This window comes from Roseibium sp., from assembly GCF_965216085.1.
Taxonomy (GTDB): Bacteria; Pseudomonadota; Alphaproteobacteria; order Rhizobiales; family Stappiaceae; genus Roseibium.
Window position 1 is genome coordinate 2574751 of sequence record NZ_OZ244138.1, and the last position, 455652, is coordinate 3030402.

Here is a 455652-nt window from a genome sequence, read left to right on the forward strand (position 1 = left end):
GATGTGACGGTTGTGCGTGTGGCTGAAGGCGTCGACACCGCCGCCACTGCCGCTGCGATCGCGGACGTTCTGAACGGGGTGTCCGACATCTGGTCGGCGGTCAATGCCACATCGCGCATCTGGGTTCCGGGCCGCACCGCCTGGCGTCCGGATATGGATACGGTCAATCCGGTGATCGCCGCGATCGAGGCCAATGCCGGAAAGAGCCTTGCGGTAGCGCCGGTCGATGTTGACGACACGTCCTCGGCCAATGCGACCGATGCCCGCGAAGGTATGTCTTCAGAACGGGTCATGCCGATCGGTGTTGCCGCCCGCGTCTGGGAAGGCGGATCCGTGGTCACCCGGCCGATGGCGCCGCGCATTGCCGGCCTGATGATGCGGGTCGACAACGACGAAGGTGACGGCAAGCCGTTTGAACCCTTCGCCAACCGTCCAATCCGCGGCCTTGCCGGTCTTTCCCGAAAAATCCCGTTCTCTCTGACCGACGGGTCGGTCGAGGGACAGCAGATGCTCGCCTCCAACGTCGCGATTGTCGCAGAAGGGGAATCCGGCGTCGACGGAGCTGTGGCTGAAGGCGGGTACGTCTTTATCGGGACGGACAATGCGACAACCGGTGAACTCTGGGAACAGATCCACCAGGTCCGCGGGACGGATTACATCCAAACCCAATTCCTGGCGATCACCAAGCAGTTCCTCGGCCGCAAGATCCACGGCGACAAGGTCGAGGCTTGGATCAACTCACTGGCCTATGCGCTGCGCGACCATCAGGCCGACGGCAACATCCTGGGTTATTCGCCGAAAACCGAGATGTTCAAGCGCGATCGAAACTCGCCGGAAAGCATCCGCCTCGGTCATCTCACGCTGGAAATCGGCATCGAGCCGGCGCCGGTCTTTAAGGTCGCGCACCACGAAATCCGCCGGTGGCGTCCGGCCGTTGAAGGTTTGGTCAACGAAATCATCCAGCGCCTGGCCGCCGCGGCCTAATCGCTCCGACTTTAAGCATCACAGGAGAAACACATGGCCAACCCGGCATATCAATTGACCATCATGGATGTGCGCCGCGCAACGCGTGCCGGCACGTCACGCCCGCTGAAGATTTCCAAGATCATCCTGCCTGCCGTGAAGTTTCTGACGGTGAACCGGAACCCCGGTGGCGGGGTTGGGTCTATTGACCATGGCATGCCACGTTTGGAGCCATTGGAACCCGGCTGGGAAACGTTCGGTCCGGATGACGATGTTTTCACCGGTATGGGTGAAATGGACAAGTGGACCTTTGGCTGCGCTTACAAGCGCAAGAACGGGGCTCCGGTTCCGGCGCGCATCGAGATTGAGGGGGTGATCACCGAATGGGCGCCGGACGAGGGGTCAGCCTCCGAATTCCAAAAAATGTCCCACAAGTTCCAGACCGTCACCCATTACGAGTTCATCCTCAATGGCAAAGAACTGTTTTATTTCGATGAAGAAGAAATCGAAATTCGCCGCGACGGTGTGTCGTTGACACAGCCGCATAAGACCGCCGCCGGTATTTCCTTCGGCGGCTAATTTCTCGATCCTCTAATCTTCCCGGTACCAATCATGAGCAAACAAGATCCGGCGCAGGAAGCTGCCGCCGCACCCATAACGCACACCTTGAAAAAGCCGATCATCGGCAAGGACGGCCGGACACACACGGTTCTGACATTCCGGGATCCGGAGATGGGGGACGCGATCGATGCAGAAGAAGAAGTCTCCGGCACGGTTCAGGAGACCATGTTTGTGCTCGGGCGCATGTGCGGACTGCCGTTTGAAGACATGCGCCGCATGTTGCCGGCCGATTTTCATGCCATCGTGAAGAAAACGGACGCTTCGATGGGAAACCTGGAAGAGGATGGCGAAAACTCGCCATCCTGATTTCCCACTTCACCCATACACCCCGCCCCATGGTGAACCGCTACACGCTGCGCGAGGCGTTGCGCGAGCGCGATGCCATATCCGACGTGATGTCCCAGCTGAAAGGCACCTCCTAAATGGCTGTTCTGCGTTCCAGTCTTGTTGCGCAGCTGCATGACCGTGTTTCGGGTCCGGCGCGCGGGATCCATGGCACGTTGCGTGGCCTGCGCCGGGCCGGAGACCGTTTCACGCAAACCCAGACCCGAATGGGGGCGCCGCTTCTGTCTTCGACCCGCGGTCTTATCGGTATGGGGCTGAGTTACCTTGGCCTGCGCGCCGGGCTGGACAGCACAACCGGCGCGTCGATGCGGTTTCAGACCGCGATGGCCGATGTTGAAAAGAAAACCACGCTGACCCGGGTCGAACTGGAGCGGACCAAAAAGACCATCCGTGAGCTGTCCAATGCCAAGGGCGGCCGCACGATGACAGAGATTGCCAAGCTCTATGCGCAAGCCGGTCAATTCGGTATCGCCAACAAGGAACTCGATCGTTTTGTAAAGCTGGGCGGCAAGGCATCTGTTGCATTCGACATGTCAGCGGAAAACACGGCCAACAGCCTGTCACAGCTCAAAAACGCGCTTGGCCTAGATATGACCGGCTTGGAAGGCCTTGCCGACGCGATCAACTATTCCGCAGATACGGCAGGCACATCAGAAAAGAGCCTGATCGACTTCCTGCTGCGCACCGCTGCGACCGCAAAATCCTTTGGTATCTCCGGTCAGGAAATGGCTGCTTTCGGCGCCACCTTGAATGAAATCGGCATCGAATCCGCCAAGGCTGGCACCGGCATGAATGCCATGATGATCAAGATGTCGGCCTTGTCGAAAAACAAGAAGGCCGTCAAAGCGCTCGATGCACTTGGCGGCAAGGGATATTCGGCCTCCCTGCAAAAGAAGTTTTTCAAAACGCCTGTCGATGCGATGCGCGACTTCTTCAAGGTCGTCAAGGACATGGACGCGCAGACCCGCTCCGGTCTGTTGCTGGATTTCTTCGGGCTGGAGTATCAGGACGATGCCACGGCAATTGCCAACAACATCGACAAAATCGTCGGCCGTTTGGAAACCCTGCGCAACACCAGCAGCTTTGCCGGGTCCGTCGATAAGACATTCGAGATCTTTGCCAATACGGCAGAAGAAAAACTAAAGCGCCTGCAACGCATTGCCGCAAATGGCGGCGCGGCGCTCGGGTCCAAGATCTTGCCGCCGATTGTTGAGTTTGCCGAAAAACTCTCGTCCACACTGACGACGCTCGACAGCCGGGTTACCGTTTTTGATACGCTCGAAGCCCGGGCCAAAGGTTTTATGACCGGGTTGGGCTTTGATGCGGGCGAGGGGCTCGGCAGTGCCTTCAATCAGGCCTGGGATGCGATCTTCGGCCGGACCGAGGACCTTGCCGCCGACACCGAAAAGATGGGCGCTGCGTTTGAACGGATGCGCCAGATGGGCGCTGGCCTGCGGTCCTTTGTTGGAGATCTGACAGCGCTCGCAGGATCGATCGCCGATTTTCTGGGTGTCGACCATGATGCGGCGGGTGCTGCATTTGCCAGTCTTGCTGGATATGGCGGCGGCCTGGCGCTTGCCGCCCTCGGTATTGGCCTTGTTGTTCGCCCGATCCGCATGCTCGGCAATGCGCTCTTGTTCCTAAGCGGCATTAAACCTGCGTGGGGATTGCTGCGTTTCTTGGGCCGCCTGACGAAGCTGGGGGCAGGGGCTGCCGGAATTGGCGCGCTTGCCAAGGCAACCGGCGCCTTGGGCAAATCGGCCGAGGCTTTGCCGAAAGCCGGACCATCTTCCAAAGGGCGCCCGGGCATCGGCACAGTTGGCAAAAACAGTCCGCTGAATGGCCGGATTGCGCCCAAAGACCTGGGCAAAATGGGGAAGCGCCTGAATGCGGCTCAAAAACCAACGACCGCAAGTCCAGGCGGGCGCCTGACGTTTCTCAAAAACCTAAAAAGTGCCGCTGCCGGAGCAATTGCGACCAGCGCTTTTTTGAGTTTCATCGACAGTCTTGGTGCAGCGGTCGGTCACGGTGTGACCGCTGAAGGTCAGGCGAATTTTACCAAGAACATGGCGGATCCGGAAATCCGTGAACGGTTCAACCCCATGAAGGGCGTTGGCGTCTTCCAGGACATGGAAAAGCGGTTGGCGCCCGACGGTGTCAAGGATGTCAGCCTGGTCGGCAAACCCGCTGTGACGGTTTCCGGTGAACCGGTCGTGGTCACTAAACCCTCCGGCGTGCAGGAGGTGCGGGTGACCAATCAAGCGCCACCGTCGATCACCGTTCATGCGCCCATCACGGTTTACGAGGCAACAAACGCCGCGCAAATCTCCGGCGAACTTGCCAGCGAGGTGCGCGAACAAATGTCCGGCATCCAGGCGGACATTGAATCAGCGGGGCCATAAATATTGCTTTACATGATCGGGACTCTGGCGTTCGACACAAAGCCGTTTAACGTCGATGCGGTCACGCGAAAAGGCACCGCGGACCTGGCTGAAAAACCTGTGATCAGCGGCCTTGCGCCGTCCGAGTTCATGGGGGATGGCGGGGAAACCCTGAAACTGAGCGGACGGCTTTTGCCGACCAAGATCGGCGGGTTGAGCGAGTTGGAGATTGCTCATCAAATGCGCCGCAGCGGCGCACGGGTGCCGGTGTCCCGAGGTGACGGTTTCCGGCTTGGCACCTTTGCCATTACCGCGATCGAAGAAAAGCACAGCCACCTGGTCAAAGGCGGTGTGGGCTTTGTTGTCGATTACTCCATTGATCTGAAAAAGGTGCAGGACGACCGGGACGGCAGCTCCGGTGTCGTTCAAGGGCTCCTATCGCTTTTCAATAGCATGGGAGGGTGATGTGCCGGAAGAAGTGACCATCACGGGCGACAATGTCACGGCTGATCTGTTGTTGTGGCGCAAATACGGGATAACCGGCCAGAAACTTGTCCGCGAGTTTTTTGAACTGAACCGGGGCCTGTCGGCGTTTGGCGTTTATCTGCCGCTCGGCCGCGCTGTTCTTATTCCCGACATGCCGGCACCCGAACCATACGAAGAGGTCCAGGTGGTGACCTTGTTCAACCCGAGACCCTGACGGCATGTGGAAAGTTCATTGGCGGGTGTTTGTCGCCGGGATCGACATGACAATCTCCATGCGGCCCTACCTGACCGACATCTCGATAACCGACAAGGCAGGGTCCGCGTCCGATACGTGTTCGCTGACGTTTGACGACACCGATGGCCAAATCCACATGCCGCCGGAAGGGGCTCCGATCCGGGTTTTGATGAACCGCATCCAGGTCTTCAAAGGTGTTGTCGACAAGGTGCGGTCCACCGGCTCGCGTGGCGGCGGCCGTCTTTTAAAGGTGACGGGTAAGGGGTTCGACACTCGCGGCAAGGCCAAGGAACCGCTGCAGTTTCATTTGGACGACGGCAGCATTGGCGATTTTCTGTCCATGGCGGCAAACTTCGCCGGATACACCATGCAGGTCGATCCGACATTTCAGGCCATAAAGCGCGTCTATCAGGCCGCTGACGGCGAAAGTTTTGTGCACCTCGGCCAACGTTTGGCGCGGGAGTTGGGGGCAACCTTCAAGATCCAGGAACCGATCGCAGTCCTGGTCAAACGCGGTGTGGACTTTGGTCTCCCGGCCATTTTGGGCACCTTTGGCGGTGAAAAAAGCAACGTCATCAACTGGGATATTGAGCCCTTTTCCGGGCGGCGCGGTTTTACCAAAGCCAAGGCGCAGTGGTTTGACCGGGAAAAGGCCGAGTTCAAGGAAACGGAAGTCGATATCCAAATCCCGGACCGGACGTTGCCGGACGCGGTCAATTTAATCCGTTCCAGGGCAGCCGATGAAGGCCAGGCCCGCGACCTGGTCGAAGCGCGCAAGGGTGAAGCGGAGCGGGAAGGCGGCAGCGGCACTGTTCTTTTGGATCTTTATCCCGGCGCACAAGCCGAAGGGCTGTTCACTCTGCGCGGCACTCGGGCTGGCATAGACGGCCAGTACCGGATCGAAAGTGTGCAGCACAAGGCGGACCGAAAGGGTGGGTCCGTCACCAGCTTGAGTTTGAAACAACCCCATGGCGGCGCCGGCAAGGACAGCCGTCCGGAAGGTGGCGGACAGCCCGGAACAAGCGTGCCGTCAAATGCGCCGTCAAACGGTGCATTACCAGGAACCGCCGGAGGTGACCTGGAGTTTATCGGCGCCGGAGAAGGCGACGGCCCGGAATAGCCTTCTAAATAATCAGAGTTTTTGCGAGCCCGCCTTTAGGCGGGTTTTTTTTGAACACCCAAGGAGACCAACATGTCCTTTGAAATGTGGTTGCAGAGCCGCTTGACCGCCCATGGCTTTGCCTGCGGTGGGATCGACGGTGAAATCGGTCCGGTCACCTTGCATGCGTTGCGCAGGTTTCAAGACGCAAAAGGCTTAGCCGTCACCGCGCAGGCCGATGAAGCCACGGTGGCGGCGCTGCGCCTGCCGTCTTCCAGCGTCTCTTTTGAAGAAAAAGGGTTTATTTCCGATCGCGACACTGATCCGCAAGAGGACCGCCGCAAGGCGATCTTTCCGCGGCAGCGGGACGTTGAGGCCTATTTCGGCGAGGTCGGCACGCAGCAAACTCATATCGAGGTGCCGTGGACCATGCGCCTTGCCTGGGACAAGGATGTCCGGATCCGGAAGATGACCTTGCATAAAAAGGTCGCCCCCTCTGCCAAGCGTGTCTTTGAAAAACTGCGCGGCCTCTATTCCGACCGGGAAATCAAGGCGCTCGGGCTCGATCTTTTTGGGGGCTCGTTGAACGTCCGCCAGATGCGCGGCGGGTCGCGCTATTCCATGCACTCCTGGGGCATCGCGATCGACTTTGATCCGGAGCGCAACCGCCTCTCTTGGAAACAGCCGCAGGCACGGCTCTCCTTAGATGACGCCATTCCCTTCTGGCAGGCGTGGGAAAAAGAAGGCTGGGTGTCCTTGGGCCGGGTGCGGAATTTCGACTGGATGCATGTCCAGGCGGCGCGGTTGTGAGGGCAGGCCCATGACCAAGACTTTCAAACGGGAAACCGCAATCGGCATGTTTTTGTTCCTGCTGGTGCTGTGTGTCTTTGACCTCACAAGCGGCGGTACAACCGGCGCCTTTCGCTGGGCGGAGCTTTTGGCCTTGCCGATCTTCGGCTTTGCCGGTGTTGCCTTTGGCCTGGATGCGGCCGCCAAGCAGCTGCCGATCGGCCCAAAGGCACCGCCCGCGACCCAGCCACCGGAGGGTTTTGCAGAATGATCTGGAAAGCCGTTTCTGAACTCGTCGGCAAAACCATCGGCTGGCGCAATGTGATCCTTTTTGCGGGTGGGCTGGTGATCGCCGCGGGGTTTTATGGCTGGCACGTTCTGGACAAGGCTGCCGCGGTTGCTCTGGCAAAAGAAGGGCTTGTTTCCAAGGTGGAGTTGGTGGCAGCGCAAGCCGAACTTCAGGCCGAGCGCCGCCGGGCAACGGCGCTAGAGGCCGCCAATTTTCAGTTTCAACGGCAGGTTCAGGAAGCCTCCGCCCTTCAAACCCAGCAGGCCATGGAGTTGGATAATTATGCTTCGACTGTTGATTGCGGTGTTGACGGCGCTCTCTTTAAGCGCCTGCGCAACCGCTGAGCGCCGTGCGATCGAGGCCGGCGCCCGGTTGGGTCAAGCAGCGGCACAAGAAAACCCGGATCCAGCGCTGCCAGGGGATTGCCGGCGCCGGGAACGCTCCGGCGTTCAAGAAGGCGAGCCGCTGGATGTGGCGCTGATCAAGACCGACCAGGCACTCGGCCGGGCCAATGCGCGGGTTCAGCGCTGCGCCAAATGGCATGACACGTTTCGGCAAAAAATGAAGGCGGGGCTTTGAATGGGAACTCCAGATGGCGGTGACGTTTGGGTGATAGCAACGATAATTGGTGTCGTGGGTCTGTTTGGCGGCTTGGTTTCAGGTATTATCGCTCGTGACAGAGCAGTTTCCAGACAAATTCGGGAAGCTGATGACAAGCTGCACGAACGGATCAGCAGGCTGCGTGAAGAGACACAGCGCGATGTCCATAAAAGTCTTCAAGCGTTGACCGATTACAAACTGCAAGTGGCGCAAGAGTATGCATCAGTGGAGCATTTGAAAGAGGTGGAAAACCGGCTGGTGCGCGCTATTGAACAACTTACCGCCAAGCTGGAGGACATGCCGGCGCAATTGGCCTTGGCACTGAAAAAATCACGGAGTGATTAGGGGAATTGTTTAAGGCTGTTTCAGTTCTTAAAATACGCGCAGCGCTGTTTTAGATCCTGGAGCACTGTCTTTGGCGGTAGAGCGATGTATGTCGCTTCGTGGTAGATTTCCGATCCGAAGGCCAATGCGACGGCGATTTGGCTTTCGGTGTTTGAAATCTGGCCAAATTCCTCCTTGGAAATGTTGGAAAAAATGGCTGTGTTTCCATCGAAGTCTGCCAGAACACCGCTGAGCCGCTTTACGTCTCCGCCATCCACCCGCAAGAGCAATTGCGGGTTTCCGGTATTGAGTGTTCTGATCTGGTCGGGAATGGCCTTGTCATAGGTGCGGTGCGCAAGGAACAGCCTGGAGACGTCGCAAAGGACGGATAGACTATATTCATAGTCCGGTGTTTCCACATAGGCGACATGGCGGCCACCCTCCGAGAACGCGCTTTCTTCGGACAATAGGCGCCATTCAGCGTGCGCGGATATCGGCAAAAACATCAAGGAAAAAATGAAAATCCTGAGCATCATTATTCTCCAGAAACGTGCGGAGCAGTCCTGAATAACTGTTGGAATATCTCAAGTACAGCATGTACGAATGCCAATTACAACTTTTCTGCGTCTTTGGTAAAACATCGAAGTGGTTCGACAGAGCAGAGGACAATTTGGAGTGTTAACAATTATCAACTAAAACCGTTTCATATCTACAGTGAATTTCCGCCCTTTATTTGAACCAACGTAACGAATATTGTTTTGATCTATGAAAATTATTTCGTCTCCTGTATTAATTGCTTTATTACTGCTGCTTGAGAGCTGTAAATTAAATTTCCCATTTGCACCTTCTACAACACCAACAGATAAGCTTTTTTCATAGAACAATACTTCCGAAAAAGTATGTGAAGGCACTCCACCTGAACGTATTGTTATAGCGCCATTATCGCCAATTTCAGCAATTACAACGTCCAAACCTGTGCCAATATTATTGGCTTGTGAGCTATAAAATTTCCCGGAAGTTAAGCCTCTTCCGACCAGGCGTATTTCGTCTAGATTGCCAGAACACATTCGCATTATGTTATTGAGAACTCTCGCAGATCCTGCGAGAGAAACATCATATTCATAATACGGAGTTTTTATGTGAGCTCTTGATCCAGCGATAAGCGCGTCCAACACTTCAGCGGAAATCTCCTTTTTTGAGTCTCCGAAAGTCATAAAAACAAAACCATCATAAGTGTATTGTCCCGATAAGAAATCTTCAATAAAACCTCTTTCGTAATGGTGTCTTTTATTAATTATCTCAATCTCTTCAAAAAAAGAATCGTCTACACTAAGTTCAGCAAAGTAGGATTTTGCATAGTTAACTTTGGAAAATCTCTTCAGCTTCTTATCAGTGTTGGTGTTGCTGCCAAACTTATATTCACGAGATAGATGTGCAAAATCTGGTTCAGCGTATACTTCCAAATATATCTTCTCATCACGGCAGAAAACTTCGATACAAGAAATGTAGTCTCCTCCAGAACTACAAGATTGAGATCTAATATCGTCATCTTTACTTTTATCTTCCCAGCCCTCCTTTGACAGAGAGTGAGCTGTAAAAGCAAAGAAAATTGTAAAGGCGAGCACAATACGATGCATTTTTCATACCTCGGAAGGTGTGTTTGCAAAAAATAAATAACTATTACTTTGTTAAATTCATATATATTCTGGTAGGATCATCACATCTTCTCCGTGTTATTGGTATTGGTTCTTTTAAGTTCTGCAATATGAATGTGAGCTGAACAGGAGGTATCGAACAATTATAATGCGGGACGGGCAACATTTTCTATGTCGAACCTACATCAGGCACTACACTTAGGGCGTAGATGGGGGTGAAGCGGTGATAAGGCCTCGGGTGTTTTCACGTTGGAAATTCTGGTGGCCGGTACCCGGCCAGCATCCAGTCCATGACACGGGCGGCCGTCGGATTGACCTTCGAGGCCGAAGGTTTGTCCGGGGACATTTCGAAACGCTGAACGGTTGTCAAATTGACCGCCAAAATCCTGGCGAGCTGGGGCTGCGTAAGCCCTAGCTTCTTGCGCGCCGCTTTAAATTCCGCGTCGGTCATTGGAACCAGCCGAAATTCACCGCCATAAGGGCGAGGATCACCAGGGACAGTGTTATGGAAATGAGCGGCAGTACCTTAACTTGTTTCAACATGGCCTTTCCTTTATAGTTGCTGCCAACCCGCCCCCCGGTGCTAGCGGGGGGCGGGCCAACTAAAGATCACCAATGATGGATAATGTTGATCAGCAACATAATCGCCACCACGATCTGTAGGAGAATAGCGAGAAGTTGTAGCTTCATTTCGCTTTCCTCCGGTGTGGCGGGGACGGCCCATCCGTCCCCCTCTCCACATCAATAGATATGCTGCGAATTGCAGTGTTTTGCAGCCCTGGATGTTGAATTTCTGGCTGTTTTTCGGAAGAAACTAGAACTGCTGAAGCCGTACGGTGGGCGCTGACTAGCAGGCCTCCTGTCTCTTTAAGGTCTTCAATGTCGGAGCAATTTTTTCATCATGGAAATCTTTGTAATCTTTTGGATAGACAAATGATATCCACAATGCCGCGACAGAATCACTGCACGGTAAATTGATGACTTTGTAATAGTAAACAGTGTCATTGCCATATAGGCCGGAAAACACAAACCAATCTTTGCCACTTGCTTCGTATGTAATTTTGGATCCATCGCTGCTTAGTTCTGATTTCCACTCGTTGCGATAAGCTTTAAAACTCAGGTTTGTAGTATCGACCTCCGTAGATACCTTCAGTGTTTTGTATTCAGGGTATACGAAAGTAATACCATTGTTATCCCTGCGTTTGAATTCTTCTAGATCCTCCGGATCATCTATAAAACTTGGGACCATGCCATGCGGCATTTCGATCGAGTAACCCCAAAGGTAACTATGATATGTAAAACTATCCCAATATTTTTCACCTGATGATGATACGGTAACCGCAGCGAGCAAGCCACACGTTGCGATACTGAGTACTTTCAGAATATTTTTCATCACAAATCCTCACGCAAAAACGGACTTCAAATTGTCCGGCACGGTGCCGAAACGGGCCAATTCCACAGCATCTTCCAAATCGCCGGTCGCCGGATCGCCTTTCCGGTAAAAGGCCAATGAAGATATTCCCCAACACAAAGATCTTTATCGAACTCTTGTGGTTGGAGCCCGGCAACCAACCACAGGGAGAGGGCAGGTTGTATTCGGCTGATGGGAACGTTGAAATCAGGCCGATCGCGCTTGATCATTGCTGCATATGAGAACATAAGAAGAACATGGGCGCGCGATGGACAACGGAAAAGGATCTGGCCCGGTTAATCCAGGCCCGGGCGGGGAAGGGGCTTCTGGTGACTTTGACACCGGAAACGGCCGATACCGTTGCGCGCCGTCTCCTGAAGCCAGACGGCGCTGATCCGCACCTGAAATCTTTAAGTTTCCGCCTTGAGGTTTGGGACGCGTCCGGCACGCAATTTGTAGAGCTGCTGGCTGCAGCCAGCGCCTTTGGGCTTATCAAACAAGCCTATGAAAGTTGCCGGGTCAACCGCCCGAAGGATCGCCTTCTGGTGCGTCAGGGGATCCGGGTTGTTCTGGATTCTGGGGCGCCGGATCCAGGAGGCGCGGCGAACGTTGTTCGGCTGCGTTAGGTTGGGATCTGAGTTGCTCTGAACGCTGAGGCGCCGGTTTCTGAAGTGGTAGCCAAGCTATTTGTGGAGCCAGAACAACTCCGGCTGATTGCAATGTGGAAGAATTCAATCGACTATCCCACTAATGTAGCGGCGGTCGCTGCAATGGGCGGTAAGTGGGCGGTTTCAAGGGCGATTAAGGCGTTTGGGAATTCAGTCCGCAGGACAGGAAGTTCTAAAAAGTAGGTATGTGGGATGTTATCTGAAAACAATTCGGCTATTGATTATCTAAGCGAATTCTCAACAAATGCAACAATTTGGATTGCGTCCGGGTCGATAGTAGTTGCGATTATGTCCTTGATGGCAACAGTGGTGGCGATGTTGGTTGCTGCGCGATCAGTTCTGGCTGCTCAAAAGTATAATAAAGAAGCAAAACAGATAGAAATGCAGCGTGATAGAAACAAAGACGTTCAACACTTGCTAGAAGCTGTGGTAGGCGGAGAACCTTCCATGGTGAATGGTAAGGAAGGTAGATACCAAAGCACTGCGATACAAATAATTGCAGCAGCGCGCCTGTCTGAATATCCGGAGTTTCAAAACCATATCAAAGCTGCGTTTATGAGAATCGACAAAATTGCAGTAGAACGTCCTTCATCAGAATGGTCCACAATTCGTGATGAACTGGAAAGAACACTGCTTTCTTTTCGGTCCAAATAGTGGAGCCTCGGAGATGCCCAGCTAGCATCCTCCCCATTGGAGCTTGGGGCACCCTACACGCTGTTGCTTACTATTTTCTCCGTTCAGCAACAACATACGCTGATATGAGCCGAGGCTTGGCGAGCATACAAGCAAACTTCGATTGATCAACGGCAGGTATGCCAGTCCATTCAAATGTCTTCGGGGTCGATGCTGTCCAGCGCCGCCTGGACCTCCACAAAACAAGATCGGACCGCGTGTGCGGGCAGTGCGAGGTCAGCTGCTATCTCCTGGCTGGTCATCACATGCATGTACCGGAGCCACAGGATTTGAACCAGCTTTTCCCGGGACACAGGTGGCGCATCCTGAATATCGCGATGCGGCCGGCCGTCCTCGGCAAAGCCTTGAAACGCGAAATGCTGGCGCTGGGTTTGATAAGTGATGGGATGCCTGCTCATATCAACTGCATCGCTCTGAATGAAAACGACGCGCCCCGCGACATAATGAAGTGGTCATAGATTTCGATGTCGAGAGGCTTGGCGATATCGACAAGCTGGCGCGTCATTTGAATGTCTGCCCGCGATGGGGTTGGGTCGCCTGAGGGATGATTGTGAACGAGAATGACCGCCTTTGCCCCGAGGAGCAGAGAGCGCCGGACGACTTCTCTGGGGTAGACCGGTGTGTGGTCGACCGTGCCTTCGTTCATAACTTCGTCCGCAATGAGCACATTTTTCGTGTTCAAGTACAAGCAGCGGAATTGTTCGATTTCCAAATACCCCATGGAGAGCTGGAGATACTCCATGGTTTTGTCCCAAGTATCTAGGTACTTCCTGTCGATGATTTCAGCGCGGGCGCTGCGGATGAGACATTCACGAACGGTAGCGATTGTATCGGCGAGCACTGGGCCGACACCTTTTATTTCCATCAAAAGGTGCCGGGGGGCGTTCAACACTTCCGGAAAGGTCCGATACTCGGCAATCAAGCGCTCCGCTATCGCCTCTGCACGCTCAAAGCAGTAGCGCGGCATCAAGAGAAGCATCAAGAGTTCAGTATCTGAGAGCTTGTCCGACCCAACTTGGCGGAACCTAAGCCGCAGCTTGGATGTTTCGTTTTGTTGTTCGGCAACTGGCTGCAAAGCTAAAGCATTTGCGCCAATTTCCATCCCCCCGTCGGACATTTGACACGCTCCACGATACCCGTAACATTACGTAGCGTTTACAATGCTTATACAATTTATCAGTGTAGTTTGCCTGAAAAATTTATAATAACAACCGGAAATTGTTGCGTGGTTGCAAAATGATGGCCATGGTGGCACCCATCTAGCGCATTGTCTGAATTCACATTGCTCTCCGAGAGGGGTCAAATGAAAGACGTTTTGTCCACGCGGTATCATGAAATGACTGATCAAATTGATGACCGTTTGGAGGCTTTTATACTTGCGCTGAAAAGACTTCATGTGACGCAACTGCAGCTCTCAAATTTGCGGAAGATGTCCAAAACAGAGATCGCAAATGACCGGCACAAAGACGCCGAGTACAGCATCTCCTTGAGTGCGCAGTTGGAGAAGGACCTGCCCAGATTTCAAGAAGAGCTGACTGAGGCTTTTAAAGAGTTAAGCCCTGAGCTTAAAACCGAACTCAGCAAAGTCATATGCGGTAAAAATTTCAAGTTCGACCGGCTGCATTGATTAAGTGTCTGCAATAATTAGTTGCATTTCCCCATTTTACAGCAACACTCGACTGAGTGCCGATATTGGACAAAGTGAGTCTGGCTGTTTGTGCCAGCTTGAGGGGACGCCATGAAACCTGAAATGGAACCGGGGCATCTGGCCTTTCAAATTTTTGCATTGGAAATCTTTCGCAAGGATCCGGAGCTGTTCGAGACCGCACATGCGAGCGCACGAAAGAACGTCACAATGGCCTTAACGCACTGCACTCGAGAAGAGCAGCCTTCCTTGGAGGCGCAACTGCGGGCCCTAGATACAGTCCAGGCGGCGGTGGGACTCATGAAGCTGCTCGGCAAAGACCGGCCGGAGGACATTCCGGATCTGGGGCCAGATCCTTGGGGAGGGAAGTTTCGGCAGTAGCCGAGCTGCGAGGAAGGCCCATTGAAGACCGAAGGTTTGTTTTGAGCCGTCTGACTTGCTCTATCATTTCCGCCGGCAAGTGCGGATCAGCCAAGCGGGTCTGATGGGTTCGATCGATGGAAAGATGATTGTCTCGAACAATGACACACCGGAAACCAGCAGGTGTTTCACAGCCATGTCACGAAGGCGGTTTCGGTAACCTAATCGGTATCAGTGGCACCGCCCAAGGAATTTGGCGCGTCGACCATCGGCAATTTTAAACACCCACTCCTGAAGGAAGAAGCCGCGCTTTAGGCGCGGCTTGGTGTTTCCGGCAAAACCAGAACAGACCCAGAACCGATTCTGGGACTATTCTGGGACTCGATTGTCAAAAGTTGTCCACAAAAGACAAATTTTCACGCTCTGTTCTCGCTTGACGGCGCCGTCTCAGAGCTATAAACCCAGCGAAATCAGGACGTCGGGGTATAGCGCAGCCTGGTAGCGCATCTGGTTTGGGACCAGAGGGTCGCAAGTTCGAATCTTGCTGCCCCGACCATTTCTTCTCAACAATTTCGACGAAAATAGAAGTGGCAGACTCCACAATTTGTGAGGGCGCTATGAGAACAATCTTCAATTTTCCGCTCAAAACCCGCTGTTTCGTATCACATTACTACTTGAACTGGCGTTGGGGTGGCCTGATGCAGGCAGCTTTGTTGCGGGCAATAACTTGCTGTAGTGCCGTTGGTGCGATCGTTTCAGCCAGATAAAACCGAGACAAAGTTAGCCGTCTGGCGCCTCGGCAGGTCTCGTCGCAAATTCTCCGGGTGAGGTGATTTCGATCAACTCCATATCATCGGAGTGGCGCAGTTCGCGGTGTCGGATGCCGGGCGGCTGAAGTACACATGACCCTTCGCGCAGAATGTGTTTGCCCTTGCCTTCATATTCGAACACAACCCAGCCTTTGGTTACATAGACCATCTGAAATTCAAGTTCATGAGTATGCCATTGCCCTTCGGAATGGCGGCCCGGAACGGCGCGGATGACATGAGCAGTGTATTTCCCTGCGGTCGCTTCTTTGATCCCGAGATCTCTGTATTCAAAAAAGGATCTCAGGCCTTGGCCGGCAAATTCCCCTGTGTCGGCATGAGCAACCGTAAAGGCCTGGCCAGACCAAAGCCGTGTTTCTGGAGTTTTTGCTGCTTGGCTCAAGGATCTCGTCCCCTAGTGGGTTCAAAAGAAGCGACGGGGTTCGAAAAAGGCCCGTTATGCCATCATCAGAAAACCGGTGAGTGTTGGCAAGCCCTCTGCAGCTGGCTGCCCTGCTTGACTTTAGACATTTCGTCTTCGGGAGAGTCCGAGTTGTTTTGCGCAAAAGAAATGCTGTTTACCGCCAAGCGCCTGAGGAAACCGGGGAAGTTGTGCGCTTTTGCTTGTGCATCTACTGGCGGTGTTTCACCATGCCTTTGGGGGATATGGAAGGCAGGCTGGGCTGTAATAGCCAAGCTTATTTGGGGCGGTATGATCGAAGATACCACAGACAAGAGTACGCTTGACGTCACATCGGCGATTGCGGCAGTGCAGGCAAAAATCGAGTCTTGCGGATTGTCGGTCAAGGAAAGCAGCGATTTTCAGAAATTCGAAGAAACCATTCGCGGTACAGATGAGAAATATCTCATGGAGGATTTTTCGCCGCGCTTTTTCGATCTACATGGTGCAACGGCCTTTTGGATTGCCGCCTACAACGAGCATGGAAATATTGTTTCCGTTCAGGCGGCTAAGGTCGAAGATTTGCAAGACCGGTGCCTTGCCGAACACTGGAAACAACAGCAAAGACGGATATTTGTGGATCCCAACCCACAGGCCCGGTTCGGCACCGACCATGCCCATGATGCGTATTTCCTGCGTGGCAAGATCGTCTACCATGGCAACTTATGGCTGCGCCGGGACATTCGCGGCAAGGGCCTGGCCGAGCCTTTGACCCAACTGGGGTTTTTGGTGTCGTTGTTGAAGTGGTCACCGGATTATCTTTATGGCCTGATGGCCGCAAAAGCTGCCGAAAAAGGGTTTGGCGTCCGGGTTGGTTACCGCCGGTTTGTCCCGCGCGGTACGCACTGGGTTGTTGCGCCCGGCCACATCCGGTCGGACGATTGGCTGGTCTATTCGACCCGCAGTGACTTGCATGGATTGGCGCGGATGCTCGCGTCTAGAACGTCCGCTGAAGGTCCTGAATGACACCGAAGTACGCGCAAACCTGAAAATCTGCTGCAGCCGATGGGCAGAAACTGACGATCAACCGCTCAAAAGCGACCTCAGAGGTTTGCCCATCGACGTTCACAAGTGTCCTTGCATAGCCGTAATAGGGAACTTGATTGAGCGCACTGTTGTAACCAAAGACAGAGGCCCGTTCTAAGTCTGCGTCCGGTGTGCGCAATCCAGATACCGCAGCTGGCGCTGGAGGATTGGCCCAGTCATCGCCAAACAGGAGGCGCTGACTGGACTCTTTGCCAACGTAGAAGATGGGGGGCGGTGCAAACTCGGTGACTTTGTCTGAGCAGAGGCTCAGATAATTCATATGTGGTTTTAAAGCGGCTTGAACCGCGCCCGCCGGGGCCGACATGAAGGTTTCATAAAACTCAGACAGCCGCGGGTCAGCCAGGCCTTTTTCAATAACCTTGGTTCCAAGTTCTGTGAAGACGGTTGCCGGGCGGGTGAGCACGGGTTCAATTTGCCTTTCTTTAAAATAAGTTAGCGATTGAACGCCGACAACAACAACGACATCACGTTTAAGAATTCGTCGCGCTGGCCGGGAGGTAATTCGCTGACGTCTGACACCGAATAATCAAGTGTCAGGATCATATTCCACATTTCCGTAAGGTTGGCGGCGTCGATGTCCGCACGCAAACTGTCCGGATTGGTACTGCGAGGGACCTTGATACCAGGGGAAATATGTTCAGGAACGTAGTCACCAAAGAGGTTTTGGAAGTGATGTTGCATAGTCAGCCTTCCTTTGTTGGGCGGCCGGGCACGCTTTGCGTTTATACGGACGCCATTTTTGCCTGTGTCCCGTTTCACCAGAGTATCTGGATTCGGAACTTTGCGGCAAAGTGCACAAGTAACATTCTAACTCCAAAAGATTAGATAGCACAGGTTGTGGTTCCGGGCTATGCGTCAGAATACGAAGTCTGCGAAGGTTTCTGCTTTACCGTTAATGCGTTGTTACATGGATTGTGGAAACCGGATCGTCACGATTAATCGGTACGTCTTGTGGGCTGGGTGCTTGAACCTTCAGGTGTTCATCCAGGACATGCGTGACACGAACGCTCAGTTGCGTATCACGTTAACAAGGATATTGACTTCCGCCTCAAAGGTGGGAAAAAGCATTCCTGAAACAGTGAATTGATCAGGGTTTGGATAGGATCAAACGTATGGTGGCGCGCATTTACCAGCCGGCAAAGACGGCTATGCAATCGGGAAAAGCCAAAACCCAGCGTTGGGTTCTCGATTATGAGCCCGAGGTCGCCAAATCGGTTGAACCCTTGATGGGCTATACATCGTCGTCCGACATGAAACAGCAGGTGAAACTGGTGTTCGAAAGCCAGGAGGAGGCGGTCGCTTACGCCAAGCGTCAAGGCATCGCCTATCGCTTAGAAAAACCTCAGGCGCGCAAGGTGCGCGGGTCGGCCTATTCAGATAACTTCAAGTTCAACCGGCTTGCCCCCTGGACCCACTGACCCTGGGTCTCCTGGGAATAGGCGTTGATGAATTGCCTGTTGAAACGTCAAAACTGATATCGACAGAAGCGCCCGCAATAGCGCAGAAAGAATTGGTTGAAACTGGTCTCACGGCCCCGTAGCTCAGCTGGATAGAGCACTCGCCTTCTAAGCGAATGGTCACAGGTTCGAATCCTGTCGGGGTCGCCAATTTTCTTTATCTTATTGAATTAAATGGATATTATTTTTTTCTTTCACGCCTGACGGTCCTGCGAAAAACACCTTATTTGCATAACCGCAAAGGGTGAAAACGAAATCGGCTCGGGCGAGCTGTTTGATCGCCCATGAGCATAAATCAGTTTTTTGATCTGCCGACTTCTATTGCGCTCTACCGTATACAGCCGTGGCTTCGTTTCAAAAACACATGTCGAAAGCAAAAAGAACCGGGATCGACTGATCCCGGTCAATATGATGGAGCTAGAAAGTACGCCGCGCATTTGGAAGGCTGGAAGAGTTAGAATGCCGCGCGGCCAACAATGTCAGGCTTTGATCTTGGCAACGTCTCCCTTTGGCTGATTGACCATCAACGGGGTAACTTTTGCCTTCAAGATCGTGTCCAGATCCTCAGATCCATCTTCTAATGATTGAAGTGCCATGTCCAAAAAGTAAGTGCAAAAGGTGCGGCCGTCCTTGTCGGCTTCCTTTTGCGTATATCGTATCATACGTTTAATCGCTTCGACGGCCGGTTCCTGTTCTAGGCCCGCTGCCGGTGTCTTGTTGGAGAGTTCAGACATAATACCACCCACCAGTGTTTCAGTCTTAGGATATTCGCACTCAGAAGATCCTTCCGAATACGCATGATGAGCTTGAAGCGTGAAACGAGCGTGATAAAGTATTCGTGTATTTCATACGTGACTTCATTCTGGGTTGTGTCACCCGTGTCAGAAGTTACGTAGGTGAGGGAAACAGGAATTTGACGCTACAAGTTCCCTATTTTGCGTCACTTGGGCGCCCCATGCTGATCGCGCACAATCAAGACCCGATCGCGGCGAAAACCCGCAAGGCGCTTGCCATTTTGGGATACTTGAGCCGGATCAGTGATTTGAGTGCGTCCCGCGAGGCGGTGGCGGATCTCTTATGGAGTGGTGCGGTCCGGCAGAAAGGCATGCAGTCGCTCCGCCAGGCGCTCAAACAACTCAAAACTGCGGAAGAACAAGCCGGGCTTGATGTGGTGATATCCACAGCCGGGCATATTCAGCTGGATCAAGCCGAATTGCGGACCGATCTCCAGCATCTTTTGAAAATCTTGGACGCAGGCGATTCGGCGGGCTTTGACGAAGCGCGGGCCCTTTGGCGCGGCGAGTTTATGGTCGGCTATGACGATATCGACCCGCAGTTCACCGAATGGCTGCAGATTGAGCGCGAAAGAATCCGGTCTGAGGTGGTTGATGCAACGCTCAAACACCTGGATGTCTCTGTCATCGATAGCGGGGCAGAGCACGTCGAAGCGGCAGCGAATTTTCTTTTGCACATGGATCCCGCTTTTGAACCTGCCCACCGGGCCTTGATCCGTTTTTACCTCAGACAGGGCCAACGGGAGCGGGCCGAGCAGCAGTTTAAAACTTGTGAGCGGGAATTGAAGGAACTGGACGAAGTTCCGGAGGAAGAAACCCGAGAATTGCTCACGGAGCTTTCTGTATCCGAAAAACAGATTGCATCTGACGAGACTGAGACACCTCAAAATCCCGGTTTTTGGCGCAGGCCATCAACTGAGTTTTTGGGCATTGATCCGCAGACTTCGGACAATGTAGTCCATTTCCCACATATATCGATCATTTCCGGTCAACTTAATCAGACGACAACAAATGATGGGATGTATTTGAAGGAAGAAATCGTAGGAGGTCTGTCCGCATATAGGGCATTTGATCTCTATCACGGGGAATATTTTGGTGATGCAGAAGGGCCACAACCGATTCTGATTCAAGGAGATCAAGCAGGTAGTTACCTGCTTCGGTTTCAGCACAATGAAAGAAACGGCAAGGTATCGGTCCAATTTGAAGACCGGGCTGAGGGCCGCATTGTTTTCAGTGAAATAGTTGACCTTAAGGAATGGGATAGCATTCAAACAGCCGCCAGCCATACTATCGGACGAATTCATACGTACGTAACAAAAAAATTGCGCAATCCGCAGAACAGTTCTGCCTTTGCCAGATGGTGCCAGGCTGAGGCGCTTTTGGTTAATTTTGACCCGATTTCGGACCGGAAGGCACTGCAAATCCTGAGTGAACTTGAGCGTCGACATAGCACATTTTCTATGTCCTATTCCGGCAAAGCCCTCGTAAATATTAAACAACTACTTCATTATCGTGTAGAGGACAGAACTAACAGGTTATCTTGGGAAGAAATTCTGGGGCTATGTGAACACGCAGTGATGCTTGATCCTTGGCAGCCGATCAACCAACGGGCCCATGGTTGGGCGCTTATTCAATCGAATATGCCGGATCAGGCTCGACGTGCATTTTTGCAAGCAATCAGATTGAACAGCGTTGATCCGATAAATCTTATATCTGCTGCAGAAGGTTTGGCTTTCGCTGGTGAAGTCGATATGGCGCGCGAAAAAGCCGAACTGGCTATGAACCTGTTCACAACGGTTCCTCGAGTGTTTTATGAATACTATTCTTTGGTGTTTTTCGCATCGGAGGATTTTGAAACTGCGGCCAAAATCATCGAAAGAGCGTCATATAAGAGCGTTGTGGGACTAACTACGCGCGTTGCTGCCTTAGTTTGTGCTGGTAAGGAAGCTGAAGCTTTGGAGCTAATGAGCCGACAGAGCGATAGTTTATCGGCAGTGGTTGATAAAGCCGGGCTTGGGACAGGCGACCCGGAGGAATGGGCGCGTAGGATTAATTTCTTTCAGGAGCCAAAAACGCGGGCTGCTTATGATAGAGGTGTTGATTTGGTGAAAAGGTATTTTTTTGGCGATAGAGCTTCCCTCGGATGAGTTAACAGAATTGCCGAGCAAGAGACCCGAGATAGGCAGGGTCTTTCTCATCAAGTCGGGATTGGTTCAGCTTATATGGTAATACGGTAACCTTGCTGCTTTCGGCATCCACAATTTCGAATGCCATTAAATGCAGAACATTTTCCGGTAATCCGATTTTCCGGAGTTCAGAGGCCGGATCATGCTTCAATCGGGTCCGGCAACGTTCATCAATGCGCGCATTAGCAAGCAATTTGCCGAGTGCTACAATATTTTTTTGATAGTAGGGAAACCGGGCCATGATCGAAGTTCCATTCTAGAAGTGAGATTGTCCAGCCGGGGCGGGGGCCCCGGTTAGACACGCGATCCTGGTTATCCGATTAGTCCGGCATTTCCTCATAGTGGCAGCTTGCCAGTGCCAGGCGGCCCAATTCTTCGAAGTAGGTTTCGTCACCAGCAGCGATGCGGGCTTCGTCAACCTTCGCCGGGATAACCAGATGAACCTTGTCAGCCGTGTCGGCATAGATTTTCATATCTGTTGCAAGACCAAAGCTGGAGAGCGTTTCTTCCGGCTTTTCGGCAAACCGGGCACGCTCAGTGGAATCTTGGATGATTTCGCCGAGTTTCGCGCCAAGTTCCAGGTCACGGTCAGTAGTTGTGAGCGTGTGCATACTAAGACTCCATAAAACGGGTTGCATTTTTGTCCAAAAATCTGAAAAATTAATAATAACCTTTCAGAAAGCAAGGGGGATTAAGTAAAAGTAAAACTTGTGGGTGGTTTTTCTCTTGTCGCCCCCTTGCTTGACATCGATGTAATCAAAATGGCGGTGTTATCACAATGGCAATTCATTATTTCTATCTAGGTGCAATTCGAAGATGAGTCCCGTAGCGGAATTGTATACTTGAGTTGATTATTGGAGATCTTCAGTGAGCAATTTCACAAAAAAGGATGTTTTGAATGAATGGACTGCAGCCCCAGGCTTGTGAGGACCTGGTTCGGATTGGTCTCCTAGTTAAAAACAACAGTGCCTTGATGGCGGCCAGTACGATGGCGGCGAATGCGCTCGAGTTGTTTATGCCAGTATTACAAAGGTTTGATGTTCGCCTGGTGCCGGTTTCTATTCCGGGATGTCCCATCCATTTTTGCACCGGCATACTCAAATTGCCGAAGGGGGCGGGGTCGGGCGAGGGCGGCGATATCAGGGCATTTCCTGCTGGCGGCCAAGGTGGTGACAAGATTGCTGCAGCGGTTGGTTGTATTGGGGAAATGGTGGAGCGGCTTTGTCTATACTCGCTGGGGGAGAATGATCCCAGAGTTGTACTAAAAAATGCCGCAGTGCCTGAAATGGATTTTGCGCCGCTGATTGGTTTTAGTCCGTCTCAACTTGTTCAATTTGCGGATAAAAGACCGGGGCTGATCAGCAATTGCGGAGGTTGTACGATTGCCTGGGATAAAATCAGTGATCGCCGTGTTTTTCTGACGGAATTAAGCCATCAGAAAGAGACATATTTGCCGGCGTATACTGCGTTATTTGATGAGCCGGATTTGAATTTTAGCGACGGAATTGGCCTTGCCTCAACTGTAGGATGTGCAGTGTGGCGCGATATTAAGGGGGCTCGTGAACGGGCGCTGCTTGAGCTCATTGAGCGCGACGCGGTCGCTCAAGCCTGGTACAACCGCCTGGGGATAACTCGGCTTTCAGAAGGGGTTTTGTCAAAAAAAATTCCGATTGACCTTCAGAATTTCCTGTCTGGGAGGTCACGTGCCTGGTCTGTGACCCGCGTTCAAACCGATTTACCGGTCCATGTTGTTGCTGCGGTTTCGCACGTCGAGGATGGAAAAATGGCGGCCTTTGGGGCATCCGCAAATTGGGATCTGCCGTCAGCGCTTTTGAGCGCGCTTTGTGAGATGCTTCAGGCGGAAAACTCATTGGAGATGATGGGGCAGGCCTATCCGGAGGCACAATCAGCTGATCAGACTGCACAGCCCGGTGCGCTGCGGTATGCCCGGACCGGTTCAATTGTTGCCGATTGGCCGATGGGGCAGGAAAGCTCCAGTGATACCAATTTGGATGACGAAACTTACTCCTATGAGCAGATGTTGGCTGCCTTGGAGCAAAAAGACATCAAAGTTTGGGAGTTCAACGCGACGCGACCAGATCTGAAGGTGCCTTGCATCAAACTGTTTTCGCCGGAGTTGTGTACCTGGCAGCCGCGGTTTGGAAAACCCCGGCTCTTCAATGGTGTTGTGGAAAGAGGCTTACGGAAAACACCGGCAGAGGAGGCTGAGTTCGCCGCGCGGCCGTTTCCGTTTTAAGGGTTCTCGAGGTACCAGCCGTTAGTTGACCGGTGTGGGACGGCCATCGGCTTGAGGCCGGGCCAAGGTCATCACCCAAAAATTGCGCCACTTCCCATTGCTGCGGTTTGTCCGTGCAATGCCGACGCGGGTGACATAAGGATTGAGCAGGTTTTTGTTATGTCCTTCCGAGCCCTGCCAGCCTCGAAAAGCCGCAGGAAGGTCGGAATAACCTGCGCCAAGGTTCTCCGCAGCGGCGTAATTCGGATACTTGGCTTTATCGAGGCGTTGAGACAGTCCAAAAGCACTGTGCTGCCACGTGTCCATACTGTCGCGCTGCGCAATATGGCGTGCCATATCCTGAGAGACGGCATCAAGTGCCGGATCATGCTGCAGGTTATGAAGGCCATTTTGGCTTCGATACGCATTGATCATAGAGAGCATTGAGGAACTGCTGACCTGAACGTTAGTCAGGACCGGCCGGTCTTCCAGCTCACTTTGGCCGCCGGGTATGGCGCCGCACCCGGCAACAATCAGCAACAGTGCCATGGCTGCGAGTTGGGATCCGCGTAAAGCGACAGGCTCGAAGTAGTTCCGGATAGCTGACATTTAGGATCCCTCGCCAGGCCAGGACACGCCTTCATCGGCAAAGAAATGGTGCGGACCTGGATAGGATTCCACATAGGCCATATGAGTGACTGTGCCCGCAGTCTTCGAGTGATGATGCAGAAAAAAGGCGGGCGGCTCGAAATTGAACAAGGCTGGGCCTTTTTCGGTCAGATCCAGGACAACCTGATGGGCAGTGCTCGGCGCCAGCGTCATAATTTTCCCTGCAAATCCGGCAATAATCGGCCGGTGCAAATGGCCGCATAACAGCCGGTCAATGTGAGCGAAGGGACCAATGACCTCAGCCAAGGCCGGAGCGTCGGTCAAGCCGATTGCGTCCATATGACTGATCCCGCTGAGGGCGGGCGGATGATGCAATGCGATCAGGGTCGGGCGTTTGTCTTCTTCAAGGCGCTCATTCAGCCAGGACAATTGCGTTTCTCCAAGAGCACCGTCCGGCCGCCCGGGCAAGCTGGTATCAAGAGCGATCAACCGGACATCGCCAATATCGGCCGTGTAACAGAGTTTGCCGTCAACGCCGCTGTCCATACCCGGATAACCGGCCATTTCATGGCGCATATCAGCAGTGCCATCATGGTTTCCCGGGATCATATAAACAGGCATGTCCAGCCGGGAGAGGATCTGACGGCCGAGCGCGTATTCGCGCGGGTCGCTGGTGTCGGTGAGATCTCCTGTCAGGATCACTGCGTCTGGCCTGGGAACATGCGCATTCAAGGCGGCAATCGCCCGTTCGGCAAACATGTTGGTATCTGAGACGCGGTAACAAGCCAGACCGCGCGGGCGCAGGTGCAAATCGGTGATATGCGCAACGAGAGTCATCTAAACAGTCCCCGAATACAGACAGGATTCGTGTCTTTGACGATAGCTTCGGAGAGATTGAGAGCAAGCAGTGTTTCCCTTTTCCGAAAGCTCATGTAGGAGATGCACACAGGTTCTTTGGGGCCGACACGATCTGGAACAGCCCAATCATAGCGGAATTGAATTGCGATGGCAGAAATGCAAGAGGCAAAAGGCGAGGATATACAGCCGGAAGCAAGCCCGGAACAGCCTGTGCCCGCAATGAAGAAACCGATCTGGCTCCGCATTTTCGGCCACGACTTGTCTGCTCCGCTGTTGCTGCTGGCTCTATCGCTTTTGCTGTTTGTCCCAGGCCAATGGACCGTGCCACCGCTCGACCGTGATGAACCGCGGTTTACTCAAGCAACAAAACAAATGCTGGAAACCGGTGATTATGTCGATATCCGGTTTCAAGAAACGGCCCGGCACAAGAAACCGGTTGGGATCTATTGGCTACAGGCCGCAGCGGTGAAACTGACCGGGCATGATGCAAGTGCTCCACTATGGGTTTATCGATTGCCGTCTCTCATCGGCGCTGTTTTGTGTGTGCTGGCGACCTTCTGGCTCGCCAGAGCCTTTATGGGACCTGCCGGCGCTTTGGTTGCTGCCGGATTTGTTGGCCTGTCCATCATTCTCGGGGTTGAAGCCCGGCTTGCAAAAACCGATGCCACTTTGTTTGCAACGATTGTTATCGCCCAAGGTGCTCTGGCCCGTATTTGGCTGAAGGAAGCAAACAAACGGGCCTGGGGGCTTGGTCTGATCTTCTGGACCGCGCTTGCAGCTAGCGTTTTGGTGAAAGGACCGGTCGGGCCGATGGTGATCGGTTTCACGGTTGTGTCACTGATGATTTCACGGCGGAAGATCGCCTGGTTCAAAGCCGCATCCCCGCTTCTTGGTCTGCTGTGGTTTTTTCTGCTGGTGTTGCCCTGGTTTGTGGCGATTTGGATTGCCACCGATGGAACCTTCTTTACCGAGGCCATCGGCAAAGATCTTTTAGGCAAAGTCTCGACGGGACAGGAAAGCCATGGTGCGCCGCCTTTGACACACCTTGGGGCCATGTTTGGGGTGTTTTGGCCGTTACCAGCCTTTTTCCTGATCGCCCTGCCGGTGATCTGGCGCGAGCGGGCAAGTCCATTAGTTGTTTTCTCAGCTTGCTGGTTCTTCCCGAGCTGGATCGTCTTCGAATTGGTCGCAACCAAACTGCCGCATTACACCATGCCGCTGTTACCGGCCTTGGTACTACCAGTTGCGGCGGCCTTGATCGAAGGGGCCGGCGCTGAAACACGGAAATGGGTCCGGTGGACTGCGGCGATCCTGTTCGCTGTCCCGGCTATCGGCATTGCGGTTGGCGCATTCGCTGGGCCATTTGTTCTTGGAACTTGGCCGTCGCCGCCTGGGGCGATCGTCACCGCAATAGGCGCCGTTTTTGCTGTTGTAGCTGCTACCCGGCTTTTGCGCGGCCCTGCGCTTTATGCTCTGCCGCCAACAGCACTGACTGCCATTGCAATTGCGATTGGCGTTTGGGGCTTTTCGGGGCCGGCATTGACCACAATTTGGGTAAGCCCGCGGTTGGTCGCAGCCATGGACGAGATCCCGGGCTGTGCCAATCAAGAAGCCAGGCAAGTGGCAACAACCGGTTTCCATGAGCCGAGCTTCATTTTCCTGGAAGGTACGGACACCAGAATCATTCCGGCGGAGGGGGCTGCGAAATTCCTGGCGGACGAGAGCGCAGTTGGTGCTGGCAGCTGCCGGATTGCGGCCATTGAAAGCCGGCACGAAGAGGCGTTTTTGGCATCAGCCAAAGAGATTGGTCTTGTACCAGAGGTGCGAAAAAGGGTAGAGGGCCTGAATATCAACGGCGGCGATGATGTCGATATCGCGCTTTATCAAGCTGCCGTTAGTGGAACAAACACACAAGGCGGCGATGAGCAGCAGTAGTCGGATGAAGCGGATTTGGGAACGCATGCGTGGCAACGCCCGCCGCGCGATGCTGCTGTATTCAAATCGAGAGGAACGGGGAGAAGCACAGCGCAAGTCTCTTCCCCCAGGACAACGTCCTCAGGATATCCTTGCGGTCCTTTTGCTCACTGTTGGGGTTGCGGTTGTTGCCTTTGATGCGCCGACGTATCCGTGGCTGAACTCTCTGCCCAATGAATACCGCATAGCGTTCCGCTCGTTCACGGACCTTGGTAAAGCCGATTGGATCCTGGTGTCAACCGGCATTCCATGCCTGTTCCTGCTTGCGTTGGATGGGGGCCGGTATGCCTTCCGGATCCGGATGGCAATTGGCGCGGTTTTCACTTATGCCGCTTTCATTTTCTATAGCGTTGCTGCCTCAGGAATCGTGGTTCTTGTTCTCAAGTGGTGCCTTGGGCGTGCCAGACCAAAGCTCTATGAAGAGGTCGGACCGGTCCATTTCGATTTTCTGGCGCTCAACGGCAAATACACCAGCTTTCCCTCCGGGCATTCGACGACCGTCGCGGCGCTGGCAACTGCGCTCTACTTCATTTTTCCGGCCTACCGCTGGCTGATCGTAGTGAGTGCCTTCTGGCTGGCGTTTTCACGGGTTATGGCCGGGGCGCATTATCCGAGTGATGTGATCGCTGGAACGCTCTTGGGCATCACATTTACATTCTTCACCGTACGCGCCATGGCCCGGCGGCGCATTGGTTTTCATATCGCGGAAAATGGCAACATCGTTCCAAACATGACTTATGTGTCGGCCAAGGCCAGCGCGCGGGCTGTATGGCAAGTGCTGCGCGGCCAGCGGGGCGCTGACCGGATCGTGCCGGGCCGGACCGTTACGGGTGAGGCTGACTGATTTCATGACACAGAGCTATCTTGAGGCGCTGACCGCCACCAAGGGAACGATCGCGGTGACCGTGGTGGTACCGGCGAAAGACGAAGCGCAAAACCTGCCGATCCTGCTTGATGAAATTGAAGAGGCACTGACTGGCCGGACCTTCGAAGTTATTGTCATCGACGACGGGTCCACAGATGGTACGGACATTGTCCTGCAAGATTATGCCGCGACCCATGACTGGTTGCGTCCAGTGCGGCATGAGAAGTCTTGCGGTCAAAGCTGCGCGGTCCGCACCGGGCTTCAGCATGCGCGCGGAGATTATGTCGCAACGATTGACGGTGATGGTGAGAACAATCCGGCATATATCCCAAAGCTGATCGATGCCTTGGACGCGGCCGGACCATCGGCAGCCTTGGCCGCGGGCCAGCGCCTTGGACGTAAGGCAAGCCTTGGCAAACGGTATGCATCGAGATTTGCCAACAAGTTGCGCGGTGCCATCCTAAAAGACAATACAAGGGACAGTGGTTGCGGCCTAAAAGCGCTGCGTCGTGAGATCTTCCTGCAGCTGCCCTATTTTGACAGCTGGCACCGCTTCTTACCGGCCCTGGTGATCCGCGAAGGATACGGTGTCGTGCATATTGATGTGCAGGATCGGCAACGCCGTCACGGGACATCAAAATACGGCATCTTTGACCGAGCTTTGATCGGTGTGCTGGATCTCTTTGGCGTTTGGTGGTTGCGCCGCCGTAGGAAGAAAATTCCAGAAGTCCGCCCTCTGACCTAAATTGCCGCCACATTTCCCGCGCACTAGACCCCAACATGCGCGTCAACGACTGGAACGAACCTGACATGGCTGCCCTATACGACTGGCTTTACGCAGTCTTCATCGAACAATTTGATTTTTGGATCATCCTTGGCTTCTTCGCGCAGGCCATGTTCATGATGCGTTTTGTGATTCAGTGGGTGGCATCTGAACGGGTTGGCCGGTCGATTGTTCCGGTCGCCTTTTGGTTCTTCTCCGTCGCTGGAGGAACGCTTTTGTTGATTTATGCCATCCAGCGTCAAGATCCGGTGTTTATTGCCGGGCAGGGGCTTGGGCTGCTGATTTACTTCCGGAACTTGTGGCTGATTTTTAAAGAAAAGCGGCGCGATCCAACCATCTGATCGCGCCTCTTTTTGCCGTTTTGCGGAGCATCGGGTCGACTTAACCAGCATCCATCACTCGGGCCGAGCCGGATACCCGGATAGAACTTCCTTTTTCACTTGAGATTTCGGCGGTGATCCGGCTAGGCAGCCCCATGTCGACGCCTTGATTGATTTCGATCTTACCGCCGTGCGGCCAATCGATATCCCGCAAATACCCCGCATAGGCCGCGCTGGCTGCCCCCGTTGCAGGATCCTCATAAACACCTCCGGACGCAAACGCATTGCGCGTATGAAAGAGCTGCGGCGTTTCGCTATAGCCAATCAGGATGGTTACCCAGCCATATTCTTCCATCAGTTTGCGGCCGGCTTCTTGATCGTACGTCATGTCCGCAACGGCCTGGCGGGAGGTGAGAGTCAATGCAAAGTGATCTGCACCACCGTGAACGATTGCCGGTGGGATCCGCGGATCAATCTGATCTGCTAAATATCCAAAAAGGTCCAGGACCTTGTTCAAGACCTCTGCCGGGGATTTTTCGCTCCGTGTTGGCGGAGATTGCAGTGCCGCTTGATAAAGCTCACCGGATGCTGCGCCTTCGACTGTGATTTCGGCTTCGTTCAAAATCAGTTTGTAAACGCCTTCGCCAAACTGGCTGGTAAGGGCGGATCCTAAAGCGATCGTGGCATGACCACAGAACGGCACTTCGGATTGCGGGGAGAAATAGCGGACGCGCCAAGCACTGTCGCCATCAGGCATGGCAAAGGCGGTTTCGGAAAAGCCGACATCGGCGGCAATCGCGCGCATGTCATCTACGGACGGATGTGCGTCGCTTATCAAGACGCCGGCCGGATTGCCGCCTTGCTGGCCGTCGGAAAATGCTGAGATACGTTGAATGTCCATGGTGGGAACCTTTGAGTTCGAATTGGTCCCCACCATTTTGTAACAAGTTTTATTGATCGCAAGACGGTCAAACCATGAAATTTGTTCATGGTATTGATCACTTATTTGAACGCCTTATCCAGAGCTTGCTCAAGATCCTTGATGAGGTCTTCCGGGTCTTCCAGCCCGATGTGAAGCCGGATGGCGTGGAGATCCGGATCGATTGGTGTTGCTGAGCGCATACCTTTCAAACGAACCGGAATGGCCAAGCTTTCAAAACCGCCCCAGGAATAACCGAGGCCGAACAAAGTGAGGGCGTCCAGGAACGCGTGGGCTTGTGCTTCTGTCGTTCCCTTAGTGAAGTCAAAACCACAGAGGCCGGACGCCCCGGAAAAGTCCCGTTTCCAAATCTCGTAACCGGGATCGCTCTCCAGCGCCGGATACCGCAACGCGCCAACGGCAGGCTGATCTTTTAGCCAATTCAAGACAGTGGCCGTGTTTTTTTCATGCCGTTCCAGGCGTACCGACAGAGTTCTGAGACCGCGCAGTCCGAGATAAACATCATCTGGGGCAACATGGCTGCCCATGGCACCGTGCAGCTTGTGAAGATTGTCCCAGGCCTTCTCACTTGCCGCGATTGTCCCGAGCATGACGTCAGAATGTCCGACGATATATTTAGTGCCGGCCTGGATCGACAAATCGACACCAAAAGACAATGGTTGGCAATAGAGCGGGCTGGCCCACGTGTTGTCCATCAGAACAGTCGCGCCGATCTCATGGGCCGTTGCCGCAACAGCCGGAACATCCATCATTTCGAAGGTGAGAGATCCCGGTGCTTCAGTAAACACTGCAGTTGTGTTCGGTTTGTACAGAGATTTGACGCCAGCGCCTAAGGCGGGGTCATAATACTCGACCTCGACATTCAGGCCGGGCAGCACAGTGTCGGCAAAATGACGGGTCGGGCCGTAAGCAGTATCAGCAATCAGAATATGGTCGCCCGCTTTAACGCAGGACAGGATCGCCAGAGAGATCGCATTCAGCCCGGAGTTCGCGAGTTTTACGCCCGCAGCACCTTCGATCTCCTTCAAGGCATCTTCTAGGGAATCCGTCGTCGGATTGCCGCGCCTTGCATAGGAGTATTTCTGACTGCCGGTAACAAGCGTTTGGCTGTCTGGATAAAGAACGGTTGAAGCATGAACAACCGGCGGATTGACGAAGCCGTGGAAGTTCGCCGGATCCCGTCCTGCATGCGCCAGCTTCGTATCGAGTTTTGTTTCCGATTTGGAAGTATTGTTTTTCATAGTGTCCTGCTCGTGAGACGGGGCGTGTGAATTTTGGGGCCGGTTAGAGACAGCGGTTCACTGGGTTTTACCCAGCAAAGCCAACATGTCTAGGCAGCATTTGTGTACGGTGGAAAATCTGCTTCGAATTGCCATTTTTCCCAAGTGTTTTTTTCATTGGTATTAGGGAATTATCGCAATGGTCCTTTGATTTCTCCGGTGTGGCGGGCGGTATTTCGCGCCTCAGGAGGACTATACTGATGACCAACCTTATCAAAAGCATTTTGCTTGCCGCCACCGTAGGCGGTTTTTCTGGACCAGCCGCAGCGTCTACTCTGGACGATGTAAAGGCAAACGGTTTTTTCACCTGCGGTGTCAGCCAGGGCAACCCGGGTTTTTCCAATCCGGACAATGAAGGCAACTGGAGCGGCCTGGATGTAGATTATTGCCGCGCTGTCGCGGCCGCGGTCTTGGGCGATCCGGAAGCTGTTAAATTCCGCCCGCTGTCGTCACCGGAGCGCTTCACGGCCCTACAGTCCGGTGAAATCGATCTGCTTTCGCGGACCACCACCTGGACAATGTCCAGGGATACCAATCTCGGCGCGAACTTCGCAGGCGTTATGTATTACGACGGCCAGGCGATGATGGTGCGAAAGGAGCTTGGGATTACATCGGCCATGGAATTGGCTGGGGCTTCGGTTTGTACTGCCACCGGTACGACCACCGAATTGAATGTCGCCGACTTTTTCCGTGTCAACAAAATGGAATACGAAGTTGTCGCCTTTGAAAAGAATGACGAGGTGACAGCGGCCTATGATGCCGGCCGCTGCGACGTTTATACGACCGACAAATCCGGCCTGCATGCCAATCGGTTGAAGCTGACCAACCCGTCTGACCATATGATTCTGCCGGAAGTCATTTCGAAAGAGCCGCTCGGTCCTGTTGTCCGCCAGGGCGACGATCAATGGTTTAACATTGCCAAGTGGACTTTGAACGTTCTGATCAATGCTGAGGAACTGGGTGTGACCCAAGCCAACGTTGAGGAGATGAAAGGGTCTGATAATCCAGCTGTGAAGCGTCTTCTTGGAATCGAAAGCAATTTCGGTGAGGCGCTTGGCCTCAACAAGGACTGGGCCGTCCGCATCATCGGCTCTATTGGCAACTATGGTGAGGTCTTTGCCCGGAACGTTGGTGTCGACACACCGCTGGGTATTGAGCGCGGGCTCAACGCCTCCTGGACAGATGGGGGCATTCTTTATGCCCCGCCGGTTCGCTAGGCCTGCCGATACCCATATTTGTCTCTTATCCGGCGCTTGGTTGATCCGAGCGCCGGATTTTTATCAGCAGCCCTCGAGAGAAGTTCCTCTACGGTACTCGTCTTACTTGACGTTGGGGTGATTACCTAATGGGCAGCCGCTGCGCCGAAACTAGACATGTTCGCGTTTTGTGCAGCCATGGTAACCGTAATCCTACTTTCGACCGAGAAATTTATCGAGATAACGCCAGCAAGTACTTGACCCGAACTCCTAAATGCCATCGTATGGAGAGCGTTGGATCGGGGGGACGATTTCCGGAGGAACTGGCCTTGACGGCTGGTATTCACCCTGTTTGGGGGGTGAAGAGGATGTCTGCCCAACCCGACCCGACTAAATATAAAGTATGGGTAACAAATAAAGGCTGCATATCCATGTCTAATAAAATCCTTCCGCTCGTACTCGGCGCCGCTATGGGTGTCGCTGCGACAGCTGCTGGTGCGACGACGCTGGAAGACGTCAAGGCAAAGGGTTCCATCCAGTGTGGTGTGAGCCAAGGTCTGCCGGGCTTCTCAAACCCGGATGCTCAGGGGAACTGGACTGGTCTCGACGTTGATCTCTGCCGCGCGATGGCCGCAGCAGTTTTTGGCGACGCGTCTGCCGTTAAATTCACTCCGCTGTCCGCTAAAGAGCGTTTCACTGCTCTGCAGTCCGGCGAAGTCGACGTTCTGTCCCGTAACACAACCTGGACCATGTCTCGTGACACCCAGTTGGGTCTGAACTTTGCTGGCGTCAACTACTACGACGGTCAGGGCTTCATGGTTCGTAAGGATCTTGGTGTCACGTCCGCTCTGGAACTGTCCGGCGCATCTGTTTGCACCAACACTGGTACAACCACAGAGCTGAACGTTGCTGACTACTTCCGTGCCAACAACATGCCGTACGAAATCGTCGCTTTCGAAAAGGCTGACGAAGTTGTCGCTGCATATGACGCTGGTCGTTGTGACGTTTACACCACGGACGCTTCCGGTCTGTACGCTCAGCGCCTGAAGCTGACCAACCCGGGCGACCACATGGTTCTGCCGGAAATCATTTCCAAAGAGCCGCTTGGCCCGGTTGTCCGTCAGGGTGATGATGAGTGGTTCAACATCGCTAAGTGGACTCTCAACGCGATGATCAACGCTGAAGAAATGGGCGTTACATCTGCAAACGTTGACGAAATGAAGGGTTCCGACAACCCGTCCATCAAGCGTCTTCTGGGTGTTGAAGGTGCCTTTGGTGAGGCAATCGGCCTTGGCAACGACTGGGCATACAACATCATCAAGAACGTTGGTAACTACGAAGAAACCTTCAATGCGAACGTTGGTCCGGACACTCCGCTCGGCATCTCCCGCGGTGTGAACGCACTGTGGTCGAACGGTGGTTTCCTGTACGCACCGCCGGTCCGCTAATCCTCTTATGAATTGAGGATTTCTGGGGTTCCGGCGGCATGGCTGCCGGAACCCTCAATAAATTCTACGCAGATATAACCGGAAAACATCCGGACATGCGTGGGGAACACACCTGCTTTCTGCCGATAGGGGAACGCTCTTTCAAGAGCGTTATCGAAGAAAGAGGTCTACGCCACGTCCACGGTGAGGCCATATCAAGGGCCAGAGATGCCGGGCGTGATAACTTGGGCGAGGTTCTATGTCAGTCTTGGAGCAAGACTCGGCTGGGGCACCTGCGCGTGCCTCGCTGGTGAATGATCCGAAAGTGCGGGGGCTGTTCTATCAGGTGCTCCTGATTGGAACATTGGTTCTCTTCGGATACTTCATAGTCACGAACACGATAGCCAACCTGGAGCGGCAAAACATTGCCTCCGGTTGGGGCTTTCTTGAAAACACAGCCGGTTTCGGCATCATCCAATCGCTGGTTTCCTACTCGGAAACATCGTCCTACGGACAAGCGGTTTTTGTCGGCTTCCTCAACACACTGCTGGTGGCCGTCGTTGGTATCTTCTTTGCAACAATCATCGGGTTCGTTGTCGGGATCGCCCGGCTGTCGAACAACTGGGTCATTTCCCGGATCGCGTATTGTTACGTTGAACTGGTCCGGAACATCCCACTGCTGTTGCAGATCTTCTTCTGGTATTTTGCGGTTTTGCGCGCTGTGCCGGGCAAGCGGGAAAAGTGGTCTTTCTTCTTCGACACTTTTCACCTCAACATCGCAGGCCTTCGCATGCCGAGGCCGATTTGGGAACCGGGTTCTGGATGGATCGGCGTCGCCTTGATAGTTGGTATCGTGGCTTCAGTTGTCGTTTCAAAGTGGGCGCACAAGCGCCAAGATGAAACGGGTCAGCAGTTCCCAGTCTTCTGGACTGGCCTTGGTCTGATTATCGGCTTGCCGGTACTCACCTATCTGGTCACCGGAATGCCGATGTATCTGGAGCATCCGAACTTTATTGAAACCGGTCCGATTTTGCGGCGTGGTTTCGAATTGGGTGTCGGTTTCAACCTTATTCCAGAGTTCCTGGCTCTGACAGCGGCGCTGGCTATTTACACGGCGGCCTTCATCGCGGAAATCGTTCGAGCAGGTATTCAGGCGGTCAGCCATGGCCAAACTGAAGCGTCTCATGCACTTGGTCTTCGCAACGCACCGACGCTGCGTCTGGTGGTCATCCCGCAGGCAATGCGCGTGATTATTCCGCCGCTGACCAGTCAGTACTTGAACTTGACGAAGAACTCATCACTTGCCGTTGCTATTGCCTTCCCGGATCTGGTGTCCGTCGGCGGTACGGTTCTCAACCAAACTGGTCAGGCGATTGAAATCATCGCCATCTGGATGGCGGTCTATCTGTCGCTCAGCTTGATCACTTCAGCATTCATGAACTGGTACAACCAGCGCATGGCGCTCGTGGAACGGTAAGGAGAGCGGCATGTCAAATTCACAGTTGTTCCAAATAAGAACTGAAGAGGCGCCGCTTCTGCCGGCGCCGGTTTCCACCACTGGTGTGATTGGATGGATGCGGCAGAACTTGTTCTCATCCATAGGTAACACGCTTCTGACCCTGGTCGGTATCTACATAGCCTATTCCCTGATTACCCCGTTCATTCAGTTCGCGTTTGTGGACGCGGTCTGGAGCGGTGAAAATCGGGAGGCCTGCCTTCCGTCAGATGGTGGGCATAGCGGGGCTTGCTGGGCCTATGTTGAAGCGTATCTTCCGCAGTTCATCTATGGCCGGTATCCGGTCGAGGAACGGTATAGGGTCGATATCGTCTATGCACTGTTTGCGCTTCTGCTCGTGCCTTTGGCAATTCCAAGTGCACCGTTCAAGAAGATCAACGCGGTCCTGTTTCTCGTCGTTTTCCCGATCGTTGCCTATTTCCTTCTGACCGGTCTGGTCATTGGGGATTCGGTGATCTGGCCGATCGTTGAAACTGCTCAATGGGGTGGTCTGCTAGTAACGCTGGTGATCGCAGTGACAGGTATCGTGGCGTCCTTGCCGCTCGGTATTGCGCTGGCCCTTGGACGACGGTCTAAAATGCCGATCATCAAGCTGGTCTCGATCATTTTTATCGAGTTCTGGCGTGGTGTACCGCTCATCACGGTTTTGTTCATGTCCTCAGTGATGCTGCCGTTGTTCCTGCCGGAAGGCGTGACCTTCGATAAGCTTCTCCGGGTTCTGATCGGTGTGACGCTGTTCTCAGCTGCCTATATGGCTGAGGTCGTCCGTGGTGGCCTTCAGGCGATTCCGAAGGGGCAATACGAAGGTGCGATGGCGCTCGGACTTCGGTTCTGGCCGATGATGTATCTGATCATTCTGCCGCAAGCGTTGAAGCTGGTGATCCCTGGGATCGTCAACACCTTTATCGGTCTGTTCAAAGACACGACCCTTGTGTTGATCGTCGGTATGTTTGACCTCCTTGGCCAAATCCAGTCGTCCTTTACGGATCCGACCTGGTCGACACCAAGCCAGGGCCACACCGGTTATCTTTTTGCAGCGATAATCTTTTTCGTCTTCTGCTTCGGCATGTCGCGATACTCCATCTACATGGAGAAGAGGCTGCACACAGGGCACAAACGCTAGACACTGAACAAAGTGCAGGGCGCGCGATCAGACGCTGCGCCCTGCGGATCGAAATTTCTGGAGAGATACTCATGAGTGAAAATGCAGTAAATGCGGAAGAGCTGGCCGCTGACCGCTCGAAAATGAAGGTTTCGGACACGGACGTCGCGATCGAAATCAAAGACATGAACAAGTGGTACGGCGACTTTCACGTCCTGCGCGACATCAATCTGCGCGTGATGAGCGGAGAGCGGATTGTTATCTGTGGCCCGTCCGGTTCCGGCAAATCAACGATGATCCGTTGCATCAACCGTCTGGAAGAGCACCAGGCCGGCAACATCATCGTTGAAGGCACTGAACTAACCGACGATCTGAAGAAGATCGACGAAATCCGCCGTGAAGTCGGAATGTGCTTCCAGCACTTCAACCTGTTCCCGCATCTGACGATCCTGGAAAATTGCACCTTGGCGCCGATCTGGGTGCGTAAGATGCCGAAGAAGGAAGCCGAAGAGATCGCGATGCACTACCTGGAGCGGGTCAAGATCCCGGAACAGGCGCTGAAGTACCCGGGCCAGCTGTCTGGTGGTCAGCAGCAGCGCGTGGCGATCGCCCGGTCACTCTGCATGAACCCGAAGATCATGTTGTTCGATGAGCCGACATCGGCGCTCGATCCGGAAATGATCAAGGAAGTGCTCGACGTGATGGTTGGTCTTGCCGAAGAAGGCATGACAATGCTTTGTGTGACCCACGAAATGGGTTTTGCCCGTAAAGTAGCCAACCGGGTTATCTTTATGGATGCCGGCCAAATTGTTGAGCAGAACGAGCCGGAAGAGTTCTTCACCAACCCGCAACACGAGCGGACGAAGCTTTTCTTGAGCCAGATCCTGCATCACTGATCTCAGCCACCTTGTTTGGCGTTCCAAAAACAAGAAGCCCCGGACGTTTGTCTGGGGCTTTTTTCTTAGAAAATTATTAGACTGGCACCAGTTTATCGACCGCACTGCCAGCAAGCATCTTCAGCGTTTCCGGATCTTCCCCCATACGTGCCCGGATCGAAATTCCGTGGATCACCATGGCCAGTATTTGACCGGCCTCGAACGCTGCTGCTTCGCTGATATTACCTTTGCCGTGATAGTGGATAAGCTGGCCGAATTGGGTGTCCATTCGAAGAATGACAGCTTCCAGCGCGTCCTTGAAATCTTTGTCCTGCAGGATTTCGGTCGGAAGAGTGGAGATAGCAAAACATCCATATCGCGCGCCGGCGATATCAGTGTGCCCGGTGTAAAGGTCGATGGCGGCACTGAAGATTGCTTTGAGTTGTGGTTTGGCGCCTTTTTCGGCGAGTGCAGCGTCCCGCAAATGCGCTTCCATCTTGTCCGCAAACCGCGTGACCACCTTCATGAACATGTCTTTTTTTGAGCCGAAGGCGGAATAAAGGCTCGGCCGGTTCAGGCCGGTTTCAGCAGCAATCTGATCAAGACTGGTTGCCGAATACCCGTTTTTCCAAAACACCTGCAGGATTTGATCCAGCGTTTTGTCTTCATCAAATGTGCGCGGTCGGCCGCGTTTGGCGCTTTCTGTCATTTTATACCACTTCGCATAAAAAGCTCGACCTGTCTATTTATATGCGATACGGTACAAAAAGAAAAAGGGATGATGTCATGACAATGTTTGACGAGATTGAGAAAAAACCGGCATTGGGATCGCTGGCCTGGGGGACGCGGACTGGCGCCTATAGCCACGGCCGCCTCACCACTTATGAAAAGCTCGGTGTTTTAGGAAACATGGGAAAGATGGCGGGGCTGCAAGGGTTGGATGTACTGGCCAGCAAGCTTGGGCTGATGAAGGCCTATGGTGCGGATTTGGAGGGGCTACTGCCGCCGACAACTGGTTTGGTCACCGATAGCCTCGTTTTTGCCGATGAAGTGCTTGGCGAAGAGATTTTCCAGCATAGTTGGCGGACTTACTATTGGGGCATGCTTTTGGGCGGTTATCGGGGGTTGGAAATCGACCGGGAGATACTGTTTTCAGCGGCGATTCTTCATGATCTAGGAATGGCAAAGGATCGGCCGGTCCATCCGTGCACCTGTTGTTTTGCTGTTCATGGTGCGGAACGGGGAAAAGCGCATTTGATTTCAAAAGGGCATGATCCGGCCAAGACGAGAAAAATCGGCGATGCGATCGCATTGCATCTCAATGGATATGTTTCAGACCGTGTTCATGGCGTCGAAGCACACCTTTTAAGCCGTGGAGCCATGTGCGATGTCTTTGGTTTGGGAAGCAAACGGGTCGCCCGGGACACCCGCCGGGCCATATTGGCGCACCACCCCAAAGGCGACTTGTTGAACGGTTTGGAGATCTGGCCGGGCCATCACTTAAAAAACACACGCGGTGATTTTCTTATCCGTTTGAACCGGAACGAAAAACACGCGGCTCAGCCACTATCCCTGCAGCAAAGCCCTAGATAACCGGGGACTAAAAACTGCAAAATTCATGACCGGACGTTTGCTGTTTAGAGGGCTTTACGGGGGGCTGGTTGATTGGTCGCGAATCAGTTTCTAGTTGTATTTCGTCATCCTGTTCTTTTTTGCAATGAAGGAAGTTCTGCTGGGAAGAAGTACTTAGGTAAAAAATGTAATCAGGTTGTATATTTAGGAAATGTTCATCATGAGGTGGCCAATTGCCCTAACGTAAAGTGAGGGCGCTCCAATGAATTTGTTACAATCAGATTTTCAGAAACGGTTGGAATTCGCCGAAATTGATAACCGCACAATTTCAGCATTGCAGGAAATTTGGCCAGTCATTCAGCCAGCTCTGGATGGCTTGCTGTCTGACTTTTACGCGCATGTGGGAAAGGTTCCCGAACTGGCCAATTTGGTCGGCGCCCAGCAATCGCGATTGGTGAATGCTCAAAAAACTCATTGGGAGAAACTTTTCACAAGCGGTTTTGATGAAGACTATCAGCGCAGCATCAATGCAATTGGTCATGTCCACTGCCGGATCGGCCTGGAGCCGAAATGGTATATTGCGGGATATAAATTTGTCCTTGTTCGCCTTAACAAATTCCTAGTCAAGAAATACCGCAGATCGATGAGGGATCTCGGGAAGACCCTCGAACATGTGACTGCCGCAGTCATGCTGGATATGGACCTGGCAATTTCCACCTATGAAGAGCAATTGCTTCTGGAACGTGCGGAACAGGCCAAGCGCCTCAATCAATCGATCGAGACCTTCAGAACACATGTTGAGGGGCCGCTTGCGGAGGTCGACAAAGGCGCTGCTATTGTTTCATCGGAATCCAGGAATCTGTCATCCATGTCAGAAGGCGCCCTGGAGCAAATAAGTAATGCACAGACTTATTCTGCCGAATCCAATTCAAGCGTTCAAACAGTTGCAGCCGCCACCGAAGAACTGTCCGGCTCTATACGGGAACTTTCAGAGCAGGTGATTGGCGCTGCGCGGATTGCAACAGAAGCCTCTGAAGGCACAGAACAATCCAGTGTTCACGTCAGCAGCTTGGCCGGGGCAGCCCAGAAAATCGGTGATGTGGTCGGCTTGATCCAGGCGATTGCTGAGCAAACCAACCTTTTGGCGCTCAACGCCACAATTGAGGCTGCGCGGGCAGGGGAATCTGGAAAGGGATTTGCTGTCGTCGCCAATGAAGTCAAAACCTTGGCTGGACAAACCGCCAAGGCGACGGAAGAAATCAGTCAGCAAGTTGGAGAAATTCAACAGACGACAGAACGGGCCGTCCAATCCATCGCGTCCATTTCCGATGTGATCAAACAATTGGATGAAATGACAACATCCATCGCTGGCGCCGTAGAAGAGCAGGGGGCAGCGACCCAAGAGATTTCCCAAAGCGTAAATGTTGTTGCCTCAGGGGCGCAATCCTTGGAGGAAAATATTCGCGGAGTTGGGGACGCGGTTAATGCGACCCACGACGCTGCAAATACTTTCCAGTCTGCCGCCGGCGAAATGAACCAGAGCGTTGACAGCATCTCCGATCACATCAAAGACTTTTTTGAAACATTGAAAACCGGAACCTAACATATCCGAAAATTATCCGTTTTGGATCGTTTAGAGTTCCAACCCTTTGTTCCGCGACCTAATCACAAGAATTCTTGCCTGCCATAAAAAAGAAAACCCTGCCGAATTCTGCAGGGTTTTCTTTTTTTGGGGCTGGCAATCCGTTCAGGCCGGGCCTGTCACCACTTCCGTATCGTCGCGGGCGCCCCATTCGGACCAGGAGCCATCATATAGAGACAGGTCACGGGCTTCGAGGACTGTGAGGCCGAGAGTGAGGATTGCCGCGGTCACGCCGGAGCCGCAGGTTGTGGTGATGGGTTTGGAAAGGTCAACACCGGCAGCCTCATAGATCGGCTTCAGCTCCTCTCGCGTTTTGAAGGTGCCGGCTTCTGAAATCAGGTCGGTAAAGGGCAGGTTTTTGGCGTTCGGCATATGACCGCTTCGCAATCCCGCTCGCGGTTCCGCAGCATCTCCTGCAAAGCGGGCCGCAGAGCGCGCGTCCAATAGTTGTGCGCCCGGTGCGTTGCTCAAGGCTTTGACTGCAGCCAGATTTGCAACGGCGCTGTTGTTCAAACGGGCCGTAAAATGCCGTTCAGGGCGCCGGACCGGATTGTCGTCCACGGGACGGTCTTCGGCGGTCCATTTGGGCATGCCGCCATCGAGCACATGGACGTTTTCGACTCCAAACGTCCGAAAAGTCCACCAGACGCGTGCAGCGGAATAGAAACCAAAATCATCATAAACGACAATGGTTTGACCGTCGCCAATTCCAAGTTTCCGCATGGCGGATGAAAACACATGCGGCGCGGGCAACATGTGTGGCAAGTCGCTGTTTTTGTCGCAAATCTCGTTGACGTCGAAAAACACCGCTCCGGGAATATGAGAATCCGGATAGACCGGTTTGGCATCGGGTGTTGTGACCGGCGGCATCCAGGCATTGACGACAACCACATCCGGTGCGTTGAGATGATCGGCTAGCCAGTCTGTGGAGACGAGCGGATGATATGTCATGAATCAGTCCTTGTGTTCCAGAAGGCCGTGGGCCTTGTGCCAGTCTTCGATGGATTTGTCCGGATAACCCTCAAAATGAACGTGGCCCGGTCCCTCTGGCACGTCAATCCACGCGGGTTTGTCCTTCAGCATGATGTGAACGGTTTCCGGCGTTTCCGGCAAGGCCGTATCAATGGACCCAGCGTGGGGATGCAACAACTCTGGCCAGCGCGGGTCCCAGAGCCAGAGGTGGGAACCGCAAGCCCCACAGAAATGACGTTCGGCAGGACTGGTCTTGCCGTCGATTTTGGCGTGATAGACCGATTTTTGGTCTGCACCCTCAACCTTGAGGCTGTGCGCATCCGCCATCAGATTGATCGCATAACCGCCGCTGCCGGCCAATTTGCGGCAGATCGAACAGTAACACTTCATGAAGGGGTACGGAGCTGCGCTCTCCACTTCAAACGTGACCGCCTTGCAATGACAGCTACCGGCGAGTTTCATCTGTAGAATTCCCTGTCGTGATCACTCTGTCAGGCGAAGCCGGACCCGGCGGTTTTGCTTGCCCTTTTTTTCGCTTTTGCCGAGCGTGAGCGGTCCTATTTCCGACGTCCGGGTGACATGGGTGCCGCCACAGGGCTGCAGATCGACATCACCGCCAATCCGCACAAGCCGGACCCGGCCAGCCCCGCGCGGCGGCTGCACGGACATGGTTTTGACCAAACCAGGATTGGCATCCAATTCTTCATCGGTGATCCATTCGAAGGCGACTTCGTGATCACCGCTGGCGAGCGCGTTGACTTTCTCGCTGACGGCTTCCTTGTTGAGGGGTGTGTCGCCCATATCGAAGTCGAGCCGGCCTTCGCCGTCGCCGATCTGACCGCCTGTCACAGGATATGGCAAGGCAACAGAAAGGAGGTGCAAGGCCGTATGCATGCGCATCAGCCGGTAGCGGCGCGCCCAATCAATATGCGCTGTCAGTTTCGCACCCGATTCCGGGAGGGTTTGGCCTTCAGCTGGAACATGAACAATCGTCTGCTTGTCTGCGTCGTAGACCGTTGTGGCAATCTCAATGCGGCTGCCATCATCCAATTCCAGATAACCGCTATCGCCTGGCTGACCGCCACCGGTGGCATAAAAGACCGTCCGATCCAGGACAATTCCACCGCGGTCGTTCACCTCCACCACGTCCGCTTCGCAACTGCGCAAATAGGCATCATCGCGGAAGAGGGGCGTGGTCATGTGAACAACTCCTTGGTTTGAATTTTGAATCTCTGCCAAGGATGCATAGTGCTCAATCAGGGTCAATCCACGGGCTGTGGTTTTGACAGTGGAAAAAGGGTCAAGAATTCGCTTTGGCGACCAGCAGTTTGAGCGCAAATGTGCCCATGATGCCGGCGAACAGCCAGTCGAATGCCCGCATCACCTTTGGAGAGGACTTGAGCAGTCTTGCAAACGCACCGGCTCCAAGGACCATCAGCGCGCAGATCGGCATTCCGAGGACCACGAAATAACCGCCGAAAAACAGAAGTTTAGCGGTGGCATGCGGATCGCTTGCAGACACGAATTGCGGCAGGAAGGTTACGAAAAACAACACAATCTTCGGATTGAGGATATTGACGCCCAGCCCTTGCAGCCAGACCCGGTGAAACGGCTGTTTTTTGGTCTCAACGGCTTCAAGGGTCATTGACGTGCCATTCCGGACTGCCTGAAACGCAAGCCAAATAAGGTAACCAGCCCCAATGACCTTGAGGATGGAAAACGCTGTTGCCGATGCCGCAAGCAGCGCTGAAATGCCGATGGCCGCCAGCACCGTATGAATGACGAGACCACAAGTTGCTCCAAGAACGGCTGCCAGACCGGCCTTACGGCCCTGGGTCAAGGTCTTGCTCATAAACAGCGTCATATCGGGGCCTGGCGTGATTGTCAGGACCAAAGCCGCCGCGGTGAAGGCAGCTAGGACAGCGGGTGTTGGGAAAAAGTCAGGCATCAGGGCGCAGTCCTATTTAATGAGCGTCGCGCACAACAACGCAAACGATCGTGTCTGTCAAAAGAAAATTCTTCGGGGGACAGGCGCAGGAAATGAGAATAGGCGCTAAGTCCTTAACTTTTCTTCAGAAGTCTCGCCACTAATATCAGACGGGGATTGTTCCGGGGGATGGTATGCCGCTAATCAAACTTCTTGTCTGCCTGTGCGGCTTGAGCTTCTTGTCCGGCTGTGCCGCCGTTGCCGTAGGTGGCGCCGTGGTGGGGACAGCAGGCACTGTTGTGGGAACCACGGTCAAAACAACAACTAAAGTGGCCGGTGGTGCCGTCAAACTCGCCATTCCAGATGGGGATGATGAAGAAGACTAGGGCCTCGAATCTCCGGCCAAACCGCTGCCTGGAGGTTTGGATTTTCTCTGTTTTCGCCCTTCGGGCGGCATTAATGCGTGGTGACGCTTATGCTCAAAAGGTGCCCAAAGTACAAATGTTGCGCTTCGCACGAAAATGCTGTCTTGCAGGTTTTGACATCTCACAAACAAGTTTTTGCTCGTAAATCGCGCAATGAATGAGGTGCTACATGATTGGACAAGAACTTACATGCAAAGTGAGTTTACGTTCTGGCTCAAAAGTTTTGCCTGTCTTCACCAGGGCTTACGTGTATTTATCCTACAATAGATTTTTTCCTCCGGCATTTCAAAATGTTATATAAAATCAAATCGTTAGTTGTTTTTACTTTGTCGGTAGCTGTGGCAATTGCGGTTGCGGTAAGAGTTTTTGAGGTTGCCAAAGGGCTTCAGAACTCAGAGGAAACAGCATTTCTCGCATTTCCGCTTTCCGTCATGATCCCTGCTTTGGCCTATCTTTTTTTGGCAACACGGCGGGGCATGTTTTCGCAAGAAGGGGTTTTGATGCAGCTTGGCACAATGATCCAACTGATGCTCATCATTGCATTGCCGAAGTTCGCGCTTTTTCTTGCGTTAGGTATACCGGTCGTTTTTCTGGTGGTTGAGATTTTCGAAACACGGTTTCCGATAAAGATCCGATTGTGGGTCAAAAAGCAGATCATCTCATGTTGAACTTGGACCTGCCCGAACCGCTTATGCTGGCCCTTAGATGGTTGCTTTTGCTTGGGCCAATATGTTTGGTGATGTTCTTCGCTTTTCTCCGAGAAACACCCCGACGCGCAAAAATTGGGGGGTTGTTCGCCTTTCTCTATGGTGTGCCGCTAATTTTCGTCACGCACTCGTTGGCCATTCACTTCGGTTGGTGGCGCTACGGGTGGGATGCTTTGATGCTTAACGGTATTCCGGCAGACATACTCATTGGTGGCGCAATACTCTTTGGTCCCGGACTATTTTTCGCGTTTCCGAACGTCAGCCCGCTTGTGATATGCCTGCCGATCATCATTGGATTGCACTCGATCCTGTTTAGCTCCTTGGAGCCACTCGTGTACGCTGGCCCGAATTGGTTCTTGGGGGTGGTATTCGTTTTTGTCACCGCTCACATCCCTGCAATCTATCTGGCTAGGTGGACGGCTGAGGACCGCCATCTTCCGATGCGCTGTGCGTTGCTCGCAATTATGACGGGCGGGATGATTTTTGCCATTTTGCCTTCACTCATCATGCATGCGATGGGCGGAGAATGGGGGCTACTTGAACGTCCAATATGGAGTACCGTTTTAGCAGCGGTATTGTTGGGATTTGCTTCAGTCATCGGTCTATCTGCGAACCAAATGCTTTGCTTGCAGGGTGGCGGCACCCCAATCCCTCTCGATCCGACGAAATGTCTCGTACGTTCCGGTATCTATGCCTACGTTTCAAATCCTATGCAGCTTTCTGCGGCTCTTTGCTGGATCATCCTGGGTTTGTATCTTCAAAATGCATGGGTAATCGCTGCTGCGGGCATGGCCTGGGTATTTGTTCAAGGTATGGTGCGCTGGCACCACCGGTATGATCTCCTCAAACGTTTTCCCGAAGGGTGGCCTGAATATAAAGAACACGTGCCCGAATGGCTTCCGCGTTGGAAGCCGTGGGTTCCAACACCTGCACGCTTCACGGTTGATACTGCGGAAGTCGTTTGGCCAAAAGCGCTGCGCGGCGCAACGGGTCTCTCGATCGAAACTTCGAACGGTTCAACAACCTACCAGCCAAAGGGTGAAACGCGGCAGTTCGGCGGCATAGAGGCGCGTTTATTCGCGATGACCCATATCAATTTCGCATGGGCAATCGCGGCGCATGCAGCTTTGATCATTGTTTTACCGGCGAAGTACGTTCTGTCTCAGGCCGCCCGACCCGCGAGGGCGCGGTTATGACAGGTCCAAGGCTGCTGCCTTCAAACCCATCGGCCTTTATGCTGGGTCTTGATAGCCTAACAGCAATTCGCGGTGACCAGCTCGGTTTTTATGCGCGCATGCGGGAGACACACGGGGATCACGTGACCCTTCGCCTGGGGCCTTTCAAATCGCACCTGTTCTTCCATCCTGATCACATTGAGGCTTTGCTAGCCCGCAATTCCCAGTCTTTCATACGTTTCAAGAAACTGACAAAAGTGGTACGGCAGTGGAACGGTAACAGCCTTCTTGTTGAAGAAGGGGATGGCTGGCGCGTCCGGCGCAGGAAGGTTTTGCCAGCGTTTCAGACGCGTAGGTTGCCCGCATATGGTAAAGCGGCCGTTCTGGAAGCGGAACAGTTGTGTCGCTCAATGCGCGGCGCACATGTGTCGGACACACTCAGTTTCGACACCGATGCTGTAATGGCCAAGCTTACATTGGACATCGCGACCCGAACATTGTTTGGAGCGCCTCCGCGCAAAAACGGATTTGAGATAGAACGTGCTATCCAAATCTTGTCGGACACGGCATTCTCTGAATCGACATCGCCGGTCTCACTGCCGGATTGGTTGCCGTTTAAACGAAAACGCCAAAAGCGTTGGGCCATGCAAGTGATGGATGATCTGGTGTCCGGTCTTGTTCGTGCCGGAATCGATCGGCAAGAGGGCGCAAACTCGACAGATTTGTTGGGATCACTTATCGAGCATCATCAAGGAGATTTCACCGAAATCCGGGATGATGTCATGAGCCTTCTCATTGCTGGGCATGAAACGTCGGGTGCACTTCTGAGTTGGTTTTTTGCTTGCTTGGCCGTGTTTCCTGATTGTCTTACTTCCGTACTGGGTGAACTGAGACAGGTGCTGGGTGGAACTTCACCGACACCGGAAGCGCTTTCGGACTTGCCGATTTTGCGTGCGACGATCAATGAGACGCTTCGGCTTTACCCTCCTGCATATACTCTTTTCCTAAGGGAAGCTGTTGAACCGGTTGATATAAATGGTGTGAATCTGGCGAGAGGAGAACTGGCTCAAATCGTCCCATACACGACCCATCGTGATCCACGTTTTTTTCCTGATCCAGATAATTTCGACCCAACGCGTTTTTTGAAAGAGCCAACTTGGCCACAATTTAGCTATTTGCCGTTTGGGGCAGGGCCGCGTGTTTGCATTGGGCAGAATTTTGGCCTTATGGAAAGTTGTCTTGTTGCAGCAACGATCTTGCAACGGATGTCTCCGCTTCCAATGAAAAGTATACCCACACCGTCCGCCAAGTTCTCATTGCGCCCGTCAGGTGGCTTAGAGATGAACTGGCGTTTAGTCTAGGAAGCGGTGCCGCTGTTCGGGCGTTGGCAAAAGGCAGTCTTTCTTCATTCCGAACCAACGCAGTCGATTTCTTGCAACAATATCGTAAATACCGTCTCGGATTACGCGAGGAATGAAACGTAAAACACAAAACCATGACCAAGGCCTTTTGAGTTCGCCCAATAAGATCACGGTCGCGTCTGATTTCGTCAGCGCCTGTCCTCGCCGGACCACCAAGTAAGTCAAATTGAGGTCTTCTGGTTTGAAATCAAACCTGTCTGCGAGCGCTTTCCCAAAAGTCTTTCGAGACGACGCAAAGCGCACATTTTCGGACGCCTCATGTCTCAGAATAAATCTGACCCAGTGACTGCAAAGAATACAATCACTGTCGAAAACGACGACGATATCGTCATCGAAACCAACATCGTTGTTAACAAATTTGTCCGTCAGGGTGTTTGCTCTCATATTCATCGCAACTGCTACCCCTTTTTAGTCCGATGTCGGCTTGCCTAAACAGAGAAACTCACAAAATAGGTGACAACAGACGGGCGCCTTGGGCGAGGACCTGGAAGGCGTAGCTGCGGGATTGGAAGGCATCGGGCCAGGTGAGGCGGGCGTTGGAAAAATCTTCTTCCAGCATTTTTTCGACCTTGCCGATCATGCGTTCATGGGTGAACCACAGGGTCAGTTCAAAATTGATCTGGAAGGAGCGGTTGTCCATGTTGAGGGTGCCGATTGATACCAGTTCGTCATCCAAAAGCGCCACCTTTTGGTGCATGAAGCCGTCGGTGTAGCGGTAGACCTTAACGCCGCGCTGAACCAGGACATCCTCGTAAGCGTGGCTGGCCAGCCAGACGGTCCAATGATCACGTTTTTCCGGCAAGAGAATCCGCACATCGACACCGCGCATGGCAGCGGCGGCCAGTGCGGTTTGCACATCTAGAGACGGAACGAGGTAGGGGGAGGTAATCCAGAGCCGGGATTTTGCCTGTGCGGCGGCCTCAACATAGGCGATCGCACATTCTTCAAGCTTGTCGGCTGGACCGGTCGGCATCACCAGGATCGATTCATCTCCCGGCATCGGGACATCACTGACTTGCGGCAATTCAATGTGGGTTCCGCTGGCCCAAAGCCAATCTTCCACAAAGGACAGGGCACAAGCGACAGTGGCGGGGCCCTCGATGCGCACATGGGTGTCCCGCCAGCGGCCAAACCACTTGCTGCGGCCGATATATTGATCCGCCACATTGTGCCCGCCAACAAATGCTTCGCGGTAGTCGATCACCACCAGTTTGCGATGATTACGGTAGTTGAGCCGCATTGGCCCGAGCATTTTTAAGAACTTGTGGTTTTCATTAAAACCACAGACCTTAACCCCGGCGTTGGTCAATCGGTCGATAAAGTCGTGTGATAGAGCGTGGCTGCCGACGTCGTCGTAAAGGAAATAAACATCGATCCCATCCTTGGCCCGGGCAATCAGGGCGTCGGCCATCTCCCGGCCAAGGGCATCGTCGTGGATGGCAAAGAACTGAAAAAAGATCACTGACTCGGCGCGGGCGATCCCATCTTTGATTGCCGTGAAAGTCGCGTCACCGTCGATCAAGAGATCAGAGGTGTTGCCGGCCAGGAACGGCATGCCGGCAACCCGCGTGAGCACCGGCCAATCGCGGGTTTCTTCATGGTCCGTCAGTCCGAGTTCATCGGCTCTGCGGGCCCGCTCGGTTCGTCCAAGCGTTGTCTGGATTTTGGCGTAATCTGAAAACGACCGCCAGCCGAAGATGAAATAGAGCGGAACAGTTAGGTAAGGCAGGAAGAACAGGGACAGGAGCCAGGCCACCGACCCCTGGGAAGTGCGGGAATACATCACTTCCCGCACCGCGCAAATAAGGGCGACAGTATAAAACGCCAGCAGCGCCGCAGCGACCAGACCCAGGTTGTTGGCCAGTATATCCAGCCACGTCAGGTCGGTCGCGGCATCCTGAAGGACCCGTTCGGTGCCGGCTAGGCCGTCTTTGAGCGCAGGATCATCAGAATTCATGCCTAGTCTGGCGCGGTTCGCTCCCCCTTGGTTTTAGGCAAATGGCGGTTTTAGGCTGGTTGTCCGTTCGAGCCATCCCGGCACAGGCAGGTTCTTCGATTTCAAGAACTCCGGATTGTAGAGTTTGGACTGGCTGCGGGTGCCGTGATCGCACAGGATCGTCACGATTGTGTGCCCGGGGCCCAGGTCTTTGGCGAGACGTTTGGCGCCGGCGAGGTTGATGGCGCTGGAGCCACCCAGCAGCAGGCCTTCGTGTTCCGCCACGTCAAAGACGAGCGGCAAAGCTTCTTCATCTGGAATGGCATAAGGATAGTCGACTTTCACATCACCAACGATCACGGTCGAGCGCCCAAGGCCAATGCCTTCTGCGATAGAGCCGCCGTCGGTTGCCTTGGCTTCACCGTCCTTGAAGAGGTGGTACATGCCGGCACCGAGCGGATCGGCACAGCCAATTGTCACGCCGGGTTTTTGTTCGCGAAGGAAGGTGGACACTCCGGCCAAGGTGCCGCCGGATCCCACCGCACAGATAAAGCCGTCGATCTTGCCGCCGGTTTGTTCCAAAATCTCTGGACCAGTGGTGAGATAATGGGCTTTCCGGTTGTCGAGATTGTTCCATTGGTCGGCGAACAGGACACCATTCGGTTCGGTTTTTGCCATTTCTTCCGCGAGCCGGCGGGCAACGTGCTGATAGTTGTTCGGGTCTTTGAACGGTTTCGCCGGGACCTCCAGAAGCTCTGCGCCACACATGCGCAGCATGTCCTTTTTCTCCTGGGTCTGGGTTTCCGGGATTACGATCACGGTGCGGTAGCCGCGGGCACTTGCCACCAATGCCAGGCCAATACCCGTGTTGCCGGCAGTGCCTTCAACAATCACACCGCCGGGTTTTAGATCACCGCGGGCTTCGGCCTCCAAGATCATCTGCCGGGCAGGGCGGTCTTTCACCGATTGCCCCGGATTCATGAATTCGGCTTTGCCGAGAATTTCGCAGCCTGTTTCTTCAGAAAGGGCTTTGAGGCGGATAAGCGGTGTGTTGCCAATGGCATCAACAACAGATGCGGACACAGACATTCAATCAATCCTGACTGGTAAATGCGGACAGCGGGGCGGTCCGGCAGACATTGTATGTAGCTGCAGACGCTAATGATCTGAACGCCTGCGATCAAGCTTGCAATGTAAGATCTGTGATGGCGAATGCCATATCTTTAATGGTAAATTGGCGCTTAAAAGCCGTTTTCAGGAAAAGTAAAGCCTGAGTTGTTCTTCTCAGGTTATGGATAACTTGGCATTTTTGGCCTATTTATCCCGTGAATTGATCCGGTTTCAACGCCAGTGCGTAGGTGGGGTGTTGACCGGAATAAAAAGGCCGCTATGAGAGTAGAGATGGAAAAGAACGTGACCGGGATGGATGAGTTGCTGGCTGGCTATGCCGCCGGAACCCTGACTTATCCGGCTCAGGCATTGATCGGCGCTCATCTCGAATTGAGCGATCAAAGCCGCAGTTACGTCAATTCCCTGGAGACACTGGCCGGAACTGGCCTTGCCGACAGTGACCCTGTCGCCTTGTCTGATCGGGAAAATCTTTTGGATTCGATCTTCTCAGACGAAGATCCGATCATCGGCGAAGGCTTCGGGTTGCCGGCTGAGGTTAATTCTTCGGATGTGCCGCAATCGCTTAAGACCATCATCGGAAAACCTATGAAGGACTTGCCCTGGAAATCCCTTCTTCCGGGCGTAAAAGAATGCAAGCTCGGTGAAATTGACGGCTGCGATACGAGCCTGTTGTGGATCCGCGGCGGACGCAGGATGCCGTCCCATACCCATCATGGAACAGAGTTGACGCTTGTTTTACAGGGTGGTTTTTCAGATGAAGGCGGCCATTACATAACCGGTGATGTGGCTTTTGCCGATGGTGACATTGATCACAAACCGGTCGCCGATGATGGCGAGGATTGCATCTGTTTTGCGGTCACCGCCGGACGCCTGGAACTGACCGGTCCTATTGGCCGCTGGTTTGCCCCCTTCATGCGCGGATGATCAATCCAAATCCTTAGACTTTGCGTATTAAGAGCAAGGACCTAAGGAGAAATATTTGTCCAGCAATCACTTTGTTGCCGCCCCGTCCGACGGAGCTGCATGGATTACCGGTGCGAGCTCGGGAATTGGCCGTGAACTTGCGCTAGATCTGGCCCGGACTGGTTGGCAAGTCGCGGTCACTGCACGCTCGGAAAAAGGCTTGAGCGAGCTTCAGTCTGAAGCGTCTGACCTTCGCGGGGACATTCATGTCTTCGCCGGGGATGTAACCGACACCAGACAGATGGCCCAACATTGCGCCGATATTTCTGCCAATTTCGGCGGCTTAGCACTTCTCATCGCAAATGCAGGAATTTACTTGCCACAAGATGGCCTTGACGGTGAAATCGATGCTTACCGAAAGACCTTCGACGTCAATTTGATGGGCACGGTCAATGTGGTACTGCCCACTATCGCAGTGATGGGACAGGCAGGGCAGGGGCAAATTGCCCTTGTATCCTCCGTTGCCGGGTATAGCGGGCTGCCGACATCGGCAGCTTACGGGGCAAGCAAAGCTGGTTTGATCAACATGGCGGAAAGCCTGAAGTTTGATCTGGACCGTGCCGGGATCCATATTCAGGTCATCAATCCCGGATTTGTCGATACGCCAGCGACGAAGTCCAACCCGTTTCCAATGCCATATCTGATGACACCGGATGACGCGGTAAAAGCCATTCGGAAAGGTCTACAGGACCCGGACGCCTTCGAGATTGCTTTTCCCAGACCTTTTGTCAGACAACTCAAAGCCTTAAAACTGCTGCCCTACCGGCTCTATTTCAAACTTGTTCGCAAATCGACAGGTTGGGACAAGAAATAAGCCGGGTCTTGCCCGGCTTAAGTTCTGTTTTTTTCTCAAGAGGTCTTTTCATAGACCATTTGGCGCACATCTATGTTGCCGGCCCTAAATCCGGCTTCGCAGTAATGCAGATAAAACTCCCAGAGGCGCTTGAAGCGTTCATCAAACCCCATGGGGCTGATCTGTGGCCAGGCCGTACGGAACCGCTGGCGCCATTCCGACAAGGTGCGGGCGTAATCCTGCCCGAAGATTTTTTGTTCGGTCAGATCAAGGCCGAGAGATTTCCCAATTTCCGTAAGTTTCTCTGGTGGTGGCAGCATGCCGCCTGGAAAAATGTAGCGCTGGATGAAATCGGTGCCCCGCCTGTAATCCTCAAACATCCGGTCTTGAATGGTGATGATTTGGAGACCGGCTTTGCCGCCAGGTTTCAGGCAACTGGAGACTTTTTCGAAATAGGTCGACCAGTATTTCTCGCCGACCGCCTCAAACATCTCGATAGACGCGATCCGGTCATATTGACCTTTTTCATCGCGGTAATCCTGAAAGACGATTTCGACTTTCTCATTCAGCCCGGCATTGAAAATACGTTCTCTGGCATAATCGTATTGTTCCCTGGAAATTGTGAGGCCACGGACATTTGCACCGATTGTTTTGGCAACATGTTCGGCAAAACCGCCCCAGCCACAGCCGATCTCAAGAACGGAGTGACCGGGTTCAATGCCAGTCTGCCGGATCAAAGACGTATATTTTTCAGCCTGAGCTTCTTCCAAATCCTTGGTGTCACTGTTGTAGAGCGCCGAGGAGTAGGTCATCGAAGGATCGAGCCATTTTTTGTAAAATGCGTTTCCGAGATCATAGTGCGCTGAGATATTGCGTTTGGAGCCGCGTTTTGTGTTGGCGTTCAGCCAATGGCGGAACGACAGCAGCAAACGGGTGAGCGGGCGGCCTTGTAGGGCTTCAAGCGTCGAACTCTGGTTGATACAGAACACTTCCAGGAAGGTTGTAACATCCGGGGAGGACCAATAACCGGCCATAAATGCTTCGCCAACACCGACGTCACCGCCATTCACGACCATCTGAAAGAAACGCCAGTTGTGGATTTTCAGAACACCTTTTGGTCCATGCTCTACACCATTGATCAAAAAAATACGGCCATCCGGGAACGTGATTTCCAATGAACCGAAGCGGATTTTAAGCGCCAGACTTGCGGCGATCCGGGCAAGACGCGGCACGCCTCGCAACTCACTGCGGATATTGTCGCCGGTCAAAACAATAGGCCCACTCATACCGAACCTCTTGAAATGTTAGGTGTTGTTTTCTGCCATAGGCCTGGGGCGTTGCGCCGGTCCGTCTGGTAGTCTCTTACATCTTTTGCGGGCCGTTTATGAAATGGTACACGCTTGCGCCAGATTTTAAAGGCTTGCCAATGGATTGCGGCCATGACCTTGAAAGTTAGGAGCGGCACACGCAGGCAGGCGAGTAGGAGTTTGTGGGTCGTCGCGGCTTCCTGGTAGCCGGAAAAGGTTGCCGATAAGAGCGGTCCTTTATCGTCGGTTTCCAGGATCCGGATGCGGACCTCTTTGCCGGGTGGCAGCATCCGAAAATGGTAGTGCTGCTCCATGCTGATGAACGGTGAAACGTAGAATTCTTTCTTTTGATCCTGGCGGACGCCGGCATCGCTCATCTGGCCGTCAGTGACAGGTGCCACATAAGTATGAAGGCCGCCAAAGGTGTTCCTGACTTCATATACGATCGCCGTCAGCGCGCCGGTTTCGTCGTAAGCATAATAGACGCTGAGCGGATTGAAGCCGTAACCGAGAAGACGCGGATAAGCGAGCAAAAGAATACGGTTCGCTGGCGGCAAGCCCTTCTGGCTCATAAGCCCATCAATGTGAGTGCGAAGACTGCTGCCGTCCCGTGGACCGTGATCTTTTTCATGAAACGACAGAAGATTGAACCGGTTGACTGATAAAATGCGGCTTTGCCGCGCGGCGTCCGGTAACCGGTCCAAATCAATCAGCAGGTTGAACACCTCATAGGAGAACCGGTGGGTTTTTGGTTTCATCCTGTGATGCATAACCGCGCCTTGAAAAAGTGCCATCGCCGCATCCGGTGGTGGCCCATTGTCAGACATCCGGTTTTTGGAATCTCCTTTCCTCATTCGGCAGCTTCCAAAACTGAATAGGGCTCATGCTGTTGCTCCCACGGGAGCACCGCACCGAGCGTTTTTGCGACATTGAGGCCGGATACAAGGCCGTCCTCATGAAAGCCATGTCCATTCCAGGCGCCGCAAAACCAGGTGTTGTTGACACCTTGAATGTGGTGAAGCTGCTTTTTCGCAGCCAGAGCGCCAGCATCAAATTGCGGGTGGTCGTAGATGTATTTGGCGAAAGTCTTGTCTTCACGCGGCGCTTGAAACGGATTGAGGGTCACGAAAACCGGTTTTGAGCGATCCAAGTTCTGCAACCGGTTCATCCAGTAGGACACTGTCACATCTCGGGTTTCGCCAGCGTCCCGGTCTGACATGTAATTCCACGATGCCCAGACTTGTTTCTTTTTCGGCATGAGGTCTTCATCCCGGTGCAGATAGACTTCATTTGGCCGGTAGCGGATGGCACTCAAAATCCGGCGTTCTTCTGCACTTGCATCGCCGAGCATGGCAAGGCTCTGATCGGAATGGCCCGCCAGGATCACGTGATCAAAAGTGTCTACATGACCGGTAATGTCGCGGATAATAACCTTGCCATTTTGGCGAAGGATTTCGACCACTTCACTGCCAAGCCGGACTTTGTTCTCAAAAGGTGCAATCAGTTTCTGAACGTAATTGCGGCTGCCGCCAGAGACTGTGCGCCATAGCTGACGGTCCAAAGATAAAAGGCGGTGGTTGTCGAAAAAAGAGACAAAACTTTCTGCCGGGTAGGCGCGCATTTCGTTGATTGGCGTGGACCAAATGGCCGCTCCCATGGCGAGCAAATAGTCGTTGATGAAGCCTTTGGAGTAACGCTCTGCCTCCAGATATCCACCCAGCGTCTGGCCTGCGAGTTTACCGTCTGCCAGATCTACGACCGCCTGCTTGTTGAAACGCAGGATATCGCGCAGCATCTTCAAAAAGCGTGGAGATACGAGGTTTTTCCGCTGCGCGAAAACCGTGTTGAGCGAGTCGCCGGACCATTCCAATTTGCCGCAGTCCGCAGAGAGCGCAAAACTCATGTCCGTGATCTCGGTGCCAACGCCCAGATGATCCAGCAATGCGGTGAAGTTGGGATAGTTCAATTCGTTGTAGACGATAAAACCCGTGTCGACCGACATTGGCGTCCCGTCATAATCAATGTCCGCCGTGGCGCTGTGGCCGCCGGGCCGCAAGCGTTTTTCATAAAGTACAATGTCGTGATGGGCGTTCAGCGCCCATGCCGCGCTGTTTCCAGAAATCCCTGAGCCGATGACGGCAATCCGCATGTCTTTTCCTTTGGCCTTAAAAGGCCGTTTTGATTTCCAGAGCCGGAAACCAAAACGGCTGAACAATTAAGTTTCAAAACGGTCTACGGCCTTGCATAAAATCCGGATCACGCAGGGCAATGAAATTTATGAGAAATTTCCAGTAAACGATGAACACCGTTGAAAATGGTAGATTGGTGCATCCCACTATTCAATACGCCAAGCCCCTGAATCAAAAGAACCGGCCTACTGGCCGGTTCAACTGAGATTTGTCCATGTGGGAGGCGGCCCGCTCCGAAGAGCGGGCCTTGTGACCTGTTCGCGGGGACTAATGGCGATCAGGCTTGTAGGGTATCAACCAGCCAGGTCCAGGCGACTTTCACCCGAGTGGTGGCTGCGTCGAAGAAGGCAACAACCTTCTCCCAAACCAATTGGCCGAAATCTGCAATTTGAAGCATCGTGCCTTTGCGGACCGGCTCATTGCCCGTTTCGATCAGTTCGACAGCGGCAGAATTCACGCCATCATTGATGACGCGGCGTGTCACCATCAGAGAACCTTCGCTGATCAAGCGGGATTCATCCTTGCCAGCCACTACAGTTTCCGGGGCTAGGGCGTTGACGACCACCGCCCGGCCATCTGGTAGGAGATGGGTTTCGTTGGTGCTGACTTCGGAATCGTAAATGACCTCTCCATAAGAATCGATTAATTCGACCCAAACGGCTTTACGTCCCTGCAACTCAATTTCGCCAACCCAAATGGTCAATTCACTTTCCAGCGGATCCTTTTGATCAAAGGACGCCGATGCCACGGTGACCGCGAGGCGGTCTTCCGGCAAAGTGATGGTTTCCTGCGGCAATGGATTGGCAACAGCGCTTCCCGCGAAAGCGAGGATGAGGCCAAGCGCAAATGCTCCTGCTTTGGTATTCCGTTGCATGATCGCCTCCCGAGGCTTCAACAACAAATTTCACCGCGCTTTTTGGGGCCATTGCGATCGTGGTCCATTTTGGACTTCTTGACCAAATTCCTTATGCTTTTTGTTTTTGTTCGTGAAAGCGCCCCTTTTGCGCAGCCACTATTCTGCCATTATCGCACCACAATCTGGTGAATGGGTGTAACATACATCACAAAACGCGCTATTTCCGGTTACTTTCCGTTAATAAGTGTGTCTTCAATACCTCAGTGCAAGCAAAATCACGTCCAAGTGATCGAAATACGCTCGCGATAATTGACAATAAAATTCGTCTTTCGATTGTGGTGTTGCAAAATCAGCACGCAATTTGGCCGGTTTTTGCCGCGTTTTTTAGGATCAAAAACCACCGATTAATTTTGGATATCTTCAATTTAGGCTGGTTTTTCACCGCCAGAGGGGCACCGGCAGCGAAGAAAGTTATCATGGCCTCAGCCAGGCGGCTGCTGTCCAATTTGCGGTTAAAGCAAACTGCCATCACTTAACGTTAAATGTGTCAGGAGGCCTTTCTAATTGTGAAACCCAAGAAATGGGACAATGTCAAAAAATGCAAAAAGGACTTTTATTCTGAAGCAGAGAATAGTTTAAGGAATTTGTAATTAAAGGCGAAGCTAATGCCCTTACGGAAAAAGAAAAATATATGCATCCGATACAGAGGGATAACGCAAAATGACACATGTGAATAATATCAATGCCAAAAAGAAGCTTTCAATACTTGCTGTTGTTCTTGGCTCTGCCGCTCTATCCGGTGCTGCCTATGCTGATAACATTGTTGTCGGTGTTGAGGAGCTGAATTACTTTCCGCATTACACCATGGACGGTGGTGAATATGGTGGATTTGGCCGGGCGCTCTTTGATGCCTGGGCTGCCGATCGCGGGCACACGGTCGAATACAGAGCATTCCCGATTAAGCGCCTCTTTGAAAATCTTGTCGAAGGCAAGATAGACATGAAATATCCGGACAACGCGTATTGGTCATCCGACATGAAAGACGGCAAGTCGGTCGTTTATTCGGAGAAGGTGGTTGAATACATTGACGGCGTATCCGTGAAGCCTGGAAATGTCGGAAAAGGCATGGATTCGGTCAAAAAGCTGGGCACAGTGCGTGGTTTCACGGCTTGGTCTTGGCTCGATGTAATCAATTCCGGTGCTGTGAAAGTGTCGGAGAACAAAGCGCTCGAAGGCGTGATCAAACAGACGTTGGCAGATCGTGTTGACGCCGCCTACGCGAATGTTTCCGTGATCCAGTATCAGCTGGACAAGATGGGAAGTGCCAAGGCCCTAACATTCGATCCGGACCTGAAACATACGCGTGACTTCTATTACGCCAGCACCACGACCAAGCCGGAGTTGATCTCCGATTTCAATTCTTGGATGGCAGATAACGCAGCCAAGGTCGATGCCTTGAAGGCGGAATATAAGGTTACGCTCAACTGACGAGCTGACCGAACTGAATCAAAAGGCCCGGCCAACGTTTGGTCGGGCCTTTTTTGTATTTTGGGGTTTCTCTCGCTAAGCGCCGGACATTATGCGTAGAAAGCCGGCATAGACGGTTGCGCTAGCTTGCAAGCCTTCGTCCGATTGTAAAGAAGCCGCGCTAAAGGGAGAGCCGTGAGCATTGTTCGAAGCTCACAACAATGGTGCGGCTTAGTGCTACGTCTAACAAAGTAAAGGAAAAGAGTGGCTCCCTGAGTAGGACTCGAACCTACGACCCAGCGATTAACAGTCGCTTGCTCTACCAACTGAGCTATCAGGGATCACCGTGCGGCGGTCAGTGCGTCACCGCCCCCGTCGATGGAGATGCGTATAACGCAGGCTTTATCCGTTTGCCAAGCCCTGAAATGCGTTTTTTTCTTCTTCGCGATATTTTTTTGTCAGGTATGTGGAAAACTGCAATTTATTCAGGTGGCTAGCGGTTTCTTTCTCTTGTTGAAAGTTGCGTGATTTCAAACGCTCTTCGGATCGGGAATGTAAATCCTGACAAGTCGCCTGGATTTTGAAACCGTCAGCCTCTCAATCACTATTCTCGGTAGGCAGTCCGCGCTTGTGCTGCCGGAAAGTTCCGGCTACGAAGGGAAATGACGGTTCCGGTACCAAGTGTTTTGGTCCGGATGAAACGGGAATCCGGTAAGTCGTTAGTCAACGGCCAATCCGGAGCTGCCCCCGCAACTGTGAGCGGTGAGTGCTGGCGCAAAACCCACTGGTGTGTCGTACAGGGCTTTCTGTATGCAGCCGGGAAGGGGCGCTGGAAACTTGGAACTGCGAGCCAGGAGACCGGCCGTCTTTTTTGCAACTCAAAACGCTGTCGGGCGGACGGCGGGGAGAATTTGGTGACAGACACGACCGGCCACCGGGCCACATTTGTATTTGGCGGCGCACGCTCGGGCAAAAGCGAGTTTGCAGAACAGCTTGCCAACACGTCCGGCCTTCAGAAATTCTACATAGCCACAAGTGCCGTCTTCGATCCGGAGATGAGTGAAAGGATTGGTCAACACAGGCACCGCCGCGGAGCCTCTTGGACCACGATCGAAGAGCAGATCGATCTTGCGGGTGTTTTGGAAAAAACGCTGGCACCTGACCGGGTCGTCTTGGTTGATTGCCTGACTTTGTGGCTCTCCAATCTGACCTACACCGAGAAAAGAACCGAAGCAGAAATCAAACGGCTCCTGTCCGTTTTGAGCGCACCAGCCGGTCCGTGCATCTTCGTTTCCAACGAAGTGGGCATGGGCATTGTGCCGGAAAACAAACTGTCGAGGTCGTTCCGCGATGCGCAGGGGCGTCTCAATCAGGATATGGCAACAGTTTGCGACCAGGTTGTTTTCGTCGCTGCCGGACAGCCGCTGCTTCTTAAACCCAACTCTCAGCCGGACATCGGACTATGACTTCTTCTAAACTCCAGCCGGGTCAAAAGATCCCGGCGACCATCGTGACCGGATTTCTGGGGGCGGGCAAAACGACACTGATCCGTAATCTCCTGCAAAATGCGGATGGCAAGCGGATCGCTCTGATTGTCAATGAGTTCGGTGATATGGGCTTTGACGGCTCCTTGGTGAACGGCTGTGCCGATCCGGACTGTTCGGCTGAAGAAGTTGTCGAGCTGACCAACGGCTGTATTTGCTGCACGGTGGCGGACGATTTCCTGCCGACCATGGAGATGCTTTTGGCGCGGGATAATCCGCCGGAGCATATCGTTATTGAGACATCTGGCCTGGCTCTGCCGCAGCCGTTGGTGCGGGCCTTCTCTTGGCCGTCCGTCAAGCCGAAAGTGACGGTGGATGGTGTCGTGACGGTGCTGGATGCTGCAGCCCTGGCGGAAGGCCGGATAGCACTCGATGAAGCGGCTTTGGAAGCCCAGCGCGCTGCCGATGAAGCGCTGGATCATGAAAGCCCGGTTGAAGAGCTCTTTCATGATCAGCTGCGCTGTGCCGATCTTGTTGTTCTGAACAAGGCAGATCTTGTCGCGGACGACGCGCTTAAAGGTGTCCAGGAAAGAATTTCCAAAGACGTGCGCCCGGCCGTGCATATCGTTTCATCGGAAAAAGGCACCTTACCGATTGAGGTGTTGCTGGGCCGTGGTTCTGCGGCCGAAGACGACATGGCCGCCCGCCACGAGCACCATCATCATCACCATGATGACGATTATGAACACGAGCATGATGATGACCATGACCATGACCATCACCATCACCATCACCATGATCACCACCACGACCACCATCATCACGATGATTTTGAGAGTTATGTGATCGGCGTTCCGGCATTTGCTTCCCTAAAGGATGCCGAGGCGCGCGTTTTGGACGCTATGGCTCTGAAGGGTGTCTTGCGGATCAAAGGGGCGGTTCAAATTGAGGGCAAGGTCGCGCCGGCGATGGTGCAGGCGGTTGGGCCGCGGGTGGAAACCTGGTTCGCCGCGGGCGCGGAAAGTTCCGGCAAACTCGTGGTCATAGGTCTCAAGGGGCTTGACCTGGGTGCGGTTCGCGGCCTGCTTGGAGAGGCTGCGCAAGCTGCCGAGTGATCAAGTTTGGAGGCGGTTGAGTTTTGCTTCCCCGGCCGGGGTCTGTTTCCCAAACGGTCCCGGCTCAATCCTTGGGCCGCGGGTAAACTGCATACTATCTATTCAGTAGCTTTGCCGCGTTGATGGCAAACGGACTGGATCCCATGGTCAAGCCATGGGATGACGAAAAAGCAGCTGTAGGCAGCTAGCAAACTGGCGACAGAATAAAGAGAAAAACCTGAATGCATATTCTTGCGAGCCAGACGCGGCGCATTGATGATGGAGGCGATGCGGTCGATCTCGGCCAGCAGCCGGCTGATATCCTGTTTCTCTCCGCTGCCGATACAGAGCTTGGCAGTTTTGCAGCCGCCCACACCGGGCTCGGGCCGGACCGGGCCAGCTTGCGGCTCGCCAATCTGATGGCACTGGCGCATCCCTATTCGGTCGACCTTTATGCCGAGCAAACCATGCGTGGCTCCAGGCTGGTGATCTTACGTATTCTGGGCGGGATAGAATACTGGCGTTACGGCCTGGAACGGTTTTCGGAAGAAGCACGCGCCAGCGAGATCGATTTGATTGTTATCCCTGGCGATGACAAATGGGATGAGGCGCTCACAAGTCACTCCACGCGGGGTATGGACGAAGTCCACCAGGTCTGGCGCTATTGCGTCGAAGGCGGCGCAGAGAACTATGCCAATGCGCTGCGTTATGCTGCCAATCTGATCGGCAAGGCCGAAGAGCCCGCTCATCCCGTGCCGTTGCCCCGGGCCGGCATTTACCTACCTGGTCACGCCGCACCAGATCTGGACGCTTTAGAGGCGACGTGGACAGACCCGTCCGCTCCTGTTGCTGCGATCACGTTTTATCGTGCGCTGGTTCAAGGCTCGCAAACCGCGCCCATTGATGCGCTTGTTAAGGCGTTGGCGGAAGCTGGGGTCAATGCACTGCCGGTCTTCGTCTCAAGCCTCAAGGAAGCAGAATCCATTGCCGTTCTGGAGGCGTTGTTCGACGGGGCAAAACCGGACGTAGTGCTCAATGGCACCGCCTTTGCTGTCTCCAAGGCGGGTGCTGCCCATCAACCGACGCCGCTCGACAAATGGGGCAAGCCGGTTCTGCAGGTTGTGTTCTCTTCAAGCTCTAAAGAAGGCTGGGAAGAGAGTGACCAGGGACTGTCGATCCGCGATCTTGCCATGCATGTGGTGCTGCCGGAAATCGATGGCCGCCTGCTGACGCGCGCCGTGTCTTTCAAGGAAGAGGGCGTATTTGACGAGGCAACCCAGTCAACACCGGTGAAGTTCACGCCGGTTCCGGACCGGATGCGGTTTGTTGCGGAGCTCGCGGCCAACTGGGCGCGACTTGGCCATGTTCCGGCTTCGAATAAGAAAACAGCGCTGATCCTCGCCAACTATCCCAACAAGGATGGGCGCCTAGCCAATGGCGTTGGCCTGGATACGCCTGCGTCTTGCGTGACAGTGCTGAAGGCCATGGCCAAGGCCGGATATGATGTCGGCGCTGCCCCGCAGTCCTCTGCTGAATTGATGGATGTCCTGACCACCGGCGTGACCAACGCGCTGGAGGGGCGTGAGGCGCGCGGTGATTACCAAACGTTGCCGCTGGATACCTACAAAACAGAATTTGCCAAACTGCCCGCCACTGTTCGGGCAGCTGTCGAGGAGCGCTGGGGCGCACCGGAGCAAGATCCATATATTGTGGACGGTGATTTCAGGCTTGCCTTACACCGGTTCGGCAATCAAGTGGTCGGCATCCAGCCAGCGCGTGGTTACAACATCGACCCCAAGGAAACCTATCACGATCCGGATCTGGTGCCGCCGCACCACTATTTTGCCTTTTACATCTGGCTGCGCCGGGAGTTCGGCGCCGATGCTGTGATCCATCTTGGCAAACACGGCAATTTGGAATGGCTGCCGGGCAAGGCGCTTGCGCTGTCGGAAGACTGTTTTCCGGAAGCCGTCCTCGGACCGACACCCAACATCTATCCCTTTATCGTCAATGATCCGGGCGAGGGTGCACAGGCCAAACGGCGGACGTCCGCTGTCATTGTCGATCACCTAACACCGCCACTGACGCGGGCTGAAAGCCACGGCGTTGCCGAAGAACTCGAGACGCTGCTGGATGAGTATTATCTGGCAAGCGGTGTCGACCCCCGGCGGCTGAAGGCACTGACACGAGACATACTGGATGCTGCTTCCCGGCACGGCCTCGACAAGGACATCGGTATATCGGACGACATGGACGAGGATACGCGCCTTGCCCGTCTCGATGCGCATTTGTGTGACCTGAAAGAGCTGCAGATCCGCGATGGCCTGCATATTCTGGGAGAAAGCCCGGAAGGTGAGTTGCTGACGGATCTTCTGGCCGCTCTGGTGCGTGTGCCGCGAGGGAACGATACGTATCAAAACAGTTTGCAGCGGGCGCTGGCAGAGGATTTGGCGCTCTCAGGTTTTGACCCGCTGAACTGCGATTTTTCTGCCTTCTGGACCGGTGCAAAACCACAGATCTTAGCAGAACAGTCCGATGCCCCCTGGCGATCGAACGGCGATACGGTGGAGCGTCTAGAATTGCTCGCCCAAAAGATCATCGCGGGCGATGTGATCGCGTCCTCTGAATGGACGGCTGTCCAGGCGGTGGTGCAGGAAATCGAAACCCGCATCCGGCCATCGGTGACAGGATCGGGCAAAGCCGAACTGGACGCTGTGCTGACCGGGCTCAGCGGCGGGTTTGTTGCGCCCGGTCCGTCTGGTGCGCCGTCCCGTGGCCGCCCAGACGTTCTGCCGACGGGCAAGAATTTTTATTCGGTCGATGTGCGCGCGGTACCGACGGAAACCGCTTGGAGGCTGGGTCAGCAATCAGCTTCGCTGGTGGCCGAGCGCTATTTTCAAGAAGAAGGCGAGTGGCCAAAGTCGCTGGTTCTGACGTGCTGGGGCACGGCCAACATGCGCACCGGTGGGGACGACATTGCCCAAGCGCTGGCCTTGATTGGGGCCAAACCTGTCTGGGAAACAGCCTCGGGCCGGGTCACCGGTTTTGAAATCCTCAAACTCTCCGAGCTTGGCCGGCCGCGCATTGATGTCACGCTGCGGGTCTCTGGCTTCTTCCGCGATGCTTTTCCGCACCAGATGGATCTTTTTGACAGTGCGGTCCGGGCCATCGGGGCATTGGAGGAGCCGACGGAGGCCAATCCTGTCGCTGCTCGTATGAAAGCGGAAGCGGCCAAACTGGCGGGCGAGGGCATCTCCATTGATGAAGCCCAGCGCCGCGCAGGTTTCCGTGTCTTTGGGTCTAAGCCGGGCGCCTACGGTGCAGGTCTTCAGGCCCTGATCGATGAGGGTATCTGGGAAGAACGCGGCGATTTTGCCGACGCCTTCCTGACCTGGGGCGGCTATGCCTACGGCGGTGGTGCCGGCGGCGATCAGGCCCGCGGCGAACTGGAGGGTAGGCTCGCATCTGTTGATGCGGTTCTGCACAACCAGGACAACCGCGAGCACGATCTTCTCGACAGCGACGATTATTACCAGTTCGAGGGCGGTCTAGCTGCGACTGTCGAACAGTTGAAGGGCGATGCTCCGAAAATCTATCACAACGATCATTCGCGCCCCGAGCGACCGGTCGTGCGGTCCTTGTCGGAGGAAATCGGGCGTGTCGTGCGTGGCCGGGCGGCCAATCCCAAATGGATCAAGGGTGTGATGCGCCACGGCTACAAGGGTGCCTTTGAGATGGTCGCAACGCTCGACTATCTGTTCGCGTTCTCAGCGACCACGCGTGCGGTCGGGGATCATCATTTCGATCAGCTTTATGAAGCCTATCTGGAGGATGAGAGCGTTCGCGATTTTCTTCAGGACGCGAATCCGGCAGGGTACCAGGAAATGCTGGCCCGTTTTCAGGAGGCGCTGGATCGCGGCCTATGGACGCCGCGGCGTAATTCGACCCATGCTGCGCTTCAAGACTTGAACAAGACACAATAATCTGGAGGGACACCGTGACTGCCGACAAAGACAAGCCCGAGCTGACAGAAGAAGAACTCAATGCCCGGCACGCGGACAAGATGCGCAAGAAGAAGGCCGCGCGTGACAAGATCATGGCCACCAAGACCATCGAAAAGGGTCTGGTGATCGTCCACACCGGCAAGGGCAAGGGCAAGTCGACAGCCGGCTTCGGTATGGTGTTCCGCTCCCTCGGTCATGGCCACAAGGTCGGTGTTGTTCAGTTCGTCAAGGGCCGGATCGAGACTGGTGAGCGCATGGCGCTGGACCGGTTTGACGACCTGGTGACCATCAAGCGCATGGGTGAAGGCTTTACCTGGGAAACTCAGGACCGGCAGCGCGACATTGAAGCGGCGCAACAGGCCTGGGATGCGGCCAAAGACATGATCCGCTCTGGCGATTACCGGCTGATCTTGTGCGATGAACTCAACATTGTGCTGCGCTATGATTATCTCGACATCAACGAGGTCGTGGATTTCCTGAAAAACGAGAAGCCGGAAGACGTCCATGTTGTCATCACCGGGCGCAACGCCAAGGACGAGCTGATCGAGATCGCTGACCTGGTCACAGATATGACCCAGGTGAAACATCCATTCCGGTCTGGCGTGAAGCCGCAAGAAGGCATCGAGTTCTAAGATGCCTTTTACGGTCATGCGCGCAAGCAGCGCTGATGCCCACGAGATTGCACGGCTCTTGCGCCGGTCAATTGTGGAACTTTGTACATCCGATCACGGGAACGATCCGGATCGGATCGAGCCATGGCTGGCGCGAAAGACCGCTGAAAGCATCGAGACCTGGATCGATGGGCCGGGCGGAACTTTTGTGGCTCAAGATCACGACAAGAAGGTCCTCGGGTTCGGCATGGGCAGCCCGCAGGGGCATGTTCTATTGAACTATGTCCTTCCCGAAGCCCGGTTTACAGGTGTCAGCAAGGCGTTGATGCGGGCCGTGGAAGACTATTTTCGTGACCGTGGCCTCGATGAAGTCCACTTGAAAAGCACCAGTACGGCGGAAGGGTTTTACCGAGGGCTCGGTTACACGGAGACCGGTGAAAGCGACACCGACCTTGATATGACCTTCCGCGGGTTCAAAAAGGCGATCTGACAATGGGCAAGCTGTTTGATCACACTCTTAGAAATGCATCCCTGGACCACGCGGAAATTGTGCGCAAGTTCGAGCTATACCGCACAATCGTTGAGTTTCTGGCAGCGCTTTTGTTTGTGATTGGCAGTATCTTTTTCTTTTATGACAGCCTTCTGTTTGCCGGAACCTGGCTCTTTCTGATTGGCTCAATCCTCTTCGGCGTGCGGCCGACCATCCGCCTAATGCTGGAACTCAAGCTGGCGAATCTGCCCGTTCCGAAAGAATTCCGACCCTATGGCGCGCCTCCCGTGGACGGCAGTTCTTCGGAATGACCGCTAAGTCTACACCTCGGACACCGGCCATAATGATCCAAGGGACCGGCTCCAATGTCGGCAAAAGCCTGATTGTGGCCGGGCTTTGCCGGTTGTTCGCCAATCGCGGCCTCAATGTGCGTCCGTTCAAACCGCAAAACATGTCCAACAATGCAGCCGTGACGGCCGATGGCGGCGAGATCGGCCGGGCGCAGGCCCTTCAGGCCATGGGTTGCCGTGTGCCTTTGACCGTGCATATGAACCCTGTTCTGCTCAAACCGGAAACCGACACGGGCGCGCAAATCATCGTTCAGGGCAAGCGTTTCGGCACCATGCGTGCGCGTGAATACGGAAAACAAAAAGGCGAGTTATTACAAAAGGTTCTGGAAAGTTTTTCAGAGCTGGAATCAAGCTCCGATCTGATCCTTGTCGAAGGTGCCGGCAGTCCGGCTGAAATCAATCTGAGGTCCGGAGACATCGCCAATATGGGCTTTGCCGAAGCCGCAGACCTGCCGGTGATCCTGTGTGCCGATATTGACCGCGGTGGGGTAATTGCGTCTGTGGTCGGAACACACGCCGTTTTGGAACCAGATGAACAAGGCCGGATCAAGGGCTTTTTCATCAATCGGTTTCGGGGTGACCCAAGCCTCTTTGACGATGGCATGCACGAGATTGCCCAGCGCACTGGCTGGCAGGGTCTTGGCGTCGTACCGTGGTTTTCCGATGCCAGCAAACTGCCTGCTGAAGATGCGTTGGATCTCTCAAGTGGTGAGGGGACTGGTGAGATCAAAATCGTCGTACCCGTGATCTCGCGGATCGCGAATTTCGATGATCTCGACCCCTTGCGGATGGAACCGGATGTTACTCTTGAGTTGATCGGACCTGGGTCGCCGTTGCCAGGAGATGCCGATGTTGTGCTTCTGCCAGGGTCCAAGTCGACCATCGGCGATCTGGCGTTTTTCCGCAAACAAGGCTGGGACGTTGACCTTAATGCCCATGTCCGCCGCGGCGGTCACGTTCTCGGGATCTGCGGCGGGTATCAGATGCTCGGCAAGACCATTTCCGACCCGGACGGGGTTGAAGGCACAGCTGGTACGGTCGAGGGACTGGGCCTTTTGGATGTCGAGACAATTCTGACACCTGAAAAATCCTTGGTTCAAGCGTCTGGCAAACATCTGGCGACGCGGGCAGCCGTATCCGGCTATGAAATTCACATAGGCCGCACGTCCGGACCTGATTGCGCCCGGCCGTATCTCCACATCCGGGATGCCAGTGGTGCTCCCAAACTGGATGGGGCGCAATCAGCTGATGGCCGCATTGCCGGAACTTATCTGCACGGGCTTTTCACCGACGACGGGTTCCGCAAGGCCTATCTGAAAGGTTTTGGGGCCGTTTCCGACCTTGCCTATGATCAGCGGATTGACGCGGTTCTGGACGGTCTGGCAGAACATTTGGAACGTGTATTGGATGTTGAGGCGATCTTGCAGATTGCCAAATCCCGGACGTAGACCGGCTATGCGTTTGATGTGACTGGTCAGATACACGCAACTCGTGTAGGCGGGATAGATGGCAACACTCGCTTCCCCCACACGTCTGTCGAAACCGGCCGCTGGTATCTTTTTTGTCCTGGCTGGCGTCACAGCCATTTCCATCAACGACATGCTGATCAAGCAGCTGTCTGGCGGCTACCCTCTGCATCAAATGATATTTGCGCGTTCGGTAATCGGCCTGATCTTCATGGTGGTGTTTGTCCATTTTGAAGGCGGCTGGACGATTTTGAAAACCCGGACACCGGTTTTGCATTTGGTGCGCTGTGTGATGGTTTTGATTGCCAATATGAGCTTTTTCACAGCGCTCGCCGTGGTGCCGCTGGCCGACGCAACTGCCTTGTTTTTTGTTGCGCCGCTGCTGATCACTTTGCTGTCCATACCGATCCTGGGTGAAAAAGTTGGTCCCTGGCGGCTTGGTGCGGTTGGCATTGGCTTTGCCGGTGTCGTCCTGATGATGCAGCCTTGGAATTCAGACCTCAAAATCGAGGGTGGGCGGCTGGTCCTGATCTTGCCGGTCATTGGGGCGGCTGCCTATGCGATGATGCAGGTTCTGACCCGTAAGCTTGGGGTCGCTAGCAAGGCCTCGGCACTTGCGGTCTATCTGCAATCCGGATTTTTGATCGTGTCCATCGGCTTTTTCCTGGTGGCGGGCGATGGTCGGTACGCGGAAGGTTTCGACAATGCCAGTATGCAGTTTTTATTGCGCGCCTGGATCTGGCCGCCGGAAGACGATCTCTTTTGGTTTCTGGCCCTTGGCCTGTGCTCGGGTGTTGTCGGCTACACCATGTCACAAGCTTATCGGATTGCCGATGCCGCAACCATCGCCCCGTTCGAATACATCGGACTGCCTATGGCTGTCTTCTGGGGTTGGCTGATGTTTGGAGAACTCCCGGGTGCCGTGGTGTTTGCCGGGATCGGCCTCATTGTCGGCGGCGGCCTTTTGGTGTTTCTCCGGGAGCACCAGAAACAAAGAAAGCTGGCATCGAGCAATGATATTGGGAGGCGGTAGGCTCTTTGGTTTATTGCCGCTCCCAGACCACCATCTGATTGTTGGCCGGCATGGCGTGGTCAGCGCTGAAAGTCAGGCCTGCGTTTTGCGCCAGTGCGTCGAGCGCTTCAAAGTCGCGAATTCCGCTGACCGGGTTCCAGTCTTTCAGCTGTAAATCAAAGGCCGCGTTGCTTTCCGTTGTGAAATCGCCGCCGTATTTAAGCGGGCCGTAGACACAGAGCACGCCCTTTTGTGTGCTCAAGACTTCAGCGACCCGTCCAAAAAACTGCTCCACGTGGCCAAATGACATGATGTGCAGCGTGTTCGCTGTGAAGATTGCATCGAAAGCCTGGCTGGTATCAGGCGCTGGCAGCGGCCAAGGAGCCTCGGCGACATCCAGGGCAAGTGGTGCCGGCGTCCGTGCGTTTCCGCTTGCATTGAGGCGTTCGGTGATCCCTGGAATATTTTCGGAAAGATCGCTGCATTGCCATGTGATGTGCGGCAGGGCTGTTGTCATATGAACCGCGTGTTGGCCTGTGCCGCTGCCGATTTCCAAAACCTGGTGCCGGTTTTTCAAGATGGGCTGCAGCGTGTCGCGGATGACATCCTTGTTGCGGTCGGCGGCAGCAGAAAAGGGGAGCATGAGGAGATCCGTCAAAGAGGTGAGAAGGCAAATGCTAAGATGAGAACCAAGAGGGCTTCCAGCCCAAAAGCACCCAAAAGCAGGATGAGGCTCCGGGAAATGTCTTGCGCATTGGCCTCCCGGCGCCCGTTTGCATTCATGTAGGGATCATCGACCGTATATCCAGGATATTTGCGGGGCCCTGCCAGGGCCAAACCCAACGCTCCGGCCATTGCTGCCTCCGGCCAGCCCGCATTTGGAGAGCGGTGTTTTTTGGCGTCGTTCAAAATCGCCTTGAAGCTTTTGAGGATCGAGCCGCCCGCCAGCGGTGCGGCAAGCGCCAGAAATACGCCAGCCAAGCGGGACGCCGGCAAATTGATCACGTCGTCAAACCGGGCCGAGGCCCAGCCAAAGTCGGAGTATTTCTCATTCTTGTGGCCGATCATGCTGTCGGCTGTGTTGACCGCCTTATAGGCAATCAGACCAGGCAAGCCGATCAGCGCGAACCAGAACAGTGGCGCAACGATCCCGTCGGAATAATTTTCAGCGCATGATTCGATTGCTGCCCGGGATACACCCGCCTCATCCAGGCTTTTGGGATCGCGGCCGACAATCATGGCAACCGCCTTGCGGCCACCTTCAAGACCATTGTCCCGCAAACCATCGCGAACGGCTGCAACATGCTGATAAAGGCTTTTCTGAGCGAGAAAAACTGCTGCAATAAGAACAACAAGCAGGTCGCCAAAGGCAAGCGTTGTTGCCACTTGCTGAAGAACAAGACCGAAGACAATGCCGCCAGTGACCAGGATTGAGAGCGTTAAAATACCCATCGTGCGGCGGGTGGCGGCACTCCAAGCGGGCCTGTTCAACGCGGTGTCGAGCCCGCATATCACTTTTCCGATCCAGACGACCGGATGCGGTAGACGCCGCCACAACCAATCCGGATCGCCGATTACAGCGTCCAGGATCAAGGCGGCGATCAGCAGCCAGAGGGTATTTTCATAAAGCAGCATCAGGGCTGGTTAGAGCTCTTTTTGCGCCTCGGCAAGGGCCCTAGACAGGCGCTCAAGATTATCGGCACTTCCGGGAAGACCGAAGCGGATCCAGGTTGGTGCGTAATCAAAGATCCGGGTCCAGATGCGCTGCTGCGCCAAAGCCTCATGAAGTTTGGCCGCGTTGCGCGTGCCGGTCAGCGCATAGAGCGGCGTCCCGCCAAAGACGCTGAGCATGTTTTGCTGCAAGATTAGGCCCAGGTCCGCCATTTCGTCGACCAGTTGCCGGTTCATAGCTTTTTGCCATGCATGGTCTTTAAGCGCAGCAATGCCAAGCTCCAGCGCTGGACCACTTAGGCACCAGCTTTCCAAGAGCGCGTTCAGTTTTGAGGTAATTTCTGCTGGCCCTGCAAGAAAGCCGAGCCGGAGGCCGGCGAGACCAAAAAACTTGCCGAAGGACCGGAGGATCAGAATGTTCTCGTCGCCAATATGCGGCAGAAGGCTGGAACCCGGCATGACATCGGCGAAGGCTTCATCCACCACAAGATAACCGCCGCGTTCTGTCACTGTGCGTGCGATTTCCAGGAGGCTTTTGACGTCGACCAGCTGGCCGTCCGGGTTGTTCGGGTTGACGAGCAGCACAATTCGGGCATCTGCGGGCAGGGCATAGATGCTGGAAAGTTCCACCGGTTTGCGGCCGTCGCGAGTCCAAACATCGGAATGGCTTGAGTAAGTCGGCGCTGCGAGCGCCACTGGACCCTCAGGCAAAAGCCGAGGCAAGAGGGAGAGCAGTAATTGCGTGCCCGGGCCGGCTGTAAGCCCGAGGTGATCCGGCACCAAATAGGCCTGACGTGCAGCGCCAATTAGCTGATCATAAGCTTTTTGAGCGGGCAGGGCCGACCAGGCGGTTTCTGAAAACTTCGGTGGGATAGGGTAGGGATGTGGATTGATGCCGGTCGATAGATCGAGCCATTCAGCCTCAGCGCCCCCAAAGCGTTCGATCGCCTCACTCAAATCCCCGCCATGTTTCATAAAACGATAAGCCTTGTCCCGTGCCGCGTTAGGGGCATGTGTTTCTGGTACAGATATCTAGCGGATTAAAAAGACAAAAGTACAGGCAGATCGCGACCTTAGCTGGACCAGAAGCGGCAGAAACATATGTATGGCTGGATATCCGATGGTTCTGAACTGCACGCGGCGCCAGTAACTGCAATGTCAGAATTTCCAAATAGAATTTTGCAGCAATTTGGTGGCTTAGTTTCCCTTGAGTGAGGAGGTCTGATGATCCGGTTGTTTGTCTCTTTGGTGTGTGGGTTTCTCGTTGCCGCGGCTGTTTTTCAGCAGGCCAACGCGCAACGGATCGTGCGGCTTGGAATTGAGCACTACGACGATGGCTCTGAACGGTACGAAGTCTCCTTGTTAAAGCTGGCGCTTGAGCATTCTGGAGAAAACGCAGTTTTAGAAGTCATTTCTCTGGGAGACACCACCCAAGACAGGGTGCTTCTGGAGTTTGAACAAGGGCGGTCTGACTACAATGTCTTTTACAGCGGTGGCTCTCCTGACCGGGAACAGCGGTTTGAACAGATCGATATTCCGTTGAGCCGGGGACTGTTGGGACATAGGATTTTTGTAACCCGAAAGGACCAGCTCGACCGGCTCAAACACATCAAAACACTTGAAGAATTTCGCGATTTTGCTGTCATCGGATCCGGATTTGGTTGGCCGGATACCGATATTTTTCGTGCTGCCGGATTCAAGGTTGTGACAGCAGAGTGGCTGAACATCTGGAAAATGCTGTCTCTCGGCCGGACAAACCTCTTCAATCTCGGCCTACATGAAGCGCATTCGGAGAAGGAAAATTTTTCAGATATTTATCCAAACCTTACCGTCGATAACAACGTCATGGTGAAATACCGGTTTGGTTTTTTCTTCTATGTCCGGAAGGGAAATCACGCGCTTGCGGACCTTATTCAGCGCGGACTTGATAATGCATATGCTTCCGGTGCGTTCATGAGACTCTTTGAAAATCACCCACGTATTCAACGCGCGCTTCGCCATGTGGAGGATACCGATTTAACTGTCTTTGAAATTCCCAATCCCTTTTTGTCAGAGAGGCACAAAGCCATTCCTGACCGCTATTGGCATGAACTCAACTAGGACCGGTATTGACAGCCGATAGGCGATCAAAGAGAATAGAACAAACGAAGAACAAAAATACTGTGCGCGGGAATTTATGTAATGTCACACCCAAGACGAAGCCGGACGCCAATGGACTTTGACCGGCAAAAACTGCTGCAAAGCCTGGGAACTGCCCGGGCGGCTCTCATTGAGGCGCACCGGGGGATGAAACCGAAGTCGGGTCTGGCCCGTTCCGCCGATGCTGTAGTTTCAGAGATCGATGAATTTGCGCTCGTTTTGACGGGTTCCCGTGACTTCTTTCATTTGAAAGCTCATGGAACGCCTCAGGCGCGGGATGATGCCGTTTGAGCCGCCGCCACTCCGCTGGGTGAGGCTACGCCGTGTTGGGTTTCGCTGACCAGCTGATCAACCACGGCCTCCAGCTTCTCCGTGGCAATTAGGCTGTCCTCGGGTGTATCGCCGACAAGGGCGAGCTGGCGTTCCGCCGAGGTGCCGCGTTCAACAATTTTGCGGATATGGGCTATCTCAGCTTCACATCCAAAAAACTCTGCGTCTGGCGCGACCAGTTCGATTATTTCTTCAATCAGTTCTCTGAACGCAATGGATTTCTTGAGGCCAAAGTCGATCAGTTCTGAGGTTGAACCATGGCGTTGTGCTTGCCAGCGGTTCTCAGCCAGGAGGAACCCGGAGTACTGGCGCCAGCGTTGATTGGCCCGGCGGAGCCGGTAAAGCATCCGGCACAAACATCGGAATAAAGCCGCGATAGCGACTGTGTCGTCAACGCATGGGCAAACATCGGTGATCCGCATTTCCAGAGTCGGAAACCGGTCTGACGGGCGTAAATCCCACCAGATTTTCGTGGCATCTTCGATGGCGCCGGCTTGAATAAGCGTGTCGATGGTGCGGCGGTAGCCTTCATGGCTATCAAACCGGGGCGGCAGGCCGGTTCGCGGCAATTCGTTGAACACGGACAACCGATAGGATCTTAAACCCGTGACGCGCCCACGCCAAAAGGGGGAAGAAGTGCTGAGAGCCAGAAGGTGCGGCAGGAAATAGGTGATCTGATTGCATAGATCGATCCGCAGTTCCGGATCCTCAATCCCGATATGGACATGCATGCCACAAATTAGGAGCCGCTTTGCGACGACCTGCATGACACGGGCCAGATCATTGTAGCGCTCTTTATCTGTATGCGGTTGTTCCGTCCAATCCGCAAACGGATGCGTGGAGGCGGCGATTGGCGCCAGTCCGTGGCGGGCAGCTTCCGCGCCGATGGTTTTACGGAAATAGGAGAGTTCCGACCGCACTTCGTCCATGGTCGTGCAAACCGGTGTGCCAACTTCGATTTGGCATTGCAGGAACTCCGGACTGACCCGGCCTTCAAGTGCGTTTTCGCAGGCGGCGAAAAGCTCAGGCGGAGGTGAACTGGCGATCTTCCGGCTGGCCAGGTCGACAAGAAGATATTCTTCTTCAACCCCGATGCTGAAACTGGGTTCTTTCATCCCTGCAGCTTGGATTGGCGGTCTTACAAAGGTCAAGCACGGAAAAATGCGGATGGCGCATGCTGCGAGAAATATTTTGGAAGAGGTTTTGGTCGACGGTCAATATAGGGATGATGTGAGCGCTCAAATACTTGGTATCTGATTTCTGATATTGAAATACTTAACAAAATAGATGGAGATTTATCCTGAAAACTATGAAATAGAAGAGGAGTTTAAGTAATTATTCGAGTGAGGCGCCATAAACGCTGTGTTTCAAAAGCCGTTGGATGGTTCAGCGACTTATTGTTTGAAACGCATATCAGTTATATTTCTCTTCTATTTTTGCGATGGCGCCGGAGTTGCGGAGCTTAGCAAGGCGATCGGCAAGCTCTTTACTAACTTCTTTTTGTGAAAATGTGTGATTGCAAACGAGCCAAATACTTTTGGATGCAAATACTAGTGGTTTGCCAAAGAGATCCGATTGCGACTGTCCAACCATTTTGGCGATGTACCGGAAACTGAGAAAAGACCCTGCGACTGCGTCAACTCTATTGCGAACCAGCATCTTGATACTCATCAAGTAGTCGGTCGTGAAGTCTTTTTCGATTGCACGATCGCTATCATATTTTTTGTCAAGCTTCGTGCCTCTAACCGTTGCAATTCTCAAACGATAAAGATCATCGTATTTTGTAATAGTTACTCCCTTTTTTGGAAGTATTCCAATGTCAATATTCAGTCCGGTTTTTTCAATTAGAGAGAAATTTCTCCGGTTGGTATGTGTATCTGCCAAAAATGTGCAGTCTTGGGAGTTTGATAATAAGCTATCTGCTAACCTTTTGCGGGGAAGGATTTTCAAGTCAATGTTTATATCTGGCGTGTCTTGCAGTTTGCGAGCGAGTTCGTAGAATAATCCTCCGAGAATATTTTTACTCGTGAATACATACGGTGGTGTATCAAACAAGGCGAGGCGAACTCGATCGCTATCATTGGCAAACGCCAACGAGCTGAAAACGGAAACCATGAGGATCGCCAATATCTTGATGAAATTGAACATGCTCTGACGCCGCCTGGCTGTTTCGAGGAAATATAGTGCACCAGTTTGGTATTATTATGAGGGTGTCCTAATTAACTTTTTGCGCGGCCTTTGCCTTGTTCATGATGCTGGCAAAAGTACCGTCTTCTTTCATGGACCGCAGGGCATCTGAAAATCTCGCCGCTAGAGCCTGCCCCTCTTGCGAACCTTGGAAGGCATAAAAAACGTCCTGGCGGGACAACGGTGTATTCGGGTCGTATTGAACCTTGTCTTCCAATCCTGTGTTTTTGAAGGCTTTCAGGCCGGAATGTTCCTCAACAACAAAAGCATCCATCCGGCCCGTGATGAGCTTGTGCGCATTTTGCTCGTCCGTGTTGGCGCGTTCAATATGGATAAACCTGTTTTCCATCAGCTCCGGAGCATAGGCGTAGCCTCTTGTTATGCCGACATATTTTTCTTCTAGCTCAGGAACGATCCGGAGTAGTTCCTCGCCTTTTCGAGTGAAAACAAAATCTTCCTTTTCGTAAAAAATCTCCGTGGGTTTTGTGTATTTGATCCCGGTAGCAAAAAACACGTCGAGTGCTGGAAAAATCACATCAACGTCTTTGGTGGAGAAATAAAGGAGGGTCCGCTTTGGCGGCATCAAGATGATATCCGCCTCCAGATTGGCGCGTTTCAGAATTTCATTGGTTAGCTCGATGAAGATACCGTTTTCCTCATCAACAACCATCAACGGAATGACAAAGGTTCCGATGCGCAGTTTGCGGGGTTCGCTCGATTGCGCTCGGTCGCTGCCCGCCGCCAGGAGGAGGGCAAGAACAATGACGGCTGAAAGACCAAAGCGGTTTCTCAAACGCAATAACATCGGTTTGGCTCCGTTACCTTCTCTTGGACCGATCGCATACAGGTTTACGAGCGGTCTTGTGGCGTTCTAGCGGGCCTGATTAGCATTTAATGTTGGAATGCTGTGGCCATAGCCGCGCACAATGGCGTGTTATTCGAGCATGTATGTTCCTGTGTTGTCTTTTTGGTTCTAGCTGTGGCCAAACTTAAAATGCGGCACAGTTTCGCATGTTATGTTTGGCCTTTGGCGCACAGCATTCGCCGGTCTCAATTGTCGAAAACACGCCTATTATCAGGCTTCCTTTGAGTTCATCATTCAATCCTTTAAGAATACTTATGAACATATGAAAATAGTGTCTTATGTATGGTGCTGATTTCTATGCGAGCTGAAATAAAAGTGACAATCATTAGTAGAACATTTTGATTGCTATAATGAAATATCGGCGCCGCAAAGAGGTGATAGAACGTAGTCTTCGAAGAACTTTCGAGCGGCAGATTGTCGCTTGTGTGAAAGCCGAAGCTTTTAGGGCAATTCATATCCGCAGGTTTGCTGATTGTGCCGTGGGCTTACCGATCCTTGTGCGGGCAGATCTCATTGAATGGGATATGCGCAGGATTGCATTGGCAATGCGTGGCTTGTTTAAAACAGGAACAAAATTGTCCCACTTTTTCTAGCCCGTGTTTTAGTGGGACGATTACCCGCTAAAAGGTCAATAAAAACAATGTGGGAAGAAGAATGGAGGCCCCGACCGGAATCGAACCGGTGTACACGGATTTGCAATCCGCTGCGTCACCACTCCGCCACAGGGCCCCTCGGTGGTGTGCCGCGCCTTATCAAACACTTGAGGCGGTAGGTCAAGTCCAGAATGCGGGGGTTGGAACATTTCCACTGTGACATGCATCTTTGCCCAGTCAGCGGACGTGCTGAGACAAAAAGAACAGCAAAATCTGATGGGATCGGGCAACCAGGTTCATCTGGTGCTTGTCAGCGCAGCTTTGCCTCGGTATGGATCCTGCCAACGAGGTGCCGGTATGCCGGCAATTCATATGAGGGCCGATATGACGGACTTTAGCCAGTCCCGCCGCAAAATGGTGGACAACCAGCTGCGCACCAATGATGTAACAGATCACCGGATCTTGGATGCCTTGGAAGCGGTGCCGCGCGAAAAGTTCGTTCCCGCATCCAAGCGTGCTGTTGCTTATATCGACGAAGACCTACCCGTCGGCGCGAGCGGCTCAAACCGTTTTCTGATGAAACCGCATATTTTCGGCAAGCTGGTTCAGCTGGCTCAAATCGGATCTGAAGATGTTGTTCTGATCGTCGGTGCGGGAACCGGATACAGCTCCGCCGTGGTTGCCAAACTCGCCGCATCAGTGGTCGCGCTGGAAGAGAATGAAGATCTATCTAAGGTCGCTACTGATCTTCTCGTGGAACTTGGAACGGAAAACGCCGTGGTTGTCGATGGACCTCTTGTGAAAGGGTATGCCTCTGAGGGCCCATACGACATTATCTTAATCGATGGCGCTGTGGATGACTTGCCGGAAGCTCTTCTGGAGCAATTGAAGTCAGATGGGCGTCTTGTGGCAATCGAAGGTCAAGGTGGCTCTGGCGTTGCCAAACTATATCAGAAGTCGGGTGACGTGGTTAGCGGTCGTTTTGGGTTCAATGCATCGGCAGCTCTGCTGCCCGGATTTGCCCGCGAAGCCGAGTTTTCTTTTTAAATAAATCCTTCATTTGGGTATCGGATAAAGCCTAGGCCACTGGGCCAGGCTTTTCCTGCGCAACGGCTTTCCAAAGTGCCCCAACGCGAGCTGAAAATGTCTGTTGCTATTTAGCCGCACTGAAAGAATTTCGGAAAAATTGATCCGATCTTGGTTGAAGATAGACACCGGTGAGTTTACTCAAACGTGAGTCAAAGTGAGTGGTCCGGAAGGAGTGTAGAGTGTCTGGTCGTTCAAAATTGAAAGCAATGACACTGTCGGTTGCGCTTCTTAGCGGTGTGGCCGCCGCGACAACGTCTGGCCTGTTCCTATCGCCGGCACAGGCCGAAACGATCCGTGATGCTCTGTCTTTGGCCTATGCCAACAACCCGACTTTGAATGCAGCGCGTGCGCAATTGCGCGGTGTTGATGAAAACGTCCCGCAAGCCCTGACCGGCTGGCGTCCGACAGCGTCTGCCGCGGCCGCGGTTGGATCGGTCCACTCGTCAGTAAATGGTCGGCAGGCGTACCGGAACAATGCATCTATTTCGCTGACACTTAGTCAGGCGCTTTTCCGTGGTTTCCGGACTGTGAACTCCACTCGCCAGGCAGAAGCTGTTGTACGGGCTCAGCGCGAAAGCTTGATGTCGAGCGAACAGGACACGCTTTTGAGCGCAGCTACGGCTTATGTGGATGTGATTCGTGACACCGCGCTCGTATCTCTGCAGCGCAGCGACCTGGCCTTCCTTCAAGAACAGGTTCGGGCAGCAAGGGACCGGTTTGATGTGGGTGAGGGCACCCGCACAGATGTCTCACAAGCCGAAGCCCGTGCCGCGGAAGCCCAGGCGGGTTTGAATACAGCGCTGGCCAATTTGAACACCAGCCGGGCTATTTACCGGCAGGTCGTCGGTGTCGAACCCAAAAGCCTCTCCGCAGACACCTCGATTACGCGCGCCGTGCCGAAGTCGCTTGATGTGGCCTTGAAAGCCAGTGAAGAACAGCAGCCGCTGATTCGCCAGGCGCAACACCTAGTTGATGCTGCGATCTTCAATGTTAAAGCCATCGAAGGTGAGTTGTTGCCAACGGTCACGTTGGACGGCAGCATTGGCCGGAGCTGGAATCCGTCCAGTACGGTTGATCAAAGCAACAACGCCCAGATCTTCGGCAACGTCAGCATTCCGATTTATCAAGGCGGTGGGGTTTACTCCCGCGTTCGTCAGGCAAAGGAAGAACTGGGCCAGACCCGTCTGCAGCTTGATGTTGCCCGCGACCAAGTGCGAGCGAATGTGATTTCCGCTTGGGGGATCTTCCAGGCCGCCGAAGCATCCATCATAGCGGCTCGCGCCGCTGTGGAAGCCCAGAAATTGGCGTTGGAAGGTGTGATTGAAGAGCAGCGCGTCGGTCAGCGGACCACCTTGGATGTTCTTGACGCGCAGCGTGATCTGGTGACACAGCAATCGAATCTGGTCACCGCGCAGCGCAACCGGATTGTTGGCGGCTATCAGCTTGTTGCCTCCATTGGCCAGCTTGATGCGGCTTCTCTCGGTCTCAATGTCGCGATCTACAATCCGAGTCAGCATTACAAAGCTGTACGCGGCAAGTGGTTCGGTTTGCGGACGCCAGACGGGCGTTAACCGCGAAAAACCCAAATTTAGACACTTCTTATAGGTGCTGATAGAATTCCGGCTTTAAGCCGGATTTCTTGTTTGGGCACTCGGTCAATCATGTCGAATCGGCTGAATTTCGTGAATGGTTTACAAAAAGCAGACTTAAAAGGGGAAAAGACGCTCACAGTTTGTGCTGCCGCTATGATCGGTTCCAGATGATCCGCATAATTTCCTTAACGAATCATCCGGGATTTCTGGTTGGAGCGTAGAGTAGCCGACAAGTACGGGGGACGTCATGGCAGAGGCGAGCAAGGCTGAAGAGCCGTCGATGGAGGAAATCCTCGCATCGATCCGCCGGATCATATCCGATGAGGACGCCCAGAGCGCAGACTCCGGTGATACAGACAATGATGAAACCCCTGTAGCAGCAGAGGCGGAGGATTCTATGGGTGACGCCTCGGAAATGTCACAAGACGATCTCGACAAGCTGTTCGACATGGACGGCGACGACGACGTTGCTGAAGACGATGGTGCGGACGACATGGCTGCGGCTATGATGGCTGATGCCGAAGAGGATGAGGGTGAACCCGCCGATGACGACGAAGACGTCCTTGAGCTGACTGAAGAACTTGCAGTCGAGCCAAGCGACGATCTTGAAATGGTCGAGGGCCTTGCCGAAGATCTTGCGCATCCTGATAGCGATGTTTCCTTTGCGCCAGACCCAGAGCCGGCCGCTGATTTTGAGGTGGAAATTGAGCCCGCGCCGGAGCCCGAAGCACTGTTTGAGCCGGAACCCGCTCCTGCGCCCGAACCGCCGGTCATAAATGCAAAACCTATCCCGGACGAGCTGCCGAACGTTGCACCGGAAGGACCGCTGACGTCGGCCGCGACCGGGAGCGCGGTTCATGCAGCGCTCGACAATTTCTCCGATATGCTGATCAGCACGCAGGCACAGACGATTGAAGAGATGGTGCGCGAAATGTTGCGCCCGATGCTCAAAGCCTGGTTGGACCAAAACTTGCCGCCAATGGTGGAACAGATGGTCAAGAAGGAAATTCAGCGGGTCATCCGCAGACGAGACTAAGAGCCTATCGGTAGATGTTTTTTCAGGGGCGGCCAGAGATGGCAGCCCCTGAATTCGTTTTGGGCGATATCCGTACACAGTCCGTACCACTCGCAGTCCTTGCAAGCGTTGCGAATCGACCCGTCTTTGAACCGCGCGCGCAGCTGGGAGATGGCATTGTTGTTAAGCGGAAAGGTCCTGGTGGTCAGGTCTAAATCAGGAAGAACCGCGGCAATGTCACCAGCGGCCGCAATATCTCTTTGAGAAACACTGTCATTGTGGCAATGACAGTCTTCTTCACACAGCATTGGTTCGCAGATCTCGTCAGGCCCACCAACCAGTTCGATATTCTCCCCGGCATTTAGCCGTTTGATGATGGCCGTGTAGTTGGCGACGAAGGCAGGCGTGTATCCCTTGCCAGCGAATGCTAGCATGCAAAGCAGATGATGGGCACGAAGACGAACAGTCATGGTGGCTTTATGACAGGAAATTCGCTCACGACAAAGGACCTTAACCATCCAAGTTCGGCCCAGTCATAACGGTTTCTGAGGTCCGCGTAATGAGGGTATTTCAGGTCGTTGCCGATATTTGGAAGATGAAGCGTGAGGCAAACGATCCACTTGATTTTCACCAAATCCCTGCCAAAGAAATCGTAGCCAGGTTCGATCAAGAATCTCTGGACAGGCAGGGGACACCGGCCAAATGACATCGCGGTCCCAGATTGTTGAGTTAGGTAGGGGGTTAGTGAATCCCTGGGAAATAATGCCAATAGTGAGTAGGGATTGCCGCCATTTCCGGCGTTAGATTTGGATTTTCGACCCGAATTGGGCGGCGGTCATCCAAGTGCAAGACCGAAAAGGCCTTTTGAATCATTGGGTGTGTCCGGAAAAAACGGATGAAACTCCCATCTGCATAAGCGGCTTCCAACCCGTTCGTAATTGCTTTTGCAAGATCTGCGTCATGCTTGCCGGTGAAAAAGATGAACGGAAAGCGGTCGTAGACCAGGACGATTTCGCCTTCGATATCGTAGGTAAGATCAGAGTGCTGCTCTTTCTCCGGCAGGATTTCGACAGCACCACGGGGAAACGCATCCCCTTGATATTTTGACAGTAGGCCGTAAAGCCGATCTTTCCGGGCTGTTTCTACTGTCAGTCCAGCGCCTTCTAAGATGGCCACATCGCCCCAGCCAATCCCTTGCAAAAACGTCATATTTTGCAAGTCACGAATTGTTCTCACCTTTGCAAACTTGGGCTGAGTTCCGGCCGGAATAGCAATAATGCGCGCCCCTAACAGTCCGCGCATCAGAGGAACGCGAATGGGAATGGCTATTTTTTCATACGCTTTGGACGTGCCACCTGCATATAGGTTGAACTCGGTATCTGCTGGATCCGCGAGTTTTTCCATCACCTGAGAGCCGGTCAGGTTTTTCGTGCCTTCAGGAAAAGAGATGTTAAACGGTCGGTTCTGTTTGGAAAGGGCAAGCTCAAGCAGCGGCACAACGTAGTCTTGAATGGCCATCCGTTGCGGAATTTTGATTTCCAACGGTTCATTTGCAAGTGCGCTTCCCGCGGCAAATAGTGCGGGCGAAAAAGCAAGGAGCCATCGAGCTCTTAAGTGTTTCCAGAACATCTAATTAAGTCTCTGACCCATTTAGTCGTCGTGAAAGTAGACCGGAAAAATGCTGCTCAATTCCTAATTCAATCAAATAGAGACATATCTTGGATAGCTGTTGTTTTTACCCTCTAGTCAGAACTTCGGATGGCCGGAATGGAATATGGGGACATCTAATTATCGTCTGTTCGGCTTAATTATCGTCTGTTCGGCTCACCAAGAGGGGGCGGCGATCAATGAAGCGCCGATACCTGCCGGTTAAGCCTTCTTATGCGGTTGACTTGGGCGGCAGCTTCCGATTTACACGGGGGCTCACGATTTTCTGAAAACTCTCCCTTTGAGTGACCCTGATGCTGGATAAAACCTACGATGCGGCCAGCGTTGAGCCGCGGATTTACGAAACCTGGGAAAAGGCGGAGGCCTTCAAGGCTGGAGCCGGTGCCAAAGAGGGTGCCGATGCCTTTACCATCGTAATTCCGCCACCGAACGTGACGGGGTCCCTTCACATGGGCCACGCACTCAACAATACCCTGCAGGACATCCTCGTTCGCTGGAAGCGCATGCAGGGCTATGACGTCTTGTGGCAACCGGGTACGGACCATGCCGGTATCGCAACTCAGATGGTTGTTGAGCGTGAGCTGATGGAAAATCAGCTGCCGGGGCGCCGTGACATGGGCCGCGACGCCTTTGTTGAACGGGTTTGGGAACAGAAACGGAAGTCTGAAGGCACGATCCTCGGCCAATTGAAACGTCTCGGCGCGTCCTGCGATTGGAGCCGGACCGAATTCACCATGTCGCCGAACCTATCGGACGCTGTCTTGAAGGTCTTTGTCGAGCTGTATCGGCAAGGCCTGATTTACAAGTCCAAGCGATTGGTCAACTGGGACCCGAAATTCGAAACTGCGATCTCAGATCTTGAAGTTGAGAACATCGAAGTCGATGGTCACATGTGGCACTTCAAGTATCCGTTGGCTGGTGGCGAAACCTACGAGTACGTCGAAAAAGACGAGGACGGCAACGTCACGCTCCGCGAAACCCGCGACTACATTTCCATCGCCACGACCCGCCCGGAGACCATGCTCGGCGATGGTGCGGTCGCTGTTCATCCAGATGATGAGCGCTACAAACCGATCGTCGGCAAGCTCTGTGAAATTCCAGTTGGACCAAAGGAACACCGCCGTCTGATCCCGATAATCACTGATGAGTATCCGGATCCGGACTTCGGGTCCGGTGCGGTGAAGATCACTGGTGCACACGACTTCAACGATTATCAGGTTGCACTTCGGGGCAGGATCCCGATGTACCGCCTGATGGACACCAAAGGTCATATGCGGGCCGATGGTGCACCCTACGATGAAGAAGCGAAGAAGGCGCAGGCGATCATTGATGGCGCCGAGATGACGATCAATGAGGTTGATCTCATCAACATCGTTCCAGATGACCTGCGTGGTCTCGACCGGTTCGAGGCCCGTAAGCGGGTAATCGATCAAATCACGGCCGAAGGTTTGGCGGTGACTGTTGCCTCTGATCATCCGGATGTTTCCTGGATGAAGGGGCGGGCTCCTGAGTGGGATACCAAGGGTAAGGCAAAAATCCAGAAACTTGGAGAGGACGAAGAAGGTCCTGCCGAGTTGCCGATGGTCGAATCCAAAAAGATCATGCAGCCATTTGGCGACCGCTCCAAGGTCGTGATTGAGCCGATGCTGACCGACCAGTGGTTCGTCGATGCCAAGACGCTGGCAGAACCGGCACTAAAGGCAGTTCAGGACGGCGAGACAAAATTCGTTCCCGGCAACTGGGACAAGACCTACTACAACTGGCTGAACGATATTCAGCCATGGTGTATTTCCCGCCAGCTGTGGTGGGGTCACCAGATCCCTGTCTGGTACGACGAAGACGGCAATGAATTCTGCGCCATGAGCGAAGAAGAAGCTGTTGAGATGGCCGGCGGCAAAACCTTGACCCGCGATGAGGACGTTCTCGACACTTGGTTCTCGTCTGCGCTGTGGCCATTTTCCACGCTCGGCTGGCCGCACAAGACGCCGGAACTGGACCGGTATTACAAGACTGACGTTCTGATCACCGGTTTTGACATCATTTTCTTCTGGGTTGCCCGGATGATGATGCAGGGCATCCACTTCATGAAGGAAGTGCCGTTCCACACGGTCTATATCAATTCGATTGTTGTCGATAAAAACGGGAAGAAGATGTCCAAGTCCTTGGGCAATGTCCTCGACCCGTTGGACCTGTTCGACGCCTATGGCGCCGATGCCACACGGTACGCCCTGGCAAGCCAGGAAGTTCAGGGCCGGCGGACACTGCGTATGTCTGACCAAGCAGCCGAAGGCGGTCAGCGCTTTGCGACCAAACTCTGGAACGCTGCCCGGTTTGCAGAGATGAACGGCTGTGCCCGTGTTGAGGGCTTCGACCCGTCCACGGCCAAACACACGCTCAACCGCTGGATCGCCACGGAAATGGGCAAGTGCGTCGCTGAAGTGACCGCTGCGCTTGAAGATTACCGGTTTAATGATGCGTCCGGCGCTGTCTACAAGTTCACTTGGAACACCTTCTGTGATTGGTTCCTGGAGTTGGCGAAGCCGATCTTCAACGGCGATGATGAAGCTGTAAAAGCCGAGACCCGGGCAACCGCTGCTTGGGCGATCGACGAGATCCTGAAAGTCCTGCATCCGTTCATGCCGTTCCTGACCGAAGAACTATGGGAGCGTCTCGGCGATGAAGGCGTCAAGGCCGACAAACTCCTGATGCTCACCGAATGGCCGCATGCCACCGTTTCTGACGATGCAGCTGCAGGCGAGATCAACTGGCTGGTGGATCTCATTTCCGAAATTCGCTCGGTCCGCGCTGAAATGAACATTCCGGCAGGCGCGAAGGTGCAGCTGGTTGTTGTTGGCGCGAATGATCAGACCAACGGCCGGATCGCCACACACGAATCTGCGATCCAGCGCCTCGCACGCGCTGAAGATGTTTCACTGGCAGATGCGGCTCCGGCTGGATCGGCACAAATCATCGTCGGTGAGGCAACCGTGTGCCTGCCGCTCGCAGGTGTCATCGATCTCGGTGCGGAAAAGGCTCGTCTGACCAAAGATGCTGGCAAGCTGGAAGGCGAGATCACAAAAATCGAGAAAAAACTCGGAAATCCGAAATTCGTTGAAAAGGCGCCGCAAGAGGTGGTTGACGGCGAAAAGGAAAAGGTGAGCGAGGCCAAGGCAAAGCTTGAAAAAATCCAAGTCGCTTTGAGCCGTCTTGCCGAAATCGGCTAACTTTTTCCAAATATCGTTGGATACAATGCCCGGACACAGGCCTTGCCGCGTCCGGGCCGCATTTCGATGCTAGCGCCGCAGCTACCGGCAGGGATATGTTTGGACTTGCGAATCTGTTTGGAGCTGATGGCCCAAGTGTTTTTTGAATTTCGAAATCAGGCGGTACGTGCCGCTGTTGTTCTTGGAAGTGTGTTGGCGGGAGTACTGCCGCAGTCGACTTTTGCTCAGGAACAAACAGAAAAAATCAAAAACCCTGTCGCCGTGTTTTCCGGTCTTGATAAGATCACCGGCCGGATCATCAATTTCGATGTATATATTGGCGAGACTGTGCAATTCGGTGCGCTGCAGGTGACCCCGCGCGTGTGTTACACGCGTCCGCAAACGGAATCGCCCCTGACAACAGGCTTTGTCCAAGTTGACGAAATCACCCTCAACAACGAAGTCCGGCGGATTTTTTCTGGCTGGATGTACGCAGCGAGCCCCGGTCTTCATGCGGTTGAGCACCCCGTCTATGACATCTGGCTGACCGACTGCAATCTGGCTTCAAAAGTACCGCCGCCGGAAGACTATGACGGCCCGCCGATTAAGGGTGTTGTAGCTGAAGGGGAAGATCCGCTTGCTGGCCCGGACGATGGAGTGGACTCAGGCCCAGGTATTCCGCGCGCAAAACCCTTCCAGGGATAGGTGGAATTCAGATCTTTTTGTTGTGCAGTTGAATGCTGGAGCGTGTTTAGCGCGCCGCGATGGATTTTCCCTTAGGCACAAATTCAAGCGCTTTTGTTGCCTTTGAATCGGTGTGTTTCCTGAGAATGCAAACAATCGCGGCGGGCTAACAAGTGAGGCGTGTAGCCCCGGTCGTTAGGCTGCCTTTTTCAGAGCTTTTTTGGCTGCTTTCAGCTTGCTTTCCTGCTTGGCGACCTTGGCCTTGCGGACTTTGACTTCTTTTTTCAGTTCTTTGATTTTGGATTTTTTAGACATCAAGTATCTCCTGGTTCATGAGGTGTTCGAACGAGGCGTTAATCAGTGGATTGGTTCTTTTGAAGAAAGTCCCGGATAAAGCCGCGGATCTCCCGGGCAGCGCTAGTATCCAGTTCGTCACATAGCTCAACAAACCGGTCCCGTTCATCGCTGCTGATGCGGATGACCAATTGACTGTCCTTCTTGGACTTCTTTGTCTTTTTTTGTTTTTCACCCATTTCAACCTCGCTTCAATACAGCTAGTGCATATGAAAACGATATGCAATGTATATACAAAAATATTTTGGCAGTGTTTTCTGACAGCTACTTGCGGATCAGAGGCGCCGGCAGTTGCTCGTTTACTGTAAGCGATGCAGCAGTGCGATGGCTGACGACGGAATCACGTCAGCGGTCGGGCCGGATATCCGGGAGCGCGCAGCTCAAACCCTTGTTTGGTCGCTGAAAATCCGATGCGTTTGTAAAACCGGTGTGCAGCGGTGTTTTGGATGCCCGACAGCAGCATAATCTTGTAGCACCCGGTGTCCCATGCGGTGTCAGAGGCAGCATTGAGCACTTGTTCGCCGTAGCCCCACCCACGATGGTCGCGATGCGTGACCACATTTTCGATCAATGCATAGGGCGCGCAGCCGCGGGTGAAATTTGGAATGACGATCAAGGTACAGGTGGTCACAGGCACGTCACCAAGACACCCAAGCAGTATCGTCATGCCCGGATGGTGCAGCATCGTGTCGAAGGTTTTTGCTTGGACTTCTTCCGGTGCGGGTAGGTCGTTTCCAATCAGATGTTGGTAGAGCTCTGCAAGGTCGGCAAAATCGGATTTAGAAGCTGTGCGGATGTGAAATTGTATCATGATAGATCGTTTATCCCGTGTGGGCATCCGGCAATATCCGTCAGCTAGATTTAAATCTGCTGCATCTAGACGTGTTTGATCAGTTTGGTCGGGTATATCAGTTCACTTGTCATTTGGCGGACCCTTTGTATCGAGTTGCTGTGCCTCGTGACGTTTCTTCGCGAATCGCAGCAAGTGTTTGGCGAAAAAGTTCATGCCATGCCCGATTATCATCAAATAAAAAAAGAAGGCGATGACCCCTGCCGTGTTTTGAGAGAAACCAAGATCACGCATGTATTGGGTAATGCCGGAAAATGGCAGATGCCCGTTTACGTCAAGGGTCGAGGTTATGAGTATTAGGCCGGACAAAAACACATAATAAAAGGACTTCAGTACGTCTTTGAAAGTTTGCCGCCCGACTTTGAGCCGTTTCATAGGCTTCTCCAGCTAAAAAATGGTGGAAGTGACGTTGGCGTATACGGTTATACACCCTCTGCGAAGCGGCGTTACCAGAAACAAAAAAGCCCGCCGAGTGGCGGGCCTTGTATTTTGATGGTTCCAGAAAATCAGTCGATGTCGACGTAATCTTCCGGGCCGAGGCCAAGGCGGCCATCGACATAGTCGCCGCAGTTGCCGATCAGCGTGTCCATGTCGTTTTCAAAGAAGTGGTTGGCACCTGGAATCGTTTGATGGTCGATGATGATTCCCTTTTGGGTTTTCAATTTGTCGACCAGCGTCTGGACGTCTTTTTGCGGCACGACCTTGTCCTGATCGCCATGAATGATCAGGCCGGAAGACGGGCAGGGGGCCAAAAACGAGAAGTCATGCAGGTTTGCCGGCGGCGCAACGGAGATGAACCCCTCGACTTCCGGGCGGCGCATCAAGAGCTGCATGCCGATCCAGGCGCCAAAGGAGAAGCCCGCGATCCAGCAGGCCCGGGCGTCCGGATGGACCGTCTGCACCCAATCCAGCGCTGCTGCGGCATCAGACAATTCGCCCTGACCGTGATCGAATGACCCTTGAGACCGGCCGACGCCGCGGAAATTGAAGCGCAACACGGCAAATCCGCGTTTCGCGAACATGTAGTACATTTGATAAACAATCTGGTTGTTCATCGTGCCGCCAAACTGGGGATGCAGATGCAGGACCAGAGCGATGGGGGCGTTGCGCTTTTTGGCGGGATGAAACCGGCCTTCCAGCCGGCCAGCGGGACCGTTAAAGATCACCTCAGGCATGAAGCGATTTATCCTTTTGTTTTTATCCGTAGCCGGATGGCTGCGGGGAGGGACCGTCTACGTGGTTTTCCTAAGTCTAAAACTTGACTCTTTGGCTCCAAGTTTCTAGAACCCTGTTTAGAATTATTCGAAAGTTCGCATCACCAAAACAGCAACACTCGGTTCGACCGTTGACGCTGTTATCGTCATCACAGCGGAAAATATCAAGTTTTTCGGACATGTGATTGGCAAAGATGTGATTTTCGGGCCGAAGTCTGTGTCCTGTTTCGCGTTTGAGGTGTCATGCCGCGCCATTTTGACCCGATCTATCTCGATCACAACGCTGGTGCGCCGCTGCGCCCGGTGGTGCGCGAGGCCATGATCGCGGCATTGCAGGAGGCTGGAAACGCATCGTCTGTGCATACACACGGCCGGAAAGCGCGTGGAAAAATCGAAGAAGCCAGAGACGCGGTTGCACGTTTATGCGGTGCCAAAACCCGTGCGGTGACATTTGTCTCTGGTGGCACCGAAGCCAACATGACAGCATTGACGCCTGCATGGCAGGATCAAGGTGCACCGGTTTACTTGGATAAACTGTTTCGAAGTGCGATTGAGCATCCTTCCGTTGTGACAGGCGGACGGTTTCCGGTCATCGATCAGGTGGTTGTTCCCGTTGATGAAAATGGTGTTGTCCGTCTGGAAGCGCTTGAAGAGCTGATCAAAGACGTCGATCCAAGTCTGATTTCCGTAATGGCTGCCAACAATGAGACCGGGGTTGTCCAGCCGCTCGCCGAAATTGGTGCGCTTGCACAACAATATGGCCATTTCTTCCATGTCGACGCGGTCCAGGCTGCTGGCCGGATGCCGATTGATGTGGAAGCTTGGCAGGCAGATGTCATCACCCTGTCGGCACATAAATTCGGTGGTCCGCAAGGCATTGGTGCCGTTATCGTCCGCTCAACGGCCCGGGTTCCGGCTCCGCTGATGGTGGGCGGTGGTCAGGAGAATTGGCGCCGCGGCGGAACGGAAAATGTCGCTGCCATTTCTGGATTTGGCGCTGCGGCAATTTCAGCCCTTGAGGAAGCGACCGAAACACGCCATCTCCTGCATCTGAGGAAGAGACTGGAAGAGGGTTTGCGCGCGGTTTGCCCGCAGACGGTTATCTTCGGAGAGGGCGCAGATAGGCTCGCCAACACGGTTTGTTTTGCAGTTCACGGCATTGCAGCTGAAACAGCACTGATCGCTTTTGACCTTGAGCGCGTATCACTGTCGTCAGGGTCTGCATGTTCTTCGGGCAAAGTCTCCGTCTCTCATGTTCTGACGGCCATGAATGTGGATGAGGAAACGGCTCGTTGCGCGCTGCGGATTAGCATGGGCTGGGACACCAGTGAAGCAGATGTGGCGCGGTTCCTGGAGATCTGGCCGAAGATTGTCGACCGGTTGAACCCGGAGGCGCGGCACCAGGCCGCTTAAGTAAAGAATTTCAGCGGTGCGCCGCTGACCGGAATGGCTTCTGTCCAAGCGTTTGGGCGAGGCGAATGAGTTAGGAAGCTGCGGACAAAAGGTCCGCCAATTGGAGGCAAGCGATGCCAGCTGTACAGGAAACCATCGAACAGGTGAAAGCCATCGATGTTGACCAGTATAAATACGGCTTTGTGACGGACATTGAGTCCGAAAAAGGCGCAAAGGGTCTTTCTGAAGAAACCATCCGGTTTTTGTCCGCCAAAAAGGACGAACCGGAATGGATGACGGAATGGCGTCTTGATGCGCTGCGCCGGTTCCAACAGATGGAAGAGCCGAGCTGGGCCCGTGTTTCCTATCCAAAGATCGATTTTGACGATCTTTATTATTGGGCCGCACCGAAATCCGTCGAAGGTCCGAAGAGCCTGGATGAAGTCGATCCGGAGCTTCTGGCAACTTACGAAAAGCTTGGTATTCCGCTGCAAGAGCAGGAAATTCTGGCAGGTGTTGCCCCGGAAAACCGTGTGGCTGTGGACGCCGTCTTTGATTCCGTCTCCGTTGTGACGACCTTCAAGGAAGAGCTGAAGAAGGCCGGCGTCATCTTCTGCTCCATTTCTGAGGCGATGCGCGAGTATCCGGATCTGGTGAAGAAATACATCGGCTCCGTGGTTCCGGTCACCGACAATTATTATGCGACGCTGAACTCGGCTGTCTTCTCCGATGGGTCCTTCGTCTATATTCCCGAGGGCGTGCGCTGCCCGATGGAGCTGTCGACCTATTTCCGGATCAACGAGCAGAACACCGGCCAGTTCGAGCGCACGCTGATTATCGCCGACAAAGGATCCTACGTTTCCTATCTGGAAGGCTGCACGGCACCACAGCGCGATGAAAACCAGCTGCACGCCGCGGTCGTTGAGCTGATTGCCCTGGACGATGCGGAGATTAAATACTCCACCGTCCAGAATTGGTATCCGGGCGATAGCGAAGGCAAGGGCGGCATCTACAACTTCGTCACCAAGCGTGGCGATTGCCGGGGCAAGAACTCCAAGATTTCCTGGACCCAAGTTGAGACTGGATCGGCGATCACCTGGAAATATCCGTCCTGCATCCTGCGCGGCGATGGTTCGCGTGGAGAGTTCTATTCGATTGCGGTGTCCAACGGTCACCAGCAGATCGACTCGGGCACCAAGATGATCCACCTCGGCAAGAACACGTCGAGCCGGGTGATTTCTAAGGGTATTTCCGCCGGTAAATCGGAAAACACCTATCGGGGGCTGATTTCGGCACACCGCAAGGCGTCACATGCCCGGAACTTCACGCAGTGTGACTCTCTGCTGATCGGCCAGGAGTGCGGCGCGCATACGGTGCCTTATATCGAGAGCAAAAACGCATCTGCCCAGTTCGAACACGAGGCGACCACCTCAAAGATTTCGGACGACCAGATGTTCTATTGCCTGCAGCGCGGCATGAACGAGGAAGAAGCAGTCGCCCTTATCGTCAATGGCTTCGTCAAGGACGTCATCCAGCAGCTGCCGATGGAATTTGCCGTGGAAGCTCAGAAACTGATCTCGATCAGCCTGGAAGGGTCTGTGGGGTAATCGCTCCACTATTTGAATGACTATTCGGGCGATTGCCCAACGTATTACAAGGACACATCTCAATGCTTGAGATCAAAAACCTGCACGCACGTATTGCGGAAGACGAAACGGAAATCCTGCGCGGCATCGATCTGACGATCAACGCCGGTGAAGTGCATGCCATTATGGGCCCGAACGGCTCCGGCAAGTCCACGCTGTCTTACATTCTGGCCGGCAAGGACGACTATGAAGTCACCGAGGGCGAGATCCTGTTCAACGGTGAAAACATGCTTGAGATGGAGCCGGATGAGCGGGCTGCGGCCGGCATGTTCCTGGCATTCCAATACCCGATCGAAATTCCGGGTGTTGCCACCATGGAATTCCTAAAGACAGCCATGAATGCACAGCGCGTAGCTCGCGGCGAAGACAAGCTGTCAATTCCGGACTTCATGAAACGCGTCAAGGAAGCTGCAAACTACCTGAACGTTTCCATGGACATGCTGAAGCGTCCGCTGAACGTCGGGTTCTCCGGCGGTGAAAAGAAGCGGGCCGAAATCCTGCAGATGTCTCTGCTGGAGCCGAAACTCTGCGTGCTTGACGAAACCGACTCCGGTTTGGACATCGATGCCCTGCGCATCGTGTCTGAAGGTGTCAACAAACTGCGGTCTCCAGAGCGGGCCATGGTTGTGATCACCCACTACCAGCGTCTTCTCGATCACATTGTCCCCGATGTTGTCCACGTCTTATCCAAAGGCAAGATCGTGAAAACGGGCGATAAAGATCTGGCGCTTGAGCTGGAGAAAAACGGCTACGCCGATTACATCGATACGGCCGCTTAAGGGAGTTTTGTGCGATATGAACGCAACTGTCCCCATTAAGAACACGCAGGCCGAAACAGACCTGATTGCACGGTTTGAGGCGGCGAAGGATGCCCTTCCAGGCTCGGTCGCTGTTGCGGCCCTGCGTGAGGGTGCGCTTGGCCAAATCCGCGACAAGGGCCTGCCGCACCGGCGGGTGGAAGAATATAAATACTCTGACCTGCGGGCATTTATGAAATCCGCGGCTCCTCTGGCGGCCGGGACCGAACAATCTGACGCCCAAAATGCTCTGAATTTCCTGGAGAGCTTTGCCGATTTGGACCGTTACAAGATTGTTTTGGCAAACGGATCCTATCTCCCCGCGCTGTCTGATGTAGAGGCTCTGGCAGGTGAAGGCGTCACCGTAAGCAACATGGCCGATTTCTTGGCTGGGGAAGAGGGCGCGCAGGCGCTTTCCTTTCCGAAGACCGGAGCAAGCGATGGTGTTGTTGCCCTCAACACGGCCTTTGTTCAGGGCGGCGTGATCCTGACCGTCAAGGACGGCGCGGAAGTGTCCAAACCGGTGGAACTGATCCAACTGGCTACGGCATCCGGTGCGCAAGCCGTCCGGAACAAGGTGGTGGTCGGCAAGGGCGCAAAACTCCATCTGCTGGAAAGCTTCACCGGGGACACAGGGAACGGCGAAATCAATACGGTTTTCGATTACTCCGTTGCCGACAATGCACAGCTTGCTGCAACCCGTGTGATCGCTGGCAAATCCGACGCCGCGCATCTTTACACGAGCATCGCAACACTTGGCGCGGATGCGGAGTTCAAATCGCTCGGCTTCATCGCAGGCCCGCGGTTTGTCCGCAATCAGCAGTTCGTCAACTTCACTGGCGAAAACTCAGAAGCCAAGATCTATGGTGTCTCTATGGCTGGCGGCGAGGATCTGGCTGACCAGACCCTGATTGTCGATCATGCGGTGCCGCATTGTAACAGCCGTGAGTTCTTCAAAACCGTTCTCGATGGCCGGGCGCGGGGCGTTTATCAAGGCCGGATCAATGTGGCTCAGCATGCCCAGAAGACCGATGGTGAAATGATGACGCAGGCTCTGCTTCTCTCAGAGGAAGCGGAGATGGCTAATAAGCCGGAACTGGAAATCTTTGCCGACGATGTTCTGTGTGCCCATGGTGCGACCAGCGGTCAAATTGACGAAGACCTGCTGTTTTATCTACGTGCTCGTGGCATTCCGGAAGACGAGGCAAAAACCCTTCTGGTTTTGGCGTTCTTGTCGGAAGCGATTGAAGAATATGGCGAAGACGATGTGACGGAGGGCCTGGAAGCGCGGGTGCGCGACTGGCTTGCTGGTCACTGAATAGAGGTAGTACGTCTTTGCTGGGCTTGACCCGGCAATCCATACCGTTGGCTTTCGGTTGTTAGAAACGGTCACGGTATGGATGCCATGGTCGAGCCATGGCATGACGAAAAGAAAGAATTGAACAAGGAGCAGCGCCGCATGACGGTCGCAACCGCTACTGAGACCATTGCACCGGCGTCTTACGACGTTGAAGCGATCCGAAAGGACTTTCCGATCCTCTCGCGAGAGGTTTATGGCAAGCCACTGGTCTATTTGGACAACGGCGCGTCCGCGCAAAAGCCTCAGGCGGTGATCGATGCGGTGACGCATGCGTATTCGCATGAATATGCCAATGTGCACCGCGGCCTGCATTACTTGTCCAATACAGCGACCGACAATTATGAAGCGGCCCGGGAAAAGGTTCGGCGTTTTTTGAACGCAGAATCGACCGACAACATCGTTTTCACCAAAGGCACCACGGAGGCCATCAATCTTGTGGCCTATGGTTTGGGCGGAAAGTTCTTTGATGAGGGCGACGAGATCGTTCTGTCCATCATGGAACACCACTCCAACATTGTGCCGTGGCACTTCCACCGGGAAAGGCACGGTGCGAAGTTGAAGTGGGTCTATGTGCGCGAAGACGGGTCCTTCGATCTGGATGCCTTCGAAAGTGCACTTACCGAGCGTACGAAGCTGGTTGCGATCACGCATATGTCCAATGTCTTGGGCACGGTTGTTCCTGTCAAGGAAGTCTGCCGGATCGCCCATGAACGGGGCATCCCGGTGCTGGTGGATGGCAGTCAATCGGCGGTCCACATGCCGGTCGATGTTCAGGACATTGACTGCGACTACTATGTCTTTACTGGCCACAAGGTTTATGGCCCGTCTGGCATTGGCGCTCTTTACGGAAAGAAAGAACGTCTGGAGGCTCTGCGGCCGTTCCAGGGTGGCGGCGAGATGATCCTTGATGTGACTGAAGACAATGTCACCTACAACGCCCCACCGCATCGGTTTGAAGCTGGTACACCACCGATCGTGCAGGCCATCGGCCTAGGAGCCGCATTGGACTACATGGATTCGATTGGCCGTGAAAACATCGCGCGCCATGAAGAGGACCTGAAGGTCTATGCCCATGAAAAGCTGCGGCAGATCAATTCCTTGCGCATTTTCGGCGATGCCCCAGGGAAGGGGGCAATCATCTCCTTTGAGATCGAAGGTGCGCATGCCCATGACGTGTCCACGATCATCGATCGATCGGGTGTCGCAGTGCGTGCCGGGACACATTGTGCTCAGCCCCTCTTGGCAAAATACGGTGTAACCTCTACATGCCGGGCAAGCTTTGGCATGTACAACACGCGCGATGAAGTCGACGCGCTTTATGAGGCCTTGTTGAAGGCCAAGAGTTTTTTCGGGTAAGGACGGACGTCAATGGAAAACGCCAACACCATCGACACAGCTGCGGAGAGCACGGAACTGACGGCGGACGTTCCGTCTAAAAGTGCGATCCCAACGGCAGAGCTGGAGCAGCTGACCACTGACATCATCAGCGCGATCAAGACGGTCTACGATCCCGAAATTCCTTGCGATATCTATGAACTCGGTCTGATCTACAAGGTTGATATCGAGGACGACCGTTCGATCAACATCGACATGACGCTGACTGCTCCAGGATGTCCGGTGGCTGGCGAAATGCCGGGCTGGGTTGAAAACGCAGTTGCTTCCGTGGCCGGCGTTGGGCCTGTGAATGTCGATATGGTGTTTGATCCACCGTGGACACCGGATCGCATGTCCGATGAAGCCAAAGTTGCTCTCAACTGGTATTGAGTTCTTTACTTTGGAATCTTAAGCTGAGTTCCTATATCAAGTTCTCAGATCGCGAACAGCTGTGAGGATATGATGGCGTCTGCCGGAAAATTCCAGGTTATGACATTGACCGATGCCGCGGCTGAGCGGGTAAACGAGCTTGTCGAAAATTCCGATAAGCCAGCGCTCGGCCTGCGCGTGGGAATCAAAAAAGGCGGCTGTGCCGGCATGGAATACGCCATGGATTTGGTGGAAGAAGCCAAGCCAGGCGACGATGTGATTGAGGACAAGGGCGCCAAGATCTTTGTTGATCCGTCTGCTGTTCTGTTTCTGCTCGGTACGGAAATGGATTTCGAAGTGACCAAATTCCGCTCCGGATTTGTCTTCAAAAACCCAAATGAAGTGTCCGCCTGCGGCTGCGGTGAGTCGGTGTCCTTGCAGGCTGCCGACCTCAGTGTCCACGCGAGATCCTGATCCTCTATTATCCTTCCCGAAGGTGGCAACGTGAAACTTTTTGAGCGGCTGAAAGCCGACGCGGCTCCGCAGTGGGCCGACTATGTTGATCATTCGTTTGTCCGGCAACTTGGCACAGGCGAATTGCCCCTAGAGGCCTTCAAACATTATCTGGTGCAGGATTACCTGTTTTTGATCCAATTTGCCCGCGCTTACGCGCTCGGCATCTATAAGAGCCCAAGTGTCGATGACATGCGGCAGTCGTTGGAAGGTGTTAAAGCCATCCTTGATGTGGAGCTGGACCTTCATTTGGAACTCTGCGGTTCCTGGGGCATGTCGCGCTCGGACATTGAAAGCGCGCCGGAAGACACGCCGACAATGGCCTACACACGGTTTGTGCTGGATGCGGGCATGGCAGGGGATTTGCTGGACCTGCAAGCAGCTCTGGCGCCCTGCATTATCGGATATGCGGAAATTGGTGTTGCGCTGAAGAACAAAGGTTCAGCGACAGAAGACAATCCCTATACGCGCTGGATCAACGAATACGGCAGCGACGAGTACCAGGAATTGGCGCAAGGATTTGCTGAATGGATGGATAAGACCGCCGAGATCTATCTGACCGAAGCCCGCTATCCGCGTTTGTCGTCTCTCTTTGAAAAGGCCAGCCGATTGGAATCCGGGTTTTGGCAAATGGGGCTAGATGCCGTCAAATAGTCAGGAATTATGAAAAACAGTGTCGCTTCACATCAAGCGACGTTTTCCTGCTCAAGATCATTTTCAGTACGCACAAGGTTGCGGCCGGCATTTTTGGCAGCATACATCGCCTCATCCGCGCGGGCGATAATGGAATGTGCCGTATCGTTCTGGCCAAATGCGGCAACGCCCGCTGAGATCGTGACGCGTCCTAGGTTTTCACCCGTTGAGCGTTTAACAAGCTCCTTGGCCATGACCGCTGCCCGGATTTTCTCTGCAATCTCGGCAGCCTGGTCCAGTTCGGTGTGCGGCAGGATAATCGCGAATTCCTCACCACCATATCGGCAGGCAATGTCCTGGCTTTTGATGTTCTGTTTGACCGACAAGGCAACCAGCCGGAGAACCTGATCACCTGTTTGGTGACCATAGGTGTCGTTGAACTTTTTGAAGTGATCGATATCAGTCATCAGAAGGCAGAAACCGCGGCGGCTTTCTTCCGAATTGCGAATGACTTTTTCAAGTGAGTTATCGAAATGCTTACGGTTGTTGAGCGTGGTCAGTTCGTCAATCAACGACTCGTAACGGATCGCTTCAAGCGACGATTGCAAGTTTTCGATGTGTTTCTTCGATTCAAGCAGCTGACTTTCCAGCTTGCGATTTGACGCAACAGCATTTTGTGTCGATCTGACCAAATGGGTCACATAGATTTTCAGCTTGTCCGGGTCTGTAATGTTGGAAATTTTTAGACCGGCCTGCTCAAGTGCGCTGCCGTAGTCAGAGGTCGCATCCGCGCTGAGTTTCAGAGTTTCGACGATTTCTTCGACTTCGCGGGAGACTTTGTTGCCGACATCATCCAAACGGTCGCCGAGCCGTGTCGGCGATAAGAAACGGCCATAAAGTGACAGCATCTCGTCGGTGCTGATACGTCCGTTTTCCTTGATGGTTTCGTTGACAGCCCGGTTTAGGCCTTGATTGTAGCCGGCAGCGTATGTGTACCAGAGTTCGTACGATCTCGGATAGGCAGGTAAGGTGTTTTTCCTAATATACCCCACCGCGGACTCACCATATCCGATGGTCCTGTTGTGATCGTCCTTGTCCGACATCAAATTACTCTCGCTCAGAAGCTGAATTGTTAACCGCCCCACACGGCTTCAATTCTTAGTCTCTAAGATCTGACGTAAGGTTTAAAGTCGGGTTAAATCTCCTGTTAAAGTCACCAATATCCCAGAGTTAGGATGCTTTTTTCGGCCGGGGTTCGCGCAGCAAGAAAGCTGGGATGTGCACGCCTTCGCTAAAGGCAGGTGCGGATTTATCGGACCGGGATTTCTTGGAAGTAGATTTCTGAGAAATGGTGGAAACTCCTGCAGTTGACGGCTTTACTTCAACCGCTTCTTCAGCGGAACTTGTCTCATTACGGCGGCGGGATTGACCCCGTTTTTTGGCGGGTTTAGCCTCTGCTGCTTCGTTGTCGTTGCTCGAGGCCGTTTTTGACGTTTTGGAAGTGCGGCGCTTGGCTTTGCGTTCCTTGGCTGCAGCTTCGAAGTCAATTGATTCGCCAATCCACTCAATGGATTGCTTGGTCAGCTCTTCAATTGCTTGCAGATATTTTTGGTCGCTGTCCGTGACGAGCGTGTAAGCAGTGCCAGAACGGCCTGCACGTCCGGTGCGGCCAATCCGGTGGACATAATCTTCCGCATTGATCGGAATGTCGTAATTGAAGACGTGGCTGACTTCAGGAATGTCCAAACCGCGCGCTGCAACGTCACTGGCCACCAGAAGCTTGATGTTTCCTTTGCGGAAATTCTCAAGCATCATCATACGGGTGCGTTGATCCATGTCGCCATGAAGCGCACCGACATTGTATTCGTGACGCTCGAGCGAGCGGAACAGGGTAGAGACATCCCGTTTGCGGTTGCAGAAAACAATGGCGTTCTGCAGTTCTTCAGATTGCTCCAAGAGCTCGCGCAAGGTGGCGCGCTTGTCGTAATCCTTGGACGCTGAGGCTTTGAGTCGCTGCGTTACATTCTCAGCCGTAGAAGAGGTTGGTGCGACTTCAATTCGGGCCGGGTTCTGCAGGAAAGTTTCCGTCAAACGTTGAATTTCGGGCGGCATGGTTGCCGAGAAAAACAGAGTTTGGCGGGTGAACGGGATCAGTTTACAGATCCGCTCAATATCCGGAATGAAGCCCATGTCGAGCATCCGGTCAGCTTCATCGATCACCAGGATTTCGACGCCTTGCAAAAGCAGTTTTCCGCGTTCGAAATGGTCGAGCAGGCGGCCCGGTGTTGCGATCAAGACATCGGTGCCCCGGTCAAGTTTCTTGTCCTGGTCGGCAAAAGAGACACCACCAATCAAAAGCGCAACGTTGAGCTTATGGTTGGTGCCGTATTTTTCGAAATTTTCTTCGACCTGGGCAGCCAGCTCGCGGGTCGGCTCCAAAATCAGAGTGCGCGGCATCCGTGCACGGGCCCGGCCTTTCTCCAAGAGCGTCAGCATCGGCAAAGTGAAACTTGCCGTCTTGCCGGTCCCTGTTTGGGCGATGCCAAGAACGTCCCTGCGTTCAAGAACTTGCGGGATCGCACCTGCTTGAATAGCTGTTGGATCTTTATAACCTGCCGCATCAACTGCAGCGAGGACCTTCTCGCTCAGACCGAGAGTATTAAATGACATGGAGCACTTTGCCCGGATGTTGTGATGTAAAGGCCGCAGCTCATCTTGAGCCACCCTACGCCGATGTGCGCACACACTACATTTGTTCGCTTCCAAGTCAATGCATTGGCGAGGTTAAATGTTAGAAATGTTCAGTATTTCTGCGCGTGTTTTGCCATCTCAGTTAATAGGCTTTCTTAATTTGCCTTAAAATGCGGCTTCCGCGATCAGTGAAAGTACTCAAATGACTTAATATTAGCGTATTCACTAATTTCAAAACCAAAAGCGTGTGGAGGTCCGGCCAGTGTACATCGCGTTCGATTGAAATCGGTTTTTGCTTTCCAAAATCACAGATTTCAACGCTAAGAGCGATGCTTACGATTTCCAAGATACGCGACACGCTCTCAAAAGTCAGTTGAGTAGCGGGCTTGGTATGGGTGCATTTGTTGTTTGCTAAGAAAGAGTCTGCCTAAATATCCAGATCGTCAGCAAATTCGGCATTATCCTGAATAAAGCGGAAGCGGGCTTCGGGTTTGTTGCCCATGAGCCGTTCTACCGTATCATTGGTATCGGCAATTGCGGTTTCATCGACGCTGACTTTCAAAAGCGAACGTTTGGACGGATCCATCGTCGTTTCTTTCAGCTGTGCCGGCAGCATTTCGCCCAGACCCTTAAAGCGGCCGATCTCAACCTTGGACTTGCCTTTGAAGGCCTTTGCCAGAAGCTCATCCTTATGCATGTCATCGCGGGCATATAGAGTTTTTCCACCTTGGCTCAGGCGGTAGAGTGGCGGAACAGCGAGGTATAGATGGCCGCAGCGGATCAGCTCGGGCATTTCACGGTAGAAGAAGGTGATAAGGAGCGAGGCGATGTGGGCACCATCGACGTCCGCATCGGTCATGATGACGATTTTTTCGTAGCGAAGATCCGGTTCTGCATAAGCGGATCGTGTGCCGCAGCCAAGGGCCTGGATCAGATCCGCTAGCTGCTGGTTGGCGACGAGTTTGTCGCGGCCAGCGTTGGCAACGTTCAAAATCTTCCCGCGCAAGGGAAGAACCGCTTGATTGGACCGGTTGCGCGCCTGTTTGGCAGAGCCGCCCGCCGAATCTCCCTCCACGATGAAGAGTTCAGTGCCTTCGGATTGGTTGGTGGAACAATCGGCCAGTTTTCCTGGAAGGCGCAGCTTGCGGACAGCCGATTTGCGCGCGACATCTTTTTCCTGACGGCGGCGCAGACGTTCCTCAGCCCGGTCGATCACCCATTCCAATAGCTTGTTGGCCTGGTTGGGGGAGGCGGTGAGCCAGTGATCGAAGGCATCGCGGACCGCCGTTTCAGCGATCCGGGTTGCTTCGTTGGTCGCGAGTTTGTCTTTGGTCTGGCCGACAAACTCAGGCTCGCGGATGAAGACCGACAACATGCCGCCAGCGGATGTCATGACATCATCGCCGGTGATGATGGACGCCTTCTTGTTGTTGACCAATTCACCATAGGCTTTGAGGCCGCGCAGCAACGCATAGCGGAAACCGGCCTCATGGGTGCCGCCTTCCGGTGTGGTGACGGTGTTACAATAAGAGCTGATGAACCCGTCGCCGGCAAACCAGCTGACGGCCCATTCGACAGAGCCGTGTTTTCCGGTTTTGTTGGTACGACCGGCAAAAACTTCGTCAACGACGCGTCGTTCTTTGCCGAGTCGTTCTGCCAAGAAGTCCTTTAGGCCCCCGGGGAAGTGAAAGACGGCCTCGGCTGGGGTTTCATCTTTTTCGGATATGAGTTCAGGTGCGCAGTGCCAGCGGATTTCAACACCGCCGAACAAATACGCCTTGGATCGGGCCATTTTCAAAAGGCGCGCAGGCAGGAATTTTGCGCCTTTTCCGAAGATTGTTTCATCCGGCTTGAACCGCACCATGGTGCCACGGCGGTTCTGTGTATCGCCCACAAGCTCCAAAGGGCCTTGCGGATGGCCGCGCCGGAAGACCTGGCGGTAGAGTTTGCGGCTACGGGCGACTTCAACTACCAGCTCGTTAGAGAGCGCATTGACCACCGACACGCCGACGCCGTGCAAGCCGCCGGAGGTCTCGTAGACCTTGCTGTCGAATTTACCGCCCGCGTGCAGGGTAGTCATAATGACTTCCAATGCCGACTTGTCCTTAAATTTCGGATGCGGGTCGACTGGGATGCCACGACCGTTGTCGGTGATATTCAGATACCCATCAGCGCCCAAGGTGACATCAATCCAGGTTGCGTGGCCGGCAACGGCCTCATCCATCGAGTTGTCGATGACCTCGGCAAAGAGGTGGTGCAGCGCCTTTTCATCGGTTCCACCGATATACATGCCCGGGCGGCGGCGCACCGGTTCCAAGCCTTCCAGAACCTCAATGTCGGCTGCCGAATAGTCGCCGCTGTCGGCAACAGCTTCTGGCTTCTTGCGGGCAGAGGCGATGTCGGTCACGGGCGCTGGCGGGGCCACGGCTGCCGGTACGGTGTTTTCTTCCACCGGAGTGGAGATGGCCGCGTTGCCTGCAAAAAGATCGTCTTTTCCGCTCATTGCGTATCGCCTGATGGGTTTCTTGGTTCTGGTTACTGGGGCTTTATGCCGTATTTCAAGGCCGGTCCTACACCGAATCACATTCAAGTTTGAAGTACAAACAAAGAACAGCCAAGGATTTTGGCGAAAAGCCCCCGTTTTCCCCAACGTTGATTGTTTTTTCGGCCAATGCGGGCCTTTTGCAGGGACAGAAACTGATCGTCAACCAGGCTGTGTTTTGATCACCGCGTGCTGGGGGAACGGCGATTGTGCTCATTTGGCAACAGTTGCCGGCAAAGTGGCGCTGTGCCTTCGCGGAACCACTTGATGCCAATGTTCGGCCATGTTTGCGGTACACCAGTTGCGGTTAGACGGAAGCAATCATTGTTTCCGTCGTTGGGATATGTGGGTCTTCAAGGTCTTAGACCGGTTTGAGCTAATCGGTGCCAACAGCCCAACTTAGGCCAGAATGATTGGCCATATATGAGTGAAGCAGGATGCGCGTTCAAGATAGAACCAGTCCCAGCTTCTAAACCTCAAGCGAGTGCTTGGGATAGATTGTAAATGGGACAGAAACGCCCGTTACGGCAGGGGGCGTCCGGCGGAGAATAGTGTAAACGGGATGTACAATAAGAAGACAAAACGTCAGCACTTGACCAAGGCCAGTGTCCTGATAGGCGCTGCGGCGCTGATGTTGGCTGCGGTGCCTGCCCAAGCCTTCGATGGCAAGCCAGCAGCACCCGGTCCGATTAATCCATCTACTTTGTCTCCCAATGAGGCTTTGCGGGCTGGTGCACGCCAGTATTATTCCGGCGACAAGACAGCTGCGATATCTTCTCTGCAATACGCTGCGGAGAATGGACAGGCGATGGCAGCTTGGAAGCTCGGCGACATGTATGCAAAGGGCGACGGCGTTCAAGAAGACGACTACAAGGCGTACCAGTATTACAGCCAGATCGTCCGCACTCATGGTGATGACGGACCGGAATCCCCGGATGCGCCCTTCGTCTCCAGCGCCTTTGTGGCGCTTGGCACCTACTATCTGAACGGAATTGAGGGGGCTGTCCCGAAAGATGTCGGTCAAGCCCGGCGGATTTTTACCCACGCAGCGTCTTATTTCGGTGATGCAGCAGCCCAGTATCATCTCGGCCGCATTTATCAGGAGAGCAACCGCCGGATGGCTGTGCGCTGGTACAATCTAGCTGCACTTAAGGGCCATGTCGGAGCCCAGGCCCGGCTCGGAGAAACATTGTTCTCGCTTGGTTCATCGGACAAGAAAAAGGCGCGCGGCCTGATGTGGCTGACCGTGGCCCGTGAACAGGCCAGTGGTCATGATGCCAATTGGATCAACGATCTGCACGAACAGTTTTTCGCAGTGGCTCCCGAACCGGTTCGGGAAAAGGCGCGTTCCATGGCCGATACCTGGATTGAGCGCAACCGGCCGGACACCTTGACCGCCCAACAAGTGCCGACGCAGTAATTTCCTGATTTGTTAGGATTTTTGTTCGAACGCGCGAATAGCGGACGGCTTACTCCGCACGTCGCACCTGCGGCATCTTCCTCAAAACACCGGCTCGCTCATCAACGGATCAGGCGAGGCTTGTTGAATGGGCTTTTGTTCCAGTGGCGTCAAGAATGCTTGCGGGCAGGGGGACTGGCTCATTTGCCAGGATGTGTTGTTGAGTACCATGGAGCAGGTGGCAATCCGCGTGCTCGTCCCACTTCCCAAACATATTGAATCGCCAATACTGTAATCTTGGCCTTTGTACCGGCACGTGCAGGGAACGTCTGGATTGGAGGCCTGTTGGGCATGGGCGGCAGACATCAGCAAGAGCATAGCACCAAGAGTTGCCGCGAGTGCTATTGCAAAAACATCAGAGATTGGTTGCAGCCGCACGCGGCGCCAGTAGAAATGCCCGCGGATCGCCGGTGCGGGCGGAAGGCGTTTGTCCGTTATCCCATTCCCCAAAGGGTACCATGGGCGCAGCCTTCCGCAAAAGGTATATATTTGCGGCTATTTTCAACTTCGTTTGAGCCCCGCTTTGTGTCAAAACGTAAGCGTCGGTTTACGCCGCCATCTTGACCCAAACAGGCACGTGGTCAGAGGGTTTTTCCCACCCGCGGACATGTTTGTCGATGCCGCAGCCGAGCAGTTTGTCGGTTGCCTGTGCGGACATCAAAATATGATCAATGCGAATACCGTTATTCTTTTGCCAGGCTCCCGCCTGATAATCCCAGAAGGTGTAAGTGTCTGGTTCTTCTGTACAAGCACGCACAGCTTCGGTCATACCAAGATGGGTGAGTGCCCGGAATTTTTGGCGGCTTTCGGGTTGATAAAGCGCATCCTCTGTCCAGTTTTCCGGGTTTCTGGCGTCAATTGGATCTGGGATGACGTTGTAATCACCGAGCAATAGGAATGGTGTCTCCTCCGCCAGACGCTTTTCGGCATGCACCAGCAGGCGGTCCATCCAGCCCAGTTTATAGGGAAACTTTTCCGTCCCCAGCGGATTGCCGTTCGGAAGATAAAGGCAGCCGAATCGGACAACGCCTTCGCCAAGGGTGACACTCGCCTCGATATAACGGGCCTGTTCGTCCTCGTCGTTGCCGGGCAGGCGGCGTTGAACATCCTCTAGAGGAGTTTTGGAAAGAATGGCGACGCCATTAAAGCCCTTCTGGCCGTGCGTTTCGACGTTGTAGCCAAGGTCTTCAAACGGCTGGCAAGGAAAGTTCTCGTCGACGGATTTGATTTCCTGAAGACAGGCAACGTCAGGTGAGGAGTCTTTCAGCCATTCCTGGACAGTTTCCAGACGGGCTTTGACCCCATTGATGTTCCAGGTGGCAATTTTCATGACTGGTCCCCGTGCATTGCTGAGCCGCATCATAGGCAATTGCGCTCACTTGTCGCCTATGAACTGAAACTATGCCCAGGGGTTTTTGTTGTTTGTGCTCAGTGCGTCCACACGGCCTAGGACCGCAACACACCTCAAAGAATCAAATTGTGAAGCTGGTCCCGCATCCGCAGCCTGCAACGGCGTGCGGATTGTTGATTTGGAAGGCCTGGCCCATCAGGTCATCTACAAAATCTATTTCCGCACCGCCCATATATTGCAGTGAAATGGAATCGATCAGAACAGTTGCCCCGGGGTTCTCGATCACCAAATCATCATCTTCGCGGGAATTGACCACATCGTATTTGTATTGAAGACCCGAACAGCCGCCGCCTTCTACGCTGACCCGCAGCATACTTCCGGGCGCTTCGCCGGATAAAATCTTGGCAATGCGCTTGGCAGCGCTTTCGCTGACTGTTACTCGATTTTCAAGCATTTCGGTCATGGTCTACTGACTCGCTGGGCCAGCCCCTTTAGAGGGTGCGGCAAATTGGACTTAACCGGATAGTTAAGATCTCAAGGCACAAGCGTCAATGTGTGGAGCTGGAAACGGCACTCTCAACAGGGGACGGGGCGGTGAACGACAATTGGAAACAGATCCAGGCCGATATTGGATATGGAGCGCAAACGCTCGCCAAGTTTGCTCAGAATCCGACCAAAAGCCGGGGCCGGCTGTTTCCTGAACCGGAAAGCCCGACGCGGACTCCGTTTCAGCGGGACAGGGACAGGATCATCCATTCTTCCGCTTTCCGGCGCCTGAAACATAAGACCCAGGTGTTTGTCTATCACGAGGGCGATCATTTCAGAACGCGGCTGACGCACACGATTGAGGTCTCCCAGATCGCCCGCTCGCTGGCCAGGGCTTTGAGACTTGATGAGGACCTGGCTGAATGTTTGGCGCTTGCCCATGATCTCGGGCACACGCCTTTTGGGCATGAGGGCGAGGATGTCATGCACGAATGCATGGCGCCGTATGGAGGATTTGACCACAACGCTCAATCGCTGCGTGTTGTGAGCCATCTGGAACACCGTTATGCCGATTTCGATGGATTGAACCTGGCCTGGGAAACCCTGGAGGGCCTTGTCAAACACAATGGACCTCTTGTGGATGGCAGCGGAGCGCCGCTTGGCAAGTTCAAGGACAGCGAGCTGCCATTTGCGATCCGGGAATACCAAAAACAGCAGGATTTGATGCTGGACACCTGGCCGAGCGCGGAGGCGCAGGCTGCGGCCATTGCCGATGACATTGCCTATGACGCCCATGATCTGGACGATGGGCTTCGGGCCGGGCTGTTTGCCATCGACGATATGCGTGACGTGCCGTTCCTGGCCGAGATCCTGGCTGAGGTCGATCACAAATATCCGGGTCTTGAAGAAACTCGCCGTATTCACGAGATTGTCCGGCGATCGATCACCCGGATGGTTGAAGATGTAATCCAGGAGGGGTTTCGTAACCTCGCCGATGTTGCGCCGGAAAGCGTTGAAGATATCCGAAATGCCGGTAAGTGCCTGGTGGGTTTTTCGCCGTCCATGACACCGGCAGAGCGGGATGTGAAAAAATTCCTGTTTGCCCGGGTGTACCGGCATGAAGATGTTCTGGCCGTCCGCCGGCTGGTGGCGCGTGTGGTGCGGGAGCTGTTTGCAAAGTTCTTGGCTGAGCCGGATTTGATGCCAAGTCCTTGGGATGCGGGGCTTGCGGATCTCGATGAAGAGGACCGGGCAAGGCGGGTATGCGACTATATTGCCGGCATGACGGACCGGTATGCGATAGAAGAACACCGCAGATTGTTTGACGACACGCCGGATTTGGGGTAGGCGCAGGGGCAAATTTTGGATCCCTGCCGCGCCAAAGCCCAATTCTTCGGTGCGTGCGGGGCCTTTGTGTTTGAAGAAACAAACCTGACCGGTGCCTAATGAACATCTTTGCCGAGTTCACGCAACGCGTGACGAAGTGTCTGGAAGCTCTTGATCTAAAAGGACCTGATGGTTCTTCGCCCGATTTATCGCGCGTGGTGGTAGAGGCGCCGCGCGACCCGGCTCACGGCGACTTTGCAACCAATGCTGCAATGGTTCTGGCCAAGCCGCTCAGGATGAAACCACGGGATCTGGCCGAGAAGCTGGTCGCAGAACTTGCCAAAGATCCGGAGATTACAGAAACGACCGTGGCTGGCCCCGGATTTATCAATCTCCGTGTGACGCAAGGCGTTTGGCAGAAGATCCTGGGCAGCGTTTTGGCCGAAGGTCTTGGGTTTGGCGGCTCCAAGTCAGCCAACCCGGCCAAAGTCAACGTTGAATATGTCTCGGCCAATCCAACCGGTCCTATGCATGTCGGCCACATTCGTGGCGCGGTGGTAGGGGATGCGCTCGCCAACTTGCTGGCGTTTGCCGGTAATGACGTTGCCAAAGAGTATTACATCAACGATGCCGGGTCGCAGATTGATACGCTCGCCCGAAGCGCCTTCTTGCGCTACCGCGAGGCGCTTGGCGAAGACACCGGAGAAATCCCGGCAGGTCTTTACCCCGGCGACTACCTGGTCCCAGTAGGAGCTGCGTTAAAAGACGAGTTCGGTTCTGAGTTGCTCAGCCAAGAGGAGAGCGAGTGGTTGCCGAAGGTCAAAGAACGGGCGATTGCCGCCATGTTGGACCTGATCCGCTCTGATTTGGCGGCCCTTGGTGTTGAACACGAGGTCTTCTTTTCCGAAAAATCTCTGCATGAGCGGGAAAACGGAGCGGCTTCGAAAATCGACCAGATGCTGGACGGTCTGCGCGCCAAAGGTCTGGTTTACGAAGGAACACTGCCGCCTCCGAAAGGCCAAGTGCCAGACGATTGGGAAGACCGGGAACAAACCCTATTCCGCGCTGCCGATTTTGGGGATGACACGGATCGAGCTTTGAAAAAGTCCGATGGATCCTACACTTATTTTGCTGCCGATGTTGCGTATTTCGAAGACAAGTTCCGCCGCGGGTTCAAAGAAGCAATTTACGTTCTGGGCGCCGACCATGGGGGCTATGCCAAACGCCTTCAGGCCGTCGGGCAGGCGGTCTCGGGTGGCGACACCGAAGTCATTGTCCGTTTTTGCCAGCTTGTGAAGCTGATGCGAGACGGCGCGCCGGTCAAAATGTCGAAGCGTTCCGGCGACTTCATTACACTGCGGGAAGTGGTTGACGAAGTTGGCCCGGATCCTGTCCGCTTCATGATGCTGTTCCGCAAGAACGACGCACCGCTTGATTTCGACTTCAAGAAGGTGACTGAGCAGTCGAAAGACAACCCGGTCTTTTATGTCCAATACGGACACGCACGCTGCTGCTCTGTTATGCGGCAGGCAGCAGAAGAGTTGGCCGGGCAAGATTTCTCAGATTCTGTTCTAGCCAATACCGACTATTCATTGCTCGATGACAGCGGTGAATTGGAGCTGATCGGCAAGATGGCCGAATGGCCGAAAGTTGTCGAAGCAGCAGCCGATACACATGAACCGCATCGAATCGCGTTTTACCTGCATGAGCTGGCAAGTTGTCTGCATGGGCACTGGAATAGAGGCAAGGAATTGCCGCATTTACGCTTTATTGATTCTAGTAACACGAAATTAACCCTAGCGCGTGTTGCTTTGGTTCGTGCAGTATCCTTGGTACTTGCGTCAGGCTTGGCGATTCTCGGTGTGCAAGCACCCGAAGAAATGCGCTGATGTGCCTATAGACGGCAACCGGCTGTATACTGTTTGAATACGTTGCGTAACAAAACCGATTCTTAGAGCGCTCATGTCAGAAGACGACGACAAAAAGCGGCCAGACCCGATAAACGTTTCCGGACAACCCGGAAACGAACGGCCGTCTGGTGAAGATCCGCTGATCGAATTGGCGCGCATCGTCCACAACAACAAGCAAGTGGGGGCGCCGGTGAGCAGCGGCCGGGTTGGGAACACAGACTATTTTGCAGGCCTGGATGATTTTGCCAGCGATCCACAGTCAGAAGTCAGCGATGCGCACCAGCGCACCGAACCGGACTTTGGCAGCCCAAGAGAAGCTCTCAGCGCAGTAGAGCCGCAAGCGGTTCCTGCCCAGCGACCGGATCCGGAGTTCGGCGGCCAACAGGTATCAGCAGGCAGTCCGTCATGGCCCGATGTTCCAAGGCTGGACACGATTGAAAAAACTGCGGCTCAAGCGGTGGCCAGGCCAGCTTTTAATGCATTCGGCGGGCAGCCAACGCCTGTAAACGAGCCACATGCATTTGCGCATGAAGCCGAAAACGCAGGCGTGACCAATTTGGCACCTTCGGTTGCAATCGACCTGGAACAGAATCTTACCGCTGAGTTGGAAGACGAACTGAAAGGCGCACTGCGCCACACAGATGATCAACCTGCCGATACTGATATCGCGCCAGCAGCGCCGGTGACCCAACCAGTTGGACAGTTTCATATCAGCGGGCTTCAAACACCGGTGGCCGGTTACAACCAATCCATCAGTGCGAACAACGATGCACGTTTCGAGCAGCCGCAGACGAATACGGACAGTGGCGATCAGTATGCTGACTTTGGTCGCCCGAGGCCTGTCGACCCGGAGCCTCAAGTCACCTCGGATTTTGATCCAGCTCCGGATCTTGCTCCCAGCGAGCCTGAGGCGGCCCCAGCGCAAAGCCGTCCGGCCATCAATGAAGATGATCTCTTTGCGGCCTTAACAACGCCTCCAGCAGCTGCGTCTGCGACAGAGGCCGCGCCCGCTGACAAAGACGCGAAACCTGCAATTGCCGGCATCGATACCTTGCTTGCGGATCTGGATTTCCCGGAAAGGGAACAACGGCACCAGACGGCATCCGATTATTTGCAGGAGCCTCTGGGATCTGAACCAAGTCAGCAAGTCCCGGTCAGTCGTCCGGACACAACCAGCGCGCCGGCTGCAGATGATATAGATGATATGGCTTGGCCAGCGGCCGCCGACGCCGTTCCGGACGTGCGTGACGAAGATACGCCTCCACCGCCAGAAGGATATGATCTCGATGCGGTAGCCCGCGCCATGCAGGAAAGTGACCCAACGCTGAAGGGCAGTGGGGTTCTACCGCCGCATTCGGCCGCAGAGCAGGCTGCCGTCCCGCATGCCGAAGAACGGTCCCGGCGCGGCCTCTTTGTTGCCGGCGGTGTTCTAGCTGTCGCTGCAATTGGCGCCGCCGGGTTCTTCTTCATGGACAGTGGCGGCATAACCGTGCCGGACGGGCCTCCGCCCGTCATCAGCGGGCTTCAAGAACCTTTGAAAATTTTCCCGGAAGCACAAGATCCGAGCACCGGCAACAATCAGTCGGCGAAACTCATCTACGACCGGGTAGATGGCACGTCTGAAAATGCACCGGCGCAGCTCGCTCCGCAAGAAACGCCGGAACCGGCTTCTTTACCGCCTGCACCAGCTGGAGTGCAATCGGGCGCGGATCTGGTGCCGGGCGCGACCAAACGTGTTCGGACAGTTGTGGTCCGGCCTGACGGAACAATTGTCTCCGGAGAAGATGCAGCTCCTGCGCCCACACCGGCACAGCCGACGCCCGCAGCACCGAGCGAACCACGGGCTGTTACGACCCAGCCAATCATCGCCAGCCCGGAACCGGCACCAACTGAGCCTGCGGTTGCGCCGCAGCCTGCCACTCCGGCAATTGCTACACCAGCAGCACCTGCTCCAGCGACACCGGCGCCTGAAACACCGGCGATTGTGGCAGTAACAGAACCTGTGGCGACAGAGCCAGAACCGGCTGCACCACCGGCCGTCATTCCGAGTGTGTTGCCGCGGAAAAAACCGGCTGCGCCAGTGCGTGTCGCGCAAGCGCCTGCTGCAGTGGTCAATCCTGTTCCAGCTGCAGCCAACAACAACGGCCCGCTCAATCTGTCTCAGCCGGCCCCGACTCCCGTGGCGACAACACCTGCGACAGGCGGGACCGCCACCGGCTCGATCCCATCCGGCACCAATATTGTGCAAGTCACATCTCAGCGGTCGGCTTCAGCAGCCCGGGATGCCTATTCCGGTTTGCAGCGGCGGTTCCCGTCAATCCTGGGTAACCGGAACGCTGTGATCGTTCCGGCCGACCTCGGCGACCGGGGGACATTCTACCGGGCACGTATTCCGACAGGATCCCGTGAAGAGGCGGTTCGGCTTTGCGAGCAGCTGCAAGGTGCGGGCGGCGATTGTTTCGTCCGCCGTATGCCGTAAGCGATTATGGTCTCAATGAATTGATATGAAGAAAGGCCGGTTCTACCGGTCTTTTTTATTCGGCCGCGTCCACAACAGGTTTTCCAGAAAGGCCTGTGAGGCGTGGAGCCATTTGCCGGTAGACGTCAGCAATCGCATCAATGGCCTGGCGGACAGCTGGCTCACGGCGGACATCCCGGTGAACGATGATATGTTCCGGATTTGTCAATTCTTCGAGTGGGCCCATGACGCGGATCAGATCCGGATGCTGGTCGCCGATAAAGACCGGCAGCAGTCCGAGTCCGGCTCCGCTCGCAATCATGTTCATGAGGGTTGTCATCGTATTGCTGCGGAGGCGAGGCGGGACCGATAACCTGTCTCGCAGCCATTGGTTTTGCGACGGATACCAAAGGTCGTCTGGCGTGAAGCCGAGCCAAGCACATTTGTGATACCGGGAGTCCGTCAATGCGTCTGGATGCGCGGCAACATAAGACCGGCTGCCATAGACACCATAGGCAAGGTCACCCAGTTTCCGGGCAATCAGCGTATCCGTTTCCGGCAGGCAATTGCGGATTTGCAATTCAATGCTGCGGCTTTGATGGTCCGCATGGTTGTGGCTGGAAATTAGCTCCAGTTCGATGTCCTGAAGCCGGGTATCCAGTACATGGAACATGTCAGTCAGGACTTTAGCCCGTACCTCGTCCACTGCAATTCGGACCACTCTTAGGGAAGTTCCGGCAAGATCCGGCATCACCCGTGCTGCAGCTTCGGCTTTCTGGCGCATTTCTGCAGCTAGTGGGATCAACCGCAGGCCCGCTTCAGTCGGTTTGAGCCCTGACGGCATCCGGTCGAACAAGCGCGCGCCAATCCGATCCTCAAATGCTTTTAATCGCCGGCTGAGTTGCGGCTGGCTGATATCCAAAGACTTGGCTGCGCCGGATAACGAGCGCGCCCGGGCAGCCGCATCAACGAGTTTAAGGTCATCCCAATTCATGGATTTATTATACGTATATGCGCAGCTTTCCGCAATGATATGCGGATATGAATAGCCTATATGGGCATTTGGCAGCTGATGAAAAGCGATCCTTGGTGGTAGGGAAGTAATGTCGTCAGTTTCTTGGAACCGAATTCATGTCCCTTCCAGCAGCAGTTTCTCAACGCGAAAACATCCCTGTTGCCCTCCTATTGGCTGTTGCAGGTATGGCGGCTTTCACACCGATATTTGCGGCCGGAAAACTGGCTGGCGGCTTGGTACCGATCGCAGCGCTCGTCTGGTTGCGGTTTGCCGGCGGCGCCGCAACCATTCTCTGTGTTGCCGGAGTGCGCAAAGTCCCGCTTCACCGGCAATTAAGCCCGCTTTGGAAACTGCATTTGATGCGGGCTGTTTGCGGCGTCGGTAGTTTGGCAACGGCGGTTTTTGCGGCATCGGTTATGCCGCTCGCTGATGCGACGGCGATCGGTTTGACCAAAGGCATTTTCGCGATTGCCTTGGCCGGTCTGATTTTGAAAGAACTCGTCACTGGACGGCATTGGGTGGCCGGGATCCTGAGTATGGTTGGGGCTTATCTTGTTGTTCAATCGGCTAAAAGCGGGGCAGTTCCAACTGAAGTCGCCACTACAGGTGTCGTTGCCGCACTCGCCAGTGCATTGTTCATGGCAACTGAAAGCCTGATCATGCGGTATATCGCCCAACGGGAAGATACGGTCACGATCCTGGCCTACGTCAATGTTTTTGCCGCCTGTCTGTTGGCCGGACCCGTTGTGTGGCTGATCGCTGCCGAAGGGGTTGGCGTTTCCGATCTGCTCGCCTTCGCTTGGCTCGGGCCGCTGGCAATTTTCGGGCAATCCTTGAATATCGCAGCCTACCGGCGGGCTGGTGCCGCGACACTGGCTCCGGCGTTTTATGCCACTGTGATCCTGTCGGCGATCTTTGGTTATGCGGTGTGGGGCGAAGTGCCTGGCCAGGGGGCGGTCTTGGGAGCGGTTCTCATTCTGGCTGGCGGCGCAGTTCTGACACTGCGCCGGCCGTCCTAAAACTCTACTTCATCAACGCATTTGCCAGGAACGGCAGGCTTTCATCGAGACGATAGTCGATCGAAGAATGCGTGTCGTTGAACTCCTGATAAACATGCTCAACTCCGGCGTCCGTGAGTTTTTTGGTGAACCGCCGCGCACCATAAAGCAAGTTGTACTGATCGATATCGCCGCAATCGATCCAGAGCGCCTTCATGGATTTCAATGCGTCTGTGTGAGTGTCGACCATGTGAACCGGATCCCAGGATAGCCAAGCCTGCCAGCGTTCTTCGATGAGTTCGCAGGTTTCCGGGTCAACCGGCAAACGAATGCCGCAGTAGATTTCCGGCGCCGGATCGGGATCATAAGTTGCTGCCATGGCAAAGGTCATCAAGTCATGAAGGGCGCTGCCAGGATACTTTGGGCCGGCTTCAAATCCCCGAACAAACGCTTCGATAGAGCCGGTTTTCTGGATCGCGCGCAGCGCGCTCGGCATTTCAGGCAAGTAGCAAAGTTCGAACGCCATATCCCCTGAATGGCAAGCTGCGGCCGACCAGACATCGGCATGTTTCATGGCATGAACGAGCGAGCCATAGCCGCCGGAGGATTTGCCGAAGAGACCGCGTTTGCCGGAGCCGCCGCAGCCGAATTTGCTTTCAACAGCCTGTAACATGCCTGTAGTCAGCCAGGTTGCCCAGGGCCCCATTGCGGCGCTGTCGATATACTGATTGCCGCCCAGGCGGGTGAAACAATCTGGGAAGGCGACCACGACCGGCGGCAGCTCGCCGTCATGGATAAGCCGGTCGAGGCGCTCCGGGACATTTTCGCCAAAATTCTTCCAGCTGACATGCGCTGGCCCGCCGGAAGTGAAGCCTACGAGATCGACAAGAAGCGGGAGCCGGTCACCAGAATGGCCATAAGGCGTATAGACCACCACATCGCGCGTTGATGGATCTCCAAGCCGGTTGTGTTTTAGGATGTCTGAAGTCACAGAAATCCGGTGTAAAGTGCCAGCCGGAATGTCGGGACGCGCGCGCATGTGGTTTTTGCTCCAATAAGGAAAAAGTGGCGGGAACTTTAGATCGCAAGTTCAGCCAGTAAGCGCAAGTGCGCTCTCGGGTGCATGGACGCTTTCTTGACGGCGAGAGATCAGGCCGATAAGCCAAGTTCATGATCAAGGCATTCATTTCCGGTTGCGCCGGATCCGTCTTAACGGATGACGAACGGGCGTTTTTCAAGGATACCAATCCCTGGGGATTGATCCTGTTTGCCCGTAATATTGAAACCCCCGAGCAGGTTTCCGACCTGACGGAGAGTTTTCGTCAGGCCGTTGGGCGGCAGGATGCTCCGGTTCTGGTCGATCAAGAAGGCGGCCGGGTTCAACGTTTGCGGCCGCCGCATTGGCGCAAATATCCCGCGCCGAAATTATTTGGTGATCTCTACGGCAAAGACCCGGCTGCGGGCAGGCGCGCGGCTTTTCTGGGGGCACAGCTTATCGCTGCTGATTTGAGTGCGGTCGGAATTACGGTGGATTGTTTGCCGTGTTTGGATGTCCGTTTCCCGGAAACTGTTGATGCCATCGGCGACCGCGCAATGTCGGAAGACACCGAAACGGTTTCGCTGCTCGGCCGGGACATGGTCAATGGCGCGTTGGCAGGCGGTGTTTTGCCGGTAATAAAACATATTCCTGGACACGGCCGGGCCAAGGTCGACAGTCATTTGGAACTGCCGCGGGTCCTAGACGACAAAAAAACGCTGGAAACTGTGGATTTTCAACCTTTCAAGGCCCTGCGGGATGTGTCCTTGGGCATGACTGCGCACCTTCTTTATGAGAGCATTGATCCAGATAATCCGGGAACTCAAAGCCGAACAGTGATTGAAGAAATCATCCGCAAGGAAATCGGCTTTGATGGGTGTTTGATGAGCGATGATATCTCGATGAAGGCCCTTGGCGGCACCGTTGGGGACAGGTCCCGTAAGATCTGGGATGCCGGGTGTGACGTGGTGTTGCATTGCAATGGTGAGATGGATGAGATGCGGGTTGTCGCTGATGCTGCACCGGATCTGGCGGGACGATCGTTGGAACGGTGTGAGCAGGCGATGGCTGGTTTGAAACCCATCGATCCGGACTTTGATAACGTTGCAGCTTGGCAAGAGTTCCAGTCCTTAACCGGCTGGGCAGGGGTGTAACCGGAAGTTTGATGGCGGAACAGGAAACACAACCGGTCCCAGTGCAGGAGCAGTCCTATGATCTGCTGAGCGCTGTGCATTCGGCAGAGGAACGGGCAACCTCCGATCCGCAACTGGTTGTGGATGTAGACGGGTTCGAAGGTCCGCTCGATCTCCTGCTTGGACTGGCCCGGACCCAGAAGGTGGATCTCGCCAAAATTTCTATTCTGGCGCTTGTTGAGCAGTATCTGGATTTCGTCGCGGAAGCGCGCCGCATGCGTTTGGAGCTTGCTGCCGACTATCTGGTGATGGCCGCCTGGCTTGCCTATCTGAAATCACGGCTACTGCTGCCGGAACAAAAAGATGAAGACGAACCAACGGGGGAGGAACTCGCTGCTGCACTTGCCTTCCGCCTGCGCCGTCTGGAAGCCATGCGCGAAGTCTCAGAAAAACTTCTGGCACGCAGCCGGGCCGGACGGGATGTGTTTTTCCGGGGTGAGCCAGAAACCATGTCCGTTGAACATAAAAGCATTTGGGACGCGTCGATCTATGATCTTTTGTCGGCCTATGCGACCCAGCGTCAGCGCCAATCGGTCACGTCTGTCCGCGTGTTAAGGCGGACAGTTTGGTCGCTGCAGGAAGCGCGTGAATTGCTGACGAAACTTGTTGGCCGGGTGAGCGAATGGGCCCCCTTGAACGCCTATCTGCGCGATTATCTTTATGACAACAAAGATTGGGCGACGATTGTTGCCAGCAGTTTCTCCGCCAGCCTGGAAATGGTGCGTGAGGGACAAGTCGAAATTCGTCAGGGTGAACCGTTTTCTCCGGTCTATATCCGCGCCATAGAACAGGAGCCGGAAGAAGATGTCTGAACCGGACCAGCTGGATCTGGAAGATGGCCCAGAAGGCACCGAAGCTCCCAAAAGTGTGGATGACCTGTCTGGCCTCCGGATGGTCGAAGCCTTGTTATTCGCGTCCTCCGAGCCGCTGTCTCTGGAAGAGCTGACCTTGCGCCTGCCCGAAGGCACTGATGTGGTTGGGTTGTTGGAAGAGCTGCAGAGGCTTTATGCCCCCCGGGGTGTCAATGTAATTCGTGTGGCCGGTAAATGGTGTTTCCGGACAGCCGAAGATTTAAGTTTTCTCATGCACCGCAATGTGGAAGAGCAGCGCAAACTGTCGCGCGCGGCACTTGAGACACTTGCGATCATCGCCTATCACCAGCCGGTGACACGGGCGGAGATCGAAGAGATCCGCGGCGTTTCCACCTCAAAGGGCACGCTGGATGTTCTGCTGGAAACCACCTGGATCCGCATGCGCGGACGCCGGCGGACACCGGGGCGGCCGGTCACCTATGGCACGACGGAACATTTTCTAGTTCACTTCGGATTGGAAAATGTCAAAGACTTGCCGGGCCTTGAGGAGCTAAAAGGGGCAGGGCTGCTCGACAGCGCCATTCCGGCATCCTTTATGGTGCCAACACCCAATGATGATACGGCGCTTGCTGAAGACGAAGATCCTTTGGAAGACGGCACGCTGTTTGATGATGAGACGGACGAGACCGCGCAAACCTGATGTCCAAGAATTTCACCCTTAACGGCAACGGCCATGGATTGAGCTGGGGTGCACCGGGAACGGCCAGCGCCACCATCGCGGCTGGGCTCGTTTATGAAAATGTTTCCCACGATTATGACGGGGTTCCGTCGGTCAAAAACCTGAGCCTGTCTGTCGCGCCTGGGGAAATCCTGTGCCTGCTGGGACATTCAGGCTGCGGCAAGACAACGTTGATGCGCATCGCTGCCGGTGTTGAGCGCCAAAGCGGCGGCACAGTCCTCATCAATGGCATGCCGGTTGCCGGGCCTGATACGTTCGTTCCGCCGGAAAAGCGCGGCGTTGGCCTGATGTTTCAGGATTATGCGCTGTTTCCGCATATGACGATCCTCGACAATGTCATGTTCGGATTGAAAAAACTCGGCGCAGCGGAAAGCAAAGCGGCCGCGATGACAGCCTTGGGCCGTGTAGGTTTGGCTGATTACGCTGGGGATTATCCGCATGCCCTTTCGGGTGGTGAACAGCAACGGGTTGCGCTCGCAAGGGCATTGGTGCCGCGGCCCGGCATACTATTGATGGACGAACCGTTCTCCGGGCTCGACAAGCGGCTGCGCGACAGTGTGCGCGAGGAAACCTTGGCGGTGATCCGGGAAACCCGGGCGACCTGCATCATAGTCACCCATGATCCGGAAGAGGCGATGCGCATGGGCGATAAAATTGCTCTGATGCGCCGGGGCGAGCTGGTTCAACATGGAACAGCTGCTGATCTTTATAATCGGCCAGCAGATCTGTTCGCGGCCCGGTTCTTTTCCGAACTCAATCAGATCGAAGGCAAGGTGACGTCCAGCGGTGTTGAAACGGCCCTCGGTATTTTGCCGTCAAACGGCATACCTGCAGGGGCCGCTGATGTCTGCATCCGGCCGCAGGGTATTGTTTTGAGCAAGTCTGGTCTGTGCGGCGTAAAGGGCCGCATCCGGTCGAAACGATTCGTCGGGGAAGTGGATTTGCTGACGATTGTCGTCGACGGACTGGAGCGTCCGTTGCAGGCACGGGTGCGCGCGGGCAGCGAATGGACCACCGGTATGGACGTCGCTGTGACGACAGATCCGAAGGATGTGCTTGTCTTTCCGCGGTCGTGACCCCAAATCCTAGAAGAATTTACCAGATTATCCTTCTGTCTAGGAGTACATAAACATTCCGACTATGTATTGTTGCGGCGAGACAAGCAGTTTTGTACAAGGGCTCAAATGAGCTGTTGAAGCCATGTATCAGGAGTTTGGCGTATGGGCATTAGTATCTGGCAGATTTTGATCATCGCGGTCGTGGTGGTTCTGCTCTTCGGACGAGGCAAGATTTCCGAGTTGATGGGCGATGTCGCCAAGGGAATCAAAAGCTTCAAAAAGGGAATGGCTGAGGACGACGTCGCCGATTCCCCGAAGACAATTGATCATCAGGCCGGTGAGACCGTCGAATCCACCAAGGCAGAAGATCAGACCAAAGCAAGCTGATCTTCATCTGCGTAACGTCTCCCTAAGGGGCGAAGGGTTTTATGTTCGATATCGGTTGGACGGAACTTATGGTGATCGCCTGTGTTGCGATCATCGTCGTGGGGCCGAAGGACTTGCCGCGCATGCTGCGCACGCTTGGCCAGACTATGGGCAAGGTGCGCAAGATGTCGCGCGAGTTCCAATCCACGTTTAATGAGGCTTTGCGAGAAGCAGAGCAGCAGGCTGATATTGCCGACATGAAAAAGACGGTCGAAGAAGCGGCCAACTTCAATCCCCTTGGCGATTTGAAAAAATCGATTGAGGAAGACGCGGCGCAGATAAAAAAATCGGTCGAGGTCGACACCAAATCTCCAGCGGAAAAACCCGCAGAGGAGAAAACGGCTGACGCTTCAGCCGAGAATCCGGCTGAACCCAAAGTTCCACCGAAAGACGCGCCCGTCACGGAAGAAGCCAAGGCATGAGCCAGGAAGATATCGACGCCTCAAAGGCGCCCTTGATCGAACATTTGATCGAATTGCGCCAGCGGTTGATGTGGTCCATCGCTGCAATTCTTGTGATGTTCGTCGCATGCTTCTATTTCGCGACTGATATCTACAACATTCTGACCGTGCCTTACTTGCGCGCTGCACCGGATCCGGATGCTGTGAAGATGATCTTCACAGCGCCTCAGGAATGGTTCTTCACCCAGCTGAAACTGGCTCTGTTTGGTGCACTTTTCCTGGCGTTCCCGGTGATCGCCAGTCAGGTCTATATGTTTGTGGCTCCTGGGCTTTACAAACATGAGCGCGGTGCGTTCCTGCCGTTTCTGGTCGCAACCCCGATCCTGTTCCTGATCGGTGCCTGCCTGGTCTACTTCCTGGTCATGCCGATGGCGATGGGCTTTTTCCTGTCGATGGAACAGTCTGGCGGGGCCGGCCAGGTGGCCATCGAACACCTTGCTAAGGTCAGCGAATATCTCGGTCTGATCATGATCTTGATCTTCGCATTCGGCCTGGTTTTCCAGCTGCCGGTGGTTCTGACGTTGCTCGGCCGTGCCGGCCTGGTGACAGCTGATGGCCTCAAACAAAAACGCAAATACGCCATCGTTGGAGCGTTTGCAGCTGCGGCTATTTTGACACCACCCGACCCGATCTCGCAGATCGGTCTTGCGCTGCCCACGTTGCTTCTCTACGAAGTCTCCATTCTGTCCGTCCGGATGGTGGAGAAAAAGCGCGCGGAACGTGATGCCGAGCGTGAAGCTGAGGATGCTGCGGCTTAAGCCTTAGCCCTGCTTTTCTTCCCGCGGCGGACTGTTCTTAACAACGACCGCCGTTCGGGAAGCGAAGATGTTTGATATCAAATGGATCCGGGAAAACGCAGACGCCTTTGACCAGGCTTTGGCAAAGCGGGGCTATGAAGCTTCAGCTGCCAAGCTGATTGCATTGGACGATTCCCGGCGCTCCCACATCACCAAGCTTCAGGAAGCTCAGGAACGGCGCAATGCTGCGTCCAAGGAAATCGGCAAGGCCAAGGGCTCGGGCGATGATGCACGCGCTCAAGAGCTGATCGACGAAGTTGCCCAAATCAAAGCGTTCATCCAATCCGGTGAAGAAGAAGAGCGGAAGCTGATTGCGGGCCTTGAAGCAGCAATGGCGGTTATTCCGAACCTGCCGCACGAGGATGTGCCGCAAGGTGCGGATGAAGCCGACAATGTTCTTTATCGCACCCATGGCGAAAAGCCGGAGCTTCAACTCGAAGGCGCACCGAAGGAACATTATGAGCTTGGTGAAGATCTCGCCGGGATGGACTTTTCAACGGCCGCCAATTTGTCCGGTTCGCGCTTTGTTGTCCTGAAAGGGCAGATTGCACGATTGGAGCGGGCGCTCGGCCAGTTCATGATAGATCTTCACACTCGGGAAAACGGCTACACGGAAGTGTCGCCGCCGCTTCTGGTCAACTCTGATCCGCTTTATGGCACCGGCCAGTTGCCGAAGTTTGAGGAAGATCTCTTCAAAACGACGACGGATCATTATCTGATCCCGACCGCTGAAGTGCCACTGACCAATCTGGTTGCAGGCGAAATCATTGCGGAAGATCAGCTTCCGCTGCGGGTCACTGCTTTGACCTATTGCTTCCGTTCCGAGGCTGGGTCGGCTGGCCGCGATACCCGTGGCATGCTCCGCCAGCACCAGTTCCAGAAGTGTGAGTTGGTGTCGGTCACAACGCCAGATGAGTCGCTCAACGAATTGGAGCGGATGCTCGGCTGCGCGGAAATGATCCTGCAGAAACTTGGGCTGCATTACCGCGTCATGACTCTCTGCACTGGTGATATGGGCTTTGGGGCTCGCAAAACCTACGACATTGAAGTCTGGCTGCCAGGGCAGAACACATACCGCGAGATTTCGTCTTGTTCCGTCTGTGGTGATTTTCAGGCGCGCCGTATGAACGCCCGCTACCGTCCAGCGGACGCCAAACAACCGGTGCATGTCCACACGTTGAATGGATCCGGAATTGCGGTTGGCCGGGCCTTGATTGCAGTTCTGGAAAATTATCAAAACAGCGATGGCACCATCACTGTGCCGGACGTGTTGCGGCCGTATATGAATGGTTTAGAAAAAATCGGGTGAGGGCGGTTGCCCTCCCTTCTTTCCCTTTGAGACTTTGAACGGGTTTTTCATGCGCATCTTGATTACCAATGACGACGGCATTCATTCGCCAGGCCTTGACGCTTTGGAACGGATTGCCCGTTCTTTGTCCGATGATGTCTGGGTCGTGGCTCCGGAAACAGATCAAAGCGGTGTCGCACACTCCCTGACATTGAACGATCCTTTGCGTCTGCGTCAGATCGACGACCGGCATTTTGCCGTCAAAGGGACCCCGACCGATTGTGTCATTATGGGTGTGCGCAATATCCTGCCTGGTTTGCCGGATTTGGTGCTTTCCGGCATCAATCGCGGGCAGAACCTTGCTGAAGATGTGACCTACTCCGGTACCGTTGCCGGTGCGATGGAGGGCGCTATTCTGGGGATCCGGTCCATAGCTGTTTCCCAGGCCTATAGCTGGAATACCAAAGCGGAACCCGACTATAGAACCTCCGAGGTTCACGCGCCGGAGCTGTTCAAAAAACTGGTGAACTTCGATCTGCCGCCGTATTCGCTTTTGAATGTCAATTTCCCGGCCTGCAAAGCTGAAGACGTGAAAGGCGTAAAAGTGACGGTGCAAGGCCATCATGAGCAAAGTGGGCTTTATATCGAAGAGCGGACCGATGGCCGCGGGCACCCCTATTACTGGCTGCGGTTTCAAGACCGGGGCAAATCGGTTCTTGATAATTCAGACCTTCACGCAATTGCCGATGGATATGTCTCTGTTTCCCCGCTACGCATAGATTTGACGGCGCATGATCTGGTTGAGCATTTATCCGGAGCCCTGCGTTAGGTTTTGAACCGGGGAGCAGCGGATGACCGGTTATGGTCCCGGCGGAGACAGCGGGGCGCAACAACCGAATTTACCGGACGAGGCGGAAGCGCGCGCGGCGTTGGTGCTTGGTTTGCGCCAACGCGGAATCGCGCCCGTTGAGATTCTTTCCGCGATTGAAAGGCTTCCCCGGCGGTTGTTCTTAGCCGCGCGCCATCACAAGCTTGCCTATGAGGACATAGCACTTCCTATGGAATGCGGACAGACAATGTCCGCACCGTCCGATGTTGCATTTGCCCTTCAGGCTCTGGATGTGAAACCCGATCACTTGATTTTGGAGGTGGGCACCGGTTCGGGATACCAGACTGCCGTTTTGGCTCAGCTGGCGCGGCACGTTTACAGTCTGGAACGCTATCAGACGCTTTTGAAACTGGCAGACCAGCGGCTCGCCGCGATGAAACAAGACAATGTGACTTTGCTTCATGAAGATGGTTTGAGCGGATTGGAAAAGAAGGCGCCATTTGACCGGATTATCCTGAATGGAGCCGTCACTGAAATACCTGATCAGCTGATGGCCCAGCTTGCTCCGGAAGGAATTCTGATAGCCCCGCTTGGGCAACCGGGCAGCGTACAATCGCTTGTGCGGCTGATTAAGACCGAAAGCGTTGGCGCCACCAAGACCTTGGGTGAGGTGCGGATGATTTCCCTCATGCGCGGTGTTGCGCATCACCTTTAGAGCCTGTTGCAACCAATTGATTTCATTTGACCGTGACACACTTGATCTCTGGCTAGGCAGTTTGCGTCTGATGGTGTGATCACCATAAGCGCAAAATAACGACGCCAGGGAGCAAATGTGTCCGGCCTTTTTCTTACGCCTTTTGATATAGAAGGTGCAGAAAAACGGCCCATCGGCGGCGTTGCGCCGCTCACACGATCAACCAGATCGCGTTTCGCGATCGCGCCTAGCCGAACGACCCGTTTTTCTGTATCAAATGGATCCAATTAGATGCGACCGGCTCTAACGTCGCGCTGCAGATGCATATTGCGCCTTAGCCTGGTCAGGAATTGCCCATACCCCAACGTCATGCTACCCATTAAGCAATTTTCCGGAGGGGGTTTTATGAGCTTTATCGGGTTTCTTGGTCGTGTTTGGACGTTTATTTGCCTTAAAGAGACCAGCACAATAATGGCGCTTGCCGGTGCGGCGATCCTCTCAAGCAGCGTAACTTCGGCGGCCGATGAATTGCCGCTGGAAGACTATTTCATGAGTTTTCCCAATTGTTACGGCCGCACCTATAGCCTTCAGCACCAAAAAGCGCATCCAGAACAAAAAACGGTCGACATCGCGATCAGTCACTTTCCTTCGCGCCAGCAATTGCTGGGGATGGAAAGCCCTTATCAGCCTTATCCCGATACCCCCCGGTTTATCCTCAAGCTTGATGTCTGGATCAAAGGGGAGAATGAAGGCTGGCAAACAGACGCCTATTGTGAACCGGAGGGCAATCGGATTGCCTGCGGCATCGAATGCGATGGCGGCCGGTTTTATCTGGAGGGCCGAAAGGACGACAAATTGCGTCTGACCGGCGGTACGGATCTCGATTTCAATCAGTGTGATGCCGGCAATCGGATCTTTAACCGCGCGCCCGACGACAAGACCTTCCTGCTCAGCCCGATTCCGTTGTCTCACTGCAGGCCGCACTGAGGTGTCTATTCACAGCACCAATGCAAAGGATCGCCAATGAGTGAGGCGCAAGAAACCTCCGGCGAGGGGTGGACCGGGAACAAACCGCTGGTCATTGCCTGGTTGATGATTTTCTTTCCGGTCGGTCTTTATGGACTATGGAAAGAAGACGTTTTTGAGCGCAATTGGAAAATCGGCATCACTGTTCTTGTGCTGATTGCCTTCTTTCCGCTCGGCGTCCGGTTTGTTCATCCGGCCTTTGTGCTTCTGGCTTATCCAATTGCGCTTTACCTGCTCTGGCAGGCTTCCTCTGTGCGCCGCGCGACGTTCTACAAGTTTGCGGCAGCGTGGTGCGCCGTTTTTGTCCTCTTTGCCATCAACAACTTGGCCGGGCCATCTGGCGGTTTTGAGGATTTTGGAGAGGAAGGTGGCAGCTGCGCAGCGGTCATGACTCAGAACAATTGCACGTACTATAGAGATTCGGATTGCAACGTGATCGCTCGCGAATGCAGCTGACGTTACGGAGATTTGTCAGGCCACTGCAATTGATTTTATGCAAATAAACCGCAGGAATGCGCGGCTTACACAATAAAATAGCTGGATCGAGAAACTGAAATAGCCACTGATTTGAAGCTTCTTCTTTAGTCTTTATAAACCTTACTCGTTTCGCATTCTGATTATAACATATTGAAAATATTGATCTTATGCCTGTTTTTTGCCGCACCTGTTGTCAGGGTGCGGCGGATTTGTTCTATTTTCGATCTAAAAACCGGATCGACCGACTGGCCATCTTGGCCCGGTTTGCACGTTTGGCGTATCGCGTCGGCATGGTTGGAGAAAGCCACCCGAACAGCGCCATCATCTCCTGTTCGCTGGCGCCGGACTCCGCAACGACTTCTGCGTTAAATTTGCGTATCCCGTGGAGGGATTTTGAAACACCGGCTTCATCGCAACGCTTGCGGAACCACCCGCTCAGACTTTCCGGGCTCGAAAAGGGTTTGCCGCGTGAGGTGATTAAAAAAGTCATATCGCCGGTTTCTGTTGCTTCAATAGATTGTTTCAGGCGCGGCAATAAAGGGAGTTCGACCAAGACGCCTTCTTTCTTGGTTCGATATCTGATCATCCCGTTTTTTAAGTGCTGATGACCAAGCAGATGCCCGTCTGAGCGCCGGAAGCTGGTGCACAGATAGATATCAAGTGCAAGCCGTGCCATCGTGCCGAGTGGGTGGCGCGTCTCGTAAGCTGCAAGGTCTTCTTCCGTCCAGGGAGCAAACCCGTCGGTCTTGACCGATACCGCGCTAACATGGCGCGCAGGGTTCTCGTCTATCAGTCCGCTTTCAATGCCCCATTTAAAAGCAGATTTCATAACTTTCAAAAACATATTGGCCGCGCCGGGCTGGTTTGAGCGCCGCTCCCTGGCGAGGCGGATTGTTTTTTCGGTTATGTCGGAAAGGCGTACTCCACCAGATTTTTTTACAATCCGCTTGATTTCTCCGGAATACATCTTGCGCGTTCCATCAGAGAGGCCCGCGAATTTCGCGCTCCGTTCATACATGTCAAAGAGCCAGCCAAGGGTGTTTTGGCTGTGGCGGGTGCGCGGTTTTTCGGGCGTCCGGCCATTTATTGCGGCAGTGTATGCCATCATGAACTCAGACTTCGGGTTTGTGCTGTATTGATCCGGGAGTCTGGTTCTTGCGCCGTTTCCAGCACGGAAATACCACTTGGTCCGACCGTGGCGGGATTTTTCTTTGCGTAGGTGTGGCAAGCGGGGCTTTGGCATACCTGACATTAAAGTTCAGGCTCCGGCCCTTTTGCAACCTTGTTGTCGTTATTGATGATGACGCGAATTGTTCCTTCACTTGTTATCTCCACTTCCTGCACAGGCTGACCAGCGTCAACAACCGCCTTGATTGCACGCTTAACGTCTACCTGTTTAAAAGTGGGATGAGTGTTCATGTCATGCTCCCTTGTCCTTCAGAGCGGTTGGAGGTTTTGGAAGTGGCATCCAAAAAGCTGGCGATTTTTCGGCGTCCAGCTTCTCTTGAACCATCGAGTTTCGGGTGTAGGACCACCAGCCGGTGTCCTCCTTCTCCCAACCGAGAAGTTCCAGGATTTCGTCAACGTCACGCCACCAAGCCACATGGACGAACATGTCACCCTGGTTTTCAAACCCAACGATTATTTCTGTCCCGTCCTTCGGCGCGCTGTCTATGGTCTTCCATTCCATTTCTATGCTTCCTTAAGAGCGCGGATTGCGTTGTGTGTATGGACCAAGGCCGAATACTCTGGGCCGTATTGTTCAAACAGCCACGCACGATCAGTGCAGAGCCTTGCAGCCTCTTCCAAAGCCTTGTCCCGCGCTTCCTTCTGGATCGCATCAACAGACGCAATAAGCTGCTCTACGTGCTTTGATTGGATAGGGAGGCGCTGTTTTGAGAGTGAGTGCATGGATTGCATTTCGCTTGGGGAAATAGAGCCGAGTCCGTCCATCTATTGGGCCTTTCGAGTCAAAGATTTTGGTTCAGGTGCAGGGCGGCTTTCATCTGCGCGTATGAGCGTTTGGATTTGGCCTCACCAGCGTCCACCTTCCGAACAAACTCTTCACAAGCTTCCGATAGTGCTTTGTTCACTTTGCGAAGCGCGTCGATCTCAGCGTCTGCATTCAGCGCAATCTCTGCCGCGTCGTGACGGGCGTCTCGATGGCCATAGATGTATTTGTTAGCCCAGCCACCAACTTCGCGCCGTTGGATATTCATCATTTTGCGGTGATAATTCATCACTTGCCCTCTGCTGCTTGGATCATGGCGCGGTAAATGGTCATTTCTCGGGTGCCTTGAGGCGGGATGTTCCGGCACGGTGAAGAGATTACGTCTAAAATCGCCTCTGTTGCCTCTCTCGGCACAACCACACTGTCAGTTGCTTGGAGATAGGCGAGAATGGCGCGCTCGATATCTCCTGGTCCGGGGAGTTCGTCCAATCCGTAAAACTCACAAACTGCATCGTGGGCGGATTCAATGCCTTTTGGGTCGAGGTTCATGCGGCCTAACCTTGTTCCGGTTCGGGCGCGTCAATCGCCTCAAGAAGCGAAATCACCTTCTTCCGGTGTTCAACGATGAAAGCCGCTCCCAGTTCGTCAATTTGGAGCCTGCGCGTGGTGGCTGGGGTAGTTTTTGACAGGTGCAGAATTGATGCCCTTGCAGCTTTTTCTTTTTTGCTGTGAAGCGAGCCGTCTTCAGCTTGGTATGCGGTGACTGTTTTCATCGTGGCCCTCTATTTCTGTTTCTCTGGGCCGTTCAGCATCTCAAGCAACCGGGTTGCGTCTGAAATGCTGATTGGAGACGTGGAAGATTGAGCAATCCATGCGATCAGATGCTCCAGTGTCTTCCGGTTCCGCTCCGTCTGTTCAGACATGCCTAGCCTTTCTTCCGCTTTTGAAGCCCGGTTGACTGGTGCCAATCGCGAAGCGCAACTGCGTCATGAATTGCGTTGTGCGGAATCTCTGATTTCGGCTCAGTAGACCGCAGCAAGATCATGCTGCAATCAATCATGAAGCTGTCGGCATAGTGTGGGCCGCACATCAGCTCCATGAGGTGTTGGAAGTCCGCAGGCCAGTCCGCGTAAATCTCGCATCCCTCACGACTTAAAAGGTACTCTTGAAGCCGCTTGCGCAGGAGTTCGATATGCTCCGGCTCGCGGTACAATTTCGGAATGACGTTCTCACTCACCCACGGGTGAATTTTGATTGGCTCTGGCAAGGGAGCGACCGCATAAAACTTGCTGTCGTCAGACCCGGCTAGGGCGATAGAAATCAGCTCGCCACCGTGGCTGTTGAATTCAGTGTCCAGATACAGTTTTAGGGTCATGTCTGCCTCTGTTCGGGTTTAGTGCGGCGCAGGCGAAACTGAGTTGAAACCGTGCTGCTATCGACCGGCATTCCCGGCATAGAGTCCAAGCACCAAGCAACGGTTCTGGTCTCGATAAACGGCAACCATTTGTGCGGTTTCCAGTCTCTCCAGACTTCCATATGCGCCATGCATTAAACCCCTCAAAAACTGATTTCCATTCTACCATAAATCTGCTATTATTGCATATAAATCAGCAGGTTAGTTGTGGTTACCGCGTTGCTTTTCCACGTTTCGGAAACCCCCGCGAAGGGATTGAATTCTTCTTAACTCGTTTCTCTCCGCACTCACGGGATAGGAGCTTTGAAACGAATTTCTCTTGTTCTGTAGCCAGCCTTTTGGTCTTGGCTATTTCCCTCTTGTCCCGCTTGTTTGTCTTCTCGTCATGGCCTTCCTTGACCATTGGGACGATGTAATTCGGGTCATTGCACGCGGGGACGGTATCTCCAGCCTCTGGATCAAAAACACGCTCTTGGATGGCTGGTTGGTGATCCCATTCAATGGCCTTTAGATCGCAGACCTTGTTCCCGTCCTCATCCAGCACCGGCCCATTGATCAAAAGGGCTTGGAGCTTGACGATCAGAGGGATCGGCTTCCGAAATCCTTTTGGCGGTGCTGGAGCGGGTCTTTGCATGCGCTTTTATCGTTTCCGTTTTTATCGTGAGCGATACAATATGAAGCTTTAGGGGTAAACTTCGAATAAGTCTTCCACACCAAGCGCTTCTGCGGCCATGTCGACGAACTCTTCGCCATCCGTAATGCCGTTTTTCTCGGCAAGGTTTTTCAGGCCCAATATGATGTGCTCACGCTTAGCTACAGAATTGGCTCTCGCCTTTTCGATCTTTTCCCAACCAGACTGGTTCGAACAGCAATCACGGTGAAAGCAGACGAAACGCCAGTCTCCATATTTGCTGCGCTTGTAGGCCATCCAATCGGAGGCGCTGTTGTCGATAGGCTTATGACAAGCGGCGCACTGCATAGTTCCGCACGAGGAACCGCCGCCCGCGAAAAAATACTGATGTCCGTATGGTTTTCCCATCTGATAGGCCTATCCCTTGCTGTATTGCCGTTAGGCCACCCGTGCGAAAGCGCGCTCAGTTGCCCGGCAAGTCTGCCAAGCGCTGATAATCGCATCGCACTTGTTGCGCTGGTTCCTGAAATGCTCGTCGGTTTCTGTTGCCGCAATCAGCTCATCAATCGCTTTGTCATAATCGTCATGAGCAACTGCCTTATGATCGCGCTCCGCAACGGTTCCGTCTGCATCCAAGAAGAGGCGGGCCTTCACCTGCTTGACCTTGTATTCAGCCCGTTCCCGCTGCGCTCGCGCTGCTGCCGCCGGGCCTGCATTTTCAGCGAGCCAATCGAATGCGGTTTCGGCTTGCTTGTCGGTGATCAATCTCATTGCTTCAGCTCCAAACCCAACTCCCTCGCGCGCGACCTAAACGCTTTGACTACCTCTCCCCAGTGCTTATCGTTCGGGAATTCTCGGGCGATGTGAACGCAGATTTCCCACGTATCGGCCAAGTCTTGCCGGTTATCGATTTGCTGTAACTGGATGAGAGGTGAGGTCATGTAACCCCTTCCTCAGCAAGCCGGAAATAGAGGCGTTTGCAAGCGCGGACATCCACCATCGCATCGTGCGCGCCGTCCAGCTCCTCATCAAAGAAATGCCTGATGCATTCTTCAAGTTTCGGCGGCTTAGGTTTGTTCATCCCGGCTGCAATCATTCGCTCAGTCGGTGGCAGATTTACGATTGGAGTCGCTGCCTCCATTGTGCAGAACATGTCGCGGTCCATCGTGCGAGGTGCGCCAAGCATCCGGCCAATCGCTACTTCCATGACGCCTTTGTCAAAGCTGATATTGTGGGCAATTACGCGGTCAGCGTTCAGGTACAAATGCCGGAACATGTTGATTGCTAGATCAGGCTCGCATCCCAGTCTTTCGGCCTTTTCTGTTGTAATGCCGTGGACATTGGATGCGCCGTCCGGAATTGGAACGCCGGGATTGATAATCACCGACATTTCCGCCTCGGGGTTGCCTTCGTCATCTGTCAGAAACGCCGCCAGCTGCACCAAATGTGGCTGATCCTGGTGATCGTGGGGCAGGCGGCTTTGATAAAGGCCGGTGGTCTCTGTGTCGAAGAAAAGTAACATTATGCTGCCATCCCGTAAGCGCGGACCTTCTCCACTAACTCAGCAAGTTCCGTGTTGAACTCGACTAGAGCGGCTTCGAGGTTCGAAAGGTATTTCTCATCCCGATACGCGCGTTTTCTGAAAAGCGGGAGATTTGGCCAGTAAACGGCGATATCAATCCACTCGCGTTCGGAAACCAGTAGCCCGCCCTGGCACTGTGCCTTGTGGTCCGCTGGAAACTCATCGCTCGCGATCAAGCCAACCGAGAATTTCGGCGCCTTGAGCTTGATTTCCAGGGCGCCTTTTTCGCCAATCAGACCGTCCGGCGAATAGCCAACATCCCCATTACGGATAAAACCAACCTGTTCGACAGTTTGGCCGGTAATGAAGGTGTAAAGCTCACGGGCTTCCGGCTCCATCTCATGCCCGCCGTCTGTTGCTTTGGACGTGAAAGACGGGGCAGGGGCTTCTGTAATGATTTCCCCGGCGAGTTCGTTCATGTAGGTGGTGCGCTGCTGGCTTTTGCGCGCTGTGCCGTCCTGCTTGACAATCACGTCAAACATGGAGGCTGTCGGGATGCCTCGGCGGGCTTCATACCACTCCGGCGTCCCTTGTTCGAAGTTGAAAACCTCAACGGCCATTGTTCGCGCGCTCCTGTTTGATTGCGTTGATGGCTCGTTTGAATTGGTTCGCCGGAATGTCGCGGATCTGTTCAACACGCATGAATTGCAGGAAGCGATGAACGTCCATACCGGTTAGTTCTTTTTCGAGCGCTTCAATCTGCTCGTTTGAGACTGTTCCGGTTGGCTGGTTGCCGTCGTGGTCCTGATCGGTCACAGCGATATCGAAGATGTCGCATTTGAGGTAACGGCGCCCATACTGCTTCGTAGAGCCGTAGGCGTGTGTATTGGTCTTGTTGGCCGTGCCTTTCATCCCAACGTTGTCAAACGGAATGTCCGCCGTGTAGGTCTTGGAATGCCCGAATTCATGCATGACCTCACAGACGACGCGGATACAGTTCGGCTTGTCGCTATCGGCCTCACTGAATGTCAGGGCGAAACCATGCTTAGCAATGACCGGTTGAATGGCGCGGCTGATCGTCTCGTATTTCGCGTAACGCGACCTTGTTTGATCGTTCTTGGCATCGCGGACAACTTGAGGCATTTCCGCCTGTGCGGCCTTCATAGAAGCGAAGAAAGAGGTTTCAGCTTCCTTGGCAACGATCCGTTCGCGCATTTCAAAAAGCCGCTCCATCCGGTCCAGATCAATGTCCGGATTGGTGGCCGCTTCCTGGATCATGCGCAGAAGCGCTTCGTTTTGGGAGACCGGCGCAACTGCTTGCGGTGACTGTTGCTCAATCCTTTTTACGGCTGTCACTGTGGGTACTCCTTACTGGTTTCAAGCTCTTCACACCGCTTGTTGTATTCAGACAGAGCCAGACAAAACGATTGGTGATCCGTTTCCCCATATCTTGAGACTGGGTATTCAATGTTCCCGGCCTTGATCGTGGTCAGCCAAAGAACTTTTCCCGCAATCGGGGCTTGCTGGCGTGTGGTGCTTTCAAAATCAAAATCGAGAATGCTCATTGTGTTTCCCTCTCTTGTTCCTTGTCAGAACCTCGCCGCCGCACGAGGCTCAGAGAAGGGCTCCCGAAGGAGCTAAGTTGGCGACTCGTATGCACAGAAGCCGCTTCTTGGGAAAAAGAGTCATCCCCCGACGATGCGAAGGGCTAGCGCCGCCTCTGGAGAGGCAACAGCTATGAAGTGTTTGGTTTGAGTGAGTTGGATGAACCCGCCGACTGCGAAAAAGATCGCGGCTACTACGAGCGGGATAGAGCCAAAAAAGAATATATCATCTTCAAGCCCTCTGTTTTTCAATGCGAATTTATAGATCGCAAATCCAGAGGCGGCGCTTAACACCACGAGTGCGCATCCAATACCAATACTAAATACGCCATCAAGCCAGATCCCGGTCAGTGTCGCATCCAGAGCCATCTGTGCGCCGGGTTCAGCGGCTTCAACAAGCCTATCGCCTAGAGTGATGAGCTTTTCTGTGAACTGTTCTAGCTTGTCGTCCATTGTTGGCATTCCTTATGATTGGTGGCCCGGTGAACTGGGAGGAGGACGAACACCGGGCCTTTGCAGCGGTGGGAGGAAGGACCCGCTACGAATTGAAAATCATCCAGGTCAGTGTCAGGACTGATCCAAGCGCCATGAAGCCAACTGCCTGAATGGCGAACATCACAATGTGGAAGTTGTCGTCTTGTTCAGGGCGGTCCAAGAATGGGTCGTGTCTCATCAAACCAACTCCTTGTGCATTAAGTGTGCTGGCGGTAGGCTCGCCCTATGAGTGTTTTTGTATTTTGTGATTAGGGGCTCACCCTCATGCCTTCTGAAGTTTTTGCCGGAATTACCGCCTTCAAGACGTTGCTGGACATCACCAAATCTTTGAGTGAATTGGATGAAGCGGCATCCAGCAAAGCCACACTGGAGACCTCCGAAATCATCAAACTCCAAACCGCACTTCTCACCGCGCAGCATGAGCAACTTGCGTTGGTTGAGCGCGTAGGAAGCCTTAAAGAAAGGCTGGCTGAGTTCGAAAACTGGGAAAGCGAGGCGGAGCGCTACGAACTTCAAGATATAGGGAAGGGGTCTTCCGCCTACGTTTTGAAGCCAGAAGTGAGCACCGAAGAGAAGGCGCATTATCTTTGTGCTACCTGCTTCCAAAATAGAAAGAAGTCGATACTTCAGCCGCAAAACTGGGATCCAGGCAGATGCCAAGTGTGGATCTGCGCACCCTGCGGCTCGTTCTTGTACACCTCTGGGATTGCAATGCCCCAGCACGCAAAGCTTCATCCGAGAAAATGAGGATGGCATTACGCGGCCTTTGTCAGCGAGGCTGCTTCCCGTCTTTATGATTTGGATGACCATTAGTTATCCTCCTGTGCGCTCTCAAGAGCCGCTACAGCACGCCGTAAATCACCGATGGAAACGCGAATGCTGATCTTGTCGTCTTCGTCCCAGTCCGGCGCATCAGCTCCATAGGCCAACGCGCAGAGTGTGAACGGGCGAAGTGCGGAAGACATTTCTGTGAGAGGCGTCTTTTTCATTCTGCCGCCTCCAGAAACTCTTCTGTGTCATCCAAGAGGGGATTGACCGGCTCCCAGTCGTCCGCGCCGATTTCTTCAGCGTGATCTGCTGCGGCTGCGTGTGCTGCCATCCAGTCACAGACATAAACAGCCGTTTCCAACACTTCGCCGTCTTTATCTAAAAACTGGATTGTGGTGGTCCGGTGCATGTCTGCGTCCTCCGTTGTTAAGAGGATTATGCGAAATGTATTAAGACGTGTCAACTACATTGTGTGTAAGTACGTGTAATTTTGTTAAGCGACTGGAGAATCTAGGTAAAATTGGGGTATTCTAAATATCGCCAATCGCCTCATAATTGCTCGAATTAATAATGGAAGGTTTGCCAATGGATTTGTTTAAGCCAGATCATTTACTAATATCTCGAGCAATCAGCACTCTTGAAAAAACAATTATTGAATCTGGGATTGCAGAAATTCGACTTAGTTCGGATATGGCTGAACTAGAAGTCGCTGCGGAAGAGGCTAATAAACACCCAGTAGCAAGTGAAATGTTTGAGAGGGCATTCTTTACGCTGCCTCCAAATCAATTGCTCTGGATTGGGCTATACGACGAAAAAAACAAATGCGTCTGTACTTGTGCTTGCAAATACGAAGATATCGGAACTTGGTCCTTGCAGCACCACATGAACGAGTACATCGAAAGAACTTGGCCTGGGGTTGGTGACCCTGGCACGTTTTGCAAAATAAAAAAAGGTTCGGGAACTTACGCGTCGAGTGTTAATGGCAAGACCGTTTATGTCGGTTATGGCCATGTTGAGCCCGAATGGAGAGAAAAAAATCTCCTTGGACTAAGTCAGCGCTTATTGCTTTTGTCTGCGTTTTACCAATGGGAGCCACGCATACTGTACGGCTTTATGCGCCCCTCCATGATTTCTAAGGGTTACCATTTGAACTGGGGCTATAGCCTTAGTTGTCCAAAGGCATTCATTTGGGAAAACCCGCCAGAAGCTCCGGACATGAGAGATTTGTGTTTTGTTGCGGTAGGTACAGAAGGGATTCGCCTTCTTGCGTCAGACCCTTTGATGGTGGGGACGAACCGGCGTCTTGAGAGTATGAAAAAATAAACGTCGCGCCGTTCGGTGTTTTGAATGGCAGTAGTAGCCGCTGATACCGCAGGGTCCGCTCGTCCTCGTTTAAGGGCTGTACTACGGTTGAGATTAGATCAAAGTGCGGTGTGTCATTAAGCGCTGCCTCTTTGTATGCACAGCCGACTAAGTGACGGTAGTTATCACTCATCGCATTATACGTGTTGCGAGGGGAGGCGTGCCAATCACGGCCTAGCAAGCGAACTGCTAAGGCTTCTTGCCCAAGATAGCTAAGTTGTGGTGTGGACGGCTCTTCCGCTGGGATGATGAAGACACCGAAAAAACCAGAATAATTTAATAGCTCGTCGCTAACGAAGCCGTTTGACGTGCGCCATAGCCGCAATAGGTCGGCTGCGACTTGGTCCCCGGCGCCGCGCTCTATGTCAGCAACATTTAATCTATAGGCAAAATTCTCGTCATTCATTTCTTGCTCCGCTCAATAGCCAAGCCGACAGCAACATAGGGCTCAATATAGTCAATAAAGGATGGCACGAAGTTGTCAGGAATGGCGTAAAAGTCCGTGGAGTCGAAGTATTTCTTACAGTAAAGTTTAGCGAAGAACTCCATTCCAGCTTCTCGAATTTTTTCTATCTCTTTGTATAGTTGTTCAGTGTTTGAAAATTCCCTGTGTTTTGACTTGACAGATAAAATTATTGTATTCGCTAATTCTTCATCCATGCCTTCCTCGCTAACAGCGCGGGTACTTGCGCTAGTTCTAAACTAACAGCGTGATATAGGCGTGATATTGGCAGTATTAACTATCGGCTTCGCGGCGTTTTATTATCTCATCATAAAGTTGAATAACCGCGTCATAGAATTCATCTCTAGGTAATTTTGTCGAGTTCTTTTCTTGAAATCTCTTCACCAGCTCTAGCGCATGAGAAATCGCTTCAGCGTCATACATGTCAGAAAATGGGGCGCCAAGCTCGAGGGGAGGCGTGTCCTCATTACGAACCTGGGACATTTCTCCTTCGCCCCAAAGTAACCACTCGGCACTCACATTGTATCTTCGTGCATAACGCTTTGCGTAATCAGCGTCGAAATCTCGACTGTCGTTTTCATGGCTAAGGTAAGTGCTTACAGCAATGCCGAGAGCCTTAGCTGCTGAGGATGCTGACCCGTATCCCGCGTGTTCCCGTGCCTTTTTCAAACGCTCGTGCTTATCCATAGGTTGGATCTTCTCGTAATCTGATTCAACTTTGCTAAGCACATTACGCATTTCCTAATCACCTGTGGTGTTAATGAATTTAACGCGCGTTGACACGTATTAATCCAAAGTGTATTAATATATGCCTAATCAGAAAGGTGTGTGTTAATGCAATTCCCTGATTTGCGCTCCATCCGAACGGGGCTCGGCATCTCTCAAGCGGCAGCGGCAAAGAAGGTTGGCATCAGCCAAGCTCATTATTGCCGCCTGGAAAACGGAACTTGCACCACACGCCAGAAGCCAACGATCTGGGCTGTTCAGGCTTTTATCTCGGCAAACTCCAATTCTTCCGATGCGACCGACGCGGCATCAGTTGCGGCTGTGAGCGCCGCGCCGGTCCTTGAGTGAACCGGGACCATTCCCGGCTGACACAAACACCTAAACACAACTTTGGCGGCAATTGGCGGCTTTTTCTGCCACCAGCAAAAACACGGGGTGTGTGATGCGTAACTCTGACGACCCAAAACCCAAGCATATGCAGGACGCAATCATGGCCCTTGGTCATTTGCTCCGGCAACCGCGCGACAATGTGGGCCGTGTCCGAGAACGCATTGCAGAAGCAACCGGCATTTCTGAGCGCACGGTTCGTTCCTATTGGACCTGCACAGCGAAGAAATACCACCGCTCTGACCTCAATCTGATCAACGCCAAGGCTCAAGAGTTTGAGCAGGAAAAGGCATCCTCAAATGAGATTGAAGCACTACGCGCCGAACTGCGTCTTTTACATGCAGGGCTGGAAGAGACACGCGCTGAGCTGGCTCGTATCCGCAATTCTCGTTCTCGCTCGGTTTCTGGAAAGGACGGGCGCTCTTTCAAAGGCTTCGTCGGATCGTCTGGCTTCGCTGGCGGAACGGCTGGATAAGGAGGTGCGGGACTGATGGCTTGGGATGAACAACGAACATGCACACTTATCGACCTTTGGAACGCTGGGAAAAGCGCCCGGCAGATCGCCGATAAACTGGGCATCACCCGGAACGCTGTGATCGGGAAAGCTGACCGCCTAAGAAAAAGGGGTGAATTGGTCGAAAGCCGCAAGGACGACAACAGGCCTTGGACTGATGACGATGTAGCTACGTTAATTGCGCAGTGGGGCGAAGGCGGCGTCAGAACAACTGACATTGCCCGACAGTTAAGCCGCAGTGTCTCTTCAGTCGCAATGATGGCTGTAAGGCTTCGCAAGGCAGGGGAGCCTGTGCCGCGCAAGACACGGGCAGGGCTGCCTTCATGACTGAGGCGCGCATAAACCTCCCATTCCCACCGTCCGTAAACGGCCTATACGCAAACATGCACAATGTCGGGCGCGTTAAAACCGAGCCCTACAAAGACTGGCTGAATGAAGCAGGGTGGGCGCTCAAAATACAGCGCGTTGCCCACTTCAACGGCCCTGTGACCATCTCCTACACATTTGGAAAGAAGAAAGGCCGCTATGACCTTTCCAACTTCCTGAAGCCGATTGATGATCTCTTAGTCGCGCACGCTGTAATCGCGGACGACAATTCAAAGATCATCACCGGCTTTACCGTCACTCAAGATCCAGAATTAGAAGGCGTGTTGGTTCACGTGTCCGCCTTGGAAAGCGAGGCAGCATGAACCGGGAAGACGCACGCAAAGCAGCAGAGGTGATGCAGGCCTATGCGGATGGAGCAGAGATTGAGGTAGCGCATACATCGCCAGTTTCAATCTATCGCGGTGTATTTCAAACTTGCGAGAACCCCTCGTTCACGTGGGACCGTAACGACTACCGCGTCAAGCAAACCCCTGACTCCATAAATTGGGATCACGTCGCGCCTGAATACAAATGGATGGTGCGGATTGACAGTGGTGAGCCTTGGCTCTTTGAAAATAGGCCGCTCCTGCACAACGGGAATTACTGGTGCCGCGATCAAGGGGATTCTGCAAGGGCTTCTTGTATTAGCTCCTACAAGCGCGGAACAGTCGATTGGAAAGACAGCCTTGTTGAGCGTCCTTCAGGGGAGGGCTCAGCATGAAGCGAAGTCCGACACTCGACGCAGCCACAGCGGAGTTAGACGCGGCTAACGTTCCTTATGACGTGGAGTGGACCAAAACCCATGTCCACATCCGTTACGGCGAGGACCTGCAACACAAGCATGTTGTTTCAGCGACACCCAGAGACCGGCGTGCGCCCTTAAAAGAGCGGGCGGCAATCCGCCGTGAATTGCAGGCAAAAGGCTACATCGAGCGCGGCGGCGATATCATCATCAAGGATGTCGCCCTGGTTGATCTTAAGGACGGGGAGGCGCGGTGCTTCTCCTACAACATCGCGGAACACTTCGGGAAAGCCCACAAAGACGTGCTTCGTGCCATCGACAAGGTTCGCACAGATTGCGGGCCGGAATTCGATCAGCGCAATTTTGCGCCGATTGATTATGTCGATGCCAAGGGACGGAAATACCGGGCCTATTCCATGACGCGTGATGGCTTTTCACTCGTTGTTATGGGCTTTACCGGCTCAGCCGCGACCCAATGGAAAATCAAATACATCGACGCCTTCAACGCGATGGCTTCTGAGCTGGCTGCAATTTCCGATAGTCCGGAAGTTTCCCGACTTTCCGGAGAGGTCGATGCAATGGCCTCCATGTTGGCGGATATGGAAACCCGTTTAGAGGCTCAGCCAGTACAGCGAAAGACACCCTTCATTCGACCATCACTCACACGGCAGCAACGCAAGGACGCCCGCGCAGCACGGAGGGTTTCAGCATGAATGCAATAAGGTCAGCTCTTCTAGGGGCTTTGTGCATTAGCTCTCCGGCACTGGCGACCCCATTTCAGCAAGTCGCCTACAATCCAGCCAATGAGATGGATGTGGAGTTAGTGCTTGCGGTCGATATCTCCCAATCTATGGACACCGAAGAACAGGAGATACAACGCGCCGGTTATGTAGCCGCCCTCACATCGCAAGACTTTCTGCATGCTGTCCAGGCTGGCCCTCTTGGCCGCATAGCCGTCAGTTACCTTGAATGGGGCGGTGTTGATGAGCATTTCATTGTTGCGGACTGGACGGTCATTCAGGACGCCTCTTCAGCCGCTTCCTTTGCCGAGAAAGTCCGGAATGCACCGCTTCGGCAGGTCCAGCGCACATCCATAGCTTCGGCTCTCGAAAAATCCGTTGAACTGATCAAGGGCAATGAATTCCAGGGCCTTCGCGAAGTCATCGACATCAGCGGAGACGGGCCGAATAACCAGGGCGGTTCCGTGACCGAAATGCGTGACCGGTTGTTGAAGTCCGGTGTCACGATCAACGGCCTGCCGCTGATGATGAAATCGAACAAGAACACATGGCAAGCCATGCTGAACCTCGATCACTACTACGAGGATTGCGTGATTGGCGGGCCGGGTTCTTTCGCCATTCCAGTGCGCTCAAAAGGAGCTTTTGCAGATGCCATCCGAATGAAGCTGGTTATGGAAATAGCTGGCCTCGCTCCTTCCCCTGAAATCATCCCTGTCAGCCTCCGTGAGCCGGTGCGCTGTGGGCTTTTCGATTGAGGGAGGGGCCGATGCACTGGGATGACATTCTAGCAGCGTCTTTATTGTCCACTGGCTGGATAATCTTACTGGCAGCTACCGGGGCCATATTCTTTTTTCTGGTCCCGCCAGACCTCAACACAGTCACCATTCACAAGCAGCAGGACAGGCTCAGCCTCCCATGTCCGAAAGGGGGTGAGTGATGAGCATTTCGACAAAGATTGAAATCTCCGAGGCGCAGCTAGAAGAGTTCTTTATTCGCTCTTGTGCTGAGCGACTTAGCCTTGGCTACTTAGCTTCTCAAGTGCGGCTTTCTAGCGGTATTGCCGATGTAATTTGCAGGCAGTCTAAAGGCGTTTATTACGTCGTTGAGCTGAAAGCGGAGCCCCTGCAAGCGAAGCATCTGGCTCAAGTTATGGGCTATGTTTGCGAGCTTCGCGCCCGGCACTATGACAAGGTGATTAAACCTCTCCTTATCGGGCCTTCAGTCGCAGACGATCATTTGCTGGGTTGTTTAAGGTGGTTTGATGAGTTCCCAGATGCCACGCATTGGGCAACCAATGAGGCCTCTGCTGTATCGGAATACAGGCTATACGACTTCGATGCATTGTCAGGTCTTAATTTCTTCAGCTCAGGCATTAAGCAGCGAAATCTAGAGGCCGCCCGCGCCGAAAGCGCCGCTGAGCGTTGTGATCAACTTGTAAAATCAGGTCGCCAGTCTGCTCTTGATAAAGGCGCTAGCAATATCGCCTCGTGGAGGTCGCTTTCATGAGCAACACCTTCAGCGTTTGCCGGTCTCTTTGGACAGATCCGCAGTTTCCGGACGAGCCTTTCACAAAACGTGAGGCATGGCTTTGGCTCATTTCTGAGGCCGCTTGGAAACCCAGAAAAAAGCGAGTTGGGAGAGTTGTTGTCGATTTGGAGCGCGGTCAGCTCGCCGCCGGTGTGCGCGGCCTTGCGGAAATCTGGGGCTGGAAGAAAACGAAGGTAGAACGGTTTCTCGAAGCGTTAGCGCTAGAGGAAAATATCGGGACAGATGCCGGGACAGGCGTAACTGTCATAACTATCTGCAACTACGAACGTTTTCAGAATGCACCCAAGGGCAAAAAGACGACCAAAGGGACAGAAGCGGGACAGAAGCGGGACGCTAGCGGGACAATACTAATACCAGAGGAAATACCTGAAGAAAAACCAGAGAATACCCCTAAGTCCCCAGAGGGGAAATATCCGAAAGCGTTCGAAGAATTTTGGTCTGTGTTCCCTAAGCGAAAGGGCAGCAGCTCAAAAGAACTGGCTCTCAAAAAATGGCAAGGCCGCGTCAAAGGCGGTGTTTCTCCCGAGCTGATCCATCAGGGCGCAGTCGGTTACGCCAAGGCCCGCTTAGGCCAGGACGCGCAATTCACCCAACAAGCCACAACATGGCTCAATCAGGCCGGTTGGGAGCAATACGCTCAGCCGCAAGGGCCTCAGCTCGTTCATTCAACGCCAGAGCAAATCACGGTTTCGGCCCGCGACGATCCGGAATTTTTCAACTTCGCAATCGATTTCCACCGTCAACGGGATTCGAATTTCGACCCACGGGGCAAGGAGCATATCAAAGTTCCTTCTGGGCTCCGTGACACCTTCAACGCTCAAAATGCGAGGGCAAGCTAATGGACCCTGCGGAAAAAAAGAAGTTGTTGGACTACTCGGCCAATCCAGCCCCGGAAGGTTTTAGGAGCTGGGTTGAGTACGAGCAAAAACCGGTTCTCACCGAATTCGGTCAGCCGGTTCATGATCAGAACGGCGCGCCGAAAATGAAGCAGGTTGAAAGGCCGCGCTGGTCTACGCCTGACACAGTGAACTGGCTCCGCCGCTGGGGCCGGGACATGGCCCAAAACGCCTGCCGCGACGGCTGGCACATGCGGCTCTTGGATTACGTTTCCTATCGTCACCGGCTTCCAAGCCCGGACGACATTGAAGCGCTCGTTTTAGAGCAGCAGCGCATTGACTGGTCAAAGCCTTCGCAGCAGGTCGTTGAAATGCGCCAGCGCCTCAAGTCCGATCTTTTGAAACCCCTCGAATTGCAAGCAGCGGAGTAGACCCATGGGAACAGTTCACGCTCTTGAAGGATATGACCCTGCTGTCATCAAAATGGCTCTAGCTTGCCCAGAAAAGGCGCCTAAGGAGCTTTGGGACGCGATCATAAAAGCGGCGCAAGATGTGTTTGCTTTCTCGCCTTCTAGGAAAGCCCGGCAAATCGTTGTCGAAGTGTCCCGGCGTGTCCCTGATAAGATGAAACTTGCAGAGGATCGGGTGCCGACACTTGCAGAAATTATTACCTACGTAGCCGGAAAACACCGGGTCGCGATTGAGGATCTGAAATCTCCAAGGCGGACACGCAAGCTCGTTCGCCCACGTCAGGAGTTTTATTACCTCGCGCGGCAACGGACGCCCTTCAGCTATCCGGATATCGCGGAGTTTTGCGGCGGTCGGGATCATTCAACGGTTTTCGATGGAGCGCGGAAATTCGCACAGGACAACAATCTTCCTTTGCCGCACTCAAATCATGGAGTGAAACAATGTCGGATCGCATGATCTTAAGCCAAAAAATAAATCTCCATGTCAGTGGTATGCGCGGTCTGTATTCCTATAATCAAATATGTAAGCGCCAAAATATACCGAAAGATATAATGCTGTGGAGACTGCGTAAAAAGTTCAAAGGCAAGCCGTTGGTTGCTGAGCCGAAGAATGTATTGGTGTATAATGGCAAGAAATATACACCTGGAATGCTATCTGAAGAGATTGGTATTTCAAGGGGTGTTTTACTGGATCGTTGGAACGCTGGCCTGCGGGGAGATGATCTTATTGCGAAGTGCGCAAGCAGGATGACCCCGGAGGAGACTGAAGAACTTGCGCGCGACCGGCACCGGCGAGAATGCCGAAAGCATCTATACGCACTTTTCAAACATCACCCTGAACGCCGGGAACATGCATTTCGGATGGTGATCAAAAGGGAGCTTGAGCCATTTGACGAGGCCAGTGCCCGAAAGAACGCAACGCGGCTGCGGGATAGCGCCGGTTTTGAAATCAGATCAAACGGACTGGAGTTAGCAGCATGAGCAGCGTCAACAAAGTCACTTTATTGGGTTCGCTGGGAGCTGATCCGGAAATTCGGCGGACCAATGACGGACGCGCGATTGCCAATCTCCGTCTCGCGACTTCCGAAAAATGGCGGGACAAAAACACCGGTGAGCAGCGCGAAAAAACCGAATGGCACCGTGTGGTGATTTTCTCTGAAGGTTTGGTCAAGGTCGCAGAGAATTACCTTCGCAAGGGCTCCAAGGTTTATCTCGAGGGGCAGCTTCAAACCCGCAAGTGGCAGGACCAAAGCGGCCAAGATCGCTACTCAACTGAAATCGTAATGCAGGGTTTCAACAGCGATCTTGTGATGTTGGATGGTGCGAAAAGCGGTCAGCAATCCGGCCAAGGCACTTCAGACGCCCGCCAGAAGGATTACACCGACAACTACCGTCCTTCCTCAGACTACGGCAACCAGGGCGGTGGCTTTGGTGGTGGTTCGATGGATTCAGAAATTCCGTTTTGATGGAGGTGAATATGAATAACTCAGATCCGTTTTGGATGATTTACGGCATTGGGCAGGGTCGCCCGTCCGCGCAGCACAGAAGCTATGACGTTGCAGCCGCAGAGGCTAAGCGGCTTGCTCGCCAGAACCCCGGCGTTCGGTTTGTTGTTCTCCAGGCTATCAGAGCTTTTGAAAAGTTGGACGTTATGGAGACGACGATTTCCGATCCGGATATCCCGTTTTAAGCCGCCCAGCCGTCACCGATTAAACGCAAGCGAGGCAGGTAATGGAAAAATGGCGAATACGCGCGAATGGACACGGAGCGTTTTATGTCCAGCGGGGCGAGTGGGTCATGCGTTTCTATTTCTGGGTCGAGCATTTTTCCAGCATCCCGGAAGCTATAGCGGGAATAGAGAAACACGAACGCGAGGCATCTAATGGGTGAAGTAGTCCAATTCCCAGAAAAAGAGCCCGGTCAACAAGCCGTGCGGGATTACTGCAACGGGTTTGATCAGGCTTGGATCGCGCATCTCGCAAAAATGGGCATCAAACGGAAAACAACAGCAATGACCCGACGCGGTGACAACTTCATCAAGGAGCTTTGCGAGTTGTTTGGCTTCAAGCGGAATGAGGTTTTGTCGTGTGACGATGAGCGCGTGATTAACATCATTGAATGCGCAATTGCACACAAGCGAGGCGAGGCAAGTAAATGACCCAACCACACATTTGCCCGAAATGCGGCGGCCCGATGTGGCGTGTCGGTGAAGAAACCGCGATGTCGTTCGCTGGTCGTATGGGGTTTCCGGAGATTGAGTGGACGAACTCTCGTATCGCCACACCTCACGGCGACGATGTTTGGTGTCGTTCCTGCGTCGATCAAGCAGCTGGTTTTCACGTTTCTCGAATGGCCCGCACCTCTGAAGATCAACGTAAATTCACTCATGTATTACGGGCAATGATGGACCGGGTGAATAGTCTCACAAACCCAAGGGGCGAGGCAGGTAAATGACTTGGATGGAAACCAACTTCCCTATCACGGTCAAGGCTTGGCGCAGGCTGCAATACAACCGAGCGCTAGATAGGTTTGTGAAAGCTGCCTCAAATGCCGTTTACCGGAAAGAGCTGTTGGAGAAATCCGGAAAAGGCGAGGCAGATAAATGAAGCTCCGAAAGCTTTTCTTCCGCGACGAGCAAGAGTGCAGCGTTGAAGCCGTCGAACACTGGTCAGTCAAATGGACTGCCTACCAAGAAGTGTCTCCCGCGCTTCCTGTTCACTGCGACATTTACCGGGACAGGCGGCAAAAGACGTTTCTTTCAAAGGACTCTGCGGACAGTTTTGCGAAGGCTTTAAGAGCGGCAAACAAGCTTCTTGGAAACAAGAAAGCAAAAGTCTCTGTGAAGAAGGGCAGGTAAATGAACATAGGAACAATGATAGCCGTCAACTGTTTGATGCTGGGCTTTCTAGTCGTCGTGATTGTTGCAGCAGGGCACTAAGGAGGCTCACTGAATGAACACGCGGATTACCCAACAGAAAAACGTTTGTTGGGTAGCGGAACAAGGAGACAGCTAATGCCAAAGTTTCGGAAGAAGCCGGTTGAGATAGAGGCGTTCCAATGGATGGGCGGAAGCGAGCGCGCGGGCAGCGATGATCATTTCATAACGGCTGTGAATTGGCTGATAGAGAGGCTTCCTGATGACCGCACGTCCAAGTTTGTCAAAGGCGATAAAATCGAGATCGAAACCCTTGAAGGCACAATGACCGCCAGCCCCGGAGATTGGATCATCAGGGGTGTTCAAGGCGAACTTTATCCCTGCAAGCCTGACATCTTCGAAGCCACATATGAGCCTGTTGAATGATCAACTCCCCCGGCACCTACCAAGAGAAGAATGGTGGAGAGGCATGACATTGCCGGAAGACACAGAACGAATTGTGACTTGGTGCGATCTAAGCCCGCCGGTGTTGACGCTTGAACGGGGTGAAGATGGAGCCGTTTATTTGGTGTCTTGGTTTTATGGCCGGTCTGATGTTTTGGCGCAGATAAGCCCGGACGGCGGTGTCATTGCGGTTGAGAATTGAGGAGCCGATGAGATGGAGTTGATGACTAAAGCGGTCATTAGATGGAGCAACATTCAGGATTCTTCCGTTTGGGGGCTGGATTGTGGGGTGGCTGAAGTTCCTTTTGAGGTGGGGAGTGCTGAAATTAGGGCTCTAATTCAAGGTGATGATTTTTACACCCTCGAATCTAGCGACTGCTGCGTTGTTTTTGGGCCTCTCTCATCTCCACATCATAGCCAAAGTTCACGCTGGTTTATTCCGAAAAACTACCGCGATTAGGAGCCTCCATGCTGATGAACTATGTCGGCCTAAGAGAAGGTCTAAGGCACCTACTGGATGAGGCCTACACAAGGGGCTTTGATGCTTCTGGCGAGGGATTGAACGGGGAATGCCCCGGCGATCATCTGGGCTGTGATCAATTCAAGGCAAAGCGCAAGGCACAAGTTGACCGGATGCTTTCAGAGATTTTTCCGGAGGCGGGGTAGGGGATGAGTTGGAACGAAACAATTCAAGCCTTGTTCGAAGAAAACGAGGTGATGAAGACAAAGAACGAGGGGGACCGGAAGGCGGAAGCGGCTAAGGGCGGCCCTGCGGTCTTCATGTCCAATATCGATGGCGATCCCATGCGCGTTTCAATTTACGGCGTTACGTCCGATGAGATGTTTCGGCGCGTGACTAAGGTTCTTTCAGAGCTGGATAAAGAAATACAGGCTGCAAATCAGACTTAGGCACACAAAGAGGCGGCACATGGCAAGACGGGGAAAGGCAGCTCATAACCGAAAGAAAGGGCCTCGAACCAAATCGGGGCAGCTCTCACGGTCAAGAGACGCAAAGCAATTCAATGTTGAGCAGGTGGAAAAGGCAGCGCGTGAAACGGTCATAGCCCAACGTGTCGCAATGGGTGTCCCTGAGCACTTGGCGAAGGATCACAGGGCAGGGACAGTTCAAGGCCTTCTCTTCCTCATGAGAAAGATCGACCAGGACCAGTACAACGTTGCAGAGTGGTATCTGACCTGCCGCAACAAATACATGGTGGCAAAGAGCAGCCCCGGCGCGGTTTACGACCGTCCAGAGGATCATGTCCCAACGGGTGATCCGGAAGCGTATGTTGAGTTTTGTAAAACAGCCATAGGCCGATGGAATGCGCTTGAATGCGCTATCCTGGATGCCTGCCAGCGTAAGGGCAACGCGGCAATGGTCGGGGCGCTAGATGTTATTTTGGTGAGGCAACGCCTTCAGTTTGAGCTGATCTCATCTCTAAAAGACGCGCTTAATGCCTTGGCTGAGATTTATTCAGGGAAAAAGCGGAAGTCTGCCGCTTGATAGTTGACAAAAACTCATGAATGGGGTATGCATAGCAAATGATGATCGGAGAGTTGTGCCGATCTTGAGGTTTTGAGCGTTTCGGTTTTGCGGGGCGCTCTTTTGATTCTGAGTTTGAGATGCGAACCACTTGCATTGACCGTCTAGAAGGGTCGCGAACCGGATAGGCGCAGTAAGTGAGAGCCACTAGCCCAGACGGGTGAACGGACCATCTCGAAACCTATCGGAAGCATAGCTCAGAGGCGTCTGTGAAGACCGGTTAGTAGCAGATTAGTCGCGGTAGAGCGGGGGCATGAAAGCCCTGCGGCGTTGGTTCGAATCCAACTCTTCCGACCAGAACAGGCGGCGGCGCTGAAAGCAGAAGCGCGAGGCAAGCCAGCCAGATGACGATACTTTCCTGTTGGCCGGGGGAGTGTAAAGCGGTGAACTGACATCTTCCGTCAGCCGGGATAGCGTCCGGCCCGCCTGAAAGCATATAGGCCCTTTAACTCAGTGGTAAGAGTGCCTGCCTGTCTAGCAGGAAGTCGCGAGTTCGAATCTCGCAAGGGTCGCCAATCCAACCCGTCAGTTTAACCGCTGGCGGGTTTTCTATTGGAGGTTCCATGTCTCCCAGTCTCTTAATCGTTGCAACAAGCAAAGACGGTGAAGAAACGATCTGGCTTGTCGATGAGTTTAAGAAACTCCCAGACGGAGAGCGGGAACTGTGGCGATCAGGCGAGCATGTCATAACGCTGGGTGCAGATGACTACGCCAATGGCTGGGCAGATCAGCCATGGTCCGGAGAGATTATCGGATTGCCAGACGGTGATGCGATTGAGGACGTAGACGGCGTGTCCGTTTTCCATTGAGGGGTTGGTATGCCGAAGAATGTTTCGCTCTCCGCCCACAAGAACACTCTTGAAAAGCGGCATATGAGGGAGATGTGGGGCCACGCGCTCTCCAGTGTAAAGGGCATCTTCGAAAACGATATTCGCGCATTTGCTTTTGTGGCAATCGACGCCGCCGGAAAGGCTTATGCGACTTGGGACACAGGCTCGATAATGCCGATGTGGTCCTTTGCTCCGACCGTCTCAGAGATCCTTCAGCGGGATATTGTGAACAGCGACGTTGAAGAGACCTGGAAGCCGAACCTGAATGAGCGCGGGCGCCCAGCTGAATAACTGAAACGAGATCACCAACCGTTCGCGGAGTGATGAAAGGAATGGTTCATGCCAGCCGGTAGACCGTCAACCTATGACCCTGAGTATTGCGAGACTGTTGTTGAGCTTGGCAAAGAAGGCAAAAGCGTTGCTCAGATGTGCGCTCACTTCGACATATCTCGGCAGACGATCGACAATTGGGCATCGGAACACCCGGAATTTTTAGAAGCGTTCATGCGGGCAAAGACTCATATGCAGGCTGTTCTTGAGGCGAAGGCCTTTGATGGTCTGAGTAATCGTGAGTTCAACGCGAACCTCTGGAAGACGACTATGCAGGCTCGCTTCCGTGAAGATTACACCGAGCGTAAAGAGCTGTCCGGCCCAGAAGGCGGCCCGATTGAAATTGGTTACAAAAACCGCTTGGCGGATTTGCTGAATGGCAAAGAGCCCGGCTGAGAGGTTCCTGGAGCTTCCCGTCAAGGATCGTGAAGCCTTCCTTGAATCGCTATCAGAGGCGGAAGCAAAAGCCCTTTGGTACGACTGGCGAGATTTCAGGGCTAGGCCGGAACAGATTGCCCCAGATGGCGATTGGGATATCTGGCTTGCAATGGCAGGCCGTGGGTTTGGCAAAACGAGACTTGGAGCGGAATGGGTCCGCGAGCAGGTCTATTCAGGCGCTCAAAGAATTGCGCTGGTAGCTGAAACCCAAAAGGACTTGGAAGAGGTTATGATTGAAGGCGACAGCGGGTTGCTTTCAGTCTTTCCGCCGAATGAAAGGCCGGTTTACAAAAAGAAACCGGTGCAGCTCACGTTTCACACGGGCGCTGTTGCTCTTGGCTACAATGCGACACAGCCGGATCAGTTGCGCGGCCCTCAGTTTGACACCGCGTGGTGTGATGAAACGGCAAAGTGGCGTTATGCCCGTGAGACGTTCGATCAGCTCCAGTTTGGTCTGCGACTTGGCCAGCATCCAAAGCAGCTGCACACAACGACGCCACGGCCAATTCCGCTGATAAAAAACATCATTGCCGGTTCTGAAGGAAAAGTTTGTGTCACTCGTGGCCGAACGATGGACAACAGCGCCAATTTGGCAGCTCCGTTCCTTCGTAAGATCAAGGAGCGGTACGAAGGGACACGCTTAGGCCGTCAGGAGCTAAACGGAGAGGTTCTAGGCGATCTCCCCGGCGCTCTATGGTCATTGGGCCAGATAGACCTTTATCGCGTTCAGAAAGCTCCAGAGAACCTTTCTCGAATTGTGGTTTCGGTCGATGTGGCAGTTACCAATGAAGAAGGCAGCGACGAACACGGGATTATTGTTGCGGGGCTTTCAGAGCGGGAGGCCTACGTTCTTGAGGACGGCTCTTTAAAGGGAAGCCCGACGGATTGGGCGCGGCGAACCGTGGCGCTCTTCAACAAGTACCAAGCTGACTGCATCGTGGTTGAGAAAAACCAAGGCGGCGACATGGTGGCGCATACGCTCCGTTCTGTTCGTAGTGATTTGCCAATTCGTGAAGTCTGGGCCTCAAGAGGCAAGCACGTAAGAGCTGAGCCGATTGCTTCGCTTTATGAGCAGGGCCGGGTTCATCACGTCGGTTCATTTCCAGAGCTTGAGAACCAACTAACGCAGTTCACCAATGCCGGGTTTGAGGGGGAAGGCTCGCCAGACCGCGCGGACTCGCTGGTTTGGAACCTAACTGAGCTGTTCCCGAAATTGATTAAGCCGGAACCCAAGAAGAAAAAGGTTCACCGGCAGGCCATTGGTTGGATGGGCTGATTCAAGAACGCTGTGAAGCGTCCTTAAAGGATAATAGATGACAGAAGACGCAAGGACATCCGAAGAGGATAAAACCTCTGAAGATGCGATCCTAAAAGAAGCTCTTAAAGCTTTCGATCTTGCAGAAGAGGCAGAGAAGGAAAACCGCGAGTGCGCGCTTGAGGATATGCGGTTCTCTCGTCTTGGCGAGCAGTGGCCAGCGGATATAGTCAAGCAGCGCAAACTGGATAAGCGCCCGGTTCTGACAATCAACAAGCTCTCTGCTTTCCGCGATCAAGTCGTCAATGATGCGCGGCAGAACAAGCCGTCGATGAAGGTTCATCCGGTCGATGATAGCGCAGACGTAGAGACAGCCGATGTTATCAATGGGCTGATCCGAAATATTGAATACACGTCTGATGCTGATGTTGCGTATGACACTGGCGTAGAATGCGCAGTCGATGCTGGTGTCGGTTATTGGTACGTCGATATCGACTATGCATTCGATGACACTTTTGACCTAGATATCCTGATTAAGGAAATCCGAAACCCGCTTTCTGTCTTTGGAGACCCGTTCAATCCCGGCGCGGATTCCAAAAAGTGGATGCGAGCCTTTGTCATCGATCAAGTGTCGAAGGAAGAGTTCAAAGAACAATATCCGGACGCTGAATGCACTGATTGGGATTTTGATTTTCAGGACGTATCGCCATCCTGGCACGACGAAGAGACGGTTACAGTTGCGGACTTCTGGAAGCGCGAGGAAATCCAAAAGCAGATTGTTCTCCTAAGCAATGGCACAGTTCTTCCTGCTGAAGACTTGGAGCTGCCAAAGAATATTGAATGGATGCTGGCAGGCGACGTAAAAGTCGTTAAAAGCCGGGTTGTTAAAAGCCATAAAGTTACGCGCTACAAGATGACCGGCGCGGAGATCCTTTCTGTTGACGATTGGCCGGGAAAATACATTCCGATTGTGCCGGTTTACGGCGAAGATTTCGATATTGAGGGCAAGCGCCACCTTCGCTCCCTCATCCATGACGCGAAAGACGCTCAGAGAACGTTCAATTTCTTTCGGACGACGGCAGCAGAACTGACAGCTCTTTCTCCCCGTGTTCCGTTCATTGGGCCTAAAGGGGCGTTCATTTCTGATGAAGCGAAATGGGACACAGCTAATCAGGTCAGTCATTCATACGTAGAGTACGATGTTGTAACCGAGAATGGCCAAGTCATGCCGCCACCGATGCGGCAACAAATGGATGTAGGAGCCGCCACAGGGGCGCTTCAAGAAGCCTTGAACGCTTCGGATGATATGAAGTCCATTCTCGGTATGTACGACGCGGCTTTGGGGGCCCGTTCGAACGAGGTGTCAGGCCGCGCAATCATGGCCCGGCAGCGGGAAGGGGACGTTTCGAACTTCCACTTCATCGACAACCTGACACGGGCCATTCGCCACACAGGCCGCATTGTTATTGACCTCATCCCTCACATTTACAGCGGCGAGCGTGTTGTTCGCGTTCTTGGCGAGGACGGGTCACACATGTCTCAGAAGATCAATGGCCCAATCCCAGTCATGGATGACGCTGGGAACCCGAAAATGAAACCGGTTTTTGGGCCGAATGGCCAGCCGATGATTGATCCGGCAACCGGGCAACCGGCGATGGAGGTTGAAACTCGCGTTTTTGACCTAACGGCGGGTAAATACGACCTGATCGTCAACGCAGGGCCGTCCTTTACCTCACGCCGTGAAGAAGCCGCCGCGCAGATGACGGATATGATCCGGGCCTATCCTGGCATTGCTCCGATTATCGGGGATTTGGTCGCCAAAAACATGGATTGGCCGGGTGCGGATGAGATTGCCAAACGCTTGCAGAAGATGCTTCCGCCGCAGCTCCAAGGCCAGCAGATCCCGCCGCAAGTCAAGCAGCAAATCGAATGGGGCATGCAGCGCATCAAGCAGCTCGAGGAAGAGAATAAGGCGATGAAGGCCGACAAGTCTCTTGAGGCTATGAAGCTGCGCCAGGATCAGGTTGAGGGCCAGATGAAAAACATCGTTGCCCTTCTTAAAGCTGAGAACGACCGTTTTAACGCGGAGACGAAACGGGTTGAGGTGGTCAACTCCGCTTATCAGCCTCAAGAGACGATGGCTCCGATCAATCCAGTCAATCTGGGAGTTATGCGGTGATTATCAGACGAAAATACTTCGCGTTTTTCGCTGGAACAGAAATCAACCAGAGCGGTGAGGGGTATGCATATGCGATTTCCTTGGCGTGGGGACGGAAACGCTTTCCATTGATTGAGCGGCAGAAATGCAATTTGCAGCAACCTTTCGATCATGCGGTCAAACTTCATTTTAGCAAGCGGCGCTGGGTGTCTTTCATTTGGGCAACGCCGCATCGCAATCGCCTCGGGCCGCAATTTCTGAAGGCAAGGTAATGATCGACCCACGCAAGACCAAAGCCGAAGCGGCGCATCAAGCCACGCCGAAAAAGCGGATGAAATGCAGCATCTGCACCAGTTTTGTCTATCCGGATGCCTGTAAGTCCCTGAAGGGGCCGGTGTCGGAAAACGGCTGGTGCAAGCTTTATTCGAGCAAGCGGCAAACCGCTTCAAAATAAGGAATTCAGCAAGGAGCTGAGTGTGTTGGGCGTCCATTTTGGGCGCCTTTTTCTATTTCACCAACCGATAACGGAGTGAAGACATGAGCGACGATGAAGTTTTTGAGCCTGAAGCACTGGAGCCGGAAGACGTTCCAGCAAGCGAGGATGAGGAACTATCGTCCGAAGCCGATCCCGAAGAGCTGGAACTTCAAGAAGAAGGTGAAGGTGAGGGAGAGGAAAACGAGGAAGACGAAGACGACGCGGACGGCGGCAGCGACCCAGAGCTAGACGATTTTGAGTTTGAAGGGCAGACCTACAAGGTTCCTTCGGCGCTTAAATCTTCTCTGTCTCGACTGGAGAGCATGGATGCCGATTACACGCAAAAATCACAGGCGAATGCTGAGTTAAAAAGGGACCTGGAGGCACGCGAACAAGCGTTTAACCAGCAAGTCCAGGCACAGCGCAACCTGTTCGGTGAATACACCCAACTACAAAACATCCAAAACGAGCTTATCAATCTTCAGAAAACGGATTGGCAAAAGCTCAAAGCTGAAGACCCGTTCGCGCCGCAAGAAGTGATGCTACGAATTCAGCAACTTGAAAATGCCGGGCGCCAAGTCGCCGCGAGCATTCAGCACAAAGAGCAACAGAGAACTCAGAACGAGCAGCGCGAAAGCGCCAAGCACGCTGAGGAATTCCAGGCAGCTCTACACAGAGAAATTGATGGTTGGAGCCCAGACCTCAACGCTCAACTGACAACTTATGCCAACTCCCACGGGTTTTCGGCAGACGAACTCGGCGGCGTCCGAGATGTCAGGATCGTAAAGGCCCTCAAAGAGGGGCTGGAAGGGCGACAGCTGAAAGAACGGCTGCAAAAGCAGCAGAAAGCCGCAAAGAAACCCAAGCCGAAGCCAGAAGCAAAGCCCTTGGCCAAACCGTCCGCGAAAGGGCGGGGAAGCGCCAAGAAAGGGCTGAGCGACGACATGTCGGCGGAAGAGTGGGCGGCAATGCGGAACAAACAAGTTGCGGCCCGGAGCCGCTACTAATCTCAACAGACCTTCGAGCGTCGAGATGACGCCCGGTCCCCGTGCCGACCGCCTGAGAGCGGTGCGGCCTGATGGAGCTTTATCATGGCGAATAGCCTTCTCACGCCCACGGCGGTAACCCGTGAGGCCCTTCGAATCCTGCACCAAAAACTTAACTTCGTTGGCAACGTCAACCGCACCTATGATGACCGGTTTGCGAAGTCTGGCGCCAAGATCGGTGACAGCCTGCAAATCCGCTTGCCGAACCAGTACACCGTTCGTTCAGGCAAGACGCTGGCAACGCAGGACACCACGGAATCCAGCGTTACGCTTCAGGTTGCCACCCAGAAAGGTGTGGATCTGAACTTCTCGACTGCTGAACTCACAATGGACCTGGACGATTTCAGCGACCGTGTTTTGAAACCGGCTATGTCGGTTCTTGCGGCTGACATCGAAGCCGATGCGCTGTCGATGTACAAGGACGTGAACAACCAAGTCAGCAATCTTGGTTCCGCCGCTACGTTTGCCGGTGTTGCCAATGTGCGAAAGAAGCTGGTCGATAACCTGTGCCCGCAGGATGACCTTTCCATGCTGATCGACACGACAGCCAACGTCGATATGGTGGACGCTCTGAAGGGTTTGTTCCACGACAGCAAGGAAGTGGCGAAGCAATATCGTGAGGGCTTCATTGGCCGCACGTCCGGCTTCTCCTTCATGGAGAACACATTGCTTCCAGTCCATACCACTGGCTCGGACGATGGTACGGGTGATTACCTCACCAACGACGCAACCCCGCAGACGGGTTCTACACTGACGGTCGATACCGGCACTGGCACACTCAAACAGGGCGATATCATCACCATCGCTGGCGTTAATCGTGTTCATCCGGAAACGAAGTTGGATACTGGTCAGTTGATGCAGTTCGTCGTGACTGCGGACGCGGGCGCCAGCACAACGTCCATCAGTATTGCACCAGCCATTGTGGCATCTGGGGCAACTCAGAACGTCACCAACGGCGCGGCCAACAATCAGGCTGTGACCAAGGTTGGCGGAGCATCTGCAAGCCATAACGTCTCTATGGGCTTCCACCGTGACGCCTTCGCCTTTGCAACGGCTGACCTTGTGATGCCGAAGGGTGTTGACTTCTCGTCTCGCCAAGTCCTGGACGGCATTTCAATGCGGATCGTTCGTGACTACGACATCAACAATGACAATCTTCCTTGTCGTGTCGATGTTTTGTACGGCTACAAGACCATCCGTCGCGAGCTGGCTTGCCGTTGGGCGAACAACTAACCCAAACATCAACAAGCGCCGGGGCTCTGTCTCCGGCGTTTTCTTTTGGGGCGTGTTGAATGGCTCTAGACACCTACGCTGAACTTCAAACGGCAATTCCGGAAGAAGCAGACCGGTCTGATTGGGCGGTTGCGAAAATCAAGGAATTCATCAGGCGGGCCGAAGGGGAACTAAACCAGAAGCTCAAGTCAGATGATGCTACCGCAAGTCTGACAGGAACCATCGGCTCTCGTTACGTCTCTACGTCTTCTTATGCCGTTCTAACACCGATCGCTCTCTGGATCACGGTTGGCGGTCGAGAGAAGAAGCTGAACTATAACTCTGCTTCTGGAATGACCTATCTCAGTGACAGCGCAGAGCCTACTGAATGGACCTTTGACGCTGGCGGCAAGCAGATCATTTTCAACACGGTTCTTGATCAGGCTTATCCGATCCGGTTCGTTCATATCGAAATGTTCGAGCTGTCCGACACGGTTACGACAAACTGGCTCCTGGAGAAATTCCCCAACGTTTATCTGAATGCGTCCCTGGCAGAAGGCTACCGGTACGCGAAGGATTACCAAACGGCTGCGGGCTATGATGCCAAGGTTAAAAAATCAGTCGGAGAAATTCGCCGCATCGTCGCCGACCGCAAGCGCGGCAGGATGAAGGTTGACCCGGCTCTAACGTCTATCGGCGTTGGTTCTGGATACGACATCCGGACTGAGTAGCAGACATCCAGTAAACCCCAACAAAAACAATGAACTGGCACCTTAACAAGATGCCGGAGCGAATCCGTATTCTGAGGAACGTCACCTAATGGTCACATACTCAAATCTTGGCTTGGAGCTTCAAGCGACAGGCTCCAATAACGCGACTTGGGGTGATCGCAACAACAACAATGTAATTGTTTTGATCGATGAGGCTTTGTCTGCCGTGGAGGCAATCCCGGTTTCAGGCAATGTCACTCTAACGAACACCAACGGCGCGACCAACCAAGCACGGAAGCCGGTACATGTTCTTTCTGGGGCTGGTGGCTTTGCTGTCACTGTGCCGAATAAGGAAAATTATTGGTTTGTCAAAAACGACTGCACGGCAAACGTAACTTATACAGCAGGATCAACAGCGGCAACGATCCGTGCCGGAACAATGGCGCACGTCTATTGTGATGGCACTCACTGTTATTCCAATGACCCGACTCTGGATCAAATCAAGGCCGCTGCGGCTTCCCTGGATCTTGGCTCAAACAAAATCATCAACCTTGCGCCGGGGACTGCTTCAAACGATGCGGCGACTTTCGGGCAGATTACCAGTCAATCGGCTGGCGTGCCATTTGTCGCCTCAACAACGACAACTGACGCTGACCCTGGGTCTGGAATTCTCCGGTTTAACAACGCGACTCAATCGTCCACGACAGAAATCTATATTGATGACGAGGACAGCGGCGCAACGGATATCTCCGCGCTTCTGGCAACGTTTGACGACAGCACAAGCACTGTCAAAGGCTCGCTGAAGATCTGGGAAACGACCGACAATTCAAACTGGATTGTTTTTGATGTCACGGCCTACACGGCAGCATCCGGTTATTCCAAGCTAACGGTAACAGTTGTAGATTCCAGCGCGGCCAGCCCATTTGCAGATTCAACTGCCGTCTCCCTGTTTTTCTCAAGGACGGGGGATAAGGGAGATACCGGGGCGACAGGTGCCACGGGTGATGTGGGCGGGCCGGTAAGTTCGACCGACAACAATATCCCGCGTTGGGATGGCACAGGCGGCAATCTTCTTAAAGACGGTCTCGCGGTTGGTACATCTGCAAACAATCTGGTGCAACTTGATGGCAGCGGCAATCTCCCCGCTGTGGATGGGAGTAATCTCACCGGAATTGATACCGGCGCTGAAATTCGTCTGACCGAAACAGACGTAACGTCTGGTGTGGCCTCAGTCGAATTCACTGGTCTGGACACCACCACCTACGAGAGTTTCCGCCTGGAGGTTATTGCCGGCTCACACGATAGCGGTAGCTCGCAGACGTTCCTTATTCAGGTGTCTCCGGATAGTGGGTCAACCTGGAGAACAACCGGGTACTTAAGCTCATGCGCCCGGTTCACCAGCTCCTTTAATGTGGTCACCAGCACATCAGGCGCGATTACCCACCAAACGGCGGTCGGGTCCTCTGATAAAGTCAACATAAAGGTTCGTATTTTAGGGCTGGGCCATTCCGGAGAGCTGACTTCGATCTCAGGGACTTCAGACATGAAACGGGGCGGCTCGTGGGAAGCTGCAATTTTCACTGGCGCTTACAACACGGCTGAATCTCACGATTCCATCCGCGTTATCACAACCAGCGGCAATATTGACGACGGGTTATTCCGTCTATTCGGGGTGAAATAACATGGCTTTTTCATGGGAAGATCCGGTTTATGGCCGGAATGTCGCTCTTATGGGCGAGGGCGGTCTGCAATCCAGCTTTGATAATGAAATGGGCCGGTATAACCGGGCATATCAGGATTGGTTGCAGACGCTTACCGCTCGTCCTGAGGCACCTCAAACGGGGGGCAATACAATAGTGGGTTCAGGTCCCCCACATCCAGATCACCCCTTTTCTGTTGTGGGCGATCCGACAGGCGCCGGTCTCGGTCCCCCACATCCAGACCAACCATTTTCTTCTGTCGGGGACCCTACAGGCCCCGGATTTGGCCCCCCGCACCCAGACAACCCTTTTCAAGTTGTGGGCGACATCAGCAATCCCAATGTTGTGCCATATTCCTTTTCTGGATCGGGGGGGAACCCAACCCCGCCACCGGGCATACTCCCACACCTACCACAGCAAGCTGACCTTGAACGCCTGAAACAACAAACGGCTCAATACCGCGAACAGAACCAAAGCGCCTATGCCGACCAAATGGGCGGCGGTTGGGCTGGGGGTGTTTATCCCTCTGGCATGCTGCAAACATTTCAGGAGGGCGGGGAGTTCAATGCAAACCCTACTTCTGGGGTTAGGCCAACAAACCCCTTTGCCCCACTAGAACAAGCTTCCTACGGTCGGCCCGGTCAGCAAAACAGAGCCTCTTATGGTGGCTTAGGCGGATTGGGCGGTGTGGGTGGCGCAGACCCGTTCACCAATAACAACCCTTACGCTCCCCGGTAAATAAACATGGATGATTGGCTTAGCGGCCTGTCCTCAAGAGCCAACGCCTTGAAGACAGACGATGAACTGCGCGCTGAATTTGCCGACAAAGCAGGGCCGGGGCCGAAAGTTCAGAAATTCAAATCCCGCCTTGAAGATTTTCTGACTGAGCGCCGCGAGCGGAAACGCCAGCGCTCGGCGGACCACAGGAAAGCGCCTTTTAATGCTCAAAAAGATCAGCTTCGCGAGCGGGATTGATAAGGACGACACCACCCTGACCCGTGAAGGCGGGTATGTGGATGGTGATTGGGTCCGGTTCTGGCGGGGAAAATGGCAGGTCAAGGGGGGCTGGGAAGCTATCACCAACGATACCTTTACCGGCTATGCGCGCGGCGCCCATTCTTGGCAGGATAACAATTCAAACAAGGTCTTTGCCTGGGGAACGCCAACCAAGCTCTATGCCTATATTGGTGGTGCGATTCTAGATATTACGCCGAACAAGGCGGAAGGCACGCTTGAGAACCCGTTCACAACGGAGAATGGATCGGATGTTGTTGAGGTTGAGCACGATCAGCACGGCTTACTGGTTGATGACAATATTACTTTTTCACATGCGGTGGCAGTGGGTGGAATTACGATTGACGGCGCTTATACCGTCACTGAGGTACTAACGCCCAACAAATACACAATTACCCATTCCTCAAGCGCGACCAGCACGGTTTCTAGCGGCGGCGGATATGTGGATTTTGTCGCAACGCTTGAAGCCGGCCTGACGGACGGCGAGGGAGGCTCCGGTTACGGCACCTCTACCTATGGTTCCGGAACCTACGGAAGCGCCTCAGCTGGTGACTTCTTCCCGCGCACCTGGACCTTGGACAACTGGGGTGAAAACCTCATGGCCTGTCCAAGGGGTGGGGCGGTTTTTGAGTGGCAACCTGCGCTTTCATATTCGGACATTATTGAAGACGGTGCCTTTGATTCCGGCACAGACTGGACTCAAGGCACGGGCTGGTCTGTCGGATCAGGTGTTGCAACAAAAACGGCTGGAACAGCTTCAAATCTATCGCAGGACATTGAATCCGAAGCAGAAGGCGGCAAGACCTATCGGCTGACATTCGATGCAACATTTACAGCCGGGGAAATTCAGATTGGCGTCAACGCCGGTTACACCACACCGGCAATTGTTGATATCGGTCTGCCGCTTGATCAATCAGGGTCTTATTCCCGGCTAATCACACTTCCAGCAGAGCCGCTTGACCTTGTGTTTCAGGCAGATTCAGCCATGGCTGGAACCATCGATAATGTCACGTTTTCGCTGGAAGACGACGCCTACCGAATTGATACAGCACCGGCTCATAATGTTGGGCTGCTGGTGTCTTCTGACAGAACGGTTGTCACCTATGGGACCGTCAATTCCGATGGGGAATATGATCCGCTTTTGGTGCGCTGGTCTGATCGGGAGAATAACCGTTCCTGGATACCGGGTGGCTCTTCCATTGCCGGGTCGTTGCCTATGTCGATTGGCGGTCAGGCGATTACGGGGCTGTCTTCCAGAGAGCAAAACCTCATCTGGACAGATTCCGGGGTGCATGCCCTCATCCCATCCAATGGTTCAACGGCCTACACGCTTCCTCTGCTTGGCGAGGGCTGCGGAGCAATAGGCCCTCTGGCTGTCACTAGTCACTCAGGGCGCGTTTTCTGGGTTACGGGTGACGGTGTTCCCTATACGCTGCAATCCAGCGTGTCAGACGTTGGTATTTCTCAGCCCATGCCGATTGAAAGCGGTGTTCGCCAGGACTTTTACGATAACATCACGATCAACCAGCAGGAAAAAATCCAGTGCTGGATCAATCCAAGATTTACTGAATTTTGGACCCTTTATCCGGATCAAAGAGACGGTGTGGAAGTCAGCCGGTATCAGGCCTTTAACTGGGTCGAAAGCCATTGGTCAGTTGGAACCATAGACCGGACAACGGTCATCAGTTCGGGAACGGAAGATTTCCCGGTTGGGTTCGGTACAGACAACAAGATTTATTACCACGAAAAGGGAACGTCTGCGAACGGCGATGTTCTTTCGGCCTATATCGTATCCGGTGATTTCGATGTCGGGGACGGCGAAAACTTGATGCATATCCGGCGCATGATCCCGGATTTCAAGAACCAGTCCGCGACGGTCACAACAACCCTTTATTCAAGGCCATGGGCGCAAGGGTCGCAAACGACGCACGGGCCGTATTCCTTCCTGACTTCGACGCTCAAAAAAGACATGCGGGCGACCGGGCGGCATTTCTCAGTTCGGTATGACATTTCAGCATTTGATGCGCGATGCCGGGAAGGAACGCTTGCTTTTGATGTTCAAGAGACGGGGCAAAAACGGTGATTGACGATCATTTGCGGGCGGCTTTGAAGCATTCAGGCGGGCTCATGAACGAAGCGGCTCTTGAAGCCTGGATAAAACACGAAACCTCTCACGTCATAAAGCTTCCGAACTCAACAATTTGCGCTGAAATCGTCACGCATCCGAACGTCGGGATTAAAACAATCGACTTCCCATTCGCGGGCGGAAATCTCGAAGAAATCAAAGCCTATGAACCGCGCCTTCTTCATTGGGGGCGCAGGGAAGGCTGCACCAAAGCAATCTTGAGCGGTCGGCGCGGCTGGGCACGGGTTCTTGGTTACACACCAGCTTACACAGTCATGACAAAGGATCTCTAGGGATGGGCAAAAAGGATAGGGACCGCACGGTTACCCAGACAACAACGCTACCGCCTCATATCCAGGAGGCGCAAGAGGCACTGTTTGGCCGCACTGGCGAGCTGATTGAATATGGCCTGGACAATCCGGGTTCCCGTGTTTCTCCGTTTACAGATCATCACAATGCCGCCTTTGGCATGTTGTCGCAAACTGCTGGTTTGATGGATCTCCCTACCGCCGATTATTCGCATACAATAGCCGGAACCCGGTATGACCCGAATACAGCCGGATATGGTCAAGCCGCTGAAATGGCGGCGGGGGCGGCTACCCCAACGCAAATCACCTCCGAAGATATCACAAGCCAAATGAACCCTTACACGGATATGGTTGTTGACCGTGCCATGTCGGGTATGCGGGACCGGTTTGATGAGGCAAGAACTGACCTTAAATCCAATATGGCAGCGCGTCAGGCTTTCGGAGACTCCGGGCGGGGCGCTTTGGAAGCTGAATTAGCCGATAACTACATCAAGGGCGCGACCGAAACAGAGGCGGGATTAAGGTCTGCCGCTTATGACAAGGCGAGTAGCTTAGCCTCACAAAACGCTCAGCTTCAAGAAGCAGGCCGGGGCCGTGAATTGGGCGCAGCTCAACTCGCCATGCAAGGTGTCTCCGGTGAAAACGCAGCACGATTGGGCGCAGCGAATTTTGATGTTAGTGCGGCGTCCTCGGCCAATGATGTTCTGGGGGATGTCTTTAACCGGCGTCTCCAGGCTGGCCAGACAGTGGCAGGCGTTGGCGATGTCCTGCGCGGCTATGATCAGCAGCTCTTGGATGAGCCGCATAACCTCTTGAATTGGGGCGCGAACATCATTCCAGGCACGACCGGTTCAACATCCACGACCACGCAGCCGATGTACTCCAATCCAACATCAACGCTTCTAGGGGCTGGTCTCATGGCAGGCCGTGCCTTCAACTGGTTCTAAGGGGATTAATATGAAACCACCGATCCCAATGGCTAAACCGGGCCTGGGGGCTGCTCCGAACGGTTTTGGAGCCTTTGCGCCTGCACCTGCGGCTGGTTTTGGCCAGCCCGCGCCACAAGGCCCGCAAGGCGGCTTTATCGGTCGCATGATGGATGACCCGGTGTCGATGATGGGTCTTTCTCTACTGGCAAACTCCGGGCCGTCTTTGACGCCTAAAACCGGGTTTGAAGGTCTTCCGGCCACTATGGCTGTTATGCAGCGGAACCAGATGTTGAAACAAGACCGGGAGCTGCAAAGGAAAGAGCATGAGCGCAAGCTGAAAATGCTCGAGAACCAAAGGGCCGCAGTAAGTAGTATGGGGCTAAATCCGGATCTGCCGGGGCCGTTGCTGACTGCTCAGTACAAAGCTGCAAACCCGACAGCGCCGACTTATTCCAAATCACCGATTTACGGCACTATTGGTGATAAAACAGTTATCGGCGCCATGGGCGATAATGGCTCTGTGAAGTGGCTTGATAGCGGGGATGTAAATGTCTCTCCGGGAACCAGAACCATCGACACTGGCACTGAATTGCTGACTGTGAACAATCGTGACGGTCAGATTTTAAAGCGGGTTCCAAAGGAAAACTACAAAAAGGCATTTGAAACCAAACAAGGAACTCTGGACGCGGAAAGCCAAGCGACATCCACGAGCGAATTGAACTCCATTTCGTCCAAAATGCCGGGGCTCTACTCCACAGTTGATACCTTGTTCGATCTCTCTAGCACAGCCACTTACACGCTTGCTGGCCGGGCGCGGGATGAACTGCGTAAACAGCTAGGTATGGAGCCAACGGACGCGGCAGTCGACCGCGCGACCTATACAGCCATCGTGGATAATCAGATCTTGCCTCTGTTACGCGATACTTTTGGCTCTGCCTTTACAGAAAAGGAAGGCGATAAGTTACGGGCAACATTGGGTGACGCGAACGCCTCACCAGCAGAGAAGAAAGCTATCCTCAACGCTTTCATTAAGCAGAAAGAGCGGGATATAGCCGCTCTCGCGGCTAAGGCTGGCCTAGAAAACCCATTGGACCAGCAGCCGGGCGGCGCACCTCCGGGCGATGACGTTGACGCTCTAATCGAACATTACGGCAGTTAAACATGGATATCGAAAAGGCAAAACGCGCGCTTGTGAATGCACACAAGGCTGGGGACACCGCTGCCGCGACCAAACTTGCAAAGGCCATCAAAACAGAACAGACCATAGGCGTGCAGACTAAACCAGAGGGCGTCGTAGACTCCTTTACTCAGGGTGTAACATTTGGTCTGGGTGATGAATTAACGGCTTTGGAAGCTGGTGTCTTGGGCAAAACACCGGGCGGTGGGTGGTTTGATTATTCAAAATCCTTTGGTGAGCGTTACGACGACGCTTTAGCTGCCGAACGTGGACAACAGGAACAGTTTAGAGAAGAAAACCCTGGAACGGCCTTTGCCGCAGAATTAGCCGGGGGTGTTGCGACTGGTGCAGGCCTTGCAAGCAAAGGGGCGACCTTGATCGGCAGAACTGCTGGCCAAGGGCTCAAGAAACGTGTTGCAGCCGGGATGGGCGAGGGGGCGGCTTATGGAGGCGCATACGGTTTCGGGTCTGGCGAAGGTGGGCTTGAAAACCGTATTGATAGCGCTGCTATTGGGGGGGTGACGGGTGCGCTCTTGGGCGGAGCTGTGCCGACTGCGGGTGAAGGTGCACGACGGGCAACCAACTACGTTGGTAGCAAACTAAACCCGAAGGGGCAGCAGCAGCAGGCGGGCATAGATCTTGTAAAAAAAGCAGCCAATCGGGCAGGCCTAGCGACTGATGATCTGATTGACGGGGTGCGCGATGGACGTAACATTGCGCAGCAAGATCAAGCACTGACCAGACTAACTAAATCTGTCTATCAGCAGCCGTCAAAATCCCGTGGAATGATAAAGGAATCCCTGGATCAAGGCTATGATGCAAACCGGTCTGCCGCTCGGCAAAAGGTTGCGCAGGCAATGGATGCTGAACCTAATTTCTATCGCTGGCTTGATGGATTTAAAAAGGCTAAAGGGGCCGGGGCAGATAAGGCCTACACCGCCGTTTTTGCCCAAAATTGGGGCAAGAAAGGCCCGCCGTTTGCACTTGATGATTTAATGCAATCGGGTCGAATTCCAGCTTCCGCACTGAAGGAAGCAAGAGCCCTAGCGCAGGTTGAGGGCCGTCCGTTCGGCAAAAACCTTATCGCTTCATTGGATGAAACCGCCGACACTGTAACTTTCTCCAGACTTCCGTCCCTGGAAGAAGCAGAAATTATCCGGCGCGGCATTAAGTCTGCAACTTCGAAGGCCTATAGAGATGGATCTGCGGTCGCGCCAGCACTAAAGAACCTTGAAAAGGAAATGAGGTCCGTAATTGATGGGGCTTCGCCCAACCTTCGTAAAGTACGTCAGGCCTACGCGACTGCCTCACAAATTCAAGATGCTGCCGATCTTGGGTTGAAGCTTACGAGCAAATCGGCAGACGAAATCGAATTCCTGTTAGATGATATGGCACCAACTCAAGTGGCTTCGCTTAGGAAAGCATTTTCTTCTGATTTAAAACACAAAATCGAAAAAGGTGATTTGAACCGGGATGCAATTAGAGGGCTGTTCGGTTCTGAGAGGGCGCAACGCGTACTCGGAATGCTTTGGCCGGATAAGGGTGAATTCGCCAAGTTCAGACGCCAGATGGAAAACAGTGCCGAGTTCAATGCTGCACGTCAGAAAATTCAGGGTGGTTCGGATACCGCAGAAAATCTGTACGCAGCTGGTGACTTGAATACAGGGTCTTTAGTTGGCGCTGCAACACGGACTCTGCGTGGTGATATGAGCGGCTTGGTCGATCTTGCTATCCAGTTTGGTGCAAAGTCGCTTAACCCAGCCAAGGGCTTGCCGGAAGAGCAATTGAAGCGAGCAGCAGAGATATTAATTACCCGTGATCCGCAACAGGCTCAGAAGTTGCTGACTGAGGTTTCTAAGGGTAACTCAGCTGCTTTCAATGCTTTCCAGAAGAAACTAAATGCGATCATTGCAAGCCCCGCTGTAAATCAGCGGGCAACAGTCGGCTTGGTGTCGGGTTTTTAAGCCCAGAACACCTTATAAATGAAGACAGCTCCAACAACGATTATCGCGCCGATCCAATCCCAAAAAAGGGTTTGCTGTTTTTCTTCTTCGGTAGGCTCTTTCTTCATATCCGCCTCCTAGTTCACAAGAGCTTCAGCGCCAAACATCTGTTCGACCTTACTGCTTGCCACAAGCTTTATGCCGGTAGGTTCCAAAGCCTCTTTCGGGACTTCCATGCGAAGGGTAGGGAAGTTGGCAAAGCGAACACTGAGATAGGTTTTCCCGTCCTCATCGGTGACCGCAAACTTATCCGCTTGAAGAGGTAAAACATTAGCTGTTTCGCCTGGGTCTTCAACCTGTCCCATTCTTCGTTTGATGGCTTCATTCATGCCAGTTCCGAACGCCAGGAAGAACTTAGAAGCTTCATGAAGCGGAAATTCAACGGCCTGCTCAGTGTCTCCACCCTTCATAGTCAGCAGAAGGCCCTTTTTTGTCAGCTTGATTGATAGGCTCGGTTTTTGGTCGGTCATATGGCCCTCTAAAAAATTGCGGGGCTTTGAAGCTCAATAAGCATCGCAGCGGGAAATGAATTGCTGGGGTTCATTGCCGGGCGGGGTGAAAATCAGGACTTGGCCCTGCTTTGCAACGCGGGCTTGAACGAAGTAGTCGTTTTCGTCGTCAGACTTGATTATGTTTTCCCGGCATTCGAACGTCGCGCCCTCTGTGAGCGAGCAGCGAGCTAAATCTTCGCCTCGCTGAATGGTCATTGTGTCCCCGCCATAGGTCAAAACAAACGGGGCGTTAGGAACTGGGCAGAACTCAATAGGCTTGAAAGCTACCTTCTCATGCATGATTGGGATCTGCGGTTGGCCAGCCGAGAAATATTGTACACAGATACCTTCAGCGGCTTGGCTCACGAACACGGTATGTTTGCCGTCTGTGAAGTCGCCGTTATCTCTTGCGCCCCACGTTTCGCGTTCGTAGCCCCGCTCTTCGAGTTGGGCGATGAGGTTAACCCATAGTTTTTGATGTTGATCGGTTGTCAGCTCGCTTACGCAAGCGAGGCTCGTGCCGTCTGAATTGTCAATTGAATAGACTGGACTGGCAATGGCGCTACCGGTGAACGCCAGTAACACAACCAAAGTTCGAAACATTCAAAACCTCTCTTGCCGCAGAAACGATTGTAACTGCGCAGAGCCATGCAATCAAGGGTGAGTCTTAATGCAGCTTGACCACGAGCAAGTTCAAGCGATTAACGAGGTCGCTGATGATCTTGGGATCTCTCCAAATGATCTCGCCACTGCCATTGCCTACGAAACTATTGGGACTATGAGCCCCGACATCATGGGCGGCATGAACCGAGACGGTACAGGGAAGGGGACTTTCAAAGGGTTGATCCAGTTCAGCCCAAGAAACCAATCCTATTTCGGCGTCAAACCGGGGATGTCCTTTGTTGAACAGTTGAAGGGGCCGGTGAAGGAATACCTTCAGCACACAGGTGTGCGACCTGGAATGGGCCTCAAGGACATCTACTCAGCTATTCTGACCGGCAGAGTTGGGCAATACAGTAAGAAGGATCGAAATGGCTCGGTGCTCCAGCATGTAGGGCGCATGACTGACAGATACGGCAGTAAAGTTGCCGATGCGCTTGCACGCGGGGCAACGATAAGCCCTGAACTCGCAGCCGTAATGGAAAGAGACAAACACAATTCATATGTCTCGCTTCCCGTTGATACGAGTTGGGAAGCCCTGGGCTCGATGCCATCCATGCCAGGAATTGACGGTCTTGCTGTTGCGGATCGTGGCGGCGTTCCTTCTCCATCGGCAAAGCGCGATAACCTGTCTAATCCGTCCTTTTCAGACAATGCAGTTGGCCCGCTCGCTGAGAGAATGGGAAGCTATGACGCTCCTGTTTCAACCGTAGCTGAATTGATGGGCGCTTTAGGTGCACCCACTTCTCAAAACCAGCAGGGTTTTCAAGCAACCGCGACAGCTACCCAAGGGTTCAGCCCTTCGCATCAAGCGAGTGTTACAGCGGATGTCAGCAACGCTTTTGGACCCACTTCAGCCACGGGAGTTGCGGGCGTACCCTCAAGCCGTTTTGACCAAGCATTTAGTGCTTTTGATAACGGAGTGCCTACTGGTCGATTTGATCAAGCTTTCAATGCGTTTGGCACACCAAATCAGTCAACAGCGGCGACCACAACAGGGCTACCGGCACTCGACGCACCTCAAACTATCGCATCGCGACCTGAAGCCATTGGGTATCAAGCCCCAGAGGCCTTGACTTCGCAGCAGGAAGAAAAATCAAAGGACAAAGAAAAGGACTTTGACTGGTTCGACAAGAGCAACGCACGCGGGGCAGTCATAGGCGCCCTTACCGGCGGGCTTCCTGGAATGGTTGTTGGTGGCCTTGCGCCCACAGCAGTGCGGGGTGCTCAAGCTCTCATGGGCAACGGTTTTGGCGGGCTTGGTGGTCTCGGCGGCTTCTTTGACGGCTCCCCGAGCGCAAACACTCAGGCCCTTGGCTATGCTCGTGATATGACGATGGGCAATCCTTTCGCCACGCAACAGGATTTCTTGACCAACTACATGGGCGCCATGCGTGGATTTACCGGAAACCCGAACATTGATCCGTTCGGCGGGCTTCCTCGTGATGGACGAGTAGCGGCTTATAACGCTGCCCTTCGTGATCAGGGCCTTGCTATCGGGCTTATGGAAGGTCTATCGCGTGATCTTGGCGGAGCATTCGGCAGTTCAGTCGGAAATTCCGGATCTGGTGGTGGCCGTGGCGGCTCCCGTGGCGGAGGGGGGCGCGGCGGCATGGGTGGCCGCGAGAGCGGCTCTTACGGCGCTGATGGATAAAACATCAGGCCGGAAGAACCACAACCTGCTTTGATTACTTGCTTTCGCTGGAGATATTCAGCCAGTTCGTAACAGGGTTACCGCGCTCAAGGACGTTTTTGTACAAGGTATCCTGTGTTTCTTGCCAGTCTTCAGGTACCTTATAGATGCCTTGGGCGTCACCGGCTGGTACTAGATAAAATAATACTGCTTCTTCAAACGCTTGTTGGCGCTTAATTGAATCTGTTAGGCGGCCATTGATCGTCGCCACAGTGCCGTTCAAGCCTTGGACGCTGTCAGAAAGGGTTGCCATTTCGCCAGCTAGACCGGCCAGTGTTGCTGATGTGTCTGAAAGCGCAGCATTGTTTTGGCGCAGGCCTTTGGCGTTGTTCCGCATTTCTGCGATCAGCGTAGAGATTTCCTTGCGGAGTTCATCATCGCCGTTTCTTGCCGCATCGCGCGCTTGGTGGGTTCTTTCATTAGCAGAATCTACGGACACACGAAGGCTCGAGATGTCTCCGGCAAGGAATCCATGCAGGGCGTAAATTCCGCCGCAAAAAACGATCGCAGCTCCGAGAGAATACCAAGTGATATGCTTAAGCTTGATTTCCACGATGGTGTCACCGTTGATGGAGTTCATGGCACGCTCCACAAATGCCGTTCGATTTGAACTGTTACACGCTGGAGCTGAACGCTACTTAAACAATACGGCGAAAACATTGACCTACTCTTAAGCGATTTGTCCTGAAAATTCCAGGGTTTTCCCGTGTTATTGATGGCTTAGTGAATTTTGCCAGCGAACAATTTCCATACTGATAAATAAGTACCCCAGCTCTTTAATCAACGCAGAGTAGCAACAGTTTGAAGTTGGTGTCAAAAATGGATTTTCGGCCCGCTGCACAGGCGGTTTTTCTTCCTTAAAGAATGGCTGAATCTCAGGCTTATCTCCAAACAATCAGGTGAAATATGAAGGCAACCTTTGAAAAGGTTCGGCCCCTCTTGTTCGCGCATGAGGGCGGATACACTGATCACAGGGGAGACCCTGGGAACTGGTCAGAAGGCAAGGTCGGTAGAGGCCGATTGATCGGCACTAACTTCGGTATTGCAGCACCAACACTCATTGGCTGGCGTGGGGGAAACGTCACAGCAGCGGACATGAAAGCGCTGACTCGTGACGAGGCTATCCAGATTTACAAGGCGCAGTACTGGGACACGATCCGGGCGGACGAGCTTCCAGCAGGTGTTGATTATTGCTGCTACGACTACTCGGTGAACTCAGGGCCGGGGCGGGCTTCGAAAGAGCTTCAGCGGGTGGTCGGGGCGAAGGTGGATGGCGTTATTGGGCCGATGACATTGGCCGCACTCAAAATCAGCGGTTTATCCTCGGCAACGATCATTGACCAGATTTGTAATCGACGCTTGGCCTTTATGAAGCGCCTGAAAACCTGGAAGACATTCGGCAAAGGATGGTCGCGCCGGGTTGGTGACGTGCGAACTAAATCCAAGCAGTTTGCGATGAATTATCCGGTTGCTGATCATGTTGCAGGTGATGCGCCAATTCCCAAAGCCAAGCCGGAAGATAAAAGCCCATTTACTGCATGGAAAACGCCTCAAGGTGTTGCGACCGGCGTCACAGCACTAACAGGCGCGGGTGGCTTCTTGAGTGGAACAGGTCCAGTGCAGTGGGGGCTAGCGTTCATCTTTGTGGTCGCTGCCCTTGTTGGCGCTTACTTCTTTATCAAGCGCATGCAGGAAGATGATTGATGTTCAAAGCTATCTTATCCTGGCTGACGGGCGGCGTTCTCGACAGGCTTCTAAGCTCCGTAGACCACGCAATAGACAACGACACAGAACGTCAAGCTATCCGAGCAAAGGTTGTCTCCGAATACGTTCGAACAGCAGCAGAAACCCGTCAGACCGCTATGCAATCGCGTGTGTTCTGGTGGACGTGGGCGCTCTTTGCAGTTCCGCTTGGTGTCTGGTGGGCGACAATCTGCCTGGACACGGTTTTTCTGTTTTCGGGCGAAATAGACGACCTGCCGGACAGCGTTAAGCCCTATGCCAACCAGATTTTTGCGGCTGTGTTTGGCTCCGGTGCAGGGGTGGCGTCTCTTCAAGCAATTTCTAGCGCAATACGGGGGCGTAGGTGACAAGACAAGACGTAGCAACAGCGCCAGTTGCAGCGGTCGCGGTATCATATCCGTACCTGCATGATTGGATAGAGTTCTTTGCAAGTGAGGCGAGGTTGTTTCTCCCGATCCTTGGGGTGATTTGGCTGCTTGTCCAGATCGCGGCCAAGGTCAAAAACACATGGTTTAAATCATAGTCAGGAGGCGTTTCATGCCCCTCTGGATCCAGCCGCTCATTTGGGCGGCTATTTTTATGTCTTGTCACCCGTCTTTTGCAGGGCCGACTGAAAAGGGCTGCGAGCCGCGTTCCGGTCTAGAGAGGTGCGCTTGAATGACATTCCAGCCACTGGATGAAGAAACAGCTCTAGAAGCCGTCCAGGCGCTCCAGGAGCATGGAAGTAAGAGGGCGGCGGCTATCGCCCTAGGAATTAGCCGGAGCACTTTTAGAAACCGGATTAAATCTGCTGAAAAGCAAGGTCTGACCGGTAGGGTGCCAAAGGCCCCGGAAGGCTTTGAGCTTAAACAGCTCTCCGAGCAGATAGGTAAAGACGGGCAAGTCAAATCCACGTCCGTCAAATACACTCATGAGGTTGGGCAGGAATTTAAACTGCCTGCCGGTCGGTTCATTGGCAAGGTAACAACGCAGGTTGGCGCCAGCGGTGAAATTGAAAAGGAATGGATACGCCACGATTGGGATAAGCTCACGCCTTTCCAGGTGGTGGAGCTGACGAAGGATTTCGTGAAAACACTCCCCTGGACGCGGCTAAAGGCTTTTCCAGCGCAGCATACTGAAAACGAAAACCTTCTCACGATTTACCCACTTGCTGATCTTCATTTATCTCTTCGCGCCACGGCTGAGGAATCCGGCGAGGATTATGATTTGGAGAGGGCGCAAAACCTCTTCAACGAAAAATCGGCACAAATCATTCAGAAGTCCCCAAAGGGCGGCACGGCTTTGGTCGCCTACCTCGGGGATTGGACGCACCAGGATGACGACAAGAATATGACCCCGCGTTCTGGGCATATTCTGGAAGTGTCGAGTTCAATTTTCCGGGCTGTCCGCGCTGGTGTTCAACTGGCTATTCTCCACACGTATCGGTGCTTAGCCCATCATGAGAAAGTGATTATCAAGGTGGTTCGCGGGAACCATGATCTGCATTCCTGGATAGGGCTTTGCCTTGCGCTTCAAGAGCATTTCCGGAATGAGCCTCGCGTTACCGTTGATACTTCAGAGGCCGATTACTGGTTTTGCCGGTGGGGGATGAACCTTATCGGTCTTCACCACGGCCATAGAATGAAGCCGGAAGAAATGGCGGGGTCGATGGCAACAGAATGCGCCAAGGACTGGGGCGAAACCTATTATAGGCTCTTCCTGCATGGTCATTTGCATCACCATATCGCCAAGGACGTATTAGGCGTTCATGTGGAGTGCATGCGGACGATAGCCCCGCCTGACGCCCACCATTCCGGAAAATATAACTCTCCCCGCTCTCTGATCTCAATCACCCTGGATAAGGAAGAGGGTGAACAATCCCGCGCGTCGGTCAACTTGAAGCCAATTCGTCGCAAGGCTGTATCTTTGGAGGCGGCATGACAGACCACATCGTCAAAGAAATCAAAATCGGCGGCGTCGAGGATAAAGATTCCACGATCATATCATTCAACGATCAGGCCTTTGCCTTCAGCTACGAGCGCTTGCAGGACTTTCACAAACTAATCCATGACCGCATAGAATTTTTGAGGCTTCTTAAAAAGGCTAAGGGGTAGACAGGCCTTTATTTCACGAGTTGTTCTGCTGGGATGAAGCCTTCAATGATCAGTCTTGAAACGGCAACTTGTGCCAAGTAATCCAGATCAATCTCATGCGCTTGCATACGTCCATGTGAGAAGTATGGGATGAGCGCAACGCCCGGCTCGTCTGACATGACAGCATCGTCGTGCCTGATCTTCAGAGCTTCGAGCAGATCGTTGATTACCTTTTCCTTCACGTCGTCCATGTCCGGGCCTCTATTGTTCGGTTTCTCGTCGTGTGAACCACGTCGATTTTTCAGGCGTGATCACGGTGAATGAATCTTGGTAGAGAGCGGCGCGCAAATGCTCTGCCAGCTTCATTGCCTTCTCTTCGATTCCATACGGTCCAGACGGAAAGCGCGGATAGTTGATCAGCCGCACGAGGACGCCGGACTGCTCGCCGCCTGTGTAGACGAATGAGGTCTGTGTCACGGTCACGCAGAGACCACTTTCGCAGAACTGGCGGCAAGCCCTCCGGGCGTCGTCATAATCGCCAGCAATGGCAATTTCAGCCCAGAAAGTTGGTTCAGTGGCGTTCATTCTGTGCATTCCCCTTCGTTCTTCTGACACAACGCGCCTTCAGTAGAGAGAGCCCAATCTCCCTGGCGCTCCATGAACTTTCGCAGTTCTCGCCGACTGAACCGCTTGGAAAAGGTGTGGCCGACGTTGTTTTCATGCTTTTCCCACCAAGAGGCGCGAGCCGGATGGTCCCGCGATAAGGCCGCAATGGTTGCCTCTGATTGCAAGAAACATCCATCGCAGTTCCCGCCGATGGTCCGACCGTTGACAACAGGCAAAGAGAGGTCGAATGGCTGCCTTTGCCAAAACGCAATGACATGATGCCTGGACACTCCAGCCACCCGCAGGGGGAGAATTGCCCGCGCTCGGTTGTCCTGGAAGGCGTTACGATGAGGTTCATCGGCCCGGAACCCAATGAAATTGGACCAAGTCTTCCAGCCTTTTGCGACAAGATAGCGCTTGGCGGTCAAGCTTTTCAGTTGTGCTGAACACCATTTCTGCGCCTGGTTTGGAAGTGCCTTTTTCTTGGCGATCAGGGCGTCGAATGGCTCCCCGTTTCTGCTTGCGCCCTGATATCCGACGACCTCAAAAAGCGGCTTGTCTGGCCGATATTCAAGCCAGGTGATTTCAACACCCCAACGCCGCCCGACCTCGGCCACAAAGTCATAGGTCTGGGGCATTTCTCTACCGGTGTTTTGAAATGAAACCTCGCAACGATCCGGCAAATCTCCATTTGCCTCAAGGATTTGATGCAGCATGAAAGCGCTTGTGCGCCCGCCGCTGAAGGCAATGTGGACGTGGCCTTCAGGAAGCAAATATGGCGAGAGATCTACTTTCGGTGCAAGCAACTGCCGGGCCTCTATTTCTGTTTTTCGCGGATGAAGAAAATCCCATACGGATAGCCGTTGGATTGGTTGCATCCGTAGGCATAGCCGACGCACTCATATTTGCCGTCATAGTACCGGTCGATGATCGCTTCGGCCTCTTTCCGGCCTAGGCGTCGAGCTGCTTGCCGGTCCTGAAAAGCAATTTTTGCTTTCTTCCGATCCCACTGCCACATCCGGTCGGAATAGATGGCGCTGTCTTCATCCACTCCGGCGCTCTTCCATATGAAGTGTGCATCGAAGGAATACGGATACTCTTCCGGCGTCCTGCCGTGTCCACCCGAAACCCAGTCATATTCTAGGCTCCCTGTTTTATCGAAGCGATAAATCATTGTGTCCATTGGTCGGGGGCCTCTATTTCTGGTATTTGCCGAGTCCCCACATCGCACGGATGGCGGGACTGATTTCTGTTGCGAAAAGCTTTCGGCCCTCGACGTACCAACACACCATCGGCCTGCGCGGGATGATGACTTTTCGTGGACACGATTTCATCTGCCGGGCCTACTGAGTCACAGGGTTGAAAAGCGGCATTTCGACTGGTTTGACCGACCTGCCGGTGAAGGGTTCGCCGTCATCCATCCACTTCGCTGGTTCCGGTAAAATCGATGGGTCGGCACGTTCCCATTTGAAATACCCAAGTTGCCCAACAGCGGGGATGAAGCTGCACGGTTTTGGGTCGCGGAGGACAAGCCCGCGAGGCCCAAAGAACCAAGGGCTTTCACTTTTGGACACTACGTCGATAACCTCGACCGAACCGATGATGCCGCCGCGCCGCAGATCGATAGCAGCAGGAGCTTCACCGCCGATATTGGCAATGAAATCCCTAGTGTTATCGTATTCGTCGCGGGTCATGCCCTTGGCTGCATGGATGGCAATGCGACCGCGCCGTTTCAGGCCATGATTGACGGCTTGCCAACTACGGTTCTCGATGTCCTTGCCACCGTAGATGATCGCCCATACCCACGGCTGGCGAACGGATAATGCGAGTTCTGGCAAGTCGTCCATGGTCATGGGGCCTCTATTTCTTACTCGCCGTCGTGCTCAATCTTGTCTCCGCAAACGAACAAGTACGGGTGTTGCTCAACCGCATGGCGGATCTGATCAGGGGTGCAATTAAAGGCGAGGGCGGCGGCAAAAATCGTGCTAGCGTTTTTCGGTTGGCACATAGACCAGACTTGCAAACCCTGGCCGAAAACACCGGTCTGAATTGCTATTGCTTCCTCTGGATGGTCAGCCTGGGAAATCCCGTAGGGGTCAGTTTCGGGCCAGTTGTCTTTTAGAACGATATTCATGTCCGGGCCTCAGTTTTCAGTTTTTCGGCTGGCTCGATCTGCGAGGATCGCGTCTTCTATGTGACGCTGTTCTAGGCAGCATTCTTTCTCGCCACATTCATCGTCTTCGCGAACGCAATAGCCGTTGTTGCAAGACCGGAATTTGACCGCAATTTCGATTACGTCGGGTGGCGTGTCTCGCATCTTCCGGGCCTCTATTGTTCGGTCACGCCACAAACCCAATCAGGGTTTTTTTCTGTGGCCTTTTTGATCTGTTTTTCGAGATGGGCTTCTGCGCATTTCGTCCCGCAAAACTCGCCACCGTTTATGAATGTTGGCGGGGAGCCTGAGCGCCCGCAATCAGTCTTGGCGGTGAACTGCAATTCGATAGAGCCGACGACCTGCACACCGTAGATATCTAAGCCGTCCTCCCAATCGTTATGGGAAATGAGCGCTTTGCAATTGTCGCAATAGTGTTTGATTTCTTGGCTCATATCCGGGCCTCTATTTCTGTTTTTCGCGGATGAAGAAAATCCCATACGGATAGCCGTTGGATTGGTTGCATCCGTAGGCATAGCCGACGCACTCATATTTGCCGTCATAGTACCGGTCGATGATCGCTTCGGCCTCTTTCCGGCCTAGGCGTCGAGCTGCTTGCCGGTCCTGAAAAGCAATTTTTGCTTTCTTCCGATCCCACTGCCACATCCGGTCGGAATAGATGGCGCTGGCTTCATCCACTCCGGCGCTCTTCCATATGAAGTGTGCATCGAAGGAATACGGATACTCTTCCGGCGTCCTGCCGTGTCCACCCGAAACCCAGTCATATTCTGGGCTACCTGTTTTATCGAAGCGATAAATCATTGTGTCCATTGGTCGGGGGCCTTTCTGATTACGCTGCTAGCGGCTGCGGATAGCCGTCATGAATGACGCCATCCAGCTCGCGGCCTTTGGCTTTGATTTCCTTCTGGTCGCGGCCTTCCCATTGCTTAAAAAGGAACGGGACGCCAGCGGCGGCGCACTGGTCGCGCAGTGATCGGAACCAGTCCGGGTCGGCGTGGCGATATTGCGCGCCACTCTCGCCGCCAGTGATGACCCACGACGGCAAGATTTCTTGCGGTATCGGGCCAAGGTCGCCAACCAACGGCTCTGCGCTCCAAAACGTAATCTGAGCGGGCAGGGCGGCCAATGCTTCGCCGCGTCTCAGCATCTCTTCACGGTTCTCGGTTGAGGCTCCCATCCACGCATTGACCGGCCAGTCTTCCATCAAATCCGGATAGAGTTTCGGCATGTTCTGCGGACGCTTAGACAGCAACAGAAAATCAAGGTTCTGATAGGCGCGAATATCCGCCACCAGATCACGCCGCCAGGGTGCTTCGATAGATCGGTGATTGTCGCCAATGTCAGCCAGACTGGCACAAAAGACACGATACCGGACACTGAGTTCAGCGGCTTTCCGGTCCCACTTCCGAAGGTTCGGACGGGTCTTAGTCCGTGTTCTTGTCGCACGCGGTCCCCAACGGCTTTGCTTTTGCTGCATGCCGCGCCGGTCCCATGCCTCCGCATAACAGTGATCACATGCTGGGCTTACACGGGTGCAGCCGATCCACGGATTATAGGTGTGGTGTGTCCACTCTATGCCGCTATTTTCTGCCATCGTGGGGCCTTTCGAGTCACGTTGCGAGCGCGTAGATCAGCCACGCGATCAGGGATACGATTGAAGCGATCATTAGAAAGCCTACGTTCAAGATGCTGCCAGCTCCGTAATCACCGGACGGGACAAATTTCAAACCCGCGACGGTGAAGGCGAGAATTGTCACAAAGACCGGCACCGCCCACCATCCGATATTGACCGAAAATTCCATGTCATCTGATCCCTATACTTTTGAGGCGGTTCCAAGCTGGCCACACGCGCCCGTGGTAATCAGTGAATGGGCCGGTCTTCAGCATTCCGCTGCTGCGCATGATGTTGAGCTTCATCATTTTCCGAGACTTAAAATTCTCCCGCAGGCTTCTGGTTGAAACTTTGAAAGGGAACGGAGCAGATCGTCTACGCACGTAAAACATCATCCGGGCCTTCTCTCTTCTCTGAACTTTGCAGATCGGGCAGGGCGCTACTCCTGCTCCCGGCATCTCTTTCAGCCACCTTCCGGGCGAGGTCATCGTGGGCTGCATCTGTGCCCCGGTACTTCTGCTTTCAGCACTGCCGATCTGCGAAATTCAACATCAAAATTGTGACTCAGTTCGTGCTTGAATTGTTGTTTACCACATGTTAAGAAAGTGGACAAGGTTCGTGACTCAATTTAAGAAGGAAAAACGCTTCAGAAATTGAAAAAATATCGCCGGGTGTGATCAGGTTTGGAAAAGAAAACCAACAAGCATGGTGTTGAGACGAAGGTGTTCGGTTACGCCCGTGTCAGCACGGAAGACCAGAACCTGGACCTGCAAATCAGGGCTCTGAAGGACTATGGCTGTGAGCAGATTTTTCAGGAGAAGCGATCAGCTTACGGCGTGAAGAGGCGGCAGTTGGAGATACTGAAGCTGCACCTTCAAGAGGGTGACACGCTGGTTGTTTGGAAGCTGGATCGCCTGGGCCGCAGCGTTGCCGAGTTGATCGAATTAATGGCCTATTTCGAGAAGTGGGAAGTCAATTTCGTAAGCCTGCAAGACAGCATCGACACCCGCACGGCTATGGGGAAATTCATGTTTCATTTGCTGGCATCTCTGGCGCAGCTGGAACGGGATTTGACGGCAGAACGAACAAAAGCCGGAATGGACGCGGCGCGGAAACGGGGCTGGCACCCAGGCCCCCCAACGCTGGTTCAGCGGTTGGAGAAGGATGACCCAAAGAAACTCAAAGCCTTACGAAAAGACCTCGCCGACCCAGTTATGACTTGGAGAAAACTCCATAAGAAGTATGGTTATGCCGTTGCAACTTTGCGTCGACATTTTGAGGGCGAGCGCAAGGCATTCCTGGCCGATATGGCTGTCAGGGATGAATTTGACGGGGAGAATAGTGAATGATGAGTTTGATTAAAGTTTGTTTGGCTTCTGCTGTATTTGCGCTCAGCGCTTATAGCGTATCGGCGGAGTCCGCAGGCAATGGTAAAACACCAGAAACTACAAAGACTTGTTTTTTCAACGGTACGGAATACTCACCAGGAATTGGTATTGGTGGAAGGGCCTGTGAGGATGGCGCATGGGACGCCACCGGCAAGAACCAGTTTTGTGTGTACCAAGGCTCCATTTACTCTGAAGGGGCTCAAGTAGGTCTCCAAAGCGGTCACTACCAAAGGTGCGATGGCGGTGGCACTTGGTCACAACCCGCAAAGCTTAAGTCATAAATAACAGCGGTCCGAATGGATAAGGTTTAGCCGAAGTATCGGGGAATCCGGTCGCCGCTGTTTCAATTTCAACTGTGACTCAGAGGGAGCCGGTGACATGTTCAACGAGCACAAACTGCTGAGGCGCTGGCACGATGAGGCGCAGAGCGAATTGAACTTTGCTCGGTCCATGCGCGACCAGTGGCAGGCGGAAGTTGAACGCTTAGAGGATAAGGCCGCTGGTCTGAAAATCACTGTCGATCCGACAGTGCCGAAGGGCGAGATCCACTTTCGAAACCAGGGCGGAAGTCACCTGCTTGGAAAAATCGTAGGTATCAAATAGTGGAGCCTGGAAATGTTTGAACGTCAGAAGGCTTTTGAGGCTGCGCTGGCATTCTCTGTGTTTAAGATGGATGCAAATGATCTCGAGCGGGACACACTCCGCAGTCTATCTTTGAAACTCGGACAAAAGACCATGTTCAGCAGTACAGATGTTGTGCGCGTTGCCGGTATGCTGTCTGACTTTAAGGTGACAAATGCGCGAATTTTGAATGGCAAGTTAGAACGGGTCCTGGATTTTGCCTGTCAACGAGGGGTCAATCTGGTGCAATCGGCATATGTCGTTTCAAAAATGGCTTAAGCAATACCGGAGCCGAGAACGATGAAATACCTATGCATCATCTTCACGCCATTTGTCTGGCATTGGCCGCATATGGATCATTCGGTTGAAATGGACCCGGTTCTTCGGTTTGGGCCATTCAGCTTTTCAAACCCGTGACTCAGAAGGAGCCGAGCCGTGAGCATGATCTTTGATTTTATTCCAGCCGGTCGATTGGATGATGCGGCGCTAGATGCTCAGTTGCAGCGCGTGAACGATGTCATCAGCGAAGGGTTTGAAGATCACGGCGGCTCGCCAGGTGAGTTTTGGTATGAGCGCCGAGATGAGCTTTATTTCGAAAAGCAGAAGCGTGACATATAGGGAGCCGAGCTGATGGAGATATTTTGGTCGCTCGTAATGGCTTACATCGCCATTGGCGCCGCGCTCGTTGGCCTCACTCGTTCACGTGGGCTTGGGGCAGATTCGCTGTTCGGGCTTCTCTGGCCTGTCTACCTGTTTTTGCATTTCAAGCGCGGTTATTAAGGGGCGGATTAAACCGAAAGGCCTGTTTGGTTTAATCCAAGTCTGCAAATTATACCGAACTACAACGGAGCCGAGGCAGATGGTTGAACATTGGAACATCTGGCTAACGCTGTTCATTTTTGGCCTAGCTGTTTTGGGCATCACAATGATGTTTTCACCGTTCAAATGATGGAGCGGATGACTTGAGGCCGATGAAGGATGCGCCGCGAGATACGCCGATCCAGCTGTTTCTGCCGGAAGGCAAAACGGCGGTTGCTGAATATTACGATTGCAGTTGGCTGCGTGAAGGTCCGAACGGCGAGGATGTTTGGGATTGCTGGCGTGTCGTCGGTGAAAAGTTTGGTGAAGATCCGGCTGCTAATGACATCGAGCTTCGCGAGCCTCTAGGCTGGCTTCCGCTCGATCCAGATTTGCTAAAAGACTACGAAAGTTAAGGAGCCGATGGGATGGCAGCAACACAAGAAGAAATAGGCAAATGGTTTGATCAAGGAGTTGAGCAGAAAGCGACGCATATGGTTGTCGTCTGTGACACTTTCGACCACGACGATTACCCGGTTTTTGTCAAACCCAGTCAATCCGCAAAAAAGGTTGTAGAAGCATACGACGGCAAAAACATGCAGCGCGTGATGGAAGTTTATGACCTCTCTTTGAGTAAGGCCGATCAGCTCAGCAAAGGCCGTGTGTTCAATTATTCATGATCGAAATAGTGGAGCCGAGATGCCAACTAAAGCGGAATTAGCTGATCAAGTCTCCGACCTGTCATCGCGCGTAAAGTCGATGGAACAGTTCTGTGCGGCTCTCGTCGCGAACGCTGGCGGTAGGATTGTTCTAAGTTTGGAGGATTTGCGGAATGCAGATCCTGAGACAATCAAGATCACCGAAACTGAAGATGTGGCAATACTTGAAACTGTGACTCAGTAGGAGCCTTGACCAGCTCGCTCATTGCGAACATAACCAGAACATGTACGCGCAATGGACAACAGAAAAAGATCTGGCCCGACTGATCGGTGAAAGGGCAGCCAAGGGCAAAAACGTTACGCTAACGCCTGATACAGCCGAGACTGTTGCCCGGCGCCTGATGAAATCCCACGATCCGGACCCGCATTTAAAATCCCTCACATTCCGGCTTGAGGTGTGGGACGCGTCCGGAAATAACTTGATTGAGCTGTTAGCAGCCTCCAGCACTTTTGCACTTATTAAGCTCGGCTATGAAGCAGCACGCGCCACGCGACGAAATGACCGTCTCTTCGTTCGCCAAGGAATAAGAGTGGTGATTGATTCTGGGGAACCAAGTCCGGGCGGGGCTGAAAATGTGGTGCGGTTGATGTGAGGGCTAAAGACTAGGTTTTTAGGTGCGGCGGGCAGGCGAAATTCTAAAGCAAAATCAATAGTAGAATTCTGCGTTTATTTCTGGGTGCGGCAGGCAAAAGCTCAATAATTTCATAATTCTTTTTTAACCTTACTCGTTTCTAATCTTAACCAAAGCAGCCATTGTCAGCAGTTTGGGTTGAGACGATGAAAAAGCGGATGCGTTTCCTCCGCAGGGAACTTCTGGGAAAAGTCGCAACAGTTACACTTGGTGCCGCCGCCCTTGCAGGGTGTTCGTCGGCGAGTGAACGGTTTGGACCGGATCCTTATTACACCGCCAGCACAAATAATCAGCGCGAGATCATGAATGGATCTGCGCCTGCTCAGCCATCCTATCAGGATATTATCAATGGTCCTGGGGGCACTGCAGCCGGATTGCCGCAAACTGCGTCAGCGCCGGTTTCCACCGGTTCCATTCCGAGCCAGCCACAGCCCGTTTATGCACCGGTCCAGCCGGCGTCGGTTACAACGCCAGCCGTTGTAAGTGCGCCAAAGCCGCAGCGCATTACAACACCGCAAGTTGCTGCGCTGCCAGCACCTGAAGTGGCTGCAGCCGGTAAAGATTGGAAGGGCTGGACCGCTGCTGGCGGAACTCGGGTCAAATCACGTCAGGGCGACACGCTCGCATCCGTTTCCCGGCGGTATGGCGTTCCGGTTAAGGCAGTGGCCTCTGTGAATGGGCTCAAGACATCGTCTCATATCCGTCCTGGTCAATCACTTTTGATCCCAACCTATGTTTATGCGGATCATTACGGCACATCGAGCGCGAGCAAGGTCAAGCTGCCGCCTGTCGCAAGCCGCGACTCTCTCGTGACAGGATCTATTCCGACTGTCGCACGGGCCGCGCCACGTCCGGACCGCAAACCTTATGAGCAGCCGACATTTGCCCAGCTGACACAAAACACGCCGCCTGCAACTGTAACGGCTGCCGTTCCGGCGAGCACTTTGCCAAAGCGAAAGCCCGGTGAAGCCAGCCAGCCAATTGTAACGGCCTCGGTTCCGGCAACAGTTTCGTCCAGTTCAGTTCCAGCGCCGCGGCGCCAGCCAGTCCGGCAGATTGCAACGGGTCCAGATAAGCCAATTAAGGTCGAAACCACTGCGATCACCACACCTGATATCCAACCGGAAGCCCCCGCAAAAACGGAAGCAGCACCAGAAAAACCGATTGAAGTTGCCGCTGTTCAGCCCAAGGCAGACCAGTCTTCAGCCAAATTCCGCTGGCCAGTGCGTGGCCGGATTATTTCCGACTTTGGAGCAAAACCGGGTGGTGGACGGAATGAAGGCGTCAACTTGGCCGTTCCGGAGGGAACGCCGGTGAAAGCAGCCGGTGACGGAACGGTGATTTACTCCGGCAATGAACTTAAAGGCTACGGCAATCTGGTTCTTGTGCGCCATGATGAGGGATATGTGTCCGCTTACGCGCACAACAGCGTCTTGAACGTCAAGCGCGGGGATAAAGTCCGCCGCGGCGATGCTGTGGCGCTTGCCGGTGCGACCGGCTCGGTCAACCAGCCGCAGGTGCACTTCGAACTGCGCAAGGGCAACAAGCCGGTGGATCCTTTAAAATATCTGCCGCGCCGCTAAACGGCGGACATGCCTTAGGAAATTGCCCGGCCATCGTGCCGGGCTTTTTGTTGGCGGAAACCAATCTGCTAGAGAATGCGTTTGAGGGCGTCCACAAGCCGTTCCGATTGATCCGATGTGCCGACCGTGATCCGAAGCCAGTTTTCAATGCGCGGCTGTTTGAAGTGGCGCACCAGAATGCCCACCGCCTTGAGCGCAGCGTGAAGGCTGGCCGCCGTTACTTTGGGATGGCTGACAAAAACAAAGTTCGTTGCTGACGGCAGAACGGTAAACCCTAGCCCGGTCAATTGGGCGGTGAGGGTGTCGCGTCCAGCCATCACTTCATGGCGTGTTGTTTCGAACCAATCTTTGTCATCCCAGGCGGCGAGGGCCGCTGCTTGAGACAGGCGTCCAAGCGGATAAGAATTGAAGCTGTCCTTCACCCGGTTCAGCGCTTCAATCAGGTGCGTCTGGGTAAGTGCAAACCCGACTCGCATACCAGCCAATCCGCGCGATTTTGAGAAGGTCTGAATGACAAGCAGATTGTCGTGGTCCGGGATCAGGCTTGCCGCGCTTTCCCCGCCAAAATCGACATAAGCTTCATCGATGATCACCACGCAATCCGGGTTTTGTGACAGCAGGGTTTCTATGCTTTTCAGCGGGAGGGCAATGCCGGTCGGGGCGTTCGGATTGGCCAGAATGATACCGCCGCGCTGGTTCTGGTAATCGGCCAGATCAACTTCGAACCCATCGGTCAGCGGAACCTTGCGGCACTCAATGCCGAACAAGAGGCAATATGTGGGATAGAAGGAATAGGTGATGTCGGGGAAAAGGATTGGGTCTTTGCCGGTGAAAAAGGCGCGGAAGGCATGTGCTAGGACTTCATCGGACCCATTACCGACAAAAACATGATCCTTGTCCAACCGGTGTGAACCACCGATCGCCCGTTTCAGTTCGACCGCACCCGGGTCCGGATAAAGCCGCAGCCGGTCATCGGTTTCTTCCTGGATGGCTTTCAGGGCTTGAGGCGAGGGGCCGTAAGGATGCTCATTGGTGTTGAGCTTGATGACATCGGACGTTTTTGGCAGTTCGCCCGGCGTATAGGGCACCAGACGATCGACAATCGGGCTCCAGAACCTGCTCATGATCTTGTCCTATGTCGGAAATACATTCGCTTATAGAACAGTAGTGGCAGTTTAATTCTTGTGCCAGCACCGAATGACTGTTGCAGAGCCAAGGAGAGGTTGAGTTACGTCATTCTTGAGCTGCAGCTTCCAAAAAAGCTGTCTTCAGATCCGGATCTTCTGCGGCGCGGGAGAGAACCAAAGCCCCCACCATGAGCGACAGTTGCCTGAGGGCAGCCTTTGAACTTTCTGTCTCGCCGCCAGTAGTTTCTTCCTCCAAAAGCGTAAGCGTTTCGCGAAGGCCTTTATCAAAAGCTTGGCGGACTTCTTTGCCCTGGCGCGGAGCGTCACCGCCAAGGGCCGCAAAGGTGCAGCCTGTCGCCCGTTTTTCCTCGTGAGTTTTGGTCAGATACCACTTGGCAACAGATTCGCCTGGGGCGCTGTTTGAGGTCGATTGAATGCTGTTGCGCCAATGGTCGAGGTTTTCCGACAGGGCATGGGCGGTTGCCTCTGCAATCAGCGCGTCCTTGCTGGCAAACTGTTTGTAGAAAGCGCCATTTGTCAGTCCAGATGCTTTCATCAGGCCGGCAATTCCAATCCCGTCATAGCCGTGTTCGCGGAACAATTGGCTGGCTGTTTCGACAACACGCTGGCGGTTTTCCTGGGCATCTTCGCGGCTCACTCTCACCGGTTTCCTCCTGTTTTCCGACTTGGATTATAATCATAATCTTTTTATTGACAACAAAGATTACATTCATAATCTATGTGCAAATTGAACGAGGTGACAGAATGCCGGACACACAATACATGTCAGTCGTTATCAGCGCAGCCCGCCGCACGCCTTTGGGTGCGTTCATGGGATCACTGGCATCGGTGCCAACAACAAAGCTTGGCGCGACCGCCATCGCAGAAGCCATGTCTGATGCCGGAATTGCGGCAGACAGCGTCAGTGAGACCATCATGGGCTGTGTCTTGCCGGCAGGGCTTGGTCAAGCTCCTGCGCGTCAGGCGGCCAGAGCATCGGGTCTGCCGGATGCTTGCGGCGCCACCACCATCAATAAAGTCTGTGGATCCGGCATGAAAGCTGTGATGCTCGGGCACGACCTGCTGAAAGCTGGTAATGGCCAAATCATTGTCGCAGGCGGCATGGAATCCATGTCCGGCGCGCCATTTCTATTGCCTGAGATGCGCGGCGGACGGAAAGCCGGATCTGCGGAAGTCATCGATCACATGATGCGCGATGGTCTGGAAGATGCCTATGAAACCGGCCGCCCGATGGGCGAATTCGGGGAGGCAACGGCAGAAAAATACCAGTTCAACCGGGAAGATCAGGACGCCTATGCCGTAGAGACATTAAAGCGGGCGCAGAGCGCCGTCGCGGGCGATGCTTTTACCGGAGAAATCGCCTCGGTCGCGGTTCAAACCCGCAAAGGGACGCTTGTTGTCGATGCCGATGAGCGCCCGCCGCAAATCAACCCGGAGAAGATTCCCGGGCTAAGGGCAGCCTTCGGAACTGATGGCACAATAACGGCCGCGAGTTCTTCAGCAAATGCGGATGGGGCAGCGGCCTTGGTCTTGACCCGTGAAGATGTTGCCGTGAGCCAAAATATGCCTGTGCTAGCCCGGATGGTTGGGCACACAACACACAGTCAGGCGCCCGAGTGGTTTACGACGGCACCGATCCCGGCCATCCAAAAGTTGCTGGAACAAACTGGCTGGAGCGCTAGCGACGTTGATCTTTATGAAATCAATGAGGCGTTTGCCGTTGTCGCGATGGCGGCTGCAAAAGAACTCTGCATTCCGCGCGACAAACTGAACGTCAATGGCGGTGCCTGTGCACTTGGTCATCCGATTGGAGCAACGGGCGCGCGTATTCTCGTCACGCTCATTCACGCTTTGAAAGCGCGCGGCCTCAAGAAAGGCATTGCCGCGCTGTGTATCGGCGGCGGCGAGGCGACGGCCGTTGCAGTTCAATTGCCCTAACACCTTTCCGGAATGAGATTTCCGAACGGCGAGGTTCGGCCGTTCGGGTGCCATGTCCTGCAGTCGCCGGTCCTCCGGCCGATTACTTCGGACAAGGCGTTTCCCTGAATAGGAAAAATTACCCAATGATGAGTGTTGCGCTTCTCCTATGCCCCTTCGCCTTTACGATGGGCGCCTTCGTGTTTTCAGGTGTGCTTGCGCCAATGGCCGAGGCGTTGGGAGTATCCGTCGGGGCGGCGGCCGCGCTCCAGTCCGGCTTTGCGATCGCCTGTGCGTTGAGCGGACCGGTCCTTGCGCGGCTGACGGCGGCCCTACCACGCAAATCCCTCCTGCTTGGAGTTCTCTTTGTCCTGACGGTCCTGAATGCAGGGTCTGCGGTTGCAGCTGATTATCCAAGCCTCTTGGTCCTGCGCATTCTGGTTGGCGGGCTGGGGGCTCTGGCGTTCCCTTTGGCAACGGCGATTGCCGCCACCAACACGAGCGAGGAAGGGCGTCCGGCAGCGATTGCCAAGGTCTATGCCGGTATCCCATTGGCAATGATCGCCGGCATTCCGCTTGGGTCCGTTTTGGGCAATGCTTTCGGCTGGCAGGCCTGTTTTGCCGCCACGGCTTTGTTTTGTGCGCTGGCCTTTGCCATGGTGCTTGCCTTTGTTCCGGCAAATCAGCTGGATCCGCAAAAAACGGCCGTACCGAACGGTGCTTTAAACAAAGGAGTTCTGGCCCATCTCGGCATCATGCTTCTGGCGTCGACAGCGCTCTTTACCCTTGTCGGTCTTCTCGGGCCTGTCATTCGCGCTTTGACTGGATTTGGCGGTCCCGGCATCGCGGCGCTCCAAGTTCTGGCAGGTGTTGGCAGTCTCGTCGGGATCAAGATGGGTGCACGGCAAGCCGGTGGCGGGCGGTATCTGCTGAGTGGACTGTTTGCCGTTTTGGCGGCCTCGCTTGCCGTCACCGTGCCCTCGCTCGGACTGCAACACGCAGGGACAGCCGGGCTCATTGCGATAACACTGAGTGTTATTCTGGGGCCGATCGCGCAATTTGCCATTGGCGCCACGGTTCAAGCGCGCCTTGCACGTTTGGCGGGGCCTTCGGCGACGTTGGTTTTCTCCCTGAATGCATCCATGGTTTATTTGGGGCAGGGGCTTGGAATTGCGTTTGGTGCGCTGGCGCTGGATCTGGCCGGCATTGCAGGTGCTCCGGCCATAGGAACCGTCATTGCCTTGATCGGCTGTCTCTTTGCGCTGCGGCTCGGTCGGAGCACGGCACAACAAAATCTCCAAACTGTAAGAGGATAAGATGTCTCCACTCAACAAAGAGGCCGACTTGGCAGCCTTCGAAGCCAAAGTTAGTCATCACCATGCCGACAACAACGGCACCAAGATCCATTACGCCAGTATTGGCGATGGTCCCTTGGTGGTGTTTATCCATGGCTTCCCAGACCATTGGCTCACCTGGTGGGAACAGATGAATGCACTCAGCGCCAATTACCGCACAGTGGCCATGGATTTACGCGGCTACAATATGAGCGATCAGCCGGAAGATGAAGCCTCCTATACACCTGACCGCCTGGCCGCCGATGTCTGTGCGGTGATTGAGGACTGCGGCGAGGAAAATGCAATCGTCATCGGGCACGATTGGGGCGGGTTTGTAGCCTGGCAGACGGCCTTGCTTCGGCCGGAAAAAGTCAGCCGGCTGGGCATCGTCAACTTGCCGCATCCTTGGGCAATTTCCCGGGAACTCGCCAACAATCCGGACCAGCAAAAGGCCAGCGGCTATGCCCGTGTGTTTCAGCAGCCGGGTTCTGAAAGCAAACTGGATTTCGACCGGCTATCAACCTGGATTCGTGACCCGGCGTTCCGCTCGCGCCATATGGCAGCCATGGAGGCGTCCAACCGGACCGGCATGTTGAATTATTACAGGGTGTGTTTTCCCGCTGAGCCGTATCAGGACCGTAAGGACACACCTCCTAAGATCACTGTTCCGGTGCTCATAATCCACGGCATGGAAGACCCCTATGTCCTCACCGCTGGTCATAACGGTGTATGGGAATGGGTGGCAGGCAACCTTACCATTCGCACTTGGCCCGGTGTTGGTCACTTTGTTCAGCAGGACGCCCCGGATCGGTTGACCGCAGCCCTCAGCAGCTGGCTCGGCGAGACGATCTAGTCGGACGCGATTAACTTGGTTCAGCGGACCGTAAGACGAACCGGCCCGCTGATTGAAGCGGTCTAGACCTAGCTTTTTGACGCTCCAAAATCCCGCAAGACCACACGCGTTGCGGCCACCAGTGGATCGTGGATGTCAGAGAGTATCGCTACCCGATCAAACCGGTCTGGATCGCGATTGACCGCATTTCTCAGCGCGGTCCCAAAAACTTTCCGCAGTTCGGTCCCGATGTTGAACTTGCAGATTTTGGATCCGGTGGCGAGCTTGCGCCGTTGAGCAGAGGGAACTCCGGAGCCGCCATGAATGACGAGCGGCACATCCGTGACAGCTTCAATGGCCCGGATGCGCTCTTCATCCAGGCCGCCTTCCTTGTTTTCTTGAAGATGTACATTGCCGACTGAAATCGCCATGGCGTCGACCCCTGTTGCTTCGGCAAACTTCCGGGCTTCTTCCGGATCGGTCCCTTTTGAGGTTGCGCCTTCCGCGTAGCCGACAAAGCCGATTTCACCTTCGCAGGAAATGCCCGCGGCGTGTGCCAGTTCTGCGATACGTCCAGTTTCGTCAATGTTTTGTGACAGCGGTTTTTGGGAACCGTCATACATCAGCGATGTAAAGCCGCTGTCGAGGGCCTCCTGGCAGTCTTCAAAGGTATAGCCGTGATCGAGGTGCGCAACGACAGGGACGCTGGCGGTGTCCGCCAGGTGGCGGAACATTTTGCCCAGGATCGGCAGGGGCGTATGCGCGCGGCAAGAGGGGCCGGCCTGCAAAATGACCGGAACTCCTTCCGCGTCTGCTGCGGCCACATAAGCGCGCATATCCTCCCAGCCAAGCGTGACAAGGCCGGCAACCGCATAGCCGTTTTTCAACGCCGGTTGCAGCACATCGGCAAGCGTTGCCAGGGTCATTTGAACTTGGCCACCATGTCCTTGATGCCTGGGATGGTCTCAACCTGATAGGCATGGGTTGGCTGAAAATACTGCACAAGAGAGCGCTGGCTGAGACCGCCCAGGATGGTGAAATAGTACATTTCATATCCCGGCATGACGGCGCAGGGGTGATAGCCCTTGTCGATGACAAAGGTCGAGCGATCCATCACGTGAAAGGCTTCGCCGGGAACACCGTCTTCGCGTTGCAGGATCTGCACGCCGGAGCCGTGGTTCGGACGGAAACGGAAGTTGTAGGTTTCGTCGTGACGGGTTTCGTCCGGCAACCGGTCGGTATCATGTTTGTGGGCCGGAAATCCGGACCAGCCGCCTTGACCAACCGTGTAGAGCTCACTCACCAGAAGACGGCCGACCTTGCCATGTTGTTTTTGGCCAAGTATGTGCTTGATTTTGCGATGGGTTTTGGTGTCGTCAGAGCCGTATTGCACCAAATCGATACCATTGGTGCGGACGTCGAATGGATCCAGAACCTTGTCATATTTGGCCCCGGCAATGAAGGTTTCGGTGTCCCCAGACACACACTCCATAGTGACTTTCGCCCCTGCCGGCACATAAACACCTTCTGGTTCACCATCCCAAACATCAATGCCGCGATTGCCGAGGTTCTCAAAAACGACTCCTTCGACGTTGACTGAAACAGTGCCGGTTGCCGGAACGATGCAGGTCTCATACCCGGGCACCTGATACTGAAAGGCTTCGCCCTTTTTCAGTTTGACGATGTTGAAATAATTGAGCGGGACGGTTGAATTGTCTGCGTCGACGATCGGCTTGTTATGATTGTCATGCGGAGCGATATGCATGGGGATTTCCTCTCAAACGGATGTCGGGCCGGGGTGGGAAGACAAAAAAGCTTCGAGCTCGGATGGATTGGGCATGGCCGGAGCGCAGCCGGGTTTGGCAACGACAATCGACGCACAAGCAGAGCCGCGCAGCACGGCGTCCTTCAGGCTGTGGCCGTCGGCAATTGATGTCATGAGGCCGCTCATGAAACTGTCGCCCGCACCGTTCGGTTTGAGCGCGTCAACCGGATAGATGCCGGTTCTGAATTCTTCATCCCGGGAAATGGTGATCGCGCCGTGTTCGCCCATTTTATAGATGACCAAAGAAGCGGTTGTCCGGGCAAGATCGCGGGCTTTGTCGAGGCCCTTGTCATAGCTACCTGCCATGAAACCGAATTCCTCGTCATTGCCGACGATCATGTCGCTTTGTGCGGCGGCCCTTGAGAGGACGTCAGCTGCAACTTCTGCAGCCGGCCAGGAATAGGGCCGGTAATCGACATCGAAGATGATTGGAAGGTTGCTCTCTTTGGCCAGGTCAAATGCCTTGAAACTGGCGCTGCGCGACGGTTCGGCGGCAAAGACGGTGCCTGCGGTGATCAGTGCACCGAACGCGCTGTAATCGACCTTGGAAACGTCCTCAGCATCCATTTGAAAGTCTGCCGCACCGTTGCGGTAAATCACATTGCGGTGGCCGTCGACAACGGATTCATAAAAGGCGAGGGAGTTGCGGTATTCGCCGCCCACCGGGGTCACATGAACGGTGTTGACACCGTAATGCTTTAACTGACCGGTACAGTAGCTACCGACGCTGTCGTCAGACACCCGGGTGACCAGCGCGGCTTGGCCGCCAAGTTTGCAAATCCCGGCAGCGATGTTGGCTGCGGACCCGCCAAGTCCGACACTGACCCGCTCCGCATCTTCAGCCCGAACCCCGGCATCGGTGTAAAAATCGATCCCGGCGCGCCCGACGACGACAAAGTTGTTTTGAGCAATTGCATCCAGAAGCATCAGATCCCCCGGCGCTGTTTGGAACGGGAGGACTCCCAATCCACGTGGGCATCCCGAACCCTGTCGCTTTGGGTGATGTGCGGTGTGCCGACTTCCCACCAGGTGTGCCCTTCGGCGGTCCATCCGTCATAGGCATCGACCTTCATGCAGATGACATAGGTTTTGTCAGCTGCCTTGGCGCGTTTGAAGGCTTCACCGAGTTCAGCCGGGTTGGAGACCGTTTCCGCATGCGCCCCCATTGCGGCCGCATGGGCTTCAAAATCAACCGCAAAAGCCTCGGGCACCGTCGGGCAATCTTCAATCAGGTTGTTGAAACTCTCATTGCCGGTGTTGTTCTGAAGCTTGTTGATGACGGCAAAGCCGCCGTTGTCGAGCACCAGAATGATCAGCTTTTTCTGGCTCAGCACCGATGAATAGATGTCCGAGTTCATCAAAAGATATGAACCGTCACCGAGGAAAACGATGGTGTCCTTGTCCGGCTCGCGTTCCGACTGGGCAATGCGCGCGCCCCAGCCGCCCGCAATTTCATAGCCCATGCAGGAATACCCGAATTCCACATCGACCGTGCCGATATCAAGGGTGCGCCAATTGGATGTCACTTCGGCTGGCAAACCGCCGGCAGCCGTGACCACGCGGTCGCGTTTATCGCAGAGCGCGTTGACCACGCCGATGGCCTGCGCATAGGAGTTTGGCCGGTTTCCGTAGGCCACGTTTTCCGCAACATATTCATCCCACGCCTTGCGTTCATTGGCTGCCTTTTGCGTCCAGGCTGCAGGGGATTGATAACCCGATACTGCTTCTTCCAGCGCCAGAATCCCCAGTTTCGCATCGCCGATCACGGGCAATGACATGTGTTTGCTGGCATCGTGGCGGCCAGCATTGAGCGATATGAACCGGGCGTCTTGAGAAAAGGCAGTCCAGGACCCTGTGGTGAAGTCCTGAAGGCGCGTGCCGACCGCCAAAATGACATCTGCCTCTTCTGCTAGAGAATTGGCGCTGTTGGATCCTGTGACGCCAATCGGTCCGGCATTAAGCGGATGGGTGGCCAGGAGGTTGGCCCGCCCGGCGATTGTCTCAACGACGGGGATCTGATGTTTTTCGGCAAACGCCGTCAGTTCGGCAACGGCCCGGCTGTATTGAACGCCGCCACCTGCAATGATCAGCGGGCGCTCAGCGGATTTTAGCAGGGCTGCAGCGTCAGCAACTTCATTTGCGTCCGGAGACGTCCGGCGGATCCTGTGAACGCGGCGGTCAAAGAAGGTTTCCGGAAAATCGTAGGTCCAGCCCTGAACATCCTGGGGCAATGCCAAAAAAGCAGGGCCGCAGTCGGCCGGATCCAGCATGGTCGCAAGCGCGGCGGGCAGAGATTGAATGATCTGCGCCGGGTGTGTGATCCGGTCCCAATACCGGCAAACGGACTTAAAAGCGTCATTGACGCCCAATGTCGGATTGTTGAAGTGCTCCAATTGCTGCAGCACCGGATCGGGCAGGCGGGTGAGAAAGGTATCTCCGCACAACATCAACAATGGCAACCGGTTGGCATGCGCCAAAGCGGCTGACGTCAGGAGATTGGAGGTCCCAGGTCCGGCACTGGCGGTACAAAACATGAAACGCTGACGCAGCCATTGTTTCGCATAGGCTGCAGCGGCAAACCCCATGCTTTGCTCGTTCTGGCCGCGATAGAGCGGCAGATCGTCCCGGTGATTGTAGAGCGCTTCCCCCAGGCACGTGACATTGCCGTGGCCAAAAATGCCAAACCCACCGCCGCAGACCCGGATCTCTTCGCCGTCAATCTCGATGAACTGATTTGCCAGGTAGCGGATAATCGCTTGAGCGGTCGTGAGTTTCACCGTTTGGGTGCTCATGCTCGCCTCTCCCAATGAATTGTTTTCGTGCAAGTGCAGCCGATTGCCGCTTGCGCCGTGTTGGAACTCAAGATACAAAAATTGCAACCGGTTGCAAATCATTTTCGAAAGTGCAAATCGCAAAGCCGGAGATGGGACAAAGAAATGCCTGAAATTGGGATCGGAATCCTGGGCGGCGGCTATATGGGCAAGGCCCATGCGGTTGCCATGTCCGCGGTTGGCGCGGTGTTCGGCACCACGCTTCGACCACGCCTGGAGATGGTCAGCGCCAGTTCGCATGCATCAGCTGAAAACTATCGGGCCGCCTATGGGTTCCAGCGGGCAGCGCGCGATTGGCAGGAGCTGGTCGCCGATCCCAAAGTCGAGGCCATCGTAATTGCATCGCCGCAATCCACCCATCGCGAAGTGGCGGAAGCCGCATTTGCCCTCGACAAACCTGTTCTGTGCGAAAAGCCTATGGGCGCAACGCTGGAAGATTCTGAGGCCATGGTTGCCGCCGCTGAAAAGAGCGGCTGCGTTAACATGGTGGCCTATAACTACATCCGCACACCGGCGAGCCAATATGCGCGCAAACTCATCCAAGATGGAGTTATTGGCGACGTAACCTGGTTCCGCGGGGAACATACCGAAGATTTCTATGCCGATCCTCAAGCGCCTGCCACCTGGCGGACGGATGGCGATGCCAACGGTACGATGGGGGATCTGGCGCCGCATATGATCAATGCCGCTCTGGCACTGATCGGCCCCGTATCTTCCCTGATGGCTGAGGTGGAACGGGTTCACGAAGACCGCCCGGGCGGCAAGGTCACCAATGACGACCATGCGCAGATGATGGTGCGGTTCCAGTCCGGGGCCATGGGGCATATGTATTTCAGCCGGATCGCGACCGGCCGGAAGATGGGGTATGCCTATGAAATCTCAGGAACCAAGGGCGCGATCCGCTTTGATCAGGAAGATCAAAACGCTTTGTGGCTTTACAGGATGGACGATGCAGAAGCCGAGCGCGGCTTCAGGAAAATCCTGACGGGACCGGCGCATCCTGACTATTTACCGTTTTGCCAAGGACCAGGCCACGGCACGGGATATCAGGATCAAATCATCATCGAAGCCAAAGATTTTCTCGAGGCAATTGCCAATGGCAAACCGTCCTGGCCGACATTCCGCGACGGCCTGGACGTCAAGCGTGTTGTGGAAGCGGCCATGGCATCGTCTCGCACCAAGTCCTGGCAATCAGTTCAATCTGCATAACCTACTGAAAGGCTCAGTGATATGAGCATCCGTATCGGCAATGCACCCTGTTCCTGGGGTGTTGAGTTTTCTGATGATCCGCGCAACCCGCCTTGGATGCAGGTGCTCAAAGAGTGCGCCGAGGCCGGCTACAAGGGGATAGAGCTGGGGCCTGTCGGCTACATGCCGGAAGATCCAGCGGTGCTGACTGAGGCCTTGGCAGAACAGGACTTGGAGCTCATTGGCGGAGTGGTTTTCCGTCCGTTCCATGATCCGGAGGCCTGGGACAACGTGTTGGATGGGACCCACCGGACCGGCAAAGCACTGAGAGCTCATGGGGCCAAGCATATGGTGCTGATCGATTCCATTTCCCCGCGCCGTGCGCCGACGGCTGGCCGTCCGGATGAGGCCGAGCAAATGGATGCGGCCGAATGGGCTGCCTATAGAGACCGAATTGCAGAATCGGCCCGCATCGGCACCGAAGAATATGGACTGACAGTCGGCATCCACGCCCACGCAGCTGGTTTTATGGACTTTGAGCCGGAGTTAGAGCGGCTGCTTGAAGAGATCGACGAAAAACACCTGAAAATCTGTTTTGATACGGGGCATCACTCCTATGCCGGATTTGACCCTGTTGCGTTTATGGAGCGCCATGTCAACCGCATTTCCTACATGCATTTCAAAGATATAGATCCCAAGGTGAAGGCAGATGTCGTTGCCAACCGGACGGGATTTTATGACGCTTGCGGACAGGGGATCTTCTGTAATCTCGGCGAAGGCGATGTCGATTTTCCGAAAGTCCGCCAGATCCTGCTGGATAATGGTTTTGAAGGCTGGTGCACGGTGGAACAGGACTGTGATCCGACACTCGATGTCTCTCCGATCGACGATGCGCGGGTGAACCGAGAATATCTGGAATCCATTGGGTTCAAATAAGGACAAGAACAATGACACGTTTGAATTGGGGGATGATCGGCGGCGGCGAAGGCAGCCAGATCGGGCCAGCCCACCGGCTAGGTGCCGGACTTGACGGCGATTTTACCTTTTCCGCAGGGGCGCTTGATCACCGCCCGGAAGCTGGACGAGACTACGGGCAACGTCTTGGCCTTGCCGCGGACCGTGCCTATGGCGATTGGCAGGAGATGCTTGCAGGGGAACGGGGCCGGGAGGATCGGATAGATCTTGTCACCGTAGCAACGCCGAATGCGACCCATTTTGAAATTACCAAGGCGTTTCTCGAAGCCGGATTTCACGTTCTGTGCGAAAAACCGATGACGATGACGGTCGAAGAAGGCGAGGAAATCGTCAGAATCGCGAAAGCCACCGGCAACATCTGCGCTGTTAATTATGGCTACACGGGCTATTCCCTTGTCCGGCATATGAAGGCGATGGTCGCGCGGGGCGATCTTGGAAAGATCCGTTTGGTCAAAGCAGAGTTTGCTCATGGGCATCATGCAGATGCAGAAGATGCCGACAATCCGCGGGTGCGTTGGCGCTATGATCCGGCGCAGGCCGGTGTTTCCGCGCAATTTGCCGACTGCGGCATTCACGCGCTTCACATGGCGTCCTTTGTGACGGGGCAAGAAGTTGAACGGTTGTCAGCGGACACCGTGTCCTGCATTACCAGCCGCGAGCTGGAAGACGATGCGATGGTCAACTTCCGCATGGATGGCGGCACTGTCGGCCGGCTCTGGACATCGTCGGTTGCGATCGGGCGTCAGCATGGATTGACGCTCCAGGTATTTGGCGAAAAGGGCGGCCTTCGCTGGTCGCAGGAGCAGCCGAACCAGCTCTTTTGGATGCCGCTCAACGGGCGCCTTGAAACGATAGAACGGGGTGAGGGGAGCTTGTCGCCGGAAGCCGACAGAACGTCCCGTGTCACCATTGGCCATGCCGAAGGCATGCCGCTCGCCTTTGCCAACATCTATAAGGATCTTGCTGAGGCGATCCGGGCGCGCAAAGAGGGGCGCGCGATGGATCCGGCTGCGGATCTTTATCCAAGAGCAGAAGACGGATTGCGCTCTATGGCAGCGGTGTTTGCGGTCGCAGAAAGCGGCAAGACGGAGGGACGCTGGACCGACGCCCGCCCGCCGATGTTCCGCTAACTTGTATGGATTGCACTGTGGCCGGCAGGAACCTTAGGACGCCGGCCGCAGTGTGCCCCGTTCAACGACGGAGCAGGGAAAAAGGCGGGCTTCCGGATAGCGGCTTGGGTCTTCCAGCATAGAGACGATCAACTCGACCGAGGAGTTGATGATCTGTTGTACCGGTTGGCGGATCGTCGTCAGATTGATGTTCTGCCAACCTGCCATTTCCATGTCATTGAGGCCGATGATACCGATATCACCTGGAACATTTTGTCCGGCATCCTGAATCGCGCTTAAAGCGCCGATCGACAAAACATCATCCCCGCAGAAATAAGCATCTGCCGGCATTCCGCCGGCCATCAGCCGCTGCATTTCTTCGCGGCCGGCTTCGAACGAATAAACCTTTGCATAGCTGTAGGTCATTTCGACGGACGGATGGCGCGTCAACTCTTCCTGAAACCCTTTGAACCGGTCCTGGGTGGACGTTGCTGTTTCAGGGCCGCCCAAAAAAGCAACGCGCGTATAGCCGCGCTTGACCAATTCCTTGGCGGCCATACGTCCGCACTCGACGTTGTCGATCCCAACGATATGAAACTCTGGTGCTGTCGAATACCGGCCAAAACTGTTGACCACAGGAACGCCTGCCTCCTTGAATGCCTTTGTAAACCCGGGCGGCAGGGTCGAAGACGCAACAATGACCCCGTCGACGGAATACTGGCGCATCATCTGCACGGATGCGTCCGCATCGGTCTCATCGGACAGATTTACCAGAAGTGGGCGCAAACCGGATTCCTGGAGTTGGCGGGTAAATTGATCAAACACTTCCAAGAAAATGGGATTGTGGAAGTTGTTGGAGATCAGGCCGATCAGTTTGGTCCGCCGTGTTGTCAGGCCGCGCGCCAAAATGTTTGGCGTATAGCCGAGTTTTGCGGCGGCCTTTTCAACTTTTCGCCGGGTTTTGTCAGATACGGAAGCGCCATCGGTATAGGTGCGTGAGACTGCTGAGCGTGAAACGCCAGCAAGTTCTGCAACTTCTTTTAATGTGACGGCCATGGGTCCTGATCTAATTCGTGCTTTTCAAACGTCGGTCTTATCGCAAGTTTCTCGTGCGGACAGTATGAAATTTCATTTTTCAAATTGCAACCGGTTGCAAAAACTATCTCTTCATGGTTTCTTAAACCCTGAGAGAGGCGAACAGCCGCTCTGTGACCATGAAAATGGCAATCCTTGGGAGGAAGGAATGAGATCTACTCTTAAGTCGCTGATGTTGGCCGCTGCTGTTGTGGCTGCACCGCTGATCAGCGCGTCCGTCGCCTCGGCGGAAGGCGAAAAATACATTCTTGTCAGCCACGCTCCGGACAGCGACAGCTGGTGGAATACAATCAAAAACGGCATTGCCCTCGCGGGTGAGCAAATGAATGTCGACGTCGAATACCGCAATCCGCCAACGGGCGATTTGGCGGATATGGCCCGCATCATTGAACAAGCTGCTGCGTCCGGACCAAATGGCATTATCACCACCTTGTCAGATCCGAGCGTTTTGTCCGGACCGATCAAGGATGCTGTGGCGTCCGGTATCGACGTTATCATCATGAACTCAGGCACGCCGGAGCAGGCGCGCGAAGTCGGTGCTTTGATGTATGTCGGGCAGCCCGAATATGACGCCGGGCATGCCGCTGGTCTTCGTGCAAAGGGCGATGGCGTAAAGAGCTTCTTGTGTGTGAATCACTACATCAGCTCTCCGTCTTCTTCAGAGCGCTGCCAGGGATTTGCTGACGGTCTTGGCGTGGAACTCGGCAGCCAAATGATCGACAGTGGTCAGGATCCGGCTGAAATCAAGAACCGGGTTCTGGCCTATCTCAATGCCAATCCGGACACAGATGCAATTTTGACACTCGGTCCGACCAGTGCAGATCCGACACTGCTGGCGTTGGATGAAAACGGCATGGCCGGAGATATCTATTTCGGCACTTTCGATCTTGGCGAAAATATCGTCGAGGGCATCAAGGCTGGAACGATCAACTGGGGCATCGACCAGCAACCGTTCCTGCAGGCCTACCTGCCTGTGGTCGTGATGACGAATTACCATCGTTTTGGGGTTCTGCCAGGTAATAACATCAACTCAGGTCCAGGGTTTGTCACCAAAGACGGCCTGACGCTGGTTGAAAAATTCGCCGGCGAATACCGCTAAGCGGCCGGTGAGCGGGAAGGGCGGCAGGCCATGCTGCCCTTTTCATTCCCTACATCATAGACAGAGCCGGGGAGGGGCCAAATGTCTGAGGCCAGTGCGGCAGCGATAGCCGACGAACGGGTTAAACAACAATCCAAAATGCAAAAAGCGTTGATCCGCCCAGAGCTGGGTGGGATCTGCGGGACTGTGATCGTTTTCACCCTGTTTGCGATCTTTGCTGGCGACAGCGGCATGTTCAATTCCCAAGGAATTTTGAACTGGTCGACCGTTTCCGCGCAATTCATGATCATCGCGGTGGGCGCCTGTCTTTTGATGATCGCCGGTGAATTCGATCTGTCCGTCGGGTCTATGATCGGCTTTTCCGGCATGATGATTGCCATCTTTACCGTCACCCTCGGCTGGCCCGTTTGGCAGGCGATCCTGGTGACTTTTGCCCTGGCCTTGGCGATTGGTGCGTTGAACGGCTACATCGTTGTACGCACCGGATTGCCGAGTTTTATCGTAACGCTGGCCTTTCTGTTCATCCTGCGCGGGTTCACGATCTTCCTGCCGCAACTCATTGAACGTAAAACAATTATTGGCGGTGTAGATAGAGCCGCAGAAGGCGATTGGCTTGCGTTTTTGTTCGGCGGAAAAGTCCTGACCGGCTTGTTCAGCTGGATGGGAGAAGCGGGTTTGATCGCTGTCTTCGAACGCGGATCCAGAGCCGGTCAGCCGGTCGTGGAAGGGGTGCCGATGCTGATTGTCTGGGCGATTGGCCTGGTGGTTGTCGGCCACATACTCTTGACCCGGACCCAATTTGGAAACTGGATTTTTGCCGCAGGCGGCGACGCTCAGGCCGCGCGCTATGTCGGTGTTCCGGTGAACCGGGTGAAAATCATGATGTTCATGTTCACCGCCTTCTGTGCCACCGTGTTTGCTACGTGTCAGGTGATGGAGTTCGGCTCTGCCGGTGCCGACCGTGGCCTCTTGAAAGAGTTTGAAGCGATCATCGCCGTTGTCATCGGAGGCGCGCTTCTCACTGGCGGCTATGGCTCCGTTGTTGGGGCGGCTCTGGGTGCATTAATCTTCGGTGTGGTGCAGCAGGGGCTGTTTTTCGCCGGGGTGGAAAGTTCTCTATTCCGTGTGTTCCTCGGGGTAATCCTGCTCTTTGCCGTGATCCTCAACACCTACATCCGCCGCATTATCACTGGGGAGAGATAAGATGACGTCCATTCACGCTCCCATCATTCAAATGCGCAACATCGAAAAGCACTTTGGTTCAGTGATCGCGCTCGCAGGCGTGTCTGTCGATGTATATCCGGGCGAGTGTCACTGCCTTTTGGGCGATAATGGTGCGGGTAAATCGACCTTCATCAAGACCATGTCCGGGGTTCACAAACCCACCAAAGGCGAAATCCTGTTTGAAGGAAAACCCTTGAGTTTCGCCGATCCACGTGATGCCATATCAGCGGGAATAGCGACGGTATATCAAGACCTTGCCATGATCCCACTGATGTCGGTCAGCCGCAATTTCTTCATGGGCAACGAACCGATCCGCAAGATTGGACCGCTAAAACTCTTCGACCATGACTACGCCAATCAGGTAACGATGGACGAAATGCGCAAGATGGGCATCAATCTGCGTGGCCCGGATCAAGCTGTCGGCACCTTGTCCGGTGGCGAACGTCAGACAGTGGCGATTGCCCGGGCGGTTCATTTTGGTGCCAAGGTTCTGATCCTGGACGAGCCGACATCAGCGCTCGGGGTCCGCCAAACTGCAAATGTGCTGGCGACCATCGACAAGGTCCGCAAGCAGGATATTGCTGTGGTGTTCATCACGCATAACGTCCGCCATGCGATGGCGGTCGGCGACCGGTTTACGGTGCTCAATCGCGGCCAGACACTAGGAACGGCGCAGCGCGGCCAGATCACACCTGAAGAGCTGCAAGACCTGATGGCAGGCGGCCAGGAACTGGTGGCGCTCGAAGGTTCGCTTGGCGGGACGGTCTGAAGACAAGAGATACTTCCGTGGTGAAAACATGGTGGGAAAGTCCTCACCGACGCCGGACTTAAAATGATCAACTGAAAGCCCGGTCAAATTATCCAATCAATCCTTTCAGGATACGTTGGTTGGGCTTTCAAAACAAAGGCGCTGCGAGTGTGCATTGGCCGGCCCATGCAAAGCATGTATCCGGTCGCGCCACTGGCCCGGCTTGCGGCCGTCGTGAGCTGCCCTTGAGAACCACCGACCCTTTAAAGTTTAGATCAGTGGGCAGCATTTCTAACGCAACTTCTGTCACGACCATGTGCGCATCTTTAACTCTTGTTTTCCAAGGGATCTGCGCTTCGACTTAAATCTAGACTAAATAAAACCGTATTTTTTCATGCGGTTGTAGAGTGTTTTGCGGCTGATATTCAAAACCCTGGCGGTCTCTGTCTTGCGAAAACCGTTTTGGGTGAGCGCTTCGAGAAGTTGCTGGCGCATGGCTTGTTGTGCAGTCGGCATAAGAGGCGGCGCGCTTTGATTTCCAAGGACTGCTCGCATGTCGTGGGCTTCAAAAATGGTTTTCGTTGAATGCTGAGACAAGGCGATCACAAGGGCCCGCAGTTCCGCATCATTCTCCGCCCAGTCGTGGGCTGACAAGACCCGGAAAGCGGCCGGACGGATTGTTGGCATGCGCCCCTCAAGACCAAGGGTATTGACCATAGCGTTGAAGATCAGCCGCATGTCCAGGTGCCGCTCGCGCAATGTCGGCATGCGCAAACGCAGCACAGTGCTGCCGAGCCGATCGAGCAAATCTCCACTGTCCGTTTCGGTTAAAAAAATAAGACGCGCGGTCAGAGGCCTGGTCTGATGTCCACCGACCAGTTGGACCCGCCCGGAGCGCAACGCAGACGCAAACTTGCCCTGGACCAGTCTTGGCATCAGCTGGCTGTTTTGCAGAACGACAATCTCTGCCCCTTCATTCAGAAGCCCTGTGACCTTGGTAAGGTCGCCGTGACGTCCGAATATTTCGTCATTTGCGCGATGGGATGAAACACTTTGTGAGAAATCGAATTGCGATACCCGGCGGCTGCGTCGAAGAGGATCGAGAATAATGTTAAGTGCGGATTGAAGATCGGAGCCGGGCGCGCCGTTTAGGACAACAGGAACAGAGCTTGCCCGCGCTCCCAATAACTCGGTGGCGAATTGGGTGAAAGCTGGAGATTGGCCGACCAAGCCATACCTAGCAGCATTGGCGCGCGCTTCTTGGGCCACCCTGCTTTTCGTTCCAGAGGCAGCAGCGGCGGATTGATATTCAGCGATCTGATTGGTCACTGAGTTTTGGACGGGAAAGCGGTCAATTGTCGAACCGCCAACATATCCATCGATTTTGGCAAACTGGATTACGAAGTGCAGATCTTCTGCCGTCAAAATCGGACCGCCTTCAAGATAGACCTCCATGTTGGGATTGATCTTTCGGATGGTGTGAGTGACTTCACGTGCTTTTTGTGCGGCTTCCTCCAAACTGATATCCGCGACATGGCTTTTTCCGCCACCGACATTCCAGCCGTAATTAAAAACAATGGCATTGAGACCTGCCGCAGCCGCATCTCTGGCGTGCTCGCGCGTACCGCAATAAAACAACCCGCGTCCGCCAAGTTTCTGGACGGTTCTCAACAGCTGTATTTCCGAATGCACCCCAATCCCGCTGCGCTCAAGCAGACGTTTCATGCCTGGGGTGTAGTGCATGACGCTTGGAAAATTGACGGCACCAACAAAACCGAGCCGGAGGATATTGCGGGCCATGTCTTCAATATTGAGTGTCTGTGACCAGCTGTTCAGTCCAACATAGACCGGCACGCGTGCATTGGGGAGAACTTCCCTTTCAGCAAACTGCAATGTGATGCCGTTGGCGTCATGGATAGGCAGCATGCACGCGATTGACGGTGCTCCCATGTTCCGTAGTCGGCCGGCATTGAGAGCGAGCAAGAAATCCGCGCCACCTTCTTCTGCAGCTCTGGCAACTATGCCGCTTCCCACTGCTGCGCCGATCTTAAAGCGATTTGTCATTTGACCAACTGTACCTCTACCGGCCGGATGACACCGGCATCGATACCCGCTGGCCAGGTCCGGGGCCGAACACTCTCTGCGTCGGTAACCAATCCAAGGACGTAACCTTGATAGTCAGGTATGGCTTTCCTGACTTTGAGGATTTGTTCCTGACGCATCCGGACGGATGGAAAACCCGTTTCGAAATGATCCACCGGTGGCAGGACGAAGAGGGCGTTGACACCAGCCTCCGCTGCAACCACAGCTTCTTCGGGCCGTCCAATGCTGACAATTGATTTCGCTCGTGTACCGCAAAGACTGATTAAAGTGTTCAGTTCATTGGCAAACCCGAGATTTACATCGCTTAGCTGCTGCACAAAAGCATCGTCATACTGAATGATGGATGGCAGATTGCTCAGCCATGAAACACTGCGAGCCGTCAATTGATGTGTCAGTATAGTTTTGTTCAAAAACGGATTTGTCAAAAAGACCCCTGCAGCATCGCCGTCCTCCATAACGCCCGCAGGTGGCAAATGCGTTTCAGGTTTGCGGGTTGGCAGGAGTAGGGAAACTTCAACCGGTAGTGAGCCAGGGGCTTCCGGTGTTCCAGCGGTCAGAATGCTGCGGGGCAGCAACTGATTGGACAGCTCTTTCACGGCAACATGCCAACGAAGATAGTTTTCATTATGGATCATTGTTACCCATATTTACCCATTATCTGAGTAAAGACAAATTGCAATGACGAGAGGGCAGGTGTCACTCTAACCAAACAGAACGACCGTTTGGGAGGATGATCGTCTTGCAGTTTTGTATTCACCACTGCTTGTTTGCAGGCGCGTCATGACACTTTGGCGCGAAAATCCCTGGCGTGTGTCCTTCGCCATTTTGTCTGGTTGTGTACTGGTGTGGCTCGTGCTGGCAGTTTGGCCTGAGTGGGTCAAAGATGTCCTCGGGCCCAAAAAAACCTTCGTCAATACACTTTTCAACGGGCTAACCCTCGCCGGACTTTATTTTCTCGTCGCCAGTGGATTTACGCTCATTTTCGGATTGATGCGGAACGTCAATCTCGCTCATGGGTCGATGTACTTGCTCGGAGGCTATCTCGGCTATGAGGTTGCTGAATATACCGGCAATTGGATTATGGGAGCCGTTGCGGCTTTCGCGGTATTGGCAGTACTCGGGGCGGTGTTGCAAGTCGCTGTGTTTCAGCGAATGCAGGGCGACGACCTACGCCAAACCCTTGTAACGATTGGTATCTCGATAATTGCTGCTGATTTAATGCTGGCGGCCTGGGGCGGGACCACTTATCAGTTTGCGCCGCCAGAAGCCCTCTTCGGGGCCGTAGAACTGCCGATTATTTCCACGATCCGCTCTTCCGGTCAGGAAGTCTATATCAAATACCCTTTTTACCGGCTGTTTGTTCTCATGGCTGCGATTGCCATCGGAATAGCGCTTTGGCTGTTTTTGAACCGGACCCGGACCGGAATGATGATCCGTGCCGGTGTAGATGACCGCAGCATGCTCGCGGCTACCGGGGTCAATGTTGATCTGGTGTTTGTCTTTGTATTCGCTATTGGGGCAGGGCTCGCGGGGCTTGCCGGTGTCATCGGCGGCACAGCACTTTCGATAGCCCCCGGTGAGGACGTCCGGTACTTGCTGGCCTCGCTTGTCGTGGTCATCGTCGGCGGCATGGGGTCGATCACGGGGGCTGCGATAGGTGCCATGCTCATCGGCCTCGCCGAGCAATTTGGACTAGCCTATTTCCCGACCTATGGGGTCGTGCTGACCTTCATCATCATGATCGCTGTTCTTGCAATCCGGCCACAGGGGATCATGGGACGATGACACGCATTGGTCAAATTCCACCAGCCTGGCTTGGTCTTGCTGCTCTTATGCTGCTGTTTCCTGTTCCGGCCAATGAGTTTTTCCTGGTGCAGATCGGAGGCTATAGCCTGGTCCTAGGAACGATCTCGTTGTCGCTGATGATCCTTGCCGGCTATGGAGGCATGGTTAGCCTAGCTCAACTGACCGCCGCAGGCCTTGCTGCCTACACCATTCCAATCCTTGGCAACAATACGCAGGATGTCATGGGGTTAGGGTTCGGCTGGTGGTTGACTATTCCCATTGCACTCATCGTTGGCGGCGTATTCAGCGCGCTGGTTGGGTTAATTGCTGTGCGCACCAGCGGGATCTATATGATCATGATCACGCTCGCGGTTGCCGTCTCGGTGTTCTTTTTCACCAGGCAAAACTATGGTCTTTTCAACGGTTTTACAGGCTTTGCAGGAATTGGAGCGCCCGAGCTCTTCGGCATTGATATGCGCGCGCCGTTGCCATTTTATTATCTATGCCTGACCGTCGCGGGCTCATTATTTTGCGCAACGGTTTATTTGTCACGATCGCCTTTCGGCCTCAGCTTGCAAGCCGTTCGCGATAATCCCCGCCGGGTGGCCGCGCTCGGGTACTCCGTGGTTTTTGTACGGATTTATGCCTTTTTCCTGGCCGGAATTGTGGCTGCGGCTGGCGGCATACTGCTTGTGATTTTGAATGGCCGCATTTCACCGGGAACCATTGGCGTCGACGTTGCCATCGACATTCTGGTGATTGCGGTTGTCGGCGGCCTGCGCCATCCGCTCGGACCCTTCATTGGCGCACTTGCCTTTGTCCTTCTGGAAAGTTTCGCCATCGATCTGATCGACCGCGAGCGGTTCAACACCGTCATTGGCGCCGCATTTCTTGCGGTCGTCTTGTTCTCACCTGACGGAATTCTGGGGCTTTGGGGGAAGCTCAGGAAGCGAATAGGGGCCGAAACCGCGATGCCGCGGAGTGGAAGTTTAAGTTCAATTCAAAGGGAGGAAGTATCATGAGGAAGTCGAAGTTACTTATCAGCGCATCAATGGCTGTGTTCTTAAGTGCGGGCAGTGCCTGGGCAGCGGATTTAAAAATGGGGGCCGTTGCCGTTCTTGAAGGTGCGTTTGCTGTTCTTGGAGAAGACAGTATGCGCGGCGTCGAACTCGCCCTGAAGGAATTCAATTACTCGGCAGGCGGGAAGTCGATTGAGCTGATAACCGGATCAACAGACGCATCGCCGGACAGTGCTGTGCGGACAACGCGGAAAATTGTGGAACAAGATGGCGCAAAGATCGTTATCGGTCCATTGTCCGGATCGGAAGGACTGGCAATTCGCGACTACGCCAAGACCCAGCCGAATGCAACGTTCATCAATGGGTCTTCGGGTGCTCAGGACACCACTCTTCGCGAAAGTGCTGAAAACTTCTTCCGTTTCAATACGGAAGGCGCACAGTGGATGGCTGGCCTCGGCGAGTATGTGTACAATACCAAGGGCTATCGGACCGTAGCTGTCCTCGCAGAAGACTATTCTTTCCCATACACTCAGGTCTTTGGTTTTCTTGAGCCATTTTGCGCCGCCGGGGGAAAGGCACCTCAAGAAGCGCGCTTTTTCGTACCAATCGGCAACAAAGACTACAGCTCCGTAATTGCGGCTTTGCCGGATGATGTTGATGCGATTTTTGTCGCGCTCGGCGGTGCTGACGCCGTTAACTTCCTGACCCAATACGAACAGGCCGGTGGCGACCTCCCACTGATTGCTGGATCGATTACCGTGGATCAGACCGTGCTCGGTTCCAAAGGCCGAACCCGGGACTTCATCATCGGCACACCTTCTTCAGGTCCGATCTCGGACACTTGGGATGATCCGCGTTGGTCGGCATTCGTAAACACATACAAGGAAACTTACCCCAAAGGATTCCCGTCCCCATCATTGTTCGCCCACGCCTACTACATCAATACAAAGGCGGCATTGTTGGCGCTTGACGAAGTCGGCGGCGATTTATCCGATGGCGGTGTGAAATACCGGGAAGCGCTGTCCAATCTAACATTTGAAACGCCGACAGGCATGGTCAGGCTTGATGAGAGGCGCAATGCGATCGCCGATGTATTCCTAACCGAAGTTGTGGAAGGTCCAGACGGAAACCTCGTAAATGCGACATTGAGCATTACCCCGCAAGTTACGCAAACGCTTGGGGCTTCCTACGAGGACTTTTTGAAGCACGGCCCGGTTAGCCGCGAAAACCCGGCCTGCGAGTAAATCCGAGTATGGAACGCAGCGACGCTCTTTCCCGGCTACAGTCTTCAGGGCAATACGCTCTGGAGCTGGAGGCAGTCAGCCGCCATTTCGGTTCTTTGGTGGCTCTCGCGGATATCAATCTTGCAGTGCGAGCCGGAGAGCGCCGGGCCATTCTGGGCTCAAACGGGGCAGGGAAAACGACACTCTTCAATGCGGTGACCGGAGATTTTCCGGTCACTACCGGACGAATCCGGTTTTTTGGAGAAGATGTCACCAGTCTTCCCGCTCAAGAACGGATCCGGCGCGGTTTGCGCCGGACCTATCAGATCTCATTGTTGTTTGAAAACATGAGCGTGCGTGACAATCTTTTTGTCGCCTGCCGGGGCGTGGCGCCGAACAGGGCGTCCCTCAAACGCACTGGCCCGTCAGACCCAGCCGGTGAGTCAGCACAGATCCTCGCCGAGGCGGTCCACTTGGCAGAAGTTCTCGACGCGAGGGTTGGCACACTCAGTTATGGCCAGCAGCGCCAGCTTGAGATCGGCATGGCACTCGCGGGGGCGCCACGGTTCATATTGTTCGACGAACCGGCTGCCGGGTTATCTCCAACTGAGAGATCAGAGTTGGTTGAAATCCTAACCGCTCTACCTCCGCATATCGGTTACGTGATCATTGAACACGATATGGATGTGGCACTGAGGGTCACTGAAAGGGTTTCCATGATGCACAACGGTCGGGTCTTCAAGGAAGGAACGCCTGAGGAAATCGAAAGCGACCCGGAAGTGCAAGCGCTCTATCTGGGAGACAGTCATGGCTGATTCCGGTCCGGTCCTGTCTGTTCATGGGCTCAATGTCTATTACGGTTCTTCCCACGCGCTTCAAGGCGTTGATATTGCGCTCGATCAGGGGGTGCATGCCGTCCTTGGCCGCAACGGCATGGGTAAGACAACGCTGTGCAACGCAATCATGGGGCTTGTACCCGTTCAATCCGGGTCGATCCGCTTTGATGGCCGGGACATAACCGGTCTGGCGCCGAACCGGATTGCCTCAATGGGCATCGGATATACGCCGCAAGGACGGCGGCTCTGGCCATCCTTGAGCGTTGACGAACATCTCCGGCTCTGTGCAAAAGCAAAATCGGCTTGGTCTGTTGAGCGTATCTACGAAACGTTTCCAAGACTGGCGGAGCGGCGGAACAATGGCGGTGGACAGTTGTCCGGCGGCGAGCAGCAAATGCTGGCGATTGCCCGTGCTCTTTTGCCGGGGCCGCGTCTTCTGGTGATGGACGAGCCCACTGAAGGCCTCGCACCAGTGATTGTTGATCAGGTCGTCGAACTGCTGTGTCAGCTTGAAGCCGAGCGCGAAGTCTCCGTCCTTTTAATCGAGCAGAACCTCGCCGTTGCAACGTCATGTGCCGAAGACGTTTCAATCATGGTCAACGGCCAAATCAAACACGTGCTTGGCACTGCGGAACTTGCAGCGGACCGGCAATTGCAGGAGCGCTTGTTAGGGGTAGGGCGGCATTCACATGATGGCGACAACGGCTCGTCCGAAACGTCGCAGATTACCCGGCAGCAAAGCCCTTCTCGCAAAACACCCGCAGTTTCAGAAGCAAGCAACAGCGTGCCGGAAGCCCGTGCAGTCCCTCTTAACGATTACACACCTCCGCCACGATGGTCAGCTGACACTTGGAAGGATCAAGAAGCTCCAGTGAAACATTCTCCAAATTCAAATGGCCAGATACCTGAAGCCGCCAAAACTGCCCCTAAACCAACATCTTTGGGGGACGTCATCATCGTTGCAGGCACGTTTGACACCAAGGCTCCGGAACTAAATTTTCTGCGCGAACGCCTTCTCGCACAGCGCTTGCCGGTTCGCACCGTGGATCTGTCCACATCAGGAAAACCGTCTTCTGCCGACATTCCGCCGCATCATGTCGCTGCGTTTCACCCGCACGGTGCAGCAGGTGTATTCACCGGTGACCGGGGAACTGCTGTTGCTGCGATGGCCGACGCTTTCGAAGCCTGGGCAAGATCGGCACAGGGGATACGGGGGATGATTTCCGCAGCTGGCTCCGGCGGCACGTCTTTGGTGACACCGGCTATGCGCGCGATGGCTGTTGGTGTGCCCAAAATGATGATCTCTACCGTTGCCTCAGGCGATGTCGGGCAATACGTCGGTCCATCTGACATTATGATGATGTATTCCGTCACGGATGTTCAGGGCATAAACCGCATCTCGGCGCAGGTTCTGGCCAATGGTGCCAATGCCCTGGCCGGTGCAGTCAACTATGCGCGGTCCAGTCCCCTCGAAATTGAGAATTCCAAGCCGCCGATCGGCCTAACAATGTTCGGGGTAACCACTCAGTGCGTCCAGAGCATCGTTTTAGATCTAGAAGATTCTTACGAGTGCCTGGTGTTCCACGCGACCGGGACCGGTGGTCAGTCGATGGAAAAGCTCGCCGACAGCGGCATGCTGACAGGCGTACTTGATATTACGACGACCGAAGTCTGCGACATGATGATGGGCGGCGTGATGCCGGCAACCGAAGACAGGTTTGGCGCAATCATCCGTTCCAGGATCCCTTACGTCGGCTCGGTCGGTGCACTAGACATGGTCAATTGGCATGGGCGGGGAACTGTACCTGACAAATACAGGGATCGTCTTTTCTACGAACACAATCCGCAAGTGACGCTCATGCGCACGACTGTGGAGGAAAATAGAAAGATGGGTCGCTGGATCGCAGAACGGCTCAATCAGATGACTGGCCCAGTCCGCTTTTTGCTGCCGCTCAAAGGTGTATCCGCACTGGATGCTGCCGGGCAGCCCTTTGACGATGCATCCGCCCGTCAAGCTCTGTTTGATGCGATCCGGGGAACATTTGTTTCCGCATCGAACCGCAAACTCATTGAAATCGATAACAACATCAACGATCCGGAATTTAAAAGGGCCGCTGTGGCCGCCTTCGCCGAGATCGCAGAAGGGAGGACAGCGCCAAATGCCAAGATTTGAACGCGCCGAGTTACTGTCGAAATTCCAGAAGATGAAGGCGGACGGCATCCCGATCGTCGGGGGCGGCGCCGGGACGGGCCTATCAGCAAAATGTGAGGAAGCTGGCGGTATCGATCTGATCGTGATCTATAACTCCGGTCGTTACCGTATGGCAGGGCGGGGCTCTTTGTCGGGGTTGCTTGCCTATGGCAATGCGAATGAAATTGTCATGGAGATGGCGAGTGAAGTCTTGCCGGTTACCATGCATACGCCTGTGCTTGCCGGCGTCAACGGCACCGATCCCTTTTGCAACTTTGACACCTATCTGGACGATGTGAAACGCGTCGGCTTCTCCGGCATTCAGAACTTTCCAACCGTTGGTCTTATTGACGGTACCTTCCGGGCCAACCTTGAAGAGACCGGTATGTCATATGCCAATGAGGTCGATCTCATCTCCCGGGCCAAATCCAAGCAATTGTTGACGACACCATATGTGTTTTCAGCGAAGGACGCCGACGCCATGGCCCGCGCGGGTGCAGACCTAATCGTCTGCCATCTAGGGTTAACGACCGGCGGGGCCATTGGTGCTGAGACAGCGCTGAAACTTTCGGATTGTCCGGCCATGGTGGATGAATGGGCGGACGCCGCTCTTTCGGTAAATCCCGACGTCATTATCCTTGTTCATGGCGGCCCGGTCGCCATGCCAGAGGATGCGGAGTTTATTCTCAATAATACTATGAATTGCCACGGATTTTACGGCGCTTCGTCCATGGAACGCTTGCCAGCCGAAGTGGCACTGACCGAACAAACGCGTGCTTTCAAGGCGATCCGCGCCACTGCTTGAGGAAATCAGTTATGCCCAGCACAGCTTTAACTCTGCTCATAGGCCTGATCGTCGGGATCGTTGTAATCGTTTGCCTTTTGAATTGGTTTTACCTGCGCGGCGTCTCCGGCCGCGCTTATGTGCGCACCGGATTTGGTGGCCGGAAGGTGATGATTGATTCCGGAATGTTGGTTCTTCCAATCCTGCACCAGGTCACTCCCGTCAGCCTTGGTCTGTCAAAGATGGCGCTCAAGTCTGAAAGAGAGGAGGGGCTTATTACATCTGACCGTATGCGTGTTGATGTCGACGCCGAATTTTTTGTTCAGGTCGCTGCCACGCCTGAAGCAGCTGCATTGGCGGCGGCGTCACTGGGGGATCTGACAAACCAGCCGGACTTGCTCGCAGCCTTTTATGAAAGCGAATTCCTGGGTGCGTTGCGCTCTGTTGCAGCCGAACACACTTTGAACGGTTTGCATGAAAATCGCGCTGGTTTTATCGACGCTGTTCAGGCGCGCATCGCGCCCGTTCTTGCAAATAACGGACTGGAGCTGTCCAGCATCGCGATCAGAAACCTCGACCAGACAGCCTTGGAGCATTTTAATCCAGCCAACAGTTTCGACGCTGAAGGTTTGACCCAGCTGATCGGCACCGTGGAGGAACGCCGGCAGCTACGCAACTCTATTGAACAGAAATCTGCTGTTGCTATTCGCGAGGCCAATCTGGCGGCAGAAAAAGAAACGCTGACCCTCGAACGAGAAAGCCAACTTGCCCGCCTGGAACAGGAACGCGACGTTGAAAAACACCGTGCGGAGCAGGGCGCCGAAATAGCCCGCGAACAAGCGGAAAGGTCCGCAGAAGCCGAAGCGGCCCGCATCACCGGCACCCAGGCTACAAATCAGCATGAGATCGCTGCCAAGGAAGAAGTAGAACGGAGCCGTCTTGCTTCAGAACGCGCACTGGATGAAAGCCGGATCCTCCGCGAACAGGAGCGGCGGCGGCTTGAGATCGAGCGGGAGCGGTTCATAGAATTGACGAAGATCGAAAAAGCGATTGCAGTCCTTTCAAAATCCGTCGAGGAAGCTGGTGTTCGCATAGAAGCGGAAGCGAAACTCACCGCGGCGGCAAAGGCAGACGAGAATGTTACAATGGCACAAGACCTTTGTGCCGCAGAACGGAACGCTGCTGTTTCGCGGATCGAGGCCGACCGTGATGCCAATGCAGAACAGGTGCTTTCAGCCGCGCATGCAGAGGCCGAGCGTCTGCGCAACGAAGCTGAGAATATTCTCACTCAAGACGCCCGCGCCGGCCGGTTGCGGAGCCAGTTAATCGCCAAACTTGAAACGGTGATCGCCGAAACCGTCAAGCCCATTGAAAAGATCGATGGCATCAAATTGGTGCACATGAGCGGTGGCGAAGGCGGCGGTGGCCGTACGCCAACGGATGAAGTCATCGACAGTGCTTTGCGGTACCGTGTTCAGGCGCCAATGATTGATGAACTGATGAAGGAAATCGGTGTCGATGGCGCCAATGTTTCCAAAATGGGGGATGTTTTCCGCTCAGCGAAAGATGCTCAGAGCCTGGCCAAGAGCATCGGTGGAAATGGCAGTGCGAACGGCGCTGAAAAACAACAGCAAAAGGGTCATGACAATGGTTGAAGTGTTTGTTTCATCGGTTATTCCGGCTGATGTTGATCGGGTCTGGGAAGCTGTCCGCGATTTCAACGCCATGCCGATTTGGCATCCGTTGATTGCCGACAGCCGGATTGAGACCGGCGCACCGTCCGACCAGATCGGTTGTGTCCGCAATTTCACATTGACCGATGGCAGCCGTATTCGTGAAAAACTGCTTGCTCAATCAGATCTTGAGCACAGTTTCACGTATTCCATCGTGGAGGCCGATATTCCATTGCAGAATTATGTTGCTGGGATGTCACTCTTTCCGGTTACCGATGGCGGTATAACCTATGCCACATGGACGGCCAAATTTACATGCCCTGAAGGTCAAGAAGACGAACTACATGAGATGGTTTCCAACGATGTATTTCAAGCCGGTTTTGACACATTGAAACAAAGATTTAGCTGACTTTCTATTGGGAAACGAAATACGCCTGACGCTCATTCGGAAAACTGGCCGCAACTGACAGCCGGTCTTCAAAATGAGCGCAGGTTCGGCGCTCATACATCTTTGATGGAAATCCAAAAAAGTCAGGCCTACGTCTGCAATATTGTGTGGGAAGAGTTTTGCTGCGTCTTCAGGATGCGTCGGTCGCGTTTTGGGACACGACAAAATATGACATCTTAGCTGCCTGAAACCCGCTGGTTCGGTTATTCAAACAGTCTATGAAGCCACTATGCCGGCGGCTCCTATTTATCGGCGGTAATCTGAATCATAATTTATGCGCCTTTGTAGACGCCTAATGGTACTGGGGGCGGATCCTATTAAGACACCGGATTTGTCGGTATGGGGCATACCGAAATTCAAACTGAGCGTGAGTGCTCTATGGGATTACCCATACGACTTATTCGCATAATCAATATTATGGAACATTATTGCATTCGGTAAAAACCACGGCGTTTTCTGCTGTTTGGATGATTTTCGTATCAAGCCGCTTCACTTTGCCAGCTGACAAACCGAACTCAGGTCTCGTTGGTCAACTCACCGCCATCACCATCGATTACACGCCGTGCGGTCTCATAATCAAATCCAGCCCGGCACATGGCTGCGAGATCTTTTGTTCGGCGGTCCGCGCGTTTGGCCGGGTCTGCGAACGGTCCGAAGCGCCGGCGTTTTGCGTATCGAGCTGCGGCGTCCAATTCATCGGATGTGTCTTCCGCCAGAACCGTCTCCAAGATCTGCGGCGGAACACCTTTGGCTCTGAGGTGCGCTTCGATCTTCTTTTTGGATTGACCTTTACGGCGCAGGCTTGCGAATTTCATTTCGGCGAAACCCAGGTCATTGACCATGCCGGTGCGCACGCATTTCTCAACGATGGTGTCGAGCATCTCTGCGAAATCGCCAGGATCCAGGTCTAGAGCCTGACAAGCTTGGTAAATCTTACGGTCCAGAACTTTCCGCAAATTGGCTTCGGTGGACGCATATCGTTCCAGATAATGAACTGCGGCTCTGAGCAGTCGCACTTCAGTTGGTTTTTTGTAGCGCCGCTCAGCCGGCATGAACGGCCGTTTCCTTGGCGGTTTTGTCTTGCTCAGCGTTTACGGTAATCTGAAGGCCGTCATAGGCAGGTTCGATGCCCGCCGGCAGTTCTTCTGATAAGATTTTATAATCTAAATCATTGTGTAGATTTGTAAAAATAGCCTTCTTCGGTGCTAATTCCGTAGTCCATTCCAGCGCATCGTCGAGATTAAAATGGCTCGGATGAGGTCTGCGCCGCAAACAATCCAGAATGAGAAGATCCAGGCCTTGCAAAGCCTTGAAGCTGGCCGGAGAAATGTCTGATACATCAGGTACATAGGCCGCATCGCCAATCCGGAAACCCAAAGCCGGGATTTCCCCGTGAACCACCTCGATCGGCAAAAACTCAATTGATCCACCCGGGCCGTCGATCGCAACCTTTTCCCCGGCCGTCATGACATGCCGGTCCAGGATTGGCGGATAACTTGAGCCTGGCGGGGTTTCGAAACAATAGCCGAACGCAGCCATAGCCTTCTCAAACGTCGGTGCATCCATATAGACCGGGATGCGGCGCCGGTCGCGCACCATAAAGGCTCGAAGGTCATCAATGCCGTGCAGATGATCCGCATGGGCGTGGGTATAGAGCACCGCATCCATCCGCTGGACATCGGCTGTGAGCAATTGATCGCGCAGATCGGGACCAGTGTCTATCAACGCTGTTGTGCACCCGTTTTCCCCAAACTTTTCCACAAGCAGTGCACAGCGCCGGCGCCGGTTTTTCGGTTCGTTCGGGTCGCACAGTCCCCAGTCATTACCGATGCGCGGAACGCCACCGGAGGACGCACAGCCCAAAATCGTCAATCGAACTGTCATGCTGCGCCAGCCTCCTTGAGACTGGTGGTTTGCGGCTTGGGTACTTTCTTGAATAGACGGAAGAAATTGTCTGTCGTCTGGCGGGCAATGTCCTCTTTGGAAACACCCCGTGTCTCGGCCAGAACCTCTGCCGTCATCGCTGTATAAGCCGGTTCATTGCGTTTGCCGCGGCGCGGCTGCGGTGCCAAATAAGGCGCATCGGTTTCCACAAGCAGCCGGTCGGCTGGCAGTTCACGGGCGATTTCACGGAGCTCTTCAGACTTTTTGAAGGTCAAGATTCCTGAAAACGAGACATATAGCCCGAGTTCAATTCCAGTCATGGCGAGGTCTCTGCCGGAGGAAAAACAATGGAGCAGGGCCGGGAATGCCCCCTTCCCCATTTCTTCCCGCAATATGGCGGCCATATCGTCATCGGCATCGCGCGAATGGATCACCAGGGGCAGCCCCGTTTGACGTGCGGCTTCAATGTGAATGCGCAAGCCTTCCGCCTGTGCATCCCTCGGCGCCTTGTCATAAAAATAGTCGAGACCGGCTTCGCCGATGGCAACAACTTTCGGATGGGCAGCCAGCCGGACGATTTCATCGACCGGTATGCCACGTTCCGTGCCTGCATTGTGCGGATGGGTGCCGACCGAACAATAAACTTCCGGGTACGTCTCAGTGATGGCACGGATCTGATCGAATTTGCGGATATGGGTGCAAATTGTCACCATCATCTCCACCCCGGCGTCTTTGGCCCGGGCAATGAGATCATCGCGTTCGCCGTTAAAATCGGGAAAATCGAGATGGCAATGGCTGTCTACTAACATGAAGGGTCGATCTGAATTTTGGGTGGTTGTTCAGTCATGCGTACATAAGGCGTAGCGCCGTATAAGGCCAGCAGGTCGCGGCATATTATCCTTGTTGGAGCTTCCTTAGGTTTAAGAAGAAGTCGAGAACGACCTGTTTTCGATCCAGGTTGAGCGCGTCACTGTCGGAGATGGCTTTTTGGGTCGCCTCCCACAAGGAAACATAGCGGTAGGCAATCCCTGTTCCAGCGGTGAGCGAGCGGCGCATCTGACCGTGCAGCCAGTTTTCGGCAACATGTTGGAAACTCTCCCAGTTGTCGGATTGTCCGCGCGCTGCGACGAGATCCGATAAGGTATGGAGCGCTTTCAGATCCATTTGGGACGCATTTTCTGCAAGCTTGCGCGTGCCCTGCGCGATCGCAAGACCATCTCCGGCCAGAAGCGTCAACGCGGCCCGCAAACTCCCGTCCGCCGTTTCTGAAATTTCGTTTAATCCTGCAGCATCCGGTAGGCCGGCAGGAGACAGTTCCCGTAATCCGTTTGCGATGTCGGTTGCGGAAAGCGGTGTCATGTCCAGGCGCCGGCAGCGGGAACGGATTGTTGGCAAAAGCCGGCCTGGCGCATGGCTTAGAACCAGGAACAGACATCGTTCAGGTGGTTCTTCAAGTATTTTCAATAACGCATTGGCAGAACTGGCATTCATGTCATCTGCAGCATCAACGATACAGACCCGCCAGGCCCGGGCGGACGCCGTAGTTCCGAAGAAATTGACCGTCCGGCGCACCTCATCCACCGGGAGATCCGCCTTGAAGCGTTTTCCCTTGTCGTCCCATGGGCGGCGCAGATGTAAGATGTTGGGATGTCCCCCGGCCGCGATCTGCCGGGCAACAGGGTGATCTTCGGGAATACTAAGATCCGTTGCCATCGCCGTTTGGCTGCCGAACCGGTCTGGATGGGCAAGGACAAATTTGGCAAACCGGAAGGCAAGTGTTGCCTTGCCAATGCCTTTTGGACCGCCAAGGATCCAGGCGTGGTGCAAGCGCTCGGACCGGTAGGCGCCTAACAGTGCCTGTTCTGTCTGGCCGTGGCCAATCAACCGGCTGCGTTCGTGCGGCAAGGGAATGCCGGGTAGCGCATCAACTTCAGGCGTCTCAACAGGTTCTGGCTTGCGCGCCACGCCTACGCCTCCTCAGAAACTTGTGGCGTGCCGTTGGCGGCGTTCAATACGTGTTCGAACGCAGCCTCAACAGCGTCCCGGATGGCAGTTTCCACTGCTCCCAAATCCTTTGCGCCATCAATCACCGCAAACCTGTGGGATTCTTCTTCCGCCAATTCCAGAAACCGTTGCCGCCGCCGCTCATGCACCTGCATAGCTTCGCCTTCAAACCGGTCTGGTCCGCCGCTCGCATCCGTTTTAGAACGCTCTTTGACCCGGGCCATGCCGACTTCGGCTGGAACATCGATCAGGAGCGTAAGCTCCGGCCGGATGCCGGCGACAGCAGCCGTTTCCAGGAGCTTCAGGTAATCGAGATCGACCCCGCCCTCACCTTGATAAACACGCGTAGAATCGGCATAGCGGTCACAAAGCACCCAATCCCCACGCTCCAAAGCGGGTTTGATCAGCGTGTCGACGTGATCTGCACGGGCAGCCGCAAACAGCATGGCTTCCCCGCGCGGCCCAAGGTCTTTGGCTTCTCCAGATAAAAGCATGTTCCGGATTTTTTCAGCACCCGGCGATCCACCCGGCTCACGGGTCACAACGACTGTTTTTCCTTTGTTTTCCAAGAAGTTTTTCAGCCGCGCGATCTGGGTTGATTTGCCGGCCCCCTCGCCGCCTTCAAAGCTGATGAAATGTCCTTGCACCTGGGTTCGGTTCCTGTTGGTCGTAAAGCGCTTATGGTCGTCGGCCTGGACGCTGAAAATATTGTAAAGAGCAGATAGACCGAAACCGCTATCCAATCCAGCCAAATAGCAATTCTTGCACGCTGTCGAGTGCTTTGCCGACCAATCCGCCTTCGGGCACGGCGTTTCCGGTTTTTAAGGGGGCGCGATGGACGATCCCGTCCTTGCCGACAACGCGCAGTTCGCCGACCGTGACACCTTCTTTAACCGGAGCAACCAAAGGCCCCTGATACACAACCCGCAGCCGGTATTCTAGGGCGCCATCGCGCGGTAGAAACACATCGATGTTTTCGGCAGCGACAAGGGGAACAGACCCGCTGGTGCCGCCATATACACGGCCATCTATCACTGTCTCTCCGGCGGCAAACACTGTTTGGACCGCATAAAACTCCCAGGCGCCTTCAAAGATCTCCTTCAATGTCGCCAACCGGTGTTTGTCTGATTTTAAACCGGCGACAGAGGCGATGATCCGGCGGCCGTTCCGGTCGATCGAGCCCAATCCGGAAAACCCATCGGTTGAATGCCGGCCACCGCCAAGGCCATCGAGATTACGGATTTCTCCAAGAAGCGGGTTTTTGTTGCGCTGGAAAATCTTGTTCCAGGTGAACTCCGGAATTGCGAACATTTTGTAGAGCTCTGCGTGCTCTTCGATCACATATTCGGCGAGCCAAGCCTGGTCCCGCACGGTCGTGGTGTTGACCGCTTCTTCGTAGCCGGTTGGATTGCCAAAACGGCTGCTTACCATACCAATGTCTGCAGCCAGTTTGTTCATCCGGCCGGCAAAGGCTTCCTCTGACCCATCCAGGCATTCGGCGAGGATAATGGCAGCGTCATTGCCGTTGTGGACCAGAAGGCCTTTTAAGAGATCTTCGACGGCGATTTCAGATTTGATCGCGGCAAACATGGTTGCGCCCCGTCCGGATGGCGCCCCGCCGGTCCGCCAGGCGTGTTCGCTCACTCTGCACAGTTGATCCAAGGTCATATCGCCATCGAAAAGCGCCTTGAAAACTGTCGCTGCCGTCATGACCTTGACCAGCGCGCCCGGAGAAAACGGGAGATCGGCATCTTTGGCGAATAAAACCGTGCCGGAGCCCGGCTCATAAAGAAATGCTTTCGGCGCTTTTGTTGTCAGTTCTTCAGCGTGGGCGCCTGTGCTCCAAATTGCGCCCATGAGACCGGCACTCACCGCCCCAGCAATGGCCGCAGTGCGCTGTGAGACTTGCCAAATTTTGAAAGTTGACCAGAAGGGCATACCTGATTGCCGTACCTTTGCCCGGTTGCTGAAGTGCGGCAACCCGGTTCAGATTTTCAGCAGAGGCCTGCCTCAGTCTTCAGCCGTACGCCGCGCAAGTGCTGATAACGATAGGCCAGAATCAACCGTATAAGCCAGCACCGCATGAGCATCCGACACGCGTTTGTTGGCTGTATAGGAAGAAATTGCGCTGCCCGGCGTGAGTGTTGTGGCGGCAGGAGCCGGAAGAGTTCCAAGAATGCCCGGTTGCGGCGCGGTCACAGGAGGCGACGGTTCGAAGCGATTATTGGCGGCCAGCTGAACTGTGCGGCTGCCAGCTTCAAACACAATGGCTGGATCGACGGCGGCCGCAAACGTAGACCCCTGCCCGCCAAGCGCTGCAAGCGATCCGGTTGGACGGTAGGGGCGCGGTGCCGGTGCTGTTGTCGGGCCGACAACCAGCCGTGGCGCGTTTTGGGCAATCAAAGTTCCTGGACGGCTGGTTCCAGGCTGAACGGCCCCTGGTCCGGTGTAGGACGCCATCAAATACTGTTCGTCCTGTCCATGGAGCGGTGCCCGGCCGACATATTCGACTTTAACCTTGCCAACACCTTTGCTCTTGGTGTCGAGCATTGTTGCCACACGTTCAGACAGGTCAATGATCCGGTTGCCATGGAACGGCCCGCGGTCGTTGACCCGAACGATCATAGACCGGCCGTTTGCAAGGTTTGTCACCCGGGCATAGGACGGCAGCGGCATGGTCGTGTGGGCTGCAGTCAGCGCGTAGCGGTCAAAAATCTCGCCATTGGCTGTCTTGCGGCCATGGAAGGTTGGCCCGTACCAAGAGGCAAGACCAGACTTTTTATAGTTCGGATCGTTTTTCGGATAATACCACTTGCCGGCAATCTTATATTTTTTGCCAACGACGTAGCGTCCGCCGCCCTTCGGAACAGGTTTCCCGGCAGCGACCATTTTCGGGCTGCCTTTAACACCATATTTTTTCGGGCTGAATTTGGCTTTTTCCTGGGGTGCAGATCCGCAGGCCGCGACAAGGCCAGCGGCAGCTGCAACAAGCAGTGCTGAGCGCAGCTGCCGAAACACCGAGCGCACACGGTTTGTTTTGGACCTATCTATGCCAGTGTCACCGATAGACGTTCCCGCGGCGCGGAAAGCCTGTCCGCCGATCCCTTGCATCCTGCCATCCTACTCGTTACGCGCTGGCAGCCCCACAGCTCACGCGATTTTCCATCCGGGTCTTACTGAACACCGGTTTAAAAGACTGTGTCCGGCTTGTTTGCCGGTTCGTTTGCAGATGCATGCCCCCGCATTGCATCCCACACCACTGCCCATTTAATCAAAATCGTCTTACTTCAAAGTAAACCCGCCGTCGAGACAGCAATCTGCTCCAAAAACACGCGGGAGCCGCTTTCCACCGGAAATTGATTTTTTGGGCTTCATGGAATGAGTTGTAACTTTCTGATAATCCGCCCAGTTTTCGGTCAGTCGACTGCAAAATGCGGTTGTTGCACAAAGGTCACGCTACGGCACTTATTGCTAAGCGTGCAGGATGTGACACAGGTCACATCGGCAGTCACGAGCCCGGCCTATTGTGACTGCATTGCTGGTGACCGCCCTGTCACAAGCAATGCTGGACCCCACCTCCAGCTAAAGGCCGCCGGCTCGACCCCTGCCCACGACACTGGGTCGGCGGCCACTTTGAACCTCCCGGGCCTATGCCGAGACTAGCGGCCTATCCTGCCCCCCTACTCTGGGTCGCAATATCAGGGAGCGTCCGGGAGGTTCAAACAAGGCGCCAAATCCGCGCCAAACATCCCAGCAAAATCAGCTTCCCACATGATTTTTCAAAAGACATGCCTCTTAACGCAGTCCGGCTCTTGACATTCTTCGTCAGACCGGAGAAACGGGGTCTCGACGGAGGCGCTTTGCAGCGCACTCTATCTGCGCCGGAGGGGTGGCAGAGTGGTCGATTGCACTGGTCTTGAAAACCAGCGAGCGTGCAAGCGTTCCGTGGGTTCGAATCCCACCCCCTCCGCCACTTCCCGTTTTCGGTAGATTTTACTCAATCACATTCATTGCGCGTCAATGGCTGAATTTAGCCGTTTCACTCGTTAGCGCACCTCTTTCCAATTTCTCTCGCTTAGATTCACTTACGTTCGTTGCGTGGTATGTTCTGTGGTATCCTTGCTGATGTAAGGAGATGAGCCATGATTTCCGGCAAGCTGACCAAGAAATCCGTGCAGACCTTAGGCACAGGCCGACATGGTGACGGCAATGGGCTCTATCTTGTTGTTGATCCCTCGGGCGCGCGGCGCTGGATTGTCCGTCTCACGATCAAGGGACAGAAAAACCGGCAGGGCAAACCGCTTCGGACCGACCTTGGTCTCGGTGGTGCCGATCTTGTGACACTGCAGGAAGCACGCGCCAAGGCGCTCGAATACAGGCGGCTTGCCAGGGAAGGTCTGAACCCGCGCTACAATGGCCCCAAGTCCGTGCCAACCTTTGAAGAAGTCGCTCAACAGGTCCATCTTGATCGCAAGCCAACCTGGAAAAACGAAAAACACGGCCAGCAGTGGATCAACACGCTGCGCGACTATGCGTTTCCGCTCATCGGCCGGTTGCCAGTCGACAAGATAGACCAGCCTGAGGTGCTTTCATGCCTCACGCCCATCTGGACGGAGAAACACGAGACAGCCAAACGCGTGCGGCAGCGGATCCGAGTTGTTCTGGACGTGGCAAAATCTAAGGGCTTCCGAAAGGGCGAAAATCCTGTCAATGCGATCATGGCAGCTGACGTCCTGCCAAAGGTGCGCACGAATGCAAAACATCACCCGGCAATGGCGTTCAGTGATGTGCCGCCTTTCTACCAAGACCTCTGCAGCAGGCCATCCATGGCAGCCAAGGCCCTGAGGTTTACATGTCTTTCGGCCTCCCGGACCAGTGAGGTTCTAGGCATGCGCTGGGAAGAGCTCGACTTTATAGAAAGCATCTGGATCTGTCCGGAAGACCGGATGAAGACCGGCCAAGAACACCGTGTTCCGCTTACTGAGGAGATGTTGGCTATTCTCGAGCCGCTGAAGGCGATGCAATCTGAATATGTCTTTGAGGGGCAGAAGCGGCATCATCCCCTGTCCAACATGGCCATGTTGATGCTCTTGCGCCGTATGGGTGTTGAAGGCGTAACTGTTCACGGCTTCCGGTCAACCTTCCGGGATTGGGCAAGTGAGGTCGCTCATGCCCCGCGTGATGTTGCCGAAATGAGCCTCTCACACCGAATCGGATCTGCAGTTGAACAGGCTTATGCCCGGTCCGATCTCCTCAAAAAACGGCGGGATCTGTTGGAAAAGTGGTCAGGCTTTGTGTGCGACGCTGTGGGAAAATAGAACTTTTTTAAGCTCTGAGCAGATTTTTTAATGCAATAAGCTCCGCACTTCTCGACCTTATTACAAGTACGGGTGCATTGAACATAAACCAAACAAAATCCTTGTAATGTAATAAGGGTCGCATCATCCTACCTTTATGCAAGACGATGATCAGGCCTCCTCGCCCGAAGAGCTGAACAAACAGCTTTTTGAAATTGTGAACCGGATGCTAGAGCGGCATGGCAAGAAACTGCCGCTCCAGAGAGGCATATTTGCCAATTATTCCCAACCGCCTTTTGATATCAGCAAGCCCAATCAGCACGACAGCAAATCTGAATTTAAATTGGAATACGACGCGGTCTCAAATGGCTTGAACGGTATTGAGCAGGTTTTGCAAACTCTGTACCGAAAGCCTGAGGACCAGCCTTCAATAGACCTCCTCAGTCGCTTAATCCCCGATATCGACAGCAAGTTCCGCTCGATTTTCCAGCCAGAGGATCTCAAAAACAGCTACCACCTAATTCGGAGCAACGCTGCTAGCGTAGGCGGATTTATTGCGTGTTTATATTTGTTTAGGGACTTGAGGGCGGCACTGAAAGAGAGACTGCGGGAGCTCGAAGACCAAAAAGACCTATTTTGGAGTATCAAACATCGACCGCCAGATTATTACGCCCGTTTTATCGCTCTAAGGCTTGCGAAACTTTACGCCAGAGAAGCCGGCACACGGCCGACGACAGGATCTTCGAGCGAAGACGGAGAACCATCGACATCTTATACGCGGGCTTTGAAGGATGTTTTTGAGCTTCTCGGGATAAGCGTCGGAGTACGGCTCCCAGCCGAATGGGCGCTTAACGAACTTACGGAAGACGATATCAATCCGCCCAATCCATTTATGTCGAACATGACAGAACCGGCATCTGAGAGTCCCGACGATTTCTCAAGTCTTGGTGCACTTTCGGGGCTCTTCCGAAATTATCCGAACGCATAAAGCTGACTGCAGGAAACCCTTACTACATCGCCTTTTCTGCATTTCGATCTGACAAAACAAACATGATCCAACGTGGCCAATGTTAATCGACACAGGTCACGCAAATGCAAAAACTATTCGACGACACCCGAACCTATCAGCCCGGCGATCCGGAACTGGAGATTATCGGGGATCGTGCCAAACTTGCTCAGTGGCGGCATAAGGGCGTTGGTCCGGCTTATTATCGGCTCGGCCGCAAGATCATCTACCAGGGAACAGATTTGAACCTTTGGGCTGATGCCAACCGGCATGAGCCTACGGGAGGTAATCTCTGATGGCCCGGCGGATATGTGTGACGCGCGTGAAGTCCAACCGGAGCTATTCGGTGGACGAGGCTGCAGAAACAGTCTGTGTCACTGAACAGACGGTGCGTATCTGGCTCAAGCAGGGACTCCGGTGCCTCAACAGCAGTCGGCCAACCCTAATCCTGGGGGGCGACCTCAAGGACTTTCTCAAAGAGCGAACCGCAAAAAAGGCTCTGACATTGAGCGTTGGCGAGTTCAAATGTTTTCGATGTAAAGCCCCTTAAACCCCCGCCTTCGACTTGGCAACCTACCATCCGCTTTCCACTGCCCAGGGCCGCCTGCAGGCGTTTTGTCCGACCTGTGAAGGGCCGATGAATCGGTTCGTAGGCAGCGCTGATCTACCGCGCTGGCAGGAAGTTTGTGAGATCGACGGATACGGCAGTCGGGAAGCCTGAGGGAACCCATGAACCACCGTCTAAATCATCACTTGTGAACAGGAGCTCAAAAATGAGGAAGTTCAACGAAGAAAATGAACGGATCAAACGCCAATATCTGATCTACCTACGGGAAGCCAAAGGCCAGGATGAAAGCAGTCTCGACAAGGTGGCTGCCGCCCTGCTCTACTTTGAAGAAGCTCTTAGCTTTAAACCCTTCAAGGCGTTCAATCGGGATTGGGCGACCACATTCAAAAATCACCTGAGAAAGCGGAAAAACGCCCGCTCCGGCAAACCGCTCGGGATCACCACCCGGGACTCGATCCTGCGCCTGGTTCGCAACTTTGTTGAATGGCTGTCGGGTCAACAAGGCTATAAATCCCGCATCACCTATTCAGATGCAGCCTACTTCAACAACAATGCAAAGGAAGCTCGCGCAGCTCATGCCGTCCGCCCAATTGATTACCCGTCTTTGATCCAATGCGAACACGCTTTCCGCAACATGCCGGAGGTCACATTGCTGGACCGGCGCGACAAGGCGATTTTTGCTTTCCTGATGCTCACTGCTGCTCGAGACAGTGCAGCAGCCTCCCTCAAACTTGCTCACATTGATCTGGTCGAGGGTAAAGTTTTGCAGGATGGGCGCGAAGTTCGGACGAAAAACAGCAAGACCTTCGAAACCTGGTTCTTCCCCGTCGATCCCATGTACCGGGTGTGCTTTGAAAGTTGGGTGAACCACCTGCGCAAGGAGAGTCTTTACGGTCCCGGCGATGCGCTGTTCCCAAAGGTCGAGATTAAAGCAGAGAACGGACGTTTTAACGCCACAGGCCTCAGCCGGGAACCCTATTCAAACGGGCAGAAAATCAATCAGATCTTCAAAGGGGCGTTCGAAAATGCAGGTCTTCAAGCCTTCAGCGCTCATACCGTGCGCAAGACCCTCGGCATGTACATGAACGAAGTCTGCAGAACACCGGAACAGTTCAAGGCCTGGTCACAGAACCTGGGCCATGAGCACCTTGGAACGACGATCTCAGCCTACATGCCCATCTCAAGAGAACGGCAGAGGGAGATAATTGCTGGGTTAGCAAAGGGCTAGATGCGCAAATGGCATAGTAATTCGAACGGGAACAATGGACCTTACAAAACGTCTCGCTTGGCCGAAGTGTAATCGTTATTTTCGTTTCGCGCGAAAGACCGTAACGGCCGTAAGCAGCCACAACGCAATACAAACGATTGTCTGCTATCGTTGTTTTGGTCTCTCAGCAGACAGTCCGCTCTCGGCCCAAAGAGGACATAGGCAGCGTTCTGAATTGATGACAGCTTCGCGGCCCCATTCCGGACGTTTGACGAACTGAGACCACATCCTGAATGCGGACGTTTAATCGAAATGCAGCGAACTCAGCGGATGGGCGGGATGCTGCCTTTTGCTGCGGTCCGGTCAAACGACCGGAATGTGGCTGTAAGCGGACTGTCGGCTTTTATCTTGCTTCACGGTCCTACCGGCTGATATGGCCAATATTTTGATTTCTTCTTTTTTGGTCTGGGGCATTTCGAACCGAATTCATATCAGCCATTAAACTCTTTACCACTTTCAAACTGAGCGTGATCTGATTTGGCGTAACCAATCAATTCTCAAATTGTTTGCGTCTGAAACTGGTATGTGCAGGAAGAAGTGGATACTTGCCTCATCAGTTTCCGTTTTGACAGTTCGCTTCTCTCCAGTGCTTTCCTGCAATTTGCAGTCATCTAATTCGGACGCAGAAAATTCAACCAGGCATCCATTCGGATCATCACCTTGCGGATCAAATGTGTTGCGCCTGCCGTTTGTGTATAGATCGCCGCGGTCCCGCCAATCCCGCCAGGCATCTCTGCAAAGCCACCGCCACTGTCGTCAATCTGAAGCACCACGCCCATCGTCTCGTTCGGTCCGTGATGGGGAGCAAGGGATGGCAGGATCCCGTTTGGCGGCAACTGGCCCGCTGCGGTGATCCTCACAAGTGACTCTACCTGCGCGGTAAACACCTTGCCAGGAAGGTAGGCAAACGTGACTTCAGCTGGTTGGTTCGGTTCAATGAACCGGACACGCGTCTGCGGGATGGAAGCAACAACCCGGCCAGTCGCCACCGGTGCAAATGCCATCCAGGACCGGAGCGGCAGGTTGCTGACCCTTTGACCCGGACGCAAGGTCAACGCGAGGACATACCCATCTGCCGGCGCTCTGACGACAGTTTCGCGCAAATCGAATTCCGCCCGGCGCAGATCTGCTTCCAGACGTGCAACTGTTGTGTTCACACCATCGATTTCAGAGGCAAAGGCGAGACGCGCCTGCTCTGCTGTCGCCTCGGCACGGGTCAACGAGGCCTCAGACGCAAGATAGGTGAGCCGGAGCTGCTCTACATCACTTTCCGAAAATGGCGTACTTTGCCGCCCCAACGCTGTCGCATTCTCGTTGGCCGTGCGCAGTCTATCGAACTCGTCCTTGGCCCGATCCCGATTTGCCATAGCCTCTGAAACGGACGCCTCCGCAGCCCTGAAATTTGCCTCAAGTTGCGGAACCGCTTGTTCCGCTTCTGCAAGCGCAGCCCGACTTCGGGAAACCGCCGCTTCGAACGGTTCTGGATCGATCTTGAAAAGGACCGTTCCTTCTTCCACCAGAATCAGCGGCTGAACTGGCACCTCGGTCACTTCCCCGGAGACGTTGGGCACAATTTCAATGACCGACGTATAGGACCGGATGGGGCCGCTGGGCGCCCCCCATTGCATGGGAATGAATAGCACCACCAGCAGCAAAACCAGCCAAAGAAGGGGCGAGATCTTCCAGAAGGGGGTGAGCCGGATGACACCGGCCTTGATGAGACCGAACAGAACAGCACAGTAACAAAGGGTCAGGAAAACAATCATGCGTCACCCTCCGCACCGCTGTTCCGGACTGGCTCCTCACCGTCTGTGTAGGCCCAGATGAAGGCAATTGGCATCAAAAGGCCAAGGGTAAGCGCGCCCCAATAGCCGCACATCGCCACGGCATCCGCACGCCGGTGCCCACGCCGTTTTGCAATTTTTCCGGGCCAGACAGCAAGAAACAACCATCCACCGATGAGCGTTGCCAGCAACACCAGCAGCACGATCAGTGCGAAAATCATTAGGGGATCCAAAACTGCCTCCAGTTAGTTAGTTCACACCATCACGCGCGATCCGAAAGCCGATGTGATTGGAGCCAAGGCTCCGCTCCGCCGGTTGACGCGCTGAGGGTCGATACCGAAAACAATACGAGGGTGCGCAGAGCCAGGAACCGCCCTTGACCACATGCCGGGCGCCAACTGCCGAATTGGCAAACTGCTCTGCGAGCGTCTTGGACGGGCCGCCCGGGTTGGTTTGATCCTTGGTCGGATGGCCAGGGATCCACCAGTCGGACACGTATTCCCAGACATTTCCGGCCATGTCGTATAATCCATACCCGTTGGGCGCATAAGAACCGACGGGCGCACTGCCATGATGACCGTCTTCTGCGGTGTCAACACTTGGAAAGACGCCCTGCCAGGTGTTTGCCTTCCAGCCTTCCGAAGGATCGTAATCTTCTCCCCAGGAGAACTGTGCGCCATCCAGTCCGCCGCGCGCCGCGAACTCCCACTCGGCCTCTGTCGGAAGTCGGCTACCTGCCCAGGACGCATAAGCTTTTGCATCCTCGATCGATACCTGAACGACGGGATGGTCTTCCAGACCTTCTATGGAACTTCCAGGACCACGCGGATGGCGCCATTGAGCACCCGGGACGTAGCGCCACCAAAGATTGATATCATTCAGTGCAAGAGCATCTTTTGGCTGGGCAAACACCATCGAACCGGCCTTCAGGAGATCCGGGGGAAGATCGGGGTAGTCGGCCGGATCAAGGTCCTTCTCGGCCGTTGTCACATAACCGGCCTTTTCCACAAACGCTGCGAACTGGGCATTTGTCACTTCGGTCTTCTGAATGGCAAAGGGCCGCAAAGTGACCTGGCGGACAGGCCCCTCTTCCCTGTAATGTTCGGCTGAGCCCATTGTGAATGTGCCACCTTTGAGCGTGACGTATTCGCTGGCATGCCCCGAATGTACCATGGCGAAAAGAACGCAAATTGCGACAGGCAGGGAGCACGCGATAGCTTGAGGGACGCCCATTGCAACGCGGTTGAAGACCGCAGGAGGACAGAAAAGGCGTTTCATCTTATTCCTCATGATCAAACAGGTTCCGTAAATTCGAGACTTTCGGGCAGAAATGTCTCTTCAACGGTCAAAACCCGCTCGGCAAGACCTTGCTCAAAGGAGTATCTGTAGAGCGTCTCCACCGTCTTCCTGTTTGCCTCAATGCCATAGGGATAGAAATTGCGCCCCATGAGCCGGCGGGTATCATCCAGTTCCTGGCTGTACCAGGGCAACATATCCGTTGCCCAGGTTAGCCGGTCCTTTAATTGATATGCTGCAATTTTCGCTTTCGAATAGGCATCAAAAACGGCTTTGGCGAGCCACGGGTGCTCGGCTGAAGTGTCCCGCCGGATCGCCAGGACATGCATGATCGGAAACACACCTGTTCTTTCGAAATATGCTTGCTCAACAGACCTGAAATCTGGGAACAGGCGGGCTATGCTGGGATCCCCGTCAATAAATGCTGCCGGTGTTGCCGCATGAAAAAGCGCATCGACCTCACCGGTTAACAGCAGCTCCGATTCATCCAGCCCCGGAGGTCCTTGTGTGACCTTTATTCCATCCGGGATCTGGCTCTCCTGTTTAGAGACAGCCCCCGCAACGGCTGCCGAACTGTCAGCATTCGAAATCACCCATTCAACATCCTTTGGACGGAGGCCGTATTCTTCTTCGAAAATGCCGCGGATCCAGGTTAGTGATGTTGAAGAATAGCCGGCGGTTCCGATCCGCCGTCCAGCCAAATCTAATGGTGTCTTTATGCCGGCGTTTCTTCGCACGAAAACGCTTTTGTGCCGAAACTGTCTGAGCAGGAAAACCGGAAGTAGGGCGTAGTCCCGGAACCCCTCGTTGGCATGGGCAAGCATGAACGGATGAAGACCAAGTTCGGTGATCTCGTTGCGACCGATCCCGGTAAACGCGGCCGTGTTCATGTCCCCGATGGCGCCTTGGATGAATTCCGCGTCTGCGCCTTCGATTGCAACGCTGCCGTCAAAAAGAGCCTGGGTGCGATCCAAGAGATAACTCGACACCGTGATTGGCAGCTGGCCAGATTGAGCGGATGCCAAAGTTGGTGCTGCGAGACCTGCGGCCACGGTTTGCAAAAACATTCGTCGGTCCATCGGCCGCCCCCATGAAATGCCCCCGCCGCAAAGGCAGCGGCGACACGATCTTATTGGCCGATACTTGGATCAGCTGCCGGATCAAACGGCAACTCGTCCAGGTGCTCGACATACTCCAGCGGATCGAAGGGCAAGTCCTTCAGCACCAGCTGCGGGTTTTGCTCACGCTTCAGTGCCTCGGAAGCATTGGCAATGCCGGTCCACGGAATGCCGTGCTTTTCCGGACGGTCCGGGTACTTTTCCTTCCAGAGGTTGTGGCGCAAGATCATCCGGTTAAACGGACGCTTGAGGTGGATGAGGTTCGTCAGCATCGGCTGCACTTCCCGCGGATCTGACGGCAAGAAATAGAACGCTGCCGGAATGCCGCTGGCTTCGCCCACCGGATCGGGTGAGATCATGTGCCGCTTATAATCACCCTTCACTACAGCCCCAAGGGTCGGACCTGCATAGGTGAAGGTGTAGTCGCGGCGTCCATGCGTGTCGCCGCTGAGCAAAAGCGCAGTCTGATCAATGCCATCGATCACACGATCGGTCGGAATGTTTTTAAGAGCACCACCAAGGCTGGCAAACGTCGTGAAGAGATCGGTGATGTGGATCATATCGCCCGGTAGGGACCCAGCTTCAATCATGCCCGGCCAAACAGCAAACGCCGGAACCCGAACGCCGCCTTCTAGGAAATCGCCCTTGCCGCCACGGAAAATGGTTTCCGCAAAACCAGTGCCCGGGGGCGGGTTGTGTGACATCGGGCCATTATCCGCCATGGCTACGATCAGCGTATTGTCGGCAACACCCAGTTCTTCCAGCTTGTCCCGGATTGCTTTAATCATTGGATCTACAGTGCACTGAAGTCCGTTCTGCAACAGTGCTCGGGCACGGGTGCATTTGGGCCGGATTGGCATAAAGTTCGCCATCATCGGCCAATTCGCGACGTAGAACGGCTTTCCTTCCTGAACGTTGTGCTCCATGAACGCAAACATCCGATCAAGCCCTTCGGCGTCGATCTTCTCATATGTCTCGGTGGTGTTGTCGCCCCATTGCAGTGTTTCACCGCCTTTGGTGCCTTCTGCGACCATCACCCAATCCTTGGTGACAAAGGTGTCGTCGAGTTTGTAGGGATTTTCGGGAAGCATGTCTTCAAACAAGCCAATGGAGGCATTGCCTTGTTCGGCTTCTCGAGTGTTGAGAGACAGGATCTGGTTGTAACCGGTGAACAGGGCTTCATCGAAGCCTTGGTTGTGCGGGTAGCTTTCCTCTATGTCTCCGAGATGCCACTTGCCGTAAAAGGCAGTGGCATAGCCAGCACCACCGAGCACCTCGGCAAGGGTCACCTCCTCGGCATCGAGGCCATGGCTCTCCTGAAGCATGCCGATGTTGTACATGCCGGACCGTACCGCCAACCGGCCGGTGGCCGCCGCTGCCCGGCTGGGCGTACATCCGACTTCAGTGTACATGCGGGTAAACATCATGCCTTCTTCGGCAAGCGCGTTAAGGTTGGGCGTTTCAAGGCCGCGGACCGCCTGAATGCCCGGCATACCAAGGTCACCGTAAGCTGTATCATCCCACATGATGTGGATCAGGTTGGGCGGCGTACCGTGCGTCTCGCGCAGCTCGGCAAGTTTCGCCTGAAGCCCTTCATCCTCTTGTGCCCAGCGGTCCCCGTTCTGGGCCTTCAGAACATAAAACTCGGCGTCATGGATGATTTCCGTCCCATCCTGTGCCGCAGCGCTTTGAGGCAAGATCAAGGCTGATCCTGCGAGAAGCGCCGCAAGTGCACTGCCGTTTCGGCAGCTTCGTAACCAATGCATCAATAGTTCCTCCTAAAAAGGTTACTTACGAAAAGAGACCCATCACCAGGTAGCAAACGGATCCAATATCCTCAGAACCGCGCAACAACGCCGAGCAATGGCCCGTGTGTCACGGTGTCATACGCAAAACTGTCGATTCCGGACTTGCCGTTGCTGTAGTCGACACCGAGTGCCTTATACTGGAAGTGGGTCGACCAGGTCTGGTTGAAGTGATATCCGATGCCGGCCTGAACGTTCCAGGTGAAGTCGGACGCAGCTCCAAAACCGCCAATATCGCCACGGCCGCTCACCGACCATTTGTCATTCACCATGTGAAATCCACGAACCCCGATGACCGGATCAATCCAGTCCGCGCCGCGGGAGATATCGAAATTGCCCGCAACGGTTCCGGTACGATTGAGATTCAGATTGATATCCCAGTACCGCGCGCCCGCAATGAGATCGATATACGATTGCGGTGTTGAGTAGGCCCGATAGAACAACATGCCTTCAACGATCAGCTGATCACCGCTAACGCGGATACGCCCGCCCGGCAAAAGTGCATCGGTCGAATTGGCAAGGTTCATGTAAGCCACATCCACCATCGCGCCGAACCGTTGCTGATAGACCGCTTCAGCGCGCCCCATGAAACCGAACCGCAGGTTCGACAGGATGTCTGAGCTGCCGATATCAATGTCAGTAGCCGGTAAGCGGCCGATCTGGGATGTCCCGACGATGTTGGCCCCAACGAAATAGGGCGCGAGGACAAACTCCCAGGTCTTGTTCACCCGCTCGTCCACTGTGGTTTGTGCAGGTAACGGGGCTTCTGGAAAATCTGCCGCCATTGCCATGTCAGAAAACATCGTCAAACCGATCGCGGCGCTTATCGCTTTGGAGCAGTGCTGTTGTGTTTTTACATCTTTCAGCATTTGAATAGTTTCCCTTTAAGGTGCGACCTGTTTTTGATGGGGCAGTCGCGGCACGCACGAAAACTGATCCTGCGGGAGCGCAATTCGGAGGCAGTCAAACATCATTCTTGGTCCGTCACTTTCGGATCAACGACTTCGAAAAGCGGCTCTCCTTGCGACGACGAGGGTGGTTTAACGCCCATGAGCATCGCCATTGTGGGCACAACATCCACGACCTTGACAGCTCTGCTGATAGATTGAGCCGGAATTCCCTTTCCGGCAAAAATGATCGGTACATGTGTGTCATAGCGCCAGGGTGAGCCATGCATGACCGCGAGCGCGCTTCCTTCTTGGAGGAACCAATAAGGTGCTTGAGCAACATAAATATCGCCAGAGCGAAGCGGGTGGAAATTGTTCCTTATGCGTCGCAGCGTTGGTGTGTCGGTCAAGTTTGGCAGGGCCTTCATTGAGACAGCCGCCGCTACGCCTGCATGTTGTTCCAGCGCCTCAGAGATGACTGTTTCGACAGCTATCTGTTCCACGCCTGCCTCAACAATTTCATCTGTGTTCAGATAAACATAGGGCCTGAAGAAGGTTCGAACCGCATCTGGTATTCCGAAAGCGGCGTTTGTGGCAGAGTTTGCTATCCCGACCAATTCTAACGGATCAATTCGTCCAACTTGCATCCCCTGCTCCGCCAACACCTCTGGCGCTTCAGGCATGCCGTGATCCGCAGACAGCACGATCAGGGTGTTATCGAGACCGACGTTTTCGTCAACAAATCCTAGTAGGCCGGACAAGGTCTTATCCAGCTGGAGGACCACATCTTCGTTCTCGAGGCTGGACGGACCAAAAAAATGGTTTACGGCATCGACGCCGGAAAAACTGATGGACAGATAGTCGGGGACATCATCTGCACCAACTTGTTCTTCCTTGATCAATGATTTGGCAAATTCGGCAGTCAGCCGGTCACCCTCAGATGAAACAAGAACCCTTGTAAAGAACAAGGGGTCGTAAATGTCGCCGAAGGCGTGGGGAAATGTTTTCCCGTAGCCCTTGAGGTCCGTTTCAAAGGGGCGGTTGTCTTTATCGGCCAACAGATAGCTTTGTTGATCATTCAACAGCTCCCAGGACTGGCCATCAAGCTGTTCTGCCTGCCTTTTGTTGTTCCAGTCCGATACCCAGGCCGGATAGGCATCATAATAATAGGAGCTGCTCAGAAAGTCGCCGGTGTTCGTTGAATACCAGAAAGCCTTTCCGACGTGCCCAGCCATGGCGACGGCGCTCCGATCCTTACCGGAAACTCCGAAAATGTTGGATTTCCCAGCAGTATGGATCCAGAGTTCATCGCCGAACGTGCTGGCTAACAGACTGACCGGTGAACGCCCAGAGGACCGGGATCGCTTCTGAGCCGGATCGACTTGGGCACCTTCCCTTTCTTCTTTGCGGGTTGGCAGAACCTCGTGGTCAGGGTCTTCTATGTTGTAGGCGAGCTCTCCACTGTCACGATCGTACCAGACATTGCCAACCATACCGTGTTCGGATGGATGCGCACCGGTTGAGAGCGTCGCATGACCGACGATTGTTTCGGTATTGGCGTGATCGTAATTTGCAGCAGTGTAGACGGAACCGTTTTCCAACAAATACCGGAACCCATTTTGACCAAAGCGGTCTCCGTACCGTTGCAACAGGTCTCCACGCAGCCCGTCTACGGTTATTTGAAGGACGAGCCTAGTTGACGTGTCCTCTTTGGCATAGGAAGTCGTTGAAGCAAGGCTAGCCGCCAAAGCACCAATAAAACCTATGGAGGCACGCACCCCGCCCCTCTCTCTACTCCTCCGTCTGATGACCATTCCAATTGAGAAAGGCACCATTTGAAGGGGTGGACAATCAGTCATCTACGAGGCCTTCACTGACTTCGGCGACCACTCCACCGCATGCCGGTTCAAGATCGGATTGCACTTTGGCAAGACAGCTCAAGAGGCGCCCTTGGCCAAACTTGGTGTCCGAGCAATGCTTTTCTAAATCTGCTGCGCAAATCGCCAGTGTCGATCCAATGGTGAAGAACAGGCCGTCAATGACATCGGCTATGTCTTCAAATGCAACACCACATTCCGGACTGATCTTTGTCTCATGCGCATACAAACACGACAGAACCCTTCCGTTGCCGGGTTCAACCGTGGAACAAAACTCGACAATTTCGGTCTCGCAAGCCTCCAGCACCCCTTGAGCGGAGGCCGGGGACAACACTCCAGACCCAACAGTCAAGCCAATGGCGAGTGCTGCGGACGATAGACTTTTCATTTTCAACATATTGTCTTCCCCAACCTTACGGATTGACCACAACATAAACAGTGGTGCCGCCTTCTTGGACAGCCTGGTAATAAACGCCGCCACAATTGTAGTAGGCTCGGTAAGGTGTACAGCCCGCCACCGACGTTCTGCGAACCACGCGTCGGGTTGTCCGGCGGGATGTCCGCCGAGCCGTCCCATGCACCGTACCGGGTCCGCGTTGGGCCAAGGCTTTCTTCGTGCCAACCGAGACGCCTCCGACAAGACCGGGTTCAACGGTGTCGTCTTCAAATCGGACGTCAGCAATCCAAAATGCGCAGGCAATGCCCAGTGTCGCCAAAATGAGTTTCATCTGCATATTGCTCTCCTGGAATTCTCTTCAACCCGGGCATTGGGTGCTCGGGATTGTGTTGCTTCACTTTTGAACGGAGGCCTGTTTAACGAGAAAGGCCTCAACCGCCGCCTGGGTTTCAGGGCGGATGTTTTCGACCCCGTCATAGGGAACCCCGCGGGCCGGCCCGGTATCCGGATATTTTTCCTTACGGGCCAGGTGCCGCCCAAGGATCCGGACAAACTCTTGCCCGCCCCAAGCACCGACCTCTGTCGATACCGGATACTTCTCGTGGGTGTCCCGGTGGATGTCATAGAAGTTTGCTAGGATCGCGCTTTCGCCCGGGCCCGGAAGATTCAGGCGCAGGTGGTCCTTCACAAGTGCTTTCGGCGTTGCAACAGAGTAGATGATCACGTGATCGCGGCGGGTCTTGGATTCATCGGCAAATAGCAAGGCGGCCGACTGGTCGACACCATCAACAAGCCGGTCGCGCGGGATGAAATTTTCAGCGCCTGCGAACCGCGATAAAGTTGTATAAAGATCAGATACATGGATGATGTTGTTCACCATGGAATCTGCTTCAATCATACCCGGCCAACGAATAAAGGCGTCTACTCGCACGCCGCCCTCGGTCGTGTCACCCTTGCCCCCGCGGTAGATCATGGGTGTGAAACCGGATTGCGGCGAATACTTCGTGAAATGGCCATTGTCGCCCATCAAGACCACGATCGTATTGTCTGCCACGCCGACCGCTTCCATTTCGGCAAACAGGTCTCCAAGATAGCTGTCCAGGAGCTGGAGCTTGTCGGCGTAGAGACCGCCATTCACGCTTTCCGGCCCGTCCCGGCCGGCGCGGGTGTTGTCAAGCGGGATCATGGGCCAGTATTGTAGGAAAAAGGGCGCTTCTCCGTCAGCAAGCCGTCTCAGCTCGGAGATCGTTTTCAGCTGAAACGCTTCGTTCATGGCATCATATTTCTCGGCATCCCACCGCTCGCCCGGTGCCATACGGATCTCGCGGACAGGACCACCTGTTTCGCCCTCGATCACGGTCATCATTGCCGCCGGGTCTGGCCTGAACCAGTTGTCGACAATGTAGTCGTCTTCGAAGTCCTTGATCCCGATCGACACTTGTTCACGAATGGCATCGTCGTTGAAGATGGTCAGTTGTCCCTGCTGATGCACCGCATGCTGGGCGTAATCAAATCCCTGGTTCATAGCCCAGCTTTCGGCAATATCGCCCATATGCCACTTGCCGACATGGCTCGTCGCATAGCCCGCTTCTTTGAGAACCTCGGCAAGTGTCACTTCGTTTCCGGGAAGGCCAAAACCCGCAATATCGACCGTGGTATCCCCCATGCCCATGCGGACCGGTAGACGACCTGTCATTTGCGCGACCCGTGTCGGGGTACAGGACGGTTCGGTATACATCCGGACCATGCGCATGCCCTCGTCGGAAAACCGATTGATGTTTGGTGTTTCTATTCCGCGAACGGCATTCAGCTCCGGAATCCCCATATCACCAAACCCGATATCGTCGACCAGAATGGACACGATGTTGGGGGAATTTCCGCCATTACCGGCACGGAACTGGTCAAGCAGCTTATCAACCGCCGCATTATCTTCGGCCCATTTTGCGCCGTTTTGAGCTTCAAGAATGTAATATTCGGCGTCGTGAATGATGTCGGTATTTTGCGCCATTGCAGACCCAACCGATGTCAATCCGATGAGAACTGTCGCAAGTGATCGTCTTATCATTGTTTCATCCCCTCCAGCTATTTTCAGGCGGCCCTGGTTGTCCCTACGGTCCTTCTGAAACCTACGCCGCGGCTTCCACCGAGTGCCCAGTGCGGTTGATATCCGTGTGCGGGTAGTACTCGGCCCACACATGCCAGAACATGCCGGGTTTCAGCGTCGAGGCCCGTTTGAGCGGCCCTTTGTCCGTGTTACCGAAGAAGTCGATTTCGTCGATCGGGCCGCCCGTGTCGTTGATCCAGACGCCGAGGCTTTCAAACTTCGGATCCCAGGCTATTACGAGATCCTGCCCACCGACCGCCGCGTTGACGAGATTGCCGTTCTCGACCACAAAATCGTCTGTCCAGCAGGCTGCATCACCGTTGATGTCGACACCCCAGACATACGTCTTGTTGTGGAGCCGGTTATCGTTCCGGGTCATGTTGTCCATCACCGGTTTAGCAATGCGGTGCTGTTTCGCGATTTCCGATGAAAAGACAGTCTCCAGAACCATGTCGAAGAGCGCCAACAATGGATTCGACGGCGGTTTGTTGATGAAAACCGTTCCACCCGGATATGCTTTCTGAAATCCTCGGAATGTCATGCGGAACGTCGGCCAGGATTTCATGCGCAGGCCCGGACGAGCGGGGCAGACAGGGCCATCGGCTGATGTATCGACATCCCTCTCCCGGAAGCCGTAAATCTGCTGGATAGGCTCGCCCGTCGTGTTATCGCGCAGGATCAGGTTGTTACCGTGCTGGGCGAGAACTTTGAGGTCCAGCGGCTGGCCTTCAACTTCTGGCGTGTAGCCAATGCCAAGATTGGCCATCGCACAATACGTCATGATGACATTCTCGCCGCCAAGGCCTTCATTATTGCCCGCAAGGTGCGGTCGCATGATCTGCGCGTCGGGATGCGCGCGCGCCACCCCCTTGTTTTCTATGACAATGACAGGACTGGACGGACTAACCCACTCCAGGGCGTCTGCGATCGAATAGTATTTGGCACTGTTTTTCTGGTTCCGAAGCCCGACATGCACCCAAACGGCTGGGAACCCATAGAGGAAGGCACACAAAAGGCTGGCAATGAGCCATAACCAGAAGGGTCCACCGCCCAGACCGAAATGCGCGACCGTCATGACCGCCGCCCCGGTCAAACCTGCGGCAACAAATCGCCCCTCGTTCCGGATGAAACGGACCATGTTGGCCCGCTTGACCTTGAGCACCATCTGGCTGACATCCCCGAGGTCCCTGAAATAAACGCATCCAATGCCGAGGCTTATGATGAGGCCAAGATAAAAAGCAAGACTTCCAAAGACTGTCATATGTGACACGCTCCAGTTTCCCCAAACGTCAATTCCTAAATGGAAATAATAGCGTAAGATTTTGCTCCATCGAACAGAGTTGAAACAAGCGTACTTTATGATGCAGTCTGGGATGATCGAAATTGCGAAACAGAAGGTCGCTCTTTTGGACAGTCCCCTGTATCAGCCGGCATTTCAGGCGACATTGGTCGCAGACTTCCGCCACGTGGATCAATTGTGCCACGAAGTTCAAAACTGGGATCTTCAGTTCCAGCCTTTGACCGCGCTGTCGGAGAACGGTCGCGTTGCACATCTCCTTCAGGGCGCATTCGCAGAATTCGAACTGAGTTATGCGCGATTCCATCAAAACCTGGATCAGCGCGGCGCCCCTCCCCCGGGGAAACTCACTTTCACGATCCCGGGCCCGACCATGTCGAGGTTGTGGTGGTGTGGCAAAGAGACGACCTTCGACTCCATCCTGGTTTATTACCCGGGCGTTGAGTGGCGGTCGATTTCCGGCAGTGACTTTGAAGTATATCTCGTCTCGATAAACCTTGCCGATTTTGCGCGTTATGCCGCTCGGTTCGGCGCACCGGATTTAGATCCCTACCGTTTACAGACCATATTCAAGGTACCTGACGCCCTGTTGAAACGGGCGCAGAAAGTGCTGTGCTCCCTCAACTCCCCAGCGCCGCAGTTCGATACTCTGACGCTCGATGCTCTGGTAGAAGACTTGATTGGGTGCTGGCTGGCGCAAACGGGCCTTCATCCGCGCTCGGTCGCGGTGCATACGTCTGGAAGGGTGCTGTCCCAGATCCTTGAATTGATTGATGCAGGTGAGATCGAAGACGCGCGCCTCCCCGACTTGTGCGCCGAAGCCGGCCTGTCCCGCCGCGCACTTGAAATCGCTTTCAAGGACCGGTTTGGGATTGGGCCGGCTGCGTTTATCAAATCCTGGAGGCTCGCACAAACGCGCCGGAGGCTCCTGGTAGCGAACCCAGGCGAAATCACCGTTGCGGATGTAATGGCCGATCAGGGTTTTCTCCATGTCGGCCAGTTTGCAATGGATTATAAACGTTGGTTTCAAGAACTGCCGTCTCAAACCCTGCGGTCTTCCGTGACATCATCTTGAATTACTGTGTGTGTTTGCGACTGGAACGACATCTAACCGGGGTAAGCGGACAGGTCTCGTGTAACCCCATAGATCACTGCTCTGCTGGTTCAGCACATTTGGTGATCAATAAATACCACGTGGAGCGAAGAGAGTATTCGATATCGCCAGAAGCCTCATTAACCAGACATTGACCTATTGGTTAAACATACTCTCAAAACAGCGCTACTGTCTCCAACAGCTGCGCTGTATTCTTTCTCAGTGTATCTCTGGACGTTTCGCCAAACATCTTCCGGTAATCAGCTGTGAAGTTTCCTGTATGGAAGAACCCGAATTCACTCAATGCCTCACCAACATTGAGTTCATTGGGAGAAGTAGAAACAATCGGCTGCGTGGACTTGTTACTTTCGTAAAATTAACTAGATGGTGTTGACAAAAAAGTTCAACGGATGGCCGATAGTTATCTTGCCGGTTTTGTTCGCACCTAAGACTATCGAGCTTCCGGTTGCCGCATTAGAAGCCCCAAAATAATTCCTCTAGATTACCACCAACTTCGGCATCGTTGCCAAGTCACAAATGTCTTCTCTTCCTCCGTCGTGTCAATTCGACAAGCGCCGATTTAGCTACGCGGCTAAATGTGCGTTCCGCTCGCACGTTAGGCTTTCGCCCACAACCGCAGTGAGAGTCCGGAATCTGCTTAACCTGTGAATCTTCGGCTTACTTAATGGTGGCTATTTCGGGGTCTGATCACAAACCGTAAAATGGCCTAGATGGGGCCGCAAAGCGAACGTTCGACGCAGACAGGTTTATTGGCAATGATGGACCATAAGCCCCAATTCGCCTACTGGTTCCTCTCCTATTATGTCTATAGGCCTCCATTAGAGTTTGACTGGCTATTATAGGCTTGGTGTAGCCATCCATAGAATGGTTTGAAACTCCCTACTGTTAATATTACAAGTCCTTTTGGGGTATTAAATGTGGTATAACAATTTATTCAAGAACATATAATGTTTTTTTATCAATTAGTTATCGAATTTATAGGGCGGACACCCCGTCCGCCACTCTCCTTAATTATTCCATTAGGTTAGGTGTGGGTTGGTGCCCATTCCTTGCAGTCGCCTGACGAGAACAAAAGTGGGTCAAAAGTCCCGCGAAAATCCCACCCAAAAACTCTTTTTGCTCACCTCCCCTCATCCGCGCAACATTTGCAGGCCAGACCGTTAAGTTTCGCTTGGTCGGATTTTTTTCAATTTCGATCGCATCCCTAAAAAACAACCAGCATGAACAAGTATGACGATGGAAATCGGAAAGTAGGCGAAACTTAGAACGATGAAAATTGCAAGAACTCCAAACTATCCGCCGGGTTTGCCGCTTGGACCTAATACAGCCAAAAGTAGGTTTGCCATCAGGTAAATGGCGGAAATGGAGGTCGTTATACTTCCAAGAACCAAACCCAGCCGGCTGAAGGGCGCTCTGTTTGGATTGAACCTTCCCCAGATGTATCCAATACCCAAAAATACGAGAGCCGGCGAAAAAAACACTATATCAGCTCCGAATGTGTCAATCGCAGATACTAGGAAAAGCGGGACCGGAGTACAGACCCCCAGCTTTTAGTCTGGCCGTCGATAAAGAACTGGCACTTGATGTAAAGATTCAAATGTTCCACCGCAACAGCCGCACGAGTGATCGCCAATTATTGTATGCAACGCAGCCTCTGCAAATTTTGCATTGATTGTGCAGGTCTCGGTAGAGATTATGACGTCATTTCCAATGCGCTCAATGTTGAAATTGCTTAACTCATTGCGGCCCCGACCATTGTTGCAGGATGGACAAACCTGATAGACAGACCAGGTATTTGAACACTCAAGCCTTTGCATGTCATAGAACCAAGTGAACCGGCCGTCAGTCAGCCTACCCATTCTGATTTTTCCTAAACCATCGGGGCAGTATTCAATCTGTGCGGACGCGGAAATAGTGGAGAGGATCAGCAATGTCGCGGCAGTTATGAGCAATTTCATGGGCTCCTCCTCAGACAACCATCTTGAATCAAACACTCAATACAAACGTCTTCACCACTTTAACTGTTGTTCCGCGTACCGCAACGCGCTGAATTGCCTCATCTATCGGCTTCTTCTGATGCCTTGCTTGACTTAAGACAACCTTTACAATTGGCTTGTCACTTACCAGCAGCGACGAACGATCCAGAGCCGTCTCGAGACATCCGACTAGTGAACACTTGGCGATGACAGCCTGATAGTCCCTGAGCGTCACGCCGTTCCCAAAAGATCACGTGCAATACGCTCGAAGATGGCGCAGCCGATTGGAATTAGATCATCCGGAAAATCAAAGTCAGGATTGTGTAACGCGGCATAGTCTTCTCCGGGTCCCAGACACAACATGGCGGCCTTGGCATCCCAACCAAAAACGCCAAAATCTTCAGATGCTCTCATGGGGACCCCGACATCATCATTCTTGACCCCAATGGCATTCATAGCCGCGACGGCAACTGCATGCGCCTCGGCATCATTGATCGACGCGGCAAACTTATCATAGATACCGAATGCAACGCCCAAGCCGTTCCTATCTGCCATCGAAGTTGCAAGGTTGCGCGCGGCAACTTCAAGGTCCTCCAAATGATCATCACGGGTTGTGCGCAATGTCGCGTAAATCTTGGCCTCGCCTGGAGCTACGCCAAACGTCGGTTCGCCCAACAGAGCATGTGTCACAGTCACAAGCTGAAAGTCGTCTTCCAGCAGGCCATCATTGCTCAAGTCCTCTAGTGAAGGCATCAACTCCGCTACAGTACGCATCGGAGAGATCCCATCTTGAGGGTCAGCTGCATGGGCCGTCTTGCCGGTAAGGGTGATCATCAATCCAAGCGATGCGCAATTGATCAAGCCCGGGCGGGTGGAAACGTGACCGAACGGACGCCCCGGTTCGTTGTGTATGGCGAATGCCCAATCTGCGCGCAGTTCTTCAAATCTTGGATCGGCAACCACCGCCCGAGCCCCTGAGCCGTCTTCTTCTGCAGGCTGGAACAGGAGAACGACCCGTCCCTTCGCAACCGGAGCGCGTGAAATCACTCGTCCAAGGCCAAGCAACATCGTCATGTGACCATCATGGCCGCAGACGTGACTTTTGCCTTTTATCACAGAGGACCACTCGATCTCATTTTGCTCTTCTATCGGTAACGCGTCGAGTTCGGCGCGAAACAGTACGGTTGGCCCCTCGACGCCACTGTCGAACACCGCGGCAACACCATGACCACCAAGTCCTGACAGAACTTTTGTTGGTGAAAGTTGTCCAAGTGCCGCTGTTATCTTTTTTGCGGTTTCGAACTCCTCACCGGAAAGTTCGGGGTGCTGATGAAGCGCCCGACGAAATGCTGTCAGTTCAATCTGATCATGATTTGTAAGCATGCTAACCACGCGTTTAACTTCAAATTTGCAGTCTGTTTTACTGCATTATCATCACGTTACAGGCAACAGAAGTGTTGGAGGCGGTCAATCGAGTGGGTTTGCCTATTCTCCAGGTTTGCTGGCTGTGGAATTGCACTACTCGTTGTTAAAGCTCAGGTGTGGGAAGAAAACCAGCCAGCAAGGTTCCTAGAACCCCGCGATCCGTTCAACGAACCAAAACGCAGATAGGCCGCCAATTCCATAAGCAACGCTTGTCGATCCGATATGTCCTGGCGTGCGCATCGCACGTATTAGCGCCGGCATAAACATCTTTAGAAGCGCAGCAGTCACCAAGATACATGCGATAAACAGCAATTGCCCTGCTTCCACTCCCAGATTGAAAGACAGGAGCGCCAAAGGTACATCGTCGTCCGGAAGGCCGATTTCAGCGAGCGCACCGGCAAAGCCGAACCCGTGCAGCAGTCCAAAAGAAAACGACACGATCCAAGGAAATTTTTCCGTCAGACGATCTTCATCATTGTTTCTTTGCAGCAACTCTGATGCCAGGAACATGATAGACAGGGCGATCACAGCTTCCACCGGCGGCCCGGGCAGCGTGACGATACCCAGCGTTGATATCGCCATTGTAATGCTGTGCGCTATGGTGAAGGCGGTCACGGCCCCGACAAGCTTCCATTTCTCCCGGATCAGCAGCAAAAGCGCAAAAACAAAAAGAAGATGATCGAGCCCTTCCAGGATGTGATCGACACCGAGTGCAAAATAGCTGCGGAGAATTTCGAAGAATCCGGGATCGGCTGGAATGACAAACGACGGCAGGCCTGGCGTCAGCCGTTGGGTTGCGCTTTTATCCGCAGCAAGTTCAAACCGGACGAGGACATCAGTCTGGGTTGCATCAAGCCCTGGGATCGCCACAATACCACCGGCAAGTCCTCCCGGACATACCGTTACCCATTGTACAACCCAGGCAGTGCCATCGAATTCTGGATCCGGCGCAGACCTCCGATCACAATTCTCCGGAAGGTCAGTACCGATCGCCATTGGACGTCCGCGAACATCCGGCTTTCGCCATAGAACCCGCCATTGGTCTCCATCTACATACTGGAGCTCCAGGTATCCGGGTTGTAGAGCGTGTCCGTGTACTTGCGGAGCGCCGATTGAACCAGACAACAATATAAACAAGCAGAAAAAGAGACGCTTCATTCTGATGCGTCTCCAATCAATCCTTCTTCTGGATATGTAATTGTATATTGGGCTAGCAGGCGCTGGTACTGCGCTTCGGCAAATGCAATGAACTGGTCTTCTCGCCAGTCCTGCACCAACTGCTCACGTATGGTTTCAAGGTCTGGCAAGTCAGCGGCTTCATATTTGGTAACACGGACCAGATGCATGCCATATCCCGATTGAACCGGCCCCTTCCAAGACCCAGATTGTAGCGTCCCAATGCGATCAAAAAAGCCTTGCCCAAATGTGCGATCCACCAAAGCGCCAGTCGTCAGCGGCAATCGCTTGGGAAGCATGATCGCTTTCCCCACTGACAGCGGATCAGCGCCCTCACCAAGAGCGGCTTGAGCCCGAGTGACATCGTCCTGGCTCGCAGTTTCTCCCAGATACACTTGTTCAAAACTTGACGAAGGTTCCGTCTGGTACTTCTCGGCATTGATCTCGAAATACGCCTTAAGTTCTTGATCTGATGGCGTGAGGCCCGCAGCTGCGGATCTGGTCAGGAAATTTATTTTTTGGCGCAGCCGGCGACGGATAACCGTATCATTCTGATCAAGCGACAAAGCCAAAGCCTCGCGCACAAGGACCTCTTCTTTGATGTGGGCATCGACCAGTTGTTTCAATTCGGTCTCATTTGGAGCTCTGCGCCAGACGGATTGGAAACCCAAGGACAACCGTTCCAGATCCTTTTCGCTGACCACAATCGTCGCAACGGGCAATTCAGGATTCTTATCCCGAACAGCAGAGTAGAAAGCGAAAATGGCTATGCCGATGAGGAGAAAATGAAACAAAGGTTGATTTATAATTTTCTTGAAAAACATGACTGCTCAGAGAGTTCACTTTGTTAGGCAGCTATTTTCGGCTGGCTTTGGATTGGGCGATGTAGATGGCGACTTGCAACCGAGTTGCAGGTGTCAATTGTGTCCCGGATTCTAGGATGGCCTCTAGCTGCGGTCCAATGAACCAATTCTGGTATGCTGAGAACTGCCGAGCAACAGCACCGGCACCGACTGGACGACGCCTCACAAAGCCGACCAATGTTTCATCAATGGTGCGGCGGAGTTGATGAGAACCAAGTTTGCTATGAATTGCCATGGCCTGCACAACCGTTTCAACCTTGTCCATTGGCTGATTGCGGTCCACCAGAAATAGCCTGTTGAGATGCTGGATCCCCTGCTCCCTCTCGACTTCTATCAAGGCAGTCGCAACAGCGCCAAGACTGCGGATTGGTAAGTTTTGACGCATTCGGGCAATCTGCTGCCGAAGGTATGGGCCAGCTTCAGGCGTCCGGGACAATCCCAAAAGTAAGGTGTTGATTGGCTCATATTGATAGTCCCTAGCCGATTTGAGAGATGTCAAAAGCCTCTCTACCGGCACTGAAACTTTGAGTGCACTGAGTGTTTCGTACGGGACGCGATCTATCTCTTGCAACGCCAGATTGTGAAGGTCCTGATTGCTGTGATTGAGGTAAATGGAGAGCTTTTCGAGCCGGTCTGGATGGTGTGTCTGACTGCGCCACATCCCGGCCCGTTGCAAAACCATGTCCAAAAGGCGTTTCCGATCCACGTCAATGTAAGACAGAAATCTCCAGTTTCCTTTTCCGTCGAGAGCAAACAAAATGCTGTCATGAGCATTTTTTTCAAGTCGATGACGCGTGGTGCTGTCAACTAGGAACGGTATCTCCGGATCTTTTACGTCGCCCTGGAGTATACTGGTTATTCGGAACCGGAAGGCTGTCTCCTTGCTCTGCCGGGCGAGAACCAGGGTCTGGCTTTCCAGTATCCTGTCCACCAGTGTTATGGCTGGCTTATAAGTATGGAAAGAACACGCCAATGCTGAGCGTGTAATCACCATGATCAATAAAACCAGGATCGCAATTGAACCGGCTTGACGCATAACCGTTTTCAGCCTGATCTCGTGCTGGGCTGTCATTTGATACATCGCCTTTGGAGTTCAATTAACACCAAGAACCAACCTCATGGGTATCGTACTACGCTAGCCAATGAAAACCTAAGCACAACCGAATAGCGGAATTCAAAGAACTGAGGTTCTTGTTCAAAAGGAAAAAAACACGGTTCATTCCTGCCATGGACAACCATTCACTGGGGACTTACGCTCATAGATGGAAGCCATAAAAGACGCTTCAATGAAGAATTGATACCCCGGCCTCAAAGATGCGCAAAATCGTGCTTCTTGGTGGCTTGAAAATTCAGGATCGTCCCTGAAGATTTCCGTGGTGGGCATGTGATGGAGCTGAATGGTTCTTTGTCATTCAGAACAGAAATCTAAGGAAAATGAGATGAAGTTTATTTTGCTCCCAGCCGTTTCCTTAGCGCTCCTTGCCGGAACAGCATTGGCAAATGACGGCGTGCCAAGTGAAGAAGCCGCAGAAGGTACGTTCAAGGCGGCGCCTTTTTCGCCTTATGCCAACCGAACCATTCCGGAACGACCACTATGGGGGGACACACATCTCCACACCGGCTTATCGTTGGACGCCGGGGCCTTTGGGAATACTTTGCTTCCCGACACGGCTTGGCGTTTTGCTAAGGGCGAGCAAGTGGTCTCATCGACTGGCCAGCCTGTCCGCTTGGCGCGCCCGCTCGATTGGATGGTCTTGACTGATCACACAGACCTCATGGGCTTTGCACCGGATCTTCAGGCTGGCAAACCGAGAGTTCTGGCCGATCCGAAGGGGCGTGAGTGGTATGAAGGTTACTCTAAAGGCGGAGCAGAAGCAGGCAAAGCAGCCTTTGACCTGATCACGAACTTCTCTCAGATGACGCTCCCGGAACTGCTCTTGAAATCCTACAGTCCCGGCGCGGATGCCTTTGCATTTACCTGGGAGCACATTGTCGATGCGGCCGAGCGCCACAATGATCCCGGCAATTTTACAGCCTTTATCGGTTTTGAATGGACGTCCGTCCCCAAGGGGTTCAATCTGCACCGCAATGTCATGTTGCGCGACGGTCCGGTCAGGGCCAAACAGGTCGTGCCACCGGTCACACAACCTCCATATGGCGATACAAACCCGGAAAGCCTCTATAAGTGGCTGGAAATGTATCAGGAAAAAACCGGTGGGCGGGCCGTTGCCTTTGCTCATAACGGCAATCTGTCAAATGGCTGGATGTTCCCAACGGATGACACTTATCATGGTAGAAAGGTCGATCAGAATTACGTCGAGCGCCGTGCCAAATGGGAGCCCCACTACGAGGTCACCCAGATTAAAGGCGACGGTGAAGCCCACCCAGCGCTTAGTCCGGAAGATGCTTATGCAGACTATGAAAACTGGGATGTCGGCAATCTGGATCTAACCCAGCTAAAAACTCAAGAAATGTTGGCCGGTGAATATGCACGCGAAGCGCTGAAGCGCGGATTGATGTTGGAAGAAAAATTCGGTGTGAACCCTTATAAGTTTGGCATGGGGGGCGCCACAGACAGCCACACCGCGCTGGCCACCGCGGAAGAAGAGAACTTTTTCTCCAAGTCAGTCAGTGTCGAGCCCTCGCCGACACGAATTCAACATCCGTTTGTTAAAAGCAATCTGGGCGAGATACCAGGTCATCTGCTGGTGGCGTCCGGATACACTGCGGTCTGGGCAACTGACAACACACGGGCTGCGATCTTTGACGCCTTCAAGCGGCGCGAAACCTATGCCACGACGGGTCCGCGCATCGGGCTGCGGTTCTTTGGTGGTTGGGAATTCATCGATGATGATTTGCGCTCCCGCATGCCAGCCGAAACCGGATACTCAAAAGGAGTTCCAATGGGCGGCGATCTTCGCCCGCGTGAAGGTGATGGCGCGCCAAACTTCATGATTTATGCATTGCGCGACCCAATTGGCGCCAATCTTGATCGCATCCAGGTGGTCAAGGGCTGGCTCGATGCTGACGGAAAGTTGAACGAAAAAGTCTATGACGTTGCCTGGTCCGGTGACCGGGTTGCCGGCTCTGACGGGATTGTCCCGGCTGTGGGCAACACCGTGGATCTGGAAACAGCAAGCTGGTCAAATACAATCGGCACATCAGAATTGGCAACGATCTGGTCAGATCCGGATTTCGATCCAGCTGAGCGCGCCTTTTATTATGTGCGGGTTTTGGAGATTCCGACACCGCGGTGGGTTGTCTACGACAAGGTTCGTTACGGCATTGACTTGCCGGAAGATGCAAAGCTGACGCATCAGGAACGAGCCTATTCATCACCAATTTGGTACACCCCTAAGGGCTAACTCAGAATGCCTTGGAGGCTATTCATGAAATGGCCTCCGAGTTACCACGGCAGGACCTAAAGTAGCTCCCGGGGCGGTCGCTAACGGCCCAATGCGGTCGTTCGGGACGAGTGCCGCGAATGCCCGAAAATAGCCCATCCCAGACTTATGGTGCGGTGCGCCGAATTCGAAACTCGGATGTAATCCAAGCCTTACCTGCGAGATCTGTCCGCGTCTTCTCTTGGAATTGAGCGACCAGCCAAACTATCATCCCAAGGCTCCATTGATAGAAATCATTTGCCAACGCGTTGCCCGTTGGTACCCTCGCTAGCGGCGACAAAGGGTCAAATGCCCTGCCGTGTTTGGGAGGCCACAATGAAGTTTCCGTTGAAGACGCTGGTTGCTCTGACCCTTTTTCCCGCAATTGCCTGGGCACAGCCAGCCGAAATAGTACATGACGCTGAGTACTATGTGCTTGAGCGACAGCATGCGGAAACTTGGGCGACAGACGACGCGGCCGTTGATGCCCGGCTTGCCGAACTACGCGAGGCGAACGGCGGCGCGCCGCCCAACATCCTCTACATCCTGATCGATGACATCGGCTTTGGCGAGATCGGCACACCATACCTGAACTACGTGTGCGGCTACGAGACGCCGAACATCAATGACTTTGCCGAAGACGGGCTCCGGTTGATGCGCATGTATACGGAACCGTCCTGCACACTGACCCGTGTCGCCTTTATGACCGGGCGGCAGCCCTACCGGCTTGGTATGGCCAAGACCTCGGTCGCAATGGATGGGTTCGGAATGGCGGCCGAGGAGATAACCCTTGCCGAAGTGCTTAAGGCCGAGGGATATAACACCTCGCATGTCGGCAAATGGCATATCGGCGATATCTCAGAAAGCTTTCCGCACAATCAAGGCTTCGACTATGCCGCTTTCCCGGTGCATCAACAAGCGCAACTGGCGCTTTTCTCGCGGGACTCTCACGAAGCCAACCAGACCATAGGTTTGGACTATACTCAATTCGATGACAAATGGGTGCTTGACCGCAGTTTCCGTCCGGTACCGGGCACGATGGTGACTGGGCTGGAAGCAGTCACCGGAGGCTCCGCTAAAGAAGTTGATCTGCAACCCGGTGAAGAATGGACCCAAGCCAAGTACCTTGAAATGAACGAGCGGTACCAGCGACAGGCACTTGAGCAACTCGATGCGCTGGTGGCACAGGACGAGCCGTTCTTCCTCCAATACTGGCCGCTCTTGCCGTTAACCTTCACCAGACCTGACGTTAGCCAGTTCACCTCGCCCAACGGCGGGTTTCAGACGGAATCGATGCAAAAGGTCGACGCTTGGATAGGCGATATTCTTGAGCGCTTGGAAGAGAGCGGAAAGGCAGACAACACCATTGTGATCATCATGGGCGACAATGGCAACTTCACGAAATATGCGCCGTACTCAGGCTATTCGCCAATGATTTATCGGGGCGGAAAAGGAGATGCGACTGAAGGCGGCGTTCGAGTTGACGCGTTCATCCGGTGGCCCGCCGCCATCGAAGCTGACAGCTATGTCGGAGATATGATCCACGTAGCGGACCTGTTTACAACGCTTGCCCGTATCGCCGGCGGATTGGACCATTTGCCCACTGACAGGGTCATAGACGGTGTTGATCAAACCTCGATGCTGCTGCTTGGGGAAGGCAAAGGTCGGCGCGATCATGTCTTTATCTACCAATCGTTCAAACTAGCTGCTTTGGTCAAAGAGCATTTCAAACTGGATCTTTCGTCTGCTGGCTCCAACCTGGTTGTCGCACCGTTCTACGATCTGCTTCGTGATCAGGGAGAAAAATACCCTGTAGCGACCCCGGTCGGAGCATGGGCCGCATCTCCTATAGAACGGATTCTGGAGCGCCATATGGCTTGGAAAAAGCGGTACCCGGACTTACCAGCAGCTGTCGATACGCCCTACAGCGGGATAGACAACCTGCGACCTGAGACCGTCGCCATGCGTGAGGAATGGCTGACCTGGAAGCGGCAAATTGGGGCCTATGAGTAAGCGTGGCTTTTCGGCGCGGTGTTGATTTGCGGTCTCGCTCAGACTCAGACCGGATAGCCCGAGTTTTTGCTCTTCGCATTTGTAGCGAAGGTCCAGAAAGACAGAAAGCGTAGGCACGACAAATGCCGCCCTGCGGCCATGATTACTATTTGGTAAGTGGCCCGAAAGGTCCGCACTGCCGTCATTGGTTGCCGTCGCAACGAATTCACACTTCCCGTCCTGATGTGTCTTTGACGAGCCGTTGCGAACAGCAGCTTTTTGGCTGTCCAACTTGGCTTACCTATGTCCGAGATCGGGGCGCGTAGTAGGCGTTCGGGGCAAACAGGTTTGTTGGCTCCAATGAACAAAAAATCCAAACGCACCACCTCGCCCCTCACCTGTTTCGTCTATAGGCACCCTTTGGAAGCCGACTGGCTATTCTGGAGTTGGTGTGGGGATACTTCGAAGTGTTTCAAAACACTCAATAATTTCGTTTGGTTGCGGCCTAAGCTAAAATTGAGAAGCCAACCAGTATTTTTTGGAAGTTGCCGCTTTCATCTCATTCAAATTGTTCATATCGAGACTGGACGGCCGGATCCAGTGCATACATTAAAATGTGCAAGGCCGCCCCGGGCCGGTTGCCAAAGAGGACAGAAAGATCCCTCTTCAGCCAGATCCGCGCTCAAACAGTTTTTTGGCCATAACCCCAACCCGGGTTTCAACGCTTTCAAGTGCGTCGAGGATCATGTCTTCACGGAACCGCCGGCCTACAACTTGCACAGCGACCGGCATTTCGTCATGGATGCCGGAAGAAACAATCCCGGCCGGAAATCCCATGTAATTCATGGCAAAGGACCAGATCCCGCATCCAAGCACGGCCATGACGCCGTCCTTGCCTTCGGCATCCCGGTTCCAGGCATAGGTCGGTGACGGAAGAAAGGGTGTCAGGACGAGTGGATAGCGTTCCAGCAACAGATTCCATTCGCGTATATAACTGGATCGTCTTGCCATTTGGCGCAGGAGTTCATCCCCCTCGAAAGGCGGAAAAAGCTCAAAATACTCATCAAACATCCGGTTGATTTCGGTGCTGCCGTATTTGCGGACATCGTCCAGCATCAAGACATTGACCTCGCCCATCAAAGCCCGGTAACCTGCTTCACCGATCTCGCCAATGTCTGGTGTTTCCACCTCAACGACCTCATACCCAGCGTCCATCAGGCAATCTCGCGCCGTTTCCAGAGCCTTTGTAACAGCCGGGTGGGCTTCAAACTGATAGGTGTTTTTTGTAAAGGCGACGCGGATCGGCGCCTCCAAAGCGGGTCCGTCAAAGGGCACGGGTGCCTGCCAGGGATCGTGCGGATCATAGGAAACGGCTGACCGCATAGCGAGGCGCACATCGCGGACCTCGCGGCAAATGACCCCTTGCACCGACATCAACTGCGCAAGCATGCCGCGCTCGGATCTTTGTGATGGGTTCCAGGCCGGAGTCCGCCCAAGCCCCGGTTTGACCGTGACTGCACCCGTCGCAGCAGATGGAAATCGAAGTGAACCGCCGATGTCATTTCCATGGGCGATCGGCCCCATGCCGCTCATGACGGCGGATGAGGCACCTCCGGACGACCCGCCAGAAGAGGCCCAATCGTTCCAGGGATTGAAGGTACGACCGTAAAGGTCATTTGTTGTCGTGGCACGGAAAGAAAATTCCGGTGTATTCGTCCGGCCAATAACGATGCCCCCTGCGTTGGTCAGGTTTTTGACAAACGGCGCATCGTCCGGCGCAATAACATCGGCAAATGCCTTGACGCCATTCGTGGTTGCTTTGCCTTTCTGGTCGACATTGACCTTAATAGTAACCGGCACACCATGAAGCGGTCCAACAAGTCCGGATTTGTTGAAAGTGGCATCAAGAGTGCGCGCCTGTTCAATCGCTTCATCACCCAGATCATCAACGACAGCATTGAGATGACCATTTGTGGCGCGCATACGATCAACCGTGGCGGTCACTGCAGCTTCAGCCGATATCTGCTGTTCCGCAAGTCGCTCGACGAGTTCGCTTGCGCTCAATTGCCAGATTGGTTTTCCTGCCATACGTCAGGGCCCCTACTTGCACCGGATTTTCCAAACTGAGCGGTTGGAAATTGGTTGTTGTTGCCAATTTGTAGTGAAACCAGCGGTTTGAAACAACACCGTAGGTGCACGGTCTTCAGGGAGCAGACAAACCACCGTCCCAATCGCGTCGCATGGATAAAACCGCTTACTCAAACGTCGAAAAAGCCGAGGTCCTTAAGCTGAATGAGACGATCTATTCCTGTCATTTGTGCGGCAAATATATCGCCTTAATTTCTGCGAAAGACGGGACCGGCATGGCACCTTCGCTATTGGGCACATACTGGGTTACCCTCGTCAAAAGCCTTAGCTTTCAATCCCATTCAGTTCCAAATCCAACATGAGGATATTGCCGCCAGAACAACTTTTTCGTCCGAAATGTGTAGTTTTCTTTGAATGGATCAACAATTTCGCAAGAAATAACCCGTATAAAATCTGCATATTCTCCTGATATGACGATATATAAAATTATCTTAAAATTATTCAATCAATATAATCTAATAATAATACAATAGAAACACCATCCGCAGTACACTTGTTTAGTATTTTTTCAGATACCCTAGCGTTATTCGATTCTCCGATTCTTTTAATACTTTATTTCCGGTATGATGAAGCCACATCAACTGGAATTGGAATGTCATCATGTTTATGCTTCGTTTGGCGGTGTTAGCAGTAGCAATCGGCTCCGGATATCTGGCATTCCAGTTTGCCGGGGAAAAAGAAACTGTCATTGTTGAGCGCGAGCCAGTCGTGACAAAAGTCCTGGTGGCCAATCAGGATATCGGTCTCGGCGGAAAACTTGCAGCGGCAAACATTGCTTGGGTGAATTGGCCGGAAGAAACCGTCCCCGCAGGCGCCCTGACCTATCAAACTTCTCCCAAAGCAAAAGAAACCTATCAAGGCCGGATTGCCCGCAGCAAGGTGTTCAAAGGTGAACCGATCCGGGCAGAACGGTTCATTAAAACTGACAAGGGATACATGGCTGCCCTTTTGCCAAAGGGGAAACGCGCCATCGCGGTAGCGGTTGAACAAGAAACGGCCGCCGGCGGATTTATCCTGCCCGGGGACAAAGTGGACGTCATCCTGACTCGCCGGATGGAAAAGAAAAACGCCTTCAGCGAAGCTATCCTTGAGAACATCCGTGTTCTGGCGATTGACAGCGCAACCGCGGGAGATGGTAACTGGAAAAACCTGTCACCAAAACGGACCGCGACTTTGGAACTCTCGCTGGCGCAGTCAGAGGTAATTGCACGGGCTCAGCAGGTTGGTTCCATCGCACTTGTCTTGCGCAGCGCCGAAGATTCAATGGACGCCTCGCCTCAAGAACCAAGCCTAAAACGCAACGTGCAATTTGTTCAAGTTCACGCCGGCCGTTGGACGGTATCGAATACCAGCGGGCACCTGCTGCAGTAACACAAGGTGCTTCATGCCCGGCTATTGCCGCGGTCCAAGTTACACTGACAAAAAAGAGCGCTTCACGTTAACACCGTGAAGCGCTCTTTTTGTTTTCGGGGCGATAATGTTGGATGTTCTATGGTGCCTGCTGGAGATTGCCCGGAACACGCCAACCGGTCTCACCGGCACAATTGGAGAGGTTCTGATTGGATCGTTAGTCTAGTTTCAGCCCATTGTCAGCCGCGGAGGCGTCAATATCAGGATCGCCGGGTTCTAAATAGCGTTCCTGAGCTTTCACCACGGATTTGCCGTCGCGTACCATTTGGGTTCGATAGGCAGCCCGGGGGAACGGGTCCACTGTATGAATGCCGATATTGGCTTCCACAGCACTGCCGGCGCCAAATGTCACGCCGTCTTTGTGGGCCATATGATCCGCGCATGCAGACAATTGAATGGCCGTTGCGGCGGCTGCCAACAGGCTAATTTTTCGAAGCGACATAGTCATTTGGGAAATCCAGATCAACGATATGACCATACGGGCCGATTAAACCTTCGCCATCCCTGAACTTGCGGATCATATCCTTATCGACCTCCAGCAAACCGAGCGCAAACAGTTCAACGTCATTTGTCGGCCGGGTTTTGTCGAGTGGGGATGCGAGGGGTTCATCCGGCCGCGCGGGCCGTACAAGGCGCGGAGTTACAACTATCACCAAGTCTGTTTCCCGCTTTTGGAAGCTGGTGGATCTGAACAAGGTGCCAAGCACCGGGACATTTCCGAGCCACGGGAGCTGCTGTATGTCGTTCTGATTGACCGTTTCCAGCAAGCCTGCCATCGAAAAGCTCTGACCGGCATGCAACTCAATGACAGTTTCTGCCCGCCGTGAAGTGAACCCCGGATTTCCGTTCACATTGATGCTGTTGTCGATGTCACTGACTTCCGTCATCACGCGCAGGTTCACCCGGCTGCCATCAAGCACGGTTGGCACAAACTCCAGCCGGACCCCGAAGGCGCGGTAGTCGGTTTGGGTTGCCACGCTCGCCCCGGTGGTGATTGCAGTTTGAATTGGCACTTCGCCGCCGACGTGAAACCTTGCGGCTTCGCCGCTCATAGTGGTCAGATTTGGTTGCGCCAGGCGGCGGACGAGGCCTTTTCCTTCAAGCGCATCGATCAGGGTATCCAGACGAAAACCTGACGTTTCCAGAATTTTGGCGATGAAAGTCCCAAACGGTAACGCTCCGCCCTGCGTCGCACTCGCTCCAGCTCCAAGGACAGAGATAAGCCCGCCTGTGTCCTCGTCTACGCCCGTTTGAACCCGTGATCCGGAAGTACTGACATTGCCATTGCTTGAACGGCCAATCCAATTAACACCGAGATCACGGCCAATGGACCTGCTGGCTTCTAGAACGCGCACTTCAAGGGCAATTTGCTGCGGGCTATTAACACCCATAGCATTGATGAGTGGCTCTTTGGAGAATTGCTGCGCGACCTCAAGCACCCTGGTCAATTCAGCGGCGTCATTCACCGTTCCGCTCAAACGTATCCGGTTCGCAACATTGGACACCTGGACATTGGAACTTGGAGCTACGGCCCGAACAGCGGCAGCCACATCAGCAAAATCCAATTGAACCTTTACCTCAATCACACCAAGCAGTGATTTGGAGGCGTCATATATCGATATGTTGGTGAGACCCGGCGCTTTCCCTTGAATATAGAGTGAATGCTCGGACAAGGGGACAATGTCCGCGACTTCCGGATCTCCAACAACAAGATCAGAAAACGCCCGGTTGGTTTTAACGGTCCGCGTCGTACCTGGAGGCAATCTCAGTTTTGAAATATTACCGCTATCAAAGACGATTGATAGGCCATTGTCTTGAGCAAAGGCATTGTTGTTCATCGGTCCAAACAAGAGAGCCGCCCCGACGATCAGGCAAGCTACCGATCGCAAACTTGAAGTTTTTTGTCGCTTGCACAAAACAGCAATTCCCAAGTTGAATTCACCCATCAATTGGCCAGTAAGCGATTATTGGTCTGTTATTCTTTTTATATTGTTAAACAATAATCTAGAATGATAGTTGAAATATTGTCAGAATTGTCTATTTATCGACAATATCTGCGATATACTTTTATGTTTTTTGCAATTTATCTGGTTGAATTTACTAAGAACGCGCAACTATTCTGATGTCTCTTTGACCAGACTGTCCTGCGGTTCAGTTGTTAGATCTAGCACGACTATGCCGACTCGCCCTTGCTCTGCAGATGAATCAGGCAATGATCATCGTTTTTCGTACCGCACCTGGCCGTCCGGGGTCACGATACGGCGGAAAATGCTCTTAGCACTTGCAGACTGTGACTGCGCAGAAGCCGAATTGATAGAGGTGTTCGATGTGGAAACAAATTTGTTGTTCAATGGCGCATGAAGGTTCGGAACGAACAGTCCTTCGGAATTTGCAGACCCAGCCCGAAATTGCGAACTCTGTTTGACGCTAAACGCTGGCTGGTTGTTTATGCTGCCCTGCTCTAGGTTCGCCATCATCAGCCCAACATCCGCTTGAATGAGGACGACACGCTGTTCCATCTTTGCGATGCGTTTTTCCAATGGTCCGACGATCGCTTCAATGCGCTCATAGTCCATCGAAGCAGCCGCTGGCCTCTGACCGGCTGGCGCGATCAGCAGATACGCCAAGGTTGGTAAGAGCAACAAAATTGCGATTAAGGCGACTGCATTCAGCACGATCAAAGTTTGTATTTGCCGGCGCACACCCGTACGCGCAGGCCTGCGCGGAAATCTCTCAGTGGGTCTTTCTTCAGTAACCGGCCCACTGCCAGGAATTACCCGGAAATCGTTTCTGGTCTTGGTCATTCTGATCTACACCGTTTTGAGACGTCTGTGCTAACTGCGTTTTGCAAAAGCCCCACTGTTGCGCAGCAGCTCGAGGTTGTTTGCCGTGGTTTGGTTGGCCGGATCGATTTCGTAGGCTTTTAGAAAGTATCTACGGGCCGCCACCAGGTTTCCGCGCAGCAAATGGGAATAGCCCACATTGTTCAGATATTCGGGCCGGTTGGGAATCATGGTGGACAGCATCTTGTATCCGCGATCCGCATTGTCCCGGCGGCCAATCATGTCCGCGGAGGCAGCGTAGCCTAGCCAAACTGCAGGATCTTTCGGGAATGCTTCGATCGCGCGCTTATAATAGCTGTAGGCCTTGCCATAATTCTTGGATTTGAATTGCGTTTTTGCAGCCGTCAAAAGCTCGTCATTTTTATAATACGCCGTCTTAGACAGGTCGTTGACCGTCGACGCACGATCGCCAAATGTGGACAGATCCGAGAACTCGGCAGATTGGCAGGCTGCTAACACCGCAAAGGAGACAAAATACAAACAGGTTTTGCTGGCGGTACGCATGCCAATATTTCCTTACACCTGGGATAATTGACAGTAATTTTTGCACTGTAACTTAATACAATACCCCCATCCCATAAGTATTATTTGTTTGTTTTGTTTAAAATCCATTTAACTGTAATTCGTGTTTTTAATCGAATTGGCACGGACTGGGAGAAATCGGTCATTTAGGACGCAAAGCGCGCGCACCAATCCTCATTCCGCTGGCACCAAATTTCAATTGGTTTCAGTCGGTAGGGGCACCAATCGGTGAGGTCATATCGGTTACTAATGGAGTGTCGGCTATCTGTCTGAATTCAAATCATCAACTGGGTGATGTTTGGTTTGCCAGAGAAGAACAAAGCTTTTAAATCGTCGATCGCCATGGGCCCCCCAAACAGATACCCCTGCCCTGTTTGGCAGCCAAGGGACGTCAGCATGTCCCGTTGATCGATCGTTTCAATTCCCTCAATCAATGGACGTGACCCAAGAGCGCGCACAGATGTCAGCGCCATGGACATCAATTCGTGGCCGACTTGCCCGTCTCCGCTGATCCCGGTGAGAGCGGTGTCGATTTTGACCTCATCCCATTGGTATTGCAGAACCCCGGACAATGTTGCGGAGGGAGTGCCGAAATTGTCGAGCGATAATTTCACATCCAACTTTCTCAAATCATCGAGAACATCTCGAACATGATCGAAAGCTGCCGGAAGATTGCCTGCCGGGATTTCCAGTTTCAATCGGCTTGCCGGAAATCCTGATGCGGTAAGGCAATCCTCGACCATGGTTGGCACATCGTCATTCAAGAGATGTGCAACCGACAAGTTGACCGCAAGGTCCAGTTCGCCCGGCAACAATTGGACTTGCGCGCAGGCCGTCTCCAAGATTTTCCGTTCCAGCGGAATGATCAGTCCATTGTTTTCGGCAATTGGAATAATTTCAGCCGGCGCTATCCAGCCAAGGTCTGGATGATACCAGCGTGCCAGCGCCTCAACTCCGGTAATTTTGCCATTTGTCAGATCGAACTGCGGCTGAAAGTGAGGTAGGCAATCTTCCTGGTCCAAGGCCTGCAACAACGCTTGCTCAATGCCCAAACGCCTTTCCGAACTAGCCCGAAGGGCCGGAGCGTATACTCCGACATGTCTGCGGCCCGTCTGAATTTCCTCGGCAACAGTGAGTTCAGCGTTCTGAAAAGACACGCCCGGATCCCGTTCCTCCGGATCAAACGGTGCAATTCCGGCAATACTCGTCACCGGATAAGAACCCGTCTTGACCACGATGGGCTGATGGATCAAACGCCGCAGCCGATGCACAAATTCAAAAGGAGCTGCCTCGCTGCCAATCTCATGAACCAGAGCGACGAAGAAGCTGTTCCCAGTAGCTCGGGCACAATACCCGGACTTGAGGTTCAGGCTTACCAAGTTTTGGATCCGATCAGCCACTGTCGCCAATATGGAATCGCGAATTGATGCGTTCTCCGAGCCGCCACCGGTCCAGGGAATAATGATTGCCAAATTGACGATGTGTATCTCTTGTTTGTCCGTTAGTTCGGATTTGAGCTCCCGGACTTTGCCGATCAATTCCGACTGTGTGATTAATCCAGTTGCCGGATCGCGGCGGAGTTGGGCATCACCCTCAACCGCTTTTGACCCCGCCTGTATTTTTTCAGTTCCAAGTGAATAAACCCGCCGGTGGAGGGAAATGATCCAAACCAGAGCGGTTGCAAGCAGTGCTGCTATAATAGATGACTGAATATTCTGCCGAAACTTAAGATCGTTTGCACTTTTTTGCCAAACAGCGGCAATCCGGTTGCTGGTCATCTGCCGAACTTGATTGACCATCACACCAATATGATTGACCGCCTCCAAAGCATGTTCCACAGATCTGGGATCATCGAGATCTGCGATCAAATTCTGAGTTTTTCGGGCTCTGATTTTTGCTTCAGTTAAGCGGCTTTTTATGAAGTCTGTTTCTGGCTCTGAACTCAATACAGGGTTGATGTGCCATGTACCGAGTTCATTGAGGAACACAGCCAAAGCCCTTTTTACCGAAGCTTGTTTTTCGGTTCCAGGCTGTTTCAACAGTGTCATCAGTTGATTTTCTAAGCGGATAGTATCAAGACGAGCCGAGGCCTCAATGATTTCATGAAGCGCCTGATCCTTGGTTTCGGTATCCTGGCGTTGTTCAATCAAAAGTACGGTATTGACTGCAAGGGCAAGACTTAGCGCGAAGAACACCGCAGGCAAAACATAACGGCGGAGGTCGGATCGATACATCTGCAATACTGCCTAGTCTTCAGATCAGCTACCAACAGGAGCAAACCTCTGGGCTTTCCAGTCTACCACGTTGCGTGAGGTAACCGCTTTGAAACCCCTGTGTCCCGCTGGAACCGGCTTCCCGCTTGTTCGGTGTCTTTATAAGCGCCCTGACAATTTCCCGCCCAAACCTGCTGCTGGCTTCACTATTCTACAGGCAGGTTAACTGCCGCTGAATCCTAGGCCGTGTAGCCGAATTGGAGACGTCCTTCGTGAGATAAAGGGCGAAAGACATCTCCAATTCGTCCAAACAGCCTAGATCCTGCTTTTTCTGTTGTAACTTGAAAGGTCGACTGGAAAACTTGCCACGGATAATGCTCAGTTAGGCTTCCGGCCAATTTTGTTCCGAACTTCCGGAGACATCAATGTTTCGAACTCCCCACAGTTTGCCCAATTGGATCCTTGGCAATTTATCTGCTTTTTCATTGGTCGTTGCTGTGGCGACATTCGGCGCTTCTTTGACGCCGTCTTTGATGCCCCGCGATCCAATCATTCAGAGCCTACTCTCAGGTATTGTTTCGAGCCTTGGGTATGAAACCGCGCTGTTGGTGCGGACAGTTTGGCGGTATATGGAAATCCCTCAGCTCTCCGGAAGGCTGCAGCGCGCCTGGACGATTTCAGGCCTGGTGGTTAGCGCTGGGATATTGATTTATTCCTTGTCGAAAGCCGCAAATTGGCAAAACGCGACCCGGGAGGCGGTCGGTCTCCCGCCTCTGGAAACCGGTGCCCCCCTTTTCATCCTAGCTGTAGGGAGCGCTGTTTTTCTTGTTTTATGGGTAGTGTTTCGGTTGCTCGGGATCTTGCGCCGACGGATTGAAGCCCTGCTCACCAGAGTGGTTCCGGAGCGGATTGGCATCGTTGTTTCGATTGCGCTCGTGGGCTGGCTGTTTTGGGCGCTGGTCGACGGGGCCTTGATCCGCAATGCTTTCAGAGCAGCCGATGCCTCTTTCATGGCAGCCGATCTCCTGCTTGAGCCGGATATTACCAAGCCGACCGACCCAATGAAGTCCGGCAGTGCTGACTCTCTTGTCAGATGGGATGAAATTGGCCGCCGTGGCCGGCAATTCGTCGCCACGGCCCCAACCGCCGCCGAGATTTCTGAGTTTTCGCCCAATCAGGCTATGGAACCGGTCCGCGTTTATGTTGGCCGCCTGTCGGCCGAAACTGCAAAACAACGGGCGCAGCTTGCTTTGGACGAGTTGATCAGGGCCGGCGGGTTTGATCGATCAACCCTCATTGTGACCGTTCCGACCGGCACAGGTTGGATGGATCCTGGTGCCCACGACACGATCGACTTTATGCTGGGTGGGGATGTTGCAACCGTTGCGGTTCAATACTCCTATCTCACCAGTTTTCTCGCCCTGCTTGCCCACCCGGACTATGGCGTCGATCAAGCTGGCGCCTTGTTTGAGACTATCTATGACTACTGGACCAAGTTGCCGAAAGATCAAAGGCCAGAATTCTATGTTCATGGGTTAAGCCAGGGGGCTTTTAACTCACAAGCGACCATCCCCCTGCTCGACATGCTCGGTGATCCCATCCAGGGCGCCATGTGGGCAGGATCTCCGTTTTTCTCAAAGTATTGGGCAGAGGTCCGTGACAATCGCAATCCCGATAGCCCGGATTGGCGTCCGACCTATGGCAACGGATCGCTGATCCGGGTCATGGACCAGTTTGGCGGACTTGACGGCGATTACACGCCTTGGGGTCCTATCCGGATCGTTTTCCTCAATTACGGCAGCGATCCGATCGTCAACTACACCTATGACAGTGCCATATTCGAACCGGCTTGGCTCAGCCCGCCGCGGGCACCGGATGTCTCGCCGGATCTAAAATGGTTTCCGGTTGTAACCATGCTGCAGCTGGCGCTTGATTCCATGTTTGCGCTCGGTGTGCCCCGGTTCGGACATGACTATATCGCACCCGACTATATCGACGCCTGGGCCGCTGTTGTGAGGCCGGATGGCTGGACCAAGCAGCGGGCTGATACATTGAAAGACATCTTTGAGAGGCGTTCACCACCTCGCTAGGTGGAAGACCTAAATATCAGATCTTTTTGCCCAGCAGTTGATCCATTCCGCGTTTGACGTCTTCACGGATCGGGTCGGCGGCTGCAAGGATGTCCTCGACATCGAAGAAATCCATTGTCTGGAAATGACCGATCCCCGGTTCCAGCATGAGATCCGGCTGTTTGCAGGCCAATTTGGCTGCGACCAGTGAATGCAGCGTGATGGAAAACGAGCCGATCCAGGTTTCCATTCCGCTTGGCAGGCCATTGATCGATGAAAAATCGCTGCCCGTGACATCGACCGCGATCACCGGATAGTCGGTCTGCCCGAACACATCGAAGGGTGTCGGATTGACGAAACCGCCATCAATCAAAACCTTGCCGTCGATCTGGACCGGTGTCAGCAGCATTGGCAAGGCTGAGGACGCTGCGATTGCCGGAAGCAATGGTCCTTCGGTTAAAACGACTTCGGATTGCCGATGAAAATCAGTCGCGATGACCTTCAAAGGAATAGTCAGATCTTCGAACCTGGCTGCCAAGCCATCAGGAAAGAGCGTTTCCAACAACACCAGCGGATCCATGATCGACGGGCGCATCATGTTCAAAAGTGAGCCCCAGGTGCGTCCATCGTTCAGGAATAGTTTTTGAAGGAGTTGGCCTTTTTGGGTCAGAAGTTCGACGGTGAAGGACCGGATCTCCTTGCCGCTCATGCCGCTGGCAAAATATCCGCCGAGGATTGACCCCATGGATGTGCCGGAAATCGCTTCCGGTTTAACGCCCAGATCATCCAAGGCTTCCAGAACCGGGATATGGGCGAAGGCTTTCGCCGCACCACCGCCGAGCGCCAGCAGAAACCCGTCACTGCGTTTGGCAACCTGAAAGTCACATTCTTCAGGTTTGGCCGCAGCTGCCGGTCCTGCAGCCGTCAAAACAGTACCGCCAGAAGCTGCGGCACCCGCCAGAAATGTCCGCCGTTTCATTTGACCCTCTTTGGAAACACGCTCTGCTTATTAAGACAAACGCAATCTTATATGGCTTTTACGTATTCGCCGACATGCATTTAGATGAGGTTGGCGTAATCGCCTAAACCTAGCGACAGGTTTGCGAGCGCTCAGCAATCACGTGATGAATATCTTATTTAGGTACATGCTAAGACGCTGAATATGTGTTTATGGCATAATCGGTAGGCAAAATGTGTGCTTAATTGAAGAGAATATTGAGGTTTTAGTATTTACGAGTAGCAGCAACAAAGATCGTCTCATTTCAGGGCTGTTGATCATCCTAGAAGTGATATTTTTGCCCGTTTACGAGATCTGCAATACTAGATTGTTTCAAAGGGGCAAAAAAACCTTCAAGAGAATCCAAGAGTATACTTTTGAACCGGCATTGCTCACTTAGGTGACACTCTTTGGGATTCTTGCAACATTTTACGAGATTGAAGTCAGTTTCGAACATTTGAACGACTTCATAAAGTGAAATGTTTTTGGGATCTTCCTGAATCCAGATCCCCCCCCCTTCCGCCCAGTTGAAGAGGCAATCATACCGGCCTTGCGGAGCTCCTGAACAGCTGCAATCACCTGAGACCGATGGCCGATATAGTTGTCCACCAAATCATCTATCGAAATTTTCTGACCTTTTAGTATCGCCAAATGCATAAGTATCCGAACCGCAATATCTGTGCGTTCAGTGAGACGCATAATGTATTTCCTACTAGTAATTGTATTATTTTACCCCACCACTCCAAGCACCTGCAAAAGATCGCTCGTAATCCAAGAATTAGATGAATAACATTGATTATAAAAGCATATATATCCAATATATATTTATATCCCTATATACAGAATGTATTTTTTTAAATATTTGGAGAAATGTATAAATGGATAATCTAATAATTTAGTTGAGGTTAATGATGACCAGAAACACAGTAAATGAGGTCAAAGAGTATATTGATTTTCTTGAAATTAGCGCCTCTGATGTAGTTTTTGCGAAGAAGGCGTGGGACTATATTTATCCACACGCAGAAGGCGCTTTGCATGAGTTTTATGCACATAAACTAATGCGTTGTTTTTCGAAATCGATACCAACATTCAATGAATTTATACTGACAGGCAAACAAATTCAGTATTGGGACAGGCTTTTTACCTACGGATTCGACGATAAATATTTTTCAAATGTAAACAAAGTCAGCTTCTCTCACAAGAAGCTAAACATTCCGCTTAGCCACTACATTTCTTCCTATGGTGTCATTTTAAATGAATTTGAGAAAATACTTAAAGTCGAATGCGCAGATGATCCCAGATTGCTCGAGATGCTGTCAGGGTTGCGGAAATTTGTTTTCGTGGATGTTTCGATCGTCTGTAAGATGTACGACGCGGTATTGATTGATTGAAACAATGCGGTGCGTAAAAGCACCGCCTGTTTTCTAGTTTGCGGCTATTGCCAGCGTTTCCATGAATTTTTGCACATCACACTTCAGGTTTTCAGTGTGTTTTCCCATGTCTTCTGCAGACCCTTTCACCATTGAAGAAACGTCGGCAACTTGAGACGACGCATCAGCGATACCGCCGATAGTGTTTTTTACCGATTCTGTCCCTTCGGACGCTCTTTGAATGCTTGAGCTGATTTCCCCCGTTGCTTCTTTTTGTTGTTCAACAGCGGCCGCAATCGAAGCGGAAATTTCATTCATACGTGAAATTGTCTGGTTGACGTTTTCAATGGCTGATGCCGATAGCCCGGTTGCAGTCTGAATACCTTCGATCTGGCTGCTGATTTCCGACGTCGCTTTCGCCGTTTGTCCCGCCAAGTCCTTGACCTCAGTGGCTACAACTGCAAATCCCCTGCCCGCCTCGCCAGCTCTTGCAGCTTCAATTGTTGCGTTCAAAGCCAGAAGGTTTGTCTTCTCGGCTATGTCGCTAATCAAACCTAAAATTTCACCGACCCGGTTAACAGCCTGTGTAAGTGTTTCCATTGAGTCAATCGCAACTGAGCTCTGGGAGACGGCAGTATCCGAAATCTGATATGAATCGTTCACTTGGCGGCCGATTTCGGCAACAGATGCGGAGAGCTCTTCGGCGGCGGCTGCAACTGTCTGCACATTCTCAGCTGCACCGTCTCAACTATCTCGAACCGTCTGCGTTTCGGTCTCAGTTCTTTCCGTTGCTGTCGTTAGCAAATGGGCTGCGTCGGACAAGTTGTTTGCCGAACCGGAAAGATCGTCTGTCGCCATGCCGACGGAATCGGCAAATTCTGACCCAAGTTTTTCGATTGTTTCACGCCGGTCGCGCTTGCCCGCTTCAATGTAGACTGAAAGCGCCAGATCCATATCAAGCATCGCAGCTTTGATAACGGCTGTTCGGAGGATCTGGGCTTCTTTCCGCTTTAAACCGCCAAAGCCTGGAAACCTGGAGCTGGCGCCAAGAGCCGCGCACAATCCGGTCACCAGAAAACTGTAAGCGCCGATGTACCATCTTGGTTCGAGACCCAACTTGTTGTGGACCTCTCCGATCGCGGTTACGGACCGAAAATAGTCTTCGTCAAATTCCCCGGATAAAATGATACTCCAGTGGCGAAGTTGCGCAGTCTTGGCATGTTCAATGTGCACGTCATTTCGGAAAAAACGCTTGGTCTCCGGAAACTGCACAACATGACAGTAAAAATTATCTAGTATTCCTGGAATTATATTTAGAATTGTTTTTGCATTGTTTCGTAATGCATGCCGGTCCCCAATGTTCAGATCAATAAAGTCCAAACGATGCGAACCTGTATCTACTTCCGATGAGCTTACCATTGCTTTGTTCTCCTTCGAGAAATTCAAGCCGTGGCGATTTCCGTATATTTTGATTAAGAACAATTTTATTCATATGAGTTGTATAATTAAAAATACCTATACGTTCTTATAGTATGAGAATAACTCATTGATAATATAACGAAACTTAGTTTTTAACGACTAACCTAAAGAAACAGCCAATGTAACCCTGGTTGTACATTGTATCGGCAATTCGCATGAGGGCGCTGCCAAAGCACGTCGATTCTCTTCGAGATATCTATAGGGAAGGTGCAAGTCGTAGCAGGTGTTACTGGCTTTATGTCCCCACATCCAATCAGATACCGGCCCGAAACATTTTCCGGGCCGGTAATTTGTTCGCTAACTTTTCTTAGTTCGGCAGTTTGTCGTCAACACCTTTGATGTACCAGTTCATGCCGAGGATTGCGCCATCGTCGAGGGTCACGCCATCTTCAGCAGCAACAGAACCGTCCTGCTTGGTGATCGGACCGGTGAACGGCTCCCAGCCGCCCTTGATCTTGGCTTCGGTGGCTTTTGCCATCTCAACTACATCATCCGGCAGGTTGGTGTACGGCGCCATCACAACGTGGCCTTCGGTGATGCCTTCCCAAGAAGAATGGCTTTCCCATTTGCCGTCCATAACGTCCTGGACACGGTGAACGTAGTACGGCCCCCATTCGTCGATGATAGCGGTGTACTGAGCGTCTTTTGCAAAGTTGATCATGTCAGATGCCTGACCAAACCCATGCACGCCGCGCTCCTGAGCAACCTGAAGCGGCGCAGTGGAATCGGTGTGCTGGGTGATGATGTCTGCGCCCTGATCGATCAGCGCTTTGGCAGCGTCAGCTTCTTTGCCCGGGTCGAACCAGGTGTTGACCCAAACCACTTTCAGTTTGAAATCCGGATTGACGGACTGAGCGCCGAGAAGGAATGCGTTGATGCCGGCGATCACTTCCGGAATCGGGAAGGACGCGATGTAGCCTGCAACACCAGACTTGGACTGTTTTGCCGCGATTTGACCTTGGATATACCGGCCTTCGTGGAACTTGGAGTTATAAGTCGCAACGTTGTCGGCAGTCTTATAGCCGGTCGCGTGTTCAAATTTCACATCCGGGAACTTCTTCGCGACTTTCAGCGTCGGGTTCATGTAGCCAAAGGATGTTGTAAAGATGATGTTGCAGCCTTCGCGGGCGAAACGTTCGATGGCGCGCTCAGCGTCTGGGCCTTCCGGCACACTTTCCAGATAAGCGGTCTCGACCTTGTCGCCAAACTTAGCTTCGACAGCCTGACGGCCCTGATCGTGCTGGTAGGACCAGCCGAAGTCACCGACTGGGCCGACATAGACAAAGCAAGCTTTGACGTCAGCGGCGTTGGCTGCGCTTCCGGCTGCAACGAACGCGGCAGCTGCCACAGTTGCTTTCAATAGAGATTTCATCAGTTTAGTCCCCTCTGTTTGATCTCTGTTTTCATTACGATCTTTATTAGTTGATCCGGCCCTGATCGTGAAGGGCCGGATCCGCCCGGTAACAGGGAGGTGTTACCGGTCCGGAACAAATGGCTTGCCGAGACAGGCCGGTGTGTTGACCAGCGTCAGTCTGCGGTTTGCGGAGATGAGCACAAGTACTGCAATTGTCGCAAGATACGGCAAGCTGGATAGGAATTGCGAAGGAATTCCGAGCCCGATGGCCTGGGCGTGCAGGTTCAAGACACTGACCGCGCCAAAGAGATAAGCGCCAATGATCACACGTCCCGGCAACCAGGAGGCAAACACCACCAGAGCCAGCGCGATCCAGCCGCGGCCGGCCGTCATGTTTTCAACCCACTGCGGTGTGTAGGCCAGCGACATATAGGCGCCCGCAAGACCGGCACAGGCACCGCCAAAGAGGACGGCCATAAAGCGGATCTTCAGAACTGAATAGCCAAGCGCATGGGCCGAACCGTGGTTGTCACCGACAGCGCGCAGGATCAAGCCAGCCCGTGTGCGGAACAAGGCATAGGTCACCCCGATCACCAGCGCAAAGCTGAGATAAACGATGGCGTCTTGCTGGAAGAAGACCGGTCCAATGAACGGGATTTCCGACAGCCCCGGGATATAGAGTTCCGGCAAGCGGAGCCCTGGCACGCCGATATAAGCTTCTCCGATCATGCCCGACAGGCCAAGCCCCAGAATGGTCAGAGCCAGACCGGTTGCCACCTGGTTGGCAACAAGCACCAAGACCAGGAAGCCAAACAAAGCTGACATGGCCATGCCGGCGACCACGGCACCAATGACACCCATGGCGCCGGAACCAGTCTGGTTGGCAACGGCAAAACCGATCACCGCGCCCATGATCATCATGCCTTCCACACCGAGGTTCAAAACCCCTGAGCGTTCGACCACCAATTCACCGAGCGCGGCAATGAGAAGCGGCGTTGCCGCCGTTATGACAGTAAGTAGAACCGCCTCAAACATGAGAAACCTCCCCGGCCGGACCAGAAGCACGGCGGGAAACCATGCGGATGCGATATAGAATGAGCGTGTCACAGGCGAGCACGAAGAACAGCAGCAAGCCTTGGATCACACTGGCGATTTTGTTGGAGACACCAAGACCGGACTGAACGCCCTCGCCGCCGATATAGGACAGGGCCAGGACAAAACCGGCAATGATGATTCCGATCGGGTTCAGCCGGCCCAGAAACGCCACGATGATCGCGGTGAAGCCATACCCAGGCGAGATCGATGGCAGCAGCTGGTTGAGCGAACCGGACACTTCCATGGTTCCGGCAAGACCGGCTAGGCCGCCAGCCAGCGCGAAGGAGAACAGCGTCAGACGTTTTGCCGAGAAGCCTGCAAAGGCACCGGCGCGTGGGCTTTCACCCATAACGCGGATTTCAAAGCCCTTGATGGTCTTTGCAAGAACCACCGCAAGGATAACCGCCACACCGATGGTGATCGGTGCAGACAGGCTCATCAGGCCGCCGAAGACATCGGGAAGCGTTGCCGCATCGGAGAAGATCCGCGATTCCGGGAAGTTGAAGCCATCCGGATCCCGCCAAGGGCCGCGCACCAAATAATCCAGCAGGAGGCCTGCCACATAAACCAGCATCAGGCTGGTCAGGATTTCATTGGTGTTGAACCGTGTTTTCAAAAGCGCCGGGATCAAGGCCCACAAGGCACCGCCGATCATGCCGCAAATGAGCATCAAAGGCAGGGTCAGTGCGTTTTCAAAGTTGGGAAACAGGATTGGCAGTACCGAGCCGAACATCGCGCCAACAACAAACTGGCCTTCCGCGCCAATGTTCCAGTTGTTGGAGAGATAACAGACCGCCAGACCACAGCCGATCAGAATGAGCGGCGTCGCCTTGTCAATGGTGGCTTCTAGCGACCATTGCTGGGTGAGCGGCTCGATGAAGAACTTATAAAGTCCCAGTCCCGGATTGACCCCCGAAATGGCGAAGATGATTGCAGCCGACAGGGCTGTAAGCCCAACCGCTATCAAGGGAGACATCAGCGACATCAGTTCGCTGTGTTCCTTGCGTTTGACGAGTTCGATGCGCATCAAGAGACCTCCCCTTGCGTTTCAGCGCCACCGGCCATCAGAAGGCCAACCCGTTCCCGGGTCATTTCGGCAGCTGGTTCGGGCTCTGACAGATAGCCCCTGGAGATCACCGCGATGCGGTCGGCGATTTCAAAAATTTCATCAAGGTCCTGACTAATCACCAATACGGCAGAGCCGCCACGGGCCAAATCAATCAGCGCCTGACGGATCAAGGCAGCAGCACCGGCATCAACGCCCCAGGTCGGCTGGTTCACGATCAAGACCCCGGGTTTGCGGTCAAGCTCCCGGCCGACAACGAACTTCTGCAAGTTTCCGCCGGAGAGCGAGCGGGCCTCCGGATCATCGTGGGACATGCGCACGTCAAAGTTCTGCTTAATACGCTGCTCCATCTGGGCGGCATTGCCCTCAGAAACGAAACCACCGTTGACCAGTTTGTCGCCCGTCCGGTGCCGCGTCAGAACGATGTTTTGAGAGAGCTTCATGCCCGGAACAGCGCCATGACCAAGACGTTCTTCAGGAACAAAAGCAGCATCAGACTTGCGGCGCCAGTTCACACCCTTGGATCCACACGGAGTGCCATCGAGCGTTACCATGTCGGGCGCGACGCGCATTTCGCCTGAGATGGCGTCGAACAATTCGCCTTGCCCGTTGCCGGCAACGCCTGCAATTGCGACCACCTCACCGGCGCGCAGATCCAAAGAGATGCTGTTGAGCGCAGTGGCAAAGGGCGTTGCAGCTGGAGCTGACAAGTGTTTCAAGCCAAGCCGGACATCGCCAATTGCGGGCTTCTGGGCGGCCGCGTTGACCGCGATCACCTCAGCGCCAACCATCATGCTGGCAAGGGTTGCCGGGGTTTCTAGCGTCGGATCGCACTCGTCAACGACCTGACCGTGGCGCAGGATGGTCGCGTGGTGGCAAATCCGCTGGACCTCTTCCAGTCGGTGGCTGATGTATAGCACCGCACAGCCTTCATCGGCGAGCCGCTGCAGCGTCAGGAACAGCTGATCGGCTTCCTGGGGCGTCAGAACCGAGGTCGGTTCATCCATGATGATCAGCCGGGGCTCTTGCAGGAGGCAGCGGACAATTTCGATCCGTTGACGGATTCCGACCGGCAGATCGGCCACAATGTCTTGCGGATTAAGCGGCAGGCCGTATTCGCGCGATACCGTTTCGATCCGATTCGCGAGATCTTTCATGTTTCCGGGGTTTGGCAGAGCCAACGCGATGTTCTCAACCACATTCAGTGCTTCAAACAACGAGAAATGCTGGAAGACCATGCCGATGCCGAGTTCTCGAGCCGCGGCCGGGTTGCCAATGGAGACTTTCTTGCCGTCCCAATGGATTTCACCGCCATCCGGCTCAAGAGATCCGTAGAACATCTTGACGAGTGTGGACTTTCCGGCGCCGTTTTCGCCCAAAAGCGCGTGGATTTCACCTTTATTGATGGTGAGATCGACCTTGTCATTGGCAAGGATATCGCCAAAGCGCTTGGTCAGACCACGGGCGTCCAGCAAGGTATCCTTGTCGGATCTTGCGAGCGGGTTATCCGCCTTGTCCACTTCTGTATGGTTGTTCGTTGCCACACTGTCCCCCAGTTGGATGCCGCTTTATTGTTCATGTCTTATTGGTGTGCAAGCCTCCCGCTTGCAGCGGCTTGTTGATAACGGGCCTCATCCCGGGTGAGGAGTTCAACTGCGATTCCGGCTGCAATTGCAGCTGGTTGCTTGGATTTGATCGCAGTCACTCCAATCGGGCAGACCATGGTAGAAAGCACGGTGTCGCTCAGACCCCGCGATTTGAGACGTTTTAAGAAGCGTGTCCGTTTGGTTTTGGAACCAATCACACCGCAGTAGGCGAACTTCTGGGCGAGCAACGCCCGCGCCATGATGTCTTCATCGAGCGCGTGCGAATGGGTCATTGCCAGCACAAAAGCATTCTCCGGCGCGTCTTCGAGAACGGCAGCCGGATCGGGCACGCAGATTTTTGTGACATTAGCCGGCACCGCACCTGGAAACTGGTCAGCCCGGCTGTCGATCCAGAAAATCGAGAACGGCAGAGGAGCAAGCGCCAGCACCAAGGCCTTGCCCACATGGCCTGCTCCGAAAAGGTAAAGAGCCCGCCGGGTTTCACCAAATTGTTCGATCAAAACATCCGGATCGCTGTCAGATCCGCTCGTCAGATCGAAATGGCTTGTTGCAGCTCCTTCAATCAGGTTCCGGTTCAGCACTTTGCCGTCTTTGATTTCTGACCGGGTAATGAACGGACCACCATTCTGTTCTGCTTCCGCTAACCGTTCGGCTTGACAAAGGTGTTCACCAGTGAGGACTTCAAGGGCGATTTTTGCCCGGCCGCCACAACACTGGCCAAGGTCCGGTCCAAGAGAAACGGTGATCATCTCAAACCCGGCTTGACCTGTTGTCGCTGCTTTTGCCACCTTCCGAATGGCTTCGAATTCCAGCGTACCGCCACCGATTGTGCCGTAAAAGCTGCCATCTGGACGGACGACCATACGGGCACCGGTTTCCCGCGGTGTCGAGCCGCCAGTGTCAGCGACCGTGACAAGGGCACAGGCACCGCTGCTCTTCAAGCAGTTCGCTATGTGCCCCCAGACCTTCATGAGTGCGCCTTTCGGGACCGCAGATCCCTGACGGCTTTCATGATCGCTTCCGGCGTTGCCGGGGCATTCAAGTTAGGCACTTCACCCGGGCTCAAACTCGCTACTGCATCATTGATGGCGCAGAAAACGGCATTCGCCAGCATCACCGGCGGTTCACCAACAGCCTTGGAGCGGTAGACCGTATCCTGCGGATTGCCGCTGCCCTCATAAAGGTTGACGTTGAAGTCTTCTGGAATGTCGGAGGCCGTTGGGATCTTGTAGGTCGACGGCGCGTGAGTGCGCAGCCGGCCTTGTTGGTCCCAGACCAATTCTTCGGTGGTTAGCCAACCCATGCCTTGGACAAAGCCGCCTTCGATCTGGCCAAGATCGATGGCTGGATTGAGCGAGTGGCCAACGTCATGAAGAATATCAACGCGGTCGACCGTCATTTCGCCGGTCATCGTGTCGATAGTGACTTCCGCACAAGCCCCGCCAAAGGCGAAATAATAGAACGGCCGGCCAGTAACGCTGTCCCGGTCCCAGGTGATGCCGGGTGTTGCATAGAAGCCGGCATGGGACATCTGGATCCGCGCCATATGGGCAAGCTTAGCGACTTCGCCAAGTGAGAAACTCTGTTCACCGATCAAGACTTTGTTGTCGCCAAAATGAATGGCTTCCGGCCCGCATTGATGGCGTTCACACAAGAACCCGATCAAATGGCCCTTGATTTCCTGCGCCGCCAATTTGGCAGCCATGGCGTTGAGATCCGTACCGGATGAGGCCGCTGTTGGCCCGGTGTTCGGCACCTTGGAGGTGTTGGTGGCCGTGATACGGACCTTGTCGAAGGTCACGCCAAATTCCTCGGCAACAACCTGGGCAACCTTCTGGTAAAGCCCCTGCCCCATCTCTGTGCCGCCATGGTTCAGATGCACGGATCCGTCGGTATAGAGATGCACCAAGGCGCCAGCCTGATTGAGGTGTTTCAGCGTGAAGGAAATGCCGAACTTGACCGGTGTCAGCGCCAGGCCCTTTTTCAAGACCGCATTGGTGGCGTTGAACGCACGCACCTGGTCCCGCCGCGCCCAGTATTCAGAGCTTTCTTCCAGTTTGGCTATGAGATCGTGCATGACCTCATGTTCTTCGACCGGCATGCCGTAAGGGGTCAGATTGTGCTCGCCGTCATAGAAATTCAACTTGCGGATTTCCAAAGGATCCCGCCCGGTTTTGATGGCAATTGCATCAATCATTCGCTCCGCCGCCAGCATGCCTTGCGGCCCGCCGAACCCGCGGAACGCGGTGTTAGAACAGGTGTCGGTTTTCAGGCGCCGGGAGCGGATCGCCGCATCTGGATAGAAATAGCTGGAATCGGCGTGAAACAGCGTCCGGTCGTTGACGCCAAGCGACAGATCGACCGAATAGCCGCAGCGGGCCAGAAATTCCATGTCGACAGCCCGGATCCTGCCGGTGCCGTCATGTCCGACCTTCCAGTCGACTCGGAAATCATGCCGCTTGCCGGTCATGATCATGTCGTCGTCCCGGTCAAGACGCACCTTACATGCCCGGCCGGTAGCTTGCGCCCCAAGGGCCGCGAGGCTCGCCCATTGATTGGCTTGGGATTCCTTACCGCCAAAACCGCCGCCCATGCGCCGGACTTCCGCAGTTACCAAGGCATCAGGCACACCGAGGACTTTGGCCACTGTGTGCTGCACTTCCGTCGGGTGCTGGGTTGAGGTGTGGACCAGCATGGCACCGCCTTCTTGCGGAACCGCCATGGCGATCTGGCCTTCCAGATAAAAATGCTCTTGCCCGCCAATCCGCATGGAGCCGGAAAGCACTTCTTCAGATGCCGTCAAACCGGTTTCCGGCGAGCCTCTGCGGAACTGGTAATCCGGCAAAACCATTGTCTCCGCCGCCACCGCGTCTTCCTGGGTAAGGATCGGCGTGATCGGCGCGACATCAATTTTGGCTTTTAGCGCCGCCTTGCGGGCTTGATCGCGGGTCTCTGCGACAACCGCAAACACCACCTGACCGTGGAACAGGATTTCGCCATCGGCCAGCACCGGATCATCGCCAAAGCCAGACGAGCAATCATTGGTGCCGGGAACGTTTTCGGCTGTCAGAACCGCAACCACACCGTCCGAAGCGCTGACATCTGTCAGATCAATCGAACTGATTTTACCGCGGACGGCCTGGCGGGCATATCCGGGAACAACGTGCAGGGTTCCAACCGCCTCGACCAGGTCGTCGATATAAGGCGCGGTTCCTGTGACGTGCATCTCGGCGCTGTCATGGGCAAGAGATTTCCGCACATGTTTGAGCGGTGATGTGACCTTAGTGGGATCAAGCGGCGCGGTCATGATCGGCCTCCCGCTTTTTCAAGACCCGCAGATTTTCCGCAGCTGTGCCGTCCGTTTCCATCAAGGCTTTGGCCAGCAGAGCGCGGGCTGTTTCCATCCGGTAGTCTGCGCTTGCCCTCATATCGGTCATTGGAGTGAAGTCGGTATTAAGCGCTTCGAAGGCAGCTGACCATGTGGATGCATCTTCTACTTGCGCGCCTTTGAGGGCAGCTTCTGCGCCTGCCGCCCGCTTTGGTGTGCCGGCCATACCGCCGTAGGCGATGCGCGCTTCAATGATCCGTCCGTCAACGACCGTAAACCGGAATGCGGCCATCACAGACGAAATGTCCTGATCGAACCGTTTGGAGATCTTGTAACACCGGTACGCCTGATTGGCCGAGGGCCGTGGCACGAACATCCCGGTGACAAATTCTCCCGGCAACCGGTCCTGTTTGCCGTAGTCAATAAAGAAGTCTTCCAGCGGCAGTGTCCGCTCGTTATCGGCCGACTGCAACTCAACACTGGCACCAAGCGCAATCAATGCCGGTGGCGAATCCCCAATCGGCGATCCATTTGCAATGTTGCCGCCGACGGTTCCCGAGGCCCGCACTTGTTTGGACCCGATCCGTTTCCAGAGTTCGCCAAGGTCAGGTGAGATGCCGGTCATGGCTGCTTCCGTTGCATCGAAGGTCGCGGTCGCGCCGATCAGAACACCAGCTTCAGTTTCTTCAACACGGTCCAGCCCTTCAATACGGCCAAGCCAGATGACTTTCGGCAAGTCGCGCAGGTGTTTGGTAATCCAGAGGCCTACGTCCGTTGCACCCGCGACCAAGGTGGCATCGGGATGCTGGCGGTAAAGAGCCGCCAGACCATCCAGCGACGATGGTGAGGCAAAAAACGAAGAACTGTTGCCTAAGAAAATGTCCCGGCTGTCCGCCAAGGTCTTCAGCTGTTCCCGGGTTTCATTGGAGCGCCAGGTAAAAGCGTCATCGGCAGCATCAAAGCAGGCTTCCAGCGCGGCATCGATGATCGGCCGGTAGCCGGTGCAGCGGCACAGATTGCCGGCAAGCCATTCGGTAACGGTCTTGCGGGATTTTTCCTGGCCCTCTGCATGATACAGCGTGAACAGGGTCATGATGAAACCGGGCGTGCAGAACCCGCATTGAGAGCCGTGCAAGTCGACCATCGCCTTTTGCACCGGATGGAGGCGTTTGTCCTGCGCCAGATCCTCAACCGTCACCAGCTCCGCACCGTCGATCATGCCGAGGAGCTGAATGCAGCTGTTGACCGGTTGATAGATCAACTTGCCATTAACGAGCCGGCCGAGCGCAATGGTGCAAGCCCCGCAATCGCCCTCGCCGCAACCTTCTTTGGTGCCGGTTTCCTGCCGCCGCAGGCGCAAATACTCCAGGACAGTTTCCGTTGGGCCGACATTGGTCAGCTCAACAACTTGTCCGGCTTTGATGAAACGGATCGTATCCCTCATGCCTCAGCTCCCCCGGTAGGTCGAATAGCCGAAGGGTGATAACAACAGCGGCACATGATAATGCGCAGCCGCATCGGCCATGCCGAACCGGATTGGGACGAGGTCAAGGAAGAGCGGATCCGGCAGACCCTGACCGGTTGCCCTTAAATAGTCACCGGCATGAAACCGCAGTTCATAGATCCCGGTTTCAAAGGTGCTTCCGGAGAGGATCGGACCGTCCACGCGGCCATCGTCATTGGTTTCATGGGTAGACATATGCTTCGGCTCATTGCCCACGGACCAGAGCTCTATCTTAAGCCCCTTGGCCGGGATTCCCAAAGCGGTATCCAGAACGTGCGTTGTTAAACGCCCCATGTTTCTCTCCCTCATGCAGCAGTGCTGCAAAACCGTTCAGATAAAAAATGTGCATGATAAGCACGCAGATCCAAAGCGCTCATTTGCGCTCTTAATGATGCCTAATTGGCATCAATAGATGCAAGACGTTCGTTCAGAGCGAGCACTGCGTGGTCAAAAAACATCGCCGGAGCCAACGCCAAGGCCCTCAGCGATGACGTGACTACACACAAGCGATCTGCTTGAAGAGGTTCATCTTTTAGCGGTTTAAAGACCAGATGCCCCGCTTCTAAATCATCCTCGCAACCGATTTGTGTTTGGAAGCCTATGACGTTCTCATCACGGGCGAGCGCCCGCATCAAACGCAGGGAATTTGCCTCGACATATGTCAAAGATGCGCCGGGAATCCGGCTGCGGATGACATCGATCCTCGCGCGAATTGACAATCCTTCCGCCGGAAGGGCGACCGGATATCGCAAACAATCGGCCAGGCTCAGCCCGTTTTCTCCTGCCAAGGGATGGTCTGGCGCCATCAATGCGCCGATCACCAGGTCATGATGAAAGGCCGCTGTCAGCGTCGACATATCCGGCGGATCAAAGGTGAAACCGACGTCCGCTTCGGCGGCCTCAACCTTGCGCGCGGCTTCCTGAGATGAGGAAATCGCCACACTCACATGAATGCCCGGATAAGATTTCCGGAAAGAGCTGATGACAGCCGGAAGCAGCCGTTCAGCGACACTCTCAACAGAGGCAATGGAGACGGTGCCGCGCCGTAGGCCCTTCAACGCATCAAGCTCGGCAACCGTTCCTTCAAAATCGGAATACGTCCGCCGGATATGGGCAAGCAGCACTTCGCCTGCTTGCGACAAGCGCATGCGCCGTCCAACCCGCTCAAACAGCTGCAATCCCAGCGCCTCTTCCAGCCAAAGGATCTGCCGGTTGACTGCAGAAGAGGCAACATTGAGATTGCGGGATGCTGCCCGGATCGAGCCAGCCTCGGCGGCGGCCAGAAAATACCGCATCGCCGGGCTATAAAGATTGCGCGAAAGATCCTGGGCGCGGGCTGAACGCATTAATCCGGACCGGTCTTATGGAATAAGCACGGTCGTGCCGGTGGTCTTGCGGCCTTCCAGATCCTGATGAGCCTGAACCGCATCCGCCAGACGGTATTCCTGATTGACCGAGATTTTGACAATCCCCCTGGAGACCACATCAAACAGGTCACCAGCCGTCATCTCCAGATCTTCACGGCTGGCGATGTAGTTGAAGAGTGTCGGCCGTGTCGCAAACAGGGATCCCTTTTGCACCAGAAGTCCGAGATTGAAGTCCGGCAGCGGGCCGGACGACTGGCCGAAGCTTACCCAAAGGCCACGCGGTTTTAAACAATCCAGCGATCCAGGGAATGTATCCTTGCCGACGGAATCATAAACGACGTCACAACCCTTGCCGTCGGTAATTTCCGCCACGCGTTCAGCAAAGTTTTCAGTCCGATAGTTGATGACATGCTGATAACCGTTGGCCTTGGCGAGATCCATTTTCTCCTGAGACCCAGCTGTGCCAATCACGGTTGCCCCAAGATGGGCGGCCCATTGACCGGCAATCAGGCCGACCCCGCCAGCAGCGGCATGGAACAACAGGGTCGTTTCCGGACCAACCTTATAAGTCTGACGCAAGAGATATTGAGCCGTCATGCCCTTCAGCATCATTCCGGCAGCGTCCTTGTCGCTGATGCCATCGGGAATCACCACAAGCCGGTCTGCGGCGATCGTTCTTTCCTGCGCGTAGGCGCCCAGTGGTCCGGCATAAGCAACCCGGTCACCCGGTTTGATGTGGGTGACGCCCTCGCCGACCACCTGAACCACACCGGCCCCTTCATTTCCCGGAATGAACGGCAAACCATTCGGCGCCGGATAAAGGCCGGAGCGGAAATATGTATCGATGAAGTTGAGACCAATCGCGGTGTGCCGGATGCGGGCCTCTCCTGGCCCCGGCTCTCCAACATCCACATGTTCCCAGTTCAAGACGTCCGCATCACCTGTTTCATGCACACAGATTGCCTGTACCATGCCGTCTCCCATCGGGTGTGTTAAGTGTTTGAAGTATCGGCGTGTTGGCCGAGATTTTGATGCCCACAATATCCAGCGCAAAGCATTTGCGCCAGTGGCAAAGACTGGCCGCATGGTTTGCCGAACGCTGAGCTACGCAGTTAGAGGGCCGTTTCTGTTGTTATGCGACCGGTCAATCGACCCGGTCAATCAGCTGCTGAATGGCGGATACTGAAAAGAGATAGAGACTGGCGAGCGTGAAAATCGTTGCCGTCACCGTGTTCAATACCATGCCGTCTAAAATCGCCATTGCTGCCAGTGCCATCCACAGCAGGGTCACAGGCAGCGTGATCATGCGCCAGCGTTTCACACGCACCGGATGGACAAAGCGGACCGGCGCAAATGTCAAGGCACAGCACGCCAGAACAACGGCTATGGTAAAACCTTCGGAGGGCGACAAGACAAGCAAGCCGAAGACGACCATGTTCCACCCGGCCGGGAAGCCCTTGAAGGATCCGTCCGGTGTTTTCATGCCGTTGTCAGCAAAATAAAGCGCACCGGTAAAGACGACCAACCCGCCGCAAACCCAGTTCCACGGATTGGACAGCATCAGGCTCCAAGACAGCGCAAACGCCGGCAGGAAGACATAGGTCGCGTAATCAATGACAAAGTCGAGCGACGCACCCGACCACCGCGGCAATCGTTCCGCCACGTTGAATTTCCGGGCGAGCGGACCATCGATGCCGTCAACAAACAGGGCGAGGCCAAGCCAGGCAAACATTTCATCCCACTTGCCTTGTGCACCGGCAAGAAGGGCAATCAATGCGATCGGAGCTCCGGAAGCTGTCAGAACATGAATCAAAAACAGCGCAGGTTCCGGCGCGAGTTTGCCAGGCGTTACGTCCGTCACGGGCCTAGTCCTCTTTAGACATTAAAATCCGCGCTGAAACCAATCTGCAATTCGCTGCGCGGTAGAAACTCATGATGTGTATTCCCAACGGGAATTCTTTTGAGCCTGTCTGTTACTAATATTGCATATTGATGACAGTGTGAACCGGAAAACACCAGAAACACTCCCGGCATCATTAAGGCGGTGTTGCCGGCCCACCGAGCACCATGCTCAAAGCCAGCGTTCCGCCCCAGATCAGCAGGAAAACGCCGATCGCTGTTGGTAGGAAACGGCTGGGGAATGTTTTCTCCAGTGCCATCACGGCACCAAGCAAGGCGATCCAGAGAATATTCATCAGTCCAACAGCAAACATGACGGTCATGACGGCCCAGCAGCAGCCTAGGCAAATCCATCCTTGCGCAATGCCTTCTCTGACCGAGTCGCTGATCCCAAAGCGCGCTGTTTCCTTGGCGAAAGACCACCTTGGATACCAGCACCTTTGAAGACATGCTGTTTTGGCCGGTGTGAATTGGTAAATCCCAGCAGCAATCAGAACGGATGCTGTCAGCGCCAGACTGACTGGGGCCATCATATCGGAAAGCGCGCCCAGCTTTGAGAGGCCGACTTGCGCCAATGTTGCCACGACCGCGTATCCGAGCCACACCGCCAAATAGCCGAAAACAACCAATACTGTAGGCACAACGTTCGAACCAGGCCCAGAGCGGCGCTCTGAAATATGCCGGTGAAAGGCTTTCAACATGGGCGTGGCGGACGGCAGCATCATGGCCAGCGCCATCATTGCCCACATAAGGAAAATTTTCCCAACATCGACCCAAGTCAATTCCACGCTTGGCATGCCAAAGGTGGCGCCAGCCGGCAAACACAAAACAGCCAGCGCTGCGCGCGCATCATCCGGAAGCCCGCGGAAAATATTGAACTGATTGAGCAGACTCATACCAGGTCCGGCTTCCGCCATATCCATAACAGGCACCATGGCAGCAACCATGGCTATCAGATATGCCCATCCGCTGATCGCAAGAGCGGCCACGACCACGATAACCAGCGGCCAGCCCCGAACAGTTTCCGGGTTTTGAGCAGTCGAGGTTTCAGAAGTATTCAAGGCGCGCATAGATCCAGTCGTCAATGAGGTATTTTCTGATGTGTGGTGACCATGATACTGGGTCTCATCCTTGAGCCAATTGATTTGTCTCATAGTCCGCGACGATCCAGGGCGGCATCAAAAAGCTGTTTCTTAGCTGCGTAATTTGGTCCTGTTGATCTTTCCGGTTAAATGACCAATTTCGGACAGACAGACAAATGCTGAGCAGTGAGCCTGGTAGATTTATGGCACGGACCAAAAAAGACGTTTTTTATGACGCAGTTGTTGTCGGCGGCGGGCCGTCTGGGCGGATTGCAGCCCTTGCCCTGGCACGTTCCGGTCTGCAAACCGCTCTTATTGCCCCGTTAAAGGCACCGGCAGATGAACGCACGACGGCCTTGTGGCAAAAGTCGCTCGACCTTTTGAAAGATCTCGGCATTTGGGAAGAGATTGAGCTCAACGCCGAGCCACTCAAGAAAATGCGGATGATCGATGGGACGGAACGGCTAATCCGGGCGCCCGAGACGGTCTTCAACAGTGCAGAGCTCGGTGTTGAAGAATTTGGCTACAACATCGTCAATTCGGAAATGAATAACGTTTTGGCCAAGGCTTGCGCCAAGGAAGTCAATTTGACCTGTGTGGATGATTTTGCTGAAGACGCTGATTTCAGCGGCGCTCGAGCAACAATCACCACAAAATCGGGTCAAACTGTGAAGGCCGCATTGGCCGTCGCGGCCGATGGCCGCAATTCGATGTTGCGGTCTGCAGTTGGGATTGACGTCAAACGCTGGTCCTATCCGCAAACCGCGCTGGTTCTTAATCTGGATCACACCTTGCCGCACCATGGCGTTTCAACGGAATTCCACACCGCGACAGGACCGTTCACCCTGGTTCCCCTGCCCGGCCGCCGGTCCTCTCTGGTCTGTGTGGAAACTCAAGAAACCGCGTTACGGCTCAAAACCATGGACAAGACTCTGCTGGCCCGTGAGCTGGAAGACAGGGCCCGGTCTGTCCTCGGCAAATTCACCGTGATTTCTGAACCTCAAACCTTTCCGCTCTCCGGTATGACCGCTCAATCCGTGATTGCTTCGAGATTGGCTTTGATTGGAGAAACCGCTCATGTCTTCCCGCCGGTTGGTGCCCAGGGGCTCAATCTCTCCATGCGCGATATATCTGACTTGGTTTCAACTGTGACCACTGCCAAGCAAAAGGGTCAGGACCTCGGCAGTCTTACGGCTTTGAAACCTTATGAAGCCAAACGGATGTCGGATATCCGTTCGCGCACCAATGCGGTCGACATGCTGAACCGCTCGCTTTTGACTGAGTTTCTGCCAGTTCAGGCGGCCCGCAGCGTGGGGATGTATTTGGCCGGTAAGATCGGCCCCTTCCGCCGCCTGCTGATGCGCGAAGGCATGGCGCCCGGAACAGGATTTCAGCTGCGTCCGTGATATGATGCCAGAATGCCACCTATTTTCGGGTGCTTTTCTTTCGGCTGTGGTAGGTCAAGGCCATCAATATGATTTGGCGGAGTTGCGGGACCGGCAGGGGCTGGGCAAGCGAAAGATGGACGCTGCGGTCTCCGCCAAATGTCATCTCCGGAAATAGGCCGCGCCATTCGGACACAAGGCTGCTCTGACAATTCACATAAAGAGCGATATCGCCTTGATCAGAGGTGTCCTGGTCGATCCGGATTGTCGTTCCGGACTTCGGCCGTTCAGTCAGATAACTGAGCTGCCCCCACTTCACCGTCTCAACTACATTGCCGACGCCCTCGGCTTCTGATGCGGCTTCGAAAATGAGATTGCGAAGCTCCATCAACGCGGATTTGACGGCGTCCGGATACTTTTCGATGACCGCAAGCGCCGGTTTTTCATTCATGTCAGCCTCCGCTGATAACCTCTGAAAATCCTGTCGGCAGAACCCCGGTGGTAATTGCCCAGATGAAGGCCGTCACAGTAACAATCGACACCACCGTTCCAATCAATACGAAACTCGAGGCCCGCTGCACATAAGTTCCATAGTGCTGCGCCAGGACAAAAACATTGGTGGCCGGCGGCAAGCACGCCATCAAAACCGCTGTTGCAATCCACACCGGATCAATTCCGCCGATCCAGGTCAACAACAAGAAGATTAAAAGCGGGTGCGCAATCAATTTCACGCCCAGCACAATCGGCAGCTCCAAGGGAATGCGACCGATCGGACGAATCGCGATGCTAACGCCCATGGCAAACAGCGCACAGGGTGCGGCGGCATTGCTGAGGTACTTCAGCAAGGTTGCAAAAGCCGCGGGCTGCTGCAGTTCGAAGGCAGCCGCCAAAACACCTGCAATCGTTGCCAGGATGAACGGATGAGTAAAAATCCGCCAAAGAATGTTTTTGACGGTCCCGACCAGTGTTTCATTTTCTGCCCCGGCGACAGCCATCATCATTGGCGCCAGAATAAACATCAGTGCGTTGTCGAATGACAGGATCAAGGCTGTTGGAACGGTCGCCTCTTCGCCAAGCACAGCCAATGTGAGACCTGGCCCCATATACCCCACGTTGGAGTAAGCACCAGCAATCCCGAGGATGGTCGATTCGGCGATGCTGCCCCGGGTCGCGACCACACCGATGCAAAAGGAAACCGCAAACACAATGTAAGTGGTGAAGGTCGTTGCGGCGATGTAGGACAGATTGGCCAGCTCTTCGATTGGCGTTCCGGACAAGAGCCGGAAGAACAAGGCTGGAAGCGCCATATAGACGACGAAGAAATTCATCCAGCTGAGGCCAGATTCCGGAATTTTTTTAATTTTTCCGGCGGCAAAACCCAGAAAAATCAGCCCGAAAAACGGCAGTGACAGTGAAATGACATTCTGCATGGTCGATCTGATAACAGTAGGTCGGCGGGTACAACGGTCGCAAAGGCTACCCGGAGCTTGCATATTCTGCCGGGCTTCGATAAGCACCCGAAGCATGCAGGACGGCGTGCCGGACAGCATACCAATCAGGTCTTGAGACGAACCGCAAGGCCATAAACAATCACAAGGCGCTTGTCAGTCTTCTTTCGCTAAGCTGCGCGCAAAGAAACTGGCGGGAGAACCGCCGCAACCGGCACTCTCTGGAGCCGTTCCTTTCTGATGACTTTCAAAAACCACCTCGAAAGCCTGCTGCTCTCAATGGCAATCGGCCTGTTCCGGTTGTTTCCGGTGGATTTTGCTTCTTGGCTGATGGGACGCTGCTGGCGCCTGTTCGCTCCTTTGAATGCCCGCCATAAACGCGCCCTTACCCATCTAAAGAACGCCTATCCTGATATGCCGCTTGAAGAGCGCGAGAAAATTGTCCTTGGAATGTGGGATAATCTCGGGCGTGTCACTGCTGAAACCTTTCACATCGACCGGCTGCTGGCCGAAGACGGGCGTTTTGCTACCGATGCCGACGAGACGACACAGGCAGTGCTACGCGGTGAACAAGGCTGTCTCTTTGTCTCCTTCCACAGCGGCAATTGGGAAATGTGCGTTCAACCGGCGGTCCGCAGTGGAATAGAAATCACAGGTGTTTATCAAGCGCTTAAGAATCCCGAAGCCGACAAAGCGCTGCGATCCCTGCGTGAGAATCTTTATAAAGGCGGATTGTTGTCGAAAGGCCACCAGACCGCCCGCAAACTGCTGTCCACTCTAAAGGCCGGCGGTATTGTTGCCATTATGGGGGACCTGCGGGAAACCCGTGGCATTCAAGTGCCGTTTTTCGGGCAAATGGCCTATGCCAACCCAATTCCCGCCTCTATGGCGCGGTCTTGCAAGGTTCCGATTGTTCTTGGCCGGGTCATCCGCACCAATGGTGTAAACTTCCGCATTGAGGGCCGGGCGATCGAAGTTCCGGTCACAGACGACCGCCAAGCTGACATTGAAGCAGCCACAGCCCAGATCCATCAAATTTTTGAAGGCTGGATCCGCGAACATCCCGAACAATGGATGTGGATCCATAAAAAATGGGCTGCCGCCGGAAATGCTGCCCCTGCTCAAGGCATGGCTTAAGAGCCAGTAAACTCCGCCTTTCGGAGGATGGTTGCACCGCAGCATTAAGGATATATGCTTAGTCCGACGAATGAGGAGGACAGCATTTTGACGAAGACCCCGAGCGCATTTTACAAGCCACTCGCCATTGGTGCGCCAGAGCCTTTCCGCGAATTACCGGTGACGTTGGAGCGCATGATCCACTTCGTACCACCGCATATTGAAAAAATGCGGGCAAAGGTTCCAGATCTGATCAAAAAGGTCGATGTTGTCCTTGGTAATCTGGAAGACGCGATCCCGGCTGACGCCAAGACTGACGCGCGCCGCGGCTTCATCCAAATGGCCCAGGACAACGATTTTGGCCAAACAGGTTTGTGGACCCGGGTCAATTGTCTGAACAGCCCCTGGTTTTTGGATGATCTGATGGAAATTGTTCCAGCGGTCGGCGAAAAGCTGGATGTGATCATGCTGCCCAAGGTGGAAGGTCCTTGGGACATTCATTACCTCGATCAACTTCTGGCTCAACTGGAAGCCAAGGCTGGAATTTCTAAACCGATTATGATCCACGCCATCCTGGAAACAGCGGAAGGCGTTAAAAACGTCGAGGCGATCGCAGCGGCGAGCCCGCGCATGCACGGTATGAGCCTTGGCCCGGCGGATTTGGCCGCGTCCCGTGGTATGAAAACGACCCGCGTTGGCGGAGGTCATCCGGATTATGCAGTTCTTGCGGATGCATCTGAAGGTGCAGCACGGACCGCCTATCAACAGGACCTGTGGCATTACACCGTCGCCAAAATGGTGGATGCGTGCCTGTCCTATGGTCTGAAACCGTTCTATGGCCCATTCGGTGACTTCTCAGATGCTGATGCCTGTGAGGGGCAGTTCCGCAATGCCTTCTTGATGGGTTGCCTGGGCGCTTGGTCCTTGCATCCGACACAGATCGATATTGCCAAACGGGTGTTCTCACCAGATCCTAGCGAAGTTGCCTTTGCCAAGAAGATTCTCGATGCCATGCCGGATGGGACGGGCGCGGTGATGATTGACGGCAAGATGCAGGATGATGCAACTTGGAAACAGGCTAAAGTGATTGTTGACCTGGCTAAACTTGTGGCGTCGAAAGACACGGACTTAGCGGAAATCTACGGTCTTTAGACTTCAGCAAGTTTGCTAGCATAAAGTTGTGCACTAGAACGCTTGCATGTTGGCGGATGTAACTGTAATCCGGCGCATGCAAGCAGTTGGTGAATGAGTAACCATGCGTACGGCTAAATTTAAAATCGGGCAGGTGGTCAAACACCGGATTTATCCCTTTCGGGGGGTAATCTTTGATGTCGACCCGACGTTCAACAATACCGAAGAATGGTGGGATGCCATTCCAGAGGACGTGCGCCCAAAGCGCGATCAGCCATTTTACCATTTGCTCGCTGAAAACGAAGAGACTGAATATGTCGCCTATGTCAGTGAACAGAACCTTGTTCCAGACATGACCGGCGAGCCCGTACGGCATCCGCAAGTCGAAGAAATCTTCGAAGAACAGTCAGATGGGTCTTATTTGCCGCGAACGGTTGAAATGCACTAAGTCAAAGTCTGACAGCTTACGTCGTGATCATGGGCTGGGTTTCAAAACCCGGCCTTTTCTTATGCGGTTAGTCGGCAAGTAACTAGTTAGTCGGCAAGTAACTATATGACTGATCACAAAAAAACCGGAGCAATTCAGCCCCGGCCTTTTAAGATGCATGTTATCAGATTTTATTGATTGGCTTTTTGAGCGTCGATCAGTTTCTGGCGTGCTTCATCAGCGCGCTTTTGCAGTTCACTTTGCAGTTCTTCCTGCCGCTTCTGCTGTTCAGCCATATCCATCGGCTCGCCGTCGTAGACTTTGGTGAAACCGATCAAGGTCATTTTGAAAACCAGTTCCTTTGCCTGCTGGTTAAGCGGGGTGACACGCATTTCACCGCCTTGCTTCATCGCATTGACAAAATTGTCGTCAACGGCCAGTTCGGCATAACAGGCGTTCGGCGCACAAATGCTGTATTTGCCGATCACCGGTTTGCTGTCATCAATCTGGATGCGCAGGCCCGGCTGAAGCAAGACCGCGGTCGGCACGGAAACCACGAGTTTTTTGCGGGCTTCACCTTCAACTTCCTGAATAGAAGCGCTGCTGAGGAACTGACCGGTCGTCGTGTACAGTTCCATAAAAATCACGCAGTGCAGTTTATTTGTCTGCGGGTGCGGGTTACACGCTTTACGCCAAGGGCTTTGATCCTCTTGAGCGATTGCGGGAGCACCTGCGAAAGAAGACAGCGTCACGAGCGCTGCGGCCGCGCCTGCGATCAATCCTCTTTTTAAAACACTCATCATCGAAACGTCCTCAATCGTGGGTGTGCAAATCTTCGCGCTGTTCTGTGACATTCCGGAAACAACCGCAAGACCCAGCAGAACAATCCTGTTTGTTTTTATTGGTAAGACAGCCAATTTGGGCAAGAGGGTGACCGATATGCAACGGAAACACTTATCAGCGAAACAAAACTGAATATCTGCGACTTTCCCCCTTGCACGGGGCGCCCACCGGATAACCTTGTGGTACGCTTTAAAAATGAGAATCAACCGGTTTGCCGTGACCGAAATGTCTGATCGGCCGAAAAAAACATTATCTTCTTGCATGTTCAGGGCCGCTTGCGCAGCTCTTGCTGTCGTGTGTCTTAGTGCGATTTTATATGCCGTGACCGGTCTGGATAATCCGGCGTATGCCGATGAAGAAACAGTACCTTGGTCCCATGGGATATCCATGCACGGCACCCCTGCCCTTGGACCAGATGAGCCTTTTCCATACGCCAATCCCGACGCGCCCAAAGGCGGGATTTTGACCCTTGGCGTCCAGGGCACATTTAATAGCCTCAATTCCTTCATCATTCAGGGCGGCTGGACTTCGGCACGCGGCATGCGCGAACGCCAATTCGGCAATAATATCTTCGAAAGCCTTTTGGTCCGCTCATATGCGGAGCCTTTTTCACTCTATGGCCTGCTTGCGCATAAAGTCCGGATGCCCCACAACCGGGAGTGGATCGAATTTGAGCTCAATCCGCAGGCCCGCTTTTCAGATGGTTCCCCAGTAACGGTGGACGATGTGATCTTTTCCCTGGAGATCATAGAAGAAAAGGGCCGCCCTCCCTACCGAAACTGGTACGCTCAAATCAAAGAGAAGATTGTCACCGCGCCAAACCGGCTGAAACTTGTTTTCGAAAACGGTGACAACCGCGAACTGCCATTGCTGATTGCCCTTGCACCAGTCTTTTCCAAAAAACACACCGATGCGGAAAACTTTGACAAGTCCACTTTGACACCACCGGTTGCCTCAGGACCGTACATATTCAAAACCATCGAACCGGGACGATTGGTCGTATACGAGAAGAACCCGGATTATTGGGCTAAGGATCTGCCTGTCAAAGCCGGTTTCGACAATTTCGATGAGATCCGTGTCGAATACTACCGCGATGAAACGACCCTGCAGGAATCGTTCAAGAAAGGCCTGATTGATGTTCTGAAGTTTGGAGACCCGGTACGTTGGGCAACCGGCTTCGATTTCCCTGCAGCCGAAAATGGCGACGTTATCAAACTTGAAATCCCGCGTGGGATCCCCGCCCCAACCCAAGGCATTGCCTTTAATACAAGGCGGGAACAGTTTTCCGATCGGAAGACCCGCAAAGCTCTACGCATGCTGTTCGATTTTGAGTGGGTCAACCGCAATCTCTATTACGGCCTATATAAGCGGACTGCCGGGTATTGGGACAATTCCGAACTTTCCTCGATTGGCCGGTCGGCAAGCGCAAGGGAACAAGAATTACTCGCCCCCTTCCCGGGCTCTGTAGATCCAGACGTCATGGATGGGACTTGGCGGCCTGCGGATGCGGATGGGTCAGGCCGGGACCGAAAGGTGTTAAGGTCTGCTCTGAAGGAGTTTTCAAATGCAGGTTTTGCGCTGAAGGATCGAAAACTGATCCACACTGAAAGCGGTGAACAGCTCAGCTTTGAAATCCTCTCCAAAAATGAAGACGAGGAAAAACTGGCTCTGGCCTATATCCGCACGCTCGGGCTTCTCGGAATTGACGCGCGTGTACGCAGCGTAGACCCGTCACAATTTGAAGACCGCCGCACCCGGCGCGATTTCGACATGGTGTTCAACACTTGGACGGCCTCGCTGTCGCCTGGGGCAGAACAATATGGCCGCTGGTCGTCTCAAGCAGCCGATGCGGAAGGCTCGTTCAATTTTGTTGGCGCCAAGGAACCCGCCATTGACGCCTTGATCGACGAAATCGTCGCGGCCCGCAGCCGGGAAGACTTTATCGACGCGGTACGTGCGTTTGACCGGGTTCTGATATCCGGCGCTTATTCAGTTCCCCTATATCATCTGCCTGATTACTGGGCAGCCCATTGGAAACGTATCTCGCCTCCAGACCATCATTCCCTTTACGGGGATGAATTGGACACCTGGTGGTCAACCTCAATCAACTGATCGGACCTACGGACGACTTGAGCCATGAAAGTAACGCCTGAAAGCCTGGTACAGGAACATCATGAAAGCGGAGCCTGGTCCGATGTGCCGCTTGATGAGATCTTCCGGCAAACCGCTGAAACGCATCCAGACCGGATCGCGCTCGTCGACGCACCCGACAGGGCAACCTGGACCGGCGGCGCACCGCGCAAACTCACCTATGCCCAAGCAGATCGCGAAATCGATCGGCTGGCTGCTTTTTACAATGCCGTCGGTTTGGCCGCAGACCACGTCATCGGTGTGCAATCACCGAATACGGTCGATACGGTCATCGCCATTCTTGCCGCGTTCCGCGCCGACCTGATTGTCTCGCCGCTTCCCTTGCACTGGCGGCAGAAAAACGTGGTGGATGCTTTAAACTCCATCGGAGCCAAGGGATTGATCGCCGCCGACCGGATCGAAACCCGGGATGTCGGTACGGCCGCGCGCGATGTTGCGGCAGAACTCTTTTCTCTCCGATTTGTCTTTGGTCTTGGCAAGGATGTTCCTGATGGTCTGATTGAACTTGGGCCGATGCTCGCCGAAATGGGCGATGATCTGCAGTTCGAGTCATCTGGTCCGCGTCCGGATCCGGCGGATCACACAGCGACTATCTGTTGGAGCCGCAGCGGTGAAGAGAATATGCCGATCAGCCGGTGCCACAACCATTGGACCTCCTGTGGCAGCCTTGTGGTCAAAGAAGCGCACATCAAGGATGGTGGCAATATTCTGGTGCCCTACTCTTTAAGCGGTTTAACCGGTCTCGGTGGTGGGCTGGTGCCTTGGCTGATGACCGGGGCAACACTGCACCTTCATCACCCAACGTCCCTAGTCAATTTGGCCGAGCACGCAAAAGCGGTGAAGGCCGATGTTGTTATATCCCCTGGACCACTTGCCCAAACGCTTGACCGGAAACTGGCCGGTGTGGATACCACAATCCTTGCGGCCTGGAATATCTCATCGCCCCGCCCAGCCACATTTATTCCCCGGCGGCGATTGGTCGACCTCCACATTGCAGACGAATTTGCACTCACGGCGAGTGCCCGCGGACCATCAGCCAAGGCAAAGGCAATTCCGCTGGGAAAGCATAGCGGGCCAGACGGGTGCGAAAGCGGGCCAGCCCTTCTAGAAGTCTCGACCTCCGAGGCAGTTGAAGATCAACTTCCGACACTGCTCGTTAAAGGACCGATGGTTCCTGACATTGGCTGGCGGACTGTCAACGGAGACCAACGCCGCGTCCGCTGGGAGGGCACCGGCTATTTGAACACCAACATCAAAGTCCAAGCCACAGATGACGGTATCGAAGGTTTCGGCGTTCCGGGTTTTTATGCACTCGCAACCGGGAACCTTGAAACCATAGATGTGATATACTCCAGTTATCCGGGAATCAGCGAAGCGGCTGCCTTCGTGGTTGAAGCCCCCGTCCTAGGCGCACGTATGTATGCCGCGCTGGTTCCTGAAGCCGGACATGTGCCTGACGCCGGAGCGTTTTTTGCTTATCTCGACGCAGAAGGTGTCGACCTTGCCAAAATCCCGCATAGGGTGTTGATATTGCAGTCACTGCCGCGTAATCCGGATGGCACTGTCTGTAGGGACCGTCTGACGATGCGGACACAGCGCTTGCCAGCGGCCGTGGCCTGAAAAGAATTTGAAGAGCCCGGCTAAGACGGGCCAATGATGGGAATTGGGATGGACGTGGAAACCTCGCTCTCTTGGCGCGGACCTTATTGGTATGTCGGACGATGCCCCATCCGGCAGAACTCCAATGATATTGCGAGGGATCAGGACATTGCCCTCTTGGGTTTGTTCGAACGCTCGATTTCTCCGCCTGACCAATTACCTGCCGCAATCATAATCGACATCCAACAGATTCATCCGGAAAACCGGCCTGGCTTTTTTGAGTGGCTTACAGATCATGTTCGCAGATTACCCTGCGATGTTCCCCTTTATATCCTCACGGGAAGTCAGGATGCGCCGGTAGAAGGCCTGCGCCCGATCGCGATTTTGGAACGGTCTGTACCAGACGACATTCTTGTGATGCTGATCTGTATCCATCAAAGGGCCCTGATGCGATCGGAAGAGGCTCGGATCCGGCGCCGGGTCTTTGGTCGGGTCCCTGGTTTTGGCGCCGCACCTCATTACTCGGGCGGTAGCGGCCTGATGGTCGTTGGCGTCAGTGGGCGCTTTTTAGAGTGGCAAGCTGCCAGTGACCACAATGTTGAAGTCGTCGGTGCGTTTGACGGCAACATGGCCACTGAGTTTATGGCGCAGCGAGCGTTTGATGCGGTCGTAATTGACAGCAATGTAGAAGACACCATCGACTACATGCAGCAAATCCGCAGAGATGCGCGGTTCGCAAGTTTACCGGTTCTTGCAGTTTGTGAGTATCAGGAGGACGTTGTCGCGCTATTCCGTAATGGCGCTTCCGATGTGCTGTTGGGGCGCAATCGTCCAGAAACGCTGAACCGGCGCCTTGCTTCCGCCATTCGCCTGGGCAAACGGCGGCGCCTTGCGGACCGGGTGCTTTCGGAAAGCCACATGTGGTTGCGCCAGCAAATTACAATCGGCGGTCTCGATCAGCAGCGTTATGAGGCCTATTTGGAAACAACAGCCAACGCCATGGCGGCCCGCGGATTGGACCTTTGGGAAATGCATTTGACGCCGGAGAATTTCAATCTTCCGGCTCCGACACCGGAAGATGCGGCTGAACTTAATGGAACCTTGTTGTCCGTAGCGGATGCAACCAGCCGTGACGAAGATCTCGTGTGCCTGGTAAAGGGCGTCGGGCCCGTCGCGGTTCTCAAAAACGAAGCTGGCACCTTAAGGCTACAAAAGCGGATCCATTCAATCCTCGCACATACGGTCATCAATCCATGAGATGTGCGCCCACCCACTTGCTGGTGTACCATTTGGCTCCATATCAGGGCCAGTCGTCCAAATTCCAACAACCAGGTTCCCGCGTATGAGCACATCTCCCGCAATCACTGTCGATGTCGTATCAGATGTCATGTGCCCCTGGTGCTATATTGGCAAACGACGGCTCGAAGCGGCGATCAAACAAGTGCCCGACTTGACGGTCGACGTGCGCTGGCACCCGTTTCAGCTGGATGCGACACTCCCTAAAACCGGGAAAGACCGGCAGCAGTATCTGAGTGATAAGTTTGGCGGTCTGGAGCGGGCCAAACAGATCTATGCACAGATTGAGGCGGCAGGCCGCGAAGAAGGCATTCCTTTTGCGTTCGATAAAATCAAACTGTCTCCAAACACACTTGATTGCCACCGGCTGATCCTGTGGTCGCGCGTTGATGACGTGCAAAATGATGTTGTTGAGCGCTTGTTCAAGGCCTATTTCATAGACGGCGAGGATCTGACCCAAACGGATCTGCTGGTCCGGATATCTGATGAGGCCGGAATGGAATCTGATCTCGTTGAGCAGCTTTATGAAACGGTGACGGATCTCGATAAGATCCAAGCGCAAATTGCCAAAGCTCAGGAAACGGGCGTCACTGGCGTCCCATGTTTTATAATTGATGGCCGGTTCGTTTTGGCAGGCGCAGAAAAAGCTGAAACAATTGCTGCCGCGCTTCAGCACGCTGAGGAAACCCGCGCTAATCCTGACGCAGAACCGGTCAATTAGTGTGTATTGCGTTTATATGGAAACAGAAAGAAACGCTGTTTACGTTGAAATCTTTGATTTCAGAAAGTGAAAAGCGTTCCCGAAATAACGCAATTTGCACGAAAAACCCGGATTTGCGGTCATTTTGAGCAAATCCGGGTCTCAAATTTCAAACAACAAGATACCGTAACTGGTTACTTGGCGTAGGGTTCGATATCGACATAACCGAGCTCGGTAGATGGATCGAGGCGGAAATCAATCATCCGCTGAACCTTGCGCTTTTTCTCAAGTTTCAACCGTTTCCACGCCAACGCCGCAGCTGCCTTCGGATAGACTTGCCACCCCTTGGGTTCGGTCGACAGACCTTTGAGGCCCAAGGTCCGCCTTAGAACACCATTGCCGTAGCGCACTGCGAATTCGTGGCGGATGTCCCGCGTCCAGTGTTCCGTTGTCACCGAAATGTTTAAGCAGTCGTGGTTTTCGACCCGATGCGGCCCATAGAGCGGCCAATGCATCATCTCACCCGCTTCTAGATCATGCACTTCAGCATAATCGTCGAACCAAGGTTTGAACGGCACTTCCTCTTCGGTTTCCTGCATGAGGATTTTCTCGATCGACTCCTCGGTCAGGAATGCTTCACTGATCGGGTAGACATACACCCGCTTTTTGCCGTGCAGCTGCCAGAGGCTCTGCCCTTGAATATCTGCATGATAGTAGACTTGGATCTTTGGCGACGACACCAGAAGCGTCATGTTGCGCATAAAGGTTTTCAAACCCGGAACACGGGATTCAAACTCAGAAAAGATCTGGTTCAGAACCTTTTCGTATTGCGGGTCAATGTCCATGATCCGGAAAACATTGATCCAGAGACGTCCGTTGCGGATACAGTCGATAACTTCCTGACCGCTTAAGTTGCCGATTTCACCGTGGCGCCATTCCTTGACGTTCTTGTCATGCCCCATGGTGTTCAAGGTGTAATGCTGCAGTGGCAGCTTATCGATCAGTTTTCCAAGCGCCTCTTCGGAAAACAGTCCAGTCTCGGCCAACCGATGCTTCAGTTTGACATTGTGCCGGTCAAACAACATGCTGTGTTTGTCCTGCCAATCGGCAATAATATCGTTGTTTTGAGAAAATGCATTCATGACGCAGCCTATCACCCAAAGTTGAACGCTGCCTTTTTATAGATCTACATTAAATATATTGTAAATATTTGCATTGTTTTCATGGTTAATACATTAACCTTCTTTCTTCCGTTATTTCAATATTATCAACACCGGCAACGTTATTGGTTAACAAAAGAAAATGCCTCCCAGGTGACTGGGAGGCATTCATTCGATCCTAAAAGACGGTGGATTAGCCCTTCAGAATGGACCGGCCAGCGTAGATGGCTTGCGGGCCGAGCTCTTCCTCAATGCGGATCAGCTGGTTGTATTTTGCCAATCTGTCAGAGCGAGCCAGAGAACCGGTTTTGATCTGGCCGCAATTGGTGGCAACCGCGAGATCTGCAATGGTCGCATCTTCGGTTTCACCCGAGCGGTGCGACATGACAGCGGTGTAAGACGCCTTATGGGCAGTCTCGACGGCATCAAGGGTCTCGGACAACGTGCCGATCTGGTTGACTTTGACCAGGATCGAGTTGGCGACACCCATGTCGATACCCTTGCGCAAGCGCGTGGAGTTCGTCACGAACAAATCATCGCCAACCAGCTGGCATTTGGTGCCGAAGAGGTCTGTGGCAGCTTTCCAACCGTCCCAGTCGTCTTCCGCCAGACCATCTTCAATGGAAATGATCGGATACCGGTTGACCAGGTCTTCCAGGTATTTTGCCATTTCGTCCGGGCTCAGGGTTTTGCCCTCACCTTCCAGAACGTATTTGCCGTCCTTGAAAAACTCAGTGGACGCTGCATCCAGCGCCAGGAACATGTCTTCGCCCGGTTTGTAGCCCGCGCTTTCGATCGCCTTCATGACAAAACCGATGGCGTCATCGGTCGACGCCAGGTTCGGAGCAAATCCGCCTTCGTCGCCAACATTGGTGTTGTAACCAGCAGCAGACAAAGCCTTTTTAAGCGTATGGAAGACTTCGGAGCCCATGCGCACAGCTTCGCTGAGGCTTTCCGCGCCCACCGGCATGATCATGAATTCCTGGAAATCGATCGGGTTGTCGGCATGCTCGCCGCCGTTGATGATGTTCATCATCGGAACCGGCAAGGTCCGCGCGGACGTACCACCAACATACCGGTAGAGCGGCAAGCCTGAGGCTTGCGCAGCGGCGCGGGAAACCGCCAGAGAAACGCCGAGAATAGCATTTGCACCGAGGCGGGCCTTGTTGTCCGTGCCGTCAAGATCGATCATCGCTTGGTCAATCTGCAGCTGGTCTTCTGCTTCCAGGCCTCCGATGGTTTCAAAGATCTCACCGTTAACCGCATCAACAGCGTTTTGGACACCTTTGCCCATGTAGCGGTCGCCGCCGTCGCGCAGCTCAACGGCTTCGTGAGCACCTGTGGATGCACCAGACGGGACGGCCGCCCGGCCAAAAGAGCCATCTTCCAGGAAAATATCAACTTCAACAGTCGGATTGCCGCGGCTGTCGAAAATCTGACGGCCGGTGATGTCGATTATGGCGGTCATGAAAAACTCCTCATTTGCGCAGGCAGACAATCCTTTTCGCGTCTGCTGCGGATATGGCTGGAAATCAACGGCCTGAAGGAAACCTGGATTTCCAAGTAAAACGGGCCGCAATCAGCGGCCCAAACGATCAGGCAGATGCGCCTGCAGATTTTTTAACGACAGCATCAATTGCCTTCAGTTCGCTCAGCAAAGCACCGAGATTTCGAAGGGCAATCATGTTCGGGCCGTCCGATGATGTTGTATTTTCCGGATCCGGGTGGGTTTCGATGAAGACACCGCCGACGCCGACGGCCACAGCAGCCCGGGCAAGAACCGCAACCATTTCCCGGTCGCCGCCTGATGAACCGCCTAGTCCGCCTGGCTGCTGGACAGAGTGCGTAGCATCAAACACAACTGGCGCGCCGGTTTGCGCCATAATCGGCAAGGAACGCATATCACTGACCAGCGTATTGTAGCCAAAACTTGCTCCGCGTTCGGTCAAAAGCACATTCGGATTGCCCGAGTTCGTCACCTTGCGCAGAACATTTTTCATGTCCCAAGGCGCCAGAAACTGACCTTTTTTAACGTTTACCACCGCGCCTGTTGCAGCCGCGGCAACAAGAAGATCCGTCTGACGGCACAAGAAGGCCGGGATCTGTAAGACATCGACGACCTCGGCAACTGGAGCACATTGCTCCGCATTGTGAATGTCTGTCAGGACCGGCAGCCCAAATGTCTCTTTGATTTCGGCGAATATCGGCAGGGCTTCGTTTAAACCAATGCCGCGGGTGGCCGACAAGGACGTGCGGTTCGCTTTGTCAAAGGAGCTCTTGTAAACGACCGGAATACCAAGGCCACCTGCGATTTCCTTAACTGCTGCCGCGCATTCCAACGCGTGATCGCGGCTTTCGAGCTGGCAAGGGCCGGCGATCAGGCTGAATGGCGCAGTGTTGCTGAAGGAAACGTCCCCCACTTTTACGGTGCGGTTTGCCTCGGTCATAAACGGTCCTTTTCAAGAAGACTGCCAACGAAACCGCCTGCAGGAAGTGCGTTGCGGCCGATGACGGAAATTTGCGTGTTCAATAGCCTTCTTTTCCGGAACCTGCAACATCCACGCGACCAGAACAGCGCTCCTGATTAAATCGATTTAATATCTCCGTATTATTTGGGTCAGGAACTCCACAGATGTCGAGATCGACGAGAACGTAATATTAAAGAAACATATGAAATTGTACTAAGGGCAAATCGACGAGTTGCCGTAACGGCTTGTCGACCTTTTGAATGGACATCAAATGGGCTATATCCCGCGTCGTGGAATTCCGTCGGCCGGTTAGCAGTATGTGTTTGAATTGGAATATAAAGATATGACGAAACCGATCCGCAAAGCCGTTCTTCCTGTCGCGGGACTTGGCACACGTTTCCTTCCGGCCACAAAGGCAGTCCCCAAGGAAATGCTGACCATCGTTGACCGCCCGATCATTCAGTACGTGGTCGATGAAGCGCGGGCGGCCGGCATTGAGCATATCGTTTTTGTCACCGGCCGGAACAAACAGGTGATCGAGGATCATTTCGATGTGGCCTATGAGCTTGAAGACACGCTGAAGTCCCGCAACAAAACAGCCGCGTTAGATCTTCTGGAAAAACATCGTCCGGTACCGGGGTCCACAAGCTTCACCCGCCAGCAAGCCCCGCTCGGACTTGGTCACGCGATCTGGTGTGCCCGGGACATCATTGGTGACGAACCGTTTGCGATCCTGCTTCCGGATGTGATCATCAAATCGGAAGTCAGTTGCCTGAAACAGATGGTCGATCTTTATAACACCACTGGCGGCAACATCATCGCCGTTGAAGAGGTCCCGGAAGACCACACGCAGAACTACGGCATTGTGGAATTGTCTGACAAGATCAACGGCAATGCGGACAAGATCACCAACATGGTCGAAAAACCAGCTCCAGGCACGGCGCCGTCCAACCTAATGATTACCGGGCGATACATCCTGCAACCGCAGATTTTTGATTTACTGTCCAATCAGGATACCGGCGCCGGCGGCGAAATCCAGCTGACAGACAGCATGTTGAAACTGATGGAAGGCCAATCCTTCGCATCCATCAAGTTTGAAGGCCGGAGTTTTGACTGCGGCTCTAAAGCCGGTTTTTTGAGCGCCAACATCGCCTTTGGCCTCGACGATCCGAAACTTGCTAAAGAAATCCTGCCTTTCATGCAAGAAATGATCGATCAACCGGCCGCGGCTGAATAAAGAATTATCCAATCTTAAGGGAAGCCGGTTGTGTTTTTACAATCGGTTTTTCTTTGTTATCAAACATATTTTTCCAATTGAACCTGTAATAACTTTCAGTGTTTTTAATTTATTTCGCCGCTTTCCGTAGGGGATTTCTCGGTATTTAAAATCTGGAAAGGATTCGGAGGCGTATACTGATCATGCTGGCGAAAGGAGACACTGATCATGGCAGCCTCTCAGTTCCAAAAAATCGCAGCAGCCGCACTGTTGGGCGCCTGCTTGTCGTTTAGCCCCGCTTCGGCAAGTGACAGTACAGACAGCACGCTGTTTCAATCCATTATCAAAGACCAAATGAGTGCCTTTGCCGCTGGTGATGCCAAGGCCGCGTTTTCATTTGCAACACGTTCGCTCCAACAAAAATTCCAAACGCCGGAATTCTTTATGGAGATGGTCCGTCAAGGTTACCGGCCAGTCTATGAGCCCCAAAGTGTGACCTTCGGCCGATCGAAAGTGACGAAATACGGCCCGACGCAGGAAGTCTATGTCACTGGACCAAAGGGCCAGAACTGGCTCGCACTTTATGCCTTTGAGCAGCAAAATGATGGCGGCTGGCGGATTTCCGGGTGCTATTTGACCAAATCCGAAGGTTTTGCGGCTTAAACGGGCCGCAAACTTTTGTTCGCGTATACGGCGTAACGGGCTATCGGGCAGAGACGAAATTCCGATAATGTCATGCGGGCTCATCAGCCAGCGAAACCAAATGACGGGATTTGAACGCTCTTGAAACACAGCCTTCCCCGCACAGCGGACCTTGCCCCAGAAGATTACGGCCGATGGTGAAGTCCGCGATCCTAATTAAAGGCGTTGTGTTTGCGCAGCTTCTGCTGAGTCTGACAGGGCTCAGAGCCGAAGAAATCACGACATTCTATCAGGACAGCTATCCGAAATACATCCAAACCGACGGTGGATTTAGCGGTCTGTGCATGGATCTGATTGCAGCGGTAGAAACGAAAATCGGCACGAAAATCGTCAATAAGGGGGTACCGGACAACGCCTTCCGGCCTCTGAAACGTATTCAGGTTGATATTGAACAAGGAAACATCGACGTCTTCTTTTGCCTGGCAAAAAACAGCAAACGGGAAAAGCTGTTCGACTACATTTCCACGCCGCTCTACGAAGTCAATCATGTGGTTGCGGTTCGTTCCGGCGAACACGTAGGCATTCAAAATCTGGACGATATTCGCGATCTTACGTCGGCAACCGTCTTAACAAATTTCGGCACTGCAACAGAACGGTTTCTAAACAACCAGATTGGTTTGACTGTCGATGCGACTGCAGATTCTTTGGAACTCAATTTGCGTAAGTTACTGCTGGGCCGCGGTGAATTTGTCTATTTTCATGACATAGGCCTCTACAGCACGATCCGCCAGAAATTTCCGAATGAGGAGCTGGACGTTCTTCCGGCCAAATTCCGGAGCTATTATCACTATCTGGTCGTCTCCAAAGAAGCACCAAACGGCCTAAGGGAGACATTGGAAAAGGCTATTCGGGAATTGAACCAAGACGGCACCCTCGCCAAGATCATCAAGAAATACAAGTCGATTAAAGAGGGGCCTGACGGCAGTTAAGGGCGCGGAAGCACTCTATAGCGCTTCTATATCACCCTGCGCCCAGTCTTCCTTGGTTTTGGCATAGAAATCTTCGAAACGGCCTTCCTCAATCGCATCGCGCATACCCTGCATCAGGGTCTGGTAATAGGCGATGTTGTTCCAGGTCAGCAGCATTCCTGACAGCGCCTCACCTGCGCGGAATAGGTGGTGCAAATAGGCGCGGCTGTAGGTGCTCGTTGCCGGGCAAGCAGCTTCTTCATCAAGCGGGCGCGGATCGTCCTGGTGGCGGGCATTCTTCAAGTTGACCTTGCCGAAACGCGTATAGGCCAGACCATGACGCCCGGCGCGCGTCGGCATCACGCAGTCGAATTGGTCAATACCCCGTTTGACACTTTCCAGAAGATCGTCCGGCGTACCAACGCCCATCAGATAGCGTGGTTTGTCAACTGGCATCACCGGTGTGGTGATGTCGAGCATCTTCAGCATGACGTCTTGCGGCTCACCAACGGCAAGGCCGCCGACCGAGTAACCTTCAAACGGCATTTTTCCGAGTTCTTCCGCTGAGCGAATACGCAAGTCCGGCACATCGCCGCCTTGAACAATCCCGTAGAGCCCCTGCCCTTTGGCCGGACCGCCCATGGCTTCAAACTGAGTGCGCGAGCGCGCGGCCCACCGCAAAGAAAGCTCCATTGCGCGCTGAACTTCTTCCTTGGGGCTCGGCAGTTTGATGCATTCATCCAGCTGCATCTGGATGTCCGATCCCAAAAGCCCTTGAATTTCGATCGACCGCTCCGGTGTCAGGTGGTGCTTGCTGCCATCGATATGACTTTGAAAGCGGACACCGTCTTCATCGAGCTTGCGCAGCTGGGCAAGCGACATCACCTGAAAACCACCGCTGTCGGTCAGGATCGTGTGAGGCCAGTTCATGAACTTGTGCAGCCCGCCAAGCCGGTCGACGCGTTCTGCGGTTGGGCGCAACATCAGATGATAGGTGTTGCCGAGCACGACATCTGCCCCAGTCTCCCGGACGTGATCGGTGAACATTGCTTTGACAGTCGCCTGCGTGCCGACCGGCATGAAGGCCGGAGTGCTTACCACGCCATGCGGTGTTGTGATTTCACCTCGCCGGGCCATACCGTCGGTGGCAATCAGTTTGAAACCGAATTTCTTCTGCGGATCAGTCATGGAGATGGGTCCTTGGTACCGCTCGTCTCGGGGAACAGCAGGGATGAGTCACCATAGCTGTAGAAGCGGTATTCGTTTTCAATTGCGTGGGCGTAGGCTGCGCGCATGGTGTCCAGCCCGGCCAGTGCCGAAACCAGCATGAAGAGCGTGGACCGCGGCAGGTGGAAATTGGTCATCAGCGCGTCAATCGCCTTGAAGCGGTATCCCGGCGTGATGAAGATCGAGGTTTCCCCGGCAAAAGGCGCAATTCTGCCGGTCTCCTGCGCCGAACTCTCTAAGATGCGCAAGGACGTTGTCCCGATCGCAATCACCTTTTTGCCCCGGGCCTTGACCTCTTGGAGCGCTGCGGCGGTCTCTTCAGAAACTTCACCCCATTCGGCATGCATCTTGTGATCTTCGGTGCTGTCGGCTTTGACGGGCAAAAACGTGCCAGCGCCCACGTGCAAGGTCACCCGATGCATATCAATGCCGCGGGCTTTGATGGCATCTAGAAGGTCTGGCGTGAAATGCAGACCGGCGGTCGGGGCTGCGACCGCGCCATCTTTTTCGGCAAATATTGTCTGATAGTCCTTGCGGTCCTGCGCGTCCTCACCGCGTTTTTGAGCGATATAGGGCGGCAGCGGGATGTGTCCGACTTCGGCAATCGCCACATCCAGATCCGGGCCCAAACGGTCAAACACCAACAGCACTTCACCGCCGTCTGCCTTTTCCGCAACTGTCGCGGTCAAACGGGTGCCATTGCTTTCAAAAACAACCAGGTCGTCGATCTGCAGTTTTTTCGCCGGTCGCACAAAGGCTTTCCAGCGATCTGGGCCGGAGCGCAAATGAAGTGTCGCGCCGATACCGGCCTCAATATCACCGCGCAGCCGTTTTCCTTCCAATTGCGCCGGGATTACTTTGGTATCGTTGAAAACCAGTGCATCACCAGGCTCTAAAAGGCTTGGCAAATCACGTACGCCCTGATCGCTTAACACCGGATCGTTGTCTGGCCGGACTACAAGCATGCGGGCAGCGTCGCGCGGGCGCACCGGCCGCAGTGCGATCCGTTCATTGGGAAGGTCAAAGTCAAACTGATCGACGCGCATGGCGATGGCGTACTTTTCTTATTTTTGGATGTCCGGTGGGCGCTGATACTGCCGGGGCCGTATCAGGTCAAGCACCACACACACAAATACAGCGCGGGTGTTGCCACCCGCGCTGTAGGAATTCACGATCAAAACTGATCAAGCGTCAGCAGCGACCTTGATCGATACGATGTTGTCCGGGTTTTGAACCGGCTCGCCGCGCTTGATCTTGTCGACGTTTTCCATGCCCTCGATGACCTTGCCCCATGCGGTGTACTGGTTATCGAGGAAGGTCGCATCACCGAAGCAGATGAAGAACTGGCTGTCACCGGAGTTCGGATCTTGCGCGCGCGCCATGGAACAGACACCACGGACATGCGGTTCAGCGTTGAATTCGGCTTTCAGCTTCTTGCCCGATCCGCCGGTGCCGGTGCCATGCGGACAGCCGGTCTGCGCCATGAAACCTTCGATCACGCGGTGAAAAACGATGCCGTCATAAAACCCTTCACGCACCAGTTCCTTGATGCGGGCAACATGGTTCGGGGCCAAGTCCGGGCGCATTTCGATGACAACGGACCCTTGGGTTGTTTCCATCAGCAATGTGTTTTCCGGGTCTTTGTAGTCAGCCATTTTTGTCTCCGTAAAATGCTGGAATTGTCTGCTAAGTTAACCGGCGTCTGCGGCCACTTGCATCTTGATGATCTTGTCCGGGTTTGCCGGCGGCTCCCCCTTGGTGATGTTGTCGACGTGTTCCATACCCTTAACGACTTCACCAAACACGGTGTATTGGCCATTCAGCCAGTCGCCATTGGCGAACATGATGAAGAACTGCGAGTTTGCACTGTTCGGGCTGGAAGAGCGGGCCATGCCGAGCGTGCCGCGTTTAAACGGCGCAATGGAAAACTCTTCATTCAAATCCGGCTTGTCGGAGCCCCCGCGTCCGGTTCCGGTCGGGTCACCCGTTTGAGCCATGAAACCGTCGATCACGCGGTGAAAGATGATGCCGTCATAAAATCCCGCCCGGGCAAGTTCTTTGATACGCGCAACATGATTGGGTGCGATGTCCGGACGCAAACGGATTTCAACCCGGCCATCTTTCAGGTCCAGATAAAGGGTGTTTTCCAGATCCTGAGCCTGCGCATTTACTGCAGGCAACATGATCAAAGACGCCAAAACGGCGAAGATTGCAAAAAATCGTGACACTGGAAACTCCTGCGGTTCACGTCAAAGGTTTGGTTACAGTCAAACTTGGCCCGGTTTTGCCCGCTGGCGCACCGGCTCGGCGACAGGGTCAGGCACAAAGTCCTTTATCTCTCCGCCCATCTTCGAGATTTGCCGGACCAACGTCGCGGTAATATGGCGGACAGTCGGAGATGCCGGCAAAAAGACTGTTTGAATGTCCGGCGCCATCGTCTGGTTCATGCCGGCCATCTGCATTTCGTAGTCAAGGTCGGTGCCATCACGCAGACCTCGAACCAGAATGGTCGCGCCCTGCTCGCGCGCCGCGTTTACAACAAGGCCTGAGAAAGCAATGATTTCGACCCGTTTTGCCTCATCTGCAGAAAATTCCGACGCCGCAGAGGCTTTGATCAAGTCCACCCGTTCCTCGAAAGAAAACAGCGGCGTTTTGCCGGGATGAATGCCGATGGCCACCACCACCTTGTCCGCCAGTGCAAGAGACTGACGCAGGATATCCATGTGGCCGTTGGTTACCGGATCAAATGAACCCGGGTAAAGCGCGATACGAGTCATGGCCTTTCCATACTCTGACCCAACGCGCTTCACAAGCGATCTGGCCAAAGCATGCGCTTTTTTCGCAAGACAACCAATTTGTGACGGCAATCACATTCTTCTTGGCTAAACCCGGGCAAGGTGGCCTCATCAACAAAGCGAAGGCGAGAGCAGGAGCCGGACCAATGAGGAGCAGTCACACCACCACCCAACCTTTTGCAACAGAAGCAAAAGCGATGGACCCGTTTGCCCATGTCAAAATGGCATCAATCTTTGTTTTAGCAGTGCTGACGATTTTGCTTGCCGGAGTGTTCGGCATGAATGCCAGCAGCGCCTCTCAGGCTCAAGAAGCTGGTATGCCAGCGGCTCAGGGCATGATCGCCTCCAAGTCGGATCGCAAATCTGGCCCGGACGTTCAAGACTGCAAAAACCAGACCTGGGGTGCGTGGAGCGCAAAATGTGCCGCTGAACTGACGGGCGCTTCCAAGGTCCGTACCGTCTCTTTTGTCACGGTTGAAAAACAACCGATGACCGTCAATCAAACCATTCTGGCCCGCTACCCGGCCAACAACTGATCAATCCGACTTCCAAAACAAATATCCCCAAACGAAAAACAGCGGCCCAGTTTCCACCCTGGCCGCTGTTTTCGTTTGTCCAGAAACGATGGCTGCGATTTCAAAAGAACATCCCGTTTTGCAAAATGGGAAATGTCTTTGATTTTGCTGTTATGCCGAGTTGTTTTTGAGTTGCACCCAGTGGCGTTTGCCTTTGTTTTTCTTCAATTTTTAGTCGGGCGCACGTTTGGCAGGACAATTGCTCCATTAAATCATCAGCGCTTTTGGCGCCTTCATAAGGAGCTTGAAATGACGAAGACAATAGCAATTCGCCGCCCCCGCTCGTCTGGATGGACCGGTTCTAATTTGGCGCAAAACTATGACGGTGTCGCAATTGGCGCCTTAAAGGCAGTCCTGGCTTGCAAAAACCTAAGCACCCAGATGCCTCACTCTGCTTCAGAAAGCTGGTTGGGCGCCCCTGATATGCCGGGGATTCTTGCAGGCGTTGCAGAGAGCTGACGTGTCTCATGGGTCAAACAACAGCCCGCAAAGAAATTGGGCGGCCTCTCAAATTCTGAAACGCCGCCCAAAAACAATTTTATTCGTCAGATCCTGAGGAGCTATCCGGTGTTTCTCCACCGTCCCCGTCGCCAGATCCATCGCTGCTCTCGGGCGCGCCATCTTCTTGCGCTTCGCCTTCGGCGCCCTCTTCCAGCTCTTCATCCTCGTCGACTTCCGAGATGCCTTCGACGGCGACGACCTTTTCGTCCTTCGCGGTCTTAAAGACAATCACACCTTGCGTCGCGCGACCGGCAATCCGGATACCATCGACCGGGCAACGGATAAGTTGGCCACCATCGGTCACCAGCATGATCTGATGGCTGTCTTCGACAGGGAAAGAGGAGATCAATCCGCCGTTCCGGTCATTGACGGCCATTGCCGTGATGCCTTTGCCGCCCCGGCCGGTGACCCGGTATTCAAAGGACGATGTCCGTTTGCCGTAGCCGTTTTCCGAGATGGTCAAGATGATCTGCTCAGCTGCGCTCATTTCCGCATAGCGCTCCTGCGAGAGCTCACCGGCAACAACGCCATCTTCATCGGCACCACCGGCATTCTCATCCGCTTCACCGCGCATCGCCCGGGAGAGTTTGAGATAAGCAGCCCGCTCTTCTGCATCCACATCAATGTGGTGCAGGATCTGCATGGAGATGATGCGGTCGCCATCGGCCAACCGGATGCCGCGCACCCCGACCGAATTCCGGCCGGCAAAAACACGAACATCGGTGACCGGGAAGCGGATACACTGACCGAAGTTGGTTGTCAGCATCACATCGGAATGCTCAGAACACGTGTCGACACCAACAATGCCGTCGCCGTCTTCCAGCTTCATCGCAATCTTACCGTTACGGTTGATGTTGACGAAATCGGACAGCTTGTTCCGCCGCACCGTGCCGCGCACAGTCGCGAACATCACATCGAGGTTTGCCCAGCTTTCCTCATCCTCCGGCAATGGCAGGATTGAGGTAATCTGTTCGCCCTGTTCCAACGGCAGCATATTGACGAGAGCTTTACCGCGGGACGTTGGTCCTCCAAGCGGCAGGCGCCAGACCTTCATCTTGTAGCAAATGCCACGCGAGGAGAAGAACAGCACCGGCGTATGCGTATTGGCAACAAAGAGGCGGGTAACAAAATCCTCCTCTTTGGTGGCCATGCCAGAGCGGCCTTTGCCGCCCCGGCGCTGTGCCCGGTACGTCGCCAACGGCACGCGTTTGATATATCCGCCGTGGGAAACGGTGACGACCATATCTTCGCGCTGGATCAAGTCTTCTTCGTCGAAGTCCGGTCCGCCTTCGACGATCTCGGTCCGGCGCGGTGTTGCGAACTCTTCCTTGATCTCCAGCATTTCGTTGCGGACGATTTCCTGGATTCTCGCACGCGAGCGCAGGATATCGAGGTAATCGGAGATTTCAGCGCCGATCTTGTTCAGCTCTTCTTCGATCTCATCCCGGCCCATCGCGGTCAGGCGTTGCAGGCGGAGATCCAGAATGGCCCGGGCCTGCTCTTCCGACAACTTGTAGGTACCGTCTTCCTGCACCATGTGGCGCGGGTCATCAATCAGGCGGATCAGATCTTCAACATCCTTGGCCGGCCAGTTCCGTTCCATCAACTGGGCGCGGGCTGTCGCCGGATCGGGGGCAGCCCGGATCAGCTTGATAACCTCATCAATGTTGGCAACGGCGATGCCCAAACCAACCAAGATATGCGCGCGATCACGGCATTTCCGGAGAAGGAAGCGTGTCCGGCGCTGAATCACCTCTTCGCGGAAGGAAACAAAAGCCTTCAGCATGTCGGAGAGGTTCATCTGCTCCGGCTTGCCGCCATTGAGCGCGACCATATTGGCGCCGAAGGAGGTCTGCAGCTGACTGAAGCGGTAAAGCTGGTTCAGCACAACATCCGGCACCGCATCGCGTTTCAGCTCGATGACCACCCGCATGCCGGAACGGTCACTTTCGTCGCGGATGTCGGAGATACCTTCGACGCGCTTATCGCGTACCATCTCGGCGATCTTCTCGATCATCGTGGACTTGTTGACCTGATACGGGATTTCCGAAACGATCAGCGCCCAGCGGTCCTTGCGGATTTCTTCGGTGTCCACCTTCGCCCGCATGACAACCGAGCCACGGCCAGTTTCAAAGGCATTGCGGATACCTGCACGGCCGAGGATCATCGCACCGGTCGGGAAATCCGGACCCGGCACAATCTGCATCAGTTCTTCCAGGCTCAAGGCCGGGTTTTCCATAATCGCGATGGCCGCGTCGATCACTTCACCGAGGTTGTGCGGCGGGATATTGGTCGCCATCCCGACCGCGATGCCGCCAGCGCCGTTGACCAGAAGATTTGGAAACTTTGCCGGCAGGACAACCGGTTCAGATTCCGAGTTGTCGTAGTTTTCCTGAAAGTCGACCGTGTCTTTTTCAATGTCGTCCAGGATCCGGTGAGACACCTTCTCAAGACGGCACTCGGTGTAACGCATCGCCGCGGCGGGATCGCCGTCGATGGAGCCGAAGTTCCCCTGCCCGTCGATCAGCGGCAGACGGAGGGAAAAGTCCTGCGCCATACGAACCAGGGCATCGTAAATCGCGCTGTCACCATGCGGGTGGTATTTACCCATAACGTCACCGACCACACGGGCCGACTTGCGGTAGGGTTTGTTCCACTCATAGCCGTTTTCATGCATCGAATAGAGGATGCGCCGGTGCACAGGCTTCAAGCCGTCCCGGACATCCGGAAGCGCACGCGACACGATCACGCTCATGGCGTAATCGAGATAGCTGCGCTTCATTTCATCGACAATGGAGACCGGCTTGATGTCCGACGGAAGCCCGCCTGAAGGGGTGCTGTTGTCCTGGTCAGCCAAGGAGACACTCATTTGTTTGTTATTGCTGAATACTTTATATCCGATTCAACTTCGCGCACCAAATTTGCCGACGTTTTTGAGCTTGCTAATAACCCATCAATATCAATAGCTTATAAAAGCTATGCACAAGCATACAGATTCATTTCTAAAGGCTTGCCCGCAGATGCGCCAAATGACTTATAAAACGCTCTGAGAAAGACCTTCGCAGCCAGCCGGAGACCCGGGATGATCGACTTCTACATCAATGCATTTGCAACGCTGTTTGTGACCATCGACCCGGTTGGTTTGGCACCCATGTTCCTTGCTATTACCGCAGGCATGAGCCCCGGAGACCGGCGCCGCGTAGCGATCCGTGCGACCATCACCGCTGCAGGTATTCTCGGTATCTTTTATTTCACCGGCCAAACGGTGCTGAATGTTCTGGGCATCTCTGTATCGGCCTTCCGTGTTGCTGGCGGCATCCTTCTCTTCCTGATCGCGATCGAAATGATCTTCGGCAAGCGCCAGGAACGGAAAAGCGAAACGGCTGAAAAGGCGATGGAGTCTGCGGAAACCAATCATGCGACCATCAACGAACTGGCGATCTTCCCTTTGGCGATCCCGCTGATTTCCGGTCCAGCCGCCATTTCGGCTATCATCCTCTTGTCCAGTCAGGCGCCGGACACCCTTACCTATGCCGGTCTTGGCGGAGTAATCGTGGTGATCCTGTTAAGCTGCATGGGCGCCTTTTTGCTGGCCGACAGGATCGAACGCGCGCTAGGAGACACGGCCCAGCTGGTCATCACCCGACTGCTCGGTGTCCTCTTGGCGGCGCTGTCAGTGCAATTCGTTGCAGATGGGATCCTGGCGTTTTTGGCGTAGAGAATTAACGAGGCAATTTCAGCTCAAACTCCTGCGGCGACACACCGTGGACGCTGTCGCGCGCCTTGATGATGACCTGATGCGTTCCGTCTGGCACTTCGACGCCCGATAAGGACCGGGTAAACGGCTGTTCATTGACGTGCGGATGCGCCAAAACGCGCTTGCCGAGCAATGTGCCGTCGGGCGCATAGACTTCCCAAAGGTCGGCGTAGTGATCCCAGCCAGTGTCGTCATGAAGGAGGGTCACTTCGAACCGCCATGTCTTGTCCGCCGCCTGGCTGGCTTCCGCTTTGACGATCTTGACATCACCTGCTCTGGCGTTGCTTAGGGCTGCAATCGTTCCAATCAGGGTCAATGCAATAAGAGCACTCAGGAACCGCATCTTCCAAATCCATAAAACACTCGAGGAAGCCAACCTTACGAGGCTGCCAGAGGATGCAAAGTCACAAGTCTGTTAGCAGGCCGCCCAAACTTAGTGATGCACTGACTGTCATCTGAAACACTCACAACTTGCATTTTTAGCTCGGGTTCGCGCACTCTTCTTGAAAACCTTGGAGGGTGACATGAACGAAGAGGCCGTCCGTGAGACGCTACGTGGACTGCGTGCTGACCTCGTGGCTATCAGTGAGATCGCTGAAGAGGCCCGCGCAACGGTGATGCTCGATCAGCAGTCGGTCGGCCGCTTGTCGCGCATGGATGCGCTCCAGGGACAAGCCATGGCGCAAGCGTCAGAACGCCAGCGGCGGGCGGATATTCAGAGGATTGATGCCGCGCTCAAACGGCTCGATGACGGTGATTATGGCTATTGCGTCGACTGCGGTGAAGAAATTTCGGAAAAACGTTTGGGAGTTGACCCTGCGGCAGCCTTTTGTATCCGCTGCGCCAAATAGTTTTTTAAGATATAAGACCGCGTAATTGCCGAAGCCAGGTTCTCACTTCCGAAGATACTGTTTCAATGGGAAATCCCGCCAGCGATGTCTCCGTCCAAGCCCGCTCGGAAGCCAGTTTCAATTCCAAAGTCTCTAGTTCGGCGAGCTGGTCAGAGATCAAAGGTAATGATCGGGCAGCCCGCAGCAAGACCATCTGTTCATGAATGCGTCTGAGAACCGACAAGGCCGCGCCCATCCGGTGCATCAAGGCTGGGTTTTCCCGCCAACTCAGCCCGCCAAAAACTTCCTGTGAAATACGCTGTCCGGCTCCGTAACAGGTGTAGGTGACGCAGCCTTGAAACCCGCGTTCAGCCCGATTGGAAAAGATAGAACAGCCGTTGTCCGCATTGAGGTTGGGACAAACCTCGTTTGCCGCCTTGTCGATGCCAAAGGATTCCGATTTATCAAACGCAAACACGGCGCAGCACAGTGCGGCACAGTTGGAACAATCGGGTTCCAGATTGATCGTATCGACTAGATCGGACGAGCTGCCACTCATGGTGAAACCGGTTCCCTTTAAAGACAAAACCGCGACATGATCCCATATCGCGGTTCAAATGTCTTATTCCCACTCAATCGTTCCCGGAGGCTTTGAGGTGATGTCGTATGTCACCCGATTGATGCCTTCGACCTCGTTGATGATCCGGGTCGCGGTTTCGCCAAGGAACTCGTGGGTGAACGGATAGTAGTCCGCGGTCATACCATCGACCGATGTCACGGCACGCAGAGCACAGGCGTAATCGTAGGTCCGGCCGTCCCCCATCACACCGACCGTGCGAACCGGCAGGATCGCGACGAACGCCTGCCAGATCTCGTCATAAAGGTCATGCTTGCGGATCTGGTCGATATAGACCGCATCCGCCTTGCGCAGGATGTCCAGCTTGTCGCGGGTGATTTCACCCGGGCAGCGGATGGCAAGGCCCGGTCCCGGGAATGGATGACGGCCGATGAAGCTGTCCGGCAGGCCAAGTTCGCGGCCAAGCGCCCTCACCTCATCTTTGAAGAGCTCACGCAGCGGCTCGACCAGTTTGAGGCCCATCTTTTCCGGCAGGCCGCCAACATTGTGGTGCGACTTGATCGTCACCGAAGGCCCGCCAGAGAAGCTGACACTCTCGATCACGTCCGGATAGAGTGTGCCCTGAGCCAGGAACTCCGCGCCTTCGATTTCATTGGCGTGCTTTTGGAACACATCAATGAACAACTTGCCGATGATCTTACGCTTGGTTTCCGGGTCCGACTGGCCGTCCAACTCGCCCAGGAACAGATCGCTCTCATCAGCATGGATCAACGGGATGTTGTAGTTGTCCCGGAACATGGAGACGACTTCGTCTGCTTCGTTCTGACGGAGCAAACCGTGGTCAACGAACACGCAAGTTAGCTGATCGCCGATCGCTTCATGGATCAAAACGGCCGCAACTGAGCTGTCGACCCCGCCGGACAGGCCACAGATGACCTTCTTGTCGCCGACCTGCGCGCGGATCTTTTCGATCGCGTCGTCCTTGTAGGCACCCATGGTCCAATCGCCGGAGAACCCTGCGAGCTTAATGAAGTTCTCATAAAGCGTCTTGCCGTTCGGCGTGTGGTGCACTTCCGGGTGGAACTGAACCGCATAAAAGTTCCGGCTGGCGTCGGCCGTGATGGCATAGGGCGCATTTGGCGAGGTGCCATAGACTTCAAATCCGGGCGCCAATTCTGCGACGTGATCGCCGTGGCTCATCCAGACCTGTTCTTTTCCGTCTTGGAACCATCCTTTCAGGATAGACAAATCCGCCTCAGCCGGTGTCACGAAGGCCCGGCCGAATTCTGCCGTGCCGCCGCCACCAGAAATCTTGCCGCCTTCAACCCGGCCACCCAGCTGCTGCATCATCACTTGCTGACCGTAACAAATGCCCAGGATCGGCACTCCGAGACTGTAAACCGTTTCCGGCGGGCGCGGGGATCCTTCCCGGGTCACGGAATCTGGACCACCGGAGAAGATCACGGCCTTCGGCTTGAACTCCGCCAAGAACGCGTCGGAAACGTTCTGATACGGGTGGATTTCGCAGTAGACATTCAACTCACGCAGGCGCCGCGCGATCAGCTGCGTCACTTGCGAACCGAAGTCGATAATAAGGAGGCGATCATGATGATGTGTCATGGCGAGCTTCTACCTGCCTTTTTATCGAAATTGAACCCGGTTTTTTGCCGTAGACAGCTCCCGCATAAGATTCTTGTTTTTTTGGGTAGGGCAGCAGAAAAAGTCGGATGCGCAGAACGCACAAAGAAAAACCAGCTGGAGAAGCTGTGTACGGTTGGATTTGGCATTTGCGCGCACCTTTGCCGCTGCCGTAGGTTAACGAAAGCTTACTCACTCGTCGCACTGGCAATTCAAAACGCCCGTTAGGACCGCAACACCCGTCATGACCGCAGCAGCCCGCGAAATTTTTGATCAAGCCATCGCCCTGGAAACATCAGGGGATCTTCAAAAAGCACTCGCCGCATATATCCGGGCCAGTGAGATGCTGCCGCATGATACTGATATTTCCTATCGCGCCGCGTCAGTCCTTCTGCGCACTGGGCAACTCGAAGAGGCCCAGTCCCGTCTGCGCCGCATCATTTTTGCAGAACCCACACACCTTAATGCCCGGTCCAGCTTGGCCAATTGCCAGTTGCTGCTGAACGATCTGGATTTGGCCGAAGACAATTTCCGGGAAGTGCTGGATCAGGTCCCCGGTCACAAAAACGCTCTGTACGGCTTGGCGAGTGTGCTGTTGAAACGCGGCCGCGCAACTGCCGCGGAACCGGTGGCGAAACAGCTTCTGGAGCATATGCCGGACAGCCCGGTCGCTCTCTCGCTCTTTGCAGACATTCAGGAGAAATCCGGCAAAGGCACTCAAGCCGTCGCGAATTACCGTAAGGTGCTCAAGACAGCGCCGAACCACGTTCCGGCTCTGCTCGGCCTATCCCAAGCCCTACTCAAAACCAAACGCTACGACGATGTCATCGCGTTTACGGTTCGCGCGGCGGAACAGTCTCCGGATGAAGCAGCTGCCTTTGACATGTTGAGCCAGGCTCTCGAGGCTCGTGGCGATTATCAGGATGCGCTGGAGGCCGGACAGGAAGCCTTGCGCCTCGCCCCCGATAATCCCAGCCAATTCACGCGGCTGAGTGTCCTGACCCGCAAACTTGGCGATTATCCGAAGGCGCTGGCATACGCACTTCAAGCCCATGATGCGGACCCAGCAAACCGGGCGCCGCTAAACGCCCTTGGGTCTGCTTTGGCTGCTTTGAAATATCCGAATGAAGCCCGGTCAGTACTCACCGGCACGACCGAACTCGACCAGAAAGTCCGCAAGCTCGCAGAAGAGCTATCTAAGCCCGCTGAGACCGAAGTTGCTCAGGATAATTCTAGCGGAATAAAAGCTCAGCAGGAGGCCGCGCCGGTCGAAATCGGATTGAACGATGCTGTCCGACCCTCAAGTGGAGCAGCTTCTTTAAAGATGTCATCCACGGACAACCTGGGAACGCTAAATTCCGTGCCGGATAGTGCACCAAAGCCAGCGGTAGCTGCAGAGGCTAAACCGGCCTTTGGCTCCGGAAAAGACGATCCCTTGCCAAATGTGCTCGGCTTGACCCGCCGGGATGTGTCTTAGCGCCGGTTTGAGTTTCGTTTAAGAAACACGTTCCAATATCGCTACAAAGAAACCGTCGGTGCCGGTCGATGCCGGTGTCAATGTTAGATCGCCTCGTCCGGTCACATATGCCGGTTCGGCTTTTCCTTCGAGCTGGTTCCGCCATACATCCTTGGCAGATACAGATTTGAACTCGGGATTATCTTTCAGGAACCGCTCAACCTGATCGCTGTTTTCTTCTGGCAGAATTGAACATGTCGCGTAAATCAAACGCCCGCCGATTTTTACATATTCTTTTGCGTTTGCAAGAACATGCTGCTGATCTTTAATGCGATCATTCAACGCTTTTTCGGTCAATTTCCATTTGGAGTCTGGCCGCCGCCGCCAAACGCCGGTACCGGTGCAAGGTGCATCGATGAAAACCAGATCCATCTGGCCTTCCAGATCCTGAAGATTGGAACTGGCCGGATCGCGCACTTGAATGTTCCGGACCCCTGCCCTCTGCAGACGCTCATGGATCGGCGCAAGCCGCAACCGGTCAGCATCATAAGCATAAAGCTGGCCTTTGTTTTCCATCGCAGCTGCCAATGCCAAGGTCTTACCGCCGCCGCCAGCGCAATAATCCAGCACCTGGAAACCGGGTTCGGCCTTGGCCAGAAGAGCGGCCAATTGACTGGCTTCGTCTTGAAGGTCGAACCAGCCTTTGCGGTAACCTTCCTCAGCTTGAACATGCGGCATCCGCCCAAGACCCGGTTTGGCTTCAATCCGCATACCGAGTGGCGACAGTTTGGTGGCTTCAGCACCTGCATGTGCAAGCTTTTTCAAAAGCTTACCGCGTTCAGACTTCAGTGTGTTGACCCGCATGTCGACCGGCGCACGCTCAGACAAGGCCCGGCCTTCCTCAACTGCCCTTTCACCGAACACAGCTTCAAACTTCGGCCACAGCCATTCCGGTACATCTGCAGCCTGCCAAGGCTGCATGTCTTCAGATGTTTCGTCCGACAGCCGCGCGGTTTCATCTTCGCTCAAAGGTTCTGGAGCATGCCGATCATCGGTCAAAACCGTGGTCAGCGCCTCAAGACCCTTGTCCCACGTTAGAACATAGGTTGCCAGCGCCAGCGCACGGGGAGTGTCTTCCTGCATGATTGCAGAAAGCGAAGCCCGGTTGCGCAGTGCATCAAACACAAGATTGCCGATGACAGTCCGGTCACCGGACCCGGCAAAGCGGTGCGCTGCGCCCCATTCTTTCAGGGCGACCTGAACCGGCCGGTGACGGCGTTCGACTTCTTCTAAAACTTCAATCGCCGCCGCGAGGCGTCCGCCGTCTTTCATGGCACACCTATTGGATAGAGCCGGTTACTGCCGGCTCCATACTAAACAAAGTTGATTTATACGTTGGACGGATAGTTGGGGCTTTCCCGGGTAATCGTCACATCGTGAGCGTGGCTTTCGCGCAATCCAGCGCCGGAGATCTGCACAAAGCGCGCTTTTTCCTGGAAATCCTGAACAGTCTTGCCACCGACATAGCCCATCGCAGCCCGCAGACCACCGGCCAGCTGATGCAACACGCTGCCAAGCGGGCCTTTATACGGAACCTGGCCTTCGATGCCTTCGGGAACCAGTTTCAGGCTGTCAGTCACCTCCGCCTGGAAGTAACGGTCCGCAGAGCCGCGTGCCATCGCGCCGACCGAGCCCATACCGCGGTAGGATTTATAAGACCGGCCCTGATGCAGGTAGACTTCACCTGGGCTTTCTTCAGTGCCCGCCAGCAGGGAGCCGACCATCACAGAGGCTGCGCCCGCTGCAATCGCTTTGGCCAAGTCACCAGAATATTTGATGCCACCATCTGCGACCACCGGAATGCCTTGTTTATTGGCTTCGTTGACAGATTCAATGATGGCGGTCAGCTGCGGAACACCAACACCGGCGACGATCCGTGTCGTACAAATGGAGCCTGGGCCGATCCCGACTTTCACGGCATCTGCACCCACGTCGATCAACGCTTTTGTGGCTTCAGGTGTGGCCACATTGCCTGCCAGAACCTGGACTGAGTTGGAGAGTTTTTTAACCCGGTTGACCTGATCCAGAACTTTTTGGGAATGGCCATGGGCAGTGTCGACCACCACCATGTCCACACCGGCATCGATCAGGCGCTCAGCACGAGCAAAGCCTTCGTCACCAACGCTGGTCGCAGCTGCGACCCGCAACCGGCCTTGCGCGTCTTTAGAGGCATTCGGATTAAGCTGCGCCTTTTCCATATCCTTGACGGTGATGAGGCCGGTGCAATTGCCGTTGTCATCAACAACGAGAAGCTTTTCGATCCGGTTTTGGTGCAACAGACGCTTGGCTTCATCCTGTTTGACATTGTCATTGACCGTCACAAGGTTGGAACTGGTCATCAACTCGCGGATCTTCTGGTCCGGGTTGGAGGCAAATCGCACATCCCGGTTGGTCAGGATGCCGACCAGCTTGCCTGTGACCTGTCCGCCTGATCCGCCGTTTTCGACCACCGGAACACCAGAAATGCCGAAGCGCTTCATCAGGTTTAGCGCATCCTGGAGGCTGGCGTCCGGGCCAATGACCAAAGGATTGACGACCATACCGGATTCGAATTTCTTGACCATGCGGACTTCTTCCGCCTGGCGGTCCAGGGACAAGTTCCGGTGCACAACACCGATGCCACCAGCCTGCGCCATGGCGATCGCCAGCCGCCCTTCGGTCACCGTGTCCATGGCTGAAGATAGGATCGGGATGTTGAGTTCCAGGTCTTTGGTGACTTTGGTTCTAAGATCCACCTCACCCGGCATCACTTCCGAGTGGCCAGGGATCAGCAGCACATCATCAAAGGTCAGGGCTTGCTGCCCGGTCGATGGGACAAAAAAGGATGCCATTGCCAATTCCCCTTATAAATAACAATTGAGACGCACGCTGTTGAGGGAGCCTGCATCTTGTCGAGTCGCTTCGGCTGTGCCGGAGAAGTTGGCGCGGGTGAATAACACGCAGGTGACAGAATGAAAAGAGCCTGCTTCAACCGCACAGGCTCTTTCGATCATTTTCCGGAGTTTAGCTGTACCGGGCTATCAATCGCTTTCCAGATCGCTGCCGCGAAACCCTTTGGCGATCACATATAGTTCCGGGCTCTCCTTGCGGCTTGCCGGCGGTTTCAAATGCGCAACGGATTTGAACTCGCGTTTCAGGTCCTGAAGCATGGCGTTTTCCGTACCACCACGGAACACCTTGGCCAGGAACGATCCGCCTGGCACCAAGTTGCGGCGGGCGAAATCAATCGCGATCTCAAAGAGATGCGTCGTGCGCAAATGATCTGTCTGTTTGTGACCGGTTGTCGGGGCGGCCATATCTGACAGCACGACATCCGGCTTGTGCCCGCCGAGGGCTTCCATCAGCAATGCCGGTGCATCGTCATCCAGAAAATCTTTCTTCAGGAAAACAGAGCCGCGCACATGATCCATGTCGAGGTAATCAATGCCGACAACCTTTGGAGATTCGACGCTTGATTGCACACGCTCAACCGCCACTTGGCACCAGCCTCCCGGTGCGCAGCCCAAATCGACCACCCGGTAACCGGGTTTGAGCAGCTTATGCTTGTCATCCATTTCGATCAGCTTGTAAGCCGCCCGCGACCGATAACCATCAATTTTTGCCCGGCGCACATAGGGATCGTTTAACTGACGCGATAACCAGCGCGTGGACGACTCGCGCCGGCCAGCGGACGTCTTGACTTTGACGTGGAGGCCACGGTCGCCGGAGCCTCTTTTTTTCGATCCACTCATTGCCTATTCCTTGGCCGGCCCCGGTAATAGCGCGATCCGTTTTTCTTGCGGGACCATACGCCATCGGCGGCCATCAGTTCGGTGAGGATGCCTTCCCGCAATCCGCGGTCGGCAACACGCAGGCGTGGACACGTCCAGCGCCGCCGGATCGCCTCAAGGATCGCGCAACCAGCCAAAACAAGATCGGCCCGGTCTTCACCAATGCAGGGGTTGTTGACGCGGGCCTCATACGGCATATCGCGCAACTGATCAATCATGCCGCCGACTTGGGCGTCTTCCAGCCAGGTGCCGTCTACCCGGCGCCGGTCATAGCGCCTGAGGCCCAGATGCACCCCCGCGAGCGTTGTCACCGTCCCGGACGTTCCCAACATATGGACTTTTCCATTGGCAATGGCTTCGGAGAGGTCATCGGCAAGATTGAACTCCGCCAAATGATCGGCCGCATCATCGACCATCTTTTCAAAGATATCGGGGGTGACATGCACACCGCCATGGCGCTCCGCAAGATTGACCACTCCAACTGGCAAGGAAATCCAGGAGCGGATGAACCGGGTCAACGCGTAGCCCCGCGCCCCGCAGCGGTTGCGCAGATCCAACCAGACGATCTCCGAGGATCCCCCACCAATGTCGAATAAGATGACACCGTCAGCATCATGATCGACCAAGGAAGCGCATCCGGCGACGGCGAGACGCGCTTCCGTTTCCCGGTTGACGACCTCCAGCGCAAGACCGGTCTCCGCCTGAACCCGAGAGATGAAGTCCTCGCCATTTTCGGCCGCCCGACAGGCCTCTGTCGCAATCAGCCGTGAGCGTTCCACGCCCCGATCCGCCAGTTTCTTGTGGCACTGCGCCAGCGCATCAATAGCCCGGTCCATGGCCGCTTCACCAAGATTCCGGTGAGCGCCGACCCCTTCACCAAGGCGGACGATCCTGGAATAGGCATCAATCACCCGGAAGCCCCGCTCTTCCGGCCGGGCGATCAAGAGGCGGCAATTGTTTGTGCCAAGATCCAGCGCGGCGTAAAGAGGGCTGTTTCCAGTGCTTGGAAGTGCCCGCCGGCGCAGCCCATTGCGCGGCCGGTCGCCGTTTTGAGGACGTGCGCGGCGGACCGTTTGACCGGGTTGATCAGCCCGATCGAGCTGGATGGGCGGATCTATAGGCTTCGGAGTTGCTGCGGATTGTGTTTCGACGGTGTGCGGCCGTTTGTTTTCAGAACCAGCAGAACCTTGTTCAGCAGGACGGTGACCATTTTGTCCACCGGATTTGCCGGCCTGCCAGCGTTTTCGGCCCCGGCGGTTCGCTGCTTTTTTTCCTTTTGCCGAAGGCGCGCAGTCCGGTCTGGCAGCATTGTCGACCGCCTGCTTGGCCTCACCTGCCCGCTGAGCAGCCCCATTTCCTTGACCTGGGCGGCGGCGCCCACGCCGCTTCTTTTTGCGGTGTGCAGGCGCATTTTCAGCCACATGCAAGGTGCCGTCCGCCAACGGACCAGCGGCGGATTGAGAGTGTCCAGTTGCAGTTGCAGTTGCAGGACGTGTGGTATCAGAACCACTTTCCGGTGACTTGGCGGGTGCAGACAACTTTCCCGTTTGCTGGCCACCAGCACCAGGCGCTGTCCGGTTTTTCCGGCGCCGCCTGTTTCGTCCCTTGCGCTCCTTCGGAGCAGAACTGTTACCGGACACATCAGGGGCACGTCGCCCAGCCTCGGGCGGTTCCTGACCTGAATGAGTCACGTATTTGCCTTTCGATGCCCCAGCATCCCGTCCGCGATGCGGCGGTCCGGCAAGCCGAAGCAAGTCTTTTAGTTGGGAAAACTGTAACAGGTTGACCGGCGCTCGAAAAGAACCCTTTGCGGCAATTTCTTAAACTGCCTGGGGCGGCTGCGGGGGAGGTGAAACCATACCGGGTCATAACCCATAAAAAAGTCGCAGATGGCTCTTGCTTTTGAAAGAGGGTTGGATGTATATGCGCTTCACCAATCGCCACCGGCATGGACCGGCGGCCCTTCTGCGCTGTTTGGCAGCAGACAGGATTGGGGAATAGGTTAACGGTAGACCCGCAGACTCTGACTCTGTTAGTCCTGGTTCGAATCCAGGTTCCCCAGCCAATTTTTTCCCATTTCTTAGGATTACCCTTGGTAATGGCTGAAGTAAGGCACTTTCAGCTAGTGCAAGCAAGGTATTGGCGTTAGACTCAAATCAGATAAAAGAATCTATGATCCGGTGCACTAGCTCATGCCGTTTGTTTGTAATCAGGTGGTGGCAGAGATCAATCGCCACGCACTTAGCTGTGACCCCAAAATCTTTCATGTGCTGCACCTTTATTTGACGGCCCCAACCACGCAGGTCGCTAAAGAAGTCGAGCGCTTGAAGGCAAGCGAAGAAGGCTTGACGGACAAAACGCTGCATTTTGTCTATGAAAACTTGCTGCAGACTCAAGTCAGCCCCGAAAAACAATTTGAATCTATGCAGCGATCCAGAGGGCATTTAGACGCCATCCGGTCTTCCGCAGAATCCTCCGTCGAGATTTGCGCCAAATCTGAGCACACAAAAAAACAAGAAAAACTGGTCCGCACTTTAACTGAAAATCTCACGGAAATTCTGAACCGCACAAACGCATTGGAACAAGAAATTGCGGCCAGCCAAAATGAAGTCTTTACCGACTCACTGACCGGAATTTCAAACCGCCGGTATCTAGAGGCTGAGTTTTCCGCCCGGAGCGCCCGGCATCACGGTCCGTATTATCTGGCGCTATTAGACATCGACCATTTTAAGCGGATCAATGATAGCCAAGGCCATATCGTCGGTGATCAGGTTCTGAAATTGGTTGCAGCTGCCATCCAACATCTCATCAAGGGTGACGACATCTTGTGCCGGTATGGCGGTGAAGAATTCGCCATCCTTTTTAGGAGCGCCGACAAAAACGCCTGCATTTCTGTTGTCGATACGGTTCTTGTTAGTGTTGGAAAACAAAAATTGATCAACCGCCGACAAGGAAACACCATCGGATCGGTTACCTTATCTGCCGGGCTGGCACTGGTGGATCCAGAAGATGACTTCGAAACGGCTTTAGACCGGGTCGACCGGTTGATGTACAAAGCAAAACAAAAGGGCCGGAACCAGCTCGTAGTACAAAGCTGAAGCAAAACAGGCCGTTTTCACACTCCCACGCAGATGGTACAATTGGGTCCCTATCGTGGTAATCAGCCGGCCCCAAAACCTACTGGTGCGGTTGCCACTCCTTGAAGGGCGCATGGACAGCATGAGCGGCGTCTTTGTAGCGTGGGTCCGCCTTGAGATTCCGGATTGCCGCCGAGAGTTTTGCGTTCAATTCAGCGCCCCTCCCGTTTCTTGCAACAACTATTGATGAATCCCACGTCCGGAAATGCGCCCGGTGAAGTGTGTTATAGCCGTTCAATCGGATCAGACTATCGCCAGCATCCTGTTCCATAATAAAGGCGTCTATCCGTTTGTTGACGACCTTCTTTAGGCCGGTTTGAAAATCGACAACTTCACCGATTGGGAAGTTGAAGAACTGCTGATGCCCAATGACCGTATCGATCGAAAGTTGGCTGAGATCAGCGGTTTTGGAAACCGGCTTGTCCATATGGGAATAGATCACGAATGTGACTGTTAGGAGCGGTTCGTCCACATACTGATATGGCTGCTCGGTATCAGAACCTGTGTTGATGAGCGGAACATGGGCGTCGGCTTTGCCAACGATGACATTGTTGATGGACCGTCCAAATGGAAATGCTGTCAGTTTGAAGTTGCCGGCGGCGTAATGTTCATCCAGGAGCTTCAAGAGCACAGGAAAAGCGCCAACCAACTTATGGTTTTTGTCGTAATAAGAAAGATGCGGAATTTCGGCCAAACTGATCTTCAAGTCCTCCGCTGTAGCAGAGCCGACCCCCAAAAACACACAGATCAGTAGGAGTAACCGCTTCACGCCCCTCTCCTGCCGGCTGATTTCCGGAATTCAATCAGCCCTGTTTCTTCAAAGATTCTATCAATTCTGTCCGGCACCTAGCTGATCATAGCGCCTTATTATGCATAGCAATTATTGAATGTTTTTGCCGAATTAGTCCATGTCATTTTGAAATGTCGGATTTGCTTGGATGAGTGACCCATAAGGCGTCTGTGAGGTCTTAATAACCGGCAGAGATTTTTCGATCTGCCGGCCAAGCGCTTTTAAAATCAGTTCTCAATCGTTTGGATATCCGATTAGGGCTGCCAGTCGTTGTAGGGATTGTGAACCTTTTCAGCCGTGGGCTTGTAACGTTCGTCTTTTTTAGCCGCACGGATTGCTTCAGTCATGGCCACGTTCAAGGCATCTCCTGCCGGTGTTTTCGGCAAGATCATCGAAGATCCCCACACCTCATAAAGCGCCCTATGGACAGTATCATAACCATTGGCCTTGATCATGCTGTCAACGATGTCCTGCTCCTTAATAAATGCATCAGTGCGTTTGTTGACGAGTTTCTTTAGGCCGGTCTCGATGGATGTTACTTCACCTACTTTAAAGTCGAAGAAGTGTTCATGGCCAATCAACGTGTCGACTTTGAGTTTGCTGAAATCAGCGTCACGGGAAATTGGATTGTCCTTCCGAGAATAGACAACAAACGTGACGTTCCAGAGCGGTTCATCAACATATTGGAAATTTGGCCCGTCTCCGGACGCGGTTTGGATGAGCGGAACATGTGCATCTGCGGCACCGGTCTGAATATTGTTTAGAGACCGGCCAAAAGCAAAAATCTCCATTTCGAAACTGCCGCCTTCGTAATACTCGTCGATCAGTTTGAGCAAGTTGGGATAAGGCCCGTCGGCCTTATTGTCGGCAGTTTTGATCGACAAATTCGGCAATTCGGCCAAGCTTATTTTTACATCTGTAGCTTGAGCGGTTCCCGCCAAAGCGACCACACCAAGTGCCAAAATCAAATTCCGCATTGTTTTACCCCTAGCTGGATCGAACCTGAGACAGCCTTTCAAAAATTGCTGTATTTTTATAAACAATTCCAGGTATTACTCTATTCCATCAGGTAATTTTCTTTGTGAAATTATATCAATGTTCTATTTATTTAATATTATTCAGATTATACGCTTAACATTCTATGCGAACACCTTGTAAATGCATGCTTGATATTGTCATCAATCTGAATCCGAACAAAAATTTTCAGGCACAGTTCAACTTGATTTTGTCAGATGTTCGATCTGATCGATTCACACTGCAGGGGTGGATCTCCCAAGTGACGACCCAAACTGTGCCCGAATGAAACCGGCAAAACTGGAGGAACGGCAACCGGATCAAAAAGCTGTCCGGTCGCCACCCTTTAGATCCAGGATTTCGCGCGCCTCATCGGGTGTGGCAACTTCATTCCCAAGTTCTTCCACGATCCGCCGGATTTTCGAGACTTGCTGCGCGTTGGACTCTGCCAATTGCCCGCGGCTTATGAAGAGGCTGTCTTCCAGGCCAACGCGGACATTGCCACCCATCTGGCTCGCCGTTGTCGCCATTGGGATCTGGGCGTTGCCAGCCGCCAGGATGGACCAGCGGTAATCGTCACCGAAGAGCTTGTCAGCCGTCTTTTTCATAAAGACCAGATTGTCGATGTCCGCACCAATACCGCCCAAAATGCCCATGACGAACTGGATGAAGATCGGCGCCTTGAAAAGCCCGATATCCATGCAGAATTTCAGATTGTAGAGGTGGCCGACGTCATAACACTCATGCTCGAACTTGATGTCATGCGGCGCGAGTGTTTCGGCCGCTTCCTGAATGTCCTTGAAGGTGTTGCGGAAGATATTGCCATCGGAATTGGCTACATAATCCTTTTCCCAGTCGAATTTCCAGCTGTCGTACCGTTTGGCGAGCGGATGGAATGAGAAATTCATGCTGCCCATGTTCATGGAACACATTTCAGCGCTGAAAGTCGCCGCCGGGCGGATCCGGTCCTGGATGGAGAGCGTCAGCGAACCTCCGGTCGAAATGTTTATCACCGCATCTGTCGCCTGTTTGATGCGCGGCAGGAAGGGGGCGAAGTCCGCTGGATCGACCGACGGCGCACCGGTTTCATTGTTGCGGGCATGAAGATGCAGGATCGATGCGCCAGCTTCCGCGGCTTCAATCGCCTGCGCTGCAATGTCATCATAGGTATAGGGCAGCGCATCGGACATGGTCGGCGTGTGGATCGCCCCTGTCACCGCGCAGGTAATGATCGTTTTTTGTTTGTTGCGGGCCATGCGCCTCTCCTAGTCTTTTTCTGTTTTGACGACACGGCGCGACAGCGGGAAAAGTTCCAGCCCTGTCCGGTCCTTGATGATGCCCCAGATCCCCTTGGGCGCCTTCAGCATGACGACAATGGCAACAAGCCCGAGGATCAGGAGATAGGTGGTGCCGAGATCTGCCAGCAGTTCGCGCAGCAAGAAGAAGACAATCACCCCGATAATCGGACCTTCCAGCGTGCCGATACCGCCAATGACAACGATGAAAATGACGAAGGCTGTCCAATCGTTGACGCTAAAGGCCGCATCCGGCGAAATTCTCAACTTTTGCAGGAAGATCAGAGCACCGGTCATGGCCGTAAGCCCGGCTGCTCCGACATATACGAAGAACTTGTTGCGCCAGATATCAATGCCAAAGCTTTGAGACGCCATTTCACTGTCCCGGATCGCCGTCAGTGCCAAACCTTTGCGGGATCGCAACAGCAGATAAATCGCCGTCAGCACCAGAACCGCCATACCGAGCGCAAGCCAATAGGTGGTGGCTTCCCGCATCGACCGGCTGGAGGCCATCGATTTGACTACTGCGATCGGCAGACTGGTGCCGGACCCACCACCAAGCGCTGAGACTTGCGCGAAAGACAGGCGGAACACTTCCGCAATTACCCAGGTTCCAATAGCGAAATAGGCCCCGCGCAAACGGAAGATCAGCAGGGCGACCGGAACGGCAATCAACGCCCCGAGAACACCGGCAAGCGGAATGGCGGCCAGCGGCGACATGCCGGTGAACATTGCCAGCGCAAACAGCATGTAACCGCCAAAACCGACAAACGCCTGCTGACCGACCGAAACCAGACCGGCATATCCGGCCAAGAGGTTCCAAAGACAGGCAAGCGAAAGATAAAGGAATATCTCGCTGAAAAGGCGCAGGTCAGCTCGTCCGGCCCACCAGGGTGCGGCGATAAGGCCAACAAGGACCAGAACACCAATAACAGCGCCAGCCCGGCTTGCCGAAGAGGATCGCGAAATGGAGTAAGTTGCGTCTGACATGATCAGTCGATCCTCGGAAACAGGCCACGCGGGCGCACGGCAAGGACAAACAGGAAGGCGATATGGCCGGCAAGAAGCTGCCATCCCGGATTGATCTGGGCGCCGATGTTTTGACTGACACCGAGGATGATGCCGCCGATCAAGGTGCCCCAAAGGTTGCCGAGCCCGCCGATAATCACCGCTTCAAAGCCAAAGATCAGACGGCCTGGCCCGATTGACGGGTCAAAGCTGGTGCGGATGCCAAGAAACACGCCTGCAATCCCGACAACAGCGAGCGCCAAGGCCATCGCTAGGCCAAAGACATGCGCCTTGTTGAGACCCATCAGCTGGGCAATGTCCTGTTTGTCGGACACCGCCCGGAACGCCCGCCCAAGCGCGGAGCGGTAAAACACCCATTGAAGTCCAGCGATCACCGCCACGGCGACAATAAACATCAGCAGCGGTAGCACACCGATGTTGATCCCTCCGGGCACTGCGATGCTGGCTGTTTCAATGGCCCCGGCGCTCATCTTTTGCGGATCGGCACTGTAGACTTCCAGAAGGCCATTCTGGATAATCACGGACAGGCCAAAGGTCACGAGAAGCGGTGGCAGGATGTCGTCGCCGAGTGTCTGGTTGAGGACACCGCGCTGCAACACATATCCAATTGCCCCCATCAGCGGCACGACAAGAAACAGCGCCATCAACGGCGAAACACCCAGCACGGATGTAATGGACAGTCCAAGGAAAGCTGCCAGGACGATAAAGTCGCCGTGGGCGATGTTCACCAGTCGCATGACCCCGAAGATCAGCGAGAGACCAGCGGCAAAGAGCGCATAAAGCCCGCCAAGCAAGATCCCTTGGACGATGGCGTTGATCCAATCCATCTCAAACTCCGAAATAGGCGGCGCTAACCTGCTCACGGGTCAGCGTATCCGGCGCGCCTTCCAGTGAAATGCGGCCTTCCTGGATGCAATAAACACGGCTTGAGACACTCAGAGCCTTGGCAATGTCCTGTTCCACGATAATCGCGCTCATGCCCTCGCCGATGATGGCGGGCAGCGCGTCGTAGATGGACTTGATGACGATGGGTGCGAGACCAAGACTGATCTCGTCAAAGAGAAGAATTTCCGGATTGGACATCAGTGCCCGGCCGATCGCAACCATTTGCTGCTGCCCGCCGGACAGCGCGGTGGATGGTACGTTCCGCCGTTCTTTCAGGATCGGGAAGAGCTCAAAGACCTTCTCAAGCGACCAGGGTCCTTTGCGCCCCATTTGTCCGCCGATGATCAGGTTTTCTTCAACCGACAAAGACTGAAACAGCTGCCGGCCTTCCGGCACCATGGCAAGGCCGCGGTGGGCGACCTGGTCGGCCCGTAGCGCACCTATTGCCTCGCCGCGCCATTGAACCATGTCGGGCTTGTTCTGCAAAAGTCCGGTGATCGAGCGCATCAAGGTGGTCTTGCCGGCGCCATTGGCACCAATCACGGCGATCACTTCGCCGGGATACACATCGATGGAGATACCGAACAGGGCCTGGAAGTCGCCGTAGTGCGCTTCCAACCCCTTTGTCGACAAGAGAGCCTCAGGCATCAGCATCCACTCCCATATAGATTTCCTGAACTGCCTGGCTGGCCATGGTTTCCTTGGGATCGCCTTCCGCAATCTTCTTGCCGAAGTCGATCACAATCAGCCGGTCAACGACGGAGAGGAGCGCATGCACGATATGCTCAATCCAGATGATGGACAGACCGGTTTTTCGGATGGTGTTGATGGTCTCAACCAGATCGTGGCATTCCTTTTCGGTCAGCCCTCCGGCGATCTCATCCAAAAGCAAAACCTTCGGCCTTGCGCAGAGGGCGCGCGCCAACTCCAGGCGCTTGCGGCCCAACAGTGTCAGTTTGCCAGAAAGGTCATTGGCCTTGCCGATCAGCCCCGTCAGCTCCAGAACCTCCAGGCAATGCCGGTTGGCTTCGGCCAAGCTGTTTTGTGTCCCGTGGGTGGCTGCGACCAGCGTGTTTTCAAATACGGTCATTCCAGAAAACGGCTGCGGAATTTGAAAGGACCGGGCCACCCCTGCCCTGCACCGTTTTGCAGCGGAATGGCGCGTAACATCCTGGCCATCTAGAAACACCTGGCCGCTGTCGGCGCGGACGGTTCCAGTAATCAGATTGAACATGGAGGTCTTGCCCGCGCCGTTCGGCCCGATCACCCCGAGTGCTTCGCCATGACCAAGCTTGTAGGTCAGATCGTCGGCGACGGTGATCGCACCATATGCCTTGGAAACGCCGTTCAGTTCTAAAACCGCTGACATGGATACCTTCAACTTGACTGGCGGCGCACAGCCGACAATGGCTGTGCGCCAATCCCGGGGTTAGGACAGGAGTTTCAGTTCACCTGTGGTGGGTATGAAAGGTGCACTGCGGTTCGCGGTGATGACAAGATCGAACCCGTCCGCGCCTTTTTGCCACTGACCGGCAACAAGAGGCGTTTTGGTTACGTTCCGCACCGGTCCGCTGCTCCAATCCACCGGGCCAACGACGGTCGATAGTTTTGTTTTTCTGATTGCATCGAGGATCGCCGCTGGATCTTCAAGGTCCGCCGACCGCCGGATGACGTCCGATGTCACTTCAAACAAGGCGTGTTTGAAGCCAATCGGTTGGGTCCATGGCCGGTTGGAAGCAGCCGTATAGCCATTCGCCAGATCTTTCGCGCTGACACCCGTCAGCGAAGAGGAGAACGGATGATCCGGCGACCACCAGATTTCAGAGGTCAAACCGTCCCCGCGATCGCCAAGCGATTCAATCACCGACGGGAACAGCAGTGCCTTGCCGATGGTCACCACCTTCGGATGGAACCCCTGCTGCGCCGCTTGGGACCAGAAGGTGCCAAAGTCCGGCGGGATCATATTGCCGGTGACGATCTCACAGCCGGCTTCCTTGAAAGCGGATATCTGTGATGTGAAATCATCTGTCAAAGGCTGATACCGGCCCGGATCAACCAGCTGAAAGCCCTGCCCGGCCAGCGCTGGCGGGAAACCATGAATTTCGTCGCCCCACGCATTGCCATCGGCATCATTCGGGAACAAACCGCCTACGGTTTTTGCGGCACCGCTTTGCCCCCAAAGATCGAGGAAGGCATTGATGACGTCTTCCAGGCCCCAGAAGAAATGGTAGGTGTAATCGAAGCCGACCGCCGGATCGCCGTTCCGGCCAAAGAAGTACGGCTGCCAAGGGCAATCGGTGGTGATGCAGGGAACTTCGTTGAGTTCAGCCTGATCCGAGACCGGGTTGGTGGTGTCGGGTGTAGAGGCTGCTACAATGATGTCAACTTCTTCGCCAAGGATCAGTTCAGAGGCAACTTCCGCAGCCCGGTTCGGGTTCGATTGGCTGTCTTTTGACAGGATCTCGACCTGATAGGTCTTGCCATTGTTTTCAATCCCGCCCGAAAGCGCTGCCTTGATACCTTCAAGGACATAATCATCGGCTTCGGCGAATCCGGCCAGCGGCCCGGTGCGCGGGCTGACATGGCCAATCTTGATGACCGGATCTGCCGCGTAGGCGCGGGTCCTTGTCAGGATGGCCGGTGCGGCCAATGCAGCTGTTGCTCCGCCCAAAAAACCGCGGCGGCTGATATTTAGTTTCTTCCCATTCAGCGTCATCGTCACTCCTCCCGGATGAGCCTGGTGTGGTGCGCAAACCGTTACGTTAAGATCGTTTCAAGCCTCCGCAGGTGAGCTGCAACACTTTGGCGGACCTCATCCGCCTCCTCCGGTGTCCAGCTCATGAAACCTTCGCCGCTTTTCATGCCAAGCTTGCCGGCGTCGACCAGCTCGCGCAGATAAGGGGAAGGTGCCGGCCGGCTGTCCAAGTCGGCCAAAACGTTTTCATGAATGTCGAGGGTCAGATCCGTGCCGACCAGATCCGCATTGGCGAGAGGCCCAAGCACCGACAGGCGCCGCCCGAAACTGGCATTGACCACCTGATCAACCGCCTCTGCGGTACACACGCCGCTTTCTACGAGATAAATGGCCTCGCGCCACATGGCGTGCTGCAGACGGTTGCCGATAAACCCGGCGACGTCCTTTTCCACCCGGACCGGTGTTTTGCCGACCGCATCCAGCAGATTGACCGTCTCCTCGATCGTCGTCTCCGAGGTCCACCCCGTCCGGATCACCTCCACCAACGGGATCATGTGCGGCGGGTTCCACCAGTGGGTACCAACCGCCCGGCTCTTGTCCGTCAGGTCCGACATGATGGTGGTGATCGGAATAACGGACGTGTTGGAGCACAGGATAGCGCTGAGCGGTGCATGCTGTTCAACATCCTTGAACAGAGCCTTTTTTAACTCCGGCTTTTCAGGTGCTGCTTCAAAGACAAAATCAGTTTCTGCGACACAGGCGCTGATTTCACCTTTGGCGTGAATGCGCTCCAGCGTTTCCTTGAGCGCGCCATTGGTGACGCCCATTGCCTCCAGGCTGGCGGCCACCCGGCCATGCAGAGCCTCCAAGCTCTCGGCAAAGGGATCATAAACCTTCACCTGATGCCCGGCGCGGGCAAAGGTCAGGGCAATGCCATGCCCCATAAGTCCAGCGCCAAGAACGGATATGTTGAGTGCCGCTGCCATCATCTAACCCGCCGTATATCCACCGTCGGCATAAAGAATATGCCCGGTGTAGAAATCGGATGCCCGGGACGACAGGAAGAGCAACGGACCGATCAGGTCTTCCGGCTCGCCCAAGCGGCCTTTCGGCACGCGGGCCAGGAAACCGTCACGGAACCCCTTGGCCTTGTCGTCGTCTTCAAACATCCAGGCGGTCAGCGGAGAACGGAATACGGTCGGCGCGATGGCGTTGACAGTGATGTTGTCTTCACCGAGCTCGCAGCCAAGGGCCTTGGTGATGCCGTCAACCGCAGCTTTTGAAGCGCAATAAGCCGTATAACCGGCCGGGTGCCCCAATAGACCGCGGGCCGAGGAGACAAGAACAATCTTGCCGCCGGTTTCCTGGGTTTTCATCTGAACGGTTGCAGCCCGCGCCAAAAGCCAGGACTGGGTGACATTGGCATCCATCACGCCTTCGAAGTCGCCTGGTGTCAGCGCATCGATCTTGGCAACTTTGTTCATGCCGGAGGCGACGACCAGTATATCCAGCGCTCCGAACTTTTCCGTAGCCACATCCACTAGCCGGGTGCAGGCCGCTTCATCGCTCGGGCGGATTGCAACTTGAGCAACTTCTGCACCGAGGTTTTCGCATTCGCCAGCGACCTCGGCCAAAGCGGCCTCATTACCCGCCGCCAGGACCAACTTGCAGCCAGCCCCGGCCAGAGCCTTGGCAGCAACCGCGCCAAAGGCACCGGATGCACCCGTAATCAATGCCACTTTTCCGGCAACATCAAACATGCCTAAAGGATTTTTCCAGCTGTCTGCCATTAGTTTGCCTCCGGCGGATAGGGAATGACGACCAGCATCGTGCAAGTATGATTGGACCGATTTTCCAGGGTTCTCACTTCCCCCGGCGCGATGGTGCAGCTGTCGTATTTGTTCAAAACGGCTTCCGAACCACCTGTCTCAACGGTCATTTCGCCTTCAAGAACGACATAGACCTTTTCAAAGGGTGTTGAATCGGGTCCAGCACCACCACCGGGAAGAAATTGACTGAGGCCTACCCATTGGTTTTCCGGGCCGCCGTCTTCAAATCCCTGAAGCCGTAATCCAACCACATCGCGATGGTTGGGCGCCTCATAAGGCGCAGCGTCCTCAAAACGCTTGATATGCATCTGCTCCTCCCAGAGGCTGTGCTGGATGCCCGGCCGCAAAAGCGGCCGGTACAATTTTCAATTAGAAGGATTCGCCCGCTTCAATGCGGTACTGCTGGCCCTTGTCGATCATTGCCACCAGGCGGATGATGCAGCCGTCACCGCGGTCCCAGTTCCATGGGAAGAAGGCAAAGGTGCAGCGTTTGCCGGTGACCGCATCAAGGTCGCCGCCGACATTTTCAATACCGAGGATACCGTTGCTGAAAAGCTTCTGATGGACCGGCTCCCACTCGGGAAAATCGTCCTTCCAATCGCGGCCGCCGGACCATTCCTTATATTCTTCTTCCAGGTGCGGCAGGATGGGGCCATTGCGCTGCGGACCGATGGCTGTGGCCAGCGGGTGGTCGTTGGCCTGGGTGTCGTGGCCAACCACCTTGATGCCCTTTTCGACCATCCAGTCGGCGGCAGACGGAACAAGGCCCGGGCAGTAGGCGAAATAGTCGCCATCTTCATATTGCTTGTGCCAGCCGGTGTTGATGATCAGCACATCATTCTTGCGGATGGCATGACCGCAGGCTTTTTCCAGATCGTCACCGGTGATCGGCTCCCATTTTTCCTTCGGGATTGAGACGACGAGACCTGAGCCAAAGAAGTGCGGTAGCGGAACTTCATCAATGAACGGTGTGCCCTGCACCACGTGCGCCGGCGCATCGATGTGAGTCGTCACATGCATGGTGGTGGTAATCGTCTGAGACAGCACACCGGACTTGGCCATGTAGTGCTTCCGGTCGATCTGCACATCTTTGAAATACGGCCAGTTCGGGCACTGGAAGCCGTAGCGGTGAGAGAGGTTATAGAACTCTACACCCATGTCATTGTTCAGGTTTTCCTGAAAATCGATCCCGCGAATCGTAACCGTCATCGTTTCCTCCCGGCGGTCAGAGCTAATCTGTATTGCTAAACGGTACAGATGTATCATATTGTGGTCAAGTGAATTTCTCGACAGGTCGGGAAAACTTGCCTATATGCAGAAAAGATCGTCTGTATCGCGGCATGATCGATATGGATGGACAGAGATGGTTAGAGGGCGGAAAACCATGAATATCGAGAGAAAACCACAATCGAATCAGGGCGTTCAGGTCATCTCCCGCGCAGCCGAGATTTTGCGCATCCTAAAACTGGACAATTCCGGATTGAGCCTTGGACAAATAGCCGAGCGCGTACATCTGCCCCGCTCTACGGTACAGAGAATTGTCAACGCCCTCCTTGCCGAGCGCCTTGTCATGGCGTCGTCTGCCGAAGGTGGATTGCGCCTTGGTTCTGAAATCCAATCACTCGCTGCAGCCGGACGTATCAATATGGCCGAGCTTGTCAGGCCAGTGCTCACAGAACTGTCAAAAGCAACTCAGGAAACCGTCGACCTAGCCGTTTTCCGGGATGATCATATGGTTTTCGTCGATCAGGTGATCGGATCGCACCGCCTTAGAACCGTCTCTGCGGTAGGCGAGGTTTTTCCCATGACCACAACCGCAAACGGCAAGGCGGTTCTGGCCCTCATGGATGATGATCAGCTGGTCACAATTGCTGCCCCGGAACTTAAAGCTGCCGGCGAGGACGCCCGTCCCCTCTCCGCCTTTTTGAAGGAAATCGAGGATGTTCGGGTAACTGGTATTGCCTGGGATTATATGGAACACACAGACGGGATCTCAGCGGCCGGTTTTGCGTTTTCTGATCCAATGGGCCTTATCTATGCGGTCTCGGTTCCGGTTCCGTCTCATCGGTTTGACGCCATGAAGGACAAATTGGCGGAGCTGCTCTTACAAACGCGTGAGGAAATAAAGCGGTTGATCTGAAGCATCCGGGACGCCCCTTTCACTCCGGCTTCGAAACAAACTTGACTAAGTTTGATACCAGTAGAGTTTATTTTGAAAACAATGCTCCTGACTTAACAAAACTCGGGACCAGGCTCCCATCGCCGAGGTTGTCACAAGACTGCCACACAACTTTGCCCTTCTTTGTTTTTTAAAAGAAGGTTCTCGTCATGTTTGATCCCATTCAAGTTCTCTGGTCCCCCGCCGGCGCGGTTATGCCCAATCTCGGCTCCCGCGCACTAACCGATGTCAGTGATGGCGACACGCCCAACATCCGCATGCCCATCCGGATGCTGTCGATAGACACCCCTGAGGTTACGGCCCGATCAGAAAACGGCGCGGCCAAGGTCGATGCCAAGTTTCTTGAACTTGCCGGCTGGATCGAAGACGGCAAAGCTCCGGTTTCAAGTAAGTTTGCTACCTACATTCTTCCGCGGTTGAAGACGGGTACTGCAGGTACGCTGCAGTTTGAACAAGGGTCAGCGGCCAGCGCCTGGTTCAAAAATCGGATCAACGAACGCCTGACCCGGCCAACCGGCAGCAAGCGCAAGCTTTTTATGGCAACCGCTGACAAGGCTTTCGACAACTACAACCGCCTATTAGCCTATGTCTCGCCCTCCTATACACGCAAAGAACGGGACACCATGAGCCGCCGCGAGCGCGCAACCTTCAATCTCGATCTGGTCGGCAGCGGCTGGGCGGCGCCCTTCATCCTGTTTCCCAATATTCCTGGCGAATTGGACCTGCCGCTTTATCTGGATCTTGCAACAAAGGCAGCAAATGAAAATCGCGGGCAATATGGCACGGAAAATTTCCTGCCAGCCTATGAATACCGGATGTGCGAAAAACTCTATTCGATCACCAAAAAGATCGTCGACGGGGACAGCGTAACCGGCAAAGACCGCTACAAATGGCGCTCCCGCTATGCAGCCGACATGCGCGACCGCAAGCTTTATGGTCCAGAAAGCTACATGGACGTGCCGTTGCAATACCGCATCTGGATTTGGCCGGACGATGTTCAAAAAGCCATCGGCGCTTTGAACCTGATACCAGAGCCTGATCTTGTGGACTGACCGCTAAACGGCGTTCAGCCGGCTTTCGCCTGTTGAGGTGTGCCCATTATCACCGGAATGATCTGTTCCGGTGTGCCCACCATTGCGATCTGACCAGATTTAATGATCGCCACCCGGTCCGCGATTTTCATGTGGCTTGGACGCTGGGTACTCATGATCACAGTCGCCTTGCCATGAAGGTTCCGGATCATCTCCATGAAGCGTTTGTCACCCTCAAAGTCGAGATAGGTGCCTGGATTGTCAAACAGGTAAAGCGGTGCCTTTTTGATAAAGGCCCGCGCCAGAACGATCCGCTGTTGCATGTTTTTGGGGATTCGCCGCAGAACCTCGCCATTCAGCCGGGTCTCCAGGCCTTCGTAGTTTTCATTCAGGTATTGCAGCAGCCCCAGTTCATCCGTCACTTGGTAAAGATCTGCATCCCGCGCACCAGGATCGGCCAAGAGAAGATTTTGTTTGACGGTGCCGTAAAAGAAATCGAGATCATCAGAGGCGTAGCCTATTGAAGCCCGCCATTCACCGGCGTCCAGCTGGCGCACATCCAGCCCATCAAACAGGATCGAGCCAACTTGAGGCTGGAACAAGCCAGTAATGGCTTGAAAGATCGCCGTTTTCCCGGAACCGCTCGGTCCGGTCGTTGCCAGCGTCTCGCCGTCCTTTACAACAAGATCGAGCCCCTTCAGCGCCGCTTCGCTGGCGCCGGGATAGCGCAACACCAGCGACGAGATTTTCAGGTCGCCTTTTATTTCACGGGTGATCTTGGGCAAATGGCCCGGCTGGCGTTCCAGCGGAACCTGCATCAGATTGTTGATCTGCTCGATCACGGTCCGGCTTTGCGCCAATTGCGTAATGCTCAAGAAGGCCTGGTTCATGGGGTTGAGAACCCGCCAGGACAGCGCCATGGTCGCGATCAAAGCGCCCATGCTCATATCGCCGTTCATCACGGCAAGCGCACCTATGCCCAACACCAAAATCCCGCAGATGGTCATCATAGTCTGCGAAACAATTTGCAGCACTTGGGTCAAGTGGCGCGCATGAATGTTGAGCCGGTTGAAATTGGCCGACATTGCCGAAAACCGGTCGAGCCACAGATCTTCTGCCGACATGTTGCGCAAGGCGCGCTGATTGCGGAACGTCTCGATAACAAAACTGTTCAGCTTGGACTTCTGTTCGCCAACGGCCGCAACTTCCTTTTGAACCTTCGGCAACACGTAAATCGCCATGAAGGTATAAATTCCGAGCAAAATCAAAGGCGGGGCAGCTGCAGCACCGCCGATCAGATAGATCGCCAGAATGAAGATCACGCTGAACGGAAGATCCACGATTGCGTTAAATAGCGAACTTTGGAAAATATCGCGCACGCTGTCGAAATAGCGCAGCCGCATAACTTGAGTGCCAATCGGCGCTTCGGAAAGCATCGAATACGGCAAGTGCATGATCCGCTCGAACGTTTTATTGCCGACAATGGCGTCAATGCGGCCGCCCAGATAGGCCTGCAATTTTGATTTCGTCCGCCTTAAGGCGATTTCGGACAAAACAATAATGCCGATGCCAACCGCCATGGTCAGCAACACATCAAAGGCTTTTGCTCCCATGGCCCGGTCATAAATCGCCATGATGAAGAGCGGCGGTCCGAGAGCCAGCAGGTTGAGCACCAGCCCCATTCCAAGGATTGACAAGATACTGCCGCGGAACTGCCGGGTGACTTGGGAAAACCAGCTGCGTTTGTTCGCAGTCTGCCGATCCTCTTCGCTCTCTTCCTTAACCGAAAAGAGCTGAGATTTGCCAAGCTCAACGGCTGTCACCAAGACAGCCCCGCCTTCCAGGCCAGAATAGACCCGGTATTCGCCAGATTCTGTCCGATTGGCCACGACCTGAACGTCGTCGCCAACCAACCGCAAACAGGGCAACTGGCTTTCATTCAGAACCGATGTCCGGGCGGTTATTTGCGCCGTTTGGATATTCAGCCGAGCCAAGACGGCGCGCAAATTCTGAATGGTCGCAACCCGGTCAAAGTGCGGCAAAGCTTCGAATAACAAGCGGTCATTGCCTTGCCAGTGCATTTCGCGCAAGAGCGGTATCAAACACTTTTCCGCAGGTGTTCGATCCCCGTCCCCAGCTCCGGGCAATGCGCTGTCCCAGGCGTCTTCTGCGTCATCCCGATCAATACTGGATAAGGAACTGAAACCAGCGGCGCCCTGCGGGCCTGCGTCCTTCAGATCAAATAACGGCCGGCTCATGCTGACATCTCCAAGGAAACAGGCCGCATGACGGTTTCCGTTTTTGGCGGGCTTGCTTCCTGCGTTTTCAACGCACCGTTGGTAAATTCGAACTGCTGATCAGCAACGGCCAGCAGCGAAGGCCGGTGTGTGACGATTACAACCGTCAAATAGCCCTTGAGTCGATGAAGAGCTGCAATCAAACCTTTTTCCGCATCCTGGTCCAGATGGGCATTTGCTTCGTTGAGAATAAGAATTTTTGGTTCACTTGCGAGCGCGCGGGCAATGGCCACCCGTTGCAAGGTCGACGTCGGCATCTTTCCACCGAGATCCCCGCCAAGTGTGGTCTCATACCCCTTGGGCAAAAGGTGAATTTCTTTTTCAAATCCAATCAATTGAGCTGCCATGCGGGCATGAGAAATGTCGGCAACAGACCCGAACATTGTGATGTTCTCTAATATAGTTCCATTGAAAATCGCAGCTTCACTGTCAACACAGGCGACCTGGGCCCGCAAGGCGTGTTGCATCAAGCCGGAATAATCATGACCCCCAATCAGGATTTGGCCGCTTGTCGGCTGCAACTCCCCATTCAGGAGTTTCATCAAGTAGGAAAGACCACTGCCGTCGGTTTCTTTGATCCCGATAAATTTGCCCGGCTGAACCGTAAGGCTGAGATCGTTGATCAGAAGCTCCGCATCGTCCCCTTTGCTCTGATAAGAAACATTCTGCAGGACAATTGAACCGTCGTTTTCACCAAGAACCGGCTGGCGTTCGCCGGCTTCCGACAGTTCAAAAAGATTTCGCACCTGGCCATAATCGTGTTTCAGCCGTTGCAAGTCCGTCCACTGATTGATAGCCCGCAAGAACGGCTGAATGAATTGGCCGGAAAGCAGTGTCGCGGCAGCCACACCGCCGATGCTGAACTGCCCTTCAATCACCATTGCGGCGCCGCAAAGAACCACAAACACAGTGGTCATGGTTCCGAAAAGGGATGAACCGTCGCGCGCCTGGCCCGCAAGCCGCATGTACCGGGCACTGAGTTCGGCCGCCGCTTTCTGCAATCGCTCGAACCGGCGCATAATAAGCGCTTCCATCGCCTGCGCTTTGACAGTCTTGGCGCCAGTCAGAACCTCCAGCACAAAATCGGACTTGCGGTCGTCTTGAGCGGCGCGCTCGGCAACAACCGTTTGCAGCTCTTTGTTCCGCCGCAACGCGAACAACATGAAACCGCACAAAAGCACCACCGGCACAAACGCCAACGGTCCACCAATGAAAATCAAAACCGCCAGATAAATTCCCCCAGCAGGCAAGTCGATTGCCAACAAGCGAGCCTGATCACCGTAGTGGTCGGACACCGATTGCAAAGATCGCAGTTGGTGGACCTGCACAGAAACAGGTGTCTTTGCCAAGCTGTCCGGCTCGGCATCCAATATGCGGCGGAACAATTCCATATGGGCCTGATGGTTAAATCCTGCCCCCAAACGCCCAACGACAGCGACCCGGGAAATCTTGATCGCAGCATCCGCAATCAAAACCACAACGACGCCGGACATCAGCACAAGCAAAGTGTCTGTCGCCATATTCGGCAAGACGCGGTCGTAAACCTGTAAAATCGCCAAGGGCATTGCCAGCCCCAGGACGTTCGCAAATATCGATGCAAAGATGACATCAGCCGGAAGTGAAGGCGACGAGATCCGTTGCCCCGTCAAAGAATGACGGATGCGCAGTTTTGGGAGAAAAAAACTCGACGAAACAAACTTCAACATACGACTGCCAGAATCACTTGCAAGCTGATTAAAGCTGGACCTTTCGGGTTTAAAAAACGTTTACCTTAGCAACGGGTTCTGCGGATTTTCCGAAAGCTTTCGCATTACTTACGGGTATATTTTTCCGCTTTATTAACGCTGAACGTATTGCTTGTCAGTATCGACAATTGTGTGAAAAGCGCGTTCGCAATGGCTACCGAAGCAGAAACCCGGAAACCGGCTCAAAAAGATAATTCTTCCTCTGGGGGAGAAAGCCAAACAACTTTGTCTTCGGACAATTACCTGAATTCCGGTTTTCTGGACACACGTGATCCGAAGCTCGACAAGGCTCATGACTATCATCTTGAGCAAGATCTCGGCGAGACCATGGAACAGGTCAACGCCAATCTGCATCTGGGCACTGATGATGACGCCAAGGATTACACAGCTTTCGTTGAGGATGGGACTTCCGACGTAAGCGGACAAGCGGTTGTCGATCCGCTTGCAAGCGCTGCAGCCTCGGAAGCCTTTGGTGTTGATGCAGGCCAGTCGGGCGGTCAATCGTTCACAGGCGATGAAAACTCGTCGTTTGCCGGTTCTGGTACCTCATCGCCTTCAGGCGGCAGCCAGGACCAGACGATCCAAGGCGGCGCATCGAGCCGGAGCCGACTTGTGCCCGAAAGCGGGTCTGATCCTGCGCAAAACACAGAAGCCGGCTCAGATGGCGGGGCTTCTGCTTTCCCGGCCGCCTCTGCCGCGTTGCCGGACGCTGAGAGTGATGTCGCAGCTGGCCCAGTCGCTTCGGAACTACAAGATGTGGTTGATGCTGACACAGCCGTCAATTCTGTCGGAGAAGACGCTGGCATCGGCGATTCAACCGGGATTCAAGCGTTTGCTGATGTTGCCGATGGCGCATCGGTCACCTACAGCCTGATTGATGACGCCGGCGGTTTGTTCACCATCGATCCGGTGACAGGAATTGTTTCCGTTGCAGGTGAACTCGACGCGGAAACAGCCGGCAGCCACACGATCGAAGTATTGGTCACGGCTTCTGATGGCGCCACTGAAACCCAAACCTTCACGATTGTTCTTCAGGACGTCAACGAATTTGGCATCACCGATGTCGCGGATACCGATAGCGCTGCCGACGGTTTTTCGGAAGATGCGGAAGGCGGAACTTATACCGGCATTACCGTCGAAGCTTCTGACAACGATGCATCGGACAGCGTCACGTATTCCGTTAGCGATTCCCGTTTCGAAATCGACGAGAATGGTGTTGTTACGACCAAGGACGGAGCCAGCTTTGATGCTGATACTGAGCCTTCTGTGTCCCTGACCGTCACAGCAACATCAACGGATGGCTCGACATCGTCACAGACCTTCACACTGACCATTGCAGATGTTGATGAATTTGACATCGGTGCGGTAACGGATGTTGATGGATCCTTCAATCAGATTTCGGAATTCGCGGAAGCCGGTGACATTGTCGGCATCACTGCTTTTGCGAGCGATGAGGATGTATCAGCTACAGTATCTTATAGCGTTGACGATCCCCGCTTCACCATAGACGCAGAAGGCACGGTTCGAGTTGCTGAAGGCGCGAGTTTTGATGCTGAAACCGAAGGCGCGATCAGTCTCACAATCACCGCAACTTCGAGCGATGGTTCAACATCGAGCCAAACATTCTCCGTCAAAGTGTCGGATGAAAATGAATTTGGTGTTTCTGCAACGACAGATCTGGATGCGTCGGCCAACACCATCGCGGAAGATGCTGGTGCTGGTACAACCGTTGGCATAAAGGTATCCGCGACTGACAACGATGCCACGGACACGGTGTCTTACTCTGTCGATGACGGCCGGTTTGAAGTTGCAGCCAACGGCACGGTCACCGTCGCAGACGGTGCAAGCTTCGATGCGGAAACTGAATCTTCTATCGATGTTACTGTAACGTCCACCTCGACAGATGGGTCAACGTCCAATCAGACCTTTACTATCGACGTAACCGACGTCAACGAGTCTGACGTTTCCGCCACGACCGACACCGACGCCTCTGACAACACCATCGCCGAAGATGCCAGCGAAGGTACGGCTGTGGGCATCACGGCATCGGCAACCGATGAAGACACGACCGACACCGTTTCCTACGCAGTCGACGACGGCCGCTTTACGGTCGATGCGGACGGTACGGTGCGGGTCGCGGCCGGTGCTGCCTTTGACGCGGAAACCGAAGGTTCTATTGACATCACGGTGACTTCAACCTCCACCGATGGCACGACGTCCCAGGAAACCTTCACCGTTGCCGTTTCCGATGTGAACGAAGCTGATATCTCGGCCACGACCGACACAGACGCCTCGGACAACACCATTGCCGAAGATGCTTCTGAAGGCACCGCCGTTGGCATCACCGCCAGCGCTACCGATGACGATGTGACTGATACCGTCTCCTATTCTGTCGATGATGGCCGCTTTACCGTTGATGCCGATGGCACGGTCCGCGTGGCAGCAGGCGCTGCCTTTGATGCCGAGACCGAAGGCTCCATCGATATTACCGTGACGTCCACCTCCACCGACGGCACGACGTCCCAGGAAACCTTCACCGTTGCCGTTTCCGATGTGAACGAAGCTGACGTTTCTGCGACCACAGACACAGACGCTTCGGACAACAACATCGCCGAAGATGCGAGCGAAGGCACCGCCGTTGGCATCACCGCCAGCGCGACCGATGACGATGTCACAGACACCGTCTCTTATTCCGTCGACGATGGCCGCTTCACGGTCGATGCGGATGGTACGGTCCGCGTGGCCGCAGGTGCTGCCTTTGATGCGGAGACCGAAGGCTCCATCGACATCACCGTGACCTCGACGTCCACCGATGGCACGACGTCCCAGGAAACCTTCACCGTTGCCGTCTCCGACGTCAACGAGAGCGACGTCTCCGCCACGACTGACACAGACGCCTCCGACAACACCATCGCCGAAGATGCTTCTGAAGGCACCGCCGTTGGCATCACCGCCAGCGCGACCGATGATGATGCGACCGACACCGTTTCCTACGCTGTCGACGATGGCCGCTTCACCGTCGATGCCGACGGAACGGTCCGCGTGGCGGCAGGCGCCGCGTTTGACGCGGAAACCGAAGGCTCCATCGACATCACCGTAACGTCCACCTCCACCGATGGCACGACGTCCCAGGAAACCTTCACCGTCGCCGTCTCCGATGTGAACGAGAGCGACGTCTCGGCCACGACCGATACGGATGCTGCTGACAATACGATTGCCGAGGACGCTTCTGAGGGCACGGCTGTTGGCATCACAGCATCCGCCACAGACGATGATGTGACCGACACCGTTTCCTATTCTGTCGATGATGGCCGCTTTACCGTTGATGCCGATGGCACGGTCCGCGTGGCAGCAGGCGCTGCCTTTGATGCCGAGACCGAAGGCTCCATCGACATCACCGTCACCTCGACGTCCACCGATGGCACGACGTCCCAGGAAACGTTTACGGTTGCCGTCTCCGACGTCAACGAGAGCGACGTCTCCGCCACGACCGACACAGACGCCTCCGACAACACCATCGCCGAAGATGCCAGCGAAGGCACGGCCGTTGGTATCACAGCATCGGCCACTGATGACGATGTCACAGACACCGTGTCCTATTCCGTCGACGACGGCCGCTTCACCGTCGATGCCGATGGCACGGTCCGCGTGGCAGCAGGCGCTGCCTTTGACGCGGAAACCGAAGGCTCCATCGATATTACCGTGACGTCGACATCCACCGATGGCACGACGTCCCAGGAAACCTTCACCGTTGCCGTCTCCGACGTCAACGAGAGCGACGTCTCCGCCACGACCGACACAGACGCCTCCGACAACACCATCGCCGAAGATGCCAGCGAAGGCACGGCCGTTGGTATCACAGCATCGGCCACTGATGACGATGTCACAGACACCGTGTCCTATTCCGTCGACGACGGCCGCTTCACCGTCGATGCCGATGGCACGGTCCGCGTGGCAGCAGGCGCTGCCTTTGACGCGGAAACCGAAGGCTCCATCGATATTACCGTGACGTCCACCTCCACCGACGGCACGACGTCCCAGGAAACCTTCACCGTTGCCGTATCGGATGTAAATGAGAGCGATATCTCGGCCACGACCGACACAGACGCCTCGGACAACACCATTGCCGAAGATGCTTCTGAAGGCACGGCCGTTGGTATCACAGCATCGGCCACTGATGACGATGTCACAGACACCGTGTCCTATTCCGTCGACGACGGCCGCTTCACCGTCGATGCCGATGGCACGGTCCGCGTGGCAGCAGGCGCTGCCTTTGACGCGGAAACCGAAGGCTCCATCGATATTACCGTGACGTCCACCTCCACCGATGGAACAACGTCCCAGGAAACCTTCACCGTTGCCGTTTCCGATGTGAACGAGAGCGACGTCTCCGCCACGACTGACACAGACGCCTCCGACGATACGATTGCCGAAGATGCGAGCGAAGGCACCGCCGTTGGCATCACCGCCAGCGCGACCGATGACGATGTCACAGACACCGTCTCTTATTCCGTCGACGATGGCCGCTTCACGGTCGATGCGGATGGTACGGTCCGCGTGGCCGCAGGTGCTGCCTTTGATGCGGAAACCGAAGGCTCGATCGATATCACGGTCACCTCAACGTCCACCGATGGCACGACATCGCAGGAAACGTTTACGGTTGCCGTCTCCGACGTTAACGAGTCTGACGTTTCTGCGACCACAGACACAGACGCTTCGGACAACAACATCGCCGAAGATGCGAGCGAAGGCACCGCCGTTGGCATCACCGCCAGCGCGACCGATGACGATGTCACAGACACCGTCTCTTATTCCGTCGACGATGGCCGCTTCACGGTCGATGCGGATGGTACGGTCCGCGTGGCCGCAGGTGCTGCCTTTGATGCGGAGACCGAAGGCTCCATCGACATCACCGTGACCTCGACGTCCACCGATGGCACGACGTCCCAGGAAACCTTCACCGTTGCCGTATCGGATGTAAATGAGAGCGATATCTCGGCCACGATCGACACAGACGCCTCCGACAACACCATCGCCGAAGATGCCAGCGAAGGCACGGCCGTTGGTATCACAGCATCGGCCACTGATGACGATGTCACAGACACCGTGTCCTATTCCGTCGACGACGGCCGCTTCACCGTCGATGCCGATGGCACGGTCCGCGTGGCAGCAGGCGCTGCCTTTGACGCGGAAACCGAAGGCTCCATCGATATTACCGTGACGTCCACCTCCACCGACGGCACGACGTCCCAGGAAACCTTCACCGTTGCCGTTTCCGATGTGAACGAAGCTGATATCTCGGCCACGACCGACACAGACGCCTCGGACAACACCATTGCCGAAGATGCTTCTGAAGGCACCGCCGTTGGCATCACCGCCAGCGCTACCGATGACGATGTGACTGATACCGTCTCCTATTCTGTCGATGATGGCCGCTTTACCGTTGATGCCGATGGCACGGTCCGCGTGGCAGCAGGCGCTGCCTTTGATGCCGAGACCGAAGGCTCCATCGATATTACCGTGACGTCCACCTCCACCGACGGCACGACGTCCCAGGAAACCTTCACCGTTGCCGTTTCCGATGTGAACGAAGCTGACGTTTCCGCGACGACTGACACCGATGCCTCCGACAATACGATTGCCGAAGATGCGAGCGAAGGCACCGCGGTTGGTATCACAGCCAGCGCAACCGACGACGACGCAACCGACACCGTTTCCTACACCGTTGACGATGGCCGCTTTACCGTTGATGCGGACGGTACCGTCCGCGTGGCTGCTGGCGCTGCCTTTGATGCGGAAACCGAAGGCTCCATCGATATCACTGTGACGTCGACATCCACCGATGGCACGACGTCCCAGGAAACCTTCACCGTTGCCGTATCGGATGTAAATGAGAGCGATATCTCGGCCACGACCGACACAGACGCCTCGGACAACACCATTGCCGAAGATGCTTCTGAAGGCACGGCCGTTGGTATCACAGCATCGGCCACTGATGACGATGTCACAGACACCGTCTCTTATTCCGTCGACGATGGCCGCTTCACGGTCGATGCGGATGGTACGGTCCGCGTGGCCGCAGGTGCTGCCTTTGATGCGGAGACCGAAGGCTCCATCGATATCACTGTGACGTCGACATCCACCGATGGCACCACGTCCCAGGAAACCTTCACCGTTGCCGTCTCCGACGTCAACGAGAGCGACGTCTCCGCCACGACTGACACAGACGCCTCCGACAACACCATCGCCGAAGATGCTTCTGAAGGCACGGCCGTTGGCATCACCGCCAGCGCGACCGATGATGATGCGACCGACACCGTTTCCTACGCTGTCGACGATGGCCGCTTCACCGTCGATGCCGACGGAACGGTCCGCGTGGCGGCAGGCGCCGCGTTTGACGCGGAAACCGAAGGCTCCATCGACATCACCGTAACGTCCACCTCCACCGATGGCACGACGTCCCAGGAAACCTTCACCGTCGCCGTCTCCGATGTGAACGAGAGCGACGTCTCGGCCACGACCGATACGGATGCTGCTGACAATACGATTGCCGAGGACGCTTCTGAGGGCACGGCTGTTGGCATCACAGCATCCGCCACAGACGATGATGTGACCGACACCGTCTCCTATTCTGTCGACGATGGCCGCTTTACCGTTGATGCGGACGGTACCGTCCGCGTGGCTGCTGGCGCTGCCTTTGATGCGGAAACCGAAGGCTCCATCGATATTACCGTGACGTCCACCTCCACCGACGGCACGACGTCCCAAGAAACCTTCACCGTTGCCGTATCGGATGTAAATGAGAGCGATATCTCGGCCACGACCGACACGGACGCCTCGGACAACACCATCGCCGAAGATGCTTCTGAAGGCACCGCCGTTGGCATCACCGCCAGCGCTACCGATGACGATGTGACTGATACCGTCTCCTATTCTGTCGACGATGGCCGCTTTACCGTTGATGCGGACGGTACCGTCCGCGTGGCTGCTGGCGCTGCCTTTGATGCGGAAACCGAAGGCTCCATCGACATCACGGTCACCTCGACCTCCACCGATGGCACCACGTCCCAGGAAACCTTCACCGTTGCCGTATCGGATGTAAATGAGAGCGATATCTCGGCCACGACCGACACAGACGCCTCGGACAACACCATTGCCGAAGATGCCAGCGAAGGCACGGCCGTTGGTATCACCGCCAGCGCTACCGATGACGATGTGACTGATACCGTCTCCTATTCTGTCGACGATGGCCGCTTTACCGTTGATGCGGACGGTACCGTCCGCGTGGCTGCTGGCGCTGCCTTTGATGCGGAAACCGAAGGCTCCATCGACATCACGGTGACCTCGACCTCCACCGATGGAACAACGTCCCAGGAAACCTTCACCGTTGCCGTTTCCGATGTGAACGAAGCTGACGTTTCCGCGACGACTGACACCGATGCCTCCGACAATACGATTGCCGAAGATGCGAGCGAAGGCGCCGCGGTTGGTATCACAGCCAGCGCAACCGACGACGACGCAACCGACACCGTTTCCTATACCGTTGACGACGGCCGCTTCACTGTCGATGCGGATGGCACCGTCCGGGTCGCGGCAGGCGCGGCCTTTGATGCAGAGACCGAAGGTTCCATCGACATCACGGTGACCTCGACCTCCACCGATGGCACCACGTCCCAGGAAACCTTCACCGTTGCCGTTTCCGACGTCGACGAATTCGATGTTGGTGCCATCACCGACACCGACGCTACGGCCAACACCATTGCGGAAGACGCCTCAGCCGGAACAACAGTCGGTGTCACCGCCTTCGCTGAAGATACCGATGCCGACGATATAGTCAGCTATACGATCGACGACAACCGCTTCGAGATCGCGGCCGATGGCACCGTGACGGTCGCGTCCGATGCGTCTTTTGATCATGAAACAGAAAGTTCCATCGACTTCACTGTAACGGCCACCTCGACCGACGGCTCAACGAGCCAAGAAACCTTCACGATCGACGTCTCCGACGTCAATGAAGAGGCAGTATCCGCCGTTACCGACGCGGATGCTTCGGCCAACAGTGTTGATGAAGACGCAGCAGCCGGTACAACCGTCGGCGTGACAGCCATCGCCACCGACAGCGACAGTACCGACGAGGTTTCCTATTCTATCGACGACAACCGGTTTGAAGTCGCAGCTGATGGTACTGTAACCGTTGCAGAAGGCGCGAGTTTCGACGCTGAAACCGAAGGTTCCATCGACATTACGGTAACGGCCACATCTACGGACGGATCAACGTCGCAGGAAACCTTTTCGGTCGGTGTAAACGATGTCAACGAAACGTCTGTCGGCGCCACAACCGATGCCGATGCCGCCGCAAATACTGTTGCCGAGGATGCCGCAATCGGCACGGAAGTCGGCATTACAGCACAAGCAGAAGACAGCGATGTCAGTGACGATGTGACCTACAATCTGTCTGATGATGCTGGCGGTAAATTCGCGATTGATGCTGACACCGGTGTCGTGACGGTTGCTGGCGACCTCGACTACGAGGCCGCAACAAGTCACACCATTGAAGTGACCGCGACCAGCTCGGATGGATCCACGTCCACGCAGAATTTCACTGTCAATGTCTCCGATACGGCTGATGAAACGCCGACTGACATGACCTTTACTGGCAATGAAAATCTGAGGATCGAAAACGGCACGATCAGCGCCGGCAGCGTCGTTGCTGAAGTGGCCACTGTCGCGGACGCCGATGCCGGTGACACCTTCACCTATTCTCTGACCGACACAGCCGACGGCAAATTCGCGATTGATTCAAGCTCCGGCGAAATCAGTCTTGTCAGCGACCACGACGCGTCGACTGCCTACAATGACACTGTAACCGTTCAAGTTACTGACTCCGGCGGCAATTCGTATTCGGAATCTGTCGGGATTTATCTGGGCACAGATGATGCCGATACGCTGACGGGCACCGGTCTGACCGACATCATGTACGGCTTTGACGGCAGTGATACGCTGGATGGCGGTGCCGGTGACGATTCGCTTTACGCTGCTGATGATGATTATGAAACGGTTGGCGCCAGTGGCGAAGTCGGCAGTAATTATTCTCTAATCCGGCTTGGAAACACCGCCGATATCGACCCGGATGAATCCAATAGCGCCTCGGAAAACGCAAGCGATTTGCTGGGTTCCTATGGCACGTCCGACGAACCCTTGTATACGCAAATCGTCGATGCCACAGCAAACAACACCAATGGCGATGAGATCCTGCAGGACAATGATAACAACCGTACTGCAGAGACCTTCACGATCGAAGGATCTGATTATGGGTTGGATGCCGTTCAAGGGTATGACGCAACTGTCACCTTTACCGACGGGTCAACAGGCACCTTCACAGCCGTTGTAATCCAATTGGACAACGGCGATGTTTATCTGGCGCCGGAATACGCTTCCAATGACGACGCCACGCTTCTCACCAGCGGACCTATTCAGGGCATTTCGCTCGACACTGAACTCGGTGACTACAGCCTTTATGCAAACCGTCTGGATACGGATTACGTGACGACGGAAGGTGATACGCTGATTGGCGGTGAAGGCAATGACACACTCGTCGGCTCCATTGGTGATGACACACTGAATGGCGGTGACGGTAACGACACTTTGACCGGCGGAGACGGCACCAACACGCTGACCGGCGGTGACGGCGACGACACCTTCATCGGCGGCTCGGGTGTCGATGCCATCGATGGCGGCGCCGGCACAGACCACGTGGATTACTCCAACTCAACGGAAGCGGTTCACCTTGCCATGCAGGACACAGATTCATCCGGCATTGATGGCGAATACACGAACACCTCCGCAGGCGGCTTTTCTGGAGATGCGGCTGGCGACAGCTATTCGAATCTCGAAGAAGTCACCACCACGGATTTTGATGACAAAGTCTATGGTGGCGACACCGATATGACCTTCAACCTCGGCGACGGCAACGATGTTTTTGACACAGGCACGAATGCTGCGGTCGACACTGTCAACGCCGGAGCTGGTGACGACACGTTGTGGACCGGCGACGGCGCTGATGTGATTGACGGCGGCGAGGGGGTTGACCGTGTCTTTGGCGAAGCTGGCAACGACACAATCGATGGCGGCGCGGGCAATGATGTGATCTATGGCCAATCCGGCGATGACACACTAACCGGAGGTACTGGCTCCGACAGCTTGATCGGCGGAGATGGCTCAGACCTGTTCATGCATGGCCTCGGAGACGGTAATGACACCATCTACGGCGGCTCGGGCGGCGGTTGGACGGATGTTATCGATATGAGCGGCAGTGATTCCGGCGGCGCAGTCGGCGATTACGGGACGGATTGGACGGAAACGATCTCCAGCGGCTCGGTTGATGCGACTGACACAGAAAACCAAAGCCTCGACTTGTCGGATGACGCAGCTGGTGCTGTCGACTTCTCAGACTCTTCGCAAGTCAATTTCACCGATGTTGAAGAGATCCGCTGGTAGCTGATGTCACCGGACAGCGGGAACTAACGAAAAGCCCCTCCGAAAGGTGGGGCTTTTTTTGGTTCAAAACCGACTGGTAAGGGGTGTGCCGTTAAACAGCAGAAAATTGGTCAAACTATTTCCGTATCTGCAGATGCTTAGAGCAAATTTATACGATAATATCGCGCTCGATAAGAGCGCACCGTGCGACCCAATTAGGTATTAAATCGCTATGACTTACAGGTATAGAGCGTTTTAAAATGCGGCAGATTACTGGAAAGAATAGGCCGCCGATACGGTGCACATGTAACGGTTTACGCGTTGATGCACATAAGGTTTCAGACAGCTTTGGCTCTAAGAAATCAACGTTCGCTGAGCGGGTCGCCGATTGCACGGGTCACAGGCTTAAGCAGATACTGCATCACGGACTTTGAACCGGTCACGATTTTAGCGTCCACGACCATACCGGGCGAGATGGTTTCGGCGCGGCTGCCCTCACCGATCTGATTGGTCGTCAGCGGCACCAAGGCCTTAAAATAATAGTCACCGTTCTCATCGCGGAAACTGGAGGCGGAAATCAAGGAGACGGCGCCGGTCAATGTCCCCTGAATGTTCGGATCAAAAGTGGTAATCGCGATTTCCGCTTCGTCTCCCACTTCAATATGACCGATATCGCGCGGCGAGATCTTCACTTCGGCAACAAGATCGCTGTCGGTCGGTACAATCTCCGCAACCACATCACCGGGGGCGAGAACGCTGCCCGGGCCTTTTAAAGACAACGCTTTGACATGGCCGCTGATTGGCGCACGGACGAACAACCGGTCAAACCGGTCACGCTGTTTTTCAGCCTCAAAGGTCAGCTCGTTGCGTTCTTGGACGATCTGACTGCGTTCTTCGGCCAACTCTTCTTCGGCCTTGGCAACAGATTGCGCCAGACTTGCTTCGGCCTCTGCAAGTTGGGCGCGGGTCCGTCCTTCGAAACCAACCAGTTCTGCCAACTCGCTTTGTGCTTCCTGCAGAGAAGATTTCGCATCCAGAAACCGGCGTTTTGACGTGTATCCCTGTTTGAACAGGGATTCCTGAATACTGAATTTTTCCTGTTCGATTTCCACCTGGGTCTTTTGAAGCGCAGTCCGGTCGACCACACTCACAAGTTCGGCCTGCTTCTCGCTGATCCGCGCTTTAAGAGCCTGTTGTTCCTGCTCAAAGGCACGTTGGCGCGCAACAAAAGCCGCCTGCTGGGCTTCGCTAAAATCAAGATTGCCGCCACTCAGGCTTTCTGCACCGCCACGGGACAAGCGCATTTCTTCGCGCGCTAGGAATTGCAAGCGCGTGTTGACCTTCTCCAGATCGCTGGATGTCGCCGTTTGCTGCAATCGGATGAGGGGATCGCCTTTTTCGACCAGCTCACCTTCCTGAACGAGGACTTCGGCGACAATCCCGCCCTCCAGGTGCCCAACAGTCTGCACCTTGCCGGCAGGAACGATCTCACCTGTTGCGTTGGCAACTTCCCGCACCTGACCAATGACAGCCCACGCCAAAAAGGCAGCCGCCCCAATGGACAGGATCCGCAGGACCCTAGAATAAGCGACCGGCGGCGGCCCCTCTTCCAATTCCAACGGCATATCCAGAGAGATATCTTCTGCTGACGCTTTCCGGCTGAACATGGTGTACTGGTTACTTGCCCAATTTAATCAAAAAAAGAATGTCCTATTAGTGTAAACATCATCTGAATCAACGGGCTGATTTTCCAAACATTTTAACGTTACTGGCGGCTGATATGTCAGAACAGTGGTCGATTGCGCCTTTACAGAATGTGGCGCCGGATAAAACATCATAATTTGATGTGGCCTTTGACCAGCCTGGCGTGCCATGCATAAATATCACGCAAGACCATAATATACTGATTTTAATGTGATGTTTCGGGAGGAATGCATGACGGAATCGCCTTCGGTGCTGTCAGAAATCAAAGATGGTGTTCAAACCATCACACTCAACCGGCCGGACCGGCTGAACGCCTTCAATGAAGACATGCATCTGGCCTTACGAGGGCATCTTGCCGCAGCCGCGGGGACGGCAGAGACCCGTGCCGTCCTTTTGACAGGCGCAGGTCGCGCGTTTTGCGCAGGCCAGGACCTTGCAGATGAACAGATGGATGCAGCCGATGCCCCGCCGGATCTTGGGTACACGCTCGAAACGTTTTACAATCCGCTGATCCGTCAAATCCGCGCCTTGAAGAAACCGGTGATTTGCGCGGTAAACGGCGTCGCAGCCGGAGCAGGTGCCAACATCGCCCTCGCCTGCGACATCGTCCTTGCTGCGCAATCCGCCAAATTCATCCAGGCCTTTTCCAAAATCGGCCTAATTCCTGACGCCGGGGGCAGCTGGCTTTTGCCAAGACTGATCGGGGAAGCCCGGGCGAAGGCCCTCGCCCTGACCGCAGAACCACTTCAAGCGCAATCAGCTGCTGATTGGGGCCTGATCTGGAAAGCCCTGCCCGATGACAATTTGATGGAGGAAGCGCAGACCCTTGCCGAGCAGCTTGCCGGCGGGGCTACCACCGGCCTTGCGCTGACGAAACGGCTGATGCAGGAGGCATCCGGTCAAAGTCTTGATGACCATTTGGACCGGGAACGCGACGCGCAACAGCAAGCCGGACGAACGAATGACTACCGTGAAGGTGTCGCCGCGTTCATGGAAAAACGGCCCGCGAGGTTTTCCGGCACATGACCCCCAAAGAGCTTGCCAAAGCCTGTGCACAGAAGATGTGGGCTCAGGATACAGCCTCCCAAGAGTTGGGAATGGTCCTCGATGAAGTGGATGCCGGTGAGGCTCGAATCTCCATGAGGGTGACAAAAACCATGGCCAACGGGCATGGCACATGTCATGGCGGCTATATTTTCACCCTCGCCGACAGTGCCTTTGCATTTGCCTGCAACACCTACAATCAGGTGACAGTTGCTCAACAGTGTTCTGTGACGTTCCTGGCTCCAGCTCATGTTGATGACCGGCTGACGGCAGAGGCGCGCGAACAATCCCGTTCAGGCCGGTCTGGGCTCTATGATGTCACCATCACCAATCAGCACGGCGATAAAATCGCTGAGTTCCGAGGAAATTCACGCACTACCAAAGGCACGATATTGCCCGTTTGAGGATTTCGCACTGGGTGTATCTTAGTTGCGGCTTGGGAGGATAGAATGGAAGATTTGGCGCCGAAACCCGGTGACTTGGATGCAATCGAAACGGCTTCACGTGATGAAATTGAAGCCTTGCAGCTCAAACGGCTCCAATGGTCATTGGCACATGCCTATGAGAACGTACCGCTGTTCAAAAAACGGTTTGATGCCAAGGGCGTACACCCCTCCGACCTGAAATCCTTGAAAGATCTGGCCCTGTTCCCGTTCACCGAGAAGACGGACTTACGCGATCACTATCCATTTGGCCTGTTTGCTGTCCCACGGGATCAGATTGTGCGCATTCATGCGTCTTCCGGCACCACCGGGAAACCGACGGTTGTCGGCTACACAGCGGACGATATTGAAATGTGGGCCGATCTGGTTGCCCGCTCCATCCGCGCCTCCGGCGGACGGGCCGGCGACATCGTGCACATTGCCTATGGCTACGGCCTATTTACCGGCGGCCTCGGCGCCCACTACGGCGCGGAGAAGATGGGTTGCACCGTTGTTCCGGTATCCGGTGGCATGACCGAACGCCAGGTCACTCTGATCCAGGATTTTAAACCCCGGATCATCATGGTGACCCCGTCTTATCTCTTATCCATCCTGGATGAATTCAAACGGATAGGGCTTGATCCACGCGAAACATCGCTTGCCTCTGGTATTTTTGGCGCCGAACCCTGGACCAACGCGATGCGCCAGGAAATCGAATCGGCCTTCGACATGCATGCGGTTGATATCTACGGACTTTCTGAAGTTCTAGGCCCGGGCGTTGCCAATGAATGTGTCGAAACGAAAGACGGCCTGCACATTTGGGAAGATCACTTTTATCCAGAAATCATCGATCCGGAGACCGGAGAGGTCCTTCCCGACGGAGAGATCGGTGAATTGGTTTTCACCACTTTGACCAAACAGGGCTTGCCGATGGTCCGCTACCGGACGCGCGACCTCACCTGTCTTCTTCCTGGTACGGCCCGCTCCATGCGCCGGATGGAAAAAGTGACCGGGCGCTCGGATGACATGATTATCCTGCGCGGCGTCAATGTATTTCCAACCCAGATCGAAGAGCAAATCCTGAAGTGCAGCGGCTTGTCTCCCCATTTCCAGATTGAACTGACCAAGGAAAACCGGCTCGACAGAATGACCGTGCATGTGGAAGCCGTTCCAGGCGCGGCAGATGCCGACGTGCGAACCGCATCCGCCAAGGAATTGGCACATCATATCAAAAGCGTGATTGGTGTGACGGCTGCTATCAATGTGACCGAACCGGAAGCCGTGGAACGCTCTATGGGCAAAGCCAAACGTGTTGTTGACAATCGCAGGGAATAACTGGGACTTCAGGCCAATTGCCGCAGCGCTGTGAACCGAACGTCTAGTGCATCGGGATGAGCGGCAAGCAATGCGCTGCGGCCCTGCAGAGTGTCCCCGATATAAGGATCTGCGGTTTCAGACAATTGCAGATAGGTCTTGGCGAAAAGACTGCGCGCCGGGTGCCCAGGCCAATCCTCCGGCAAGACCGAGGCCGGCAATTGCGGATCTTTCAATCGGATGGCCCGGTAGGCGTGAACTATCCCAAGCCGAAGCGTCAGGGCTTGCAGACCTTCGACGTTTTTCGCGTTCAGAGCTTCGAACCGCTGAATAAAATCCTTATAGGCCTGTGCCAGCCTCGCAAGATCAAACGCCCGGTTCAGCAGCGCCTGGGTGTCAGAATCTCTGCCGTGGTGCGGAACCGCCCGAAACAGTGCGCCGGTTGCTGTACGTCCCGGCCGGTCTACCCCAAGAAAGAGACTGTCTCCGACCGCGCCAAATCCCTGTTCTATGAGCCGGTCTTGCGCTGTCTTGTCGGGTTGAATCACCATCAAGAGCAGACATTCGCTGTCCGGCGGACCAAAAATCCGGTCCGCGGCTGCGTGAAAGTCGGAACGAGCTGAAGGTGTCAGGCTGTAGTAACTACGCCGCCCTTCCCGCTCGCCTTGGAGCTGATCCCGGCTTACCAATCGGGATACGGCGGTGCGCACCAGCGATTCATTGACGCCAAATTCTCCGCAGAGCGTGATCAGATCCCCAACCCACAGGCTGCCGCCGCGCGGCTCAACGATATCGCCATAAATGGTGACAATGAGAGGACCCGCTTTGGGCGGATAAGGCGACAGCAGAGACTTAAGGAAAATGTCTTGGGGAGTTTGCATACGTCAGCCGGTCAAGTGGTTCGCGGCACCATAATCGTACCGGTGCAATTATCCAAGGCATGTCGATTCCAGTCAAAAGACATGACTTGCGCGCCTGATCAGTCAACGTTATACCATTACATGTTACATTGTAACACACGCTCCCTAACCCTCCTGTCTGGATGTTTGATCTTTCCGCCATGCAAAACCGCACAAAAATACACTCTGCCCTTGCCGTGTCCGCCGTCCTCGCCAGCACCGCTTTGACAGCGCCAGCTTTTGCAGACTCGCCTAATGTCGTGACCACCATCAAACCGATCCATTCCATTGCAGCTGCTGTGATGGAGGGTGTTGGAACGCCGCATATTCTGATTGATGGCGCAGCATCCCCACATGGGTTCGCCTTAAAGCCGTCGCAAGCCTTCCTGCTTCAAGGGGCCGATGCGGTGTTCTGGGTTGGTCCGGAACTAACCCCATCTCTTGAAAAACCGATCAGCTCCATGGCGGCCAAGGCTGCTCGTGTTGAAATGATGGATGCGGACGGCATCGAGCATCTCGGCCTGCGCGATAACGATCAATTCGACAGTCATGATCACGGCGACCACGAAGATCATGATGAACACGGCCATGAAGATCATGAGGATCATGAAAAATCAGCCGAAAAACATGATCATGATGATGATCACGATCATGAAAAAGAACATGCTCACAAAGATGAGCACGATCACGACGATGATCATAAGGATGAGCATGCCGAAGGGCCTTCAGACGAAGATCACGACCATGACAAAGACCATGCGCATGATCATGACGACGACCACGAAAAAGAGCACGCGCATAAGGGCGAAGATCACGACCACGAAGAAGAACATGCGCACGATCACGACGATGATCACAAGGAAGAGCATGCCGAAGTGCACGACGATCACGGCCACGATCACGCCCATGGCGGCAAGGATCCGCACATCTGGTTGAACCCGGAAAACGGCATCAAAATTGCGCAAACAATGGCCGCGACTCTTTCCGAAATCGATCCAGACCATGCTGCGACCTACAAGGCAAACGCAGACAAATTTGAAGCCACCATCACCAGCCTAAACGCAGAAATCGCCGGTAAACTGGAGCCACTTAAAGGTGGCAAGTTTGTCGTCTTCCATGACGCCTATCACCATTTCGAACATCACTATGGTGTTGAAGCCAGCGGCGCGATTTCGGTGACACCGGAAGCCCTTGCCAGCGCCGACCGGGTATCTGAAATCCAAAACCGCGTCCGCTCTCAAAACATCACCTGCGTCTTCCAGGAACCTCAGTTCGATTCAAAATTGGTTTCTGTCGTCATTGAAGGCAGCGATGCAAAGGTTGGAACTTTGGACCCGCTCGGTACCGAGCTGGAAAATGGACCAGGCCTCTACCCGGCCCTGCTGACCAGCCTCGCAGTTTCCATCGCAGGCTGTTTAAAATCGTAAGGTGTTTTGATCTGTACCCGCTAGATCAGCGGCTGTTCAGGTGGAATCGCTTGAACAGCCAAAAGCTGATCGATTTTAAAGTGGTCGAGCATCTTGTCTGCGTTCACCTGAACGCAGGATGCTCTAGGCGAGCTGGCGGGTAGAAGACTGTTGAAGATTTCATCTGGAAGCCCTTGGTCCAGAACCTGCTGTGGGTTTCTTTGTCCGCCCGATCCAAGAAACTCCGGCATCGCAGCCGAAAGTGATTTTCAGAATGTCGCGATCTTCAGCAAAAAGCCCGCCGGTCTTACCGGCGGGCTTTTCCAATTTCCAGCAGGATTTTGGATCTTATGACGCCCGAGCTTTGGCGCGCAGCTGATCCGTTTTTTCAATCGCCTTCAAAAGGTACCGGTCGCGGTCATAAACATCGGTGTAGAAGCCAATGTTTCCGTCCGCTTCTGGCCAGGCTGTGAAATACGACACATAGACCGGGATATCGCCGGAGACTTTCTCTTGCTCGTTCTGGCCCGCGGCAATGCGCGATGTTACATAGTCTTTTGACTTTCCGAGAACCGCCGCGGCCATGCCTTTGGGATCATGCAAGCGGATACAGCCATGGCTGAAAGCACGCACGTCCTTCTTGAACAAGCTCTTGGACGGCGTGTCATGCATGTAGATGTGATGTTTGTTCGGGAAAAGAATCTTCACCTCGCCTAAGGCATTCGACCGGCCCGGATATTGGCGCACATTGATCGACTGCTGCTTGGCAGCCACAGCATACCAGTCGACCGAAGCTGAAGACACCTTCCGGCCCCCTGGTGTGGTGACTTCATAACCGGATTGGTCCAGATAGCTCGGATTTGCGGCCAGTTTCGGGATCATTTCGTTGACGATGATCGAATACGGCACACCCCAATAGGGGTTGTATTCAACGACCTCGATCTTGTCGTAGAAGAAGTTGGTCTGGTTCGATTTTTTGCCAACAACCACCCGCATCGACATTGGGTCTGAACCTGGTTCAAAATAGGTTGCGGTGAATGCGGCCTGGTTGATGAATACCTTGCGGGCGCCCAGCTCTTCTGGAATCCAGCGGCTGCGCTCCATCGCGAGCTTCACCTTGGCAATTTTGGCCGCATTAGTTTCGCCAACCATGGCTTTGATGGTGTTCTTGCCGACAATCCCATCCGGTGTCAGTTTGGCTTCCTTCTGGAACGCTTTGACCAGGGAAACCAGTTCCGGGGCATAAACATCGCTGCCGTCATAGGCCGCCAAAGTTTCAGCATGCGCCGTTTTCAATTCTTCGGACCCATGGCGTGCAATCGCTGCGACAATGTTTTTGGTTTCCGGGCTGGATTTGCCCGCTTTCAAAAACGTTCCCGGCGCGATGACGATCTGATCGGCTTCTTCGTCTTCAGCCTTGAGGCGTTTAAGTTCGGCCGTCAGCTTCTTGAAATGATCATTCTGTGGCTGGTGTGCTTCCAACGCGGTCGCCACATCATTCGATGCTGTGAAATCCTCCAAGGCGGCGACCAGATCAACCTCGTGGCGCGGCAGGTCGTGGTATTGCGAGATCCGGTTGGGATCAACACGGCCCCGGGTCGCATCCAGAACATAAGTGAGCGCCGCTGCACTCAGCTCCATCTCGAACCGCATGACGGCGGCATCAAGTTCGTCGCCTTCCAGCGCCGATGTAGCCGGCAAGGCCACCACATAATCTGCCGGGTTCAGAGCAAACTCGGCAGCATTGCGCAGAGCGCGGCGCATTTGCGCCGCTTTTGCGGTCGGTTTGCCGTCCTTGACCCAAACGAAATCCGGATGTTCGCGGTAAAAAGCGATCAACGCTTCGCCAACTTCCGGAAGCACGGTCAATTTCATGGTTTTCAGCGCCGGCCGGGATTCATCAAACGGTGTCAGCACGACCGGGATTGAGGTGCTGACATTTGCGTCACTGGTCGACGCTGTCGCCTCTTCCGCGGACTCGGCAACTGCTTCGGCTGTTTTCTTTTCCGACAACGGCGCCAGAGAGACGGCTTTGAGTTTATCAGGCGCATAAGTCAAATAGCGCGGAGCGGACACCCGAACCTTCACGGCCTTGCGCTGCAGCTCCCGCCGTTCACGTTCTTGCTGGCGGCGATGGAATTCAGGGTCAAACAGCCGCTGAAAAAAGCCCTGGGCTTGTGCTTCGGCCACCGGCAAGGCGAAAAAGCTTGTTGCCAGCACACTGGCCATTAGACCGGCCTTCAAACCAGCACTCAGTTTCTGGCTAACGGACACTGCTTCCTGGCCTTCCGAAACCTTGTTCGTTGGTTCCGCTCGTCCCATCGTGTTCACTCGCATTGTCAAAACCTGTATTTCAATATGTCTAACACAGTCCGGGAGTGCCCAATGCCCCGGTTTTATTCCCTGCCGTCATGAAGTCCGCCGGCCGGCTTCCATCACCAAACCTAACCGGCATTCAGCAACCCCAATAAGCCCTGCTCACGTGGAACAAGGCGATCAGAATCGCACAGCTTTCGGAATCAATACTACACCAAGCCCGTACGTAAGGTTAAGTGCACAGACTTGGTGCCAGTTTCCAAATCACGTCAGTGTGACGCATTTGCATGTTCTTCCGTGAGCCGCCCGTGATTTGAGCGGCTTAGGCAGATGATTTCACAAATTAAAACGGGATCTCGTCGTCCATCGGGCCAGCACCGCCGCCGCCGGACGGGCCACCAAAGCCACCACCGGATGAGCCGCCGCCGTATCCACCGCCGCCGCCGCCGCCACCAAAGCCGCCACCGCCAGAGGATCCGCCGCCAAAGCCGCCACCGCCCTGGTCATTGCCGTAATCTGGCAAACCACCAGGTTGGCCACCGCCCTCGCCGCGGCCATCCAGCATCGTCAAGTTGGAGTTGAAACCCTGCAGGACGACTTCGGTAGAATATCGATCCTGACCGGATTGGTCTTGCCACTTGCGGGTCTGCAGCTGGCCTTCCAGGTATACCTTGGAGCCCTTGCGCAGGTAATTCTCTGCGACCTTACACAGGCCTTCATTGAAGATTACCACCCGGTGCCATTCGGTTTTTTCACGGCGCTCGCCGGAATTGCGGTCCCGCCAGGATTCAGACGTGGCGATCCGCAGGTTAGCGATCGGACGGCCGTCCTGGGTGCGCCGGATTTCCGGATCCGCCCCAAGATTCCCGACCAAAATGACTTTGTTGACGCTTCCCGCCATGCTCAACTCCTGTTTATGTTCTTCCACCCGGCCCCGCCAAAGCAGCTGGATGGCATGGCACTCCGTTTAAAGCGCCCAATTCTAAAGTCCACACCCTAGCGATCAGATCGCACAAACGCCGCCTTTTTTGGCTAGCTCCCCCCATTTTCCACAGTGTTGACCTCTGCCGGACCATTAAGAGGTAAAAACCACGCAACAAAATGTGCCATTGCCACCAGTCTTGTTCCGCAATCCCGGCCTATCCACAACGGCCGCCAATCTGTACTTGTTTTGTTCTTATCATTTTTATACTCTTGATTCAATTCTCCTGCCAGGTTTGGCAGCAAACGGAATTTTGCAGAGACAGCCATCTGGAAGACGGGCTGGAAACTGCTATATCGGGTGCGAGCAGGACCGCGCCCGGGAGACATATAAAAAGCCCGGCCCGGGCTGTCTGCGCAAGATCAGGAAGACGACAATATGACGACCCCGAAGGCTTCTGACAGCGACGCCTGGAAAAAAGACCCGACGAAAGTTCTCAGTGTGCGCGGGGCCCGCGAACACAATCTGAAGAACGTCGACCTAGATTTACCGCGCAACAAGCTGATCGTCATGACCGGGCTGTCCGGGTCGGGAAAATCGTCTCTTGCTTTCGACACCATCTACGCAGAAGGCCAGCGCCGGTATGTTGAAAGCCTGTCCGCTTATGCCCGCCAGTTCCTGGAGATGATGCAGAAGCCGGATGTCGATCAGATCGACGGCTTGTCTCCGGCAATTTCCATTGAGCAGAAGACGACCTCCCGCAATCCGCGCTCTACCGTCGGCACGGTCACCGAAATCTATGACTATATGCGCCTGCTGTTTGCGCGGGTCGGCATTCCGTATTCCCCGGCGACCGGCTTGCCCATCGAAAGTCAGACGGTCAGTCAAATGGTCGACCGCGTCATGGATCTGGACGAAGGCAGCCGCTTGTATTTGCTGGCGCCGATGGTCCGCGGCCGAAAAGGCGAGTACCGCAAGGAACTGGCAGAGCTCATGAAAAAGGGCTTCCAGCGGGTTAAGATCGACGGAACCTTTTACGAAATTGCCGACGCTCCCGCCCTCGACAAGAAATTCAAACACGACATCGATGTGGTCGTGGACCGGATTGTCGTACGCGATGATATCGCCGGCCGCCTAGCCGATTCACTGGAAACAGCGCTGAAACTGGCCGATGGAATCGCAATCGCCGAATTTGCAGGAGAAACCGAAGAAAACGGCGATCCGAAACGGCTGATATTTTCGGAAAAATTCGCCTGCCCAGTCTCCGGTTTCACCATCCCGGAGATCGAACCGCGTCTGTTTTCGTTCAACAATCCGTTTGGCGCCTGTCCGACCTGCGATGGGCTGGGCACTACGCTCGCCTTTGAAGAAGATTTGGTCGTGCCCGACCATACCTTGTCTTTGCGCGAAGGCGCGGTGCTGCCCTGGGCGAAAACCGGCTCCACCTCACCCTATTACGCGCAGACTCTGGAAGCCCTGTGCCGCCATTTTGATGTGTCCACGGCGACACCCTGGAAGGATCTGGACGCGAAGGTCCAGGACGCGATCCTTCATGGCACCGGCAAGACAGACATTGAGTTTGTCTATGATGATGGTGTGCGCAGCTACCGGACAGAAAAGCCGTTTGAGGGCGTCATCGGCAACATCGAGCGGCGCTGGCGGGAAACCGAGTCCACCTGGGTGCGCGAAGAACTTGCCCGGTTCCAGTCCGACCACGCCTGCCCCGCTTGTCAGGGCTACCGTCTGAAACCGGAAGCGCTCGCTGTAAAGATCGCCGATCGGCATATCGGACACATCACGGAGCTTTCCATTCGCGACGCAGGCGCGTGGTTCGACCAGCTTCCGGCAAAGCTCAATGACAAACAGACGGAAATCGCCGGACGGATCCTGAAGGAAATCCGCGAACGGCTGAAATTTCTCAACGATGTCGGTCTGGAATATCTCTCCATGGCGCGTTCGTCCGGCACCTTGTCGGGCGGTGAAAGCCAGCGGATCCGCCTTGCGTCGCAGATCGGTTCCGGCCTCACCGGTGTTTTGTATGTATTGGACGAGCCGTCCATCGGCCTGCATCAACGCGATAATGCCCGACTTCTGGAAACCCTCCGCCATTTGCGCGACCTCGGCAACACGGTGATTGTCGTTGAACACGACGAGGATGCGGTTCTGACCGCAGACTATGTTGTTGATGTCGGACCAGGCGCCGGTGTGCACGGCGGCCAGGTGGTTGCCCATGGCTCCCCGCAAGATGTTATGGCCAACGGCAACTCCTTGACCGGACAGTATCTCTCCGGCGCCAAGATGATTCCGCTGCCGATGGAACGGCGCAAAATCGACAAGAAACGCAAGATCTCTGTCAAAGGCGCGCGCGGCAACAACCTCAAGGATGTTGATGTCGACGTTCCGCTGAGCACATTTACCTGCGTGACCGGCGTTTCGGGTGGCGGCAAATCCACCTTCCTGATTGATACGCTTTATAAGTCGGCTGCCCGGCGGTTGAACGGCGCTCGAGACAACCCGGCGCCGCACGACCGCATCGAAGGCCTGGAGGTGCTCGACAAGGTGATCGATATCGATCAATCACCGATCGGCCGGACGCCGCGCTCCAACCCGGCCACCTACACCGGCGCCTTTACGCCGATCCGCGAATGGTTCGCCGGCATGCCGGAGGCCAAGGCGCGTGGCTATCAGCCGGGCCGGTTCTCGTTCAACGTCAAAGGCGGACGCTGCGAGGCCTGCCAGGGCGACGGTGTGATCAAGATCGAGATGCACTTCCTGCCCGATGTTTATGTCACTTGCGATGTCTGCAAGGGCAAACGCTACAACCGCGAGACCCTGGAAGTCGAGTTCAAGGGCAAATCAATTGCCGATGTTCTCGATATGACTGTTGAAGAGGCGGCGGACTTCTTCTCAGCGGTCCCCGCTGTCCGCGACAAGATGGAAACGCTGGCGCGGGTCGGGCTCGGCTATATCAAGGTCGGCCAGCAAGCGACCACGCTGTCGGGCGGTGAAGCGCAGCGGGTTAAGCTCGCCAAAGAACTCTCCAAGCGCTCCACCGGCCGCACGCTCTACATTCTGGATGAACCGACCACGGGCCTACACTTCCATGATGTTGCCAAACTGCTCGATGTTCTTCACGAACTTGTCGATCAGGGCAACACCGTGCTGGTGATTGAACACAATCTGGAAGTCATCAAAACCGCCGACTGGATCATTGATCTCGGACCAGAAGGCGGCGACGGAGGCGGTACAATTGTTGGCGCCGGACGGCCGGAGGACGTAGCGTCCATCAAGGAGAGTTACACCGGACAATTCCTCGCTGAGCTGCTGCAGCGGCGTCCACAGCAGACACCGGACGCAGCGGAATAACATCAGAATGCTGCGGCGCCGCATCGCTCCGCAGCATATTTATATATCTTTCTGTTTTGTATTGATTTTTCCGTATTTCAAAACGATTTAATTGATTCGTTTTTTCGCATTGCACAAAACGCATGACAGGCATGCAGAGACAGCACTTCTTTAATTTCGGGTGATGAATTATATCAATACTCAACAACGACGCAGCGGGGCGCTTTTAGCGGCCTCGCCAAGAAGGAAAAACAAAATGTTCGACACTGTTGTGCGCAAATACAACAACTGGAAAAGCTACCGCCGTGCGGTGGATGAGCTTTCCGCCCTGTCCAGCCGTGAGCTGCAGGATCTCGGCATCAGCCGCGGCGACATCAAATTTGTAGCCCGCCGCAGCTTCGAAGGCTGAACATAAAAGATTAGAGATCGCGTCCCGAGGCATCCTCCTCCCAGCCAACGGACGTGTGACACGCAGGGCATCCTCCTCCCAGCCCTGTCACGTCGAAACAACGCCTGCCAGCACCTCCTCCCGCTGGCAGGCGTTTGTTCGTTTAGTGTCCCGTTTTCTATTAAGAAGCGCTCCCTGAAGAGTATGATTCACCTATCGCCGATTAATTCCAAGAATTCGGCAAGTGAAAATCGATTCCAATTAATCGCGATCTCATCTGTGTCCAGATAAGCTGTGCTTCCCATCGCCCGGACACGAAACAAGGCTCGGGCGCACTTGGAAAACTCACGATCCCCAAAAGCTACAACTTGCGTTTAGCTGGCGTCCTCCACACCAGCGAGACAATGCTTTTGCATTGTTACATTGCAGGTTAGAGCCCCGAGCGTAAACTTGGAAACGTTTGACAATTCCAATCAAGCAATCAACGGCAGCGCGCCGCCCCACTCAAGGTTGATGCACTTTTCGCTGCTCAACCGCACCTCCTCGAACTGGCGCGGATCTAGGCAGTTTTATGCTGTTAACGCCTTATAAACTTGCATTTTTTGCATATCTGCATCGCGTTTTCCCATCTACCTCGCGCCGCACAAGACGCCTATATCCCTGCCTGTAACGAGATGAACGGGCCAGACGCCGATCCGCGGTGCCATGGCCATGAGATATAAAGGCCAGAGCCATGATCGATATCGTACGGAAATTCAACAACTGGAAAAGCTACCGCCGGACCTACGACGAGCTGTCCAACCTGACCAACCGCGAGTTGGACGATCTGGGCATCGCCCGCACAGAGATCGCACGTTTCGCCCGCGAAGCAATTAAATAATACCCCTTAACGGCCAAAGGCATCCTCCTCCCAGCCAATGGCCGTTATCCTCTGCGCCTTAAACGCAGAGCTTCAAAAAAACGCTTGCCGGATCCTCCTCCCACCGGCAGGCGTTTTTTCTTTTCAGCTCCCTAGACGACTGCCCTCTTCCATCCATTTCGCCAAGGGCATGATATCCGGCTTTGCGCCATTTGCGCGGACCCAGGAATCAATGGCGTACGCAGTCCCGGTTTTTTTCTCCGTGACGGTTGCTGTTGCATGCGGATACCGGCCATCGAGCAGAAAGCCGCGTGCGACGGGAGAACTGACCTTATGGTGTTTCAAAAACCCATTCTTTTCGGCGATTAGCAGAAGCGACGTGGTGTTGGTACTTTCATCGATGCAGTCCATCTGCCCCGGTTTTCTGGAGTTCTCAGCATCAAAGCCGCCGACATCGTTCTGCGAGCCGACTTGGGCCGCAACCCGTCTTTCCTGCCATTGAACGGCTTTTCCGATTGCTTTCCGTTCTGCTGCAGGAGATGACCTGCCGGACGCAAGAATACTGCGGATCCTGTTCAAGTCTTTGCGGGAGTAATTTATTGGGGTCTTATAGGTGCAGCCGAAGCCATGACAGATGTACACTTTGGCATTTTGGGGAGCGACACCATCCTGATTGCCATACCAGCCACGGGCATCTGAGGTCGATTGCCCCGCGCAACCGCAAAGCGCCAACAATCCAATCAGTGCAAATAGGCGCAGGCCCAATTGTTCCGTCCCCATTATCCCCCCAATGGCAAAACGACTCACTTCAGGTGACGTAGTGTAACCTTGGGTCAACGTCCGTTGATATGATTCAATTTTCAAAAACAACGACAGTTGGAAGTTGCGCCTTCCTTCTAGCAGCTTGTCTGAATTCGGCCGCCACGTTGAATCATGCAGCATTAGCTACACGGCTACTCGTTCGCGCCGATTGAGGAATTGCCTGTCAGTTCTTAAACCGGCGTTTACAACTATAGCGGTAGCTCTGATAACCTATTCCTAAACGCAGTTTCCTCCGGAGCCCTCAAATGTTCAACAGACTGCTTCGCCAGAGCTCTACAATTTGGAGCAATCAGTGGGTCTCTCTACTGAGTTGTGGACGAAACTGGATGTTATTGTCACTAGTCTTTACATTGGTAGTTTTTATTACCGGTGGTGGCATTTTCGTCTTGGTGTGGCTCCTAATTCATGTGTTTAGTTTCGCGATGATCCAGGCCGATTGTTACCGTCAAATTCTGCACAAGCCGGCTACGAATCCTGGCGCTACTATCCAGCCTCGACGAAAATTATTATGGCAGTGGACAAAGCACTTTCTGTTGTCCGGACTGGTATTGTTTGGCCTCATTGTGACGGCGGTAGCCATTGCCGATGGATTACTCGATTTCAGCAAAAACGCATCCGTAGCACTATCGCTTATTCCGGCAATTCTTGTAATGCCTGTTTTGATGCGCCTTGCTCTGGTGTTACCAGCCTGGAGCGGCGGTGAGACCTTTACCTATGTTGATGCTTGGGAGGTAAGTGACGATCTTGGATGGCCGATGGCCATCATCACCAGTATTGTTTTGTTTTTATTGGTTGCGGCGACGTTTGCCTGCTTGGTGGTCTTGGCTGCGATTGGTCTAAACCGTAGCAGCGCATTCGGTTTCATAGGATTCTTGGGTTTGGAAACCATCCTGTTCGGCTTGGCCTATGCAAATGCTATTGTTTTGTCTGTGGGCTACCAATTCGCAAAAGCCCGCTGGTTTGCGAAACAACCGAAAGCCGAAAACCTTAAAACGATGTGAGATTGACCGTACTCATCACACTACAAACAGAGCCGGACATAGAGCCCGGCGCAACGTAGCCATTTCTTGGAAGACATCCTCCCATTGCTAAGATGTGTCAAGGACTGTATTCAGGGCGCAAATAAGCGGTACTTGAGACTGGCTGCCAGCCATAGATTTTCCGGCGCGGTCCACCTAAGAGCCGAAACAGATAATTCCGAAGGATGAGACCATGTCCCCCCTCCATGTCATTGGCGGCGGCCTTGCCGGTTCCGAAGCTGCCTGGCAAATCGCCGAAGCCGGTTTTGATGTCGTGCTGCATGAGATGCGGCCGGTCCGCAAAACCGATGCACATCAGACAGATGGCCTGGCCGAGCTTGTCTGTTCCAATTCGTTCCGCTCCGATGATTCAGAGCAAAACGCCGTCGGACTGATCCACCACGAACTCCGCCAGCTCGGCTCCTTGATTATGGCGTCCGCAGATGCTCATCAAGTTCCGGCCGGAAGTGCGCTCGCCGTCGACCGGCATGGATTTTCCGGCGCAGTCACCAAGGCATTGGAAGACCATCCAAGGATCACCATTTCCCGCGAAGAAGTCGCCGGTCTGCCGCCTGAGGACTGGGAGAAGGTCATCATTGCAACGGGTCCGCTGACGTCTCCGGCACTCTCCGAAGCAGTTCTTGCCAAAAGCGGCGAAGATGCCCTGGCGTTTTTTGATGCCATTGCGCCCATCGTCCACTTTGAATCCGTCGACCTCGACAAGGCCTGGTTCCAATCCCGGTATGACAAGGTCGGACCCGGCGGCACCGGTAAGGACTATCTCAACTGCCCGATGGACAAGGAGCAATATGAGGCCTTTATCGACGCTCTTCTGGAAGGCGAGTCGACCGATTTCAAAGAATGGGAAGAAAACACGCCGTATTTCGATGGCTGTTTGCCGATCGAGGTGATGGCCTCCCGCGGCCGGGAAACCCTGCGCCATGGCCCGATGAAACCAATGGGCCTGACCAATGCGCACAATCCGGACGTCAAACCTTATGCAGTGGTTCAGCTGCGCCAGGACAATGCGCTGGGTACGCTCTACAACATGGTCGGTTTCCAGACGAAGCTGAAATACGGCGCCCAAGGCGACATTTTCAAGATGATCCCGGGTTTGGAAAATGCACAATTCGCCCGGCTCGGCGGCCTGCACCGCAACACCTTCCTAAATTCACCGATAGTCCTGGATGAATCGCTCCGCCTAAAAGCCGATCCGCGCCTGCGCTTTGCGGGGCAGATCACCGGCTGCGAAGGCTATGTGGAATCCGCCAGTGTTGGCTGCATGGCCGGGTTGTTCGCGGTCATGGAACTAAAAGGACAAGATATTATCGCGCCACCAGATACCACTGCCATGGGCGCTCTTCTTGGTCATATCACCCAGGGTCACATCAGCCGCGATGACGGTGCAGGCAAACCCCGCTCCTTCCAGCCGATGAACGTCAACTTCGGCCTGTTCCCGCCGGTTGAAGCACCGACCAAGGACGCCGATGGCAAGCGTATCAAGGGCAAGGAAAAAACCAAAGCTAAGAAGCTCGCCATGACAGAGCGGGCCAAGGCTGATTTCAAAGATTGGCAATCCCGCATCGGCGCAGTACGCGTTGCAGCCGAGTGATTTCTAAGAGGAAAACAGCTGAGCTCCCGATCTTGTTCGCTACTGCTAGAGTCAGCATTTAGGCATTCCGCCGACCAAAGGTTGGCTTTAGCCATCCTCACAGATAAGGCGTGGATATTACATAGCCATGAAAGAACATTGCCAAAACGTACATGTGAGAAAAGATGGTTGCGTTTCCAGAGAGAACTATTCGCGTGCCTTTATGTCAGATACTAAATGGCGCCTGCTAATACAAACACTTGCTCAGCATGGTGTGACACAAACCATAGTCATCGTAAAATTTATTGATGTAGACCAGCCTAAGGAAATATCATTTCCTCCAAGCCTCTATTGCCCGACTTCATGGATGGATACATTTCAGTTTGGACCTGTCGAACTCTGTTCAATCGAATGGATGAAGTTTGACTGCGATGTCAGCGAACCACTTATTAAAACCGGCAAGAAATTTCCCATTGAAGTTATTGATGGCGAAACAATAGTTACTGGATATCTTCGGTAGGTTCCCGTATTTCAAAGCCTAGCTGGACTGACTACCTCCTACCCACGTACCAGTCCAAGGCCAGTCGCTCTGTCTGCTGAACGAAGCGGTCCTTGCCGGAGACATAACTGTCCCAGTCTCCGCCATCGATTCTGGAAAGCTTACGTTTCAGGTTACCATATTCAACAGCTGCCTCAGGATGCGCGATCAGATAGTCCCGGAAAGCCAGATGCCGCGTGAGATGATCGGAACCTGATAAAAATAAATGAAGGTGGTGAGTTCTGCGCCGCTCTGAATTGAATTTCCGGTAATAACGGCGGCTTGGAATGCCATAGGCGTCCATCACCTCATAGCCCAAAAACTGCATTTCGCGGTTCATGGCATCGCAGGCTTCGAGCGAGTTTACTTCACCCATCAGATCGATAATCGGCTTGGCCACCAGGCCCGGCACCGCGGTGCTGCCGATGTGATGGATCGCAACCAGGTTCGGTCCCAGAACCTGGGAAATCCTAGCAGCTTCATCTTGGAACTGGTCCGCCCAAACGGTTTGGTAGTCGGTAAGCTCAACCATGGCTCACTCTTAAAGGGACGGTCTTAACATCTAAATAGCGGAAAAAGATTTGTTGCTGGTGCGCCACAAAATCCACTGTCGGCGAAGCTGTGAAAGATCCACTGACTGTTTAAGCAGATCAAATCCTGGTGTTTCCATCTTCTTCAAGAAGGGTTCAACCAGGGCCAGCGGCAAAAAGGCGTTCCGGCAAGGTTTCGGTACGTCGTCCACCGCTTGCCGGACGCGCTCGAGATGATGACGGATATGACCGCGCATTTCCGTCAAGGCCGCGCCGAGTTCTGCCGTCATCTGGCCCTTGAAGATGGACTGCGGATCCACTCCATGGCGATCTAGGAGATCCTTAGGTAGATAGAGTTGTTGCCGTGTCGCATGCCACGGCAGAGCACGCAGAAGTCCCGTCATGCCATAGGCAACGCCAGCGTGCCCCGCAGCGGTCGCAACTTTCGGCTCCTCACCATTATTCAAGACATAACAGGCCAGCTGGATCAAACCGGAGACCGTTTCCCCGGTGTAGCCTTCCAGATCGTTGAGGCTTGGCATGGGATCATTATAGAGGTCAAAGATCCGCGCCTCGGTCATAGCGATCAAGCCATGTTTTGGCAGCTTGTAAGTCTCAATGGTTTGAAGCAACGCGTTAGCGACCGGGTTGGAGGCAACCGCCCCATGTTCGGTTCCTTCCAGGAGATCGCGCCACCATTGCAGGCGGACTTCTCCCGGCAACGGCTCCGACACGCTTTCCCGGACACGGGCTATTTCCACATTGAAGGCATAAAGTGCCATCAGGCCGGGCCGGTGTGCCTCAGGAGCCAGTAAGGCGCTTAAGTAGCGGTCCTTGTCATACTGACGCACGACCTCTACGGCGTGATCGAAGTCCTTGTCCATGTCCGCCTATATGGCTTTTGAGGAAGGTTAGTCCACAGCGAGCAGCGCTGCCGCGACCGCCCGTTCTTCGGAAAGAAGAACGTTGTAGGTGCGCACCGCAGCGCCAGTGGACATGGGATCGGCCAAGATCCCGGCTTCGCGGAACATGGCTTTCAAGTCTGCCGGGAGCGGCAGCAAGTCCGGACCGGTGCCAACCAGGAGAACTTCGATATCGTCCTGTTCTTCCAGAACCTTTTCAAAGGCTTCTTGGCTGAATTCGGATGGTTTTTTCAAGTTCCAACCGTAGATGCCGCTTGGCACGCACAATAGAGATCCGCGATGCGACATCTCCGCAAAGCGGAACCCGCCGTCGCCATAAGCGTCCAGCGGAGCCCGCCCCGGGTAATGGGCATCGCGAATTTCAAGTCCCTTCACGGTCAGACCTTTCACGATCAGACTGGCGCTTCCGACCCTTCGCCCTTTTCACCGTCCTCATCTTTCGGTGCCAGAGCATCGGACCGAAGGTTCAACAGGATCAGGAACGGAGCTGCCAGGAAGATCGACGAATAGGTGCCAATCACGATGCCGAAGATCATCGCCAATGTGAACGACTGGATCACTTCACCGCCAAACGCATAAAGCGCGATCAAGGCCAGCAAGGTGGTGACAGAGGTCATGGTCGTCCGCGACAGTGTTTCGTTGATCGAAAGATCCAGCAGCTCGGTCAGTGGCTTCCTCTTGTATTTCCTGAGGTTCTCACGGATCCGGTCATAGACAACCACGGTATCGTTGAGCGAATACCCGATAATCGTCAGGACGGCCGCGATACTCGACAAGGAGAAGTCCAGCTGCAACAGCACAAACAGGCCGACAGTGACCACCACGTCGTTGGCCGTGGTCAGGATCGCCCCAACGGCAAAGTGCCATTCAAAGCGGAACCAGATGTAGAACATAATCGCCAGGAGCGACGCGATCACCGCGATCGCGCCCGCCTGGGCCAGCTCGCCGGACACGCGCGGACCGACCACTTCAACACGGCGGAAATCAACATTGTCATCGGCAAAGATCGTCCGCACCTTGCCAACCACAGACTGCTGGGCAAGTTCGCCGCCCGGCTGTTCTTCAACGCGGATCAGGATGTCGTCCGGCGCACCGAACTCTTGCACCTGAACATCGCCCAAGTTGAGGCTCGACAATTCGGAGCGGATGGCCCCGATATCGGCCGGGCCATCGGTCTTGATCTCGATGATCGTGCCGCCTTTAAAGTCGATGCCGAAATTCAGGCCGACAGTGAAGAACCCGGCCAGTGAAGCAACCACCAGCAGGATAGACAGCGGAAAACTGACTTTCCGCAGCCACATGAATTTGAATTTCGTGTTGTCCGGAACAAGTCTCAGCAACATTGGTCTTTACTCCCGGATCAAATCGGCAAGACGGACGGACGGCGGAAGCGCACCCAAAGGGCGACCAAAAGCCGGCTGAACGTGAAGGCTGAGAAAACGGTGGTGAAAATCCCGATCGCCAGGGTCACGGCGAAGCCGCGAACCGGTCCAGAACCAAGCTGGAACAGAATAACGGCGGCAATCAGCGTGGTAATGTTGGCGTCCAAGATGGTGCCAAGCGCCCGCTTGTAGCCCGCGTCAATCGCGGAAATGGCCGACCGCCCTGCCCGCGCTTCTTCGCGGATACGTTCAAAAATCAGCACGTTGGCGTCCACCGCCATACCGATTGTCAAAACGATACCGGCGATGCCTGGCAAGGTGAGCGTGGCTTGCAGGAATGTTAGAGCTCCAAAGATCAGGAACATATTCCCAACAAGTGCGATATCCGCAATGACGCCGAACCGTCCATAGGCCAGGATCATGAACACAATCACCAGAACACCGGCGATGATGGAGGCCATCTTACCGGATTCAATGGAATCGGCACCAAGACCCGGACCAATAGACCGTTCTTCGATGACCGTCAGCTTGGCCGGCAAGGCACCGGCACGAAGCAAGACAGCAAGGTCGTTTGCCCCATCAACGGTGAAGTTGCCGGAAATCTGACCCGCGCCGCCTGTAATCGGCTCGCGGATTACAGGTGCGGAAATGACTTCCTCGTCGAGAACGATCGCAAACGGGCGGCCAACATTCTGTTGAGTGACCGTTGAGAATTTCCGGGCACCGGAGGTGTTGAAACGGAAATTGACCACCGGCTCATTGTTACGTTGGTCGAAGCTGACCTGTGCATCAACCAGATCTTCACCAGACAAAAGCGGTGCTTCTTCCAAGAGATATGGCAGCGGCGGATCATCCACTGACATCATGACGACAGTGCCAACCGGCGGGCGGCTTTGCAGCGCCTGATCGCCGGACATGGAGGTGTCGACCATGTGGAACGTCAATTGTGCTGTCTGACCCACAAGATCCTTGAGCCGTTCCGGGTCATCTTCACCCGGCGCTTCCACGAGGATCCGGTCGGTGCCCTGACGTTGAATGTTCGGCTCCGTCGTGCCGAGTTCATCGACGCGGCGGCGGATCACTTCGATCGACTGCTGGACGATGTTGGTCATCCGGTCAGCAAGGCCTTGTTCGGAGTAGGTGAAGCGAACGAGGCCATCGTCAGTGACCGAGATCTCAAACTCATTCACCGGCTGACCGGCAAAAATATTAGATACCAGCGGATTGACCAGCGGCTGCAGGCGTTCTTCAGCTTCAGCCAGCCGTGTCAGATCACGTATGCGGACCTGGGCGGCTTCACCCTGCACCCCAAGACCGGTGTATCCGATCCTCGGGCTTTCGCGCAGCGATCCCCGCATGTCGCTGACAAGCGCTTTCATGCGCTTTTGAATGTAATCCTTCTGGTCGATCTCATAGAGCAGGTAAGCCCCGCCCTGGAGGTCAAGCCCGAGGACCATCTGGTTCTTCGGCAGGAAGTCCGGCCAGCTTTCGATGGTTTTTGCGGAAAAGAAATTGGGCAACGTCGTCACAAATCCCGCGACAACCACGAGGACGATGAGCGCAATTTTCCAGCGTGCGAAATAGAGCATGGTCAAGCCTTAAAAGCGGACGGGCCGAAACACTTCCGGCCCATCAAAACTGGTCTCAGCAATGTGCGCCTTAAGCGCCTTCTTTGGCCGGCTCGGTCTTGGAGCGGACTTCCTGAACCATGGACCGAACGACACGAACCTTCACGCCTTCAGAAAGTTCCACCTGAAGTTCGCCGTCATCGACAACCTTGGAGACCTTACCGATCAGGCCTCCGGTCGTAATGATCGTGTCGCCGCGGCGCAGGTTGGCAACCATTTCCTGATGCTGCTTCATGCGCTGGCGCTGCGGCCGGATGATCAGGAAGTACATGATCGCGAAGATAGCCACGAACGGCAGCAGGGACATGAGGAAATCAGGTCCGGCGGCTCCGGCACCTTGCGCATAGGCTGGGGTGATCAACATTCAACTCTCCTAAGGGGCGTTTCGCTTAAGCCCAGGCCTTTTTTCCGGCCCTTAGCAAAACGCTCAATTCTGGTGGCGCGGACTATAACGTTGGCGCGCCTCATTTCAAGCATAACCGGCAATTTGCTGCGTACTGGAATGGGAATAACTGCCATTTGCGTTGACAGCCCTTCATGATACTGCTCCCGCCACATCGCTTCCGGCCCTCAGGTGGGCCTTTTTGACTGAGGTTGCAAGACGAATGAGCGCGCCGAGCGACATTGCCGCATTAAACAAGAAACTCGATTCCTTGATCGAACTGATTGGCCGGGCTGTGCCTGCTGTTCCGGCACCAACGGATTTTGATTTGGCCGATGCTTTTGTCTGGCACCCCTCACCCGGCGAACTCAATCCTGTCGCTAAAGTGAACCGGGTCGATATCACACTGCTGTGCGCCGTCTCTCATGTCCGCGATCTCTTGCTCGACAACACCCGCAGATTTGCCAGAGGGCTTCCGGCCAATAACGCGCTGTTGTGGGGTGCGCGCGGTATGGGCAAATCCTCGCTGGTGAAAGCAGCGCAAGCGGCGGTGAATGCAGAACTTGAGTCCAACACGCTGAAACTGATTGAAATTCACCGGGAAGACATCGAATCGCTGCCCAAACTGATGGCCGAGATCAAATCGGCGCCCTACCGGTTTATCGTCTTCTGCGATGACCTCAGCTTCGATCACGACGACACCTCTTACAAATCCCTGAAAGCGGTACTGGAGGGAGGCATCGAAGGCCGGCCGGACAACGTCATCTTCTACGCCACCTCCAACCGCCGGCATCTGCTGCCGCGCGACATGATGGAAAATGAACGCTCAACCGCGATCAATCCGTCTGAGGCCGTCGAAGAAAAAGTCTCTCTATCAGACCGGTTCGGCCTGTGGCTTGGTTTCCATAAATGCAGCCAGGACGACTATCTGGACATGGTTCGCGGGTATGCGGACCACTATGGCTTGAAGCTGGAAGACGGCAAATTGCGCGCTGAAGCGCTGGAATGGGCGACAACCCGCGGCAGCCGGTCGGGCCGTGTCGCTTTTCAGTTTATCCAGGATCTGGCGGGCCGGATGGGCAAAGCCCTGGATTGATTGGCTCTGTGACCTTGGCGCCGGCGTCAGAAGTCTTGCCGAGGCGACAGAATCAGAAATTTAGTCGTCAAATCCGGAAGAGCGGCCACGCAGTTTTTTCACCTGGCCGCGCTGTTTTTTCGCATCCAGTCGCCGCCGCTTAGACCCAAGGGTCGGTTTGGTCGCCTTGCGGGGTTTTGGTTTTTCCGTTGCTCGTTTCAGAAGGTCAATCAGGCGGTTCAGGGCATCTTCCCTGTTCCGCTCACGGGTACGGTGGCGGTCGGCCTGCAAAATGATCTCGCCATATTGGGTCAGCCGGCTACCAGCAATCTTGGCCGCACGGGATTTCACTTCCTGGGGCAGCGTCTGATTTGCGCGCAGGTTAAAGCGCAGCTGAACCGCAGTTGATACCTTGTTGACGTTTTGACCACCTGGTCCGGAGGCGCGGATAAAATCCTCGCTCAAGTCATCGCGCAGGATGTAGAGCTGCCCGATTACCGGGATTCGTGAGGAGGGTGCTGGGCCATCCGGTTCGTCGTTCATGCGTCTTCTTGAGACTCTTCAGGCATCGAAAGGCCAATGCTGGCCAGAATCTGTTGCGTCACCGCGCGTTCGGTTTCCAGCTTGAAGTCTTCATCACTTAGATCTTTGCCAGTCAGCGCGCGGACCTGAACGGAGAAGTCTGCATAATGCTGGGTCGTCGCCCAAATGGCAAATATCAGATGAACAGGGCTGATCTTGTTGATCTTGCCAGCATCGATCCAGCTCTCGATCACCTTGGCCTTTTCAGAGACCAGGCGCTTCAGATCGGTTTCCAGGATCGGCAGGATCTGTGGGGCCCCTTGCATCACTTCATTGGCAAACAAACGGGAGGCTTCGGGGAAACTTGCGGAAATTTCAATCTTCTGACGGATGTAATCAGACAGCTCCAAAGCAGGATCGCCTTCCGGATCGAGCGTTTTCAATGGCGCCAGCCAAACATCCAGAATGTGAGCAAGGGCTGCCGTATAGATCGCTTCCTTGGATGAAAAATAGTAGAGCAGATTGGATTTCGACATACCCGCTTCTGCTGCAATACGCTCCACCGTCGCGCCGGAATATCCGAATTTGGAAAACTCCTGTAAGGCGGCATCCAGAATCAGGGTCCGGTTTTTCTCCTGAATCCGGCTCATGCCGCCGGACCTAGAATTCGCAGGCGCCTGCCCACCCACATCGGCCATATAAGTACCCCACTCTCGGCCCCCTCCGGGCCATTTCTCTGCTATTCCAATGGGTTTGCGAACCTTAAGAACAGCGCCGTCCGCGGCTAGTTAAATGCACCGTCAACGGACATGATCAGAAATTAGTCATACCGGCTGATTTTGCATCTTGACCATTTGGTCAAATCCGCCATAGGCTGAAATTGACCAGATGGTCAGAAGGCTAGACGATCCGCATCAGCGCCGCAATGGGGCAGACGGGATCAGAATCAGCCAGACCATTGCAAAACAATGGCCGGATAACGGCAAGGCCAATCGGCCGACAGAGGACATAGCTTCCGGCAAAAGAGGCAAAAGCCCGCGCGGGATGCATTTGGAACAGCCAGGGGGAGAGGACCCGGCATTTCAGGCAATTTCCTGCTTGGCGCGGGAGCCTGACCTATGCCTTACTCTCCTCCATTGAAACAACCAACAGCCGGCCCACGCCAGTTTCAAAAAGGGCCGCGAGGAGGACGCATGTCGGCACCGGCATCAACCAACAATCTGGAAGCCTTCTGGATGCCGTATACGGCAAATCGCCAGTTCAAACAGAACCCGCGCATGTTTGTCGGTGCGCAGGACATGCATTACACGACATCAGATGGCCGTCAGGTACTCGACGGCACGGCAGGCCTTTGGTGCTGTAATGCCGGCCACGGTCGCCCGAAAATCGTCGAAGCCGTCCAAAATCAAGTCGCCGAGATGGACTATGCACCGGCATTCCAGATGGGTCACCCGAAGGCCTTTGAACTTGCCGCCCGCCTCACCGCCATGATGCCCTCCCCGCTGGATCATGTGTTTTTTACAAACTCCGGTTCTGAAAGTGTCGACACCGCGCTGAAAATTGCGCTCGGCTACCAGCGCTCCATCGGTCAGGGTACCCGAACCCGGTTCATTGGCCGCGAGCGTGGCTATCATGGCACTGGCTTTGGCGGCATTTCCGTGGGTGGTATCGTTGCCAACCGCAAGCAGTTCGGCAACATGCTGAACGGTGTTGATCACCTACCGCACACCCATGACCTCAGCCGCAACGCGTTCTCCAAAGGCCAACCGAAGAACGGCGCTGAATATGCCGAAGAACTGATCCGCCTGGTTCAGCTGCATGACGCCTCGACCATTGCAGCTGTGATCGTCGAACCGGTCGCAGGATCCACCGGCGTTCTGATCCCGCCGCTTGGCTATCTGAAGCGCCTGCGCGAGATTTGTGACCAAAACGGCATTTTGTTGATTTTCGACGAGGTGATCACCGGATTTGGCCGTCTCGGCACTCCTTTCGCAGTCGATTATTTCGACGTCATCCCAGATATGGTGACGACCGCCAAGGGCATCACCAGCGGCGTCATCCCGATGGGGGCCGTCTTCTGCGCCAAGAAGATTTATGACGCCTTTATGGATGGACCTGATCATCTGATCGAACTCTTCCATGGCTACACATATTCCGGTCACCCGGTCGCTTGTGCGGCTGCGCTTGCAACGCTTGACACCTACGAAGAAGAGGGTCTGCTGACGCGCGCTGCGGATCTTGCGCAATACTGGGAAGACGGTCTGCATTCCTTGAAGGACTGCCCAAATGTCATCGACATCCGGAACCTCGGACTGATCGGCGCGATCGAATTGACGCCCATTGCAGGCGAGCCAACCAAACGCGCGTTCTCAGCGTTCCTGAAAGCCTATGACGACGGCATCCTGATCCGCACCACCGGTGACATCATTGCCCTGTCGCCGCCGCTGATCATTTCCGAAGCCCAGATCGATGAGCTCTTTGGCAAACTCAGAACCGTTTTGAACGCAATCGACTAAGCGGGAAAACGACATGACGAGACCAGCCGCCACTAGTGAAACGCTCGTTGATGACGACCGCGTCCGCGTAACCCGGTTTGATTTTGACCCGGGCGCCGAGACCGGCTGGCATCGTCATGAATATGACTACGTCATTACTGCGATCACGAATTGCGAGATGCTTTTGGAAGAACCTGGCGGAGAAAACCGGACAGTCTCGGTTCCGTCAGGCACAGCCTACCGGCGCACCGAAGGCGTGGAACACAATGTAATCAACGGCGGAGACAAACCAATGTCCTTCGTCGAAGTGGAACTGAAATAGGAGACACGGCACCATGGCAGCTCCGGGCGAAAACCTCAGGATCAACGCAGACCGGCTGTGGGACAGCCTGATGGAAATGGCCAAGATCGGCCCGGGCGTTGCCGGCGGCAACAACCGTCAGACAGTCACCGATGAAGATGGTGAAGGCCGCAAGTTGTTCCAGAAATGGTGTGAAGATGCCGGCATGACCATGGGCGTCGACACCATGGGCAATATGTTCATGACCCGTGCAGGCACCGACCCGGACGCCCTGCCCGTTTACGTCGGCTCCCACCTCGACACCCAGCCAACCGGCGGCAAATACGATGGGGTTCTGGGTGTCCTTGGCGGCTTAGAAGTCGTCCGCACCATGAACGATCTCGGCATCAAGACCAAACATCCGATCGTGGTCACCAACTGGACCAACGAAGAAGGCACCCGCTTTGCCCCGGCCATGCTCGCTTCCGGCGTCTTTGCCGGAATTCATACGCTGGAAGAAGCCTACGCGAAGGAAGACCACGAAGGCCTCAAATTCGGCGATGAGCTAAAACGCATCGGCTGGGTTGGCGACGAAGAAGTCGGCGCCCGCAAAGACAAGATGCACGCCATGTTCGAACTGCACATCGAGCAAGGCCCTATTCTGGAAGCGGAAGGCAAGGACATTGGCGTCGTGACCCACGGCCAGGGTCTCTCCTGGACGCAAGTGACCGTCACCGGCAAGGACAGCCACACCGGCTCCACACCCATGCCGATGCGCAAGAATGCCGGCCTCGGCATGGCGCGTATTCTGGATCTGGTTGATGAAATCGCCTGGTCGCACAAACCGCACGCGGTTGGCGCAGCCGGACATATCGATGTCTACCCGAATTCGCGCAACGTCATCCCGGGCAAAGTCGTCTTCACCATCGACTTCCGCTCGCCGGATCTCAGCGTCATCACCGACATGGAAGAGCGGCTGAAAATCGGCGCCAAGAAGATCTGCGATGACATGGGGCTGGATGTCGAGTTTGAGAAGGTCGGTGGTTTTGATCCGGTGACCTTTGACGAAAACTGCGTAACGGCTGTGCGCAATGCTGCCGAACGTCTGGGATATTCCCACCGCAACATCATTTCTGGCGCTGGGCATGATGCCTGTTGGATCAACAAGGTCGCTCCCACAGCGATGATCATGTGTCCCTGTGTTGATGGCCTATCGCACAACGAAGCGGAAGAAATCTCCAAAGACTGGGCGAAGGCCGGCGCAGATGTTCTGTTCCACGCAGTCGTCGAAACCGCGGAGATCGTGGAGTGATTTCTGAGGTCCTGGATTAAATCCGGGACCTCAAAGCAACAGCCTTTATGGTTGGGAGAAGAAAGCGTGAAATCTGCAAAACCGAATGTCGCCGCTGTCTTTGGGAGCCTGACGAAACAGGTTCTTACAGGCGTCTGCGCGCTGGGTTTTGCAGCCACCGTTTCCTCTTCACCTGTGTCAGCTTCCCCCTTGGACGTTGGCGACCGGTGGGATTGGCAGCTTTCCGGCCCGGTGGATCTCGACCGCGATGTCGAAATGCTGGCCCTCAATCCCGACCTGGTGACGCGGGACCAACTTCAGGTCTTGAGAAGTCAGGGCATCATGGCGGCCTGTAACGTTAGCATCGGGACCGTGACGGACACATCTGCAGACAAAGCCGCCTTTCCGGTAGCCGTTGTCGGAAAAAACCGGGACGGCCACTCTGGCGAACAGTATCTCGACATCCGCCGGCTGGATGTTCTCGTCCCGCTGATGACCAAACGCTTCCTTGCTTGCAAGGCAAAGGGGTTCACTGCCGTCGAACCGGACAACATGGATGTCTATGAAAAAGACAGCGGATTTGCGCTCTCAGCCAAGGACGCGATCCAATACGCGACCACGCTCGCGCATGTTGCTCATGGTTTGGGCCTCAGGATTGCTCAAAAGAACGCGCCAGAGTTGACCGGCGCACTGCTTCCGCATTTCGATTTTGCCATCACCGACCGATGCTATCAGGATGGGTGGTGTGAACAAATCGCCGCTTACCCACGCGCCGACAAGCCCGCTTTCAATGCCGAATATACAGATGCCGACATTGATTTTGGCAAAGCCTGTGCGGAAGGCGCGCGGCTGAATATCAACATGATCCAAAAAGACCCGGATCTTGCTGCTCCAGTCGTCACTTGCCAGGCAGAGATCTGAAGAAATCAATAGAGACTTATACAAACAGGCCCATCCGAATGGTGCGGCAGACAAAAAGGGGAACGACAATGGCGAGCAAAGTGATCAAGGGCGGAACCGTCGTCACCGCTGACCTTTCCTACGAAGCGGACGTCAAGATCGAAGGTGGTGTCATCACTGAGATCGGCCCGAACTTGTCCGGTGATGAAACGCTGGATGCGACCGGGTGTTACATCATGCCGGGCGGGATCGATCCGCACACCCACCTTGAAATGCCGTTCATGGGCACCTTCTCGTCGGACAACTTTGATTCCGGCACCCGCGCAGCCCTTGCCGGCGGCACGACCATGGTTGTTGACTTCGCCCTGCCGTCTCCAGGCCAAGGCCTGATGGAAGCTCTGCAGATGTGGGACAACAAGTCCACCATGGCGCATTGCGACTACTCCTTCCACATGGCGATCACCTGGTGGGGCGAGCAGGTGTTTGACGACATGCAAACCGTCGTCCGCGAGAAGGGCATCAACACCTTCAAGCACTTCATGGCCTATAAAGGCGCCTTGATGGTGAACGACGATGAAATGTTCGCCTCCTTCCAGCGCTGTGCCGAGCTTGGCGCCCTGCCGCTGGTGCATGCAGAAAACGGCGATGTGGTCGCAACGCTTCAGCAGAAACTGCTCGCGGACGGCAACAACGGACCGGAAGCCCATGCCTACTCCCGCCCGCCAGAAGTGGAAGGCGAAGCCACCAACCGCGCCATCATGATCGCCGATATGGCAGGTGTGCCGGTCTATATCGTACACACGTCGTCTGAGCAGGCCCATGAAGCCATCCGCCGCGCCCGCCAGAACGGCATCCGCGCTTACGGTGAGCCTCTGATCCAGCACCTGACACTTGATGACAGCGAATACAAACATGCCGATTGGGATCATGCTGCCCGCCGGGTGATGTCCCCGCCGTTCCGCGACAAGAAACACCAGGACAGCCTGTGGGCTGGTTTGGCGTCCGGTTCGCTGCAGGTGGTGGCCACCGACCACTGCGCCTTCACAACAGAACAAAAGCGCACGGGTGTTGGCGATTTCACCCAAATCCCGAACGGCACCGGCGGCCTGGAAGACCGCATGCCGATGCTCTGGACCTATGGTGTTGGCACCGGCCGCCTGACGCCAAACGAATTCGTCGCCGTGACTTCAACCAATATTGCAAAGATTCTGAATATCTATCCGAAAAAAGGCGCAGTTTTGGTTGGAGCAGACGCAGATCTGGTGGTCTGGGATCCGGCAAAAGAAAAGACAATTTCGGCGTCCAATCAGCAGTCTGCGATCGACTACAACGTCTTTGAAGGCAAGAAAGTCAAAGGCCTGCCTCGCTATACGCTCACCCGTGGCCGTGTCGCCGTCGAAGACGGCACCGTCAACCACAAACAGGGCCATGGCGAGTTTGTTAAACGCGAACCGTATCAGGCGGTGAACAAGGCGCTCAGCACCTGGAAGGAACTGACCGCACCGCGCAAGGTTGAACGCACCGGCATTCCGGCAAGTGGGGTTTGATATGGCCGCAGGTCTCCAACATTGGCCGGCGGCTGAATTCGAATCGAGTTTTGGCTACAGAGAACGCTGTACTTCTCCGGAAGGTCGAAGACTTGCCGAAATCATCGACCGGAACGATCATGCGATGATCCAGGCGTCTTTGCTAGGTCGCCCTGCACTTGCCACGATTTTCTCACTATTACCGGACGATCTGGTACGTGTACTTAGTGAAAATGATGGGTTGATGCAGGCCTTCGGACACCTGGCCAGATTAGAGATGAATTTCCTAGGATTCGAACAAGTGGGCTCAGAAAACTTGAAAACATACTGGCCTTTTGAGGGTGGGCGAGAGAAGTCCAAAATCGCTGTATTCAGACGGGCAGAAACACCCACGCCCACATCCTCTTCTTCTCAGTCTTAGACTGAAAATAACATGTCGTACGGACTCAAGAAAAATGCTGACTGCCGCTGAAATAGAAGATGGACTGGAAGATGCCATGACTGAACAGGCGAACCGGGTGATCGATATTGATAATCTCTCGCTTACGTTCGAGACCAATGATGGACCAGTGCATGCGCTGTCAGACATTGATCTGAAAATCGACGAGGGCGACTTTGTCTCCTTCATCGGCCCCTCCGGCTGCGGCAAGACCACGTTGCTGCGGGTGATTGCCGATCTGGAACGCCCGACCGCCGGTTCGATCACCGTCAATGACGTTTCACCAGAACAGGCCCGGCTCGACCGATCCTATGGGTATGTCTTTCAGGCGGCGGCCCTTTATCCCTGGCGGACGATTGCCAAGAACGTCGCTTTGCCGCTCGAAATCATGGGGCTTTCAGCCGAAGAACAGCAGCAGCGGATCAAGAAAAACATGGAGCTGGTGAACCTTGCCGGCTTTGAAAAGAAGTACCCTTGGCAATTGTCCGGCGGTATGCAGCAGCGCGCCTCGATTGCCCGCGCCCTTGCCGTTGAGCCCGATCTTTTGCTGATGGACGAGCCGTTCGGCGCGTTGGACGAGATTGTGCGCGACCATCTCAACGAACAACTTCTCCAGCTGTGGGCGAAAACCAACAAGACGGTTGTTTTTGTCACCCACTCAATTCCGGAAGCCGTGTTTCTGTCGACGAAAATCGTCGTGCTCTGCCCGCGCCCGGGCCGTATCTACGACGTGATCGAAAGTGACCTGCCGCGGGACCGGACCCTGGACATCCGGGAAACACCGGAGTTCCTGAAGATCGCACACCGCGTCCGCGACGGCCTCAAGGCCGGTCATTCCTACGAAGACTGAGGGAGGCGGACAAATGACAGATTCAGCCCTCGCACCTCCCCGATCCACCAATCCGTTTGCTGGTCTAATGTCCGGCACAGTCGGACCGGTCCTGGTGGTTGTCCTGGCCATTCTGGCCATCTGGTACATCGCGGCCGTGGCGCTCAATACCCCGTTCCAAAAAGAGATCTATGAGCGCGCTAGCCGGGCGGATGTGCCGTTCACTGAATTGGTCGGAGATACTCTGGCACAGGAGCGCCCGGTTTTGCCGGCACCGCATCAGGTCGCCCAGGAAATCTACAAAACCACGGTGTTAAAAAAGATCACCTCAAAACGATCCTTGGTGTTTCACACCGGGATTACGCTTTCGACCACCCTGCTCGGCTTCCTAATCGGTACTTTGCTCGGGATCTTGCTGGCTGTCGGGATCGTACATAGCCGAGTGCTCGACAAATCCCTGATGCCCTGGGTGATTTCTTCGCAGACCATTCCGATCCTGGCGATTGCACCGATGATTATCGTGGTTCTGAATGCTGTTGGCATTTCCGGTCTTTTACCGAAAGCGATCATTTCGACGTATCTCTCCTTCTTCCCCGTCACGGTCGGCATGGTGAAGGGTCTCCGGTCACCTGAAGTCATCCACATGGACCTGATGCATACCTACTCGGCAACAAGGTGGCAGGCCTTCTGGAAACTGCGCCTGCCTTATGCGGTGCCGTATCTCTTCACGTCGATGAAGATTGGCATGGCGGCATCCCTTGTCGGCGCCATTGTCGGAGAATTGCCAACAGGTGCTGTCGCAGGCCTCGGGGCCCGGCTGCTTGCCGGTTCTTATTACGGCCAAACCGTCCAGATCTGGTCGGCACTGCTCATGGCGGCTTTCCTCGCTGGTTCTTTGGTTGCGCTCATTGGCGGCCTTGAAAAAATCACCCTCAAGCGCATGGGGATGGCCCGATGACGACGCAATCCATCAAACGGCGCCGGTTCGACATGCCGGCTCTACTCGCCTGGTTCGTGGTGGCGATGGTGGTCGTCGGTCTGTTTAGCACGGCCTTTACACCCGACATCGGCATCATGGAAGTTCCCCAGTTGGCGCTTTGCCTGGCTATGCTGGCCATTCTTGGCGTGCGTTATGAGCTCGGCTTCGCGCGCAATTGGATTGGCGACATCGCGCTTGGCGTTGTAACGGCCATTGCAGCATCTCTGCTGATAAGCGCCGCCAGCACTCATGTTGGCGAAGCTGCGCTGGGCTTTTGGGCACTCATGGCGGCCACCTGGGCGGCCTCCTGGCTGTTTGTCGAGCGTCTTGCTATCTGGAAAAGCCACTCTCCTCTCACGACCCGGATCATAAATCTGCTGATCCCGGCCCTCTTCGGCCTCACGCTGCTGGTGCTTTGGGAGTTGATCGTCACTGGCGCGGGTGTGCCTAAGGTTTTGCTGCCCGCCCCGTCGGAAATCTGGGTCCGCTTGACCACATCCGTCCCAACGCTTTGGGCGGACTTTCAGCAGACCTTCCTGAAAGCTGTGTTGGTTGGATACGCGCTGGGCTGCGGTTCCGGGTTCCTGATCGCCATTTGGGTCGATCGGGTGCCGTTCTTGCGCCGTGGGTTGCTGCCGATCGGCAATCTGGTGTCCGCGCTGCCGATCATTGGTGTCGCGCCGATCATGGTCATGTGGTTCGGGTTTGACTGGCCCTCAAAAGCCGCTGTCGTCATTATCATGACCTTCTTCCCGATGCTTGTGAACACGGTTTCCGGTCTTGCAGCCTCTGACAGCATGCAACGGGACCTGATGCGCACCTATGCCTCGAACTACTGGCAAACCCTGTTCAAACTGCGGCTGCCGATGGCCATGCCGTTTATCTTCAACGCGCTGAAGATCAATTCAACACTCGCCCTGATTGGCGCGATCGTTGCTGAATTCTTCGGAACGCCGATCGTTGGCATGGGTTTCCGGATATCCACGGAGGTCGGCCGGATGAATGTAGACATGGTCTGGGCGGAAATTGCCGTTGCAGCGCTCGCGGGATCTCTGTTCTACGGCATCGTTGCCTTACTGGAGCGCGCGGTGACCTTTTGGCATCCGTCCCAACGCGGCTAGTCCTGCCATCCCGGTCACGGCTTGAGCCCACATCAACAATGAATGAGGCCCTGGTTATGCACCAGGGCCTATTCATTTTATCAATGGCATCGGGACTTGGTCTGACCATAACCATTCTCCCGTTCTAACTCTCTAACAGCTTACTTTCAATTCCAGTGCGAGTCGTTACACAGGTGGAAAGACTTCTAAAACAGACTCAGTGATGAAACCGAGGCGAGGACCAACAAGACCATGAAACCCAGCCGCGACATCTCCCGCCTGATCGAAATAATGGCTGCGCTTAGAACACCGGTTACAGGCTGCCCTTGGGACCTTGAACAGAGTTTTGAGACAATCGCGCCCTATACGCTGGAAGAGGCGTATGAAGTCGCCGATGCGATTGCCAAGTCAGACATGCTGGAACTCAGAGAAGAGCTTGGCGATCTCTTGCTGCAGGTTGTCTATCACGCCCGTATGGCGGAAGAGGATGAACACTTCAATTTTGAAGACGTCGTTGAAGGTATCACCAAGAAGATGATCCGCCGGCACCCGCATGTCTTTGGCGATGAAAACGGCGAAAAAGCGGATCATGTCAAAGGTATTTGGGAGCGGATCAAGGCGGAGGAACGCGCCGAGAAATTGGCAGAGCGTCAAGCGCTCGGTTTGACAGAAACCCAAAAGGGGTTCCTGGATGATGTCCCAACGGCATTCCCAGCCCTTCAAGAAGCCGACAAGCTGCAACGCCGAGCCTCAAAGGTGGGGTTTGACTGGAATGATGCCCGGCTTGTTCTCGATAAAATCCGCGAAGAAACACACGAATTAGACGAAGAGCTCGCCAAGTCTGCACCGGACAAAGACAGGATTTCCGACGAGCTTGGAGACACACTGTTTGCGCTGGCCAACCTCGCCAGGCATCTGGACATAGATCCGGAAGAAGCCTTACGCCGGACAAACCGGAAATTCCGCAACCGTTTTGCAGCTATTGAAGTAACCGCTGAATCAAAGGGAACGACGTTGGATGCTATGAGTCTGGAGGAGATGGAGGCTGCCTGGCAGGCTGCCAAAAACTCGACCAACGGCGAGTAATTGAACTGAACCACAAGCAATAAGGGTCAGATTTTATCGCTGCTACCGTATCAACAACTAATTGATATATTGAATTCTTTTTGTCCCAGCTAGTCAAAAAGGCGTACATGCTGACAACAATTTGGCCAATGTAATTTTGGCAGGTTTTCCCAACTGCGTAAAAATGCCACACTCACTTCCGTAACGTTATCCATTTTTACAGTTGGAGCAAAATGGTTCTGTTTCGCCAATTCCTCTGGCTCTTCCTCGCCTTGGCCCTGCAAATCGCCCCAACAAAGTCCGAAACTTGGCGTGTCGCAGCGCTTGAGTGGCCGCCCTATGCCAGTCCGGACCTACCAGGCGGTGGCATTGCCGTTGCGGAGCTCCGCAAAGTTCTTGAATCTGGCGGGATCGAACTTCAAATCGAGTATATGCCATGGCCACGGGCTCAGGCGCTCGCGCGCTCTGGTTCTTACGTCGGATACTTCCCCGCTTGGCCAGAAGAAGTGAGGGCCGGATTCTTGGGATCTGACCCCTTGGTGATGTCTTATGTTGGTGTCGTCCAAATGAAAGAGACACCAGTTTCATGGGGCTCTTTAGAAGATCTCTTTAAAAAATACCGGGTCGGCTATGTCAGCACTTATGTCTATCCGAAGGAAATCCAAACGCTGTTAGACCGGAACAGACCGCTCGAGGCTGGCTGTGATAATGAGCGGGATCTTACCCGCAAGATGGCAGCTGGACGGATGGACCTTGCGATTACAGACCCCAATGTCATGCTCTATTTTGCTCAAGAACTCGGTTTCGACAATTTGGAAGCAAATCCCAGTTTGATTACTGAAAAGCCGTTGGTTTTAGCAATTCCAAACCAACCGGCCTTCAAAGCCCGGCGCCACCTCTTGAATGAGTTAATCGAACAACACAATGCAGCAAATTGACGGGGAAAACGGTCGGCATTGCGGACTGGAAAGTTGAATGAAACACAGCCTTCTTTGGATAATCACTGTCACTTTGCTGACATTGACCGGCAAGTCGGCAGGTGCTGAAGTCTGGCGAATTGCTTCCGGATCATGGCCACCTTATTCAAGTCCAAATATTGAGAATGGTGGGATCGCCGTTGCCGCCCTACGGCGGTCGCTCAAAATTATTGGCGTCCAGCTTGATATTGCTTATATGCCCTGGCCACGAGCAAAACTGCTTGCCAAAAGACCTGAGTTCGATGGCTACTTTCCGGCCTGGCCGGAAGAGGTTGAAGAAGGTTTTGCCGCGTCAAAACCGGTTGCCATGTCGCAAATCGGCGTTATCCGGAACCAGAACCCTCTTGAATGGAGTTCGGCGTCAAACCTGTTTAACCGCTATAAAGTCGGGTTTGTGCGCACCTATGATTATCCCTTGGGCTTGCAGGCGCTGTTCGAGAAACATCAAGCACAGGCTGATGCCAACGAAAACGAACGCGAACTCAGCCGGACCCTCGCTGCCGGCCGGATTGATGCTGCGGTCACCGATCCGAATGTTCTCTTGCACACAGCCAGGGAATTGGGTCTCACCGGTTTGGTCGCCGAAAAACGGATTTTATACCGCAAACCGCTGGTGGTCGCGCTCACCAAGAAGGATGGCTACAAGCGCAAACTGGCTTTGCTTAATCAGGCCCTGCCGCTGATGACTTTGCAGCAACTCTATTGCTGCCCCCTTTTGACGGACTGAGAGTAGCGTTTCCCGAACTGCACGAGCGACGATCAGCTTCTGGCGCATTCATTCAGTCAAAAATGCAGAATAAACATCCCGGAACGGTCCACGCTGCTTGTCAGAGACCCGAACCTCAGCTAAGATAAATTCTTCGCCGTCTGTTCGCTCTAGTACTTCCGCCATTTGGTAAAGCTTTGCGATCAAAGCCCCCTCAGCAACAGGAAGTTTGACCGCCAAAATATCATCGTGGCGGGCCATATAAGCATCAATACGTGCACTCAGCTGTTCAATTCCGACGCCGGTTACAGCAGAAAGTGCCACTGGCCCCTCGCCGCCATCCTCGTCCAAGAGTTTATTCCGGTATGCTTCGTCGAGCAGATCGATCTTGTTCCAGACTTCGATGATCGGCGCTCCGGTCTGCGCATCGACACCCAGATCTTCCAGCGTCTTTTCAACGTCCTCCGCCTGCGCTTCCGTATCCGGATGCGAAATATCGCGCACATGAAGGATCAAATCGGCCTCTAGCACCTCTTCCAGCGTCGCGCGGAAGGCTGCAACCAAATGGGTGGGCAGATCGGATATGAACCCCACGGTGTCCGACAGAATGATCTCACGGCCGTGCGGCAGAGTAATCTTGCGCAAGGTTGGATCCAGGGTCGCAAACAGGAGGTCCTTTGCGAACACATCCGATTCCGTCAGCCGGTTAAACAGGGTCGATTTGCCTGCATTGGTATACCCTACCAGGGCAACAACCGGCTGTGGAATTTTCTTGCGTTTTTTCCGGTGCAGCTCACGAGTCCTGCGGACACTGTCGAGCTGTTTTTGTAAGGCAAGGATCCGGTCCTGGATCTGACGGCGGTCGGCCTCAATCTGCGTTTCACCTGGGCCACCCATGAAGCCGGCGCCACCGCGCTGACGTTCCAGGTGGGTCCAGGAGCGCACCAGACGGCTTTTCTGCCAGCTCAGATGCGCCAGATCCACCTGTAAACGGCCTTCCTTGGTGCGGGCCCGGTCACCGAAGATCTCAAGGATCAAACCGGTCCTGTCGATCACTTTGGTTTTCAGGTGGCGTTCCAGGTTTCGCTGCTGAACCGGCGACAGTGGGTGGTCAACAACAACCAAATCGAGATCTTCACTGGCCACAATGCCCGCCAACTCGGAAACCTTACCTTCGCCAAACAGAGTTGCAGGTTTGGGATTGTTGACCTTCACAACACCAGAATGCGCAATATCAAGATTGATGGCCGCACTCAGGCCCAATGCTTCTTCAAGCCGGGCTTCCGGGCTGCGGTTGGCGCGCAGTTCCGATTGGGCGGTTTCGGAACGCAGTTGGATCACTGGTTCCAAAATCATCGCACGGAAACGCTGGGGCAGACGATCCACCCCAGTGTCTTTTTGCCTTAGCGATTTCTGTCCAGGTTCTTCCGAACCGTTCGATTTCGAAAAGTCGTCTTCGCGAGACTTCGGTTTCAATCAGTTAGCCTTTTCCGCGTTTTCCTCAGCCTGATCGAACAGTTGAACAGGTCCGTTTGGCATAATTGTGGAAATAGCATGTTTGTAAACCAGCTGCGAATGCCCATCGCGGCGCAGCAGGACACAAAAATTGTCAAACCAGGTCACAACACCCTGCAACTTGACACCGTTGATCAAGAAAATCGTCAGGGGTGTTTTTTGTTTGCGAACGTGATTGAGGAAAGTGTCTTGTAAATTTTGTGCGCGCTCAGCCATGTGTTTTTTTTTCCTGTTTGGTCCGGATGCGGCCGAGCATCCGGCTTCTTCCTGGCCTGCAGTTATCGGTACTAATCCATTTAGATTGCAGCGATACTAGCCTGCCCGCTTTTTGCGTTGCCCACCTTTAGGAGCCCTCTGCCCCAGCTCAATGTCACGCCCCAACCCAGCCAAGCGGGGCGTCGATTCACACCACCTTCAAATCAGTAGCAGTATGGAACAGTTCGCGCAATCGGGTTGCAACCGATCCGGGATGGCCATTGCCGATAACCCGCTCATCAATTCGTACTACCGGCATAGCGATATTTGTCGCAGCGGTAACAAATGCTTCGCGGGCATCATAGGCTTCTTCGAGGCTAAATGCCCGTTCTTCAAATACCAGCCCTTCCCTTGCGACAAGATCAAGAATACCCGCTCTGGTGATACCGCGCAGGATTCCGTTTTCCGCGGGCCGGGTGACCAAAACGCCCTCTTTGGTTACGATCCAGGCATTGGTAGAGCCGCCTTCTGTGACATTTCCGTCCGCATCAACATACCAAGCTTCTTTGCCGCCTTTTTCTTTGGCACTTTGCTTTGCCAAGCAGTTCGGTAGGAGAGCAATGGACTTGATATCGACACGCGGCCAACGGTTTTCCGGATAACTGAAGACAGAAATTCCGGTTTCGGCGAGGGCTTGACCAGCAGCCGGGCTGGACGAGCGTGCCGTCACAACAATAGACGGCGCTACGGTTTCAGGCGGAAAGAAGTGGTCACGGCGGGATACACCGCGGGTGACCTGAATGTAGACAATACCATTGTGAACCTTGTTCCGGCGCACAACCTGGCGCAGAACAAATTCCACAGCTGCCCGGCTCATCGGCCAATCAATCGAGAGTTCGCTAAGCGAACGTCCGAGACGGTCCAAGTGGCGCGGCATATCTACAATCTGGTTTTTCCAGACTTCGCAGACCTCATAAACGCCATCCGCGAATTGATAACCCCTGTCTTCGATGTGGACAGCGGCATCAGCATGCCGGACATACTGGCCATTCACATAGGCAATACGGCTCATGAATTCTCCTGATCCAAGCCGGTTCATTTTGAACCAATTGGTATTGTTATCGTTTTGACCGCTTGGTCAGAGAAATGCAAGGCCAGTTCTAAGCCAAAAGACTTAAAAGAAGTCGAGGCTGACCCGGAACATTTGTTCTACCTGGCGCACTCTGCTGGCAACCGCGAAGATGACAATGCGGTCTTTCGCCTGGATTTGCAGGTCGCCGTTTGGCGTTAGAACCTCGCCATTGCGGAACACTGCGCCAATGCGGATACCAGAAGGCAGATCGATCATGCGCAGCGGTTTGCCTACCAGCGGCGACGTATCGAGCGCTTCCGCCTCAACAATTTCCGCAGCCCCGTTCTGCAGGGTGTGGACACCCCGGATCCGGCCGCGGCGCACATGCTGAAGGATTTTTGAAATAGTCACTGCCCGCGGGTTGATGAAAGCATCAATTCCAAGCGCATTGGTGAACGCCGGATAACTCGGATTGTTGAGCAGCGAAAGCGAGCGCTTACATCCCAGTTTCTTGGCCATCACGGACGACAGAATGTTGACCTCGTCCTCATTGGTCAGAGCCACCATCGTGTCTGCGTCACCGGCATCGGCTTCGTTCAAGATCGTCAGATCCAGCGCACTGCCGTGCAAAATGACCGAACGTTTGAGATCATCGGCAACCGACATTGCCCGATCGCGCGAGGCTTCGATAAGCTTGATTTTTGTGCCCGTCTGACGTTGTTCCAATGCCCGCGCCACGTAAAGACCAATGTTACCGCCACCGCAAATGACGACCTTGCCGGCTTCGGGCTCTTCATGGCCGAAAATTCCGAGAGTTCTGCGGACCTGGTCGCGTTTGGCAACCACATAGGCAAGATCCCCGGTCAGAATGGAATCGCTGCTTTTGGGAACAAACAGCTTGTTGTTCCGGTAAAGGCCGACAACGACCGCCCCTAGATCTGGAAACAATTCGGTCAGCTGATGCAGCGGTGTATCAACCACTGGACAATCTTCTTCACACATAATGCCAACAACGACCACATTGTCATCGGCAAACCGGACTGTTTCGACGGCACCGGGCAGCGCCAGGCGGCGCAGAACCATTTCGCCCACCTCGATCTCAGGCGAAATGATCACATCAATCGGCATGTTGTCGCGGGAAAACAGATTGCGCCAGCGCCCTTGCAGGTATGACTGAGCTCGAATTCTGGCGACTTTGGTCGGCACGTTGAATAAGGAATGCGCGACCTGACAAGCCACCATATTGACTTCGTCATAGAGTGTGACCGCGACAATCATGTCGGCTTCTTCTGCGCCAGCCTGGGCAAGAACATCCGGATGGGCACCATGCCCGACAAAACCGCGGACATCGAGCTGATCGCCGATCGCATTGATCAGCTTCGGTGAGGAATCAATCACCGATACATCGTTTTGCTCGGCCGCCAAGCGCTCGGCAATCCCGTATCCGACCTGTCCGGCACCGCAAATAACGATTTTCATGGAAATCCCCTTTCCGGCTTTCGCAGGAGCAACTTACAAAGCGCTGGTGCCTCAGGTCATGCCCAAAGTCTTAAGCTTGCGGTGCAATGCAGAGCGTTCCATACCGACAAATTCAGCTGTGCGCGAGATGTTGCCGTCAAATCTTTTGATTTGGGCCTGAAGATATTCCCGCTCAAAGATCTCCCGTGCCTCGCGCAAGGGCACGGACATCAAGTGTTCGCCCGTACCGGACGATGGCAAACTGGGAAGCGTTTCACCGATTTCTGCCGGAAGCAGATCTGCGGTGATTGTGCTGTCCGGCTCGCCCCGGCTCAAGATCATCAATCGTTCGACATTGTTGCGCAGCTGACGGACATTGCCCGGCCAATCATGAGTTTGCAGAACGGCCATGGCATCATCGCCGATTGGGCGCAGCGGGATGCCGGAAGCACCAGAGATCTGCTCCATGAAATGACGCACGAGAACCGGGATGTCTTCACGCCGTTCGGCGAGACCCGGGACCCGTAGCGGGACAACGCTCAAACGGTGATAGAGGTCCTGGCGAAACAGGCCGGTTGCGATGTGCTCTTCCAAATTCTTCGACGTCGAGGACAAGATCCGGATGTCCACCTGAACCTTACCAGTTCCGCCTACTCGGGAAAAACTTTGCTCGACCAGGACGCGCAGGATCTTGCCTTGAGTTTCAGCAGGCATATCCGCGACTTCATCGAGATAGAGCGTGCCGCCGTGGGCTTCCTCCAAAGCGCCGATTTTCCGCAGATTGCCGTTTTCATCCTCGATGCCAAAGAGCTCTTCTTCCATGCGCGCCGGTGTGATCGTTGCGGCGTTCAAGACAACAAAGGGGCTTTTGGCGCGCGGAGACATGTCGTGGATCATGCGCGCGGCGCGTTCCTTACCCGAGCCAGAGGGGCCGGCAATCAGGATCCGGCTGTTGGTTCCGGCGATTTTCTGGATCGTCTGGCGCAGGCTGTGCGTTGCGGAGGAATCACCGACAATGTCACTGGTCTCTCCACTGCGCTGACGCAGATCGCGGACTTCCCGGCGCAAGCTGGACGCTTCCAAAGCGCGCTCAACGATATGGACCAGCCGGTCCGCCTTGAATGGCTTTTCGATGTAGTCGTAAGCGCCCCGCTTGATTGCCGAGACTGCGGTTTCGATGTTGCCGTGGCCGGAAATGATCACTACCGGCATATCCGGGTCCGTTTCCTTAAACAGGTCCAGAAGGGCAAGGCCATCGAGCCGGCTGCCCATCAACCAAATGTCTAGGATGACCAGGGACGGTTTGCGCTCCTTAACAGCGGCGATGGCGCTGTCAGAATCATGCGCGGTGCGGGTTCCGTATCCATCATCATCCAGGATACCGGCGATCATTTCGCGGATATCGGTTTCATCGTCTACAACAAGAATATCATGCGCCATGGGCAGTCACTGTTTCTTCATTGGTTTCTTCAATTGCCTGGCTGTCGGCTTTCATCGACAACGTCAGACGAACAAGGGTTCCGGTGTCACCCGGTTCGTTTTTCGGGGCATCTAACAAATCGACTCCGCCGCCGTGGTCTTCCAGGATTTTCCGGACAATTGCGAGGCCAAGCCCTGTGCCTTTTTCCCGGGTCGTCATATAGGGTTCCAGCAGCCGGGACCGGTTTTCCTCCGGCAGGCCGATCCCATTGTCGATCACATCCACGATCACCCGTTCTGGTGCCTCAAGCGGCTCACATCGCAGGTGGACTTTAATCTCGCCTTTGGGCAGATCATCGCCTGTGCGCGCCGCCACGGCTTCCGTGGCATTCTTGATGACGTTGGTGAATGCCTGGCCGACAAGCCGCTCGTCATAGGTTGCCAGGACCGGCGTTTCCGGCAAATCGGCGGTCACCGAAATCTCCGGGTTCGCGACCGACTGCATGAACGCCGCATTGCGGACGGCTTCACGCAAATCACTGGTATTTTTCTTCGGTTTGCGCATGCGGGCAAAGGACGAGAATTCATCGACCATCTGACCGATGTCCCCCACCTGGCGGACAATCGTGTCAATACATTGGTCGAACACTTGCCGATCCTCTTCGATCCGCTTGCCATACCGGCGGCGAATCCGCTCTGCAGACAATTGAATCGGGGTCAACGGGTTTTTGATCTCATGCGCAATGCGGCGGGCAACGTCGGCCCAGGCAGAATTGCGCTGGGCGGAGACCAGATCGGTGATGTCATCCAGTGTTACCACAAATCCATGTTCACTGCGGGTCGACTGTTCGCTCGTCGTGCGCACGTTGATGGTTCTGAGACGCCCGCCGCGTGTGATCTCGATTTGCGTTTCCGGCAGCTTTTCTCCCGGATGGGCCAAGACATCTAAAACATAGTCTTTAAGCTCGGGAACAACCTCAGAAAGCGGTAGGTTCAGAGTGCTAATTTCATCCACTTGCAAAAGCACTTCTGCAGACCTGTTGATCAGGATAACCGAAGCCTCATCATCAATGCCAATTACCCCGGTAGAAACGCCTGATAGCACCGCTTCGTTAAACCGGCGCCGGCGGTCAATTTGCTCGTTTGCCGCCAGCAATGCGTCGCGCTGGCCAACCAGCTGCCCGGTCATCTTGTTGAAGGTTTGACCAAGATTTGCCAGGTCACCACCGGCTTTTTCAGTCGGAACCGTGACAGAGAGATTACCGCTGGCAACCTCATCGGCGGCTGATATCAGCGTTCTGATGGGTGAAACCAGCTGATTTGCGAAGCCAAACCCGATCCAGATAGCCGACAAGAGAAGAACCAGCGCAACGCCGAGATAAACAAGGGCAAAGGCGACTTGCACACCAAACCGGCTGTTTTCCATTTGCTGGTACTGCAGCGCGCCGCTTTCGGCCAAACCCATGTATTCCACTACGCGTGGATCCAGGCGGCGCACTGCGTAAAGCGCAAATCCATCATAAGCGGAGAGGTTCATGACGCCGCCGACCAGATTGGATGTCCCTGGCGCAATGAGAATCGGATCGCCGGATTTCGCCCTGAACAAACTGTCTGCAGGTGGTAGTGGTATCTCCGCGTTTGGATCGAGAACCACCCGTGTGACTACTTGGCCTTTGTCATTGAGAATGTAAGCAGCCAAGATTCCGCGCAGCGACACCTGGGTCCGGAAGAACTGATCAAACCGCGTGGGCTCAAAGTCATAGACTGGTTTGGCCCTATCCAAATCGGTGGTCATGGCGATTAGGTCGCCGCGCAATACCCGCGCATGCTCTTGAAGGTATGCCTGAGCAACGGTCAGTGCATTGTCGATGATCAGCCGGGTCCGGTCCTCGAACCAGCGGTCAAGCCCCCGATCAAGGGTGACAGCAGCCAGGATGGCCATCAAAATGGCTGGAACCGCCGCAACAACACTGAACAGCGCGACGACACGGACATGCAAGCGCGCTGCAGCGCGGCCCCGGCGGCGCGCATGCAGTAGTTTTGCAATTTCATAGCCGATCAGGGCCAGCAAGATAACTGCCCAGATCCCGTTGATCGCCATAGCCGTGACAATCACATCCCGGGTCGGGTCAATCGACGTCAGCCCCATCAGAATGAAAAAGGTAACGGTGATGGAGATCAGGGCCAAGATCATGATGGCCAGACCGGCCCGCCGCCATAACTTATTGGTGGCGCCCGATTGCGCAATGGAATGCTGAGTAGCTTCCAGTATCATTCCGCCTCTGGTGTTTGCCTGTAACTTATTGATTGGCGGTCTTTACCGCGCGGTTGAGGCAAACTTACCACACAATGTTGCGAAATTACGACAAGGCAATTTCGTCCACCGACAATTTTGACGGCGGACGCGTGTTTCTGCCTCTTTGGTGCCTTACCTGGTTGAGCGCATTACCTGGATATCCAAATCGCGGATTTTCTTTCGCAACGTGTTGCGGTTGACGCCCAAAAGTTCGGCCGCCTTGATCTGATTGCCCCGGGTTGCGGCCAGCGCTGCACTGATCAAGGGGTATTCCACTTCCCGCAAGATCCGATGGTAAAGACCGGGCGGCGGCAAAGCTTCGCCAAATGTTTCGAAATAGCCAGATAGGTATTTTTCAACCGATCCGCCCAGATCAATGGATTCCGGAGCATCTTCCTCAAGCGGGTTGACCGTTGGCTGGCTCAGCTCGTGATCGAGCATGGCCTCACCGATAACATCTTGCGGGTAAAGCGCCGCAAGCCGGCGGACCAGGTTTTCCAGCTCACGCACGTTGCCCGGCCAGCGGTACCGGCGCATCAGGTTCATAGCGTTCTGATCAACCTGTTTAGCCGGCAGGCCTTCTTTTTCCGCAATTGAAAAGAAGTGACGCACGAGATCTGGAATATCTTCCACACGTTCGCGCAGCGGTGGGAGGCGGATCGGAACAACGTTCAAGCGGAAATACAGATCTTCGCGGAAGAGGCCCTGATTGATCAGATGCCGCAGATCTTTGTTGGTAGCTGCCACAATCCGGACATCTGTTTTGATCGGCGTACGTCCACCGACCGTTGTGTATTCACCTTGCTGAAGGACACGCAGCAGCCGCGTCTGCGCTTCCATTGGCATATCACCAATTTCATCGAGGAACAGCGTACCGCCATCGGCTTGTTCAAATCGGCCGGAACTACGGTTCTGCGCCCCTGTGAACGCCCCCTTCTCGTGACCGAAAAGTTCTGCCTCGATCAGGTCACGTGGGATCGCCGCCATGTTGATCGCCACAAAGGGACCGTTACGACGCTTGCCATAATCGTGAAGGGCGCGCGCAACCAGCTCCTTACCGGTTCCCGATTCCCCGTTGATCATCACGGTCAGATCGGTCTGCATCAACCGGGCGAGGACGCGGTAAATCTCTTGCATGGCCGGCGACCGGCCCACCAGCGGCATGCCCTCGCCGGTTTCCTCAACATCGGCAACGGGACGTTTCTTGGGCTCTTCCAGAGCCCGCTGAACGATGCCGGTTAGTTCTTTGAGGTCAAATGGTTTGGGCAGATATTCATAAGCACCTTTATCGGATGCCGTAATGGCCGTCATGAAGGTGTTTTGCGCACTCATCACCAGAACCGGCAACTCGGGCCGCATCTTTTTGATGCGCGGCAGCACATCAAAAATATTCTCGTCCGGCATCACGACATCGGTGATCACCAGATCGCCGTCGCCAGAAGACACCCAACGCCACAGGGTTGACGCATTCGATGTCAAACGCACTGTGTACCCGGCCCTGGACAGAGCCTGATTGAGAACAGTGCGAATGGCGGCATCATCGTCGGCAACTAAGATCGTGCCAGTCGGCATAGTCTATCAGCCCTTATGCTGGTCCGGTCCCAGGTCCGGAATCTGAAGTGTTGAAAGCTGGCATCAGGATACGGAAAACGGTTTTTCCGCGTTGGCTATCGCACTCAATCACGCCGCCATGATCTCCGATAATCTTGGCAACAAGTGCAAGGCCCAACCCGGATCCGTTTGTTTTTGTTGTGATAAATGGCTCGAACAGATGCGGCAGCAAATCTTCGGGGACGCCCGGACCATTGTCCTGGACGCAGAATTCTAACGGCAAGCTCACCATGTCTTCGGTTCCCGGAACCGACAAGCGGACACCTGGCCGGAAAGCTGTTGAAATCCGGATTTCGCCATCCGGATCATCCCCAATCGCTTCACTGGCGTTCTTGATGAGGTTCAAGAACACTTGAATCAATTGGTCCTTGTTGGCGTAAACCGCAGGCAGCGAGGGGTCGTAATTCTCGATAATCCGTTTGCCACGAGCAAACCCGCTATCGGACAGGCGCTTTACATGGTCGAGAACGATATGGATGTTGACTGGTTCACGCTCGATCGGCCGCTCATCGGAAAACACTTCCATCCGGTCGACCAGTTTCACGATCCGGTCTGTTTCATCCATGATCAGGCGGGTCAGAGCCCTGTCTTCATCCGGTGCAGATTGTTCCAGCAATTGGGCTGCACCGCGGATCCCCGACAAAGGATTCTTGATCTCATGAGCAAGCATGGCCGCAAGCCCCGTAACGGTCCTGGCAGCCCCTCTAGAGGTCAGTTGGCGGTCGATCTTTTCCGCCATCGTGCGCTCTTGGAACATAAGCACAACGGCACCGGGCCGGTTGCTCACGGGAGCTGCATTGATATCGACGACTTTCGGCGCTCCAATCTTGGGCGACCCGATGTCGACCTTATATTCATTCACCGGCGCGCCCCGCTCGCGCACCTGGTCAATCAAAGTCAGCAACGGGCTGCCAAAAGGGATGAATTCGCTGATCGGATGCCGGCGCAGGACCGATATGCTGGAGCGCATGAAAAATTCGGCTGCCATATTGGCCGATTCAATCACGCCATCCGGAGCGACAAGCAGGACCGGGTGCGGCAAGGCATCCAAGATGGTTGGGCCATCACTGGCGAGCGCTGCCTTGCGGCCTTTGGGAGAATCAAAATCCGTCAAGCTGCCGTCCGTGTATTGCAGGAGGAAAACCAATCGGACGCGATCCGGATAACCTCATCCGGCTGGTTCGATGTCATGAGGGTCTTTTTCAAAGCTGCAGGCATGTCAACACCGCTTTGACCGGCGGCGGTGTCCACGTACCAGCCAAGATGTTTGCGGGCGATCCTGATGCCCGGCAGCACACCATAGTGAGACAGAATGGCATCGTAGTGTTCGCCGACCAAATCTGCGAGGTCTGAACCGGCCGGCGCTTCGAGACGCTCTCCAGTTTCCAGATAATGCCCGACATGACCAGGAAGCCACGGCTGGCCGTAGGCTCCGCGGCCGATCATCACCGCATCTGCCCCAGACGCGGTCAGCATCTGGTCAGCCCTTTCAAATCCGGTGCAGTCGCCATTGGATATCAAAGGAACCGAAATTTCCGATTTCACATCGGCAATCGCCCGCCAATCGGCCGTGCCTTTATAGAACTGACAGCGGGTGCGGCCATGAACCGTGATCAATTGCACGCCCGCAGCCTCCGCCCGGCGCGCCAGTTCCGGCGCATTGATGGAGGCGTCGTCCCAACCAAGGCGCATTTTCAAAGTGACCGGCACGTCAACGGCGGCAACTGTTGCCTCAATCAGGGTCAACGCATGATCGAGATCGCGCATCAAGGCCGATCCGGAATAGCCAGACGTCACCTTCTTGGCAGGGCACCCCATATTGATATCAATGACATCGGCGCCGAGCCCGGCAATCACCTTGGCCGCCTCGCCCATCCAGCACGCCTCGCGGCCAGCCAATTGGACAACATGCAAGCCCTCATCTTGAGCCTCGGCCCGCATTTGGGTTTCAGCATCCCCTTTGACAAAGGATTCGCTGGCAACCATCTCGCTGACGACCATGCCGGCACCGAATCTTGCTGCCAGACGGCGGAACGGTAAATCGCTCACGCCAGACATCGGCGCAAGCACAGCGCGGTTCTTCAAAGTATGGCGACCAATGGTGATGGGTGTCATGCCGGGTGACGTCGCGGTTTCATAAATGCTCATTGTCTGTGCATTTTTCATTCTGCCTATATACTAGACAATTTCAAAATGACAACAAGGGATAAATTGCGATCGGCCTTCCAAATTGGTTAAAGACGATCTCAACACCGGGCCATCGCCCGCAGGAGAAAATCTCGTTATGCCAGAAACCACCGCTGCTCTTGTTGTCGCTGCCGGGCGTGGCAGCCGAATGGCGCAAGATGGCAGTGCCACCCCGAAGCAGTACCGGTCAATTGCCGGTGCACCGATCCTCTCCCATACATTGAATGCCCTCGGGAATCACCCCGGAATATCCCGTATACTCACAGTGATTCATGCGGATGACGCAAAAGCCTACCAAGAAGCAACAGGCTATCTTGAGAAAGGTACGGCTGAAAAACTGTTCCCACCAGTCATTGGCGGTGAGACACGGCAGCAATCAGTGTTCAATGGCCTCACAGCTTTAGAAGAGCACGAGTTTTCTCATGTTCTGATCCATGATGCAGCCCGCCCCTTCCTAACAAGCGATGTGCTCAACCGGACCCTAAAGGCCCTACAGTCTGGAAAAGAAGGCGTATTGGCCGCTGTCCCCGTCGTTGACACGCTGAAACGGCAGACCGACGAACAAGTTCAACTGGAAACAGTCGATCGGAGCAATCTATTCGCCGCGCAAACCCCGCAGGCTTTCCAGCTTTCCCGGATCCTGGCAGCCCACCGGGCAGCAGCAGGCGCTGACCGCTTCGATTTCACGGACGACACCAGCCTTGCTGAGTGGCATGGTATGGTCATCACTTTAAGTGATGGCGACCCAGCCAACTTTAAAATCACAACGCCAGCGGACATTGTCCGCGCCGAACAACAGGCCAGCTTCTTCAAAATGACTGCACACTTGTCCCCTGCCCCCAAATTGGCCGACTTGCAGGATGTCCGCACAGGTATTGGGTATGACGTTCATGCATTTGAAGATGGCGAAGATGTCATTCTTGGCGGAACTACAATTCCCCATGACAAAACGCTGAAGGGCCATTCGGACGCCGACGTTGTGCTGCACGCCATTACAGATGCAACACTTGGCGCTATTGGGGACGGCGATATTGGCCAGCACTTCCCACCAAGTGATCCGAAGTGGAAAGGCGCTGCATCCGACCAGTTTCAAATCGATGCAGTCCGGCGCGTGTCTGACCTTGGCGGCCGGATCGCCCATATCGATGTGACCGTCGTGTGCGAAGCCCCTAAGATTGGGCCGCATAGGGAGGTAATGCGTAAATCTATTGCCGAAATATGCGGCTTAAACATCGCCAGGGTATCAGTCAAAGCGACGACATCGGAAAAACTCGGCTTTACAGGACGCAAAGAGGGCATTGCCGCCCTCGCAAGCGTAACCGTCCGCCTGCCCTTAGACGAGGATGAATGAGACTTTCATGACCGATGCATCACTGACAGAGCTTGAAGATCTTTCCCCACTGGCCACAAAAGTTTTGGACGCGCTTAAGGCGCGCAAGAAAATGGTGGCTACCGCGGAATCTTGCACTGGCGGCTTAATTGCCGGAGCCTTGACCGAGATTGCCGGCTCTTCCGCTGTGGTTGACCGGGGCTTCGTTACTTATTCCAACGAAGCAAAAACGGAGATGCTCGGCGTCCCGGCGAACCTCATCACAAAGGTTGGTGCGGTTAGCAAGGACGTTGCCATCGCCATGGCGGAAGGGGCTCTAAAAAGGTCGCGCGCTGATATTGCCGTTTCTGTGACTGGAATTGCAGGCCCAGGGGGCGGCAGCGATGAAAAACCAGTCGGCACGGTCCATATTGCGGTCGCCCACAAAGGCCAGCCAACGACCCACCTTCATTGCTGGTTTGCAGACCGAGGACGCCAATCGATCCGGCTTGAGACGGTCCAAACAGCGCTGACAGCAATACTTGATGCTTTAAATTAAAATATTGACAAATAATCGAATTTTCTTTTCCTGCTTCGGCAACACAAGCATTTTCGAGCGGTTCCACGCTGTCGCCAACAATGCAAATCAAACTCACATAAAACAGTTACGCACGCGCTAACGCCAAATTTACTTTGGGCAAGAAATGCGCTGTACGGAGTTTTTCGGCGTGTGTAGGTTGCAGCAGAATAAATCAAAGAAAAGCTGCTCATGACGATCCGCAACACCATATTGGCGGTAACGACACTTCTGTTCCCGTTTTCCGCCCAGGCTGGCGCAATTCCAATGCCGGGTGACTTCTATTTTATTTCCCGGGATCAGCACGGAACTTTTGTTGGCAGCCACAAGTTATACTTGGAGTATGCAAGCGGACTGAAGCACGTTCGGTATTGCGATCGCGATTATTTTGTCCGCAGCAACTCTGTTGCGTGGACACAAATCGAAGCCGACCTCGGTCATCATGTGCAGATCGAGTTCAATTTCGGCCGCGGCTGGCGGCCAATCTGTCAGCGCCCTCAAGATCAGGTCGCGTTGCAGGACCTTGGCATTGATATGCCTGCAAGGGAGTTCCTACAACAACAAGCCGATGACGACCAGCCAGTCAGCCGCCTGTCCAAAATCAGCGGTGTGTTCGGCAAGTCAAATAAAGAATCCCGATATAAAAGTTATCACACGCAATGACGGGAATTGTTTGAATTATCTAGCCGTTTTCGGCCAACAGCATATTGAATAAATTTAGAATCAATTTCGACTGCTTTATGTAATCACATCTAGAGGTGATCATTCTATTGCTCTAGCGTGCAATAGTGCTATCGCGAAATGACTTCGCGGGTAAGGACTGGATTATGAGAATCCCAAAGACCGTTTTTGCCGCAGGGCTGGCATTTGCCTGCAGCACGCAGTCACAAGCTCAAGAAGCGACGCCCAGAATTGGCGATACTCACATCATTTCACGGGATGACCACCGGGTTTTCCGGGGATCTCACCGGATCTACAACCGCATGGCGGACGGGCTCGTTGAGGTCACTTATTGCAACCGGTCCTATTGGGTGCGCTATGCCACTGTTGCCTGGACCCAGCTGGAAGTTGACCGCGGCTATGAAGTGCGGGTTGAATTTAACCGCGGCAAAGGCTGGCGGCCGATCTGCGCCCATCCAGAAGAACAAGTAACCCTGGCAGATCTCGGAATCCACGAAGATCCACGAATTGTCGTCCAAGAGGACGGCCCGACCGAAAGCCGGATCAACCGGTTTGCTGCCATCAGCAAATCATTCAGTCCGAATGGAAACGCATCCGGGAAATCATCCTATCACGCCACTGAGTAAGCTTGAAACGCGCTTGGTAAGGCTCAGGCAAGACACTAGAGGTATAAAGGACAGACTTAGACGATCCATTGTCCATCCAGACTGCATAGGAGGTTGACCCATGAAACGCTCTCTTTGCGTCGCGGCGCTGGTATTTCTACCCGCGGTCGTGTTGGCTGGCTCGAGCTATGCCCAAAGTGACTTTTACATCCGGTCTCAACACATCAACGGCGGTTTCACCGGATCTCATGAAATTTTGACCAACCCGCGAAAGGGTTACTACGAAGCCCAATACTGTGACCGGACATTCTGGGTTACATCGACTACGGTCGCCTGGACCGAGGAAGAAGTTTCAGCCGGCCGCACGCTCGTCCTCGAAGAGAATTTCGGCGCATCCCGCACAATAGTGTGTTCGGATAACAAAGCCTTTGCGAGCTTGGATGACCTTGGATTGAAAAAGCGGGAAATTGAACATTTGCGCGAAACGAAAGGCAACTTTCAAACCCGCGCCAGCCGTCTTCACAATATCCGCGACGCCTTCAAGCAATTTAAGTAGAAACTTGCGGGGCCGTGCCTGTCACGGCCTGAAATCAGCTGCCGTAGACCTGATCGGCGCGGGTTTCAAACGCGCTCGAAAACTTCCGGAACGCCTTGTCGAACATGGCACCCATCATCGAGCCCAGTGTGCGGCTGCGGAATTCATAATTGATGTAGAAGCCGACAGTGCAGGCACCGCCCTCCTGCTCTTCAAACGTCCATTTATTTTCAAGGTGCTTGAAGGGACCGTCGAGATATTCAACCAGGATCGTCCGTGTTTGCGGCTGCAGCTCTACACGGCTTGTGAAGGTTTCCTTGAAGAGCTTGTAGGCGACCGTCATATCGGCAACCAAGACAGTCCGTCCTTCGCTCAGCTCCTTGCGGCCACGCACATGCAGGTCCTGGCACAGCGGCACAAATTTCGGATATTGCTCAACATCGGCGACCAGGCGGAACATGTCGTCCGCCTTATGGTTGACCTTATGCGAAGATGAAAAACTGGGCATGGGGCAGCCTGATCCTATCGCCTAGCCGATTTATTCTACTAGTACCATTAATGGCCGAGTTTTGCTTTGCGTGCAGCCCGTAATTCCGCGAAATCCTCACCTGCGTGATGAGACGAGCGGGTTAATGGGCTGGCAGATACCTTCAAGAAACCCTTGGCATAGGCAATCCGCTCATAGCCCTTGAATTCTTCCGGTGTCACAAAGGACAACACCGGATGGTGTTTCTTGGACGGCTGCAAGTATTGGCCGATCGTCAGGAAATCAATGTCGGCGGCCCGGAGATCATCCATCAGCTGCAGCACTTCGTTCCGCTCTTCACCAAGTCCGACCATGATGCCCGATTTGGTGAACATCTGCGGATCAAGTTCCTTCACCTTCTGGAGAAGGCGGATGGAGTGGAAATACCGCGCGCCTGGACGAACCTTAAGGTATTTTGACGGAACGGTCTCCAGATTGTGGTTGAAGACATCCGGCTGTGCTTCAACGACGATTTCTACTGCACCGTCTTTGCGCAGGAAATCCGGCGTCAGCACTTCCACGGTCGTGGATGGCGCTGTCTTGCGGATCGCCTTGATCACATTGGCAAAATGGGTTGCGCCGCCGTCGTCGAGATCGTCCCGGTCCACCGACGTGATCACGACATGCTGAAGTCCCATGGTTGCCACGGCGTCTGCAACGCCTTGCGGTTCGTTCAAATCAACCGGCCCCGGCATGCCCGTGCGCACATTGCAGAAGGCGCAGGCGCGCGTGCAAGTGTCACCAAGGATCATGAAGGACGCATGTTTTTTCGACCAGCATTCCCCAATGTTCGGACAGCCGGCTTCTTCGCACACAGTGACAAGGTTGTTCTCTCGCACCGTGTTCTGCGTCTCTTTGTAGACCGGCGACGTCGGCGCCTTGACGCGGATCCACTTCGGCTTGCGCTGAACAGGATTGTCGGGGCGGTGGGCCTTTTCCGGGTGGCGCGGGCGCGCTTCGGATTGGTCTTTCGGGCGATTGAGCGTGTCGACGATCGTAACCATGGAGCCTTAAGTGTCTCTTCTTGCCTGAGAGGTCAAGCCACAAACCGGAATGCCAGTTAAGAGCCTGTTGCAGGGCTCATTAATTCACTGAGCCGCGATTTCGCTTTGTCCGTTAAAGGGTGAGATTTTCTTGTCTCATTGTTCATTTGGACGATTACAGTGACGGCATTGGCCACCGGCTTACCATCCTGGAAGATTTTCTGGATCAGCTTGAACGAACTGCGGCCAACTTCCTTGACCGCCGTGCCGATCTCGACATCGCCGGGCCAGTTCACTTCGGCTAGGAAATCCAGCTCCAAGCGGGCGATCACGAAAGACGCACCGGTATCTGCCAAACCTTCGTTGACAATCACTTCAACCCGGCCGGTTTCCAGAAAAGTGGCAAATACAGCGTTGTTGACATGCCCCTGCCGGTCCGTGTCGGCATAGCGGAGTTTGTCCGACGCGGTCATCGGAAAATCGGAAATGCGGGCGAAAGCGTCTAGTGTCATGCGTCGGTCTCGTTTGAAATCACATAGATCGAGGCGGAAACGCAGCCAGCTGGTGTCTCTACATCGACTGAAACGCGTAGATAACCGCTACCTTCAAACGCGTCCAGCCTCTCCCAGTGGTCAACGAGGTCTTTTGACGTCAATAAGTGAACATCGATTGGGCCTTCTGCCGGATCCAGAACCAATCCTGGATAGCCCAGCTCGGCGCCCCAGCCAGCTTCTACGAGGCGCCCCCGGATCACACCGCTGGTCCATTCGCCCTGCAGTTCTTCAAGGTGATGATGGTTCACCCGGCCCGGCGCAAGAGTGCCATAGGTGGCAAGCCGGTGTTCCGCAGTGAGCTCCACAATCACTTGAACACTTTCTTCCAGACGAACAGAAACAGGATAGCGCCAATGACAGCAATAAGCAGCCGATCAAGAATACCGCCGGTGACATTCAAATTGAGGATCGAGGCAAGCTCGCCGCCTATCAATGCGCCAACCAGACCAACCACCAGGCTCCCAAGAAAGCCGCCCCGGCTGTTGAGCACCCGGTGGGCCACCGCGCCTGCAACGAGACCAATAATGACAGTGATAATCAATCCCATACCGGTACCCCAAAAAGTTTAGGCAATCAGCCGCGCAAGAAGAACGACAACAATAGCGCCAACGGCTGCGACCACGATTTCATTTAAATAGGCGTTGCCGAGATTGATGTTGATGCCGACAGCCTTGAACAGGAAACCGCCTACAAAAGCGCCAACAAGGCCAATAATGAGATACCGGATCAGTCCGCCGCCGCCGACAACGATACTGGCAAGCCAGCCTGCAATGATGCCGATCGCGACCCAAATCAAAATTGCTTTTACATCCATAACCAAAGGCTCCTTATGTGCCTTGCCCCAGACGACGATACGTTAGCCATTTCGCCGCCCGGGTCTAGTCATAGATTAGCAATTTCACTTAGGCGTTGAGGACACGCCCATAAGCGTCCAGCACACTTTCCTTCATCATTTCCGACAGGGTCGGATGCGGGAAGATGGTGTGCATCAGCTCTTCTTCGGTCGTCTCAAGGTTCATCGCGACAACAAACCCTTGAATGAGTTCGGTCACTTCAGCGCCGACCATATGGGCCCCCAGCAATTCGCCGGTCTTCTTGTCGAAGATCGTCTTGATCATGCCGTTGTCTTCACCAAGGGCAATCGCCTTGCCGTTGGCGTTGAAAGAATAGCGGCCGACACGGATGTCACGCCCTGCTTCCTTCGCCTTGGCTTCAGTCAAACCAACGGACGCCACCTGCGGAGTGCAGTAGGTGCAACCCGGGATCTTGCCCTTGTCCATGGCGTGAACACCAGGCACGCCAGCGATTTTCTCAATGCAGACAACACCTTCGTGCTCAGCCTTGTGGGCCAGCATCGGCGGACCGGCGACATCGCCAATGGCGTAAAGCCCTGGAACGTTGGTCTTGCCATAGCCATCGATGACAACGCAACCGCGGTCTGTTTTAACGCCAAGCGCTTCCAGGCCGAGGTTTTCAATGTTGCCCTGAACACCAACAGCGGAAATCAGGCGGTCGGCCGTGATCTTTTCGATCTTGCCGTCCTTGGTCTCAACATGAGCTGTGATGGAGTTTGCAGCTTTATCGACCTTGGCGACCTTGGCTTCGGTGATGATCTTCATGCCGCGCTTTTCCAGCGCTTTGCGGGCGATCTTGGAGATTTCCTCATCCTCGACCGGCATGACGTTTTTCATCAACTCAACCACGGTGACTTCGACACCCATGGAGAGGTAGAAAGACGCGAACTCGATGCCGATGGCGCCAGACCCCATGACGACCATGGATTTCGGCATGACATCCGGCTTCATGGCCTCGAAATAGGTCCAGATCAGCTTGCCGTCCGGCTCGATGCCCGGCAGCGCGCGCGGACGGGCACCGGTCGCGACGATGATGTGTTTGGCAGTGTACGTGCCCTCACCTTTCACGCCTTTTGGCACCGGGTGCTGTGGCTGAACCGCCGGCTTGGACGGCTTGCCGACAACCAGTTCACCCGGCTTGGTGAGTTTGGCTTCACCCCAGATCACATCGATCTTGTTCTTTTTCATCAAGAAACCGATGCCGCCATTGAGACGGGCGGACACACCGCGTGAGCGGGCGACTACATCCTTGACGTCGGCGGTCATCTTGCCTTCCAGCTTCAAGCCGTAGCTCTTGGCGTGGTTGGCATGGTCCATCATTTCAGCAGAGCGCAGCAATGCCTTGGTCGGAATACAGCCCCAGTTGAGGCAGATGCCGCCCAGGTGCTCGCGTTCCACGATTGCGGTTTTGAAACCGAGCTGAGCTGCCCGGATTGCAGTGACGTAACCGCCCGGCCCGGAGCCGATGATGATCACGTCATAATTGGTGTCAGCCATGGTGTTTTCCTAAGGCTATGGAAGTCTTCAAAGAAAACGGCGCGGCGTTGAGACCGCGCCGGAGAGATGCCTTAGACCAGCATACTCATCGGGTTTTCGATGTAGCCCTTGAAGGCGGCGAGCAGCTCCGCACCGAGCGCCCCATCCACACAGCGGTGGTCGGTGGACAGCGTCACGGTCATGACGGTGGCAACAGCCAGTTCGCCGTCTTTGACAACCGGGCGTTTTTCACCTGCGCCAACGGCCAGAATGGTCGCATGCGGCGGGTTCACAACGGCCGAGAAGTTTTTGACGCCCATCATGCCCATGTTGGAGACAGCCGTCGTACCGCCCTGATATTCTTCAGGAAGCAGCTTCTTGGACTTTGCCCGTGCACCCATGTCCTTCATCTCGTTAGAAATGACGGACAGCGGCTTTTCTTCCGCCCGGCGAATGATCGGAGTGATCAGACCGCCCGGGATCGACACCGCCACACCAACGTCGGCATGTTTGTGCTTGACCATATTGTCGTCGGTCCAGGAGACATTGGCATCCGGCACATCACGCAGGGCCAAAGCCAGCGCCTTGATGGTCATGTCGTTGACCGAGAGCTTGTAGGCCGGCTTGCCATCCTTGTCGGTGGCAGCTGCGCCATTCAGCTGAGACCGCAGAGCCAGAAGCGCATCCAGTTCACAGTCCACCGACACATAGAAGTGCGGGATGGTCTGCTTGGATTCCGTCAGACGTTTGGCAATGGTCTTGCGCATGCCGTCGTGCGGCACGAGGTCGTAAGAGCCTTCTTCGAAGAGCTTCAGAACCTGGTCTGCAGACGGACCAGCTGCCGGAGCTGGAGCTGCCTTCGGTGCTTCGGCGGCAGCTGGAGCAGCGGCCTTGCCAGTGCCAGACGCAACTGCTGCCTCGATGTCCCGCTTGACGATCCGGCCGTGCGGGCCGGTGCCGGAGAGCGCTGTCAGATCAAGGCCGTTAAGCTGGGCCAAACGGCGCGCCAACGGTGAGGAGAAGATCCGGTTGCCGTCGTTTGCCACAGGTGCTGGACCCGCAGGGGCGGCTGGCGCAGCTGCCGGTGCCGGGGCGGCCGCAGCAGGTGCAGCAGCTTCTGCCGGGGCAGCTGCCGGAGCGGCTGGTGCAGAGCCGATCGCACTGGCATCTTCCCCGTCTTCCAAAAGAACGGCGATCAGCTCATTGACCTTCACGCCTTCCGTTCCCTCGGCAACAATGATCTTGCCGACGGTGCCTTCGTCAACGGCTTCCACCTCCATGGTCGCCTTATCGGTTTCGATCTCGGCGATCACATCGCCAGCCGAAACACTGTCGCCTTCCTTAACCAGCCATTTGGCCAGGTTGCCCTCTTCCATGGTCGGAGAGAGAGCCGGCATGGTGATATTAATTGGCATATCGGTCTCTCCCGCCTCAGGCTGTGTAGGTTACCGCTTTGACCGCATCGATGACTTCACCAACATTCGGCAAGGCCAGCTTTTCCAGGTTTGCGGCATACGGCATCGGAACGTCCTTGCCGGTGACACGCAGGATTGGCGCATCGAGATAATCGAAGGCTTTTTCCTGGACCTGGTAAGCGATCTCAGACGAAACGGAACACATCGGGAAAGCTTCCTCGATGGTGACCACCCGGCCGGTCTTGCGGACAGAGGCCAGAACCGTATCGATGTCCAGCGGACGGATGGACCGCAGGTTGATCACCTCAGCCGAAATGCCCATGGCCGCCAGCTCATCAGCCGCCTGCAGCGTGTAGGTCATGCCGATGCCCCAGGAGACAAGCGTGACATCTGTCCCGCCGCGCTCGATCTTGGCCTTGCCGATCGGCAGGACAAAATCATCCATATCCGGGATCTCGAAAGACTGACCGTAAAGGATTTCGTTTTCGAGGAAGATGACCGGATTCGGGTCGCGGATGGCAGCTTTCAACAGGCCTTTGGCATCAGCAGCAGAATACGGCTGAATGACTTTCAGGCCCGGCACATGGGCATACCAGGACGCATAGTCCTGAGAGTGCTGGGCACCAACGCGCGCTGCCGCGCCGTTCGGACCACGGAAGACAATCGGCGCGCCCATCTGGCCACCCGACATATAAAGGGTTTTGGCCGCAGAGTTGATGATGTGGTCAATCGCCTGCATGGCAAAGTTGAACGTCATGAACTCAACGATCGGCTTCATGCCGGCCATAGCAGCCCCGACACCAAGACCGGCAAAGCCGTGTTCGGTGATCGGCGTATCAATGACCCGCTTGGCGCTGAATTCATCGAGAAGGCCCTGGGTGATCTTGTAGGCGCCCTGGTATTCGGCCACTTCCTCACCCATGACGAAGACTTCTTCGTCGCGGCGCATTTCTTCGGCCATGGCATCGCGCAGCGCTTCGCGCACTGTCGATGACTTCATCGGCGTACCGGCCGGAATTTCCGGGTCCTCTGCAGGTTCGGACGTCACCGGTGCAGCCGGGGCAGCAGCAACAGGCGCCGCTGGGGCCTCAGCGGCAGTGGGTGCCGGAGCAGCGGCCGGCGCTGCAGCCGCTGCATCAGCAGCACTTGCATCTTCACCGTCGGCCAACAGAATTGCGATTTTTTCGTTGACCTTGACGTTGTCGGTGCCTTCGGCAACCAAAATCTTGCCCAAGGTCCCTTCGTCGACGGCTTCCACTTCCATGGTCGCCTTGTCGGTTTCGATTTCGGCGATCACATCGCCTGCGGAAACACTATCGCCTTCGGCCTTCAGCCACTTGGCGAGTTTTCCTTCTTCCATTGTCGGCGAAAGCGCCGGCATCAAAATGTCGATCGGCATATTGTCCCCCGGCCTTAAAGCAAAACGTCGGTGTAAAGTTCAGATGGATCCGGCTCCGGATCGGTCTGCGCAAATTCCGCAGCTTCGGCGACCCGGGCACGCACATCTTTGTCGATGGCCTTTAGGTCATCTTCCGTTGCCCAGCCTTTGTCCAGCAGCCGCTGGCGGACCTGCTCAATCGGATCATGCTCGGAGCGCATCTTCTGCACTTCTTCCTTGGAGCGGTATTTAGCCGGATCCGACATGGAGTGGCCGCGGTAGCGGTAAGTGTTCATCTCCAGGATGTACGGACCTTTGCCGGACCGGCACCATTCCAACGCCCGAGCTGACGCTTCTTTGACAGCGCGCACATCCATGCCGTCGACTTTTTCGCCGGGGATGTTGAACGAGGCACCGCGCTGGGACAGATCGGTCACAGAGGAAGACCGCTCAATGCTGGTGCCCATGCCGTATTTGTTGTTTTCGATCACATAAATGACCGGCAGCTTCCACAGCTCGGCCATGTTGAAGCTCTCATAGACCTGGCCCTGGTTGGACGCGCCGTCGCCGAAGAACGTCATGCAAACATTGCCGTTCTCACGGTACTTGTTGGCAAAACCGAGACCGGTTCCCAAAGACACCTGGGCGCCAACGATGCCGTGGCCGCCATAAAAGTGTTTTTCCTTGGAGAACATGTGCATCGAGCCGCCCTTGCCTTTCGACAGGCCGCCGCGGCGGCCGGTGAGCTCGGCCATCACACCTTTTGGATCGAGATCCATTGCCAGCATATGGCCGTGATCGCGGTAAGCGGTGATCATCTGATCACCTTCGATCTTCGCCATCTGCATACCGACAACGACCGCTTCCTGGCCGATGTACAAGTGGCAGAAGCCGCCGATGAGGCCCATACCGTACAATTGTCCGGCTTTTTCCTCGAAACGGCGGATCAGAAGCATCTCGCGATATGCGTGGAGTTCATCGTCCTTGGTAAATTCGGCGATCGCAGGCTCGGCCTTCTTGGCAGATCTGCGGGTCCGGGTGGTACCGGCACTGGTCTTCTTAGCTGCAGCCATATCCCTCAACTCGGTGTGACGTTTCCCCTAAGACAGGTGAGAAGAACTTATCCTGTAACAAAGGGCAATCCAATCCGTGCAATTCCTACAGGGATACGGAATTAAAGCGATGTAATGTATGGATTATTTTTTACTTAACTGAAATTTTGTTAAGTTGCATAAATCAACTTAATTTCAGTTTATTTCTGCGCTGCTGCCGGACGCAGTACAACCAACTCGTCCGGGTGCACCAGGTTCAGATAAAGACGGGCCCGTTCGTCCAACATATCCGGATCGAGGCTTTCCGGGCGGAGCAAACTGACCCGCGCCACCAGTTCTTCCCGCTCCGCCGTCAGCAACTCAAGCTCACCTTCAAGTTCTGCAACTTGGCGTTCGATCATGGCCCGGCCAACCAGGCCAAGCTCCCCATTCATGGCATGAAACCCAAAATAGGCGAGCACCGCAATAGCAATTGCGGGCGTGATTAACCGGCGCAAAAAGGATTTTTTTCGCTGACGCGTAGCTGCTCGGGGCACTCTTTGGACCTTAAACACGGAACACTTGGTCTCTTGGTTGTTCCACTATGCCGTTTCAGGCTTAATAGATTCTTGCGATCCGGATTAAACTTGAATGCTTATCCCCAACACCGGGACCCTGACCATGGAAGGTTTTGTAAAAGAGCGGCAACAGATGGTGGACCGGCAAATCCGGGCCCGGGGCGTGGATGATGTCCGGGTTCTCGATGCCATGGTCAGCGTGCCACGCCATCTGTTTGTGGCGTCAGACGATAAGGAGCGGGCCTATCAGGATTGCCCGCTGCCGATCGGTCTCGGCCAAACGATTTCCCAGCCGTATGTCGTTGCTTATATGTGCGAGGCCCTCAGCCTGACAAAAACCTCCAAGGTGCTGGATGTCGGCACTGGTTCTGGGTATTCAGCTGCGGTTCTTTCCGAGTTGGCTGGCACGGTCATTGGCGTAGAACGCAAACCTGATCTTGTCGATCTGGCGAAAACCAACTTGGCCCGGGCCGGTTATGGCGCGATTGAAGTTCATTGTGCCGACGGCAGCATGGGGTATCTGAAGGAAGCTCCCTATGATGCCATCATGGTCGGCGCCGGCGCTCCGGCCACCCCGGACCAATTGCAGCAGCAGCTGGCGATTGGCGGACATTTGGTAATCCCCATTGGCCCGTCCCGCCATCATCAGATGCTCTGGCGGATCACCCGCATCTCCGAAGATGAATTTGACACCAAAAATCTTGGTGACGTCAGTTTTGTACCGCTGATCGGTGAAGACGGCTGGGAAGCAGGCTTCGATTAGATTTTCGATATGATTTGGTGCGCCCCAAAATCATACTGATGGCCGCAAGTCGGGTTCTAGGTGAATGCCGATGCCTTGAAACCCACTCGGGACACCACTTGCCATGCCCCTCTGGTCTGCGCGGAACCAATAAGCCCCCATTGGTGACTGGACTAGCTAATGACGTCAATCTGAATGCTTCAGCCCGCTAGCGGCCGTTTCAATCCATTTTCCAAGCTCTGCTTCACCAACATCTTGTGAAACGGAAGGATCGCAGCGAGGTAGGCGTGGCCAAAAATATTGTGACGCTGGCAGCAGGTGGACACATAGACCCGTGGCGACGGCCCTTTCCTACGGAAAATCGACAGCCGAAAATCCTGGTGCCAGTCATCTTCCCCTAAGAGAATTTCATCTTCGCGGATCTCATAAATCTTGAAAAACTGGATCCGGTCACCGGCCTGGAGTTCAGACACTTGTTTTTCAACCGCGTCTTTCGCCAGATCTTTGGTCGTCTTCAAACCAAAGGGGCGGACAACCTGATCTCTGAGTTTCAAGAGTTTTTGCGCCCAGGCCATGTCGATGGTGGTGAAATGCCCCCCCAACGCGCGGATGTCACATGCAAGTAGATCCGGTCGCGCTGACAGGTCACCGCTATATACATCCATGAAATCAATTGGCCGCCGATAAGCGTTGAGATGACTATCCAGTGGCAAAGTGTCGGCTGCAATCATGTGTCCGGCTCCTGACAAGCAGATTTGCCCGGATCATATAAGTAGAACCGCGTAACGCCACAGGCGCATTGCCGCAGGTAGGGAACGGCGAAAAACAAGGAGATCGCCGACCCGCGATGACCAGCGGCCGCCCTTAGGCAGCCGCCAACCTTGCCAGTTTGGTCAGGATCGTTGCAGCACCTTTGAGGCGTTTGTCCGTTTGCTCCCAGTCGCGCGTCAGAACCACTTTCTGATCCGGCCGGATTTTCGCCAAAACGCCTTGCTCGGCAATATAAGAAACAAGACCGGCCGGATTGGCGAATTCGCTGTTGCGGAAGGAGACCACAACCCCTTTTGGTCCCGCGTCGACCTTTTCGACATTGGCCTTGCGGCACAGCCCTTTGATGTAAACGATTTTCAGAAGATGCTGGACTTCTTCCGGTAGCGGGCCAAACCGGTCGATCAGCTCAGCGCCGAATGCATCGATTTCCTCTGCTTCCGTGACATCCCCAAGACGCCGGTAGAGCTGCAAACGCAATTGCAGATCGGCGACATAGTTTTCCGGGATCAGGACCGGCGTACCGATGTTTATCTGCGGCGACCATTGTTCCTCGCCAAAGTCCGCACCGCCATCTTTGAGCTGGGCAACCGCCTCTTCCAGCATTTGCTGGTAAAGCTCAAAACCCACTTCCTTGATGTGGCCCGATTGCTCTTCGCCAAGCAGGTTGCCCGCCCCGCGAATATCGAGATCGTGGCTGGCGAGCTGAAAGCCTGCCCCGAGAGTTTCCAGCGACTGCAAGACCTTCAATCGCCGTTCCGCGGTTGGTGTCAGGGTTTTGTTGGCCGGCACGGTGAACAGAGCATAAGCGCGGGTCTTGGAGCGCCCGACCCGACCGCGCAGCTGGTAAAGCTGGGACAGGCCGAACATATCCGCCCTGTGTACAATCAATGTGTTAGCCGTTGGAATATCAAGGCCGGATTCCACGATCGTGGTGGAGAGAAGCACGTTGTATTTGCCTTCATAAAAGGCATTCATGACGTCTTCCAGCTCGCCTGGCGGCATCTGACCATGGGCAACGGCGACTTTAAGCTCCGGAATATTGTCTTCCAGAAATTCCTTGCGCTCCGCCAAATCCGACAGGCGCGGACAGACATAAAAGCTCTGCCCGCCGCGGTAATGTTCTCTGAGCAGCGCTTCGCGCACCACCAACGGATCAAACGGCGACACGAAGGTTCTGACGGCCAGCCGGTCAACCGGCGGCGTCGCGATCAGCGAGAGTTCACGCACTCCGGTCAAAGCCAATTGCAGCGTGCGTGGGATTGGCGTTGCAGACAGGGTCAGGACGTGGATGTCCGACTTCAGTTCCTTCAGACGCTCTTTGTGCTTCACCCCGAAATGCTGTTCCTCGTCGATGACCAGCAACCCGAGATCGCGGAACTGAATGGATTTTCCAAGCAGCGCGTGCGTGCCAACAACGATGTCGACGGAGCCGTCGGCAACACCCTTCTTGGTTTGGGTCAGCTGCTTGGTGGGCACTAGCCGCGAGGCATGGGCGACATTAATGGGCAGACCATGAAAGCGCTCTGAAAACGTCTTGAAATGCTGGCGCGCCAGAAGTGTCGTCGGCACAACGACGGCTACCTGGCGCCCGGACATGGCGGCAAGAAATGCTGCGCGCAACGCCACTTCGGTCTTGCCGAACCCCACATCGCCGCAAACCAGCCGGTCCATGGGGCGCCCGGCAGAAAGATCTTCAAAAACCGCATCAATGGCGTTCAGCTGATCATCGGTTTCTTCATACGGGAATTTCGTGGCGAACTCGTCGTAGACCCCTTCCGGCGTTTCCACGACTGGCGCGGTTTTCAGGGCGCGTTCCGCCGCGGTTTTGATCAAACCGTCAGCGATTTCCAAAATCCGCTTTTTAAGTTTGGCCTTGCGCGCTTGCCAGGCTCCACCGCCAAGCTTGTCGAGCTGCGCTTCCTGATCTTCCGAGCCGTAGCGGGACAGAAGTTCGATGTTTTCAACCGGCAGATAGAGTTTGTCGCCACCGGCATATTGCAATTCCAGGCAATCATGCGGCGCGCCAATGGCTTCCACGGTTTTCAGGCCGATGAACCGGCCGATGCCGTGTTCGACGTGCACGACAAGATCGCCTTCTGACAGGCCTGTCGCCTCGGTGATGACATTGGCGCCCTTGGCCTTGCGGCGCGATTTGCGCACCAGCCGGTCACCCAGAATGTCCTGCTCGCCAATGAAGGCAATGTCCTTGAGTTCAAAACCGTGTTCGATACCCAATACACACAACGCCGAGGTCTTTTCCGGCAGTTCTTCGGCTTCCTGAAGCGTTTCCACATTTTGGACAGCGCCCAAGCCGTGATCACCCAGGATCTGTCCCAGCCGGTCGCGCGAACCATCGGACCAGCAGGCAATCACGGTGCGTTTGCCGCCCTTTTGCAGATCGCGGACATGGGTGGTCAGCGCGTCAAAAATGTTGACGTCGCCAGCTGTGCGTTCGGCGGCAAAACTGCGGCCCTGGCGGCCGCCGAGTTCGATCACCGCATTGCCGCTGCCCGGCGGCGGTGTGAAGGCATCAAGCGTCCCGGTTGCCCGGTCGGCCAGCGCGGCGGTCCATTCATCGGGGGTGAAATACAAAAGTTCCGGCGCTATCGGCATATATGGTACGGTTCCGGCGCCAGATCCCATTTCCCGGGCTTCTTCCCGCGCCTTATAATGCTCGCCGATCTGTTCAAGCCGTTCCCGAACGGCATCACCGCTGCTGGCATCCAGCACAACCGGGGCATCACCGATGAAATCGAACAGCGTTTCCAGCCGTTCATGAAACAGCGGCAGCCAATGCTCCATGCCCGCATAGCGGCGGCCGTCACTGATCGACTGATACAGCACATCATCCCGGCTGGCGGCGCCAAAACTTGCCAGATACGACCGGCGGAACCGGGAAACGGCCTCCTCGGACAGCACCACTTCGCTCATCGGCACCAGGTCGAGGCGCTTCAGCTGTTTGGAGGTGCGCTGAGTTTCTGGATTGAAGGAACGGATAGATTCCAGTGTATCGCCGAAAAAGTCGAGACGCACCGGTTCTTCCGCACCCGGAGCAAAGAGGTCAACAATGCCGCCGCGGACTGCGTATTCGCCTGTTTCCCGAACAGTTGGCGTCCGCGAAAAGCCGTTCATTTCCATCCAGTTGGAAATCGCAGCCATATCGATCTGATTGCCCGGCGCCATGGAGAGCGTCTGATCGGCCATGAAGGCGCGTTCCGGGATGCGTTGGACGGCCGCGTTCAAGGTGGTGACCAGAAGAACCTTACGGCCCTCTTCGATGCCGCGAGCCAGTTGACCAAGCGCAAGAAGACGGCGGGCACTGATCGCCGGGTTCGGCGACACCCGGTCATAAGGCAAACAATCCCAGGCCGGCAGCTGGATGATTTCCGCGCCCGGATCAAAGAAGCTCAATGCCTCGCTGATCATCGCCATGCGCGTTGCATCGCGCGCAATAAAGACCAGCGCCAGGCCGCTTGCCGAACTCTCATTCAAAAGCCGCGCAAGTGCATAGCTTTCCGCACCATCGGGCACGCCAGCCAACGTCACATTGGCCTGGTCCTTCAACAAGCTGTCGAACACAGCAACCGTCCTTGTTTTGTTATTTTTTGAAGCCTGCCGGTCCGGCAGCTTCATGATAGGCGATAATCTGCCGGTAGAGCGCACTGTCCCATTCATCCGGCAGCGGTTTGCGGCCCGTCATCCAGGCATACAAGTCCTGATCGTGCGCCGTCAGCAGATGCTCCAGTTCCTTGAGCTGCTCTGCATTGAGGTCGTCGATCATGGCATCCGCAAACCCGCCGAGCAGCAAATCCATTTCCTTCATGCCCCGGTGCCAGCAGCGGAACAGGATTTTTTTACGCCGCACATCCCGGCCGTGTGTTTCGTTGTCATTTGTCGCGCTGGGATGATCGGACATGGAAGGCCTTTGGAAGCTGAACCGGAAAACGGCAAATGCGAGATACGCAAGCCTAGCGGATAGAATGAAATCTGGCGACTGTATAGCGCTGAAATTTGGAAAAGTCAGTGCCGAAGTTCACAGATTGTTCTAATTGTTGCACTTAAGATGGAGTTCATGTCAGAACAGGATATCAAATCCGCTTTGCGGCCTGTCTGACTTAAGGTTTCCTCCCCTGAATGCGCCCTCCGGTTCTAGATCCGCTGTTTGCTCCGGTCTCCACACTTCCCGGCATTGGGCCGAAAATCGCCAAACTCGTCGCAGGGCTTGTTGGCAGCCAGCCGGATCGGGATGCGACTGTTGCCGATCTTTTGTTTCATATCCCGCACAGTCTGATCGACCGGCGTCACAAGCCGGGGATCGCCTATTCGGAAAACGGCGACATCGTCACGCTGGATGTCACCATCGGCCGGCATTCCGCCCCGCCCCGCCATTCCAAGGCGCCGTACAAGATCTCCGCTTATGATGAGACTGGCCAAATCACTTTTGTCTTTTTCCATTCAAGGCAAGACTGGCTTCTAAAAACCTTTCCGGAAGGCGAGCGGCGGATCGTCTCGGGCAAAGTGGAATGGTTTAATGACCGGCCACAAATGGTGCATCCGGATTATTCGGTCTCGCCGGAAGAAGCGGACCAGATGCCACCGATCGAGCCGGTCTATCCGCTGACCGCAGGCCTTGCCTCCAAAACACTGCAAAAGGCGATGAAGGCGGCGGTAGAGAAAATCCCGCGTCTGCCGGAATGGCTGAATGAACCGCATTTGCATCAAACCGCATGGCCGGATTTTGCTGAAGCTCTGGAAACCTTGCACGCGCCGAAGGAACGGCAAGATACTGAACCGCATTCGCCGTTCATGCAACGGCTTGCCTACGATGAACTTCTCGCCAGCCAGCTCGCGCTGGCACTCGTGCGCGCCAACATGCGCACTCTGGGCGGCATTGAACGGAAACCCCATGGCCACCTTCAGGCATCGGTGATCAACGCCCTGCCCTTTGAGCTGACCGACAGCCAGAAAAACGCCATCAAGGACATCAACGCCGACCTAGCAGAGCCGGTCCGCATGCTGCGTTTGCTGCAAGGCGATGTTGGTGCGGGCAAAACCGTTGTGGCCCTGGCAACACTCGCGCAAGTGATAGAAACCGGCGCGCAAGGCGGCCTGATGGCGCCAACCGAAATCCTCGCCCGCCAGCATTTTGCGTCCATGGAGCCGATTTGCGAAAAAGCCGGCATCCGCCTGGCGCTGATGACCGGCAAGGACACGCAAAAGGAACGCCGCCTGCTTCAGGAGAAGCTGGACGCAGGAGAAATTGACCTGGTGGTTGGCACTCACGCCTTGTTTCAGGGATCTGTCACGTTCAAAGACCTTGGGATGGTCGTAGTCGACGAACAGCACCGGTTCGGAGTGCACCAGCGGCTGGCGCTGTCAGCCAAGGGGCGCGGAGTCGATGTTCTGGTCATGACGGCAACACCCATCCCGCGCACACTTGTTCTGACCTGTTTTGGCGACATGGATGTCACCAAACTCACCGGCAAACCGGCTGGCCGCAAACCGATCAAGACGGTATCCGTCTCGCTTGACCGGCTGGAGGAGATCATCGGACGCGTCAGGGCGGCAACACGGGACGGCCAGAAGGTCTATTGGGTCTGCCCGCTGGTGGAAGAATCGGAAAAAATCGATCTGGCCGCAGTTGAGGATCGGCAGCGTGTCCTGGAACACATGCTCGGCCAGAAAGTCTCGCTGGTCCATGGCCGCATGAGCGCGGACGAAAAAGATGCCGCCATGGACGATTTCAAGTCCGGCCGAACCCGCATCCTAGTGGCAACCACGGTGATTGAAGTCGGTGTTGATGTTCCAGATGCCACCATTATTGTGATCGAGCATGCCGAAAGGTTCGGTCTGGCACAATTGCACCAGCTGCGCGGCCGGGTCGGGCGCGGCGACAAGCCGTCGTCTTGTGTGCTGCTTTACAAGAGCCCGCTTGGGGAAACAGCCGGTGCGCGCCTCAACATCATGCGCGAGACCAACGACGGGTTTCTGATTGCCGAAGAAGATTTGCGGCTCAGAGGCGGCGGGGAAATCCTCGGCACCCGCCAATCCGGCACGCCGGGCTTCCGGATCGCAAGGGCGGAGGACCATGCAGACCTGATGGAAGTGGCCCGAGACGATGCCCGGCTGATCCTGGAAACCGATCCGGATCTCAAAAGTCCGCGCGGCGAAGCCCTGCGTTGCCTGCTTTATCTCTTCGGCCGCGACGCCGCCATCCAGCTGCTGCGAGCGGGTTAGATTTTCAGTTTTTGATTTGATTGTAAGGCCAACTAATCGGCTCTCATACCTATCAGCTTGTCATCCCGGTTTGGCGCTCTCGCGCCAAGACCGGGATCCAGTACGCCATGTGGTTGGAGGCCAATAAACAAGCCCTTTCATGAGGTTACTGGATCCCAGCCTTCGCTGGGATGACAAGCTTTAGGGACAATTCAAACTGACCCACGTCACCCAGGAATTGTGTTGCCAACAGCCGGGTTTCTCTATCCAGAAACAAGCGCCCCGATTTCCCGGGCGCTCATATGCTCCAGCTGATCGAGCATGGTCCAGATTCGTACTCCCTCCTCGTCAAGACAGGCCTGCGCCTTGGTCTTCAGTTTCTCTTCCAAGACGGCAAGTGGCAGCGGCGCTGCGAGATCAAAGGAGACGGGACGGGTTTCGCCCGATTTCAGAGTCAAAACACCTTCGGATTGGAGATCGGTCAGCGTTTCGTCGCCGGTAACTGCGACTTTTTCCGCAAAGGCTGTGAGCTCCGGATCGATTGCCAGGTCATCTGTATAGAAGTTACGTGCACCGGTCGCATCTCCGCGCAAGGTCATGCCGGCAAGCCAGGCATAGCTGAATTTGACTTCTAGCCCAGTCCGCGGCTGTTTGATGTCGCAGACTTTCAACCACCTCGGATTTGTTTTGAGCGACAGGGCCGCAACATCCGAAAGAGCAATGCCGTCGCCCCTGACAAGCAGCAATCCTTCGATCATGGCATGAAGCCCGTGGCAGCAGGCATGAAGCTTGTATTTGTTGTCCTCAAACAAAAGGTTTCCCCCTGAAAGACCGTCCCAGCCGGCCGTTTCCAGCGGCACCCCAGCGTGATGGGTTTCTGCAAATCCCTGGTTTCCCATCAAGCCGTCATCGCAAGACGTCAAGCCGAGCGCCGCCAATTGTGCACATTCCACACCGTTGGACGCGGCTATGCCCGCATTATAAGGTTTGCCCATGGTGCCGAACTGCGATTTCAGGCCGGAAGCGCGGGTCGCGCAGAGGCCAATGGCCGCCCGCATCCGCTCTTGTGACAGGCCATAAAGGCGTCCGGCGGCAATCGTTGCGCCAAAAGCTCCGGCGGTTGCGGTCTGATGAAACCCGGTGTTGTAGTGGCGCGGGCCTAAAACAAGACCGATGCGGATCGCTGCCTCCGCACCAACTGCAAAGGCCGCGATCATGTCTGCAGCGCTGGCATCGACCTCTTCTGCGGCCGCCAAGGCTGCCGGAAAGATCCCGACCGACAGGTGGCCCACATGGGCGAAATGGGTATCGTCATAATCGAGCGCATGGCTTGCAGCGCCATTAACGAGCGCCGCCGTCCGTGCGGGCAGTTTCTGCCCCTGAAAAGTCGAGGCGGCTTCAATGCCCCCTTCCCGCGCTGCAAATTCCCGCAGTTTTTGGGACACAGGTTCTTCGGCTCCGGCCCTGCCGCAGACCAGCCAATCGAGCAGAGAGAACCGGGCCAGCCTGAGAGCCGTATCAGAGATTTCACCCGGAGCGATTTTGGAAAAAGCGATCAGATCATCAATGAACGGCATAAGAACTGGTTCCAGAAAGAAAGATTGTAAAGGACTTCACCCGCACCAGCGATATCGAATAAGCTTCGGCCTGTGAAGCAATTAGCGCCACGCCTGCCCTGGCTAACTTTCACATATATTTGGAATATAGGAGAGCCTCTATGAATAAGCGTGCTGTCTGCCCGCCGGCTTTTCAAGCCGCTGCCAAAGCGATGAATGCATCTCCGGCAATCCTATCCTGCAACCACCTGTTTTTAACCGGCATGACCGGGAGCCGAGCCGATGGGTCCATGCCAGGCGACCCGCATGAGCAGTTCCGCAACGCCTTCGAAAAGATCAACGCAATACTCGCCGAAGAAAATCTCAATTTTTCAGCAGTCGTCGAAATGACGAGCTACCACGTCGCCTTGCACCAACACTTTGATGTTTTTAGTGCCGTGAGGTCAGAGTACGTCCAAGTACCATCTCCCGCCTGGACGGCTGTAGAAGTCGCAGGACTGCGGCGTAAAGGCGCACTCGTCGAAATCCGGGTCATTGCAGACGCGCGCTGCTAGGCATCCTCGGTCTTCTTCAGCCGCTCCGCCTGTTTCGGGTCAACGACCAGATCTTCGACAAGTTCGGGATACTCCGGGCTGACGAGGCCTGCGGAAATCACCAATTTGGCAGCATCTTCGACACTCATGTTGAGCTCAATGACGTCTGCTTTTGGAACAAAAAGCAAAAAACCCGACGTCGGGTTCGGCGTGGTCGGAAGAAACACCGAAACGGTCTCGGCCATATTTTTGAGCTGCGACGACACTTCGCCCTTGGTTTCGGTCGAAATGAACACGATGGCCCACAAGCCGCGGCGCGGATATTCGATCAGAGCCGCTTTGTTGAAACTGGTCCCGCGTTGATCAAGTGCTGTCTGAAAGATCTGCTTTAAGCCACTGTAAATATTACGAACCAGCGGCATACGGCCAACGAGATTTTCGCCGAAATTGATCAGGCTACGGCCCAAGAAATTCGCCGCCAGAAAGCCGATGATCGTCAGCGCAAATATCGCGACGATCAAACCAAAGCCAGGAATGGAAAACGGCAGATAGGTTTCCGGGTTATAGTTGGCGGGCACGAAGGGTTTTACCCAGCCGTCGACCCATTTGATGAACGTCCAGGTGAGCCACAAAGTGATCCCGATCGGACCGGTGATGACCAAGCCTGTCAGAAAATAATTCCGCAAACGCGTCGCTGCACCCGGCCGGTGGGGTACCAATAGCTCGTCATCTGCACTATGTTTCTTGCTCATCGGCGAAACCTGATCATCGTCTCTTAGAGTTCCCGTTTTGCATCCAGCCATAAGCTAGATAAGTATCATTGTCGCGGCGCGGTATCCTTCGTTCGAATAAATTTTCAGCGAAGTCCCCGCAAAATGCCGAAATCGGAGGCACGAGTGCACCGGAGCACGTTTATACTACTTGGATTGGCTTGTGTGGCGGTGGGCATCATCGGAGCTTTTTTACCGATTTTACCCAGCACGATTTTTTTCATTGCCGCTGCGGCCTGTTTCGCACGGTCTTCTCCCCGGCTTGAACAAAAAATCCTCGAACATCCTATTGTAGGCCCGTCGGTGGTCGCCTGGCGCCATCATGGTGCCATTCCGCCCATGGCAAAATTCTATGCGGTCGGCGGCATGACACTCGGATTTGCTGTGTTCTATTGGTCCGCTGCGCCAGCACCCTGGCTCGCGGTCTTAGTTGCCCTGGGAATTACGGCGTGTGCGATCTACGTGGTGACCCGTCCGTCTGGGCCCAAATCAGCATCCGATAAGGCTGGTGACCCTGGCACCAACAGTGCGCCTTCAGACGTCGGGAATTAGCCGTTTTCCGAAGGCTGCCGACGTTTCAAGCGCATAATCCATGTCCCCGTAAAACCTGTGTACGGCGTCATTGTCCTTGCGCACGAACAGATTGATCTTTGGACATCCAAGGCTGGTCAGATAATCTTCGCACTGTTGCATAAGGTTGCGGCCATACCCGCCGCCCTGATGCGCCGGATCGACACTTAGATAATAAACCGCACCACGATGGCCATCATACCCGGTCATCACCGAGCCAATGACGGTCTGATCTTTTATCAACACAAACAAACGGCTGGCGTCCACACTGAGGCACCGGTCAATGTCCTTGTCCGGATCATTCCAGGCGCGCACCAGACCGCATTTCTTCCAAAGTGTGATAACATCCTGGCGGTGCTGTTCCTCGAACAGAACGATGACTGACTTATCCGCATCCGGCATGATTATTCCACCGTCACCGACTTGGCGAGATTGCGTGGCTGATCGACATCCGTCCCCATGAAAACCGCCGTGTGATAGGCGATCATTTGAACAGGCAAAGCGTAGATGATGGGCGCGACAATGTCCGACATCTCTGGCAAGATCACCGTATCTTTCGCTGCATTGCCGCTTTCAGACGCCCCTTTTTCATCCGTAATCAGAATGATGCGTCCGCCGCGTGCCGCCACTTCCTGCATGTTGGAGACGGTTTTTTCGAAAATTCCGTCATGAGGCGCGATCACAAACACCGGAATGTTCTCATCGATCAATGCAATCGGGCCATGCTTCAGCTCACCGGCCGCATAGCCTTCGGCGTGAATGTAGGACAGCTCTTTCAGCTTAAGCGCGCCTTCCAGCGCCAGCGGATAGCTGGTCGACCGGCCGAGATAGAGCGCGTTTGTCGCCTGCGACAGCGGCTGGGAGAGTTTTTCAATCGCGGTTTCACTGGCGAGCGCCTTCAAGGCCAGGCTTGGAACTTCTGTGAGTTCGGCAACCAGCTTTTTCTCGTCTTCTGCGGACAGAACACCGCGTTCGCGGCCAGCCTGCAAAGCAAGCGCTGCCAATACGGCCAACTGGCACGTAAAGGCCTTGGTGGACGCGACGCCAATCTCAGGGCCTGCAATCGTCTGGAAAACCACATCGGCTTCGCGGGCAATCGTGCTTTCCGGCACATTGACCACCGCACCGATCGATGCCCCCTGCTCCTTGCAGTAGCGCAAGGAGGCCAGAGTGTCCGCCGTTTCCCCGGACTGCGAGATGAACAGCGCGCTGTCCTTGTCGCTCATCGGCGTTTCACGGTAGCGGAACTCACTGGCGATATCGATATCCACCGGCAGGCGGGCATATTTTTCAAACCAGTATTTGGACACAAGGCCTGCCAGATATGCTGTGCCGCAAGCCGAAATAACCAGGCGGGACAAGCCCTTAAATTGGATCTTGTCCGCACCTGGCACCTTTGCGGTCTGGGCACCGTAATCCAGATACCGCGACAGCGTATGGCCGAGCACCTCCGGCTGCTCATGGATTTCCTTGGCCATGAAGTGCTTGTAATTGCCTTTATCCATCAGGGCAGCCGTCACCGAAGACCGCGCCTCCGGACGGCTTACCGGCTGATTGTCCGCATTGTAGATCTGATGGGATGACCGGGTCAGCACCACCCAATCGCCTTCATCGAGATAGGTGATCCGGTCGGTAAAGGGCGACAAGGCAATGGCATCGGAGCCCAGGAACATTTCCCCATCCCCATGTCCGACGGCAAGCGGAGAGCCTTTGCGGGCGCCGATCATCAAATCCTGTTCACCGGCAAACAGCATGGCCAGCGCAAAAGCGCCGTTCAGCCGCGGTAAAACTGTGGCGGCGGCATCTGTTGGAGAGGCGCCTTTGGCGATCTCAAGGTCCAGCAAATGGGCGACGACTTCCGTGTCGGTTTCTGTTTCCAGCACCGCGCCGGCGGCAGATACCTCCTCGCGCAGATCAAGATAATTCTCGATAATCCCATTATGGACCACAGCGACGGACCCAGCCTGGTGCGGATGAGCATTTCCGACAGTCGGAGCCCCGTGGGTCGCCCACCTTGTGTGACCGATGCCGCTAGTGCCCGCCAATGGTGCGTTTTCAAGCGCTGTTTCGAGATTACGCAGTTTGCCTTCGGCCCGGCGGCGCATCAGGGCACCATCAACGAGCGTGGCAACGCCGGCAGAATCATATCCGCGGTATTCCAGCCTCTTGAGCGAATCCACCAACCTTGGCGCCGCAGCAACCCCGCCCAAAATGCCTACAATTCCGCACATGCAGCTAATCCCTTACCCAAACACAATCGAGTGACCGCCCCGGTTTAGACGAGGCAGCGTTAAAAACTGAAATCAAACCCTGTTTCAGAAAATGACAAGGCTCATCCGGTCCTGACCACCGTCAGGATTTCTGATCCTTGGCTCTTTTGAGTTTTTCCCGGAGGACCTTGGCCATGCCGTCTTTTGCTTGCTGGCGGCTACGGCCAAACGCCATGGCGTCGCTTGCAACATCCTTGGTGATCACGCTGCCTGCCGCAACAAATGCGCCCTCTCCCAAGGAAACTGGAGCGACCAATGTCGAATTCGAACCGACAAAAGTTCCTGGGCCAATTTCAGTCCGGTGTTTCAAAAAACCGTCGTAATTACAGGTAATCGTGCCAGCACCAATGTTGCTTTTTGCGCCAACGCTGGCATCCCCCACGTAACTCAAATGGTTGGCCTTTGCGCCCTCACCGAACTTAGCATTTTTGGCTTCCACAAAGTTGCCAACCCGCACGCCTTTGCCAAGCTCGGTTCCGGGCCGAAGGCGGGCATAGGGCCCGACCACCGCGCCACTGCTCACGGAGGCACCTTCCAGATGACTGAATGCCCGAATGTGCGCACCGGAACGGATCTTCACTCCTGGACCAAAAACCACATTTTGTTCAATGATCACATCGGCTTCGACAACTGTGTCATGCGCAAAAAAGACCGTATCCGGCGCCAGCAGCGTGACGCCGTTGCCGAGCACTTCTGTCCGCTTGCGCGCCTGGAAATCGGCTTCGCACGCGGCCAATTGCGCGCGGGTATTTATCCCTTGTGTTTCCACTTCTGAGCCCGCGACCGCGACCACTTTCAGACCACGTTCATTTGCGATCTCGACCGCATCGGTCAGATAGTATTCACCCTTCACATTATCATTGCCGATCGCCCGCATCAGGTCCAAGGCATGATTTCCGGCAAAACCCATGATCCCCGAATTGCAGAACGTGATCTGACGCTCTGCATCGCTGGCATCTTTTTCTTCGCGGATCGCCAACAAGCGGCCGTCTTTCATCAACAACCGGCCATATCCGTGAGGCGTTTTTGTCTCGAAGCCAAGCACAACGAGATCTGCGCCCTCAGCCAAAGCATCACGGACTTTGGTGATGGTATCCGACGTCACCAAAGGCGTATCACCAAACAGCACCAGAACATCATCAGCTGGTGCTTCCATCGCTGATGATGCAGCAAGCGCAGCATGCGCCGTTCCGAGCCTGTCGGTCTGGACAAAACACTGTGCGGCAGCGGCCAGTTTGGCGACAAGGTTTTCAAGATCCGGCATGTCTGGGCCTGTAACAACAGACACCCGCTCTGATCCCGCGTCTGCGAGGCCTTTCAAGACATGGCCAACAAGAGGCAGCCCACCAATCTCATGCATGACCTTCGGAAGATCCGATTTCATACGTGTGCCGAGGCCAGCGGCCAGAACCACAGAGTGACAGCTTCGCGATGTCATTGATGTCCCAACTCTTTCAACTTGAAAAGCAAAGATAGATGATTTGGCCTCTATATGCCCCGATCCACAGAACATTGAAAGATCAGAACTCTCCTCAGTGCATATTACCGTTTCATTAACCATATTCAGCGCCAAATGGACTACCTTTCGAAGGATTCGAAACGAGAATCGGGAACCAGGAACGTTGAAGGCGGCACCGGCCAAAAAACCGATGCGGGATACAATCCGCGACACCCTCACGCCCTCGCGTGTCGGGCTGCTGTCTTGGGCTTTTGCCGCCCTTGCCATGGGCACAGTTGGCATGGCGTCCTACAAATTCAGTTCCACATCCCTCAGCCCCCCTCAGACCGCCTACCGGATATCAGGCATTCAATTGCCGCCGGATGGAGACGTGACCGCAACCGGATCAATTCGGTCTGGAACACGCGGCGAACCGATTGAAGTCTTGCGCCTGCCAGGAGAAACCTCCTCTGGCACACTAAGTGCGCTTGAACAAAGCCAAATCACCGTCCTTCAAGAACAAATTGCCCGGCTGCGCCGCCGCTTGAGCACAATGAGTGCGCAGAACGACGCCTATTCACGGCGGTTAGCTGCTCTTGAAGCCGAAATTGCAAATCCGGCAGAGCGTGCCTCCGGCACCAAACCGGGCGCAAAAAGCCAAACAACAGCTTCTTTCCTGTCTGGATCCAGTTCTCGTGAATTGGCGGATGCCTCGCACGTTAAGCGGCCCATGGCGCCTCTGCCCAAACCGACAAAGATGGCGGACGCTTCTGCCGCCAAACCGGCACTCATGGCGTCTGCCGAGACCATGAAAGATGAACAGGCCGCAGGACGCCGCCCGGCGTCCCGGCGGATTAATCTTCACACGGGACAGCGGGCTCCAGAGCTTCCCATTCCAGCTTCGCAGCAAGCGCCGGTGAAAATTGTTCAGCTGCCTCCAGCAGACACCAATGGATCATTGGCGACCGGTTCCATTCCGCAACAGCCTGGACTGCAGCCTCTGCAGGAATTTGACAGCACACCGGCCAGCACCACCTTGCGGCCAAAGGTTATTGCGCCATCAGATGCGGCCGGCACCTTACGCGGCGGCGGACGCAGCACGCTCAAGCGCAGTGACTTTGGTGCGATTGTTGGCCATTTCTCGTCGCTCGCCGAAGCTGCAAACGCCTGGTCCAAGTTCAAGGAACAAAACGAAGAACGCATGCGCGATCTGCGTCCTTTGATCAAAAACCGCTCGGCGCAAGGTGGCGTATCGCTTTTGGTCGGTCCGTTTGGCAATGCGGCCGATGCTGCAGCGGCCTGCTTCTATCTTCTTGATGTCACAGATCTGTGCCAACCGGCGCTTTATGCGGGTGCACCTATGATCGCGGCCTCGGACTTTCCGCAAACAACTTACTAAAATCTCCCGAGATTATGACGGTCTTGAACCGGCCTGAAACTGTGGTTCAGACCTTGCAAGAGTTTGCCACCTACGGAAATCTCGCGCGGGCGCCTGCCGCTGATTAGCCGATGTATTGGAACGCTGGGAACGTCTCCAGCAGCCAGTAAGAGAACACGGCCATCTGACCTGTCAGGAACATGATGCCGGTGAGCACTAGGATCCCGCCCATGGTTTTTTCAACCGCACCCATGTGTTTGCGGAACCGCTTCATGAAGCGCAGGAACGGTCCGGCAAACAAAGCGGCCAACAAAAACGGAATGCCAAGCCCCATGGCATAGGCGGACAGGAGAATGGTGCCTTGAAGCACGGTGTCCTTTGCCCCGGCAACAAACAGGATGGCTGCCAGGATCGGCCCCACACACGGCGTCCAGCCGAACCCAAAGGCCAATCCGATCACATAGGCTCCGAGCGGACCTGCCGGCTTCTTATCGACATGAACGCGCGCTTCCTTGTAAAGCAGCCCAATTTTGAAAACGCCAAGGAAATGCAGCCCCATAACGATGATGGCAGCCCCTGCAATGTATCCAAGATAGTCGAGATATGTCCGGATAAATTGGCCGAGGAAACTGGCTGTAGCGCCCAGAAGGACAAACACTGTCGAAAACCCGAGAACAAAGACGACGGCACTGAAGAAGACGCGCCGCGACGCGTCCCCGTCTGCGTCATCCTCACCGGTCAGCTGATCGAGAGACACACCCGCCAGATAACCAAGGTAGGGCGGAACCAACGGCAAAACACAGGGGGAAACAAACGACAAAATGCCTGCAAGCACGGCGCCGATAATGGTTACGTCCTGTATCATTCCTGTTTCCACCAGTTCTATTTATTGCGCTCAAGCAAGCACTTCTTCCACCCGGCGCTTCGAACGCTATGTACCCGGCTTCACCAAAGTGCACAAACACGAATTGCTCACCATTTGGAGAGCTGCCCTCAAATTCTTCAAGCTTGCTGGTGTTGTGCCGAGAGGCAACCCTTTCAGGCTCCTGCCGCTAATTCAAATAGCCTTGTTCGCGATAAAAATGTAGTGCGCCAAGATGAAGCGGGGCAATCGTCTTGGGATTGGCTAATTCCGCCCTTTGCAGGTACTCAAGTGCAGGATGGGCTGTGCGGAAGTCTTCAAAGTCACCAAAGACCGACCGGACAACGGTGTCGACGACCGCTTCGGGCATGGTTTTGGTAGTCATCACTAAAGCCGGTGTCCCAAAGGTCGCAACCACGCTTTGCCCTTCATAAGTCTCGTCTGGAACGACTGCTTTCCGATAAAATGCAGCATCTTCAAGCATGGCTGAGATTATTTGATCATCAAGCTCAATGAAGCGGATGCCGCATTGCTCCTGTGTATCTTCAACCACACCGGCTGGGTGGCCAATAAAAACAAAATAACCATCTATGGCTCCAGTGCACAGCGCCTCTCCTAGTCCCGACAAGTCTTGGCGGGTAAAGTGCCGTTGCTCAATATCAGTCCAACCAGACAGCTCTGCGATTTGCTTCCATGTTGCCGCTGAACCGGACCCCGCAGGGCCGATGTTGACCCGTTTTCCCTTCAAGTCTGTCAATGATTGAACATTGGAGGTTTCACGCACGACGATCGTCGCCAATTCCACGTGCAGCCCCAAAACTGTTCGAAGATCTGAAAATGGACCTTTATCTCCAAACACAGAGGTTCCTGAATAGGCGTGATGCAGCCAGTCGGCCTGGATGATGGCAAAATCCGTTTTTCCGGATCGAAGGTCTTCCAAGTTGCCTATTGATCCCCTGCCGGGTTCAGCCGCGCAGCGTATGCCGTGTTCAGCACGTGTTTCATTGATACTGCGGCAGATGGCATTCCCGGTTGGAAAGTAAACACCGGTTACACTGCCCGTTCCAAGTGTCATGAACATCTGGTCCCGTGCCTCAGCATTGCCGCCAAGAAGGGCCAAACCTATCCCAATAAAGATCGTTAGATTTCGAACAAACAGCACGGCTGCTCTCATGACGGCAAACTGGAGCTTGAAGAAAACCGCTGTCAAACTGCTGCAATCACTTAGCACCACCGCCCCCAAAATATCTTTCGTAGCGTTAGCGGTAAGCCATACCAAACACAGCCACCAGAAGATAGTTGGCAAGCGCGATCACGGTTTGGTGCACAGAGATGTCAGATGAAGACGTTCGGGATGGGAAAGTTCAATTCTTTTTCAGGCAACCTTCTCATGGGTACCAATTGGCTTTTTAATTTCAATTTCAAAGAAAAACACCGGCCGCCATTGGCCGGTGGCAATCGCGAGGCCTTAGTTGATCCGCCCTCCTTCGATCACCGCAAAAATCTCGCCTTTTAGCGTTTCTTCGGATTCGCCATTGCGCAGCCCTTCCCGCCATTGATCAATGATCAATCGCAGGCTTAACGTATCCCTGTTGTTGGGAAGGTCATCGATGAACCCTTTGAAGAATCCATCCAGGCGTTCTCTATCGACTGCCCCTTGATCGATCAGGGCGTGAATCAGAGTCATCGTCGCAGCGATGTGCCCTTTCACAAAATCGAACTCGATCGAGTTCATCTGTGTCTCTTTCGTTGTTGAATGCATGTCACCTCTCACAGTCCCAAACAAGTTACATGACAATGCATCGGGCCGCCACCTGACACTTTTAGCAGTACAACGGAATGATTTTTCTTAAAATTAAACTCAACTTAAATGTATGCATTGTTACTCTGAGACACTTTTTTGCCACATACATTTTTTTACATAGAGAATTACTTCAACCACACAATGAACACTTCATTGGTAGGATTTTTGACACGAATTTCTGTTTTTCTATCTGCACTCCCCGCATTTTTTGCAGGCCTGTTGAAAAAAACGAAATTGCCTCTTGCATTGTCCCCAGTGTCAGCATAAACACAGCGCCACCGACGCGGTGCGGCGCAAACGAAGCGCTTCCCAAGTCGGATTTGGTGGGAGCCGATAGCTCAGCTGGTAGAGCAACTGACTTTTAATCAGTAGGTCCAGGGTTCGAACCCCTGTCGGCTCACCAAATCTTCAAAAAAACTTAGCAGAAATTTTATAGCGTGCAATTCTTGGAAATTGCAATTTTTGCGCTTGGCAATGTCATTTTTGACATATTCCACAGAAATACGCTGCATATACCTGACATCGCCCAGTAATAATTGACGTGGAGTCTCTTTAGCCAGCCCAGCGGTATTGGAATATATAACTAGGCCACTCACTTTTAAGAGTATGGCGATACACAACTAGCCTTATGTAGTTTTGACTTTCCTTTGCTTTCTCCTGCTCTTTGCGGACACCGTTGGCGCACGCAAAAAGGCTCCAGAATTATCCGGAGCCTTTCTGTATTTAGGTCAGATAACTATGTCTTTAAAAGCTGCTTATGGTCCGCTTAGCCACTAGGAGGCTGTCTGAGAGCCTTCTTCCGCTGGCACGCTCGGAGTATCGCCGAACCAGCCTTTGACCGTTTCACGCATGGTCTGAAGCGACGCATAAAGGATCGGGATAAGGATCACGCCAATTGTCGTGGCGAAGAACATGCCGCCAAAAACGGCAAAACCGATCGCGTTCTGACTGGCCGCGCCAGCGCTGGAGGCTGTCATCAGCGGCACAACACCCAACAGGAACGACAAAGCTGTCATCATGACGGCTCGGAACCTCAGATGTGCGGCCTCAATCGCCGCTTCCTTGACCGACTTGCCACTATCCCTTTGTTCCATGGCGAATTCCACGATCAAGATCGCATTCTTCGCCCCAAGGCCAATCAGCATGATCATCCCGATCTGCGTATAGAGATTGATATCTCCACCCGTCACGAACACTGCGACCAACGCACCGAGCAGTGCGATGGTCACCGACATCAAAATGGCCACTGGCATGGTCCAGCTCTCATATTGAGCAACCAGGAAGAGATAGGTGAAGATCACCGACAGAATGAGGATGAAGGTAACAATTGCTCCAGCACCCTGCTGCTGGGCTGCTGTTCCCGTCCATTCGTAGGTATAGCCCGGCGGTACAGCTTCTGCTGCGGCTGCCTCCATACCACTGATGACCACACCTGTTGAAGCTCCTGGAGCTGGATCGGCCATGACTGCCGCGGACCGGAACAGGTTGTAGCGCGTCAGGATTTGAGGCCCCAACACATTTTCCGTCGTCACCAAACTCCGAATGGGGACCATCGTGCCGGTATCTGATCGCACATAGAGATTGCCAATATCTTCGATCCGATCCCGGAATCGGCCATCGGCCTGGATCATGACCTTGTACACCCGGCCGAAAATATTGAAGTCGTTGATATAGTAGGATCCAAGATAGGCCTGAAGCCCAGTGAAGACCTCAGAGACGTTTACCTGAAGGGTTTTTGCTTTTTCCCGGTCCAGATCGACAAAGACTTGCGGCACGTTCGCGCGGAACGTCGAATAGGCCCGGCCAATATCAGGGTTCTGATTTGCGGAATAGACCAGTGATCCTGTCGCAGATGCAAGATCTTGTGGTGTCCCGCCGCCGGTCTGCTGCAGCATCAGCTGCACACCGCCAGTGGTGCCCAGGCCCGGGATGGGCGGTGGATTGAAGGCGATGATATTGGCGCCCGGAATGGCGGAAAACTGTGCCCAGAACTTAGCGAGAATGTCATTGATATGAAGGCCAGGATCCTGGCGTTCATCCCAGCCGGTCATGGTGGCAATAACAAGAGCCGAATTTGACGACGTCGCACTGTTCAAAATGGAATAGCCATTCACGACAGTCACATCCCGAACACCTGGTGTATCGCGTGCCAGCTGAATGACTTGATCGGTGACCTTTTCAGTCCGTTCAAGCGCCGCACCATCAGGAAGTTGGATATCGACCATGAGATACCCTTGATCTTCCAACGGCAAAAACCCTTGTGGCAATGAGCCGCCGAGCACCAGGATCATGGCAATCGCTCCGGCAACAGCGGCGACCCCAAGGAATGCCATTTTCACCAATTGCCGGACGATCGCTGTGTAGCCATCCCGGATCGATGTGATGCCTCGGTCGAACATGCCCATGATGCCTTTCGGCGGGCCGGACCGCGGCTTAAGCACAAGTCCGCACAGCGCCGGTGACAGGGTCAAAGCGTTGATCGACGAGATCACAACAGAGACTGAAATCGTGGCGGCGAACTGGGAATATAGCCGTCCAGTAATTCCAGGCATAAAGATGGTTGGCACGAAAACCGCTAGCAACACCAAGGTCGTCGCAATGACCGGCCCGGTGATCTGACCCATCGCCTTTTCGGTTGCCTCCTTGGGCGGCAACCCTTCCTCGGCCATAATGCGTTCGACGTTCTCCACCACGACAATGGCGTCATCGACCACGATCCCGATGGCCAGCACCAACGCGAATAATGAAATTGTGTTCAGGGACATGCCGAAAGCAAGCAGAACAGCAAAAGTGCCGATAAGGGAAACAGGAATGGCAACTGTTGGGATGATGGTTGCCCGCCAGTTGGCAAGGAAGATGAAAACCACAGACACAACAAGCAAGAAGGTCAGGAACAAGGTTGAAATCACATCGTTCAAAGACTGCTGAACAAAGTCGGTCGTATTGAACGGAACCTTGTATTCCATGTCTTCCGGGAAGTTTTCCGCCAAAGCGTCGAGACGTTCCAGAACGGCGTCAGCAACAGCCAGCGCGTTGGCACCCGGCGCCTGGTAGATCGCCAGAACCGTTGACGGCTGGCCGTTAAATTCCCCGCTGGCGTTGTAGAACTGCGCTCCAAGTTCAACCCGGGCAACATCGCCGATTGTGACCACAGCGCCGTCGGACCCTGTCCGCAGAACAATCTTCTCGAATTCTTCAGCGGTCGCCAGACGGCCCTTGGCTTTGATGGTGTATTGGAACTGCTGCCCATCCGGCACCGGCGGGGCGCCGATCTGGCCGGCGGCCACCTGAATGTTCTGGTCCCGCACCGCGTTGATGAAATCGGTCGGTGTCATGCCGAGGCTTGCCAAACGGTCTGGATCCAGCCAGATCCGCATGCCGTAGGCGAAATCTGTCATGACGTTGGCGCGGCCAACCCCTTGGACACGAGCCAGCGTATCCTTCAGGTTGATCGAGGCGTAGTTCGACAAGAACACTTCGTCATAAGTGCCATTCGGCGAAAACAGTGTGACAACCAGCAGCATGTTGGTGCTGGCTTTCTGAACCGTCACACCACTCTGTGTCACTTCCGACGGCAACTGGCTGGTTGCCTGGGATACACGGTTTTGTGTGTTGACGGTTGCGATGTCCGGATCTGTTCCAACAGCAAATGTCACATTGAGTGAATAGTTGCCGCTGTCGTTGCCTGTCGACTGCATATAAAGCATGTCGTCAACGCCATTGACCTGCGCCTCGATCGGCGCGGCGACCGTTTCTTCCAAAACTTCCGCGTTTGCGCCGGTGTAATTGGCGGTTACGTTGACGACAGGGGGCGTGATGTCAGGAAACTGCTCAACCGGCAGGGACACATAGCCCAAGAGGCCGGCCAGCGTGATCACGATAGAAATAACCAGCGCGAATTTCGGCCGGTAGATAAAAAAGCTTGAAAACATTTAGCTTTGCTCCACCGGCTTGGTCGCAGGAACTGGATCAACTTCGACGCCCGGCCGCACTTTTTGAAGGCCTTCAACAATCACTTCTTCGCCTTCGTCCAGGCCTTTGTTGACAACAAAAGTCGTGTCCACCTGCTGACCAAGCTCGAGGTATTTCTGTGCTACCTTTTTGTCGGCTGTGATTGCCAAAACAAACGGCCCTTGCTGATCACGCTGGATGGCGGACTGCGGCACAACAAGCGCCTCTTCAGCCTTAGGCGCTTCAAGGATCACGGTGACATAGGTTCCAGCGAGAAGACGGAGATCTTCGTTTGTAAACTTACCGCGGAAAGCAATCGTCCCGGTTGTCGGGTCAATCTCATTGTCGATGTAAACGATTTTGCCGGTGTCGGTGTATTCTTTGCCATTCGGCAAAACCAGTTTGATATCCGGTGATTTATCAGGGCTGATATCGGCGGGGCTAAAACCGTGGGTCTGTACCGCGTTCAGATATTCCGATTCGCTGACCGAAAAATTCACATAAACCGGTGCGAGGCGGATCAGCTTGACCAGCGCTTGCGTATTTGGCCCAACCACCTCACCGACACTGTAGGTCGTCTTACCGATTTGCCCAGGGAACGGAGCAGCAATGTCGGTGTAGCTCAGATTGAGCTCAGCTTGTTGCAGCGCGGATTGGGAAGCAGCAACCGAAGCATCGGCCTGCTGCTTTTGCGCCAGCGTCGCCTCGTAGGCTGCTTCCGAAACATGCCCTTTTTGGAAAAGATCCTTGTCGCGTTTTTCGTCAGCGGCTTTTAGGGCCGCATCTGCTTTGGCGCTTGCGACATCGGCTTTAGCCTTAGCAAGGGCTGCTTCATATTCGGCTTTTTCGATGGTGAATAGCGCGTCGCCTTCTTTCACCATTGAGCCGTCTGGGACTTTCTTTTCTTCCAAGAAACCGCTCACACGAGCAATCAGGTCAACCTGATCCACCGCTGCGATCTGACCGACGAACCGGGCACTGTCCCGGACATCGGTCTTGATCACCTTTTCAACGGTCACCGACGGCGGCGGCGGTGCAGCCTGCTGCTCTGCGGTGTTATCGGAACACCCGGCCAGAAACACTGCCGCCAGGACCGGCAGAATTGCAAAGCGGGATTTGAGGCCAGAACGCTCAGGATGCATACGAGTAGGCTCCGCAACTGTTGGCCAGGGCGGCCATTATGATCAATTGCGTTCACTATAGAAGGACTTACGGTTTCAACAAGGGTTTATTCTCCGACAATGCGGAGCAAATGTGTGAAACTGCAAAGGGTTTTTGGCCAATGGGCTCCCGATTGAAACACCACTAAGCTTTAAACACCTAAATCAATTCCAGTGTTGGTTGCCACTGTGTGTTCACAAGTGCCCCACTACGAGTTTTCCGGCATAACTAGGGCTGCAAATCCAAAAATCGCACAAAACTAGCCGCAACAACCGTCCGCCATGCCCGAACCGTTTTGTGGGTCAATAGTCAGTCCGCACCCGCCCAGCGTGACCAATTGTTCTTCTGCATTATTGTTTCCGATAAACGGCTTCACAAGAAAACTCGCCTCGGCTTGTTCCTTAGATTGTTTCCAAGTGTAGATCACCTTCTCTTGTTTTTGTGTTTCCACTCCAGTTATCGCAAAGACAACGTTCGCCATTCCTCCTGGGATCAAACTTCCGTCAGCCGATAATGGCGCTCCTGTGAGCACTCCGTTTGGAACGCTCTCTTCCTGTATAATAAGAGAAAGAACTTTATCTATGTAGGTGTAGTTGTTCATCCGTCTTGCACTCCTTTCCGGTCGATCAGCAAATCCTACGGTAGTTTGCGGCGCTTCGGAGAAGTCCAATACAAGCGTTCTAGCGGCCAGATCCAACTCGCAAGTTGGTGCAGCGTGGGTAACCATCCATTCGGACGTGGATGTTAACGGAGAAGAAGCCATTGACGCGTTCGAGCTTTCAGCTTCAGCGATGCCGCTGACAATAGCGGCGGTCATACAGGTTAACCCGAAAACAAGGGCTCTTTTGAAACTGTGCCGGCTTCGCCCAGTAATTGGTAATTGCATAAGACCGATGTCCTGTATGAGTTTGAATGAATAGCGGATCATACAATGGAGATTCATAAGTAACTTAACTACTGGCATCGATGTATATCCGTTGCGTTGAAAAGATACCCTTCTTCACAATACCAACTGACCGAAATCCAGGACTCCACCAATTCCATTAGCCCAATAGGCTCAAAGATTGATCCACTCCAAAGAGACCTGCCTTTTTCATCAGAACCCGAACACAAATAAGTCTTGTCATTCAGATAATTGCTAAAAATGGGTTATTTTCCGACAATGTGGAACAAATGTGTGAAACCGCAAGGGTAGTTTCAACGCCCGGAAAAGATGCTGAAGCATCCAGATGTGGTGATTTAGATGTTTGGGCCGATTAGGCAACTCAACATGCGAAAGGTCTGACACCAGTCAGAACAAGCGACTGGCTTTGAATTTCAACCGTTCAGTTTTGTCTAAGTGAAGGAACTCCAAGCACGCCACTCGGGTCAACGGCCACCATGTCCTTGACCAAACAATCGCGGCGGCGGTTCTATGTATTTACCGTTGACATATGTGCCTGGAATTGGGTTGTCCCGGGTGCTCGTGGTCGGTGAGCACGCAGCCAGAAAAACAGACGCAATAGCGGCTGTTAAAGACCACCGGAAAACGCCCCCAAAACTCCGAACCGTCATACCAAGAAACTCCGTAATTGAACGCGAGATCACATAATCCAATTAAACAAATAGGTTCATCACACGGCTCAGCAAGTGTTTATATACTCGCAAAACGACAACATCCCTGCAATTTCAACCTTTGAAAAGACCCAGAAGTGTGGAGATTGCTTTACCTGCACGACTTAAGCAGCTGGCGAAAAGATGAGAGTTAACCCAAAAAGCTGACTGGCGGGAACAACACGCCGTTCTGTGACACCAGTGCAAGCAATTTCAATTGCCGCGATTTGTGGCAAGGGTCCAGTCATTGCGTCAGCGGCGTCATCGCCGATGAGTGACCGATAAGCCCGAGGGTTTAGGACAGAAATCTGGCCTCGGGCGGTGTCGAGTTCCAATCCAAGGCTTGTTGCCCGCATTTCCCGCTGGCCTGTGAACCCACCCAAAAACTCATGATGATCTGAGGGATCTTCCGCGATCATATAGACCACCTTGATCGCCTGAGCGCCATTTGCATGGTTTTGCAAAACCGGCTGCCAGAAGTTTTCGGGATATTTGTTGCGGCAGGTAAAGTAGCCGATGTCCGGGCTTGCCGGATTCCCGACAAAAGTCAGATCAAATCCAACTTCAGCGGTCGAGCCATCCGGCCTGTTGGCGATCCTGCCGAAGGAAAAGGGATCAAACAGCGTTAGCCCAGCCTTTTCAAAATCGGCCCGGTCTCTTTCCGGATCACAGCTGTCCAGGACCAGCATGCTGGTCCCTTCCCGCTTGTTCAAAAAATCCCGGTTGAAACCACCGAATGAAAAGGAAGATCCTTCACTGTCGGTGATCAAACTGTCTTCGGCAATGGAGAGGATTTCGAGAAAAAAACCATCCAGTTGGATCAATCGGTTGGCCGTACCCCAGGAATGCCGGTTTTCAGGCGACACTGTAAAGCCGAGCTTTTCAAACGCTCTGGCGGCGGCTCCAAGGTCATGAACAGGCATCACAACATGATCAAGGCCGCGCACCATTCTTTTCTCTCCAGATAGTTTGGATTAGGCCTTAAACCAGTCGGCTCTGCTGAAGTGCTGCGCCAACGAACGACGCAAACAGCGGATGTGGATCAAATGGCCGGGACTTCAATTCCGGGTGGTATTGAACGCCGATAAACCACGGATGACCCGCAATTTCCACTGTTTCTGGCAGAACACCATCCGGAGAAGTGCCGGCGAAGATCAGGCCGCATTTCTCCAATTGCTCTCGGTAATCAATATTGACCTCATACCGGTGCCGGTGGCGCTCCGAAATGGCGGTGGAGCCATAAACGTCCGCGATCTTAGAGCCGGCTTTCAGCGCAGCTGGATAAGCTCCCAGGCGCATAGTGCCGCCCAGGTCGCCGTCCGCGACACGCTTTTCTTTCTCATTTCCCTTGGTCCACTCGGTCATCAGGCCGACAACCGGCTCTTTGGCAGGGCCAAATTCCGTCGAGCTTGCCTCGGTGATTCCGGCCAGATTACGGGCTGCCTCAACCACGGCCATCTGCATACCGAAACAAATTCCGAAATAGGGAATGTCGCGGGTCCGCGCATAATGCGCCGCGGCGATCTTGCCTTCCGCACCACGTTCACCGAAACCGCCGGGAACCAGAATACCGTGGACGCCTTCCAGATATGGACTTGGATCTTCCTTCTCGAAGGTCTCCGATTCGATCCACTCCAAGTTGACCTTGACCCGGTTGGCGATACCGCCATGAACCAAGGCTTCGATCAAGGACTTGTAGGCGTCTTTCAGGACGGTGTATTTGCCAACAATGGCAATTTTGACTTCGCCTTCCGGATTGGCAACGGCTTCCGAAATGCCTTCCCAGCGGTCGAGAACCGGAGCCGGAGCCCCCTTGATGCCAAAAGCGGCCAGAACTTCGTCGTCCAGGCCTTCCTTGTGATAGGCGATCGGCACATCGTAGATCGATTTGACGTCATAGGCTGGAATGACCGCGCCTTCTCTGACGTTACAGAACAGCGACAGCTTGCGGCGCTCATTTTCCGGGATCGGACGGTCGCAGCGGACCATCAGGATGTCCGGCTGAATGCCGATCGAGCGCAGTTCCTTTACCGAGTGCTGCGTCGGTTTGGTCTTCATTTCACCAGCTGCCGGAATATACGGCATCAAAGTAAGGTGAACATAAACCGCATCACCGCGCGGCAAGTCGTTGCCGAGCTGGCGGATGGCCTCGAAGAACGGCAAGCCCTCTATATCGCCAACAGTTCCGCCGATTTCGACCAGGACGAAGTCGTAGTCTTCGTTGCCGGAAAGAACGAAGTTTTTGATCGCATCGGTCACATGCGGAATCACCTGAACCGTGCCGCCCAGATAATCGCCGCGCCGTTCCTTGGCGATTATGTCCTGGTAGATCCGGCCCGTGGTGATGTTGTCCTGCTGATTGGCCGGACGTCCGGTGAACCGTTCGTAGTGACCGAGATCAAGGTCAGTCTCCGCCCCGTCGTCTGTCACATAGCATTCGCCATGCTGATACGGGCTCATAGTGCCCGGATCGACATTCAAATACGGATCGAGCTTACGCAGCCGAACCTTATAGCCCCGGGCCTGGAGCAGAGAGCCCAGTGCCGCCGAAGCAAGACCTTTACCAAGCGAGGAGACCACGCCGCCAGTGATGAAAATGTATCGCGCCATGGAGCAATACCATATCCTTTCGAAGGGTCGTTTGACCATTCGGGAGTTACGTTCTTAACACATAAAAATGCCCTGCGATTTGAGCCGCAGGGCATATGTTAGGCGAATAGGCCGGTTTTCCGGCGCCGCTCCCTTATTGAGCGGCTGGAACCTGTGGCCCAGAAGGTTGGCTCTGTTGTTTGAGCGAATCAAGAATCCCGCCGCCAGTGCCGCCATCTGCGTCAGCACCCGGGACTGCCGGCGCGCCGTCAGTTGCAACTGGAGCTGCATCCAGAATAGATGCTGGGCTTTCTTCATTTTTGGCGATCAGGCTGAGTGTCAAAGATGTTGCGAAAAAAGCGACCGCCAGAATGCCAGTAGCACGGGTCAGAACGTTTGCCGTTCCGCGGCTGGACATGACGCCACCGCCGCCGCCGCCGCCAATGCCGAGCGCACCGCCTTCAGAGCGCTGCAGGAGGACAACAAGCACCAGGGCCAGGACGACCATCAGGTGGATCACGATGACTACGGTTTCCATCGGCTTCCGTTCAGTTCAAAATACAAGATTGGCGGCCTTCTACACCACAAGACCGCCGCTTTCTACCCTTGAATTGATGCTTCTTTCCTAAAGCGTCAAGGTTCAGCACATTATTCGTATGCCGCAAGGATGCCCAGGAAATCATCTGCCTTAAGGCTGGCCCCGCCAACAAGCGCGCCGTCAACGTTTTCCACTGCCATCAATTCGCTCGCATTGCCCGGCTTTACAGAGCCGCCATAGAGCAGCCGCATAGCGCTGCCTTCAGCAGCAAACCGGCCCGCCAGAGCAACCCGCATGGCTTCATGTATTTCTTCAACATCACCGGCCGTCGGCGTCAAACCGGTACCAATGGCCCAAACCGGCTCATAGGCAATAACCGTGTTGAGCGCAGTTGCGCCGTCCGGCACAGAGCCTTCGAGCTGACGTTCGACAACAGCGACTGCATCACCGGCCTTGCGTTCCGCTTCGGTTTCCCCAACGCACACAATCACGATCAAACCTGCAGCCCAGACGGCTTCGGTTTTGGCTTTTACATCCGCATCGCTTTCGCCATGATCGGTCCGCCGCTCGGAATGACCAACGATCACAGCCTTGGCCCCAGCATCGGCGATCATAGCTGCAGAGATGTCACCGGTGTGTGCGCCCGATGCCGCCGCATGACAATCTTGCGCACCAATTGCCATAAGATTGCCGGAAATCTTTTCTGCAAACGATGAGATTAGAGTCGCAGGCGGGCAAATCATCACATCCACACGGTCAGCCAGATCTTCTGAAATTCCGGCCAACATCTTGTGGAGTTCGGCTTGACCGGCTTTCAGACCGTTCATTTTCCAGTTACCGGCTACCATCGGCTTGATCGGCGTGCTCATGCAATTCTCCTGAGTATTTTCCGCCTATAGACCAGAACGCTCGCCGCCATGCAACGCCTTATCATCAAGATGTTTGTTCTTGCCGTCTTGCTCGTATAAGAAGGCCTCATTATGATCCGCCCGCTTCGTCTGAAGCCGGGCAGCGGCCCTACGTCCGGGCCGAATGAAAAGAAAGAAACGGGAGACGTCATGCTTGACGCATTGCGCAAGGGCGCTGGTACCTGGTTGGCAAAACTGTTCATCGCCTTGCTGATCTTCAGCTTCGCTATCTGGGGTGTGACCGACTTCCTGCAAGGATTCGGCCAAAACACAGCGGCCACGGTTGGAGAAACCGAAGTCTCCTTGATGGAATTCGACCGGGCATACCGCCAGGATTTGAACCGGATCGGCCAGCAGCTTGGACGCCCCCTCACCCCAATTGAAGGCACGCAGCTTGGCATTCCACAACAAGCTCTTGGCCGGTTGGTTGCAGAAGCTGCCATGAGCAATGCGGCGACCGACCTAAAGCTCGGTGTTTCCGATGACCGCCTCGCTGCCATCATTCAGGCGGATCCGGCCTTTGTCGGCGCCACAGGACGCTACGAACGCGGCCGACTCCAGCAAGTCCTCCGGGCCAACGGCTACCGCGAAGATGAATATGTCATCGAACGGCGCAATGGCGCAGAGCGTAACCAGATGGTCCAAGGCCTGTCTGGCGGCATGACTGCACCAACAGCCTATCTGGCAGCCCTGGATGCTTATCAGCGCGAAACGCGGACCGTTGATTACCTGGTTATCACGGCAGATCAGATCGGCGAGATCGAAGAGCCGGCAGATGATGCGCTGGCGGCCTACTATGAAGACAACAAGACAGGTTTCCGCGCACCGGAGTACCGGGAAATCAAATATGTCGAACTTGTCCCATCCGCACTTGCCCGCCCGGAAGACATTACCGAAGAAGATGCCAAGGCAGAGTATGACCGCCGGATCGGCAACTATGCTGAACCTGAGCGCCGCCGCGTCCGCCAGATGTCATTCAACTCCGCAGACGACGCCAAAACAGCTGCCGATGAACTGGCTGGCGGCAAGTCCTTTGCGGATGTGATGGCTGACCGGAACCTCAGCAACAACGACGTCGCGCTCGGCGTGATGGCTCGGACCGATTTTCTTGATGAAGCCATTGGCGAAGCCGTCTTCGGACTTGGCGCTGGCCAATCCAGCGGAGCGGTTGAAGGCCGGTTCTCAACAGTCATTGTCAATGTTGAAGAAATTCTTCCGGCCAGCACGACGCCGTTTGCTGACGTGAAGGCCGAGCTGATCGAAGAGCTCTCTCTTGAGCAAGCCGAGCGCGAAATTCTCGATCTTCTCGACGAAATCGAAGATGCCCGCGCAGGTGGCGCACTTCTTGATGAGATCGGGGAACGTTTTTCCCTCCCGGTCAAATCCACTGGGTCTTTTGACAGTGCCGGGAAATCCACCGTCGGGACGGACGCAATTCTTCCAGATGCTGATGGGCTCCTGGCTGGAATTTTTGAAAGCGACATAGGCGTTGAAAACGACGTTCTTCAAATCGGCTCACGTGGCTACCTCTGGTATGACGTCACTAAGGTAACCCCGGTTCGTGACCGCGATCTGGACGAAGTCCGCGCAGATGTCGTGACGGCCTGGAAAGAAGATCAGCTGAACGAACGCTTGAGCGCTAAAGCCACCGAAGTGCTGGCAAAGGCAGAAAGCGGCACGTCTCTTGCTGACCTGGCCGCCGAAGAAAGCCTGTCTGTTCAAAATGCAGAAGGTGTAACCCGTTCAGAGCCGACCGGCGACCTTGGACGGGAAGCCTTGAGCGCCGTCTTTGAAGGCCCAACAGGAACAGTTGCGTCCGCAGCGTCGGCCGATGGCAATGGCCGGGTTATCCTGAAAGTCGCAGCCACATCCATTCCGGATTTTGATGCAGCTTCACCTGAAGCCCAGGCACTTAAAAATCAGTTGTCTGAGCAATTCCAGCGATCCTTGGTCAATCTGTTCATTTCAGAACAGGAAAACCGTGCAGGCATAGAAATCAACGATGCCGGTATCGCTCAGGTCATCGGCCTCAACCAGGACGGCACCGCTCACAACAGCTACGGAATGTAGAATGCTGGGTTTTAAGGACTTTATTGCAAAGGTCGCTGATGGCCAGTCTTTGAGCTTCGATGAAGCGCGAAACGCGTTCGATATCATCTTGAGCGGCTCGGCCACCCCGTCGCAACTAGGCGGGTTCCTAATGGCCCTGCGCGTACGCGGCGAAACTGTGCCTGAAGTCACCGGAGCTGTCGCGACTATGCGGGCCAAGATGCTGCCGGTCGAAGCGCCTGCAGATGCCATCGATATCGTGGGCACAGGCGGCGACAACTCCGGCAGCTACAACATCTCGACCTGCACGGCCATTGTAGTCGCAGGATGCGGCGTCCCGGTTGCCAAACACGGCAACCGCTCGCTTTCGTCAAAATCCGGTTCATCGGAAGCCTTGGTCGAGCTTGGCATAAACATTGAAATCGGGCCGGATAAGATCGCTGAATGCATCGATAAGTCCGGGATCGGTTTCATGTTTGCACCGCTCCATCATGCAGCCATGAAGAATGTCGGCCCGACACGAATGGAACTTGGCACACGGACGATTTTTAATCTCCTTGGCCCTCTTTCCAGCCCGGCCGGTGTCAAGCGGCAGATGACCGGTGTCTTTGACCGCAAATGGGTTGAGCCGGTCGCTGAGGCTTTGAAAGAACTTGGCTCAGAAAAAGCCTGGATCGTGCATGGCTCCGACGGCATGGACGAAATCACCACGACAGGGCCGACCTATGTCTGCGAGCTAAGCGACGGTGCGCTCCGGTCATTTGAAATCACGCCCTCCGATGCAGGGCTGCCGGAAGCAAAACTCGAAGATCTAAAAGGCGGTACACCAGCCGAAAACGCCAAGGCATTGCGCGACGTACTGGCAGGGGCAAAGAACGCCTATCGGGACATTGTGTTGTTCAATTCTGCTGCATCCCTTTTGGTGGCGGACAAAGTCGGCAATCTAAAGGACGGTGTGGCCATGGCGGCGCGGTCGATTGACACCGGCGCTGCCTCTGTAACATTGGACAAATTGGTTGCGGCCTCGAACGGATAATTAGATGGCGGATATCTTACAGAAAATCGAGGCTTACAAACGCGAAGAAATCGCGACGGCCAAGGCTCAGACCTCTTTGGACGATCTCAAAGCACGCATCAAGGACGTCAGTGCACCGCGCGGCTTTCAAAAAGCAATTGAGGCCAAACACGCGGCCGGAGATTATGCACTAATTGCCGAAATCAAAAAAGCCAGCCCGTCCAAAGGGCTGATCCGCGATGACTTTGACCCGCCGCTGCTGGCTAAAGCCTATGAAGACGGCGGTGCGGCCTGCCTCTCCGTCTTGACCGACACGCCGTCCTTTCAAGGCAAACCGGAGTTTTTGCCAGCCGCTCGTGACGCTGTGTCCCTTCCGGCGCTGCGCAAGGATTTCCTCTATGACCCCTATCAAGTCTATGAGGCCCGGGCCTGGGGTGGCGACTGCATTTTGATCATCCTGGCAGCCATCGATGACGCGACCGCAAAAGCGCTTGAAGACACCGCCTTTGAACTCGGCATAGATGTTCTTCTCGAAGTGCACAATGCGGAAGAGCTGGAGCGGGCACTAAAGCTCTCTTCCCCGCTTATGGGCATCAACAACCGCAATCTAAAAACCTTCGAAACCAAGCTGGAAACCAGTGAAGAGTTGGCGCCGCAAATTCCAGATGACCGGATAATCGTTGGCGAATCCGGACTGTTCACACCGGATGATCTGGCGCGGATGAACAAGGTTGGCATTTCGACGTTCCTTATCGGGGAAAGCCTGATGCGCCAAGACGACGTTGCAGGTGCGACCAAATCCCTTCTTGCCCGCGAGACCTTGTCCAAGGCAGTGTAATCGCAGAATGGCAGACCAAACTCCTAATTTGACCCATCTGGACGAAGCCGGCGCGGCCAATATGGTCGATGTTTCGGAAAAGTCCGTGACGCATAGAATAGCTGTTGCCCGTGGCAGCGTGTCCATGCGGCCGGAAACCCTGGAACTGATCCGCTCCGGCAATGCCAAAAAGGGTGATGTTATTGGAACTGCCCGGATAGCAGGCATTCTGGCGGCCAAAAGAACCCACGAACTGATCCCTCTCTGCCATCCGCTGATGTTGTCCAAGGTGAGTGTCGATATTGAACCAGATGACAGTTTGCCTGGCCTGATCGTCACCGCGACAACAAAAGTCAGTGGCCAGACTGGGGTTGAGATGGAAGCCCTCACCGCCTGCTCGCTGACCTGCTTGACAATTTATGACATGGCCAAGGCGGTCGACCGCGGCATGGTGATCGGTGATATCCGCCTGGTTGAAAAGGCAGGCGGCAAGTCCGGTCATTGGACACTTGAAAATGACGGCAGCGAGGGCGGCACCTGATGAGCCTAATGCCGGTCTCCGAGGCGCTGGAGAAGCTTCTTGCGGGTGTCACTCCGCTTGACACCGATCATGTTTCCATAGCCAAAGCCAATGGCCGCTATTTGGCTGCCCCCCTCGCCTCCACTCGGACACAGCCCCCCTTTGCGGCCTCTGCAATGGATGGTTACGCCATCAGGCATGACGATCTCGTTGGATCTACGCCCAGTCTTGAGGTCATCGGCGAAGCCCCTGCGGGACACGGCTTTGCGGGAAACGTTGGACCCGGCCAAACGGTTCGCATCTTCACTGGGGCACCGATTCCAGATGGCGCAGATACAATCCTTATCCAAGAAAATGCCGAACGTGACGGCGACCGCATAACGGTTCAAGTTGCCCCGGGAAAAGGGGCATTTGTTCGCCCGGCAGGACTGGATTTTTCAAAAGGCGATGTTCTTTTAAAACCACCGCTCAAATTGAACTACCGGCACTTGGCTCTGGCCGCTGCCATGAATCATGCCACGCTGCCCGTTGTCCGCAAACCCAAGGTCGCCATTCTGGCAACCGGGGACGAGCTGGTCCGGCCGGGTACTGAGCCCGGCCCCGACCAGATCATTGCATCAAATCATGCCGGTATTGCCGCTATGGTGGAGGATTGTGGCGGTGAACCGATTGATCTCGGCATATCGCCAGATGAACCCAAGGCATTGGCCGAACATGTCAATCGGGCGCTGCGGGAAGACGCCGATATTCTGGTGACCTTGGGTGGGGCCTCCGTCGGCGATCATGATCTGGTACAAGATGTCCTTGGCAATGAAGGCATGGATCTTGCCTTTTGGCGGATTGCCATGCGGCCAGGCAAACCGCTAATGGCCGGGCGGCTCGGCAAAACAAAGGTGCTTGGTCTTCCCGGCAATCCCGTCTCCAGTCTCGTCTGCGGTTTGTTGTTTCTAAAACCCTTAATGGCCGCCATGACCGGAAAGCCACAACAAGGCAACCGCCCTAAAGAAGCCGTTCTGGCGATGGACTTGGCCGAAAACGACCGGCGCCAGGATTATGTGCGGGCAAAGCTGTCAAAAGACGATGACGGCCGGTTGATAGCTTCGCCATTCCCCAAACAGGACAGCTCCATGCTGGCGCTTTTGGCCAAATCTGGCGGACTGATCATACGACCGCCCCACGCTCCGGCCGAACCAGTTGGTGCGACCGTGCCAGTTCTGGTTCTTTGAAAGTTGGCAAAGAAGCCCCGTTTTATGCGGACTTTGGCGTTTTTTGGTAGATGTCTTGCAGTGTCTGACACCTGCTATACGCCGACCAATAGCGCGCCAGCATTTCCACAAAACCAATTCGCAAGCTAATTTGTTATCTCAATCCAACGATAAATCGTTTTGAAGCCAGTCTATTTCCTCAAGCAAGGAAAAACACTGCGACGTACAAAAGACACGTGAGCAGTTACGGAGCATTCCCTCCCAAGACCTGACGGAAAAGGAACCATCGAAAAGGCCGAACCGTTTGATGCCACGGATCCTCGACTGTGCAATATGTTTTCACTCTTCATGCTTCAAAGAGTGGTCTTTTTGAAGGTGCCGTTGATAGTCATTCAGTTATTACTTTTGCAGAGGATAGATGGATGAAACTATAGCATTTCATATTAGGAGCTCTTACCGCTCTAACAGTACTTGCCAACAAAAGTGCGCAGTCTTCAGAGCAGGGATTTTCTATTCCCAGATCCCAAATCCAAACTGTGTATTCTAAGGCGACTGGCCGCGACTATTCTATTTTTGTTAAAACACCTCGCGGTTATTATACTGCTCAAAACAAAGACAGATACTATCCGGTCGTCTATCTGAATGACGGCCCTTACACATTTCAGATCGCGTCCGGCATTACGCATACCCCTGATTATGAAGATCTCTATGAACAGATAATTCTCGTTGGCATTTCCTATGCGTCTGGTGAAACCGGAAAAAGAAGCCGAACCTGGGATTATACGCCGAACGCCTCCAGTGTTTGGAACACCGTTGTCGGACCAACAGGCGGCGCAGGTGAATATCTGACTTTCATTGAAAACCAACTGATCCCGTTTGTTGAAACAAACTACCGTGCAGATCCTTCTCAGCGGACGCCTGCGGGCCATTCATTCGGCGGCCTCTTTGCAACATGGGTGTTGTTCGAAAACCCAGGGCTTTTCAGAAACTTCATCATCTCGAGTCCGTCCCTCTGGCTCAACAAAAAAGCAATGATTCATCTAGAGAGGAGATACGCAAGTGAACACAATGACCAGACCCAATTCTTGGCAAACCTGCGAAGCCGAAACTTTCCTAGTCTAAAGGTGCGCGACAATATGATAGCCGACATTGATCACACGCTCGCGTTCCCAATCAATTTCACACGGGCGGTCCGCTGGCTGTACCGCGCGACACATCAATGAGTGGCCTGCTACGCTGGACCTACTTATCGTGCGCATTCGTTTCATGGTTGGACTACTGGCGCAGATTGACCCAGTTGCTTGCGAAGTGAATTGTCCCGATTATCCGTAAGCCACTCCCGGACCGACAGCTTTGCTAATGAAGCTGCTCAAATCCGTTGTGTTCAACGGTTTGGAATAGAAATATCCCTGCAGTTGTGTGCAGTTCAGATCCTGCATGATTTGCCGCTGTGCCGCGTTTTCCACGCCTTCGGCTGTGACTTTGAGATCGAGTGCCTGCGCGACCGCAATAACCGATTTAACAACTGCCAACGCATCCTGATCCTGATCCATCGACATGATGAAACTCCGGTCGATTTTGATACCGTCGACTGGAAGCTTGCGTAGGTAGGCAAGCGATGAATACCCGGTGCCAAAATCATCGATCACCACTTTTGCTCCACGATTGCGGAGCCAATGAAGCAGATCAAGGGTCACTTGATCGTTGCTCAAGAACAAGCCTTCGGTTACCTCAAAAACCAGACGGCTGATTGGCAGCGACGCGTTGTTCGCCGCATCTTCAATATCTTTGTAGATCCGCTTCGCATGAACTTGTCTTGGCGACAAATTGACGTTGAGGGTCACATGGTCGCCAACGCCATCCATTTCACTGAATTCTGCGAAGGATGTCCGGAACATCCAGGCCCCGATTTCAGTTATCAGTCCGCTGGTTTCAGCTGCATCAATCATCCGCGCAGTGTTGAGGAATGCGCCACCAGGCGTACGGAATCGCATGAGGGCCTCAAAAGAAGCAATGCTTTCATCCTTGGCCGACATAATCGGCTGATAGTGAACGGAGAATTCGGTTTGGTCCTCCCCGCCAGTTAACAGGGACGCTAGGCGAAGGCGCTCAAACGCCGCTTCCTGCATTTGAGGATTGAACACCGCATGGCTCATGTTGGCGTTCTGGCGGACATCGTTCAATGCAATCGAAGCCTGACTTGCGACAAGCTCCGCTGTATCGGATGGGCCGGACGATGGCGCAAACCCAAGCCGCGGTCGGAGCATCAATTGTGTGTCATCAAGCCGAATTGGCTCTTGGAAAGCCCGCTCAATCCGCGCGACCACATCGTGAATATCCTCGTCCTCGCCACCTTTTAATAGGATCAAGAACTCGTCTTTTTCTTTCCGGGCAATAGACAAGGCATCTGGGAATGTCCGGGATAAGCGATGGCCGGTCTTCTTCAAAACACCTGAAGCCTTCTCATCACCGATGCCATCAACAATAACGCGGAAGCGTTGAATATCGGCATGAACTACGAGCAACTTAGAAGCGGTCAATGTGTTGCGGTAGTAAGCCTCCAAAAAACCGGAGAAAGTGGACAAGCCTGTCAACCTGTCGACATAAGCAAGGTTGCGGATGTGTTCTAGAAGCCCGGTTTTTTCGTAGCCAAGCGCGGCATTTGACATAAACAGCTGAACCACTTCAGAACCGACGGTTTCTTCAAGATCCTCATAGCTCGTTCCCATAAAGAGTGCGCCAGACATGCCATTGCGGGTGACCAAAGGAAGAGCCACACCGTCACTGCCGGTGCAAACTTCCTGTGTCTCAATACATTGATGCACAGTCTGACGGATTTCCGAGCTGCTGATCACGTCCAGTGGAAGATCGACTTTATCTTCGTGCGCGCCGCGGGCGGACAAAACGCGAATATTGGCTTTATCGGCTCCAACATATTCCGGAAGCGTTTCGAAACCGCACAAAAGGCAATCAATCGGTTTCCCGATCAGTGCCGTGAAGTGTTCCAACACCGCAGATGCAAATTCACTCAGGGCATTTTGCTGCACAATCTCCGCAAAATGATCATTGAGTTCCTTCAATTTGCGCCGGTTGGTTTCAAGCGACATAACCAGCTTGTAACCGCGCAATGCCGTGACAATCGCTGTGATCAATTTGGTGCGGGACAGTTCTGCTTTTTCTGCGTACCCGTCTATGTCGAACTTCATGATGACGTCTGTTTGCGGCGCATAACCGGGCTGTCCAGTCCGCAAAATCAGACGGGTGAACCGATTGCCAATATCATCACGAAGCCAACTTACCAGCCCTAGGCCGGCAGTATCGCTTTCCATAACCACATCAACAAGCGCGACTGCGATATCGTCATGTTCTCTGATAATTTCCTTGGCTTCATGCGCTGACAAGGCATGCAAAAGCCTGAAAGGCCGGTTTTCGAATTTGGTGCCGGATACAGCGATGCGCGTGACTTCATGAACATCGGGATCGTCGTCGACGATCAAGACCTTCCACGGCTTCTCCAGTTCATTGACAACTTTAGGCTCAGAAGGCGCTAAAAAATCCATTACCATCTTAGTGCACCTTCTTTCTTGTTGTTTTTTGCGCCTTTTTGTTCTCAGGTTCTGTAACGGGGATTTCGATTGTGAATTCCGTTCCGTGCCCAACTTTGGACGACACCGAAATCATACCGTTCAAGGCTTCGGTTGCAAGCTGGTAACAAATTGCCATGCCGAGCCCCGATCCTCCCTTGCCGAATTTCGTTGTGAAAAACGGCTCAAACACCTTTTTCAGATTCTTCTCCGGAATGCCAACTCCGTCATCGCGGCACTTAAACACAATGTGTTTTTCCGCCGCGCCGCCGCCGGCAGGTTCGCGCTCTTCAATCCGTGAGGATAGTCGAATGGTGCCGTAGTCCCGGCCTTCATAAGCATGTTTGACAGCGTTTTCGACAAAGTTGGAAACAAGCTGGCTCACCGCACCAGGATAACTGTCGATGACCTGATCAGCGTCCAACTCAAGTTCAAGCTTGTAAGGTGTTTTTTGCAAGGTTGGCTGAAGCGTCGCTAACGTTTCACGAATGATATGATCGAAATTGAACGCACGCATCTTCTCGCTCTGCCGGTCGACAGCCACCTGACGGAAGTTGCCAACGAGTTCACGGGCTCGGGCCAAAGTCTTTTCGATAATCGAAGCGGTATCCGAAATCCGGCTCACTTCTTCTTCCAAGACTTCCTTACTTAAGGTTTGCTTCTCGAGTTCATGATCCAAATGCGTTGCTGAATCCTTGATCGTGGTTGCAGCCATAAAGGCGTTACCAAGCGGGGTATTCAGTTCATGAGACACACCGGCGACCAAAGAACCAAGCGCAGCAAGATTATCTGCCTGGATCAGCTCTTCCTGCACCAATTTAAGTTGCTCCGTTCGGTGCGTTACAAGTTCTTCCAGGTTAGTTTGGTATTCTTGAATTTTTTGCAAATCCAAATGTCTACGCTGCACCATGGATTGAAGACTGGAGGCCAGAATACCAATTTCGTCGGCCCGGCCCGGCATTAGCGGCTGGGTTGGAGGATCCTCAATCAGACGCGGTGTTGATAAATAGGCCACGATCTCCGACAACGGTAAACCGATCAATCGATGGAAGATGCCGCGGATCACAAAGGCCAGCAACAGCAGATAGACGATAATGGCAGTGACGATAAATCCAACCGTCGAAACAATTTCGTAAGATATTGAATTCCGGTCAATCAGGATAAAAACCTGCCCGATCATATCTTTATGCAGGATCGTGCTTGGGGAATTGAGAGTATAGCTCAAGGCCGACCGGCGCCTATCCTCCGATGGCGGATTACCGAAATTGCCAGTATCTGGCGTTTCCACCCAAACCGTCTCGACAACCTCCAAGCTCTCAAGCCCACGAATGAGCTGCAGTGTCGCATCTGCGTTCACAGTCCAGATAGCCCGTTCGAACGGCCGCTTGGTCGCCTGAAAAAACGCCTCGGTAACCCGGATAGCTCTGGCATGAGAAGAATCCCATGTGATCTTCGTTAATATGCCGATGAAAATCACACCAAGCACGGCAAACAAACCGAGCGTATAAACAATAAACGTCCGCGACAGACTGTTACGCCCCATCTCAGATGCAGCGAACGGCAAAGATGTACTGGTACTTGCGCTCAATTCAACGCTCCCCTGATCGGAGCCATGGACATCGGGATTGCTGTTTCCTTGAGTATGCCGCGTCTCGGTCAAGCGCGGCTAGATTGAAACAAATGCCTAGGCAATTCACTCCATTTCCGTGAAAATAATCCCGGATCATTCTAACTCCAACAACGTTAGACAGGCCTTAGGGACCAGATTCGGCAAGTTTCTCAACCCCGGCGCTTTTTAAAGAGCTTGATCTAGTTTTCTAAATTTTTCATAAAACACAATTGTTACTTACGCCTATATTCGGCATTCATTTCGCATTTTTTCGGGATGCACGTTCGATATTATCGCCGACGCTTGAGCCAGGCAGGTTAAATATCCGGTCTGCAGAACGTTTTTCCGGAGATCCAAGCAGGGCTCTGCAAAAGTCTCAGCCTGGCGATTACTTGGTAGGGCCTCGAAGGAAAAGTGGCAGAATCATCCAACAAAAATCTCAATTATGCGCGCGAGCGCCTGTTGTGTAACTAGGCGGATAGACGTCCCGAATTTCATCACTCGTGTTCGAAAAGTCCACAACAAGTAGCCATGTGCTGCAGTTTAAAACACACCAAGCTTTAGGGGATCTAAAACGCTTGCTGCAGCACAATGGCAGGTCAGACCGCGTTCTCGACGGCCAATACCAGTTCGCGTTTGTTTAAGGCCGATAGGGCTGGAATAACTGGTTGCCGTGCTGATGCAGCGCGGGAGTGGTCGCTCACCAACCGTTTGGCCCCAGACCTATCCTTCAACATGTACCCGATATAACGGGTGGATTCGATCGCGTCGAAACCGAGTTCACGTTTAAGTTTCTTTCGCAGTTTTGAGATATGGCTTTCAACCACGCACTCATCTACACCCTCATTCATGACACCGTAGACCGCATTGAAAATCTGTGTCTTTGTCACCCGGCGGCCTTTGTTTTTTACAAGGTATTCGAGTATCCGGCGCTCACGGCGTGGCAACTCCATAACCTCACCGCCAACCTTTGGATCCCGGCCGTCGAAGAACACTTCAATTGCCCCGGCTTCCGATGAGGTGTCCCGAGCCATTACGCGGCGGCGGAATACACCGAAACGGGCGATAATTTCGCGAACATGCACAGGCTTTTTCAACACCTCGTCGAACCCTGCTGAGAACAGATCAAGCGTGCCCTGCAAACTGGCAGTATCCTCCAGCGCAACAACTTGCGCTTCCGGACAGTGGCTTCTGATCTGACTTACAAAGCTCGTCCGCTCCGTGCACTCACCAATTAAAATCGCATCAACAGATGCAAGATCTTTAGAACACCCAGTTTCTAACCAGTCAGGCAATTCCGTGGGTAAAAGTTCAAGTGAAGCATAGCCTTCACGTTCGAATGCACCAGCATAACCGCTGGTGACGATCTCTCGCTCGTCAACGATAATAAACATAATCAAACCCCCTAAAGTTGCGATGCAATATGGGTAAAATTACCAAGTCGCGAGGTCAACATTTCTTCCAGGGAGATCGCCTTTATTGCTCAGTATTGGTAAGCTAGAGACTTATATCCACACAAAAAACTAAATAAATCTGCGATTGTATTGCGTATAAAATAAAAGAAAAATTGAATAAAATCAGTTACCAGCTCTAAGATCCGCGCTTTCGGCCTGTATTTGAGAGTTTATATACGACAAAAGCCGCAAAATAAAGCGGCTCCCTGTCATTTTTACATGGAAAATTAGAAATTGGTTTACGCGTCAGCGGACAAAGCCTGCGCCAATTCTGCAAAGGGGTCTCCGGGAACGGTCTGCTGGGCGCCTTGGCGCATGGCCTCATAGATTTTGGGCACCAACCGGCACGCTTTTTCCAACTGCTCGTCGCCCGCGGTCTGGAAACTGCCCATCATGCGAAGGTCCTTGGTGTCTTCATACTGGGAAATTAATCCCTTTATCCGGTGGATCAGCTCTTGCTGTTCGCCGGTCCAGGCACGCGATGCCAACCGCGACGTTGACTTTAGGATTTCCACCGGCGGATAGCGGCCGCCTTCTCCGATTTTCCGGTCCAGCACAATATGCCCGTCGAGCAGCCCGCGGATGGTATCAGAGACGGGGTCATTGTGGTCATCGCCATCAATCAGGACGGAAAATATCGCGGTGATTGAGCCTTCACCACTATGGCCTGGCCCTGCCCTTTCGATCAAACGCGCCAAATCTGCAAAGACACTTGGCGGAAACCCGCGCGCGACCGGTGGTTCGCCAGCGGCTAAGGCGACATCGCGGGCAGCATGCGCAAACCGGGTGGCCGAATCCATAATGAGCAAGACTTTGTGGCCCTGGGCCCGGAAATACTCCGCAACGCTCATTGCTGTTTTGGGCGCCAGGCGCCGCTGCATGGCGCTTTCATCGCCAGTCGAGGCAACAACGACAGAAGATTTGATCGTCTCTCCAAGAATGTCGTCAATAAACTCCCGGACTTCCCTTCCACGTTCCCCAACAAGGCCGACAACCACTGTGTCGAAGTCACCGAACCCTGCCAACATTCCAAGCAATGTGGATTTACCCACACCAGAACCTGCAAAGACACCAATGCGCTGACCAACACAAAGCGGTGTAAACAAGTCGATCACCCGGACGCCGGTTTTTACCCCTTCAGAGATTTTTTCCCGGTTCATTGCCGGCGGAGGTGCCCGGTCCAGCAGAAAAGCCTCGACACCGTGATGCAAGCTTCCCTTTCCGTCGATCGGGTCTCCCAGCGCGTTGATGATCCGACCGCGCCAGCTTATGTCCGGGTGGATCGCCAGACCTCCCATGACAGAGGCTGTGCTGCCGATGCCGATATCGGAGACCCGCTCCATTGGTTTGACCACAACATCCTTTTGTTCCAAACGGATAATCTCGCCCTGACGCAAACCGGAGCGGCCTTCAAATTGGACAAGATCTCCCAAACAGACAACACGCGACAGTCCAGACACCCGAATGGCTTCGGCGGAGACTTGGGTTACCTGGCCACTCAATTTGACTTGACCGACTTCTGTTTCCAGGGCTGCCAGAGAGGCAGTGATCTGATCAAGACTGTTCAGATGCTGTGAGCTTTGCATGGCGCTCCTGAAGGATTTTTAAGACATCAAGGGACAAGTGATTGGATTTATGTGTGGCAAGCCGAGCGAGTTCGTCTTGATCCGGCAATTTTTGTTTTACCGCCGCTTCAACACTTTCCAAATCTGGAACACTGGTGACCCGCCCCGGTTCCGGTATCTTCAATTGTGAGGCCGCCTCTAAAGCTGCGGTGCTCCCAACAATGTTCCCAAACTGGGTTAAATCGAACGGCAAACCGGCCGCGTCTTGCGTTGCAGCAGCAACGGTCTCACCCAATAAACCGGCGTTTGTAACATTTTGCGCCTGACCCGGTTTTGATGGAGGTGTGTTTTCGGGGCCATCCGGCGAACTCTGATCATAGGCAAGCGGAGGTTCATCGCCGGCTGGCCCTACCTCCTGTGCACCGCCTTTTTGTCCACTCAAGGCATCGAACGCCATTATCAGACCGACGCCGATAGGACCGCCCAGGGCGAACCCGTAAAGAGCTTTGCCAGTGTAGCTGGCTTCCTCGGAAATCTGATCATTGACCGCAGCCCGGTAGAGCTGCGACACGCCCGGGAGGTGGTGCAGCGGATTGATGACATCGATAAAGTCGGCAAATCCGAAAGACGCGTCAGATGAGTTTGAAGCCATATCGCGCCGATTTGCGGTTGCAACGTACTGCCGATAAACGGCCTGCGGAGAAGGATCCTCAAACGCTGGTGCCACCCCGGCAACCGCAGTCATGACGTCGCCCCAAGTTCGCGGATTGCCTTTTCCTGGCTTTGATTGCCCATGTCGATCATCTTCGTTGCGCTTTCAAAAGCGCGCGTAATCATGATCATCTTGGTCATTTCGCGGACCGGATTGATGTTGGCACCTTCGACATATCCTTGCCGGACCGCGTTCTTATCAAAAACCTGAACCGGTGTGACGGGCTTGTCCGGGATCACAGCTGAATTGTCCCGGCGGGTGAGTTTTGCATCCTCCGGTATCAGGAAAAGACCAATTTGACCGGCAACCTCATCTTCACCTTGGACGATATCGCCGTTTTGCGTGATCAAAAGTGCTCCGGCCTCGGGATTGAGTTGGATCGGCTGGCCGCCTGCACCGAGGATCTGCTGGCCGGTGACCGTCTTCAAGGTGCCGTCATTGGCCATATGAAGCCGCCCGTCCCGTGTATAGGACAATGTGCCGTTGCCATCTCGAATTGCAAACCACGCCTCACCTTCGACAGCGAGATCCAAGGGATTGTCCGTCTTGTTGAGACTGCCGCCTTGACGGGAAATATAGCTCTCGCCACCGCTGGAAAAGCTGACTTTGTCTGGTCCGGCCTTGGAGACCAGTTCGGCGAAATTGACTTCATCTGCCCGGTAACCAGCCGTATTCATGTTGGCGACGTTGCGGGAAACGGTTTCCAGACGGTTTGACAGGGCGACTTGGGCGGACAATGCGACATAAAGAGAAGATTGCATCGATCAGCTCCCCCCAAGTTTGAAAGACTGAATGCTGGACAAAAGGCTTTCGCTCATGGAGACAATCCCCGAACTGGCCCCAAATACCGCAAGTGTCGGCGTCATTGCGGCCGGTGACCCGTTTTTCAGATCGTATAGCGCTGAAAACCGGCCGAGAAAGTCAGATAGATAGTCGGGCTCGCTTAGTTTCTCGTATTCAATCCGCTCATCAAAATAGGCAGCTTGTTTATCGATATCGGCCAATGCAAATTCATCTGACATTCCCAGAGCGGTATAAACAACTTGGGACAACGCTGGATCCGCGAGAAGATCGTACGCGTTTGTGACGTTTGAAGCATTCCGTTCGAAATAGAGTGCCAACCGCACGCCCTGATTGGATTCGCCCTCACGAGTCTCCAAGGTCTGGCGATGAAATTTATCGACAATACCTTCCTGAGTGCGCTCGAACGATGTGGCAGCCTCACCAAAACTTGCAAAATTGAAGGTCTCTGCAAAAGCCGCGTATCTCTTATCAACAAGCTGGTTCGCGAATGTATCGCTGGATGCAGTCCCCTCTTCCAGCACCTTACGTATAAAGGCCTTCGCAAAAATCATATCTTCTAGGCCCATCGCTGTCATAGCGTACCGAAAGATGCGGTCATCAGCGAAAAAGTCCTCCACGGACTTAATATTGCGGATGTTATCCCGGTAATACTCGGTCTGGCGTTCAACAGTTGGATCGGATGCAATTGTCTCGAGTGAGCGGTCCATGTTGCTTCGAACCAATTGAACTTGAGTGAGTGTGTTGATCATATCCGCGTCCTTTAAGCGGGAAATTTCTTGGATCACACACTCACCGCGCTAGCTTACGCCAGGCTGACCGAACTTAGCCGGGCCGTTTTTTAGAGCGCCAGGCGAAAACGTGGAAGCGTTTGACCCGTCTCATTTGTTTGCTGGCAAGGCGGGAAGCCCGCAGTAGTGCTGGCACCATAAGGGTGGGCAATGCACGTCAGCAGGCCAATGAGAAGAGGCCCTCCGGGTAGCTTTTGGCGATCCATCTGCTGCATTGCACCTCTTGCCCGATGCCCCGCATCGCGCGGCGCGGCGCGCCTATCCGGATAAACCACCCAAAGCCATCATACGTTTTCACGTTTTCGCCCGGCGCTCTGATCGGTCAGCTTCAGGCAAGTCTCAGCTCCTAGTTTCGTCATCAACACACTCAAAACCTCACCCAATAGGAGCTGTTGGTGACTATTATTCTTGGCCTTTTCATAGCTGGAGCATCGCTGATCGGCGGATTTGCGGCCATGGGCGGTAAAGTCCTGGTTCTCTGGCAGCCTTGGGAACTCGTGATTGTCTTGGGGGTCGCCATCGGCGCTTTCGTCGTCGCCAATCCCATGAAGACCATTCTTGGAACCACCGTTGCTGTCACCGACGCACTTCGCAACGCAGTTCCGTCCAAACGCGAATATCTCGATGTCCTCGCCCTTCTCTACGGCTTGATGCGGGAACTGAGAGCCAAGGGCCGCAACGCTGTTGAACCGCATATTGAGGATCCGAGCACATCTCCGATCTTCCAAAAATATCCGTCTGTGCTGCGCGATGCTAACATGACGACGTTCATCTGCGATTACTTCCGCCTGATCATCGTTGGAAACGCACGGGCGCACGAGATCGAAGCGCTGGTGGATGAGGAACTGCAAACCATTCATCGTGATCAGCTGAAGCCGTATCACGCTATGAGCAGTGTCGCCGACGCCCTACCCGCTATTGGCATCATTGCTGCGGTTCTCGGCGTCATCAAAGCAATGGGCGCGATTGACCAGTCACCCCAGCTGCTGGGCAGTCTGATTGGCGCAGCGCTTGTCGGCACATTTGTTGGAATTTTCTTTTCCTATTCTCTGTTCGGCCCAATCGCGACGAAGATCAAATCTGTTCGCGAAACCAGGTTGCGGACTTACATCGTGGTCAAACAGACCCTGCTTGCGTTCATGAACGGCGCCGATCCGCAAATCGCCCTGGAGCACGGCCGCAAGACCATTTCCGGTTACGACCGTCCGACAATCGATGAAGTTGAAAATGAAACCATGAGCGCCGGCGCGGCTGATAGCACAGCGCCCGACCTCCAGGGAGCTGCTTAAACCATGCTCGACGAAGCAATTGATACGTCTGCCGCGACCAATTCCGAACGGGCAATGATCACGGACCGCCTCCTGGATGCAGCTGGAATTTCGGTCGACCGGTTACCCATGCTGCCGGTGGTGTTTGACCGGATGGCCCGCCTGATGGCCGACGTGATGCGCCAGAAGTCTCCTTCACCGTCCTATATTTCGGTCAGTTATGTCGAAAATAGCCGGATCGGCGATGTTCTGGAGGAGTTTGAATCTAACGCTCTTGTCGCCGTGCTCTATTCGCCGGAATGGGACGCCCGGGTTCTCGTCGGCTTCGACCGAGATTTCATATTCACGCTCGTCGATGTCCTGTTTGGTGCCGACGGCACGGAGCCTCCGGTTGACGAAGAACGGCCATTTTCCAACATCGAAACGCGAATTGCCCGGACAATATTTGAAGTCGCGGCCAAAGCTTTGGCAGAATCGTTCGCACCGATCGCGGAAACTACGCTGAAGATCGAGCGGATCGAAAGCCGCATGGACTTTGCCGTTGTCGGCCGCAGCAACAATCCAGCAGTCGTCGGACGGCTCTTGCAGCAGGCCATCGGGCGCGGCGGTGAAGTCTTCGTAGTGTTGCCGCATGCGACCTTGAACCCGCTCCGCCAACGCCTGTCTCAAGTCCTTTCCGGAGAAATGTCCGGCCGGGACAAACAATGGACGCAGCATTTCCACAACGAGATCCAGAGAACTGAGGTCAAGCTGGAAGCGATCCTCGAAGAACGCGAAATGAACCTCGGGGACCTGTCCAATCTGGAAGTCGGCCAAGTGATTGAATTGCAGGCAACAGCCCGCACGCCGGTGACGCTGGCCTGCAACGAACAGCCGATCTTTACCTGCCAGCTCGGACAATTGGACGGATCCTACACTCTGCAGATCGAAGAACTCATCCACGAGGAAGAAAAGGATCTTTTCGATGATCTCCGCAATCGTTGACGGTGTGCTGCTGCTGGCACTGGTCGTAACCACCATCCGCATGGTGCAGATGCACAAAGATCTGCGCCGCCTGGGCTCTTACCATGAAGACTATCAGCGCATCTTTGATCAGACGGCTCTGGCCCTGGACGGCATTGAAGTCTCCATTCAGGAAATCAATGTCAAAGGCGCTCAGATCCTAAACGCGCTCGGCAGCCGGATGGATGATGCACGCGATTTGATCGCAGAAATTGACGCGCTGACCCGCGAAGCCAAGCGCCAGCAGTCGGTCCTTAAGGCCGAACTCAAGGAACTCTCCAAGTCTACGGCGCTCATGCAGAAAGCGGATAGATTCACGCCAACCCGGGACGATTTGGAGCTTTATGGCGGCGATGTCGACCCAGCTCATCGTTCAGCACCAGATTCGGCAAGCTCCCCACAAGATGCACCGGTTATTCACCGGGGGACCGGCGGTCCTAAAACACCGACCCGGGTCCATAAAATCGACAACACACTTGGAAGCCCGTTCCGCTCCGTCTCAATGAACCAAAAGGATACTTTCTAATGTCCGACACGATTATCGAAAACGTTGATGTTGAAACCGGCGCAACCATTAAGCCGGCGGGAGCGGCCAATTTCGCCACCGTCGAAGCTCCGGAGAAAACCGGCGCAGATGACACAATGGGTGATGACCGCAACCTCGACACCATTCTCGGTATTCCGGTCAATATCCAAGTGGTTTTGGGCTCGGCAACAATGCTGGTTTCCAATCTTCTGAAACTCGGGCGCGGTGCCGTCATTCCGCTCAACCACCGGGTCGGTGAACCAATCGATATTGTTGTCAACGGCCGTGTTATTGCCCGCGGCGAAGTGGTTGTCGTGGAAGATGATAACTCCCGGTTCGGCGTGTCTCTGACCGAGATCATCAGCTCCCAGACCAGCCCTCTCGAAATCTGAGGTCTGGTCACCGGCCAGTCCTTAAAACAAACGAATTGCCCAGGCTCCTTTTTGAGGATCATGCAAGAATGACAAGCCCAGCCACAGCTGCTCCGGCGCCTGCAGCCGCCATACCCAAACCGCCGGCGCCACCGGTTCGGCGCCTAAATGGGGTTCAGCGTGTTGCCGCCCTGCTCTTGTCGCTTGGACGCACCAGTTCGCAACGGCTGCTGCGCCACTTCGATCAGGAAGAAATCCGAATGATTACGATGAGTGCGGCCCAGCTTGGGACGGTCGCATCAACGGAATTGGACAAACTGGCGGAAGACTTCATCGATCAGTTTTCCAATGGCACCACCTTGTTCGGATCGGCCAATGAAGTCGAAAAAATGCTCGAGGGCGTTTTGCCAGACGAGGAATTGGCTGACATCATGTCAGATGTTCACGGCAACTCCAACCGCTCGATATGGGACCGGTTGACAACTGTGTCCGAAACCGTCTTTGCCAATTACCTGCTCAAGGAACACCCGCAGACGGCCGCGCTCATTCTGACCAAAATCAAACCAAGCGCAGCTGCGAAGGTTCTCAGCCACGTCAGTGCCGATATGCGTAACCAGCTCGTTCGGCGGATGCTCTCGATCAAGGCTGTTGTTCCGGAAATTATGCGCGACGTGGAAAAAACCCTGCATGAAGACTTCATGCTCAATTTGTCCGGAACGCTGGAAGCCGACTCCCATGCCCGCATGGCGGATATATTGAACAAGATGGAGCGCGATCACATGGAGGATGCGCTTGAAAACCTCAATGAGATTAAACCGAAGACGGCCGAACTCCTGAAAGGTCTGCTGTTCACCTTTGACGACATTTCCAACCTCAATGCCCGCACTCGCATGGCGATCTTTGACCAGATCCCGGCCGATCGGATTGTTCTGGCCTTAAAAGGCACAACCGCAGAGTTCCGCGAAGTGGTGCTGTCGTCAATGACTTCGCGCGCCCGAAGGATTGCCGAGCACGAGCTGGCAGCTGGCGAACCGGCCGCGCAACGCGATGTCCTGGAGGCACGCAGTTCGATCACCAACCTCGCGTTGGAAATGGCTGGGCGCGGCGAAATCGAGCTCAATCCGAAACAGGACGAAGGGGCGTTTTTTGCCTGAGCAATACCGCCTTAATGGCTCCGACGGTCTGCCAGTGTAGGGAAAACGCGGACCCATGTCGGAGGAAGCAGATAAGGACTCAAAAACAGAGGAACCTACTGAGAAGAAAATCCAGGATGCGATTGAGAAAGGCAACACGCCTGTCTCCAAAGAGGCACCGGTCCTCGCCATGTTTCTCGCAACCCTGCTGATCGGTGGTTTTGCTTTAACAGCTGGAGTGCGCCAGCTGGTTTCAGACTTGGCGCATCTCCTGGATTTATCGGGAGGATTGGACCTTGGTAACAGCGCAGATGCACTCATGCTGTCACACAGCTTGTCCATCAAAGTGGGCCTGTTCATGGCGCCAATCATCGCTATTCTGTCGGCAGCAGGCTTGGCATCGGCGTTCCTCCAGAACAAGCCGCGCATTGTTCCCAACCGGATCAAACCCGAACTCAGCAAACTGTCGCTCAAAAAAGGTTGGACGCGGATATTCGGCGCCCAGGGCTTGGTCGAATTTCTTAAGGCCGTTTTCAAGTTCAGCGCGGTCAGCGCGGTGGCCTACGGCCAGTTCCGCACTCATGAAGCGGATTTGATCAACGCCATGTTCACCGACCCAAGCGCCCTTCCCGAAACCATCCTGCAGATCTCCCTGCGGCTGGTTTCCGGCGTCTGCATCGTGACGATCCTGCTGGTGACCGTGGATGTCCTTTGGTCCAGATCGCATTGGCGGAGGAACCTGCGCATGACCAAACAGGAGATCAAGGACGAACACAAACAGATGGAAGGCGACCCGATCGTCAAGGCCCGGCAGCGATCACTGGCCCGCGACCGGGCCCGTGGCCGGATGATGTCAGCCGTGCCGGAGGCGACATTGGTGGTGGCCAATCCGACGCACTATGCCGTTGCCCTCAAGTATGACGGAGAAAAGAACCCAGCTCCCATGGTTGTCGCCAAAGGGCAAGATCTGATCGCCCTAAAAATCCGTGAAATCGCAGAAACGAACAACATTCCGGTGATCGAGGATCGTCAGTTGGCCCGATCACTTTATGCGGCCACAGAAGTTGAGCGGATGATCCCGCCGGAGTTCTATCGCGCCGTTGCGGAAATTATCTGTTTCGTTTATTCACGCCAATCCAAGACCGCTGTATAAAGCGTTGAATTCTGGAGGGCTTGGACATGACTAACCCGCGCGGGGCGGCCGCTGTGGAACCGGCTATGGATCTGAGAAACCGCAAACGTCAGACCGCAATTGCGGAAACACTGACCGGCTTTATCGAGGATCTGAAGCTGGTCGATGTCCTAGATTTAGCAGCCTACATCCGACTGGAACAGCACGCCAACATAGCGGATCTGGTGAAAACCTCCGCCGAGCTCTTCTTCAAAGAAGATACGCTGCGTTATTCCATGGCCGGCCAAGCTGATTTGGATTGGACGACACGTCCGCAGATCAAACTGGATCTGGAGTTCCTGAACAAAGGCGTTTGGATTTACTTCACCGTCATATTGGCGTCGCCCGATAACTCGGTGACCGTATCTTATGTGGAAATTCCTGAAGCTGGCGGCGACCCGGAACGGGAAACCGAGCTTATGCTCGAGGCTTTGAAAGATGCCCGGCTGAAGTAAATTCTCTTGCAGGTATGAGCCTATCCAATCGGGAAATACTCTAGGAACGAGAAGCTTTTATCCATGACCGCCCAAGCGCCGAATTCTGAGCCCGCACCAACATCAAAACTCTTGCGGATGTCGATCATCCTCAGCGGTTTGATCGGCGCAGCGGGAGTGACGCTGCTGGCGCTGTCGGCGCACGCAGATTCAAGCGGTCTTTTAAAAACATCGGCTCAAATGCTGTTGTTTCACGCCCCGGTTCTTTTGGGTCTTGGCCTGTTGGCGCAAGCGCGCCGTGTGCCGTTTCTCCCGGTCGTTTTCCTATTGATGGTTGGCGGGATCTTTTTGTTCAGCGGCGATTTGATCGCGCGCGTTTTTGTCGGCGGCCGGCTGTTTGCCATGGCGGCCCCAACAGGCGGCATGCTGATTATTTTAGGATGGATCGCACTAGCCTTAAGCGCGATCCGCGTCCATCCGAAATAAACTCCGTATCAGCCTTTTAAGCGCTCCGCGTGCCAAGCGACATGATCGCGGGCAAAGGTCGAGACGAAGTAGTAGGAATGATCGTATCCTGCGTGAAGGCGGAAGCTGTTGGCCGTTTTTGTCTCCGACAATGCCGCGGCCAGAGCTTCGGGCTTGAGAAGATCATAAAACTGATCGTCAGCTCCCTGGTCGACCAAGATGTCGTGCACCCAACCTTTGGTCTTCAAGAGGCACACCGTATCGTGCGCAGCCCATAGGCTTTCGTCGCTGCCGAGATAGGCGCCAAGCTGTTTGCGGCCCCAATCGGATTGGCTCGGATTTGCAATCGGGGAAAACGCCGAGAGCGACTGATAATGCCCGGGGTATTTCATCGCCAAGGTCATGGCGCCATGACCGCCCATTGAGTGCCCGGTAATGCCGTGATGGATTGAGACCGGGAATTTCTCCTGGATCAGATCGCGCAACTCGCCGGCAATGTAAGTTTCCATCTGAAAGTGCGGCGCCCAGGGCGCCTCTGTTGCATTAACGTAAAAGCCAGCACCCTGCCCCAGATCGTAGGCCTCATCATTGGCAACACCGTCGCCACGCGGACTGGTATCCGGGAAAACAAGGGCCAGCCCAAATTCGGCGGCATGGGCCTGTAGCCCGGCCTTGGTCATGGCGTTTTCATGAGTGCAAGTCAGGCCGGATAAGTACCAGAGGCAGGGTACCGGGCCTTTTTTTGCTTGCGGCGGCAGATAGACCGCAAAGGTCATTTCGCCGCCGGTCGCCGTGCTTTCGTGGCTGTAAACGCCCTGCACACCGCCGAAGCATTTGTTTTCAGAAAGGGTTTTCATGGAAACTCCAGTATCGCCACCGTCATCCCATGGCTTGACCATGGGATCCATGCCGCTTCATGAACCACAGCGATATGCGTGTGCGGATCGAAAACGGAATGGATTGCCGGATCAAGCCCGGCAATGACGTTGTTGGAAAGGCTCTGAATTCAATCAGTTACCTCAGTAAAGCACGACCGAGCGGATTGACTCGCCGGCATGCATCAGGTCAAAGCCCTTGTTGATGTCTTCCAGCGGCATGGTGTGGGTGATCATCGGATCGATCTCGATTTTACCGTCCATGTACCAGTCAACGATTTTTGGTACATCCGTCCGCCCACGGGCCCCGCCAAAGGCTGTTCCACGCCAGGACCGGCCTGTGACCAGCTGGAACGGCCGGGTGGCGATTTCAGCACCGGCAGGCGCCACACCGATGATGATCGACTCGCCCCAGCCCTTGTGGGCCGATTCCAGCGCAGTGCGCATGACATTGACGTTGCCGGTTGCATCGAAGGTGTAATCCGCACCTCCCTTGGTGAGGTTCACCAGATACGGAACCAGGTCTTCCTCCACCTCGGACGGATTGACGAAATCGGTCATT

The 455652-nt window shown here is 54.4% G+C and carries 452 protein-coding genes, 9 tRNA genes, 1 pseudogene and 1 riboswitch (2 of these 463 cut by a window edge); of the genes and pseudogenes, 232 read left to right on the top strand and 230 right to left on the bottom strand.

The window, feature by feature from the left end:
* The 12 genes from ACOOFE_RS11985 to ACOOFE_RS12040 form a co-directional block, all read left to right on the top strand.
* Positions 1–984, top strand: partial view of a phage tail protein gene (locus tag ACOOFE_RS11985; protein ID WP_420415132.1) — the 3' portion only. 252 nt of this gene lie to the left of the window's left edge; only the last 984 of its 1236 coding nucleotides appear in the window; its start codon lies off the left edge, out of view; it ends in the stop codon at positions 982–984.
* A 33-nt stretch (positions 985–1017) separates the two neighbouring features.
* Positions 1018–1542 (top strand): phage major tail tube protein, encoded by a 525-nt coding sequence (locus ACOOFE_RS11990; RefSeq protein ID WP_420415133.1) that lies wholly within the window; start codon positions 1018–1020, stop codon positions 1540–1542.
* A gap of 33 nt (positions 1543–1575) precedes the next feature.
* Positions 1576–1890, top strand: a complete 315-nt coding sequence (locus tag ACOOFE_RS11995) for a phage tail assembly protein (RefSeq protein ID WP_420415134.1) — start codon at positions 1576–1578, stop codon at positions 1888–1890.
* A 116-nt stretch (positions 1891–2006) separates the two neighbouring features.
* A complete protein-coding gene (locus ACOOFE_RS12000) occupies positions 2007–4331 on the top strand; it encodes a phage tail tape measure protein (protein ID WP_420415135.1) in 2325 nt (774 codons plus the stop codon).
* Between the two features lie 12 nt (positions 4332–4343).
* On the top strand, positions 4344–4775 hold the full coding sequence (locus tag ACOOFE_RS12005; RefSeq protein ID WP_420415136.1) for a phage tail protein: 432 nt from the start codon (positions 4344–4346) through the stop codon (positions 4773–4775).
* 1 nt (position 4776) lies between these two features.
* Complete coding sequence (locus tag ACOOFE_RS12010; RefSeq protein ID WP_420415137.1) at positions 4777–5010, top strand: tail protein X; 234 nt, start codon at positions 4777–4779, stop codon at positions 5008–5010.
* 4 nt (positions 5011–5014) lie between these two features.
* Positions 5015–6151 carry a phage late control D family protein gene (locus tag ACOOFE_RS12015; protein WP_420415138.1) on the top strand — a complete coding sequence of 379 codons (1137 nt, stop codon included), beginning with the start codon at positions 5015–5017 and terminating at the stop codon, positions 6149–6151.
* A gap of 72 nt (positions 6152–6223) precedes the next feature.
* Complete coding sequence (locus ACOOFE_RS12020) at positions 6224–6940, top strand: peptidoglycan-binding protein (protein ID WP_420415139.1); 717 nt, start codon at positions 6224–6226, stop codon at positions 6938–6940.
* A 10-nt stretch (positions 6941–6950) separates the two neighbouring features.
* Positions 6951–7190 (top strand): hypothetical protein, encoded by a 240-nt coding sequence (locus ACOOFE_RS12025; protein ID WP_420415140.1) that lies wholly within the window; start codon positions 6951–6953, stop codon positions 7188–7190.
* Positions 7187–7552 (top strand): hypothetical protein, encoded by a 366-nt coding sequence (locus ACOOFE_RS12030; protein ID WP_420415141.1) that lies wholly within the window; start codon positions 7187–7189, stop codon positions 7550–7552. The genes ACOOFE_RS12025 and ACOOFE_RS12030 overlap by 4 nt, the downstream gene beginning before the upstream one ends.
* A complete protein-coding gene (locus ACOOFE_RS12035; RefSeq protein WP_420415142.1) occupies positions 7491–7787 on the top strand; it encodes a hypothetical protein in 297 nt (98 codons plus the stop codon). Before ACOOFE_RS12030 ends, ACOOFE_RS12035 begins: the two co-directional genes overlap by 62 nt.
* Positions 7788–8153: a hypothetical protein gene (locus tag ACOOFE_RS12040; protein ID WP_420415143.1), complete on the top strand. Its 366-nt coding sequence runs from the start codon at positions 7788–7790 to the stop codon at positions 8151–8153. It abuts the gene before it with no gap.
* Positions 8154–8173: 20 nt separating this feature from the next.
* On the opposite strand, the gene ACOOFE_RS12045 is transcribed toward ACOOFE_RS12040, so the two are convergent.
* The 4 genes from ACOOFE_RS12045 to ACOOFE_RS12060 form a co-directional block, all read right to left on the bottom strand.
* The gene (locus ACOOFE_RS12045; protein ID WP_420415144.1) at positions 8174–8668 is read right to left on the bottom strand and encodes a hypothetical protein; all 495 of its coding nucleotides are present in this window, start codon (positions 8666–8668) and stop codon (positions 8174–8176) included.
* 156 nt (positions 8669–8824) lie between these two features.
* Entirely contained in the window at positions 8825–9769 is a 945-nt protein-coding gene (locus ACOOFE_RS12050) for a hypothetical protein (protein WP_420415145.1), read from the bottom strand.
* Positions 9770–10031: 262 nt separating this feature from the next.
* Complete coding sequence (locus ACOOFE_RS12055) at positions 10032–10238, bottom strand: helix-turn-helix domain-containing protein (protein WP_420415146.1); 207 nt, start codon at positions 10236–10238, stop codon at positions 10032–10034.
* A 396-nt stretch (positions 10239–10634) separates the two neighbouring features.
* On the bottom strand, positions 10635–11180 hold the full coding sequence (locus ACOOFE_RS12060) for a hypothetical protein (protein ID WP_420415147.1): 546 nt from the start codon (positions 11178–11180) through the stop codon (positions 10635–10637).
* Between the two features lie 275 nt (positions 11181–11455).
* Between ACOOFE_RS12060 and ACOOFE_RS12065 the strand changes: the two genes are divergently transcribed.
* Positions 11456–11824: a hypothetical protein gene (locus ACOOFE_RS12065; protein ID WP_420415148.1), complete on the top strand. Its 369-nt coding sequence runs from the start codon at positions 11456–11458 to the stop codon at positions 11822–11824.
* Positions 11825–12058: 234 nt separating this feature from the next.
* Complete coding sequence (locus tag ACOOFE_RS12070) at positions 12059–12520, top strand: hypothetical protein (RefSeq protein ID WP_420415149.1); 462 nt, start codon at positions 12059–12061, stop codon at positions 12518–12520.
* 170 nt (positions 12521–12690) lie between these two features.
* Here the strand turns inward: ACOOFE_RS12070 and ACOOFE_RS12075 are convergent, their stop codons facing one another.
* Positions 12691–12957 carry a hypothetical protein gene (locus ACOOFE_RS12075; protein WP_420415150.1) on the bottom strand — a complete coding sequence of 89 codons (267 nt, stop codon included), beginning with the start codon at positions 12955–12957 and terminating at the stop codon, positions 12691–12693.
* On the bottom strand, positions 12954–13676 hold the full coding sequence (gene radC / locus ACOOFE_RS12080; protein ID WP_420415151.1) for a RadC family protein: 723 nt from the start codon (positions 13674–13676) through the stop codon (positions 12954–12956). The genes ACOOFE_RS12075 and radC overlap by 4 nt, the downstream gene beginning before the upstream one ends.
* 186 nt (positions 13677–13862) lie before the next feature.
* On the opposite strand from radC, the gene ACOOFE_RS12085 reads away from it, so the two are divergent.
* From ACOOFE_RS12085 to ACOOFE_RS12095, 3 genes are all read left to right on the top strand, one after another.
* Entirely contained in the window at positions 13863–14186 is a 324-nt protein-coding gene (locus ACOOFE_RS12085) for a hypothetical protein (RefSeq protein WP_420415152.1), read from the top strand.
* Positions 14187–14297: 111 nt separating this feature from the next.
* Positions 14298–14585, top strand: a complete 288-nt coding sequence (locus tag ACOOFE_RS12090) for a hypothetical protein (protein ID WP_420415153.1) — start codon at positions 14298–14300, stop codon at positions 14583–14585.
* A gap of 458 nt (positions 14586–15043) precedes the next feature.
* Positions 15044–15120: transfer RNA gene (locus ACOOFE_RS12095), tRNA-Pro, on the top strand.
* Between the two features lie 224 nt (positions 15121–15344).
* Here the strand turns inward: ACOOFE_RS12095 and ACOOFE_RS12100 are convergent.
* Entirely contained in the window at positions 15345–15773 is a 429-nt protein-coding gene (locus ACOOFE_RS12100; RefSeq protein WP_420415154.1) for a cupin domain-containing protein, read from the bottom strand.
* Between the two features lie 309 nt (positions 15774–16082).
* Here ACOOFE_RS12100 and ACOOFE_RS12105 point away from each other — a divergent pair, with 309 nt between their 5' ends.
* Positions 16083–16796 carry a hypothetical protein gene (locus ACOOFE_RS12105; protein WP_420415155.1) on the top strand — a complete coding sequence of 238 codons (714 nt, stop codon included), beginning with the start codon at positions 16083–16085 and terminating at the stop codon, positions 16794–16796.
* On the opposite strand, the gene ACOOFE_RS12110 is transcribed toward ACOOFE_RS12105, so the two are convergent.
* Together ACOOFE_RS12110 and ACOOFE_RS12115 are read right to left on the bottom strand one after the other, a co-directional pair.
* Positions 16768–17280 (bottom strand): hypothetical protein, encoded by a 513-nt coding sequence (locus ACOOFE_RS12110; RefSeq protein ID WP_420415156.1) that lies wholly within the window; start codon positions 17278–17280, stop codon positions 16768–16770. The genes ACOOFE_RS12105 and ACOOFE_RS12110 overlap by 29 nt on opposite strands.
* Before the next feature lie 29 nt (positions 17281–17309).
* The gene (locus ACOOFE_RS12115) at positions 17310–17558 is read right to left on the bottom strand and encodes a hypothetical protein (protein WP_420415157.1); all 249 of its coding nucleotides are present in this window, start codon (positions 17556–17558) and stop codon (positions 17310–17312) included.
* Between the two features lie 431 nt (positions 17559–17989).
* Here ACOOFE_RS12115 and ACOOFE_RS12120 point away from each other — a divergent pair, with 431 nt between their 5' ends.
* Positions 17990–18295, top strand: a complete 306-nt coding sequence (locus ACOOFE_RS12120; protein ID WP_141186612.1) for an ETC complex I subunit — start codon at positions 17990–17992, stop codon at positions 18293–18295.
* A gap of 112 nt (positions 18296–18407) precedes the next feature.
* Positions 18408–18484: transfer RNA gene (locus ACOOFE_RS12125), tRNA-Arg, on the top strand.
* Positions 18485–18813: 329 nt separating this feature from the next.
* Here ACOOFE_RS12125 and ACOOFE_RS12130 read toward each other — a convergent pair.
* Complete coding sequence (locus ACOOFE_RS12130) at positions 18814–19068, bottom strand: hypothetical protein (RefSeq protein WP_420415158.1); 255 nt, start codon at positions 19066–19068, stop codon at positions 18814–18816.
* Positions 19069–19289: 221 nt separating this feature from the next.
* Here ACOOFE_RS12130 and ACOOFE_RS12135 point away from each other — a divergent pair, with 221 nt between their 5' ends.
* A complete protein-coding gene (locus ACOOFE_RS12135; protein WP_420415159.1) occupies positions 19290–21275 on the top strand; it encodes a BTAD domain-containing putative transcriptional regulator in 1986 nt (661 codons plus the stop codon).
* A 1-nt stretch (position 21276) separates the two neighbouring features.
* Here the strand turns inward: ACOOFE_RS12135 and ACOOFE_RS12140 are convergent, their stop codons facing one another.
* Both ACOOFE_RS12140 and ACOOFE_RS12145 read right to left on the bottom strand, forming a co-directional pair.
* The gene (locus ACOOFE_RS12140) at positions 21277–21555 is read right to left on the bottom strand and encodes a hypothetical protein (RefSeq protein ID WP_420415160.1); all 279 of its coding nucleotides are present in this window, start codon (positions 21553–21555) and stop codon (positions 21277–21279) included.
* A gap of 79 nt (positions 21556–21634) precedes the next feature.
* Positions 21635–21925 (bottom strand): hypothetical protein, encoded by a 291-nt coding sequence (locus ACOOFE_RS12145; protein WP_420415161.1) that lies wholly within the window; start codon positions 21923–21925, stop codon positions 21635–21637.
* Positions 21926–22521: 596 nt separating this feature from the next.
* Here ACOOFE_RS12145 and ACOOFE_RS12150 point away from each other — a divergent pair.
* Positions 22522–23571 (top strand): YcaO-like family protein, encoded by a 1050-nt coding sequence (locus ACOOFE_RS12150; RefSeq protein WP_420415571.1) that lies wholly within the window; start codon positions 22522–22524, stop codon positions 23569–23571.
* A 21-nt stretch (positions 23572–23592) separates the two neighbouring features.
* Here the strand turns inward: ACOOFE_RS12150 and ACOOFE_RS12155 are convergent, their stop codons facing one another.
* Together ACOOFE_RS12155 and ACOOFE_RS12160 are read right to left on the bottom strand one after the other, a co-directional pair.
* Positions 23593–24159: a CAP domain-containing protein gene (locus ACOOFE_RS12155; protein WP_420415162.1), complete on the bottom strand. Its 567-nt coding sequence runs from the start codon at positions 24157–24159 to the stop codon at positions 23593–23595.
* On the bottom strand, positions 24160–24996 hold the full coding sequence (locus tag ACOOFE_RS12160) for a phosphodiesterase (RefSeq protein WP_420415163.1): 837 nt from the start codon (positions 24994–24996) through the stop codon (positions 24160–24162).
* 168 nt (positions 24997–25164) lie between these two features.
* Here ACOOFE_RS12160 and ACOOFE_RS12165 point away from each other — a divergent pair, with 168 nt between their 5' ends.
* The 4 genes from ACOOFE_RS12165 (at position 25165) to ACOOFE_RS12180 (ending at position 28981) form a co-directional block, all read left to right on the top strand.
* Complete coding sequence (locus tag ACOOFE_RS12165) at positions 25165–26952, top strand: ArnT family glycosyltransferase (protein ID WP_420415164.1); 1788 nt, start codon at positions 25165–25167, stop codon at positions 26950–26952.
* Positions 26939–27835 carry a phosphatase PAP2 family protein gene (locus ACOOFE_RS12170; protein ID WP_420415165.1) on the top strand — a complete coding sequence of 299 codons (897 nt, stop codon included), beginning with the start codon at positions 26939–26941 and terminating at the stop codon, positions 27833–27835. The genes ACOOFE_RS12165 and ACOOFE_RS12170 overlap by 14 nt, the downstream gene beginning before the upstream one ends.
* Before the next feature lie 4 nt (positions 27836–27839).
* A complete protein-coding gene (locus ACOOFE_RS12175) occupies positions 27840–28601 on the top strand; it encodes a glycosyltransferase family 2 protein (RefSeq protein ID WP_141186621.1) in 762 nt (253 codons plus the stop codon).
* 65 nt (positions 28602–28666) lie between these two features.
* Positions 28667–28981: a lipid-A-disaccharide synthase N-terminal domain-containing protein gene (locus ACOOFE_RS12180; protein WP_420415572.1), complete on the top strand. Its 315-nt coding sequence runs from the start codon at positions 28667–28669 to the stop codon at positions 28979–28981.
* Between the two features lie 40 nt (positions 28982–29021).
* Here the strand turns inward: ACOOFE_RS12180 and ACOOFE_RS12185 are convergent, their stop codons facing one another.
* Positions 29022–29861, bottom strand: coding sequence for a PhzF family phenazine biosynthesis protein (locus tag ACOOFE_RS12185; RefSeq protein WP_420415166.1), 840 nt, complete (start codon positions 29859–29861; stop codon positions 29022–29024).
* A 101-nt stretch (positions 29862–29962) separates the two neighbouring features.
* On the bottom strand, positions 29963–31141 hold the full coding sequence (gene metC, locus ACOOFE_RS12190) for a cystathionine beta-lyase (protein WP_420415167.1): 1179 nt from the start codon (positions 31139–31141) through the stop codon (positions 29963–29965).
* Positions 31142–31380: 239 nt separating this feature from the next.
* Between metC and ACOOFE_RS12195 the strand changes: the two genes are divergently transcribed.
* The 5 genes from ACOOFE_RS12195 to ACOOFE_RS12215 all read left to right on the top strand — a co-directional run bounded on the left by ACOOFE_RS12195 (position 31381) and on the right by ACOOFE_RS12215 (position 37317).
* On the top strand, positions 31381–32397 hold the full coding sequence (locus ACOOFE_RS12195) for an amino acid ABC transporter substrate-binding protein (protein WP_420415168.1): 1017 nt from the start codon (positions 31381–31383) through the stop codon (positions 32395–32397).
* A gap of 410 nt (positions 32398–32807) precedes the next feature.
* Positions 32808–33824: an amino acid ABC transporter substrate-binding protein gene (locus ACOOFE_RS12200; RefSeq protein WP_420415169.1), complete on the top strand. Its 1017-nt coding sequence runs from the start codon at positions 32808–32810 to the stop codon at positions 33822–33824.
* Between the two features lie 238 nt (positions 33825–34062).
* Complete coding sequence (locus tag ACOOFE_RS12205; RefSeq protein WP_141186626.1) at positions 34063–35280, top strand: amino acid ABC transporter permease; 1218 nt, start codon at positions 34063–34065, stop codon at positions 35278–35280.
* Positions 35281–35290: 10 nt separating this feature from the next.
* Positions 35291–36442, top strand: a complete 1152-nt coding sequence (locus ACOOFE_RS12210; protein WP_420415170.1) for an amino acid ABC transporter permease — start codon at positions 35291–35293, stop codon at positions 36440–36442.
* A gap of 71 nt (positions 36443–36513) precedes the next feature.
* Complete coding sequence (locus ACOOFE_RS12215; RefSeq protein WP_141186628.1) at positions 36514–37317, top strand: amino acid ABC transporter ATP-binding protein; 804 nt, start codon at positions 36514–36516, stop codon at positions 37315–37317.
* Between the two features lie 76 nt (positions 37318–37393).
* Here the strand turns inward: ACOOFE_RS12215 and ACOOFE_RS12220 are convergent, their stop codons facing one another.
* Positions 37394–38005 carry a TetR/AcrR family transcriptional regulator gene (locus ACOOFE_RS12220; RefSeq protein WP_420415171.1) on the bottom strand — a complete coding sequence of 204 codons (612 nt, stop codon included), beginning with the start codon at positions 38003–38005 and terminating at the stop codon, positions 37394–37396.
* Between the two features lie 77 nt (positions 38006–38082).
* Here ACOOFE_RS12220 and ACOOFE_RS12225 point away from each other — a divergent pair, with 77 nt between their 5' ends.
* Both ACOOFE_RS12225 and ACOOFE_RS12230 read left to right on the top strand, forming a co-directional pair.
* A complete protein-coding gene (locus tag ACOOFE_RS12225; RefSeq protein ID WP_420415172.1) occupies positions 38083–38889 on the top strand; it encodes an HD domain-containing protein in 807 nt (268 codons plus the stop codon).
* 241 nt (positions 38890–39130) lie between these two features.
* Positions 39131–40471: a protoglobin domain-containing protein gene (locus tag ACOOFE_RS12230; protein WP_420415173.1), complete on the top strand. Its 1341-nt coding sequence runs from the start codon at positions 39131–39133 to the stop codon at positions 40469–40471.
* 144 nt (positions 40472–40615) lie between these two features.
* Here ACOOFE_RS12230 and sseA read toward each other — a convergent pair whose 3' ends face one another.
* The 4 genes from sseA to ACOOFE_RS12250 all read right to left on the bottom strand — a co-directional run bounded on the left by sseA (position 40616) and on the right by ACOOFE_RS12250 (position 43430).
* Positions 40616–41461 (bottom strand): 3-mercaptopyruvate sulfurtransferase, encoded by an 846-nt coding sequence (sseA, locus tag ACOOFE_RS12235; protein WP_420415174.1) that lies wholly within the window; start codon positions 41459–41461, stop codon positions 40616–40618.
* Positions 41462–41464: 3 nt separating this feature from the next.
* Entirely contained in the window at positions 41465–41944 is a 480-nt protein-coding gene (locus tag ACOOFE_RS12240) for a GFA family protein (RefSeq protein WP_420415175.1), read from the bottom strand.
* Between the two features lie 21 nt (positions 41945–41965).
* Positions 41966–42682: an alanyl-tRNA editing protein gene (locus ACOOFE_RS12245; RefSeq protein ID WP_420415176.1), complete on the bottom strand. Its 717-nt coding sequence runs from the start codon at positions 42680–42682 to the stop codon at positions 41966–41968.
* Positions 42683–42782: 100 nt separating this feature from the next.
* Complete coding sequence (locus ACOOFE_RS12250; protein ID WP_420415177.1) at positions 42783–43430, bottom strand: LysE family translocator; 648 nt, start codon at positions 43428–43430, stop codon at positions 42783–42785.
* Positions 43431–43603: 173 nt separating this feature from the next.
* Here ACOOFE_RS12250 and ACOOFE_RS12255 point away from each other — a divergent pair, with 173 nt between their 5' ends.
* From ACOOFE_RS12255 to ACOOFE_RS12265, 3 genes are all read left to right on the top strand, one after another.
* Entirely contained in the window at positions 43604–43795 is a 192-nt protein-coding gene (locus tag ACOOFE_RS12255) for a hypothetical protein (RefSeq protein ID WP_141186635.1), read from the top strand.
* A gap of 700 nt (positions 43796–44495) precedes the next feature.
* Complete coding sequence (locus ACOOFE_RS12260; protein ID WP_420415178.1) at positions 44496–45737, top strand: methyltransferase family protein; 1242 nt, start codon at positions 44496–44498, stop codon at positions 45735–45737.
* A 122-nt stretch (positions 45738–45859) separates the two neighbouring features.
* Complete coding sequence (locus ACOOFE_RS12265) at positions 45860–47077, top strand: cytochrome P450 (RefSeq protein ID WP_420415179.1); 1218 nt, start codon at positions 45860–45862, stop codon at positions 47075–47077.
* On the opposite strand, the gene ACOOFE_RS12270 is transcribed toward ACOOFE_RS12265, so the two are convergent.
* The 3 genes from ACOOFE_RS12270 to ACOOFE_RS12280 are packed head-to-tail and all read right to left on the bottom strand — an operon-like array spanning position 47069 to position 50162.
* Entirely contained in the window at positions 47069–47527 is a 459-nt protein-coding gene (locus tag ACOOFE_RS12270) for a thiol-disulfide oxidoreductase DCC family protein (RefSeq protein WP_420415180.1), read from the bottom strand. The genes ACOOFE_RS12265 and ACOOFE_RS12270 overlap by 9 nt on opposite strands.
* A gap of 52 nt (positions 47528–47579) precedes the next feature.
* Positions 47580–49094, bottom strand: a complete 1515-nt coding sequence (gene cls / locus ACOOFE_RS12275) for a cardiolipin synthase (protein ID WP_420415181.1) — start codon at positions 49092–49094, stop codon at positions 47580–47582.
* 33 nt (positions 49095–49127) lie between these two features.
* Positions 49128–50162, bottom strand: a complete 1035-nt coding sequence (locus tag ACOOFE_RS12280) for a cysteine synthase A (protein WP_420415182.1) — start codon at positions 50160–50162, stop codon at positions 49128–49130.
* 312 nt (positions 50163–50474) lie between these two features.
* Here ACOOFE_RS12280 and ACOOFE_RS12285 point away from each other — a divergent pair, with 312 nt between their 5' ends.
* The gene (locus ACOOFE_RS12285) at positions 50475–51128 is read left to right on the top strand and encodes a ChrR family anti-sigma-E factor (protein WP_420415183.1); all 654 of its coding nucleotides are present in this window, start codon (positions 50475–50477) and stop codon (positions 51126–51128) included.
* Between the two features lie 55 nt (positions 51129–51183).
* Positions 51184–51981 (top strand): SDR family NAD(P)-dependent oxidoreductase, encoded by a 798-nt coding sequence (locus ACOOFE_RS12290; protein WP_420415184.1) that lies wholly within the window; start codon positions 51184–51186, stop codon positions 51979–51981.
* Between the two features lie 35 nt (positions 51982–52016).
* Here the strand turns inward: ACOOFE_RS12290 and ACOOFE_RS12295 are convergent, their stop codons facing one another.
* From ACOOFE_RS12295 to ACOOFE_RS12310, 4 genes are all read right to left on the bottom strand, one after another.
* Entirely contained in the window at positions 52017–53246 is a 1230-nt protein-coding gene (locus ACOOFE_RS12295) for a class I SAM-dependent methyltransferase (protein ID WP_420415185.1), read from the bottom strand.
* Positions 53243–54121, bottom strand: a complete 879-nt coding sequence (locus tag ACOOFE_RS12300; protein WP_420415186.1) for a DUF1365 domain-containing protein — start codon at positions 54119–54121, stop codon at positions 53243–53245. Before ACOOFE_RS12300 ends, ACOOFE_RS12295 begins: the two co-directional genes overlap by 4 nt.
* Positions 54118–55416, bottom strand: a complete 1299-nt coding sequence (locus ACOOFE_RS12305) for an NAD(P)/FAD-dependent oxidoreductase (protein ID WP_420415187.1) — start codon at positions 55414–55416, stop codon at positions 54118–54120. The genes ACOOFE_RS12300 and ACOOFE_RS12305 overlap by 4 nt, the downstream gene beginning before the upstream one ends.
* A 317-nt stretch (positions 55417–55733) precedes the next feature.
* The gene (locus tag ACOOFE_RS12310; RefSeq protein ID WP_420415188.1) at positions 55734–56330 is read right to left on the bottom strand and encodes a hypothetical protein; all 597 of its coding nucleotides are present in this window, start codon (positions 56328–56330) and stop codon (positions 55734–55736) included.
* A 702-nt stretch (positions 56331–57032) separates the two neighbouring features.
* Between ACOOFE_RS12310 and ACOOFE_RS12315 the strand changes: the two genes are divergently transcribed.
* Positions 57033–57800, top strand: a complete 768-nt coding sequence (locus tag ACOOFE_RS12315; protein WP_420415189.1) for a substrate-binding periplasmic protein — start codon at positions 57033–57035, stop codon at positions 57798–57800.
* A 244-nt stretch (positions 57801–58044) separates the two neighbouring features.
* Here ACOOFE_RS12315 and ACOOFE_RS12320 read toward each other — a convergent pair.
* Positions 58045–58120 (bottom strand) — tRNA-Asn (locus ACOOFE_RS12320).
* A 308-nt stretch (positions 58121–58428) separates the two neighbouring features.
* Positions 58429–58661: riboswitch (cobalamin riboswitch) on the top strand.
* A gap of 32 nt (positions 58662–58693) precedes the next feature.
* On the opposite strand from ACOOFE_RS12320, the gene cobU reads away from it, so the two are divergent.
* From cobU to ACOOFE_RS12360, 8 genes are all read left to right on the top strand, one after another.
* Complete coding sequence (gene cobU, locus ACOOFE_RS12325) at positions 58694–59245, top strand: bifunctional adenosylcobinamide kinase/adenosylcobinamide-phosphate guanylyltransferase (protein ID WP_420415190.1); 552 nt, start codon at positions 58694–58696, stop codon at positions 59243–59245.
* The gene (gene cobW / locus ACOOFE_RS12330; RefSeq protein WP_420415191.1) at positions 59242–60378 is read left to right on the top strand and encodes a cobalamin biosynthesis protein CobW; all 1137 of its coding nucleotides are present in this window, start codon (positions 59242–59244) and stop codon (positions 60376–60378) included. Before cobU ends, cobW begins: the two co-directional genes overlap by 4 nt.
* Positions 60379–60599: 221 nt before the next feature.
* Positions 60600–64340, top strand: a complete 3741-nt coding sequence (cobN, locus tag ACOOFE_RS12335) for a cobaltochelatase subunit CobN (protein ID WP_420415192.1) — start codon at positions 60600–60602, stop codon at positions 64338–64340.
* Between the two features lie 14 nt (positions 64341–64354).
* Positions 64355–64993 carry a cob(I)yrinic acid a,c-diamide adenosyltransferase gene (gene cobO / locus ACOOFE_RS12340; RefSeq protein ID WP_420415193.1) on the top strand — a complete coding sequence of 213 codons (639 nt, stop codon included), beginning with the start codon at positions 64355–64357 and terminating at the stop codon, positions 64991–64993.
* Between the two features lie 16 nt (positions 64994–65009).
* Positions 65010–65462 (top strand): GNAT family N-acetyltransferase, encoded by a 453-nt coding sequence (locus ACOOFE_RS12345; RefSeq protein WP_420415194.1) that lies wholly within the window; start codon positions 65010–65012, stop codon positions 65460–65462.
* Between the two features lie 2 nt (positions 65463–65464).
* Entirely contained in the window at positions 65465–65773 is a 309-nt protein-coding gene (locus tag ACOOFE_RS12350; RefSeq protein WP_420415195.1) for a YrhK family protein, read from the top strand.
* 32 nt (positions 65774–65805) lie between these two features.
* Positions 65806–67260: a cobyric acid synthase gene (locus tag ACOOFE_RS12355; protein WP_420415196.1), complete on the top strand. Its 1455-nt coding sequence runs from the start codon at positions 65806–65808 to the stop codon at positions 67258–67260.
* A 58-nt stretch (positions 67261–67318) separates the two neighbouring features.
* A complete protein-coding gene (locus tag ACOOFE_RS12360; RefSeq protein ID WP_420415197.1) occupies positions 67319–68311 on the top strand; it encodes a DMT family transporter in 993 nt (330 codons plus the stop codon).
* A gap of 10 nt (positions 68312–68321) precedes the next feature.
* Here ACOOFE_RS12360 and ACOOFE_RS12365 read toward each other — a convergent pair whose 3' ends face one another.
* From ACOOFE_RS12365 to cobD, 3 genes are read right to left on the bottom strand one after another with little or no spacing between them, the layout of a single operon-like run.
* Complete coding sequence (locus tag ACOOFE_RS12365) at positions 68322–68933, bottom strand: DUF938 domain-containing protein (RefSeq protein ID WP_420415198.1); 612 nt, start codon at positions 68931–68933, stop codon at positions 68322–68324.
* Positions 68934–68944: 11 nt separating this feature from the next.
* Entirely contained in the window at positions 68945–69925 is a 981-nt protein-coding gene (cbiB, locus tag ACOOFE_RS12370; RefSeq protein ID WP_420415199.1) for an adenosylcobinamide-phosphate synthase CbiB, read from the bottom strand.
* A 9-nt stretch (positions 69926–69934) separates the two neighbouring features.
* The gene (cobD, locus tag ACOOFE_RS12375; RefSeq protein WP_420415200.1) at positions 69935–70936 is read right to left on the bottom strand and encodes a threonine-phosphate decarboxylase CobD; all 1002 of its coding nucleotides are present in this window, start codon (positions 70934–70936) and stop codon (positions 69935–69937) included.
* A 249-nt stretch (positions 70937–71185) separates the two neighbouring features.
* On the opposite strand from cobD, the gene ACOOFE_RS12380 reads away from it, so the two are divergent.
* Both ACOOFE_RS12380 and ACOOFE_RS12385 read left to right on the top strand, forming a co-directional pair.
* The gene (locus tag ACOOFE_RS12380; protein ID WP_420415201.1) at positions 71186–72061 is read left to right on the top strand and encodes a hypothetical protein; all 876 of its coding nucleotides are present in this window, start codon (positions 71186–71188) and stop codon (positions 72059–72061) included.
* Positions 72062–72142: 81 nt separating this feature from the next.
* Positions 72143–72391, top strand: a complete 249-nt coding sequence (locus ACOOFE_RS12385; RefSeq protein WP_420415202.1) for a hypothetical protein — start codon at positions 72143–72145, stop codon at positions 72389–72391.
* Here the strand turns inward: ACOOFE_RS12385 and ACOOFE_RS12390 are convergent.
* The 4 genes from ACOOFE_RS12390 to ACOOFE_RS12405 all read right to left on the bottom strand — a co-directional run bounded on the left by ACOOFE_RS12390 (position 72367) and on the right by ACOOFE_RS12405 (position 76211).
* Complete coding sequence (locus tag ACOOFE_RS12390) at positions 72367–73545, bottom strand: carboxylate-amine ligase (protein WP_420415203.1); 1179 nt, start codon at positions 73543–73545, stop codon at positions 72367–72369. The two genes, ACOOFE_RS12385 and ACOOFE_RS12390, sit on opposite strands and share 25 nt — an antisense overlap.
* 298 nt (positions 73546–73843) lie before the next feature.
* Positions 73844–74578: a substrate-binding periplasmic protein gene (locus ACOOFE_RS12395; RefSeq protein ID WP_420415204.1), complete on the bottom strand. Its 735-nt coding sequence runs from the start codon at positions 74576–74578 to the stop codon at positions 73844–73846.
* 67 nt (positions 74579–74645) lie between these two features.
* Positions 74646–75422 carry a substrate-binding periplasmic protein gene (locus tag ACOOFE_RS12400; RefSeq protein WP_420415205.1) on the bottom strand — a complete coding sequence of 259 codons (777 nt, stop codon included), beginning with the start codon at positions 75420–75422 and terminating at the stop codon, positions 74646–74648.
* A 715-nt stretch (positions 75423–76137) separates the two neighbouring features.
* Positions 76138–76211: transfer RNA gene (locus tag ACOOFE_RS12405), tRNA-Cys, on the bottom strand.
* 248 nt (positions 76212–76459) lie between these two features.
* Between ACOOFE_RS12405 and ACOOFE_RS12410 the strand changes: the two genes are divergently transcribed.
* The 3 genes from ACOOFE_RS12410 to ACOOFE_RS12420 all read left to right on the top strand — a co-directional run bounded on the left by ACOOFE_RS12410 (position 76460) and on the right by ACOOFE_RS12420 (position 79792).
* Positions 76460–77122, top strand: a complete 663-nt coding sequence (locus tag ACOOFE_RS12410) for a protein-L-isoaspartate O-methyltransferase family protein (RefSeq protein ID WP_420415206.1) — start codon at positions 76460–76462, stop codon at positions 77120–77122.
* A 248-nt stretch (positions 77123–77370) separates the two neighbouring features.
* A complete protein-coding gene (locus ACOOFE_RS12415) occupies positions 77371–78735 on the top strand; it encodes a TolC family outer membrane protein (RefSeq protein WP_420415573.1) in 1365 nt (454 codons plus the stop codon).
* A gap of 268 nt (positions 78736–79003) precedes the next feature.
* Complete coding sequence (locus ACOOFE_RS12420) at positions 79004–79792, top strand: PopZ family protein (protein ID WP_420415207.1); 789 nt, start codon at positions 79004–79006, stop codon at positions 79790–79792.
* Here ACOOFE_RS12420 and ACOOFE_RS12425 read toward each other — a convergent pair.
* Both ACOOFE_RS12425 and ACOOFE_RS12430 read right to left on the bottom strand, forming a co-directional pair.
* Positions 79789–80241, bottom strand: a complete 453-nt coding sequence (locus tag ACOOFE_RS12425) for a DUF1284 domain-containing protein (protein WP_420415208.1) — start codon at positions 80239–80241, stop codon at positions 79789–79791. The genes ACOOFE_RS12420 and ACOOFE_RS12425 overlap by 4 nt on opposite strands.
* 271 nt (positions 80242–80512) lie before the next feature.
* Positions 80513–81400, bottom strand: coding sequence for a hypothetical protein (locus ACOOFE_RS12430; protein WP_420415209.1), 888 nt, complete (start codon positions 81398–81400; stop codon positions 80513–80515).
* A gap of 332 nt (positions 81401–81732) precedes the next feature.
* Between ACOOFE_RS12430 and ACOOFE_RS12435 the strand changes: the two genes are divergently transcribed.
* Positions 81733–84663, top strand: coding sequence for a valine--tRNA ligase (locus tag ACOOFE_RS12435; protein WP_420415210.1), 2931 nt, complete (start codon positions 81733–81735; stop codon positions 84661–84663).
* A 126-nt stretch (positions 84664–84789) separates the two neighbouring features.
* A complete protein-coding gene (locus ACOOFE_RS12440) occupies positions 84790–85347 on the top strand; it encodes a DUF2155 domain-containing protein (RefSeq protein WP_420415211.1) in 558 nt (185 codons plus the stop codon).
* 332 nt (positions 85348–85679) lie between these two features.
* Here the strand turns inward: ACOOFE_RS12440 and ACOOFE_RS12445 are convergent, their stop codons facing one another.
* The 4 genes from ACOOFE_RS12445 to ACOOFE_RS12460 form a co-directional block, all read right to left on the bottom strand.
* On the bottom strand, positions 85680–85859 hold the full coding sequence (locus tag ACOOFE_RS12445) for a hypothetical protein (RefSeq protein WP_141186666.1): 180 nt from the start codon (positions 85857–85859) through the stop codon (positions 85680–85682).
* A 161-nt stretch (positions 85860–86020) separates the two neighbouring features.
* The gene (locus ACOOFE_RS12450) at positions 86021–86491 is read right to left on the bottom strand and encodes a GNAT family N-acetyltransferase (protein ID WP_420415212.1); all 471 of its coding nucleotides are present in this window, start codon (positions 86489–86491) and stop codon (positions 86021–86023) included.
* Positions 86492–86593: 102 nt separating this feature from the next.
* Entirely contained in the window at positions 86594–86905 is a 312-nt protein-coding gene (locus ACOOFE_RS12455; protein ID WP_420415213.1) for a hypothetical protein, read from the bottom strand.
* A gap of 131 nt (positions 86906–87036) precedes the next feature.
* Positions 87037–87705: an alpha/beta hydrolase gene (locus ACOOFE_RS12460; protein WP_141186668.1), complete on the bottom strand. Its 669-nt coding sequence runs from the start codon at positions 87703–87705 to the stop codon at positions 87037–87039.
* A gap of 282 nt (positions 87706–87987) precedes the next feature.
* Here ACOOFE_RS12460 and ACOOFE_RS12465 point away from each other — a divergent pair, with 282 nt between their 5' ends.
* From ACOOFE_RS12465 to tenA, 8 genes are all read left to right on the top strand, one after another.
* Positions 87988–89157 carry a cysteine desulfurase family protein gene (locus tag ACOOFE_RS12465; protein WP_420415214.1) on the top strand — a complete coding sequence of 390 codons (1170 nt, stop codon included), beginning with the start codon at positions 87988–87990 and terminating at the stop codon, positions 89155–89157.
* Positions 89158–89270: 113 nt separating this feature from the next.
* Positions 89271–90743 carry a Fe-S cluster assembly protein SufB gene (gene sufB / locus ACOOFE_RS12470; protein WP_141186670.1) on the top strand — a complete coding sequence of 491 codons (1473 nt, stop codon included), beginning with the start codon at positions 89271–89273 and terminating at the stop codon, positions 90741–90743.
* 62 nt (positions 90744–90805) lie between these two features.
* The gene (sufC, locus tag ACOOFE_RS12475; RefSeq protein ID WP_141186671.1) at positions 90806–91561 is read left to right on the top strand and encodes a Fe-S cluster assembly ATPase SufC; all 756 of its coding nucleotides are present in this window, start codon (positions 90806–90808) and stop codon (positions 91559–91561) included.
* Between the two features lie 16 nt (positions 91562–91577).
* Complete coding sequence (sufD, locus tag ACOOFE_RS12480; RefSeq protein ID WP_420415215.1) at positions 91578–92897, top strand: Fe-S cluster assembly protein SufD; 1320 nt, start codon at positions 91578–91580, stop codon at positions 92895–92897.
* A 141-nt stretch (positions 92898–93038) separates the two neighbouring features.
* Positions 93039–94295 carry a cysteine desulfurase gene (locus ACOOFE_RS12485; protein ID WP_420415216.1) on the top strand — a complete coding sequence of 419 codons (1257 nt, stop codon included), beginning with the start codon at positions 93039–93041 and terminating at the stop codon, positions 94293–94295.
* Positions 94296–94307: 12 nt separating this feature from the next.
* Positions 94308–94703, top strand: a complete 396-nt coding sequence (locus ACOOFE_RS12490) for an SUF system Fe-S cluster assembly protein (protein ID WP_420415217.1) — start codon at positions 94308–94310, stop codon at positions 94701–94703.
* A gap of 99 nt (positions 94704–94802) precedes the next feature.
* Positions 94803–95156: a Fe-S cluster assembly scaffold SufA gene (gene sufA, locus ACOOFE_RS12495; protein ID WP_420415218.1), complete on the top strand. Its 354-nt coding sequence runs from the start codon at positions 94803–94805 to the stop codon at positions 95154–95156.
* Between the two features lie 30 nt (positions 95157–95186).
* A complete protein-coding gene (gene tenA / locus ACOOFE_RS12500; RefSeq protein WP_420415219.1) occupies positions 95187–95849 on the top strand; it encodes a thiaminase II in 663 nt (220 codons plus the stop codon).
* A gap of 32 nt (positions 95850–95881) precedes the next feature.
* Here the strand turns inward: tenA and ACOOFE_RS12505 are convergent, their stop codons facing one another.
* The 3 genes and pseudogenes from ACOOFE_RS12505 to parE all read right to left on the bottom strand — a co-directional run bounded on the left by ACOOFE_RS12505 (position 95882) and on the right by parE (position 101022).
* Entirely contained in the window at positions 95882–96931 is a 1050-nt protein-coding gene (locus ACOOFE_RS12505; protein ID WP_420415220.1) for a GGDEF domain-containing protein, read from the bottom strand.
* A gap of 480 nt (positions 96932–97411) precedes the next feature.
* Positions 97412–98498: pseudogene (locus ACOOFE_RS12510) on the bottom strand (DEAD/DEAH box helicase); the annotation flags it as partial.
* A 448-nt stretch (positions 98499–98946) separates the two neighbouring features.
* A complete protein-coding gene (gene parE, locus ACOOFE_RS12515) occupies positions 98947–101022 on the bottom strand; it encodes a DNA topoisomerase IV subunit B (protein WP_420415221.1) in 2076 nt (691 codons plus the stop codon).
* A gap of 601 nt (positions 101023–101623) precedes the next feature.
* On the opposite strand from parE, the gene ACOOFE_RS12520 reads away from it, so the two are divergent.
* Positions 101624–102481 (top strand): tetratricopeptide repeat protein, encoded by an 858-nt coding sequence (locus ACOOFE_RS12520; protein ID WP_420415222.1) that lies wholly within the window; start codon positions 101624–101626, stop codon positions 102479–102481.
* A gap of 586 nt (positions 102482–103067) precedes the next feature.
* Here ACOOFE_RS12520 and xth read toward each other — a convergent pair.
* Positions 103068–103850 carry an exodeoxyribonuclease III gene (gene xth / locus ACOOFE_RS12525; protein ID WP_420415223.1) on the bottom strand — a complete coding sequence of 261 codons (783 nt, stop codon included), beginning with the start codon at positions 103848–103850 and terminating at the stop codon, positions 103068–103070.
* 142 nt (positions 103851–103992) lie between these two features.
* Entirely contained in the window at positions 103993–104334 is a 342-nt protein-coding gene (locus ACOOFE_RS12530; RefSeq protein WP_141186680.1) for a HesB/IscA family protein, read from the bottom strand.
* A 131-nt stretch (positions 104335–104465) separates the two neighbouring features.
* Here ACOOFE_RS12530 and ACOOFE_RS12535 point away from each other — a divergent pair, with 131 nt between their 5' ends.
* The 3 genes from ACOOFE_RS12535 to ACOOFE_RS12545 all read left to right on the top strand — a co-directional run bounded on the left by ACOOFE_RS12535 (position 104466) and on the right by ACOOFE_RS12545 (position 110072).
* Positions 104466–105704, top strand: a complete 1239-nt coding sequence (locus ACOOFE_RS12535; RefSeq protein ID WP_420415224.1) for a deoxyguanosinetriphosphate triphosphohydrolase — start codon at positions 104466–104468, stop codon at positions 105702–105704.
* Positions 105705–105802: 98 nt separating this feature from the next.
* A complete protein-coding gene (gene argS, locus ACOOFE_RS12540) occupies positions 105803–107572 on the top strand; it encodes an arginine--tRNA ligase (protein ID WP_420415225.1) in 1770 nt (589 codons plus the stop codon).
* 73 nt (positions 107573–107645) lie between these two features.
* On the top strand, positions 107646–110072 hold the full coding sequence (locus tag ACOOFE_RS12545; RefSeq protein ID WP_420415226.1) for an SPOR domain-containing protein: 2427 nt from the start codon (positions 107646–107648) through the stop codon (positions 110070–110072).
* Positions 110073–110127: 55 nt separating this feature from the next.
* Here the strand turns inward: ACOOFE_RS12545 and ACOOFE_RS12550 are convergent, their stop codons facing one another.
* Positions 110128–111045 (bottom strand): LysR family transcriptional regulator, encoded by a 918-nt coding sequence (locus ACOOFE_RS12550; protein ID WP_420415227.1) that lies wholly within the window; start codon positions 111043–111045, stop codon positions 110128–110130.
* Positions 111046–111182: 137 nt separating this feature from the next.
* Here ACOOFE_RS12550 and ACOOFE_RS12555 point away from each other — a divergent pair, with 137 nt between their 5' ends.
* Positions 111183–112085, top strand: coding sequence for a DMT family transporter (locus tag ACOOFE_RS12555; RefSeq protein ID WP_420415228.1), 903 nt, complete (start codon positions 111183–111185; stop codon positions 112083–112085).
* A gap of 4 nt (positions 112086–112089) precedes the next feature.
* On the opposite strand, the gene ACOOFE_RS12560 is transcribed toward ACOOFE_RS12555, so the two are convergent.
* A complete protein-coding gene (locus ACOOFE_RS12560) occupies positions 112090–113103 on the bottom strand; it encodes an alpha/beta hydrolase (RefSeq protein ID WP_420415229.1) in 1014 nt (337 codons plus the stop codon).
* 131 nt (positions 113104–113234) lie between these two features.
* On the opposite strand from ACOOFE_RS12560, the gene nagZ reads away from it, so the two are divergent.
* The 12 genes from nagZ to ACOOFE_RS12620 all read left to right on the top strand — a co-directional run bounded on the left by nagZ (position 113235) and on the right by ACOOFE_RS12620 (position 122879).
* Positions 113235–114254, top strand: a complete 1020-nt coding sequence (nagZ, locus tag ACOOFE_RS12565) for a beta-N-acetylhexosaminidase (protein ID WP_420415230.1) — start codon at positions 113235–113237, stop codon at positions 114252–114254.
* Between the two features lie 11 nt (positions 114255–114265).
* Positions 114266–115105 carry a segregation and condensation protein A gene (locus tag ACOOFE_RS12570; RefSeq protein ID WP_209010707.1) on the top strand — a complete coding sequence of 280 codons (840 nt, stop codon included), beginning with the start codon at positions 114266–114268 and terminating at the stop codon, positions 115103–115105.
* On the top strand, positions 115098–115805 hold the full coding sequence (scpB, locus tag ACOOFE_RS12575; RefSeq protein ID WP_420415231.1) for an SMC-Scp complex subunit ScpB: 708 nt from the start codon (positions 115098–115100) through the stop codon (positions 115803–115805). Before ACOOFE_RS12570 ends, scpB begins: the two co-directional genes overlap by 8 nt.
* On the top strand, positions 115805–116920 hold the full coding sequence (locus ACOOFE_RS12580) for an ABC transporter ATP-binding protein (protein WP_420415232.1): 1116 nt from the start codon (positions 115805–115807) through the stop codon (positions 116918–116920). Before scpB ends, ACOOFE_RS12580 begins: the two co-directional genes overlap by 1 nt.
* A gap of 144 nt (positions 116921–117064) precedes the next feature.
* Entirely contained in the window at positions 117065–117289 is a 225-nt protein-coding gene (locus tag ACOOFE_RS12585; protein ID WP_141186689.1) for a twin-arginine translocase TatA/TatE family subunit, read from the top strand.
* Between the two features lie 41 nt (positions 117290–117330).
* Positions 117331–117750 (top strand): Sec-independent protein translocase protein TatB, encoded by a 420-nt coding sequence (tatB, locus tag ACOOFE_RS12590; RefSeq protein ID WP_141186690.1) that lies wholly within the window; start codon positions 117331–117333, stop codon positions 117748–117750.
* Entirely contained in the window at positions 117747–118547 is an 801-nt protein-coding gene (tatC, locus tag ACOOFE_RS12595; RefSeq protein ID WP_141186691.1) for a twin-arginine translocase subunit TatC, read from the top strand. Before tatB ends, tatC begins: the two co-directional genes overlap by 4 nt.
* 67 nt (positions 118548–118614) lie before the next feature.
* Complete coding sequence (gene serS / locus ACOOFE_RS12600) at positions 118615–119895, top strand: serine--tRNA ligase (protein WP_420415233.1); 1281 nt, start codon at positions 118615–118617, stop codon at positions 119893–119895.
* Between the two features lie 49 nt (positions 119896–119944).
* Positions 119945–120703 carry a 5'/3'-nucleotidase SurE gene (gene surE, locus ACOOFE_RS12605; protein WP_420415234.1) on the top strand — a complete coding sequence of 253 codons (759 nt, stop codon included), beginning with the start codon at positions 119945–119947 and terminating at the stop codon, positions 120701–120703.
* A gap of 22 nt (positions 120704–120725) precedes the next feature.
* On the top strand, positions 120726–121418 hold the full coding sequence (locus ACOOFE_RS12610) for a protein-L-isoaspartate(D-aspartate) O-methyltransferase (protein ID WP_141186694.1): 693 nt from the start codon (positions 120726–120728) through the stop codon (positions 121416–121418).
* 384 nt (positions 121419–121802) lie between these two features.
* Positions 121803–122384 (top strand): hypothetical protein, encoded by a 582-nt coding sequence (locus ACOOFE_RS12615; protein ID WP_420415235.1) that lies wholly within the window; start codon positions 121803–121805, stop codon positions 122382–122384.
* Positions 122385–122420: 36 nt separating this feature from the next.
* Complete coding sequence (locus ACOOFE_RS12620) at positions 122421–122879, top strand: hypothetical protein (RefSeq protein WP_420415236.1); 459 nt, start codon at positions 122421–122423, stop codon at positions 122877–122879.
* Between the two features lie 235 nt (positions 122880–123114).
* Here the strand turns inward: ACOOFE_RS12620 and ACOOFE_RS12625 are convergent, their stop codons facing one another.
* The 17 genes from ACOOFE_RS12625 to ACOOFE_RS12705 form a co-directional block, all read right to left on the bottom strand.
* Positions 123115–124008, bottom strand: coding sequence for a tyrosine-type recombinase/integrase (locus ACOOFE_RS12625; protein ID WP_420415237.1), 894 nt, complete (start codon positions 124006–124008; stop codon positions 123115–123117).
* A gap of 143 nt (positions 124009–124151) precedes the next feature.
* Positions 124152–124319 (bottom strand): hypothetical protein, encoded by a 168-nt coding sequence (locus ACOOFE_RS12630; RefSeq protein WP_420415238.1) that lies wholly within the window; start codon positions 124317–124319, stop codon positions 124152–124154.
* Between the two features lies 1 nt (position 124320).
* A complete protein-coding gene (locus tag ACOOFE_RS12635; RefSeq protein ID WP_420415239.1) occupies positions 124321–124590 on the bottom strand; it encodes a hypothetical protein in 270 nt (89 codons plus the stop codon).
* 2 nt (positions 124591–124592) lie between these two features.
* Complete coding sequence (locus ACOOFE_RS12640; protein ID WP_420415240.1) at positions 124593–124853, bottom strand: hypothetical protein; 261 nt, start codon at positions 124851–124853, stop codon at positions 124593–124595.
* Positions 124854–124870: 17 nt separating this feature from the next.
* Positions 124871–125140, bottom strand: a complete 270-nt coding sequence (locus ACOOFE_RS12645; RefSeq protein WP_420415241.1) for a hypothetical protein — start codon at positions 125138–125140, stop codon at positions 124871–124873.
* Complete coding sequence (locus ACOOFE_RS12650) at positions 125140–125400, bottom strand: hypothetical protein (RefSeq protein WP_420415242.1); 261 nt, start codon at positions 125398–125400, stop codon at positions 125140–125142. Before ACOOFE_RS12650 ends, ACOOFE_RS12645 begins: the two co-directional genes overlap by 1 nt.
* A gap of 5 nt (positions 125401–125405) precedes the next feature.
* Complete coding sequence (locus ACOOFE_RS12655; protein ID WP_420415243.1) at positions 125406–125624, bottom strand: hypothetical protein; 219 nt, start codon at positions 125622–125624, stop codon at positions 125406–125408.
* A gap of 9 nt (positions 125625–125633) precedes the next feature.
* Positions 125634–125774, bottom strand: a complete 141-nt coding sequence (locus ACOOFE_RS12660) for a hypothetical protein (protein ID WP_420415244.1) — start codon at positions 125772–125774, stop codon at positions 125634–125636.
* 2 nt (positions 125775–125776) lie between these two features.
* Entirely contained in the window at positions 125777–126226 is a 450-nt protein-coding gene (locus ACOOFE_RS12665; protein ID WP_420415245.1) for a hypothetical protein, read from the bottom strand.
* A 721-nt stretch (positions 126227–126947) separates the two neighbouring features.
* Positions 126948–127244, bottom strand: coding sequence for a hypothetical protein (locus tag ACOOFE_RS12670; RefSeq protein WP_420415246.1), 297 nt, complete (start codon positions 127242–127244; stop codon positions 126948–126950).
* Between the two features lie 90 nt (positions 127245–127334).
* Positions 127335–127667 carry a hypothetical protein gene (locus tag ACOOFE_RS12675; RefSeq protein WP_420415247.1) on the bottom strand — a complete coding sequence of 111 codons (333 nt, stop codon included), beginning with the start codon at positions 127665–127667 and terminating at the stop codon, positions 127335–127337.
* Between the two features lie 166 nt (positions 127668–127833).
* Positions 127834–128418, bottom strand: coding sequence for a 3'-5' exonuclease (locus ACOOFE_RS12680; RefSeq protein ID WP_420415248.1), 585 nt, complete (start codon positions 128416–128418; stop codon positions 127834–127836).
* The gene (locus tag ACOOFE_RS12685) at positions 128418–129038 is read right to left on the bottom strand and encodes a lambda exonuclease family protein (RefSeq protein WP_420415249.1); all 621 of its coding nucleotides are present in this window, start codon (positions 129036–129038) and stop codon (positions 128418–128420) included. The genes ACOOFE_RS12680 and ACOOFE_RS12685 overlap by 1 nt, the downstream gene beginning before the upstream one ends.
* Positions 129028–129774: an ERF family protein gene (locus tag ACOOFE_RS12690; protein ID WP_420415250.1), complete on the bottom strand. Its 747-nt coding sequence runs from the start codon at positions 129772–129774 to the stop codon at positions 129028–129030. The genes ACOOFE_RS12685 and ACOOFE_RS12690 overlap by 11 nt, the downstream gene beginning before the upstream one ends.
* The gene (locus ACOOFE_RS12695) at positions 129771–129983 is read right to left on the bottom strand and encodes a hypothetical protein (RefSeq protein WP_420415251.1); all 213 of its coding nucleotides are present in this window, start codon (positions 129981–129983) and stop codon (positions 129771–129773) included. Before ACOOFE_RS12695 ends, ACOOFE_RS12690 begins: the two co-directional genes overlap by 4 nt.
* A gap of 120 nt (positions 129984–130103) precedes the next feature.
* Positions 130104–130475, bottom strand: a complete 372-nt coding sequence (locus tag ACOOFE_RS12700) for a hypothetical protein (protein WP_420415252.1) — start codon at positions 130473–130475, stop codon at positions 130104–130106.
* 85 nt (positions 130476–130560) lie between these two features.
* On the bottom strand, positions 130561–130695 hold the full coding sequence (locus tag ACOOFE_RS12705; RefSeq protein WP_420415253.1) for a hypothetical protein: 135 nt from the start codon (positions 130693–130695) through the stop codon (positions 130561–130563).
* 86 nt (positions 130696–130781) lie between these two features.
* Here ACOOFE_RS12705 and ACOOFE_RS12710 point away from each other — a divergent pair, with 86 nt between their 5' ends.
* The gene (locus ACOOFE_RS12710; protein ID WP_420415254.1) at positions 130782–131264 is read left to right on the top strand and encodes a hypothetical protein; all 483 of its coding nucleotides are present in this window, start codon (positions 130782–130784) and stop codon (positions 131262–131264) included.
* Between the two features lie 62 nt (positions 131265–131326).
* On the opposite strand, the gene ACOOFE_RS12715 is transcribed toward ACOOFE_RS12710, so the two are convergent.
* Both ACOOFE_RS12715 and ACOOFE_RS12720 read right to left on the bottom strand, forming a co-directional pair.
* Positions 131327–131506: a hypothetical protein gene (locus ACOOFE_RS12715; RefSeq protein WP_420415255.1), complete on the bottom strand. Its 180-nt coding sequence runs from the start codon at positions 131504–131506 to the stop codon at positions 131327–131329.
* Positions 131503–131694 (bottom strand): hypothetical protein, encoded by a 192-nt coding sequence (locus ACOOFE_RS12720; protein ID WP_420415256.1) that lies wholly within the window; start codon positions 131692–131694, stop codon positions 131503–131505. Before ACOOFE_RS12720 ends, ACOOFE_RS12715 begins: the two co-directional genes overlap by 4 nt.
* Before the next feature lie 176 nt (positions 131695–131870).
* On the opposite strand from ACOOFE_RS12720, the gene ACOOFE_RS12725 reads away from it, so the two are divergent.
* Positions 131871–132608: a hypothetical protein gene (locus ACOOFE_RS12725; RefSeq protein WP_420415257.1), complete on the top strand. Its 738-nt coding sequence runs from the start codon at positions 131871–131873 to the stop codon at positions 132606–132608.
* A gap of 441 nt (positions 132609–133049) precedes the next feature.
* Here ACOOFE_RS12725 and ACOOFE_RS12730 read toward each other — a convergent pair whose 3' ends face one another.
* Both ACOOFE_RS12730 and ACOOFE_RS12735 read right to left on the bottom strand, forming a co-directional pair.
* Positions 133050–133307: a hypothetical protein gene (locus ACOOFE_RS12730; protein ID WP_420415258.1), complete on the bottom strand. Its 258-nt coding sequence runs from the start codon at positions 133305–133307 to the stop codon at positions 133050–133052.
* 76 nt (positions 133308–133383) lie between these two features.
* Positions 133384–133848 (bottom strand): helix-turn-helix domain-containing protein, encoded by a 465-nt coding sequence (locus ACOOFE_RS12735; RefSeq protein ID WP_420415259.1) that lies wholly within the window; start codon positions 133846–133848, stop codon positions 133384–133386.
* Between the two features lie 96 nt (positions 133849–133944).
* On the opposite strand from ACOOFE_RS12735, the gene ACOOFE_RS12740 reads away from it, so the two are divergent.
* The 38 genes from ACOOFE_RS12740 to ACOOFE_RS12925 all read left to right on the top strand — a co-directional run bounded on the left by ACOOFE_RS12740 (position 133945) and on the right by ACOOFE_RS12925 (position 161972).
* Positions 133945–134184: a helix-turn-helix transcriptional regulator gene (locus ACOOFE_RS12740; RefSeq protein ID WP_420415260.1), complete on the top strand. Its 240-nt coding sequence runs from the start codon at positions 133945–133947 to the stop codon at positions 134182–134184.
* Positions 134185–134278: 94 nt separating this feature from the next.
* On the top strand, positions 134279–134698 hold the full coding sequence (locus ACOOFE_RS12745) for a hypothetical protein (protein WP_420415261.1): 420 nt from the start codon (positions 134279–134281) through the stop codon (positions 134696–134698).
* 15 nt (positions 134699–134713) lie between these two features.
* Complete coding sequence (locus ACOOFE_RS12750) at positions 134714–135064, top strand: GcrA family cell cycle regulator (RefSeq protein ID WP_420415262.1); 351 nt, start codon at positions 134714–134716, stop codon at positions 135062–135064.
* On the top strand, positions 135061–135426 hold the full coding sequence (locus ACOOFE_RS12755; protein WP_420415263.1) for a hypothetical protein: 366 nt from the start codon (positions 135061–135063) through the stop codon (positions 135424–135426). Before ACOOFE_RS12750 ends, ACOOFE_RS12755 begins: the two co-directional genes overlap by 4 nt.
* Positions 135423–135824, top strand: coding sequence for a hypothetical protein (locus ACOOFE_RS12760; protein ID WP_420415264.1), 402 nt, complete (start codon positions 135423–135425; stop codon positions 135822–135824). Before ACOOFE_RS12755 ends, ACOOFE_RS12760 begins: the two co-directional genes overlap by 4 nt.
* Positions 135821–136558: a Rha family transcriptional regulator gene (locus tag ACOOFE_RS12765; protein ID WP_420415265.1), complete on the top strand. Its 738-nt coding sequence runs from the start codon at positions 135821–135823 to the stop codon at positions 136556–136558. Before ACOOFE_RS12760 ends, ACOOFE_RS12765 begins: the two co-directional genes overlap by 4 nt.
* Complete coding sequence (locus ACOOFE_RS12770; RefSeq protein WP_420415266.1) at positions 136555–137340, top strand: DUF1194 domain-containing protein; 786 nt, start codon at positions 136555–136557, stop codon at positions 137338–137340. The genes ACOOFE_RS12765 and ACOOFE_RS12770 overlap by 4 nt, the downstream gene beginning before the upstream one ends.
* Positions 137341–137521: 181 nt before the next feature.
* The gene (locus ACOOFE_RS12775; protein ID WP_420415267.1) at positions 137522–138091 is read left to right on the top strand and encodes a hypothetical protein; all 570 of its coding nucleotides are present in this window, start codon (positions 137522–137524) and stop codon (positions 138089–138091) included.
* A 173-nt stretch (positions 138092–138264) separates the two neighbouring features.
* Positions 138265–138972, top strand: coding sequence for a hypothetical protein (locus ACOOFE_RS12780; protein WP_420415268.1), 708 nt, complete (start codon positions 138265–138267; stop codon positions 138970–138972).
* Positions 138972–139400, top strand: a complete 429-nt coding sequence (locus ACOOFE_RS12785; protein ID WP_420415269.1) for a hypothetical protein — start codon at positions 138972–138974, stop codon at positions 139398–139400. The genes ACOOFE_RS12780 and ACOOFE_RS12785 overlap by 1 nt, the downstream gene beginning before the upstream one ends.
* Positions 139401–139404: 4 nt before the next feature.
* The gene (locus tag ACOOFE_RS12790) at positions 139405–139896 is read left to right on the top strand and encodes a helix-turn-helix domain-containing protein (protein WP_420415270.1); all 492 of its coding nucleotides are present in this window, start codon (positions 139405–139407) and stop codon (positions 139894–139896) included.
* Positions 139881–140420: a hypothetical protein gene (locus ACOOFE_RS12795; protein WP_420415271.1), complete on the top strand. Its 540-nt coding sequence runs from the start codon at positions 139881–139883 to the stop codon at positions 140418–140420. Before ACOOFE_RS12790 ends, ACOOFE_RS12795 begins: the two co-directional genes overlap by 16 nt.
* Positions 140417–140905: a single-stranded DNA-binding protein gene (gene ssb, locus ACOOFE_RS12800; protein WP_420415272.1), complete on the top strand. Its 489-nt coding sequence runs from the start codon at positions 140417–140419 to the stop codon at positions 140903–140905. The genes ACOOFE_RS12795 and ssb overlap by 4 nt, the downstream gene beginning before the upstream one ends.
* A gap of 11 nt (positions 140906–140916) precedes the next feature.
* Entirely contained in the window at positions 140917–141129 is a 213-nt protein-coding gene (locus ACOOFE_RS12805; RefSeq protein ID WP_420415273.1) for a hypothetical protein, read from the top strand.
* A 192-nt stretch (positions 141130–141321) separates the two neighbouring features.
* Positions 141322–141597 (top strand): hypothetical protein, encoded by a 276-nt coding sequence (locus ACOOFE_RS12810; protein WP_420415274.1) that lies wholly within the window; start codon positions 141322–141324, stop codon positions 141595–141597.
* Between the two features lie 855 nt (positions 141598–142452).
* Complete coding sequence (locus ACOOFE_RS12815; RefSeq protein WP_420415275.1) at positions 142453–142740, top strand: hypothetical protein; 288 nt, start codon at positions 142453–142455, stop codon at positions 142738–142740.
* A gap of 43 nt (positions 142741–142783) precedes the next feature.
* The gene (locus tag ACOOFE_RS12820) at positions 142784–142960 is read left to right on the top strand and encodes a hypothetical protein (RefSeq protein ID WP_420415276.1); all 177 of its coding nucleotides are present in this window, start codon (positions 142784–142786) and stop codon (positions 142958–142960) included.
* A gap of 266 nt (positions 142961–143226) precedes the next feature.
* Complete coding sequence (locus tag ACOOFE_RS12825; RefSeq protein ID WP_420415277.1) at positions 143227–143424, top strand: hypothetical protein; 198 nt, start codon at positions 143227–143229, stop codon at positions 143422–143424.
* Positions 143425–143427: 3 nt separating this feature from the next.
* On the top strand, positions 143428–143667 hold the full coding sequence (locus tag ACOOFE_RS12830; protein WP_420415278.1) for a hypothetical protein: 240 nt from the start codon (positions 143428–143430) through the stop codon (positions 143665–143667).
* A 235-nt stretch (positions 143668–143902) separates the two neighbouring features.
* Positions 143903–144262 (top strand): hypothetical protein, encoded by a 360-nt coding sequence (locus ACOOFE_RS12835; protein WP_420415279.1) that lies wholly within the window; start codon positions 143903–143905, stop codon positions 144260–144262.
* A gap of 224 nt (positions 144263–144486) precedes the next feature.
* A tRNA-Ser gene (locus tag ACOOFE_RS12840) sits at positions 144487–144598 on the top strand.
* A 142-nt stretch (positions 144599–144740) separates the two neighbouring features.
* A tRNA-Asp gene (locus ACOOFE_RS12845) sits at positions 144741–144816 on the top strand.
* Positions 144817–144864: 48 nt separating this feature from the next.
* Complete coding sequence (locus ACOOFE_RS12850) at positions 144865–145110, top strand: hypothetical protein (RefSeq protein WP_420415280.1); 246 nt, start codon at positions 144865–144867, stop codon at positions 145108–145110.
* 9 nt (positions 145111–145119) lie between these two features.
* On the top strand, positions 145120–145422 hold the full coding sequence (locus ACOOFE_RS12855; protein WP_420415281.1) for a hypothetical protein: 303 nt from the start codon (positions 145120–145122) through the stop codon (positions 145420–145422).
* Between the two features lie 48 nt (positions 145423–145470).
* The gene (locus ACOOFE_RS12860; protein ID WP_420415282.1) at positions 145471–145857 is read left to right on the top strand and encodes a helix-turn-helix domain-containing protein; all 387 of its coding nucleotides are present in this window, start codon (positions 145471–145473) and stop codon (positions 145855–145857) included.
* Entirely contained in the window at positions 145838–147175 is a 1338-nt protein-coding gene (locus tag ACOOFE_RS12865) for a DNA-packaging protein (RefSeq protein ID WP_420415283.1), read from the top strand. The genes ACOOFE_RS12860 and ACOOFE_RS12865 overlap by 20 nt, the downstream gene beginning before the upstream one ends.
* Positions 147176–147212: 37 nt before the next feature.
* Positions 147213–149333: a portal protein gene (locus ACOOFE_RS12870; RefSeq protein WP_420415284.1), complete on the top strand. Its 2121-nt coding sequence runs from the start codon at positions 147213–147215 to the stop codon at positions 149331–149333.
* A gap of 250 nt (positions 149334–149583) precedes the next feature.
* Entirely contained in the window at positions 149584–149766 is a 183-nt protein-coding gene (locus tag ACOOFE_RS12875; protein WP_420415285.1) for a hypothetical protein, read from the top strand.
* A gap of 83 nt (positions 149767–149849) precedes the next feature.
* The gene (locus tag ACOOFE_RS12880) at positions 149850–150794 is read left to right on the top strand and encodes a hypothetical protein (protein ID WP_420415286.1); all 945 of its coding nucleotides are present in this window, start codon (positions 149850–149852) and stop codon (positions 150792–150794) included.
* Between the two features lie 84 nt (positions 150795–150878).
* Positions 150879–152066 (top strand): P22 phage major capsid protein family protein, encoded by a 1188-nt coding sequence (locus ACOOFE_RS12885; protein WP_420415287.1) that lies wholly within the window; start codon positions 150879–150881, stop codon positions 152064–152066.
* Positions 152067–152125: 59 nt separating this feature from the next.
* A complete protein-coding gene (locus tag ACOOFE_RS12890) occupies positions 152126–152776 on the top strand; it encodes a phage adaptor protein (RefSeq protein ID WP_420415288.1) in 651 nt (216 codons plus the stop codon).
* 88 nt (positions 152777–152864) lie between these two features.
* A complete protein-coding gene (locus ACOOFE_RS12895; protein WP_420415289.1) occupies positions 152865–154436 on the top strand; it encodes a hypothetical protein in 1572 nt (523 codons plus the stop codon).
* A gap of 763 nt (positions 154437–155199) precedes the next feature.
* The gene (locus ACOOFE_RS12900) at positions 155200–155430 is read left to right on the top strand and encodes a hypothetical protein (RefSeq protein ID WP_420415290.1); all 231 of its coding nucleotides are present in this window, start codon (positions 155200–155202) and stop codon (positions 155428–155430) included.
* Positions 155396–157552 (top strand): hypothetical protein, encoded by a 2157-nt coding sequence (locus ACOOFE_RS12905; RefSeq protein ID WP_420415291.1) that lies wholly within the window; start codon positions 155396–155398, stop codon positions 157550–157552. The genes ACOOFE_RS12900 and ACOOFE_RS12905 overlap by 35 nt, the downstream gene beginning before the upstream one ends.
* The gene (locus tag ACOOFE_RS12910; RefSeq protein ID WP_420415292.1) at positions 157549–157887 is read left to right on the top strand and encodes a hypothetical protein; all 339 of its coding nucleotides are present in this window, start codon (positions 157549–157551) and stop codon (positions 157885–157887) included. Before ACOOFE_RS12905 ends, ACOOFE_RS12910 begins: the two co-directional genes overlap by 4 nt.
* Positions 157888–157889: 2 nt before the next feature.
* Complete coding sequence (locus ACOOFE_RS12915; protein WP_420415293.1) at positions 157890–158849, top strand: hypothetical protein; 960 nt, start codon at positions 157890–157892, stop codon at positions 158847–158849.
* A gap of 10 nt (positions 158850–158859) precedes the next feature.
* Positions 158860–159990 carry a hypothetical protein gene (locus ACOOFE_RS12920; protein ID WP_420415294.1) on the top strand — a complete coding sequence of 377 codons (1131 nt, stop codon included), beginning with the start codon at positions 158860–158862 and terminating at the stop codon, positions 159988–159990.
* A 2-nt stretch (positions 159991–159992) separates the two neighbouring features.
* Complete coding sequence (locus ACOOFE_RS12925) at positions 159993–161972, top strand: hypothetical protein (RefSeq protein ID WP_420415295.1); 1980 nt, start codon at positions 159993–159995, stop codon at positions 161970–161972.
* A 116-nt stretch (positions 161973–162088) separates the two neighbouring features.
* Here ACOOFE_RS12925 and ACOOFE_RS12930 read toward each other — a convergent pair whose 3' ends face one another.
* Positions 162089–162481: a hypothetical protein gene (locus ACOOFE_RS12930; RefSeq protein WP_420415296.1), complete on the bottom strand. Its 393-nt coding sequence runs from the start codon at positions 162479–162481 to the stop codon at positions 162089–162091.
* 33 nt (positions 162482–162514) lie between these two features.
* The gene (locus ACOOFE_RS12935) at positions 162515–163105 is read right to left on the bottom strand and encodes a hypothetical protein (protein ID WP_420415297.1); all 591 of its coding nucleotides are present in this window, start codon (positions 163103–163105) and stop codon (positions 162515–162517) included.
* 67 nt (positions 163106–163172) lie between these two features.
* Between ACOOFE_RS12935 and ACOOFE_RS12940 the strand changes: the two genes are divergently transcribed.
* Complete coding sequence (locus ACOOFE_RS12940) at positions 163173–164816, top strand: hypothetical protein (protein WP_420415298.1); 1644 nt, start codon at positions 163173–163175, stop codon at positions 164814–164816.
* Between the two features lie 34 nt (positions 164817–164850).
* Here ACOOFE_RS12940 and ACOOFE_RS12945 read toward each other — a convergent pair whose 3' ends face one another.
* Positions 164851–165435 (bottom strand): hypothetical protein, encoded by a 585-nt coding sequence (locus tag ACOOFE_RS12945; protein ID WP_420415299.1) that lies wholly within the window; start codon positions 165433–165435, stop codon positions 164851–164853.
* Between the two features lie 326 nt (positions 165436–165761).
* On the opposite strand from ACOOFE_RS12945, the gene ACOOFE_RS12950 reads away from it, so the two are divergent.
* From ACOOFE_RS12950 to ACOOFE_RS12965, 4 genes are all read left to right on the top strand, one after another.
* Positions 165762–166559 carry a glycoside hydrolase family 108 protein gene (locus tag ACOOFE_RS12950; RefSeq protein WP_420415300.1) on the top strand — a complete coding sequence of 266 codons (798 nt, stop codon included), beginning with the start codon at positions 165762–165764 and terminating at the stop codon, positions 166557–166559.
* Positions 166559–166945 carry a hypothetical protein gene (locus ACOOFE_RS12955; protein ID WP_420415301.1) on the top strand — a complete coding sequence of 129 codons (387 nt, stop codon included), beginning with the start codon at positions 166559–166561 and terminating at the stop codon, positions 166943–166945. The genes ACOOFE_RS12950 and ACOOFE_RS12955 overlap by 1 nt, the downstream gene beginning before the upstream one ends.
* Positions 166946–167255: 310 nt before the next feature.
* On the top strand, positions 167256–168518 hold the full coding sequence (locus ACOOFE_RS12960; RefSeq protein WP_420415302.1) for a helix-turn-helix domain-containing protein: 1263 nt from the start codon (positions 167256–167258) through the stop codon (positions 168516–168518).
* Positions 168515–168691, top strand: coding sequence for a hypothetical protein (locus tag ACOOFE_RS12965; RefSeq protein WP_420415303.1), 177 nt, complete (start codon positions 168515–168517; stop codon positions 168689–168691). Before ACOOFE_RS12960 ends, ACOOFE_RS12965 begins: the two co-directional genes overlap by 4 nt.
* Positions 168692–168699: 8 nt before the next feature.
* On the opposite strand, the gene ACOOFE_RS12970 is transcribed toward ACOOFE_RS12965, so the two are convergent.
* The 10 genes from ACOOFE_RS12970 to ACOOFE_RS13015 form a co-directional block, all read right to left on the bottom strand.
* A complete protein-coding gene (locus ACOOFE_RS12970) occupies positions 168700–168921 on the bottom strand; it encodes a hypothetical protein (RefSeq protein WP_420415304.1) in 222 nt (73 codons plus the stop codon).
* 10 nt (positions 168922–168931) lie between these two features.
* Positions 168932–169255, bottom strand: a complete 324-nt coding sequence (locus ACOOFE_RS12975) for a hypothetical protein (protein WP_420415305.1) — start codon at positions 169253–169255, stop codon at positions 168932–168934.
* Positions 169252–170154 carry a phosphoadenosine phosphosulfate reductase family protein gene (locus ACOOFE_RS12980; protein ID WP_420415306.1) on the bottom strand — a complete coding sequence of 301 codons (903 nt, stop codon included), beginning with the start codon at positions 170152–170154 and terminating at the stop codon, positions 169252–169254. Before ACOOFE_RS12980 ends, ACOOFE_RS12975 begins: the two co-directional genes overlap by 4 nt.
* Complete coding sequence (locus ACOOFE_RS12985; protein ID WP_420415307.1) at positions 170094–170459, bottom strand: hypothetical protein; 366 nt, start codon at positions 170457–170459, stop codon at positions 170094–170096. Before ACOOFE_RS12985 ends, ACOOFE_RS12980 begins: the two co-directional genes overlap by 61 nt.
* A 160-nt stretch (positions 170460–170619) precedes the next feature.
* Positions 170620–171129, bottom strand: coding sequence for an ASCH domain-containing protein (locus tag ACOOFE_RS12990; protein WP_420415308.1), 510 nt, complete (start codon positions 171127–171129; stop codon positions 170620–170622).
* 14 nt (positions 171130–171143) lie between these two features.
* Complete coding sequence (locus ACOOFE_RS12995; protein WP_420415309.1) at positions 171144–171410, bottom strand: hypothetical protein; 267 nt, start codon at positions 171408–171410, stop codon at positions 171144–171146.
* Positions 171411–171604: 194 nt separating this feature from the next.
* On the bottom strand, positions 171605–171883 hold the full coding sequence (locus tag ACOOFE_RS13000; protein ID WP_420415310.1) for a hypothetical protein: 279 nt from the start codon (positions 171881–171883) through the stop codon (positions 171605–171607).
* A gap of 10 nt (positions 171884–171893) precedes the next feature.
* Positions 171894–172259 carry a hypothetical protein gene (locus tag ACOOFE_RS13005; protein WP_420415311.1) on the bottom strand — a complete coding sequence of 122 codons (366 nt, stop codon included), beginning with the start codon at positions 172257–172259 and terminating at the stop codon, positions 171894–171896.
* A 19-nt stretch (positions 172260–172278) separates the two neighbouring features.
* Positions 172279–173043, bottom strand: coding sequence for a DUF5131 family protein (locus ACOOFE_RS13010; protein WP_420415312.1), 765 nt, complete (start codon positions 173041–173043; stop codon positions 172279–172281).
* Between the two features lie 16 nt (positions 173044–173059).
* Positions 173060–173251: a hypothetical protein gene (locus tag ACOOFE_RS13015; RefSeq protein ID WP_420415313.1), complete on the bottom strand. Its 192-nt coding sequence runs from the start codon at positions 173249–173251 to the stop codon at positions 173060–173062.
* Between the two features lie 493 nt (positions 173252–173744).
* On the opposite strand from ACOOFE_RS13015, the gene ACOOFE_RS13020 reads away from it, so the two are divergent.
* The 11 genes from ACOOFE_RS13020 to ACOOFE_RS13070 all read left to right on the top strand — a co-directional run bounded on the left by ACOOFE_RS13020 (position 173745) and on the right by ACOOFE_RS13070 (position 178802).
* Positions 173745–174410, top strand: a complete 666-nt coding sequence (locus ACOOFE_RS13020; protein WP_420415314.1) for a recombinase family protein — start codon at positions 173745–173747, stop codon at positions 174408–174410.
* A complete protein-coding gene (locus ACOOFE_RS13025) occupies positions 174407–174730 on the top strand; it encodes a hypothetical protein (RefSeq protein WP_420415315.1) in 324 nt (107 codons plus the stop codon). Before ACOOFE_RS13020 ends, ACOOFE_RS13025 begins: the two co-directional genes overlap by 4 nt.
* Positions 174731–174827: 97 nt before the next feature.
* The gene (locus ACOOFE_RS13030; protein WP_420415316.1) at positions 174828–175052 is read left to right on the top strand and encodes a hypothetical protein; all 225 of its coding nucleotides are present in this window, start codon (positions 174828–174830) and stop codon (positions 175050–175052) included.
* Positions 175053–175064: 12 nt separating this feature from the next.
* Entirely contained in the window at positions 175065–175349 is a 285-nt protein-coding gene (locus tag ACOOFE_RS13035) for a hypothetical protein (RefSeq protein WP_420415317.1), read from the top strand.
* A 156-nt stretch (positions 175350–175505) separates the two neighbouring features.
* A complete protein-coding gene (locus ACOOFE_RS13040; protein ID WP_420415318.1) occupies positions 175506–175688 on the top strand; it encodes a hypothetical protein in 183 nt (60 codons plus the stop codon).
* A 12-nt stretch (positions 175689–175700) separates the two neighbouring features.
* Positions 175701–175850 (top strand): hypothetical protein, encoded by a 150-nt coding sequence (locus ACOOFE_RS13045; protein WP_420415319.1) that lies wholly within the window; start codon positions 175701–175703, stop codon positions 175848–175850.
* 191 nt (positions 175851–176041) lie between these two features.
* Complete coding sequence (locus ACOOFE_RS13050) at positions 176042–176284, top strand: hypothetical protein (RefSeq protein WP_420415320.1); 243 nt, start codon at positions 176042–176044, stop codon at positions 176282–176284.
* A 12-nt stretch (positions 176285–176296) separates the two neighbouring features.
* Positions 176297–176548: a hypothetical protein gene (locus tag ACOOFE_RS13055; protein WP_420415321.1), complete on the top strand. Its 252-nt coding sequence runs from the start codon at positions 176297–176299 to the stop codon at positions 176546–176548.
* Positions 176549–176567: 19 nt separating this feature from the next.
* Positions 176568–176771, top strand: coding sequence for a hypothetical protein (locus ACOOFE_RS13060; RefSeq protein ID WP_420415322.1), 204 nt, complete (start codon positions 176568–176570; stop codon positions 176769–176771).
* Between the two features lie 40 nt (positions 176772–176811).
* Positions 176812–177180: a hypothetical protein gene (locus tag ACOOFE_RS13065; RefSeq protein ID WP_420415323.1), complete on the top strand. Its 369-nt coding sequence runs from the start codon at positions 176812–176814 to the stop codon at positions 177178–177180.
* A gap of 197 nt (positions 177181–177377) precedes the next feature.
* On the top strand, positions 177378–178802 hold the full coding sequence (locus ACOOFE_RS13070; RefSeq protein WP_420415324.1) for a peptidoglycan DD-metalloendopeptidase family protein: 1425 nt from the start codon (positions 177378–177380) through the stop codon (positions 178800–178802).
* Positions 178803–178870: 68 nt separating this feature from the next.
* Here the strand turns inward: ACOOFE_RS13070 and hisC are convergent, their stop codons facing one another.
* A complete protein-coding gene (gene hisC / locus ACOOFE_RS13075; RefSeq protein WP_420415325.1) occupies positions 178871–179926 on the bottom strand; it encodes a histidinol-phosphate transaminase in 1056 nt (351 codons plus the stop codon).
* Between the two features lie 109 nt (positions 179927–180035).
* A complete protein-coding gene (locus tag ACOOFE_RS13080; protein WP_420415326.1) occupies positions 180036–180587 on the bottom strand; it encodes a TetR/AcrR family transcriptional regulator in 552 nt (183 codons plus the stop codon).
* 107 nt (positions 180588–180694) lie between these two features.
* Between ACOOFE_RS13080 and ACOOFE_RS13085 the strand changes: the two genes are divergently transcribed.
* The 3 genes from ACOOFE_RS13085 to ACOOFE_RS13095 all read left to right on the top strand — a co-directional run bounded on the left by ACOOFE_RS13085 (position 180695) and on the right by ACOOFE_RS13095 (position 184054).
* On the top strand, positions 180695–181888 hold the full coding sequence (locus ACOOFE_RS13085; RefSeq protein WP_420415327.1) for an acetyl-CoA C-acyltransferase: 1194 nt from the start codon (positions 180695–180697) through the stop codon (positions 181886–181888).
* Between the two features lie 125 nt (positions 181889–182013).
* Positions 182014–183183, top strand: coding sequence for an MFS transporter (locus ACOOFE_RS13090; RefSeq protein ID WP_420415328.1), 1170 nt, complete (start codon positions 182014–182016; stop codon positions 183181–183183).
* Position 183184: 1 nt separating this feature from the next.
* Complete coding sequence (locus tag ACOOFE_RS13095; RefSeq protein WP_420415329.1) at positions 183185–184054, top strand: alpha/beta fold hydrolase; 870 nt, start codon at positions 183185–183187, stop codon at positions 184052–184054.
* A 68-nt stretch (positions 184055–184122) separates the two neighbouring features.
* On the opposite strand, the gene ACOOFE_RS13100 is transcribed toward ACOOFE_RS13095, so the two are convergent.
* From ACOOFE_RS13100 to iolD, 4 genes are read right to left on the bottom strand one after another with little or no spacing between them, the layout of a single operon-like run.
* On the bottom strand, positions 184123–184959 hold the full coding sequence (locus tag ACOOFE_RS13100) for a class II fructose-bisphosphate aldolase (protein WP_420415330.1): 837 nt from the start codon (positions 184957–184959) through the stop codon (positions 184123–184125).
* Entirely contained in the window at positions 184956–185798 is an 843-nt protein-coding gene (locus ACOOFE_RS13105) for a 5-deoxy-glucuronate isomerase (protein ID WP_420415331.1), read from the bottom strand. The genes ACOOFE_RS13100 and ACOOFE_RS13105 overlap by 4 nt, the downstream gene beginning before the upstream one ends.
* A gap of 12 nt (positions 185799–185810) precedes the next feature.
* On the bottom strand, positions 185811–186785 hold the full coding sequence (gene iolC, locus ACOOFE_RS13110) for a 5-dehydro-2-deoxygluconokinase (protein ID WP_420415332.1): 975 nt from the start codon (positions 186783–186785) through the stop codon (positions 185811–185813).
* A complete protein-coding gene (gene iolD, locus ACOOFE_RS13115) occupies positions 186785–188650 on the bottom strand; it encodes a 3D-(3,5/4)-trihydroxycyclohexane-1,2-dione acylhydrolase (decyclizing) (protein ID WP_420415333.1) in 1866 nt (621 codons plus the stop codon). The genes iolC and iolD overlap by 1 nt, the downstream gene beginning before the upstream one ends.
* A 144-nt stretch (positions 188651–188794) precedes the next feature.
* On the opposite strand from iolD, the gene ACOOFE_RS13120 reads away from it, so the two are divergent.
* From ACOOFE_RS13120 to ACOOFE_RS13130, 3 genes are read left to right on the top strand one after another with little or no spacing between them, the layout of a single operon-like run.
* Complete coding sequence (locus tag ACOOFE_RS13120) at positions 188795–189898, top strand: Gfo/Idh/MocA family protein (protein WP_420415334.1); 1104 nt, start codon at positions 188795–188797, stop codon at positions 189896–189898.
* A gap of 21 nt (positions 189899–189919) precedes the next feature.
* Positions 189920–190813 carry a TIM barrel protein gene (locus tag ACOOFE_RS13125; RefSeq protein WP_420415335.1) on the top strand — a complete coding sequence of 298 codons (894 nt, stop codon included), beginning with the start codon at positions 189920–189922 and terminating at the stop codon, positions 190811–190813.
* Between the two features lie 11 nt (positions 190814–190824).
* Complete coding sequence (locus tag ACOOFE_RS13130; protein WP_420415336.1) at positions 190825–191982, top strand: Gfo/Idh/MocA family protein; 1158 nt, start codon at positions 190825–190827, stop codon at positions 191980–191982.
* 33 nt (positions 191983–192015) lie between these two features.
* On the opposite strand, the gene ACOOFE_RS13135 is transcribed toward ACOOFE_RS13130, so the two are convergent.
* Positions 192016–193017 (bottom strand): LacI family DNA-binding transcriptional regulator, encoded by a 1002-nt coding sequence (locus tag ACOOFE_RS13135; RefSeq protein ID WP_420415337.1) that lies wholly within the window; start codon positions 193015–193017, stop codon positions 192016–192018.
* Between the two features lie 187 nt (positions 193018–193204).
* Between ACOOFE_RS13135 and ACOOFE_RS13140 the strand changes: the two genes are divergently transcribed.
* The 3 genes from ACOOFE_RS13140 to ACOOFE_RS13150 all read left to right on the top strand — a co-directional run bounded on the left by ACOOFE_RS13140 (position 193205) and on the right by ACOOFE_RS13150 (position 196148).
* Positions 193205–194155 carry a sugar ABC transporter substrate-binding protein gene (locus tag ACOOFE_RS13140; protein ID WP_141186712.1) on the top strand — a complete coding sequence of 317 codons (951 nt, stop codon included), beginning with the start codon at positions 193205–193207 and terminating at the stop codon, positions 194153–194155.
* A gap of 81 nt (positions 194156–194236) precedes the next feature.
* Positions 194237–195358 carry an ABC transporter permease gene (locus ACOOFE_RS13145; RefSeq protein WP_420415338.1) on the top strand — a complete coding sequence of 374 codons (1122 nt, stop codon included), beginning with the start codon at positions 194237–194239 and terminating at the stop codon, positions 195356–195358.
* Between the two features lie 31 nt (positions 195359–195389).
* Positions 195390–196148 (top strand): ATP-binding cassette domain-containing protein, encoded by a 759-nt coding sequence (locus tag ACOOFE_RS13150; protein WP_371708995.1) that lies wholly within the window; start codon positions 195390–195392, stop codon positions 196146–196148.
* A gap of 351 nt (positions 196149–196499) precedes the next feature.
* On the opposite strand, the gene ACOOFE_RS13155 is transcribed toward ACOOFE_RS13150, so the two are convergent.
* Together ACOOFE_RS13155 and ACOOFE_RS13160 are read right to left on the bottom strand one after the other, a co-directional pair.
* Positions 196500–198191, bottom strand: coding sequence for a phosphoenolpyruvate hydrolase family protein (locus ACOOFE_RS13155; RefSeq protein WP_420415339.1), 1692 nt, complete (start codon positions 198189–198191; stop codon positions 196500–196502).
* On the bottom strand, positions 198188–198865 hold the full coding sequence (locus tag ACOOFE_RS13160; RefSeq protein ID WP_420415340.1) for a hypothetical protein: 678 nt from the start codon (positions 198863–198865) through the stop codon (positions 198188–198190). The genes ACOOFE_RS13155 and ACOOFE_RS13160 overlap by 4 nt, the downstream gene beginning before the upstream one ends.
* Positions 198866–199010: 145 nt before the next feature.
* Between ACOOFE_RS13160 and ACOOFE_RS13165 the strand changes: the two genes are divergently transcribed.
* The 8 genes from ACOOFE_RS13165 to ACOOFE_RS13200 are packed head-to-tail and all read left to right on the top strand — an operon-like array spanning position 199011 to position 208150.
* Positions 199011–200015 (top strand): branched-chain amino acid ABC transporter permease, encoded by a 1005-nt coding sequence (locus ACOOFE_RS13165; RefSeq protein WP_420415341.1) that lies wholly within the window; start codon positions 199011–199013, stop codon positions 200013–200015.
* Positions 200012–201037, top strand: coding sequence for a branched-chain amino acid ABC transporter permease (locus ACOOFE_RS13170; RefSeq protein WP_420415342.1), 1026 nt, complete (start codon positions 200012–200014; stop codon positions 201035–201037). Before ACOOFE_RS13165 ends, ACOOFE_RS13170 begins: the two co-directional genes overlap by 4 nt.
* The gene (locus ACOOFE_RS13175) at positions 201034–202278 is read left to right on the top strand and encodes an ABC transporter substrate-binding protein (protein WP_420415343.1); all 1245 of its coding nucleotides are present in this window, start codon (positions 201034–201036) and stop codon (positions 202276–202278) included. The genes ACOOFE_RS13170 and ACOOFE_RS13175 overlap by 4 nt, the downstream gene beginning before the upstream one ends.
* An 8-nt stretch (positions 202279–202286) precedes the next feature.
* Entirely contained in the window at positions 202287–203072 is a 786-nt protein-coding gene (locus ACOOFE_RS13180) for an ABC transporter ATP-binding protein (RefSeq protein WP_420415344.1), read from the top strand.
* Positions 203065–205266 carry an ABC transporter permease gene (locus tag ACOOFE_RS13185; protein WP_420415345.1) on the top strand — a complete coding sequence of 734 codons (2202 nt, stop codon included), beginning with the start codon at positions 203065–203067 and terminating at the stop codon, positions 205264–205266. The genes ACOOFE_RS13180 and ACOOFE_RS13185 overlap by 8 nt, the downstream gene beginning before the upstream one ends.
* A complete protein-coding gene (locus ACOOFE_RS13190) occupies positions 205253–206089 on the top strand; it encodes a phosphoenolpyruvate hydrolase family protein (protein ID WP_420415346.1) in 837 nt (278 codons plus the stop codon). The genes ACOOFE_RS13185 and ACOOFE_RS13190 overlap by 14 nt, the downstream gene beginning before the upstream one ends.
* Positions 206090–206100: 11 nt before the next feature.
* Positions 206101–207723, top strand: a complete 1623-nt coding sequence (locus ACOOFE_RS13195; protein WP_420415347.1) for a flotillin family protein — start codon at positions 206101–206103, stop codon at positions 207721–207723.
* Positions 207716–208150 carry an SRPBCC family protein gene (locus ACOOFE_RS13200; protein WP_420415574.1) on the top strand — a complete coding sequence of 145 codons (435 nt, stop codon included), beginning with the start codon at positions 207716–207718 and terminating at the stop codon, positions 208148–208150. The genes ACOOFE_RS13195 and ACOOFE_RS13200 overlap by 8 nt, the downstream gene beginning before the upstream one ends.
* Positions 208151–208704: 554 nt before the next feature.
* On the opposite strand, the gene ACOOFE_RS13205 is transcribed toward ACOOFE_RS13200, so the two are convergent.
* The 7 genes from ACOOFE_RS13205 to ACOOFE_RS13235 all read right to left on the bottom strand — a co-directional run bounded on the left by ACOOFE_RS13205 (position 208705) and on the right by ACOOFE_RS13235 (position 215188).
* Positions 208705–209241, bottom strand: a complete 537-nt coding sequence (locus ACOOFE_RS13205; protein WP_420415348.1) for a regulatory protein RecX — start codon at positions 209239–209241, stop codon at positions 208705–208707.
* The gene (locus tag ACOOFE_RS13210) at positions 209231–210073 is read right to left on the bottom strand and encodes an MBL fold metallo-hydrolase (protein WP_420415349.1); all 843 of its coding nucleotides are present in this window, start codon (positions 210071–210073) and stop codon (positions 209231–209233) included. The genes ACOOFE_RS13205 and ACOOFE_RS13210 overlap by 11 nt, the downstream gene beginning before the upstream one ends.
* Positions 210070–210882, bottom strand: a complete 813-nt coding sequence (locus tag ACOOFE_RS13215) for a TatD family hydrolase (protein WP_420415350.1) — start codon at positions 210880–210882, stop codon at positions 210070–210072. The genes ACOOFE_RS13210 and ACOOFE_RS13215 overlap by 4 nt, the downstream gene beginning before the upstream one ends.
* An 85-nt stretch (positions 210883–210967) precedes the next feature.
* Positions 210968–212038, bottom strand: a complete 1071-nt coding sequence (locus ACOOFE_RS13220) for a DNA polymerase III subunit delta' (RefSeq protein WP_420415351.1) — start codon at positions 212036–212038, stop codon at positions 210968–210970.
* 2 nt (positions 212039–212040) lie between these two features.
* A complete protein-coding gene (gene tmk, locus ACOOFE_RS13225; RefSeq protein ID WP_420415352.1) occupies positions 212041–212724 on the bottom strand; it encodes a dTMP kinase in 684 nt (227 codons plus the stop codon).
* Between the two features lie 88 nt (positions 212725–212812).
* Entirely contained in the window at positions 212813–214015 is a 1203-nt protein-coding gene (locus ACOOFE_RS13230; protein ID WP_420415353.1) for a D-alanyl-D-alanine carboxypeptidase family protein, read from the bottom strand.
* 72 nt (positions 214016–214087) lie between these two features.
* Complete coding sequence (locus ACOOFE_RS13235; protein ID WP_420415354.1) at positions 214088–215188, bottom strand: septal ring lytic transglycosylase RlpA family protein; 1101 nt, start codon at positions 215186–215188, stop codon at positions 214088–214090.
* 772 nt (positions 215189–215960) lie between these two features.
* Here ACOOFE_RS13235 and ACOOFE_RS13240 point away from each other — a divergent pair.
* From ACOOFE_RS13240 to ACOOFE_RS13260, 5 genes are all read left to right on the top strand, one after another.
* Positions 215961–216050: transfer RNA gene (locus ACOOFE_RS13240), tRNA-Ser, on the top strand.
* 169 nt (positions 216051–216219) lie between these two features.
* Positions 216220–217395 (top strand): tyrosine-type recombinase/integrase, encoded by a 1176-nt coding sequence (locus ACOOFE_RS13245; protein ID WP_420415355.1) that lies wholly within the window; start codon positions 216220–216222, stop codon positions 217393–217395.
* A 136-nt stretch (positions 217396–217531) separates the two neighbouring features.
* The gene (locus ACOOFE_RS13250) at positions 217532–218362 is read left to right on the top strand and encodes a hypothetical protein (protein WP_420415356.1); all 831 of its coding nucleotides are present in this window, start codon (positions 217532–217534) and stop codon (positions 218360–218362) included.
* A 104-nt stretch (positions 218363–218466) separates the two neighbouring features.
* Positions 218467–218676 (top strand): hypothetical protein, encoded by a 210-nt coding sequence (locus tag ACOOFE_RS13255; RefSeq protein WP_420415357.1) that lies wholly within the window; start codon positions 218467–218469, stop codon positions 218674–218676.
* 477 nt (positions 218677–219153) lie between these two features.
* The gene (locus tag ACOOFE_RS13260; protein WP_420415358.1) at positions 219154–220176 is read left to right on the top strand and encodes a tyrosine-type recombinase/integrase; all 1023 of its coding nucleotides are present in this window, start codon (positions 219154–219156) and stop codon (positions 220174–220176) included.
* Positions 220177–220826: 650 nt separating this feature from the next.
* On the opposite strand, the gene ACOOFE_RS13265 is transcribed toward ACOOFE_RS13260, so the two are convergent.
* The 11 genes from ACOOFE_RS13265 to ACOOFE_RS13315 all read right to left on the bottom strand — a co-directional run bounded on the left by ACOOFE_RS13265 (position 220827) and on the right by ACOOFE_RS13315 (position 232744).
* Complete coding sequence (locus ACOOFE_RS13265; protein ID WP_420415359.1) at positions 220827–221981, bottom strand: HlyD family secretion protein; 1155 nt, start codon at positions 221979–221981, stop codon at positions 220827–220829.
* Positions 221978–222220, bottom strand: coding sequence for a DUF3302 domain-containing protein (locus tag ACOOFE_RS13270; protein WP_420415360.1), 243 nt, complete (start codon positions 222218–222220; stop codon positions 221978–221980). The genes ACOOFE_RS13265 and ACOOFE_RS13270 overlap by 4 nt, the downstream gene beginning before the upstream one ends.
* A gap of 28 nt (positions 222221–222248) precedes the next feature.
* Positions 222249–223277 (bottom strand): formylglycine-generating enzyme family protein, encoded by a 1029-nt coding sequence (locus ACOOFE_RS13275; protein ID WP_420415361.1) that lies wholly within the window; start codon positions 223275–223277, stop codon positions 222249–222251.
* Positions 223278–223291: 14 nt separating this feature from the next.
* The gene (locus ACOOFE_RS13280; RefSeq protein WP_420415362.1) at positions 223292–224362 is read right to left on the bottom strand and encodes an ABC transporter substrate-binding protein; all 1071 of its coding nucleotides are present in this window, start codon (positions 224360–224362) and stop codon (positions 223292–223294) included.
* 62 nt (positions 224363–224424) lie between these two features.
* Positions 224425–226179: a sulfatase-like hydrolase/transferase gene (locus tag ACOOFE_RS13285; protein ID WP_420415363.1), complete on the bottom strand. Its 1755-nt coding sequence runs from the start codon at positions 226177–226179 to the stop codon at positions 224425–224427.
* Positions 226180–226250: 71 nt separating this feature from the next.
* The gene (locus tag ACOOFE_RS13290) at positions 226251–227087 is read right to left on the bottom strand and encodes a hypothetical protein (RefSeq protein WP_420415364.1); all 837 of its coding nucleotides are present in this window, start codon (positions 227085–227087) and stop codon (positions 226251–226253) included.
* 101 nt (positions 227088–227188) lie between these two features.
* Positions 227189–228754 (bottom strand): alkaline phosphatase family protein, encoded by a 1566-nt coding sequence (locus ACOOFE_RS13295; RefSeq protein ID WP_420415365.1) that lies wholly within the window; start codon positions 228752–228754, stop codon positions 227189–227191.
* Positions 228755–228956: 202 nt separating this feature from the next.
* Positions 228957–229379 (bottom strand): cysteine rich repeat-containing protein, encoded by a 423-nt coding sequence (locus ACOOFE_RS13300; RefSeq protein WP_420415366.1) that lies wholly within the window; start codon positions 229377–229379, stop codon positions 228957–228959.
* Positions 229380–229395: 16 nt separating this feature from the next.
* A complete protein-coding gene (locus ACOOFE_RS13305) occupies positions 229396–229716 on the bottom strand; it encodes a hypothetical protein (RefSeq protein WP_420415367.1) in 321 nt (106 codons plus the stop codon).
* Positions 229717–229773: 57 nt separating this feature from the next.
* Complete coding sequence (locus tag ACOOFE_RS13310) at positions 229774–231444, bottom strand: sulfatase-like hydrolase/transferase (RefSeq protein ID WP_420415368.1); 1671 nt, start codon at positions 231442–231444, stop codon at positions 229774–229776.
* 61 nt (positions 231445–231505) lie between these two features.
* The gene (locus tag ACOOFE_RS13315) at positions 231506–232744 is read right to left on the bottom strand and encodes a DUF3179 domain-containing (seleno)protein (protein ID WP_420415369.1); all 1239 of its coding nucleotides are present in this window, start codon (positions 232742–232744) and stop codon (positions 231506–231508) included.
* 97 nt (positions 232745–232841) lie between these two features.
* Between ACOOFE_RS13315 and ACOOFE_RS13320 the strand changes: the two genes are divergently transcribed.
* Positions 232842–233855 (top strand): helix-turn-helix domain-containing protein, encoded by a 1014-nt coding sequence (locus ACOOFE_RS13320; RefSeq protein ID WP_420415370.1) that lies wholly within the window; start codon positions 232842–232844, stop codon positions 233853–233855.
* Positions 233856–236101: 2246 nt separating this feature from the next.
* On the opposite strand, the gene ACOOFE_RS13325 is transcribed toward ACOOFE_RS13320, so the two are convergent.
* The 4 genes from ACOOFE_RS13325 to ACOOFE_RS13340 all read right to left on the bottom strand — a co-directional run bounded on the left by ACOOFE_RS13325 (position 236102) and on the right by ACOOFE_RS13340 (position 240406).
* Entirely contained in the window at positions 236102–237253 is a 1152-nt protein-coding gene (locus tag ACOOFE_RS13325) for an amidohydrolase (RefSeq protein WP_420415371.1), read from the bottom strand.
* 186 nt (positions 237254–237439) lie between these two features.
* Complete coding sequence (locus ACOOFE_RS13330; protein WP_420415372.1) at positions 237440–238291, bottom strand: HupE/UreJ family protein; 852 nt, start codon at positions 238289–238291, stop codon at positions 237440–237442.
* Between the two features lie 158 nt (positions 238292–238449).
* Positions 238450–239295 (bottom strand): peptidyl-prolyl cis-trans isomerase, encoded by an 846-nt coding sequence (locus ACOOFE_RS13335; RefSeq protein WP_420415373.1) that lies wholly within the window; start codon positions 239293–239295, stop codon positions 238450–238452.
* Positions 239296–239326: 31 nt separating this feature from the next.
* A complete protein-coding gene (locus ACOOFE_RS13340) occupies positions 239327–240406 on the bottom strand; it encodes a hypothetical protein (protein WP_420415374.1) in 1080 nt (359 codons plus the stop codon).
* A 367-nt stretch (positions 240407–240773) separates the two neighbouring features.
* On the opposite strand from ACOOFE_RS13340, the gene ACOOFE_RS13345 reads away from it, so the two are divergent.
* Together ACOOFE_RS13345 and ACOOFE_RS13350 are read left to right on the top strand one after the other, a co-directional pair.
* Entirely contained in the window at positions 240774–242699 is a 1926-nt protein-coding gene (locus ACOOFE_RS13345; protein ID WP_420415375.1) for a DUF3604 domain-containing protein, read from the top strand.
* A gap of 354 nt (positions 242700–243053) precedes the next feature.
* Positions 243054–244730, top strand: coding sequence for a sulfatase-like hydrolase/transferase (locus tag ACOOFE_RS13350; RefSeq protein ID WP_420415376.1), 1677 nt, complete (start codon positions 243054–243056; stop codon positions 244728–244730).
* Positions 244731–245375: 645 nt separating this feature from the next.
* Here the strand turns inward: ACOOFE_RS13350 and ACOOFE_RS13355 are convergent.
* Positions 245376–246797: an amidase family protein gene (locus tag ACOOFE_RS13355; RefSeq protein WP_420415377.1), complete on the bottom strand. Its 1422-nt coding sequence runs from the start codon at positions 246795–246797 to the stop codon at positions 245376–245378.
* Between the two features lie 660 nt (positions 246798–247457).
* Between ACOOFE_RS13355 and cpaB the strand changes: the two genes are divergently transcribed.
* Positions 247458–248228 carry a Flp pilus assembly protein CpaB gene (gene cpaB, locus ACOOFE_RS13360; protein WP_420415378.1) on the top strand — a complete coding sequence of 257 codons (771 nt, stop codon included), beginning with the start codon at positions 247458–247460 and terminating at the stop codon, positions 248226–248228.
* Positions 248229–248424: 196 nt separating this feature from the next.
* Here cpaB and ACOOFE_RS13365 read toward each other — a convergent pair whose 3' ends face one another.
* The 5 genes from ACOOFE_RS13365 to ACOOFE_RS13385 all read right to left on the bottom strand — a co-directional run bounded on the left by ACOOFE_RS13365 (position 248425) and on the right by ACOOFE_RS13385 (position 253866).
* Entirely contained in the window at positions 248425–248715 is a 291-nt protein-coding gene (locus ACOOFE_RS13365) for a hypothetical protein (protein ID WP_420415379.1), read from the bottom strand.
* Positions 248690–250213 carry a type II and III secretion system protein family protein gene (locus ACOOFE_RS13370; protein ID WP_420415380.1) on the bottom strand — a complete coding sequence of 508 codons (1524 nt, stop codon included), beginning with the start codon at positions 250211–250213 and terminating at the stop codon, positions 248690–248692. Before ACOOFE_RS13370 ends, ACOOFE_RS13365 begins: the two co-directional genes overlap by 26 nt.
* A 270-nt stretch (positions 250214–250483) precedes the next feature.
* Positions 250484–251071, bottom strand: a complete 588-nt coding sequence (locus ACOOFE_RS13375) for a hypothetical protein (RefSeq protein WP_420415381.1) — start codon at positions 251069–251071, stop codon at positions 250484–250486.
* Positions 251072–251101: 30 nt separating this feature from the next.
* On the bottom strand, positions 251102–251614 hold the full coding sequence (locus ACOOFE_RS13380) for a tetratricopeptide repeat protein (protein ID WP_420415382.1): 513 nt from the start codon (positions 251612–251614) through the stop codon (positions 251102–251104).
* Between the two features lie 293 nt (positions 251615–251907).
* A complete protein-coding gene (locus tag ACOOFE_RS13385) occupies positions 251908–253866 on the bottom strand; it encodes an EAL domain-containing protein (RefSeq protein ID WP_420415383.1) in 1959 nt (652 codons plus the stop codon).
* A 404-nt stretch (positions 253867–254270) separates the two neighbouring features.
* Between ACOOFE_RS13385 and ACOOFE_RS13390 the strand changes: the two genes are divergently transcribed.
* On the top strand, positions 254271–255935 hold the full coding sequence (locus ACOOFE_RS13390) for an alpha/beta hydrolase (RefSeq protein WP_420415384.1): 1665 nt from the start codon (positions 254271–254273) through the stop codon (positions 255933–255935).
* Positions 255936–255951: 16 nt separating this feature from the next.
* Here ACOOFE_RS13390 and ACOOFE_RS13395 read toward each other — a convergent pair whose 3' ends face one another.
* The 3 genes from ACOOFE_RS13395 to ACOOFE_RS13405 form a co-directional block, all read right to left on the bottom strand.
* Positions 255952–256893: a patatin-like phospholipase family protein gene (locus ACOOFE_RS13395; RefSeq protein WP_420415385.1), complete on the bottom strand. Its 942-nt coding sequence runs from the start codon at positions 256891–256893 to the stop codon at positions 255952–255954.
* A 301-nt stretch (positions 256894–257194) separates the two neighbouring features.
* Positions 257195–257368 (bottom strand): hypothetical protein, encoded by a 174-nt coding sequence (locus ACOOFE_RS13400; RefSeq protein WP_420415386.1) that lies wholly within the window; start codon positions 257366–257368, stop codon positions 257195–257197.
* Positions 257341–257610 (bottom strand): Rrf2 family transcriptional regulator, encoded by a 270-nt coding sequence (locus ACOOFE_RS13405; protein WP_420415387.1) that lies wholly within the window; start codon positions 257608–257610, stop codon positions 257341–257343. Before ACOOFE_RS13405 ends, ACOOFE_RS13400 begins: the two co-directional genes overlap by 28 nt.
* A 212-nt stretch (positions 257611–257822) precedes the next feature.
* Here ACOOFE_RS13405 and ACOOFE_RS13410 point away from each other — a divergent pair, with 212 nt between their 5' ends.
* Positions 257823–258302 carry a protoglobin family protein gene (locus ACOOFE_RS13410; RefSeq protein WP_420415388.1) on the top strand — a complete coding sequence of 160 codons (480 nt, stop codon included), beginning with the start codon at positions 257823–257825 and terminating at the stop codon, positions 258300–258302.
* A gap of 33 nt (positions 258303–258335) precedes the next feature.
* Here ACOOFE_RS13410 and ACOOFE_RS13415 read toward each other — a convergent pair whose 3' ends face one another.
* The 14 genes from ACOOFE_RS13415 to ACOOFE_RS13480 form a co-directional block, all read right to left on the bottom strand.
* Positions 258336–259007: a methyl-accepting chemotaxis protein gene (locus tag ACOOFE_RS13415; protein ID WP_420415389.1), complete on the bottom strand. Its 672-nt coding sequence runs from the start codon at positions 259005–259007 to the stop codon at positions 258336–258338.
* Positions 259008–259025: 18 nt separating this feature from the next.
* Entirely contained in the window at positions 259026–259763 is a 738-nt protein-coding gene (locus ACOOFE_RS13420; RefSeq protein WP_420415390.1) for a protoglobin domain-containing protein, read from the bottom strand.
* 304 nt (positions 259764–260067) lie between these two features.
* Complete coding sequence (locus ACOOFE_RS13425) at positions 260068–261132, bottom strand: BMP family ABC transporter substrate-binding protein (protein WP_141186767.1); 1065 nt, start codon at positions 261130–261132, stop codon at positions 260068–260070.
* A gap of 102 nt (positions 261133–261234) precedes the next feature.
* Entirely contained in the window at positions 261235–262149 is a 915-nt protein-coding gene (locus ACOOFE_RS13430; protein WP_420415391.1) for an ABC transporter permease, read from the bottom strand.
* Positions 262142–263236, bottom strand: a complete 1095-nt coding sequence (locus tag ACOOFE_RS13435; protein WP_420415392.1) for an ABC transporter permease — start codon at positions 263234–263236, stop codon at positions 262142–262144. The genes ACOOFE_RS13430 and ACOOFE_RS13435 overlap by 8 nt, the downstream gene beginning before the upstream one ends.
* Complete coding sequence (locus ACOOFE_RS13440) at positions 263236–264795, bottom strand: ABC transporter ATP-binding protein (protein ID WP_420415575.1); 1560 nt, start codon at positions 264793–264795, stop codon at positions 263236–263238. Before ACOOFE_RS13440 ends, ACOOFE_RS13435 begins: the two co-directional genes overlap by 1 nt.
* A gap of 62 nt (positions 264796–264857) precedes the next feature.
* Positions 264858–265853 carry a xanthine dehydrogenase accessory protein XdhC gene (xdhC, locus tag ACOOFE_RS13445; RefSeq protein ID WP_420415393.1) on the bottom strand — a complete coding sequence of 332 codons (996 nt, stop codon included), beginning with the start codon at positions 265851–265853 and terminating at the stop codon, positions 264858–264860.
* Positions 265850–268189: a xanthine dehydrogenase molybdopterin binding subunit gene (xdhB, locus tag ACOOFE_RS13450; protein WP_420415394.1), complete on the bottom strand. Its 2340-nt coding sequence runs from the start codon at positions 268187–268189 to the stop codon at positions 265850–265852. The genes xdhC and xdhB overlap by 4 nt, the downstream gene beginning before the upstream one ends.
* The gene (xdhA, locus tag ACOOFE_RS13455; RefSeq protein WP_420415395.1) at positions 268173–269654 is read right to left on the bottom strand and encodes a xanthine dehydrogenase small subunit; all 1482 of its coding nucleotides are present in this window, start codon (positions 269652–269654) and stop codon (positions 268173–268175) included. Before xdhA ends, xdhB begins: the two co-directional genes overlap by 17 nt.
* 3 nt (positions 269655–269657) lie before the next feature.
* The gene (gene uraH / locus ACOOFE_RS13460) at positions 269658–270008 is read right to left on the bottom strand and encodes a hydroxyisourate hydrolase (protein ID WP_420415396.1); all 351 of its coding nucleotides are present in this window, start codon (positions 270006–270008) and stop codon (positions 269658–269660) included.
* A gap of 101 nt (positions 270009–270109) precedes the next feature.
* Positions 270110–271060: a LysR family transcriptional regulator gene (locus ACOOFE_RS13465; RefSeq protein ID WP_420415397.1), complete on the bottom strand. Its 951-nt coding sequence runs from the start codon at positions 271058–271060 to the stop codon at positions 270110–270112.
* A gap of 15 nt (positions 271061–271075) precedes the next feature.
* Positions 271076–272053: a quinone oxidoreductase family protein gene (locus ACOOFE_RS13470; RefSeq protein WP_420415398.1), complete on the bottom strand. Its 978-nt coding sequence runs from the start codon at positions 272051–272053 to the stop codon at positions 271076–271078.
* 172 nt (positions 272054–272225) lie between these two features.
* Complete coding sequence (locus ACOOFE_RS13475) at positions 272226–272942, bottom strand: CDP-alcohol phosphatidyltransferase family protein (RefSeq protein ID WP_420415399.1); 717 nt, start codon at positions 272940–272942, stop codon at positions 272226–272228.
* A 175-nt stretch (positions 272943–273117) separates the two neighbouring features.
* A complete protein-coding gene (locus tag ACOOFE_RS13480) occupies positions 273118–274134 on the bottom strand; it encodes a DUF2182 domain-containing protein (RefSeq protein WP_420415400.1) in 1017 nt (338 codons plus the stop codon).
* A 131-nt stretch (positions 274135–274265) separates the two neighbouring features.
* Between ACOOFE_RS13480 and ACOOFE_RS13485 the strand changes: the two genes are divergently transcribed.
* The gene (locus ACOOFE_RS13485) at positions 274266–275468 is read left to right on the top strand and encodes a UbiH/UbiF family hydroxylase (RefSeq protein WP_420415401.1); all 1203 of its coding nucleotides are present in this window, start codon (positions 274266–274268) and stop codon (positions 275466–275468) included.
* A 19-nt stretch (positions 275469–275487) separates the two neighbouring features.
* Here the strand turns inward: ACOOFE_RS13485 and ACOOFE_RS13490 are convergent, their stop codons facing one another.
* Both ACOOFE_RS13490 and ACOOFE_RS13495 read right to left on the bottom strand, forming a co-directional pair.
* On the bottom strand, positions 275488–275898 hold the full coding sequence (locus ACOOFE_RS13490; RefSeq protein ID WP_420415402.1) for a DUF1801 domain-containing protein: 411 nt from the start codon (positions 275896–275898) through the stop codon (positions 275488–275490).
* Between the two features lies 1 nt (position 275899).
* Entirely contained in the window at positions 275900–276877 is a 978-nt protein-coding gene (locus ACOOFE_RS13495) for an AEC family transporter (RefSeq protein WP_420415403.1), read from the bottom strand.
* A 258-nt stretch (positions 276878–277135) separates the two neighbouring features.
* On the opposite strand from ACOOFE_RS13495, the gene ACOOFE_RS13500 reads away from it, so the two are divergent.
* The 3 genes from ACOOFE_RS13500 to hspQ all read left to right on the top strand — a co-directional run bounded on the left by ACOOFE_RS13500 (position 277136) and on the right by hspQ (position 279590).
* Positions 277136–278032, top strand: a complete 897-nt coding sequence (locus tag ACOOFE_RS13500) for a lysophospholipid acyltransferase family protein (RefSeq protein ID WP_420415404.1) — start codon at positions 277136–277138, stop codon at positions 278030–278032.
* Positions 278033–278086: 54 nt separating this feature from the next.
* On the top strand, positions 278087–279163 hold the full coding sequence (locus tag ACOOFE_RS13505; protein WP_420415405.1) for an HpcH/HpaI aldolase/citrate lyase family protein: 1077 nt from the start codon (positions 278087–278089) through the stop codon (positions 279161–279163).
* 103 nt (positions 279164–279266) lie between these two features.
* On the top strand, positions 279267–279590 hold the full coding sequence (gene hspQ, locus ACOOFE_RS13510) for a heat shock protein HspQ (RefSeq protein ID WP_141186781.1): 324 nt from the start codon (positions 279267–279269) through the stop codon (positions 279588–279590).
* A gap of 170 nt (positions 279591–279760) precedes the next feature.
* Here the strand turns inward: hspQ and ACOOFE_RS13515 are convergent, their stop codons facing one another.
* Complete coding sequence (locus ACOOFE_RS13515; protein WP_420415406.1) at positions 279761–280372, bottom strand: invasion associated locus B family protein; 612 nt, start codon at positions 280370–280372, stop codon at positions 279761–279763.
* 427 nt (positions 280373–280799) lie between these two features.
* Here ACOOFE_RS13515 and ACOOFE_RS13520 point away from each other — a divergent pair, with 427 nt between their 5' ends.
* The 4 genes from ACOOFE_RS13520 to ACOOFE_RS13535 all read left to right on the top strand — a co-directional run bounded on the left by ACOOFE_RS13520 (position 280800) and on the right by ACOOFE_RS13535 (position 286179).
* Positions 280800–282524 carry an extracellular solute-binding protein gene (locus ACOOFE_RS13520; RefSeq protein ID WP_420415407.1) on the top strand — a complete coding sequence of 575 codons (1725 nt, stop codon included), beginning with the start codon at positions 280800–280802 and terminating at the stop codon, positions 282522–282524.
* Positions 282525–282548: 24 nt separating this feature from the next.
* Positions 282549–284183, top strand: coding sequence for an AMP-binding protein (locus ACOOFE_RS13525; RefSeq protein ID WP_420415408.1), 1635 nt, complete (start codon positions 282549–282551; stop codon positions 284181–284183).
* Positions 284184–284216: 33 nt separating this feature from the next.
* Positions 284217–285419 (top strand): hypothetical protein, encoded by a 1203-nt coding sequence (locus ACOOFE_RS13530; protein WP_420415409.1) that lies wholly within the window; start codon positions 284217–284219, stop codon positions 285417–285419.
* A gap of 85 nt (positions 285420–285504) precedes the next feature.
* Complete coding sequence (locus tag ACOOFE_RS13535) at positions 285505–286179, top strand: DsbA family oxidoreductase (protein WP_420415410.1); 675 nt, start codon at positions 285505–285507, stop codon at positions 286177–286179.
* A gap of 173 nt (positions 286180–286352) precedes the next feature.
* On the opposite strand, the gene ACOOFE_RS13540 is transcribed toward ACOOFE_RS13535, so the two are convergent.
* The 3 genes from ACOOFE_RS13540 to kdsA all read right to left on the bottom strand — a co-directional run bounded on the left by ACOOFE_RS13540 (position 286353) and on the right by kdsA (position 289765).
* On the bottom strand, positions 286353–287300 hold the full coding sequence (locus ACOOFE_RS13540) for a hypothetical protein (protein WP_209010713.1): 948 nt from the start codon (positions 287298–287300) through the stop codon (positions 286353–286355).
* Between the two features lie 211 nt (positions 287301–287511).
* Positions 287512–288786, bottom strand: a complete 1275-nt coding sequence (eno, locus tag ACOOFE_RS13545; RefSeq protein WP_420415411.1) for a phosphopyruvate hydratase — start codon at positions 288784–288786, stop codon at positions 287512–287514.
* 127 nt (positions 288787–288913) lie between these two features.
* On the bottom strand, positions 288914–289765 hold the full coding sequence (gene kdsA / locus ACOOFE_RS13550) for a 3-deoxy-8-phosphooctulonate synthase (protein ID WP_420415412.1): 852 nt from the start codon (positions 289763–289765) through the stop codon (positions 288914–288916).
* A 364-nt stretch (positions 289766–290129) separates the two neighbouring features.
* Between kdsA and galU the strand changes: the two genes are divergently transcribed.
* The 3 genes from galU (at position 290130) to ACOOFE_RS13565 (ending at position 292633) form a co-directional block, all read left to right on the top strand.
* On the top strand, positions 290130–291023 hold the full coding sequence (gene galU, locus ACOOFE_RS13555) for a UTP--glucose-1-phosphate uridylyltransferase GalU (RefSeq protein ID WP_420415413.1): 894 nt from the start codon (positions 290130–290132) through the stop codon (positions 291021–291023).
* Positions 291024–291230: 207 nt separating this feature from the next.
* Complete coding sequence (locus tag ACOOFE_RS13560; protein ID WP_420415414.1) at positions 291231–291665, top strand: DUF4864 domain-containing protein; 435 nt, start codon at positions 291231–291233, stop codon at positions 291663–291665.
* A 173-nt stretch (positions 291666–291838) separates the two neighbouring features.
* Positions 291839–292633, top strand: coding sequence for a substrate-binding periplasmic protein (locus ACOOFE_RS13565; RefSeq protein ID WP_420415415.1), 795 nt, complete (start codon positions 291839–291841; stop codon positions 292631–292633).
* Positions 292634–292648: 15 nt separating this feature from the next.
* Here the strand turns inward: ACOOFE_RS13565 and tgt are convergent, their stop codons facing one another.
* The 5 genes from tgt to coaD all read right to left on the bottom strand — a co-directional run bounded on the left by tgt (position 292649) and on the right by coaD (position 296616).
* Positions 292649–293800: a tRNA guanosine(34) transglycosylase Tgt gene (tgt, locus tag ACOOFE_RS13570; RefSeq protein ID WP_420415416.1), complete on the bottom strand. Its 1152-nt coding sequence runs from the start codon at positions 293798–293800 to the stop codon at positions 292649–292651.
* Positions 293797–294885 (bottom strand): tRNA preQ1(34) S-adenosylmethionine ribosyltransferase-isomerase QueA, encoded by a 1089-nt coding sequence (gene queA / locus ACOOFE_RS13575; RefSeq protein ID WP_420415417.1) that lies wholly within the window; start codon positions 294883–294885, stop codon positions 293797–293799. Before queA ends, tgt begins: the two co-directional genes overlap by 4 nt.
* A 138-nt stretch (positions 294886–295023) precedes the next feature.
* Complete coding sequence (locus ACOOFE_RS13580) at positions 295024–295494, bottom strand: peptidylprolyl isomerase (protein ID WP_420415418.1); 471 nt, start codon at positions 295492–295494, stop codon at positions 295024–295026.
* Positions 295495–295530: 36 nt separating this feature from the next.
* The gene (locus ACOOFE_RS13585; protein WP_420415576.1) at positions 295531–296022 is read right to left on the bottom strand and encodes a peptidylprolyl isomerase; all 492 of its coding nucleotides are present in this window, start codon (positions 296020–296022) and stop codon (positions 295531–295533) included.
* A gap of 84 nt (positions 296023–296106) precedes the next feature.
* Complete coding sequence (gene coaD / locus ACOOFE_RS13590) at positions 296107–296616, bottom strand: pantetheine-phosphate adenylyltransferase (protein ID WP_420415419.1); 510 nt, start codon at positions 296614–296616, stop codon at positions 296107–296109.
* A 164-nt stretch (positions 296617–296780) separates the two neighbouring features.
* On the opposite strand from coaD, the gene ACOOFE_RS13595 reads away from it, so the two are divergent.
* Positions 296781–297170: a phosphopantetheine adenylyltransferase gene (locus tag ACOOFE_RS13595; protein ID WP_420415420.1), complete on the top strand. Its 390-nt coding sequence runs from the start codon at positions 296781–296783 to the stop codon at positions 297168–297170.
* A gap of 132 nt (positions 297171–297302) precedes the next feature.
* Positions 297303–297668: a hypothetical protein gene (locus tag ACOOFE_RS13600; RefSeq protein WP_420415421.1), complete on the top strand. Its 366-nt coding sequence runs from the start codon at positions 297303–297305 to the stop codon at positions 297666–297668.
* 79 nt (positions 297669–297747) lie between these two features.
* Here ACOOFE_RS13600 and gyrA read toward each other — a convergent pair whose 3' ends face one another.
* Complete coding sequence (gene gyrA, locus ACOOFE_RS13605) at positions 297748–300579, bottom strand: DNA gyrase subunit A (protein ID WP_420415422.1); 2832 nt, start codon at positions 300577–300579, stop codon at positions 297748–297750.
* Between the two features lie 213 nt (positions 300580–300792).
* Between gyrA and ACOOFE_RS13610 the strand changes: the two genes are divergently transcribed.
* On the top strand, positions 300793–301428 hold the full coding sequence (locus tag ACOOFE_RS13610) for a MarC family protein (RefSeq protein ID WP_420415423.1): 636 nt from the start codon (positions 300793–300795) through the stop codon (positions 301426–301428).
* Positions 301429–301432: 4 nt separating this feature from the next.
* Here the strand turns inward: ACOOFE_RS13610 and ACOOFE_RS13615 are convergent, their stop codons facing one another.
* Positions 301433–301810, bottom strand: a complete 378-nt coding sequence (locus tag ACOOFE_RS13615) for a hypothetical protein (RefSeq protein ID WP_420415424.1) — start codon at positions 301808–301810, stop codon at positions 301433–301435.
* 181 nt (positions 301811–301991) lie between these two features.
* On the opposite strand from ACOOFE_RS13615, the gene ACOOFE_RS13620 reads away from it, so the two are divergent.
* A complete protein-coding gene (locus ACOOFE_RS13620) occupies positions 301992–302318 on the top strand; it encodes a TraR/DksA family transcriptional regulator (RefSeq protein WP_141186801.1) in 327 nt (108 codons plus the stop codon).
* Between the two features lie 4 nt (positions 302319–302322).
* On the opposite strand, the gene ACOOFE_RS13625 is transcribed toward ACOOFE_RS13620, so the two are convergent.
* Together ACOOFE_RS13625 and guaA are read right to left on the bottom strand one after the other, a co-directional pair.
* On the bottom strand, positions 302323–302856 hold the full coding sequence (locus ACOOFE_RS13625; RefSeq protein ID WP_420415425.1) for a hypothetical protein: 534 nt from the start codon (positions 302854–302856) through the stop codon (positions 302323–302325).
* A gap of 63 nt (positions 302857–302919) precedes the next feature.
* Positions 302920–304494, bottom strand: a complete 1575-nt coding sequence (gene guaA / locus ACOOFE_RS13630) for a glutamine-hydrolyzing GMP synthase (RefSeq protein ID WP_420415426.1) — start codon at positions 304492–304494, stop codon at positions 302920–302922.
* Positions 304495–304756: 262 nt separating this feature from the next.
* On the opposite strand from guaA, the gene ACOOFE_RS13635 reads away from it, so the two are divergent.
* A complete protein-coding gene (locus tag ACOOFE_RS13635; protein WP_420415427.1) occupies positions 304757–305989 on the top strand; it encodes a tetratricopeptide repeat protein in 1233 nt (410 codons plus the stop codon).
* Between the two features lie 18 nt (positions 305990–306007).
* Here ACOOFE_RS13635 and ACOOFE_RS13640 read toward each other — a convergent pair whose 3' ends face one another.
* The 4 genes from ACOOFE_RS13640 to ACOOFE_RS13655 all read right to left on the bottom strand — a co-directional run bounded on the left by ACOOFE_RS13640 (position 306008) and on the right by ACOOFE_RS13655 (position 311438).
* A complete protein-coding gene (locus ACOOFE_RS13640; RefSeq protein WP_420415428.1) occupies positions 306008–307300 on the bottom strand; it encodes an RsmB/NOP family class I SAM-dependent RNA methyltransferase in 1293 nt (430 codons plus the stop codon).
* 56 nt (positions 307301–307356) lie between these two features.
* Positions 307357–308859 (bottom strand): IMP dehydrogenase, encoded by a 1503-nt coding sequence (gene guaB, locus ACOOFE_RS13645; protein WP_420415429.1) that lies wholly within the window; start codon positions 308857–308859, stop codon positions 307357–307359.
* A gap of 189 nt (positions 308860–309048) precedes the next feature.
* Positions 309049–309759 carry an RlmE family RNA methyltransferase gene (locus ACOOFE_RS13650; protein ID WP_141186807.1) on the bottom strand — a complete coding sequence of 237 codons (711 nt, stop codon included), beginning with the start codon at positions 309757–309759 and terminating at the stop codon, positions 309049–309051.
* Positions 309756–311438: an exopolyphosphatase gene (locus ACOOFE_RS13655; protein ID WP_420415430.1), complete on the bottom strand. Its 1683-nt coding sequence runs from the start codon at positions 311436–311438 to the stop codon at positions 309756–309758. Before ACOOFE_RS13655 ends, ACOOFE_RS13650 begins: the two co-directional genes overlap by 4 nt.
* Before the next feature lie 351 nt (positions 311439–311789).
* Here ACOOFE_RS13655 and ACOOFE_RS13660 point away from each other — a divergent pair.
* Both ACOOFE_RS13660 and ACOOFE_RS13665 read left to right on the top strand, forming a co-directional pair.
* Positions 311790–311863, top strand: a tRNA-Gln gene (locus ACOOFE_RS13660).
* A 127-nt stretch (positions 311864–311990) separates the two neighbouring features.
* Positions 311991–312896: a GGDEF domain-containing protein gene (locus ACOOFE_RS13665; RefSeq protein ID WP_420415431.1), complete on the top strand. Its 906-nt coding sequence runs from the start codon at positions 311991–311993 to the stop codon at positions 312894–312896.
* Positions 312897–312975: 79 nt separating this feature from the next.
* Here the strand turns inward: ACOOFE_RS13665 and ACOOFE_RS13670 are convergent, their stop codons facing one another.
* The 12 genes from ACOOFE_RS13670 to ACOOFE_RS13725 form a co-directional block, all read right to left on the bottom strand.
* Positions 312976–313704: a substrate-binding periplasmic protein gene (locus tag ACOOFE_RS13670; RefSeq protein ID WP_420415432.1), complete on the bottom strand. Its 729-nt coding sequence runs from the start codon at positions 313702–313704 to the stop codon at positions 312976–312978.
* Between the two features lie 275 nt (positions 313705–313979).
* Positions 313980–314702: a hypothetical protein gene (locus ACOOFE_RS13675; protein WP_420415433.1), complete on the bottom strand. Its 723-nt coding sequence runs from the start codon at positions 314700–314702 to the stop codon at positions 313980–313982.
* 357 nt (positions 314703–315059) lie between these two features.
* Positions 315060–315995, bottom strand: coding sequence for a 3-keto-5-aminohexanoate cleavage protein (locus ACOOFE_RS13680; protein ID WP_420415434.1), 936 nt, complete (start codon positions 315993–315995; stop codon positions 315060–315062).
* Between the two features lie 9 nt (positions 315996–316004).
* Entirely contained in the window at positions 316005–317024 is a 1020-nt protein-coding gene (locus ACOOFE_RS13685) for a branched-chain amino acid ABC transporter permease (RefSeq protein WP_420415435.1), read from the bottom strand.
* 2 nt (positions 317025–317026) lie between these two features.
* Positions 317027–317890 (bottom strand): branched-chain amino acid ABC transporter permease, encoded by an 864-nt coding sequence (locus ACOOFE_RS13690; protein ID WP_141186840.1) that lies wholly within the window; start codon positions 317888–317890, stop codon positions 317027–317029.
* 1 nt (position 317891) lies between these two features.
* Positions 317892–318602, bottom strand: coding sequence for an ABC transporter ATP-binding protein (locus tag ACOOFE_RS13695; protein ID WP_420415436.1), 711 nt, complete (start codon positions 318600–318602; stop codon positions 317892–317894).
* Positions 318589–319317 carry an ABC transporter ATP-binding protein gene (locus ACOOFE_RS13700; protein ID WP_420415437.1) on the bottom strand — a complete coding sequence of 243 codons (729 nt, stop codon included), beginning with the start codon at positions 319315–319317 and terminating at the stop codon, positions 318589–318591. The genes ACOOFE_RS13695 and ACOOFE_RS13700 overlap by 14 nt, the downstream gene beginning before the upstream one ends.
* 60 nt (positions 319318–319377) lie before the next feature.
* Positions 319378–320664 (bottom strand): ABC transporter substrate-binding protein, encoded by a 1287-nt coding sequence (locus ACOOFE_RS13705; protein ID WP_420415438.1) that lies wholly within the window; start codon positions 320662–320664, stop codon positions 319378–319380.
* 41 nt (positions 320665–320705) lie between these two features.
* A complete protein-coding gene (locus ACOOFE_RS13710) occupies positions 320706–321632 on the bottom strand; it encodes a 3-hydroxyacyl-CoA dehydrogenase family protein (RefSeq protein WP_420415439.1) in 927 nt (308 codons plus the stop codon).
* On the bottom strand, positions 321633–322433 hold the full coding sequence (locus ACOOFE_RS13715; protein WP_420415440.1) for an SDR family NAD(P)-dependent oxidoreductase: 801 nt from the start codon (positions 322431–322433) through the stop codon (positions 321633–321635). It abuts the gene before it with no gap.
* Positions 322433–322780 carry a cupin domain-containing protein gene (locus ACOOFE_RS13720; RefSeq protein WP_420415441.1) on the bottom strand — a complete coding sequence of 116 codons (348 nt, stop codon included), beginning with the start codon at positions 322778–322780 and terminating at the stop codon, positions 322433–322435. Before ACOOFE_RS13720 ends, ACOOFE_RS13715 begins: the two co-directional genes overlap by 1 nt.
* A 61-nt stretch (positions 322781–322841) precedes the next feature.
* On the bottom strand, positions 322842–323681 hold the full coding sequence (locus ACOOFE_RS13725; RefSeq protein WP_141186846.1) for a cyclase family protein: 840 nt from the start codon (positions 323679–323681) through the stop codon (positions 322842–322844).
* A gap of 175 nt (positions 323682–323856) precedes the next feature.
* On the opposite strand from ACOOFE_RS13725, the gene ACOOFE_RS13730 reads away from it, so the two are divergent.
* Positions 323857–324612 (top strand): IclR family transcriptional regulator, encoded by a 756-nt coding sequence (locus tag ACOOFE_RS13730; protein WP_420415442.1) that lies wholly within the window; start codon positions 323857–323859, stop codon positions 324610–324612.
* A gap of 188 nt (positions 324613–324800) precedes the next feature.
* Positions 324801–325703 (top strand): hypothetical protein, encoded by a 903-nt coding sequence (locus ACOOFE_RS13735; RefSeq protein WP_420415443.1) that lies wholly within the window; start codon positions 324801–324803, stop codon positions 325701–325703.
* A 14-nt stretch (positions 325704–325717) separates the two neighbouring features.
* Here the strand turns inward: ACOOFE_RS13735 and ACOOFE_RS13740 are convergent, their stop codons facing one another.
* The gene (locus tag ACOOFE_RS13740; protein WP_420415444.1) at positions 325718–327940 is read right to left on the bottom strand and encodes a peptidase domain-containing ABC transporter; all 2223 of its coding nucleotides are present in this window, start codon (positions 327938–327940) and stop codon (positions 325718–325720) included.
* Positions 327937–329544, bottom strand: a complete 1608-nt coding sequence (locus ACOOFE_RS13745; protein WP_420415445.1) for a peptidase domain-containing ABC transporter — start codon at positions 329542–329544, stop codon at positions 327937–327939. The genes ACOOFE_RS13740 and ACOOFE_RS13745 overlap by 4 nt, the downstream gene beginning before the upstream one ends.
* Positions 329545–329874: 330 nt before the next feature.
* Here ACOOFE_RS13745 and ACOOFE_RS13750 point away from each other — a divergent pair, with 330 nt between their 5' ends.
* Positions 329875–340221 (top strand): cadherin domain-containing protein, encoded by a 10347-nt coding sequence (locus tag ACOOFE_RS13750; protein WP_420415446.1) that lies wholly within the window; start codon positions 329875–329877, stop codon positions 340219–340221.
* A 341-nt stretch (positions 340222–340562) separates the two neighbouring features.
* Here ACOOFE_RS13750 and ACOOFE_RS13755 read toward each other — a convergent pair whose 3' ends face one another.
* Positions 340563–341867 carry an HlyD family type I secretion periplasmic adaptor subunit gene (locus tag ACOOFE_RS13755; protein WP_420415447.1) on the bottom strand — a complete coding sequence of 435 codons (1305 nt, stop codon included), beginning with the start codon at positions 341865–341867 and terminating at the stop codon, positions 340563–340565.
* Between the two features lie 268 nt (positions 341868–342135).
* Between ACOOFE_RS13755 and paaG the strand changes: the two genes are divergently transcribed.
* Genes paaG through paaK form a run of 3 tightly spaced genes read left to right on the top strand, consistent with a single transcriptional unit; the run spans position 342136 to position 344705 of the window.
* Entirely contained in the window at positions 342136–342930 is a 795-nt protein-coding gene (gene paaG / locus ACOOFE_RS13760; RefSeq protein ID WP_420415448.1) for a 2-(1,2-epoxy-1,2-dihydrophenyl)acetyl-CoA isomerase PaaG, read from the top strand.
* Positions 342927–343352: a hydroxyphenylacetyl-CoA thioesterase PaaI gene (gene paaI / locus ACOOFE_RS13765; RefSeq protein ID WP_420415449.1), complete on the top strand. Its 426-nt coding sequence runs from the start codon at positions 342927–342929 to the stop codon at positions 343350–343352. Before paaG ends, paaI begins: the two co-directional genes overlap by 4 nt.
* Positions 343353–343397: 45 nt before the next feature.
* Positions 343398–344705 (top strand): phenylacetate--CoA ligase PaaK, encoded by a 1308-nt coding sequence (gene paaK, locus ACOOFE_RS13770; protein WP_420415450.1) that lies wholly within the window; start codon positions 343398–343400, stop codon positions 344703–344705.
* 8 nt (positions 344706–344713) lie between these two features.
* On the opposite strand, the gene ACOOFE_RS13775 is transcribed toward paaK, so the two are convergent.
* On the bottom strand, positions 344714–345565 hold the full coding sequence (locus ACOOFE_RS13775) for a PaaX family transcriptional regulator C-terminal domain-containing protein (RefSeq protein ID WP_420415451.1): 852 nt from the start codon (positions 345563–345565) through the stop codon (positions 344714–344716).
* Positions 345566–345744: 179 nt separating this feature from the next.
* On the opposite strand from ACOOFE_RS13775, the gene ACOOFE_RS13780 reads away from it, so the two are divergent.
* On the top strand, positions 345745–347010 hold the full coding sequence (locus tag ACOOFE_RS13780; RefSeq protein WP_420415452.1) for a zinc ABC transporter substrate-binding protein: 1266 nt from the start codon (positions 345745–345747) through the stop codon (positions 347008–347010).
* A 327-nt stretch (positions 347011–347337) separates the two neighbouring features.
* On the opposite strand, the gene ACOOFE_RS13785 is transcribed toward ACOOFE_RS13780, so the two are convergent.
* Together ACOOFE_RS13785 and ACOOFE_RS13790 are read right to left on the bottom strand one after the other, a co-directional pair.
* Positions 347338–349311, bottom strand: coding sequence for a L,D-transpeptidase family protein (locus ACOOFE_RS13785; RefSeq protein WP_420415453.1), 1974 nt, complete (start codon positions 349309–349311; stop codon positions 347338–347340).
* 337 nt (positions 349312–349648) lie between these two features.
* Complete coding sequence (locus ACOOFE_RS13790; RefSeq protein ID WP_420415454.1) at positions 349649–350206, bottom strand: single-stranded DNA-binding protein; 558 nt, start codon at positions 350204–350206, stop codon at positions 349649–349651.
* A 459-nt stretch (positions 350207–350665) separates the two neighbouring features.
* Here ACOOFE_RS13790 and uvrA point away from each other — a divergent pair, with 459 nt between their 5' ends.
* From uvrA to ACOOFE_RS13805, 3 genes are all read left to right on the top strand, one after another.
* Positions 350666–353593: an excinuclease ABC subunit UvrA gene (uvrA, locus tag ACOOFE_RS13795; RefSeq protein ID WP_420415455.1), complete on the top strand. Its 2928-nt coding sequence runs from the start codon at positions 350666–350668 to the stop codon at positions 353591–353593.
* A 235-nt stretch (positions 353594–353828) separates the two neighbouring features.
* Positions 353829–353981 carry a DUF1127 domain-containing protein gene (locus ACOOFE_RS13800; protein ID WP_141186862.1) on the top strand — a complete coding sequence of 51 codons (153 nt, stop codon included), beginning with the start codon at positions 353829–353831 and terminating at the stop codon, positions 353979–353981.
* A 712-nt stretch (positions 353982–354693) separates the two neighbouring features.
* A complete protein-coding gene (locus ACOOFE_RS13805) occupies positions 354694–354840 on the top strand; it encodes a DUF1127 domain-containing protein (protein ID WP_247653682.1) in 147 nt (48 codons plus the stop codon).
* A 123-nt stretch (positions 354841–354963) separates the two neighbouring features.
* Here the strand turns inward: ACOOFE_RS13805 and ACOOFE_RS13810 are convergent, their stop codons facing one another.
* Positions 354964–355599: a hypothetical protein gene (locus ACOOFE_RS13810; protein ID WP_420415456.1), complete on the bottom strand. Its 636-nt coding sequence runs from the start codon at positions 355597–355599 to the stop codon at positions 354964–354966.
* A 368-nt stretch (positions 355600–355967) separates the two neighbouring features.
* Here ACOOFE_RS13810 and ACOOFE_RS13815 point away from each other — a divergent pair, with 368 nt between their 5' ends.
* The 3 genes from ACOOFE_RS13815 (at position 355968) to ACOOFE_RS13825 (ending at position 358771) form a co-directional block, all read left to right on the top strand.
* A complete protein-coding gene (locus ACOOFE_RS13815) occupies positions 355968–356642 on the top strand; it encodes a hypothetical protein (RefSeq protein ID WP_420415457.1) in 675 nt (224 codons plus the stop codon).
* A gap of 211 nt (positions 356643–356853) precedes the next feature.
* The gene (gene trmFO / locus ACOOFE_RS13820; RefSeq protein WP_420415458.1) at positions 356854–358272 is read left to right on the top strand and encodes a methylenetetrahydrofolate--tRNA-(uracil(54)-C(5))-methyltransferase (FADH(2)-oxidizing) TrmFO; all 1419 of its coding nucleotides are present in this window, start codon (positions 356854–356856) and stop codon (positions 358270–358272) included.
* Between the two features lie 127 nt (positions 358273–358399).
* Positions 358400–358771: a DUF6678 family protein gene (locus tag ACOOFE_RS13825; RefSeq protein ID WP_420415459.1), complete on the top strand. Its 372-nt coding sequence runs from the start codon at positions 358400–358402 to the stop codon at positions 358769–358771.
* 31 nt (positions 358772–358802) lie between these two features.
* Here the strand turns inward: ACOOFE_RS13825 and ACOOFE_RS13830 are convergent, their stop codons facing one another.
* The 6 genes from ACOOFE_RS13830 to yajC all read right to left on the bottom strand — a co-directional run bounded on the left by ACOOFE_RS13830 (position 358803) and on the right by yajC (position 363616).
* Positions 358803–359321, bottom strand: a complete 519-nt coding sequence (locus tag ACOOFE_RS13830; RefSeq protein ID WP_420415460.1) for a GrpB family protein — start codon at positions 359319–359321, stop codon at positions 358803–358805.
* A 30-nt stretch (positions 359322–359351) separates the two neighbouring features.
* Positions 359352–360203 carry a phytoene/squalene synthase family protein gene (locus ACOOFE_RS13835; protein ID WP_420415461.1) on the bottom strand — a complete coding sequence of 284 codons (852 nt, stop codon included), beginning with the start codon at positions 360201–360203 and terminating at the stop codon, positions 359352–359354.
* A 27-nt stretch (positions 360204–360230) separates the two neighbouring features.
* A complete protein-coding gene (locus ACOOFE_RS13840) occupies positions 360231–360623 on the bottom strand; it encodes an Mth938-like domain-containing protein (RefSeq protein ID WP_420415577.1) in 393 nt (130 codons plus the stop codon).
* Positions 360624–360634: 11 nt separating this feature from the next.
* A complete protein-coding gene (gene secF, locus ACOOFE_RS13845) occupies positions 360635–361585 on the bottom strand; it encodes a protein translocase subunit SecF (RefSeq protein ID WP_420415462.1) in 951 nt (316 codons plus the stop codon).
* A 17-nt stretch (positions 361586–361602) separates the two neighbouring features.
* Positions 361603–363213 carry a protein translocase subunit SecD gene (gene secD, locus ACOOFE_RS13850; RefSeq protein WP_420415463.1) on the bottom strand — a complete coding sequence of 537 codons (1611 nt, stop codon included), beginning with the start codon at positions 363211–363213 and terminating at the stop codon, positions 361603–361605.
* Positions 363214–363283: 70 nt separating this feature from the next.
* Positions 363284–363616, bottom strand: a complete 333-nt coding sequence (gene yajC, locus ACOOFE_RS13855; protein WP_420415464.1) for a preprotein translocase subunit YajC — start codon at positions 363614–363616, stop codon at positions 363284–363286.
* A 241-nt stretch (positions 363617–363857) separates the two neighbouring features.
* Here yajC and ACOOFE_RS13860 point away from each other — a divergent pair, with 241 nt between their 5' ends.
* Complete coding sequence (locus ACOOFE_RS13860; protein WP_420415465.1) at positions 363858–364730, top strand: ATP-binding protein; 873 nt, start codon at positions 363858–363860, stop codon at positions 364728–364730.
* A gap of 60 nt (positions 364731–364790) precedes the next feature.
* On the opposite strand, the gene arfB is transcribed toward ACOOFE_RS13860, so the two are convergent.
* Together arfB and ACOOFE_RS13870 are read right to left on the bottom strand one after the other, a co-directional pair.
* Complete coding sequence (arfB, locus tag ACOOFE_RS13865; RefSeq protein ID WP_420415466.1) at positions 364791–365252, bottom strand: alternative ribosome rescue aminoacyl-tRNA hydrolase ArfB; 462 nt, start codon at positions 365250–365252, stop codon at positions 364791–364793.
* A complete protein-coding gene (locus ACOOFE_RS13870; RefSeq protein WP_420415467.1) occupies positions 365249–365881 on the bottom strand; it encodes a TetR family transcriptional regulator C-terminal domain-containing protein in 633 nt (210 codons plus the stop codon). The genes arfB and ACOOFE_RS13870 overlap by 4 nt, the downstream gene beginning before the upstream one ends.
* Before the next feature lie 543 nt (positions 365882–366424).
* Between ACOOFE_RS13870 and ACOOFE_RS13875 the strand changes: the two genes are divergently transcribed.
* The 12 genes from ACOOFE_RS13875 (at position 366425) to ACOOFE_RS13930 (ending at position 377839) form a co-directional block, all read left to right on the top strand.
* Positions 366425–367747, top strand: a complete 1323-nt coding sequence (locus ACOOFE_RS13875) for an aspartate aminotransferase family protein (protein ID WP_420415468.1) — start codon at positions 366425–366427, stop codon at positions 367745–367747.
* Positions 367748–367760: 13 nt separating this feature from the next.
* The gene (locus ACOOFE_RS13880) at positions 367761–368048 is read left to right on the top strand and encodes a cupin domain-containing protein (protein ID WP_420415469.1); all 288 of its coding nucleotides are present in this window, start codon (positions 367761–367763) and stop codon (positions 368046–368048) included.
* Between the two features lie 13 nt (positions 368049–368061).
* The gene (locus ACOOFE_RS13885) at positions 368062–369318 is read left to right on the top strand and encodes a Zn-dependent hydrolase (protein ID WP_420415470.1); all 1257 of its coding nucleotides are present in this window, start codon (positions 368062–368064) and stop codon (positions 369316–369318) included.
* A gap of 66 nt (positions 369319–369384) precedes the next feature.
* On the top strand, positions 369385–370218 hold the full coding sequence (locus tag ACOOFE_RS13890; protein ID WP_420415471.1) for an endo alpha-1,4 polygalactosaminidase: 834 nt from the start codon (positions 369385–369387) through the stop codon (positions 370216–370218).
* Positions 370219–370286: 68 nt separating this feature from the next.
* Complete coding sequence (hydA, locus tag ACOOFE_RS13895) at positions 370287–371744, top strand: dihydropyrimidinase (protein ID WP_420415472.1); 1458 nt, start codon at positions 370287–370289, stop codon at positions 371742–371744.
* A gap of 1 nt (position 371745) precedes the next feature.
* A complete protein-coding gene (locus ACOOFE_RS13900) occupies positions 371746–372144 on the top strand; it encodes a hypothetical protein (RefSeq protein WP_420415473.1) in 399 nt (132 codons plus the stop codon).
* A 76-nt stretch (positions 372145–372220) separates the two neighbouring features.
* Positions 372221–373012: an ABC transporter ATP-binding protein gene (locus ACOOFE_RS13905; RefSeq protein WP_420415578.1), complete on the top strand. Its 792-nt coding sequence runs from the start codon at positions 372221–372223 to the stop codon at positions 373010–373012.
* 13 nt (positions 373013–373025) lie between these two features.
* Positions 373026–373949 (top strand): ABC transporter permease, encoded by a 924-nt coding sequence (locus ACOOFE_RS13910; protein ID WP_420415474.1) that lies wholly within the window; start codon positions 373026–373028, stop codon positions 373947–373949.
* A complete protein-coding gene (locus ACOOFE_RS13915) occupies positions 373946–375091 on the top strand; it encodes an ABC transporter permease (RefSeq protein ID WP_420415475.1) in 1146 nt (381 codons plus the stop codon). The genes ACOOFE_RS13910 and ACOOFE_RS13915 overlap by 4 nt, the downstream gene beginning before the upstream one ends.
* A gap of 231 nt (positions 375092–375322) precedes the next feature.
* Entirely contained in the window at positions 375323–376156 is an 834-nt protein-coding gene (mazG, locus tag ACOOFE_RS13920; RefSeq protein ID WP_420415476.1) for a nucleoside triphosphate pyrophosphohydrolase, read from the top strand.
* A gap of 212 nt (positions 376157–376368) precedes the next feature.
* A complete protein-coding gene (locus ACOOFE_RS13925; protein ID WP_420415477.1) occupies positions 376369–377073 on the top strand; it encodes a substrate-binding periplasmic protein in 705 nt (234 codons plus the stop codon).
* A 37-nt stretch (positions 377074–377110) separates the two neighbouring features.
* Positions 377111–377839, top strand: coding sequence for a substrate-binding periplasmic protein (locus ACOOFE_RS13930; protein ID WP_420415478.1), 729 nt, complete (start codon positions 377111–377113; stop codon positions 377837–377839).
* Between the two features lie 48 nt (positions 377840–377887).
* Here ACOOFE_RS13930 and hflX read toward each other — a convergent pair whose 3' ends face one another.
* The 9 genes from hflX to dusB form a co-directional block, all read right to left on the bottom strand.
* Positions 377888–379174, bottom strand: coding sequence for a GTPase HflX (gene hflX / locus ACOOFE_RS13935; RefSeq protein ID WP_420415579.1), 1287 nt, complete (start codon positions 379172–379174; stop codon positions 377888–377890).
* A gap of 120 nt (positions 379175–379294) precedes the next feature.
* The gene (gene hfq, locus ACOOFE_RS13940) at positions 379295–379549 is read right to left on the bottom strand and encodes an RNA chaperone Hfq (RefSeq protein ID WP_055676098.1); all 255 of its coding nucleotides are present in this window, start codon (positions 379547–379549) and stop codon (positions 379295–379297) included.
* 187 nt (positions 379550–379736) lie between these two features.
* Positions 379737–380600 (bottom strand): D-amino-acid transaminase, encoded by an 864-nt coding sequence (locus ACOOFE_RS13945; protein WP_420415479.1) that lies wholly within the window; start codon positions 380598–380600, stop codon positions 379737–379739.
* Between the two features lie 102 nt (positions 380601–380702).
* The gene (gene trkA, locus ACOOFE_RS13950; RefSeq protein ID WP_141186884.1) at positions 380703–382079 is read right to left on the bottom strand and encodes a Trk system potassium transporter TrkA; all 1377 of its coding nucleotides are present in this window, start codon (positions 382077–382079) and stop codon (positions 380703–380705) included.
* A gap of 51 nt (positions 382080–382130) precedes the next feature.
* Positions 382131–383498 (bottom strand): sigma-54-dependent transcriptional regulator, encoded by a 1368-nt coding sequence (locus ACOOFE_RS13955; RefSeq protein WP_420415480.1) that lies wholly within the window; start codon positions 383496–383498, stop codon positions 382131–382133.
* Positions 383488–385752, bottom strand: coding sequence for an ATP-binding protein (locus tag ACOOFE_RS13960; protein ID WP_420415481.1), 2265 nt, complete (start codon positions 385750–385752; stop codon positions 383488–383490). Before ACOOFE_RS13960 ends, ACOOFE_RS13955 begins: the two co-directional genes overlap by 11 nt.
* A 153-nt stretch (positions 385753–385905) precedes the next feature.
* The gene (gene ntrC, locus ACOOFE_RS13965) at positions 385906–387345 is read right to left on the bottom strand and encodes a nitrogen regulation protein NR(I) (protein WP_420415482.1); all 1440 of its coding nucleotides are present in this window, start codon (positions 387343–387345) and stop codon (positions 385906–385908) included.
* A 13-nt stretch (positions 387346–387358) separates the two neighbouring features.
* Complete coding sequence (locus tag ACOOFE_RS13970; protein WP_420415483.1) at positions 387359–388498, bottom strand: two-component system sensor histidine kinase NtrB; 1140 nt, start codon at positions 388496–388498, stop codon at positions 387359–387361.
* Complete coding sequence (gene dusB / locus ACOOFE_RS13975) at positions 388495–389532, bottom strand: tRNA dihydrouridine synthase DusB (protein WP_420415484.1); 1038 nt, start codon at positions 389530–389532, stop codon at positions 388495–388497. Before dusB ends, ACOOFE_RS13970 begins: the two co-directional genes overlap by 4 nt.
* 136 nt (positions 389533–389668) lie before the next feature.
* Here dusB and ACOOFE_RS13980 point away from each other — a divergent pair, with 136 nt between their 5' ends.
* The 5 genes from ACOOFE_RS13980 (at position 389669) to ACOOFE_RS14000 (ending at position 393299) form a co-directional block, all read left to right on the top strand.
* Positions 389669–390922: a bifunctional 2-C-methyl-D-erythritol 4-phosphate cytidylyltransferase/2-C-methyl-D-erythritol 2,4-cyclodiphosphate synthase gene (locus ACOOFE_RS13980; RefSeq protein WP_420415485.1), complete on the top strand. Its 1254-nt coding sequence runs from the start codon at positions 389669–389671 to the stop codon at positions 390920–390922.
* Positions 390923–390929: 7 nt separating this feature from the next.
* Positions 390930–391439 (top strand): CinA family protein, encoded by a 510-nt coding sequence (locus tag ACOOFE_RS13985; protein ID WP_420415486.1) that lies wholly within the window; start codon positions 390930–390932, stop codon positions 391437–391439.
* Positions 391440–391649: 210 nt separating this feature from the next.
* Positions 391650–392120, top strand: a complete 471-nt coding sequence (locus ACOOFE_RS13990; RefSeq protein WP_420415487.1) for a hypothetical protein — start codon at positions 391650–391652, stop codon at positions 392118–392120.
* A 164-nt stretch (positions 392121–392284) separates the two neighbouring features.
* The gene (locus tag ACOOFE_RS13995) at positions 392285–392764 is read left to right on the top strand and encodes a hypothetical protein (protein ID WP_420415488.1); all 480 of its coding nucleotides are present in this window, start codon (positions 392285–392287) and stop codon (positions 392762–392764) included.
* Positions 392765–392864: 100 nt separating this feature from the next.
* Positions 392865–393299, top strand: coding sequence for a hypothetical protein (locus ACOOFE_RS14000; RefSeq protein WP_420415489.1), 435 nt, complete (start codon positions 392865–392867; stop codon positions 393297–393299).
* A 34-nt stretch (positions 393300–393333) separates the two neighbouring features.
* Here ACOOFE_RS14000 and ACOOFE_RS14005 read toward each other — a convergent pair whose 3' ends face one another.
* The 11 genes from ACOOFE_RS14005 to ACOOFE_RS14055 all read right to left on the bottom strand — a co-directional run bounded on the left by ACOOFE_RS14005 (position 393334) and on the right by ACOOFE_RS14055 (position 402013).
* Positions 393334–393786 (bottom strand): type II toxin-antitoxin system RatA family toxin, encoded by a 453-nt coding sequence (locus ACOOFE_RS14005; RefSeq protein ID WP_420415490.1) that lies wholly within the window; start codon positions 393784–393786, stop codon positions 393334–393336.
* Positions 393787–393833: 47 nt separating this feature from the next.
* Entirely contained in the window at positions 393834–394808 is a 975-nt protein-coding gene (gene lipA, locus ACOOFE_RS14010) for a lipoyl synthase (RefSeq protein WP_420415491.1), read from the bottom strand.
* 56 nt (positions 394809–394864) lie between these two features.
* A complete protein-coding gene (locus ACOOFE_RS14015; RefSeq protein ID WP_420415492.1) occupies positions 394865–395299 on the bottom strand; it encodes an acyl-CoA thioesterase in 435 nt (144 codons plus the stop codon).
* Positions 395296–395652 (bottom strand): gamma-glutamylcyclotransferase family protein, encoded by a 357-nt coding sequence (locus tag ACOOFE_RS14020; RefSeq protein ID WP_420415493.1) that lies wholly within the window; start codon positions 395650–395652, stop codon positions 395296–395298. Before ACOOFE_RS14020 ends, ACOOFE_RS14015 begins: the two co-directional genes overlap by 4 nt.
* Positions 395649–395888, bottom strand: coding sequence for a GlsB/YeaQ/YmgE family stress response membrane protein (locus ACOOFE_RS14025; protein WP_420415494.1), 240 nt, complete (start codon positions 395886–395888; stop codon positions 395649–395651). The genes ACOOFE_RS14020 and ACOOFE_RS14025 overlap by 4 nt, the downstream gene beginning before the upstream one ends.
* Before the next feature lie 18 nt (positions 395889–395906).
* Positions 395907–396155 carry a GlsB/YeaQ/YmgE family stress response membrane protein gene (locus ACOOFE_RS14030; RefSeq protein WP_141186897.1) on the bottom strand — a complete coding sequence of 83 codons (249 nt, stop codon included), beginning with the start codon at positions 396153–396155 and terminating at the stop codon, positions 395907–395909.
* An 88-nt stretch (positions 396156–396243) separates the two neighbouring features.
* Complete coding sequence (gene lpdA / locus ACOOFE_RS14035) at positions 396244–397692, bottom strand: dihydrolipoyl dehydrogenase (RefSeq protein ID WP_420415495.1); 1449 nt, start codon at positions 397690–397692, stop codon at positions 396244–396246.
* 71 nt (positions 397693–397763) lie between these two features.
* A complete protein-coding gene (locus ACOOFE_RS14040) occupies positions 397764–399086 on the bottom strand; it encodes a pyruvate dehydrogenase complex dihydrolipoamide acetyltransferase (protein WP_420415496.1) in 1323 nt (440 codons plus the stop codon).
* 16 nt (positions 399087–399102) lie between these two features.
* Positions 399103–400485, bottom strand: coding sequence for a pyruvate dehydrogenase complex E1 component subunit beta (locus tag ACOOFE_RS14045; protein ID WP_420415497.1), 1383 nt, complete (start codon positions 400483–400485; stop codon positions 399103–399105).
* Between the two features lie 14 nt (positions 400486–400499).
* Positions 400500–401537, bottom strand: a complete 1038-nt coding sequence (gene pdhA / locus ACOOFE_RS14050; RefSeq protein WP_141186901.1) for a pyruvate dehydrogenase (acetyl-transferring) E1 component subunit alpha — start codon at positions 401535–401537, stop codon at positions 400500–400502.
* 179 nt (positions 401538–401716) lie between these two features.
* Positions 401717–402013 carry an FtsB family cell division protein gene (locus ACOOFE_RS14055; RefSeq protein ID WP_420415498.1) on the bottom strand — a complete coding sequence of 99 codons (297 nt, stop codon included), beginning with the start codon at positions 402011–402013 and terminating at the stop codon, positions 401717–401719.
* 133 nt (positions 402014–402146) lie between these two features.
* Between ACOOFE_RS14055 and ACOOFE_RS14060 the strand changes: the two genes are divergently transcribed.
* Complete coding sequence (locus tag ACOOFE_RS14060) at positions 402147–402836, top strand: protein-L-isoaspartate(D-aspartate) O-methyltransferase (RefSeq protein ID WP_420415499.1); 690 nt, start codon at positions 402147–402149, stop codon at positions 402834–402836.
* Between the two features lie 179 nt (positions 402837–403015).
* Here ACOOFE_RS14060 and ACOOFE_RS14065 read toward each other — a convergent pair whose 3' ends face one another.
* The 3 genes from ACOOFE_RS14065 to ACOOFE_RS14075 form a co-directional block, all read right to left on the bottom strand.
* The gene (locus tag ACOOFE_RS14065; RefSeq protein ID WP_420415500.1) at positions 403016–403546 is read right to left on the bottom strand and encodes a DUF2867 domain-containing protein; all 531 of its coding nucleotides are present in this window, start codon (positions 403544–403546) and stop codon (positions 403016–403018) included.
* A gap of 133 nt (positions 403547–403679) precedes the next feature.
* Positions 403680–407165: a transcription-repair coupling factor gene (mfd, locus tag ACOOFE_RS14070; protein WP_420415501.1), complete on the bottom strand. Its 3486-nt coding sequence runs from the start codon at positions 407163–407165 to the stop codon at positions 403680–403682.
* 19 nt (positions 407166–407184) lie between these two features.
* A complete protein-coding gene (locus ACOOFE_RS14075; RefSeq protein ID WP_420415502.1) occupies positions 407185–407502 on the bottom strand; it encodes a succinate dehydrogenase assembly factor 2 in 318 nt (105 codons plus the stop codon).
* A 218-nt stretch (positions 407503–407720) separates the two neighbouring features.
* Between ACOOFE_RS14075 and recG the strand changes: the two genes are divergently transcribed.
* Positions 407721–409823: an ATP-dependent DNA helicase RecG gene (recG, locus tag ACOOFE_RS14080; RefSeq protein ID WP_420415503.1), complete on the top strand. Its 2103-nt coding sequence runs from the start codon at positions 407721–407723 to the stop codon at positions 409821–409823.
* A gap of 242 nt (positions 409824–410065) precedes the next feature.
* Here recG and ACOOFE_RS14085 read toward each other — a convergent pair whose 3' ends face one another.
* Positions 410066–411379, bottom strand: coding sequence for an MmgE/PrpD family protein (locus ACOOFE_RS14085; RefSeq protein WP_420415504.1), 1314 nt, complete (start codon positions 411377–411379; stop codon positions 410066–410068).
* 140 nt (positions 411380–411519) lie between these two features.
* On the opposite strand from ACOOFE_RS14085, the gene ACOOFE_RS14090 reads away from it, so the two are divergent.
* Positions 411520–411912 carry a RidA family protein gene (locus tag ACOOFE_RS14090; protein ID WP_420415505.1) on the top strand — a complete coding sequence of 131 codons (393 nt, stop codon included), beginning with the start codon at positions 411520–411522 and terminating at the stop codon, positions 411910–411912.
* Here ACOOFE_RS14090 and ACOOFE_RS14095 read toward each other — a convergent pair.
* A complete protein-coding gene (locus ACOOFE_RS14095; protein ID WP_141186908.1) occupies positions 411909–412643 on the bottom strand; it encodes a DUF502 domain-containing protein in 735 nt (244 codons plus the stop codon). The two genes, ACOOFE_RS14090 and ACOOFE_RS14095, sit on opposite strands and share 4 nt — an antisense overlap.
* Before the next feature lie 123 nt (positions 412644–412766).
* Between ACOOFE_RS14095 and ACOOFE_RS14100 the strand changes: the two genes are divergently transcribed.
* Positions 412767–413213, top strand: coding sequence for a YbaN family protein (locus ACOOFE_RS14100; RefSeq protein ID WP_420415506.1), 447 nt, complete (start codon positions 412767–412769; stop codon positions 413211–413213).
* Here the strand turns inward: ACOOFE_RS14100 and ACOOFE_RS14105 are convergent.
* The 3 genes from ACOOFE_RS14105 to glmU form a co-directional block, all read right to left on the bottom strand.
* Positions 413196–413633, bottom strand: a complete 438-nt coding sequence (locus tag ACOOFE_RS14105; RefSeq protein WP_420415507.1) for a GNAT family acetyltransferase — start codon at positions 413631–413633, stop codon at positions 413196–413198. The genes ACOOFE_RS14100 and ACOOFE_RS14105 overlap by 18 nt on opposite strands.
* Positions 413634–413635: 2 nt before the next feature.
* Complete coding sequence (gene glmS, locus ACOOFE_RS14110; protein ID WP_420415508.1) at positions 413636–415462, bottom strand: glutamine--fructose-6-phosphate transaminase (isomerizing); 1827 nt, start codon at positions 415460–415462, stop codon at positions 413636–413638.
* A gap of 121 nt (positions 415463–415583) precedes the next feature.
* Complete coding sequence (gene glmU / locus ACOOFE_RS14115; RefSeq protein WP_420415509.1) at positions 415584–416939, bottom strand: bifunctional UDP-N-acetylglucosamine diphosphorylase/glucosamine-1-phosphate N-acetyltransferase GlmU; 1356 nt, start codon at positions 416937–416939, stop codon at positions 415584–415586.
* Positions 416940–417123: 184 nt separating this feature from the next.
* On the opposite strand from glmU, the gene ACOOFE_RS14120 reads away from it, so the two are divergent.
* A complete protein-coding gene (locus ACOOFE_RS14120; protein WP_420415510.1) occupies positions 417124–418338 on the top strand; it encodes a hypothetical protein in 1215 nt (404 codons plus the stop codon).
* Positions 418339–418441: 103 nt separating this feature from the next.
* Here the strand turns inward: ACOOFE_RS14120 and ACOOFE_RS14125 are convergent, their stop codons facing one another.
* The 3 genes from ACOOFE_RS14125 to ACOOFE_RS14135 all read right to left on the bottom strand — a co-directional run bounded on the left by ACOOFE_RS14125 (position 418442) and on the right by ACOOFE_RS14135 (position 420941).
* The gene (locus tag ACOOFE_RS14125) at positions 418442–419182 is read right to left on the bottom strand and encodes a cytochrome c biogenesis CcdA family protein (RefSeq protein ID WP_420415511.1); all 741 of its coding nucleotides are present in this window, start codon (positions 419180–419182) and stop codon (positions 418442–418444) included.
* 187 nt (positions 419183–419369) lie between these two features.
* Positions 419370–420341, bottom strand: coding sequence for a TAXI family TRAP transporter solute-binding subunit (locus tag ACOOFE_RS14130; protein ID WP_420415512.1), 972 nt, complete (start codon positions 420339–420341; stop codon positions 419370–419372).
* Between the two features lie 306 nt (positions 420342–420647).
* A complete protein-coding gene (locus ACOOFE_RS14135) occupies positions 420648–420941 on the bottom strand; it encodes a hypothetical protein (RefSeq protein WP_209010723.1) in 294 nt (97 codons plus the stop codon).
* Positions 420942–421310: 369 nt separating this feature from the next.
* Here ACOOFE_RS14135 and ACOOFE_RS14140 point away from each other — a divergent pair.
* Positions 421311–421386 (top strand) — tRNA-Lys (locus tag ACOOFE_RS14140).
* 370 nt (positions 421387–421756) lie between these two features.
* On the opposite strand, the gene ACOOFE_RS14145 is transcribed toward ACOOFE_RS14140, so the two are convergent.
* From ACOOFE_RS14145 to tpiA, 7 genes are all read right to left on the bottom strand, one after another.
* Positions 421757–424915 carry an efflux RND transporter permease subunit gene (locus ACOOFE_RS14145; protein ID WP_420415513.1) on the bottom strand — a complete coding sequence of 1053 codons (3159 nt, stop codon included), beginning with the start codon at positions 424913–424915 and terminating at the stop codon, positions 421757–421759.
* Entirely contained in the window at positions 424916–426076 is a 1161-nt protein-coding gene (locus ACOOFE_RS14150; RefSeq protein ID WP_420415514.1) for an efflux RND transporter periplasmic adaptor subunit, read from the bottom strand.
* 278 nt (positions 426077–426354) lie between these two features.
* Complete coding sequence (locus ACOOFE_RS14155; protein WP_420415515.1) at positions 426355–426912, bottom strand: hypothetical protein; 558 nt, start codon at positions 426910–426912, stop codon at positions 426355–426357.
* A 901-nt stretch (positions 426913–427813) separates the two neighbouring features.
* Positions 427814–428638: a VOC family protein gene (locus ACOOFE_RS14160; RefSeq protein WP_420415516.1), complete on the bottom strand. Its 825-nt coding sequence runs from the start codon at positions 428636–428638 to the stop codon at positions 427814–427816.
* 31 nt (positions 428639–428669) lie between these two features.
* On the bottom strand, positions 428670–430298 hold the full coding sequence (locus tag ACOOFE_RS14165) for a CTP synthase (protein WP_420415517.1): 1629 nt from the start codon (positions 430296–430298) through the stop codon (positions 428670–428672).
* A 133-nt stretch (positions 430299–430431) separates the two neighbouring features.
* The gene (gene secG, locus ACOOFE_RS14170; RefSeq protein ID WP_420415518.1) at positions 430432–430815 is read right to left on the bottom strand and encodes a preprotein translocase subunit SecG; all 384 of its coding nucleotides are present in this window, start codon (positions 430813–430815) and stop codon (positions 430432–430434) included.
* A 110-nt stretch (positions 430816–430925) separates the two neighbouring features.
* Entirely contained in the window at positions 430926–431684 is a 759-nt protein-coding gene (gene tpiA, locus ACOOFE_RS14175) for a triose-phosphate isomerase (protein WP_420415519.1), read from the bottom strand.
* Positions 431685–431873: 189 nt separating this feature from the next.
* Here tpiA and ACOOFE_RS14180 point away from each other — a divergent pair, with 189 nt between their 5' ends.
* From ACOOFE_RS14180 to ACOOFE_RS14205, 6 genes are all read left to right on the top strand, one after another.
* Positions 431874–433793: a SurA N-terminal domain-containing protein gene (locus tag ACOOFE_RS14180; protein ID WP_420415520.1), complete on the top strand. Its 1920-nt coding sequence runs from the start codon at positions 431874–431876 to the stop codon at positions 433791–433793.
* Position 433794: 1 nt separating this feature from the next.
* Entirely contained in the window at positions 433795–434808 is a 1014-nt protein-coding gene (trpD, locus tag ACOOFE_RS14185) for an anthranilate phosphoribosyltransferase (protein WP_420415521.1), read from the top strand.
* A 4-nt stretch (positions 434809–434812) separates the two neighbouring features.
* Positions 434813–435625 carry an indole-3-glycerol phosphate synthase TrpC gene (trpC, locus tag ACOOFE_RS14190; RefSeq protein ID WP_420415522.1) on the top strand — a complete coding sequence of 271 codons (813 nt, stop codon included), beginning with the start codon at positions 434813–434815 and terminating at the stop codon, positions 435623–435625.
* Positions 435626–435632: 7 nt separating this feature from the next.
* Positions 435633–436145 carry a cyclic pyranopterin monophosphate synthase MoaC gene (gene moaC / locus ACOOFE_RS14195; protein WP_420415523.1) on the top strand — a complete coding sequence of 171 codons (513 nt, stop codon included), beginning with the start codon at positions 435633–435635 and terminating at the stop codon, positions 436143–436145.
* Entirely contained in the window at positions 436145–437350 is a 1206-nt protein-coding gene (gene glp, locus ACOOFE_RS14200; RefSeq protein WP_420415524.1) for a gephyrin-like molybdotransferase Glp, read from the top strand. Before moaC ends, glp begins: the two co-directional genes overlap by 1 nt.
* Positions 437351–437865: 515 nt before the next feature.
* On the top strand, positions 437866–438552 hold the full coding sequence (locus ACOOFE_RS14205) for an alpha/beta hydrolase (RefSeq protein ID WP_420415525.1): 687 nt from the start codon (positions 437866–437868) through the stop codon (positions 438550–438552).
* A 99-nt stretch (positions 438553–438651) separates the two neighbouring features.
* Here ACOOFE_RS14205 and ACOOFE_RS14210 read toward each other — a convergent pair whose 3' ends face one another.
* The 7 genes from ACOOFE_RS14210 to ACOOFE_RS14240 all read right to left on the bottom strand — a co-directional run bounded on the left by ACOOFE_RS14210 (position 438652) and on the right by ACOOFE_RS14240 (position 447806).
* Positions 438652–440889, bottom strand: coding sequence for an EAL domain-containing protein (locus tag ACOOFE_RS14210; RefSeq protein WP_420415526.1), 2238 nt, complete (start codon positions 440887–440889; stop codon positions 438652–438654).
* Between the two features lie 7 nt (positions 440890–440896).
* Entirely contained in the window at positions 440897–442501 is a 1605-nt protein-coding gene (locus tag ACOOFE_RS14215; protein WP_420415527.1) for a sensor histidine kinase, read from the bottom strand.
* Between the two features lie 620 nt (positions 442502–443121).
* On the bottom strand, positions 443122–443916 hold the full coding sequence (locus tag ACOOFE_RS14220) for a response regulator transcription factor (RefSeq protein ID WP_420415528.1): 795 nt from the start codon (positions 443914–443916) through the stop codon (positions 443122–443124).
* A gap of 299 nt (positions 443917–444215) precedes the next feature.
* Positions 444216–445562 carry a FliI/YscN family ATPase gene (locus ACOOFE_RS14225; RefSeq protein ID WP_420415529.1) on the bottom strand — a complete coding sequence of 449 codons (1347 nt, stop codon included), beginning with the start codon at positions 445560–445562 and terminating at the stop codon, positions 444216–444218.
* Positions 445531–446286, bottom strand: a complete 756-nt coding sequence (locus ACOOFE_RS14230; protein ID WP_420410664.1) for a hypothetical protein — start codon at positions 446284–446286, stop codon at positions 445531–445533. Before ACOOFE_RS14230 ends, ACOOFE_RS14225 begins: the two co-directional genes overlap by 32 nt.
* Complete coding sequence (gene flgF / locus ACOOFE_RS14235; protein ID WP_420410665.1) at positions 446283–447014, bottom strand: flagellar basal-body rod protein FlgF; 732 nt, start codon at positions 447012–447014, stop codon at positions 446283–446285. The genes ACOOFE_RS14230 and flgF overlap by 4 nt, the downstream gene beginning before the upstream one ends.
* 3 nt (positions 447015–447017) lie before the next feature.
* Complete coding sequence (locus ACOOFE_RS14240) at positions 447018–447806, bottom strand: DUF1217 domain-containing protein (protein ID WP_420410666.1); 789 nt, start codon at positions 447804–447806, stop codon at positions 447018–447020.
* A gap of 434 nt (positions 447807–448240) precedes the next feature.
* Here ACOOFE_RS14240 and motA point away from each other — a divergent pair, with 434 nt between their 5' ends.
* The 8 genes from motA to ACOOFE_RS14280 all read left to right on the top strand — a co-directional run bounded on the left by motA (position 448241) and on the right by ACOOFE_RS14280 (position 454236).
* The gene (gene motA, locus ACOOFE_RS14245; RefSeq protein WP_420410667.1) at positions 448241–449134 is read left to right on the top strand and encodes a flagellar motor stator protein MotA; all 894 of its coding nucleotides are present in this window, start codon (positions 448241–448243) and stop codon (positions 449132–449134) included.
* A gap of 3 nt (positions 449135–449137) precedes the next feature.
* Complete coding sequence (locus ACOOFE_RS14250; RefSeq protein ID WP_141186934.1) at positions 449138–450097, top strand: flagellar motor switch protein FliM; 960 nt, start codon at positions 449138–449140, stop codon at positions 450095–450097.
* On the top strand, positions 450078–450641 hold the full coding sequence (locus tag ACOOFE_RS14255; RefSeq protein WP_420410668.1) for a hypothetical protein: 564 nt from the start codon (positions 450078–450080) through the stop codon (positions 450639–450641). The genes ACOOFE_RS14250 and ACOOFE_RS14255 overlap by 20 nt, the downstream gene beginning before the upstream one ends.
* Positions 450641–451033: a flagellar motor switch protein FliN gene (fliN, locus tag ACOOFE_RS14260; protein ID WP_141186935.1), complete on the top strand. Its 393-nt coding sequence runs from the start codon at positions 450641–450643 to the stop codon at positions 451031–451033. Before ACOOFE_RS14255 ends, fliN begins: the two co-directional genes overlap by 1 nt.
* 68 nt (positions 451034–451101) lie before the next feature.
* On the top strand, positions 451102–452166 hold the full coding sequence (locus ACOOFE_RS14265; protein WP_420410669.1) for a flagellar motor switch protein FliG: 1065 nt from the start codon (positions 451102–451104) through the stop codon (positions 452164–452166).
* Positions 452167–452221: 55 nt separating this feature from the next.
* Positions 452222–453298 carry a flagellar biosynthesis protein FlhB gene (gene flhB / locus ACOOFE_RS14270; protein WP_420410670.1) on the top strand — a complete coding sequence of 359 codons (1077 nt, stop codon included), beginning with the start codon at positions 452222–452224 and terminating at the stop codon, positions 453296–453298.
* A 26-nt stretch (positions 453299–453324) separates the two neighbouring features.
* Positions 453325–453771, top strand: coding sequence for a hypothetical protein (locus ACOOFE_RS14275; RefSeq protein WP_420410671.1), 447 nt, complete (start codon positions 453325–453327; stop codon positions 453769–453771).
* Between the two features lie 63 nt (positions 453772–453834).
* Positions 453835–454236, top strand: a complete 402-nt coding sequence (locus ACOOFE_RS14280; RefSeq protein WP_420410672.1) for a DUF423 domain-containing protein — start codon at positions 453835–453837, stop codon at positions 454234–454236.
* An 8-nt stretch (positions 454237–454244) separates the two neighbouring features.
* Here ACOOFE_RS14280 and fghA read toward each other — a convergent pair whose 3' ends face one another.
* Complete coding sequence (gene fghA, locus ACOOFE_RS14285; RefSeq protein WP_420410673.1) at positions 454245–455072, bottom strand: S-formylglutathione hydrolase; 828 nt, start codon at positions 455070–455072, stop codon at positions 454245–454247.
* 162 nt (positions 455073–455234) lie between these two features.
* Positions 455235–455652, bottom strand: the final stretch of a protein-coding gene (locus tag ACOOFE_RS14290) for an S-(hydroxymethyl)glutathione dehydrogenase/class III alcohol dehydrogenase (protein WP_141186941.1). 695 nt of this gene lie beyond the right edge of the window; 418 of the gene's 1113 nt are visible here — the last part of the coding sequence; its start codon lies beyond the right edge, outside the window; its stop codon occupies positions 455235–455237.

Bases quoted from the DNA above. Each gene is read 5' to 3' on its own strand.
- ACOOFE_RS13345 (WP_420415375.1), top strand. From the start codon at position 240,774: ATGAAGTTTATTTTGCTCCCAGCCGTTTCCTTAGCGCTCCTTGCCGGA.
- ACOOFE_RS13425 (WP_141186767.1), bottom strand. From the start codon at position 261,132: ATGAAATCTCTATTGAAAGCAACTGTGGCAGCTGCCGCGTTCGTTGCA.
- ACOOFE_RS13245 (WP_420415355.1), top strand. From the start codon at position 216,220: ATGATTTCCGGCAAGCTGACCAAGAAATCCGTGCAGACCTTAGGCACA.
- ACOOFE_RS13700 (WP_420415437.1), bottom strand. From the start codon at position 319,317: ATGTCAGCGGTTTTAGAACTGAACGGCGTTTCCAAGGCATATGGTGCG.
- ACOOFE_RS12485 (WP_420415216.1), top strand. From the start codon at position 93,039: ATGACGGTCGCAACCGCTACTGAGACCATTGCACCGGCGTCTTACGAC.
- moaC (WP_420415523.1), top strand. From the start codon at position 435,633: ATGGCAGACCAAACTCCTAATTTGACCCATCTGGACGAAGCCGGCGCG.
- xdhA (WP_420415395.1), bottom strand. From the start codon at position 269,654: ATGAGGGATACGATCCGTTTCATCAAAGCCGGACAAGTTGTTGAGCTG.
- ACOOFE_RS12415 (WP_420415573.1), top strand. From the start codon at position 77,371: ATGACACTGTCGGTTGCGCTTCTTAGCGGTGTGGCCGCCGCGACAACG.
- ACOOFE_RS13540 (WP_209010713.1), bottom strand. From the start codon at position 287,300: ATGAATGCATTTTCTCAAAACAACGATATTATTGCCGATTGGCAGGAC.
- ACOOFE_RS13925 (WP_420415477.1), top strand. From the start codon at position 376,369: ATGGTTCTGTTTCGCCAATTCCTCTGGCTCTTCCTCGCCTTGGCCCTG.
- ACOOFE_RS13635 (WP_420415427.1), top strand. From the start codon at position 304,757: ATGACCGCAGCAGCCCGCGAAATTTTTGATCAAGCCATCGCCCTGGAA.
- cls (WP_420415181.1), bottom strand. From the start codon at position 49,094: ATGAATTCTGATGATCCTGCGCTCAAAGACGGCCTAGCCGGCACCGAA.
- ACOOFE_RS13685 (WP_420415435.1), bottom strand. From the start codon at position 317,024: ATGTCAGACGCAACTTACTCCATTTCGCGATCCTCTTCGGCAAGCCGG.
- tatC (WP_141186691.1), top strand. From the start codon at position 117,747: ATGAGCCAGGAAGATATCGACGCCTCAAAGGCGCCCTTGATCGAACAT.
- ACOOFE_RS12365 (WP_420415198.1), bottom strand. From the start codon at position 68,933: ATGCTCCCCTTTTCTGCTGCCGCCGACCGCAACAAGGATGTCATCCGC.
- ACOOFE_RS11995 (WP_420415134.1), top strand. From the start codon at position 1,576: ATGAGCAAACAAGATCCGGCGCAGGAAGCTGCCGCCGCACCCATAACG.
- ACOOFE_RS12185 (WP_420415166.1), bottom strand. From the start codon at position 29,861: ATGGACATTCAACGTATCTCAGCATTTTCCGACGGCCAGCAAGGCGGC.
- ACOOFE_RS13680 (WP_420415434.1), bottom strand. From the start codon at position 315,995: ATGGCCCGCAACAAACAAAAAACGATCATTACCTGCGCGGTGACAGGG.
- ACOOFE_RS13515 (WP_420415406.1), bottom strand. From the start codon at position 280,372: ATGATGAGTGTTTTAAAAAGAGGATTGATCGCAGGCGCGGCCGCAGCG.
- ACOOFE_RS13900 (WP_420415473.1), top strand. From the start codon at position 371,746: ATGGCCGCAGGTCTCCAACATTGGCCGGCGGCTGAATTCGAATCGAGT.
- ACOOFE_RS13275 (WP_420415361.1), bottom strand. From the start codon at position 223,277: ATGAAACGCCTTTTCTGTCCTCCTGCGGTCTTCAACCGCGTTGCAATG.
- ACOOFE_RS12225 (WP_420415172.1), top strand. From the start codon at position 38,083: ATGACAATGTTTGACGAGATTGAGAAAAAACCGGCATTGGGATCGCTG.
- ACOOFE_RS13125 (WP_420415335.1), top strand. From the start codon at position 189,920: ATGAGCATCCGTATCGGCAATGCACCCTGTTCCTGGGGTGTTGAGTTT.
- ACOOFE_RS12825 (WP_420415277.1), top strand. From the start codon at position 143,227: ATGCTGATGAACTATGTCGGCCTAAGAGAAGGTCTAAGGCACCTACTG.
- ACOOFE_RS14075 (WP_420415502.1), bottom strand. From the start codon at position 407,502: ATGTCCGATCATCCCAGCGCGACAAATGACAACGAAACACACGGCCGG.
- ACOOFE_RS12955 (WP_420415301.1), top strand. From the start codon at position 166,559: ATGTTCAAAGCTATCTTATCCTGGCTGACGGGCGGCGTTCTCGACAGG.
- ACOOFE_RS13745 (WP_420415445.1), bottom strand. From the start codon at position 329,544: ATGCCCTTGGCGATTTTACAGGTTTACGACCGCGTCTTGCCGAATATG.
- ACOOFE_RS12730 (WP_420415258.1), bottom strand. From the start codon at position 133,307: ATGGATGAAGAATTAGCGAATACAATAATTTTATCTGTCAAGTCAAAA.
- ACOOFE_RS12170 (WP_420415165.1), top strand. From the start codon at position 26,939: ATGAGCAGCAGTAGTCGGATGAAGCGGATTTGGGAACGCATGCGTGGC.
- pdhA (WP_141186901.1), bottom strand. From the start codon at position 401,537: ATGGCTGCAGCTAAGAAGACCAGTGCCGGTACCACCCGGACCCGCAGA.
- ACOOFE_RS12940 (WP_420415298.1), top strand. From the start codon at position 163,173: ATGCAGCTTGACCACGAGCAAGTTCAAGCGATTAACGAGGTCGCTGAT.
- argS (WP_420415225.1), top strand. From the start codon at position 105,803: ATGAACATCTTTGCCGAGTTCACGCAACGCGTGACGAAGTGTCTGGAA.
- ACOOFE_RS13430 (WP_420415391.1), bottom strand. From the start codon at position 262,149: ATGTTTGAGGCGGTTCTACTTACTGTCATAACGGCGGCAACGCCGCTT.
- parE (WP_420415221.1), bottom strand. From the start codon at position 101,022: ATGAGCGGAAAAGACGATCTTTTTGCAGGCAACGCGGCCATCTCCACT.
- trmFO (WP_420415458.1), top strand. From the start codon at position 356,854: ATGTCCCCCCTCCATGTCATTGGCGGCGGCCTTGCCGGTTCCGAAGCT.
- paaG (WP_420415448.1), top strand. From the start codon at position 342,136: ATGACGGAATCGCCTTCGGTGCTGTCAGAAATCAAAGATGGTGTTCAA.
- ACOOFE_RS12255 (WP_141186635.1), top strand. From the start codon at position 43,604: ATGCCGCTAATCAAACTTCTTGTCTGCCTGTGCGGCTTGAGCTTCTTG.
- ACOOFE_RS12755 (WP_420415263.1), top strand. From the start codon at position 135,061: ATGACTGAGGCGCGCATAAACCTCCCATTCCCACCGTCCGTAAACGGC.
- ACOOFE_RS12695 (WP_420415251.1), bottom strand. From the start codon at position 129,983: ATGAGCATTCTCGATTTTGATTTTGAAAGCACCACACGCCAGCAAGCC.
- ACOOFE_RS12140 (WP_420415160.1), bottom strand. From the start codon at position 21,555: ATGGCCCGGTTTCCCTACTATCAAAAAAATATTGTAGCACTCGGCAAA.
- ACOOFE_RS13330 (WP_420415372.1), bottom strand. From the start codon at position 238,291: ATGGCGATCGGTACTGACCTTCCGGAGAATTGTGATCGGAGGTCTGCG.
- ACOOFE_RS13395 (WP_420415385.1), bottom strand. From the start codon at position 256,893: ATGAAACGGCGGACATTTCTGGCGGGTGCCGCAGCTTCTGGCGGTACT.
- ACOOFE_RS14255 (WP_420410668.1), top strand. From the start codon at position 450,078: ATGATCTCCGCAATCGTTGACGGTGTGCTGCTGCTGGCACTGGTCGTA.
- ACOOFE_RS12180 (WP_420415572.1), top strand. From the start codon at position 28,667: ATGGCTGCCCTATACGACTGGCTTTACGCAGTCTTCATCGAACAATTT.
- ACOOFE_RS12055 (WP_420415146.1), bottom strand. From the start codon at position 10,238: ATGACCGACGCGGAATTTAAAGCGGCGCGCAAGAAGCTAGGGCTTACG.
- ACOOFE_RS12805 (WP_420415273.1), top strand. From the start codon at position 140,917: ATGAATAACTCAGATCCGTTTTGGATGATTTACGGCATTGGGCAGGGT.
- ACOOFE_RS12610 (WP_141186694.1), top strand. From the start codon at position 120,726: ATGACCGGTTATGGTCCCGGCGGAGACAGCGGGGCGCAACAACCGAAT.
- ACOOFE_RS13705 (WP_420415438.1), bottom strand. From the start codon at position 320,664: ATGACGCTGAATGGGAAGAAACTAAATATCAGCCGCCGCGGTTTTTTG.
- ACOOFE_RS12650 (WP_420415242.1), bottom strand. From the start codon at position 125,400: ATGAACCTCGACCCAAAAGGCATTGAATCCGCCCACGATGCAGTTTGT.
- ACOOFE_RS13390 (WP_420415384.1), top strand. From the start codon at position 254,271: ATGTTTCGAACTCCCCACAGTTTGCCCAATTGGATCCTTGGCAATTTA.
- ACOOFE_RS12970 (WP_420415304.1), bottom strand. From the start codon at position 168,921: ATGGACGACGTGAAGGAAAAGGTAATCAACGATCTGCTCGAAGCTCTG.
- ACOOFE_RS13490 (WP_420415402.1), bottom strand. From the start codon at position 275,898: ATGAATGAAAAACCGGCGCTTGCGGTCATCGAAAAGTATCCGGACGCC.
- ACOOFE_RS13690 (WP_141186840.1), bottom strand. From the start codon at position 317,890: ATGGATTGGATCAACGCCATCGTCCAAGGGATCTTGCTTGGCGGGCTT.
- ACOOFE_RS14095 (WP_141186908.1), bottom strand. From the start codon at position 412,643: ATGAGCAAGAAACATAGTGCAGATGACGAGCTATTGGTACCCCACCGG.
- ACOOFE_RS12850 (WP_420415280.1), top strand. From the start codon at position 144,865: ATGTCTCCCAGTCTCTTAATCGTTGCAACAAGCAAAGACGGTGAAGAA.
- ACOOFE_RS12350 (WP_420415195.1), top strand. From the start codon at position 65,465: ATGGGCAAGCTGTTTGATCACACTCTTAGAAATGCATCCCTGGACCAC.
- ACOOFE_RS12665 (WP_420415245.1), bottom strand. From the start codon at position 126,226: ATGACCCTAAAACTGTATCTGGACACTGAATTCAACAGCCACGGTGGC.
- ACOOFE_RS13180 (WP_420415344.1), top strand. From the start codon at position 202,287: ATGGAACGCAGCGACGCTCTTTCCCGGCTACAGTCTTCAGGGCAATAC.
- ACOOFE_RS12925 (WP_420415295.1), top strand. From the start codon at position 159,993: ATGGATATCGAAAAGGCAAAACGCGCGCTTGTGAATGCACACAAGGCT.
- ACOOFE_RS13625 (WP_420415425.1), bottom strand. From the start codon at position 302,856: ATGAGTGGCAGCTCGTCCGATCTAGTCGATACGATCAATCTGGAACCC.
- flhB (WP_420410670.1), top strand. From the start codon at position 452,222: ATGTCGGAGGAAGCAGATAAGGACTCAAAAACAGAGGAACCTACTGAG.
- ACOOFE_RS12620 (WP_420415236.1), top strand. From the start codon at position 122,421: ATGAGTGAGGCGCAAGAAACCTCCGGCGAGGGGTGGACCGGGAACAAA.
- ACOOFE_RS13620 (WP_141186801.1), top strand. From the start codon at position 301,992: ATGAACGAAGAGGCCGTCCGTGAGACGCTACGTGGACTGCGTGCTGAC.
- ACOOFE_RS13130 (WP_420415336.1), top strand. From the start codon at position 190,825: ATGACACGTTTGAATTGGGGGATGATCGGCGGCGGCGAAGGCAGCCAG.
- ACOOFE_RS12645 (WP_420415241.1), bottom strand. From the start codon at position 125,140: ATGAATTATCACCGCAAAATGATGAATATCCAACGGCGCGAAGTTGGT.
- ACOOFE_RS12685 (WP_420415249.1), bottom strand. From the start codon at position 129,038: ATGGCCGTTGAGGTTTTCAACTTCGAACAAGGGACGCCGGAGTGGTAT.
- ACOOFE_RS12710 (WP_420415254.1), top strand. From the start codon at position 130,782: ATGCCTTCTGAAGTTTTTGCCGGAATTACCGCCTTCAAGACGTTGCTG.
- ACOOFE_RS12230 (WP_420415173.1), top strand. From the start codon at position 39,131: ATGAATTTGTTACAATCAGATTTTCAGAAACGGTTGGAATTCGCCGAA.
- ACOOFE_RS12220 (WP_420415171.1), bottom strand. From the start codon at position 38,005: ATGACAGAAAGCGCCAAACGCGGCCGACCGCGCACATTTGATGAAGAC.
- ACOOFE_RS12145 (WP_420415161.1), bottom strand. From the start codon at position 21,925: ATGCACACGCTCACAACTACTGACCGTGACCTGGAACTTGGCGCGAAA.
- scpB (WP_420415231.1), top strand. From the start codon at position 115,098: ATGTCTGAACCGGACCAGCTGGATCTGGAAGATGGCCCAGAAGGCACC.
- ACOOFE_RS13410 (WP_420415388.1), top strand. From the start codon at position 257,823: ATGACCAGAAACACAGTAAATGAGGTCAAAGAGTATATTGATTTTCTT.
- ACOOFE_RS13995 (WP_420415488.1), top strand. From the start codon at position 392,285: ATGAGAATCCCAAAGACCGTTTTTGCCGCAGGGCTGGCATTTGCCTGC.
- ACOOFE_RS13305 (WP_420415367.1), bottom strand. From the start codon at position 229,716: ATGCAGATGAAACTCATTTTGGCGACACTGGGCATTGCCTGCGCATTT.
- ACOOFE_RS12950 (WP_420415300.1), top strand. From the start codon at position 165,762: ATGAAGGCAACCTTTGAAAAGGTTCGGCCCCTCTTGTTCGCGCATGAG.
- lpdA (WP_420415495.1), bottom strand. From the start codon at position 397,692: ATGGCTGACACCAATTATGACGTGATCATCATCGGCTCCGGGCCGGGC.
- ACOOFE_RS13885 (WP_420415470.1), top strand. From the start codon at position 368,062: ATGGCAGCTCCGGGCGAAAACCTCAGGATCAACGCAGACCGGCTGTGG.
- ACOOFE_RS12460 (WP_141186668.1), bottom strand. From the start codon at position 87,705: ATGCCTGAGGTGATCTTTAACGGTCCCGCTGGCCGGCTGGAAGGCCGG.
- ACOOFE_RS13340 (WP_420415374.1), bottom strand. From the start codon at position 240,406: ATGACAGCCCAGCACGAGATCAGGCTGAAAACGGTTATGCGTCAAGCC.
- ACOOFE_RS12385 (WP_420415202.1), top strand. From the start codon at position 72,143: ATGTCACACCCAAGACGAAGCCGGACGCCAATGGACTTTGACCGGCAA.
- ACOOFE_RS12745 (WP_420415261.1), top strand. From the start codon at position 134,279: ATGCGTAACTCTGACGACCCAAAACCCAAGCATATGCAGGACGCAATC.
- ACOOFE_RS13300 (WP_420415366.1), bottom strand. From the start codon at position 229,379: ATGTTGAAAATGAAAAGTCTATCGTCCGCAGCACTCGCCATTGGCTTG.
- ACOOFE_RS12740 (WP_420415260.1), top strand. From the start codon at position 133,945: ATGCAATTCCCTGATTTGCGCTCCATCCGAACGGGGCTCGGCATCTCT.
- ACOOFE_RS12545 (WP_420415226.1), top strand. From the start codon at position 107,646: ATGTCAGAAGACGACGACAAAAAGCGGCCAGACCCGATAAACGTTTCC.
- ACOOFE_RS13060 (WP_420415322.1), top strand. From the start codon at position 176,568: ATGCCAACTAAAGCGGAATTAGCTGATCAAGTCTCCGACCTGTCATCG.
- ACOOFE_RS13280 (WP_420415362.1), bottom strand. From the start codon at position 224,362: ATGTTTTTGCAAACCGTGGCCGCAGGTCTCGCAGCACCAACTTTGGCA.
- ACOOFE_RS13830 (WP_420415460.1), bottom strand. From the start codon at position 359,321: ATGGTTGAGCTTACCGACTACCAAACCGTTTGGGCGGACCAGTTCCAA.
- ACOOFE_RS13520 (WP_420415407.1), top strand. From the start codon at position 280,800: ATGCACGGCACCCCTGCCCTTGGACCAGATGAGCCTTTTCCATACGCC.
- ACOOFE_RS12655 (WP_420415243.1), bottom strand. From the start codon at position 125,624: ATGAAAACAGTCACCGCATACCAAGCTGAAGACGGCTCGCTTCACAGC.
- ACOOFE_RS12765 (WP_420415265.1), top strand. From the start codon at position 135,821: ATGAAGCGAAGTCCGACACTCGACGCAGCCACAGCGGAGTTAGACGCG.
- ACOOFE_RS14145 (WP_420415513.1), bottom strand. From the start codon at position 424,915: ATGTTTTCAAGCTTTTTTATCTACCGGCCGAAATTCGCGCTGGTTATT.
- ACOOFE_RS12040 (WP_420415143.1), top strand. From the start codon at position 7,788: ATGGGAACTCCAGATGGCGGTGACGTTTGGGTGATAGCAACGATAATT.
- ACOOFE_RS13320 (WP_420415370.1), top strand. From the start codon at position 232,842: ATGATGCAGTCTGGGATGATCGAAATTGCGAAACAGAAGGTCGCTCTT.
- ACOOFE_RS12160 (WP_420415163.1), bottom strand. From the start codon at position 24,996: ATGACTCTCGTTGCGCATATCACCGATTTGCACCTGCGCCCGCGCGGT.
- ACOOFE_RS12425 (WP_420415208.1), bottom strand. From the start codon at position 80,241: ATGACTGTTCGTCTTCGTGCCCATCATCTGCTTTGCATGCTAGCATTC.
- ACOOFE_RS14280 (WP_420410672.1), top strand. From the start codon at position 453,835: ATGACCGCCCAAGCGCCGAATTCTGAGCCCGCACCAACATCAAAACTC.
- ACOOFE_RS13505 (WP_420415405.1), top strand. From the start codon at position 278,087: ATGCTTAGTCCGACGAATGAGGAGGACAGCATTTTGACGAAGACCCCG.
- ACOOFE_RS13310 (WP_420415368.1), bottom strand. From the start codon at position 231,444: ATGATAAGACGATCACTTGCGACAGTTCTCATCGGATTGACATCGGTT.
- ACOOFE_RS13255 (WP_420415357.1), top strand. From the start codon at position 218,467: ATGCAAAAACTATTCGACGACACCCGAACCTATCAGCCCGGCGATCCG.
- ACOOFE_RS12630 (WP_420415238.1), bottom strand. From the start codon at position 124,319: ATGAACACTCATCCCACTTTTAAACAGGTAGACGTTAAGCGTGCAATC.
- ACOOFE_RS12050 (WP_420415145.1), bottom strand. From the start codon at position 9,769: ATGCATCGTATTGTGCTCGCCTTTACAATTTTCTTTGCTTTTACAGCT.
- ACOOFE_RS13585 (WP_420415576.1), bottom strand. From the start codon at position 296,022: ATGTTGCCTGCAGTAAATGCGCAGGCTCAGGATCTGGAAAACACCCTT.
- ACOOFE_RS13775 (WP_420415451.1), bottom strand. From the start codon at position 345,565: ATGCAAACTCCCCAAGACATTTTCCTTAAGTCTCTGCTGTCGCCTTAT.
- ACOOFE_RS13030 (WP_420415316.1), top strand. From the start codon at position 174,828: ATGTTCAACGAGCACAAACTGCTGAGGCGCTGGCACGATGAGGCGCAG.
- ACOOFE_RS13985 (WP_420415486.1), top strand. From the start codon at position 390,930: ATGACCGATGCATCACTGACAGAGCTTGAAGATCTTTCCCCACTGGCC.
- ACOOFE_RS12635 (WP_420415239.1), bottom strand. From the start codon at position 124,590: ATGGAATGGAAGACCATAGACAGCGCGCCGAAGGACGGGACAGAAATA.
- ACOOFE_RS14065 (WP_420415500.1), bottom strand. From the start codon at position 403,546: ATGATTGCAGCCGACACTTTGCCACTGGATAGTCATCTCAACGCTTAT.
- ACOOFE_RS12215 (WP_141186628.1), top strand. From the start codon at position 36,514: ATGAGTGAAAATGCAGTAAATGCGGAAGAGCTGGCCGCTGACCGCTCG.
- ACOOFE_RS14105 (WP_420415507.1), bottom strand. From the start codon at position 413,633: ATGCCGGATGCGGATAAGTCAGTCATCGTTCTGTTCGAGGAACAGCAC.
- ACOOFE_RS13065 (WP_420415323.1), top strand. From the start codon at position 176,812: ATGTACGCGCAATGGACAACAGAAAAAGATCTGGCCCGACTGATCGGT.
- ACOOFE_RS12260 (WP_420415178.1), top strand. From the start codon at position 44,496: ATGTTGAACTTGGACCTGCCCGAACCGCTTATGCTGGCCCTTAGATGG.
- ACOOFE_RS13860 (WP_420415465.1), top strand. From the start codon at position 363,858: ATGAGCGCGCCGAGCGACATTGCCGCATTAAACAAGAAACTCGATTCC.
- ACOOFE_RS13915 (WP_420415475.1), top strand. From the start codon at position 373,946: ATGACGACGCAATCCATCAAACGGCGCCGGTTCGACATGCCGGCTCTA.
- ACOOFE_RS13270 (WP_420415360.1), bottom strand. From the start codon at position 222,220: ATGATTTTCGCACTGATCGTGCTGCTGGTGTTGCTGGCAACGCTCATC.
- nagZ (WP_420415230.1), top strand. From the start codon at position 113,235: ATGATCAAGGCATTCATTTCCGGTTGCGCCGGATCCGTCTTAACGGAT.
- ACOOFE_RS12435 (WP_420415210.1), top strand. From the start codon at position 81,733: ATGCTGGATAAAACCTACGATGCGGCCAGCGTTGAGCCGCGGATTTAC.
- ACOOFE_RS12960 (WP_420415302.1), top strand. From the start codon at position 167,256: ATGACATTCCAGCCACTGGATGAAGAAACAGCTCTAGAAGCCGTCCAG.
- ACOOFE_RS13215 (WP_420415350.1), bottom strand. From the start codon at position 210,882: ATGTTAGTAGACAGCCATTGCCATCTCGATTTTCCCGATTTTAACGGC.
- ACOOFE_RS12015 (WP_420415138.1), top strand. From the start codon at position 5,015: ATGTGGAAAGTTCATTGGCGGGTGTTTGTCGCCGGGATCGACATGACA.
- ACOOFE_RS12150 (WP_420415571.1), top strand. From the start codon at position 22,522: ATGGTGGAGCGGCTTTGTCTATACTCGCTGGGGGAGAATGATCCCAGA.
- ACOOFE_RS13070 (WP_420415324.1), top strand. From the start codon at position 177,378: ATGCGTTTCCTCCGCAGGGAACTTCTGGGAAAAGTCGCAACAGTTACA.
- ACOOFE_RS12735 (WP_420415259.1), bottom strand. From the start codon at position 133,848: ATGCGTAATGTGCTTAGCAAAGTTGAATCAGATTACGAGAAGATCCAA.
- ACOOFE_RS12390 (WP_420415203.1), bottom strand. From the start codon at position 73,545: ATGAAAGAACCCAGTTTCAGCATCGGGGTTGAAGAAGAATATCTTCTT.
- arfB (WP_420415466.1), bottom strand. From the start codon at position 365,252: ATGAACGACGAACCGGATGGCCCAGCACCCTCCTCACGAATCCCGGTA.
- ACOOFE_RS13100 (WP_420415330.1), bottom strand. From the start codon at position 184,959: ATGACCCTGGCAACGCTTGCCGATGTGCTGCAACCGGCGTTGAAAAAC.
- ACOOFE_RS12075 (WP_420415150.1), bottom strand. From the start codon at position 12,957: ATGAGCAGGCATCCCATCACTTATCAAACCCAGCGCCAGCATTTCGCG.
- serS (WP_420415233.1), top strand. From the start codon at position 118,615: ATGTTTGATATCAAATGGATCCGGGAAAACGCAGACGCCTTTGACCAG.
- ACOOFE_RS12310 (WP_420415188.1), bottom strand. From the start codon at position 56,330: ATGCAACGGAATACCAAAGCAGGAGCATTTGCGCTTGGCCTCATCCTC.
- ACOOFE_RS13530 (WP_420415409.1), top strand. From the start codon at position 284,217: ATGATGGGAATTGGGATGGACGTGGAAACCTCGCTCTCTTGGCGCGGA.
- ACOOFE_RS12995 (WP_420415309.1), bottom strand. From the start codon at position 171,410: ATGAATATCGTTCTAAAAGACAACTGGCCCGAAACTGACCCCTACGGG.
- ACOOFE_RS12830 (WP_420415278.1), top strand. From the start codon at position 143,428: ATGAGTTGGAACGAAACAATTCAAGCCTTGTTCGAAGAAAACGAGGTG.
- sufD (WP_420415215.1), top strand. From the start codon at position 91,578: ATGAACGCAACTGTCCCCATTAAGAACACGCAGGCCGAAACAGACCTG.
- ACOOFE_RS12380 (WP_420415201.1), top strand. From the start codon at position 71,186: ATGATCCGGTTGTTTGTCTCTTTGGTGTGTGGGTTTCTCGTTGCCGCG.
- ACOOFE_RS13145 (WP_420415338.1), top strand. From the start codon at position 194,237: ATGTCTGAGGCCAGTGCGGCAGCGATAGCCGACGAACGGGTTAAACAA.
- ACOOFE_RS14060 (WP_420415499.1), top strand. From the start codon at position 402,147: ATGCTTATCCCCAACACCGGGACCCTGACCATGGAAGGTTTTGTAAAA.
- ACOOFE_RS11990 (WP_420415133.1), top strand. From the start codon at position 1,018: ATGGCCAACCCGGCATATCAATTGACCATCATGGATGTGCGCCGCGCA.
- ACOOFE_RS14040 (WP_420415496.1), bottom strand. From the start codon at position 399,086: ATGCCAATTAATATCACCATGCCGGCTCTCTCTCCGACCATGGAAGAG.
- ACOOFE_RS13870 (WP_420415467.1), bottom strand. From the start codon at position 365,881: ATGAGCCGGATTCAGGAGAAAAACCGGACCCTGATTCTGGATGCCGCC.
- ACOOFE_RS12580 (WP_420415232.1), top strand. From the start codon at position 115,805: ATGTCCAAGAATTTCACCCTTAACGGCAACGGCCATGGATTGAGCTGG.
- ACOOFE_RS13905 (WP_420415578.1), top strand. From the start codon at position 372,221: ATGACTGAACAGGCGAACCGGGTGATCGATATTGATAATCTCTCGCTT.
- ACOOFE_RS13880 (WP_420415469.1), top strand. From the start codon at position 367,761: ATGACGAGACCAGCCGCCACTAGTGAAACGCTCGTTGATGACGACCGC.
- ACOOFE_RS13485 (WP_420415401.1), top strand. From the start codon at position 274,266: ATGGCACGGACCAAAAAAGACGTTTTTTATGACGCAGTTGTTGTCGGC.
- trpC (WP_420415522.1), top strand. From the start codon at position 434,813: ATGGCGGATATCTTACAGAAAATCGAGGCTTACAAACGCGAAGAAATC.
- cobW (WP_420415191.1), top strand. From the start codon at position 59,242: ATGACTTCTTCTAAACTCCAGCCGGGTCAAAAGATCCCGGCGACCATC.
- ACOOFE_RS12400 (WP_420415205.1), bottom strand. From the start codon at position 75,422: ATGTTATTGCGTTTGAGAAACCGCTTTGGTCTTTCAGCCGTCATTGTT.
- ACOOFE_RS13675 (WP_420415433.1), bottom strand. From the start codon at position 314,702: ATGCGGAATTTGATTTTGGCACTTGGTGTGGTCGCTTTGGCGGGAACC.
- ACOOFE_RS13095 (WP_420415329.1), top strand. From the start codon at position 183,185: ATGTCTCCACTCAACAAAGAGGCCGACTTGGCAGCCTTCGAAGCCAAA.
- ACOOFE_RS13120 (WP_420415334.1), top strand. From the start codon at position 188,795: ATGCCTGAAATTGGGATCGGAATCCTGGGCGGCGGCTATATGGGCAAG.
- ACOOFE_RS13910 (WP_420415474.1), top strand. From the start codon at position 373,026: ATGACAGATTCAGCCCTCGCACCTCCCCGATCCACCAATCCGTTTGCT.
- xdhC (WP_420415393.1), bottom strand. From the start codon at position 265,853: ATGAAGGTCTGGGGGCACATAGCGAACTGCTTGAAGAGCAGCGGTGCC.
- glp (WP_420415524.1), top strand. From the start codon at position 436,145: ATGAGCCTAATGCCGGTCTCCGAGGCGCTGGAGAAGCTTCTTGCGGGT.
- ACOOFE_RS12895 (WP_420415289.1), top strand. From the start codon at position 152,865: ATGGTCACATACTCAAATCTTGGCTTGGAGCTTCAAGCGACAGGCTCC.
- ACOOFE_RS13005 (WP_420415311.1), bottom strand. From the start codon at position 172,259: ATGGACACAATGATTTATCGCTTCGATAAAACAGGTAGCCCAGAATAT.
- ACOOFE_RS12175 (WP_141186621.1), top strand. From the start codon at position 27,840: ATGACACAGAGCTATCTTGAGGCGCTGACCGCCACCAAGGGAACGATC.
- ACOOFE_RS13710 (WP_420415439.1), bottom strand. From the start codon at position 321,632: ATGATGGCAGCGGCACTCAACATATCCGTTCTTGGCGCTGGACTTATG.
- ACOOFE_RS13875 (WP_420415468.1), top strand. From the start codon at position 366,425: ATGTCGGCACCGGCATCAACCAACAATCTGGAAGCCTTCTGGATGCCG.
- ACOOFE_RS12530 (WP_141186680.1), bottom strand. From the start codon at position 104,334: ATGACCGAAATGCTTGAAAATCGAGTAACAGTCAGCGAAAGCGCTGCC.
- recG (WP_420415503.1), top strand. From the start codon at position 407,721: ATGCGCCCTCCGGTTCTAGATCCGCTGTTTGCTCCGGTCTCCACACTT.
- ACOOFE_RS13990 (WP_420415487.1), top strand. From the start codon at position 391,650: ATGACGATCCGCAACACCATATTGGCGGTAACGACACTTCTGTTCCCG.
- ACOOFE_RS13650 (WP_141186807.1), bottom strand. From the start codon at position 309,759: ATGAGTGGATCGAAAAAAAGAGGCTCCGGCGACCGTGGCCTCCACGTC.
- ACOOFE_RS12920 (WP_420415294.1), top strand. From the start codon at position 158,860: ATGAAACCACCGATCCCAATGGCTAAACCGGGCCTGGGGGCTGCTCCG.
- ACOOFE_RS13000 (WP_420415310.1), bottom strand. From the start codon at position 171,883: ATGAGCCAAGAAATCAAACACTATTGCGACAATTGCAAAGCGCTCATT.
- hydA (WP_420415472.1), top strand. From the start codon at position 370,287: ATGGCGAGCAAAGTGATCAAGGGCGGAACCGTCGTCACCGCTGACCTT.
- ACOOFE_RS13750 (WP_420415446.1), top strand. From the start codon at position 329,875: ATGGCTACCGAAGCAGAAACCCGGAAACCGGCTCAAAAAGATAATTCT.
- ACOOFE_RS13945 (WP_420415479.1), bottom strand. From the start codon at position 380,600: ATGAGCCGTATTGCCTATGTGAATGGCCAGTATGTCCGGCATGCTGAT.
- ACOOFE_RS12245 (WP_420415176.1), bottom strand. From the start codon at position 42,682: ATGACCACGCCCCTCTTCCGCGATGATGCCTATTTGCGCAGTTGCGAA.
- ACOOFE_RS12720 (WP_420415256.1), bottom strand. From the start codon at position 131,694: ATGCACCGGACCACCACAATCCAGTTTTTAGATAAAGACGGCGAAGTG.
- secF (WP_420415462.1), bottom strand. From the start codon at position 361,585: ATGTTGCTGAGACTTGTTCCGGACAACACGAAATTCAAATTCATGTGG.
- ACOOFE_RS13250 (WP_420415356.1), top strand. From the start codon at position 217,532: ATGCAAGACGATGATCAGGCCTCCTCGCCCGAAGAGCTGAACAAACAG.
- ACOOFE_RS14210 (WP_420415526.1), bottom strand. From the start codon at position 440,889: ATGGATTTTTTAGCGCCTTCTGAGCCTAAAGTTGTCAATGAACTGGAG.
- ACOOFE_RS12305 (WP_420415187.1), bottom strand. From the start codon at position 55,416: ATGCGGATTGCCGTCATCGGCTCAGGGATTTCTGGAAACAGCGCGGCA.
- ACOOFE_RS14240 (WP_420410666.1), bottom strand. From the start codon at position 447,806: ATGATCAACACACTCACTCAAGTTCAATTGGTTCGAAGCAACATGGAC.
- dusB (WP_420415484.1), bottom strand. From the start codon at position 389,532: ATGAGCATTTATGAAACCGCGACGTCACCCGGCATGACACCCATCACC.
- ACOOFE_RS14000 (WP_420415489.1), top strand. From the start codon at position 392,865: ATGAAACGCTCTCTTTGCGTCGCGGCGCTGGTATTTCTACCCGCGGTC.
- ACOOFE_RS12870 (WP_420415284.1), top strand. From the start codon at position 147,213: ATGACAGAAGACGCAAGGACATCCGAAGAGGATAAAACCTCTGAAGAT.
- sufB (WP_141186670.1), top strand. From the start codon at position 89,271: ATGCCAGCTGTACAGGAAACCATCGAACAGGTGAAAGCCATCGATGTT.
- ACOOFE_RS13050 (WP_420415320.1), top strand. From the start codon at position 176,042: ATGAAGGATGCGCCGCGAGATACGCCGATCCAGCTGTTTCTGCCGGAA.
- ACOOFE_RS12625 (WP_420415237.1), bottom strand. From the start codon at position 124,008: ATGATGGCATACACTGCCGCAATAAATGGCCGGACGCCCGAAAAACCG.
- ACOOFE_RS13380 (WP_420415382.1), bottom strand. From the start codon at position 251,614: ATGCGTACCGCCAGCAAAACCTGTTTGTATTTTGTCTCCTTTGCGGTG.
- ACOOFE_RS12420 (WP_420415207.1), top strand. From the start codon at position 79,004: ATGGCAGAGGCGAGCAAGGCTGAAGAGCCGTCGATGGAGGAAATCCTC.
- ACOOFE_RS13015 (WP_420415313.1), bottom strand. From the start codon at position 173,251: ATGGAATTTTCGGTCAATATCGGATGGTGGGCGGTGCCGGTCTTTGTG.
- ACOOFE_RS12975 (WP_420415305.1), bottom strand. From the start codon at position 169,255: ATGAACGCCACTGAACCAACTTTCTGGGCTGAAATTGCCATTGCTGGC.
- ssb (WP_420415272.1), top strand. From the start codon at position 140,417: ATGAGCAGCGTCAACAAAGTCACTTTATTGGGTTCGCTGGGAGCTGAT.
- ACOOFE_RS13405 (WP_420415387.1), bottom strand. From the start codon at position 257,610: ATGCGTCTCACTGAACGCACAGATATTGCGGTTCGGATACTTATGCAT.
- ACOOFE_RS13185 (WP_420415345.1), top strand. From the start codon at position 203,065: ATGGCTGATTCCGGTCCGGTCCTGTCTGTTCATGGGCTCAATGTCTAT.
- lipA (WP_420415491.1), bottom strand. From the start codon at position 394,808: ATGGTTACGATCGTCGACACGCTCAATCGCCCGAAAGACCAATCCGAA.
- ACOOFE_RS12815 (WP_420415275.1), top strand. From the start codon at position 142,453: ATGCCAAAGTTTCGGAAGAAGCCGGTTGAGATAGAGGCGTTCCAATGG.
- ACOOFE_RS13325 (WP_420415371.1), bottom strand. From the start codon at position 237,253: ATGCTTACAAATCATGATCAGATTGAACTGACAGCATTTCGTCGGGCG.
- ACOOFE_RS13665 (WP_420415431.1), top strand. From the start codon at position 311,991: ATGCCGTTTGTTTGTAATCAGGTGGTGGCAGAGATCAATCGCCACGCA.
- ACOOFE_RS12770 (WP_420415266.1), top strand. From the start codon at position 136,555: ATGAATGCAATAAGGTCAGCTCTTCTAGGGGCTTTGTGCATTAGCTCT.
- yajC (WP_420415464.1), bottom strand. From the start codon at position 363,616: ATGTTGATCACCCCAGCCTATGCGCAAGGTGCCGGAGCCGCCGGACCT.
- ACOOFE_RS13045 (WP_420415319.1), top strand. From the start codon at position 175,701: ATGGAGATATTTTGGTCGCTCGTAATGGCTTACATCGCCATTGGCGCC.
- trpD (WP_420415521.1), top strand. From the start codon at position 433,795: ATGCTGGGTTTTAAGGACTTTATTGCAAAGGTCGCTGATGGCCAGTCT.
- ACOOFE_RS12345 (WP_420415194.1), top strand. From the start codon at position 65,010: ATGCGCGCAAGCAGCGCTGATGCCCACGAGATTGCACGGCTCTTGCGC.
- ACOOFE_RS13290 (WP_420415364.1), bottom strand. From the start codon at position 227,087: ATGCTGAAAGATGTAAAAACACAACAGCACTGCTCCAAAGCGATAAGC.
- ACOOFE_RS13235 (WP_420415354.1), bottom strand. From the start codon at position 215,188: ATGCAAGGGATCGGCGGACAGGCTTTCCGCGCCGCGGGAACGTCTATC.
- ACOOFE_RS12935 (WP_420415297.1), bottom strand. From the start codon at position 163,105: ATGTTTCGAACTTTGGTTGTGTTACTGGCGTTCACCGGTAGCGCCATT.
- secG (WP_420415518.1), bottom strand. From the start codon at position 430,815: ATGGAAACCGTAGTCATCGTGATCCACCTGATGGTCGTCCTGGCCCTG.
- ACOOFE_RS13135 (WP_420415337.1), bottom strand. From the start codon at position 193,017: ATGGCCGTCACATTAAAAGAAGTTGCAGAACTTGCTGGCGTTTCACGC.
- ACOOFE_RS12270 (WP_420415180.1), bottom strand. From the start codon at position 47,527: ATGAATATGAGAGCAAACACCCTGACGGACAAATTTGTTAACAACGAT.
- ACOOFE_RS13090 (WP_420415328.1), top strand. From the start codon at position 182,014: ATGATGAGTGTTGCGCTTCTCCTATGCCCCTTCGCCTTTACGATGGGC.
- ACOOFE_RS12660 (WP_420415244.1), bottom strand. From the start codon at position 125,774: ATGTCTGAACAGACGGAGCGGAACCGGAAGACACTGGAGCATCTGATC.
- ACOOFE_RS13755 (WP_420415447.1), bottom strand. From the start codon at position 341,867: ATGTTCAGCCGGAAAGCGTCAGCAGAAGATATCTCTCTGGATATGCCG.
- ACOOFE_RS14085 (WP_420415504.1), bottom strand. From the start codon at position 411,379: ATGCCGTTCATTGATGATCTGATCGCTTTTTCCAAAATCGCTCCGGGT.
- ACOOFE_RS12030 (WP_420415141.1), top strand. From the start codon at position 7,187: ATGATCTGGAAAGCCGTTTCTGAACTCGTCGGCAAAACCATCGGCTGG.
- ACOOFE_RS13365 (WP_420415379.1), bottom strand. From the start codon at position 248,715: ATGACTATGTCGCTTCGAAAAATTAGCCTGTTGGCAGCCGCCGCAACG.
- ACOOFE_RS12880 (WP_420415286.1), top strand. From the start codon at position 149,850: ATGAGCGACGATGAAGTTTTTGAGCCTGAAGCACTGGAGCCGGAAGAC.
- ACOOFE_RS12395 (WP_420415204.1), bottom strand. From the start codon at position 74,578: ATGTTCAATTTCATCAAGATATTGGCGATCCTCATGGTTTCCGTTTTC.
- ACOOFE_RS12855 (WP_420415281.1), top strand. From the start codon at position 145,120: ATGCCGAAGAATGTTTCGCTCTCCGCCCACAAGAACACTCTTGAAAAG.
- ACOOFE_RS13480 (WP_420415400.1), bottom strand. From the start codon at position 274,134: ATGAGACAAATCAATTGGCTCAAGGATGAGACCCAGTATCATGGTCAC.
- ACOOFE_RS12210 (WP_420415170.1), top strand. From the start codon at position 35,291: ATGTCAAATTCACAGTTGTTCCAAATAAGAACTGAAGAGGCGCCGCTT.
- ACOOFE_RS12750 (WP_420415262.1), top strand. From the start codon at position 134,714: ATGGCTTGGGATGAACAACGAACATGCACACTTATCGACCTTTGGAAC.
- ACOOFE_RS13610 (WP_420415423.1), top strand. From the start codon at position 300,793: ATGATCGACTTCTACATCAATGCATTTGCAACGCTGTTTGTGACCATC.
- ACOOFE_RS13715 (WP_420415440.1), bottom strand. From the start codon at position 322,433: ATGGCAGACAGCTGGAAAAATCCTTTAGGCATGTTTGATGTTGCCGGA.
- ACOOFE_RS12115 (WP_420415157.1), bottom strand. From the start codon at position 17,558: ATGCAACATCACTTCCAAAACCTCTTTGGTGACTACGTTCCTGAACAT.
- ACOOFE_RS13370 (WP_420415380.1), bottom strand. From the start codon at position 250,213: ATGGGTGAATTCAACTTGGGAATTGCTGTTTTGTGCAAGCGACAAAAA.
- ACOOFE_RS13195 (WP_420415347.1), top strand. From the start codon at position 206,101: ATGCCCAGCACAGCTTTAACTCTGCTCATAGGCCTGATCGTCGGGATC.
- ACOOFE_RS14250 (WP_141186934.1), top strand. From the start codon at position 449,138: ATGCTCGACGAAGCAATTGATACGTCTGCCGCGACCAATTCCGAACGG.
- paaI (WP_420415449.1), top strand. From the start codon at position 342,927: ATGACCCCCAAAGAGCTTGCCAAAGCCTGTGCACAGAAGATGTGGGCT.
- ACOOFE_RS12060 (WP_420415147.1), bottom strand. From the start codon at position 11,180: ATGAAAAATATTCTGAAAGTACTCAGTATCGCAACGTGTGGCTTGCTC.
- ACOOFE_RS13170 (WP_420415342.1), top strand. From the start codon at position 200,012: ATGACACGCATTGGTCAAATTCCACCAGCCTGGCTTGGTCTTGCTGCT.
- cbiB (WP_420415199.1), bottom strand. From the start codon at position 69,925: ATGCTGCTTTATGAAAATACCCTCTGGCTGCTGATCGCCGCCTTGATC.
- ACOOFE_RS12165 (WP_420415164.1), top strand. From the start codon at position 25,165: ATGGCAGAAATGCAAGAGGCAAAAGGCGAGGATATACAGCCGGAAGCA.
- ntrC (WP_420415482.1), bottom strand. From the start codon at position 387,345: ATGCCGACTGGCACGATCTTAGTTGCCGACGATGATGCCGCCATTCGC.
- ACOOFE_RS12885 (WP_420415287.1), top strand. From the start codon at position 150,879: ATGGCGAATAGCCTTCTCACGCCCACGGCGGTAACCCGTGAGGCCCTT.
- uvrA (WP_420415455.1), top strand. From the start codon at position 350,666: ATGACGACCCCGAAGGCTTCTGACAGCGACGCCTGGAAAAAAGACCCG.
- guaB (WP_420415429.1), bottom strand. From the start codon at position 308,859: ATGGCATCCTTTTTTGTCCCATCGACCGGGCAGCAAGCCCTGACCTTT.
- ACOOFE_RS12680 (WP_420415248.1), bottom strand. From the start codon at position 128,418: ATGTTACTTTTCTTCGACACAGAGACCACCGGCCTTTATCAAAGCCGC.
- ACOOFE_RS13495 (WP_420415403.1), bottom strand. From the start codon at position 276,877: ATGCAGAATGTCATTTCACTGTCACTGCCGTTTTTCGGGCTGATTTTT.
- ACOOFE_RS12865 (WP_420415283.1), top strand. From the start codon at position 145,838: ATGGCAAAGAGCCCGGCTGAGAGGTTCCTGGAGCTTCCCGTCAAGGAT.
- hisC (WP_420415325.1), bottom strand. From the start codon at position 179,926: ATGAGCAGGTTCTGGAGCCCGATTGTCGATCGTCTGGTGCCCTATACG.
- ACOOFE_RS12355 (WP_420415196.1), top strand. From the start codon at position 65,806: ATGATCCAAGGGACCGGCTCCAATGTCGGCAAAAGCCTGATTGTGGCC.
- ACOOFE_RS12295 (WP_420415185.1), bottom strand. From the start codon at position 53,246: ATGAGTGGGCCTATTGTTTTGACCGGCGACAATATCCGCAGTGAGTTG.
- glmU (WP_420415509.1), bottom strand. From the start codon at position 416,939: ATGACATCGCGAAGCTGTCACTCTGTGGTTCTGGCCGCTGGCCTCGGC.
- fghA (WP_420410673.1), bottom strand. From the start codon at position 455,072: ATGAAAACCCTTTCTGAAAACAAATGCTTCGGCGGTGTGCAGGGCGTT.
- ACOOFE_RS12490 (WP_420415217.1), top strand. From the start codon at position 94,308: ATGGAAAACGCCAACACCATCGACACAGCTGCGGAGAGCACGGAACTG.
- sufC (WP_141186671.1), top strand. From the start codon at position 90,806: ATGCTTGAGATCAAAAACCTGCACGCACGTATTGCGGAAGACGAAACG.
- ACOOFE_RS12835 (WP_420415279.1), top strand. From the start codon at position 143,903: ATGAGAAAGATCGACCAGGACCAGTACAACGTTGCAGAGTGGTATCTG.
- ACOOFE_RS13035 (WP_420415317.1), top strand. From the start codon at position 175,065: ATGTTTGAACGTCAGAAGGCTTTTGAGGCTGCGCTGGCATTCTCTGTG.
- ACOOFE_RS14275 (WP_420410671.1), top strand. From the start codon at position 453,325: ATGACTAACCCGCGCGGGGCGGCCGCTGTGGAACCGGCTATGGATCTG.
- ACOOFE_RS12120 (WP_141186612.1), top strand. From the start codon at position 17,990: ATGGTGGCGCGCATTTACCAGCCGGCAAAGACGGCTATGCAATCGGGA.
- flgF (WP_420410665.1), bottom strand. From the start codon at position 447,014: ATGCAATCTTCTCTTTATGTCGCATTGTCCGCCCAAGTCGCCCTGTCA.
- ACOOFE_RS13960 (WP_420415481.1), bottom strand. From the start codon at position 385,752: ATGATACTGGAAGCTACTCAGCATTCCATTGCGCAATCGGGCGCCACC.
- ACOOFE_RS13155 (WP_420415339.1), bottom strand. From the start codon at position 198,191: ATGACAAATCGCTTTAAGATCGGCGCAGCAGTGGGAAGCGGCATAGTT.
- ACOOFE_RS13265 (WP_420415359.1), bottom strand. From the start codon at position 221,981: ATGATTGTTTTCCTGACCCTTTGTTACTGTGCTGTTCTGTTCGGTCTC.
- ACOOFE_RS12555 (WP_420415228.1), top strand. From the start codon at position 111,183: ATGTCCCTTCCAGCAGCAGTTTCTCAACGCGAAAACATCCCTGTTGCC.
- ACOOFE_RS12280 (WP_420415182.1), bottom strand. From the start codon at position 50,162: ATGTCTGTGTCCGCATCTGTTGTTGATGCCATTGGCAACACACCGCTT.
- ACOOFE_RS13805 (WP_247653682.1), top strand. From the start codon at position 354,694: ATGATCGATATCGTACGGAAATTCAACAACTGGAAAAGCTACCGCCGG.
- ACOOFE_RS13470 (WP_420415398.1), bottom strand. From the start codon at position 272,053: ATGGTACAGGCAATCTGTGTGCATGAAACAGGTGATGCGGACGTCTTG.
- ACOOFE_RS12570 (WP_209010707.1), top strand. From the start codon at position 114,266: ATGGCGGAACAGGAAACACAACCGGTCCCAGTGCAGGAGCAGTCCTAT.
- ACOOFE_RS12135 (WP_420415159.1), top strand. From the start codon at position 19,290: ATGCTGATCGCGCACAATCAAGACCCGATCGCGGCGAAAACCCGCAAG.
- ACOOFE_RS13780 (WP_420415452.1), top strand. From the start codon at position 345,745: ATGCAAAACCGCACAAAAATACACTCTGCCCTTGCCGTGTCCGCCGTC.
- cobD (WP_420415200.1), bottom strand. From the start codon at position 70,936: ATGAAACATGGCGGGGATTTGAGTGAGGCGATCGAACGCTTTGGGGGC.
- ACOOFE_RS12440 (WP_420415211.1), top strand. From the start codon at position 84,790: ATGGCCCAAGTGTTTTTTGAATTTCGAAATCAGGCGGTACGTGCCGCT.
- ACOOFE_RS13535 (WP_420415410.1), top strand. From the start codon at position 285,505: ATGAGCACATCTCCCGCAATCACTGTCGATGTCGTATCAGATGTCATG.
- paaK (WP_420415450.1), top strand. From the start codon at position 343,398: ATGGAAGATTTGGCGCCGAAACCCGGTGACTTGGATGCAATCGAAACG.
- ACOOFE_RS12820 (WP_420415276.1), top strand. From the start codon at position 142,784: ATGACATTGCCGGAAGACACAGAACGAATTGTGACTTGGTGCGATCTA.
- ACOOFE_RS13210 (WP_420415349.1), bottom strand. From the start codon at position 210,073: ATGACAGTTCGATTGACGATTTTGGGCTGTGCGTCCTCCGGTGGCGTT.
- ACOOFE_RS13800 (WP_141186862.1), top strand. From the start codon at position 353,829: ATGTTCGACACTGTTGTGCGCAAATACAACAACTGGAAAAGCTACCGC.
- uraH (WP_420415396.1), bottom strand. From the start codon at position 270,008: ATGGGGCGTTTAACAACGCACGTTCTGGATACCGCTTTGGGAATCCCG.
- ACOOFE_RS13465 (WP_420415397.1), bottom strand. From the start codon at position 271,060: ATGCGTTCAGCCCGCGCCCAGGATCTTTCGCGCAATCTTTATAGCCCG.
- ACOOFE_RS12090 (WP_420415153.1), top strand. From the start codon at position 14,298: ATGAAACCTGAAATGGAACCGGGGCATCTGGCCTTTCAAATTTTTGCA.
- ACOOFE_RS12615 (WP_420415235.1), top strand. From the start codon at position 121,803: ATGAGCTTTATCGGGTTTCTTGGTCGTGTTTGGACGTTTATTTGCCTT.
- ACOOFE_RS12930 (WP_420415296.1), bottom strand. From the start codon at position 162,481: ATGACCGACCAAAAACCGAGCCTATCAATCAAGCTGACAAAAAAGGGC.
- ACOOFE_RS12890 (WP_420415288.1), top strand. From the start codon at position 152,126: ATGGCTCTAGACACCTACGCTGAACTTCAAACGGCAATTCCGGAAGAA.
- ACOOFE_RS13385 (WP_420415383.1), bottom strand. From the start codon at position 253,866: ATGTATCGATCCGACCTCCGCCGTTATGTTTTGCCTGCGGTGTTCTTC.
- ACOOFE_RS12675 (WP_420415247.1), bottom strand. From the start codon at position 127,667: ATGAGATTGATCACCGACAAGCAAGCCGAAACCGCATTCGATTGGCTC.
- ACOOFE_RS12775 (WP_420415267.1), top strand. From the start codon at position 137,522: ATGAGCATTTCGACAAAGATTGAAATCTCCGAGGCGCAGCTAGAAGAG.
- ACOOFE_RS12640 (WP_420415240.1), bottom strand. From the start codon at position 124,853: ATGGACGGACTCGGCTCTATTTCCCCAAGCGAAATGCAATCCATGCAC.
- tpiA (WP_420415519.1), bottom strand. From the start codon at position 431,684: ATGAGCACGCCGATCAAGCCGATGGTAGCCGGTAACTGGAAAATGAAC.
- ACOOFE_RS12585 (WP_141186689.1), top strand. From the start codon at position 117,065: ATGGGCATTAGTATCTGGCAGATTTTGATCATCGCGGTCGTGGTGGTT.
- iolC (WP_420415332.1), bottom strand. From the start codon at position 186,785: ATGCTTCTGGATGCAATTGCTCAAAACAACTTTGTCGTCGTCGGGCGC.
- ACOOFE_RS12000 (WP_420415135.1), top strand. From the start codon at position 2,007: ATGGCTGTTCTGCGTTCCAGTCTTGTTGCGCAGCTGCATGACCGTGTT.
- ACOOFE_RS13980 (WP_420415485.1), top strand. From the start codon at position 389,669: ATGCCAGAAACCACCGCTGCTCTTGTTGTCGCTGCCGGGCGTGGCAGC.
- ACOOFE_RS12410 (WP_420415206.1), top strand. From the start codon at position 76,460: ATGACGGACTTTAGCCAGTCCCGCCGCAAAATGGTGGACAACCAGCTG.
- ACOOFE_RS12980 (WP_420415306.1), bottom strand. From the start codon at position 170,154: ATGCAACCAATCCAACGGCTATCCGTATGGGATTTTCTTCATCCGCGA.
- ACOOFE_RS14030 (WP_141186897.1), bottom strand. From the start codon at position 396,155: ATGGATGTAAAAGCAATTTTGATTTGGGTCGCGATCGGCATCATTGCA.
- ACOOFE_RS12905 (WP_420415291.1), top strand. From the start codon at position 155,396: ATGCTCAAAAAGATCAGCTTCGCGAGCGGGATTGATAAGGACGACACC.
- surE (WP_420415234.1), top strand. From the start codon at position 119,945: ATGCGCATCTTGATTACCAATGACGACGGCATTCATTCGCCAGGCCTT.
- ACOOFE_RS12155 (WP_420415162.1), bottom strand. From the start codon at position 24,159: ATGTCAGCTATCCGGAACTACTTCGAGCCTGTCGCTTTACGCGGATCC.
- cobN (WP_420415192.1), top strand. From the start codon at position 60,600: ATGCATATTCTTGCGAGCCAGACGCGGCGCATTGATGATGGAGGCGAT.
- ACOOFE_RS12700 (WP_420415252.1), bottom strand. From the start codon at position 130,475: ATGGACGACAAGCTAGAACAGTTCACAGAAAAGCTCATCACTCTAGGC.
- ACOOFE_RS13205 (WP_420415348.1), bottom strand. From the start codon at position 209,241: ATGCCGGCTGAGCGGCGCTACAAAAAACCAACTGAAGTGCGACTGCTC.
- ACOOFE_RS13315 (WP_420415369.1), bottom strand. From the start codon at position 232,744: ATGACAGTCTTTGGAAGTCTTGCTTTTTATCTTGGCCTCATCATAAGC.
- kdsA (WP_420415412.1), bottom strand. From the start codon at position 289,765: ATGACCGAGGCAAACCGCACCGTAAAAGTGGGGGACGTTTCCTTCAGC.
- ACOOFE_RS13230 (WP_420415353.1), bottom strand. From the start codon at position 214,015: ATGCCCTTCTGGTCAACTTTCAAAATTTGGCAAGTCTCACAGCGCACT.
- ACOOFE_RS13785 (WP_420415453.1), bottom strand. From the start codon at position 349,311: ATGGGACGAGCGGAACCAACGAACAAGGTTTCGGAAGGCCAGGAAGCA.
- hflX (WP_420415579.1), bottom strand. From the start codon at position 379,174: ATGATTTTGGAACCAGTGATCCAACTGCGTTCCGAAACCGCCCAATCG.
- ACOOFE_RS12025 (WP_420415140.1), top strand. From the start codon at position 6,951: ATGACCAAGACTTTCAAACGGGAAACCGCAATCGGCATGTTTTTGTTC.
- trkA (WP_141186884.1), bottom strand. From the start codon at position 382,079: ATGAAAATCGTTATTTGCGGTGCCGGACAGGTCGGATACGGGATTGCC.
- sseA (WP_420415174.1), bottom strand. From the start codon at position 41,461: ATGACATATCATCCGCTCGTCTCCACAGACTGGCTAGCCGATCATCTC.
- ACOOFE_RS12430 (WP_420415209.1), bottom strand. From the start codon at position 81,400: ATGTTCTGGAAACACTTAAGAGCTCGATGGCTCCTTGCTTTTTCGCCC.
- sufA (WP_420415218.1), top strand. From the start codon at position 94,803: ATGACATTGACCGATGCCGCGGCTGAGCGGGTAAACGAGCTTGTCGAA.
- ACOOFE_RS13835 (WP_420415461.1), bottom strand. From the start codon at position 360,203: ATGGACAAGGACTTCGATCACGCCGTAGAGGTCGTGCGTCAGTATGAC.
- ACOOFE_RS12860 (WP_420415282.1), top strand. From the start codon at position 145,471: ATGCCAGCCGGTAGACCGTCAACCTATGACCCTGAGTATTGCGAGACT.
- fliN (WP_141186935.1), top strand. From the start codon at position 450,641: ATGTCCGACACGATTATCGAAAACGTTGATGTTGAAACCGGCGCAACC.
- ACOOFE_RS12945 (WP_420415299.1), bottom strand. From the start codon at position 165,435: ATGAACTCCATCAACGGTGACACCATCGTGGAAATCAAGCTTAAGCAT.
- ACOOFE_RS12465 (WP_420415214.1), top strand. From the start codon at position 87,988: ATGCCGCGCCATTTTGACCCGATCTATCTCGATCACAACGCTGGTGCG.
- ACOOFE_RS12990 (WP_420415308.1), bottom strand. From the start codon at position 171,129: ATGACCATGGACGACTTGCCAGAACTCGCATTATCCGTTCGCCAGCCG.
- ACOOFE_RS14265 (WP_420410669.1), top strand. From the start codon at position 451,102: ATGACAAGCCCAGCCACAGCTGCTCCGGCGCCTGCAGCCGCCATACCC.
- iolD (WP_420415333.1), bottom strand. From the start codon at position 188,650: ATGAGCACCCAAACGGTGAAACTCACGACCGCTCAAGCGATTATCCGC.
- ACOOFE_RS13260 (WP_420415358.1), top strand. From the start codon at position 219,154: ATGAGGAAGTTCAACGAAGAAAATGAACGGATCAAACGCCAATATCTG.
- ACOOFE_RS12300 (WP_420415186.1), bottom strand. From the start codon at position 54,121: ATGAGGAAAGGAGATTCCAAAAACCGGATGTCTGACAATGGGCCACCA.
- ACOOFE_RS13930 (WP_420415478.1), top strand. From the start codon at position 377,111: ATGAAACACAGCCTTCTTTGGATAATCACTGTCACTTTGCTGACATTG.
- ACOOFE_RS14045 (WP_420415497.1), bottom strand. From the start codon at position 400,485: ATGCCGATCGACATTTTGATGCCGGCGCTTTCGCCGACAATGGAAGAA.
- ACOOFE_RS13580 (WP_420415418.1), bottom strand. From the start codon at position 295,494: ATGGCTGACTACAAAGACCCGGAAAACACATTGCTGATGGAAACAACC.
- ACOOFE_RS12725 (WP_420415257.1), top strand. From the start codon at position 131,871: ATGGATTTGTTTAAGCCAGATCATTTACTAATATCTCGAGCAATCAGC.
- ACOOFE_RS13825 (WP_420415459.1), top strand. From the start codon at position 358,400: ATGAAAGAACATTGCCAAAACGTACATGTGAGAAAAGATGGTTGCGTT.
- ACOOFE_RS13695 (WP_420415436.1), bottom strand. From the start codon at position 318,602: ATGCTGATGCCTGAGGCTCTCTTGTCGACAAAGGGGTTGGAAGCGCAC.
- ACOOFE_RS13010 (WP_420415312.1), bottom strand. From the start codon at position 173,043: ATGGCAGAAAATAGCGGCATAGAGTGGACACACCACACCTATAATCCG.
- ACOOFE_RS13105 (WP_420415331.1), bottom strand. From the start codon at position 185,798: ATGCATATCGCTCCGCATGACAATCATAACAAGCCGATCGTCGACGCA.
- ACOOFE_RS14155 (WP_420415515.1), bottom strand. From the start codon at position 426,912: ATGACCGCCGCTATTGTCAGCGGCATCGCTGAAGCTGAAAGCTCGAAC.
- ACOOFE_RS13190 (WP_420415346.1), top strand. From the start codon at position 205,253: ATGCCAAGATTTGAACGCGCCGAGTTACTGTCGAAATTCCAGAAGATG.
- ACOOFE_RS12795 (WP_420415271.1), top strand. From the start codon at position 139,881: ATGTCGGATCGCATGATCTTAAGCCAAAAAATAAATCTCCATGTCAGT.
- ACOOFE_RS14100 (WP_420415506.1), top strand. From the start codon at position 412,767: ATGCCGAAATCGGAGGCACGAGTGCACCGGAGCACGTTTATACTACTT.
- ACOOFE_RS14135 (WP_209010723.1), bottom strand. From the start codon at position 420,941: ATGCATTCAACAACGAAAGAGACACAGATGAACTCGATCGAGTTCGAT.
- ACOOFE_RS13640 (WP_420415428.1), bottom strand. From the start codon at position 307,300: ATGAAAGACGGCGGACGCCTCGCGGCGGCGATTGAAGTTTTAGAAGAA.
- galU (WP_420415413.1), top strand. From the start codon at position 290,130: ATGACGAAACCGATCCGCAAAGCCGTTCTTCCTGTCGCGGGACTTGGC.
- coaD (WP_420415419.1), bottom strand. From the start codon at position 296,616: ATGACTCGTATCGCGCTTTACCCGGGTTCATTTGATCCGGTAACCAAC.
- glmS (WP_420415508.1), bottom strand. From the start codon at position 415,462: ATGTGCGGAATTGTAGGCATTTTGGGCGGGGTTGCTGCGGCGCCAAGG.
- hfq (WP_055676098.1), bottom strand. From the start codon at position 379,549: ATGGCTGAGCGCGCACAAAATTTACAAGACACTTTCCTCAATCACGTT.
- xdhB (WP_420415394.1), bottom strand. From the start codon at position 268,189: ATGACCGCGCCGCTTGATCCCACTAAGGTCACATCACCGCTCAAACAT.
- cpaB (WP_420415378.1), top strand. From the start codon at position 247,458: ATGTTTATGCTTCGTTTGGCGGTGTTAGCAGTAGCAATCGGCTCCGGA.
- ACOOFE_RS13175 (WP_420415343.1), top strand. From the start codon at position 201,034: ATGAGGAAGTCGAAGTTACTTATCAGCGCATCAATGGCTGTGTTCTTA.
- queA (WP_420415417.1), bottom strand. From the start codon at position 294,885: ATGCGCGTCGATCAGTTTGACTTTGACCTTCCCAATGAACGGATCGCA.
- ACOOFE_RS12505 (WP_420415220.1), bottom strand. From the start codon at position 96,931: ATGTCGGACAAGGACGATCACAACAGGACCATCGGATATGGTGAGTCC.
- ACOOFE_RS14025 (WP_420415494.1), bottom strand. From the start codon at position 395,888: ATGGGATTGATTATCACTGTCATTATTGGTCTCGTTGCAGGCGCGGTG.
- ACOOFE_RS12240 (WP_420415175.1), bottom strand. From the start codon at position 41,944: ATGAAACTCGCCGGTAGCTGTCATTGCAAGGCGGTCACGTTTGAAGTG.
- ACOOFE_RS13350 (WP_420415376.1), top strand. From the start codon at position 243,054: ATGAAGTTTCCGTTGAAGACGCTGGTTGCTCTGACCCTTTTTCCCGCA.
- ACOOFE_RS12070 (WP_420415149.1), top strand. From the start codon at position 12,059: ATGTTATCTGAAAACAATTCGGCTATTGATTATCTAAGCGAATTCTCA.
- ACOOFE_RS13055 (WP_420415321.1), top strand. From the start codon at position 176,297: ATGGCAGCAACACAAGAAGAAATAGGCAAATGGTTTGATCAAGGAGTT.
- ACOOFE_RS14220 (WP_420415528.1), bottom strand. From the start codon at position 443,916: ATGTTTATTATCGTTGACGAGCGAGAGATCGTCACCAGCGGTTATGCT.
- eno (WP_420415411.1), bottom strand. From the start codon at position 288,786: ATGACCGCCATAATCGACATCACCGGCCGTCAGATTTTCGACAGCCGC.
- tatB (WP_141186690.1), top strand. From the start codon at position 117,331: ATGTTCGATATCGGTTGGACGGAACTTATGGTGATCGCCTGTGTTGCG.
- ACOOFE_RS14165 (WP_420415517.1), bottom strand. From the start codon at position 430,298: ATGGCGCGATACATTTTCATCACTGGCGGCGTGGTCTCCTCGCTTGGT.
- ACOOFE_RS12005 (WP_420415136.1), top strand. From the start codon at position 4,344: ATGATCGGGACTCTGGCGTTCGACACAAAGCCGTTTAACGTCGATGCG.
- ACOOFE_RS12105 (WP_420415155.1), top strand. From the start codon at position 16,083: ATGATCGAAGATACCACAGACAAGAGTACGCTTGACGTCACATCGGCG.
- guaA (WP_420415426.1), bottom strand. From the start codon at position 304,494: ATGACACATCATCATGATCGCCTCCTTATTATCGACTTCGGTTCGCAA.
- ACOOFE_RS13150 (WP_371708995.1), top strand. From the start codon at position 195,390: ATGCGCAACATCGAAAAGCACTTTGGTTCAGTGATCGCGCTCGCAGGC.
- ACOOFE_RS12065 (WP_420415148.1), top strand. From the start codon at position 11,456: ATGGGCGCGCGATGGACAACGGAAAAGGATCTGGCCCGGTTAATCCAG.
- ACOOFE_RS13085 (WP_420415327.1), top strand. From the start codon at position 180,695: ATGCCGGACACACAATACATGTCAGTCGTTATCAGCGCAGCCCGCCGC.
- ACOOFE_RS12965 (WP_420415303.1), top strand. From the start codon at position 168,515: ATGACAGACCACATCGTCAAAGAAATCAAAATCGGCGGCGTCGAGGAT.
- ACOOFE_RS12670 (WP_420415246.1), bottom strand. From the start codon at position 127,244: ATGCAGTGCGCCGCTTGTCATAAGCCTATCGACAACAGCGCCTCCGAT.
- ACOOFE_RS12250 (WP_420415177.1), bottom strand. From the start codon at position 43,430: ATGCCTGACTTTTTCCCAACACCCGCTGTCCTAGCTGCCTTCACCGCG.
- ACOOFE_RS13285 (WP_420415363.1), bottom strand. From the start codon at position 226,179: ATGCATTGGTTACGAAGCTGCCGAAACGGCAGTGCACTTGCGGCGCTT.
- ACOOFE_RS13400 (WP_420415386.1), bottom strand. From the start codon at position 257,368: ATGTTCGAAACTGACTTCAATCTCGTAAAATGTTGCAAGAATCCCAAA.
- ACOOFE_RS13165 (WP_420415341.1), top strand. From the start codon at position 199,011: ATGACACTTTGGCGCGAAAATCCCTGGCGTGTGTCCTTCGCCATTTTG.
- ACOOFE_RS12785 (WP_420415269.1), top strand. From the start codon at position 138,972: ATGGACCCTGCGGAAAAAAAGAAGTTGTTGGACTACTCGGCCAATCCA.
- ACOOFE_RS13595 (WP_420415420.1), top strand. From the start codon at position 296,781: ATGAGGAGCAGTCACACCACCACCCAACCTTTTGCAACAGAAGCAAAA.
- ACOOFE_RS13565 (WP_420415415.1), top strand. From the start codon at position 291,839: ATGGTGAAGTCCGCGATCCTAATTAAAGGCGTTGTGTTTGCGCAGCTT.
- ACOOFE_RS12915 (WP_420415293.1), top strand. From the start codon at position 157,890: ATGGGCAAAAAGGATAGGGACCGCACGGTTACCCAGACAACAACGCTA.
- hspQ (WP_141186781.1), top strand. From the start codon at position 279,267: ATGCGTACGGCTAAATTTAAAATCGGGCAGGTGGTCAAACACCGGATT.
- ACOOFE_RS13720 (WP_420415441.1), bottom strand. From the start codon at position 322,780: ATGCATATCAAGCGTTTTGAGGACGCTGCGCCTTATGAGGCGCCCAAC.
- ACOOFE_RS13600 (WP_420415421.1), top strand. From the start codon at position 297,303: ATGTCTTTGATTTTGCTGTTATGCCGAGTTGTTTTTGAGTTGCACCCA.
- ACOOFE_RS13815 (WP_420415457.1), top strand. From the start codon at position 355,968: ATGTTATTGTCACTAGTCTTTACATTGGTAGTTTTTATTACCGGTGGT.
- ACOOFE_RS14180 (WP_420415520.1), top strand. From the start codon at position 431,874: ATGCTTGACGCATTGCGCAAGGGCGCTGGTACCTGGTTGGCAAAACTG.
- metC (WP_420415167.1), bottom strand. From the start codon at position 31,141: ATGAAAAACAATACTTCCAAATCGGAAACAAAACTCGATACGAAGCTG.
- ACOOFE_RS12045 (WP_420415144.1), bottom strand. From the start codon at position 8,668: ATGATGCTCAGGATTTTCATTTTTTCCTTGATGTTTTTGCCGATATCC.
- ACOOFE_RS12455 (WP_420415213.1), bottom strand. From the start codon at position 86,905: ATGAAACGGCTCAAAGTCGGGCGGCAAACTTTCAAAGACGTACTGAAG.
- ACOOFE_RS13740 (WP_420415444.1), bottom strand. From the start codon at position 327,940: ATGAGCCGGCCGTTATTTGATCTGAAGGACGCAGGCCCGCAGGGCGCC.
- ACOOFE_RS12900 (WP_420415290.1), top strand. From the start codon at position 155,200: ATGGATGATTGGCTTAGCGGCCTGTCCTCAAGAGCCAACGCCTTGAAG.
- ACOOFE_RS13615 (WP_420415424.1), bottom strand. From the start codon at position 301,810: ATGCGGTTCCTGAGTGCTCTTATTGCATTGACCCTGATTGGAACGATT.
- ACOOFE_RS13730 (WP_420415442.1), top strand. From the start codon at position 323,857: ATGAATATCGAGAGAAAACCACAATCGAATCAGGGCGTTCAGGTCATC.
- ACOOFE_RS12985 (WP_420415307.1), bottom strand. From the start codon at position 170,459: ATGGACACAATGATTTATCGCTTCGATAAAACAGGGAGCCTAGAATAT.
- secD (WP_420415463.1), bottom strand. From the start codon at position 363,213: ATGCTCTATTTCGCACGCTGGAAAATTGCGCTCATCGTCCTCGTGGTT.
- ACOOFE_RS14125 (WP_420415511.1), bottom strand. From the start codon at position 419,182: ATGATACAGGACGTAACCATTATCGGCGCCGTGCTTGCAGGCATTTTG.
- ACOOFE_RS13375 (WP_420415381.1), bottom strand. From the start codon at position 251,071: ATGACCAAGACCAGAAACGATTTCCGGGTAATTCCTGGCAGTGGGCCG.
- ACOOFE_RS13500 (WP_420415404.1), top strand. From the start codon at position 277,136: ATGACTTTCAAAAACCACCTCGAAAGCCTGCTGCTCTCAATGGCAATC.
- ACOOFE_RS12560 (WP_420415229.1), bottom strand. From the start codon at position 113,103: ATGCGCGCGCGTCCCGACATTCCGGCTGGCACTTTACACCGGATTTCT.
- ACOOFE_RS14150 (WP_420415514.1), bottom strand. From the start codon at position 426,076: ATGCATCCTGAGCGTTCTGGCCTCAAATCCCGCTTTGCAATTCTGCCG.
- ACOOFE_RS12130 (WP_420415158.1), bottom strand. From the start codon at position 19,068: ATGTCTGAACTCTCCAACAAGACACCGGCAGCGGGCCTAGAACAGGAA.
- ACOOFE_RS13810 (WP_420415456.1), bottom strand. From the start codon at position 355,599: ATGGGGACGGAACAATTGGGCCTGCGCCTATTTGCACTGATTGGATTG.
- ACOOFE_RS12200 (WP_420415169.1), top strand. From the start codon at position 32,808: ATGTCTAATAAAATCCTTCCGCTCGTACTCGGCGCCGCTATGGGTGTC.
- ACOOFE_RS13160 (WP_420415340.1), bottom strand. From the start codon at position 198,865: ATGATCCATAATGAAAACTATCTTCGTTGGCATGTTGCCGTGAAAGAG.
- ACOOFE_RS14160 (WP_420415516.1), bottom strand. From the start codon at position 428,638: ATGGTGCGCGGCCTTGATCATGTTGTGATGCCTGTTCATGACCTTGGA.
- ACOOFE_RS14225 (WP_420415529.1), bottom strand. From the start codon at position 445,562: ATGCAAAGCTCACAGCATCTGAACAGTCTTGATCAGATCACTGCCTCT.
- ACOOFE_RS12450 (WP_420415212.1), bottom strand. From the start codon at position 86,491: ATGATACAATTTCACATCCGCACAGCTTCTAAATCCGATTTTGCCGAC.
- ACOOFE_RS13355 (WP_420415377.1), bottom strand. From the start codon at position 246,797: ATGGCAGGAAAACCAATCTGGCAATTGAGCGCAAGCGAACTCGTCGAG.
- ACOOFE_RS13790 (WP_420415454.1), bottom strand. From the start codon at position 350,206: ATGGCGGGAAGCGTCAACAAAGTCATTTTGGTCGGGAATCTTGGGGCG.
- ACOOFE_RS12020 (WP_420415139.1), top strand. From the start codon at position 6,224: ATGTCCTTTGAAATGTGGTTGCAGAGCCGCTTGACCGCCCATGGCTTT.
- ACOOFE_RS12760 (WP_420415264.1), top strand. From the start codon at position 135,423: ATGAACCGGGAAGACGCACGCAAAGCAGCAGAGGTGATGCAGGCCTAT.
- ACOOFE_RS12085 (WP_420415152.1), top strand. From the start codon at position 13,863: ATGAAAGACGTTTTGTCCACGCGGTATCATGAAATGACTGATCAAATT.
- mazG (WP_420415476.1), top strand. From the start codon at position 375,323: ATGAAACCCAGCCGCGACATCTCCCGCCTGATCGAAATAATGGCTGCG.
- ACOOFE_RS13435 (WP_420415392.1), bottom strand. From the start codon at position 263,236: ATGCGCATCGAACTCGTCAAACGCAAGGAACACAGCGAACTGATGTCG.
- ACOOFE_RS12195 (WP_420415168.1), top strand. From the start codon at position 31,381: ATGACCAACCTTATCAAAAGCATTTTGCTTGCCGCCACCGTAGGCGGT.
- ACOOFE_RS12715 (WP_420415255.1), bottom strand. From the start codon at position 131,506: ATGAAAAAGACGCCTCTCACAGAAATGTCTTCCGCACTTCGCCCGTTC.
- gyrA (WP_420415422.1), bottom strand. From the start codon at position 300,579: ATGAGTGTCTCCTTGGCTGACCAGGACAACAGCACCCCTTCAGGCGGG.
- ACOOFE_RS12360 (WP_420415197.1), top strand. From the start codon at position 67,319: ATGGCAACACTCGCTTCCCCCACACGTCTGTCGAAACCGGCCGCTGGT.
- ACOOFE_RS13025 (WP_420415315.1), top strand. From the start codon at position 174,407: ATGATGAGTTTGATTAAAGTTTGTTTGGCTTCTGCTGTATTTGCGCTC.
- ACOOFE_RS12035 (WP_420415142.1), top strand. From the start codon at position 7,491: ATGCTTCGACTGTTGATTGCGGTGTTGACGGCGCTCTCTTTAAGCGCC.
- ACOOFE_RS14005 (WP_420415490.1), bottom strand. From the start codon at position 393,786: ATGCCCAGTTTTTCATCTTCGCATAAGGTCAACCATAAGGCGGACGAC.
- ACOOFE_RS13735 (WP_420415443.1), top strand. From the start codon at position 324,801: ATGTTTGATCCCATTCAAGTTCTCTGGTCCCCCGCCGGCGCGGTTATG.
- ACOOFE_RS14015 (WP_420415492.1), bottom strand. From the start codon at position 395,299: ATGACACTAGACGCTTTCGCCCGCATTTCCGATTTTCCGATGACCGCG.
- ACOOFE_RS14090 (WP_420415505.1), top strand. From the start codon at position 411,520: ATGAATAAGCGTGCTGTCTGCCCGCCGGCTTTTCAAGCCGCTGCCAAA.
- ACOOFE_RS12810 (WP_420415274.1), top strand. From the start codon at position 141,322: ATGGGTGAAGTAGTCCAATTCCCAGAAAAAGAGCCCGGTCAACAAGCC.
- ACOOFE_RS12445 (WP_141186666.1), bottom strand. From the start codon at position 85,859: ATGGGTGAAAAACAAAAAAAGACAAAGAAGTCCAAGAAGGACAGTCAA.
- ACOOFE_RS12875 (WP_420415285.1), top strand. From the start codon at position 149,584: ATGATCGACCCACGCAAGACCAAAGCCGAAGCGGCGCATCAAGCCACG.
- ACOOFE_RS12520 (WP_420415222.1), top strand. From the start codon at position 101,624: ATGTACAATAAGAAGACAAAACGTCAGCACTTGACCAAGGCCAGTGTC.
- ACOOFE_RS12550 (WP_420415227.1), bottom strand. From the start codon at position 111,045: ATGAATTGGGATGACCTTAAACTCGTTGATGCGGCTGCCCGGGCGCGC.
- tgt (WP_420415416.1), bottom strand. From the start codon at position 293,800: ATGACTGATCCGCAGAAGAAATTCGGTTTCAAACTGATTGCCACCGAC.
- radC (WP_420415151.1), bottom strand. From the start codon at position 13,676: ATGTCCGACGGGGGGATGGAAATTGGCGCAAATGCTTTAGCTTTGCAG.
- ACOOFE_RS12705 (WP_420415253.1), bottom strand. From the start codon at position 130,695: ATGAGACACGACCCATTCTTGGACCGCCCTGAACAAGACGACAACTTC.
- ACOOFE_RS13525 (WP_420415408.1), top strand. From the start codon at position 282,549: ATGAAAGTAACGCCTGAAAGCCTGGTACAGGAACATCATGAAAGCGGA.
- ACOOFE_RS13200 (WP_420415574.1), top strand. From the start codon at position 207,716: ATGGTTGAAGTGTTTGTTTCATCGGTTATTCCGGCTGATGTTGATCGG.
- ACOOFE_RS12205 (WP_141186626.1), top strand. From the start codon at position 34,063: ATGTCAGTCTTGGAGCAAGACTCGGCTGGGGCACCTGCGCGTGCCTCG.
- ACOOFE_RS12790 (WP_420415270.1), top strand. From the start codon at position 139,405: ATGGGAACAGTTCACGCTCTTGAAGGATATGACCCTGCTGTCATCAAA.
- xth (WP_420415223.1), bottom strand. From the start codon at position 103,850: ATGAAAATTGCCACCTGGAACATCAATGGGGTCAAAGCCCGTCTGGAA.
- ACOOFE_RS13955 (WP_420415480.1), bottom strand. From the start codon at position 383,498: ATGGCGCATGATATTCTTGTTGTAGACGATGAAACCGATATCCGCGAA.
- ACOOFE_RS13725 (WP_141186846.1), bottom strand. From the start codon at position 323,681: ATGACGGTTACGATTCGCGGGATCGATTTTCAGGAAAACCTGAACAAT.
- ACOOFE_RS13140 (WP_141186712.1), top strand. From the start codon at position 193,205: ATGAGATCTACTCTTAAGTCGCTGATGTTGGCCGCTGCTGTTGTGGCT.
- ACOOFE_RS12285 (WP_420415183.1), top strand. From the start codon at position 50,475: ATGGAAAAGAACGTGACCGGGATGGATGAGTTGCTGGCTGGCTATGCC.
- ACOOFE_RS13560 (WP_420415414.1), top strand. From the start codon at position 291,231: ATGGCAGCCTCTCAGTTCCAAAAAATCGCAGCAGCCGCACTGTTGGGC.
- ACOOFE_RS13335 (WP_420415373.1), bottom strand. From the start codon at position 239,295: ATGTTTTTCAAGAAAATTATAAATCAACCTTTGTTTCATTTTCTCCTC.
- ACOOFE_RS14230 (WP_420410664.1), bottom strand. From the start codon at position 446,286: ATGACTGCGGTTGCCGGGGTGGCACCAGCGTTTGAGGATCCTTCTCCG.
- ACOOFE_RS12315 (WP_420415189.1), top strand. From the start codon at position 57,033: ATGACACATGTGAATAATATCAATGCCAAAAAGAAGCTTTCAATACTT.